General features: G+C 70.2%; 419 protein-coding genes, 2 tRNA genes, 10 pseudogenes and 1 riboswitch (2 of these 432 running past the window's edge). Of the genes and pseudogenes, 210 read left to right on the top strand and 221 right to left on the bottom strand.

The genetic code is table 11. The annotated features are described in order from the left end of the window. Positions 1 to 274, bottom strand: the 5' end (the start) of a protein-coding gene (locus AFR_RS12985) for an FAD-binding oxidoreductase (RefSeq protein ID WP_023360923.1). The gene continues 1088 nt to the left of window position 1, outside the view; only the first 274 of its 1362 coding nucleotides appear in the window; the start codon lies at positions 272 to 274; its stop codon lies beyond the left edge, outside the window. Between the two features lie 147 nt (positions 275 to 421). On the opposite strand from AFR_RS12985, the gene AFR_RS12980 reads away from it, so the two are divergent. The 9 genes from AFR_RS12980 to AFR_RS12940 all read left to right on the top strand — a co-directional run bounded on the left by AFR_RS12980 (position 422) and on the right by AFR_RS12940 (position 11766). Further along, complete coding sequence (locus tag AFR_RS12980; protein ID WP_023360922.1) at positions 422 to 1033, top strand: TetR/AcrR family transcriptional regulator; 612 nt, start codon at positions 422 to 424, stop codon at positions 1031 to 1033. Positions 1034 to 1074: 41 nt separating this feature from the next. Continuing rightward, on the top strand, positions 1075 to 2004 hold the full coding sequence (locus tag AFR_RS12975; protein ID WP_041840827.1) for an RNA polymerase sigma factor: 930 nt from the start codon (positions 1075 to 1077) through the stop codon (positions 2002 to 2004). 81 nt (positions 2005 to 2085) lie between these two features. Then, positions 2086 to 3186, top strand: a complete 1101-nt coding sequence (locus tag AFR_RS12970) for an acyl-CoA dehydrogenase family protein (RefSeq protein WP_023360920.1) — start codon at positions 2086 to 2088, stop codon at positions 3184 to 3186. 68 nt (positions 3187 to 3254) lie between these two features. Next, positions 3255 to 4952: a cytochrome c biogenesis protein CcdA gene (locus tag AFR_RS12965; protein WP_023360919.1), complete on the top strand. Its 1698-nt coding sequence runs from the start codon at positions 3255 to 3257 to the stop codon at positions 4950 to 4952. Positions 4953 to 5047: 95 nt separating this feature from the next. Then, a complete protein-coding gene (locus AFR_RS12960; RefSeq protein WP_023360918.1) occupies positions 5048 to 5395 on the top strand; it encodes a PadR family transcriptional regulator in 348 nt (115 codons plus the stop codon). After that, entirely contained in the window at positions 5392 to 6870 is a 1479-nt protein-coding gene (locus tag AFR_RS12955; protein WP_023360917.1) for a hypothetical protein, read from the top strand. The genes AFR_RS12960 and AFR_RS12955 overlap by 4 nt, the downstream gene beginning before the upstream one ends. A gap of 135 nt (positions 6871 to 7005) precedes the next feature. Next, the gene (locus AFR_RS12950; RefSeq protein WP_023360916.1) at positions 7006 to 7308 is read left to right on the top strand and encodes an EthD family reductase; all 303 of its coding nucleotides are present in this window, start codon (positions 7006 to 7008) and stop codon (positions 7306 to 7308) included. A gap of 5 nt (positions 7309 to 7313) precedes the next feature. Beyond that, a complete protein-coding gene (gene ftsH / locus AFR_RS12945) occupies positions 7314 to 9398 on the top strand; it encodes an ATP-dependent zinc metalloprotease FtsH (protein WP_023360915.1) in 2085 nt (694 codons plus the stop codon). A gap of 4 nt (positions 9399 to 9402) precedes the next feature. After that, a complete protein-coding gene (locus tag AFR_RS12940; protein ID WP_041842118.1) occupies positions 9403 to 11766 on the top strand; it encodes a glycoside hydrolase family 65 protein in 2364 nt (787 codons plus the stop codon). A gap of 54 nt (positions 11767 to 11820) precedes the next feature. Here AFR_RS12940 and AFR_RS47290 read toward each other — a convergent pair whose 3' ends face one another. Continuing rightward, positions 11821 to 14301 (bottom strand): MGH1-like glycoside hydrolase domain-containing protein, encoded by a 2481-nt coding sequence (locus AFR_RS47290; RefSeq protein WP_148307946.1) that lies wholly within the window; start codon positions 14299 to 14301, stop codon positions 11821 to 11823. 297 nt (positions 14302 to 14598) lie between these two features. On the opposite strand from AFR_RS47290, the gene AFR_RS47785 reads away from it, so the two are divergent. Next, the gene (locus AFR_RS47785) at positions 14599 to 16008 is read left to right on the top strand and encodes a glycoside hydrolase family 43 protein (RefSeq protein WP_023360912.1); all 1410 of its coding nucleotides are present in this window, start codon (positions 14599 to 14601) and stop codon (positions 16006 to 16008) included. A gap of 22 nt (positions 16009 to 16030) precedes the next feature. On the opposite strand, the gene AFR_RS12925 is transcribed toward AFR_RS47785, so the two are convergent. Beyond that, positions 16031 to 17524 carry an FAD-dependent oxidoreductase gene (locus AFR_RS12925; RefSeq protein WP_023360911.1) on the bottom strand — a complete coding sequence of 498 codons (1494 nt, stop codon included), beginning with the start codon at positions 17522 to 17524 and terminating at the stop codon, positions 16031 to 16033. Between the two features lie 85 nt (positions 17525 to 17609). Here AFR_RS12925 and AFR_RS12920 point away from each other — a divergent pair, with 85 nt between their 5' ends. After that, a complete protein-coding gene (locus AFR_RS12920; protein WP_023360910.1) occupies positions 17610 to 18224 on the top strand; it encodes a TetR/AcrR family transcriptional regulator in 615 nt (204 codons plus the stop codon). Between the two features lie 40 nt (positions 18225 to 18264). Here the strand turns inward: AFR_RS12920 and AFR_RS12915 are convergent, their stop codons facing one another. The 3 genes from AFR_RS12915 to AFR_RS12905 all read right to left on the bottom strand — a co-directional run bounded on the left by AFR_RS12915 (position 18265) and on the right by AFR_RS12905 (position 20465). After that, positions 18265 to 18717, bottom strand: a complete 453-nt coding sequence (locus AFR_RS12915; RefSeq protein ID WP_023360909.1) for an SRPBCC family protein — start codon at positions 18715 to 18717, stop codon at positions 18265 to 18267. Between the two features lie 34 nt (positions 18718 to 18751). Next, positions 18752 to 19822: a lysylphosphatidylglycerol synthase transmembrane domain-containing protein gene (locus AFR_RS12910; RefSeq protein ID WP_023360908.1), complete on the bottom strand. Its 1071-nt coding sequence runs from the start codon at positions 19820 to 19822 to the stop codon at positions 18752 to 18754. A gap of 157 nt (positions 19823 to 19979) precedes the next feature. Beyond that, on the bottom strand, positions 19980 to 20465 hold the full coding sequence (locus AFR_RS12905; RefSeq protein ID WP_023360907.1) for a TetR/AcrR family transcriptional regulator: 486 nt from the start codon (positions 20463 to 20465) through the stop codon (positions 19980 to 19982). Between the two features lie 124 nt (positions 20466 to 20589). Between AFR_RS12905 and AFR_RS12900 the strand changes: the two genes are divergently transcribed. Continuing rightward, positions 20590 to 21258, top strand: a complete 669-nt coding sequence (locus tag AFR_RS12900) for an SDR family oxidoreductase (protein ID WP_023360906.1) — start codon at positions 20590 to 20592, stop codon at positions 21256 to 21258. An 8-nt stretch (positions 21259 to 21266) separates the two neighbouring features. On the opposite strand, the gene AFR_RS12895 is transcribed toward AFR_RS12900, so the two are convergent. The 6 genes from AFR_RS12895 to AFR_RS12870 form a co-directional block, all read right to left on the bottom strand. Next, on the bottom strand, positions 21267 to 21884 hold the full coding sequence (locus AFR_RS12895) for a hypothetical protein (RefSeq protein ID WP_023360905.1): 618 nt from the start codon (positions 21882 to 21884) through the stop codon (positions 21267 to 21269). Continuing rightward, positions 21881 to 23227, bottom strand: coding sequence for a hypothetical protein (locus AFR_RS12890; protein ID WP_023360904.1), 1347 nt, complete (start codon positions 23225 to 23227; stop codon positions 21881 to 21883). The genes AFR_RS12895 and AFR_RS12890 overlap by 4 nt, the downstream gene beginning before the upstream one ends. Beyond that, the gene (locus AFR_RS12885; RefSeq protein WP_023360903.1) at positions 23224 to 24021 is read right to left on the bottom strand and encodes an ATP-binding cassette domain-containing protein; all 798 of its coding nucleotides are present in this window, start codon (positions 24019 to 24021) and stop codon (positions 23224 to 23226) included. The genes AFR_RS12890 and AFR_RS12885 overlap by 4 nt, the downstream gene beginning before the upstream one ends. A 41-nt stretch (positions 24022 to 24062) precedes the next feature. After that, positions 24063 to 24866 (bottom strand): cupin domain-containing protein, encoded by an 804-nt coding sequence (locus AFR_RS12880; protein WP_023360902.1) that lies wholly within the window; start codon positions 24864 to 24866, stop codon positions 24063 to 24065. Beyond that, on the bottom strand, positions 24863 to 25396 hold the full coding sequence (locus AFR_RS12875; RefSeq protein ID WP_023360901.1) for an RNA polymerase sigma factor: 534 nt from the start codon (positions 25394 to 25396) through the stop codon (positions 24863 to 24865). Before AFR_RS12875 ends, AFR_RS12880 begins: the two co-directional genes overlap by 4 nt. Before the next feature lie 159 nt (positions 25397 to 25555). Then, on the bottom strand, positions 25556 to 26395 hold the full coding sequence (locus AFR_RS12870) for an SDR family oxidoreductase (RefSeq protein ID WP_023360900.1): 840 nt from the start codon (positions 26393 to 26395) through the stop codon (positions 25556 to 25558). A gap of 131 nt (positions 26396 to 26526) precedes the next feature. On the opposite strand from AFR_RS12870, the gene AFR_RS12865 reads away from it, so the two are divergent. Together AFR_RS12865 and AFR_RS12860 are read left to right on the top strand one after the other, a co-directional pair. Beyond that, on the top strand, positions 26527 to 27390 hold the full coding sequence (locus tag AFR_RS12865) for a helix-turn-helix transcriptional regulator (RefSeq protein ID WP_023360899.1): 864 nt from the start codon (positions 26527 to 26529) through the stop codon (positions 27388 to 27390). A 31-nt stretch (positions 27391 to 27421) separates the two neighbouring features. Then, positions 27422 to 28093: an amidohydrolase family protein gene (locus tag AFR_RS12860; RefSeq protein ID WP_052359378.1), complete on the top strand. Its 672-nt coding sequence runs from the start codon at positions 27422 to 27424 to the stop codon at positions 28091 to 28093. Positions 28094 to 28120: 27 nt separating this feature from the next. On the opposite strand, the gene AFR_RS12855 is transcribed toward AFR_RS12860, so the two are convergent. Continuing rightward, on the bottom strand, positions 28121 to 28750 hold the full coding sequence (locus tag AFR_RS12855; protein ID WP_023360897.1) for a TetR/AcrR family transcriptional regulator: 630 nt from the start codon (positions 28748 to 28750) through the stop codon (positions 28121 to 28123). Between the two features lie 78 nt (positions 28751 to 28828). Between AFR_RS12855 and AFR_RS43570 the strand changes: the two genes are divergently transcribed. After that, complete coding sequence (locus AFR_RS43570; protein WP_023360896.1) at positions 28829 to 29572, top strand: antibiotic biosynthesis monooxygenase; 744 nt, start codon at positions 28829 to 28831, stop codon at positions 29570 to 29572. A gap of 80 nt (positions 29573 to 29652) precedes the next feature. On the opposite strand, the gene AFR_RS12845 is transcribed toward AFR_RS43570, so the two are convergent. Beyond that, on the bottom strand, positions 29653 to 30219 hold the full coding sequence (locus AFR_RS12845) for a TetR/AcrR family transcriptional regulator (protein ID WP_023360895.1): 567 nt from the start codon (positions 30217 to 30219) through the stop codon (positions 29653 to 29655). 80 nt (positions 30220 to 30299) lie between these two features. On the opposite strand from AFR_RS12845, the gene AFR_RS47420 reads away from it, so the two are divergent. Then, on the top strand, positions 30300 to 30650 hold the full coding sequence (locus AFR_RS47420) for a hypothetical protein (protein ID WP_202963993.1): 351 nt from the start codon (positions 30300 to 30302) through the stop codon (positions 30648 to 30650). Further along, positions 30644 to 31144 carry a CE1 family esterase gene (locus tag AFR_RS47415; protein WP_202963992.1) on the top strand — a complete coding sequence of 167 codons (501 nt, stop codon included), beginning with the start codon at positions 30644 to 30646 and terminating at the stop codon, positions 31142 to 31144. The genes AFR_RS47420 and AFR_RS47415 overlap by 7 nt, the downstream gene beginning before the upstream one ends. A gap of 71 nt (positions 31145 to 31215) precedes the next feature. On the opposite strand, the gene AFR_RS12835 is transcribed toward AFR_RS47415, so the two are convergent. From AFR_RS12835 to AFR_RS12830, 3 genes are all read right to left on the bottom strand, one after another. Further along, a complete protein-coding gene (locus tag AFR_RS12835; protein ID WP_023360893.1) occupies positions 31216 to 32010 on the bottom strand; it encodes a class I SAM-dependent methyltransferase in 795 nt (264 codons plus the stop codon). 147 nt (positions 32011 to 32157) lie between these two features. Continuing rightward, the gene (locus AFR_RS46735) at positions 32158 to 32304 is read right to left on the bottom strand and encodes a hypothetical protein (RefSeq protein WP_158510534.1); all 147 of its coding nucleotides are present in this window, start codon (positions 32302 to 32304) and stop codon (positions 32158 to 32160) included. A 131-nt stretch (positions 32305 to 32435) separates the two neighbouring features. Next, complete coding sequence (locus AFR_RS12830) at positions 32436 to 33665, bottom strand: RNA-guided endonuclease InsQ/TnpB family protein (RefSeq protein WP_023360892.1); 1230 nt, start codon at positions 33663 to 33665, stop codon at positions 32436 to 32438. 46 nt (positions 33666 to 33711) lie between these two features. On the opposite strand from AFR_RS12830, the pseudogene AFR_RS12825 reads away from it, so the two are divergent. Further along, positions 33712 to 33893, top strand: a pseudogene (locus tag AFR_RS12825) (IS200/IS605 family transposase); the annotation flags it as partial. On the opposite strand, the gene AFR_RS12820 reads toward AFR_RS12825, so the two are convergent. Next, positions 33890 to 34078 (bottom strand): hypothetical protein, encoded by a 189-nt coding sequence (locus AFR_RS12820; RefSeq protein WP_023360890.1) that lies wholly within the window; start codon positions 34076 to 34078, stop codon positions 33890 to 33892. The pseudogene AFR_RS12825 and the gene AFR_RS12820 overlap by 4 nt on opposite strands. Before the next feature lie 384 nt (positions 34079 to 34462). Next, positions 34463 to 35443, bottom strand: a complete 981-nt coding sequence (locus AFR_RS12815) for an NADP-dependent oxidoreductase (RefSeq protein ID WP_238547274.1) — start codon at positions 35441 to 35443, stop codon at positions 34463 to 34465. 85 nt (positions 35444 to 35528) lie between these two features. Here AFR_RS12815 and AFR_RS12810 point away from each other — a divergent pair, with 85 nt between their 5' ends. Further along, positions 35529 to 36449: an AraC family transcriptional regulator gene (locus AFR_RS12810; RefSeq protein ID WP_023360888.1), complete on the top strand. Its 921-nt coding sequence runs from the start codon at positions 35529 to 35531 to the stop codon at positions 36447 to 36449. A gap of 102 nt (positions 36450 to 36551) precedes the next feature. Here AFR_RS12810 and AFR_RS12805 read toward each other — a convergent pair whose 3' ends face one another. Together AFR_RS12805 and AFR_RS12800 are read right to left on the bottom strand one after the other, a co-directional pair. Beyond that, positions 36552 to 37634 (bottom strand): tartrate dehydrogenase, encoded by a 1083-nt coding sequence (locus AFR_RS12805; RefSeq protein WP_023360887.1) that lies wholly within the window; start codon positions 37632 to 37634, stop codon positions 36552 to 36554. Further along, complete coding sequence (locus tag AFR_RS12800; protein WP_041840823.1) at positions 37631 to 38320, bottom strand: GntR family transcriptional regulator; 690 nt, start codon at positions 38318 to 38320, stop codon at positions 37631 to 37633. Before AFR_RS12800 ends, AFR_RS12805 begins: the two co-directional genes overlap by 4 nt. Positions 38321 to 38416: 96 nt before the next feature. Between AFR_RS12800 and AFR_RS12795 the strand changes: the two genes are divergently transcribed. From AFR_RS12795 to AFR_RS12775, 5 genes are all read left to right on the top strand, one after another. Then, complete coding sequence (locus AFR_RS12795; RefSeq protein WP_023360885.1) at positions 38417 to 39688, top strand: MFS transporter; 1272 nt, start codon at positions 38417 to 38419, stop codon at positions 39686 to 39688. Positions 39689 to 39702: 14 nt separating this feature from the next. Further along, positions 39703 to 40614, top strand: a complete 912-nt coding sequence (locus tag AFR_RS12790) for an NAD(P)-dependent oxidoreductase (protein WP_023360884.1) — start codon at positions 39703 to 39705, stop codon at positions 40612 to 40614. 73 nt (positions 40615 to 40687) lie between these two features. After that, entirely contained in the window at positions 40688 to 42058 is a 1371-nt protein-coding gene (locus AFR_RS12785) for an acyclic terpene utilization AtuA family protein (protein ID WP_023360883.1), read from the top strand. Beyond that, positions 42051 to 42407 carry a DUF4387 domain-containing protein gene (locus tag AFR_RS12780; RefSeq protein ID WP_023360882.1) on the top strand — a complete coding sequence of 119 codons (357 nt, stop codon included), beginning with the start codon at positions 42051 to 42053 and terminating at the stop codon, positions 42405 to 42407. Before AFR_RS12785 ends, AFR_RS12780 begins: the two co-directional genes overlap by 8 nt. 113 nt (positions 42408 to 42520) lie before the next feature. Further along, on the top strand, positions 42521 to 43435 hold the full coding sequence (locus AFR_RS12775; protein ID WP_023360881.1) for an SAM-dependent methyltransferase: 915 nt from the start codon (positions 42521 to 42523) through the stop codon (positions 43433 to 43435). A gap of 4 nt (positions 43436 to 43439) precedes the next feature. On the opposite strand, the gene AFR_RS12770 is transcribed toward AFR_RS12775, so the two are convergent. Beyond that, a complete protein-coding gene (locus AFR_RS12770) occupies positions 43440 to 43778 on the bottom strand; it encodes an STAS domain-containing protein (RefSeq protein WP_023360880.1) in 339 nt (112 codons plus the stop codon). 183 nt (positions 43779 to 43961) lie between these two features. Between AFR_RS12770 and AFR_RS12765 the strand changes: the two genes are divergently transcribed. Next, a complete protein-coding gene (locus AFR_RS12765; protein WP_023360879.1) occupies positions 43962 to 44546 on the top strand; it encodes an HD domain-containing protein in 585 nt (194 codons plus the stop codon). 8 nt (positions 44547 to 44554) lie between these two features. On the opposite strand, the gene AFR_RS12760 is transcribed toward AFR_RS12765, so the two are convergent. Next, positions 44555 to 44887, bottom strand: a complete 333-nt coding sequence (locus AFR_RS12760) for a YciI family protein (protein ID WP_023360878.1) — start codon at positions 44885 to 44887, stop codon at positions 44555 to 44557. A 174-nt stretch (positions 44888 to 45061) separates the two neighbouring features. Here AFR_RS12760 and AFR_RS12755 point away from each other — a divergent pair, with 174 nt between their 5' ends. Then, positions 45062 to 46327 carry an outer membrane protein assembly factor BamB family protein gene (locus AFR_RS12755; RefSeq protein ID WP_023360877.1) on the top strand — a complete coding sequence of 422 codons (1266 nt, stop codon included), beginning with the start codon at positions 45062 to 45064 and terminating at the stop codon, positions 46325 to 46327. A gap of 84 nt (positions 46328 to 46411) precedes the next feature. On the opposite strand, the gene AFR_RS12750 is transcribed toward AFR_RS12755, so the two are convergent. After that, the gene (locus tag AFR_RS12750; RefSeq protein ID WP_023360876.1) at positions 46412 to 46873 is read right to left on the bottom strand and encodes a VOC family protein; all 462 of its coding nucleotides are present in this window, start codon (positions 46871 to 46873) and stop codon (positions 46412 to 46414) included. Between the two features lie 108 nt (positions 46874 to 46981). On the opposite strand from AFR_RS12750, the gene AFR_RS12745 reads away from it, so the two are divergent. Next, positions 46982 to 47944, top strand: coding sequence for a helix-turn-helix transcriptional regulator (locus tag AFR_RS12745; protein ID WP_023360875.1), 963 nt, complete (start codon positions 46982 to 46984; stop codon positions 47942 to 47944). Positions 47945 to 47983: 39 nt separating this feature from the next. Here the strand turns inward: AFR_RS12745 and AFR_RS12740 are convergent, their stop codons facing one another. From AFR_RS12740 to AFR_RS12715, 7 genes and pseudogenes are all read right to left on the bottom strand, one after another. Next, positions 47984 to 48625: a dihydrofolate reductase family protein gene (locus AFR_RS12740; protein ID WP_041842107.1), complete on the bottom strand. Its 642-nt coding sequence runs from the start codon at positions 48623 to 48625 to the stop codon at positions 47984 to 47986. A 35-nt stretch (positions 48626 to 48660) separates the two neighbouring features. Then, positions 48661 to 48969: a hypothetical protein gene (locus AFR_RS12735; RefSeq protein ID WP_202963990.1), complete on the bottom strand. Its 309-nt coding sequence runs from the start codon at positions 48967 to 48969 to the stop codon at positions 48661 to 48663. Between the two features lie 56 nt (positions 48970 to 49025). After that, positions 49026 to 49610 carry a TetR/AcrR family transcriptional regulator gene (locus tag AFR_RS12730; protein WP_023360872.1) on the bottom strand — a complete coding sequence of 195 codons (585 nt, stop codon included), beginning with the start codon at positions 49608 to 49610 and terminating at the stop codon, positions 49026 to 49028. Positions 49611 to 49693: 83 nt separating this feature from the next. Further along, positions 49694 to 50209, bottom strand: a complete 516-nt coding sequence (locus AFR_RS46060) for a hypothetical protein (RefSeq protein ID WP_148307945.1) — start codon at positions 50207 to 50209, stop codon at positions 49694 to 49696. Positions 50210 to 50280: 71 nt separating this feature from the next. Further along, positions 50281 to 51621, bottom strand: a complete 1341-nt coding sequence (locus tag AFR_RS12725; RefSeq protein WP_041840822.1) for a ferredoxin reductase family protein — start codon at positions 51619 to 51621, stop codon at positions 50281 to 50283. A 41-nt stretch (positions 51622 to 51662) separates the two neighbouring features. Beyond that, positions 51663 to 52424, bottom strand: a pseudogene (lgt, locus tag AFR_RS12720) (prolipoprotein diacylglyceryl transferase); the annotation flags it as partial. A 52-nt stretch (positions 52425 to 52476) separates the two neighbouring features. Further along, entirely contained in the window at positions 52477 to 52950 is a 474-nt protein-coding gene (locus AFR_RS12715; protein ID WP_052359376.1) for a MarR family winged helix-turn-helix transcriptional regulator, read from the bottom strand. A 204-nt stretch (positions 52951 to 53154) separates the two neighbouring features. On the opposite strand from AFR_RS12715, the gene AFR_RS12710 reads away from it, so the two are divergent. Next, positions 53155 to 54192 carry a zinc-dependent alcohol dehydrogenase family protein gene (locus AFR_RS12710; RefSeq protein WP_041842104.1) on the top strand — a complete coding sequence of 346 codons (1038 nt, stop codon included), beginning with the start codon at positions 53155 to 53157 and terminating at the stop codon, positions 54190 to 54192. 37 nt (positions 54193 to 54229) lie between these two features. Here AFR_RS12710 and AFR_RS12705 read toward each other — a convergent pair whose 3' ends face one another. Continuing rightward, on the bottom strand, positions 54230 to 55162 hold the full coding sequence (locus AFR_RS12705) for an NADP-dependent oxidoreductase (RefSeq protein ID WP_041840821.1): 933 nt from the start codon (positions 55160 to 55162) through the stop codon (positions 54230 to 54232). A 157-nt stretch (positions 55163 to 55319) separates the two neighbouring features. On the opposite strand from AFR_RS12705, the gene AFR_RS12700 reads away from it, so the two are divergent. Beyond that, the gene (locus AFR_RS12700; RefSeq protein ID WP_023360866.1) at positions 55320 to 56153 is read left to right on the top strand and encodes a helix-turn-helix transcriptional regulator; all 834 of its coding nucleotides are present in this window, start codon (positions 55320 to 55322) and stop codon (positions 56151 to 56153) included. A 12-nt stretch (positions 56154 to 56165) separates the two neighbouring features. On the opposite strand, the gene AFR_RS12695 is transcribed toward AFR_RS12700, so the two are convergent. From AFR_RS12695 to AFR_RS12680, 4 genes are all read right to left on the bottom strand, one after another. Continuing rightward, the gene (locus AFR_RS12695; protein WP_023360865.1) at positions 56166 to 56684 is read right to left on the bottom strand and encodes an SRPBCC family protein; all 519 of its coding nucleotides are present in this window, start codon (positions 56682 to 56684) and stop codon (positions 56166 to 56168) included. 67 nt (positions 56685 to 56751) lie between these two features. Next, the gene (locus AFR_RS12690) at positions 56752 to 58764 is read right to left on the bottom strand and encodes an ABC transporter permease (RefSeq protein ID WP_041840820.1); all 2013 of its coding nucleotides are present in this window, start codon (positions 58762 to 58764) and stop codon (positions 56752 to 56754) included. Further along, a complete protein-coding gene (locus tag AFR_RS12685) occupies positions 58761 to 60191 on the bottom strand; it encodes an ABC transporter substrate-binding protein (protein WP_041842103.1) in 1431 nt (476 codons plus the stop codon). The genes AFR_RS12690 and AFR_RS12685 overlap by 4 nt, the downstream gene beginning before the upstream one ends. 245 nt (positions 60192 to 60436) lie before the next feature. Beyond that, positions 60437 to 61207 carry an IclR family transcriptional regulator gene (locus AFR_RS12680; protein WP_023360862.1) on the bottom strand — a complete coding sequence of 257 codons (771 nt, stop codon included), beginning with the start codon at positions 61205 to 61207 and terminating at the stop codon, positions 60437 to 60439. 110 nt (positions 61208 to 61317) lie between these two features. Here AFR_RS12680 and AFR_RS12675 point away from each other — a divergent pair, with 110 nt between their 5' ends. From AFR_RS12675 to AFR_RS12650, 6 genes are all read left to right on the top strand, one after another. Then, positions 61318 to 62187: a fumarylacetoacetate hydrolase family protein gene (locus AFR_RS12675; RefSeq protein WP_023360861.1), complete on the top strand. Its 870-nt coding sequence runs from the start codon at positions 61318 to 61320 to the stop codon at positions 62185 to 62187. Continuing rightward, positions 62184 to 63554 (top strand): aldehyde dehydrogenase family protein, encoded by a 1371-nt coding sequence (locus tag AFR_RS12670; RefSeq protein ID WP_023360860.1) that lies wholly within the window; start codon positions 62184 to 62186, stop codon positions 63552 to 63554. Before AFR_RS12675 ends, AFR_RS12670 begins: the two co-directional genes overlap by 4 nt. A gap of 104 nt (positions 63555 to 63658) precedes the next feature. Continuing rightward, a complete protein-coding gene (locus tag AFR_RS12665; RefSeq protein WP_023360859.1) occupies positions 63659 to 64426 on the top strand; it encodes an SDR family NAD(P)-dependent oxidoreductase in 768 nt (255 codons plus the stop codon). Between the two features lie 40 nt (positions 64427 to 64466). Next, positions 64467 to 65384, top strand: coding sequence for an ABC transporter ATP-binding protein (locus AFR_RS12660; protein ID WP_023360858.1), 918 nt, complete (start codon positions 64467 to 64469; stop codon positions 65382 to 65384). A gap of 1 nt (position 65385) precedes the next feature. Next, positions 65386 to 66126, top strand: coding sequence for an ABC transporter permease (locus tag AFR_RS12655; protein WP_023360857.1), 741 nt, complete (start codon positions 65386 to 65388; stop codon positions 66124 to 66126). 140 nt (positions 66127 to 66266) lie between these two features. Further along, positions 66267 to 67835 (top strand): ricin-type beta-trefoil lectin domain protein, encoded by a 1569-nt coding sequence (locus AFR_RS12650; protein ID WP_023360856.1) that lies wholly within the window; start codon positions 66267 to 66269, stop codon positions 67833 to 67835. 60 nt (positions 67836 to 67895) lie between these two features. Here AFR_RS12650 and AFR_RS12645 read toward each other — a convergent pair whose 3' ends face one another. Then, a complete protein-coding gene (locus AFR_RS12645; protein WP_023360855.1) occupies positions 67896 to 69893 on the bottom strand; it encodes an alpha/beta fold hydrolase in 1998 nt (665 codons plus the stop codon). Positions 69894 to 69979: 86 nt separating this feature from the next. On the opposite strand from AFR_RS12645, the gene AFR_RS12640 reads away from it, so the two are divergent. Both AFR_RS12640 and AFR_RS12635 read left to right on the top strand, forming a co-directional pair. After that, positions 69980 to 71140, top strand: coding sequence for a sensor histidine kinase (locus AFR_RS12640; RefSeq protein ID WP_023360854.1), 1161 nt, complete (start codon positions 69980 to 69982; stop codon positions 71138 to 71140). Continuing rightward, entirely contained in the window at positions 71137 to 71823 is a 687-nt protein-coding gene (locus tag AFR_RS12635; protein WP_023360853.1) for a response regulator, read from the top strand. Before AFR_RS12640 ends, AFR_RS12635 begins: the two co-directional genes overlap by 4 nt. A 189-nt stretch (positions 71824 to 72012) precedes the next feature. Here the strand turns inward: AFR_RS12635 and AFR_RS12630 are convergent, their stop codons facing one another. Together AFR_RS12630 and AFR_RS12625 are read right to left on the bottom strand one after the other, a co-directional pair. Beyond that, a complete protein-coding gene (locus AFR_RS12630; RefSeq protein ID WP_063749601.1) occupies positions 72013 to 72306 on the bottom strand; it encodes a hypothetical protein in 294 nt (97 codons plus the stop codon). Between the two features lie 27 nt (positions 72307 to 72333). Then, positions 72334 to 73068, bottom strand: a complete 735-nt coding sequence (locus AFR_RS12625) for a helix-turn-helix domain-containing protein (RefSeq protein WP_023360851.1) — start codon at positions 73066 to 73068, stop codon at positions 72334 to 72336. A 227-nt stretch (positions 73069 to 73295) separates the two neighbouring features. Between AFR_RS12625 and AFR_RS12620 the strand changes: the two genes are divergently transcribed. The 5 genes from AFR_RS12620 to AFR_RS12600 all read left to right on the top strand — a co-directional run bounded on the left by AFR_RS12620 (position 73296) and on the right by AFR_RS12600 (position 78294). Beyond that, a complete protein-coding gene (locus AFR_RS12620) occupies positions 73296 to 73961 on the top strand; it encodes a DUF4097 family beta strand repeat-containing protein (protein ID WP_023360850.1) in 666 nt (221 codons plus the stop codon). Positions 73962 to 73995: 34 nt separating this feature from the next. Then, positions 73996 to 74802 carry an alpha/beta fold hydrolase gene (locus tag AFR_RS12615; RefSeq protein ID WP_023360849.1) on the top strand — a complete coding sequence of 269 codons (807 nt, stop codon included), beginning with the start codon at positions 73996 to 73998 and terminating at the stop codon, positions 74800 to 74802. Positions 74803 to 74859: 57 nt separating this feature from the next. Then, complete coding sequence (locus AFR_RS12610; RefSeq protein WP_084297994.1) at positions 74860 to 76524, top strand: ATP-binding protein; 1665 nt, start codon at positions 74860 to 74862, stop codon at positions 76522 to 76524. Between the two features lie 209 nt (positions 76525 to 76733). After that, positions 76734 to 77393, top strand: a complete 660-nt coding sequence (locus AFR_RS12605; RefSeq protein WP_023360847.1) for a hypothetical protein — start codon at positions 76734 to 76736, stop codon at positions 77391 to 77393. A 232-nt stretch (positions 77394 to 77625) separates the two neighbouring features. Continuing rightward, on the top strand, positions 77626 to 78294 hold the full coding sequence (locus AFR_RS12600; RefSeq protein WP_023360846.1) for a hypothetical protein: 669 nt from the start codon (positions 77626 to 77628) through the stop codon (positions 78292 to 78294). Positions 78295 to 78476: 182 nt separating this feature from the next. On the opposite strand, the gene AFR_RS12595 is transcribed toward AFR_RS12600, so the two are convergent. The 6 genes from AFR_RS12595 to AFR_RS12570 are packed head-to-tail and all read right to left on the bottom strand — an operon-like array spanning position 78477 to position 86014. Next, positions 78477 to 79616, bottom strand: coding sequence for a Fic family protein (locus tag AFR_RS12595; protein ID WP_023360845.1), 1140 nt, complete (start codon positions 79614 to 79616; stop codon positions 78477 to 78479). A 30-nt stretch (positions 79617 to 79646) separates the two neighbouring features. Next, complete coding sequence (locus tag AFR_RS43560; RefSeq protein ID WP_023360844.1) at positions 79647 to 80396, bottom strand: cellulose binding domain-containing protein; 750 nt, start codon at positions 80394 to 80396, stop codon at positions 79647 to 79649. 17 nt (positions 80397 to 80413) lie between these two features. After that, positions 80414 to 80770 (bottom strand): DUF742 domain-containing protein, encoded by a 357-nt coding sequence (locus tag AFR_RS12585; RefSeq protein ID WP_023360843.1) that lies wholly within the window; start codon positions 80768 to 80770, stop codon positions 80414 to 80416. Further along, positions 80767 to 82404, bottom strand: a complete 1638-nt coding sequence (locus AFR_RS12580; protein WP_023360842.1) for a sensor histidine kinase — start codon at positions 82402 to 82404, stop codon at positions 80767 to 80769. Before AFR_RS12580 ends, AFR_RS12585 begins: the two co-directional genes overlap by 4 nt. Beyond that, positions 82401 to 84962, bottom strand: coding sequence for a LuxR C-terminal-related transcriptional regulator (locus tag AFR_RS12575; RefSeq protein WP_023360841.1), 2562 nt, complete (start codon positions 84960 to 84962; stop codon positions 82401 to 82403). Before AFR_RS12575 ends, AFR_RS12580 begins: the two co-directional genes overlap by 4 nt. Next, positions 84959 to 86014, bottom strand: a complete 1056-nt coding sequence (locus AFR_RS12570; protein WP_023360840.1) for an Hsp70 family protein — start codon at positions 86012 to 86014, stop codon at positions 84959 to 84961. The genes AFR_RS12575 and AFR_RS12570 overlap by 4 nt, the downstream gene beginning before the upstream one ends. A gap of 219 nt (positions 86015 to 86233) precedes the next feature. Here AFR_RS12570 and AFR_RS12565 point away from each other — a divergent pair, with 219 nt between their 5' ends. Genes AFR_RS12565 through AFR_RS47285 form a run of 3 tightly spaced genes read left to right on the top strand, consistent with a single transcriptional unit; the run spans position 86234 to position 90508 of the window. After that, a complete protein-coding gene (locus tag AFR_RS12565; RefSeq protein WP_023360839.1) occupies positions 86234 to 87076 on the top strand; it encodes an IniB N-terminal domain-containing protein in 843 nt (280 codons plus the stop codon). Between the two features lie 25 nt (positions 87077 to 87101). Next, positions 87102 to 89060, top strand: a complete 1959-nt coding sequence (locus tag AFR_RS12560) for a GTPase (protein WP_023360838.1) — start codon at positions 87102 to 87104, stop codon at positions 89058 to 89060. Then, positions 89057 to 90508, top strand: a complete 1452-nt coding sequence (locus AFR_RS47285) for a GTPase (RefSeq protein ID WP_023360837.1) — start codon at positions 89057 to 89059, stop codon at positions 90506 to 90508. The genes AFR_RS12560 and AFR_RS47285 overlap by 4 nt, the downstream gene beginning before the upstream one ends. A gap of 133 nt (positions 90509 to 90641) precedes the next feature. Here the strand turns inward: AFR_RS47285 and AFR_RS12550 are convergent, their stop codons facing one another. The 5 genes from AFR_RS12550 to AFR_RS12530 all read right to left on the bottom strand — a co-directional run bounded on the left by AFR_RS12550 (position 90642) and on the right by AFR_RS12530 (position 95695). Next, complete coding sequence (locus tag AFR_RS12550; protein ID WP_052359701.1) at positions 90642 to 91061, bottom strand: DUF6228 family protein; 420 nt, start codon at positions 91059 to 91061, stop codon at positions 90642 to 90644. A gap of 301 nt (positions 91062 to 91362) precedes the next feature. Continuing rightward, the gene (locus tag AFR_RS47780; protein ID WP_238547272.1) at positions 91363 to 92400 is read right to left on the bottom strand and encodes a COG1361 family protein; all 1038 of its coding nucleotides are present in this window, start codon (positions 92398 to 92400) and stop codon (positions 91363 to 91365) included. A 256-nt stretch (positions 92401 to 92656) separates the two neighbouring features. Further along, positions 92657 to 93598 (bottom strand): alpha/beta fold hydrolase, encoded by a 942-nt coding sequence (locus AFR_RS12540; protein ID WP_041840819.1) that lies wholly within the window; start codon positions 93596 to 93598, stop codon positions 92657 to 92659. Positions 93599 to 93719: 121 nt separating this feature from the next. After that, positions 93720 to 94421, bottom strand: coding sequence for a response regulator (locus tag AFR_RS12535; protein WP_023360833.1), 702 nt, complete (start codon positions 94419 to 94421; stop codon positions 93720 to 93722). Then, on the bottom strand, positions 94421 to 95695 hold the full coding sequence (locus AFR_RS12530) for a sensor histidine kinase (RefSeq protein WP_023360832.1): 1275 nt from the start codon (positions 95693 to 95695) through the stop codon (positions 94421 to 94423). Before AFR_RS12530 ends, AFR_RS12535 begins: the two co-directional genes overlap by 1 nt. A gap of 221 nt (positions 95696 to 95916) precedes the next feature. On the opposite strand from AFR_RS12530, the gene AFR_RS12525 reads away from it, so the two are divergent. Further along, positions 95917 to 96300, top strand: coding sequence for a hypothetical protein (locus AFR_RS12525; protein WP_023360831.1), 384 nt, complete (start codon positions 95917 to 95919; stop codon positions 96298 to 96300). A 78-nt stretch (positions 96301 to 96378) separates the two neighbouring features. Here AFR_RS12525 and AFR_RS12520 read toward each other — a convergent pair whose 3' ends face one another. From AFR_RS12520 to AFR_RS12495, 7 genes and pseudogenes are all read right to left on the bottom strand, one after another. After that, the gene (locus AFR_RS12520; RefSeq protein WP_023360830.1) at positions 96379 to 96591 is read right to left on the bottom strand and encodes an MbtH family protein; all 213 of its coding nucleotides are present in this window, start codon (positions 96589 to 96591) and stop codon (positions 96379 to 96381) included. 26 nt (positions 96592 to 96617) lie between these two features. Then, positions 96618 to 97841, bottom strand: a complete 1224-nt coding sequence (locus AFR_RS12515) for an MFS transporter (protein WP_023360829.1) — start codon at positions 97839 to 97841, stop codon at positions 96618 to 96620. Continuing rightward, positions 97838 to 105364 (bottom strand): non-ribosomal peptide synthetase, encoded by a 7527-nt coding sequence (locus tag AFR_RS48800; protein ID WP_438829939.1) that lies wholly within the window; start codon positions 105362 to 105364, stop codon positions 97838 to 97840. Before AFR_RS48800 ends, AFR_RS12515 begins: the two co-directional genes overlap by 4 nt. A gap of 117 nt (positions 105365 to 105481) precedes the next feature. Continuing rightward, positions 105482 to 117721: pseudogene (locus tag AFR_RS48795) on the bottom strand (amino acid adenylation domain-containing protein); the annotation flags it as partial. Further along, the gene (locus AFR_RS12505) at positions 117711 to 127712 is read right to left on the bottom strand and encodes a non-ribosomal peptide synthetase (protein WP_148307944.1); all 10002 of its coding nucleotides are present in this window, start codon (positions 127710 to 127712) and stop codon (positions 117711 to 117713) included. The gene AFR_RS12505 and the pseudogene AFR_RS48795, both read right to left, overlap by 11 nt. Positions 127713 to 127858: 146 nt before the next feature. Beyond that, positions 127859 to 129307, bottom strand: a complete 1449-nt coding sequence (locus AFR_RS12500; protein WP_202963989.1) for a serine hydrolase domain-containing protein — start codon at positions 129305 to 129307, stop codon at positions 127859 to 127861. Between the two features lie 398 nt (positions 129308 to 129705). Then, positions 129706 to 131295 carry a cellulase family glycosylhydrolase gene (locus AFR_RS12495; RefSeq protein WP_052359375.1) on the bottom strand — a complete coding sequence of 530 codons (1590 nt, stop codon included), beginning with the start codon at positions 131293 to 131295 and terminating at the stop codon, positions 129706 to 129708. 614 nt (positions 131296 to 131909) lie between these two features. Between AFR_RS12495 and AFR_RS12490 the strand changes: the two genes are divergently transcribed. The 7 genes and pseudogenes from AFR_RS12490 (at position 131910) to AFR_RS12460 (ending at position 139617) form a co-directional block, all read left to right on the top strand. Continuing rightward, positions 131910 to 132470 (top strand): RNA polymerase sigma factor, encoded by a 561-nt coding sequence (locus AFR_RS12490; RefSeq protein WP_084297991.1) that lies wholly within the window; start codon positions 131910 to 131912, stop codon positions 132468 to 132470. After that, positions 132467 to 133234 (top strand): zf-HC2 domain-containing protein, encoded by a 768-nt coding sequence (locus AFR_RS12485; protein WP_023360823.1) that lies wholly within the window; start codon positions 132467 to 132469, stop codon positions 133232 to 133234. Before AFR_RS12490 ends, AFR_RS12485 begins: the two co-directional genes overlap by 4 nt. 291 nt (positions 133235 to 133525) lie before the next feature. Next, positions 133526 to 134161 (top strand): annotated as a pseudogene (locus AFR_RS12480) (MIP/aquaporin family protein); the annotation flags it as partial. Between the two features lie 275 nt (positions 134162 to 134436). Continuing rightward, complete coding sequence (gene katG / locus AFR_RS12475) at positions 134437 to 136629, top strand: catalase/peroxidase HPI (protein WP_041840817.1); 2193 nt, start codon at positions 134437 to 134439, stop codon at positions 136627 to 136629. 289 nt (positions 136630 to 136918) lie between these two features. After that, positions 136919 to 137386, top strand: coding sequence for a redoxin domain-containing protein (locus AFR_RS12470; RefSeq protein ID WP_023360820.1), 468 nt, complete (start codon positions 136919 to 136921; stop codon positions 137384 to 137386). A gap of 4 nt (positions 137387 to 137390) precedes the next feature. Further along, a complete protein-coding gene (locus tag AFR_RS12465; protein ID WP_023360819.1) occupies positions 137391 to 138254 on the top strand; it encodes a cytochrome c biogenesis CcdA family protein in 864 nt (287 codons plus the stop codon). Positions 138255 to 138444: 190 nt separating this feature from the next. Further along, entirely contained in the window at positions 138445 to 139617 is a 1173-nt protein-coding gene (locus AFR_RS12460; RefSeq protein ID WP_023360818.1) for a PP2C family protein-serine/threonine phosphatase, read from the top strand. Between the two features lie 181 nt (positions 139618 to 139798). Here the strand turns inward: AFR_RS12460 and AFR_RS12455 are convergent, their stop codons facing one another. The 4 genes from AFR_RS12455 to AFR_RS12440 all read right to left on the bottom strand — a co-directional run bounded on the left by AFR_RS12455 (position 139799) and on the right by AFR_RS12440 (position 143160). Next, positions 139799 to 140464 (bottom strand): response regulator, encoded by a 666-nt coding sequence (locus AFR_RS12455; RefSeq protein ID WP_023360817.1) that lies wholly within the window; start codon positions 140462 to 140464, stop codon positions 139799 to 139801. 194 nt (positions 140465 to 140658) lie between these two features. Continuing rightward, positions 140659 to 141789, bottom strand: a complete 1131-nt coding sequence (locus AFR_RS12450) for an epoxide hydrolase family protein (protein ID WP_041840815.1) — start codon at positions 141787 to 141789, stop codon at positions 140659 to 140661. After that, positions 141782 to 142774: an ankyrin repeat domain-containing protein gene (locus tag AFR_RS12445; RefSeq protein WP_238547357.1), complete on the bottom strand. Its 993-nt coding sequence runs from the start codon at positions 142772 to 142774 to the stop codon at positions 141782 to 141784. The genes AFR_RS12450 and AFR_RS12445 overlap by 8 nt, the downstream gene beginning before the upstream one ends. Positions 142775 to 142929: 155 nt before the next feature. Then, the gene (locus AFR_RS12440) at positions 142930 to 143160 is read right to left on the bottom strand and encodes a hypothetical protein (protein WP_023360814.1); all 231 of its coding nucleotides are present in this window, start codon (positions 143158 to 143160) and stop codon (positions 142930 to 142932) included. Between the two features lie 313 nt (positions 143161 to 143473). On the opposite strand from AFR_RS12440, the gene AFR_RS12435 reads away from it, so the two are divergent. Beyond that, positions 143474 to 144241: a helix-turn-helix domain-containing protein gene (locus AFR_RS12435; protein ID WP_202963987.1), complete on the top strand. Its 768-nt coding sequence runs from the start codon at positions 143474 to 143476 to the stop codon at positions 144239 to 144241. 106 nt (positions 144242 to 144347) lie between these two features. Here the strand turns inward: AFR_RS12435 and AFR_RS12430 are convergent, their stop codons facing one another. Then, positions 144348 to 144812 carry a nuclear transport factor 2 family protein gene (locus AFR_RS12430; RefSeq protein ID WP_148307943.1) on the bottom strand — a complete coding sequence of 155 codons (465 nt, stop codon included), beginning with the start codon at positions 144810 to 144812 and terminating at the stop codon, positions 144348 to 144350. Between the two features lie 47 nt (positions 144813 to 144859). On the opposite strand from AFR_RS12430, the gene AFR_RS12425 reads away from it, so the two are divergent. Then, positions 144860 to 145714: a GOLPH3/VPS74 family protein gene (locus AFR_RS12425; RefSeq protein WP_338012108.1), complete on the top strand. Its 855-nt coding sequence runs from the start codon at positions 144860 to 144862 to the stop codon at positions 145712 to 145714. Between the two features lie 6 nt (positions 145715 to 145720). Here AFR_RS12425 and AFR_RS12420 read toward each other — a convergent pair whose 3' ends face one another. From AFR_RS12420 to AFR_RS12405, 4 genes are all read right to left on the bottom strand, one after another. Further along, a complete protein-coding gene (locus AFR_RS12420; protein WP_023360810.1) occupies positions 145721 to 148465 on the bottom strand; it encodes an AAA family ATPase in 2745 nt (914 codons plus the stop codon). 295 nt (positions 148466 to 148760) lie between these two features. Beyond that, positions 148761 to 149276, bottom strand: coding sequence for a DUF5996 family protein (locus AFR_RS47775; RefSeq protein WP_238547271.1), 516 nt, complete (start codon positions 149274 to 149276; stop codon positions 148761 to 148763). Between the two features lie 84 nt (positions 149277 to 149360). Beyond that, entirely contained in the window at positions 149361 to 149618 is a 258-nt protein-coding gene (locus tag AFR_RS47770; protein ID WP_023360808.1) for an alpha/beta fold hydrolase, read from the bottom strand. Between the two features lie 224 nt (positions 149619 to 149842). Then, positions 149843 to 150721, bottom strand: a complete 879-nt coding sequence (locus AFR_RS12405; protein WP_023360807.1) for a CPBP family intramembrane glutamic endopeptidase — start codon at positions 150719 to 150721, stop codon at positions 149843 to 149845. Positions 150722 to 151093: 372 nt separating this feature from the next. Between AFR_RS12405 and AFR_RS12400 the strand changes: the two genes are divergently transcribed. The 4 genes from AFR_RS12400 (at position 151094) to AFR_RS12385 (ending at position 154602) form a co-directional block, all read left to right on the top strand. Continuing rightward, entirely contained in the window at positions 151094 to 152296 is a 1203-nt protein-coding gene (locus AFR_RS12400) for a low temperature requirement protein A (protein ID WP_084297989.1), read from the top strand. A 95-nt stretch (positions 152297 to 152391) separates the two neighbouring features. After that, complete coding sequence (locus tag AFR_RS48685; RefSeq protein WP_084297988.1) at positions 152392 to 152814, top strand: DUF2255 family protein; 423 nt, start codon at positions 152392 to 152394, stop codon at positions 152812 to 152814. Next, complete coding sequence (locus tag AFR_RS12390; RefSeq protein ID WP_023360804.1) at positions 152814 to 153722, top strand: alpha/beta hydrolase; 909 nt, start codon at positions 152814 to 152816, stop codon at positions 153720 to 153722. Before AFR_RS48685 ends, AFR_RS12390 begins: the two co-directional genes overlap by 1 nt. Before the next feature lie 514 nt (positions 153723 to 154236). Continuing rightward, complete coding sequence (locus AFR_RS12385; RefSeq protein ID WP_202963985.1) at positions 154237 to 154602, top strand: cupin domain-containing protein; 366 nt, start codon at positions 154237 to 154239, stop codon at positions 154600 to 154602. A 97-nt stretch (positions 154603 to 154699) separates the two neighbouring features. On the opposite strand, the gene AFR_RS12380 is transcribed toward AFR_RS12385, so the two are convergent. Both AFR_RS12380 and AFR_RS12375 read right to left on the bottom strand, forming a co-directional pair. After that, a complete protein-coding gene (locus AFR_RS12380; protein WP_158510533.1) occupies positions 154700 to 155782 on the bottom strand; it encodes a sensor histidine kinase in 1083 nt (360 codons plus the stop codon). Positions 155783 to 156578: 796 nt separating this feature from the next. After that, positions 156579 to 159320: an ATP-binding protein gene (locus AFR_RS12375; RefSeq protein ID WP_023360801.1), complete on the bottom strand. Its 2742-nt coding sequence runs from the start codon at positions 159318 to 159320 to the stop codon at positions 156579 to 156581. 273 nt (positions 159321 to 159593) lie between these two features. Between AFR_RS12375 and AFR_RS12370 the strand changes: the two genes are divergently transcribed. Together AFR_RS12370 and AFR_RS12365 are read left to right on the top strand one after the other, a co-directional pair. Beyond that, a complete protein-coding gene (locus AFR_RS12370; protein WP_023360800.1) occupies positions 159594 to 160346 on the top strand; it encodes a helix-turn-helix domain-containing protein in 753 nt (250 codons plus the stop codon). A gap of 146 nt (positions 160347 to 160492) precedes the next feature. Then, positions 160493 to 162145, top strand: a complete 1653-nt coding sequence (locus AFR_RS12365) for an alpha/beta hydrolase (RefSeq protein WP_023360799.1) — start codon at positions 160493 to 160495, stop codon at positions 162143 to 162145. A 395-nt stretch (positions 162146 to 162540) separates the two neighbouring features. Here AFR_RS12365 and AFR_RS12360 read toward each other — a convergent pair whose 3' ends face one another. After that, positions 162541 to 163053 (bottom strand): hypothetical protein, encoded by a 513-nt coding sequence (locus AFR_RS12360; protein ID WP_238547270.1) that lies wholly within the window; start codon positions 163051 to 163053, stop codon positions 162541 to 162543. 366 nt (positions 163054 to 163419) lie between these two features. Between AFR_RS12360 and AFR_RS12355 the strand changes: the two genes are divergently transcribed. From AFR_RS12355 to AFR_RS12345, 3 genes are all read left to right on the top strand, one after another. Beyond that, a complete protein-coding gene (locus AFR_RS12355) occupies positions 163420 to 163746 on the top strand; it encodes a GNAT family N-acetyltransferase (protein WP_023360796.1) in 327 nt (108 codons plus the stop codon). Next, entirely contained in the window at positions 163700 to 164149 is a 450-nt protein-coding gene (locus tag AFR_RS12350; RefSeq protein WP_202963984.1) for a (4Fe-4S)-binding protein, read from the top strand. The genes AFR_RS12355 and AFR_RS12350 overlap by 47 nt, the downstream gene beginning before the upstream one ends. A gap of 183 nt (positions 164150 to 164332) precedes the next feature. Beyond that, positions 164333 to 165352 (top strand): aldo/keto reductase, encoded by a 1020-nt coding sequence (locus tag AFR_RS12345; protein ID WP_023360794.1) that lies wholly within the window; start codon positions 164333 to 164335, stop codon positions 165350 to 165352. Positions 165353 to 165565: 213 nt separating this feature from the next. Here AFR_RS12345 and AFR_RS12340 read toward each other — a convergent pair whose 3' ends face one another. The 7 genes from AFR_RS12340 to AFR_RS12310 form a co-directional block, all read right to left on the bottom strand. After that, entirely contained in the window at positions 165566 to 165970 is a 405-nt protein-coding gene (locus tag AFR_RS12340; RefSeq protein WP_023360793.1) for a PPOX class F420-dependent oxidoreductase, read from the bottom strand. Between the two features lie 66 nt (positions 165971 to 166036). Then, complete coding sequence (locus AFR_RS12335) at positions 166037 to 166591, bottom strand: NAD(P)-binding domain-containing protein (RefSeq protein WP_041840813.1); 555 nt, start codon at positions 166589 to 166591, stop codon at positions 166037 to 166039. A 522-nt stretch (positions 166592 to 167113) separates the two neighbouring features. Further along, positions 167114 to 167638 carry a hypothetical protein gene (locus AFR_RS12330; RefSeq protein WP_023360791.1) on the bottom strand — a complete coding sequence of 175 codons (525 nt, stop codon included), beginning with the start codon at positions 167636 to 167638 and terminating at the stop codon, positions 167114 to 167116. 148 nt (positions 167639 to 167786) lie between these two features. Continuing rightward, positions 167787 to 168299 (bottom strand): hypothetical protein, encoded by a 513-nt coding sequence (locus AFR_RS12325; RefSeq protein ID WP_023360790.1) that lies wholly within the window; start codon positions 168297 to 168299, stop codon positions 167787 to 167789. A gap of 244 nt (positions 168300 to 168543) precedes the next feature. After that, on the bottom strand, positions 168544 to 169725 hold the full coding sequence (locus AFR_RS12320) for a helix-turn-helix domain-containing protein (protein ID WP_158510532.1): 1182 nt from the start codon (positions 169723 to 169725) through the stop codon (positions 168544 to 168546). Positions 169726 to 169778: 53 nt separating this feature from the next. Continuing rightward, positions 169779 to 170102 (bottom strand): TY-Chap domain-containing protein, encoded by a 324-nt coding sequence (locus AFR_RS12315; RefSeq protein WP_023360788.1) that lies wholly within the window; start codon positions 170100 to 170102, stop codon positions 169779 to 169781. A 72-nt stretch (positions 170103 to 170174) separates the two neighbouring features. Further along, entirely contained in the window at positions 170175 to 171095 is a 921-nt protein-coding gene (locus tag AFR_RS12310; RefSeq protein WP_023360787.1) for a hypothetical protein, read from the bottom strand. 39 nt (positions 171096 to 171134) lie between these two features. Here AFR_RS12310 and AFR_RS48680 point away from each other — a divergent pair, with 39 nt between their 5' ends. Then, positions 171135 to 171719, top strand: coding sequence for an SDR family NAD(P)-dependent oxidoreductase (locus tag AFR_RS48680; RefSeq protein ID WP_023360786.1), 585 nt, complete (start codon positions 171135 to 171137; stop codon positions 171717 to 171719). Here AFR_RS48680 and AFR_RS48585 read toward each other — a convergent pair. The 4 genes and pseudogenes from AFR_RS48585 to AFR_RS12285 form a co-directional block, all read right to left on the bottom strand. Further along, positions 171716 to 172789, bottom strand: a complete 1074-nt coding sequence (locus AFR_RS48585) for a Type 1 glutamine amidotransferase-like domain-containing protein (protein WP_023360785.1) — start codon at positions 172787 to 172789, stop codon at positions 171716 to 171718. The genes AFR_RS48680 and AFR_RS48585 overlap by 4 nt on opposite strands. Positions 172790 to 173049: 260 nt before the next feature. After that, a pseudogene (locus tag AFR_RS45030) lies at positions 173050 to 173840 on the bottom strand (IS5 family transposase); the annotation flags it as partial. Between the two features lie 573 nt (positions 173841 to 174413). Next, entirely contained in the window at positions 174414 to 175319 is a 906-nt protein-coding gene (locus AFR_RS45025; RefSeq protein WP_238547269.1) for a hypothetical protein, read from the bottom strand. Between the two features lie 742 nt (positions 175320 to 176061). Then, entirely contained in the window at positions 176062 to 176796 is a 735-nt protein-coding gene (locus tag AFR_RS12285) for an SDR family oxidoreductase (protein WP_023360782.1), read from the bottom strand. A 39-nt stretch (positions 176797 to 176835) separates the two neighbouring features. On the opposite strand from AFR_RS12285, the gene AFR_RS12280 reads away from it, so the two are divergent. After that, a complete protein-coding gene (locus tag AFR_RS12280) occupies positions 176836 to 177819 on the top strand; it encodes an AraC family transcriptional regulator (protein WP_023360781.1) in 984 nt (327 codons plus the stop codon). Positions 177820 to 178847: 1028 nt separating this feature from the next. On the opposite strand, the gene AFR_RS45020 is transcribed toward AFR_RS12280, so the two are convergent. The 4 genes and pseudogenes from AFR_RS45020 to AFR_RS43550 all read right to left on the bottom strand — a co-directional run bounded on the left by AFR_RS45020 (position 178848) and on the right by AFR_RS43550 (position 182794). Further along, positions 178848 to 179653 (bottom strand): IS5 family transposase gene (locus tag AFR_RS45020; RefSeq protein WP_202963983.1). Its coding sequence is split into 2 segments (ribosomal slippage): positions 178848 to 179305 and positions 179305 to 179653, totalling 807 coding nucleotides; the frame shifts between segments, so codons are not numbered across the junction. A 205-nt stretch (positions 179654 to 179858) separates the two neighbouring features. Further along, positions 179859 to 180437, bottom strand: coding sequence for a hypothetical protein (locus AFR_RS12265; RefSeq protein ID WP_023360778.1), 579 nt, complete (start codon positions 180435 to 180437; stop codon positions 179859 to 179861). A gap of 174 nt (positions 180438 to 180611) precedes the next feature. Next, positions 180612 to 181513 (bottom strand): annotated as a pseudogene (locus AFR_RS45015) (IS5 family transposase). Between the two features lie 84 nt (positions 181514 to 181597). Continuing rightward, entirely contained in the window at positions 181598 to 182794 is a 1197-nt protein-coding gene (locus AFR_RS43550) for a DUF2637 domain-containing protein (protein ID WP_023360775.1), read from the bottom strand. A 527-nt stretch (positions 182795 to 183321) separates the two neighbouring features. Here AFR_RS43550 and AFR_RS12245 point away from each other — a divergent pair. The 6 genes and pseudogenes from AFR_RS12245 (at position 183322) to AFR_RS12220 (ending at position 189894) form a co-directional block, all read left to right on the top strand. Then, positions 183322 to 184077: a hypothetical protein gene (locus AFR_RS12245; protein ID WP_023360774.1), complete on the top strand. Its 756-nt coding sequence runs from the start codon at positions 183322 to 183324 to the stop codon at positions 184075 to 184077. Between the two features lie 266 nt (positions 184078 to 184343). Beyond that, positions 184344 to 184682 (top strand): pilin, encoded by a 339-nt coding sequence (locus AFR_RS12240; protein WP_023360773.1) that lies wholly within the window; start codon positions 184344 to 184346, stop codon positions 184680 to 184682. Between the two features lie 2 nt (positions 184683 to 184684). Next, positions 184685 to 185593, top strand: a complete 909-nt coding sequence (locus AFR_RS12235) for a TrbL/VirB6 family protein (RefSeq protein WP_023360772.1) — start codon at positions 184685 to 184687, stop codon at positions 185591 to 185593. Between the two features lie 343 nt (positions 185594 to 185936). Beyond that, positions 185937 to 186654 (top strand): annotated as a pseudogene (locus AFR_RS48790) (IS6 family transposase). A gap of 155 nt (positions 186655 to 186809) precedes the next feature. Continuing rightward, positions 186810 to 187034, top strand: a complete 225-nt coding sequence (gene cspE / locus AFR_RS12225; protein WP_023360770.1) for a transcription antiterminator/RNA stability regulator CspE — start codon at positions 186810 to 186812, stop codon at positions 187032 to 187034. Between the two features lie 4 nt (positions 187035 to 187038). Continuing rightward, the gene (locus AFR_RS12220) at positions 187039 to 189894 is read left to right on the top strand and encodes a DUF4062 domain-containing protein (protein ID WP_023360769.1); all 2856 of its coding nucleotides are present in this window, start codon (positions 187039 to 187041) and stop codon (positions 189892 to 189894) included. 234 nt (positions 189895 to 190128) lie between these two features. Here AFR_RS12220 and AFR_RS12215 read toward each other — a convergent pair whose 3' ends face one another. Continuing rightward, a complete protein-coding gene (locus tag AFR_RS12215; protein WP_023360768.1) occupies positions 190129 to 190614 on the bottom strand; it encodes a HEAT repeat domain-containing protein in 486 nt (161 codons plus the stop codon). Between AFR_RS12215 and AFR_RS12210 the strand changes: the two genes are divergently transcribed. Next, positions 190552 to 191223: a hypothetical protein gene (locus AFR_RS12210; protein WP_158510530.1), complete on the top strand. Its 672-nt coding sequence runs from the start codon at positions 190552 to 190554 to the stop codon at positions 191221 to 191223. The genes AFR_RS12215 and AFR_RS12210 overlap by 63 nt on opposite strands. Positions 191224 to 191399: 176 nt before the next feature. Here the strand turns inward: AFR_RS12210 and AFR_RS12205 are convergent, their stop codons facing one another. From AFR_RS12205 to AFR_RS46730, 4 genes are all read right to left on the bottom strand, one after another. Beyond that, the gene (locus tag AFR_RS12205) at positions 191400 to 191912 is read right to left on the bottom strand and encodes a toll/interleukin-1 receptor domain-containing protein (protein ID WP_023360766.1); all 513 of its coding nucleotides are present in this window, start codon (positions 191910 to 191912) and stop codon (positions 191400 to 191402) included. Positions 191913 to 191993: 81 nt separating this feature from the next. Further along, the gene (locus tag AFR_RS12200; RefSeq protein WP_023360765.1) at positions 191994 to 192848 is read right to left on the bottom strand and encodes a DUF4231 domain-containing protein; all 855 of its coding nucleotides are present in this window, start codon (positions 192846 to 192848) and stop codon (positions 191994 to 191996) included. Between the two features lie 19 nt (positions 192849 to 192867). Beyond that, a complete protein-coding gene (locus AFR_RS12195; protein ID WP_023360764.1) occupies positions 192868 to 195039 on the bottom strand; it encodes an esterase/lipase family protein in 2172 nt (723 codons plus the stop codon). Then, positions 195036 to 195551, bottom strand: coding sequence for a hypothetical protein (locus AFR_RS46730; RefSeq protein ID WP_158510529.1), 516 nt, complete (start codon positions 195549 to 195551; stop codon positions 195036 to 195038). Before AFR_RS46730 ends, AFR_RS12195 begins: the two co-directional genes overlap by 4 nt. A gap of 30 nt (positions 195552 to 195581) precedes the next feature. Between AFR_RS46730 and AFR_RS12185 the strand changes: the two genes are divergently transcribed. Beyond that, a complete protein-coding gene (locus tag AFR_RS12185) occupies positions 195582 to 195923 on the top strand; it encodes a hypothetical protein (protein ID WP_148307937.1) in 342 nt (113 codons plus the stop codon). A gap of 58 nt (positions 195924 to 195981) precedes the next feature. Here AFR_RS12185 and AFR_RS12180 read toward each other — a convergent pair whose 3' ends face one another. From AFR_RS12180 to AFR_RS48785, 3 genes and pseudogenes are all read right to left on the bottom strand, one after another. Continuing rightward, a complete protein-coding gene (locus tag AFR_RS12180; protein WP_023360761.1) occupies positions 195982 to 196977 on the bottom strand; it encodes an AAA family ATPase in 996 nt (331 codons plus the stop codon). Next, the gene (locus tag AFR_RS46725) at positions 196961 to 198256 is read right to left on the bottom strand and encodes a toll/interleukin-1 receptor domain-containing protein (protein ID WP_193786360.1); all 1296 of its coding nucleotides are present in this window, start codon (positions 198254 to 198256) and stop codon (positions 196961 to 196963) included. The genes AFR_RS12180 and AFR_RS46725 overlap by 17 nt, the downstream gene beginning before the upstream one ends. 236 nt (positions 198257 to 198492) lie before the next feature. Next, a pseudogene (locus AFR_RS48785) lies at positions 198493 to 198636 on the bottom strand (integrase core domain-containing protein); the annotation flags it as partial. 177 nt (positions 198637 to 198813) lie between these two features. On the opposite strand from AFR_RS48785, the gene AFR_RS46720 reads away from it, so the two are divergent. Next, entirely contained in the window at positions 198814 to 199296 is a 483-nt protein-coding gene (locus AFR_RS46720) for a hypothetical protein (protein ID WP_238547355.1), read from the top strand. A gap of 118 nt (positions 199297 to 199414) precedes the next feature. Here the strand turns inward: AFR_RS46720 and AFR_RS12165 are convergent. Next, positions 199415 to 199499, bottom strand: a tRNA-Leu gene (locus tag AFR_RS12165). Positions 199500 to 199750: 251 nt separating this feature from the next. On the opposite strand from AFR_RS12165, the gene AFR_RS12160 reads away from it, so the two are divergent. The 11 genes from AFR_RS12160 to AFR_RS12110 all read left to right on the top strand — a co-directional run bounded on the left by AFR_RS12160 (position 199751) and on the right by AFR_RS12110 (position 213068). Then, entirely contained in the window at positions 199751 to 200914 is a 1164-nt protein-coding gene (locus AFR_RS12160; protein WP_238547268.1) for a hypothetical protein, read from the top strand. Positions 200915 to 201028: 114 nt separating this feature from the next. After that, on the top strand, positions 201029 to 203680 hold the full coding sequence (locus tag AFR_RS12155) for a fibronectin type III domain-containing protein (RefSeq protein ID WP_041840808.1): 2652 nt from the start codon (positions 201029 to 201031) through the stop codon (positions 203678 to 203680). Between the two features lie 10 nt (positions 203681 to 203690). Beyond that, a complete protein-coding gene (locus tag AFR_RS12150) occupies positions 203691 to 204677 on the top strand; it encodes an AAA family ATPase (RefSeq protein WP_023360756.1) in 987 nt (328 codons plus the stop codon). Next, positions 204674 to 205819, top strand: a complete 1146-nt coding sequence (locus AFR_RS12145; RefSeq protein ID WP_023360755.1) for a DUF58 domain-containing protein — start codon at positions 204674 to 204676, stop codon at positions 205817 to 205819. The genes AFR_RS12150 and AFR_RS12145 overlap by 4 nt, the downstream gene beginning before the upstream one ends. After that, positions 205813 to 208545 (top strand): transglutaminase TgpA family protein, encoded by a 2733-nt coding sequence (locus AFR_RS12140; protein WP_023360754.1) that lies wholly within the window; start codon positions 205813 to 205815, stop codon positions 208543 to 208545. Before AFR_RS12145 ends, AFR_RS12140 begins: the two co-directional genes overlap by 7 nt. A 43-nt stretch (positions 208546 to 208588) precedes the next feature. Further along, positions 208589 to 208918: an ArsR/SmtB family transcription factor gene (locus tag AFR_RS12135; RefSeq protein WP_041840807.1), complete on the top strand. Its 330-nt coding sequence runs from the start codon at positions 208589 to 208591 to the stop codon at positions 208916 to 208918. Continuing rightward, the gene (locus AFR_RS12130; protein WP_023360752.1) at positions 208918 to 209535 is read left to right on the top strand and encodes a cation efflux transmembrane domain-containing protein; all 618 of its coding nucleotides are present in this window, start codon (positions 208918 to 208920) and stop codon (positions 209533 to 209535) included. The genes AFR_RS12135 and AFR_RS12130 overlap by 1 nt, the downstream gene beginning before the upstream one ends. Positions 209536 to 209602: 67 nt before the next feature. Further along, on the top strand, positions 209603 to 210145 hold the full coding sequence (locus tag AFR_RS12125) for a PAS domain-containing protein (RefSeq protein ID WP_023360751.1): 543 nt from the start codon (positions 209603 to 209605) through the stop codon (positions 210143 to 210145). Then, positions 210142 to 211050: a methyl-accepting chemotaxis protein gene (locus AFR_RS48360; protein WP_023360750.1), complete on the top strand. Its 909-nt coding sequence runs from the start codon at positions 210142 to 210144 to the stop codon at positions 211048 to 211050. The genes AFR_RS12125 and AFR_RS48360 overlap by 4 nt, the downstream gene beginning before the upstream one ends. Positions 211051 to 211076: 26 nt before the next feature. Further along, positions 211077 to 212600: a PP2C family protein-serine/threonine phosphatase gene (locus AFR_RS12115; protein WP_023360749.1), complete on the top strand. Its 1524-nt coding sequence runs from the start codon at positions 211077 to 211079 to the stop codon at positions 212598 to 212600. 93 nt (positions 212601 to 212693) lie between these two features. Continuing rightward, positions 212694 to 213068 carry a YciI family protein gene (locus AFR_RS12110; protein WP_023360748.1) on the top strand — a complete coding sequence of 125 codons (375 nt, stop codon included), beginning with the start codon at positions 212694 to 212696 and terminating at the stop codon, positions 213066 to 213068. A 54-nt stretch (positions 213069 to 213122) separates the two neighbouring features. Here the strand turns inward: AFR_RS12110 and AFR_RS12105 are convergent, their stop codons facing one another. The 5 genes from AFR_RS12105 to AFR_RS12085 are packed head-to-tail and all read right to left on the bottom strand — an operon-like array spanning position 213123 to position 217701. Next, entirely contained in the window at positions 213123 to 214268 is a 1146-nt protein-coding gene (locus tag AFR_RS12105) for an epoxide hydrolase family protein (RefSeq protein ID WP_023360747.1), read from the bottom strand. A gap of 27 nt (positions 214269 to 214295) precedes the next feature. Then, entirely contained in the window at positions 214296 to 214982 is a 687-nt protein-coding gene (locus tag AFR_RS12100) for a DUF998 domain-containing protein (RefSeq protein WP_023360746.1), read from the bottom strand. A 28-nt stretch (positions 214983 to 215010) separates the two neighbouring features. Then, entirely contained in the window at positions 215011 to 216249 is a 1239-nt protein-coding gene (locus AFR_RS12095) for a low temperature requirement protein A (RefSeq protein WP_023360745.1), read from the bottom strand. Then, complete coding sequence (locus AFR_RS12090; protein ID WP_023360744.1) at positions 216249 to 216872, bottom strand: TetR/AcrR family transcriptional regulator; 624 nt, start codon at positions 216870 to 216872, stop codon at positions 216249 to 216251. The genes AFR_RS12095 and AFR_RS12090 overlap by 1 nt, the downstream gene beginning before the upstream one ends. Then, positions 216865 to 217701, bottom strand: a complete 837-nt coding sequence (locus AFR_RS12085; RefSeq protein ID WP_023360743.1) for an alpha/beta fold hydrolase — start codon at positions 217699 to 217701, stop codon at positions 216865 to 216867. Before AFR_RS12085 ends, AFR_RS12090 begins: the two co-directional genes overlap by 8 nt. 182 nt (positions 217702 to 217883) lie before the next feature. Here AFR_RS12085 and AFR_RS12080 point away from each other — a divergent pair, with 182 nt between their 5' ends. Next, on the top strand, positions 217884 to 218855 hold the full coding sequence (locus tag AFR_RS12080) for a hypothetical protein (protein WP_023360742.1): 972 nt from the start codon (positions 217884 to 217886) through the stop codon (positions 218853 to 218855). A gap of 42 nt (positions 218856 to 218897) precedes the next feature. Here AFR_RS12080 and AFR_RS47740 read toward each other — a convergent pair whose 3' ends face one another. Genes AFR_RS47740 through AFR_RS12070 form a run of 3 tightly spaced genes read right to left on the bottom strand, consistent with a single transcriptional unit; the run spans position 218898 to position 220135 of the window. Continuing rightward, positions 218898 to 219245: a class I SAM-dependent methyltransferase gene (locus AFR_RS47740; RefSeq protein ID WP_238547267.1), complete on the bottom strand. Its 348-nt coding sequence runs from the start codon at positions 219243 to 219245 to the stop codon at positions 218898 to 218900. Continuing rightward, a complete protein-coding gene (locus AFR_RS47735; protein WP_238547266.1) occupies positions 219224 to 219544 on the bottom strand; it encodes a class I SAM-dependent methyltransferase in 321 nt (106 codons plus the stop codon). The genes AFR_RS47740 and AFR_RS47735 overlap by 22 nt, the downstream gene beginning before the upstream one ends. 3 nt (positions 219545 to 219547) lie before the next feature. Further along, positions 219548 to 220135 carry a TetR/AcrR family transcriptional regulator gene (locus AFR_RS12070; protein ID WP_023360741.1) on the bottom strand — a complete coding sequence of 196 codons (588 nt, stop codon included), beginning with the start codon at positions 220133 to 220135 and terminating at the stop codon, positions 219548 to 219550. 64 nt (positions 220136 to 220199) lie between these two features. Here AFR_RS12070 and AFR_RS12065 point away from each other — a divergent pair, with 64 nt between their 5' ends. From AFR_RS12065 to AFR_RS12045, 5 genes are all read left to right on the top strand, one after another. Beyond that, positions 220200 to 220985 carry an SDR family oxidoreductase gene (locus tag AFR_RS12065; protein WP_023360740.1) on the top strand — a complete coding sequence of 262 codons (786 nt, stop codon included), beginning with the start codon at positions 220200 to 220202 and terminating at the stop codon, positions 220983 to 220985. A gap of 91 nt (positions 220986 to 221076) precedes the next feature. Further along, positions 221077 to 221901, top strand: coding sequence for an AfsR/SARP family transcriptional regulator (locus AFR_RS12060; protein ID WP_158510526.1), 825 nt, complete (start codon positions 221077 to 221079; stop codon positions 221899 to 221901). Continuing rightward, entirely contained in the window at positions 221898 to 222689 is a 792-nt protein-coding gene (locus tag AFR_RS12055; protein WP_023360738.1) for an alpha/beta hydrolase, read from the top strand. Before AFR_RS12060 ends, AFR_RS12055 begins: the two co-directional genes overlap by 4 nt. After that, positions 222686 to 223630: an alpha/beta fold hydrolase gene (locus AFR_RS12050; protein ID WP_023360737.1), complete on the top strand. Its 945-nt coding sequence runs from the start codon at positions 222686 to 222688 to the stop codon at positions 223628 to 223630. The genes AFR_RS12055 and AFR_RS12050 overlap by 4 nt, the downstream gene beginning before the upstream one ends. Positions 223631 to 223638: 8 nt before the next feature. Continuing rightward, positions 223639 to 224409, top strand: a complete 771-nt coding sequence (locus tag AFR_RS12045) for an SDR family NAD(P)-dependent oxidoreductase (RefSeq protein WP_041840806.1) — start codon at positions 223639 to 223641, stop codon at positions 224407 to 224409. A gap of 5 nt (positions 224410 to 224414) precedes the next feature. On the opposite strand, the gene AFR_RS12040 is transcribed toward AFR_RS12045, so the two are convergent. Together AFR_RS12040 and AFR_RS12035 are read right to left on the bottom strand one after the other, a co-directional pair. Continuing rightward, entirely contained in the window at positions 224415 to 227102 is a 2688-nt protein-coding gene (locus tag AFR_RS12040) for a helix-turn-helix transcriptional regulator (RefSeq protein ID WP_238547265.1), read from the bottom strand. 211 nt (positions 227103 to 227313) lie between these two features. Then, complete coding sequence (locus AFR_RS12035) at positions 227314 to 227748, bottom strand: SgcJ/EcaC family oxidoreductase (protein ID WP_023360734.1); 435 nt, start codon at positions 227746 to 227748, stop codon at positions 227314 to 227316. Between the two features lie 69 nt (positions 227749 to 227817). Here AFR_RS12035 and AFR_RS12030 point away from each other — a divergent pair, with 69 nt between their 5' ends. After that, entirely contained in the window at positions 227818 to 228267 is a 450-nt protein-coding gene (locus AFR_RS12030; protein WP_023360733.1) for a MarR family winged helix-turn-helix transcriptional regulator, read from the top strand. A gap of 270 nt (positions 228268 to 228537) precedes the next feature. Here AFR_RS12030 and AFR_RS12025 read toward each other — a convergent pair whose 3' ends face one another. Beyond that, positions 228538 to 229428, bottom strand: coding sequence for a LysR family transcriptional regulator (locus tag AFR_RS12025; RefSeq protein ID WP_023360732.1), 891 nt, complete (start codon positions 229426 to 229428; stop codon positions 228538 to 228540). Positions 229429 to 229566: 138 nt separating this feature from the next. Here AFR_RS12025 and AFR_RS12020 point away from each other — a divergent pair, with 138 nt between their 5' ends. Together AFR_RS12020 and AFR_RS12015 are read left to right on the top strand one after the other, a co-directional pair. Continuing rightward, the gene (locus AFR_RS12020) at positions 229567 to 230313 is read left to right on the top strand and encodes an SDR family NAD(P)-dependent oxidoreductase (RefSeq protein WP_023360731.1); all 747 of its coding nucleotides are present in this window, start codon (positions 229567 to 229569) and stop codon (positions 230311 to 230313) included. Positions 230314 to 230510: 197 nt separating this feature from the next. Further along, positions 230511 to 232760 carry a putative bifunctional diguanylate cyclase/phosphodiesterase gene (locus tag AFR_RS12015; protein WP_148307935.1) on the top strand — a complete coding sequence of 750 codons (2250 nt, stop codon included), beginning with the start codon at positions 230511 to 230513 and terminating at the stop codon, positions 232758 to 232760. A 6-nt stretch (positions 232761 to 232766) separates the two neighbouring features. On the opposite strand, the gene AFR_RS12010 is transcribed toward AFR_RS12015, so the two are convergent. Both AFR_RS12010 and AFR_RS12005 read right to left on the bottom strand, forming a co-directional pair. Next, positions 232767 to 233144, bottom strand: a complete 378-nt coding sequence (locus AFR_RS12010; RefSeq protein ID WP_023360729.1) for an ATP-binding protein — start codon at positions 233142 to 233144, stop codon at positions 232767 to 232769. Continuing rightward, positions 233137 to 233460, bottom strand: a complete 324-nt coding sequence (locus AFR_RS12005) for an STAS domain-containing protein (RefSeq protein ID WP_023360728.1) — start codon at positions 233458 to 233460, stop codon at positions 233137 to 233139. Before AFR_RS12005 ends, AFR_RS12010 begins: the two co-directional genes overlap by 8 nt. A 129-nt stretch (positions 233461 to 233589) precedes the next feature. Here AFR_RS12005 and AFR_RS12000 point away from each other — a divergent pair, with 129 nt between their 5' ends. Continuing rightward, positions 233590 to 234702, top strand: coding sequence for an epoxide hydrolase family protein (locus AFR_RS12000; RefSeq protein WP_023360727.1), 1113 nt, complete (start codon positions 233590 to 233592; stop codon positions 234700 to 234702). Between the two features lie 170 nt (positions 234703 to 234872). Further along, on the top strand, positions 234873 to 235256 hold the full coding sequence (locus AFR_RS11995; protein WP_023360726.1) for a VOC family protein: 384 nt from the start codon (positions 234873 to 234875) through the stop codon (positions 235254 to 235256). A gap of 37 nt (positions 235257 to 235293) precedes the next feature. On the opposite strand, the gene map is transcribed toward AFR_RS11995, so the two are convergent. After that, positions 235294 to 236067, bottom strand: a complete 774-nt coding sequence (map, locus tag AFR_RS11990; protein ID WP_023360725.1) for a type I methionyl aminopeptidase — start codon at positions 236065 to 236067, stop codon at positions 235294 to 235296. Between the two features lie 66 nt (positions 236068 to 236133). Here map and AFR_RS11985 point away from each other — a divergent pair, with 66 nt between their 5' ends. Then, entirely contained in the window at positions 236134 to 236406 is a 273-nt protein-coding gene (locus AFR_RS11985; RefSeq protein ID WP_023360724.1) for a helix-turn-helix domain-containing protein, read from the top strand. A gap of 121 nt (positions 236407 to 236527) precedes the next feature. Here the strand turns inward: AFR_RS11985 and AFR_RS11980 are convergent, their stop codons facing one another. The 5 genes from AFR_RS11980 to AFR_RS11960 form a co-directional block, all read right to left on the bottom strand. Next, a complete protein-coding gene (locus AFR_RS11980; RefSeq protein WP_023360723.1) occupies positions 236528 to 237328 on the bottom strand; it encodes an alpha/beta hydrolase in 801 nt (266 codons plus the stop codon). Positions 237329 to 237343: 15 nt separating this feature from the next. Further along, positions 237344 to 238153 carry an alpha/beta fold hydrolase gene (locus AFR_RS11975; RefSeq protein ID WP_023360722.1) on the bottom strand — a complete coding sequence of 270 codons (810 nt, stop codon included), beginning with the start codon at positions 238151 to 238153 and terminating at the stop codon, positions 237344 to 237346. Positions 238154 to 238244: 91 nt separating this feature from the next. Then, positions 238245 to 239198: a helix-turn-helix domain-containing protein gene (locus AFR_RS11970; protein ID WP_023360721.1), complete on the bottom strand. Its 954-nt coding sequence runs from the start codon at positions 239196 to 239198 to the stop codon at positions 238245 to 238247. Positions 239199 to 239243: 45 nt separating this feature from the next. Next, positions 239244 to 240038, bottom strand: a complete 795-nt coding sequence (locus AFR_RS11965; protein ID WP_041840805.1) for an MBL fold metallo-hydrolase — start codon at positions 240036 to 240038, stop codon at positions 239244 to 239246. Between the two features lie 103 nt (positions 240039 to 240141). Next, positions 240142 to 242892: a helix-turn-helix transcriptional regulator gene (locus AFR_RS11960; RefSeq protein ID WP_023360718.1), complete on the bottom strand. Its 2751-nt coding sequence runs from the start codon at positions 242890 to 242892 to the stop codon at positions 240142 to 240144. A gap of 157 nt (positions 242893 to 243049) precedes the next feature. Here AFR_RS11960 and AFR_RS11955 point away from each other — a divergent pair, with 157 nt between their 5' ends. From AFR_RS11955 to AFR_RS11945, 3 genes are all read left to right on the top strand, one after another. After that, positions 243050 to 244030, top strand: coding sequence for an AraC family transcriptional regulator (locus AFR_RS11955; RefSeq protein ID WP_023360716.1), 981 nt, complete (start codon positions 243050 to 243052; stop codon positions 244028 to 244030). Positions 244031 to 244052: 22 nt separating this feature from the next. After that, positions 244053 to 244117: riboswitch (guanidine-III (ykkC-III) riboswitch) on the top strand. Between the two features lie 18 nt (positions 244118 to 244135). Further along, a complete protein-coding gene (locus tag AFR_RS11950; RefSeq protein WP_023360714.1) occupies positions 244136 to 244450 on the top strand; it encodes a DMT family transporter in 315 nt (104 codons plus the stop codon). Between the two features lie 15 nt (positions 244451 to 244465). Beyond that, positions 244466 to 246085 (top strand): RecQ family ATP-dependent DNA helicase, encoded by a 1620-nt coding sequence (locus AFR_RS11945; RefSeq protein WP_023360712.1) that lies wholly within the window; start codon positions 244466 to 244468, stop codon positions 246083 to 246085. Here AFR_RS11945 and AFR_RS11940 read toward each other — a convergent pair. Further along, entirely contained in the window at positions 246072 to 247298 is a 1227-nt protein-coding gene (locus AFR_RS11940) for an MFS transporter (protein WP_023360710.1), read from the bottom strand. The two genes, AFR_RS11945 and AFR_RS11940, sit on opposite strands and share 14 nt — an antisense overlap. A 224-nt stretch (positions 247299 to 247522) precedes the next feature. Between AFR_RS11940 and AFR_RS11935 the strand changes: the two genes are divergently transcribed. After that, positions 247523 to 247825, top strand: coding sequence for a DUF1905 domain-containing protein (locus tag AFR_RS11935; RefSeq protein ID WP_023360708.1), 303 nt, complete (start codon positions 247523 to 247525; stop codon positions 247823 to 247825). Between the two features lie 4 nt (positions 247826 to 247829). Here the strand turns inward: AFR_RS11935 and AFR_RS11930 are convergent, their stop codons facing one another. Next, entirely contained in the window at positions 247830 to 248462 is a 633-nt protein-coding gene (locus tag AFR_RS11930) for a GNAT family N-acetyltransferase (protein ID WP_023360706.1), read from the bottom strand. 70 nt (positions 248463 to 248532) lie between these two features. Between AFR_RS11930 and AFR_RS11925 the strand changes: the two genes are divergently transcribed. Continuing rightward, the gene (locus tag AFR_RS11925) at positions 248533 to 249045 is read left to right on the top strand and encodes a hypothetical protein (RefSeq protein WP_023360704.1); all 513 of its coding nucleotides are present in this window, start codon (positions 248533 to 248535) and stop codon (positions 249043 to 249045) included. On the opposite strand, the gene AFR_RS11920 is transcribed toward AFR_RS11925, so the two are convergent. After that, positions 249035 to 249448, bottom strand: coding sequence for an SRPBCC family protein (locus tag AFR_RS11920; protein WP_023360702.1), 414 nt, complete (start codon positions 249446 to 249448; stop codon positions 249035 to 249037). The two genes, AFR_RS11925 and AFR_RS11920, sit on opposite strands and share 11 nt — an antisense overlap. A 49-nt stretch (positions 249449 to 249497) precedes the next feature. Continuing rightward, entirely contained in the window at positions 249498 to 250502 is a 1005-nt protein-coding gene (locus AFR_RS11915; RefSeq protein WP_023360700.1) for a quinone oxidoreductase family protein, read from the bottom strand. Between the two features lie 134 nt (positions 250503 to 250636). Here AFR_RS11915 and AFR_RS11910 point away from each other — a divergent pair, with 134 nt between their 5' ends. Next, on the top strand, positions 250637 to 251122 hold the full coding sequence (locus AFR_RS11910) for a MarR family winged helix-turn-helix transcriptional regulator (protein ID WP_023360698.1): 486 nt from the start codon (positions 250637 to 250639) through the stop codon (positions 251120 to 251122). Positions 251123 to 251237: 115 nt separating this feature from the next. On the opposite strand, the gene AFR_RS11905 is transcribed toward AFR_RS11910, so the two are convergent. After that, entirely contained in the window at positions 251238 to 252116 is an 879-nt protein-coding gene (locus tag AFR_RS11905; protein WP_023360696.1) for a bifunctional helix-turn-helix transcriptional regulator/GNAT family N-acetyltransferase, read from the bottom strand. Positions 252117 to 252179: 63 nt separating this feature from the next. Here AFR_RS11905 and AFR_RS11900 point away from each other — a divergent pair, with 63 nt between their 5' ends. Then, a complete protein-coding gene (locus tag AFR_RS11900; protein WP_023360694.1) occupies positions 252180 to 253016 on the top strand; it encodes a GNAT family N-acetyltransferase in 837 nt (278 codons plus the stop codon). Here AFR_RS11900 and AFR_RS11895 read toward each other — a convergent pair. The 4 genes from AFR_RS11895 to AFR_RS11880 form a co-directional block, all read right to left on the bottom strand. Beyond that, the gene (locus AFR_RS11895) at positions 252968 to 253270 is read right to left on the bottom strand and encodes a DUF7677 family protein (protein WP_023360692.1); all 303 of its coding nucleotides are present in this window, start codon (positions 253268 to 253270) and stop codon (positions 252968 to 252970) included. The genes AFR_RS11900 and AFR_RS11895 overlap by 49 nt on opposite strands. Further along, positions 253270 to 253797 (bottom strand): GNAT family N-acetyltransferase, encoded by a 528-nt coding sequence (locus tag AFR_RS11890; RefSeq protein ID WP_041842054.1) that lies wholly within the window; start codon positions 253795 to 253797, stop codon positions 253270 to 253272. The genes AFR_RS11895 and AFR_RS11890 overlap by 1 nt, the downstream gene beginning before the upstream one ends. Positions 253798 to 253862: 65 nt before the next feature. Continuing rightward, complete coding sequence (locus AFR_RS11885; RefSeq protein ID WP_238547353.1) at positions 253863 to 255173, bottom strand: BNR-4 repeat-containing protein; 1311 nt, start codon at positions 255171 to 255173, stop codon at positions 253863 to 253865. A 35-nt stretch (positions 255174 to 255208) separates the two neighbouring features. Then, a complete protein-coding gene (locus AFR_RS11880; protein WP_023360686.1) occupies positions 255209 to 256651 on the bottom strand; it encodes a glycosyl hydrolase family 79 C-terminal domain-containing protein in 1443 nt (480 codons plus the stop codon). Positions 256652 to 256783: 132 nt separating this feature from the next. Between AFR_RS11880 and AFR_RS11875 the strand changes: the two genes are divergently transcribed. Next, the gene (locus tag AFR_RS11875) at positions 256784 to 257470 is read left to right on the top strand and encodes a phosphatase PAP2 family protein (protein ID WP_023360684.1); all 687 of its coding nucleotides are present in this window, start codon (positions 256784 to 256786) and stop codon (positions 257468 to 257470) included. Position 257471: 1 nt separating this feature from the next. Here the strand turns inward: AFR_RS11875 and AFR_RS11870 are convergent, their stop codons facing one another. Next, on the bottom strand, positions 257472 to 258062 hold the full coding sequence (locus AFR_RS11870) for an Rv1352/Rv1906c domain-containing protein (RefSeq protein ID WP_023360682.1): 591 nt from the start codon (positions 258060 to 258062) through the stop codon (positions 257472 to 257474). Positions 258063 to 258176: 114 nt separating this feature from the next. On the opposite strand from AFR_RS11870, the gene AFR_RS11865 reads away from it, so the two are divergent. The 7 genes from AFR_RS11865 (at position 258177) to AFR_RS11835 (ending at position 262028) form a co-directional block, all read left to right on the top strand. After that, positions 258177 to 258734 (top strand): dihydrofolate reductase family protein, encoded by a 558-nt coding sequence (locus tag AFR_RS11865; protein WP_023360681.1) that lies wholly within the window; start codon positions 258177 to 258179, stop codon positions 258732 to 258734. 29 nt (positions 258735 to 258763) lie between these two features. Then, positions 258764 to 259300, top strand: coding sequence for a GNAT family N-acetyltransferase (locus tag AFR_RS11860; RefSeq protein WP_023360680.1), 537 nt, complete (start codon positions 258764 to 258766; stop codon positions 259298 to 259300). 43 nt (positions 259301 to 259343) lie between these two features. Further along, entirely contained in the window at positions 259344 to 259700 is a 357-nt protein-coding gene (locus tag AFR_RS11855) for a VOC family protein (RefSeq protein ID WP_041842052.1), read from the top strand. Between the two features lie 176 nt (positions 259701 to 259876). Then, positions 259877 to 260491: a glyoxalase superfamily protein gene (locus AFR_RS11850; RefSeq protein ID WP_052359368.1), complete on the top strand. Its 615-nt coding sequence runs from the start codon at positions 259877 to 259879 to the stop codon at positions 260489 to 260491. A gap of 58 nt (positions 260492 to 260549) precedes the next feature. Beyond that, positions 260550 to 260948, top strand: coding sequence for a DUF3253 domain-containing protein (locus AFR_RS11845; RefSeq protein ID WP_023360674.1), 399 nt, complete (start codon positions 260550 to 260552; stop codon positions 260946 to 260948). Between the two features lie 27 nt (positions 260949 to 260975). Beyond that, positions 260976 to 261374 carry a DUF3592 domain-containing protein gene (locus tag AFR_RS11840; RefSeq protein WP_041840802.1) on the top strand — a complete coding sequence of 133 codons (399 nt, stop codon included), beginning with the start codon at positions 260976 to 260978 and terminating at the stop codon, positions 261372 to 261374. A gap of 6 nt (positions 261375 to 261380) precedes the next feature. Continuing rightward, a complete protein-coding gene (locus AFR_RS11835) occupies positions 261381 to 262028 on the top strand; it encodes a hypothetical protein (RefSeq protein ID WP_023360671.1) in 648 nt (215 codons plus the stop codon). Between the two features lie 18 nt (positions 262029 to 262046). On the opposite strand, the gene AFR_RS11830 is transcribed toward AFR_RS11835, so the two are convergent. Next, positions 262047 to 262122 (bottom strand) — tRNA-Gly (locus AFR_RS11830). A 43-nt stretch (positions 262123 to 262165) separates the two neighbouring features. Next, on the bottom strand, positions 262166 to 263176 hold the full coding sequence (locus AFR_RS11825; RefSeq protein ID WP_023360669.1) for a lipid II:glycine glycyltransferase FemX: 1011 nt from the start codon (positions 263174 to 263176) through the stop codon (positions 262166 to 262168). A 174-nt stretch (positions 263177 to 263350) separates the two neighbouring features. On the opposite strand from AFR_RS11825, the gene AFR_RS11820 reads away from it, so the two are divergent. Genes AFR_RS11820 through AFR_RS11780 form a run of 9 tightly spaced genes read left to right on the top strand, consistent with a single transcriptional unit; the run spans position 263351 to position 274114 of the window. Beyond that, entirely contained in the window at positions 263351 to 264118 is a 768-nt protein-coding gene (locus AFR_RS11820) for a polysaccharide deacetylase family protein (protein WP_041840801.1), read from the top strand. Further along, on the top strand, positions 264111 to 265238 hold the full coding sequence (locus AFR_RS11815) for a DegT/DnrJ/EryC1/StrS family aminotransferase (RefSeq protein WP_023360666.1): 1128 nt from the start codon (positions 264111 to 264113) through the stop codon (positions 265236 to 265238). The genes AFR_RS11820 and AFR_RS11815 overlap by 8 nt, the downstream gene beginning before the upstream one ends. A gap of 5 nt (positions 265239 to 265243) precedes the next feature. Continuing rightward, a complete protein-coding gene (locus AFR_RS11810) occupies positions 265244 to 266506 on the top strand; it encodes a glycosyltransferase family 4 protein (protein ID WP_023360665.1) in 1263 nt (420 codons plus the stop codon). 18 nt (positions 266507 to 266524) lie between these two features. After that, positions 266525 to 268126, top strand: a complete 1602-nt coding sequence (locus AFR_RS11805) for a tyrosine-protein kinase domain-containing protein (protein WP_023360663.1) — start codon at positions 266525 to 266527, stop codon at positions 268124 to 268126. After that, entirely contained in the window at positions 268119 to 269411 is a 1293-nt protein-coding gene (locus tag AFR_RS11800) for a lipopolysaccharide biosynthesis protein (RefSeq protein WP_023360662.1), read from the top strand. The genes AFR_RS11805 and AFR_RS11800 overlap by 8 nt, the downstream gene beginning before the upstream one ends. Next, complete coding sequence (locus AFR_RS11795) at positions 269408 to 270646, top strand: O-antigen ligase family protein (protein ID WP_023360660.1); 1239 nt, start codon at positions 269408 to 269410, stop codon at positions 270644 to 270646. Before AFR_RS11800 ends, AFR_RS11795 begins: the two co-directional genes overlap by 4 nt. Then, positions 270643 to 271806, top strand: coding sequence for a hypothetical protein (locus AFR_RS11790; protein WP_023360658.1), 1164 nt, complete (start codon positions 270643 to 270645; stop codon positions 271804 to 271806). The genes AFR_RS11795 and AFR_RS11790 overlap by 4 nt, the downstream gene beginning before the upstream one ends. Before the next feature lie 25 nt (positions 271807 to 271831). Further along, positions 271832 to 272863: a GNAT family N-acetyltransferase gene (locus AFR_RS11785; protein ID WP_023360656.1), complete on the top strand. Its 1032-nt coding sequence runs from the start codon at positions 271832 to 271834 to the stop codon at positions 272861 to 272863. A gap of 9 nt (positions 272864 to 272872) precedes the next feature. Continuing rightward, positions 272873 to 274114: an FAD-dependent monooxygenase gene (locus tag AFR_RS11780; protein ID WP_023360654.1), complete on the top strand. Its 1242-nt coding sequence runs from the start codon at positions 272873 to 272875 to the stop codon at positions 274112 to 274114. Here the strand turns inward: AFR_RS11780 and AFR_RS11775 are convergent. Then, positions 274101 to 274607, bottom strand: a complete 507-nt coding sequence (locus tag AFR_RS11775) for a GNAT family N-acetyltransferase (protein ID WP_052359367.1) — start codon at positions 274605 to 274607, stop codon at positions 274101 to 274103. The two genes, AFR_RS11780 and AFR_RS11775, sit on opposite strands and share 14 nt — an antisense overlap. Positions 274608 to 274737: 130 nt before the next feature. Here AFR_RS11775 and AFR_RS11770 point away from each other — a divergent pair, with 130 nt between their 5' ends. Beyond that, positions 274738 to 275562 carry an alpha/beta fold hydrolase gene (locus AFR_RS11770; RefSeq protein ID WP_023360650.1) on the top strand — a complete coding sequence of 275 codons (825 nt, stop codon included), beginning with the start codon at positions 274738 to 274740 and terminating at the stop codon, positions 275560 to 275562. 43 nt (positions 275563 to 275605) lie between these two features. Here the strand turns inward: AFR_RS11770 and AFR_RS11765 are convergent, their stop codons facing one another. Together AFR_RS11765 and AFR_RS11760 are read right to left on the bottom strand one after the other, a co-directional pair. Further along, positions 275606 to 276010, bottom strand: a complete 405-nt coding sequence (locus AFR_RS11765) for a hypothetical protein (RefSeq protein WP_023360648.1) — start codon at positions 276008 to 276010, stop codon at positions 275606 to 275608. Positions 276011 to 276090: 80 nt separating this feature from the next. Next, a complete protein-coding gene (locus AFR_RS11760) occupies positions 276091 to 276993 on the bottom strand; it encodes a LysR family transcriptional regulator (RefSeq protein WP_023360646.1) in 903 nt (300 codons plus the stop codon). A gap of 127 nt (positions 276994 to 277120) precedes the next feature. Between AFR_RS11760 and AFR_RS11755 the strand changes: the two genes are divergently transcribed. The 4 genes from AFR_RS11755 (at position 277121) to AFR_RS11740 (ending at position 279986) form a co-directional block, all read left to right on the top strand. Further along, a complete protein-coding gene (locus AFR_RS11755) occupies positions 277121 to 277855 on the top strand; it encodes an SDR family NAD(P)-dependent oxidoreductase (RefSeq protein WP_023360644.1) in 735 nt (244 codons plus the stop codon). Positions 277856 to 277893: 38 nt separating this feature from the next. After that, on the top strand, positions 277894 to 278511 hold the full coding sequence (locus tag AFR_RS11750) for an NADPH-dependent F420 reductase (RefSeq protein WP_023360642.1): 618 nt from the start codon (positions 277894 to 277896) through the stop codon (positions 278509 to 278511). A gap of 32 nt (positions 278512 to 278543) precedes the next feature. Further along, entirely contained in the window at positions 278544 to 279485 is a 942-nt protein-coding gene (locus AFR_RS11745) for an SDR family oxidoreductase (protein WP_023360640.1), read from the top strand. Between the two features lie 90 nt (positions 279486 to 279575). Then, a complete protein-coding gene (locus AFR_RS11740) occupies positions 279576 to 279986 on the top strand; it encodes a YciI family protein (RefSeq protein WP_023360638.1) in 411 nt (136 codons plus the stop codon). Here the strand turns inward: AFR_RS11740 and AFR_RS11735 are convergent. Genes AFR_RS11735 through AFR_RS11720 form a run of 4 tightly spaced genes read right to left on the bottom strand, consistent with a single transcriptional unit; the run spans position 279938 to position 285059 of the window. Then, complete coding sequence (locus AFR_RS11735) at positions 279938 to 281116, bottom strand: hypothetical protein (protein ID WP_023360636.1); 1179 nt, start codon at positions 281114 to 281116, stop codon at positions 279938 to 279940. The two genes, AFR_RS11740 and AFR_RS11735, sit on opposite strands and share 49 nt — an antisense overlap. Further along, positions 281106 to 281750, bottom strand: a complete 645-nt coding sequence (locus tag AFR_RS11730) for a sugar transferase (RefSeq protein ID WP_023360634.1) — start codon at positions 281748 to 281750, stop codon at positions 281106 to 281108. Before AFR_RS11730 ends, AFR_RS11735 begins: the two co-directional genes overlap by 11 nt. A 16-nt stretch (positions 281751 to 281766) precedes the next feature. After that, positions 281767 to 283023, bottom strand: coding sequence for a nucleotide sugar dehydrogenase (locus AFR_RS11725; RefSeq protein WP_023360632.1), 1257 nt, complete (start codon positions 283021 to 283023; stop codon positions 281767 to 281769). Positions 283024 to 283052: 29 nt separating this feature from the next. Then, positions 283053 to 285059: a polysaccharide biosynthesis protein gene (locus tag AFR_RS11720; protein ID WP_023360630.1), complete on the bottom strand. Its 2007-nt coding sequence runs from the start codon at positions 285057 to 285059 to the stop codon at positions 283053 to 283055. Between the two features lie 345 nt (positions 285060 to 285404). Here AFR_RS11720 and AFR_RS11715 point away from each other — a divergent pair, with 345 nt between their 5' ends. Next, the gene (locus AFR_RS11715) at positions 285405 to 286559 is read left to right on the top strand and encodes a glycosyltransferase (RefSeq protein ID WP_084298364.1); all 1155 of its coding nucleotides are present in this window, start codon (positions 285405 to 285407) and stop codon (positions 286557 to 286559) included. On the opposite strand, the gene AFR_RS11710 is transcribed toward AFR_RS11715, so the two are convergent. Both AFR_RS11710 and AFR_RS11705 read right to left on the bottom strand, forming a co-directional pair. Beyond that, positions 286460 to 287035, bottom strand: coding sequence for a VanZ family protein (locus AFR_RS11710; protein ID WP_041840800.1), 576 nt, complete (start codon positions 287033 to 287035; stop codon positions 286460 to 286462). The genes AFR_RS11715 and AFR_RS11710 overlap by 100 nt on opposite strands. A gap of 32 nt (positions 287036 to 287067) precedes the next feature. Further along, entirely contained in the window at positions 287068 to 287673 is a 606-nt protein-coding gene (locus AFR_RS11705; RefSeq protein WP_041840799.1) for a response regulator transcription factor, read from the bottom strand. 384 nt (positions 287674 to 288057) lie between these two features. On the opposite strand from AFR_RS11705, the gene AFR_RS11700 reads away from it, so the two are divergent. Further along, positions 288058 to 288738, top strand: a complete 681-nt coding sequence (locus AFR_RS11700; RefSeq protein WP_023360624.1) for a phosphatase PAP2 family protein — start codon at positions 288058 to 288060, stop codon at positions 288736 to 288738. Here the strand turns inward: AFR_RS11700 and AFR_RS11695 are convergent. Both AFR_RS11695 and AFR_RS11690 read right to left on the bottom strand, forming a co-directional pair. Continuing rightward, the gene (locus AFR_RS11695; RefSeq protein ID WP_148307931.1) at positions 288719 to 289897 is read right to left on the bottom strand and encodes a PP2C family protein-serine/threonine phosphatase; all 1179 of its coding nucleotides are present in this window, start codon (positions 289895 to 289897) and stop codon (positions 288719 to 288721) included. The two genes, AFR_RS11700 and AFR_RS11695, sit on opposite strands and share 20 nt — an antisense overlap. Before the next feature lie 110 nt (positions 289898 to 290007). Then, positions 290008 to 292242, bottom strand: a complete 2235-nt coding sequence (locus tag AFR_RS11690; protein ID WP_023360620.1) for an ATP-binding protein — start codon at positions 292240 to 292242, stop codon at positions 290008 to 290010. Positions 292243 to 292519: 277 nt separating this feature from the next. On the opposite strand from AFR_RS11690, the gene AFR_RS11685 reads away from it, so the two are divergent. Then, positions 292520 to 293176 (top strand): DUF3159 domain-containing protein, encoded by a 657-nt coding sequence (locus tag AFR_RS11685; protein ID WP_023360618.1) that lies wholly within the window; start codon positions 292520 to 292522, stop codon positions 293174 to 293176. Here the strand turns inward: AFR_RS11685 and AFR_RS11680 are convergent. The 3 genes from AFR_RS11680 to AFR_RS11670 are packed head-to-tail and all read right to left on the bottom strand — an operon-like array spanning position 293141 to position 296081. Continuing rightward, positions 293141 to 294601: a glycosyltransferase family 2 protein gene (locus AFR_RS11680; protein WP_023360616.1), complete on the bottom strand. Its 1461-nt coding sequence runs from the start codon at positions 294599 to 294601 to the stop codon at positions 293141 to 293143. The genes AFR_RS11685 and AFR_RS11680 overlap by 36 nt on opposite strands. Beyond that, positions 294598 to 295707 (bottom strand): HEAT repeat domain-containing protein, encoded by a 1110-nt coding sequence (locus tag AFR_RS11675; RefSeq protein ID WP_023360614.1) that lies wholly within the window; start codon positions 295705 to 295707, stop codon positions 294598 to 294600. Before AFR_RS11675 ends, AFR_RS11680 begins: the two co-directional genes overlap by 4 nt. Next, a complete protein-coding gene (locus AFR_RS11670) occupies positions 295707 to 296081 on the bottom strand; it encodes a response regulator transcription factor (protein ID WP_023360613.1) in 375 nt (124 codons plus the stop codon). Before AFR_RS11670 ends, AFR_RS11675 begins: the two co-directional genes overlap by 1 nt. Positions 296082 to 296224: 143 nt before the next feature. Here AFR_RS11670 and AFR_RS43545 point away from each other — a divergent pair, with 143 nt between their 5' ends. Then, positions 296225 to 297943 carry an ATP-binding protein gene (locus AFR_RS43545; RefSeq protein WP_023360612.1) on the top strand — a complete coding sequence of 573 codons (1719 nt, stop codon included), beginning with the start codon at positions 296225 to 296227 and terminating at the stop codon, positions 297941 to 297943. A gap of 74 nt (positions 297944 to 298017) precedes the next feature. Here the strand turns inward: AFR_RS43545 and AFR_RS11660 are convergent, their stop codons facing one another. Next, positions 298018 to 298521: a ricin-type beta-trefoil lectin domain protein gene (locus AFR_RS11660; protein WP_158510524.1), complete on the bottom strand. Its 504-nt coding sequence runs from the start codon at positions 298519 to 298521 to the stop codon at positions 298018 to 298020. Positions 298522 to 298627: 106 nt separating this feature from the next. Here AFR_RS11660 and AFR_RS11655 point away from each other — a divergent pair, with 106 nt between their 5' ends. The 5 genes from AFR_RS11655 (at position 298628) to AFR_RS11635 (ending at position 303939) form a co-directional block, all read left to right on the top strand. After that, the gene (locus AFR_RS11655) at positions 298628 to 299650 is read left to right on the top strand and encodes a hypothetical protein (RefSeq protein WP_023360609.1); all 1023 of its coding nucleotides are present in this window, start codon (positions 298628 to 298630) and stop codon (positions 299648 to 299650) included. A gap of 31 nt (positions 299651 to 299681) precedes the next feature. Continuing rightward, the gene (locus AFR_RS11650; protein ID WP_148307930.1) at positions 299682 to 300887 is read left to right on the top strand and encodes a pyridoxal phosphate-dependent aminotransferase; all 1206 of its coding nucleotides are present in this window, start codon (positions 299682 to 299684) and stop codon (positions 300885 to 300887) included. A gap of 99 nt (positions 300888 to 300986) precedes the next feature. Then, positions 300987 to 301985, top strand: a complete 999-nt coding sequence (locus tag AFR_RS11645; RefSeq protein WP_023360605.1) for an efflux RND transporter periplasmic adaptor subunit — start codon at positions 300987 to 300989, stop codon at positions 301983 to 301985. Continuing rightward, positions 301982 to 302671: an ABC transporter ATP-binding protein gene (locus tag AFR_RS11640; protein WP_023360604.1), complete on the top strand. Its 690-nt coding sequence runs from the start codon at positions 301982 to 301984 to the stop codon at positions 302669 to 302671. The genes AFR_RS11645 and AFR_RS11640 overlap by 4 nt, the downstream gene beginning before the upstream one ends. After that, positions 302668 to 303939, top strand: coding sequence for an ABC transporter permease (locus AFR_RS11635; protein ID WP_023360603.1), 1272 nt, complete (start codon positions 302668 to 302670; stop codon positions 303937 to 303939). The genes AFR_RS11640 and AFR_RS11635 overlap by 4 nt, the downstream gene beginning before the upstream one ends. Positions 303940 to 303962: 23 nt before the next feature. Here the strand turns inward: AFR_RS11635 and AFR_RS11630 are convergent, their stop codons facing one another. The 3 genes from AFR_RS11630 to AFR_RS11620 form a co-directional block, all read right to left on the bottom strand. Continuing rightward, positions 303963 to 304652, bottom strand: coding sequence for a YceI family protein (locus AFR_RS11630; RefSeq protein WP_023360601.1), 690 nt, complete (start codon positions 304650 to 304652; stop codon positions 303963 to 303965). A 156-nt stretch (positions 304653 to 304808) separates the two neighbouring features. Beyond that, positions 304809 to 305888, bottom strand: coding sequence for a DNA glycosylase AlkZ-like family protein (locus AFR_RS11625; protein ID WP_023360599.1), 1080 nt, complete (start codon positions 305886 to 305888; stop codon positions 304809 to 304811). 67 nt (positions 305889 to 305955) lie between these two features. After that, positions 305956 to 306822: an aldo/keto reductase family oxidoreductase gene (locus AFR_RS11620; RefSeq protein ID WP_023360597.1), complete on the bottom strand. Its 867-nt coding sequence runs from the start codon at positions 306820 to 306822 to the stop codon at positions 305956 to 305958. A 108-nt stretch (positions 306823 to 306930) separates the two neighbouring features. Between AFR_RS11620 and AFR_RS11615 the strand changes: the two genes are divergently transcribed. The 4 genes from AFR_RS11615 to AFR_RS11600 all read left to right on the top strand — a co-directional run bounded on the left by AFR_RS11615 (position 306931) and on the right by AFR_RS11600 (position 309649). After that, positions 306931 to 307377, top strand: coding sequence for a winged helix-turn-helix transcriptional regulator (locus AFR_RS11615; RefSeq protein WP_023360595.1), 447 nt, complete (start codon positions 306931 to 306933; stop codon positions 307375 to 307377). Between the two features lie 75 nt (positions 307378 to 307452). Further along, positions 307453 to 307779: a hypothetical protein gene (locus AFR_RS11610; RefSeq protein WP_041840797.1), complete on the top strand. Its 327-nt coding sequence runs from the start codon at positions 307453 to 307455 to the stop codon at positions 307777 to 307779. A gap of 41 nt (positions 307780 to 307820) precedes the next feature. Continuing rightward, on the top strand, positions 307821 to 308561 hold the full coding sequence (locus AFR_RS11605) for a class I SAM-dependent DNA methyltransferase (RefSeq protein ID WP_023360591.1): 741 nt from the start codon (positions 307821 to 307823) through the stop codon (positions 308559 to 308561). Further along, complete coding sequence (locus tag AFR_RS11600) at positions 308558 to 309649, top strand: ATP-binding protein (protein WP_023360590.1); 1092 nt, start codon at positions 308558 to 308560, stop codon at positions 309647 to 309649. The genes AFR_RS11605 and AFR_RS11600 overlap by 4 nt, the downstream gene beginning before the upstream one ends. Before the next feature lies 1 nt (position 309650). Here AFR_RS11600 and AFR_RS11595 read toward each other — a convergent pair whose 3' ends face one another. The 5 genes from AFR_RS11595 to AFR_RS11575 all read right to left on the bottom strand — a co-directional run bounded on the left by AFR_RS11595 (position 309651) and on the right by AFR_RS11575 (position 315807). After that, the gene (locus AFR_RS11595) at positions 309651 to 311336 is read right to left on the bottom strand and encodes a glycoside hydrolase family 13 protein (RefSeq protein WP_023360588.1); all 1686 of its coding nucleotides are present in this window, start codon (positions 311334 to 311336) and stop codon (positions 309651 to 309653) included. Between the two features lie 68 nt (positions 311337 to 311404). After that, entirely contained in the window at positions 311405 to 312448 is a 1044-nt protein-coding gene (locus tag AFR_RS11590) for a LacI family DNA-binding transcriptional regulator (protein ID WP_023360587.1), read from the bottom strand. Positions 312449 to 312473: 25 nt separating this feature from the next. Beyond that, positions 312474 to 313391 carry a serine hydrolase domain-containing protein gene (locus AFR_RS11585; RefSeq protein WP_084297971.1) on the bottom strand — a complete coding sequence of 306 codons (918 nt, stop codon included), beginning with the start codon at positions 313389 to 313391 and terminating at the stop codon, positions 312474 to 312476. 40 nt (positions 313392 to 313431) lie between these two features. Beyond that, on the bottom strand, positions 313432 to 315423 hold the full coding sequence (locus AFR_RS43540; RefSeq protein ID WP_084297970.1) for an ATP-binding protein: 1992 nt from the start codon (positions 315421 to 315423) through the stop codon (positions 313432 to 313434). A gap of 9 nt (positions 315424 to 315432) precedes the next feature. After that, entirely contained in the window at positions 315433 to 315807 is a 375-nt protein-coding gene (locus tag AFR_RS11575; protein WP_023360583.1) for a response regulator transcription factor, read from the bottom strand. 197 nt (positions 315808 to 316004) lie between these two features. On the opposite strand from AFR_RS11575, the gene AFR_RS11570 reads away from it, so the two are divergent. The 3 genes from AFR_RS11570 (at position 316005) to AFR_RS11560 (ending at position 318854) form a co-directional block, all read left to right on the top strand. Further along, positions 316005 to 316244: a hypothetical protein gene (locus tag AFR_RS11570; RefSeq protein WP_023360581.1), complete on the top strand. Its 240-nt coding sequence runs from the start codon at positions 316005 to 316007 to the stop codon at positions 316242 to 316244. 211 nt (positions 316245 to 316455) lie between these two features. Then, on the top strand, positions 316456 to 316890 hold the full coding sequence (locus tag AFR_RS11565) for a hypothetical protein (protein WP_148307929.1): 435 nt from the start codon (positions 316456 to 316458) through the stop codon (positions 316888 to 316890). Positions 316891 to 317048: 158 nt separating this feature from the next. Further along, positions 317049 to 318854, top strand: a complete 1806-nt coding sequence (locus AFR_RS11560; RefSeq protein ID WP_023360577.1) for an anthranilate synthase family protein — start codon at positions 317049 to 317051, stop codon at positions 318852 to 318854. A 66-nt stretch (positions 318855 to 318920) separates the two neighbouring features. Here AFR_RS11560 and AFR_RS46715 read toward each other — a convergent pair whose 3' ends face one another. Further along, on the bottom strand, positions 318921 to 319484 hold the full coding sequence (locus AFR_RS46715; protein WP_023360575.1) for a hypothetical protein: 564 nt from the start codon (positions 319482 to 319484) through the stop codon (positions 318921 to 318923). Between the two features lie 139 nt (positions 319485 to 319623). Between AFR_RS46715 and AFR_RS11550 the strand changes: the two genes are divergently transcribed. The 3 genes from AFR_RS11550 to AFR_RS11540 are packed head-to-tail and all read left to right on the top strand — an operon-like array spanning position 319624 to position 322673. Next, complete coding sequence (locus tag AFR_RS11550) at positions 319624 to 320289, top strand: response regulator transcription factor (protein ID WP_041840795.1); 666 nt, start codon at positions 319624 to 319626, stop codon at positions 320287 to 320289. Next, complete coding sequence (locus tag AFR_RS11545) at positions 320286 to 321644, top strand: sensor histidine kinase (RefSeq protein WP_023360571.1); 1359 nt, start codon at positions 320286 to 320288, stop codon at positions 321642 to 321644. The genes AFR_RS11550 and AFR_RS11545 overlap by 4 nt, the downstream gene beginning before the upstream one ends. Before the next feature lie 9 nt (positions 321645 to 321653). Beyond that, a complete protein-coding gene (locus AFR_RS11540; protein WP_023360570.1) occupies positions 321654 to 322673 on the top strand; it encodes an aldo/keto reductase in 1020 nt (339 codons plus the stop codon). 3 nt (positions 322674 to 322676) lie between these two features. Here the strand turns inward: AFR_RS11540 and AFR_RS11535 are convergent, their stop codons facing one another. Together AFR_RS11535 and AFR_RS11530 are read right to left on the bottom strand one after the other, a co-directional pair. Beyond that, positions 322677 to 323456: a DUF3472 domain-containing protein gene (locus tag AFR_RS11535; RefSeq protein ID WP_158510523.1), complete on the bottom strand. Its 780-nt coding sequence runs from the start codon at positions 323454 to 323456 to the stop codon at positions 322677 to 322679. A 119-nt stretch (positions 323457 to 323575) separates the two neighbouring features. Next, positions 323576 to 324061, bottom strand: a complete 486-nt coding sequence (locus tag AFR_RS11530; RefSeq protein ID WP_148307928.1) for a hypothetical protein — start codon at positions 324059 to 324061, stop codon at positions 323576 to 323578. A gap of 36 nt (positions 324062 to 324097) precedes the next feature. Between AFR_RS11530 and AFR_RS11525 the strand changes: the two genes are divergently transcribed. Together AFR_RS11525 and AFR_RS11520 are read left to right on the top strand one after the other, a co-directional pair. Then, entirely contained in the window at positions 324098 to 324559 is a 462-nt protein-coding gene (locus tag AFR_RS11525; protein WP_023360566.1) for a permease-like cell division protein FtsX, read from the top strand. Positions 324560 to 324588: 29 nt separating this feature from the next. Continuing rightward, on the top strand, positions 324589 to 325110 hold the full coding sequence (locus AFR_RS11520; RefSeq protein ID WP_023360564.1) for a hypothetical protein: 522 nt from the start codon (positions 324589 to 324591) through the stop codon (positions 325108 to 325110). Here the strand turns inward: AFR_RS11520 and AFR_RS11515 are convergent. Genes AFR_RS11515 through AFR_RS11495 form a run of 5 tightly spaced genes read right to left on the bottom strand, consistent with a single transcriptional unit; the run spans position 325100 to position 329899 of the window. Then, positions 325100 to 325504 (bottom strand): nuclear transport factor 2 family protein, encoded by a 405-nt coding sequence (locus tag AFR_RS11515; RefSeq protein ID WP_023360562.1) that lies wholly within the window; start codon positions 325502 to 325504, stop codon positions 325100 to 325102. The genes AFR_RS11520 and AFR_RS11515 overlap by 11 nt on opposite strands. 56 nt (positions 325505 to 325560) lie before the next feature. Continuing rightward, complete coding sequence (locus AFR_RS11510; protein ID WP_023360560.1) at positions 325561 to 326769, bottom strand: ABC transporter ATP-binding protein; 1209 nt, start codon at positions 326767 to 326769, stop codon at positions 325561 to 325563. A 10-nt stretch (positions 326770 to 326779) separates the two neighbouring features. Then, positions 326780 to 327619 (bottom strand): carbohydrate ABC transporter permease, encoded by an 840-nt coding sequence (locus AFR_RS11505; protein WP_023360558.1) that lies wholly within the window; start codon positions 327617 to 327619, stop codon positions 326780 to 326782. A 1-nt stretch (position 327620) separates the two neighbouring features. Beyond that, positions 327621 to 328616, bottom strand: a complete 996-nt coding sequence (locus AFR_RS11500; RefSeq protein WP_023360556.1) for a carbohydrate ABC transporter permease — start codon at positions 328614 to 328616, stop codon at positions 327621 to 327623. Beyond that, the gene (locus tag AFR_RS11495; RefSeq protein WP_023360554.1) at positions 328613 to 329899 is read right to left on the bottom strand and encodes an ABC transporter substrate-binding protein; all 1287 of its coding nucleotides are present in this window, start codon (positions 329897 to 329899) and stop codon (positions 328613 to 328615) included. Before AFR_RS11495 ends, AFR_RS11500 begins: the two co-directional genes overlap by 4 nt. Before the next feature lie 171 nt (positions 329900 to 330070). Here AFR_RS11495 and AFR_RS11490 point away from each other — a divergent pair, with 171 nt between their 5' ends. The 5 genes from AFR_RS11490 (at position 330071) to AFR_RS11475 (ending at position 334558) form a co-directional block, all read left to right on the top strand. Further along, positions 330071 to 330649, top strand: a complete 579-nt coding sequence (locus AFR_RS11490) for a DsbA family protein (RefSeq protein ID WP_023360553.1) — start codon at positions 330071 to 330073, stop codon at positions 330647 to 330649. Between the two features lie 262 nt (positions 330650 to 330911). After that, positions 330912 to 332627: a DUF998 domain-containing protein gene (locus AFR_RS11485; protein ID WP_148307927.1), complete on the top strand. Its 1716-nt coding sequence runs from the start codon at positions 330912 to 330914 to the stop codon at positions 332625 to 332627. Between the two features lie 73 nt (positions 332628 to 332700). Beyond that, positions 332701 to 332889 (top strand): hypothetical protein, encoded by a 189-nt coding sequence (locus AFR_RS46035; RefSeq protein ID WP_148307926.1) that lies wholly within the window; start codon positions 332701 to 332703, stop codon positions 332887 to 332889. 481 nt (positions 332890 to 333370) lie between these two features. Next, entirely contained in the window at positions 333371 to 333640 is a 270-nt protein-coding gene (locus AFR_RS11480; protein WP_023360550.1) for a hypothetical protein, read from the top strand. A gap of 138 nt (positions 333641 to 333778) precedes the next feature. Beyond that, a complete protein-coding gene (locus AFR_RS11475) occupies positions 333779 to 334558 on the top strand; it encodes an inositol monophosphatase family protein (protein WP_023360549.1) in 780 nt (259 codons plus the stop codon). A 34-nt stretch (positions 334559 to 334592) separates the two neighbouring features. On the opposite strand, the gene AFR_RS11470 is transcribed toward AFR_RS11475, so the two are convergent. The 3 genes from AFR_RS11470 to AFR_RS11460 form a co-directional block, all read right to left on the bottom strand. Beyond that, positions 334593 to 337871 carry an SCO7613 C-terminal domain-containing membrane protein gene (locus AFR_RS11470; protein ID WP_023360547.1) on the bottom strand — a complete coding sequence of 1093 codons (3279 nt, stop codon included), beginning with the start codon at positions 337869 to 337871 and terminating at the stop codon, positions 334593 to 334595. Between the two features lie 70 nt (positions 337872 to 337941). Beyond that, entirely contained in the window at positions 337942 to 338775 is an 834-nt protein-coding gene (locus AFR_RS11465) for an LLM class F420-dependent oxidoreductase (protein ID WP_023360546.1), read from the bottom strand. Positions 338776 to 338786: 11 nt separating this feature from the next. Then, positions 338787 to 341390 carry an MGH1-like glycoside hydrolase domain-containing protein gene (locus tag AFR_RS11460; protein WP_041842034.1) on the bottom strand — a complete coding sequence of 868 codons (2604 nt, stop codon included), beginning with the start codon at positions 341388 to 341390 and terminating at the stop codon, positions 338787 to 338789. A gap of 100 nt (positions 341391 to 341490) precedes the next feature. Between AFR_RS11460 and AFR_RS11455 the strand changes: the two genes are divergently transcribed. Continuing rightward, positions 341491 to 342270: a sulfite exporter TauE/SafE family protein gene (locus AFR_RS11455; protein WP_023360543.1), complete on the top strand. Its 780-nt coding sequence runs from the start codon at positions 341491 to 341493 to the stop codon at positions 342268 to 342270. Between the two features lie 17 nt (positions 342271 to 342287). Here AFR_RS11455 and AFR_RS11450 read toward each other — a convergent pair whose 3' ends face one another. Then, positions 342288 to 343082 (bottom strand): MerR family transcriptional regulator, encoded by a 795-nt coding sequence (locus AFR_RS11450; RefSeq protein WP_023360541.1) that lies wholly within the window; start codon positions 343080 to 343082, stop codon positions 342288 to 342290. A 78-nt stretch (positions 343083 to 343160) separates the two neighbouring features. Between AFR_RS11450 and AFR_RS11445 the strand changes: the two genes are divergently transcribed. Beyond that, positions 343161 to 343505 (top strand): nuclear transport factor 2 family protein, encoded by a 345-nt coding sequence (locus AFR_RS11445; protein ID WP_023360539.1) that lies wholly within the window; start codon positions 343161 to 343163, stop codon positions 343503 to 343505. Between the two features lie 25 nt (positions 343506 to 343530). Continuing rightward, positions 343531 to 344319 (top strand): SDR family oxidoreductase, encoded by a 789-nt coding sequence (locus tag AFR_RS11440; protein ID WP_023360537.1) that lies wholly within the window; start codon positions 343531 to 343533, stop codon positions 344317 to 344319. Positions 344320 to 344476: 157 nt separating this feature from the next. Here AFR_RS11440 and AFR_RS11435 read toward each other — a convergent pair whose 3' ends face one another. Next, positions 344477 to 344902 carry a MarR family winged helix-turn-helix transcriptional regulator gene (locus AFR_RS11435; RefSeq protein WP_041842032.1) on the bottom strand — a complete coding sequence of 142 codons (426 nt, stop codon included), beginning with the start codon at positions 344900 to 344902 and terminating at the stop codon, positions 344477 to 344479. 68 nt (positions 344903 to 344970) lie between these two features. On the opposite strand from AFR_RS11435, the gene AFR_RS11430 reads away from it, so the two are divergent. Continuing rightward, the gene (locus tag AFR_RS11430) at positions 344971 to 345465 is read left to right on the top strand and encodes an NUDIX hydrolase (protein ID WP_041840793.1); all 495 of its coding nucleotides are present in this window, start codon (positions 344971 to 344973) and stop codon (positions 345463 to 345465) included. Positions 345466 to 345566: 101 nt separating this feature from the next. On the opposite strand, the gene AFR_RS11425 is transcribed toward AFR_RS11430, so the two are convergent. The 3 genes from AFR_RS11425 to AFR_RS11415 all read right to left on the bottom strand — a co-directional run bounded on the left by AFR_RS11425 (position 345567) and on the right by AFR_RS11415 (position 348419). Next, a complete protein-coding gene (locus AFR_RS11425) occupies positions 345567 to 346715 on the bottom strand; it encodes a PQQ-binding-like beta-propeller repeat protein (protein ID WP_041840792.1) in 1149 nt (382 codons plus the stop codon). A 7-nt stretch (positions 346716 to 346722) separates the two neighbouring features. Then, positions 346723 to 347517, bottom strand: a complete 795-nt coding sequence (locus tag AFR_RS11420; protein WP_148307925.1) for a pentapeptide repeat-containing protein — start codon at positions 347515 to 347517, stop codon at positions 346723 to 346725. Positions 347518 to 347726: 209 nt separating this feature from the next. Then, positions 347727 to 348419: an NADPH-dependent F420 reductase gene (locus AFR_RS11415; RefSeq protein WP_202963981.1), complete on the bottom strand. Its 693-nt coding sequence runs from the start codon at positions 348417 to 348419 to the stop codon at positions 347727 to 347729. Between AFR_RS11415 and AFR_RS48675 the strand changes: the two are divergent. Together AFR_RS48675 and AFR_RS11410 are read left to right on the top strand one after the other, a co-directional pair. After that, positions 348400 to 348531 (top strand): annotated as a pseudogene (locus AFR_RS48675) (LysR family transcriptional regulator); the annotation flags it as partial. The gene AFR_RS11415 and the pseudogene AFR_RS48675 sit on opposite strands and share 20 nt — an antisense overlap. Positions 348532 to 348567: 36 nt before the next feature. After that, the gene (locus tag AFR_RS11410) at positions 348568 to 349317 is read left to right on the top strand and encodes a LysR family substrate-binding domain-containing protein (protein WP_023360525.1); all 750 of its coding nucleotides are present in this window, start codon (positions 348568 to 348570) and stop codon (positions 349315 to 349317) included. 11 nt (positions 349318 to 349328) lie between these two features. Here the strand turns inward: AFR_RS11410 and AFR_RS11405 are convergent, their stop codons facing one another. Then, positions 349329 to 350015 (bottom strand): response regulator, encoded by a 687-nt coding sequence (locus AFR_RS11405; protein ID WP_023360523.1) that lies wholly within the window; start codon positions 350013 to 350015, stop codon positions 349329 to 349331. Next, positions 350012 to 351397: a sensor histidine kinase gene (locus AFR_RS11400; RefSeq protein WP_023360521.1), complete on the bottom strand. Its 1386-nt coding sequence runs from the start codon at positions 351395 to 351397 to the stop codon at positions 350012 to 350014. The genes AFR_RS11405 and AFR_RS11400 overlap by 4 nt, the downstream gene beginning before the upstream one ends. Positions 351398 to 351840: 443 nt before the next feature. On the opposite strand from AFR_RS11400, the gene AFR_RS11395 reads away from it, so the two are divergent. Continuing rightward, positions 351841 to 352305, top strand: a complete 465-nt coding sequence (locus AFR_RS11395; RefSeq protein WP_041842029.1) for a DUF1707 SHOCT-like domain-containing protein — start codon at positions 351841 to 351843, stop codon at positions 352303 to 352305. A gap of 119 nt (positions 352306 to 352424) precedes the next feature. Further along, the gene (locus tag AFR_RS11390) at positions 352425 to 353246 is read left to right on the top strand and encodes a metal-dependent hydrolase (RefSeq protein WP_023360517.1); all 822 of its coding nucleotides are present in this window, start codon (positions 352425 to 352427) and stop codon (positions 353244 to 353246) included. On the opposite strand, the gene AFR_RS11385 is transcribed toward AFR_RS11390, so the two are convergent. Continuing rightward, positions 353243 to 353644 (bottom strand): SgcJ/EcaC family oxidoreductase, encoded by a 402-nt coding sequence (locus AFR_RS11385; RefSeq protein ID WP_041840791.1) that lies wholly within the window; start codon positions 353642 to 353644, stop codon positions 353243 to 353245. The two genes, AFR_RS11390 and AFR_RS11385, sit on opposite strands and share 4 nt — an antisense overlap. 543 nt (positions 353645 to 354187) lie before the next feature. On the opposite strand from AFR_RS11385, the gene AFR_RS11380 reads away from it, so the two are divergent. The 7 genes from AFR_RS11380 to AFR_RS11350 all read left to right on the top strand — a co-directional run bounded on the left by AFR_RS11380 (position 354188) and on the right by AFR_RS11350 (position 360457). Continuing rightward, the gene (locus AFR_RS11380) at positions 354188 to 355708 is read left to right on the top strand and encodes a TROVE domain-containing protein (RefSeq protein WP_023360513.1); all 1521 of its coding nucleotides are present in this window, start codon (positions 354188 to 354190) and stop codon (positions 355706 to 355708) included. Between the two features lie 12 nt (positions 355709 to 355720). After that, a complete protein-coding gene (locus AFR_RS11375; protein WP_023360512.1) occupies positions 355721 to 356938 on the top strand; it encodes a threonine synthase in 1218 nt (405 codons plus the stop codon). 112 nt (positions 356939 to 357050) lie between these two features. Continuing rightward, on the top strand, positions 357051 to 358538 hold the full coding sequence (locus tag AFR_RS11370; RefSeq protein WP_023360510.1) for an ATP-binding protein: 1488 nt from the start codon (positions 357051 to 357053) through the stop codon (positions 358536 to 358538). A gap of 15 nt (positions 358539 to 358553) precedes the next feature. Continuing rightward, on the top strand, positions 358554 to 358979 hold the full coding sequence (locus AFR_RS11365; RefSeq protein WP_023360508.1) for a roadblock/LC7 domain-containing protein: 426 nt from the start codon (positions 358554 to 358556) through the stop codon (positions 358977 to 358979). A gap of 2 nt (positions 358980 to 358981) precedes the next feature. Further along, positions 358982 to 359353 (top strand): DUF742 domain-containing protein, encoded by a 372-nt coding sequence (locus AFR_RS11360; protein WP_041840790.1) that lies wholly within the window; start codon positions 358982 to 358984, stop codon positions 359351 to 359353. After that, positions 359331 to 359927, top strand: coding sequence for a GTP-binding protein (locus tag AFR_RS11355; protein WP_023360504.1), 597 nt, complete (start codon positions 359331 to 359333; stop codon positions 359925 to 359927). The genes AFR_RS11360 and AFR_RS11355 overlap by 23 nt, the downstream gene beginning before the upstream one ends. Then, positions 359924 to 360457: a GAF domain-containing protein gene (locus AFR_RS11350; RefSeq protein ID WP_023360502.1), complete on the top strand. Its 534-nt coding sequence runs from the start codon at positions 359924 to 359926 to the stop codon at positions 360455 to 360457. Before AFR_RS11355 ends, AFR_RS11350 begins: the two co-directional genes overlap by 4 nt. Here the strand turns inward: AFR_RS11350 and AFR_RS11345 are convergent. Next, entirely contained in the window at positions 360450 to 361646 is a 1197-nt protein-coding gene (locus AFR_RS11345; RefSeq protein ID WP_023360500.1) for an acyl-CoA dehydrogenase family protein, read from the bottom strand. The two genes, AFR_RS11350 and AFR_RS11345, sit on opposite strands and share 8 nt — an antisense overlap. Positions 361647 to 361790: 144 nt before the next feature. Continuing rightward, positions 361791 to 361928, bottom strand: coding sequence for a hypothetical protein (locus AFR_RS46710; RefSeq protein WP_158510522.1), 138 nt, complete (start codon positions 361926 to 361928; stop codon positions 361791 to 361793). A gap of 189 nt (positions 361929 to 362117) precedes the next feature. Here AFR_RS46710 and AFR_RS11340 point away from each other — a divergent pair, with 189 nt between their 5' ends. Next, on the top strand, positions 362118 to 363983 hold the full coding sequence (locus tag AFR_RS11340) for an ATP-binding protein (protein WP_023360498.1): 1866 nt from the start codon (positions 362118 to 362120) through the stop codon (positions 363981 to 363983). A 3-nt stretch (positions 363984 to 363986) separates the two neighbouring features. On the opposite strand, the gene AFR_RS11335 is transcribed toward AFR_RS11340, so the two are convergent. After that, entirely contained in the window at positions 363987 to 365666 is a 1680-nt protein-coding gene (locus AFR_RS11335) for a bifunctional 3'-5' exonuclease/DNA polymerase (protein ID WP_023360497.1), read from the bottom strand. Positions 365667 to 365707: 41 nt separating this feature from the next. After that, the gene (locus AFR_RS11330; RefSeq protein WP_023360495.1) at positions 365708 to 366304 is read right to left on the bottom strand and encodes a TetR/AcrR family transcriptional regulator; all 597 of its coding nucleotides are present in this window, start codon (positions 366302 to 366304) and stop codon (positions 365708 to 365710) included. A gap of 60 nt (positions 366305 to 366364) precedes the next feature. Between AFR_RS11330 and AFR_RS11325 the strand changes: the two genes are divergently transcribed. The 3 genes from AFR_RS11325 to AFR_RS11315 are packed head-to-tail and all read left to right on the top strand — an operon-like array spanning position 366365 to position 370261. Then, positions 366365 to 368605 carry a glycoside hydrolase family 3 C-terminal domain-containing protein gene (locus tag AFR_RS11325; protein WP_023360494.1) on the top strand — a complete coding sequence of 747 codons (2241 nt, stop codon included), beginning with the start codon at positions 366365 to 366367 and terminating at the stop codon, positions 368603 to 368605. Next, on the top strand, positions 368602 to 369807 hold the full coding sequence (locus AFR_RS11320) for an MFS transporter (RefSeq protein WP_023360492.1): 1206 nt from the start codon (positions 368602 to 368604) through the stop codon (positions 369805 to 369807). Before AFR_RS11325 ends, AFR_RS11320 begins: the two co-directional genes overlap by 4 nt. 4 nt (positions 369808 to 369811) lie before the next feature. Beyond that, the gene (locus AFR_RS11315; protein ID WP_023360491.1) at positions 369812 to 370261 is read left to right on the top strand and encodes an SRPBCC family protein; all 450 of its coding nucleotides are present in this window, start codon (positions 369812 to 369814) and stop codon (positions 370259 to 370261) included. 56 nt (positions 370262 to 370317) lie between these two features. Here the strand turns inward: AFR_RS11315 and AFR_RS11310 are convergent, their stop codons facing one another. The 8 genes from AFR_RS11310 to murD form a co-directional block, all read right to left on the bottom strand. Further along, complete coding sequence (locus AFR_RS11310; RefSeq protein WP_041840789.1) at positions 370318 to 371253, bottom strand: carbohydrate ABC transporter permease; 936 nt, start codon at positions 371251 to 371253, stop codon at positions 370318 to 370320. Positions 371254 to 371272: 19 nt separating this feature from the next. Further along, positions 371273 to 372184: a carbohydrate ABC transporter permease gene (locus AFR_RS11305; RefSeq protein ID WP_023360488.1), complete on the bottom strand. Its 912-nt coding sequence runs from the start codon at positions 372182 to 372184 to the stop codon at positions 371273 to 371275. A gap of 54 nt (positions 372185 to 372238) precedes the next feature. Further along, a complete protein-coding gene (gene ngcE, locus AFR_RS11300) occupies positions 372239 to 373672 on the bottom strand; it encodes an N-acetylglucosamine/diacetylchitobiose ABC transporter substrate-binding protein (protein WP_023360487.1) in 1434 nt (477 codons plus the stop codon). Positions 373673 to 373707: 35 nt separating this feature from the next. Continuing rightward, entirely contained in the window at positions 373708 to 374607 is a 900-nt protein-coding gene (locus AFR_RS11295) for a carbohydrate ABC transporter permease (RefSeq protein ID WP_023360485.1), read from the bottom strand. Continuing rightward, positions 374607 to 375590 (bottom strand): carbohydrate ABC transporter permease, encoded by a 984-nt coding sequence (locus AFR_RS11290; RefSeq protein ID WP_023360483.1) that lies wholly within the window; start codon positions 375588 to 375590, stop codon positions 374607 to 374609. The genes AFR_RS11295 and AFR_RS11290 overlap by 1 nt, the downstream gene beginning before the upstream one ends. 77 nt (positions 375591 to 375667) lie before the next feature. Then, positions 375668 to 376975 (bottom strand): extracellular solute-binding protein, encoded by a 1308-nt coding sequence (locus tag AFR_RS11285; protein ID WP_023360481.1) that lies wholly within the window; start codon positions 376973 to 376975, stop codon positions 375668 to 375670. Between the two features lie 50 nt (positions 376976 to 377025). Continuing rightward, on the bottom strand, positions 377026 to 377997 hold the full coding sequence (locus AFR_RS11280) for a MurR/RpiR family transcriptional regulator (protein ID WP_023360479.1): 972 nt from the start codon (positions 377995 to 377997) through the stop codon (positions 377026 to 377028). A gap of 362 nt (positions 377998 to 378359) precedes the next feature. Then, positions 378360 to 379712, bottom strand: a complete 1353-nt coding sequence (gene murD / locus AFR_RS11275) for a UDP-N-acetylmuramoyl-L-alanine--D-glutamate ligase (protein ID WP_023360477.1) — start codon at positions 379710 to 379712, stop codon at positions 378360 to 378362. A gap of 30 nt (positions 379713 to 379742) precedes the next feature. On the opposite strand from murD, the gene AFR_RS11270 reads away from it, so the two are divergent. Continuing rightward, a complete protein-coding gene (locus AFR_RS11270) occupies positions 379743 to 381098 on the top strand; it encodes a MurL-like N-terminal domain-containing (RefSeq protein WP_023360475.1) in 1356 nt (451 codons plus the stop codon). Between the two features lie 480 nt (positions 381099 to 381578). On the opposite strand, the gene AFR_RS11265 is transcribed toward AFR_RS11270, so the two are convergent. From AFR_RS11265 to AFR_RS11225, 9 genes are all read right to left on the bottom strand, one after another. Further along, positions 381579 to 382460, bottom strand: coding sequence for an endonuclease/exonuclease/phosphatase family protein (locus tag AFR_RS11265; RefSeq protein WP_023360473.1), 882 nt, complete (start codon positions 382458 to 382460; stop codon positions 381579 to 381581). 124 nt (positions 382461 to 382584) lie between these two features. Next, positions 382585 to 383895 carry an FAD-binding oxidoreductase gene (locus AFR_RS11260; protein ID WP_238547263.1) on the bottom strand — a complete coding sequence of 437 codons (1311 nt, stop codon included), beginning with the start codon at positions 383893 to 383895 and terminating at the stop codon, positions 382585 to 382587. A gap of 2491 nt (positions 383896 to 386386) precedes the next feature. Next, a complete protein-coding gene (locus AFR_RS11255; protein WP_023360468.1) occupies positions 386387 to 387517 on the bottom strand; it encodes a MalY/PatB family protein in 1131 nt (376 codons plus the stop codon). After that, positions 387517 to 388059: a GNAT family N-acetyltransferase gene (locus tag AFR_RS11250; RefSeq protein WP_023360466.1), complete on the bottom strand. Its 543-nt coding sequence runs from the start codon at positions 388057 to 388059 to the stop codon at positions 387517 to 387519. Before AFR_RS11250 ends, AFR_RS11255 begins: the two co-directional genes overlap by 1 nt. Beyond that, entirely contained in the window at positions 388043 to 388852 is an 810-nt protein-coding gene (locus tag AFR_RS11245) for a TrmH family RNA methyltransferase (protein ID WP_023360464.1), read from the bottom strand. The genes AFR_RS11250 and AFR_RS11245 overlap by 17 nt, the downstream gene beginning before the upstream one ends. A gap of 2 nt (positions 388853 to 388854) precedes the next feature. Then, positions 388855 to 389445 (bottom strand): dihydrofolate reductase family protein, encoded by a 591-nt coding sequence (locus tag AFR_RS11240; RefSeq protein ID WP_041842022.1) that lies wholly within the window; start codon positions 389443 to 389445, stop codon positions 388855 to 388857. 34 nt (positions 389446 to 389479) lie between these two features. Further along, complete coding sequence (locus tag AFR_RS11235) at positions 389480 to 390148, bottom strand: hypothetical protein (RefSeq protein WP_041840788.1); 669 nt, start codon at positions 390146 to 390148, stop codon at positions 389480 to 389482. Positions 390149 to 390281: 133 nt separating this feature from the next. Next, positions 390282 to 391397, bottom strand: coding sequence for an SPFH domain-containing protein (locus AFR_RS11230; protein ID WP_023360458.1), 1116 nt, complete (start codon positions 391395 to 391397; stop codon positions 390282 to 390284). A 29-nt stretch (positions 391398 to 391426) separates the two neighbouring features. Continuing rightward, the gene (locus AFR_RS11225) at positions 391427 to 391876 is read right to left on the bottom strand and encodes an NfeD family protein (RefSeq protein WP_041840787.1); all 450 of its coding nucleotides are present in this window, start codon (positions 391874 to 391876) and stop codon (positions 391427 to 391429) included. Positions 391877 to 391996: 120 nt separating this feature from the next. On the opposite strand from AFR_RS11225, the gene AFR_RS11220 reads away from it, so the two are divergent. Further along, on the top strand, positions 391997 to 393310 hold the full coding sequence (locus tag AFR_RS11220; RefSeq protein ID WP_023360454.1) for a serine hydrolase domain-containing protein: 1314 nt from the start codon (positions 391997 to 391999) through the stop codon (positions 393308 to 393310). A 41-nt stretch (positions 393311 to 393351) separates the two neighbouring features. Here AFR_RS11220 and AFR_RS11215 read toward each other — a convergent pair whose 3' ends face one another. Next, the gene (locus AFR_RS11215) at positions 393352 to 394104 is read right to left on the bottom strand and encodes an isocitrate lyase/PEP mutase family protein (protein ID WP_023360452.1); all 753 of its coding nucleotides are present in this window, start codon (positions 394102 to 394104) and stop codon (positions 393352 to 393354) included. Between the two features lie 72 nt (positions 394105 to 394176). Here AFR_RS11215 and AFR_RS11210 point away from each other — a divergent pair, with 72 nt between their 5' ends. After that, a complete protein-coding gene (locus AFR_RS11210) occupies positions 394177 to 395127 on the top strand; it encodes an ArsR/SmtB family transcription factor (RefSeq protein ID WP_023360450.1) in 951 nt (316 codons plus the stop codon). Here AFR_RS11210 and AFR_RS11205 read toward each other — a convergent pair. Next, positions 395111 to 395914, bottom strand: a complete 804-nt coding sequence (locus AFR_RS11205) for a DUF3097 domain-containing protein (protein WP_041840786.1) — start codon at positions 395912 to 395914, stop codon at positions 395111 to 395113. The genes AFR_RS11210 and AFR_RS11205 overlap by 17 nt on opposite strands. Positions 395915 to 396003: 89 nt before the next feature. Between AFR_RS11205 and AFR_RS11200 the strand changes: the two genes are divergently transcribed. Both AFR_RS11200 and AFR_RS11195 read left to right on the top strand, forming a co-directional pair. Next, complete coding sequence (locus tag AFR_RS11200) at positions 396004 to 396786, top strand: Rv1486c family protein (protein ID WP_041840785.1); 783 nt, start codon at positions 396004 to 396006, stop codon at positions 396784 to 396786. Next, on the top strand, positions 396779 to 397270 hold the full coding sequence (locus tag AFR_RS11195) for an NUDIX domain-containing protein (protein WP_023360444.1): 492 nt from the start codon (positions 396779 to 396781) through the stop codon (positions 397268 to 397270). Before AFR_RS11200 ends, AFR_RS11195 begins: the two co-directional genes overlap by 8 nt. A 13-nt stretch (positions 397271 to 397283) precedes the next feature. Here AFR_RS11195 and AFR_RS11190 read toward each other — a convergent pair whose 3' ends face one another. Beyond that, complete coding sequence (locus AFR_RS11190) at positions 397284 to 398117, bottom strand: SDR family oxidoreductase (RefSeq protein WP_023360442.1); 834 nt, start codon at positions 398115 to 398117, stop codon at positions 397284 to 397286. 102 nt (positions 398118 to 398219) lie between these two features. Here AFR_RS11190 and AFR_RS11185 point away from each other — a divergent pair, with 102 nt between their 5' ends. Next, positions 398220 to 399035 (top strand): helix-turn-helix domain-containing protein, encoded by an 816-nt coding sequence (locus AFR_RS11185; protein WP_023360440.1) that lies wholly within the window; start codon positions 398220 to 398222, stop codon positions 399033 to 399035. 5 nt (positions 399036 to 399040) lie between these two features. Here AFR_RS11185 and AFR_RS11180 read toward each other — a convergent pair whose 3' ends face one another. From AFR_RS11180 to AFR_RS11170, 3 genes are all read right to left on the bottom strand, one after another. Next, complete coding sequence (locus AFR_RS11180; protein ID WP_158510521.1) at positions 399041 to 400204, bottom strand: methyl-accepting chemotaxis protein; 1164 nt, start codon at positions 400202 to 400204, stop codon at positions 399041 to 399043. A 98-nt stretch (positions 400205 to 400302) separates the two neighbouring features. After that, positions 400303 to 400797 carry an NUDIX domain-containing protein gene (locus tag AFR_RS11175; RefSeq protein ID WP_023360436.1) on the bottom strand — a complete coding sequence of 165 codons (495 nt, stop codon included), beginning with the start codon at positions 400795 to 400797 and terminating at the stop codon, positions 400303 to 400305. 154 nt (positions 400798 to 400951) lie between these two features. Beyond that, positions 400952 to 401698, bottom strand: a complete 747-nt coding sequence (locus AFR_RS11170; RefSeq protein ID WP_041840784.1) for an alpha/beta fold hydrolase — start codon at positions 401696 to 401698, stop codon at positions 400952 to 400954. Between the two features lie 35 nt (positions 401699 to 401733). Between AFR_RS11170 and AFR_RS11165 the strand changes: the two genes are divergently transcribed. After that, positions 401734 to 402093 carry a hypothetical protein gene (locus AFR_RS11165; protein ID WP_063749530.1) on the top strand — a complete coding sequence of 120 codons (360 nt, stop codon included), beginning with the start codon at positions 401734 to 401736 and terminating at the stop codon, positions 402091 to 402093. Here AFR_RS11165 and AFR_RS11160 read toward each other — a convergent pair. The 5 genes from AFR_RS11160 to fabG form a co-directional block, all read right to left on the bottom strand. Then, entirely contained in the window at positions 402039 to 402818 is a 780-nt protein-coding gene (locus tag AFR_RS11160) for an HAD-IIA family hydrolase (RefSeq protein WP_023360432.1), read from the bottom strand. The two genes, AFR_RS11165 and AFR_RS11160, sit on opposite strands and share 55 nt — an antisense overlap. Continuing rightward, complete coding sequence (locus tag AFR_RS11155) at positions 402815 to 403843, bottom strand: ferrochelatase (RefSeq protein ID WP_023360430.1); 1029 nt, start codon at positions 403841 to 403843, stop codon at positions 402815 to 402817. Before AFR_RS11155 ends, AFR_RS11160 begins: the two co-directional genes overlap by 4 nt. A gap of 37 nt (positions 403844 to 403880) precedes the next feature. Then, on the bottom strand, positions 403881 to 411206 hold the full coding sequence (locus AFR_RS11150; RefSeq protein ID WP_148307923.1) for a beta strand repeat-containing protein: 7326 nt from the start codon (positions 411204 to 411206) through the stop codon (positions 403881 to 403883). Between the two features lie 92 nt (positions 411207 to 411298). After that, a complete protein-coding gene (gene fabI / locus AFR_RS11145) occupies positions 411299 to 412066 on the bottom strand; it encodes an enoyl-ACP reductase FabI (RefSeq protein ID WP_023360426.1) in 768 nt (255 codons plus the stop codon). A gap of 28 nt (positions 412067 to 412094) precedes the next feature. Beyond that, a complete protein-coding gene (gene fabG / locus AFR_RS11140; RefSeq protein WP_023360424.1) occupies positions 412095 to 412799 on the bottom strand; it encodes a 3-oxoacyl-ACP reductase FabG in 705 nt (234 codons plus the stop codon). A 152-nt stretch (positions 412800 to 412951) separates the two neighbouring features. Between fabG and AFR_RS11135 the strand changes: the two genes are divergently transcribed. The 5 genes from AFR_RS11135 to AFR_RS48355 all read left to right on the top strand — a co-directional run bounded on the left by AFR_RS11135 (position 412952) and on the right by AFR_RS48355 (position 417098). Continuing rightward, positions 412952 to 414148 carry a sensor histidine kinase gene (locus AFR_RS11135; protein ID WP_023360423.1) on the top strand — a complete coding sequence of 399 codons (1197 nt, stop codon included), beginning with the start codon at positions 412952 to 412954 and terminating at the stop codon, positions 414146 to 414148. Then, positions 414145 to 414801 carry a response regulator gene (locus tag AFR_RS11130; RefSeq protein WP_023360422.1) on the top strand — a complete coding sequence of 219 codons (657 nt, stop codon included), beginning with the start codon at positions 414145 to 414147 and terminating at the stop codon, positions 414799 to 414801. The genes AFR_RS11135 and AFR_RS11130 overlap by 4 nt, the downstream gene beginning before the upstream one ends. Positions 414802 to 414875: 74 nt before the next feature. Further along, positions 414876 to 415682: an alpha/beta hydrolase gene (locus AFR_RS11125; protein ID WP_041842018.1), complete on the top strand. Its 807-nt coding sequence runs from the start codon at positions 414876 to 414878 to the stop codon at positions 415680 to 415682. Then, positions 415679 to 416788, top strand: a complete 1110-nt coding sequence (locus AFR_RS11120; protein ID WP_023360418.1) for an acyltransferase family protein — start codon at positions 415679 to 415681, stop codon at positions 416786 to 416788. Before AFR_RS11125 ends, AFR_RS11120 begins: the two co-directional genes overlap by 4 nt. A gap of 181 nt (positions 416789 to 416969) precedes the next feature. Next, positions 416970 to 417098 carry a hypothetical protein gene (locus tag AFR_RS48355; protein ID WP_274519500.1) on the top strand — a complete coding sequence of 43 codons (129 nt, stop codon included), beginning with the start codon at positions 416970 to 416972 and terminating at the stop codon, positions 417096 to 417098. Positions 417099 to 417134: 36 nt separating this feature from the next. On the opposite strand, the gene AFR_RS11115 is transcribed toward AFR_RS48355, so the two are convergent. The 3 genes from AFR_RS11115 to AFR_RS11105 are packed head-to-tail and all read right to left on the bottom strand — an operon-like array spanning position 417135 to position 420256. Then, positions 417135 to 418085, bottom strand: coding sequence for a VWA domain-containing protein (locus AFR_RS11115; protein ID WP_023360416.1), 951 nt, complete (start codon positions 418083 to 418085; stop codon positions 417135 to 417137). Then, complete coding sequence (locus tag AFR_RS11110) at positions 418082 to 419095, bottom strand: DUF58 domain-containing protein (RefSeq protein ID WP_023360413.1); 1014 nt, start codon at positions 419093 to 419095, stop codon at positions 418082 to 418084. The genes AFR_RS11115 and AFR_RS11110 overlap by 4 nt, the downstream gene beginning before the upstream one ends. A gap of 9 nt (positions 419096 to 419104) precedes the next feature. Then, a complete protein-coding gene (locus AFR_RS11105; RefSeq protein WP_023360411.1) occupies positions 419105 to 420256 on the bottom strand; it encodes an AAA family ATPase in 1152 nt (383 codons plus the stop codon). Between the two features lie 291 nt (positions 420257 to 420547). Between AFR_RS11105 and AFR_RS11100 the strand changes: the two genes are divergently transcribed. The 5 genes and pseudogenes from AFR_RS11100 to AFR_RS11085 all read left to right on the top strand — a co-directional run bounded on the left by AFR_RS11100 (position 420548) and on the right by AFR_RS11085 (position 424108). After that, positions 420548 to 420769: a hypothetical protein gene (locus AFR_RS11100; RefSeq protein WP_041840783.1), complete on the top strand. Its 222-nt coding sequence runs from the start codon at positions 420548 to 420550 to the stop codon at positions 420767 to 420769. A gap of 10 nt (positions 420770 to 420779) precedes the next feature. Then, on the top strand, positions 420780 to 421301 hold the full coding sequence (locus AFR_RS11095) for a PH domain-containing protein (RefSeq protein ID WP_023360407.1): 522 nt from the start codon (positions 420780 to 420782) through the stop codon (positions 421299 to 421301). A 563-nt stretch (positions 421302 to 421864) separates the two neighbouring features. Beyond that, positions 421865 to 423169 (top strand): annotated as a pseudogene (locus tag AFR_RS11090) (PH domain-containing protein); the annotation flags it as partial. 118 nt (positions 423170 to 423287) lie between these two features. Continuing rightward, a complete protein-coding gene (locus AFR_RS48670) occupies positions 423288 to 423761 on the top strand; it encodes a pentapeptide repeat-containing protein (RefSeq protein WP_369076481.1) in 474 nt (157 codons plus the stop codon). Continuing rightward, positions 423713 to 424108 carry a thioesterase family protein gene (locus AFR_RS11085; RefSeq protein ID WP_023360404.1) on the top strand — a complete coding sequence of 132 codons (396 nt, stop codon included), beginning with the start codon at positions 423713 to 423715 and terminating at the stop codon, positions 424106 to 424108. Before AFR_RS48670 ends, AFR_RS11085 begins: the two co-directional genes overlap by 49 nt. Positions 424109 to 424544: 436 nt before the next feature. On the opposite strand, the gene AFR_RS11080 is transcribed toward AFR_RS11085, so the two are convergent. Continuing rightward, positions 424545 to 425483 carry a carbohydrate kinase family protein gene (locus AFR_RS11080; protein ID WP_023360403.1) on the bottom strand — a complete coding sequence of 313 codons (939 nt, stop codon included), beginning with the start codon at positions 425481 to 425483 and terminating at the stop codon, positions 424545 to 424547. Between the two features lie 116 nt (positions 425484 to 425599). Between AFR_RS11080 and AFR_RS11075 the strand changes: the two genes are divergently transcribed. Then, positions 425600 to 426277 (top strand): superoxide dismutase family protein, encoded by a 678-nt coding sequence (locus AFR_RS11075; RefSeq protein WP_023360402.1) that lies wholly within the window; start codon positions 425600 to 425602, stop codon positions 426275 to 426277. 81 nt (positions 426278 to 426358) lie between these two features. Further along, positions 426359 to 427825, top strand: a complete 1467-nt coding sequence (locus tag AFR_RS11070; RefSeq protein WP_023360400.1) for an aminopeptidase P family protein — start codon at positions 426359 to 426361, stop codon at positions 427823 to 427825. Between the two features lie 3 nt (positions 427826 to 427828). Here the strand turns inward: AFR_RS11070 and AFR_RS11065 are convergent, their stop codons facing one another. Continuing rightward, on the bottom strand, positions 427829 to 428968 hold the full coding sequence (locus AFR_RS11065; RefSeq protein WP_023360398.1) for an FAD-dependent monooxygenase: 1140 nt from the start codon (positions 428966 to 428968) through the stop codon (positions 427829 to 427831). 58 nt (positions 428969 to 429026) lie between these two features. Between AFR_RS11065 and AFR_RS11060 the strand changes: the two genes are divergently transcribed. After that, positions 429027 to 429563 carry a TetR/AcrR family transcriptional regulator gene (locus AFR_RS11060; RefSeq protein ID WP_023360396.1) on the top strand — a complete coding sequence of 179 codons (537 nt, stop codon included), beginning with the start codon at positions 429027 to 429029 and terminating at the stop codon, positions 429561 to 429563. A gap of 300 nt (positions 429564 to 429863) precedes the next feature. Here the strand turns inward: AFR_RS11060 and AFR_RS11055 are convergent, their stop codons facing one another. Further along, positions 429864 to 430406: a class I SAM-dependent methyltransferase gene (locus tag AFR_RS11055; protein WP_023360394.1), complete on the bottom strand. Its 543-nt coding sequence runs from the start codon at positions 430404 to 430406 to the stop codon at positions 429864 to 429866. Between the two features lie 130 nt (positions 430407 to 430536). On the opposite strand from AFR_RS11055, the gene AFR_RS43530 reads away from it, so the two are divergent. Further along, positions 430537 to 431109, top strand: coding sequence for a TetR/AcrR family transcriptional regulator (locus AFR_RS43530; RefSeq protein ID WP_023360392.1), 573 nt, complete (start codon positions 430537 to 430539; stop codon positions 431107 to 431109). On the opposite strand, the gene AFR_RS11045 is transcribed toward AFR_RS43530, so the two are convergent. The 3 genes from AFR_RS11045 to AFR_RS11035 all read right to left on the bottom strand — a co-directional run bounded on the left by AFR_RS11045 (position 431084) and on the right by AFR_RS11035 (position 435317). Continuing rightward, positions 431084 to 431536, bottom strand: a complete 453-nt coding sequence (locus tag AFR_RS11045; protein ID WP_023360390.1) for a hypothetical protein — start codon at positions 431534 to 431536, stop codon at positions 431084 to 431086. The genes AFR_RS43530 and AFR_RS11045 overlap by 26 nt on opposite strands. 87 nt (positions 431537 to 431623) lie before the next feature. Next, the gene (gene pulA, locus AFR_RS11040; RefSeq protein WP_023360388.1) at positions 431624 to 434896 is read right to left on the bottom strand and encodes a pullulanase-type alpha-1,6-glucosidase; all 3273 of its coding nucleotides are present in this window, start codon (positions 434894 to 434896) and stop codon (positions 431624 to 431626) included. 31 nt (positions 434897 to 434927) lie between these two features. Further along, positions 434928 to 435317: a DUF6841 family protein gene (locus AFR_RS11035; protein ID WP_023360386.1), complete on the bottom strand. Its 390-nt coding sequence runs from the start codon at positions 435315 to 435317 to the stop codon at positions 434928 to 434930. Positions 435318 to 435505: 188 nt separating this feature from the next. On the opposite strand from AFR_RS11035, the gene acnA reads away from it, so the two are divergent. From acnA to AFR_RS11020, 3 genes are all read left to right on the top strand, one after another. Further along, positions 435506 to 438280 carry an aconitate hydratase AcnA gene (acnA, locus tag AFR_RS11030; RefSeq protein WP_023360384.1) on the top strand — a complete coding sequence of 925 codons (2775 nt, stop codon included), beginning with the start codon at positions 435506 to 435508 and terminating at the stop codon, positions 438278 to 438280. Between the two features lie 119 nt (positions 438281 to 438399). Beyond that, a complete protein-coding gene (locus tag AFR_RS11025; RefSeq protein ID WP_023360382.1) occupies positions 438400 to 439143 on the top strand; it encodes a winged helix-turn-helix transcriptional regulator in 744 nt (247 codons plus the stop codon). A gap of 44 nt (positions 439144 to 439187) precedes the next feature. Then, entirely contained in the window at positions 439188 to 439619 is a 432-nt protein-coding gene (locus tag AFR_RS11020) for a hypothetical protein (RefSeq protein WP_023360380.1), read from the top strand. A 25-nt stretch (positions 439620 to 439644) separates the two neighbouring features. Here AFR_RS11020 and glnII read toward each other — a convergent pair whose 3' ends face one another. Beyond that, positions 439645 to 440658: a glutamine synthetase GlnII gene (gene glnII / locus AFR_RS11015; protein WP_023360378.1), complete on the bottom strand. Its 1014-nt coding sequence runs from the start codon at positions 440656 to 440658 to the stop codon at positions 439645 to 439647. Between the two features lie 127 nt (positions 440659 to 440785). On the opposite strand from glnII, the gene AFR_RS11010 reads away from it, so the two are divergent. Beyond that, on the top strand, positions 440786 to 441031 hold the full coding sequence (locus AFR_RS11010; protein WP_023360376.1) for a DUF2630 family protein: 246 nt from the start codon (positions 440786 to 440788) through the stop codon (positions 441029 to 441031). Positions 441032 to 441095: 64 nt separating this feature from the next. Here the strand turns inward: AFR_RS11010 and AFR_RS11005 are convergent, their stop codons facing one another. Both AFR_RS11005 and AFR_RS11000 read right to left on the bottom strand, forming a co-directional pair. Continuing rightward, positions 441096 to 442013, bottom strand: a complete 918-nt coding sequence (locus tag AFR_RS11005) for a serine protein kinase RIO (RefSeq protein ID WP_041840781.1) — start codon at positions 442011 to 442013, stop codon at positions 441096 to 441098. A 149-nt stretch (positions 442014 to 442162) separates the two neighbouring features. After that, a complete protein-coding gene (locus AFR_RS11000) occupies positions 442163 to 442810 on the bottom strand; it encodes an HAD family hydrolase (RefSeq protein WP_023360372.1) in 648 nt (215 codons plus the stop codon). A gap of 163 nt (positions 442811 to 442973) precedes the next feature. Here AFR_RS11000 and AFR_RS10995 point away from each other — a divergent pair, with 163 nt between their 5' ends. From AFR_RS10995 to AFR_RS10975, 5 genes are all read left to right on the top strand, one after another. Continuing rightward, positions 442974 to 443552, top strand: coding sequence for a TetR/AcrR family transcriptional regulator (locus tag AFR_RS10995; RefSeq protein ID WP_023360370.1), 579 nt, complete (start codon positions 442974 to 442976; stop codon positions 443550 to 443552). A gap of 63 nt (positions 443553 to 443615) precedes the next feature. Then, entirely contained in the window at positions 443616 to 444533 is a 918-nt protein-coding gene (locus AFR_RS10990; protein WP_023360367.1) for a TIGR04222 domain-containing membrane protein, read from the top strand. After that, positions 444530 to 445348: an MbnB/TglH/ChrH family RiPP precursor modification enzyme gene (locus AFR_RS10985; RefSeq protein WP_023360366.1), complete on the top strand. Its 819-nt coding sequence runs from the start codon at positions 444530 to 444532 to the stop codon at positions 445346 to 445348. Before AFR_RS10990 ends, AFR_RS10985 begins: the two co-directional genes overlap by 4 nt. A 119-nt stretch (positions 445349 to 445467) precedes the next feature. Further along, on the top strand, positions 445468 to 445974 hold the full coding sequence (locus AFR_RS10980) for an SCO6045 C-terminal-like domain-containing protein (protein WP_041840780.1): 507 nt from the start codon (positions 445468 to 445470) through the stop codon (positions 445972 to 445974). A 354-nt stretch (positions 445975 to 446328) separates the two neighbouring features. Further along, positions 446329 to 447069, top strand: a complete 741-nt coding sequence (locus AFR_RS10975; protein ID WP_023360362.1) for an SDR family oxidoreductase — start codon at positions 446329 to 446331, stop codon at positions 447067 to 447069. Between the two features lie 265 nt (positions 447070 to 447334). Here AFR_RS10975 and AFR_RS10970 read toward each other — a convergent pair whose 3' ends face one another. Beyond that, a complete protein-coding gene (locus tag AFR_RS10970; RefSeq protein WP_023360360.1) occupies positions 447335 to 447967 on the bottom strand; it encodes a flavin reductase family protein in 633 nt (210 codons plus the stop codon). A 121-nt stretch (positions 447968 to 448088) separates the two neighbouring features. Between AFR_RS10970 and AFR_RS10965 the strand changes: the two genes are divergently transcribed. After that, positions 448089 to 448562: a cupin domain-containing protein gene (locus tag AFR_RS10965; RefSeq protein ID WP_023360358.1), complete on the top strand. Its 474-nt coding sequence runs from the start codon at positions 448089 to 448091 to the stop codon at positions 448560 to 448562. A 71-nt stretch (positions 448563 to 448633) separates the two neighbouring features. Here the strand turns inward: AFR_RS10965 and AFR_RS10960 are convergent, their stop codons facing one another. Next, complete coding sequence (locus AFR_RS10960) at positions 448634 to 448996, bottom strand: nuclear transport factor 2 family protein (RefSeq protein ID WP_023360356.1); 363 nt, start codon at positions 448994 to 448996, stop codon at positions 448634 to 448636. An 86-nt stretch (positions 448997 to 449082) separates the two neighbouring features. Here AFR_RS10960 and AFR_RS10955 point away from each other — a divergent pair, with 86 nt between their 5' ends. After that, the gene (locus tag AFR_RS10955) at positions 449083 to 449841 is read left to right on the top strand and encodes a helix-turn-helix domain-containing protein (protein ID WP_041840779.1); all 759 of its coding nucleotides are present in this window, start codon (positions 449083 to 449085) and stop codon (positions 449839 to 449841) included. Positions 449842 to 449865: 24 nt separating this feature from the next. Further along, positions 449866 to 450621: an SDR family oxidoreductase gene (locus tag AFR_RS10950; RefSeq protein ID WP_023360351.1), complete on the top strand. Its 756-nt coding sequence runs from the start codon at positions 449866 to 449868 to the stop codon at positions 450619 to 450621. Here the strand turns inward: AFR_RS10950 and AFR_RS10945 are convergent. Next, complete coding sequence (locus AFR_RS10945) at positions 450567 to 451949, bottom strand: UDP-N-acetylmuramoyl-tripeptide--D-alanyl-D-alanine ligase (RefSeq protein ID WP_023360349.1); 1383 nt, start codon at positions 451947 to 451949, stop codon at positions 450567 to 450569. The genes AFR_RS10950 and AFR_RS10945 overlap by 55 nt on opposite strands. 279 nt (positions 451950 to 452228) lie before the next feature. Between AFR_RS10945 and mug the strand changes: the two genes are divergently transcribed. From mug to AFR_RS10925, 4 genes are read left to right on the top strand one after another with little or no spacing between them, the layout of a single operon-like run. Continuing rightward, a complete protein-coding gene (mug, locus tag AFR_RS10940) occupies positions 452229 to 452777 on the top strand; it encodes a G/U mismatch-specific DNA glycosylase (RefSeq protein WP_023360348.1) in 549 nt (182 codons plus the stop codon). Further along, complete coding sequence (locus tag AFR_RS10935; protein ID WP_023360346.1) at positions 452774 to 453274, top strand: SET domain-containing protein; 501 nt, start codon at positions 452774 to 452776, stop codon at positions 453272 to 453274. Before mug ends, AFR_RS10935 begins: the two co-directional genes overlap by 4 nt. 41 nt (positions 453275 to 453315) lie before the next feature. Next, the gene (locus tag AFR_RS10930) at positions 453316 to 453669 is read left to right on the top strand and encodes an ArsR/SmtB family transcription factor (RefSeq protein ID WP_023360344.1); all 354 of its coding nucleotides are present in this window, start codon (positions 453316 to 453318) and stop codon (positions 453667 to 453669) included. Beyond that, positions 453666 to 454256 carry an SRPBCC family protein gene (locus AFR_RS10925; protein ID WP_023360342.1) on the top strand — a complete coding sequence of 197 codons (591 nt, stop codon included), beginning with the start codon at positions 453666 to 453668 and terminating at the stop codon, positions 454254 to 454256. Before AFR_RS10930 ends, AFR_RS10925 begins: the two co-directional genes overlap by 4 nt. Before the next feature lie 44 nt (positions 454257 to 454300). Here the strand turns inward: AFR_RS10925 and AFR_RS10920 are convergent, their stop codons facing one another. Beyond that, the gene (locus AFR_RS10920; RefSeq protein ID WP_023360340.1) at positions 454301 to 455128 is read right to left on the bottom strand and encodes a glycoside hydrolase family 16 protein; all 828 of its coding nucleotides are present in this window, start codon (positions 455126 to 455128) and stop codon (positions 454301 to 454303) included. Between the two features lie 203 nt (positions 455129 to 455331). On the opposite strand from AFR_RS10920, the gene AFR_RS10915 reads away from it, so the two are divergent. Further along, positions 455332 to 455694: a YciI family protein gene (locus AFR_RS10915; RefSeq protein WP_023360338.1), complete on the top strand. Its 363-nt coding sequence runs from the start codon at positions 455332 to 455334 to the stop codon at positions 455692 to 455694. 2 nt (positions 455695 to 455696) lie between these two features. On the opposite strand, the gene AFR_RS10910 is transcribed toward AFR_RS10915, so the two are convergent. The 7 genes from AFR_RS10910 to AFR_RS10880 all read right to left on the bottom strand — a co-directional run. Next, positions 455697 to 456266: a GNAT family N-acetyltransferase gene (locus AFR_RS10910; protein WP_023360336.1), complete on the bottom strand. Its 570-nt coding sequence runs from the start codon at positions 456264 to 456266 to the stop codon at positions 455697 to 455699. Then, entirely contained in the window at positions 456263 to 456820 is a 558-nt protein-coding gene (locus AFR_RS10905) for a CG0192-related protein (protein WP_023360334.1), read from the bottom strand. The genes AFR_RS10910 and AFR_RS10905 overlap by 4 nt, the downstream gene beginning before the upstream one ends. A gap of 49 nt (positions 456821 to 456869) precedes the next feature. Next, complete coding sequence (locus AFR_RS10900; RefSeq protein WP_023360332.1) at positions 456870 to 457073, bottom strand: hypothetical protein; 204 nt, start codon at positions 457071 to 457073, stop codon at positions 456870 to 456872. A gap of 117 nt (positions 457074 to 457190) precedes the next feature. Further along, positions 457191 to 459140 (bottom strand): ABC transporter ATP-binding protein, encoded by a 1950-nt coding sequence (locus tag AFR_RS10895; RefSeq protein ID WP_023360331.1) that lies wholly within the window; start codon positions 459138 to 459140, stop codon positions 457191 to 457193. A 92-nt stretch (positions 459141 to 459232) separates the two neighbouring features. Further along, positions 459233 to 460012, bottom strand: a complete 780-nt coding sequence (locus tag AFR_RS10890) for an enoyl-CoA hydratase/isomerase family protein (protein ID WP_041840777.1) — start codon at positions 460010 to 460012, stop codon at positions 459233 to 459235. Further along, entirely contained in the window at positions 460009 to 460236 is a 228-nt protein-coding gene (locus AFR_RS10885; protein ID WP_015620263.1) for a helix-turn-helix domain-containing protein, read from the bottom strand. The genes AFR_RS10890 and AFR_RS10885 overlap by 4 nt, the downstream gene beginning before the upstream one ends. 487 nt (positions 460237 to 460723) lie before the next feature. Then, positions 460724 to 461373: the 3' portion of an ABC-F family ATP-binding cassette domain-containing protein gene (locus AFR_RS10880; protein WP_023360328.1), read on the bottom strand. 955 nt of this gene lie beyond the right edge of the window; 650 of the gene's 1605 nt are visible here — the last part of the coding sequence; the start codon falls outside the window, past its right edge — the gene reads right to left on this strand; the stop codon is at positions 460724 to 460726.

Genomic DNA, 461373 nt, shown 5'->3' with positions numbered 1-461373 from the left:
CGCCCGCACGCAGCGAGCGCCCGGCCCAGTCATGTCCACGCCCGCGGACGGACAACGGCAGGCCGAGCCGGCGGGCCACCGAGATCCCGGCCCGGACGTCACCGACCTCTGCGCACCGGACGACGATCGCCGGGCGATCAGCCACGGCGCCGTTCCACGGGGGTACCGCGGCATCGATCGCCGCGGCGTCGGTCACGATCCGCTCGGCACGCACCACGTCCTCGAGAGCGGCGGCGGCCTCGGCGGCCGGGGAAAGGTCGGGATTGCTGGGCATGGGTCGTCCACTCCTTGGGTGCCTCGGTGTTCAGCCGGGGTCCGGAACATCCGGCGACCCGCACGCCCTACGACGTTCTCGTGCCGGTCCGGCGTTCATCGGAAGTGGAGATTTCAGAACGAACGTTCTATTCGTTAAGATGGTGGCATGACGCGCGGTGACACGGAAACCCGGCCCTCGGAGGCTCGCCTCCGGCTCCTGAACACGGCAATCCGGATCTTCTACGCGGAGGGCATCCACTCCGTCGGCGTCGACCGGATCATCGCCGAGGCCAAGGTGACCCGGGCCACGTTCTACCGGCACTTCCCCAGCAAGGACGACCTCATCCTGGCGTACCTGCGTGAGGTCCATCAGATGGACCGCAGCCGGTTCGAGACGGCGATCAACACCTCCGCACCCTCACCCGTCGAACCCCTGCTGGCCATCGCCAACTCCATCGCCGACGGCATCCAGTCCCCCGGCTTCCGCGGATGCGCCTTCCTCAACGCAGCCGCCGAGTATCCGGACGACGACCATCCCGTGCACCGCGAGATCATCGACCACCGGCAGTGGTTCCTGGACACGCTGACGACGCTGATGGCGCAGGTCCACGAGGAGACAGCGGATCCTGCCGCGCGTCACTTCGTCATGCTCCGCGACGGTGCAATGGCGGCCGGATGCCTCTTCGAACCCACCCTCGTGGCGGACACCTTCCTGCGCGGCATCGAAGGACTCCTGCGGATCAACTCCGAGCGCCAGGCGGCCGAGTCCGCCCACTGACGACGGTTGGCGGGCCGGGCGCCGCGCGCTTCACTGGGTGCATGCTCAGATCGGACGAAGAGTTGGTCACCTCGGCGCTCACCGGTGAGGTGTCCGCGTTTGTCGTGCTGACCGAGAGGCACCGGGCGGGGATGCGCGCCACCGCGATCGCGGTGCTCGGGTACACCGACGAGGCCGAGGACGCTGTCCAGGACGCCGTGCTCACGGCCCTGCAGCGCCTCTCCGACCTGCGCGAACCGGCCGCCGCCGGTGCCTGGCTGCGCCAGATCGTGCGCAACAACTGCCTGATGCGGTTGCGGCAACGCCAACCCGTGCCGGTGGCCGAACCCGAGTCGCTGCTGCCGCCCGCCGATGACCCGCGGCCCGATGAGGTGATCGAGCGGTCACACGCCCGCGACTGGGTGCGGCACGCGGTCGGCCTGCTGTCCCCGGCCCTGCGCGAGGTGACGCTGCTGCGCTACTTCACCGAGTTCCGCTCGTACCGGCAGATAGCCCAGCTGTGCGGCATCCCCGAGGAGACGGTCGGCAGCCGGTTGCGGGACGGGCGGCGGGCGCTCACGCGTACGTTGCAGGAGAGCTCGGGTGACGCCCACCCCGAGGCGGATCTGGAGGCCGACGGCCACCGCCGGCTGGCGCGGCAGCACCTCGCCGCGATGCAGGGTGACGAATACGAACGGGTCATCGAGGACTGGTACCAGCCCGATCTGTCCGTCGTGGCGCTGGGCGGCCTGGCCGGCGACCGGTCAGCGCTGCGGCTGATGATGGACTACACCTTCAGCGCCGGGGTGGGTATCCGCCTGCGCGATGCCACTGCCAGCGGAAACGTGCTCGTGTGGGAGACCGACTTCCTCAACCCCGCCTCGGACCCCGATCACTGCCCCGCGGGGTCGGCCTGGCTCTTCCGGATGAGTCGAGGACGAGTGGCACGCCTGGCCGTCGCGTACGACACCGGGGTGAGATCTGGATCATAGGTTTCGCACCGCACTTTCCGCGCATCCGTCGCATCCCGTTCCGGAGGGCCGGCCCACGGCCCGTACGGAAGGAGACCGGCCATGCCGATCGAAGACCTGCCCGAGCTGCTGCGCCCGGCGATCGAGAAGCACCGCGACCGCGCCGAGGAGCTGGGCCGCGCGCCCGACGAGCTCGTGGCTGAACTGCGGGAGCGGGGTGCTTTCAGCCTCTTCACCCCCCGCGAGCTGGGCGGATTCGAGGTGCCGGTGGCGGAGGCGCTGGACTTCTACGCCCGGGTGGCGCGCATCGACGGCCCGACGGCCTGGCTGCTGTGGAACTTCAACCTCGGCTTCATCGCCGGGTGGCTGCCGGATGAGGCCGTAGAGCGGATCTTCACGGGCGGTGTGCCGCCGCTGATGGCGAACTCCGGCCAGCCGGGCCTGCTCACCGTCACCGACGGCGGCTACCGCCTGACCGGCACCTGGAAGATCGTCAGTGGCGCCCATGCCGCCGAGTGGTACCTGCTGGCCGGAGCTGACCCGGCTGCGGGTCCGGGCTTCGCGGGACTGCGCTTCTGCGCTGTGCCGCGGCCGGACGTCACGGTCCAGGACACCTGGGACGTCGTGGGCATGCGTGCCTCCGACAGCAACTCGGTCACGGCCGACGACGTCTTCGTCCCGTCGTTCATGACCCAGAGCCTGTTCGCGACCCACCGCACCATCGGGATGCCTGTTGTCAGTCTGCTCTACCCGGGCTGTGCCGCCGTACTGATCGGCATGGCGGAGGCGGCGATCGACGAGCTGATCGAGGTGGCCGCGGTCAAGAGGGGCTTCGACGGCATCCCCCTGGCCGAGAAGGACCATGTCTCCGTGGCTGTCGGCCGCTCGCTCTCCCAGGTTGCGGCGGCCCGCGGTCTGCTGCTGTCCACCCAGCAGATCTTCGACCGTGCGGGGGCGTCCGCGACCGAGCGCGAACGAGCCGCCGTCCGGGGTGCCATCTGCCACATCACGGAGACCGCCCGTACGGTCCTGGCAGCCATGTACGAGGCGGGAAGCTCCGAACCTCTCTACCGGACCAGCCGTCTGGGCCGGATCCACCGGGACGGCATGGCCACGGCCCAGGCCGCCAACCTCTCCACCACCCAGTGGACCGTCCCCGGCCGCCTGGCCCTCGGTCAGCCCTCGGGCTGGCCGTTCGTGTAAATCAGGACCGGCCCACCCGTAAGCACCTCGTAAGGCACTGGAGCCCTGAGGGTGGACACAATCCACACATGATCACTCTCGCGCTGATCGGCTTCGTCGGCGGTCTGATAACCGGGATCTCGCCGTGCGTGCTCCCGGTCCTGCCCGTGGTCTTCCTGTCGTCCGGCACCGCCGCCGGCCGGGAGAGCACGGGCCGCCGGCCGCTGCTGGTCGTACTGGGGCTGACGTTGAGCTTCAGCGTCTTCACGGTGCTCGGATCTCTGGTTCTGCGGGCATTGCCGGTGCCTCAGGACATCATCCGCTGGGCCGGCATCGTGATCCTGGCCCTGCTCGGCATCGGGATGATCGTCCCGCGGTTCGAGGCGTGGCTGGAGCGGCCCTTCGCCCGTCTGGCGCCGCGAGCCCCCGGGCAGGACCGCGGTGGATTCCTGCTCGGGCTCGCCCTGGGTGCGGTCTACGTGCCGTGCGCCGGCCCCGTGCTCGCCGCCATCGCGGTGGCCGGCGCCACCGGACGCTTCGGTGCGTCCACTCTGGTGCTGATCGCCACCTTCGCCCTCGGTACGGCCATCCCCCTGCTGATCTTCGCCCTCGCCGGCTGGCGCATCACCGACCGGCTGCGCTCCTTCCGGACGCGGCAACGAGGCATCCGTATCGCGGCCGGCGGCGTGGTGGTCGCCTTGGCGGTCGCGCTGACCTTCAACGTCACCGACGCGGTACAGCGGGCGATCCCGGACTACACGAGCGCGCTGAACGACCGCATCGACGCCGCCGGCGCGGTGGCCGGGGCTCTGACCGGCGGTGGCGCCTCGACCGCGCTGGCCGCCTGCCAGGAGACCGCGGGCCAGGTCGCTCCGGCACTGAGCGACTGCGGTCCCGCCCCGCAGCTGACGGGCCTCGACGGCTGGCTCAACACACCCGGGAACGCACCCGTCACGCCGGCGCAGCTGAAGGGCAAGGTCGTACTCGTCGACTTCTGGGCGTACTCCTGCATCAACTGCCAGCGGGCCATCCCGCACGTGAACGCCTGGGCCCGTGCGTACGCCGGCAGTGGACTGGAGGTGATCGGCGTGCACACGCCGGAGTACGCCTTCGAGCACGACGCCGGCAACGTCGCCGCCGGCGCCCAGCGGCTCGACATCGGCTATCCGATCGCCCTGGACAACAACTTCAAGACCTGGGACGCGTTCCACAACCAGTCCTGGCCGGCCGACTACCTCATCGACGCCACCGGCCGGATCCGGTACGCCGGAGTCGGCGAAGGCCAGTACCCGCAGACCGAGGAACTCATCCGCCGCCTGTTGAGCACCGCACATCCTGATGTGATCCTGCCCGCCGCCACGGACGTGCCCGACCGCACGCCGACGGCGTCCTGGCAGTCACCGGAGACCTACCTCGGTGCGGCCCGTGCCCAGTACTACTCCGGCAAGACGCCGCTGCACCCGGGCAAGGCCACCTACACACTGCCCGGGGACCTGGCCGACACCTCCTACGCCTACGGCCTGTCGGGCACCTGGACGGTCACCGACGAGTCGATCACCGCCGAGAAGGACTCGGCGATCACGCTGAACTACACCGCCCGCGACATCTATCTGAACCTCAGCGGCACCGGCACGGTCAAGGTCACGGTCCAGGGCAAGACCCAGACGTACGAGGTCAGCGGCGCCCCGAACATCTACACGGTGCTGCATCGGCCGCGCCTCGGTGGCGGCACGTTGACGGCCTCGCTGTCACCAGGGCTGAGCGCCTACTCGTTCACCTTCGGCTGAAACGCCGGCCCGCGCCACAACGAGCCTGATCGATCTGCCGGGTCTTGCGTACGTGCTCTATATTGAGATCATCTTTATATGGAGGTGCGAACCTTATGCGCGAACCCACGTTCTGGATCCTCACCGCGCTGGCCACGGAATCCCGCCACGGCTACGCGTTGATTCAGGAGGCTGACCGCCTGTCCGACGGCCGGGTGAAGCTCCAGGCCGGAACGCTCTACGCCGCGCTCGACCGGCTGGTCGACGAGGGTCTGGTCGAGCCGGACCGCGACGAGATCGTCCGCGGGCGCGCCCGCCGGTACTACCGCCTCACCAACGAGGGTGCGACCGCCCTCGACGCCGAGGCGGCCCGGCTCCAGGCCAGCGTGAACGCGGCGAACGGCCAGCTCTCCGCCCGGCGGTTCGGACTGGGCCAGGCCACCGCGGGCCTGGTGATCGCGTGACAACAGCCGAGTTCGACGGCCCGAGCCGCCTGGAACGGCAGCTGCACCGGCTGCTGATGGCCTACCCGCCGGGCCCGAGACGTGAGGAGCTGCTGGACACGATCGTCGACGGCGGGCAGTCCCGGCTTTCGGCGCGACAGGCGCTGAACCTTCTGCGCCATGGTTTGCGGGCCCGTCTGGGGCATCCCCGGAGTCGTGCCGTCGTGGTGATCGCCACGCTGATGACGCTGCTGGCGGGAGTCTTCGGCGCGGCCGCCGCGGCTCCGCTGGGCTGGGCACTGGCGCCGTCGCTGCCCCAGGGCGCCGCGGCCGAGGAGCTGAAACGGGAGGTGCTCCCCGGCCTGACCGTGTGGGGCGGCGGCGACGCGGCCCGGTGGGTGCGGACCGGTGACGGCGAGGGCTGGCAGTACGGGTTCGCGGAGTACTGGGCGCAGCACACCAACGAGACCCGCGAGGTCCCTGCGTACACGGAGCAGGTCCGCGACCGGCTCGCGGCGCAGGGCTGGAAGATCCGCGGCGACGTGGAAGTCACCCGGCCCGCGCCGGACGACGAACCGCCGGCCTCGACGTCCGCGACATTCTGGGCCACCCGGGACGGCCTGGTCCTGCGCTTCGAGGACAGGCTCGTCGACAAGCCCGCCGCGTGGTCCCCCGAGGGCAACGCCACGTTCACCGTTTCGCGCTCGGCGCCGGCTCTGCTGTGGGCCATCGCGCTGATCGGCGGGCTGGCCGGTGCGCTCATCGGCTGGCTGGTGACAGGATGGGTCGCGCGCCGGGTCCAGGGGCGCCGGCTGCTGCGAGTGCTCACCGTCCTCTCGGCAACGATCGGTTTGGTCATCATGCTGCCGCTGGTGGCGTTCGTGATGCTGTACTCGATCCCGGACGAAGCCCCGCGGCTGGCCGACGAGAAGGTCTTCCTCGGGTTGCGGGGAGTCCTGATCGGACTGTGGCAGCCTGCTCTGCTTTTTGCGGGCGTGATGGTGCTGCTGGCAGCGACACCGCGCCGCAGTGAACGGTCGCGGCCGGCCCGCGTCGTGGCGTTCGGTGCAGCCGCGGCGGCCCTGGTCGCGGCGGGGTTCGCCGACCGGGTACCCCAACTCGCCGAGAGTGCCCGTTCCGCCGCGGCCGCCGACCGGACCTGCGTGCTGGCCACACCGGCCTGGGAATCCGCGAACGGCGATCGGCTCAGCTACCTCGCCCGGGTCTTCATCCGCCCGGAGACCACTGCGGAACAGCGCAATCTCATCGATGCGGCGATCGCCCGCAATCCCGGCATGCGCGGCTTCACCTTCTACTTCGACCCGACGTCCGCGGCCTACCGCAATGCCTACTGCGGGGGTGCGCCGCTTCCGGCCGGAGCCGGCCGTGACCTGCCGTACTTCTGGGAGGTCGATCTGAGCAGCCCGGGAGTGCTGCCAGGTCTCGCCGCCGAGGTCGCCACCATGCCCGGCGTGGTCGCGGTGAAGCCCGCTTAGCTCCCGAATCACTGCGGATAGAACGTTCGGTCTTGACACGCGCTCCTCGGCGCCCTACCGTTGGTCAGGACAGAACGTTCGTTTCACCGGTGCGGGCCTGCGGGCCAGTTCACCGACCGAGGTGAGGAGAGGGCCATGCCCACCAAGATCACGCTGATCATCGACAACCCCACGGACCCCGAGGCCTTCGAGCGGGTCTACGAGGACGTGAAGCGGGCCGCCGAGAAGTTCCCGAAGCTCCAGCGGCTCGAGTCGGCCAAGGTGTGGCCCAAGGAGGACGGCACCGCCACCCCCGCGTACCGGACCCTGGACCTGTACTTCGACAGCTACGAGGACGCCTCCGCGGCCGTCGCCACGCCGGCCGCCGGCGACCTCTTCGGCGGTCTCGTGGGAACCCAGGTCCCCTTCAAGGGCCTGTTCTCCGACATCGAGGCGTAACAACCGTGAGAAGCAAGCAGACCTCCGGCCGGGCTGACACCCCGCCGGAGGTCTCGGCTCCCCCGTGGCGGGTCGAGGGTCACCCCGACGGCGACCGGCGCCGACCGGGACCCGGCAAGCGCCCGGCCTGGCAGCGGTTCGGCTGGATGCTGCTGGCCCTGCTCGCCCTCAACTGGGTCATCTCCTCGTTCCTGCTCGCACCGGCGCCGCGCACGACCGTGTCGTACACGTTCTTCCTGACCCAGGTCGACGCGGGCAACATCGCCGAGATCACCTCGACCAGCGAGGCGATCGACGGCACGTTCAAGGCGAGGACGTCGTACACACCGACCGGCGCCAAGAAGGCAGAGCGGGTCGAGCGGTTCACCACGCAACGGCCGTCGTTCGCCGAGGACAACCTGTTCGCCAAGCTGCAGTCGACGAACGTACCGGTCAACGCCAACAATCCCGACCGCCGCGCGCCGGTCTGGCAACAGGTTCTGCTGGGGTTCGGGCCGACGATCCTGCTGGTCGGTTTGTTGATCTGGTTCATGCGCCGCGGCTCGGCCGGCTCGGGCGCCGGTATCGGCGGCTTCGGCAAGTCACGCGCCAAGCTCTACCAACCCGAGCGCGGAGCACGCACGTGTTTTGATGACGTGGCCGGCATCGAGGAGGTCGAGCAGGAGGTCACCGAGATCGTCGACTTCCTCCGCGAGCCCGGGAAATACCGCATGCTCGGTGCCCAGATCCCGCACGGCGTCCTTCTGTCCGGCCCTCCCGGTACGGGCAAGACGCTGCTGGCCCGCGCCGTGGCCGGTGAGGCCGAGGTGCCGTTCTTCTCGATGTCCGCATCCGAGTTCATCGAGATGATCGTGGGCGTCGGGGCCAGCCGGGTCCGCGACCTGTTCGAGCAGGCCAAGAAGGTCGCCCCGTCGATCATCTTCATCGACGAGCTGGACGCGATCGGCCGGGCCCGCGGCGGTTCGCAGTCCCTCGGAGGCAGCGACGAACGCGAGCAGACCCTCAACCAGATCCTCACCGAAATGGACGGCTTCACCGGAAGCGAAGGTGTGGTCGTGCTGGCCGCCACCAACCGGCCGGAGGTTCTCGACGCCGCACTGCTGCGGCCGGGCCGCTTCGACCGGCGCGTCACGGTCAGCCCGCCCGATCTCAACGGGCGGTCGGCCATCCTGCGCGTGCACACCCGCGGCGTACCGGTGGCGCCCGGGGTCGACCTGGAGTCGCTCGCCTCGGCCACGCCGGGCATGGTGGGCGCGGATCTGAAGAATCTGGTCAACGAGGCCGCTCTGCTGGCCGCACGCCGTGGCCACACGGTCGTGCAGAACAACGACTTCACCGACGCCCTCGAGAAGATCATGCTGGGCACGGTGCGCGGCATCATGCTGACCGGCGAGGAGAAGGAACGCACGGCGTTCCACGAGTCGGGTCACGCCCTGCTCGGCATGCTCACGCCGGGCGCAGACCCGGTCCGCAAGATCTCGATCATCCCGCGCGGGCAGGCCCTGGGCGTGACGTTCCAGAGTCCTTCGGCCGACCGCTACGGCTACTCGGCCGGATACCTGCGGGGACGGATCATCGGCGCGCTGGGCGGCCGGGCCGCCGAGGAGGTCGTCTACGGCGACATGACCACCGGCGCGGAGAGCGACCTCGACCAGGTCAGCACCATCGCCCGGCAGATGGTCGGCCGCTGGGGCATGTCCGACGCGATCGGGCCCGTGTCGGTCCTGCCGCCGCCCGGCAGCGAGTCCCCCTTCGGCCTGGACGGCGTCGCGCCGGCCACGAAGGAACTCATCGACCGCGAGGTCCGCCGGATCGTCGACGAGTGCTACACCGCAGCGCTCCAGCTCCTTCGCGAGCACCGTGAACAGCTGAACCGGCTGGCCGGGCGGCTCCTCGAGGCCGAGACGCTGGACGAGGCCGACGCCTACGCGGCTGCCGGGATCGACCGGGAGCAGGCACCCGGCGTGGTCGCCCGCGGCGAAGTGCCGGCCCTCGTTCCGGCGCTGCACGACGCGCAGCCGGCGGCGAGCGTAACCGCACGAACAGCCATCACCGATTCCGATGCAGACCAACGAGCTGAGCGGATCTGACGCCATGCTGGAACAACGCAATTTCGGTATCGAGCCGTGGGCGATCCGGGAGACCGGGTTCGACCCCGGCAACCTCGGCCACGCCGAATCGGTCTTCGCTCTGGCCAACGGCCACATCGGGCTGCGCGGCAACCTCGACGAGGGCGAGCCGTACGGGCTCCCGGGCACGTACCTGAACTCCTTCTTCGAGTACCGTCCGCTGCCCTACGCCGAGGGCGGGTACGGCTATCCCGAGTCGGGGCAGGCCGTCCTGAACGTCACCAACGGCAAGGTGTTGCGGCTCATGGTCGACGACGAGCCGCTGGACATCCGGTACGGCGACCTGCGGCACCACGAACGGGTGCTGGACTTCCGCGCCGGCACCCTGACCCGGGAGTTCGAATGGGTCTCGCCGGCCGGTAAGGCGGTGCGCGTGCGCTCCGAGCGCCTGGTCTCGCTGGCGCAGCGCGCCGTGGCCGCGATCCGGTACACCGTCAGCGCGGTCGACCAGCCCATTCTGGTGGTCGTGCAGTCCGAGCTCGTGGCCAACGAGGAGCTGCCCACCGGCGGCAACGACCCCCGGGTGGAGGCGGCGCTGGTTCAGCCGCTGCAGCCGGAGGCGCACTACGTGGACGACTCGGGAGTGACGCTGCTGCACCGCGTCGAGCAGTCCGGGTTGCGGATGGCCGCCACCATGGCCCACGACATCGACGCCCCCGACGGCTTCCAGGTGCACACCTCGGCGCACGAGGACCTGGGCCGGACCACGATCACCTGCCGGCTGCTGCCCGGTCAGCACCTGCGCATCGTCAAGCACCTCGCGTACGGCTGGTCGTCGCAGCGCTCCCTGCCGGCCCTGAATGACCAGGTCCGCGCCGCCCGGACCGTCGCCCGCTACCACGGCTTCGAGGGCCTGCTCGACGAGCAACGCCGTTATCTGACCGATTACTGGGCCAGCGCCGACGTCGAGATCGAGGGCGACCCGCAGCTGCAGCAGGCGGTCCGGTTCGCGCTGTTCCACGTCCTGCAGGCCGGCGCCCGGGCGGAACGGCGCGCGATCGCGGCCAAGGGCCTCACCGGGCCCGGGTACGACGGACACACGTTCTGGGACACCGAAACCTTCGTGCTGCCGATGCTCAGCCACACCGCACCCGACGCCGCAGCCGACGCGTTGCGCTGGCGGCAGAGCATCCTGCCCCAGGCCCGGGAACGGGCGGAACAACTCGGCCTGTCCGGCGCCGCCTTCCCCTGGCGCACCATCCGCGGCGCCGAATGCTCCGGATACTGGCCGGCCGGCACCGCCGCCTTCCACCTCAACGCCGACATCGCCGACGCGGTGATCCGGCACGTGCAGACCACCGGTGACGCGGACTTCGAGCGGGAGGTCGGGGTCGAACTGCTGGTCGAGACCGCCCGGCTGTGGATGTCGGTCGGCCAGCACGCTCCCGGCGGCGGTTTCCGCATCGACGGGGTCACCGGTCCCGACGAGTACAGCGCGGTGGCCGACAACAACATCTACACGAACCTGATGGCCCAGCGGAACCTGAACGGCGCCGCCGCGGCCTGTGAACGCCACCCCGGCAAGGCTTCCGAACTGGCCGTCGCCGCCGAGGAGACGGCCGCCTGGCGCAAAGCCGCCGAGAACATGGTGATCCCCTTCGACGACCAGCTCGGAGTGCACGCCCAGTCGGAAGGTTTCACCAGCCACGGCCGCTGGGACTTCGCCGGCACCTCGCCCGGGCAGTACCCGCTGATGCTGCACTTCCCGTACTTCGACATCTACCGCAAGCAGGTCGTCAAGCAGGCCGACCTGGTCCTGGCGATGCAACTGTGCCCGGAGGCCTTCACCCCCGAGCAGAAGGCCCGCAACTTCGCCTACTACGAGCAGATCACCGTACGGGACTCGTCGCTGTCCGCGGCCACGCAGGCGGTCATCGCCGCCGAGACCGGCCACCTGGACCTGGCGTACGACTACGTGAGCGAGACCGCCCTGCTCGACCTCGGCGACCTGGCCGGCAACACCGCGCACGGCCTGCACATCGCCGCGCTGGCCGGCGCCTGGAACGGCGTGGTCGCCGGGTTCGGCGGCCTGCGCCACCTCTCGACCGGCCTGGCCCTCGCACCCCGCCTGCCCGGGGCACTGACCCGGATCGTGTTCCGGCTGCGCTGGCGCGGCCGGTGCCTGGTCGTGGAGATAACCCCGGACCAGGCGGTCTACCACCTGGTGTACGGCGAGGACCTGGAGCTCCGTCACCACGGCGAGCTGATCACCGTGCCCCGCGACGGTTCCACGGCCCGGCCCATCCCGGCCCCGGAGCCCGTCGAGCCGGTACGCCAGCCGCGGGGTCGCGAGCCTCTCGCCCGCCGCATCCGCGAGGGAGCTGCCTGACGGGGAGTGATCGACGCCGCCGCACCGGGTTCCGGGCGGCGGCGTCGCGGTCGTTCACCTGCCGACGCTGGGCCTCAGCTGCCACTGCTGGTCGTTGGTGCCACTGTCCCGGTACTGCTGGACGTTCGCACTGTCCGCTGTGGACGCCGCTTCGACCGCCAGCAGTTTGTTGCTGTTGCGGTTGACCAGCTTGTAGTTGCCGCCGCCCACGTCGACCGGTAGCCACAGGTGATCGGCGGTGCCGTTGTCGTCGTACTGGACGATCTGCGCACTGTCCGCGGTGGACATGCCGGCCACGCCGAGGACCTTGCCGCTGTTCAGGTTCTTGATCCGGAACCAGCCGTCGCGGTTGCTGACCAACTCCCAGCGGTGATCCAAGGTACCCGTGTCGCTGTACTGCTGGACCGGTGCGCTGTTGGCGGTGGAGGCCGCGTTCACGGCCAGCAGTTTTGCGCTGTTCCGATTGAAGATCTTGAAGGTCGGCCGGCTCCACACCTGGAACTCGCTGACGCCCCAGCCCACCCCGCCACCGCGGTTGGGTGCGAGCACCCGCAACTGGCTCGTGGCCAACGGCGGGAACGTGATCCGGGTGAGTCCGTTGGCCGTGGTGGCCGTCCGGGTCTGACCGGGCACGCTGGTCCACGCCGCACCGTTGAGGTACTGCAGGTCGTAGCTCGTCGGGACCCGCACTCCCCCGCCGTCGTCGTAGAAGTACAGCCGGACGTCGTCGACGGTGACCGGCCGCCCGAAGTTGACGCCGACATGGTCAGCGGCGTTCGGCGAGCTGTACGAGGTCCAGCGGGTGTTCTGCGGGACGTTGTTCTCGAAGATGTTCCCGTCGACAACCCGCCAGGCGTTGTCCACGGAGAAGGTGTACGAGGCGAACGGCTGGGTCGCCCCGCCGCCGTGCCGCTGGGTGTTGGCGGCGATGTTGACACGGCCGTCCGTCAGCGGCGTGACAACCGGGGTGCCCACATCGACGGTCAAGGGCGTGAGACCGGCCTGCGCGGCGACCTGGTTGCCGTCGACGAAGACCTTCAGGCCCGTACCCCGCCCGTACCGGGAACCGGTGCGGTCCCACAGCACGGTGAGGTTGTGGCCGTGGTACGGCGCGTTCTCCACCAGGAAGTAGTCCCAGCTCGCCGGGGCCAGGGGCTTGACGGTGACCGCGTTGTCGGCCCGCCCGTCGAGGCCGATCAGCCCCGAGATGACGTTGTCGACGAACGTCGAGTGGTTGTAGTCCTCGCTGTGGCCGTTACCGTCGTAGATCCACCGGTTCTCGTCCGGGTGGTGCGCCTCGGCCACGTACGGCACGCCGTTGCGGTACTGCGTGGCGGCGTACTTGTGGAGCAGGTCGACGTAGTTCGCGTTTGTCACGTAGGGCTGGGCCGGGTAGTCCTGCAGCAGATTGGCCAGGCCGGTGAGCACCTGTGAGGTCGCATACGGCCAGGACGGTCCGTTCCACCGGCAGCAGCCGCTGAGCGCGTCGCGCATGAACTGGGGACTGCGCCGCTCGGCCGTGGTCGGACCGTACGCGGAGGAGAAGCCCTGCGGGTCGACCACCTGCGCCCAGGCCGCCGAGCGGGAGGCGTCCGGCATGTCGAACATCCAGGGTACGAACCCGATGTGCTCGCGCGTGTCCAGCTTGCCGAGACCGGGGTTCCCGTCGCGCATCACGTGGTAGTAGAAATTGCGCTGCGGGTCCCACAGCCGTGCGTCCATGTTCGTTTTCAAAGCTGCGGCCCGGGCGTTGTAGGTGCCGGCCGTCGCGGTGTCGCCGTTGAGCCCGGCGATGTCGGCGATCGCTCTGGCGTCGCCGTACTGGTAGGCGTTGATGCTCGGCCGGTAGCCGGCACCGCCGTGGTAGGGATCGGGCGACTGGTAGGACGCTGCCGACAACTCGCTGGCGTCCCACACCGGCACCTGCCAGTACAACCCGAGCGCGGCGTTGTACTGCACGTTCCACCGGTCGTAGAACCGGGTCAGCGCGGGCTGCTGCGCGGCGGCGAAGGCACGGTCGCCGTTGATCAGGTAACGGTTCCAGACCGCGCTCGCCGCCCAGAAGCTGTACTCGTGGCCCCAGTCGGTGGTGTTCGGGTTGACCGACTCCTCAGCCGGCTTGGGACCGGCTCCCGGCCCGGTCAGCCAATAGTTGATGTAGTCGTCGACGTACCGGTTGTCGCGTACCCAACGGCCTTCGTTGATGTGGTGGCCGGCGGCAGCGGAGATGCCGCCGTAGGGAGCGCCGTAGGACACGGGGTTGAGGAACTCGCTGGAGATCCAGCCGAACTCCGGTCCGGTGTAGACCAGATGTTCCTTCCAGGTCTTCCACCGGTAGTAGTAGACGTCCTGGATCTGCCGGTCGGGGACCTCCAGGAACGGGATGTTCGCGCGGTACCACGCGGGGTCGTTGAACCCGCCGACGAAGGCGTCCTTGTTCAGGAAGGCCGTGCCGGGGCCGACCGCCGGCAGCGGTTCGCGGGGATCGACGGCTGCTGCCGGGGCCGCGGTGACGGCGACGCAGGCGGCAGTCATGAATGTGACGGTGGCGGCGCCCAGCAGGCGACGCAGAGCAACGGTGAGGGGAACGCGCAGGGACACGGCGGCAACTCCTCCGGACGGGGATGCTGTGATCCAAGCTCTCCCGACTCAACTATGTCAATGTCTGGGGAACTGCGTTCGAAAATGTTGCACCTGAGCCGACATCCAGGTGTTCAGGAGTATTGACCTATGTCCATCAATGTTAGTTAACTGGACCGTAACAAGCCTTCACCGCGAGCCGGAGGGCGTTGCCCGATGCTGACTTTTCCCATACCGGTCCGGCGATCGGTCATGGCCGTGGTGGCAGTGCTGCTCGCCGGCCTGGCCCTGGTCGTGGCCGACGCTCCGCAGCCCGCCCGCGCCGCCGGGACGTTCGTGAATCCCGTCAGCCCGCGGCCGGACCCGTTCGTGGTCTTCCATCGTGGCCGGTACTACACCGTCGAGAACGACACGAGCGAGACGCGGCTGCTCATCCGCAGCGCGGCGACGGTCGCCGGCCTCAGTGCGGCCACCCCGCAGCTGGTGTGGGCCGATGGGAACACCTCGCGCAACAAACAGGTGTGGGCGCCCTCGCTGCTCAACCTCAACGACCGCTGGTACCTCTACTACACCGCCAGCGACGGCGTGGACAACAACCACCGTAACTACGTCCTCGAGTCGACCGGGCTCGTCTCGCAGGGAGCAACCCCGGCCGGCCCGTACGCCTTCAAGGCGCGCATCTTCGACCCGGCCGCCGACTCGTGGGCCATCGACGGGCTGCCCTTCACACACAACGGCGCGCTCTACTACGCCTACGCGGGTGCGCTGGGCAACCAGCACAACGAGATGTTCATCGCCCGCATGGCCAACCCGTACTCGCTCAGCGGTGCGCGTACGCATCTACCCCTGGCCGGCGGCTGCCCCACCATCCGCGAGGCGCCGGCGACGCTCAACCGCAACGGACGGACCTGGCTCGTCTACTCCACCTGCGACACCGGCACCCCGGACTACCAGCTGTGGATGACCAGCATCGCCGACGGTGCCGACCCGCTGGTGGCGACCAACTGGCGCCAGCGCAGCGGTGCCGTGTACCAGCGCAACGATGCGGCCGGCGTGTTCGCCCCGGGCAGCAACAACTTCTTCCGGTCCCCGGACGGCACCGAGGACTGGATGGCCTATCACGCCAAGACGACGTCGGCGTTCACCTACGACGGCCGCACCACCCGCTTGCAGAAGATCGGCTGGAACACCGACGGCAGCCCGGACCTCGGCCGGCCGATCGCGCTGGGCACCGCGCAGGCCACCCCGTCCGGTGATCCCGGCCCGTCCGCACCGGCCGCCGGCACCCGGATCGCCGGTCCTGGCGGCAAGTGCGTCGACGTCGCCGGTGACGACACCGGCGCGAACCTGTCCCCCGTACAGCTGTGGGACTGCCTCGGCGCCGCGGCCGACCAGCTGTGGACCTGGAACGGAACGTCATTGCGCACGCTCGGCCGCTGTCTCGACGTCGCCGGGAACATCACCGCGGCGGGCACCCGGCTCCAGCTGTGGGACTGCAACGGCGCCGGTGGTCAGCAGTGGGTCCAGCAGGCGAACGGTTCCATGCTGAACCCGCAGTCCGGCCGGTGCCTCGACTCGCCGAGCGGGGCCACCGCCAACGGCACCCGGCTGCAGATCTGGGACTGCAACGGCAGTCCGGCGCAGGTGTTCCGCAAGCAGTGACCCTCATGGGTTCGACCACGCTTCAGCTCATCGCGGAGAGATGACGCCGTAATGCCGCACCGTTGCCGCTGTCGGAGATCATCGCGATGTAGCCGTCGGGACGGATCAGCACCAGGGTGTTTCCGGTTGCGCCATAGGCAGCGGCAAGACCCCCATCGGTGTCGGCGATGTCGTCCGGACCGGCCGGACGTGGGCCGACACCCAGGACCCGTACGTCGTTCGGTGTGGCGCCGATCGCCGGGGTACTTCCGAAGCTCAGCAAGGTGAAGTGCGTGCCGCGGGTCAGGTCGAACAACCGTCGTTCGCCTTGCACCGTGGTCAGAACCGCATCGGGAGCGCGGTCGCCGGCGCGCAGCGGGGCCGTTGCGGCGCGGTCGTCGCGGGCCAGGGAGGAGCCGCGGTAGCTGATGCCGAGCTGAGTCGTGTCGGCGTCGCGGCGCGTCGGAACGGTCTTCTCCCTGATCGCCTGCTCGAGGCGCGCGTTCGACAGTGCGAGCACCCCCACGGCGACCGGTCGCCGTTCGGCCTCGTAGCTGTCCAGCAGCGCCGGCGAGGCGGTGCCGCCGGCGACCGCCGCGAGCTTCCAGCCCAGGTTGTACGCGTCCTGGATGCCGGTGTTCATCCCCTGGCCGCCGGCGGGCGAGTGAATGTGCGCGGCGTCCCCGGCGAGGAACACCCGGCCTTCGCGGTACCGGTCGGCAAGACGGATGTTGGCGCGCCACAGCGACGACCACCGGGGTTCGTGCAGGCGGATGTCGCTGCGGCCGGTGCGGCGTTCCAGGATCGCCTGCATGGTGGCCACGTCGAGCTCGGGCCGCTCGCCCGGCGCCACACCGGCCTGGTACTGGAACACCGAGGTCGAAGGCATCGGGCAGAGGTTGACGAGGCCCTCCTCGTGCCGCCACACGTACCAGGCATCACAATCCAGGCCGTCGACCTCGACATCGGCGACGATCATCCGTACGTCCTCGCGGGTCTCCCCCACGAAGGCGACACCAGCGAGCTTGCGGACGACGCTGTGCCCGCCGTCGCAGCCGACCAGCCAGTGCGCGGTGATCGTCGCGGTCACGCCGCCGCTGACCACCTTCGCCGACACGCCTTCGTCCGACTGCTCGAAGCCGGCGAGCGCAGTGCCGAACTCGACGGCACCGCCGAGCTCGGCCAGCCGCAGGCGCAGCGCTTCCTTCACGCGCCACTCCGGCGTGATCAGGCTGGCCGGGTACGGGATCCCGGGGTTCTTGCCGGCCGGCTCGGCACCGCTGAGCGTCACCCGGCCGTCGGGGCCGGTCGACCGGATCGGCATCGCCATCCGGCCGTGGGCCAGGACGCGGTCGACGATGCCGAGATCGTCGAACACCTCGAGGGTGCGTGGCTGGACCCCTTTACCGCGGGAGCCCGGCTGCGGATCTTTGGCGGCCTCGATGAGGCGGAACGGGATCCCGCGGCGGGCGAGCTCGCAGGCCAGCGTGAGGCCGGTGGGACCTGCGCCCACGATCAGAACGGTGTCGGTCGTCATGACGACTCCAGACTAAGGAAGGAATCTCTATCTAACGACTCTAAGGCCGGTTGCCAAGGAAGGAAAAGCTTCCTACGGTGGGACGATGGTCACTGAAGGTGCTGGATCCGGACGTCGTCGCCGGCACGGCCAAGAGCTCGAAGCGGCCCTGGTCACCGCCGGTTGGGACGAGCTGGTCGAGGCCGGGTACGCCCGCCTGACGATGGAGTCGGTCGCCGTCCGCGCCCGCACGAGCGAGGCCGTGCTCTACCGCCGCTGGCCCAACAAGGACCAACTCGTGCTGGCCGCTCTCGAGCACCATCGCGACACCCACCCGGTGGCGGATCCGGACACCGGCACCCTGCGCGGTGATCTGCTGGCCCAGCTGACCGCGGTCGGGGAAGCCCTGGCGGGCTTCTTCGCCATTGCCGCGGCCGCCGCGTTCTCCGGGCTGCTGGCCGGCACCGGCCTCACCCCGGCGCAGGTCCGCGACCAGCTCATGGGCCACCACCAACTGCCGCCGGTGCGGCCCCTCTATCAGCGCGCCCACGACCGCGGCGAGATCTCCCTGCAGCGCACCCCGGCCGCGGTCCTCGACCTTCCCTTCGACCTGGTACGCCACGACCTGCTCATGAATCTCGAAGCACCGAGCGCCGCCCGCATCGGAGCGATAGTCGACGACCTCTTCCTGCCCCTCGTACACCTCCATCGAGGGCGCTGACTACTTGCCTATCCGGAAAGGAGCGGATAACTGGCAACCCCTAGCTCCGGACGCCGTACCGCTGCTCGATAGCCGTGACGGTGTTGCTCACCGCTTTGCCGAGGGCGCCTTTGGCGATGCTGCCGACCAGCAGGCCGGCCAGGCGTCCCGCGACGTTCTTGCCCTCCCGGACGATGGTCACGTCCAGTCGCGTGGTTCCGTCGCCCTGCGGCACGAGCTCGTAGGTGTGCCCCGAGGAGCCGCCCCACAGGTTGGAGTCGACTGTCGTCATGGTGACCCGGTGCGGGTTCAACCAGTCGTAGTGCAACCGCTCCCAACCGGCCTTGGTGCCCTCGGTGACGTCCGCCGTGGTCTCCCCGAGCCCGTGCACCTCGAGGACCTCGTCCGAGGTGTTGCCGAAGATCTTCGACCGTCCCGGCCCGAAGTCGGTGACCGCTGCGACGAACTGCTCCGGCGTGACCCGGATCGTCCGAGTCAGATGAATGGTCGGCATGGCGCACTTCTCCTTGTGGTGTGGTGGCTTTGGCTCAGGCGGTTCCGACGTACGTCGGCAGCGCCGCGCGCTGGGGGCAGACGGCCAGACGGCTGATGCTGGTCCGCGGGCCGCTACGCGCCGTTGACGGCCTCGGCGACGACGCGGCGACCGGCTGGTCGGGGCACAGCCGCAGCCGGAACCAGGAGACCCAGCCGAGACCGATGATGAAACCGAAGCTGACGATGCGGTAGAGCACCACGGCCGCGACCACCGTGGGCAGCGCCAGACCGGCCATGGCCAGACCGAGCACCAAAGCGCCGTCGACGATGCCGAGACCGCCCGGGACGATGGTGACGGATCCGGCGGCCATCGCCGCGCCGAAGGCGAGCAGGACGACCGTGGCCGAAGGCGGACGCCCGCCCACGGCGTAGAAGCACAACCACAGGGCGGCGGCGTCGAGCACCCAGTTGAGCACGGCCGACCCGGCTACGACGATCCCGTCCGCCGGACTCAGCCGGGCGGCACGCAGCTGGCTCAGGTAACCGGTGATGCGTTCGCGTCCTGCGTCCTGCGGGCGCCGGCGCAGCCGGTTCACCGCGGCCAGCGGACGGCGGATCAGCGCTTCAGCCGCCCGGGGATGCGCGGTGAGCTGCCGTACGCCGACGGCGATCAGCCCGGCGGCCGCCAGCAGACCGGCAAGGCGCGGCCAGTCGGTGGCGCCGCCGGCGGCCAGCGCTCCCCCGGTGGTGATCACCGCGAGAGCGGCGGTGGACAGGATTCCGGACAGTGCGATCACCCAGGAGGCGACCGCCGGGCCGGCACCGAGACGCCGCAGGTGCCGGAAGTTGAACTGCGTGGAGAACGCCGGTCCGCCCGGCAGCGTCTCGTTGAGCGAGTGCGCGGCATACACCAGCCGGGCGTTGTCCCGGTACGAGGTCCGGACGCCGGCCGAGCGCAGCAGCCGTCGTTGCATGTGGGCGTAGGCGCTCATCGCGGCCAGCTCCGCCAGGACCACCAGGGCCAGCCAGCCAAGGTGCGGCGTCCGTACCTGGTGCAGCGCGTCGGTCAGCGCCGGCCATCCGGCCACGAGCTCCACCACCAGCAGGATCAGTACCGCAGCCACGCCGGCTCGGCGGAGCCTGCACCGACGACTGCCCACAGCGGCTGCTTCGCCTCGCTGAAGGGTCTGCGTCATGGTGTCCCCCGTTGCGCCTCGTCCGGCCTCTGCCGTTCACAACGATGACGCCTTGATCGGGAGTTGTCAAGACCGAACGTTCTATCTACTGCAGCGCGCTGCGGGCGGCTGCCAGAATGCGGCCGGACAGGTCGGTGCCGCCGGTCGCACGGGCCAGGATGATCGCGCCGACCAGGGTGCAGAGATCCGCCAAGCCGTCCTCGTCGTCGCGGGCCAGGTGCCGCGCGTCCGCCTCGACGCCCTCGGTGAACGCCTGCCGCGCCTCATGCGGCCCGCGAGCGAGGTCACCGCCGAATCCCGCACAAGGGCAACCCTGGTCGGGATGATCCCGATGCTCCTCCGACAGGTACCGGTCCACGAAGGCCCGCCGGCTCGCTTCGTCACCCGGCACGGCGAGCGTCGGCTCCTGCTCGGCGAAGGCGGCACGGACCGCCTCGGCGATCAGCGCGTCCTTGGAGGCGAACTGTTTGTAGAAGCCCCCAGGAGTGAGGCCCGCCTCGGCCATCACGTCGGCCACACTGACGCCGGCAATGCCGCGCCCACGGAACAGGTGCGCGGCGACGTCGACCACGCGTTCCCTGTTTTTCTCGGCTTGCGCCTTCGATACACGTCCCACGCGACCGAGAATAGCCCGATAGAAGACGCATGACATCTATCACCTTGCCGGGATTAGATGCCAGCCATAATTTAATGGCATGGAACTCATCAACGCCACGGCCTTCGTCACCGGCGCCAACCGCGGTCTCGGCCGGGAAATCGCCACTCAACTACTGGGCCGCGGAGCCAAGGTGTACGCGGGCGTCCGCGACCCCGCAGCGCTCGACCTTCCGGGCGCCGTGCCGGTCCAGCTCGACGTCACCGACGCGGCCTCGGTACAACGCGCCGCCGAGGTGGCGAACGACGCCACCCTCGTGGTGAACAACGCCGGCATCTACACCCGCGAACGCTTCCTCGACGGAGACACCGACCTCATCCACCGCGAGATGGAAGTCAACTACTTCGGCCCGCTCGCGGTCATCCGCTCTTTCACCCCGGTCATCGAGGCCAACGGAGGCGGCGCGTTCCTCAACATCCTGTCGGTGGTCTCCTGGTTCCACCCGGTCGACTTCGGGCCCTATGCCGCCGCCAAGGCCGCGAGCTGGGCGCTGAGCAACGCCACCCGTGAGGAGCTGGCACCTCGTGGCATCGCGGTCAGCGCCGTCCACGTCGGATTCCTCGACACCGAGATGGTGGCCCACCTGGAAGGCATCCCGAAACTCAGCCCCGGCGACGTGGCCCGGACCGCCCTCGACGGCCTGGCGAAGGGCGAGAACGAGATCCTGGTCGACGATTTCACCCGCAGCATCAAGGCCTCCCTCTCCTGAAGGGTTCGTCACTGCTCCATGGTTGCCTCGCTCGGCGGCCGGGGCGGACCGACGCGCAGCGCGTACGCGATGGCACCGGCCAGGAAGAGCACCGCGGCCGTGACCGCCGCGGGTTTGTTGCCGGCCGGCTGCATCATCCAGAACAGTGATTGCCGCCAGACCGGACCGCCGGTGGCACCGGCGAACGCCTGGACGGCCACCCAGATGGTCGTCGGGATCGGGGCGAGGCCGGTGCCGAACAGGGCGGCGCAGAGTCCGATCAGGCCGGCCAGGCCGGCACTGTTGCGCAGGATCTGCCCCATCGCTCCGAAGTGGATGCCCACGACCTCAGCGCTGAGCAGGACACCGGCGACGACAACGCCGACCGACAGCAGATGCAGCACCCGCCGTGGCGGCCACGGCATCGCCGCGGTCTTCTCCAGATCGGCGTCGTGGCCCGCCAGGGTCCGGATCCACGGTGCCAGAACGGCCAGCACCGTGAGCGTGGCGAGATCGGGACGGACCTGCGCATCGTCGCTCCAGATCACCCACAGGGCCAGAACGACGGCGGCCGCGGCGAGTGAGGCGATCACGGCGGTGGCGGCGTACCGCGACCGCAAATACAGCGGCAGCCAACCGACGATCACGGAGTCCGCCCCTCGGTGAGGATGGCCAGCACATCGTCGCTGCGGCAGGCGTTCGCCGCGTCGCGGACGGCGGTCACCCGACGGACCTGCTCCTGCTCGGGTAACTGCCGCAGGGCCGTCACCGTCGCCCTGATCCGTTGCTCGACCTCGCCGGTGGTGAGGATGCCGCTGTTTCCCAGCGGCAGCGAGTCGGTACCCAGCAGCCACGCCCCGACCGCACCCAGCGCGACATCGTCGCCGGGCTTACAGCCGTTCGTCCAGGTACCCGCGCCGTACAGCAGGTTCGCTGTCACCCCGTCGGGCGAGCTCGCACCGCTGTAACCCCGGAAGCTGAACAGCACCGTGCCGGGCTCGATCTTCGGCGTCGTACCCCAGAACTGGGTGGAGTCACCCCGGTCGAGGGCATCGGCGCGCCACTCCACGGCGCGGGTCGGCGCGCCCGGAAGCTTGGCCAGCAGGGTGAGCGCCCGGCGCGCCGGCGGGGTCACCTCAGCGAGTTCGTCCTGGTGCGCGGCGCTCACGCAGACCTGTGGTGTGCCCTCCGCGCAGACCAGTTCCTGCGCTGCCGCGTCCACCTGGAAGCGCCCGGTCGTGCCGGTCGGGCTGACGAGGGTGGTGAGCACCACGGCGGCGAGCAGCACGGCCAGGCCCGCGGTGCGCACCAGCCGGGTGGCGCCGGCCACCATGAGCAGCCCGGCGAGAGCGAGCCCGAGGCCGAGCACGAGGTGCCCGAGAACGGCCTGGGCATTGACACTCTCCCAGTCGGCGCCGGGCGGCTGACCCGACAGCTGGAGGCTGTTCAGCCGGCTGTCGGGGCCGCCGGCGATGAAGTCGATCGCGAGCTGGGCCACCAGGGTCAGTACGGCGAGCATCGGAGGGAGCACCGGCGACGGCCAGATACGCCCGGCAGCGAGGCCGATCCACACGGCCCCGATCAGAATCGTGGTGTCCACCAGCACCGGGACAGCACCGCCGAGGCTGAGGAAACCGCCCGACGCGCCGATCCGGGCAGCGCCGAACGCGAGGAACAACAGGTACACGACCGTGACGGCGACAGCGAGCGCGGCCGCTGACGGCACGGCCTTCTGCCACGGGGGTCGTCCCGTGCTGGTCATGAGTTCGCTGACCCCGGCACGTCCTTCCCGGCGCCCGAGCATCGCCCCGCCGGCCAGTGCCAGCGGCACCAGCAGGAACAGGGTGGACGACTGGTAATCGGTGTAACCCAGCCAGTGCGACGTCAGATCCGGCTTCAGGACGAACAGGAGCAGGAACGCCAGGGCAAGCACGACGGCGAGGAAGCGGGCGTTCGAGCGGCGCAGCTCGGTGCCGATGACGGTGATCACGAAACGCTCCGGTGGTTGCGCAGGAGGACGGAGTAGCCGCGCTCGGCCGGGCTGTCGCCGGCGCCGTCGTGCTCACCGAGGCGGCTCAGGTCGGCGGGCAGCCCCTGGAAGACGAGCCGGCCGGCGTCGAGGAGCACCACATCGCTGCACGCGGCGACCACGTCCTCGACCAGGTGGGTGGAGACGAGCACGCAGGAGTCGGCGCCGAGGACCCGCAGCAGGTCGCGGAACTCGATGCGCTGCTCCGGGTCGAGGCCCACCGTCGGCTCGTCGAGCAGCAACAGGTCCGGTTCGTTGACGATGGCCTGCGCGATGCCGGCCCGGCGCAGCATGCCGCCGGACAGCGACTTGAGCCGCGAACCGGCGCGGTCGGTCAGCCCCACCCGGTCGATGGCGCGCTGGGTCGCGTCGGCGATCGACGCGGAAGGCATCTCGCGGAGCCAGGCCATGTACTCGACGTAGTCGCGGACGGTGAAGCCCGGATAGAAGCCGAAGCTCTGGGGCAGGTAGCCCAGGCGGCTGCGCAGGTCGCGCAGTGAACGGCGGTCCGTGGCGTCGAAGCCGAGCAGTCGCAGCCGGCCTTCCTTGGGCTTGATGACCGTGGCCAGCGCCCGGATGAGGGTGGTCTTGCCGGCGCCGTTGGGTCCGAGCAGGCCGTGCACGCCGGTGCCCAGGGTGAGGTCGAGCCCGTTGACGGCGTTGTGCCGTCCGGCCTTGACCCGCAGGCCGGCGGCCTCGACGCCCCAGGCTTCGGTTGTCGGCGCAAGCTCGTGCGCCCTGACCGTACGTACCATCGTGATCTCCTTGGGGTTCTCGCGCGAAGCGCGGAAGAGGGTCAGTTCCAGCTCTTGAGGCGGCGGTGGTCCTCACCGGCCCGCAGCACCACCAGTCCTGTGAGGACGACCGCAGCCACGATCCAGCCGGGCACACTGTCGGGGCTCATGAGCGCGGGCAGGCGTACGGCCACCAGGGCCGGGAAAGCGATCGCCAGCACCCAGGCGCCACCCAGGACGGCAGCGGCCCGGCTCACTCCGATGAGACCGCCCAGCAGCAGGGTGGCCGACGTGAAGGCGAGGCTCGGCAGCAGCCACAGCGCGGGCTGGGTGCCGAGGCGCCAGCCGGCCACGGCGAGCAGGGGCAGCACGAACGCGAGGACTGCGACCGTGCGCCTCAGCAGCAGATCCGCACCGGCCCGGGCCGTACCGGCGATGGTCTCCCAGGCCGGGTCGCCATGGCGCGACCAGGCCACCGCCAGCCCGGCCAGCGGGGTCACCGGGGAGAGCAGCAGGACGACCGAGGGGCCCAGCGGGAACGCCCGGTCCAGCAGGAAGGCTGCCGCGATGGCGGTCGCCGTCATGACGGCCCACGACATCATGGACCAGGTCCCCCACCGCCGGGACAGTCGCCGCAATCTGCGGCGCCGCACCGGGCGCGGGCCGGTGGTGGCTTGCGTCAGGACGCCGGTGAAGGCGTCGTCGAGCATGCTGCGTACCGGCGGGGGCGCAAGCCGGGCGAGCTCCTGGCGGCACTCGGCGCACGCTTCCAGGTGCACCTCCGCCGGCCAGGTCCGCGCGTCGTCGACGGACAGCCTTCCGCCGGCGTAGTCCGCCAGCGTCTCGGCCGGGACGTGCACGCTCATGACAGCGCCTCCCTCATCAAGGTGCGGGCACGGCGCGCCCGGCTCTTCACCGTGCCTTCCGGCACCCCCAGCAGGACCGACGTCTCCCGGACGGTGAAACCGTCGAGAACCATGGCCCGCAGCACCGCCCGCAGTTCCGGTGCGAGTTCGGCCAGGGCCACGCCGAGCTCGTCGCCGACCGTCCCGGCGAGCGCGTCGTCCTCGGCCGCCGGCACGCTGATGGTGGGCATCACCTCGGCCGGCGTCTCACGTCGCCGTCCCTGCCGGCGCAGCGCGTCCACCAGACGGCGCGAGGCGATCGTCCACAGCCAACCGGCCGTGGCGCCGCCCGGTGTGTCGCCGCTCGCCCGCGACGAGAAGTCCACGAATGACCCGGCCGCCCGCCAGACCGTGAGGTAGGTGTCCTGGAGGGTCTCGGCTACCAGCCCGTCGTCGGAGCACCGCAGGCGCAGGCGCATCGCCAGCCACGGAGAGGTGCGCCGATACAGCTGTTCGAAGGCATCCGTGTCTCCCTTGGCGATGCGGCGCATCAGCCGTCCGTCGTCGTTTTCTCTTGCCCTCACGTCGTGTAGATCGTCGGCGCGGCCGGCGACGGATCATCGCAGGCAGTGACCTGGGTCACAGACGACAGAAACGCCGCGGGCGGCACGAAGGCAGGTGCCCTCGTGCCGCCCGCGGCAGCTCTGTGCTTAAACGAACGCCTGTGCGTGGTCGGCCACCCAGGCCGCGAACGGCCGCGGCGGATTGCCGGTGAGACTCTGCACCCCGTCCGCGGGGGTGAGGACCGCAGCACCGGGGCCCATGGTCTCCAGGACCGAGGTGGTGACGAAGTCCGGCGTACCGGCGGGGAACGCGGCAGCGGCCGCCTCGGCCGGGCTGATCTCCTGAACGGTGTACGACCGGCCGAGCGTCTCGTTGACCACGCTGACCTGGTCGCGGACCGACAGACTGTCCGGACCGGTGATGGAGAACGCACCGGTCCGCGGGTCGGTGGCGGTCAGTACCGCAACGGCTGCGGCGGCGATGTCGGCCGGGTCGACCACCGGCAGCTTCACCTCGGTGTTCGGGGCACGGACAACGCCGTCGGTGGCGCCGGCCGCCCACATCAGGATGTTGTAGTCGAAACCGGCCGCCCGCAGGAAGGTCGACGGCACCCCTGCCGCGGTCAGGGCCTGCTCACCGGCCTGGTGCCGAGCAGTGATGATGTTGTTCGCACCCGAGGGCAGGTCGGTGACCGCGGTGAACGACGACAGCAGCACCACGTGCCCGACGCCGGCGGCCGCGGCGACCTCGGCGAAGACGGCACCGTTGTCGTCGGCCATGTTGAGGAAGGCACGGTCGACCCCGTCCAGGGCCCGCCGCACTGCGTCCGGATCGGTCAGGTCGCCCTGCAGGAGAGTGACGCCGGCCGGCAGGTCGGCCCGGGCGGGGTCACGGACCAGGGCGACGATCTCGTGGCCGCTGCCGGAGAGCTGACGGGCGACGAGACCACCGACAGTGCCGGTGGCGCCGGTGACGAGAATTTTCATGAGTGGTCCCTTGCTCGATCGGATCTGTGCTCACCAAGGTGCCGCGCCGGCCGCCCGGCCGGGAGAGACCTGCTGACACTGGTATCGGCGGTCCCTCCCTCCGGTCGCGGCATCGGCCGATGATGGGAACCATGGACCAGAGGGATCTCGCCGACTTCCTGCGCCGCCGCCGCGAATTGCTGCAGCCGGCCGACGTCGGCATGCCGGCCGGTGCCCGCCGGCGGACGCCCGGGCTGCGCCGGCACGAGGTCGCCCAGCTCGCCGGCATGTCGCCGGACTACTACATCCGGCTCGAACAGGCCCGCAGCCCACAGCCGTCACCGCAGATGCTCACCGCGCTGGCCCGGGCACTGCGGCTCAACCGCGACGAACGCGACCACCTGTTCCATCTCGCCGGACACCCTGCGCCACCGGCCTTCGGCGCCGACGACCATGTCAGCCCAGGCCTGCTGCGCCTGCTCGACGCGTTCACCACACTGCCGGCGCAGATCGTCTCCGACCTCGGCGCGGTCCTGGTGCAGAACCAGATGGCGGTCGCCCTGCTCGGGGAGCAGACCGCCGGCACCGGCCTTTCGCGCAGCTTCATCTATCGCTGGTTCACCGACCCCGGCATCAGGGCCCTCTACCCACCCGAGGACCACGAGCACCAGAGCCAGGTGCAGGTGGCCGACCTGCGTGCCGCCGTCGCCCTGCGCCCTCGTGACGCGCTGGCCGACAAGCTGGTCCGTGCCCTGCGAGCCGCCAGCGATGAATTCTCCGCGCTGTGGGACCGCCACGAGGTGGCCGTACGCCGCAGTGACCGCAAACGCATCGTCCATCCGGCCGTGGGCACCATCGACGTCGACTGCGAAGTGCTCACCACCGCGCGCCAGGACCAGCGCCTGCTCGTTTTCACCGCCCGCCCGGGTACCGACGCCGTCGGGCAGCTGGAACTGCTCCGCGTCATCGGAAGCCAGAACCTGGAGGCCGTCACGGGCGCTTCAGCGGCCGACTGACCGGCCGGCACGCCGGAGTCAGGCGGCCGGCGTGGGATCCACCCCGGTGGTGACCCGCAGGCCGCAGCCGCGGAGCTCGAACGGTGCGCTCCCGGCTGGGTCACGTCGGTGCGATGGTGCACGGCCGGGCGGGACCCGACCGCTGGACGATCCCGCCTACGACGACCTGTTCGCCACGGCGGCCCGCTGGCGCCGACCCATCTTCATCCACCCGCAGATCCCGTCGAACGAGCTGCACGATGCCGCCTACCGCGGCCTGGACCCGGTGATCGACCTGGCCCTGGCCACGTTCGGGTGGGGCTGGCACATGGAAGCCGGCCTGTCGGTCCTGCGGCTGATCCTGCGCGGCACGTTCGACCGCCACCCCGACCTTCAGCTGGTGCTCGGCCACTGGGGCGAGATGCTGCTGTTCTGGATGGACCGGGTGGACAGCATCTCCGGCGTGGCCAAGCACCTCGACCGCCGGGTCTCCGACTGCCTCCGGACCAACATCCACATCACCAGCAGCGGCATGCTGCAGCAACGGCTGCTGCGGCATACCCTGGACTTCACCGGCGCGAACCAGGTGCTCTTCTCGACCGACCACCCCTTCCACCAGCCGGACGCCGCGGCGGTCAAGGAGTTCTTCGACGCCATCGCCGACCCCGCGACGTGCACCGCCATCGCCTCCGGCAACGCCGAGGGCCTGTTCCAGCTGGCCTGACACGCCGCCGGGCATGATCATCTTCGTTCAGGACACCGGTCCCGTCCGGCCGCTGCCACTGATCCGCGGGACGCCCAGGGCCGGCAGCAACACGCCGTCGACCAACGCGACGGCAGTGGTGTCGTCCAGCGCTTGATGCAGGACCACCACACGATGGAACGCCACTGACGGTGCGACCGAGACGACCAGATCGACGGGAACCGACGGATCGACCTCACCGCGACCGATCCACCGCTCGACAACCGTCCGCAACGCTTCCATCGGCGGCTGCCCGATCGACGTGATCGTCGCTTCGCGCAGCTCCGGGTCCTGCTGCGCTTCGGCCAGCACATTCGCCAGAATCAGCGCCGTCCTCGCGTCCGGCGACACGTAGTGCCGGACACAGGCGAGCAGGTCCTCGCGCAGCGATCCTTCATCAGGAACCGCGACGTCGCCCTGCAGTCTTTGCGCGGCCGCGATCACCAGCGCCGTCTTGGTCGGCCACCTGCGGTAGATCGCGGCCTTGCCCGTCCGTGCCCGCCGGGCGATCTCGTCGACCTTGGCCGCCGAGAAGCCGCTTCCTACGACCACCTCGACGGTGGCGTCCAGGATCGCCTGTTCGAGCACGGGATCCCGCGGCCGTCCGACCGCGGGCGAGTGCAAAAAGTCATCGGTCACCCGGGGCATATTACGGGACTTGGGGGTACCGTAAGAGTTACGAGACCAACGGGTCCCGTAATAGGAGCGGAGATTGTCATGAGCATCAACCTCACCCTGCGGACCAGCGCCGACTCGAACGTCGTGGCCCTCATCGAACGATTGGAGCTGGGCGAGAACTCCGGGCAAGAGCCGGTCGCCATCCCCCAGCCGCCGAACCGCACTCCGGTCCGCACACGGGAACAGTCGCTCGCACTGCCGGCCGTGATGGGCACCGTGCGCGGCTGGAGCCGGAAAGAGGGATTTCTCGGTTCGGTCGTCCTCGCCAGCCGCGACCACAACCGCATCACCGTCTACAGCCAGTTCGAGCCCGACACGGGTGACGACGCGCAGCCCGCACTACGAGTGCTGGACTCGATCGACGCTCTCGGCATCCCGGCCCGCACCCTGGACCGGCGGACCTACGACCTGATGTGGCGCGACGGCAACGAGGCCTTGACGGCCGTCTCGCCGCTCCACACGCCGGTGGTGCATTTCGGCCTGTTCACCGTGCTCGACGATCAGGCCGACGCCCTGCTCGAGAAGGTCGAGGCCACCGCGCCGGCCTCGCTGGTCACCCCCGGACTGCGCACGATCAACTTTCACCGCAGCCACGACCGGCAACGAGTGATCAACTTTGGGACGTGGTCCACCTTCGAGCACTTCCACGTCCTGCACGAGCAGCCCGGCTTCACGACCGGCGAGAAATATTGGCAGGGCCTCGCCACCTTCGAGAACGACTACTTCGACGTGATCGGCGTGATCGGGAAGAACGCCACCGCCGGCGAGGAACTGCTCGGCTGAGCACACCCGGCGGACGTACCTCGACGATGTCGCCGGGTGCGCTGCCCCTTGACCCGCCTTGCCCGGCCGGCCGGTCCACCTCAGTGCACACGGATGCCGGTCAGGGTGATGTTCAGGTAGCGGCGGGTCAGGGCAGCGCGCTCGTCGGGCAGCGCGTGAACGCCGGCCGCAAAGGCGACGCCGCACATCAGGCGGACGATGTCCTCGTGGGTGACCCCGGAGCGGACTGCACCTGCCGCCCGGGCATGGTCGAGCAGCTGGCCGGTCGCTGAGAACAGGCGGGTGACCAGTTCTGTCGTCTCCGGCAGCGCGTGCTTGTCGGTGGCGAGGACAGGTGGCAGGGAGGCATCGGTGACCTGGGCCTCGACGCCGGCGAGCAGAAAACCGGCAAAACCCTCCCACGCGTCGTCGCCCGTGGCGGCTCGGTCGGCGAAGGCGACCAGGCCTTCCAGTCGGGGACGGGCGAGCGTCTCGAGCAGGGCTTCCGAGGTCGGGAAGTGGCGGTAGACGGTCGCCACACCGATCGAAGCGGCGCGGGCGACATCGTTGAGCCGCAGGTCTTCGCCCTCGTCCACGAACCGCCGGGCCGTGTCGACGATGTGCTGCCAGTTACGGGCAGCGTCCTTTCGGATCCGGGAGGTCGTCATGTGGCCAGGGTAACCGGATACGTCATCCATTTGATGCTACCGTCAAACGGATAACTCATCCGCTAGGCTAGGGGCCGGACATGACCATCACCGAGGGCAAGATCGACGTGGCGGGCCGGACCCGCACCTACACCCTGTCCACACCACCGGACGGCGGCTACGACCGCCTGCTGCTCGTGTTCCACGGCTCGAAGCAGAACTCCGGCGCGTTCCGCTCCTTCACCAGCAACGCGTTCGACCACTGGGCGGCACCGCCGTCGCGTACCTCGACGGTTTTCAGGGAAACTGGAACGACTCCCGCAAGGCCAACAGTTTCCCGGCCCGGAAGCAGAACATCGACGATGTCGCGTTCACCGAGACAGCCGTCAAACAGCTCGGGGACGGTCGTCCGACGTTCGCGGTGGGGTACTCCAACGGCGGTGGCATGGTGATCCGGCTCCTGCACGAGCGCCCCGACCTGCTCGACGGTGGCGCCGTCATCGCGGCTCAGCAGCCGTCGCCGGACAACTTCGTGCTGCCCGGCCTGCCGGTGGTGCCGAAGCCGGTGCTCCTCTTCCACGGCACGAAGGACCGGATCGTGCCGTACGGCGGCGGGCAGATGGCCGCTTGGGCACGGTTCATCTTCAAGGCCGGCGGCACGACATTGTCCGCAATGGACACTGCCGCCCATTTCGCCGCCCGTAACGGCATCACCGCTGCGCCGGTCACCGTCGAGCTGCCCCGCCGGGCCGGACAGCCGGACACGACGTCGGTGAGCCGGACCGACTACCGCCAGGACGCACACGCGCCGGTCACCCTCTACACCGTGCACGGCGGAGGGCACACCATTCCCGGGGCGAAGCCCTCCCCGAGGTTGATGGGCCGGACCGGCGCGGACGTGCACACCACAGAGGCGATCGCGGAGTTCTTCGCCTTCGATCGATGAGCCGCGGGCCGCGGCCGGATCCAGCGAAGCGGACCTGCCGGTTCCACGGGCCGAATCGCACTCGTAAACGGTCAGGTTTTGTGGGCGATGGCGAGCCGGGTCCGGTACTGCTTGGTGATTGCTCCGTTGTACACGTCGTCGATCAGGTGGGAGATGCACGCGAACAGGCCGCTGCGCGCCTGTGGTGCCATGGCTCGATTGCCGGAGTAGGTCATGAGCAGGTTCACATACTCGGGCGCCGTGTAGGTCTGCTGCCACTCGTAGCGCCGGAATTGGACTGGCCCGAATCGTACCGATCGATCGAACTCTGCCGCCTCCTCCGAGGTTTCGTCGTCGGTCGTCAAACGCATGTCGGGCGGCGTTGTGGGATCGAAGCGTTCGTAGCATCGTTGTGCGTCGGCGAAGAAGGCGTTCGTCCCGCCGGCGATGTGGTGAGTCGAGACGATGCCGAGAGATCCGCCAGGCCGCAGGAGGTCAGCGGCTTTGATCATGCGAACGTCGGGGTCGAGCCAGTGGAACGCGGTCGCGGAGACGATCGCGTCGAAGGTTCCGTTCGAGGGCTGCCAGTCCTCGAAGGCCGCCGCGACGACGGTGACATTCGGGAACTGCGCGAGGTTGCGCCGGGTTCTGGCGATCATGTCGGGGCTGAGGTCCATCGCGACGACATCGCATCCTAGCTGTGCCAGGGGCAGGGTCGCCTGGCCGGTTCCGCATCCGATCTCCAGCACCCGGGAGCGGGAATCGAGATCTGCCAGGTCGGCGAGGTCGGTGAAAAGCTTGGTCGGGTAGGTCGGACGGCATCGGTCGTAGAGTTCGGCGTCCTGGCCGAACGTAGTGCGCAGTGTCTCTCGGTTGGTGTCGGTCATGGTCGCGGGTCATCCCTCCAAGTCGCGCGGGCCGGGCTGTTGAATCGGGCCAGGGCACGCGCGGCATCTGCTCAGCAAGCATGAGGGATGGTCCCGGCGCTGTCGGCCAGGGCCATCCCCCGTTGGTGTCGCTCGGGCGAGAACGGGTCAGCCGCAGGTCCACCTGGTGGGCTGGGCTTTGTTGTCCTTCCAGGAGTTGCCGAACACCGTCCGGCCATCGTCCGCGACGCGCACGATCGAGTAGGACGCGATGCCGTTCAGGGTGGTGAGCTCGTGGGCGGTGCCGTCGACCACCGCCCACAAGGGAACGCTGTCGTCGGGCGCGCCGACGACGGTGCCCTTGCCGCCGATGCCCTGCAGGAAACTTGCCTGCTTCGCCAGCGTCGTGAGCTTCGCGGTCGCGATGTCTTGACATCCTCTCCGCCCTAAGGGACGGAGATTCCCTCCACGCTGCGTGTGGAATACGCGGCGTCCGGGTGGGTTACCGCTTCGCCGCGCGGTGCCGGGACGAGTCCCGGTCTTACCTGCGCTCTACGGTCGTTGAAGTCCGCCTGCCCGGCGGCCTTGATGTTCTTCGCGGCGTTGACGTCCCGGTCGTGGTAACTGCCGCACGGGCAGTCCCACGATCGCACGTTCAGGGCAATCTTGTCGTTGATGCGTCCGCAATCGGAGCACATCCGGGTGGACGGGAAGAACCGGTCCACCCGGCCGAAGGTCCGCCCGTACCGGGCGGCCTTGTACTCCAACATGCCGGTGAAACCGGCCCAGCCCGCGTCGTGCACAGACTTCGCCAGCCGGGTCCGGCCGAGACCGACGACGCACAGATCCTCGACGTACACCGCTTGGTTCTCGCGGATGATCGTCGTGGACAGTTGGTGCTGCCAGTCCCGCCGGGTGTCGGCCACCCTGGCGTGCGCCCTGGCGACCTTCACGACGGCCTTCTTCCGGTTCTGACTGCCCCGCTGCTTGCGGGACAGGGCCTGCTGCAACCGCTTGAGCTTGCGCGCGGCGCGGCGTAGGAACTTCGGTGCGGTCACCTTCGTGCCGTCCGAGAGCACCGCGAAGTGGGTCAGTCCCAGATCGATACCGACCTCGGATTCGACCGGCGGTAACGCCTCGTCGGTGCTCTGCACGACGAACGAGGCGAAGTAACGCCCGGCCGCGTCCCGGATGATCGCCACACTCGACGGGTCCGACGGCAGCGTCCTAGACCAGCGGACCGCAAGGTCGCCGATCCTCGGCAGGCGCAACCGGCTGTTGTCGAGGATCTTGAACCGGGAGTTCTTCGTGAAGCGGATGGCCTGCCGGTTGTCCTTGCGGGACCGGAACCGGGGCGGGGCCAGCGTCCGCCCCTTGCGCTTGCCCGAAATCGAGGCGAAAAAGTTGCGGTACGCGGTGTTCAGGTCCGCCAGGGCCTGCTGCAAGACCACGGACGACACCTCGCCCAGCCATGCCCGCTCAGGCGTCAGCTTCGCCTCGGTGATCAGGCGGCGGGACAACTCCCCGTCCGAGACGTACTTCCCGCCCGCCTCGCGGGCCTGCTGACGCAGGCGCAGCCCGTCGTTGAACACCACCCGCGCGCACCCGAACGCCCTGGCCAGCTCGATCTGCTGGCTGGGCGTCGGGTAGACGCGGAAGTTGTAACGAAGCTGCACGAGACATACTGTGCCATGTCGGTTTATGGCTGAACCGTGCCCCCGGCTGGTCAACAGCCTCAAGGGGCGTCTCCTCGCGGCGGCTGCGGCAGGAGTTTCCCGGCCTCGGTGCGGCACTACTACCGGGCCAACAAGCTGTGGTCGGGCTCGTACTTCGCGGGCTCCGTCGGCGGGGCACCGCTCAGCGTCGTGAAGCAGTACATCGAGCAGCAGAACCGTCCCGGTTAAGGCACTGCTCGGGCCTGGCGGCCCTCCCAGCGCGGGCCTTCACCCCCGGCCTGAAGGCCGGAGCACTGGCCCGCATTCCGGTAGCCGGACGTGCCACCGATCCGGCCGTCGTCGGCGATGTCCGCGACGGAGCCGCCACCCTCGAGCCGGGTCAGTTTGCCGGCGCTGTAGGCGTACGGGGTCACGGTCTTGCGGTGGTTGCCGAGGGTGAGCGCGAGGTCTCCCTTGGCATTGACGACCGCCTCGACCCGGTCGGCGGCCGGCAGAGTGACCGTCCCGCTCAGCTGCCCGTCCTTTCAGATCGCCGCGGAGTAGAGCCAGGAACGTGCCGCAGCCGGCCGCCGGCACCACCGCGGTCAGGCCGCCGGTCACCAACCGGCGGTTCAGGCGGCGGCGACTTCCCACGCGCGCAGCACCTCCCGGTCCTCCGCGCCCGCCGTTGCCGTGGGCGCGCACGTCCCACCGCATAGGCGTGGAAATCGTCGCTCATCTCGTCTCCCGTCGACTTGTCACGAACCCTCGACGAGATTTGCCGGGATCAGGTTGCAGGTGCACGCGAACTTCGCGCCTCAGACGGTTACGACGATCTTGCCCAGTGGATGCCGACGGGCGTAGTCGATCGCTGCTTCGACGCCGTTGTCGAGGGGGTAACGGCGGGCGATCGGCGTGGAGAGCCGGCCCGCGGTCGCGGCTTCGGCGACGGCCCGGGCGCCGCTCGTCTCGTCCCCCGCCTGCATCAGGAAGGCCAGTTCCACGTCGTCGCGTTCGAGCTGCCGGAGTTCCGGCGCCGGGAAGATGATCGAGATCAGCCGGCCGCCCGGAAGCAGGCTGCGTGCCGCCGCCGGCAGGCCGTCGGCGAAGAGGGCCAGGTTGAGGACGACGTCGACGCCGGTGGGATAGTCGTCGTATCCGACCGTGTGGTGGGCGCCGAGGCTGCGCAGCAGGTCGGCGCCCTCGGTGGTACGGGCCGTGGCCGTGATCTCGGCGCCGGCGGCGGCCAGGTTCGGGATCAGCGTCAGGCCGACCGCGCCGGTGGCGCCGATGACGAGGACCGACTCGCCGGGCCGGATCTTCGCCGTCGCCATGATGCCCAGTGTGGTGCCGCCCGCGATCAGCAGGGACGCGGCCCGTTCTGCGTTGAGGCCGGCCGGGCGGTGGTCCAGCGCGGGTGTGTCCGCCTCGAAGACCGCGTAGTCGGCGAGGGCGCCGGTGCTCAGCGACGGTCGTACGGGATCGGCGGCGACACGGAGCTGGCGGGGCAGCGCCAGGCCGAAGATCTCATCGCCGGCCTGGAAGCGGGTGACTGCCGGTCCGGCTTCGGTCACGGTACCCGCGAACTCGTTGCCGAGGGTGTACGGAAACTGCAGGTCGACCAGGTCGCGGAAGCCGCCGGTGATGACGCGCAGGTCGGTGGGGTTGATCGTTGAGGCGGCGATCTTCACCAGGATCTGGCCGGGGCCGGGACGCGGGACGGGCAGTTCGGCGATCGTGAGTTGTTCGGGATCCCCGTAGCCGGTCGCGACGAGCGCCCGCATGGTGTCAGGTGTCATGAATCCACCGTATGAAGCAGCCGGTGAGCAGTCGATGCTTGAAACGCTCTCATTCTTGCTCGTTTGCCTCACGTAGCATGGCTGGATGGACCTCTTCTCGGACGTGCTGGAGGTCTCCGGCGTACGGGGCACGATCGGCGCGCGGATCGAGGCGGGCGGGAGCTGGTCTGTCCCGGTGGTCGGCTGCACTGCGGCGGTCCTGCACGTGGTCATTGCCGGCACTGCTTGGCTCGGGCTCGAGGACAGGTCATCACCGTGGCTGGAGCTGGCGGCCGGAGACGTGGTGCTCATGCCCGGTGGGCCGTCGCACGTGCTCGGCAGCGCGCCGGGATCGGGCGCGGCGGTGGCGGCTCTGGCGTTCGAGTCGAATGAAGTCATCCGCCTCGGGCTGCCGCCGACCCGCACCCGGATCCTGACCATCAGGTACGACTGTGACCACAGCGTGAACACCCAGATCCTCGGAGCGCTGCCTCAGGTGGTGCACATCCGCGGAGACCAGGGTGAGGCCGGTTTTGACGACACCGTCCGGATGCTCGGGCGAGAGCTGAGTCAGCCCCGGCTGGCCGGCCGGGCGGTGCTGAACAGCCTGGTCGACATCCTGCTCGTCCAGCTCATGCGGGCCTGGCTGCCCACCCGGCCCGGACATCGTGGCACCTGGCTCGGAGTGCTCGAGGACCCGCTCGTGCACAGCGCGATGGAACGTCTGCACGCCGAGCCTGCACGGCCCTGGACCACCACAACACTGGCCTCCGCTCTCGACGTCTCCCGGGCAACCCTGTCCCGCCGGTTTCCGGCAGCCATCGGCCAGAGCCCCGCGGCCTACCTGACCCAGTGGCGGATGGATCTGGCCGCGGTCCGCCTGAACAAGACCCAGGAGCCGGTCGAGTCCGTCGCTGCGGCGGTCGGCTATCAATCGGTCCCCGCCTTCAGCAGGGCTTTCGCCCGCTCCCACGGGGCCACTCCCGGGCGCTACCGCGCCGCACGGCGTGACGGAGCCCGCCTGTAGGCCTACGTCCGGGATGACTGGGCCACCTCCGGGCCTCTGCCGGCGCGAATGACCTGAGAACAGCAGAGTTGTGGCCTCGCCCCCACACTCAGGACCTCTGGGTCACCTCTCGCGGACGCATTCGGTGATCGCGTGGCCCAGTTCCGCCGTCGTGCCCGTGCCGTGCAGATCGGGGGTGAGCGGCGCGCCGGCCGGGCCGTGCGCCAGAACGGCTTCGATGGCGCCGAGCAGGTGTGCTGCCGCCTCGGGGTGGCCGAGGTGGTCCAGCATCATCGAGCCGCACCAGATCTGGCCGATCGGGTTGGCGATGCCCTGGCCGGCGATGTCGGGCGCCGAGCCGTGCACCGGCTCGAACAGGCTGGGCGCCTCCCGCGACGGATCGATGTTGGCGCTCGGGGCTATGCCGAGCGTGCCGGTGCAGGCCGGGCCCAGGTCGGAGAGGATGTCGCCGAACAGGTTGCTGGCCACGACCACGTCGAACCATTCCGGATGCAGCACGAACTGTGCGGCGAGGGCGTCGATGTGGAACTTGTCGAGGCGTACGTCGGGGAACTTCGATCCCATCTCGGCCACGCGCTCGTCCCAGTAGGGCATCGAGATGGAGATGCCGTTGCTCTTCGTCGCGGACGTGAGGTGCTTCTTCGGGCGGCGGGCGGCCTGTTCGAAGGCGAACCGGAGCACACGGTCGACACCGACGCGGGTCATCACCGTTTCTTGCAGCACGGTTTCGCGCGGGGTGCCCTCGAAGATGCGGCCGCCGACGCTCGAGTACTCGCCCTCGGTGTTCTCGCGCACCACCAGGAAGTCGATGTCGCCCGGCTCCCGGCCGGCCAGTGGGCTGGTGACGCCGGGCATGAGCCGGCACGGCCGCAGGTTCACGTACTGGTCGAACGTCCGGCGGAACTGCAGCAGACTGCCCCACAACGACACGTGGTCGGGCACCACCGACGGCCAGCCGACGGCTCCGAAGAAGATGGCGTCGTACTGACGCAGTGTCTGCTCCCAGTCGGACGGCAGCATCGTGCCGTGCTTCTGCCAGTAGTCGGCACTGGCGAAGTCGAACTCGTCGAACTCCAGCGACAGGCCGAAGCGGTCGGCTGTGGCCTGCAGGGCGGAAACGCCCGCCGGGACGACCTCTTTGCCGATGCCGTCGCCGGGGATCACGGCGATGCGGTGGGTGGTCATCGTGCCTCCCTGAGTGCGCGGAGACCGCCCTGCGAGTCTTCGAGCGCGAGGCGTTCCGCCGCGGCGGAGTCCTTGGCCCGCAGGGCCCGCACCAGCGCCCGGTGCATGGTGTAGCGCTCCAGGCCGAACGTCTCGTCCTCGGCCACCTTCTGCAGCAACAGTTCCCGGCGCCGGGGGCGGGAGAAGACGCGGCTCTGCTCGAGCATCCGCAGCAGCACCGGGTTGTGCGCGCACGCACCGACGGTGTCGTTGAACTCCTGCATGGTGTCGAGCAGGGCGTTCAGGTGCCGCTCGGCCGACTCGCCCTGGGCCCGGCGTTCCTTGGCCAGGATCAGCAGGTCGTCGGCCCGGTCGAGGATCGAGTCCAGAGCCTCGAGCTGAACGGACGTGGCGTGCCGGGCAGCAAAGCGGGCCACCAGGCCACGCAGTCCGACCTCCACCTCGGCCAGGTCGTCGATGGCCGCGTCGCGGATCGCGGCCACCAGCACCGTCCGCGGCCCGATCCTCTCGATGAGCCCGTCGAGCTCCAACCGGCGCAGCGCCTCGCGGACCGGGGTGGGGCTCATCGCCAGCCGGTCGGCCATGCCGCGCTCGGTCACCTTCTCGCCCGACGTGAGCTTTCCGGTGGCGATCGCGGTCCGGAGCTGACCGTACGCCTGATCGGCGAGCGTCTCCGTTTCAGTCATGACCGCACTGTACCGGTTGCTGTGGCTCAATCGCCTTGCAACTGTTGACGATTTTGCCACAGCAAATTAGCGTGACGCCGGACACGTGGAGGAAACATGGCCGATATCAAGGTCCGCGACAGCGCGGTGTCCACCAGGAAAATCACGTTCTTCATCGCGCTGATTCTGTTCGCTCAGGAATCGACCTGGAACTTCTACGACAACCAGGTACCCGTGCTGCTGCGCGAGCACATCACGAGCGCGGCGCTGGTCGGTGCGCTGATGGGCATGGACAACCTGCTGGGGATCTTCATCCAGCCGTGGATCGGCAACCGGTCCGACAACACGCGCACCCGGTGGGGCCGGCGCGTGCCGTACCTCGCAGTGGGCATGCCCCTCGCGGCGGTGCTGTTCGTGTTCCTGCCCTGGACCACATCGGTGGGCCTGCTGATCGCGGTGATGGTCGGCTACGCGCTGGTCGCCAACACCATGCGGCCGCTGGCCGAGTCTCTCGTGCCCGACTACATCACGCCCGAGCGGCGCAGCCGGAGCAACGCCATCGTCAAGATCGCGGCAGCGCTGACCATCATCGTGGCCTCGCTGATCAGCCTTCTGGTCGTCGACGACCACCCCCGAGCGGCGTTTGTCATCCCCTCCGCGATCCTGCTGCTCGTCACGGTGGTGATGATCATCAAGATGCGCGACAGCCGGTCGCCGGCGTACCAGGCGGCCGTGACCGAGGACGCGAACGCCGGGCCGGGTGAGACACAGATGCCGTTCCGGCGGGTCATCATCGATCTGGTCACCGACCACGACCGCCGCCGGCTTCTGCTGCTGCTGACCATCCTGCTCTTCGGCGGAGCATGGTTCGCCTCCCGCTCGCTCGTCACGCCGTACGGGATGGAAGCTCTGGGCCTGAGCCGCGGTGAGGCCGGCGGGCTCACACTGCCCAGCGGCATCGCCTACGTGATCGCCGCCTATCCCGCCGCACTGCTGGCCGAGCGCTTCGGCCGCCTGAAGACCATGGGCGTCGGCATGGCCGTCTTCGCCGCCGCCATGGCAGCCGGGACGATCGTGCAGACCGCCACCGCGACCGTCGTCGTCTTCTGCATCGCCGCGGTCGGCGCGGCCGGATTCCTGATCAACGCCGCCGTCGCGCTGTGGAATCTCGCGCCGTCGAGCCGGGTGCTGGGCACCTACACCGGTCTGTACGCGGTCGCCTGGTACCTCGGTGGCTTCGGCGGTCCCGCACTCATCGGCGCGGTTGTCGACCTCACCGGCTGGGACGGGATGCTGCTCGACATCGCCATCCTGGCCGGCCTGGCCATCCTCGTCGTCGTCCACCTCGGCCGCCTGCAGCGCCGCAGCCGGACGCCCATCCTCAAATGATCCAGGAAGAACTGATGCCGACCGTTCTCATCACCACCGACTACCTGACCGCCGGCGACGAAGTGGACACCTACCTCACCGGGCTGGGCTTCACCACCCGCCACCGTCCGATGCGCGGCAAACGCCCGCCCGAGGAACTGGTCACCGCGCTGGACGGCGTCGAAGGCGCGCTGATCGCCAACGAGCCGATGACGGCCGAGGTGTTGCGTCAGGCGCCGGCGCTGCGGGCAATCGTGCGTACCGGCGTGGGATACGACTCCGTCGACCTCGCCGCCGCGGCGAAACACGACATCACCGTCAGCAACCTGCCCGGCATCAACGCCAACGCCGTCGCCGAGTACACGATCGGGCTCCTGCTCGTGCAGGCGCGGAACCTGGTGGGCATGGCCGCCGGTGTCGCCGCCGGCGGCTGGCCCCGGCGCGACGGGTTCGAGCTGCGCGGCAAGACCCTCGGCATCATCGGCCGCGGCGCGGTCGCCCAGCGGGTGAAGCCGCTCGCATCGGCGTTCGGGATGACCGTGCTGGGAAGCGAGGTCCCCTTCGACGAGCTGCTCGGCCGATCCGACTTCGTATCGATCCACACCGCGCTCAACGACCGGACCCGGCACCTGATCGACGCCGCGGCGCTGGCCCGCATGAAGCCCACCGCCCACCTGATCAACACTGCACGCGGGCCGATCGTCGACGAGACCGCCCTCGCCGATGCCGTCCGGGCCGGACGGATCGCCGGCGCGGCCCTCGACGTGCTGGACACCGAACCCTTGCCGGCCGACAGCGTCCTGCGCGGCGTCGACGGCATCACCGTCTGTTCGCACATGGCCGGGCAGACCGCCGAGGCCCGCCACGCCGCCGGCCTGGAAGGCGCGAAGGAACTGGTGGCCGCGCTCGACGGACGGCCCGCCTTCTCGATCAGGCATGCCGCATGAACGCCGGAATGAACGTGCTGGGAGCCGGCCTGTGCGGTCTCGTCACGACCGCAAAGACGAAACGAGGAAACCCATGACCCACGAGGTACGCGTTCTCACACCGGTCGGCATGCTCGGAGCGGGATTCCCGCCCGAGACCCTCACCCGTGGGCTGGAACTCGGCGCCGACGTGATCGCCGTGGACGGGGGCTCCACCGACTCCGGCCCGTACTATCTCGGCTCCGGTATCGCCAAGACCGCCGCCGCCGCCGTGACCCGGGACATGCGTCTGTTGCTGCGCGCGGCGGCGACCGCCAGGATCCCGCTGATCATCGGCTCGTGCGGCACCAGCGGCACCGACTCCGGCGTTGACTGGGTCGCCGGCATCACCCGGGAAATCCTCGCCGAGGAGGGTCTGAACCTGCGGGTCGCCACCATCTACAGCGAGCAGCAGGCCACCGGCCTCAAGGAGCATCTCGGCCAGGGCCGGATCCATCCGCTGCCGCCGGCCGCCGAGCTCGACCCGGCAACCCTGGAAAGCTGCCGGCACATCGTCGCGATGATGGGCCACGAGCCGATCGTGGCCGCCCTCGAGGGCGGCGCCGACGTGATCCTGGCCGGACGCGCCACCGACACCGCCGTCGCGGCCGCTTTCCCGCTGCTGAAAGGCATGCCGGCCGGGCCGACCTGGCACGCGGCCAAGATCGTCGAGTGCGGCGGGCAATGCACCACCAACCCGCGCGCCGGCGGCGTCCTGGCCACGATCGACGCCACCGGGTTCACCATCGAACCGCTGCACCCGGACAACGCCTGCACTCCCACTTCGGTCGCCGCGCACATGCTCTACGAGACGGTGAACCCGTTCTCGATGCGCGAGCCCGCCGGCACCATCGTGGTCACCGACGCCACCTACCACGCGCTGGACGACCGTCGCGTCCGCGTCGAGGGCTCCCGCTTCGACCTTGCCGAGCAGTACACGGTCAAGCTCGAGGGCGCCCGGATCACCGGATACGAGACGATGTCGTTCACGGCCATCCGCGACCCGCACATCCTGAGCCAGATCGACACCTGGGCCGCACTGCTGCGCCGCATGATCGGCGAATGGGTCACCGACACACTCGGGCTGACCTCCGACGAGTACGCATTCGACATCCGGCTCTACGGCCACAACGCCGTCCTCGATGCCATCGAGCCGGCCACCGGGCCACCCCGTGAAGTCGGCGTAATGCTGCTGGTCAACGCGGCGGACCAGCAGACCGCCACGGCGGTCGCCAAGGTCGCCAACCCGCTCATGCTGCACCTGCCCACCCCGGACATGAATTACCTGCCCAGCCTGGCTTTCGCGACCTCGCCGGCCGAGACCGAGCGCGGGGCGGCGTACGAATTTGTCCTCAACCACGTGGTCGATGTGGACTCTCCCACCGCCCCGTTCCGCATCAACCTGCCGGAGGACACCGATGCCTGAGACCCGAACGCCCCGCACTGTCGCGGACATCTCCCTCGAGGTGCGGTCGAAGAACGCCGGACCGTTCTGGGTCACCATGGAAGTGTTTCTCCGGGACACCGCCGGCTACACCCTGGTCGCCGATCCCGCCTTCCTGGACACCCAGGTCGTCGCCGGCCTCTACGGCGTCGCAGCGGAGACCGTCCAGATCTACCGGATCCCCGCGCTCAACGTGGTCAAGATTTCCTTCCCGCGACCGGTGGTGCAGGGCAGCCTCCGTGACCGCGACATCCACGCCGGCCAGCACCACGTCCCCCTGGCGTTGCTACCCCTACCGGCGTCCACCCCGAGCCGTACGGCTCCTGGCTGATTACTTGTCAAAGGTGCCGCAGAACACCCCGCTGAACATCACGGCAACGGACAACGTCGCTGTATTCGAGTCCGGCACAACGATGAGGCCGGCCCGGAACGGAGCGATGCACCATGTCCGAGAATTCCCCGGCGATCGGGAGCACGCCTGACACTCCCATCGGAGCGGGTTCCCGGCCGCTGCCGGACGGCGTCGAGTGGACCGCCGTCCTGGTGGCCGCTCAGCGCGCGGCCGAGTCGCTGTCGCAGACACCGGCGTTCCGTGATCCGCTCGCCGAGGCGGTGATGACGTATCTCGGGCTCGCCGAGCCGGGCCGGGCACCACACTTCGCAACCATGCCGGGTCAGATGTCCGGCATGACGGAGGCAATGGGTGATCTGGTGACCCTGCGCACCCTGTACCTCGACGAGGCACTGACCCGGTCCGGCCTCGATCAGGTCGTCCTGCTGGGTGCGGGACTGGACGGACGGGCGTACCGGATGCCCTGGACCGGGCGCCGCGTCTTCGAGGTGGACCGGCCCGCGGGGCTCGCGCTCAAGGAGCAGGCCGCCGACGCGGCCGGGCTGAGCGCTGTCGCCCGGCGGACGTCGGTGCCCGTGGACCTGGCCGAGGACTGGCCGCAGGCTCTGGTCGCCGCCGGCTTCGACCCGGCACGCCCGGCCGCCTGGGTCGCCGAAGGGCTGACCGTCTATCTGACCCGGGCCGAGGCCGACCTGATGATGAGCAGGGTGCACGACCTGTCCGCGCCCGGCAGCCGTCTCTGCGTCGAGATCGCGCAACCCCTCGGGACGCGCCTCGACGACGCGGCGACTTCGGATGCCGGTGTGCACCGCACGCTGTCGGTCCTCCGCTACGGCCCGCCCACTCCCCCACACGACTGGATCGCCGGTCACGGTTGGTCGCCGGACGCGTCGACGCTGGCCGAGCTGGGCGACCGCTACCACCGGAAGGTCGGGACGCCGTTCGACCCGGCTCGCGGCGGCGTGAACCTCTGGTACTTCAACGCCGAACTGCTGCCCAGGCGATGAGCAGCTACGCGGCCTGCGCCATGCCCACGCGGCGCAACCGGTGGTCGGCAACTCCCGCCGACGCCAGCAGGTCGGCGATGGCCGGGGACGAATTGTCGAAGAAGACGGCGACCTGATGGTCGTCGCCGAGGTGGCAGGCAGCGGCGAGAGTGCCGACGTTGATCGCGTCGAGGTCGTGCACGTCGCTCAGGTCCAGGATCAGCCGCAGGGGCCGAAGCCGGCGGACCGCGTAGACCAGGGTATGACGCAGCTCGACAGCAGCCTCGGCATCAAGAATGCGCCGAGGGCGGATGATGAGACTGCCGTCGGGACTGGTGACGATATCGACCGCTGGTTCGGTCATTGTGTGGCCTTCCGTTACCCCGTGTTCTCCGAGCGGCCAGAGTAGGACTTCTTCGGCGCACAGTCATCGGGGCAACTCCAGAATTCACCTCATCATCAGCAATGCGCCCCGGCGGCGGGTTGATTCAGACAGAAGCCGCTCCCCGGACCCCTTCTGTTCACCTTCAGGTATGACGCTCGCGGCATGTCTCTGGGACTCGCCACCCTGTCCACCACAGCCGAGAGTCTGGCGCGCGAACTGCTGGCGCCGCTGGGGAACCGCTGGCGGCACACGTCGGGCGTTGCCGCCCGGGCTGCCGAGCTCGCCCCACTCCTCGACGTCGACCGGGACGTCCTCGTCGCGGCGGCCTGGCTGCACGACATCGGCTACTCCGACGTCGTACGGGTGACCGGATTTCACCCCCTTGACGGCGCCCGCCACCTCGCGGAGTTGTCCTGGCCTGCGCCGATCCCCGGCCTGGTGGCCCACCACTCCGGCGCCCGGTTCGTCGCCGCCGCCCGCGGACTGGCCGAGGAACTCGCCGCCTACCCCGACGCGGACGAGCACATGTCCGACGCGCTGACCTACGCCGATCAGACCGTCGGTCCGGACGGCACGCGGGTCACCACCACCCAGCGCTACACCGAAATGATCTGCCGGCACGGCGCAGCGTCGTGGAACGCCCAGGTCGATTCCGTACGGCGGCCGCACCTGGAATCGGTCGCGGCACGGGTGCACCACCGCCTGGCGGCCCACTACGACAGGCCCTGGTCACATCGCGACAACTGAAACGGGGCTCACGGGGATTCTTGCAGGGGCCATACCTCGACTACGCCGTGCGCGACGGCGCAGGGCGTCTGCGACACCATGTGGATGGCCTCGGCCAGAGTCGCCGCCTCGATGATGGCGAATCCGGCCACCGGCAAGGCGGAAGACATGAACGGCTCGTCGGATGTGGTCACTCCGGCAGCGCCATGGTTACGGACCTGAACCGGCCGGCCGGCGATGCCCATGTCGGCCCCGCTCCGGCGCAGTCGGGCGTCATGCGCGTGCGCTGCCTCCCGGACACCGGGGTCGACGCGGTCGTACCCCGCCCGGTCGCCGTATCCGATCGTCACGAACTTCGCCATAGCGGACCCCTCTGCTGCGGAAGCCGAACCGATTGCATTCAGCAACCGGATTGAGGTTACGTAGACCGATCCTGGATTGCAACTGGTCTCGCATCTGCACGCGCCGCACTGAACGGGCGGTCTGTGGGTACCGGTCCGTGGACGCCGGGTGTTGGATGGGGAGATGAGCTCGTCATGACCATCATCGAGCTGGGTGATCCCAGCTCAGCCGCGACAGCGCCTGCGCCCGCACGGCTCCGTCTCGATCACCGCGGCGTCGTGCGCTGGGCAGCGGCCGCCGTGGCGGCGCTCTGCGCTGCGACGCTCACCGGCTCCGCCGTCTCCGGCTCCACCGTGATCCGGCCCCGGTGGAGCGTCGCTTTCAGCCAGACCAGCCTCGCCGACGCGGCCGGCGACACGGTGTTCGTCCAGTCGATCAACGTGGGCTCCCAGGTCACCGCGTACGACCTGGGCAGCGGGGCGGTCCGCTGGTCGAAGGGGCTGCCGAAGCCGCGCGGCCGGATGACGGCACGGGTTCCCGGCGCGCTGCTGGTCCCGATCCTGCTCGAGGGAACCGTCGCGCTCGATCCGCGTACCGGGGCGGAGAAGTGGCGGTTGCCCGGCGACATCGTGTCCGCAACGCCGGAGACCGCTCTGCTCAGGCAGCCGGACCGCACGCTGAGCCTGGTACGGATGGCCGACGGCCGTCCGATCTGGTCGCGGGCGATCGAGGGCGACGAGTCCTGGGCGGTCGTCGGCCCGCAACGGCAGCGGATCGTGGCCGCCACCCCGGACGGCCGGCTCCAGGTGCTGCGCCTGAGCGACGGTGCCCTGCTGTCCCAGGGCCGGCTGGAGAACGGCAGCGGCGTACCCGTCACCAACGGAGTCGTGGCCGAGTCCGGCCTGCTGTTCGTCAACCGGATGGAGACCGACCGGGCGGTGGTGACCGCCTACGATCTGGACACGCTGCGGCAGCGCTGGCGGTACGCGCAGTCGGCGACCGACGACATCGTGACCGGTCCGGCGGCCCGCGCGTGCGGCGTCGTGCTGTGCTTCGCCGACGGCACCGCGACCGTCGGGCTCGATCCGGGCACCGGCACCATCCGCTGGCGTGCGGCGGGCTTCGTCGACGCCGTCCTGATCCCTGGGCAGAACAGGATCCTGGCCGGCGGCGATGACGGCAGGTATGCGCTGATCGACACCACCACGGGCACCGTCGTGGCGTCGCTCGGCGCGGGCACCACCGTGCGGGACTCCGTACGCTCCGTCCCTGCTTTTTATCTGCGCCCGGTCGCCCCGGACGGAAGCCGTGCCGCCGCCGGCCGCATCAACCTGGCGACCGGCGGGTTACAGCTCAGCGGCATCATCGAGGGCACCGGCCCGCGGGGCTGCACGGCCGTCACCGACACCCTGATCTGCGACACGAAAGACGGCCGGCTGACCGTCACCGACGTCGGCTGAACCCGGGCAGCCCGGACTTGTCGGCACGCGGCCCGGCGCAGTCCGAGGCGGCTCGCTCACGGCCGCCTCGGACGGCAGCGCAGGTCAGCCCGCGTGGGCGGCGTTGACCTGAAGGACCCAGGTGACGCCGAACTGGTCGGTGAGCATGCCGAAGCCGGGCGAGAACGCCGACGGGCCGAACTTCTCCACGATCTCGGCGTCGGCGGAGAGCTTGTCCCACAACGCGCTGATCTCTTCGGCGGTGTCGCCGCCGACCGCGACGAAGACCCGCTCGCCGGTCAGCGTCATGCCGTTCTCGCGGGTGGTGGCGGTCGGCGCCGGGGCGGCCGGGGACTGGCTGGGCGCGTCGTAGGCCGCGATGCTGAAGCCGTTCTCGGCGCTGACCTGACCGAAGACGACCTTGTCGGCGTCGGGCAGTTCCTTGGGCATCCCGAAGTCTCCGTAGGCGACGACCGTGAGGTGACCGCCGAAGACCGACTGGTAGAACTCGAGTGCCTGGCGGGCGTCGCCGCGGAAGTTCAGGTGCGTGGTGGTGGTGAGCGCCATGGTGCTGACTCCTTCGTCGTGGGGATGACCGGTGCTGTCCGGCCCAGGTTCAAGATTCGCAGCAGTAGGTGACAGGGTGTGGCACCTACTTAGGGCAGACTTGGCTTTATGCCGAAAACCTCCGCCCGGCTCCTGGCCCTGCTCTCCCTGCTGCAAGCGCGCAGGGACTGGCCCGGCACCCTGCTGGCCGACCGGCTCGACATCAGCCTGCGCACCGTGCGCCGCGATGTGGACCGGCTGCGCGAGCTCGGCTATCCGATCGCCGCGATCAAGGGCCCGGACGGCGGTTACCGGCTCAGTGCCGGCACCGAACTACCACCGCTGCTGTTCGACGACGAGCAGGCCGTCGCCCTGACCATCGCCCTGCAAGTCGCCGCCACCACCTCGGGGGACACCCTGGCGGAAGCCGCCGTCCGGGCGTTGAACACCATCCGGCAGGTCATGCCCAGCCGGCTCCGGCACCGCGTCGAGGCGCTGCGGATCACCGCCGTCGAACGGCCCACCACCCGGCCGGCCGCGCCGGTCGACGGCGACGTGCTCCTGGCGATCAGCGCCGCCGTCCACGCCCGCGAGACCCTGCGTTTCGACTACGGCCCCGAAAGCACCGACACGCCCCCGCGCCGCGTCGAACCCCACCACGTCATCACCTGGGACGGCCGCTGGTATCTCATCGCCTTCGACCTCGACCGCAACGACTGGCGCACCTTCCGGGTCGACCGGATCGCCTTGCGCACTCCCAACGGGCCACGCTTCACTCCCCGCGAAATCCCCGGCGGAGACGTCGCTGCCTACGCCATCGGCAAGTTTCGCGGGTCCGACGACGCAGGCGGCTGGCCCTGCCAGGGCACGGTCATCCTCGACCTGCCCGCCGCCACCGTCGCCCTCTACACCCGCGACGGCATCGTCGAAGAGGCCGGCCCCGGCCGCTGCCGGCTCACCCTCGGTTCCTGGTCCTGGCCCAGTCTGGCCGCCACCATCGCCCGCTACGACGCCGACATCGACGTCGTCGGCCCCACCGAACTGACCGACGCCTTCGCCCACCTCGCCCGCAGATTCACCAGGATCAACTGACTGCTGCCGCCGGCGATCGACCGTTCACCCGGCGGGTTGTTACCGCGTCAGCGTGATGTGGATCTGGCCGCTCTCGGCAACCTCCGTCGAGATCTTGTAGCCGGCGTCGAATCCGGCGAGCTCGTCCCACAGTCGGTGGCCTCGCCCGAGGAACACCGGCGCGACCATCAGATGAAGGTCGTCCACCAGCCCCGCCCGGAGGAAATCCCGGGCCGTGCCGTAGCCGCCGCCGATCCGGACGTCGAGGTCGCCCGCCGCCTGGCGTGCCTCGGCGAGCACCTCTTCCACGGTGGTGTCGCGGAAGTGGAACGTCGTGCCCCCGTCCATGACGATCGAGGGGCGCGGTGCGCGATGCGTGAGGACGTAGACCGGTGTGCCGAAGGGCGGGCGCTCACCCCACCACCCTGTCCAGCTGTCGTCGTCCGGGAACGCGTGGAAGCCGAACATCCCCGCGCCCATGATTTCTGCCCCGATGCCGTCGACGAAGGCGGCCGCGTACCGATCGTCCATGCCGGTCGTACCTGAGCCGCTGGAATCTCCGAGGTTCCGGCGGAACGTCCGGGTCGCCGTCCAGGCGGCGGTGAGCTGACTCCACCCCGTACCCATCGGATTTTCCGGCGTCGGGTCCGAGGGGACGTAGCCGTCCAGCGAGGTGAAGAGGTCCATACGAATGCGCGTCATGTCGGTGTCCTTCGAGATCGGATCGGAGTGAGCGCTCATCGCGCCCGGAAGATGAGGATGGCGAGCCCGAGCAGGAGCACCCCGCACAGCAGCTGCTCGATCACCATCCACGCCGGAAGCGGCAGGAAGAGCAGCACGAGGACAACCGCGACAAGGATGATCGGCACCAGGATGCGCAGGCGCAGGAGGGCTCGCTCGTGTCCCGCGGCAGCGCGGTGCGCAAAGATCACCGTCAGCACGGACGTGACGGCGACGATGACGGCTCGCACCCAGGCCGTCGTGGGAGCTTGCTGTGGTGCACTGACGGACAGCACGGCCAGAACGACGACTGCGGCGACGCTCACCACGAGGTACGCAACGGCTGTCTTCCGTATCGCGGACGATCCAACGATGTTCCGGGTCATGACTTCGCCTTCCCCACCATCCGCTCGAGCAGGTGGATGGTTTCTTCGATGTATTGGCTGGTGACCTCGCCGTGCTCCGTCATGTGGAAGGCGGCACGGTCGATCACCGATCGGATGGCGATGGCCGCGACCCGGGCGTCGAACGCGGCAAAATCGCCCGACGCCTGGCCGGATTCCAGCATCTGAGTGAGCGGGCCGAGCCCGTCGTCGACCTCGCTCACCAGGCGCGGCATGTTCTCGAGGATGAAGTGCAGCGCTTTGACCTCTGGAGCGTGTTCAGCGATGAACCGGAGGTTGGCGTCCAGATAGGCCCGGAACCGCGTCGTGACGGGCATTTCGCCTCGGAGACGCTCGCCCATGTAGACGCGGCCACGCTCGTACAGCCGGTCGACCACGGCGGTGTAGACGGATTCCTTGGTGTCGAAGTGGTACAGCACCGTGCTCTTGGAGGTGTTCGCCTCGGCAGCGATGCGCTCGATCGACGCGCCCGCGTACCCATCGCGTCCGACGACAACGACGGCGGCTCGGACGATGTCCTCGCGTCGCGCAAGCTGGGTCCGCGTAAGTTTTTCTGACCGCATGGTCTGAAGTTAGACCGCGCGGTTCAATTTCGCAAGACGCCAGTGGTAAGTCACCAGCAAACGTCGGCACGAGCCGAAGGCCGCTAAATGTCTGACTGTTTAATGAACTCTTCGAGGCGAGTGACTACGGGCGTCTGCTCGATGGGTGGACAACCGACCAGTACACGAAGGCCGTTGACGCCGGTCAAGAGTTCCGGCGGACGGACAGATCCCCGATCGCCGGCCGGGAAGCTGCTGCACCCGGCCCGATATTCGAGAACGCGCTCCTGCAGTGCGAAGTCCGCAATCAGCGCTTCCCGTGCCTCCAGCGGCGACATGCGCGTCCACGACCGCGGGAGATCGAGTGCCTTTTCGGACGCCTCGATCTGTGCCTGCCTGGTCGCGTAGTGGCCTTGAATTCCCACACCGGTCACGCCGCACGTTCCGGCAACAACGGCAGCAAGCACCACGCCGGCCGAGTTCAGTTTCGCCGCGTGCAGCGTGCCACTTCGGCCGACCCGTGCGGCCTCGACCACCCCGCGACTGTTGATCTCCGCAGCTTGGACCGTTGCCTGAGCCATCGCGTCCGACTGTTTGGCTCTCCGAGCTCGCCGCGCCATGCCGTACATGGTGACATATCCCGACTACCCGGACACAACCTCCGGAAGCTTTGCGGCGAAGTCCGGGGAGGTCAGCGCCAGTCGAAGTACTCGCGGTGGATGTGGCGGGAGGCGACGCCTGCCCGGCGTAGCTGGGTTTCGAAGTCGGAGAGCATCGCCGCGGGGCCGCACATGAACGCGGACAACCCGCCGGGGTTTCCGCCGGCGTCGACGAGAACCCGTTCCGCCGTCAGGCGGCCTTCCAGGCTCGTGTCGATGATGTGAGCGTGCAGGTCGTCGTGGCGGTCGGCGATGGTGCGGATCTCGTCGGCGAATGCCGGTGTCCCGACTGCGGAGTAGAAGAAGTCCACCCGGTACGGCAAAGGGCCGTCGAGGGAACGCAGCCAGCTGAGGAAGGGCGCTACGCCGACACCACCCGCGATCCAGATCTGCCGGTCGGTACCGCGCCGATGATCAAAACGTCCGTGCGGGCCACCGATGACCGCGGGCATCCCCGGTTCGACGAGCTCGTGCAGACGCGACGTGTAGTCGCCCAGAGCTTTGATCGTGAAGCGCAGGTTCTTGTCGTGCGGGGCGCTGGCGATCGTGAACGGGTGCCGATGCCAACCGTCCTTGGCCTCGAGGTACACCATGGCGAACTGACCCGGTACAAAATCGACCCCGCGCCCGAGCGGGTGCAGAGCGATCTCCACCAGTCTTGGCTCGACCTCTGTGACCGTCGCGACCTGGTAGTCGTGCAGCGACCGGAAGAATCGGGCCAGCAGTTCGCGGTAGAGGTAAAAGCCGAGCCCGATGGCGCCGACGGCCAGGTAGCTCCAGTACAGCAGCGGTGAGCCGCCGAACGCCGTTCCGTCGAGGACACCGTGGATGAACCCGGCCGCGACGAACAGCCCGGTCGTGCGGTGCAGTGCGCGCCAGCGTTCGTAGCCACCGAAGATCCGGCGGAAAGCCGTGACGCCCGGAGCGTCTCGAGCCGCCAGGACCAGGGGGCGCAACGGGCGGGGAACCACGGACTGCCACCTCGGCAGGATCGCCCACAAGGCCAGCCCGACCATCCCGGCGACGCCGGTCACCGCGAGGATGCCGCCGAGCTGGGTGGCTGTCGGGTTCGACGCCAGCGCAATGTGCGGCGCCAGCAAAACCAGCCCGGTGATCGCGAGCCGCCGGTGCCAGATGGCGGCCCGGTCGATGCCGTCGAACCACGCTTCCACCCACGGCAACATGCTGATGAGCACCAGCGCCACCGACAGCAGCAGCACGGCCTCGGCTCCGAAGAACTGCCCGAGGTACGTCGTCAAACCCTCACCGGGCGGACGCGAGACCATCCACATCAAGCCCTGTACGAGAACGAGCCCCGCGATGGTCGCCGGTCCGACGTGGCGGGCCGGCACCCTCAGTGAGGGGGATCTCATGCGATCAACTTCTTCCCTTGATTTTGTACGGGATCGGTCGCTCGGACGCCGAGGAAGTACGTCGCGGCGAGCAGGAACACCAGCAGCGCCGTGAAGACGTTGATGCGCACCCCGAAGATCGTGTTCGCGTCGTCGATGCGCAGCGTCTCTATCCACAGCCGACCGGCGGCATAGCCCATCGCGTAGAGGGCAAAAGCGCGTCCGCGGCCGAAGGCATGCCGGCGATCGAGTCGCCACACCAGCAAGGCGACCCCCAGATTCCAGATCGCCTCGTACGCGAAGGTGGGGTGATACAGCCCGGGACGCGGCGTTCCCGTCTGCATGTCGTGCACCTCGAGGCCCCAGGGAAGCGTGGTGAGCCTGCCGTACACCTCGTTGTTGAACCAGTTCCCGAGCCGCCCGATCGCTTGAGCCACCGGAAGTCCCGGGGCGAGCGCGTCGGCGACGAGACTCAACGGCAGGCCGATGCGCCGGGCCGCGGCGTACGCCCCGATTGCGCCGCCGGCCACAGCACCCCAGATGCTCAGCCCGCCTTCCCAGATGGCGAACGCCCGTAACGGGTCCCCGCCGGGACCGAAATAGCCCTGCGGGGAGGTTGCCAGGTGATAGATCCGCGCTCCGACGATGCCGGCGGGCACCGCCCAGATCGCGATGTCCAGCGACGCGCCCTGCGCCACACCACGCGCGCGCAGCCGCCTTTCCATGATCAGAGTGGCGATCACGATGCCGGCGAGGATGCACAAGGCGTAGGCCCGGATCGGAATCGGTCCCAGATGCCAGACCGACGTCGTTGGGCTGGTCACGGTCGAGGCTCTCGATCACGGAGGTGCCGTGACGGAGCCGTCCTGCGGGTCTTCACAGGCAGGAGCCCCGGTCCTCGCTGTCGCCGATGACGGCGAAGAGCATCCGGCGCAGCGACGCGACGTCGTCCGGACTGAAACCGTCGAGTACCGAAGCCTCGGCGGCGGCGCTGGCCTCGGCCACCGCGGCGCGAAGGATCTCGCCTCTCGCGGTGATCTCCGGCATCCGGAGCCGGCGGTCACCGGGAGCGTTGCGGCGAACCACCAGGCTTTTGAGCTCGAGACGGTCGAGCCGGCTCATCAGGGTGGACTTGTCCAGGCTCAGCGCTCTGCCCAGCTCCCCCTGCGTGAGACCGGGGGTCTTGTGGAGGGCGCTGAGCACGATGTATTCGCGCAGGGCGAGCCCGTGCTTCCCGGCCTGGTCGCCGGTGGCGTTGTGCATGTGCTGAGCTGCCCGGTGCAGCAGCCAGGTGAGCTCGGAGTCGAGCGATGGCCTTGGCCCCGGAGCTTGTGCGCCGCCAACCGTCATGGCCGAAAACGTATCAGGCAAGAAGTTCTCAGACAAGAACTTCTTACCTCAGAGTTTCCCCTCCTGGTCGCCGAGTGGTTCCACCAGACCTAGGTACGAGCGAGTACTCCCAGCGCTGAGCCACCCTTGGCAATGTCTCCCGGGCGGCAGGAAAACCTCCGCCCGACACGAGAGACCGGAGGTTGGCTCATGGGCTCGAGCACGATGAACAGATGGACGTTGACGCCGGGAGCGGGTGGAGGACACGAGCTGACACTGCAGACCGCTCCTGTCCCGGAGCCCGGTCCCGGACAGATCCGCGTCAAGGTCCACGCCGCGGCGATGAACTACCGAGACGCTCTCGTTCGCGACGGGCACTACGGCTCGACCGCCGCATCCGAGCTGGTCCCGCTCAGCGACGGCGCCGGTGTTGTCGACGCGGTCGGCGCGGGTGTCGAAACCTGGACGGCGGGAGACCGGGTCATCAGCGTCTATTTCCAGGGCTGGGCGGACGGCGCGCCCGGCCCCGGCAAGGGGCTCGGCCTGGGCTCAGGAACCGAGAACGGCATGCTCGCTGAGTACGCCATTCTGTCGGCTGATCGAGTCACCGCCGCCCCCGCCACTCTCAGCCTGACCGAAGCGGCGACGCTGCCGTGCGCGGGTCTGACGGCGTGGACGGCCCTTCTCGGCAACCGGCCCTACAACGCTCGCCAGCTCGATGCCGACGACACCGTGCTGGTTCTCGGCACCGGCGGTGTTTCGTTGTTCGCCGTGCAGCTGGCCCGCGCCTTCGGTGCCCAGGTGTGGGCGACGACCAGCGACGCCGGCAAACGGGAGCGGCTGTCCGGCCTCGGCGTCGCGGGCGTGGTCGACTACACGGATGTGCCGTCGTGGGGTGAGCACGTGTTCGCGGCGACCGGCGGCGCGCAGATCGTGGTCAACTCTGCCGGCGGACGCTCGATGGACCAGTCCATCGCGGCCGTTGCATTCGGAGGCGAGATCGCCTACATGGGCCTCTTCGACTTCGCCGACGTGTCTCCGGACCTGCTCACGCTGATGAGCAAAACCGCGAGCATCCGCGGCGTCGCCGTCGGCAGTGTCGCCGCCCAGAACGACCTGGTCGCCGCCGTTGATCAGTGGGGAGTGCGTCCGGTGATCGACGAGGTGGTGCCGTTCGTCGACGCGCCGAGTGCGTACGAGCGGCATTTGTCGAAGGACTCTTTCGGCAAAGTTGTCATCCAGGTGGACGCCGCAGGAAGCTGACCGCGACACGAGGCACGAGACAGAGCTCGTCCCGGCGTCACGGAACCAGCACGATGCGCCCGCGAAGTCCCCCGGCTGCGAGCGCCTCGTGGGCGTCCACGACCTGTTCGAGAGGGAACGTCCGCGCCACACGAAGCGAGATCAGCCCCGCTCCGGCGAACGCAGCGAGCTTGGCGAGCCGATCGGGATCGGTGTGCCAGGCCATGTTTGTCATCGTCACCTCCCGGCGCGGCATCGGCGCCGCGTTGAGCAGAGACACGAACGCGCCGCCATGACGGACGGCGTCGGCGGCACCGGCCGCCAGGTTCGCCGCATCGATCGCGCCGTGAACACCGCCCGGAACCAGCCTGCGTACGGTGGGCACGAGGTCCTCGTCCCGGGTGACGAACAGCTCGGCCCCCGCGGCGCGCAGCAGCGGTTCGTCGTCGGCGTTCGCCTGGGCGACGACACGCAGACCGCGGACCCTGGCGAGTTCGACGGCGTAGAGGCCCACGGCTCCGGCGGCACCGGTGACGAGGAGCCAATCGCCGCGCTTCAAGCCCAGAGTGTCCAGGGCCTGGTCGGCGGTCGTGGCGTTGAGTCCCAGGGTGGCGAGCTGGACGAGGTCGACGCCGGCCGGGGCGGGAGCCAGTTCCCAGGGCTCGAGCAGGACGTACTCCGCTTGTGTGCCCAGCGGGCGATCCAGCCGCTCCTGAGTCCTGACAACGGCGTCCCCTGCCCGGAACTTCGTGACACCTTCGCCCACGGCGGCGACAGTGCCGGCCACATCGGTACCCAGTCCGAACTGCTCGCGGGCGCCGGTCGCGCCGTACTGGACGTTGATCCCCGTCCGGACCATGACGTCGGCGTTGTTCACCGATGCGCCGGCCACCTTCACCAGCACCTCCCCGGGCCCCGGCTCGGGCGTCGGCACCTCGATCACCTGAAGGACCTCGGGACCGCCGAACTTCGTCACCACTACCGCACGCATCTCATGCCTTCCTCATCACGCTCGCTGCCCGTTCACGCCGCTCGCCGGCGATGTCGGAACCACCCTGGTCGACCGGACAGCGGCGTGACAGGTCCGGGTTTACCTGGTTCCGGCAGGGCCACCCGGCGCACGGACCATCGCGCCATAGTCTTGAGCGGTGGAGACCGACATCGGCGCGTTCCTGCGCACTCGGCGCGACCGGATCACCCCCGATCAGGTGGGGCTGCCGGCCGGCGCCACGCGCCGACGCGTGCCGGGGCTTCGGCGCGAGGAGGTCGCCCTGATTGCCGGAGTGAGTCCGGACTACTACGTGCGGCTCGAGCAGGGCCGCACAGCGCACGTGTCCGACCAGGTGCTGTGCGCGGTCGCGCGTGCGCTCTCGCTGTCGGGCGCGGAGACCGAACACCTGCGCAACCTCGCCCGGCTGCCCGAGCCGGCCCCGTCGCTGCTTCAGAAGTCGGCGACCGCCGAGGACGAGCCACTGGCCCGGCTCCTGGACGCCATCACCGATGCGCCGGCGCTGCTGGTCGACACGCGCATGAACATCCTCGCCGCCAACGCCGCGGCTGAAGCCGTGTTCGACGTATCCGGAATGGCACAGCCGCCCAACTCCGCCCGGCAGCTGTTCCTCGCCCGTGAAGCCAAGGCACGCTACGGCAACTGGGAAGCCGCGGCCGAGGAAGTCGTGGCCCACCTCCGGCTCATGACCGGCCGATGGCCCGACGACGCGCCGTTGACAGCGCTCATCGACGAGCTCGGTCACCACAGCGACGACTTCCGGCGGCTCTGGGCCAGAGCCGACGTCGGCGAGAAACGCGTCGGAACGGTCCACGTGACCAACCACGTCGCGGGCCCGCTGGAGTTCGACTATCACGTACTGACCGTGCCGGCCCGCCCCGATCGCTCCCTGCTGACCTATCTTCCCCGCCCCGGCTCCCCTACCCAGGAGGCGCTGCGCATGCTTCTCACCCGGATACCGGCGATTCAGTAGCGTCGTGAGCCTTCAGGCCACCGGCCTTTGTGCGGCTGCCTCGCTCCACTGCACCATGCGATCGAGCGCGGCCACCATGTACCGGCGCCAGAGCGGGGCGAACGGGCCGGCGATGATCCACCGCCGTCCGGGCAGCGGCTTGAATTCATACGTCCACCGGATCAGCGTGCCGTTGCCGTCAGGGTTGAAGTTCCACTCCCCTCGTACGCCGGCGGCCAGGCGCGAGAGAACGTTGGTGAATCCGGTCAGCTGGTACGCGAAGCTCACGCCCTCGACGCACTCGGTCAACTGCTCGTCGGCCTGCGATCCGTCGTCGAACTGCGGGTTGCGGGTGGGACCGGGGTGGTCCCACGACTCGGTCTGATTGAGGACCGACCGGACCCCGGGGAAGGGCGCGACCCGATGGAACACGGTGGGCAGGTCGATGGGCATGATCAGCCGGAAAGCGTCGGCGGGCGCGAGCGAGCTCCGCTGTTGGATCGTGATCGGAACGGTGTTGTCGGCTGCGCCGATCAGCAGGTCAATCGTCATGGTCGAACCATGCTGCAATTTCGGAGGCGGAGGGAGGCACAGAATGTACCCGGATAGCGAGGCCACTTCAGCCCTTCACCGCGCCCGCGGTGAGCCCCTCGGTGAGGAAGCGTTGCCCGAAGGCGTACATGATCACCACCGGGATGCTGACGAGCAGCGACGCCGCGGCCAGTTGCCCCTGCGGCACGACGTCCCCGGCGATCATCGACTGCATCCCCACGGGCAGCGTCTTGTACTCGTCCTTGGTGATGAACACGAAGGCGAGCAGGAACTCGTTCCAGGCGTTGGTCAGGGTGAACAACGCGACCGCCAGCAGTCCCGGTTTGGCCAGCGGCAGGACCACCCGGCGGAACGCCTGGATGCGGGTGGAGCCGTCGACCAGCGCAGCCTCCTCCAGGTCGATGGGGATCGACGCGAAGTACCCCGTCAGCAGCCAGGTGGCGAACGGGATGGTGAAGGTGGGATACGTCAGCACCAGCGACCACAACGAGTCGGTGAGCCGCACACCGATCAGCAGCTGGTAGAGCGGGATGAACAGCAGCGCTCCCGGCATCACGTAGGTGAGCAGGACCGTGACGGTGAAGCCTTGCGCCCCGCGGAACCTGAGGCGGGCCAGCGCGTAACCCGCCAGCGCGGCGCAGATGAGGGCGACCGCGGTGGATGCCGCTGACACCAGGATGGTGTTGAGATACCAGCGGCCGAAGGGCTGGTTGGCGAACAGGGCGCCGAACTGCTCCAAGGTCCAGGGTGTCGGCCACAGGTCGTCGGTGCGCATGACGACCTGGTCCTCGGATTTGAAAGCCGTGACGACGATCCAGTACAGCGGGCCCAGCACGAAGGCCAGCAACCCGGCCAGCGCTACGCCGGACCCCAGACCCGCCACCAGGGACGACGCCCGGCGCCCGCCCCGGGACTGCAGGGCCGAGACTACGCGGGCCACCGCCGCGGCGATCAGAGCGAAGACGGCGAGGACCACCGCCGCCTTCCAGAAGATCTGTGGTGACGCCCAGGCCAGCAGGACGGTGACCACCACGGTCAGGACCCACGGCAGCGCCCTGCGCGTCGTTGCGGCCCAGCGCGCCGTCCGGGCGGGCGCAGCGCCACCCTCCTGGCGCAACAACCGGACCAGCACGAACACCAGCGCGCCGATGACCGGCAGCATCACGAGGGTGACCGCCGCCCCGGCGCCGTACTGCAGCTGCAGGATCGCCTTCGTGTAGGCGACGAGCACGTACGGCGTGGTCACGTTGCCCGGGCCGCCCTGGGTCAGCAACCAGATGAGGTCGAAGTTGTTGAACGTCCAGATCGACGACAGCGTGACCGTCACGGTGATCACATGGCGCAGACCGGGCAGGGTCACGTGGGAGAACCGTTGCCACGCCGAGGCGCCGTCGATGGTCGCCGCCTCGTACTGGTCCGCCGGGATGGCTTTGAGCCCGGCCAGGAAGCAGACGGCGAAGAACGGCACGCCCTTCCACACGTTGACCAGGATCACCGAGGGCATGGCCAGCGACGGATCGGACAGCCAGCCCGCGGGCCAGCTGTCGACCAGATGCAGATCGGCCAGCAGCGGCCCGATGCCCGAGGACGTGAGCAGGGTGTTGACGCTGCCGAAGATCGGGTCGAGCAGCGCGCGCCAGCTGAACGCCGTCACCACCGTCGGCACCACCCACGGCACCAGCAGCAGCCCGGTCAGCAGGGCCCGCCCACGGCGCCGGTGGTGCAGCAGCAGAGCAGCCGCCAGCCCCAGGACAACCTTGAAGATCTCGGCGTACGCGGTGAAGACGAACGAGTTCACCACACCCGTACGGAACTGCTCGTCGCCGGCGAGGGCGACGTAGTTGCCCAGGCCGACGAACACGTTGTCCTGGCCGTGCCGTTCCGTGGTGCTGGTGATGATCGACTGGACGATCGGCACGAGCACGAGCACGCTGACCAGCACGGCAGTGGGGGCCAGGAACAGGGCCGCCAGCCGCCAGTCACGCCCCAGCCGCCGCTGGGCCCTGGTGAGGGAGCCGGGCCCCGTCGGAGAGGAGGAATCCTCCGCCGCCGGGGCCGGCGCTGAACGAACGGTTGTCACTGGGGCAGCCCCTGCTGGGCGAAGATCTGCACCATCTTCGCGTGGGCGGCGGTGACGGCCTGCGCGGGCGCTGTTCCCTGCACGACCTGCTGCATCATGTCGGTGAGGACGTACGCCGCAACGACGGCCTGCTGGCCGGCGCTGGGCTTCTGCGGGAAGGCCAGGCCGTTCTTGGTGGACAGCGGCAGCGGCTGCTGGGACATGTTGCGCAGCAGCGGAAAAGCGGGGTCACCGCTGGCGAAGTACGGGTCGGCGTCCCAGACCTTCTCCCAAGCGGGCATCACCAGACCGGGTGCCTCCTTCGACACCCCGACCAGCGCCGGCGCGGTGATCAGGTATTGCGCCAGGAGCTTGGCGAGTGTCGGGTTCTTGGCGCCCTTGAAGACCACGAAGCCCTGGGACTGGCCGAGCAACAGTGACTTGTCGGTCGCCGGCCCGATGCAGTCGGAGAAGACGTGCGTGTTGGCGTACACGGGATTCTTCTTGGTCTTGGAGTCGGCGTAGATGCTGAAGCTGTTGCGGGTGTAGCCGAGGATCCCGGCGAGCCAGTTCTCGTTGTTGCTGGTGTCGGTCCAGCTCGCCACGCCCGGTGGCAGCATCGGCTTGAACTTGGGATTGGTGTAGATGTCGCCGAGGAAGGTCACCGCCTGGACCGTCTCGGGGGAATCGAACGTGACCTTACGGCCGTCGTTGGTGGTGATCGCCCCGCCGTAGGAGTTGATCAGCGCCTCGATCATGCCGTTGCCGTCACCTGAGCGGTTGACGGTCATCCCCCAGCCGAATCGGCGCTTGGCCGGATCGGAGATGGACAGGCACAGATCGCGCAGTTCCTCCCAGGTGTAGACGTCCTTCGCGGTGATGCCCTTCTCCTGCATCCAGTCCTTGCGCAGGAGCGATCCGATACCGATGAAGTGGTACGGGATCGCGAACCACTTGCCGTCGAAGACGCAGAAGTTCTTGGCCTCCGCACAGGGTTCGCCGTATTTTGCCGTCAGTGCCTCGACGACGTCGGTCACGTCCTCGAGATCACCCAGCGCGTGGAACTGCGCGATGAACCGCGAGTCGGTCATGAAGGCCAGGTCACGCGCCACGCCGCCCTTGACCTCGGCGTCGATCTTGGCCACCACGTCACCGGCGTCGGCCTGGATCAGGTTGTTCCCGATCTTCGTCCCGGTGCTGTCGGCGAACTTCTTGATCGAGTTGTCGAGCGCTTCGTTGGCCGCCGCCGAGTACAGCTTCTGCGACAGCACCCCCATCGACGTGCCCTTCACCGCCGCCGCGGCGTCGACCAGTTCTTTCGGAACCTCGGGAAGCGCTGTGGACGGCGACTCGGAGGTGTCCCCGCACGCGGCCAGACCGGCCGCCCCGAGCACCCCCACCCCCATCCCCAGAACGCCGCGCCGGGACCACAACGGCTTGTCCTTCATGGACATCGCCTCCCTCATTTCGCTTCATCGCGTTTCTCGGGGTTCAGCTGTGTCTTGGTGCCGGCGACCAGGGGCGCATCGCCTCGTCGTCGGGCTCGGGATCCGCCACTTCGCAGATCCGGCGAGCCATGTTCGATATTTCGAACCGCGTTCGAGATATCGTTTCGGGTGGACGCGACGCTAGAGGACCCCCGTGAGAGGTGTCAATGTTTCGATGTAATTTCCGACCGGGAACGGCCGCCCGGTTACCGGGCCGGCGCCACGTGTCCCATGTGGGCGGACAGCCGGGCAGCGCCGTCACGGACCAGCTCGGTCCACTCCACGTGCGACTCCGCCGTCCAGCGGATGGTCGGCGCGGAGACGCTCATTGCCGCCACGACGGCACCGGAGTGGTCCCGGACCGCCGCCGCCACGCAGCGCATGGCGCTGTCGGACTCGCCGTTGTCGACCGCGACGCCCTCGGCCCGGACTTCTTCGAGTTGGGCCCGCAGCAGGTCCGGGTCGGTGATGCTCGTCGGGGTCATGCCCGGCAGAGAACCCTTCGCGAGGATGTCGTCCAGAGCCGCCTGATCCAGATCCGACAGCAGGATCTTGCCGACCGCTGTGCAGTGGGCCGGCAACCGCCGGCCGACCGCGGAGACCATCCGGACGGGGTGGGTGCTGTCGACCTTGACCAGGTAGATGACATCGGCGCCGTCGAGCACGGCCACGTGGACCGCCTCGTCGCACGCCGCGGCCACGTCACGCGCGACATCCTGCGCCTCGCGGACCAGGTCGAGCCGGCCGGCAAAGGCGGCGCCGAGCTGGAACACGGGCATACCGAGCCGGTACCGCACCGGCTGGCCCGGGACGGAGATCAGGTACGAGCGGGCCTCGAGCGTGACGAGCAGCTCGTGGACGGTGGTGCGGGGCAGGTCGAGCCGCTCCATCACGTCACGGGCCGAGAGTTCAGGGCGGTCCAGGAACAGTTCGAGGACGTCGAGTGCGCGGATGACCGCCGGTACCACACGGGGCATGTCGATAGTCCCTTCCCAACGCCGGACCGGCTCCTGCAGAGGGTAACCAGCCCGGCCCTGGCCTGGTGTTCCGGAGTCCTCATCGGCAATCCCACATCCGGAGGATGCGAATGCTGACATCTCTTCACCACTTGCGTACCGGCGACGGCTCGCGCTGGGCGGTGTGCCAGGACGGCAAGTGGGGCGACCTCGACGGCACTCTCGCCGGCCTGCTCGCCCTGCCGCTCGACCAGGCTCGCGCTGCGGTCGAAGCAGCCGGCCACCAGGCCCGCGGCGACAGACCCGGCGACCCGACGCTGCCACCCGTGGACCGGCAGGAAGTATGGGCGGCCGGGGTCACCTACCTGCGCAGCCGCGACGGGCGCAAGGAGGAGTCGGGGCACGGCTCGCTCTACGACCAGGTTTACGACAGCGACCGCCCGGAGCTCTTCCTCAAGTCCAGCCCGTGGCGGGTCGTCGGCACCGGCGACGCGGTCGGCATCCGCACCGACTCCGGCTGGGATGTTCCCGAGGCCGAGGTCGGCCTGGTGCTCAACGCGGCCGGCGAAGTGTTCGGGTACACCCTGGGCAACGACATGAGCAGCCGGTCGATCGAGGGCGAGAACCCCCTCTACCTGCCGCAAGCCAAGATCTACGACCGCTCCTGCGCGCTGGGCCCGGCCATCGTGCCGAGCTGGGTGGCGGGCCCGGGTCCGTTCCCGATCGGGTTGCGGGTGCTGCGTGACGGACACCAGGCGTACGCGGGAACGACCTCGACGTCGGCGATGACCCGGTGTTTCGAGGACCTGGCCGGCTGGTTGTTCCGGGCGCTGAGCTTCCCGGCCGGCGTGGTTCTGCTGACCGGCACCGGTGTTGTGCCCGGAGCCGAGTTCACCACGCGAGTGGGTGACACGATCGAGATAACGTCCGAGGCCTTCGGGACGTTGACCAACACCGTCGTCGCTGTCGGCGATGCTTCCCGAGGAAAGGGACAACCGTGACGACGATCGAGAGCCGTTCACCGCAGGCGCCGTCGGACCTGGTCGTGCGCGTTCCCGACACGGCACCGGACGAGGTGGCGACAGCCGCCGGCCTGGCCCGGGACGCCGCTGCCGCTTGGGGACGCGGACCGGCGCAGGCGCGGGCGGCTGCCCTTCATGCCTGCGCCGAGGCCGTGGTGTCGGCGACCGGTGAACTGACCGACCTGGTGGTCCGGGAGGTCGGGAAGCCGGTCGGCGAGGCCGGCGCCGAGATCGGCCGCGGCGTCGCGATCCTGCGCTACTTCGCCCAGCAGGCCCTGCATCCCGAGGGTGAGGTGTATCCACCGGCCGACGGTGTTTCACTCCTGCACACCCGGCGCCGCCCGCACGGCGTCGTCGGGCTGATCACCCCCTGGAACTTCCCGGTGGCGATTCCGCTCTGGAAGGCCGCGCCGGCCCTGGCCTTCGGCAACACCGTTCTCCTCAAGCCCGCACCCCAGTCCTCGGCGGTGGCGCTACGGCTGGCCGAACTGTTCGCCGACGCGCTCCCCCGCGGCGTACTGACGATCCTGACCGGCCTGGCCGGCACCGGCGAAGCCCTGGTCGATGCGGCCGACGCCATCTCGTTCACCGGCTCGGTGAGAGCCGGACAGGCAGTCGCGGTGCGGGCGGCGACGCGCGGCATCCCGGTGCAGTGCGAGATGGGGGGTCAGAACGCCGCCATCGTGCTCCCGGACGCCGACCAGGACGCCGCGGCGACCGCGATCGCCGCGGCGGCGATGGGCTACGCCGGACAGAAGTGCACCGCCACCAGCCGGGTGATCGTGGTCGGCGATGCCGCGCCGTTCGCCGAGCGGCTCGCCGCAGCCGTCGCGGCGCTGCCGGTGGGTGATCCGGCGGACCCGGCCACGGTGGTCGGTCCGCTCATCGAGTCGCGGCCGGTCGAGGCGATCCGGGCGGCGGTACGGCGGGCCGAGGCAGGCGGCGCCCAGGTGCTGACCGGTACCCGCCAGCCCGGCGGCGACGGCTGGTTCCAGGCGCCGACGGTCCTGGCGGACGTGCCGCCCGGTGACGACCTGCTGAGCGAGGAGTATTTCGGACCGGTCTGTGCGGTGCTGCCGGCAGAGTCCGCCGACGCAGCGGTGCGAACCGCCAACAACGTGCGCCACGGGCTGGTCGCCGCCGTCTACACGCAGAACCTCGCAGCGGCGCTGACCCTGACGGACCAGCTGGACGTGGGCATGGTGAAGGTCAACGCCCCGACCACCGGGGTCGACTTCCATGCCCCGTTCGGGGGCGAGAAGGAGTCGAGCTACGGCCCTCGCGAGCAGGGCACCGCGGCCCGCGACTTCTACACACGGACGGTCACGATCACTCTCACGCCGTAGGCGGCGGCATCGTGGGGCGGTCGACATCATGCTGTGATCGACCGCCCCCACGCGCGTCACGGCCCGGTCTACAGTGGGGCTCACTCTCGGAAAGGCGGGCCACATTGGCCACGATCCTCATCACCGGTTCGTCCGCGGGAATCGGGCAGGCCGCAGCGGCCGCACTGACCGAGTCCGGGCACGAGGTGGTCCTGCACGCGCGCAACGAGCAGCGGGCGGAGGAAGCACTCGCCGCGGTACCCCGGGCCGCCGGCGTGGTCGTCGCGGATCTCGCCTCGTTCCAGCAGACCCGGGACATGGCGGCGCAGGCCGAGAAGTTCGGACCCTTCGACACCGTCGTGCTCAACGCCGGCCTCGGCCTCAAGCACGCCACCGAGCGGCAGCTGACGACCGACGGCAACGAGCTGATGTTCCAGGTCAACACGCTTTCGGCGTACCTGGTGACGGGTTTGCTGTCCGGTGCCCAGCGCTTGATCTTCGTATCGTCGGCGCTGGCGGGCGACGGCCTGCTGGACCTCGATGATCCGAACTTCGAGCGGCGACCGTTCGACGGCTGGCAGGCCTACCAGGACACCAAACTGCACCTGATCCTGCTGGCCCTGGGTGTCGGCCGCCGCCGGCCGCAGGTGCAGAGTCTGGCCTTTGATCCAGGCTGGGTGGCGACCCAGATGACCTTGCGTAACGGCGACAGCGCGCCGCTGGATGCCGCTCATGCGGGTGAGCGTCTGGCCCGGCTGGCGACGGCGGATGCGGTGCCTGCGGACTACTACGACACGGAACGCGCATGGCGGCCGGGCCCGAGGGAGAACGCTCCGGAGAATCAGGACGGACTGCTCGCACTCTGCGCACGACTGACCGGAGTCACCATCTGAGGCTCCCGCTCGCCGGATTCCTCCTGGGGAGGGGACGCCCGTGTCCATCGTCGATGTTCAGGGTCTGCGCAAGACCTACGGCGCCGTGACGGCGGTAGACGACGTGAGCTTCACCGTCGCTGAGGGTGAGGTTTTCGGCATCCTCGGCCCGAACGGGGCAGGGAAGACCACCGTGGTGGAGTGCGTGGAGGGTCTGCGGATCCCCGACGCCGGCACGATCCGGGTGGCCGGGTTCGACCCGCACCGGCAGCGCGACGAGGTGACAAGGATTCTCGGGGTGCAGCTGCAGGCGAGCGACCTGCAGCCCAAGCTGACAGTGCAGGAAACGCTGGAGATGTACAGCGCCTTCTACGCCGGGCCCGCCGACTGGCGGCCTCTGGTCGAGCGCCTGGACCTCGAGGAGCAGCTGAGCCGGCGGTTCGGCAAGCTCTCCGGCGGCCAGAAACAGCGCCTGTTCATCGCGCTCAGCCTGCTGGGCAATCCGCGGGTGGTGGTGTTCGACGAGCTGACCACCGCGCTCGACCCTCGCGCCCGCCGCCGGACCTGGGAGCTGGTCCGGGACATCAACGCCTCCGGTGTGACGATCCTGCTGGTCACGCACTTCATGGAGGAAGCGCAGTACCTGTGCGACAGGGTCGCGGTGTTCGACCGGGGCGAGGTGGTGGCCCTCGGCACCCCGGATGAACTGATCAGCAGCTCGGCGGGTGCCATCGTGATTTCGTTCCGGCTGTCGGAGCCGCTGCCGGAGGGCAAGCTCGAGTCTCTCCCGGGCACTGTGTCGGTCGCCTACGAGGGGGCGAAGGTGGTTGTCCGGGGCAGCGACGACACGGTCGACGCCCTGATCTCCATGATCGTGCGTGAGCGCATCTCAGCGCAGGGGCTGCGCATCGTGGACGCCACCCTGGACGACGCGTTCCTGAGCATCACCGCGAACGCCGAGGCACCGGAGGGATCCTGACATGTCCGCGTCCGCCGCCGTGCTCAAGGCCGAGACCAAGCTGTTCGCCCGGGAGCCGGGCTCGCTGTTCTGGGTGCTCGCCTTCCCGTCCCTGCTGCTCCTCGGTTTCGGCCTGATCCCGAAGTACCGGGAGATCGACGAAGGGCTGGGCGGTAACCGGATCATCGACTTCTACGTGCCGAGCGTGGTGCTCGTCGCCCTGGTCACGGCGAGTCTGCTGTCCCTGCCGGGCACCCTGACCGGTTACCGGGAACGCGGCATCCTGCGCCGGATGCGTACGACACCGGCTCGGCTGGCCGACCTGTTGATCGCGCAGATGGCCCTGCACGCCGTGGCCGCGATCCTCGGCGGTGTGCTCGCCATTGCCGTCGGCCGCTTGGTCTGGGGCGTCGCGCTGCCGGAACAGCCCCTCGCGTACGGGGTGACTCTGCTGCTCGCCACCCTCGCCGGGCTGGCGACCGGCTCGGTGATCACCGCGCTGGCACGCACCGCGAAGGCCGCCCAGGCTGTCGGCCTGGCGGCGTTGTTCCCCGCGATGTTCGCGGCCGGCATCTACGTGCCGATCCAGGTGCTGCCGGACGTGGTGCGGCAGATCATCGCGCTGCTGCCCTTCGGCGCGGCGGCGCAGGCGCTGAACCAGGCGGCCAGTGGCAGCTGGCCGGCGTGGTCCCACCTGGCAGTGCTCGTGCTGTGGACGGTCGTCCCGATGGTGGTCGCCGCCCGCTGGTTCCGCTGGGAGTGAACGGCGGACCGGCGAAAGGTGCAGGTCACGTACCAGCGGGGGGATCTCGCTGATTCTTGACACTTTGTTAAAGAATCAGCAGACTTCGATGCGAGTGAGCGAGGTATTCGTTCACGTTCCCCCACTCGAGGAGTCCCCCCATGGCTCGTCCGTACCGGTGGATCGCGGTTGCCGCAGTTGCGGTGGCGGCGGTCGGCATGACGCCCTTGCTGAGTTTTGCCGCCGACAAACCCTCCCCCAGTCCGTACCCGCGGGTCGACGTGCCGCAGACCCTGGACCTGCCGGCCGGTGTCGTCGCGGCGATGAAGCGCGACCTGAAGCTCAGCGACGCGCAGATCGCCGAGCGCCTGCGCACCGAGGCCGCGGCACCGGTCGTGCAGAAGCGCCTGCAGGCGAAGCTGGGCAAACAGTACGGCGGCGCCTGGATCAAGAAGGGCGAGGAGCGCCTGACCGTCGCCGTCACCACCGAGACCGCCGCGAAGGAGGTCCGGGCCGAGGGTGCCGAGGCCTACCTTGTCGACCGCAGTGAGAGCGCTCTCGCGGCCGACCGGGCGAAGCTCGACAAGCGCGGGGCCAAGGCGGACGACACCATCCGCGCCTGGCGTATCGACCCGGCGACCAACAGCGTCGTCGTGACGGTCAAGCCCGGAGCCGAGGCCAAGGCCCGCAAGTTCGCCAAGGACAGCGGCGTCGCCGAGGTCACCGTCGAGACCTCCGCGACCGCACCCAAGCCGGTGTACGACATCCGCGGCGGCGACCAGTACGTGATCAACGGCAACACGCTCTGCTCGGTCGGCTTCCCCGCTCGCCGGGGCGGTGCGCCCGGTTTTGTGACCGCCGGTCACTGCGGCGGCCGGGGCGCCCCGGTCAAGGGCTTCAACAACGTCGACCTGGGCAGCTTCCAGGAGTCGGAGTTCCCGAACACCGACATGGCCTACGTCGCCGCCAACGGCAACTGGACCCCGCAGCCGTGGGTGAACAACTACTCCGGCGGCAACGTGATCGTGGCCGGCTCCAACGACGCCGCGATCGGTTCCTCGATCTGCCGCTCGGGCCGCACCTCCTCGTGGACCTGCGGCACCCTGCAGGGTCGCAACGAGACGATCAACTACTCGAACGGCCCCGTGTACGGCATGAGCCGGATGAACGCCTGCGCCAACCCGGGCGACTCGGGTGGTTCGGTCATCGCCGGTAACCAGGCCCAGGGCGTCACCTCCGGTATCTCCGGCGGCTGCGGCTCGGCCAGCCCGCAGACCTGGTTCCAGCCGGTCAACCCGATCCTGTCGCGGTGGGGCATCGCCCTGGTCACCAGCGGAGGGGGCAGCGCCGGCGGTGCGGTCATCAGCGCCCTGAACGGCCGTTGCCTGGACATCCCGAACGGCAACTTCTCCGACGGCGTACGGGTGCAGATGTGGAACTGCAACGGCTCCGCGGCCCAGAAGTGGGAGTTCGTCAACGGCACGCTGCGTACCGGGAACAACAAGTGCATGGACGTGGCGTGGGGCTCGACGGCGAACGGCGCGATCCTGCAGATCGTCACCTGCTCCGGCAACCCGGCGCAGCAGTGGGTCCTGTCGGCCGCCGGTGACCTGGTGAACCCGCAGGCGAACAAGTGCGCCGACATCGACGCCTGGAACCCCAACGACGGCGCCGTGCTGGTGCTGTGGGAGTGCACGGGCGGCGCGAACCAGAAGTGGCGCCGCGGCTAGACGGAGCTCTCGTCCCGTGCCGGTCGCCATCAGCGCGACCGGCACGGCCGGCGTTCCCCGTCAGACGCTTGCCGGAACCGGACTTTCCGAGGCGACCGCCGCCCGGGGGCGGTGAAGGCGATGGTCGAGGATCAGCAGGCCGAGGTTCGCCGCTGCGGCCGCTCCGGCGATCGCGGTCAGGGGTGCGGTCAAAGTCGCGCCGGCGCTGTAACCCAGCAGGGCGCCCGCGACGGCCGCACCGAGGGCGACGGCCAGGGCGGTGCGACGCGGACGGTTGTGCCGCACCCAGGCCGCCCAGGTGCCGAGGCCGACCGCCACGCTCACGGCGGGAATCACCGCGCTGGTTCCCGCGATGAAGGTGTTCAGGTCCAGCGACCAGATCAGCAGGACAGCGAGGAACCAGCCGCCGAGGCCGAGAGGTAACGGCGTGAGAATCCGTAACCACATGCCGGCCCGGTGGCTGAACCCGCCGCGACGTGCCCGGCGGACCAGCACGGTCAGCAGGCCCAGGCCGAGCACCGCCGCGATGACGGCGACGCCGAGCAGGATGGCGGCGATGGTGGACATGGTCAGCGGTCCGGGGTCGAAGGCAACCGGGCGGGTCCCGAACTTCGAGTCGTCGATCCGGCCGCTGTCGTAGAAGGTGTTCAGCAGGTGCCGGCTCGCGTCGGCGTTGTCCCAGAAATCAGCGCTGTGACCCAGCTCCGGCAGGATGACCTGGTGGCCTTTGGGCAGCAGGGGCAGCAGGTCATCGGTGGCCGTCTCGGCTGGGGTGGAAAAGTCGAGGGTGCCGCTGACCAGGAGGGTCTCCACGGTGCTGAGCTGCGGCGCCCGGTACGGCGCGTTGTCCGGGCTGTCCGGCCACACGGTGGAGAAGCCGGAGGGCCCGCCCCAGAGGAAGTTCGTGCCGTCGCTGCGCAGCACCGAGCCGGGATCACCGCCGGCCTGGTAGAAGCTCTGCGCCGCGGGTGCGTCGATCATGGCGAACGAGGCGAACTCGCCCCAGACGATCGAATCGGGCAGCTGCACCTCGCCGAGCACCGACATCGCCCACAGAGCGCCGGGTCCGTTGAGGTAGGCGTCGATCACGGTGGGCGCGTTCAGCGGCGCGGAGCCGGGGCCGTTGTGGTGCATGCCGAACATGCTGGCCGCCCGCACACTGCCCGCGTGGATGGCGAACGGCCCCCAGCGCCGGGGCATGTCGGTGGCGGCCTCGCGCATCGAGGCCGCCAGGTCGTCCGTACGGGTGGAACACCGGGTGTCGGCGGCACACAGCCGGGCGTACCGGGAGATCTGTTTGTCGGTGATCGCCAGGTCCCAGACCATGTGGCCCGGCGGGTTCACCCCGACCATCGCGGAACGCAGCAGCGCGGTGGGGTGTCGCCAGGAGTAGACCATCGCGGTGCGGGTCCCGGCGCTGGAGCTGATCAGGTTGATCTTCTGGTAGCCCAGCGCGGTCCGGGCGGCCTCGAGGTCGTCGACACGCTGAGCGACGGAGTACCCACGCAGATCGACACCGTCGCCGGTCAGACGCCGGGCGCAGGCGGTGAAGCCCAGCCGGGCGGCCTGCTGCGACCCGGCACCGGTGAGGTCGCCCTCGGCGTGCCGCAATCCGGCCACCTCGGGACAGTCGAGGCGCCGCGACCCGTCGACGCCGCGGTAGCCGACGAGGACCACGTCGCGGTCGGCGGTGAGCCTGCTCGCTTCGGGGAACTTCATGTTGGTGGAGCCGGGGCCGCCACCCAGCCGGAAGACGGGTTCACGGGGTTGCTCCACCTCGGCGGGGATCCGGATCACCGGCAGCGCGATCAGGTCCGCTGCCGGGTCGTTGCGGTTCTCCGGTACGACCAGAGTGCCGCATTCGGCCGCCCGGGTGCCCGCCTCGGTCCGGTAGTCGCACGGGCTCATCGACAGCTCACCGGCCCGCGCGCCGTCCGGCACGGCCAGGGTGCTGCCGGGGCGCACGGTCAGGAAGGCCAGCGCGATGATGATCCCCGCGGTGGCGACCAGCGCGGCGGTACGGAGCAGGGCGCGGCGACGAGGGCCGATGTCTTCCATGACAGCAGAAGCTAAGGGCTGCCGGCGTCGGTAACCTCCCTCACGCGAGGGAGGCGTGGCGGACCTCCATCCGTCATGATCGCCGGGTGAGCCGTTCCGACCGAGCACGCCGCTTCCTGGCCGGCCAGTCGCTGCTGGTGGCCGGAGCGTGTGTGCTCGTCGACGTACTGGCCTACCTCGCGCAGGGCGACCCGGCCGGCACCTTCTCCTGGGTCTTCGTGCTGCTCGCCGTCGTGGCGGCCGATGCGCTGCTGGCGACGCGGACCCGGTGGTCGGGGTGGGTCGCCGCGGCTGCGGTGGCGGTCAACGCCGGTTGCGGCCTGCTGCTGGGCGGGCCACCGAGTGTGCGGCTCAACGAGGCCGGTGTCCTCGTGGCGACCTACCGCGCCGGGGCGTGGTTGCGGGGCGTACCCGCTGTCGCGTCGCTCGCGGTGGTGGTCGTCGGTCTGGTGCCGGCGTTCATGGCCCGCGGATACCCGTTCGACGAAACCGTGGTCATCGCCGCCCTGAAGACGGGTCTGATCTCCTGGATGGTGGGCCGCTACACGACGTCGCGGCGGCAGTTCCTCGACGAAATGCAGCGCGAGACCGAACAGGAGGAGCGCGACGCCCGCGAGGCGGTGAGCCGGGCCATCGCCGCCGACCGGGCCGGAATCGCGCGGGACCTGCACGACGTGGTCACGCACCATGTCAGTGCGATCAGCGCGCACGCCGGAGCCGCCCGGTTGCGCCTGGCGAGGACGGACGCCGACCCGTCCGCCCTCTCCTCGCTGCGGTCGGTGGAGGACGCCAGCCGGTCGGCGCTCGGCGATCTGCGCAACATGCTGGACCTGTTGCACGGTGAGCGCTCCGCCGAGCAACTGGGCCTGGCCGACATCGACAACCTGCTGCACGGCTTCCGGGCGGCCTCCATCCCGGTGCGGCTGGAGGTCATCGGTGAACCGTTCGTGCCGCCACCGGCGGTGGACATCGCGCTCTACCGTGTCGTTCAGGAGATGCTGACCAACGCGCTGCGCCACGGCGACGGCGGCGTCATCACGGTCACCGTCCGGTACGGGGTCACCGCCGTCGAGGTCGAGACGTTGAACCCGTACCAGCCGACGCGACCGGTGAGTGGCAGTGGCCGCGGGCTGGCCGGGATCCGCAACCGGGTCCACGCGCTCGGCGGCCGGTTGCAAGCTGGACCCGGTGCGGGCACGCGCATCTGGAGCACCGCAGTCTCCTTCGACACGAGGGAGCCGGCATGACGATCTCGGTGCTGATCGCCGACGACCACGAAGGTTTCCGCTCGGGACTCCGCGCGATCCTCGAGACCCAGGACGACCTTGTCTGCGTGGCGGAAGCAGGCGACGGCGAACAGGCCGTCGCCGACGTCCAGCGGCTGCGACCGGACGTGGCCGTCCTCGACATCCGGATGCCGCGCCGGGACGGCCTCGGTGCGGCCCGGGCGATCCTGGCGCTGCCCGGCAACCGTACGCAGATCGTGGTGCTGACCACCCACGACACCGACGAGTACGTCCACCAGGCCGTCAGTGCGGGGGCACGGGGCTTTCTGCTCAAATCCATGCCGCCGGAGGAACTCATCGCCGCCGTGCGCATCGCGGCCCGCGGTGACGTCCTGATCGATCCGTCGATCGTGCGCCGGCACCTCACCCGCTTCGCCGACGCCCTGGACCCGGTCGCGCTGCCCGTGGAGCTCGAACAGCTGACCGGGCGCGAGCGTGAGGTGCTGCAGTCGCTGTCACGAGCGCACAGCAACGCCGAGATAGCCCGCCACCTGCACATCGGCGAGCAGACCGTGAAGACCCACATCTCGAACATCCTGCGCAAGCTGCAACTGCGGGACCGGACCCACGCGGTCGCGTACGCGCACCTGACCGGATTCGCTGAGCGGTCCCCACGCCAGACACCCCCTAGGATGCGGGCATGACAACGGACTGGGTCGTCGTACAGACGAGCGACCACTACGCGTCGGCGCGCGAGCGGCACCGGGCGTACGACGCCTGACTGCGACGGTGGGGTATCGACTGGGATCCGTTCGATCCCCGGGAACGACGGGTGGACTCCTACCGCGTCCAGTGGGAGGACGGCACCTTCGGATGCCTCCAGGTCCTCTCCGTCAAGGCGTCGGCTCTCCAGCGACTGGGAATCGAGCCGCCTTGCGACGCATGACGGCGCAGGCATGATTGCTTCCGGTGAACTCCGATACGTTGACCAGCTCCCACCCGTACGGGATCAACATCTCGGCGCCCGCAAGCGCCGCACTCAGGTTTTCCGTGCCGGTTCCGCGCTGTGACACCACGCCGAGGAGTTGGAACGGGTAGCCCTCGAGATCAGCCCGGCCCTCGAACAAGGCATGAGCAGTCACGAACCGGGAAGCAGCGATCATTGCAGCCGTCTCAGGTCTGGCCATGGACACACTCTAGGAAGACGGCACCACTCAATCCTGATCTGCGGCTGACGGCTCCGGCGTGGAGTGGAGCACGGCCCGCGCCTGGTCTGCGGCCCGGGTGACGCTCTCGCTGATGAAGTCCAGGAAGCGGGCCACGTTTTCCAGGCGGGCCGCCGCACCGGTGTCCGGACCGAGAACGGCGACACCTTGGCGGGCGACGGCGACCAGTTGGTCGTTGGCCCGCGCGCTGGCGATGGTCGCCTGGTAGAAGAGTTCGTCGTCGACGATGTAACGGTCGCGGCGGCGCTCGTCACGCTCGCGGCGGACCAGGCTCTGCGTCTCCAGGAAGGCAACCGCCTTGGAGACCGACGCCGGGCTGACCCGCATCTTCAGGGCCAGCTCGGACGCCGTCAGGCTGCCGCTGTCGGTGATGAAGAGAAAGGTCAGCACGCGGGCGCCCATGCGGGACAGACCTGAGGCCATGAGCACGGTCGTGAGCGTCTCCGCGTACTCGGTGACGGCGTCGGTGTCGCGCCCCTCCAGGCCGTCGCCCGATGCGGGACCCCGGGCGGCGGCCGCACGACTGCGGTGCGCGCGGCGCTCGGTGGCCCGGTGCGCCAGGTCGGCGCGGTAGCCGATGGGGCCGCCGTTGCGCATCACCTCACGGGTGACCGTGGAGGTCGGGCGGTCGAGACGCCGGGCGATCTCGGCGTACGACAGATCGTCGGCCAGGCCGAGGGCAATCTGCTGACGCTCCTGCTGGGTGAGTCTGCCTCCCGGCATCACGGTCTCCTCGATGGTGGGTCGCAACCGGGCCACCGTAGCGTTCGCTTCTGGTCATTGCAAAGCAAGCACAGTCGAATATTGCGTTACCGCACCGGCAGTTGCAACGCTTTATACGTCTTGAGCTGGTACTTCACGATGCTGTTGCAATTTCTTTGTTGTCTGATCGGTGAAAGCAACGTAGCGTTTCCCACATCAGAAACGAGCTGCAAACACTGGAGAACCTCATGCAGACCTTCGCCACCCCCGCCCCGATCGCCGCCGTTCTCGACATCCCGGCCGGGCGCATCCAGTTCATCGCCGCCGAGCGCGCCGACACCGTCGTCGAGGTGCGCCCCGCCGACCCCGGCAGGAGCCGCGACGTCCGGGCCGCCGAGCAGACCACCGTCACGTACGCCGACGGCGCCCTGCGGATCGAGTCCTCGCAGCCGTCGAACAGGCTCGTCGGCCCGACCGGATCGGTCGAGGTCACGGTCCAACTGCCGGCCGGGTCGAGGGTCGAGGGCAGGTCCGCGAGCACCGAGTTGCGGGGCGTCGGCCGGCTCGGTGACGTCAGCTTTGAGGGTGCCTACCGGCGGATCAAGATCGACGAGGCGGCGAACGTACGGCTGACCGCGATCGACGGCGACGTCGAAGTGGGGCGCCTCACCGGTCCCGCCGAGATCAGCACCGGCCGGGGTGACATCCGGATCGCCGAAGCTGTCCAGGGCACCCTCCTGCTCACCACCCAGCAGGGCGACATCACCGTGGCCGCCGCCACTGGCGTCTCGGCCACCCTGGACGCCGGCACCGCTCTCGGCCGGGTCAGCAACGCCCTGAAGAACGACGGCACCGCCGGTCTCGACATCCGCGCCACCACCGCCCAGGGCGACATCACCGCCCGCAGCCTCTGACTCCCCCCTCACTCTTCTCGAACAGGAGCACGACATGACCAGCACCGTCACCCCGTGGACCGGCATGATCCCGATCGACGACACCGCCCTCGCCTGCACCGACACCGGCGGCACCGGCATCCCGGTCGTCTACCTGAACGGGCAGTTCGCGACCCAGGGCTACTGGAAGCGAGTCATCGCCGACCTCGGCGCCGGCTGGCGGCACATCACCTACGACGAACGCGCTCGCGGCCGGAAGTCGCAAACGTCGGCCGACTACTCGTTCGAGGCCGGTATCCGCGACATCGACGCCGTCCTCGCCGCCCGCGGGGTGGACCGGGCGCTGGTAGTCGGATGGTCCTACGGCGCGTTCCTCGGGGCGCACTGGGCCGGGCGCAACCCGGACCGTGCGATCGGCGCGGTCCTGGTCGACGGCGCGATGCCGCACGACTGGCTCGACGACGCCATGGAGGAACGGATCCGCACGATGTTCAAGCGGATGGCCTGGTTCATGCCGCTGCTGCGCCCGACCGGCCTGGTCCCCCGCCTGACCGCCGAACAGCAGGCCACCAGCAACATCGAACTCGGAAAGATCTCCCGGGAACGCCAGCTCGGCCCGGTCCTGGACGGCATCACCGTCCCCACCCGCTACGTCCTGGCCTCCGGCACCTCGCTCGGCAGCAAGGGCGACGAACAGGAGGTGATCCGCGCGAGTCTGACCAAGGTGGTGGCCCGCAACCCGCACATCCGGATCAGCGCCAAGGTCCCCAGCAACCACAGCAAGATCCTGCACAAGGACCACGCGGCCGTGGCCGCGGCGGTCCGGGAAGTGGCAGCCGTCCACGTACCTCTCGACATCTGAAAGCGTCAGCGGGGTTTCCCTCAGCTTCGGCGATCGCCGGCCGATCAGGAGTTCGCGATGGCTGACAATGTTATTCAGCTGCGGGTCCAGGGCCGGGTCGATGACCCTGTCCGGTTGCAGGCGCTGCGGGCCACCGGACTGCTCGACGCCGACTCCGCGACGTCGCTGGACCGGCTCACCCGGCTGGCCACCCGGCTGGTCAAGATGCCGGTGGCCCTGGTGTCGCTGGTCGACGTCGACCGGCAGGTGTTCGTGAGCGCGGTCGGACTCGAAGAGCCCTGGGCCTCACGGGGGCAGACCCCGCTGTCGCACTCGTTCTGCCAGTACGTCGTCACCGACCAGGCGCCACTGGTGATCACCGACGCCCGGGCCGACGGCCGGCTCTGCGGAAACCTGGCCATTCGCGATCTCAACGTCATCGCCTATGCCGGCTTCCCGCTGCACTCCCCGGACGGGCAGGTGCTGGGCTCGTTCTGCGCCATCGACGGCCGGCCCCGGCAGTGGACCGAGGACGAGGTGGAGATCCTGCAAGACCTCGCGGCCAACGCCGAGTCCGAGATCGCCCTGTACACGGCGCACGGAGAGCTGATGTTGTCGTCGGCCCGGATGCAGACGGTCCTGGACACCACCCAGGACGCCTTCGTGTCCATGGATCACGCCGGGCTGGTGACCGCGTGGAACGACGCGGCCCATCGATTGTTCGGCTGGTCGGCCGCCGAAGCGATGGGCCGCCCCGCGACCGAGCTGATGATTCCGGAACGATTTCACGACGCGCACCGCGCCGGCCTCGAGCGGGTGCGTCAGGGTGGGCGATCAAGACTGTCCGGCCAGCGCGTGGAACTGATCGCCACCGACCGCGACAACCGCGAGTTCCCCGTCGAGATGACGATGCAGATGGCCATGGAACGGGACCGGCCGGTCTTCCACGCCTTCCTGCACGACATCACCGAGCGCCGCCGGCTCGCCGACCAGCGCGAGCAACTCCTCGAACAGGAACAACTCCAGGTACGTCAGCTGCGTGAGCTGGACAAGATGAAGGACGACCTCGTCGCCGTGGTCAGCCACGAACTGCGCAACCCGATCGGGGTCATCCGGGGGTACACCGAACTGATGGCGGCCGACCCCGACCTCCCGGAGGTTCTGCGTCAGGACCTCACCGTCATCGACCACACCAGCGCCCGGCTCACCCATCTGGTCGACGACCTGCTCGACCTCGCCCAGCTCGATGCCGGCAAGCAGTTCCACCTTGTGCCCCTTGATCCCGGCCCGTTGATCCAGGACGCCGTGCGTACGCATCGGATCACCGCCTCCGCCCGCCAGGTGACACTGATATCCGAGGTCGAACCGCTACCGGTCATCCCCGGTGAGCCCCGCCGCCTGCAACAGGTTCTGGACAACCTGCTGTCCAACGCCGTCAAATACTCCCTGCCCGGGGGGACCGTCACCGTCACCGCCCGCCACCACGACGATCGGTTCGTCCTGACAATCGCCGACACCGGCATCGGTATCCCCGCTGAGCAGTATCCACATCTGTTCGATCGGTTCTTCCGGGCCAGCACCGCCACCGGACTCGGCATCAAAGGCACCGGCCTGGGGCTGGCGGTGACCAAGGCCATCGTCGAGGCGCACGACGGCACGATCAGCGCCGAGCCCGGCACCGACGGCGGCACCCGCTTCATCGTGTCGCTACCGGCGCGGGTGCAGCTGACCGCCGAGCTCTGATCGCCTTCGGGCAGCCGCGAAGATCTTACGAAACCATTGCGGCTACATCCTTCGCTGAGCGCGCCGCGTACCTTTCCTCGAAAGACGTGTCGAGGCGGCACGTGGATGTCTGGAGGTTCGTATGCGGGTGCTGCCGTTCAGGATGATCTTGACCAGCCCACGATCGCTGTGACGATCGAGTGCCTTCCCATGGTCAGACGGTGACAGCCATGATCGACGCGAACCGCGGCCTTCGCCGCCCGGGCCTGGCGCTGACGCTGGTGCTCGTGACGCTGGGCCCGGTGCTGCTGGCATTGGCCGGCCTCCTCCATCCGACCGGGCTGTCCGCCGCGACGGCCCACCGCTGGATGTGGCTGCACATCGTCCTACTGCCCATTTTCCCCCTGCTGGCGTTGGGATTCGTGGTGCTGCTGCGGGAACGACCCCGCGCCGGCGTTCCCCGGGTGGCCCGGATGATCGCCTGGATCTGCGCGGCGGTCTACGCCGTCGGCTACACCGGTCTGGACGCGGTGGCAGGGATCGGCGCGGGCACCGTCGCCGGGCAGCCCGGGGACCCGACCGAGCTGCGACGACTGGTGGTGGCGCTCTATGAGGCGGGCGACCGCCTCGGAGCCGTCGGCGTGTACGCCTTCCTCGCCGCCACGCTCGCCGCGTCGGTCGCGCTGGGCAGCAGGCACGGCCTCCGGGTGCTTCCCGGAACCGTGGTGCTGCTGGTCGCCGGCTGGTCGTTCATCGACAGCCACATCTTCTCGCCACGCGGAGTGCAGACCATGCTGGCCATGGCCGTGGGTTTTGCTCTCTGGACATGGGCCGCCGCACGGCGAAACGGGCCCGCTGCAACTAAACCCGCTGACGCGACAGACGGCTGACGGCGTCCTGCGACCCGGTCGTGCGTGCGACCGTCATCGTTTCGTCTGGAGCACCAAATTCGACTATCGGCCTCGTCGACTGCGACGGCGGGTTCCGGAAAAATCAGCTACCGGGGCATTCGAGGGTCCTGGCGGGCCGGCGCTACAGCCGGTTGCCATGTGCTTCCTATGATCAGGCCAGGTGTCCGTGGGGCCTCCGCCGGCGGATACGCGCCGACCCCGAGGAGCAGACATGAGCTACGGCGCCCTGACGGTCGTCGGTATGGCGACCGTCGTACTGCTGATTGTCGTGCTGGTGGTGCTGTACGAGCGGTCGAAGCAGCAGCGGCAGCGGCGCGAGCTCGAAGGCTGGGCGGAGCAGAGCGGCTGGACGCTGACGCCGAAGCCACGCGAAGGCTGGGTGCGGTGGCTACCCCGCCGTGTCGGCGGCCGCCCGAAGGTACGCAACTTGGTCACCGGGATGGTGGACGGCCGGCGTGTCAGCGTCGGTCAGTACTACGCCCTCGAGAACGACACGTGGGAGCCGTGGATCGGCGTCTGTGCCGAGCTGCGTGTCGCGCTGCCCACGACAACGGTCTGGAGGGTCTCACCGATCGGCGTGCTCAGCCCAGCCGACCGCAAGACGTTGGGCTCGACCGAGACCGAGCTCGGACACGACGAGTTCGACCGACGGTTCCGCATCTCGACACGCCAGCCGGAGACTCTGCAGCAGTGGTTCGGCCCGCACCTGACCGACGCACATCTGGCGGGTCAGATGCCGACGTTGTGGAGTGTCCACGATCGCGAGGTGGTGGTGCAGATGGAAGGGCGGCTCGTACCCGAGGAGATCGCCGGCCTTGCGGCGGCGGTGCTCCCGCTCGTCGTTCTTCTAGAGGGCAGCCCGAGTCTCAGCGCCGACTGATGCTCCCGGTGCAGCCCGGCTACGACACGCTGAGACTCGTTCATGCTCGCTCCGCACGAAGGGAGCGCACCGGGAGATCGTCGATGTACAGGCGATGCCACCGTTCCGACCACCTCGCCGCAGGGGGCCCCTGTTTCATCAATGAGATTAGGTTCTCCGCGGACAATGCGAGGCGTGTGAGGTCAGCTGGCCGTATAGGGCGAAGCGAGGGAGAACGGTGTGCGAGCCAGCTCCAACACCGAATCGGGGAATTGCGGTCCCTCGGTGTAGTAGCGGGCGCGAGTACGGCCGACAGGGACGAGCAAGCGAGCGGTTGCCAGGTCTCGCAGGTCACGTTGGGCTTGCTGCAGGGTCAGGCCCTCCGCCTGCTCATATCGCGTACGGCGAACCCGGCCGGCGACGGCGACGTCGTGCAGCGCGGAAATCGTTCGTTCGTCCAGGCCGGACTTGCCGGCGAACGTGGCGAGCAACTCCCATACGGCGGCGGAGCGGTCCATCCGATGTTGGACCGTCTGCGCCTGCTGGTGGTACGCCGTCAGATTGAACCGAATCCAGCCAGAGACATCCTGGTCGGGTTGGTAGGTGGCGCCGCGACGCTGCAGTTCCTGGTAGTACTCCCAGGTGTTGCCGGGTCGGCCCAGCCATGCCTCGATCGACGAGAACTCCGGGGCGAGGACACCTTCTCGGGCAATCAAAAGTGTTTGCAGCGATCGCGACATCCGGCCGTTGCCGTCCGCCCATGGGTGGATGGACACCAGGTGCAGGTGGGCCATGGCGGCACGGATCAACGGGTGCGTGTCGCTGTCGGCGTTGAGCCAGGCGACCAACTCGGCCATCAGCTCAGGCACGGCCGACGCGGCGGGAGCGGTGTAGGCCGCCACCAGCGGGTCACGGGGGTCAGTCACATAAACAGGTCCAGCACGCCACTGCCCGGCCGGCTTGTTCCGGGCGTGACGGTGGCCTTGCAACATCCAATGCAAGGCATTCAGCAGGCCCTTGCTGTATTCGAAGTCGGCGACGTCGTGCAGCGACTGCACATAGGTCATCATGAGCTCGTAGGCGAGCGTTTCCCTACGGTTCTCGTCGGACACGTCGACGTCCCGCTCGCCGTCCATCAGATCCTGGACATCCTGCGTGCTGACCCGGAACCCCTCGATCGAGTTCGACGCGGCAACGGCATCAGCGGTCAGGAACTTCCGCAATCCCGAGGTCGACTTTCCGGGGCGATCCTGCACCTGGTGACGAAGACGGTCCCGCATCTCGTCAACGCTGGCCAGGACCACCCGGTCGGCTGCGGTGAGACTCGGCGTGGGAATCAGCACATCCGACAATGTAATGACGCAATCATCACGTCAGGTGGTGCAGGGGGTGTTGTCGATCTGACAGTCGGTCGGGGCCGCGTTGAGGAGTGTGGCGCCGTTGACGTTGAAACTGACGGTGACGGAGGCGCGCGGGGCTACGCGGGACGTCGTGTCGTCGGGGGTGAACGTCCACGCCGCGCCGTCCTGGGTGGCGGTCGCGCCGGAGACGCCGGACACCGACAGGGTCGAGCGGGGCAGGGTGACGACCAGGCGCCAGTCCGTGTGAGCGCGCGGGGCCGGGTTCGTGATGGTGACGTCGAGGTGGTAGCCGAGCAGGCCGGCCGTGACCGACGACGTGGTGTAGCGGGCGGTCAACGGCACGACGGCCGATTCCGGTGTGGACGATCCGCGGCCGGCGCTGGGTGAGGTGGTGGGCGGCCGCGACGACGCGGAGGTGGCCACCGACGACGGCAGTGTCAGGGTGGGGACCGGGCGGGTCGTGGGAACAGCTGAGGGCTCGACAGCGTCCGTACCGGCGGGTGGGATCGGCGGACCGGGCAGGCCCGCCGCCGTCTCGGGCCGGCCGGCCGAGCCTTCGGGCGTGCGGATGAGGACGGTGACCACCAGCGCGGCCCCGCCCAGTGCGGCGAGCACGCCGGCCACCATCAGGATGCGCCACAGCCGGCCGCGGGTGGCGCCGGCGGTCCGGACGCGCGGCTCGGGCATCGGTCCGGACTGGAGCTTGGTGGCCAGGCTCAGCAGCGAGTCGAGGACGACCACGGAGAACGTACGTCGTGACATGGGTTGTCTCCGGTCCCTCAGAGCGAGCGCAGCCCGGTGAGCAGTTGCTCAAGGACGTGCGGCATGGAGTCGGCGGGGCGGCGTACCTCGATGAGCCCGCCGTCGTGCAGGCCGCGCAGAAGCGTACGCACCTCGCCCAGCGGCAGATCGACCTCGGCCGCGATCTCGGACACCGACAGGGGAACGACGACCAGGCGCACGATCGCCGACTCGACCGGCGACAGCTCCGCGGACGCCGGGTGGGCGCCCCGGGAGATCAGCGCGTTGAGCTCGAAGTCGTCCGGGGCGCCGGTGGGGGCCCCGTTACCGGCCCGCGCGTAGAGGCGCACCAGCGGGCCGCTGTCCTCGTCGTACCAGGTCTCTTCCCAGGTCATGACCGTCCCACCCCTCCGGCGATCGCGGGCATCTCCCCGGTCGCATCGTCCGGTACGGCCTCCGCGGCCTCGGCGTCGACGAGCAGGGCCGCGGGAATGATCACCGAGGCTTCCAGGCCGCCGCCGGGCGCGTTGCGCAGCCGCACCTCGATGCCGAGGCGCTCGGCGAAGCGGCCGGTGGCGTACAGGCCCCACCACGTACCGCCGGGGCGAGGCGACGGGTCGCTCAGCACGGCGTACGCGGTGGCAAGGTCGTCGTCTGTCATGCCGGGACCGACGTCGGCGACGGTGACCTCGTAGCCGACGGGGGCGGGCTCGCCGGTGACGCGTACCCGGGTCTGTGCGGGTGCGAAGGTCGTCGCGTTCTCGATGAGCTCGGCGAGCAGGTGCATGGTGCCGGTCACGGCGGCGCCGGTCAGGTGCACGGGCGCGATCCGGGAGGTGGACACCCGCTCGAACTCGGGGACCTCGGAGGCTGCGGCCCGGACCACGTCGGCCAGTGGGACCGGGCGGTTCCAGCGGCGGCCGGGCAGGTCGCCGGCGAGCATGATGGCTTTCTCGAGGTTGCGGCGGATCCGGTTGGCGAAGTGGTCGGCGCGGAAGAGCTCGCCGAGGGTCTCGTCGTCGGACTCGTGCCGGGCCAGGCCGTCGAGCAGGCGCAGCAGCCGGTGCACCAGGCTCTGGTTGCGGCGTTCCAGGTCGCGCAGCAGGGCGTCCAGTCCCGGCCCGGCCTGCGGTGCGGCGACCTGTTCACCGGCTGCCGCCGGCACGGTGGCGGGCGCCGGCACACGGCGGGTGGAACGCCGGGGATACATCAGCACGGCGACCACGGCGATCAGGCCGACGGCACCGACCAGGCAGGCCCACGCTATCGCGGCGACGGCGGAGGGCGTCGTCTCGTCCCGCGCCTCGCGCGCTGCGTCCGTCCGCCCGTCCCAGAGCGCGGTGTTGGCCGTGTTGAACGCCGCCGACCAGCCGTCCGGCACCGGGCCGGGCTTGAGAATGAGAGCATCCTCCATCGACCGCAGCCGGTCGGCGGCCGGTGGGGTGACAGCCGCGGTGACGAGCAGCGTGCGGCGGGCTCCGGCAAGTTCGGCCAGGCGCAGGCGGTCGGCGTCGGTCACGCGCGCCACGCCCGCCGTAGCGGCGAGCAGGGCATCTTCCTCGGACAGAAGCTCCCGGGTACGGGTGAGCGCGCTGTCGCCGAGCGGAGAGCCGATGATCGCGGTGTACGCGTCCAGCGCGGTGCGTCGGGGCATCTGCCCGTCGTCGACCGCCGCGCGCAGGGCCGGCAGGCCGGTCATCCGGCGCACCAGGGCGTCGGCCGCACGTGTCTCGTCGGTGGCCCTGGTCCGGCTCGCCCATCCGTCGGCGGCGCCGCGCAGAGTCTCACCGGCCTGGTCGGTGCGGGATCGCTGGTCCGCGAAGCCGGCCGGGGGCGCACTCTGCCCCGGCCGGGCTGCGACCGACAGGCGGCGTTCGGCCTCCAGGGCCAGAACTGCCCGGCCGATCAGGGGTGTCATCCGGTCGGCCGCGGCCCGCTCGGACACGATCCGGACGGCGGTGGTGACGGCGGGCACGGTGGCCGCGGCCCACAGCACCACGAGCAGGGCCACGCCGAGGCGGGCCTTCACGGCCGGATCCCGGACGAGGCTGCAGGTGCCGGTTCGGTCGCGCCACCGATCATCGCGCGCAGCCGGGCCAGCAATTCCTGACGGTCGGCGCAGCCCAGCCGCTGACGGATTCGTGCCATGTGATGCTCCACGGTCTTGGCGGAGAGGTAGAGGCGCTCCGCCACCTGTTTGTAGGTCAGCCCTTCGAGGACCAGCGCGGCGACCTCGTGCTCCCGCTCGCTGAGCAGGTGCTGACCCCCGGCGGTGGCCCGGGAGCGGGTGGCGGTGCCGCCGGTCGCCGGGGCACTGCGGACCTCGGCGGGCGCCTGCAGGGTGCGCGCGCAGTCGAGCAGCACGGTCATCGCCTTGCGGTCCAGCGTGCGGATCGCGGCCTGCCCGGCGAGCCGGGTCGCGTCCCAGGTCAGCCCGAGCGCCCCGAGCCGTCGCGCGGCGTCGGTCACGGTGTCGGGGTCGATCCGGCCGGACAGCACGGCCAGCCAGGCGGCGGCCGCGGCGGCAGTGGCGGCGGCGTACGGGCTGAAGTCGCGGTGCCGGGCCAGCGCCGCCGCGTGCTGCTCCAGCGACGCGCGGTCGTCGGCCAGGATCGCCGCGTGCAGCCTGCTCCAGTGCAGCGGCGCACTCCACAGCGGCGGGTCGCCGAGCTCGGCGAGCAGGCGGTCGGCCTGTGCCAGGTGGTCCGCCACCCGGTGCTGCTCACCGAGCCGGGCCGCCGCCACGGTCAGTTCCGCCAGCGGCAGCAGGCCGAACAGGTCGACCGGCTGGCCGATCAGGGCCTGGCAGGCGTCGGGCCAGGTGGCGCGCAGGCCGACCAGGTCACTGTTGCGGCGGGCGAGCCCGGAGCGCAGCGCCGCGCCGAGCAGGACGTCGCGGCCGTACTGCAGCGCTCCGCTCTCCGCCGCGGGCGCGTGCTGCTCAGCCGCCAGCGACCGGCCGCGCAGCATCAGGATCCACGCCTGCAGCAGGCTGTGCCGGGGTGCGAGCAGCGCGCCACCGGTGCCGGAGCGCACCGCCCGCGCCAGCAGGGTGTCGGCGGTGTCCAGCTCGGCACCCTGCACCGCGATGATCGCGCCGAGCGCGGCGGGGCTGTCGGCCAGCAGGACGCCCGGGCCGGCCGGCTCGATCAGCGCCGCCGCCCGCACCAGCGCGGACAGGGCGGCGGTCGGCGACGCGGTCACCGAGTCGCGCACGCCGCGGGCCATCAGGGACGCGGTGGCGCTCAACGAGGTCGGCGGATCCGACGTGACGACGTCCGCCAGTCGGCGCCGCGCGTCCTCGAGACGACCGGTCGCGATCAGCCCGACCGCGCCGAAGCCGGGCGCGGCGCCGTGCCGGGACCAGTCGTAGAGGGCATCGGCCTGGTCGGGCTGGCCCCGGTGGGTCAGGACGACCGCGGCGACGTAGGCCGCCTCGGACCGCTGGTCCGGGGTGCCCGCGACGAGGGCCTGGTCGGCCAGCCGGGAGGCCTGGTCGAGATCCCCGGAGAGCGCGGTGGCCAGCGCGCGTCTCGCCGCGGTGGTCCGGCCGGCGCCGGCGGCTGCGGCGAACAGCTGCGCGGCCAGCGCCGGGTCGTCGCCGAGTGCCTCCTCGCCGGCCGCCTCGTAGACCGGTCCCAGGTCGTTCCCGGCGGCGCCCGGCACGAGACCGGCCGGTTCGTCGCCCATCAGCGGCCGTACCAGCGGCAGCACCGGCCCACCGCGGGCCAGCTGCGACGCGGCCAGGCGCTGGCGTACGTCGATGCGCTGGGCGATCGGCCCGAGTGCGGCGATGGCCTGCCGGGCCAGCGGGACCAGGGTGCCGTCGGCCGACAGCAGCCCGGTGGCCCGGCCGGCCTCGACCAGGTCGGCGACCCGTTCCGCGTCCTGGCCGAGCAGCGCGGCGATCAGGTCGTAGGACAGCCCGGCGCCGGCCTCCACGGCGAGCAGCAGGGTACGCAGCTCCGGCGCGAGCTCATCGATGTCGGTGGCGAAGGGCGCCAGCGCGGCGGCCGGGACGCGCAGCGGCGACAGCGGCTCAGTCGTCAGGGCCGGCTTGATGGCGGCCGCCACCCGTTCCACGAACCGCGGGATGCCCTGGGTCTGCGCCGTCACGAAGGCGACCAGCTCCTTCGACGGCAGGGACCGCAGGCTGTCGGCCAGACGTGCCCTGATCTGGTCCTCGGTGAGGGGGGTCAGGATCACCGGCGGGTGCGTGCGGCGCAGGATGTCGAGCAGGCGCAGCACGGCGGCCGGCCGCGGCCAGGGGCGGTGCGCGACGACCAGGCGGAGGTCCGGGATCTCGGCGTACCGGCACAGCTCGTCCAGCCGGTCCTCGTCGAGCAGGTGCGCGTCGTCGACGAGCAGCAGGTCGGGCTCATTGGCGGGTCGCCAGGGCGCCGCCACGGTCAACCCGGCGCCACGGGCGGCCCGGTCCAGCTCGCGCAGCAGCGCCGTCTTGCCGTAACCGCCGGGGGCGCCGACGCTAGCGCGCAGCGGGGCCCGCGGGTCGGCCTCGATCTGGCCGATCAGGTCCAGTCCCGGCGGGCTGAGCAGGCGCGGTCCGGTCAGAACGGGCGCGCTCACCGGGACTCCGTCCGGACCGGTGCGACGCGTACGGGCGGGCGCGGCGGGCGTTCGGGGACGACGCGCCTGCCGTCGGCGACCTCGGGCCACGACGGGGTGGCGCCGACGAGCGCTGACGCGCCGTGCGCGTTTCCAGGCGGCGGCACCGAGGACGGCGGGACCGGCACGACACGGGGCTGAGGGCGCGCGGCGAGGGCGGCACCCCCGGCTACGGTCATCTCCGGGTCGTGGTCGACCAGCACCGGGACCGAGAAGGCCGCACTGAGCAGGTCGGTCACGATCGGATGTACGGATCCGGAGTCGCCGGCGATCAGTACCGCCGCAACTTCCCCGGAAACACCCGCGCAGGCGCGCACGGTGTGCACCGCGAGATCCACCGTGGATCGCAGCACCTCGCGGGCATGACCGGGGTCGGTGCCGTCCAGCTCGTACCCGCTGATCTCGTCGATCTCGGCGCTGCCGAGCAGCTCGACCCGGCCGGGGCCGTGCGGGACGACCACCGAGATCTCGACGCTCGCCGCGCCGAGCCGGTAGACGACCAGCATCCCGCCGGACGCCGACACCCGGCCGGCCGCCTGGAAGCTCTCCACCACCGCGCGGGCCCGGGTCACCAGCGCGGTGCCGGCCAGGTCGGCCTCGGCCAGCGCGGCGTGCACCAGCCGCAGCCGGCCCGCGCCCCAGCCGGTGGGGCAGGCCAGCGCGACGCGCTCCGGCGTCTCCCCCAGCAGTTGCCAGACCTGGTCGACGACCCAGCGGGTCATCGCGGCGACCAGCCCGTGCGCCGGGTAGTGGGTGCCGCCGAACTGCATCGGCAGGCTGTCGCCCACCCGCGCCAGGTAGCCACCCACCGCAATGGCCATGTCACGTTCGGTCTCAGCGGGGAAGGCGGCGCCGTCCGATGTCGTCGCGAGCGCCGACGGCACCGTCCGGGTGCGAACGCCGAGAGACACCGGCTCCCACAGCGGACCGCGCGCATCGCGGCCGCCACCGGGCCTGGTCACGGCGGCTCTGGTGCAGCCGGAACCGATGTCGATCCCCAACAGGTAGGGCACGTGGTGTCTCCTCGGCAACGCCAGAAATTGGGACAACCCTTCGTACCAGAGAACCCGGTCGATACCGTCCCCATGATTCCGGCCCCCCGATCCCCTAATCCCCTAATCGGCCGGGGGTGGACGATTACCGATGCCCGGGCCTTGCCGCGGACCGTACGGTTTGCCGGACGCCGACGATGGCGTCAGCACAGCGTCACCCCACAAGCGGAGGAAGACCACATGGATTCGTCGCCGACGTTGCAGGATTTTGTCCTCAACCTCATCTACGACTCGGCCGCCCGGTCGGCTTTCGAGCTGGATCCGGAGACGACCCTGCAGCACGCGGGCCTCAGTGACGTGACCGCGGCCGACGTGCAGCAGGTCATCCCGCTGGTGGTCGACTACGCGCCGGTCGCCGGCATCACCGATGTCGCGGGCCTGGACGACCTCTCCACCGGCGTGGCCAACCTGGACGTCGCCGGCGCGGTCGCCCAGCTCCAGACGATCACCGCCACCGCGGCCCTCAGCCCGGTCCAGGGTGCGGCCGGCGCCGACGTGAACGTCAGCCTGGCCGGCGTGCACACCACCGCCCTGGTCGGCGAGGACCTGCTCACCGGCGGCTCGGTGCTCACCGGCGCCAGCCTGAGCGTCGGCGGCGTCACCACGGTCGGCGGCGTGGCCGACCTGTCGGTGGACAACGACCCGGCTCTCGACCTCGACGCCGGCGTGGCCGTCGAGAACACCGTGGACACGGTGGTCCCGGGCGCCGGTCAGCTGATCCCGGACACCGACCTGCGTCCGATCGAGACGCTGGACCACGTTACGAACGTTCCGTCATCGGTTGATCTGTCGAACGTGACGGACCTTGACGTCGCGGGCCTTCACGGGGCAACCTCTTCGGTCGTATCGGTAGTCAGTCCGGACCTCGGCGACGACGTGGTGCACGGCGTGCACGGCACCGTCACCGGAACGCTCGACTCTGTGGACGGCGTCACCGGCGGCGTGCTGCCGAGCATCGGCCACCCGGCCGACAACGACCTCGGGCACGACCTGCTGGGTGGCCTCACCGACCTGCACCACTGACCCGGAAAGGGCGGAACGAGCGAGGATGACGAGCTGGGAAGCCGGACCCACGGCCTATGCGGGTCCGACCTCCCTCGTCCCGCTGAGCCGGGCAGTGCCCGACCCGCTGCGGGCGGCCGCGCCTCTGTCGTGGCTGGACGTCATGGACGCCACCATCCGCACCTGCTCCGCGCACGGTCGCGCGGAGATCGCGAACTGGCTGACCCGCCGCCGTACCCGCATGCTGGAACCTCAGCTGCGGGTGCTGGTGGCGGGCGCCGCCCGACAGGGCAAGAGCCAGCTTATCAACGCGATGATCAATGCGACCGTGTGCGGCGTGCCGGATCATGGCGGGACAACCGTCCCCGTGGTCATCCGGCACGCCGAGATTCCCGAGGCCCAGCTGATCAGGCGGGACTCGCCGGGCGCCGACTGGACCGGCGACGCGGGGCTGCGGGACCGGATCCCGCTCGCCGTGGACGCCCTCGACAAGGCGATCACGCTGGCCGCCGCGACCCTGCCGGCGACCGCGCCACTGCACGCCGACATCGGTGTTCCGCGTACCCTGCTCGCCCGCGGGCTGGTGCTCATCGACACGCCGCCGCTGACCGGGCTGCCCGGCTCCGAGGCCGACGCCGTCGGCGAGGCGCGCGAGCTGACCACCGGCGCCGGCGCCGACCTGGTGCTCTTCACCTGCGAGACCGGCCGCGACCTGAGTAACGCCGAGCTGGCGGTCCTGGCCGACCTGTCGCGCCTCTACCCCGCGCTGATGGTCGTGCTGACCAAAGCCGACTACTCCCCCGACTGGCGGGAGCACCTAGCGCGCAGCCGCGAGCAGCTGACCCACGCCGGGGTGCCGGCCACCGTCGCCGCGGTCTCCTCCTCGCTGCGGCTGCACGCCGTCAAGGCCGGTGACCAGGGCCTGAACACCGAGTCCGGCTTCCCCGATCTGATCCTGCACCTGCAGCGGATGCTCGCCGCCAAGCCGGACCAGCTGGCGCCGGCCATGGCGGCCGTGCTCAGCCGGACCGTGCTGGAACGCCTGGCCAAGCCGCTGCGCGCGGAGCTGACCGCCGGGCAGACCGGCGACGCGACCGAGGCGGTCACCCGGCTGCACGCCACCCAGCGCCGGCTGGACGACCTGCGGCGCTGCGCCCAGCGCTGGCAGAACAGGCTCTCCGACGAGGTCGGCGATCTGATGTCGGACATCGAGCACGACCTGCGCGAGCGGACCCGCGCGGTGCTCACCGAGGTGGACGAGTTCTTCACCACGGCGGACCCGGCGAAGGAGTGGGACGAGTTCGAGCCGTGGCTGCGAGACGCCGTCGAGGAGCTGACCCGGGCCAGTGTGACCTGGCTGGCCGAGCGCGCGCAGTGGATGGCGCGCAAGGTGGCCGACGAGTTCCCGGCCGACGCGGGCGATGTCCTGCCCGCGCAGATGCTCGCCGTCCCGGACGATTTCGGCGGCAACGCGGGCGGCCTGGACGCGCCGCCCGTGGCCTCGTTCAGCCCCGGCCAGAAACTCTTCATCGGGCTCAAAGGCTCGTACGGCGGGGTCATCATGTTCGGTCTGGCCACCAGCCTCGCCGGGATGTCGCTGATCAACCCGATCTCGATCGGCGGCGGTGCGCTGTTCGGCGGCAAGAGCGTCCGCGACGAGGGCAAGGCGCTGCTCAAGCGCCGCCAGGCGGAGGCCAGGACCATCGTCCAGCGCCACGTCGACGAGATCTTCGTACGCCTCACGAAGGACGCCCGCGACACCGTGCGCCGCATCCAGCGCTCCCTGCGGGACCACTTCACCGCCGTGACCGAGGACCTGCAGGAAGCGGTGATGGAGTCCTTGCGCAGCGCCAAGGCGGCAGCCGACCGCGAGGTCGCCGTCCGTGAGCAGCGGACCCGCGGCATCCAGCAGGAGCTGGCTCAGCTGTCCGTGCTCAACCAGCAGGCCCAGGCGCTGCGGGGTGGTCCGAGCCCGGCCGCGCTGGCCGGCAGCGCCGCGTCGTGATCGACGACGAGGATCTGGAACAGCGCGTCCAGCGGTTGCTGAGCCAGGCGACGCACGCCTACCGCGGCAACCGCGCGGCGGCGGGCGTGCTGCAGGAGGCCGCGACCCGGTTGGTCGAGCCGCTGCGGGTGGTGGTCGCCGGCACTCCCAACAGCGGCAAGTCGACCCTGGTCAACGCGCTGATCGGCGAGGACGTGGCACCGGCCGCGCCGACCGACGGGCCGTCGGCGTTCACCTCCTACCAGGACGGGCCGGCCCCGCGGGCCTGGTGGTTCGCCGAGGATCAGCGCCCGCACGAGGTCGCCATGGTCCGCACCACGCCGGGGCTGCGGCTGAGCACCGGCGCCGCCCAGCGGTCGGCCTCGGGTGCCACCCGCCGGGCCGTGATCGAGTGGCCCAGCCGGACCCTGCGGCGAACCAGGTTCGTCGACACGGGACGGCTGGAGGCACGCGACGTCTACCGCGAGGCGGACGCCGTCCTCTACCTGACCACCCACCTGGACGACTCCGACCTGAGCTTCCTCTGGGCGGGACGTGGCCTGCGCGGCCCGTCGGTCTTCCCGATCCACACGATCGTCGTGCTGTCGCGGGCCGACGCCACGTCCGGCGGCCGCGCCGACGCGATGCTGACAGCCCGGCAGCTCGCCCGCCGGCGGCGCCGCGAACCTCGTGTCGGCACGCTCTGCCAGGACGTGATCGCGGTGTCCCCGCTGGTCGGCCACGCCGCCCGGACGCTGCGCGAGGAGGAGTTCCGGGTACTGGCCGAGCTGGCCGCGTGGCCGCGCGCGAGCCTGGAGCCGCATCTGCTGTCGGTGGACCGGTTCACGGCGCCGGGCGCGCTGCCGGGGGTGACCGCCGAGCAGCGCGACCAGCTCGTGCGGCGGCTCGGCCTGGGCGGCCTGCGGCTGGCGATCACGCTCACCCGGACCGGCTGTACCACCCGGGCGGCGCTGGCCGAGAAACTCCAGGAGTACAGCGGGCTCAAGGATCTGCAATCGGCGGTCGCGGAGCTCTTCACCACCCGCCGGGCGGCGCTGAAGGCGAGGTCGGCGCTGACCGTGCTCGATCAGCTGCTGCGTACCGAGCCCGCGCCCGGGCTAGGTGAGCAGCTCGCGGAGATCGAGCTGCTCTGCGCCGACCTGCACCCGTTCCGCGAGCTGCGGCTGCTCTCTGCGCTCCGGTGCGGTCGGGTGGATCTGGCGCCGGAGACGGCCGCGGACGCCCGGCGCCTGCTGGGCGGCACCGGCACGAGCGTGGGCGAACGCCTGGGCATGCCGGACGAGGCGTCCACCGACGACATCTACGCGGCGGCGTACGCGGCGGCCGAACGCTGGCGCCAGGAGTCCCACCGCCCGGACACGTCCGCCGCCCAGCGCCGCGCCGCCGCGGTCGTCCTGCGCAGCTGCGACACGATCACCGAATGGCTGGCCGGCACCCAGGTGCTGTAGGCCGCATCCGCAGGGTCCGGCCACGAGGGGCAACTGGCAAAACTGTCCGAGTCGCGGGATGGCTTTGCTCGTCAAGCTCTGGGCCAAGGCGCTGATGGAGTCCTGCGTCGTGGGATTTCGCGACCGGGCGGCCTCAGCGTAACGGTGTTGGTATGGGCAGGAACTCGCGGAGATCAGCGGCGAGACTGGTCATCTGTTCACCGGCTTCCAGCCAGGTTGTGATCGATGCCTGCCAGCTGTCGGATCGGGTCAGCCAGCGGCGAAGATTCCAGGTGAGCGCGACGTGACCACCAGTGTGGAAGCTGGCGTTGACCGACAGGTGGTTGGTCTGCCAGGTCCGTTCTTCGGACCATCCCCGGTATTCGGCCGCCAGCTGAGCGATGAAGTCGGGCAGCGATACGTCGTCCCAGACCCACACCTCAACTGCTTGGAGCTGAGCTTGCAAGCCGTCGGCTCGCGCGTCGACGGCGAAGCCGATGCCATACTCGTCGGGGAAGTAGCGGCTGTGCAACCGGACGACCGCATCGTGATCTTCTTGGCAGCGGATCAGCACGCTGAGGTCGTCGGCGGTGTGGTCATGATGTGGCACGTCGTGACAGTAAAGGATCAACCAGCTTCAAGCAGCTGGTCAACTCCTCGCAGGCTCGAGGTACGACCGACGTTTTGTTCATCAGTTCGGGCCCCGACCGGGTGGATCGATGTTCGCAAGCTTCGACCCCACCAGCGGTGATGGGAGCACCGGCAGGTCTGGACGGAACTCGCTGATGTAGGACGCGTTACGTAGCCTCGTGGCGCAAATGGCCAGATGCCTTTCCTCGGCATGGCGCCGTCACCGGGCTGCGTGGGCGGAAGACCTAAGTCCGCGCTCGGCGGCGGCCGGCCCACAGCGCCCCGGCGCCGGTGAGCAGCAGCAGGACGCCGGCTCCCGTCAGCGGCAGCGAGGCCGGGCCGGTGATCGGCAGACCGCCGCCACCGCCCGGGCTCGCCGAGTCCGGCGCGGTCGTCTGGGTCCGCGAGGGGGTCGGCGACGGAGACTGCGGGGGCTTCTTCGAGAACTGCACCTGGAACGACGTGCCGTCGTTCGTGTCATCGATCTTGCTCGGCACGTCTTCGACGCTCAAGCCCACATGATTGCGGGTGCCCCAGGTGTCGGCGTTCGCGCGCGACTGCATGCTGTGCTGAAGCCGCACCTCCTCGCCCGGCTTCACCTCACGGTAGACATCACAGATGAAGCTGCCCGGGTCGGAGAAGCAGTCCGCCTCGGGGTTGGTGACCCGGCCCCCGCCGTACCAGAGCCCCTCGTAGGACTCGAACAACGTGAAGCGCTGGATCGTCGCGGGCCCGTTGTTGCGGACGATCGCGGTGAACTCCACCGGTTGACCGGCGGTGACCGAGCCCTTCGGCGGCTCGACGCGCACCGTGAGGTCAGCTCCCGCCACCGCGGTGCTCGTCGCGTCCAAGGTCTTGCCGTCGGCACCCACGCGCACGGTCAGCCGGGTGCCCGGGGCCACGTCGGCGTCGATGCCGACGGTCGCCGTCCAAGCCGCGGTGTCCGAACCGATCAAGGCCCGGTCGATGCGGCACGTCACGATCTGCCCGGACGGCGTGCAGGGCCCGTCGTTGTAGTTGCCGTTCGAGCCGTGGTGCGCGTACGGCTCGGGTGACACGTAGGTCATCCCGCCCGGCAGCGTCAGCGTCAGGACGAGCCCGTCAGCCTCCTCGTCGGAGGTGATGCCGCGGGCCTGGAACAACAGCTCCGCCGTGTGGCCGATCGGCGCCTGATCGGGGGCAATCAGGTACAGCGTGCGATCCTCCGGCGCTCGCGCAGCGCCCATCGCGGCCACCCCGCTGACCAGAAGGGCCATGACCACGCCGTACCGACTTATCCCCATGGCCGCGGAGTATGGCACGACGCCTCCGGTGATCGGAACGCCACCGACGCGATCGGCGCCCGGTCAGCGCCCACGCGGCGGGCAGCAGCCCGGCCGCGGCATGCCAGGAGACCCACAGACCGACCACGGTGGCCGCCGAGCCGATCAGGAAACGCTGTGGACGGTCGAGTGGTCGAGGCGACGGATCAGTGGAACGCTTTCGAGGCCGACCGGCACGGTGGTCGTCGCGGGCCCGTTTCCCCGGGCACTACGGCCCTTACTTGACAGTGGCGGTCATCTGTTCGATTTTCTCGAGCACCAGGGCGGGCTTGTCCTGGGGAACGTCGTGAGAGCTTCCCTTGGCGATGACCAGTGTGCGGTCGGGCCCGGCCTTGGTGAACGCCGCTGCCGCGTCGCGCCAGGCCTGAGCGTCCTGCGGAGATCCGTCGAAGGGGGTCTTGTCCGATACGACATAGATGACGGGGACGCTGTCGGGCCAGGAAACCTTGTGGAACGCCTGGTGCGTGGGACCGAAGTTGTCGGCCGTGGCGATGAGCTGGCGGTTCGCCTTCGTCGAGGGCGCCTTCTTGAGCTCCTCGATCTGCGGCGCGGTCAGCGTGACGAGGCGTTGGATCTGGGTGTCGGTGAAGAATTGCGGCACGTTGGCATCGATGAGCACCGCCCCGGAGACAACGCCGGGATTCGCGAGGACGAAGTAGTGGGCCACCTCTCCTGCCTGCGAGTGGCCCGCGAGGACCACATTCCGGGTGACGCCGAGTTCACGCAGACCGGCCTGCAGGTCGAAGGCGGCGGCCTGGGGGTCCCAGGGGCCCTTCACCTCCTCGCTGGCGCCCAGACCGGCCCGGTCGTAGGTGATGATCTGCGATCCGGTGGCCTGCGACAGTTGAGGCACCAGGGCATCCCAGTACGAGGAGTCCTCGCCGCCGCCGGCGTCCAGCACGATGGTGGGAGTACTTCCGGGCGTGACGTGGAAGGCAAGCCGGTGCCCGTTGTTGGCGATCATGTGCAAGCCCGCTGCGGAGGCCGCACTTGCCGGGCCGGCCGCGCTTGTCGAGGCCGAGGGCCCCGCGGCTACCGAACTGGCCGTGGTCGCGGCCTTCGGCTCCGCCGAGTCATCACACCCTGCGACTGCCGTTATCAGGGCGACGGGAAGGACAAGGGCGACCCGACGGAACCGGGAGGTCTTCTGCGTGGTCATGAAAATGAGCTTCCACGGTTTCTGGATCTTGCTCGATCCTGCTGTCCCCCCAGTCGGAACTGGAGTTACCCCTACCCTCGCCAGGGGCAAGGTGGCCGTGAACTGGCTCCTCGCCGCCGACCTACTGGCGGTCCGTCTGGCCGGTTCGCGGGCCGGTGCGATTCAGCGACGCGACGCCGTGGCGGTAGGCCCAGATGACGGTCTGGACGCGGTCGCGGGCCCCGATCTTGGCCATGGCCCGGCCGAGGTGGCTCTTCACCGTGCTGACCTCGACGAACAGTTCGGCCGCGATCTCGGCGTTGGACAGACCTTCGGCCAATAACCGTACGATCTCAGCCTCGCGGGAGGTCAGCAACTGGTCCACGGCCGCGCCGGGCGCCGGGACCGGCACGGCCGGGCGCCGGCGCGAGAACTCGGCGATCACCCGCCGGATCACCGTCTGGTCGACCATGCCGTCACCCGCGGCCAGCCGGCGAATCGCTTCGATCAGATCGTCCATGTCGGCGTCCTTGAGCAGGAAACCGCTCGCGCCGGCTTCGAGCGCTCCGAAGAGGTACTCGTCGAGCTCGAAGGTGGTCAGAACCAGGACAGCGGGCGGCGGATCGATCTCGTCGACGATGGCGCGGGTCGCGTCGAGGCCGTTACCGCCGGGCATGCGGACGTCCATACAGACGACGTCGGGGCGCAGCCGACGCGCCAGCGTCACCGCATCCGGGCCGTTGGACGCCTCGCCGACGATCTGGATGTCCTCGGCCAGCTCGATCAACGAGCGGAATCCCGCACGCAGCAACGGCTGATCGTCGACCAGCAGCACCGTGATCATCAGAGCCGGCCGGCCGTACGGGGAATGGTGAGCTTGACCGACCAGCCGCCGTCCGGAGTCGGACCCGCGGCCAGGGAGGCCCCGATGAGACCGGCGCGCTCGCGCATGCCGATGAGTCCGAAACCGCGATGGCGACGATCGACCCGCACCCCCCGCACCCCCCGCGCAGAAGCCGGGCCGTTGTGAACCTCGAGCACACTGCCTTCCGCACGGTGGTCGATCTTGATGGTCACCGCGGCGCCGGGCGCGTGATCGCGGGCGTTGGACAGCGCCTCCTGAGCCACGCGGTACAGGGTCAGATCCGCCGCCTCCGAGAATTCAACGGGCCGGCCGGACACGATCAGCTTGGGCCGCATCTGCGTGGCCGCGTGGCCGGCGACAAGATTTTCGATCATCACCAGTCCGGGTACGGGCGCGCCGCCGTCGGGCAGTCCCGGTTCGGCCGGTCCGGCCTCCCGAAGAGCCCCGACGACCAACCGCAGATTCTGCAAAGCGCTCTTTCCCTCCGTACGGATGGCGACGGCGCTCCGGCGGACCGCCTCCGGATCCCGATCGAGCATGCGTTCCACGACGGTCGCTTGCACGATGAGGGTCGTCAATTGGTGGGCGGCCACATCATGCAGCTCCCGGGCCATCCGGGTGCGCTCGGCGGCGAGAGCGGCGTCGGTCCGCACGCGCAGGTTCTCCGCGGCCTCGGTTGCCCGCAATTCCACCATCTCGGTGTACCGGCGGCGGATCGTGGTGTTGCGGCCCAGCGCAGCCGCCCCGCCATAGAGGATCGCCGAAAGAACGATCTGCACCAGTATTCGCGAAATCATCGGGGGCGACGCAGTCAGGGTCGAATCAAGGGCAGCCGGGATCGCGCTCAACACCACGAAGCTGACCGTCTCGGTGAAAGCCGCGAGCCCGGCGATCATGAGCGAGCGGCGTTTCGACATCAACGCGCCGCAGGTATAGACGGCGATGGCCAGGGCTGCTCCGCGGATGCCCTCCCCGGGGTCCGCCGCCACGGCCAGGCCGATCTGCAGGGCCAGCACCGCGCCGAGGCACCACACCGGTCGGACCCGGCGCAGGGACAACACCGCCGCCTGCGCCACCAGCAGACCCGCCACCGTGGCGGAGATGCCCGGCAGGAAAAGCGGTCCGGCCGTGATCGCGGCGACGAGTATCGCGAGCGCGCTGTCCCGCCGGACCGTTGTCGTCAGTCCCAGCGCGTCCAGCCGGCTGTCCCAGTCGCGTCGTTGCCGATCGGCTGACCCGCCGGGTTCATCCATTGACGCTCACCATGCTCGCTCCCGACGTGTGGCCGGCACCGATGTTACCCACCGGACCCGGCCCACGGCCGTACTCGGAGGTGTCCGGCAGTGAGGTTCCTACCTGCGACGGAGCCGCCTCCGTCGGAGGTCGCAAGGCCGATTTCGCGCCCGCGCCAGATGTGCCGGCGAGGTCGGGAACGGCACCGTACTGGTGAGATTCAGCCGACTTTTTCGAGGGGATGACCACGGTGGAACCGACCCCGAACCATCCGCGTCCGCGCGTCCTGATCGCGCTGGCCGTCCTGACCATGGCGGCGCTGTTCGGTGTCGTGCCGTTCGCCAGATTCGAAGCGGACACCACGCCGGCCACGACGGATCGCACCGGCTGGTACGACATCGCCCGCGAGTCGATCAGGATCGCCATGGACGGCGGGTGGATCGCGCAGGGTGAACTGAGCTATCCGCGAGGCGCCGCGCGCAGGCTGCCGACAGAGATCCTGCTGCACGGCAGCGGCCTATCGGGGCAGAACACCGAAGCCGCCCAGCAGCTGCGCCCGATCCTGCTCGACGGCAACCAGGGTGGAAGCCGCCTGCTGACGGGTTCGACGGAGAAACTGTACTGACGGAACTGGTGAGCCGGCGCCGCTCTGGCCCGACCTGTGTGGTCCGGGCCCGCCGGCCGGCGGGCCCGGACCGGGTGTTCAGCGCTGGTCGGCGGCTTCCATCTGGTCGCGGAGGGTCTTCGGGCGCATGTCGGTCCACACCTCGTCCACGTACGCCGAGCACTCGTCCCGGGTGCCTTCCTTGCCCACCCGGGCCCACCCCGCCGGCACGTCGATGCCCACCGGCCAGAGCGAGTACTGCTCCTCGTCGTTGCGGAGCACCTCGTAGCGGTCGTTCTCGTCCATCGTCATCTCCTTCTCATCGGGGTGGATCAGGGTCAGCCGGACACCGGGACCGGTGTCCGGGGGAACTCGCGCAGCACCCTGCTCGCCGTGGCGGAGACCGCCACGGCCGTGATGCCCGCCGTGCAGAGCAGGACCGCCGTGGTGGCCGGCACCGCCGCCGCCAGCACGCCGCCGAGCACCGGACCGGCGGCGCCCGCCACGCCGGTCAGCAGGGCCAGCACGCCGCTGAGGCGGCCGCGTAGCTCGTCCGGCGTGCTGAGCAGCTGCTGCGTCACGATGGTGGTGTTGGCAGTCGGGGCCAGCAGGGCCATGCCGGCGAAGACCGCACCGGTCAGGTAGCCGCCGTGCACCACCACGGTCAGCGGCGTGAGCACGGCCAGGATCCAGAAGACCGCGGTGATCGACACGTACGGGCTCAGCAGGCGCTGCAGGTACGGGGCGGCCAGCGCGCCGACCACACCGCCCGCGCCGAGCATCGCAGCCATCACGCCGATCTCTCCGGCCGGGGTTCCGCGCCGCTGCGCCAGCACGATCACGACCAGGTAGAACGCGCTGAAGAACAGGTTGAGCACGGCGGCGTAGATGGTGGTGACCCGGATGGTCCGGTGCTGCCAGGCCCAGCGCAGTCCGGCGAGGATCTCCGGGCCGAGGTGGCGGAGCGGGGCGGGACGGCGTTCGCGGGGTGGCACCCGTACGAAGGCCAGCGTGATCAGAGCCAGCAGATGCGCGACGGCGTCCACCACGAACGGCAGCATTCGGGCGGCGGCGAACAGGAACCCGCCGGCGGCGGTACCGGCCAGTTGCCCCAGGGAGGTCCGGGCTCCGTTGGCCGCCACCGCGGTGGCCAGTTGATCCGCCGGCACGAGCGCGGCCAGGGTGGCGTCCTCGGCCGGTTCGAACAGCGCCGTGCACACGCCCAGGACGGCGGCCACCGCCACCATGTGCGGAACCGTGGCGGCGCCGGTCGCCAGCGCCGCCACGAGGCTGCCGACCGCCAGAACCTGGGCCGCCTCGCAGGACAGCAGGATCCGTTTGCGGTTCCAGCGGTCCGCGAGGGCGCCGGCCGGCAGCCCGGCGACCAGCTGGGCGGCGGCGATGGTGCCGAGCACCAGCCCGGACGCGGCGGTGGAGCCGGTCACCGCCAGCACCAGCAGCGGGAACGCGATGGTGGTCGCGTTGTGGCCGAACTCGGCGGCGGCCTGGCTGAACCACAGCAGCCGGTAGTCGCGGTTGCGGCTCAGGGGCGCGACGGTCATGCCCGCCCCTGCCGGCAGTCCACGGCGATCGCCCGCAACGCGGCGGCGAAGGCTTCGGCGACCGCGGACACCTGGTCGTGGTCGTGGCGGCCGGGCTGGAAGTACCAGGAGAACTCGAGCTCGCCGCCGTGCACCGAGCCGACGACCTCCAGCGCCTGCGACTGCCGGTCGCGCGGGTCGTGGTCCTGTCCGGGCGCGGGGTGCGCGGCCACGTACAGGGTGTCCTGCGCCTCCTGGGGACGGGCGTCCCACTGACCGAGGTAGTTGAAGACCACCTCGGGTCCGGGCGACCCGGACAGCCGCTCCCGGGTCCGGTCGTCGCCGAGGTACCGCAGGGCGCCGTGGCCGAGGCCGTTGCCGGGAACCGCTCGCAGCTGCCTGCGGATCGATTTGATCAGCGTCCGCCAGTGCGGTTCCGGGCCGGCCGGGACGTCGAGCGCCACCGGGTAGACGGTGGTGAACCAGCCGACGGTGCGGGACAGGTCGACGCCGTCGAGGATGTCCTCGCGGCCGTGCCCCTCCAGCTGGACCAGCACCCGCCCGGAGCCGGTCCGGCCGGACAGCGCCCAGGCCAGACCGGCCAGCAGCACATCGTTGATCCGGGTCCGGTACGCACCGGGCGCGGAGCGCAGGAGGGTCTCGGTGTCGTCCGCGTCGAGCGTCACCGAGACGGTTCCCATCGGCACGGGCGGGTCATCGGACGGGGTCGGCGGGGACAGCGGCGCGGCGGTGGCAGGACCGGCGGCGGCCCAGTACTCCACCTCCCCGTCGAGCGCGCCCGAGGTGACGTGCCCGGCCAGCCGGGCGGCCCAGTCCCGGACCGAGGTGGTGCGGGCGCCCAGGTCCGCCGGGTCGCCGCCGCGCAGCTGGCGGTAGGCGGTGTCCAGATCGTCGAGCAGGATCCGCCAGGACACGCCGTCCACGACCAGGTGGTGCGCGACCAGCAGCAGGTACGGCCGCTGCCCGGTCCCCCGGTCGAACAGCACCGCCTGGAACAGCCCGCCGCGATGCAGGTCGAAGGACGCGTGCACGTCGTCGGCGACCTTCTCCAGCGCCGCCTGCTGCTGGGCGTCGCCGGTGTCGGGCAGCCGGTGGTGGCGCAGCACCGCGACCGGCCGGACCGGCATGATCTCCTGCCGCCACCCGTCCGGCGTGCGGGTGAACACCGACCGCAGGGCGTCGTGCTGCGCGACCAGAGTGGTCAGCGCCTCGTTCAGCGCCACGTCGTCGACCTCGGCCGGCAGCTCCAGCATCACCGCCTGGTTGAAGTGGTGGGGGTTGGCGGTGTGGGTGTCGAAGAACCACTGCTGGATCGGCGTGAGCTGTACTTCGCCCACCACCGGCGCGTGAGCCGCGTCGTCGGCGGCGACGACCGTGACGACCCCGGCCAGCGACGCGATGTCCTGGTGCCGGAAGAGGTCCTTGGTCGTCAGGTGCAGGCCCGCCTGCCGGGTCCGGGACACCACCTGGATGCTGAGGATGGAGTCCCCGCCCGCGTCGAAGAAGTTGTCGTGCACGCCGACCCGGTCCAGGCCGAGCACGTCGGCCCAGATCCCGGCCAGGGTCTGCTCGACCGGGGTGCGGGGGCTGACGTGTCCGGCGCCCGGTGCGGCCCCGGCGGCGGGGTCCGGGGCGGGCAGCGCGGCCCGGTCCACCTTGCCGTTGGCGGTGACCGGCAGCGCCGTCAGCGGCACGAACACCGCCGGGACGAGGTAGTCCGGCAGAGTCCGCCCGAGGAACTCCCGCAACTGCGTGGTGGCCGGCGCGGCTGTGCCGCTCGGTGGTACGACGTACGCGACCAGCCGCTTGATCCCGGGCTGGTCCTCCCGGGCGGTCACCACGGCCTGGGCCACCTCGGGGTGGGCGGTCAGCGCGGCCTGCACCTCTCCCAGTTCGATCCGGAATCCGCGGATCTTGACCTGGTCGTCGGCCCGGCCGAGGAACTCCAGCTCGCCGGCGGCGGTCCAGCGGGCCACGTCTCCGGTGCGGTACATCCGGGTGCCCGACGCACCGTACGGGTCGGCGATGAAGCGTTGCGCGGTCAGGCCGGTGCGGCGCAGGTAGCCGCGGGCCAGGCCGACACCGGCGACGTACAGCTCACCGGCGACGCCGAGCGGCACGGGTTGCAGGTGGCGGTCCAGCACGTACACCCGGGTGTTGAGGATCGGCCGGCCGATGGCCGGCACGCCGCCCGGCGACAGGGGGCCGGTCCAGCTGGTGACCACCGTGGACTCGGTCGGGCCGTACGCGTTGATCATGCGACGACCGGGCGCCCAGCGGGCCACCAGGGCCGCGTCGCAGGCGTCACCGCCGACGATCAGCGTGGCGAGGTCGGGCAGCTCGATCTCCGGCACGGTGGCCAGGGCGGCCGGCGGGATCAGCGTGTGCGTCACCCGTTCCCCGGCCAGGACCGCGCCCAGGTGTTCGCCGACCAGGGGTCCCGGTGGCGGCACCACCAGGGTCGCGCCCGCCGGCAGGGCCATGCAGAGCTCCAGCACCGAGGCGTCGAAGCTGGGCGAGGCGAACTGCAGCACCCGGTCGCCGGGCGCGACCGCGAAGTGGGCGATCTCGGCGGCGGAGAAGCCGGCCACGCCGGCGTGGGTGACCGTGACGCCCTTGGGCCGGCCGGTGGACCCGGAGGTGTAGATGACGTACGCCGGGTGCTCCGGGCGCAGGGGCGCCCGGCGGTCGGTGTCGGTCACCCGGGGTGTGCCGGTGGCCAGGGCCGCGGTCACCGCGGGGTCGTCCAGGAGGACGAGCTCGGTGCCGGCGGGTACGCCGCCGGCCAGGCCGGTGCGGGTCACGGTGAGCACCGGGCGGGCGTCCTCGAGCATGAACGCGATCCGCCCGGCGGGATACCCGGGGTCGACGGGCAGGTAGGCCGCCCCGGCCCGGCCGGCGGCGAGCTGGGCGACCACGATGTCGGCCGAGCGCGGCAGCAGCAACGCGACGATGGACTCCGGGCCCGCGCCGCGCCCGATGAGCAACCGGGCCAGCCGGTCCACCTGTTCGTCGAGCTCGGCGTAGGTCAGCTCGCCGCCGGGGTGGCGGACGGCCGGGGCGTCCGGGGTGCGGGCGGCCTGCGCGGCGAACAGTTCGTCCAGGGTGGCCGGCGGGACTGTCCGGCCGGTGTCGTTGAGGCCGGTCAGCAGGTGACGCCGCTCGTCGTCGCCGAGCAGCGGCAGCCGTGAGACGGGCTGGTCCGGGTCGGCCACGACCGCCTCGAACAGCGAGGTCAGGTGGGTCGCCAGCCGGCCGATGGTGGCGGCGTCGAACAGGTCGGTGTTGTAGGTCAGGGACACGCCCAGCCCGTCGGCGGAGTCCTCGAACTCCATCGTCAGGTCGTAGCCGGCCGTGGTCAGCTCCAGCTCGACCGGTTCGGCGCGCAGGCCGGGCAGCTCCGGCGCCGCGCCGGGCAGGTTCTGCAGCACCACCATGACCTGGAACAGCGGGGTGCGGCTGGGGTCGCGGGCCGGGCGCAGCTCGTCGACCAGCCGCTCGAACGGCACGTCCTGGTGGGCCAGGGCGCCCAGGACGGTGTGCCGGACGTCGTCGAGCAGCTCGGCAAAGGTGCGACGGCCGTCCACCGCGGTGCGCAGTACCAGGGTGTTGACGAAGAACCCGACGAGGTCGGCCAGTTCGGCCCGGTCGCGGCCCGAAGTGACGGTGCCGACGGCGATGTCGTCCTGACCGGACCAGCGGCTGAGCAGCACCTGGCACGCGGCCACCAGCGTGGTGAACAGGGTGCCCCCATGCGTGCGCCCCAGGGCGGTGAGGCGGGCCGCCAGCGCGGGCGGTATCCGGAGCTCGTGGACCGCGCCGTGCGTGCTGTGCACGGGCGGACGCGGCCGGTCGGTCGGCAGTTCCAGGGTGTCCACGCCGGCCAGGGTCTCCCGCCAGAAGGCGAGCTGGTCGTCCAGCAGCGGCCCGGTGAGCCGGTCACGCTGCCAGGCGGCGAAGTCGGCGTACTGCACCGGCAGCGTGGGCAGGTGGGCCGGCGCTCCGGTGACATGCGCGGTGTAGAGCTCGGCCAGCTCGGCGATCAGCACACCGGTCGACCAGCCGTCGGTGATGATGTGGTGCTGCACCAGCAGCAGCACGTGGTCCTCGGCGGCCAGGCGCAGCAGCGTCGGGCGCAGCAGCGGGCCGGCGGCCAGGTCGAACGGGCGGCCGACGAGCTCGGCCAGGACCGCGTCCAGCGTTTCCGGCGTGACCGGCTGCTGTTCGGCCGGCGCCGGGAGCGGCGGATGGATCACCTGTTCGGCGACGCCGTCCGCGCCGGTCCGGAAGGTGGTGCGCAGTGACTCGTGGCGGGCCGTCAGGGCGGTGAGCGCGGCGTCGAGCGCGCCGGTGTCCAGCGGTCCGGTCAGGCGGAGCGCCACCGGGGTGACGTACTCCGCGCTGTCCGGCTCGAACTGGTGCAGGAACCACAGCCGTTGCTGGGCGAAGGACAGCGGCAGCGCGCGGTCGCGGGGCCGGACGGGGATGCCGTCGGTGCCGGGTGCGCCGGTCAGCGCGACGGCCAGCCCGGCGACGGTGGGGTGATCGAAGACCGCGCGGGGCGACAGCTGCGTGCCGAACGCCTCGCGCAGCCGGGAGGTCAGGCCGATGCTCAGGATCGAGTCGCCGCCGAGGGCGAAGAAGTCGTCGGCGGCGCCGACCCGGTCCACCTTCAGCAGCTCGGCCCAGATCGCGGCGACGATGCGTTCGGTCTCAGTGCGCGGGGCGAGGAAACCGGGGCCGGTCCGGGTGTCCGGGCCGGGTGCCGGTAGCGCCCGGCGGTCGAGTTTGCCGCTGGTGGTCAGCGGCAGCCGGTCGAGGGTGACGAACGCCGCGGGCACCATGTGCTCCGGGAGTCCGCGCCGCAGCCAGGCGCGCAGCGCGGCGGTGTCCGGGATGTCGTCGTCGGCGGGCACCAGGTAACCGACCAGCCGGGCTCCGCCGGGGCCGTCGTCGCGGGCCACGACGGCCACCTCGCGCAGGGCCGGGTGGGCGGCCAGTGCGGCTTCGATCTCCCCGGGTTCGACGCGCTGACCGTTGATCTTGATCTGGTGGTCGGTGCGGCCCAGATATTCCAGCCGGCCGTCGGCCGTCCACCGGGCGAGGTCGCCGGTGCGGTACATCCGCTCGCCGGGCCGGCCGTACGGGTCGGCCGGGAAGCGTTGCGCGGTCAGGCCGGGGCGGTGCAGGTAGCCGCGGGCCAGCTGGACGCCGGCCAGGTACAGCTCGCCGGGGACGCCCGGTGGCACCGGGCGCAGCCGCCGGTCCAGCACGTAGGTGCGGGTGTTCCACACCGGCCGGCCGATCGGCACCGTCGCCGCGGTCCAGCCGGGCGGGCAGGCGTACGCGGTCACGTCGACGGAGGCCTCGGTGGGCCCGTAGAGGTTGTGCAGTCCGGCGTCGAGCACCCGTTGGAAGTCGGCGACCAGGTCCCCGGGCAGCGCCTCGCCGCTGCAGATGACCCGGCGCAGGCTGGTGCAGCCGGTCGCCGCGGGCTCGGCCACGAACGCGCGCAGCATCGACGGTACGAAGTGGACCGTGGTGACGGCCTGCTCCTGGATGACCGCGGCCAGGTAGCCGGGGTCACGGTGGCCGTCCGGGCGGGCCACCACCAGGGTGGCGCCGACGGTCAGCGGCCAGAAGAACTCCCACACCGACACGTCGAACCCGGCCGGGGTCTTCTGCAGCACCACGTCGCCGGCGCCGAGGGCGTACTCGTGCTGCATCCAGAGCAGCCGGTTGACGATGCCCTCGTGCGGCACCGTCACGCCCTTGGGCCGCCCGGTCGAGCCGGAGGTGTAGATGACGTACGCGGGGTTGCCGGGCACCGGTTCGGGCAGCGGTCCGGCCGCCGGTGCGGGCAGCTCGGTCGTCGTGTCGAGCGTCAGCACCGGCCGGGCGTCGGCCAGCATGAACGCGACCCGGTCGGCGGGCAGGCCTGGCTCGATCGGCAGGTACGCCGCGCCCGCGTGCAGCACGGCGACCAGGGCGACGATCAGCTCCGTCGAGCGCGGCAGCGCCACCGCGACGCAGGTCTCCGGCCCGGCGCCGGCGGCGACCAGCCGGGCGGCCAGGTCCCGGGCGCGTGCGTCCAGCTCGGCGTAGGTGAGCCGCTCGCCTTCGAAGACCACGGCCGGGGCGTCGGGGGTACGGGCGGTCTGGTCGCGCAGGAGCCGGGTCAGGGTGGCCGGCTCCAGCGGACGGCTGGTGGTGTTGAAGCCGGTCAGTACCTGGCTGACCGTGTCGCCGGGCAGCCAGGGCAGCCGGTCGAGGGTGCGGTGCGGATCGTCGGCGACAGCGCGCAGCAGGATGCACAGCCGGTCGGTGAGCGCGGCCGCGGTGACGGCGTCGAACAGCCCGGGGTCGTAGGCCAGTTCGAAGCGCAGCTGGTCGTCGAGGTAGGCGGTCAGGCTCAGGGCGAAGGTGGTGGTGTCGATGCCGTCGACCGCGCCGATCTGCAGGCCGCCGTCGTGGGCCGGGTCGGCGTCGATCGGGTAGTTCTCGAAGGCCACCATGCTGTCGAACAGCCCGTGGCCGCCCGGGGGCAGGTCGCTGCAGCCGCGGAGGTCGACCAGCGACGCGTGGCCGTACCGGCGGGCCTCGCTCTGCTGCAGTTGCAGCTCCCGCAGCCAGCCGACCAGATCGGCCCGGTCGTCGATGCGGGTCCGGGTGGGCAGGGTGTTGATGAACATGCCGATCATCGACTCGACACCGGGCAGGTCGGCCGGGCGGCCGGAGACGGTCGTGCCGAACAGCACGTCGCGTTCACCGCTGTGGTGGGCCAGCAGCAAGGCCCAGGCGCCCTGCACGACGGTGTTGACGGTCAGTCCGGCGGTGCGGGCGGTGGCGTGCAGCAGCGCCGATTCCGCGGCCGTCAGTTCCACCCGGACGGCGGCGGTCGATTCGGTGCGGTGCGTGCCCGTCGGCGGCCGGTCGTAGGGCAGCGGCGTCGGCGCCTCGACGCCGGCCAGCACTTCGCGCCAGTAGCGCCGCGTGTCGGCCGGGTCCTGCTCCTGCAGCCAGGCCAGGTAGTCGCGGAACGGCCGGCGCGGGGTGAGCCGCGGTTCCCGGCCGGTGGTCAGGCCGGCGTACTGCTCGCTGACCTCGGCGAAGACGGCAGCGGTGCTCCAGCCGTCCAGGATGAGGTGGTGCGAGCTCCAGCGCAGCAGCACCTCGTCGCCGGGGAGCCGGATGATCGCCAGGCGCAGCAGCGGTGCCGTGGTCACCGCCATCGTGATGGCGCGGTCCGCCTCGGCGAGCCGGTCCAGCTCGGCCGGCAGGTCGTCGGCGGGCCACGAGCGCCGGTCGAGCAGGGTGACCGGCACCGTGACGTGGCGCCGGACCACCTGCACCGGCCGGGTGAGTCCTTCCCAGGCGACGGCGCTGCGCAGTGCGGGGGTGCGGTCGGCGACCCGCTGCCACGCCTCGGCGAGGGCGGCCGGGTCGGTGACGCCGGAGATCCGCACCTGGACCTGATCCAGGTAGGCGCCGCTGTCGCCGTCGACCAGGCTGTGGAACAGCATGCCGGCCTGCAGCGGGGTGAGCGGGTAGATGTCCTCGACGTCGCGGCCGTCGCCGGCCAGCCGGTCCACCGCGGCCTGGTCCAGGCCGGCCAGCGGGAAGTCCGAGGGGGTACGGCCCCCGGCGCCGGGCCGGGCGCAGTGCTCGACGATCTCCCGTAGCGCGTCCGTCATGGCTTCGGCGAGGCGGCGGATGGTGGCCTCGTCGTGGCGCTGCTCGGAGTACGCCCACTCGAGCTGGAGCCGCCCGTCGGTGACCGCGCCGGTGATCTCGATCAGGTAGGGGCGGTTGCTGTCCGGGGCGACGTCCTGGCCTACGCCGGGGTGCGCGGCGCGGATCAGCCCGTCCGGTTCGGCGTCCACGTCCCACCGGCCGTGGTAGTTGAAGCTGAGCTGGGGCACGGGTGTGCCGTGCAGGGCCGCACCCGGCGCGTCCGGGGCGCTCAGGTGGCGCAGGGCGCCGTAGCTGAGCCCGCGGTGCGGCACCGCCCGCAGTTGTTCCTTGACGCCGGTCAGCACGGCGGCCCAGTCACCGGCCGGGACGGTCAGCGCGACCGGGAACTCGGCGGTGAACCAGCCGACGGTGCGGGAGGTGTCCACGTCCTCGAACAGTTCCTCCCGGCCGTGGCCCTCCAGGGCGATCAGGATCCGGTCCCGGCCGGTCCATCCGCCGAGCACCCGGCCGAGCGCGCTGAGCAGCACGTCGTTGGCCTGGGTGCGGTAGACCGGTGGCACCCGGTGCAGCAGCGCGTCGGTGTCGGCCGGGGACAGCTCGACGGTGACGCTGCGGGTGGTCGCCGTGGTGTTCGCGCCGTCGCGATCGACCGGCAGGTTCGCGGCCGTCTCGGCGACCGTCCGGGTCCAGTAGGGCACGGCGTCGTCCAGGCCGCCGGCGGCGACCAGACCGGCGAGCCGGTGGGCCCAGGCGGTGTATTCGGTGCCGACCGGCGCGGGTTCTGCCGGACGACCGTCGGTCAGCCGGCGGTAGACGGTCTCCAGGTCGTCGAGCAGGATGCGCCAGGACACGCCGTCGATCACCAGGTGGTGGACGACCAGCAACAGCCGGGGTGGCCGGTCGGCGCCGAGTTCGAACAGCACCGCCCGCAGCAGGGGCCCGGCGGTGATACCGAGTCCGCGCTGGGCGTCCAGGGCGTGGCGGTCCAGCGCGGCCTCGAGGTCGTCGGCGGCGAGATCGGACAGGTCGTGGACGGTCAGACTGCCGCCGGCGGCGTCGGCGGGTTGCTGGGTCCAGCCGGCGGGTCCGTGGCTGAACCGCATCCGCAGCGCCTGGTGGTGGGCCACCACCGCGTCGAGCGCGGCACCCAGGATGCGCCGGTCCACGTCGGCGGGCACGTCGACCAGCATGGACATGGCGAAGTGGTCACGGTGTTCGGTCTCGTGGCCGAGGAACCAGTGCTGGATCGGGGTCAGCGGGGCGGGTCCGGTCATCGCAGCCGCGGTGGCGGCCGCGGGCCGGCTGGTGGTGACGACGGTGGCCAGGTCGGCGACGGTCTGGTGCAGGAAGATGTCCTTGGAGCTGACCCGCAGGCCGGCCTGCCGCGCCCGGGAGACCACCTGGATGCTCAGGATGGAGTCACCGCCGAGGGCGAAGAAGTTGTCGGTGACGCCGACCCGCGCGGCGCCGAGCACGTCGGCCCAGATGCCGGCCAGGCTCTGCTCGATGTCGGTGCGCGGTGCGACGAAGTCGGTCCGGTCGCCGCCCGGCAGCGGGGGCTCCGGCAGGGCGCGCCGGTCGACCTTGCCGGCCGGGGTCAGCGGCAGCCGGTCCACTACCACGAACACCGCGGGGACCAGGTAGCCGGGCAGCGTGCGTTTGATCCAGGCCCGCAGTCCGGCGTCGTCGGGGTCACGACCGCCGGTGGTCACCAGGTATCCCACCAGCCGCTGGTGGCCGTCCTGGCCGGTGTGCCCGGCCACGACCGCCTCGGTCACGTCGGGGTGACCGGTCAGGGCCGCCTCGACCTCGCCGGGCTCGACCCGGAATCCGCGGATCTTGAGCTGTTCGTCGGCGCGGCCGAGGAACTCACAGGTGCCCTCGGCGGTCCAGCGGGCCCGGTCGCCGGTGCGGTACATCCGCTCCCCCGGCGGACCGTACGGGTCGGCGGGGAACTGCGCGGCGGTGCGGCCCGGGTGGTGGAGGTAGCCCCGGGCCACCTGCGGGCCGGCCAGGTACAGCTCGCCGGGTACGCCGACCGGCACCGGCTCGAGCCGCTGGTCGAGCACGTACGCCCGCAGGTTGGTCAGCGGGCGCCCCAGGACCGGACGCCCGTCCCCACTGATCCGTCCGGCCAGGCTGTCCACTGTGCACTCGGTCGGGCCGTACATGTTGTAGGCCAGAAGATCGGGGACGCGGCTCAAGGCGGTCCACAGTGGTGCACCGATCGCCTCGCCGCCGAGGAGCATGATGTGCGGGCGGTGCCGGCGGTCGTCGAGCAGTCCGGCCGGCAGCAGCGTCCGGGCGTACGACGGGGTCACGTCGACCAGGTCGATGCGGTGCTCGGCGACGTACCCGGTGAAGGCCTCGGCGTCCAGCCGCACGGTGTCGTCGAGCACGTGCACCTCATGACCGCCGGCCAGCAGCAGCAGTTCCTCCAGCGAGGCGTCGAAGGTGGCCGCGGCGGCGAGCGCGGCGCGCAGCGGGCGGTCGCCGTGGGCTGCGGCGAAGTCGGCGAGGAAGCCGGCGCGCTGGTGGGCGGCCAGGTTGGTCAGCTGGCGGTGCTCGACGGTGACGCCCTTGGGCCGGCCGGTCGAGCCGGAGGTGTAGATGATGTAGGCGGCGTGCTCCGGCCCTGGCGGTGTGAAGTGCTGCGGCGGTGTGTCGTCGAGGGCTGCCGCCACGGTCAGGTCCAGGGTGCCGGTTCCGGCCGGGACGCCGGCCAGGGCACCCGCGGTGATCACCAGGACGGGCGCGGCGTCGTGCAGCACCACTGCGGTGCGGGCGGCGGGCTGGTCGGGGTCGATCGGCAGGTACACCGCACCGGCGCGCAGCACGGCCAGGAACGCGATCACCAGGTCGATGCGGCGCGGCAGGGCCACCGCCACCACCTGTTCCGGGCCGCAGCCGCGGGACCGCAGCCGGGCGGCCAGCCGGTCGGCGCGGTTCAGCAGCTCGGCGTAGGTCAGCGTGTCGGTCCCGGCGACCACGGCGGTCGCGTCCGGGGTGCGGACGGCCTGAGCGGCCACGAGTTCCGGGAACGGTGTGGCGGGCACGTCGGCCGGTGGGCCGCAGTGGAGGGCCGTCACCTCGTGGCGTTCTCCGGCGGTCAGCAGCGCCGCCGCACCGACCGGCCGGCCGGGCGCGTCCACGACGGCGGCCAGCAGCGTCACCAGGTGAGCGGTCAGCCGGGCGACGGTCGCCGCGTCGAACAGGTCGGTGTTGTATTCCACCGCCCCGGCCAGCACACCGTCGCGTTCCTCGAACTCGAACGCCAGGTCGTGGGTCGCGGTGAGCACCGGTGGCGGCAGTTCCTCGGCGGACAGCCCGGTCAGCGCGGGCGGTTCGGCGGGCAGGTTCTGCAGCACCACCAGCACGTCGAACAGGGGGTTGCGGCTGGTGTCGCGGACCGGTTGCAGCTCGTCGACGAGCCGTTCGAAGGGCACGTCCTGGTGGGCGAACGCACCCAGCACGGTCTCGCGGACGCGGCGCAGCAGGGCGTGGAACGGTGTCCGCGGGTCGACTGCCGAGCGCAGCACGACCGTGTTGACGAAGAAGCCGACGATCCGTTCCAGGCCGGGGTGCTCCCGCCCGGAGGTGACCGTGCCGACGGTGATGTCGTCCTGGCCGGACCAGCGGCTCAGCAGCAGCTGGCAGGCGGCCACGAGAGTGGTGAACAGGGTGCAGTCGTGGGCTCGGCCCAGGCTGTGGAGCCGGGCGGTGAGCTCGGCCGGCACCGTGAAGGCGTGGGCGGCACCGGCGGAGGTGCGCACGGCGGGGCGGGGCCGGTCGGTCGGCAGGTCCAGCGGGGTGATCCCAGCCAGCCGGTCGCGCCAGTAGCCGAGCTGGCCGTCGACGGCCGGGCCGGTGAGCCGGGCTCGTTGCCACACCGCGAAGTCGGCGTAGGTCAGCGGCAGCTCCGGCAGCCGGGCGGGGGTGCCGTGCAGTGCGGCCGCGTACAGCTCGCCGAGTTCGTCGGTGAGCAGCCCGCCGGACCAGCCGTCGGTGATGATGTGGTGCAGCACCAGCAGCAGCACGTGCTGCTGAGCGCCGGTGCGGGCCAGCAGCACCCGCAGCAGCGGGCCGGCGGCCAGGTCGAACGGTCGGCCGGTGTGTTCGGCCAGGGCCCTGTCCACGGCTTCCGGGTCGGCGCCGGTCAGGTCGACGCGGTCGAGGTGGACCGGCGCCGGCGGGTGGATCAGCTGCTCGGCGAGCCCGTCGGCGCCGGTCCGGAAGGTGGTCCGCAGCGACTCGTGCCGGTCCACCAGGGCGGTCAGGGCCGCCTCGAGTGCCCCGGTGTCGAGGTCGCCGGTGAGTTGCAGCGCCAGCGGGCTGACGTACTCGGTGCCTCCCGGCTCGAACTGGTCGAGGAACCACAGGCGCTGCTGGGCGAACGACAGCGGCAGCGGCCGGCTGCGGTCGGCGCGGGGAATGACGCCGCCGGCGGGGACGGCGGCGCCCGCGTCGAGTACGGAGGCGAGCCCGGCCGGGGTCGGGGTGGTGAAGACCGCGCGCGGTGAGATCCGTACGCCTGACAGCTCCCGCAACCGGGCGGTGACGCGCATGCTCAGGATCGAGTCGCCGCCCAGCTCGAAGAAGTTGTCGCCGGCGCCGATCACCGGCACGGCGAGCACCTCGGACCAGACCCGGGCGACCAGCCGCTCGGCCGGAGTGCGGAGGGCGATGTGCACACGGCCACCGGTGTCACCGAAGTCCGGCGCGGGCAGCGACCGGCGGTCCAGCTTGCCGCTGCTGTTCATCGGCAGCCGGTCGACCTCGACGAACGCCGCCGGGATCAGCTGCTCGGGCAGCGTCCGGGCCAGGTGCGTGCGCAGGTCCGCGGCGACCGGCAGGGTGGCGCCGGGCGCGGCGACCAGGTAGGCCACCAGCCGGCGCAGCCCGGGTGCGGACTCGTGGGCGACGACCGCGGCAGCGGTCAGCTCAGGGCCGGCCAGCAGCGCCGCCTCGACCTCGCCGGGCTCGATCCGGTGGCCGCGGATCTTGATCTGCTCGTCGGCGCGGCCGAGGTATTCCAGCAGGCCTTCGCTGGTCCAGCGGACCAGGTCGCCGGTGCGGTACATGCGCGTGCCGGGCCCGGTGTACGGGTCGGCGACGAAGCGTTGCGCGGTGAGCCCGGGCCGGTTCAGGTAGCCGCGGGCCACCTGGTCGCCGGCGATGTAGAGCTCGCCGGTGACGCCCGGCGGGACCGGGGCCAGGCCGGCGTCGAGAACGTACGCGTGCTGGTTGCGGCCGGGGCGGCCGATGACCGGCCGGTCCGCGTCGGTGATCCGGCAGGAGACCGAGTCCACGGCGCACTCGGTGGGCCCGTAGTAGTTGTAGCCGGTGACCCGGCTGCCGGCCAGGGCCTGCCACAGTTCGGGATCGGTCGCCTCGCCGCCCAGCATGACCACCCTTGGGTACGGCCGGGCGTCGTCGAGCAGGCCGGCCGGCAGCAGCTGCCGGGCATAGGTCGGGGTGAGGTCGAGCAAGTCGACGCGGTGCTCGGTGATGTAGCCGACCAGCGCGGCCGGGTCCAGGCGCGTCTCGTCGTCGATGACGTGCAGCGGGTGCCCGGCGGCCAGGAACAGCAGGCCTTCCCAGGACGTGTCGAAGGAGAACACCGCGGTCAGGGCCACGGTCAGCGGCCGGCCGGCGGCGCGGCTCTCCGGCTCGATCAGCTCGTGCCGGTGGTCGAAGTACAACGTGCTCAGCTGCCGGTGTTCGACCAGCACACCCTTGGGCCGCCCGGTGGAGCCGGAGGTGTAGATCAGGTAGGCGGAGTTCTCCGGTCGCAGCGGGCTGAGCCGGTCGCCGTCGTGGGGGGCGGTGTCCGGGCAGCCGGCCAGCGCCGCGGTCGTCGCCGGGTCGTCGAGCCGGAGCACCGGCAGGTCGCCGCCGGGTCCCGGTGCGGCGCCCAGGACCAGGGCCGCTCCGGCGTCCCGGCACAGCAGGTGGATCCGGTCGGCGGGCAGCGTGGGATCGACCGGCAGGTAGACGCCGCCGGCCTTGAGGACGGCCAGGATCGCGACCACGCTGTCGGCGCTGCGCGGCAGGGTCACCGCGACCACGCGTTCGGGACCGACCCCGGCGCGGATCATCAGGTGGGCGAGCCGGTTGGCGCGGGCCTCCAGGGCGGCGTAGGTGAACGTGGTGTCCTGACAGGTCAGGGCCAATACGTCCGGTGTCCGCCGGACCTGCTCCTCGAAGGCCTGGGTCCAGGTGGTGGCGGGGATGTCGAGACCGGTGGCGTTCCACTCGGTCAGCACCCGGTGGCGTTCGCCGGGCAGCAGCCAGGCGTGGTCGGCGACCGGCCGGCGCGGGTCGGCGGCGAAGGAGTTCAGCAGCAGTCGCAGGCGGGCGGCGAGGGCCTGCGCGGTCCCGGGGTCGAACAGCCCCGGGTCGTAGGCCAGCTCCAGGCGCAGCCCGTCGGCCAGATAGGCGCTCAGGGCCAGGGCGAAGTTGGTGGTGTCGGTGGCGTGCACGTCGCGCAGCTGCAACGCTCCGGCGGTCACGGCCGCCTCGTCGTACGGGTAGTTCTCGAAGACCACGACGCTGTCGAACAGGTTGTCCCCGGCGGGCAGGTCGCTCCAGCCGCGCAGCCGCGACAGGGCGGTCCAGTCGAAGCGGCGGGCCTCGCTCTGCGCCTGTTGCAGCCCGCGCAGCCAGTCGGCCGCCGGTTCGTCGCGGAGCACGCTGACCCGGGTCGGGACGGTGTTGATGAACATGCCGATCATCGACTCCACGCCGGTGAGCTCGGCGGGGCGCCCGGAGACGGTGGTGCCGAACACCACGTCGGGTCCGCCGCCGCAGCGCGCCAGCAGCAACGCCCAGGCGCCCTGCACGACGGTGTTGACGGTCAGCCCGTGCTGCTGGGCGGTGCGGCGCAGGGCCGTGGATTCGGTGTCGGACAGGCGGACCCGGACGGTCTCGGCGGATTCGCTGCGGTGGACCTCGCCGGGCTGCCGGTCGTACGGCAGCGGGGTCGGTTCGGTCATCCCCGCGAGCACCGCACGCCAGTACTGCTCGGCCTGGCCGAGGTCCTGGTCGGCCAGCCAGGCGAGGTAGTCACGGAACGGGCGGCGGTGCACCGGCCGGGTCGCGGTGCCCCGCACGTGGGCGGTGTACTCGGCGGCCACCTCGGCGAAGACCTGCCCGACGCTCCAGCCGTCGAGCAGCACGTGGTGCGAGGTCCACACGACCAGTACCTCGTCGTCGGCGGTCCGGGCCACGGCCAGGCGCATCAGCGGGACGGCCGTCAGGTCCAGCCCGGCCCGTTCGTCGTCGGCGATCAGCGTCGCCAGTGCGTCGTCGCGGGCGGCTTCGTCCAGGGCCCGCCAGTCGTGGATGCTCACCGGCAGGGTGACCTCGCGGTGGACGACCTGGACCGGGTGGTCGACGCCCTCCCAGACCACGGTCGTGCGCAGGGCCGGGGTGCGGTCGACGACCCGCTGCCAGGCGGCGGCCAGGACGGTGGGATCGGTGACGCCGCCGAGGCGCAGCCGGGTGCGGTCGGCGTACAGGCCGGCGCCGGCGTCGACCAGGCTGTGGAAGACCATGCCGGCCTGCAGCGGGGTCAGCGGGTAGACGTCCTCGACGGCGCGGCCGTCGCCGGCCACCCGGTCCACGCCCGCCTGGTCGAGCCCGGCGAGCGGGAAGTCGGCCGGCGAGCGTCCGCCGGCGCCGGGCGCCGTGCAGTGCGCGACGACGGCCTGCAACGCCTCCACCATGGCGTCGGCCAGCCGGCGGACGGTGGCCTCGTCGTGCGCCTGGTCGCTGTAGAGCCAGCTCAACCGCAGCTCGCCGTCCTCGACCAGGCCCACGACGTCCAGCAGGTACGCCGGTGCGCGGTCCAAATCGAGTTCGGGGCCGACGCCGTCGTGCCGGGCCCGGATCAGCCCGGTGGCGGCGCCGGCGTCCCAGCGGCCGTGGTAGTTGAAGCAGACCTGGGGCAGGGGACGGCCGGACAGGGCGGTGGCGGCCGGGGACAGGTACCGCAGGGCCTCGTAGCTGAGCCCGCGGTGCGGCACCGCGCGCAGCTGTTCCTTGACGGCGAGCAGTGTGCGGCCCCAATCGCCGGCCGCGGGCAGCTGCAGGGTGACCGGGAACTGGGTGGTGAACCAGCCGACGGTCCGTGACAGGTCGACGCCGTCGAGCAGTTCCTCGCGGCCGTGGCCCTCGCAGGTGATCGCCACCCGGTCGTGGCCGGTCCAGTCGGCCAGCACCCGGCCGAGGGCGCCGAGCAGCACGTCGTTGACCTGGGTGCGGTAGGCCGGTGGCACCCGGTGCAGCAGAGCGGTGGTGTCGTCACGGCCCAGCCGGACGGTGATGGTGCGGGTGGAGTGGCCGTCGGCGGTGCCGTGGTGGTCGACCGGCAGCGGCGGTGGCGCGCCCGCCGCCGTCCAGTGGTCCAGCGCCTCGTCTAGGCCTCCGGCGGTGACGTGCCCGGCCAGGCGGTGGGCCCACTGGGTGAACGGTGTGGTCACCGGGGGCAGGGCCACCGGCTGCCCGTCTCCGAGCTGGCAGTAGGCGGTCTCCAGGTCCTCGAGCAGGATGCGCCAGGACACTCCGTCGACGACGAGGTGGTGGGCGACCAGCAGCAACCGGGGCGCCGGGTCGTCGTCCGGACGGACCAGGGCGGCGCCGAACATCCGCCCGGTGGCGGGGTCGAGGGCGGCCCGCAGAGCCGCGGCGGCCTCCTCGAGCCCGTCGTGCCGGTGCAGGACGGCGTGGCCGGCCACCGGTTGCTGCGCGTCGGCGGTGCAGGCCAGGCGCAGGCCCTCATGGTGGCGGGTCAGGGCGTCCAGGGCCGCGCCCAGCCGGTTCTCGTCCACGTCGGCGGCCAGTTCGAGCACCATCGACATGGTGAAATGCGGCAGCGGGCCGTAGGTGTCGAAGAACCAGCGCTGGATGGGGGTCAGCGGCGCCGGCCCGGTGATCAGCGGGGTGTCCGCCGGTGCCGTGGCGGCCTCGACGGCGGGTGCCAGGTCGGCGATGCACTGATGCAGGAAGATGTCGCGCGAGGTCAGGCGCAGGCCGGCCTGCCGGGCCCGGGAGACCACCTGGATGCTGAGGATCGAATCGCCGCCGAGGGCGAAGAAGTTGTCGGTGATGCCCACCCGTTCGGCGCCGAGGACCTCCGCCCAGATGGCGGCCAGGTGCTGTTCGACCTCGGTGCGCGCAGCGGTGAAGGCGGCCTGCTCGCCGGTCGGGGCGGCGGGGGCCGGCAGCGCCCGGCGGTCGATCTTTCCGGTGGAGGTGGTGGGCAGCCGGTCCAGGGTGACGAACACCGCCGGCACCATGTAGTCGGGCAGCGACCGGCGCAGCGCGGCACGCAGCCCGGCGTCGTCCACCGTGTCGGACCCGGCCGGCACCACGTAGCCCACCAGCCGCCGGTGCCCGGCGTCGTCGTCGCGGGCGATGACGACCGCCTCGGCGACGCCGGGCGTGCTGAGCAGGGCGGTCTCGATCTCGCCGGGCTCGATCCGGAAGCCGCGGACCTTGACCTGGTCGTCGGTGCGGCCGAGGTAGTCGAGCTGGCCGTCGGGGGTCCACCGGGCCCGGTCGCCGGTGCGGTACATCCGCTCCCCCGGCGCGCCGTACGGGTCGGCCACGAAGCGCTCCGCCGTCAGGCCGGGACGGTGCAGGTAACCCCGGGCGACCTGGGCCCCGGCCAGGTACAGCTCTCCGGCGATCCCCACCGGCACCGGTTGCCGGGCCTCGTCGAGCACGTACGCCCGCACGTTGCGCAGCGGCCGCCCGACCACCGGCCGCACGCCGGGGCGGACCTCGGCCGACAACGCGTCCACGGTGCACTCGGTGGGGCCGTAGAAGTTGTACGCGGTGGTGCCGGGCACCTCGCCCAGTTCCCGCCAGAGGGACTCGCCGATCGCCTCGCCGCCGAGCATCAGCACGGCCGGGCGGTGGGCGTCGTCGGCCAGCAGCCCGACGCTGAGCAGGTGCCGCAGGTACGACGGCGTCAGGTCGAGGAAGTCGATCCGGTGCCGGCGCACGTAGCCGACCAGGGCGTGCGGGTCGAGGCGGGTCTGCTCGTCGACGACGTGCAGCTCGTGCCCGTCGGCCATCAGCAGCGGGCCCTCCCACGAGGTGTCGAAGGAGAACGCCGCCGTCAGCGTGACCCGCATCGGCCGGCCCACCGCGGCGGCCAGGCCGTGCCGGTGGTGGTGGAACAGGTTGACCAGCTGCCGGTGCTCGACCACCACGCCCTTGGGGCGGCCGGTCGAGCCGGAGGTGTAGATGACGTAGGCGGCGTGGTCCGGTCGGGTGCCGGCACCGGCCGGCCGGGCGGCGGGTCGGCCGGCGAGTTCCGCGACGATCCGCGGGTCGTCGAGAGCGACGTGCGGGGTGTCACCGGCCGGGACGACGCCGCCCGCGGTCAGGATGAGCACCGGGGCGGCGTCGTCCAGCACGAAGGCGATCCGCTCGGCCGGCAGGTCCGGGTCGAGCGGCAGATACACCGCACCGGCCTTGGCCACGGCGAGCAGAGCCACGATCATGTCGGCGGTCCGCGGCAGGGCCAGAGCGACCAGCCGCTCCGGGCCGGCGCCGCGGTCGGCGAGCAGCCGGGCCAGCCGGTTCGCCCGCTCGTCGAGCTGCCGGTAGGTCAGCGTGGCGTCCCGGGCGACCAGGGCGGTGGCGTCCGGGGTGCGGTCGGCCTGAGCCTCGTACAGCTCGGCGAAGGTGCCCGGCGGGACGTCGGCGGCGGTGGCGTTCCACTCGGTGAGCACCCGGTCGCGTTCACCGGCACCGAGCATGGACACCGTCGCCAGCCGTTGATCGGGGCGGGCGGAGACGGCGTCGAGCAGGGCCAGCAGGTGACCGGTCAGCCGCTCGGCGGTGGCGGTGTCGAACAGGTCGGTGTTGTATTCCACGAAGCCGGCCAGGTGCTCGTCCTGGCGTTCGAACTCCACGGAGACGTCCACCGTGGCGGCGCGGCGGGACAGCTCGATCTCCTCCACCTGCAGCCCGGCCAGCTGCGGGGCGGCCCGCCGCTGGTCGTGCAGCAGCACCATCACGTCGAACAGCGGGTTGCGGCTGGGGTCGCGGACGGCGCCGGCGGCCTCGACGAGCCGTTCGAACGCGACGTCGTCGTGGGCGAAGGCGTCCAGGGCGGTCTCCCGGACGTGGGTCAGCAGACCGGCGAAGGTGTGGCGCTCGTCGACCCGGGCGCGCAGGACGACGGTGTTGACGAAAAAACCGACGAGGCGTTCGAGCTCGGGGCGGTTGCGACCGGAGACCACGGTGCCCAGCGCCACGTCGTCCTGGCCTGCGTACCGGGAGAAGAGCAGCGCGCAGGCGGCGGTCAGGACGGTGAACAGGGTGGTGTCGTGCGCCCGGGCCAGCGTGCTCAGGCGGGCGGCGACGGCGGCGGGCACGGTGAACCGGTGCACGGCGCCGTGTGAGGTCCGTACCGCCGGCCGCGGCCGGTCGGTGGGCAGTTCCAGCGGAGCCAGGCCGGCGAGCTGACCGGTCCAGTAGCCGGCGTGCCGCCGGGCCGCGTCGCCGGTGGCCTGGCGGCGTTGCCAGCAGGCGAAGTCGGCGTAGCGCAGCTCCGGAGCGGGCAGCGGGCCCGGTGCGCCGGTGCGGGCCGCGGTGTACAGCGTGCCGAGGTCGGCGACCAGGATGCCCATCGACCAGCCGTCGGTGACGATGTGGTGCACGGCCAGCAGGAGCACGTGCTCGTCGTCGGCGAGCCGGTACAGGGTGGCCCGGAACAGGGGGCCGTGCCGCAGGTCGAACGGGACGGCGTAGCCGTCGTACAGCAGCCCGTCCAGTCCTTCGGCGGACGCCTCGACCAGCGGCACGTCGAGGTCGGGCACCGGGTTGACCACTTGCAGCGCGGTCCCGTCGACGTCGTCGAAGGTGGTGCGCAGCGCCTCGTGCCGGGTCATCAGGGCGCGCAGTGCGACGGTGAGCGCCGGCCGGTCCAGTGGCCCGCGCAGGCGCAGGGCCAGGGCGCTGTTGTACTCGGTGCCGCCGGGCTGGAAGCGGTCCAGGAACCACAGCCGCTGCTGGGAGAACGACAGCGGCAGCGGCTCGCCGGACGGTGCGGCCGGGATCGGCTCGGCGACCGGGGCGGCCGGCGCTGAGCCGCTCAGGCGCTGGCGGAGGATCTGCTGCAGGTGGGCGGGTAGCGCTTCGATGCGGCTCTGCTGGTCAGACGACATCAGGTGCTCCTTGTCGGGGGTCGCCGGCATCGGCCGCGAGGCGCTCGAGCTCCTGGAGGATCCGGTCCTCCACGAGCACGGCGAGGGCGGCGACGGTGCGGGCGGTGAGGATGTCGCGGGGGTGGAGGGTGACGCCGAAGGCTGCGCCGGTGCGCGAGGCGACGAGCATGCTGCGGATGGAGTCACCGCCGAGGTCGAAGAAGCTGTCCTGGACGCCGATCCGGTCGTTTCCGAGCACCTCGGCCCAGATGCCGGCGATGACTTTCTCGGCCTCGGTGCGCGGTGCCGTCGGTGTGGCGCCGGTGGTGGCCGACAGGTCCGGTGCGGGCAGCGCCGCCCGGTCGAGCTTGCCGTTCGGGCTCAGGGGCAGCCCGTCCAGCACGACGAACGCCGACGGGACCATGTACTGCGGCAGGTCGGTGGCGAGCGCGGCGCGCAGGCGGGCCGGGTCGGGCGTGGTGCCGGACGGCGGCACGAGATAGGCGACGAGCCGGTCGTCGCGGGCCACCACGACGGCCTGGGTGACCTCGGGGAGCCGGCACAGCGCCGCCTCGATCTCCCCGGGCTCGATCCGGTTGCCCCGGATCTTGACCTGGTCGTCGGTGCGGCCGAGGAAGCCCAGGGTGCCGTCGGGCAGCCAGCGGGCCAGGTCACCGGTGTGATACATCCGCTCCCCGGGTTCACCGTACGGGTCGGCGACGAACCGCTGGGCGGTCAGGCCGGGGCGATGCAGGTAGCCGCGGGCCAGTTGGACGCCGGCCAGGTAGAGCCGGCCGGGGACACCCGGCGGGACCGGGCGCAGGTCACGGTCGAGCACGTAGGTGCGGGTGTTCCGGACCGGCCGGCCGATCGGTACCGGTCCGTCGCCGGCGTCGGGCCGGCAGGGGTGGTAGGTGACGTCGACGGACGCCTCGGTCGGGCCGTACAGGTTGTGCAGGGTGGCGGGCAGCAGCGCGTGGAAGGCCGCGGCGACGTCGCCCGGCAGCGCCTCGCCGCTGCAGATGACCTGCCGCAGCCCGGTGCAGCCGGCGGCGGCGGGAGCGGCCAGAAAGGCCCGCAACATCGAGGGTACGAAGTGGACGGTGGTGACGCCCGCGGAGCGGATCAGCTCGGCCAGGTAGGCGGGCTCACGGTGTCCGCCGGGCCGGGCCACCACCAGGTGCGCACCGGTGATCAGCGGCCAGAAGAACTCCCACACGGAGACGTCGAAGCCCGCGGGGGTCTTCTGCAGCACCACGTCGCCGGTGTCGAGCCGGTACTCGTCCTGCATCCACAGCAGCCGGTTCACGATGCCGCGGTGCGGCACGGCGACGCCCTTGGGCCGGCCGGTCGAGCCGGAGGTGTAGATGACGTAGGCCGGGTGGTCCGGGCCCGGCCGGGCCGGACCGGTCGTGACGGGACCGTCGGCCTCCCGCATCGTCTCCGGGCGGTCCAGCACCAGCACGGGCCGGGCGTCGTCGAGCATCGTGGTGATCCGGGCGGCGGGCAGGTCCGGGTCGACCGGCAGGTAGGCGGCGCCGGATTTGAGGACCGCGACCAGCGCTACGACCAGTTCCAGCGAGCGGGGCAGGGCGACCGCGACACAGCGTTCCGGTCCGGCGCCGTCGGCGATCAGCCGGCGCGCCACCCGGTCCGACCAGTCGGCCAGCTCGGCGTAGGTCAGGGTCTCGCCGGAGAAACTGACCGCCCGGGCGTGCGGGGAACGGTCCCGCTGGGCGTTCAGGAGATCCACCAGCGTGCTCTCCGGTACGGGATGCACGGCGCCGGTCCCCTGTCGCAGCACCCGCTGGTGTTCGGCGGCGGTGAGCATCGGCAGCGCGCCGACGGGCCGGTGCGGGTCGCCGGCCAGTTCGGTCAGCAGCGTGCGCAGGTGTCCGGCCAGCCGCCCGGCGGTGCCCCCGTCGAACACCGCCGGGTCGTAGCCCAGCGCGAACGACAGCTGCGGTCCGGGGTAGACGATCAGGCTGAGGGCAAAGTTGGTGGTCTCCACCGCTTCCAGGTCCCGCAGCCGCAGCCCGTGTGCGCGGGTGGCGGTGTCGTCGATCGGGTAGTTCTCGAAGACCACGATGCTGTCGAAGAGCCCCGACTCGGCCGGCACGTCGCTGAGCGCGCGCAGCCGGGCGAGCGGCAGGTGCTCGTACTGGCGTGCCTCGGTCTGCGCCGCCTGGAGTTCGCGCAGCCAGGACAGGGCGTCGGCGCCGGGGTCGACATCGACCCGGACCGGCAGGGTGTTGATGAACAGTCCGGTGATCGTGTCGGCCCCGGTCAGTGCGGCCGGGCGGCCGGAGACGGTGGCACCGAAGCAGACGTCGGGCTGTCCGCTGCAGCGGGCCAGCAGAATCGCCCAGGCCCCCTGCACGAGCGTGTTGAGGGTCAGGCCGTTGCCCCGGGCGAGGCCGTCGAGCCGGCGTGACTCGTCGTCGCCGAGCGTGGTCGTGTGCCGCAGCGTGGAGGCGGCCGGGGCTCCCGGTGAGGGTTCGCGGTCGTACGGCAACGGGGTGGGTGCCGAGAAGCCGGTCAGGACCGTGCGCCAGTGCTGCTCGGCCGCGGTGTCGTCCTGGGTGGCGAGCCAGGCGACATGGTCACGGAAGGGCCGCCGCGCCGGCAAGGTGTGCGGTGTGCCGTCGCGCAGCCCGCCGTGGCAGGTGAAGACGTCGGACAGGACCTGGAAGATGCTCCAGCCGTCCAGCAGCAGGTGGTGGAAGGTCCAGACCACCTGGACCTCGGTCGGCGAAAGCCGGGCCAGGGTGAGGCGCAGCAGCGGGGCGCGGCTCAGATCCAGTCCCTGTGCCCGGTCGGTGTCGAGCAGCCGGCGCAGGGCGTGGCGGCGGGTGCCGTCGTCGTACCCGGTCCAGTCCAGGTGGGTGACCGGGAGGCGGGCGCCGCGGTGCACGATCTGCACCGGCTCGGTCAGCCCGTCCCAGGCCACCGCGGTGCGCAGCACGGGTGTGGCGTCGACGACCCGTTGCCAGGCGGTGGCCAGCCGGACCGGGTCCGCGACGCCGTCGAGGACGAAGGTGGTCTGCTGGAAGTAGGCCTGGCCGCCGGCCGGGTCGAGTCCGTGGAAGACCATGCCGGCCTGCATGGCGGTGAGCGGGTAGATGTCCGCCACGTCGGTGCCGGGCCCGGTGAGCCGGTCCACGGCGGCGTGGTCGAGCCGCGCCAGCGGGAAGTCCGACGGGGTGCGCCCGCCGGCGTCCGGGCCGGCGCAGTGGGTGATGATCTCGCCCAGGGCCGCCACCATCCGGTCGGCCAGCCCGGCGACGGTGTCGCGGTGGTGCCGGTGCCGGCCGTACGACCAGGTGAGCTCGAGGTGGCCGGCGGTGATCCGGCCGACGACCTCCAGGGCGTGCGGGCGGGGCGCGTCGGGGTCCTCGGTCAGCGCCAGGCCGGCCGGCGGGCCGTGGAAGATGTCGCCGTCGGGTACGGAGAACTGGCCGAGGTAGTTGAAGGCGATCTGTGGCTGGGCGCCGGCCGGCAGCCGGCCGGTGGTCAGTCGGCGCAGTGCGCCGAAGCCGATTCCGCGCCGGGGTACGGCGCGCAGTTGTTCCTTGACGGCCTTGAGTGCCGTGCCCCAGTCGGCGCCGGCCGGCACGGTGAGGGCCACCGGGTAGACCGTGGTGAACCAGCCGACGGTCCGGGTCAGGTCGGTGCCGTCGAGGATCTCCTCGCGGCCGTGGCCCTCCAGGTCGACGAGCACCCGGTTGCCGGTCCAGTCGCGCAGCGTCGCGCCGAGGGCGGTGAGCAGGACGTCGTTGATCTGGGTCCGGTACACCGCCGGCACATCGTGCAGCAGGGCCGCGGTGCGGTCGCGGTCCAGGCGTACGGTCACCGACCGGGTGTCCGCGGCGGTGTCGGGCCCGATGCCGTCGACCGGGAGGGCGGTGTCGTGGGTGAGGATGTCCGCCCAGTGCGGGAGTTCGTCGTCGAAGCCACCGGCCGCGGTGTGGGCGGCCAGCCGGTTCGCCCAGTCGAGGAACGACGTGGTCCGCGCCGGCAGCCGTACCGCCGCGCCCGTGGTGATCTGCCGGTAGGCGTCCTGCAGGTCTTCGGCCAGCAGCCGCCACGACACCGCGTCCACCACGAGGTGGTGCACGACCAGCACCAGCATCGTCGGGCCGTCCTCGATGTCGATGAGGGTGGCGCGCAGCAGTGGGCCGCGGGCGAGGTCGAGGTCGCCGTGCGCCCGTTCGACCTCGGCCGGCAGCGCCTCGGGGGCCGGACCGGCGGGCAGCTGCCGGCGAGGCAGCACGGCCGGTTGCGGCGGCCCGATCCGCATCCGGCGGTCGTCGCCGGAGCCGGGGAAGACGGCGCGCAGAGCGTCGTGGTGGGCCAGCACCGCCGACAACGCGGTGCGCAGGGTGTCTTCGTCGACCTGCGGTGTGAGTTCGAACGCCAGCCACTGGTCGAACTTCCCGGCCCGGCCCGGCCGGGATTCCAGCAGCCAGCGCTGAATCGGCGTGAGCGGGGAGGTCCCGGTGACCGGTCCGCGGTCCGCGGTGGGGGCGGCGGCCGGCGCGATCGCGCCGGCGGCGGCCAGCGCCGCGACCGTCCGGTGACGGAAGATGTCGCGGGAGGTCACGAGCAGGCCGGCCGCGCGGGCCTGCGACACCACCTGGATGCTCAGGATCGAATCGCCGCCGAGGGCGAAGAAGTCGTCCTCGACACCGGCGCGAGGTACGCCGAGCACCGCGGCCCAGATGTCGGTGAGGACCTGTTCGGCCGCGCTGCGCGGGGCCACGTAGAGCTCGGTCGCGGCGGTGAGGTCGGGGGCGGGCAGGGCCCGGCGGTCCAGTTTGCCGTTCGGGTCCGTCGGCAGGGCGTCCAGGAACACCCAGGCCGCCGGGATCATGTGCTCGGGCAGGGTGGTGGCCAGCCGGGCGCGGAGGCGGACGGCGTCGTGGTCGCCGTCGGGGGTGGGCACCACGTAGGCGACCAGCCGGCGGGTGCCGGATTCCTCGGTGCGGACCACGACGGCCGCGTTGCGGATGCCGTCCAGCTCGGTCAGCGCCGCGGTCACCTCGCCCAGCTCGATGCGGAAGCCGCGGATCTTGACCTGGTCGTCGGCGCGGCCCAGGAACTCCAGCCGGCCGCCGGCGTCCCAGCGCACCAGGTCACCGGTGCGGTACATCCGGTGCCCGGCCGGGCCGAACGGGTCGGCCACGAAGCGCTCCGCCGTCAGGCCGGGCCGGCCCAGGTACCCCCGGGCCAGCCCGGAGCCGGCGACGTACAACTCGCCGGGGGCGCCGTCGGGGACCGGCCCCAGCCCGGCGTCGAGCACGTACACCCGGGTGTTGGGGATCGGCCGGCCGATCGGCGGGGTCCGGCCCGGGGTCAGCGGTTCGGACCAGGTGGACACCACGGTGCTCTCGGTCGGCCCGTACGAGTTGATCATCCGGCGGCCGGGCGCCCACCGGGCCACCAGATCGGCGCCGCAGGCGTCACCGCCCACGATGACGCAGCCGAAGCCGGGCAGCGTCTCGCCGTCGGGCACGGTGGCCAGGGCAGCCGGTGGGATCAAAGCGTGGGTGACGAGGTGGTCGCGCAGCACCGCAGCGAGCCGGTCGCCGAGCAGTGGCCCGTCCGGGGGCACCACCAGGGCCGCGCCGGCCGGTAGAGCCATGCACAGCTCCAGGATCGAAGCGTCGAAGCTCGGTGAGGCGAACTGCAGCACGCGGTCGCCCGGGCGCACGGCGTAGTGCTCGATCTCGGCGGCGGAGAAGCTCGCCAGTCCGCGGTGGGCGATCACCACGCCCTTGGGCCGCCCGGTGGAGCCGGAGGTGTAGATGACGTAGGCCGGATGATCCAGCCGCAACGGCGCGAGGCGTTCGCCGTCGTCCACCTCGCTGTCCGGCAGGGCGGCCACGGTGTCGCGCACGGCCGGGTCGTCCAGCGTGAGCACCGGGGCACCGGCCGGCAACCGGTCGGTGAGACCGGCGTGGGTGAGTACCAGCACGGGCGCCGCGTCGCCGAGCATCAACGCGATCCGCGACTGCGGGTAGTCCGGGTCCACCGGCAGGAAGGCCGCCCCGGTCTGGCTCACCGCCAGCTCGGCGGTCACGATGTCCGCCGAGCGGGGCAGCGCCAGGGCGACGATCCGTTCCGGGCCGGCGCCGTGCCGGATGAGCAGCCGGGCCAGCCGGTTCACCCGTGACCACAGCTGGGCGTAGCTGAGGTCGCCGGCGGCGGACCGGATCGCGGGCCGGTCCGGTGTGCGGGCCACCTGCCGGGCGACCAGCTGCGGCAGGGTGGTCGCCGGGATCGCGCGAGCGGTGTCGTTGCGCCGGATCAGCAGTTCGATGCGTTCCTCGGCGGACAGCAGCCCGACGGTGCCCAGTGCGGCCGCCGGGGCGGCGGTGACGCCCTCCAGCAGGCGCATCAGGTGCTCGCCCAGCGCGGCGACGCGGGTCGCGCTGAACACCCCGGTGCGGTATTCCAGGACCAGCTCGAGGGTGTCGCCGTGCGGAACGAACTCGACCACCAGATCGAAGCGTGCATCGGGCCGCGGCAGGTCGTACTGCGTGAACCGCACCCCGGCCGCCCGGTGTTCGGCGACCAGGTCCGGCTGGAGCACGACCACCGCCCGGACGAGGTCGCCGTCCGGGCGCAGGTCCTCGACCAGCCGGTCGTAGGGCACGTCGTGGGTGAACGCGTCCAGGACGGTCTCCCGGACGTCGGCCAGCCGCCGGGCGAAACTCTCCCGCCGGTCCACCGAGCCGCGCAGCACCAGGGTGTTGACGAAGAAGCCGGTCAGCCGGTCCAGCTCGGTGCGGTCTCGGCCGGAGGTCACCGTGCCGAGTGTGATGTCGTTCTGGCCGGTGTACCGGGCCAGCAGCACCTGCACGGCGGCGACGAGGGTCATGTAGAGGGTCGTGCCGTGCTGCCGGCCGAGTTGTTCCAGCTGAGAGGTCAGGCCGGCCCGGATCGTCCGGCGGTGCAGGCCGCCGGCAGTGCCGCCGTCGCCGGTGCCGTCGGCCGGCAGGTGCAACGGCTCCGCCCCCGCGAGCCGGTCCCGCCAGTACGGCAGCCGGGCCGCGGTGGTCGTGGCTGACCGGTCGCGTTCCCAGGCGGCGAAGTCGGCGTACTGGACGGCGAGCTCGGGCAGCGCGACGGCGGCCGGGCCGGTCACGGCGGCCTCGTACAGCGTGGCCAGCTCGTCGGTGAGGACCCGCACGGACTGCCCGTCGGTGATGATGTGGTGCTGGGCGATCAGCAGCACGTGTTCGGCCGGCCCGGTGGACACCAGCACGGCCCGGGTGAGCGGCCCGGTCGTCAGGTCGAACGGCCGGCGCAGTTCCCCGGCGAGGACCTCGTCGACGGGGCCCGCCCGGTCGACCAGGCGCAACGGCAGCAGGGCGCGGCCGGCGATCACCTGCCGGGGCTCGCCGTCGACTTCGGTGAAGGTGGTGCGTAGCGACTCGTGCCGTTCGGTCAGGGCGTCGAGTGCGGTCCGGAGGGCGCGCAGGTCGAGCTCGCCCCGCAGGAGCAGGCCCACACCGGTGTTGTTGTCGGTGCTGCCGGGCGCGAGGTGCTGGTGGGTCCAGAGCCGCCGTTGATGGGTCGACAGCGGCAGCGGCCGGGCCCGGTCCTGCCGGGTGATCGCGTCGGGGTTCTCGGTGGCGGCGCCGGTGAGCAGGTCGCTGAGGGCCGCGACGGTACGGGCGTCGAAGGCCGCCCGGGCCGGCAGGCGCACGCCCAGCGCCGCGTGCAGCCGGGCCGAGGCCCGCACCGCCAGCAGTGAGTCGCCGCCGAGGGCGAAGAAGTCGTCGTCGCGGCCCACGGCGGTCACCTGCAGCACGTCGGCCCAGACCTCGGCGACCAGCTGCTCCGTCAGCGTCCGGGGCGGCCCGCCGGCGGGCGCCGCGCGGTCGAAGGTCGGCGCCGGAAGGGCGCGCTGGTCGAGCTTTCCGTTGCGGCTGACCGGGAGAGCCGTCAGCGCGACGAACGCCGCGGGCACCATGTGGTCCGGCAGCACGGCCGCCATGTGTGCGCGCAGAACAGCGACGTCCACTCCGGACGGTGACTGCGGGACGACGTACGCGACCAGCCGTTTGACGCCGGGCCGGTCCTCGCGGGCGACGACCGCGGCCCGGGCCACCGACCGGTGCCGGGTCAGGACCGCTTCGATCTCGCCGGGCTCGATCCGGAAGCCACGGATCTTGACCTGGTCGTCGGCCCGGCCGAGGAAGTCCAGCCGGCCGTCGGCCGAGCGGCGGACCCGGTCGCCGGTGCGGTACATCCGGTCGCCGGGCCCGCCGAACGGGTCGGCGACGAAGCGCTGGGCGGTCAGGCCGGGCCGGCGCAGATAGCCCCGGGCGACGCCGGCGCCGGCGACGTAGAGCTCCCCCACCGCACCGAAGGGCACCGGACGCAACCGGTGGTCGAGCACGTAGCAGGCGGTGCCGGGCAGCGGCGTGCCGATCGGCGGTACGGCCCCGGGGGTCAGCGGGCTGGTCCAGGTGGCGACCACGGTGATCTCGGTGGGGCCGTAGGCGTTGATCATCCGGCGGCCGGGGGCCCACCGGGTGACCAGCGTCGCGTCGCAGGCCTCACCACCGACCAGCAGGGTGCGCAGGTCGGGCAGGGCGCCGGCCGGCAGAGTGGCCAGCGCGGCGGGCGGGATGAGCGCGTGGGTGATCCGGCCGGTGGCCAGCACCTCGGCCAACTGCTCCCCCGCGACCGCGCCCGGCGGCGGCACCACCAGGGCGGCCCCGGCCGGCAGGGCCATTCCGGACTCCAGGACGGAGGCGTCGAAGCTCGGCGAGGAGAACTGCAGCACTCGGTCGCCGGGCTCGACGCCGAGGTGGCCGGCCTCGGCCGCGCAGAAGTGGGCCAGGCCGTGGTGTGGCACGACCACACCCTTGGGCACGCCGGTGGAGCCGGAGGTGAAGATGACGTAGGCCGGGTGGCAGCCCCGCAGAGGGCTCCGGCGATCGGCGTCGGTCACGGTGGACCCGGAGAGGCCGTCGAGTTCCGCGCGGACCTGCGCGTCGTCCAGCACGATCTGGTCAGCAGTGGTGGCCACGTCGCCGCGGGTCACCACCGCCACGGGCCGCGCGTCGCCGAGCATGGCAGCGATCCGCGGCGCCGGATAGGCCGGATCCACCGGCAGGAAAGCCGCGCCGGCTTTGGCCACCGCCAGTTGCGCGATGACGATCTCCACCGATCGGGGCAGCACCAAAGCGACGATGGTCTCCGGTCCCGCGCCGTGGCGGATCAGCAGCCGGGCCAGCCGGTTGGCCGAGGTGTCCAGCTCGGCGTAGGTGAGGGTCGTGCCGGAGGCGAGCACCGCGGGCCGCTCCGGGGTACGCCTGGCCTGGGCCTCGACCAGCTCCGGCCAGAGGGCCGGCGGCGCCGGGTGCTCGGCGCCGCGGGCGGCCTGGACCACGAGCCGGCGTTCGTCGGCGGTGAGCAGGTCGACCTCGGCCGGGGGCAGGGTGGGGTGGTCGGCGATCGCGGCCAGCACGCGGCTCAGGTGGCCGGCGGTGCGGCGCACGTCCGGCTCGGTCAACCGGTCGGTCCGGTACTCCAGGTCGATGCGCGGATCCGCGCCGGTCCGGGGCCGGACCACCAGCACGGTCTCCGGGGGAACAACGGTCCGGCCGGCGGCGACCACGACCCGGGCCAGGTCGCCGGTCACCGGCGGACCGGACGGCGTGCCCGCAGCCGCCCGGAAGGTCTCGACGAGGGCGGCGAGCGTGTCGACGGCCTCGGACGCCGGGCCGAGCAGGTGCAGGCCGTCGGTGGTCGCGGCGGCCACGGCCACGTCTTGCCCGCCGCTGTAGCGGCTCAGCACCACGTGCAGGGCGGCGGCGCAGACGGGGACCCGGTCGTCGCGCCAGGCGATGCCGGACGGCAGGCCGCACCGCACTGTGCGCCAGCGACCCGGCCGGGCCGTGGCGGCCGGGTCGCGGGGAGCAGGGATCGGCTCGGCGGCCAGGCCCGGAAGGTGCGGCGGCCGTCCTGTTTCAACGCTTTTCGCGCTGGTCACTTCCTGTGCCTCGGTGCGGGATCGCGGAGACGGATGTACCGGTGCAGCGCGGTGCTTCGACAACGTCGGCAAACCTTTCAGGCACGTGGAAGGGATTGACCGGCGGACGGCGGCGAATTTCTGCCGCCGATGCCGGAAAACGCGTTCTAAACCAGTGCCTCAATGCGGCGGCCGGCCAGGCGGCCGCCCACCTGGATACCGTTCACGACGCGCCGGGAGTGATCTCGCACAAAGCGTCCGCCGATGCTCCACCGGCCGGTCGATGCATCCTGCAAAGAAAAGGTCAGATCCGCATGGACGACGATGTTTTCGGCCTCATCGCCGTCGATGCTCAGTCGCAACCCGTGCGGTCCCTCGCCGGTCACCCGGTACTCCACGTCGCCGTTGCGGTAGCTGCCCGAACACAGCTCACGCAGGTCGTCCGGCGAGGCGCCGCGCAGCCCGGCCCGATGCAGGCGGGCGACGGTCGGGTCACCGCCGGCCGACCCCGGGAACGTGAGCTGGTCGTCCACCGCCACGCCGTGCCGCCGCAATTCGGCCGACAAGTCACACCACATGGCGTACCCCGTTCCGGCGTTGCACGTGAGCGCCACGACCTGGCCACCGTCCGGGTCGATGCGAAGGTAGGCCGCCGTCCCGTCGGCGTTGCCGTCGTGGCCGGACCACCGATGCGGGGCGGTGCCGAACGCGGCCAGCCCGAGCCCCCAGCCGCGGGCCAGTCCGAACGGCACCGCGTCCGGCACCACGGCCCGCATCTGCTCGGCGAGCCGGGGCGGCAGGACGGCGGGGAGCCCCTGACCCAGGTGCAGCCGGCCGAGAGCCACCAGGTCGAGGGCACTGAGCGCCAGCGCGCCGGCGGCGGCTTCGGCCTCGCAGAGCGACTGCCGGACCGGCCGGATCCGTCCGGTGAGCGCGTGCGTGGAATGGCCGGTGGCCAGCGCACGGCCCGACCCGGCCCACCCCGGTACGCCGACCAGGTCCACCGGCACGCCCAGCGGTTCGAGCACGATGGCGGCGACGGCGTCCGCCCAGCTCATCCCCGTGATCTCGGAGACCATCCGGCCGAGCAGGACGTACCCGGCGTTGGAGTACGAGAACCCGGCCCCCGGAGACAGGACGAGCGGACCGGATTCGCAGACCCGGGCGAGGTAGCGGGCTGCGGATTGACCCGCGTCCTCAGCGGCGGGACCGCACGGCAGGCCTGCGGTGTGGCTCAGCAGCTGGCGGGCAGTGACCACCGAGACCTCCGCCGGCAGGCCGGACACGACACAGCCGACCGGCTCGTCCAGTTCGAGGTCGCCGTCCGCGACGAGACTGAGCACCGCCGTGGCGGTGGCCACCTTGGTCACCGAGCCCACCGGAAAAGCGGTCTCCGGCGTGACCGGCGCGTCCGTGCCGTGCTCGGTCACGCCGTAGTCGACGCTCAGCATCTCCCCGTGGCGGTGCACCGCCAGCTGGGCGCCCGGAACGCCGTGCCGCCGGGCACACCCGGCCAGGATCCGCGCCGCCGTGCGTTCATCGAGAACCGTTTGCCGCGGCTGCGCTCCGAACGCTGTGCTGCCGGCGTGCGCGGAAAAATCGAATGGAGGCGTCAAGCATCCGGACGGCAAGCGGTGAGTCACGTTCAGGCCTTTCGTCGGAGACAGGTTCACGTTCATCGGCGCAATTTGCACTATGAACCGGGTGCTCGATATGGCGATTACGCCGTCCCGCATTCATGTGCCGGTTCACTTACCCGGAAGCGCCGAACCAAACCAACGAAAACGCGTTCTCCCCGACGAGAAAGTGTGGCGAGAATTGCAGGGAAACTGAACGATCAACGACAACAGCCAGGTCGCACGGTGCTATCGCACACCTTGTGCGTCCCATTACCCGCTGATTCCGATATAGCTATTTCCGAATAGCGCGAAAGGGACAAAACACCCATCTTCCCGACCGCCGGCAACAACGACGGACCGGCGCCGCAGGTGCGGCGCCGGCCCGTCGTGGTGAGTCAGCTGCAGGTGGCGCCGTTGAGCCGGAAGCCGGTGGGGGCAGCGGCGTTGCCGGTGTGGTTGGCCTGGTAGCCGATAGTGGTCGAGCCACCCGGCGCGAGGACGCCGTTGTAGCCGGCGTCGGTCGCGGTGACCGCGCCGCTGGCCGGGGAGTAGCCGGCACTCCAGCCGGACACGATGGTCTGCCCGGCGGCCAGGGTGAAGCCCAGCGTCCAGCCGTTGACGGCGGTGGTGCCGGTGTTGGTGATCGTGATGATGGTGGTCAGGCCGGTGTTCCACGCGCTGACCGTGCTGGCGACCCGGCAGGTGCCGGTGCCGGGGTTGGCCGGCGGTGACGTGGTGGTGGGTGGCGTGGTCGGCGGGCTGGTCGGCGGCGAGGAAGGCTGACTGCCGCCGACGGCGCTCATGATGGCGTTGATGATGCCCGGCTGGGTCACCGCGCCGGTGCTCCGGTCGAACAGAGCGAAGCCGTGCTGTCCGTTCCAGCCGTTGTCCCAGTACGCGGTGGCTGCTCCGTACTTCTTGGCGGTGGCCACCACGGCGCGCGCGTAGTCGGCGCGGTAGCGGTTGTTCGTGGAGTCGTAGGTCGTCTTGTCGATCGAGCCGTACTCACCGACGAAGACCGGATAGCCGCGCGTGACGAACTTGTCGTACACCTTCTTCATCTGCCCGTCCAGGAAGTCCTCCTGGCCCCACACCGACTTCTTCGCCGGGTCAGTCGCGCCCGCGCCCCACTGCGTGATGGTGCCGTCCTCCTGGCCCGCGAAGTCCCACGGGTCGTAGTAGTGGACGGAGATCATGATCCGCTGCTCGTTCGCGGGAACGGACGACGACCGGTTCTGGTCGGTGGGAAGCACAAATCCGCTGCCCACGGTGTGGTCGATGTTCGTGTTCCAGCCGGGCACCAGCAGCCACCGCGACGCGTTGGTCCCGCCGGTGCGGCGTACGGTGTCCACGAAGATCTGGTTGTAGGCGTTGATGTTCGAGTAGCACGGCTGGGTCGGGTTGCCGTACTGACCGTCGAAGTTCTCGTTCATGGATTCGAAGATCAAGTGCTCGTTGTAGGTCTGGAACTTCGACGCGATCTGCTGCCAGACCTTCTGGTACTTGTCCTTGATCGTCGTCTGGTCGGCCGCGTCGCAGATCAGCCAGGAACCGGTGACGGACTTGTAGCCGTCGCCGTGCATGTTGATCAGGACGTACAGGCCCCGGCTGTAGGCGTAGTCGACGACCTCCTTGATCCTGGTCAGCCAGGCCGCGTTGACCGTGTAGCCGGGGCCGGAACCGATGTGTCCGAGGTAGGAGACCGGGATCCGGATCGTCTTGAACCCGGCCGCACGTACCCGGTCGATGAAGGCCTGCGTCACGGCCGGATTTCCCCAGGCCGTCTCGCTGGGGATGCCGTTGTTGTTGGCCTCCAGGGTGTTGCCCAGGTTCCACCCGGCGCCCATGTCGGCGACCAGCTGAGGACCGCTCAGCTGGGCCACGACGTCGGCCGAGGCCGGCCTCGTCATGCCGTACGCGGCTCCGCCGAAAGCCAGGACGGCCGCCAGGAGCGCGGGTCCGGCCTTCCTCATTATCGATTGCATAGCTGACCCCTTTCGTACGGCATCAAGCATCAAGCACAGCGGTGAGGTGCTCTTTCTTTGTTGGCATCCCAGTCAAAGTACAGCAGGCATCGACAGCAGTCCATCAATAGGCCTCCGGTGATGGGATGCGTCGGCCGCGTCGGTCGGGAAATGTGCGGACCCCGTCAGCGCCGTACCGACGGCTGTCCGGGGAACACTGCCGGGGTTCTCCGACCGCATCGCAGCCGACTGACAGGCCTTGGCCGATGCCCGTGATGGAATCAAATACCGGCGGTTCGCGTCCTGGTCATCGAGTGCACCCTCGATCGAGCGCCCTCCTCGAAGGAGCGACCAACGTATGCGACGTCCGATGTCAACCACGCGCTGGATGGCCAGAGCTTCACCACCTGCTTCCGAAGCATCACGCCGCTGCGGCAGGTCACTACCGTGACGTGGATGGCGGGGCTGACGCCGGTGGCCTTGACCTCGCGGGCCGACGTCGATGCGGCGGCAGCGAACGGCTGGGTCACGGTGCCGGTCACCGGCACGGTCGTCAACTGCCCGGTGCTGTGAACGATCGGATGGCTCGGTGACCGGCCGCAGCGCCGCGCCACTCCGTACCTCGGCGTCGGCGGATGCCGACCGCGCCCGTCTGCACAGGAGTATTCGTGAGAAGTGGCGCAAGCCGCCCCGGGCAGGACTTCCTCGAAGCGGTGATGTCCCACCTGGACATGCTGCATACATTGGCGCGCCGGTTGACCCGCAACCGCCAGGATGCCGAAGATCTCGTGCAGGAGGTGATGATGCGTGCCTTTGCGGCCTCGCGCCGCCAGGACAGCCCGCAGTCGATGGGCGCCTGGCTGGCCACGATCTGCCTCAACACCGCCCGCTCAGCCGGGCGTCGGCAGCAGGCACGACCGCCCGAATATCATGACGACACCGCGTTGGCCCGGTTGCCGGCGCCGACCGACACCGATCTGGCCGCGATCGCGAACATCGAGGCGGACAAGGTCCAGGACGCGCTGGCCGCACTGGCTCTGGGGCAGCGCCAGGTGATCACCCTGATCAACCTGTGCGGATTCAGCACCGACGAGGTGGCCCGGATGCTCGACATTCCCCGTGGGACGGTGCTGTCGCGCCTGCACCGCGGTCATCAGGCGCTCGCCGTCCGGCTCGCCGACAGGATCAGCCGGTGAGCGGGACGCAACCGGGCTCCAGTGCCGATTGCGACGAAGAGCAACTTGCCGCGTACAGCGCCGGCGAGCTCGGCCCCGAGGAGCGCGACAGGATCGCGGCGCACCTGCTGGACTGCGAAGCGTGCTGGCGGCAGTCGCTCACCTCGCGGGCGGTCGTCACCGCCGTCCAGCGGTTGTGGGAACCAGCACCGGCTTCGTTGCGGGCCGACCTGCGTGCGGCCATCACCGCACCGGCGCCGATACGGCGGCGACTGCCGGGACGGCTGACCGCGGTCCTGACCGCGTCGGTGGCGCTGGTCATCAGTGGCATGGTGGTGCTGACGGCGACGCAGCGCCATGACGCGCCGACCGCGCGACCGGCAACGCAGTCACCAGCGGCCGCGGGCGAACTGCCGGAACGTGTCAGGGCCGCGATCGCCCTCTACGCCACCACCATGCCGGCTTCGGACCGGCCTCCAGCGGTGCCCGACCTGGCACCGATCGGTCTACGGTTCAGTTCGGCGAGCGTCATCGAAGTAGCAGGTACCCCCTCCACTTGCTACACCTACTTCGACGTGAACGACCTTCAGGTGGGGCTCCTTGTCGCGGCCACGCCATGGCCTCGGCCGACTGCAGCCGAGTCGGTCACGGCCGGTGCCTGGGCAACCCAGAGCAACGGCCTGACGCTGCTCGGCGGCGCCGACGGAGGCGGTCACCAGATGCTCGTCATTGCCCAGGACCACACGATCGCCATGACGGCCGCGGCTCATCTGAGAATGATCTGAGCAGCAGCCTGGGAATGGTGGGATCGAGCGCAACGGCGCCGCATTCAGTTATCTGAACGGCCCGTGTACGACGCGGCAGGCATACCTCCTGCTGCAATTCTTGCTGCCCCTCCAACACGCATGGCAACAGTGAGATTATCACTTCGTAAGATTTATAGATGTCTATCTCGGGATAGGGTCGTTCATGTCGTTGCGGAACAACCACCATCGGTAAGAGTGGTGCGGCACCGGCGATCTCACATCTGCGCCACGATCCTTGACTGGCGCGACCTTACCTTTAGGGAGGACGTCGTGCGTAAGTACGTCGCGGAACTGTTGGGAACGTTCTTTCTCGTTCTTACCGTCGGCATCACAGTGACCACGATGAACGCCATGGCGCCGCTGGCCATCGGCGGTGTGCTCATGGTGATGGTGTACGCGGGAGGACACGTCTCCGGAGCTCATTACAACCCGGCAGTGACCCTGGCGGTGCTCATCCGCGGCCGGATCGCCGCCATCGGGGCGGCGGGCTACGTCGCCGCCCAGATCACTGGTGGCCTGCTGGCAGCCATCACCACACGGTTGATACTCGACCGGCCCGAGACCGCCGCGCTGTCGTTCTCCGGGCGTCAGATCACAGCCGCGTTCGTCGCCGAGGTGCTGTTCACCTTCGCTCTGGCCTATGTGGTGCTGAACGTGGCCACCAGCCGAAGCCACCCGGTCAACTCCTTCTACGGCCTGGCTATCGGCGGCACCGTCATGGTGGGAGCATTCACGGTCGGCGCAATCTCCGGCGGCGCGTTCAACCCCGCGGTCGCAGTCGGCGCAGCGGCAATGGGCCTGCTGTCGTGGTCGACGATCTGGGTGCACCTGGTAGCAGAGATCATCGGCGCCGCGGTGGCGGCGGCCGCCTTCCTCGCGCTCAACAGCGACGACCGGGCCCGCGTCGACCCGAACCCGGATCCGGTATCGGCTTCCGGGCCGAGCAGGACCGAGCTTGTCGAACCGGCGCCCTCCGCGGCCCGGTCCTAGCCCCGACAAATCCTCCGGCTCCGGACCATGCCTACCGCAGCCCTTCAGGTTGGCAGCCGATTTCTGATGCGCATTGGTTTCGTGGCCCGACCACTTGTCAGCAACATCTTCCAATTAATGCAACGCCTCTCCGATCTTCTGCGGCCCCCTTGCCGACTGATCAAGAGAGTTCCCGCCACCCGGAGGAATGAATGCCCGAGAATGACGCGAGCCAAGGACGGAAGATGGACAACGAAGACAAGTGCCCGGTTGCGCACACATCGCGTGGCGGCACATCCACTCGGGACTGGTGGCCCGATCAGCTCGATGTGACGGTTCTTCATCAGAATCCGCCGGCGTCAGATCCGATGGGCATGGATTTCGACTACGCCGCCGCGTTCGACACCGTGGACCTGGCGGCGGTGAAGGCCGACATCGAGACGGTGATGACGACCTCGCAGGACTGGTGGCCGGCCGATTACGGACATTACGGCCCGTTGTTCATCCGGATGGCCTGGCACAGCGCCGGCACCTACCGGATCAGCGACGGTCGTGGCGGCGCCGGTTCCGGCGAGCAGCGTTTCGCCCCGCTGAACAGCTGGCCGGACAACGGGAATCTGGACAAGGCGCGCCGGCTGCTCTGGCCGGTCAAGAAGAAGTACGGGAGCAAGATCTCCTGGGCCGACCTGATGGTCTTCGCCGGCAACTGCGCGCTGGAATCGATGGGTCTGCGCACGTACGGCTTCGGCGGCGGACGCGTCGACGTCTGGGAGCCCGAACTGGTCAACTGGGGTACGGAGGAAACCTGGCTCGGCGACGAGCGCCACAGCGGCGACCGGGAACTCACCGATCCGCTGGCAGCGGTCCAGATGGGTCTGATCTACGTGAACCCGGAAGGCCCGAACGGCAACCCGGACCCCTTGGCCGCTGCCCGCGACATCCGCGAGACGTTCCGGCGGATGGCGATGAACGACGAGGAGACCGTCGCGCTCATTGCCGGCGGCCACACCTTCGGCAAGACGCATGGCGCCGGCCCGGCCACTGCCGTCGGCCCGGAACCGGAGGCCGCACCGATTCAGGAGTTGGGCCTGGGCTGGCGCAGTACGTTCGGCACAGGTAAGGGCCGCGACGCGATCACCAGTGGACTCGAAGGCGCCTGGACACCGACCCCGGTGAACTGGGACAACAGCTTTTTCGAAACCCTGTTCGCGTACGAGTGGCAACTCTCGCGGAGCCCGGCCGGAGCACAGCAGTGGATCCCAACCGACCCGGCAGCCGCCACAGCTGTTCCGGACGCTCACGACCCTTCGACGACGCACACCCCGGTGATGCTCACGACGGACCTGGCGCTGCGTCTCGATCCGATCTACGAGCCGATCTCGCGGCGTTTCCACGAGAACCCACAGGAACTGGCCGAGGCTTTCGCCAAGGCATGGTTCAAGCTCACCCACCGCGACATGGGGCCCCGCTCGCTGTACCGGGGCCCGTTGGTGCCCGCCGAGCCTCAGCTCTGGCAGGACCCGGTGCCCCCGGCCACCGCTGAGCCGCTCGGCGACGACGACATCGCCGTACTGAAGGAAAGGATCCTCTCGTCGCCGTTGACCCTCGCCGACCTGGTCTTCGTCGCCTGGGCTGCGGCGTCGACGTTCCGCGGCACCGACAAGCGGGGCGGGGCCAACGGGGCGCGTATCCGCCTTGCCCCTCAGAACGCGTGGGCGGTCAACGACCCCGGCCGGCTGGCCGGCATTATGGACATGCTCGAGGGTATCCGGCAGGGGTTCGGCACGCCGGTGTCACTCGCAGACCTCATCGTGCTCGGCGGGTCCGCGGCCGTGGAGCAGGCGGCAAACAACGCCGGTCTTTCCATTGCCGTCCCGTTCAGCCCAGGCCGTACCGATGCGGCACAACAACAGACCGACGTGGAGTCGTTCGCCGCACTGGAGCCGACTGCCGACGGATTCCGCAACTACCTCGGCAAGAACCACCGTCGGGCGACGGAGCAGTTACTCGTCGACCGGGCGCAACTGCTCACGCTCACCGCCCCCGAGATGACCGTCCTGGTGGGCGGGCTGCGGGTACTGAACGCGAACACCTCGCAGTCACCGCACGGCTTTCTGACCACTGCGAAGGACACCCTGAGCAACGACTTCTTCGTGAACCTTCTCGACCCCCGTACGACCTGGACACCGGTCGCCGGCGATGAGGAGACGTTCGAGGGACGCGACTGTACGACCGGAGAGCTGAAGTGGACGGCCACCCGAGCTGACCTGGTCTTCGGCTCGAACTCGATCCTGCGTGCGCAGGCCGAGGTGTATGCCGGCGACGACGCGAAGGAGAAGTTCGTACGTGACTTCGCCGCGGCCTGGGTCAAAGTCATGAACCTGGACCGCTTCGACATCGCTTGACCGATCTGCCGGGTCGGTCCCCGCCAACCCGCTGACAGCCGGCAGGGAATGGACGCACCCCTGCCGGCGAGCGCCTGGATCCCGGTCCCCGGCGGTAAGCGCATGGTAAGGGTTTCCGGGTCGCAACGCGGCTAGGTTCATCAGTGACCCATCCTGGCAAACTGCGTTGGAGGAATCCTTGTTCTCGAGGAGAGTCGCTGTGCTGGGCGTTGTAGCGGCCACCGGCATATCGCTGTTCGGATGCGCCGCATCCGACGGACAGTCAACCGGGCCGGCGGCGGCGACCACAGTGACCGGGCCGGCGAGCGCGCCCAGCCCAGGACCCACCCCGTCGGCCTCGGGTGAGCCGCTGGCAGATGCCCTCCAATTCTCCTCAGCCACGGTCGACGGCGGTACCTTCGACGGCGCCAGCCTCGCGGGCCGGCCCGCCGTCCTGTGGTTCTGGGCTGCCTGGTGCCCGCGGTGCCGGGCCGCCGCGTCGCACGTCGCCGCCGTTCAAGCCGACTACGCGAGCAAGGTCAATGTGGTGGGTGTGGCGGGGCTGCGCAGCGGGCGCGACAGCATGACGGCCTTCGTCCGCGAGACCGGCATCGGCGCGTTCCCGAGCCTGGCCGACGACGAAGGCGCGGTCTGGCGCAAGTTCGGCGTCACCGCGCAGGAATTCTTCGTCATCGTCGACTCGTCCGGCAATGTTGTCCACAAGGGACCGTTGTCGAGCGACGAATTGCGGGACCGCGTCGCCGCGCTGGCCGGATAGTCCGATGCTCACCGACGCGCCGTACGGGCTCGCGTTGTCAGCCGGTGTCCTCGCCGCGGTCAACCCATGCGGCTTCGCACTGCTTCCCGCGTACGTGTCGCTGCTCGTCACCGGAGACGACCCTGCCGACACTCCGACCCCGGGCATGGCTCTGCGCCGGGCGTTGACGCTGACCGCGGCGATGACCGCCGGGTTCGTCGCGGTGTTCGGTACGTTCGGGCTTCTCGCCGCACCGGCAGCGGACTGGCTGGCGAACCGGCTGCCGTGGGTGACCGTCGCGATCGGGATCCTGCTCGCGGGACTTGGCGGCTGGCTGGCTGCCGGCCGCGAGTTGCCGTCGCCGGTGCCGAAACTGAGTCGCGCACCGAAGCTCAGCCGCGGGGTGGGTTCGCTGCTGCTGTTCGGGATGTCGTTCGCCGTCGCGTCGCTGGGCTGCACCATCGGGCCGTTCCTGGGCGTCGTGGTGGCGTCGTTCGCCACCGGCTCGGTGGCCCAGGGCGTCGGGTTGTTCGTGGCCTACGCCGCGGGCATGGCATTGGTGGTCGGCGCTATCGCCGTTGCCGTCGCCGTGGCGCGCCAAAGCGTGGTCACCTGGATGCGCCGCACTGCGTCCGTGCTGTCACGCACGGCGGGCGCACTGATGTTCATCGCGGGAATCTACGTAGCCTGGTACGGCTGGTACGAGATCAGGATCCAGGCGGACCCCACCACCACTGATCTTGTCGTCGACACCGCCGGGCAGATTCAGAGAACGCTGGCGGCGGCCCTTGACCGCGCCGGCCCGGCCGGCATCGCGATCGCTACCGCCGTGCTGTGCGCTGTGATCGCCGCGCTCGCGCTGCGCCGCCGACGCGCTCGCTCCGGCTGAGCCTGCCGGAGCATTGGGGACGAATGCGGAAGGCAGAACACCCCTGCCGCGCTCTCGTCAGGGCGGGCGAGGCTCAGTCCCACGCCAGGCCAACAGTCATCCGACTGATGTCAGCCGGTGTCTGGTCAGACCAGAATCTTATTGTCCGGCACCCCCGGGGGCGGGGTGCGTCAGCGACAAGGAGCCTGCCATGCCGGAAGCCGTTCTCATCCCACCCCGATCCGGAGCCGATTCCATTGTCGATCGCAGTGACGCGCTCCTGCGGTTGAGCGAGGCGCTGTCGGCCACCACCACACCCGCGGACGTCATCGCGACCGTCGAAGCGCTGCTCGTGGACTGCCTGGGCACCGGACCCTCCTCCGTGAGGGTTGCGCTTGAGCAGCATGACCCTCTGACGAGCCGAACCGTCGAGGACTGCCGGGCGCTGTACTTCGGCGACCCCACCGAGATCATTGCCGCGTTCCCGGCGCTGGCGGCCGACCTCGACTTCGCCGCAGCGGCCTGCCTGCCCCTGCGGGGCACCGGCCGCACTTTGGGCGCCCTGCTGCTGACCTGGAGCCACGCGCGGATGTTCTACATCGGCGAACGGGCGTTCTTCTCCACCGTGGCCGCCTACACCGCGCAGGCGCTCGCACGTTCTGTGCATCTGCAGTCCCGTATCACTGCGGTCGAGACCCTGCAGGGGGCGATGCTGTCGCCGTTACCGGCTGTGGACGGCTACCGCCTCGCCGGGCACTACCTACCGGCCGAGGGCGGCAAGGTCGGTGGTGACTGGTACGACGCGGTGAGCACCTCAGCCGGCCGGCTCACCCTGGCGATCGGTGACGTCGCGGGTCACGACATGGCAGCCGCCGCACGCATGGGATCTCTGCGCAGCATGCTCCGGGCCTACCTGGTGGACCGGCGCGAGCCTCCGGCCAGCCTGTTGCGCCGGCTCGACACGGCCAATCACGCCTTGGGCGACCCCACCGTCGCCACCGCGATCGTGGCGGCCATCCACCGAACGCCCGACGGCACCCACCGGTTGCACTGGTCCAACGCAGGCCATCCCCCGCCGGTGCTGATCGAACCTGGTCGCAGCGTGCGCGCGCTCTTGGGCAACGACATCCTGCTCGGGGCCTACCCTGGTACGCCGCGACGCACCTACACCTGCGCGCTGCCGACCGGCTCGATCGTGCTCCTGCACACCGACGGACTGGTAGAGGACCGCGGCCGCCACATCGACGCCGGTCTGGCGCGGCTGTACCGGCGGTTGCGCCGCAGCGGCGCGACCCGCCTCGACGATCTGCTCATCGACGCCGTCGGCGGTCTCGGCGGGAAGGCCGACGACGACGTCGCGTTGCTCGCGGTGAAGGTCGGCTGAGGGCGTCATGACGACCTGCAGACCGGGTAGCTCGTGGCCGACCTGGTCCCCCAGCTCGCCTACGTCGGTCCCGTGTCCCCAAGATCAGGCCCGCCCCCGCGGTGCTCGCGTTTCCATCGGCGATCCCCCGCACCGTCACGGCGGCCATCGTCAGCACCGTCGTCGTCGCGGCGGCCGTGCTTCAGCCGAGCGACGCGACACCATGACGATAGGCCCAGATGACGGTCTGGACGCGGTCACGGGCCCCGATCTTGGCCATGGCCCGGCCGAGGTGGCTCTTGACAGTGCTGATCTCGACGACCAGTTCGGCCGCAATCTCGGCGTTGGACAGGCCTTCGGCGAGCAGCCGGACGATCTCGGTCTCGCGTGAGGTCAGAAGCTGGTCGGTGCCCACGCCGGACGCCAGGGCGGGCGTCGGCGGGCGCCGGCGCGCGAACTCGACGATGACCCGCCGGGTGACCGTCTGGTCGACCATTCCCTCGCCGGCGGCCAGGCGGCGGATCGCTTTGATGAGGTCGTCCATGTCGGCGTCCTTGAGCAGGAAGCCGCTGGCGCCCGCTTCGAGCGCCCCGAACACGTACTCGTCGAGCTCGAAGGTGGTCAGCACCAGGACGGCGGGCGGCGGGTCGATCTCGTTGACGATGACGCGCGTCGCGTCGAGGCCGTTGCCGCCGGGCATGCGAACGTCCATGCAGACGACGTCGGGGCGCAGCCGGCGTGCGAGCGTCACCGCGTCCGGGCCGTTGGAGGCCTCGCCGACGATCTGGATGTCCTCGGCCAGTTCGATCAGCGAACGGAATCCCGCGCGCAGCAAGGGCTGATCGTCGACCAGGAGCACCGTGATCATGAGGGCCGGCCGGCCGAACGGGGAATGGCCGGCTCGGCGAACTCCTGGGTGCTCCAGGCCACGTCAGCCCCTTTCCTGATCACACCAGGCATGTGCCGGGCGGCCCTTCTCGGGGAAGCTAGCACATCGGATCCGATGGGTACGGAAGGCGAGGCGGGCCACGATGGGAAGCGGACCGAGCTCCCGCCCGCCCGTCACCGCAGGTGGCGGAAGGTCAGGCGGATCTCTTCGGCGAGCAGCTCGGGCTGTTCCCACGCGGCGAAGTGCCCGCCTCGGGGCATTTCTTGGTAGTGCACGAGCCTGGGATATTTGGCCTCCGCCCAGCGTCGGCTGCCGAGGTAGATGTCGCGGGGGAAGATGCTGACGCCGACCGGCACGTCGACCTTCGGATCCCGATAGCCGCGGAAGCTCTCCCAATAGATGCGCGCGGACGAGGCGGCGGTTCCTGTCAGCCAGTACAGCGAGATGTTGTCCAGCATCTCGTCCCGGCTCAGCAGGGCTTCCGGATCGCCACCATGGTCGGTCCACTGCTGGTACTTCTCGTAGATCCACGCCGCCTGTCCCACCGGTGAGTCGGTGAGGGCGTACCCGATGGTCTGTGGGCTCTGGATCTGCTCGTGCTTGTAGCCCGACTCGTTGTCCTCGAAGTCACGCTGACGCTGCAGCGCACGCCGCTCTGGTGGGCTCGTGGCCTCCTCGGCGCCGTAGGTGGGGAACATGTTGGAGTGGATCGCCCGGACTGCGGGCTCACCGATGCCGCCCAGCGCCGTGGTGACGGCATGTCCCCAGTCGCCGCCCTGAGCCACGAACTGGTGGTAACCCAGTCGTTGCATCAGCTCGACCCAGGCCCGCGCGATCCGCTCGGGCCCCCAACCGGTCTCCGCCGGCTTGCCGGACAGCCCGAAGCCGGGCAGCGAGGGCAGAACGACGTGGAAGGCGTCCTCCGCTGCGCCACCGTGTGCTCGCGGATCAGCCAGCAGGGGTGCCACCTTCAGGAACTCGATGACCGACCCGGGCCAGCCGTGAGTCATCACGAGCGGGGTCGCGTCCGGTTCCGGTGAGCGCAGGTGGAGGAAGTGAATATCGAGGCCGTCGATGTGGGTAGTCGACGGATCCAGTGCGTTCAGCCGCGCCTCGCACGCCCGCCAGTCGTAGCTGTCGCGCCAGTAGGCGCACAGTGCCCGCAACCTTCGCGACGGTACGCCCTGACTCCAGTCCTGCACCGGCTCGGGCTCAGGCCAGCGAGTACGCCTGAGCCGCTCGCGCAGATCGTCGAGAGCGTCGTCGGAGACGGCGAAGGGACGTGGCCGGATCACATTACTCATGAGGGGAATCCCTTCCGTACCGGTGTCGTTCCGCGTCGGCCAGGAACGTTGCAAGGTCGTCATAGCCGTAGTGAAGCGCCAGTTGCCGGGGTGTGTGACCGGTATGGGACCGCAGGACCAGGCTTGCGCCGGCTTCGACCAGGGCACGCGCCGCTTCGCCGTGCCCGTGCCAGACCGCATCGTGCAGGGCGGTGAAGCCGTTGTAAGCGCCCTGCGCGTCGAGGTCGAGCGCCGGCGCACCGGTCCGGCCGGATGCCGTCAGCACCCGCAGGACTTCGGCGTGCCCGGCGAAGGCGGCTTCGTGGCCCGGCGTGGCTCTCATCAAACCGTTGAGCCGCCGCGGGTCCGCGCCTGCGTCCCGCAGCACGCGGGCAATCCCGGCGTGTCCGTCGCGGGCGGCCAACCCGAGTGCGGTGTAGTCGTCGTCGTGTCCGCCGATCTCCGGCATCCGCTCGTCGAGCGGCACACCCGCGGCGATGAGCCGTTCCACCTCGGGAAGGTCACCGGCCTTGACCGCCGCGGGCAACGGCAGGGCGCGGACCCGGCTCGCGTCCGCGTCGTCTCTGGCTCGCAGGAGGCCGGCGATGCTGTCGGCCCCGTCCTGAAGTGCAAGGTCGAGTGCCGTCTCCTGCCAGTGGTTCCGGATCGTGGTCCGGGCGCCTCGCGCCAGCAGCAGGTGGACCGCGGCCTCGTTCTTGTGCTGGACCGCGTCCATCAGGGGTGTGTGCCCGAGCCGGGCGGACTGCTGATCGACGAGGGCCCCGTGGTCGAGCAGCAGACCGATGACGTCGGCGTCGCCGGATTGCGCCGCCTTGTGCAGTGCGGTGGCGCCCATGTTCGGCTCGACCGTGAAAACGTCGGCTCCGGCTTCCAGCAACAGAGCGACCAGTCTCAGCCGGCCGAGGCCGGCAGCGATCATCAAAGGTGTACGACCGTCGTGGTCGCGGTGACCGGGGTTTGTCCCCGTCGAGAGCAGTTCGCCCACCGCTACCGCGTCACCGGCCCGAATCGCGGCTTGCAGGGTCAAGTCCAGCCCCTCCCTGTATGTGTGTGAGCAGTTTCGGCGTTCACCGAACGCCTCCCAGGCGACACCCTGTTCCAGGCACAGGGTCAAGCGCGCACGGGACGCTGCACCCGCGCTCAAGCCCAGGACGCTGTTTCCTGCTCAGGCAAGCGGACGGAGGCGTTTCCGGCCACGCTCAGCAGCGTGGCGCCCAGTGCTGCGGCCAGACTGATGCGGCCCTCGAACAAAATGCCCTTCTCGGCCGCTCCGCCCGTCATACGGGCCGGGGTCAACGTACGCAGACCCGCTTCCGGTACGGCCGCACCGCCGAGGGCGCAGGACTGCGTCGCGGGTGACTGTTCGATCATTGGTGAGTTCCCTTCTGACGTGGCTCGCTGAGGGTCCGGCGGCAGCCAGTCCGGTCCGGTCGAAACGAAGCTGACGAACGCCGTGTGATCAGTCTTGCGACTGGGGCAGCCTCTTCGCGTCGGTAGAAACCACGCACGCCTCGATCAGGCGCGACTGCGCAGCTCACCGCCACGGCCGTTCCAGAGCACGTCAGTACTCGACCGGCAGGTGGGGGGCGACCGCCGCACTCCACTGGCCTCTTGACCCTGTGGCAGGAACGGGGTGTCAACTTCTCGCGGACAGCTGACCTTCAACCCCAGCCGCCCTGCTCGGATGGCCGGCGTGGCGCAGGAAGGGGCCGATGTGGCCTGGAGCACCCGTGAGCTCGCGGATCTGGCCGGCACAACGGTGAACACCATCCGGCACTACCACCGGCTTGGTCTGCTCGAGGAGCCGACGCGCCGCTACAACGGCTACAAACAGTACGGTATCGAGGATTTTGTCCGCCTGCTGCGTATCCGGCGGTTGGTCGGCCTGGGAGTACCTCTGGCGCAGATCCAGTCGATCTCATCCGACGGCGACAACGGTTCGCAAGTCCTGCGACAGGTCGACACGTCCCTCGCAGCCGAGGTCGAGCGCCTGCGAAAAGTACGCTCCGACATCGCTGCCATCCTGCGCGACGGCGGATCCGCCGACACACCGTCGGGCTTCGGCGCCGTCGCGCCCCGCTTGTCGCCATCTGACAGCTCGCTCCTCCACGTCATTACCCAACTCTGTGACGAGGACGCCCTGGCCGACCTGAAGAACATGTTGGAGAGCGACCCCGGCCCGGTTGATCAGGAGTTCGACGCCCTACCGGCCGAGGCGGACGAGGCCACGCGCCAGCGCCTGGCCGAAAGCCTTACGCCGACCCTCGTCCGGCACCTCGTCGACTACCCCTGGCTGAGCGACCCGGCGGCCCGTCTGGTGAAGAGTGAGCACGTCACGCGGCAGACATTCGTCGACGCTGTGATCGACTTGTACAACGCGGCCCAGATCGACGTGCTGGTCCGGGCCGGCCTTCTTGCCCAGAAACAGTTGCGCCTCGCGCACAAAGATTGACGACGCGTCCAGCGCGGCTCGACGGCGACCCGGAAGTCAGCGGCGAAACAAGCCGCGACCCTCGCATCTCCGCTGCTCATAGACCGTTCCAGCTCCGGCCGGCAAGTTATCCGTGGGCTGAATCGCTTCTGTTTTGTCCTGAGGAGACACCGGGCATGGGGTGCGGGACCGTTCCGGCCTCGACCTCTTCCATGTAGAACCGCGACTGGACGATCTTGTCATCGAGCACCTTGATGAGGATCACGCCGCGCATGTCGGAAGCACCCGGCCGCAAGTAGTGGAACTCGCCCCAGAACTCGTCGTCCGATTCGACGGAGCCGGTCACGGTGATGTGAATCCCGGGGAACTGCGCAAAAATCATTCCCCAATTCTTGCGAACGTGCTCGGAGCCGTCGAAGGAACGGTTCGGGTGGGCAGGCCACTCGCTGGCAAAGCCATCTGCGAAAGTCTCGGCGAGCGCATCCAGATCATGCGCGTTGATGGCGTCGATCAGCCTGTTGACGACAGAAAATGTCATACCCGTAGAGACGTTTGGGCCCACCGGAAAAGTTCGCGTCAGCGGCGTGATCACAGCCACCAGCTTTCGTACTTGACCGTGTTCCGGGAACAGGGACTGAGATGGACAAGCATGCTGTGTCAGCTCGCGCCGGTCGATGCAAAGCGGTCGCCGTGGTCCCCTTCCAGAGTCCGGCCCTTGACCATGTCAGGACAACACGGTCTCTACTTCTCGCGTACCTGCCCACTGCGTCCCCGCGTACCGGGACGCAGCCCCGCCGAAAGGACAGTGCGATGACACCGCAGCCCGAGCCACCGATCCTGGGGGAGGACCTTCTTCTGTTGCTGTGCCGGCCTGGTCCCGCGATATCGGCCGGCGGCGAACACCTGCTCTCCCCCGCCCTCGCCGGGGCCGTGCTGATCGATCTCAGCCTCGGCGGACACGTCCGGACCCTCCCCGGCCGGGGTGGCTCGACCCGGGTGGACGCGATCGCCGGGCACCCGCCGGCCGATGACGTTCTCCGTTCCGCCTGGGACCACCTCCTCGGCCGTCCCCGGGAGGTGCAGGCGGTACTCGCCGCTGTCGGGCCGAGCTTGCGCGTGCCGTTGCTCGATCGGCTCGTCCGGCGCGGCGACCTGCGCCGGCCGTCCCGCGAAACGTTCGGCTCGGTCGGCCTCCACGATCTCGAGGAGGGGGGATCCGGCCGCCGGGATCACGTGCTTTCCGCCGTACGGACAGCGCTTGTCGATGACGTTGAGGCGCCGGACCGGACTGTCGGGCTCGCGGCGTTGTTGTCCGGAACCGGGATACTGCGCACCTTCGATCCTGAGATTCCCTGGACACCTATGGTCGTGGCACGCGCCGCGAAGCTCGAGCGTGACGTCTGGGCAGCGCGGGCCGTCGCCGATGCGGTCGGCCGATCGGTCGCCCTGGCCCTCGTCGGCAACGTGTTCGTTGCGGCCGCCGTCCTTTTCTGACGGCTCTCAGCCGCTCCGGCGGCCGTTGAGCGCGTCACGGAGAGCAGCCCGGGAGCTGATGCCGAGCTTGGGAAAAACCCGGTACAGGTGAGACGAGACGGTGCGCGGAGACAGCATCAGGCGCGCGGCAATCTCCTTGTTGGCCAGGCCGGCCGCGGCCAACTCGGTGACCTCCCACTCTTGCGGGGTCAGCGTGACTCCGACGCGAGCTTTCGACGCTCGCGCGTTCCCGGTGGCCCGCAGTTCGGCGCTCGCCCGCGCCACCCACGGAGTGGCACCGAGCCGCTCGAAACGGTCGCGTGCCGCGGAAAGCTGCACCCGGGCTTCTGCCTTGAGCGCCTGCCGCCGGAGCTGTTCACCGTAGGCCAGTTCGGTCCGGGCCAGCTCGAACGGCCAGTGCTCGATGCCGGGCAACGCCAAGGCCCTGTCGAAATGGTGCGCCATCTCCGCCGGTGGCGCCGTCAGGGCGGTCATCGTGGCGGTCATCAGCGCGAAGCGCGGCGAGATGCGGGCGACCCCGCTGTTGCGCATCGCCGCCACGTGTTCGCGGGCCGCATCGGCCCGCCCGGACCGGAGCGCCGACTCGGTCAGATCGAGCGCCGTCCACAGCGCCTCGATGTTGAAAGGCGGCAGCCAGCCCGGCGCGGTGATGGCCGCCGCGTGGCGAAAGGCCGTCTCAAAGTCCGAAGAGCCCAGAGCGGCCCGGGTCTGAGCCATGTGGGCCCATCGGGTGAGGCGACCAAGCCGGCGGCTCGCCGCCCATTCGTGCAGCTCCTGCGCAAGGGCGGCACACGTGTCGGTGTCTCCGCGATGGGCCGCAAGCAGCGCCATGACATAGCGGCCGAACTGGCTGGGCAAGTGGAATCCGGTCTCGCGGCCCAGGACGAGGATCTCGGTCGCCATGCCCTGGGCCTCGACCCACCGACCGGAGTACAGGTCGTCCATCGCGCACATGAGCAGCGCCGGAAGCGCTCCGCCGATGGTTCCGCTGTCCCGAGCGTCCCGGATCATCTCGGTCAGGGACTGATGACATCCGGACAGGCGATCCAGGTACGAGGCGGTCAGCGCCGTCCGGATGATGACGTCGGCGTCCGTGACCTCCGGAAGTCGTGCGATCTGACCGTCGAGGTCGCGCAGCAGTTCGTCCGGTACCGCGCCCACGTCTTCCAGGATGTGCACCATCGAAACCGGTGAGCTGGCCGAGTCGCGAGGGAGCGAAGCCACCAGGTCCCGCAGCGGCGCCCAGAGATCGGCCCGGCCCGAATAATGACAGATGAGCAACAAGGTGTAGAGAGCCGGCATCAGCTCGTCGAGGTCGGTGGCGCCCGTGACCGCAAGAGGGCTGATCGCCTCGACCAGGATGCGATACGCGGTCGCGGCGTCCCCATCGGTCATCAGGTGCAGATAGCCGCGAGCCGCGGCCACGGGGAGCGATCGGCTCATGGCCGCGGCGCCGTCCAGCTCCCGCATCAGTTGACAGGACAACTCCAGATGACCGGCGACCGATACCCCGATGTACGCGGCATAGGCGAGACGACGGTCGCCGACCGATCGATCGGGGCTCAACGCGGCCGCACGACGCAGCCGATCCATCGCTCCCAGCACGTCACCGCGCTGCAGGCTCTGCCGGGCCCACTGCTCGACGAGGTGAGCGACCGGCTCGTCGGGGCCCGCAGCCGCCATCGACAGGTGCTCGGCATGCCGCTCGGGCCGGTCGACCAGCACGTCGGCAAGCCGTTGATGCGCTGATCTGCGCTGCTCCAGCGTCGCTCCTTCGATCACCGCCGATCTGACCAGGGGATGCTGGAAGTGCACGTGGCGCCCGTTCGCGCTCACCTGGATCAGAAGGTCGCGTTCCGCGGCGCCGAACGCATCCAGCCCGCCCTCACCGGCCGCGGCATGGAGCACCCCGAGATCACCGGAACTTTCCAGGGCGGCCAGCAGGAGAAGTTCACGCGTCCCGGCCGGCAGCCGCGCGACGCGGGCAGCGTAGAGCGCACGTACCTCCTTGGCCGGCCCGGTGCCGGGCACGGCGTCGCGCGGAGCGCCCGACATCCCGGCCAGCGCCCCGAACTCCAGCAGAGCCAGCGGGTTGCCCTGCGCCTGTCGCACCACATCCAAAGCCGCGCGGCGAGGCAGCTCGGCGAACCGCTCCGACAGCAGATGCAGCGCATCAGCCTCGTGCAGCGGCGGCACCAGTACCTCGGTCAGGCCTGAGTCATACGAGCCCATCGTTTCGCTGCGGACGGCCGCGAGCACCCCGAAGCGCCGTCCCACCGCTCGCCGGGCGACGAAGCTGATCACCGACCGGCTGGGCCGGTCCAGCACGTGCAGATCATCGACAACCAGCAGCAACGGCCGCTTGCGGGCAGCTTCGGCGAAGAGCGAAAGAACGCCGTGCAGGACGGTCATCTCGGCCGGCGTGGACCCGGCGCCGAACCCCAGCGCGACCTCGAGTGCATACCGCGAAGGGCCGGGCAGCTGTGCCAGCTCGGCCGAGAGCGGGCCGACCAGCTGGTGCAAACCTGAGAAACAGAGCGCCGTCTCGTGCTCGGCGCCACTACCGCGGATCACCCGCATCCCCATCGCCGCGGCCCGCTCGGCGGCCGCGTTCAGCAGCGCCGTCTTGCCGATGCCCGGCTCGCCCGCAAGCAGCATCGCGGAGCCGGTCCGGGCGGCCTCCTGCAGGAAGTCACCCAGGTCTGCGAGCTTGTCGGCCCGCCCCACCAGGCCATACCCGTCGAGATCCATGCCTAGAGTGAAAACCCCGTCCATAGAACAGGGTCAAGCCAGGCGTGCGACGGTCACCCATGACGGCTCTTTGTGGCTCGGCATTGTTCACTTCTGTCCACAATCCTCATCTGGACATCTACCATCCGGCGAGACTCACGCACGAACAACGGCCCTCCACATTGCGTGTCACCTCACGTACAGGAAGGATTTGGCCGTGTGATCACACAACACAAGGACACAATGTGTCCTGGTCGAAGCCGGCCGCACATACCGCCGAGATCTGCCGCGGCCCCGGCCCTCGCCTCGGACCCGCTCAGGCCGTCATATTGATCATCCGCTCGCGATAGCCCAACGGTTCCGGATATGGGTACGCGGAGAACGTGCCGTCCGCACCGCCACCCGGCCAGAAGCCGAAGCTGACCGGCTCGTGCGAACAGCCCCCGTGCATCACCGACGGCGGGCAGTTGGGCAATCCACCCGGGTATTGCCGAGCATCGCGCCCGGAGAAGCGGGTGTACGCCAGGTCCATCGCATTCCAGAAGAAGTGCACCGGGCTGGCCCTGCCCACGAACTCCGAGCGGAAGCGGTCCAGCACCCGCCTGGCGCAGCCGGGCCACGAACCTGTGATCGTCTTCTCCAACGCATCAGCCGATCGAGCGGGCGGCGTCGAGGATGATCTCGGCCACCGCGACGGGCTCCGAGGCGGGGACGCATGAGACACGCCGGCGAGTTCCACGGCGGCCCGGGCTCCAGCCCGCTTGACCATGAAGCGGTGGACCTCGAGCGGGATGTTGTCGTCGAGCTCCGGGTTGATGAACCAGGACGGCACACTCTTCCACGCAGGCTCACCGGAGCCTTCGTTGAGCGCGGAGGTGTTCGGCGGATGCTGGGCGACCGCGTCGAGGGCGGCCGTTCAGCTGGAAGGTCGGCGCTGAACTGCGAGCGCCTTGACGTGGTCGTGACCTACGGCGGCGTTGAAGATGCCCCCGTAGGAGTGACCGATCAACACGACCGGCCCGTCGAGCGTGCTCAGCAGGCTTGAGGCCACGGCGAAATCGCCGGACAAGCTGCGCAGCGCATTGGGCGCGGCGACAACCGCGTAGCGGTCACCGAGCAGCCGCTGGATGACGCCGCCCCAGCTGGCGGACTCGGCGAACGCGCCGTGGACCACGACGATTTCCGACCCCGATGAATGACGACAACGGCCCCGTCTGCCGGCAGGTCGAGGCCGGTCTCTGACTCCGCGTCCGGCAGCAGCGCCGAGTTCGGAACGATCAAGACGATCTTCAGCCGCTCCGACGACGAACGGACCGAGGACTACGTGGCCTTCCTGAAGGTGTCCGGGAACCTACCGCAAGGGCCGGCTCGTATCGATGATGCATACGGATCCGAGCGTCACGCCGGGTTCGAGCCGGCCTCAGCGGCCAGCGGTCCGATGCGCGGGGTGGTGTACCAGACGATCGCCACGGTGACGACGACGACCGCGCACGGGATGAGTGTGGCGGCGGTCGCGGCTCCAGCATCACGATCGGTCACGACGGCGTTCAGATCGCTGCGCATCGCGATGGAAAAGACGAAACCCAGCGTATTCCACAGCGCGTGCAGAACGATCGCAACCTCGAGGCCACCGGTACGCCAGGTGATGAGGCCCGTGCCCACGGCGAGCACTACGTACCACAAATTCAGCCAGGGGTCGCCGGCCGCGTGGCTCGCCGCGAAGGCCACCGTCATGGTGATCAGACCGACGACAAGACCCGACCGGGCGCCTCGGGTCCAGCCCCCGGCAGCCCGGAAGATGAGCCCGCGAAAGCCGTACTCCTCGCCCGCAGCCTGTAACGGAGTGAGCAGAAGAGTGGCCGCCACCATCCACAGCACATCGGTGTCCGACCACACGTTTCGCGGCTCGGGCGCAAGGTAGTCGCTCACTACCAGAGCCGCCACCAGGGCCGGACCGATCAGCAGCAGCGCACGGCCGAACAAAGCGAAACGGAAACGCGAGAACACCGAATGCAGCGAACTTCCCGGCAAGCCGTAGAGCCAGCGCTGAATGGCCATGCTCCACGGGATGAGCAGCGCCAGCGACAACATCGCGGCCGCATGCATCATCGGCGTGTAGGCGCCGTCGGCGCCCCGGTCGTCCAGAACAGTCGCGACCACCGACAGCACGACACTGACAACAAGCAAGCCGCCGAGCAGGAGCGCGATCGCGAGAAGGCCGCGACCGACCCGGCGGCGCTCACCCGCGTAAACCCGGTGATATTCGACGTTGCTCATGGGGTGTGTCCTCTCTGCGCGGAACTTGGCGCGGATGCGTCCGGGAGGTGCCGACGGCGCCGCCCTCCCGGTTCGTCAACGGATTCCGTCGACTGGATCTCGACGTCGGGTGTCCAGGAGAAACCGTGTGCTGGCCACACAGTCAAGGAGAGCGGACGATCCTGAGCACCGTGCGCCGTGTCCGCCGCGGGGCGCCGGTGAATAGGCGCGAGACATGATGTCGGCCGCACCCGCACCGTTCAACGGACACGCCAGCCGGTAGGCGGCAACGTCGCGCTGAAAGCGAGCGGTCGGAGCGGCCAAGGTGCTTGACCCTGTTCTGACAACAGGGTCTTCACTGAGATCCCGATGAGTCGAGCTGAGTGAGCCTCTATGAATGCACCCACATCTCGCTTCCGGCTCGTGCCGATGTGGCCACGCGACCCGAACGAGACCGGCCGGACCGCGTCGTCGCTGGAGCTGTTCTTCGACTTGGTCTTTGTCGTCGCGGTCAGCATCGCTTCGGTCCAGCTCCACCACCAGCTCAGCGAAGCGCATCTGTTCGAAGGCATCGTCAACTACGCCGTCGTGTTCTTCGGGATCTGGTGGGCGTGGATGAACTTCACGTGGTTCGCCACCTCGTTCGACACCGACGACTGGCTCTACCGCCTGTTGACCATCGTGCAGATGGGCGGCGTGCTCGTGCTCGCCTCCGGCATACAGGCGGCGTTCGAGGACCAGGACTACGTCGTACTGGTGTTGGCCTACGTCGTGATGCGTATCGCGCTCGTCGCGCTCTGGGTGCGCGCGTCACGCTCGGCCGGAGACGCTCGGCGGTCCACCACCACCTACGCCGTCGGGATCGCCGCCGTGCAGATCCTTTGGCTGGCCTCGCTGCTCCTGCCCGCCGCAGCATTCTGGGCCGCTGTCATCGTCCTGTTCGGGGCCGAGCTCTCGGTGCCGATCTTCGCGGAACGACGGGGCGGAACCCCCTGGCATCCGCATCACCTGAGCGAACGGTTCGGGCTGTTCACCCTCATCCTGCTGGGCGAGAGTCTGCTGGCCTCGGCCAACGCGATCATCGAGGCACTGCATGAGGGAGACGCAGTCGGTCGGCTGATCGGGGTGGCCGTGCTCACCCTGGTCGTCACGGCCGCGTTGTGGTGGGTGTACTTCTGGGCGCCGCACCACACCGCCATCGGCGGTCTGGGTCTCTCGCTCGGATACGGCTACGGTCACTACTTCATCTTCGCCGCGGCCGGCGCGCTCTCGGCCGGAATCGAAGCCGAGGTGGATGTGATCACCGGCCACAGTGAGCTCCACCCGGTGGTCGCGTCCTTCGCCTACACCGTTCCGATCGCCGTCTTCATCCTCGGGACCTGGCTACTCGTGATGCGTCGCAGCGCCGGGCGCCACATCAACGTCATCGTTCCGGCCGGAGCGGTCCTCGTCCTCGTCGACCCGCTCATCCCTGTCCCGTTCGCGCTCACCGCCGTCATCCTCACCGGCGTGGTGGTCGCCCTGGTATGGCATGACCCTCTGGACCGAACGACGCAGCTGCCGGCCGGGTCCGGGGACACCGCAGTCAGCGCGTAGGTCAAGTATTCGCCACTGCGTACAGAGTCGACCAGCGCCCCGACACGGTGTTTGTCGAAGCGAGCTGCGCATTCGAACGGACACGAGGACAGCCCATGAGCACTGAATCACCGCACACTCGCGCGTGGTCCGCAGCTGAGCTGGCGGCACTTGATCTCTCGCCACTGATCCACGTCGCTGGAGCACGATCGGACGGGACGCTACGGCCCTTCGTACAGATCGGACATGTCCGCCTCGGCCAGGACGAGCTCATCCGGTCGCTGAACGGGACCGGTGGCACCTGGTACCAAGGTGCAATCCGCACGGGTCGAGGTGAGATCGACGTCGACGGCCGCCGGATCAGGGTCGCGTTCATCGCCGACGCCGGCCGGGAGGACGAGGTCGACCACGCGCTGAGAGCCCGATACGGCAACGATTCGGGCGTCCGCCGGATGATGCGACCACCGGCTCGAGAGGCGACGCTTCGCGTGGTCCCGCTCGCCGAACCCGCTACTTCTGATCTGAAAGGCGCTGCCTGATGCACATCACGATTCCCCGTGGGCCGTTCGAGCTCGCTGCCGAGCTGCACCTGCCCCACAGCGTCGACGAGTCGACACCACTGCGTGCCGTTGTGCTCTCCACGCCCGGCAGCAGCGTCAAGGAGCAGATCGGCGCCAACTACGCCTCCCGCCTGGCCGCGCGGGGCATCGCCGCGCTCGTTTTCGACCCCGCCCATCAGGGCCAGAGCGGCGGCGAACCCCGCGACCTGGAAGACCCCTACCGCCGCGGCGAAGACATCTCGTACGCCATCGACACCCTCAGCGCCCTTCCCGGCATCGACCCCCACCGCATCGGCATCCTCGGCATCTGCGCCGGCGGCGGCTACGCCATCCACACCGCCCGCACCGACCACCGCATCAAAGCTGTCGGCGCCGTCGACCCCGGCGAGATCGGCGCCTCGTTCCGCGGCTTTCAAGCCGACGGCCCCGCTGTCGCCCTCGACGTGCTCGCCGAGGCACGCCTCGAGGAGACCCGCACCGGCGTGCTGACCCGCGAGAACTGGCTTCCCGACACCATGGCGGAGGCCGATGCCGCCGGGGTGACCGACATCGACCTGCGGCAAGCCATCACCTACTACCGCACCGAACGCGGCCACAACGAGCACTCGACCAACCGCCGCCTGTCCCGCAGCGACTCACTCCTTCTCGGCTACGACGCGTTCCACCTGGTCGACCAGCTGATGACCCAGCCCTTGCAACTTGTCCTGGCCGAACACCTTGAAGGCACCGGCTTCGACACATCCGCGGAACGGCTGTGGAAACTCGCCCCCAACCCCGTCGACCGCTTGATCGTCCCGGGCGCCCGCCACTATCAGATGTACGACGTCCCCGAGTACGTCGACGCCGCCGTCGACCGCCTCGCCATCTTTTACGAGAACTGCCTGTAGCGCCGCGGTCCGGTCGACGTCACGGCGGCCCCAGAACAAACAGCACGTCCTCGGGAACCGGTAGTTGCCGACCGGCTCCCGGTAGCCGGCGGCGGGGTGGTTGATGCATGCCTCGGCCTTGCTCCGGTCGGAGCGCTGGAGCGTCCTGCGGAAAGGCCCGAACGGACTCTGATTCAGCACATCCGACATGGACGCGGTCGGTGACGTGATAGTCCAGGTGAAGGTCGCCTCGGAGTCGCCGACGCTACCGGCGGCGGCGCATGAAACCATTCGAGCGGCTCGTGCGGCCCGTTTTCAGGCGCTGGGACGCAGAACGTCCACGGTCTCGCGGCGACTGCTCAGCTCAACCATGTTCGTGCGATGTGTCCTCGACCATGTTCCTGGAACAGAGAATGCAATGAGTCTTCCCCATACCCGCCGTCGACCCGGATGACCCGCGCTGTCGCCGACCGGGCGCGATGTACGTCCCGGCGGGCGAAGGCGTCACCAAATGGGTGGCGGTGACGTTTACACGGTGAAGGCCATCGCAGCCAACACGGGTGTCGCGCTCGGTTTCATTGACGCGACTGTCCCACCAGGGCGTGGTTCCGATCCGCATGCGCACAGGAGTGAGAGCGAGGCGTTCTACCTTCTCTCCGGTGAGCTCGAGTTTCTGGACGGCGATCGTCGGTTCACTGCGCGGCAGGGAGACTTCGTCTTGGTACCGCCGGGTATCAGCCACTCCTTCTTCAACCGCGGAGTGCACAGCGCACGGATGGTCTTCATGTACTCCCCTGGCGGCCCGGAAGGCATGTTCCTGGATGCGGGCGACGAGCCGCGGGCCGGCGAGTCAGCACCGGCCTGGGGTCCGGAGAAGATCGCCGAGGTGCTGCCCGCCTAGGTGCACATGCTCGCCGAGTACGACCGTGAGCACAGCGCTCAACCAGGATGGTGCTGAGCGGCGAAACCCAGCGGACGGTCAGACCCGGAGCACTCAGTCACGAACGCCGGCCGCTCTCACGAGGAACGGTCAGCTTGACCGACCAACCGCCGTGTGGAGTCGGACCCGCGGTCAAGGCGGCGCCGACCAGGCCGGCCCGCTCGCGCATGCCGATCAGGCCGAATCCCCGATGGTGACGGTCGGCTCGCACCGGCCCAGCTGTCGCCGGGCCGTTGAGAACCTCGAGCACACTGACCTCCTTGCGGTGGTCGATCTTGATGGTCACCTCGGCGCCCGGGGCGTGATCGCGAGCGTTGGAAAGTGCTTCCTGCGCCACGCGGTAGAAGGTCAGCTCCGCCGCCGCCGACAGGTCGCCGGCTTTGCCCGACACGATCAACTTCGGGTGAATCCCCGTGTCCGCGTGGCTGGCCACCAGTTCGCTGATCCCCTGCAGTCCCGGTACGGCCGCGCCATCGGGTTCGATCGGCCCGGTCTCGCGGAGGGTGCCCACCACCGACCGCAGATTTCCCAGCGCACTCCTGCCCTCGGTACGGATGGCGGCGGCGGCGCGGCGAGCGGCGTCGGGGTCCCGGTCGAGCATCCGTTCCACAACGGTGGCTTGAACGATGAGGGCCGTCAGGTGATGGGCAGCAACATCGTGCAACTCGCGCGCCATCCGAGTGCGCTCGGCGGCCAGGGCGGCTTCGGTGCGAACACGGAGATTTTCCGCAACCTCGGCCGCGCGGAGCTCGACGATCTCGGTGTAACGCCGGCGGATCGTCGCGCTGCGGCCGAGCAGAGCCGCTGTGCCGTACAGCAGCAGCGTCAGGAAGAACTGCCCGGAGAAGCGCGTGACCAGCGGCCAGGGCGACGCGGCGGCGTCCGCGGCGACGGCCGCAGGAATCGCGCTGAGCACCACGAAGCTCCCGATCTCGACGAACGCCGCGAGCGCGGCCACAACGTAGGCGCGTGGTCCGGGCAGCATCGTGCCGCAGGTGTAGACGGCTATGAGTAGTGCCATTCCTCGCAGACCCTCGCCCGGCACCGCTACTGAGGCCAGGCAGATCTGCAGGGCGAGAACCGAGAATGCGCACCAGATCGGCCGGACCCGGCGAAAACAGAGGACTGCTGCCTGCGCCATCAACAAGATCAGAATGGGGACGTCCGCGGGGACAACGGAGGCCACTGGATGGGCACCACTGGGAAGCAGGTACAGGCCGGCCGTCAGGACCGCTACCACAGCCGCGAGCGCGGAGTCGCGCCGGAACGGTGTGCTCAGTCCCAGCGCGTCCAGTCGTCGGACCCAGTCGTCGAGAAAACGTCTCCGTGCGGCTGACTTGGCGAACCCCTGGGGTTCATCCATTGCCTTTCACCTATTCACGCCATTTCTTGCCGGTCCAGTTCCCGCGCCGGTCATGCCGGCAGCCAAGCTACCGACGGGTCTGGACCGATGCTACCGACGCCGGCACCTGGAGCGACCTGTCCACCGCGGCCGGCCGACGAGATTCATACCGGCGACGCAATCGCCTCGGCCCGGCCTCCGTCGCAGGTCGCAAGCCGAAGTTCGTGCTCGCGCCAGATGTGCCGGCCAGGCAGCGGAGGGCACGGTATTGATGCGGCCCGGATGCGGCCGTGCGACGTTCCGCCAAGCCTGTTCGAGGAGCCCGCCATGGCCCAGCACACCACCGAACCTCCGCTCACGTCCCGACGCTCGAACACGGCGAGCGGGGTGATCGCCATAACCGCGGCGTTGATGGTCGGTTTGGCGCCGGTCGCGACATCAGGGGCCGCTGCCAAGCCGTTCGCACGGCGAGATACCACGGGCGGCTTGGCCACTCCTTCTGGACGGCGTGTTGTGGACAACGGCAGATGACACGCGATGGTCGAAGTAGTTCGCCATAGGCGACCCGATCTTCGGCGCGGCTGCACCGGCCGTGTCACGGAAGATGGAGCTCTTTGAGCTCCCGGCGTGAGGTGATGCCGAGCTTGCGGAAGATGTTGCGCAAGTGGGTTTCGATGGTTCGTGGGCTGAGGAACAGCTGCGCGCCGACCTCGCGGGAGGTAAGTCCGGTTGCCACGAGGCGGGCGATGTGCAGTTCGTGGGCGGTGAGTGCGTCGGCGGGTTCGGCGTTGCGTTTGCTCGGGTGCTCGCCGGTGGCGCGCAACTCGCGGGCGGCCCGCGCCGCGAAGGCTTCCGCGCCCATGTCCGAGAGCAGCTTGTAGGCGGTGCGGAGCTGATCGCGGGCATCCTGACGGCGGCCTTCGCGGCGTAGCCATTCGCCGTAGACGAGGTGGGTGCGGGCGAGGTAGACGGCCATCCGGCAGTCGCTGAGCCGCTCGATCGCCTGGCGGTAGTGCTCCTCGGCAGCCGGACCGGTGGTGAGCAGCGCCCGTGAACGCGCAGTCAGCCCCAGCGCGAACTGCGTCCCACTGGCGCGGGCGCGGGAGGTGAGCTGCTCCAGCGCGGCGAACGCACGTTTCGGCTGACCGGCACGGGATGCCGCTTCGATCAGCTCGGGCAGGGCGAGACTGCTGTACGCCAGGTCGTCGTACTCCCAAGGCGGCTGTGCGGCGGCGAGAGCCTCGTCGTAGTTGCCCAGCCCGTTGTGCAGTGCTGCCAGCGTGGCCTGAGCCAGGCCGACCGTTGCTCCCTCCCCCCGCCCGGTCGCCTCCTCGACCATGGCTGAGTACAGCTCCAGCGCCTCGGGCTGCTGTCCACGCCAGACGGCCAGCATGAGCCGGGCGTTGGGCAGCGGCGGAGCCCCCGTGGCCTGCGTGATCGCGGTCTCCTCGGCGGCCAGCTCAGCGGCGCGGCCGAGGTCGCCGGTGAGCACGAGCACCGAGGCCAGGGCATTGAGCGCGGCGGGAAGCATGGACAGCGCGCCGGCCTCGCGGGAGAGCCGGACCGCGCGGCCGGCCAGGACGTAAAGCGCCTCGTCATCCCACAGCATCGCCGCGACATGGCAGGCCAGCCACAGCCAGCGAAGGTCACCGTCACCAGTTCGGGAACCGTGGTCGCGGAGCGTCTCGAGTGCCCGGCGCAGCGGACCGACGCTTACCTCGTACCCCCGCGTGAATCTCGTGGCCAGTCCGTCCAGCAGCAGATCGACCGGCTGCGGTGGCGTCGAGGGCGCAGGCGCCTCGAGGGCGGCTTCGGCCGCCTCGAGCAAGCCGCGGCCATGGACGAGGCGGCCGGCGTGGATCGCGGCATCGATGGCGTGCAGATAAGTCTCGCGGGCCAGCGCCGGGTTCAGAGGGGCGAGTGTCTTGGCGGCATCGAGCAGCATCCCCGGCACATCACTGCCCCGGCTCTGATAGAACGCGATCTGGGCGAGGAGCAGATCGAGGCGGGCGCGGGGCAGGGCATCCAGTGGCCCGGCGGCCGCGACCGCCAGCAGCTCGAGGGCGGCCTCGGTGGCGCCTGCCTCGTGCTTGGCATGCGCCGCGTCCAGCGCGCGCTGCGCACGCAGCGCAGGCTCCGGCGTCAGCTCGGCGGCGCGCTGCAGGAACGCGGCCGCGGCGGCCATACCCCCGCGGGCCCGCGCCCGTTCGGCCGAGCGCTCCAAACCTTCGGCAGCTTCTTCGTCGACGCCGAGCACCGACTGCGCCCGCTGCCAGGCCCTGCGGTCCGGGTCGGCCTTCGGGTCGGTCGAATCGGCCAGCGCGCCGTGGGCGCGACGACGGTCCGGCGGCGTGGCTGCCCGATAGACCGCCGACCGCACCAGCGGGTGACGGAACCGTACCCGAACGCCGATCTCCAACAGCCCGGCGATCTCCGCGGGCACCGCAGCCTCGCGAACGAGGTTCAGGCGCGCGGCCGCGCGCCACAGCAACGCCGCGTCGCCTGTCGGTTCGGACGCGGCCACCAGCAGCAGCAACTGCGTTTCGGGCGGCAGGCTGGCCGAACGGCGCCGGAAGCCCTCCTCGATGCGGTGCGGGACGTCGAGCACGTCGGGTAGTTCGAATCCGCCCGCGAAGTCGGCCGGCCGAATGTTGCGGGGCAGCTCCAGCAGCGCCAACGGGTTGCCGCTCGCTTCGGCGAGGATTCGTTCGCGCACCCCCTCGTCCAGCGGGGTCCGCACCGCGGCACTGAGCAGCGCACGCGCATCGGACGCACCGAGCCGTTCCAGACGTAGCTCTGGCAACCCGGTGAACGGAAGGTGGTCGGCGTCGTCACTGTCGCGCAGCCCGAACACGAGAGCGAGCCTTTCGGCCCCCACCCGCCGGGCCACGAAAGCCAGGACCTCCGCTGACGCCTCGTCCAACCACTGAGCGTCATCGACCAGACACAGCAACGGCTGCCCCTCGGCGACCTCGGCCATCAGGTTGAGGATGGCCAAGCCGACCAGGAACCGGTCCGGCGCGGCGCCGCCGTGGAGTCCGAACGCCACGCCGAGTGCGTCCCGCTGCGGCTCGGACAGCACGCCGGTGCGATCCAGCAGAGGCGCACACAGCTGGTGCAGGCCGGCGAAGGCGAACTGCGTCTCGGACTCGACGCCGACCGAGGACTCCACTCGGAAGTGAGAGGCGAGCGCCGCCTGCCGGGCGTGCTCGAGCACGGCAGTTTTGCCGATCCCAGCCTCCCCGCGCACCAACAGAGAGCCGCTGCGCCCGACGCGCGCCAGCGAGAGGAACTTCTCGACCGCTTCACGCTCTACGCGCCGGCCCACCAGATCCACCAGAACGTCCTCTGTCAAAGCCGCAGATCACGTAGCCGACACGGTAGTCGTCCCGGACGCGGCACGCGACAGCTCCGGATCGTCACTCATCACCGGCGTGACTTCCCGGGGTGCCACGCCGTGACAACTACGCGGTTGTTACCGACGCGAGGGCTCGGCCGCCGGTGTGAGCCTGGTAGCGCCACGCCCGGGCAGCCGGAGCTTGGCGTGTCCGAGCCGATCGACTCAACAGCTCCGGTACCTCGAACATCGTTCCTAGACAAGGACCAGAACATGCCCTGGAGCACCCGCGAGCTTGCCGAACTGGCAGGCGCCACGGTGAACACCATTCGGCACTATCACCGGCTTGGCCTGCTGGACGAGCCGATCCGCGGGTACAACGGGTATAAAAAATACGATGTAAGGCATTTGGTACGGCTCCTGCGGATCCGGCGACTCGCCGATCTGGGCATACCACTGTCGCAGGTCGATGAGGTAAGCGCGGGAGGCGAAGGCACCCCGGATGCGCTACAAGAATTGGACCGCAAACTTGCGGCGAGCATTGAGCATATCCAGCAGGCTCGGGCCGATATCGCGGCGATCCTGCAGGGTGACGCGCCGGCCGATGCACCGGCGGGGTTCGAGCCCGTCGCGTCACGCTTGTCTGATGCGGACAATTCGATTCTTCACGTCTATACGCAGCTCTACGACGAGGCGGCTCTGGCGGACTTGCGGCAAATGGTGGAAGTCGATGCCGAATCCGCCGCTGTAGGGAATGAAATCAACGCTCTACCGGGGGATGCCGACGAGGCCACTCGGCAGCGGCTCGCAGAACGGCTCGCGCCCACTCTCGCGCAGAATCTTCTGGACTATCCTTGGCTGAGAAACCCGGTAGGACACCTGTCGAAAAATCGGGGCGTCACGCATCAGACGGTGATCCAAGCAGTGGTGGAATTCTACAACCCCGCCCAGATCGACGTCCTTTCACGGGCCGGTGCCCTCGCACAAGGGCTTTTGCAGGACGGCGAGCACTCGGCGTCGAACTGACGATCGCTCCGCACACTGGAGTGGACCAACAGCGTCCCGGTTCCGATCAGGGTTGCATGCTGCCGCTCGGCTTGACTGTGTAGTGGGAACACCGTTTCCAATGCCGGAAGACTTTACGGTGTTGATCCTTCCGACAGGAGATCGCGATGTCCCGTGTGCTTCCCCGCATCCTGGCCGCCCTGGTGACCGCCGGCGCCGGCCTCGTCGCCGTGCCCTGGGCCCACGCCGCCACCTCCCCCGTCCAGCACAGTGTGGACGCGCCGGTCTCCCAGGACCGGTTCGTCGGTGTGCCGGCGTCGCCGCTTCCGGCCGAAGCCGCGACGCGGACCACTCGATCAGTGGTGTCCAAGCTGCGGTGGGGTAGCTGTCCCACCGATGCGCCGGCTCCACAGCAGTGCGCAACGCTGCAGGTGCCGCTCGACTACCGCCACCCCCACGGCCGGGCGATCTCGGTGGAGGTGTCGCGCATCCCGGCAGCCGACCCAGCGAAGCGCAAAGGCGTCCTGATGCTCAACGGCGGAGGCCCCAGCGCGAACCTCGACGTGCCGACCGCATTCGGCACCCTGTTGCCCGCCGAGGTGCGTGACAGCTATGACCTGGTGGCTTTCGACCCGCGCGGTATCGGCTACAGCACGCCGATGAGCTGCGGCCGCGGTGCCGACGAGCTGATCCGTGACCTACAGCTGTCACTTCTTTCGTTCCCCGCCGCCGACGGCTCGATCGGCACGAACGTGTCGTTCGCGAAGCGAATGGCCAAGCAGTGCGCCGCGAACTCCGGTGACCTGCTGAAGCACATCACCACCGCGAACGTCGCCCGCGACATGGACCAGATCCGCCGGGCGCTCGGTGAGCGCACGGTTTCCTACTACGGCCTCTCCTGGGGTACGTACCTCGGCTCGCTCTATCGGGCGCTGTTCCCGCGCACCGTCGACCGGATGGTGATCGACAGCTCGGTCGATCCGAATGTCCGCGGCTACGCCGATTTCCGGACTTTCAGCGGCGCGATGGAGGACCGCTGGCCCGACCTCGCCGCCTTCGGCGTCGCCAACGCCGGCTCCGTACGTCTCGGCACCACCCCACGGCAGGTGCGGAAGAACTATCTGGCGCTGACGGCTCGGCTCGACCACCACCCAGTCATGCTGGCGGACACGCCAGCCCCGATCAATGGCAACTTCGTCCGGCTGTTCACGTGGCTCCTGTCCTACAGCGACGCCGCGCTCATCGGCACTGAGGAAGCGCCACTTCCGCAGATGGCTCAGCTGTGGCGCGCTGCCGGTGCTGTCGCCGCGGGACACGCCATCGCCGCCGATGGTGCGTTCCTGGCCGGCCTGGCCAACGGTCTGGTCGCCAGCGGCACGCTGCCGAATGTTCCGCAGGACAACCTCCTCTCGGTCGGGTGGGCGTACAGCTGCGGCGACAAGGCCTGGCCCCGCAAGGTCGGGACCTACGCCCGCAACGTCGCGGCCGACCGGGCCACGTTCCCGCTGACCGCCGGTGCTCCCGCGAACATCGCGCCCTGCTCGGCGTGGGCCGTGCAGCCGGTCGGACCGGAGCCGACGGTCGAACCGATCGGCCGGCGTAACGTGCTGATTCTGCAGAACTACCGAGACCCGTCCACCCCGCTGCGCGGGGCCCGCGGCATGCGCCGGGCGATGGGCTCGGATGCGGTGCTGGTCACGGTCGACGCCAGCGGCCATGGCGTGCTGATTCATCCGAGGCCGAACGCCTGCGCGATCGGCGCCCTCACTTCCTATCTCACCACCGGAGCTTTGCCCGCCACCGACAAGACCTGCGCGTAAGCCCTGTCACCTGGCCCGGCCTGAGATTCGTCCAGGGCCGGGCCGCCCGTCGTCCGGCGGCCCGACCGGTGCCGCGCTCATCCTTCAGGGACTCGTGCGTCGGGGCGTCCGGCACGGGGGCCGGTTTGAGCGCAGCGAACTCCTTGCGCAGCACCGGCACGACCTCCGTCTCGGCCTGCTCGACGAGCCCGATCGCCGTCACAGCGGCTCTAAGCAGTACGAAACGATAGATCTCGGCCGCCTGCGATGACCCGCATGTCGAAAGGAGAAGTCAGCCACGCGGCAGACCTTCGTCGATGCGGGGCGGGAACTCCACGACGAGGCCCAGCTCGACGTCATCCACCGCGCCAGAATGCTGGCCCGCCGGCAGTTGCGGGCGGAGGGCTGACCCGCCGTCAGTCCGCCACCATGTCCAGCCATCGGTTGTACCGCAGGCGCAGGGCACGCTCGGTGCTGCCCACCGTTGCGCTGATCGCGAGCACGATGTTGAACCAGGCCGACAGGTCGAACGGCGACTCGAAGACACCGAACCGCTCGGCCAGCGGTGGGAACCGAGAGATCGACTCGACGGTCTGCGGGATGCCGAGGGTCAGCGGCACGAGGATCAGAACGAGGGAGACCACGCCGATCCCGCGGCTGAGCAAAGGATGCTCGCGGTCGAGCCGGGCGCGGCGCCCCTCGGCCGAACGGGGATCTGGCACGAGCTGCTGCTCGGTCCCGTCGTCAGCGACGAAGTGGCACCGCCGGAGGCCGAAGGCTGAGGTCTCCACCTCAATCGCGCCGCCTTCGATCGGAAAGACAGCGGGGAGCCTCGCCCGTTCGAAGCGCCGGCCGTCGCGATACAGGTGGGCTTCGGTGTCGAGGTTTTCGTTGCTCTTCATGTGGTTCACGTCGACCGCGTAGTCCACCGGCCGGCCCGCGCCGGCGTCCGCGGGAAGATAGAAGAGCGACCGGGACAGTGGCTGCCACCAACGGAACCGCTTCAGCGCACGTCCGTCCCCGAGCTTGATGCGCTGGATGGCTCGGCGCCGCCGCCACTCGTTGAACACCCGGCCATCCAAGACTGTGTTCCGGGGACACAGTCAAGCGCTCTCGATCGCCATGAAGCTCGGAGAACGGTGCTCCAAGGATCCGCCCGCGTACCGACCGGTGGTGCTTGACGGTGTTCCAACAACACGGTGTTGGCTGACAGCGGACCGAGGGGCGAGTACGCCACTTCAGGATCGCCGAACGGCGAACCCGGTCCGCTTTAGGCCGCCCATCGAAAGGACACTATGAGCGACAACGTCGACGTGCGCGACAATCCCGCCCAGCATCGCTACGAGATCGCGGTGGACGGCGATCTCGCGGGCTTTGCCGTGTATTACCTCGAGAAGGAGCGGATCGTCTTCATTCACACCGAGGTGGCGATCGCCTACGAAGGACGAGGGATGGGCAGCCGGCTCGCGCGTCAAGCCCTCGACGACGTACGCGGAAAGGGCTTGCGGGTGGTGCCGGCGTGTCCGTTCATCGCGAGGTTCATCAGGACCCACCCGGAGTATCAAGATTTGACCCGTGGCGACCAGAGCTCCCGCGCCGTCCTGGGCGAGCACGATGAGTGAGCCGAACCTGAAGTCCTACCCGGGATCCGACATCACTGTCATGTTCGACGGCGGTCGATGCCTGCACTTCGCCGAGTGCGTGCGGGGGCTCCCGGAGGTGTTCGACGTCTCCGCACGGCCCTGGATCGCCCCGGACAACGCTGCCGCCGCCGCGCTGGCCGCCGTCGTGGAACGCTGCCCCAGCGGCGCGTTGCAATACACCCGGCACGACGGAGGCGTCGAGGAGACACCGCCCGACCCCACCGTCGTGACCACGAACGAGCGCGGGCAGATCCTGCTGCACGGCAACCTGACGTTCACCGGCCCCGGCACGCAACCTCACCCGCGTTACCGGATGACGCTGTGCGCTTGCGGCCGATCAGCGCAGCGACCGTTCTGTGACAACGCGTGCCGCAGCACCTGACGGCCTCCGAGCGCGTCTTTGTTCGATCGGACATCCGCTGTCGCCCGCGTCACGGCCGCGGTCTCACCACGTTGGCTGCCGGTGTCAGCTCCGTCACCCAGGTTGGCAAGAGGAACATCGTTCCGTATCCTGATAACGGAACTCTGTTCCGCTTGCCGACATCGATCACAACGGGAGACGAACATGCAGTACCGAACCCTTGGGCGCACCGGCGTGCAGGTCAGCACACTCGCGCTGGGCGCCATGAACTTCGGCAAGATCGGCAACACGACTCAGGACGAGGCGAGTGCCATCGTCGGAGCCGCTCTCGACGCCGGGGTGAACCTCATCGACACGGCAGATGTTTACAGCGGTGGTCAGTCCGAGGAAATGGTCGGCAAGGCCATCGCCGGACGCCGTGACGACATCGTGCTCGCCACCAAAGCAAGCCTGCCGATGGGTGCGGACCGCAACCGCAGCGGCGGGTCCCGGCGCTGGCTCGTCACCGCGCTGGACGACAGTCTGCGCCGGTTGGACGTCGACTATGTGGATCTTTACCAGATTCACCGGTGGGATCCGGCCACCAGCGACGACGAGACCTTGTCGGCTCTGACCGACCTGCAACGGGCCGGCAAGATCCGCTACTTCGGCTCGTCGACCTTCCCGGCCTACCGGGTCGTCCAGGCCCAGTGGGCCGCCCGCGAGCACGGCCTGAGCCGCTACATCAGCGAGCAGCCCAACTACTCGATCCTGCAACGCGGCGTCGAAGGCCATGTGCTCCCCGTGACCGAGGAGTACGGCATGGGGGTGCTCGTCTGGAGCCCCCTGGCTTCGGGCTGGCTCTCCGGCGCGATCCGCGCGGGCCAAGAGGTCGCCACCAACCGTTCGGGGTTCATGAAACAGCGCTTCGACACCAGCATCCCCGCCAACCGCGCCAAACTCGACGCCGTCGAGCAGCTGGCGAAGGTGGCCGATCAGGCCGGTCTGACGATGATCCAGCTCGCCCTGGGCTTCGTCACCGCGCACCCCGCCGTGACGACCGCGCTCATCGGCCCGCGCACGATGGACCACCTGCACTCGCAGCTCGCCGCCGCGGACACGGTGCTCCCGGCCGACCTGCTCGAAGCCATCGACACCATCGTCGCTCCCGGCGTCGACCTCGCCGCCTACGAGAAGAACGACACCCCGCCGGCCCTTCTCGACAGGACGCTGCGCCGCCGCTGACTAGATCTGCTGGTCGACGCCCGGTGGGCGTCCTCTCTGACCTGATGCTCCTGGCACTCGGCGAAGCCTGAGATGGTTCACCGGGGCCAGGAGCCTGCCCGGCAAGTCAGGCCCTGTATGCCAACATTCGGCGACAGTCGTCGTGGCGGCATCGGACGGCCCGGTCGACGCGCTTCCGAATGGTGTGGACGCAACCAGGACTGGTCAACGAACTCAGTGTGCGCTGGTGGCGGTGGGGCGCACCACGAAAATCACGCGGGCGGCGGCGTCGGCCGGTGGCTCAGCGCCGAACGGGGCGCCGTACCGTTGGGCCAGCTCCATGAAGAACGCACCCGCCGGGTCCGCGTCGATACGCTCGACGACACCCCGAACCTCGAGGTAACGGTACGGATTGGCCGGATCGACGATCGACAGCGACACCGCCGGATTCGCCGTGACGTTGCGGTACTTGCGTCGGAAGTTGGTGTGGGTGAAGCGGATGAAAGCGCCGTCCCAGCTGAACCACATCGGATTGACCTGCGGGGCGCCGTCCTCGCGAACGGTCGCCAGATGCGCGATCAGTGGTCGCTCCAGAAGATCGAGAAACTTGCCAGGGATGATCTCTGGTTGAGAAGTCATGGTTTGGCCTACTACTCCTACTCGCTAGGTGCGGTATAGTCGCGTCAACCTCGATGCGGCCGAAGTTCAGAGCTGCTCGGGCGGTGCCATCCTGTAGACGAACTCACCCAGCCCGGACTGGGCGATCCCGAACAGGACACCGGCCAGGCCCTCCTGGATCGAGGCCGCGGTCAGCTGACCCAACCGGATCGCTTCATAACCCGCGTCGAGACTGAGCCGCTCGACCACGTCCTTCGCCTGGTCGTCGCCGGACCACAGATTGCTTGGCCAGACCCGGGCATCGGGGACCCGGTCGAACAGTGACGCAAAGTTGGCATTGAACGTTTTGGCCGTCGGTCCGCCGGTCACCGACCTGACGTACTCGGCGTTGGAGGCGAACCCGGCCGGAGGCTTGGTGCCGCCATAGAGGTTCGTGGCGTCGAGCACTGTCTTGCCTTCAATCCCGACGACCGAGGACAGAGCCGCCTCCACAGCGTCCCCAGGGACCGCAAGCAGCACCACTTCCGAAGCCCCTGCGTCTCCACCTCCACGCCCGAGCCGGGTCACATGGTGCCCGCTACGCTCCCACCGGTCGGCGAGTCCGCCCCCGAGAGTGCCTCGTCCGATCACCGTGATGTTCATGTCTCCCCCTTCTGAGCCGATGCGGTCATCCCACAGCCTGTTCCAGGAACATGGTCAAGCGCTCACCGTTCCAACCCGACGGACACCGCGGGCAACACGTCCACGATGACCGCCATCCGGGCGTACGAGATTCCCTGATATCGGCCCCGGCCTGCTACAACGTCAGCACCTGCAACTCCATCGCTTCCGACACGGTCGGCTACGCATATGACCGTGAACCAGCTCACCTCGGCCACGACCGGCAGCAGCACCGTGCCTTACGAGTACGACGGCCGCGGCAACATGACGCGTGCGGGCAGCAGCCGTTGTTCTTGGGGCGCCGCTGATTGCCGCCGCCGTCGCAGGCCTGGCGGCTGTGGTGGGTGGCGTCGTCGTCCTGCCGTTGGGAGACCAGCCACAGGGTCCGTCCTGATAGTCCGACAGCGCTTGGCTTGATCCTCAACCTGGGCGGCGGACGGCACGCCCTGGTGGCTCATGAGGCAGCCTCGTAGGTAGTCGGCATGCGGCCGCCGACCGCGCCCGTCAGGTGAGGTAGTGCTGGCGGTAGCTGCTGTCGGGAGGGCCGAGCGCCAGGCCGTTCTCATCCAGCGCGTTATAAATCGTCAGCCAGGTCGAACCGAGGTCCAGGCCGATCGCGACGCTGCCGTTGGCCATGTCGTCGTCCGCGCCGGACCATTCGAGCAGTGCCACACGGTTCAGCGTGCGACCGGCCAACTCCGCGAGTTGTGGTGTGGGCTCTGGCCGCCAGGCGAGATTGAAGGGGTCCTCATCGGAGGGCTCCTCGATCATGCGGCTCGGGTCGACGGTGTTCCAGGTGATGCAGAGATCGTCGAACTTCTGATGATCGATGCCGACCCGCGCGTCGCCGAAGTCCAGCAGAACCGGGGCATCCTCGAACCACCGATCGACATCGAGGTCCCAAACCAGCCAGACATGCTGAAGGGTGCGGCCGGTCAGGGCCGCCAGACGTCGGCCGTGCGCGGCAGTGATGCTGTCCCGGCCGTTCAGCCAGTCCGGTTCGTAATCCTGAATCCCGAAGCGCGCCATGATCCGATTCTGTCGACCAGCCGCCGGAGCGTGCACGTGAATTACGCAGTCCGAGGGGAAGGAGGCCTAATTGCCAACCGCACCAGATCCGTACGAAGCCCGTCCCCTCGTCGTCCAGAATGAGCGGCGGCGCAGTTGACCGGTCCGATCAGCCGCGTTCCCACACGGCGACGGCATCGCCGTCGGGTTTCGCCACCCAGCCCAAGGCCTCGGGTCGTGCGGGGGTACCGGTGAACGTCAGGGTGAGCGCGGCGGTGCCGGCCCCGAACCGTACCGGCTTGCTCTGCTCCGCTTCATTTTCCCAGCCCTCGGCGTCGTAGAGGGTGAACATCGCCGGGTCAACGATGATCGGACGGGTGGCGGTGACCGTGAGGACGGCTGTAGCGGAGTGGGCCGACCAGGTGGCCGAGGTAAGCGTCACGGTGGCGACCGGAGTGGACCTGCGAGTGATAGTGACGATGCGGCCGTTCTGCCTGAACGTGAGCGACGGGTCGCTGTCCTTGATCGCCGGAGGTGCCGGCACGGCCACGCTCGCCACCGGGGTGGAGATGACCATGGCCGGCACGGGCTGCTGGCCAGCCGAAGCGACCCCGATGGAGTTGAGCGACGCGGCAGCCGCCAGGCCGATGACCACGACCGCGACACCAAGGGGCTTCTTCATGGCCCCACCCTATCGGGACCGATCGATTTCGATGCCTTCAGTCAGGAGAATTCGGCCAGGCCGCTGATCAATCAACGCAACGGCGCCTTCGCGCTCGACAACGCGCCATCGCGTCGCGGCGTGGAAGTCGCGGCGTGGAATCAGCCTTCCGGTAGGCCGGGCGGCGCTTGCTTCCCCTGTCGACTCAGCGACGGCCGCCATAAAGCTCGGCAGTACATACACGGCACGTGTCGCGCATCCGACGCTAAGCCGTCTCGGTCAGGCTGATGTCGATCACCCGCAGCCGGAACGGGCCCTCCCAGTCGCCGACCTGGAAGGTCACCTCGCTGCTGCGGCTGGTGTGCTTCGCGGTAAAACTGATCGTCCGGGCGGCGGCACGCGGGGTGAAGTCCAGCGTCTGGGTGACCGACTCGCTGGCCTCCGGCTGGACGCTGTCCTGCACCCGCATCATCACCGGCCCGGCCGGGTTGGTGGCCGCGGTGAACCGCAGCAGGTAGCGGTGACCGGCGACCAGCGGGACGCAGCTGTGCAGGATGATGACGTCCCACACGTGCTCGCCGCCGGCGGCGACGTTCGCATCGAACGCGGCCGGGTTGGCGGCGTTGAAGCTGACCTGCTCGGTCGAGCCCCACCAGTCGTTGTTCATCTTGTTGTTGCCGGGACGGTGCCGGCGAGGCACGGTCAGCAGCTCCGTGCCGGGCGGTGGGGCGTCGCTGACGCACGCCTTGCGCTCGTCGGGGTCGGCGGGGTTGCCGGTCTCGGGGGCCGCCCCGGGCAGCGGGGCGCCCAGCGTGCCGTCGCCGGCCAGGGCAGGCAGGACGGTGGCCGTCGTGGACGGTCCGGTGCTCGGCCGCAGGCCACCGGCGTCGCCGGGCACGCCCGAGACGGCGATCCGGGCGGCCGCTCCACCCACGGCCGCCAGCAGCACCACGACCGCGGCCACCGTGAGGACCCGCCGCCAGCTCGCACGCCGGGCGGGCCGATCGTCCGGCTCGGCCGGCTCGTCGTCCGCCGTCGGCTCCGCGCCGCGACCGGCCACCCGGGCCAGGTCGATCTCCGGGGCCGGGGCCGGGCTGCTCTCCGGAGCCGGGACCACGGCGGCGGCGCTGTCCGGCGCCGCGTCGGCCGGTGGCACGGCGCGTCGACGGGTACGCAGCCGGTCGTACCCGAAGACCATCTCGTCGTGCCGCTGCCGCCACTCGCCGATCGCGGTGTCGGGCTGCTCGCACATCCTCAGGATGACCTCGACCTTGGCCCAGTCCGGCGGCCGGCGCACCTCACCGTTGATGACGGCGTAGTACTGGCTGCGGCTGATGTGCAGGCGGCGGGACGCGGCCGTGGCCGACAGGCTGCAGCGTTGGGTGAGGTGACGCAGCTCGGTGCAGAACGCCGCCACCGGATCCGGCCCACGACGCTCGTCACTCACGGCAGACAGTCTAGGAGAACTTCACCCGTTCAGGTGACCCGGCGCCGGTGCGCTCAGCCCGTGAGCCGCTCCGCGAGGCCCAGCCGGCTCGCGTCCCAGTCCTCATCGGAGACTCCGTACGCCGCCCGATACCGCAGCCTCCGTGGATCGGCGCCGTACACGTCGCGCAGCGTACGGGTCATCAGCTCGACCGGCCCGCGCCGACGCGTGCGAGAACGGCCAGGCCAGCGCCACCGACGGATTGCCAGCGGTACGTGCGGGCCGCCCCAGCCCAGCTCGCGGAGCCGGGGACCGCCGTGGTCCCACGCCTCCGCGAGCAGCTGGTACGCGTTGTCCGCCCATTCGAGCTCGATCGCGCTGGGTGACGCAGTGAGCACGATCGTGGCGGCCGGGCCACGCCGCCGCCGCCAGCATCGTGCGCATCTGGGAGCGACCCTCCGGAACCATGCTTACTGCGCCTCGGAGATTTTGCCGCGGCAGGTCGTGAACGACATCCGCGGCTCGGAGTCGTCGAGCTTCTTGCTGTCTACGGTGATCGCGCAGGTCAGGTACTTGTTCAGTGTCGGGGTGCTCAGGTTGGCGTTCAGCGTGATGCCGGGGCTGGTCGGCCCGTACCAGGCGACATCGAACTTCTTCGTCCAGGGCAGGGTCACGCCCTTCTCGCTGACCAGCTGGACGGTGTTGGGGTCGAGGTACTGGATGTCCACCGGACCGGGCTGCGCCGGGCGGCCGGTGACCGTCAGCGTCACGTGGTGCGGCTCGCCGGTGGCCGTCGTGCCGGCCTGGGTCCGTTCCAGCACCAGACCGATCAGCTTGGTGGCCGCGGCGAGATGGTCGATGTCCTTGTTGAGGAACCCGAAGTGCAGGCCGACGATCAGCCCGCCGCGGCGCACCATCAGCTGATGGCCGCGGTCCACGGCGGAGAACCAGCTCTCGTCGGCGCCCGGCAGCACGTTCTCGCGCTGCTGCGCCGGCGGGCCGGCGTTCTTGCCGATCCCGCGCAGCAACCAGTCGTAGTAGAGACCGCCGGACACCGGATCGGGCTGGAGGTTGAGCGTCAGCCAGTTCTCGCCGGCGGAATGACAGGACAGCCCTCGCGCCGCGGTTCCGCGCTCCAGCGTGCGCTCGTCGAAGGCGTTCGCCAGGGCGCCCGCCGCGGCGTAGTCGTCCGGACCCAGCAGGTCGCACATGTCCGTGGTGAGCTTGCCGTCGACCGGCTGCGGCCAGGAGGTGCGCTCGGGCGGCTTCTGGTCGCCGCTCGCCGGCTCGCCGCCGCCGTCACACCCGGCCAGGGCCAGCAGCAAGGCCAGGCCGCACGCCAGCAGGGCCCGCCCCCGGGCGGTCGCGTCACGTCTCGTGGTGGGCTTCATGACGTCCACTCAAGCCGCCATGGCCTGCAGGAACGTTCAATGCCGGGCAACACCGGGCAACACCGGACACCCGGTCAGGCGCCGAGGGCCCGGCCGCCGCGTCAAGCCTCGCTCGACGACCGTGGCCTCGCGTCACCGCCAGGCCCGCCCCGAGGACGTCGCCGTCGTCTCGGCGGCCGGCAGCTACTCGGCAACGCCGGCATCGGTTACTTCGCAGCGGTCGAGGAGAGCGATGATGTCGCTGTCCGCGCAATGCTTGAGATCAACATGTACGGGCTGGCTGCGGTCACCAATGCCGTCCTGCCCGGTATGCGGGCTCGTCGCTCCGGCACGATCCTCAACCTCTCCTCCATCGTCGGCATCCGGTCTTTTCCGTCCCTGGGCTGGTACAGCGCCTCCAAGTTCGCCGTCGAAGGTCTGTCCGAGGCCCTCGCGCAGGAGGTCGCCCCGCTGGGGATCAAAGTCGTCATCGTCGGAGCCGGGCATGTTCGCCACCGACTGGGCCGGCAACTCCGCCGCCGAGGTCGCGCCGGACAAGGTCATCGCCGACTACGACCAGACCGCTGGCGCCCAGCGCCAGTGGCTGCCGGGCAACGCCGGTACCGAGCCGGCGACGCCTCCTAGGCGCGCCCGACCAGGACGAAGCGCTGGGTGAGGACGGGGGTGTCGTCGGTAAGGTCGGGGGTGTAGCCGAGGAAACCGGTGACGATGTCGCTGCAGAAGAACTCCTCGTGGGCGGTTCGCCAGGCAGTGGTGTCGGGGTAGCCGCGGCCCTCGGCGTGGGCGTAGGCGGCGGTGACCGAGCCGATCGGCTCGGTGGTGACGCGGGTCATCTCGATGACGGCGGCAGGATCGCCATTCGAGTTGACGACGCAGAAGCGGTCGCCGACCGTGGGCAAGGACTCGTGGAGAGCAGGCAGACCGGTCATCGCCGTCTTGGTGCCGTCGAGGATCGCGGCGACGCCGGAGTCGCGCAGGGGGCCGGGAGCGGCGAGCTCCAGCACCGGGAGGCCGTCGGTAGAAACGGTGGGCGACAACAGCTTCCAGTGACCCTCGGTGATGACGTCGACGGCGCCGTCGACGACTCGGATGGCGGAGTCGTCGTCGATGGCGTAGGCCGGGTTGGGCAGCGTGGCGGCCCACCGTTCGGCCGCGGCCATGGTGTTCTCCGACAGGTCGGGGTGGTCGACGTGTGGAAATATCGAGAAGCCGACGACGCCCAGGGCCTCGTCGGCGCCGGATGGCGGCTTCCAGCCGATGAAGTCGTCGCCGATGCAGGGGGTCATCGCCATGCTGCCGCCGCTGAAGCCGACCCACACCTTGTCGCCCAGTGAGGGCAGCAGAGCGGCCAGGCCGGATTCGCGCATCCAATGGGCCATGAAGAGGGCGTCGCCGCCGCCGGCCAGTAGCACGTCGGCCTGCTCGACCCAGGGCACCCAATGGTTGCGGTCGATGCTGGGCAGCGCGGTCAGCTCGAGTACGCCCATCGACTTCCAGCCCAGCTCGGTCATCGGCTGCCGAGACTTGCCGGCTATGAACTCCCACGCGCCGGTCGGCTTGGCCCAGGGGTGTCCGTACATGCCGGCGGGGATGCAGAGAGCGGTGGCCTCGGCGATCGGTTTACCCAACAGGCCGAGCAGCGCCTCGTGGATGCTCGCGTTGTTGACGCCAGCCGACGTGAGAAGAAGCTTCATCGTTCCTCCATAACCGATTGCAAACTGCAAGTGGTTTCGGAGGTTATCACTCAGAGCCGACCAGCCGCAGCCCCAGCCGACTGACCGCGCCCGGGGCAGGCGCCAGAAGCACGAGGTCAGGTACAGCTGGGTCAGTGACGCCGCTAATTGCGAGCGATGTGGCCGTTGCTGGGAAGGGCTACCCGGACGATGCAGGGCCGGGGCAGGCCGTCGAGCGGCACCACGATGCCTGCTAACAGGTCAGTTCGGAATGAGTTGAGTAGGCGTCGTAGGCAGATTACGGAGCAGGCGATGCTGATCATGGCTTGGTGGATGTCGGCTCGGCGTTCGTAGCGGGTCCGGAGTCGCCGGAGGTTGTGCAGCCAGGAGAAGGTCCGTTCAACGAGCCAGCGATGCTTGCCCAGCCCGGAGCCGTGAGCGTCACCGCGGCGGGCGATCTTCGGTGTGATGCGTTGTTGCCGTAGCAGGCGGCGGTACTTGTCGTGGTCGTAGCCGCGATCGGCGAACACCCTGCGCGGTCGTCGTTTCGGCCTGCCCCGCAGGCCGCGGATCGGTGGGATTGCGTCGATCAGAGGCAGCAGCTGAGTGACGTCGTTGCGGTTGCCGCCGGTCAGAATGACCGCCAGTGGTAGCCCACTAGCGTCGGTGATCAGGTGGTGCTTGCTGCCCAGCCGGCCCCGGTCGACCGGGCTGGGACCGGTGAGGTCCCCCCTTTGAGAGCCCGCAAGTGCGAGGAGTCCACGACCGCGTGGGCCAGGTCCAGCAGACCCGCCGCCCGCAGCTCCGCAAGCACCGTTTCGTGCAGTTGCTGCCACACGCCGGCTTGGTGCCATTCCTTCAACCGGCGCCAGCACGTCGCACCGGAGGCGCCGAACATGGCCGTAGGCAAGTCGCTCCACCGCATACCGGTACTGACGACGAACAGAATCCTTTCCAGCGCGGCACGGTTGTCGGCCCGGCGCCGGCCCGGGAACCGGTACCGGCGCTCAGGCACCGGGATCAACGGTTCCAATCGCAGCCACAACTCATCAGTCACCACACGATCGACCACGACCAGCAGTCTCAGGCCGGCCCGGAGGACCCAGCCGCACACCACGTCCGCTCATTCTGAACTGACCTCTAAGCGGGCGCCGCCGAAGTTCCGCCGGGACGCCGAGCGCGTGGTGCCGCGGCTTGCGGAGGTGGGCACGACCGCTCCGGTGATGCCCGAGCGCGACGGGAAGCTGGGCAGATGACGGTTTTGCTCCGCAGGAAAGCGCCTCCGCCCTCAGCGTGCTGTCCGTCCCGCCGTGGACCCCGATGGTGCGCTCGCCGAGGCTCCCGGCCAGCGCCTCGCAGAACCGTGGCCGGCAGCCGCCGAGAAGCTCGCCGGTACGGTGCGCGAGGGGCTCGCGATACTCCTCAGCGCCGGGGTCGGTCAGCGTGCCGAAGTAGCCGAAGATCACCGCGCGCATGGCTCACACACGGACGCGCCGGAGACCCCCGTGGTGCGAGGCCTCCGGCGAGGCGGTTCCGTGCGGTGGATCAGGATCCGCGAGGGATTAGGTTGCCGTTGTCCGCGGCGCCGCTCCGCGAGCCGCTCATTTCGCTGGCGCGTTTTGCGGCGCGCGCGTTCCCCTCGGTTCTATCCGGCTGGCGTTTCGTTCAAACCCAAACCACGCAGGGTGTTGTCGCGGTTCGCGTCTCCGCGCAGCGCGGTCAAGGACTTCAAGCGGCCCAGCAAAGTCGTGGAAGACGCGGGGCATTTCAAGTCCTGAATCGCCGACAAGGTCTTCTCAAAGCGCTGGATGCGGCTCTCGAGGTCCGTTCCACTCGGCAGGTTCCCATTCTTGAGCGCTACCTGCGCGTTCACCTGGGCTTGAGTGGGTGGGCAGCGACCGGGAACCTTTACCCCGGTAGGGCCAACCCGGTCGGCCGTCGCGTTCGGATCACCCGGGCTGAAACCCAGCGCCGGCACCAAAGCGTTGACGTCACCGGAGCTGGCTCCGTCGTTCCCCGGCGCTCCACCCGCGGCCGCGTCACCGGATCCTGTACCGGCGGCTTTATCTGCTGGCGTTTCGTTCAAACCCAAACCACGCAGGGTGTTGTCGCGGTTCGCGTCTCCGCGCAGCGCGGTCAAGGACTTCAAGCGGCCCAGCAAAGTCGTGGAAGACGCGGGGCATTTCAAGTCCTGAATCGCCGACAAGGTCTTCTCAAAACGCTGGATGCGGCTCTCGAGGTCCGTTCCACTCGGCAGGTTCGCATTCTTGAGCGCTACCTGCGCGTTCACCTGGGCTTGAGTGGGTGGGCAGCGACCGGGAACTTTTACCCCGGTAGGGCCAACGCGGTCGGCCGTCGCGTTCGGATCACCCGGGCTGAACCCCAGCGCCGGCACCAAAGCGTTGATGTTGCCGGAGCTGGCTCCGGCGTTGCCCTGTTCGGCGGCCTGACCCATCCCCGTGCCGACAGCGAGCGCCGAGCCGAGCAGCGCTGCGGCGGCACCTCCAATCACCAGCTTGCGCGTCCGGCTGCTGATTCCGCGTCGATACATGCACGGCTCCTCTTCGTCTCGGTACTGCTTGTGCCGAGGTATACGAGCAATGATGGGGCAGCAGTTCATGACGCTGAGCAAGCGTTCCTTAAAGTTTCTTTAACGACGCGACTCCCGGGGCGTGCAGCCGCCAGCCACCTTCCGGCTGAACGAGCTGTCGGTCAAGCTGCTGGTTGAGCGCGGCGCTACCCACGCCCGCCCTCGGCGAGCTGGCCCGCCCCTGAGCTGACCCGCGCTGCGGTTGAGCAGACCGAATGCGGCTCGCTCTGTCCGCGCCGCTACCGGTGTTCCGGCAATCGCGTGAAGGATCGCCGGTACGCCGACGGTGTCAGCCCGATACGGAGGGTCAGGTGCTGGCGCATCGAGTCGGAGCTGCCCAGTCCGCTGCGACGGCGCCCTTGAGTTCCTGGACGAAGACCGGACGTTCGTAGCGGAGGGCCGGCTCGTTCCTGTTTATCCCCCGCAATCGCCGCCACCGTTTCCGGAACATCGGCTCCGCCGATGCCCGCACCCTGTTCCTCTTCACACCAGGCGGCCCGGAAACCCTCTTCGTGGAGGGTGGTGACGACCCGTTCCCCGGCCAGGTGCCCGAGGGGTGGGACATGGACCGGGTGACGGCGATCGCCGACCTCGTGCAGAAGATCAACATGACCGTCTTGCCCGAGTAGCTCCGCACGGCTCCCCGGTCAGGCCGACTGGCGGCAGCGCCGGCAGTACCTGCGGGCGCTTTACAACCTGGAAGTCACCAGCTCACCGGGCCGGCGTCGTCGAAGAAGCTACCGCTGGGGCCGTCGGCAGGCAGCGTGGCGGCACGTACGACGACCTTCGCGCCCTCGGACGGGTGCTGTGTTCCCATGTTGCCGTTGAGATCGGTGGCGTTGAACCCGGGGCACACCGAGTTCACCTTCACCGGTGTGTCTTTCAGTTCGACGGCGAGCCAGCCGGTGAGGGTGCTCACGAGGGTCTTGGACGAGGAGTACGCGTAGCTCACGCCGAACGGTGCCAGCGGCTGCTCGGGAGCGGTGAGCATGGTGAGCGAGCCCATCGAGCTGCTCAGATTCACGATGCGCCCGGCTTCCGCCTTACGCACCAGCGGCAGGAAGGCCTGGGTGACGTGCAGCGTGCCGTAGAAATTCACCTCCAGCGTCTTTTCGATCGTCTCGGGCCTCATGGTGCTGGGCGGACCTTCCTGACTCCCGAGGGCGATGGCGGCGTTGTTGATCAGAACGTCCAGGGTGCCGCTGTGCTCGGCGATGTGCTCCTGGGCGGCCTGGATGCTGACGGTGTCGGTCAGGTCGAGGCGAACGAAGCGGACGTCGCCGTCGGCGGCCAGCTCCTTCGCTGCCGCTTCGCCTCGGCCCTGATCACGGCATCCCAGCCAGACGGTGAAGCCCAGCTGGGCGAGCTGGCGGGCGGTCTCGAACCCGATGCCCTTGTTGGCGCCCGTGACAAGCGCGGTCTGCTGCGTGGTGGTCATGAAACGATGGTGGATCCCATCCGCTGTACGATCCATAACGTGGAGTCCGCAATTTCTTACGTATCGTCCAAGTCCCGGTCGCCGCTCGGGTCCAGCGACCCGATCGCCGCCGCTATCGGCCTGCTACGTCCCCGCACGGCGGTCGATCCGGACTTCAGCGCGGCCGGGCCGTGGGCGCTGCGCTTCGAGGCGTTCGAGTACGTGAAGATCGGCGGCATTGAGCAGGGTGAGTGCTGGCTGGTGTTCGAAGACGACAGCGACCCCGTGCGCCTGCGCAAGGGCGACGTCTTTCTGCTGGTCAACCCTCCGGCGTACCGGCTGGCCAGCTCCCCCACCGTCGAACCGCTGCCCGCACAGGCCCTCTGGGAGAGCGCCGTGAAGGGGCGGGTGTGCATCGGCACCGAGGCGGACGAGGACTTCAGCATGTGCGGTGGGCAGTTCTGGTTCGACCAGGCCAACACCACGATGCTGATCGACGTGCTCCCGAGGCTCGTGCACGTCAGGGCCGGCGACCGGAGCCTTGGGCAGCTCGCTCAAGTGGCCCACCTGCTCAGCACCGAGACGAAGAACCGCACCGTCGGCAGCTCCCTGGTGCTGGACCACCTCGTGCAGATTCTCTTCGTGCACGTACTGCGCGCCCACGTCGACCAGACCGACCACCCCGCCGGCTGGCTGGGAGCCCTGTCTGACGACGGCGTCGGTGCGGCCCTGCGCGCCTTGCACGCCGATATCTCCCACCGCTGGAGCCTGCAGGAACTGGCCGGCATCGCCCGCATGTCCCGTTCGGCGTTCGCCGCCGCCTTCAAGAAGCAGCTCGGCACCACACCCGGGGAATACCTGATCCAGTGGCGCATGAGCCTGGCCCGCGACGCCCTGCGCCGCAACACCCGCTCGATCTCCGAACTCGCCGTCGCCACGGGCTACGAGTCCGAGAGCGCCTTCAGCACGGCCTTCCGGCGCGTGGTCGGCTCCTCGCCCAAGCAGTACCGCGACGCTCCGGGCGAACGCATGACACGAACGTAGGCAGATGCCGATCGGCCGGAGGTGCCCAAGCGCGCTGTTGCCAGCCACGGTGTTGGCGCGAGGCGGGCCCTGCCTCGTCGTCGGCTTCCTGCTCCACCTCGATCTGCGGGCGCGTTCGACATTCCTGCTAGGACGGTGCACAACCGTGGAGGCCGACGGTGAGTCCGTGTCAGACATCCGGTCGTCGCCTTGTCCTCGCTGCTGCCACATGGCGGCGTTGCGCCGAGGTTGCAAAGCAAAGGCACGGTAAGCATCAAACTTGCAGGCTGATCCGTGGTTGTGCTGTCCGAGCGTGCACCCGAGCCCTTCACCGAAAATTGGCCATCCGCTCTGTCTGCCGCATGGCGACACAGGAGCATTCACATTCGGACTGCTCATCACCATTTACCCGCAGCGAACGGACATCTGGCATGGCGACTCCGTCTGCTCAGGTGCCACGGCACCAGCACTAGTCAGCGTCTACCACACCGGGCCGCCGAAGAAGTTCAATCCGGTCCGCGGGTCAGTCCATTCGATACCGGGGTCACAGATGGTCACCCAGGATCGCCAGGGTCGCCATCTGTAAGTCGTGCCAGCTGGACGGACTGTCCAGAAGTCGCTATGCCGCAGGTCTTCGAAAGTCATGGCGACTCGTTCACGGGCGATCGAGATGCCAGAGCCTGGACGACCAACGACATCGATCCGGACCCAGCCCCCCCCCCCCCCCCCCCCCCCCCCCCAAGCCTGCACCGATACATGCGGCACGCCTGTCGCGAGCAGAACGTCGGCAACACTGCTGACTGTCACCCGCCGCATCTGCGCGGGATGGCGATCTTTCCCCACAGTGCTCTCCTTTCTGGAGCTGAGCGGTCGTGGCCTGAGCACCCTAGGTGGCTAGCTTCATCCTGACCTGCGCTCGTCTCACCACAGCCACCTCCAGCGTGCGCCGAGTCCAGCCCAACAGAACCGATCAAGGAACCACAACGTCGCGTCGATCTGGCCTTCCAGCCCTGTTGTGGCCGTAATCCGCGTCCGTTTAAGAGGTCAGTTTAAAATGAGCTGAGTAGGCGTCGTAGGCAGATTACGGAGCAGGCGATGCTGATCATGGCTTGGTGGATGTCGGCTCGGCGTTCGTAGCGGGTTCGCAGCCGTCGGAAGTTGTGCAGCCAGGAGAAGGTCCGTTCAACGAGCCAGCGATGCTTGCCCAGCCCGGAGCCGTGAGCCTCGCCGCGGCGGGCGATCTTCGGTGTGATGCGTTGTTGCCGTAGCAGGCGGCGGTACTTGTCGTGGTCGTAGCCGCGATCGGCGAACACCCTGCGCGGTCGTCGTTTCGGCCGTCCTCGCAGGCCGTGGATCGGTGGGATGGCGTCGATCAGCGGCAGTAGCTGGGTGACGTCGTTGCGGTTGCCGCCGGTCAGGATGACCGCCAGTGGTAGCCCACTAGCGTCGGTGATCAGGTGGTGCTTGCTGGCCAGCCGGCCCCGGTCGACCGGGCTGGGACCGGTGAGGTCCCCCCTTTGAGAGCCCGCAAGTGCGAGGAGTCCACGACCGCGTGGGCCAGGTCCAGCAGACCCGCCGCCCGCAGCTCCGCAAGCACCGTTTGATGCAGTTGCTGCCACACGCCGGCTTGGTGCCATTCCTTCAACCGGCGCCAGCACGTCGCACCGGAGGCGCCGAACATGGCCGTAGGCAAGTCGCTCCACCGCATACCGGTACTGACGACGAACAGAATCCCTTCCAGCGCGGCACGGTTGTCGGCCCGGCGCCGGCCCGGGAACCGGTACCGGCGCTCAGGCACCGGGATCAACGGTTCCAATCGCAGCCACAACTCATCAGTCACCACACGATCGACCACGACCAGCAGTCTCAGGCCGGCCCGGCGGGACCCAGCCGCACACCACGTCCGCTCATTCTGAACTGACCTCTAAGCGAGTGGGCCGCCAACGTCGCCTTGGTCACGGTGGTCAGTGGGAAGTGCAGATGAAACTCCCGAACTGAACTCGACTCTGACCGGCCCACCCCGCCCCTCAGTCCCCTTTCAAGGATGCGCTGTCGCCATTTCATGACGGCGTGGCCGCAACGAAGACGAGCAGGTCAGCATCCACCCGGGGCGTCCGCTCCGCAGCTGTTCCAGGCTGAGTCAGGAAGTTGTCGGCGGACAGGTCGATGACGGCTATGTGATCCACCAGGTTCAGACCGGCGGTGTGCGCCGCACCGGTCAGGGCGCTCAGGGCGGCGACACGCCGCTGATTCACGGCCTTGACCGCCACCACCAGGCAGCCTTCGTTGCGCCGCAGCGTCCGGCAGGTCAGCAGCAGCCAGCGTGGGTCGGCATTGGGTTGCGGCCAGTGCATGAGCAGCAGGTCGATGTAGCCGGCGGCGTGACCGAAGGCATTCAGACCCGTGGCGCCACCAAGAGCATGGTGCCTGCGGCCTGTCTCGGCAGCAGCCGCGGCGAACGCACTGTCGTCGTCGATGTCGACGACGACGTCGCCCACGGCGGTGTGGACGTCGAGGATCAGCTGCGCCAGCTGCGGCGACAGGTCCGTGCCTGTGCCCGCAGGTACGCACACCAGCCAGGGCAGCCCCGCACGAGGGATCGCATAGGTACCTGGCTCGTCGTTGCTGTCGGTGGGCACGGACCGCGGTGATCGGTCATGGCAGGTTCGGCGCCCGCGCTGTCCGGGTTCACGCATGCATCTCAGAATTGCCGAGCGTCCTCTCACACATGACGGCACCGCTGAAGATGTGCGTCCGTGTCAGGGGGCTGCGGTACGAATACACGCAGCGTGCCCTAGAGCGAATCTGACGGATCATGGGTGGGCTCTGTCAGGGTTGGCGCGGAGCCAGATGATGATCGAGGCGATGGTCACGGTGGCGTGGTAGCGGTCGCGGAGCTTGTCATACCTGGTCGCGACGGCCCGGAACTGTTTGAGTCGATTGAAGGCCCGCTCGATCTGGTTGCGGTCCCTGTACCGGTCGGGGTTGAAGATCGGCGGTCGACCGCCGCGAGCACCACGGCGAGCGCGGCCGGCCAGAACGTCGTCGCGTTCCGGGATGGTGTGCGGGATCCGGCGCGAGCGCAGCGATCGGCGATTCGCCCGGGAGCCGTAGGCCTTGTCCGCGGTCAGGTGGTCGAGACGCTTACGCGGGCGGCCTCGTCCGCCGGGCCGGGCCACGCTGACGGCGTCGATCAACGTCACGAGTTCTTTGGTGTCCGAGGCCTGTCCCGGTGTGATTCGGGTGACCAGGGACCGGCCGCGTCCTTCGGCGAGCAGATGCAGTTTGCTGGTCAGGCCTCCTCGGGAGCGGCCGATCCCTTGAGCTGCCCGCGATTCGGCCGGACTCAGCCCCTTTTACGAGCGCCCGCAGCGTTCTGGTGGGCACGCACGACGGTTGAGTCGACCTGCGCACGCCAGTCCAGGTCGCCTGCAGCGTCCGCGTCGCTCTACAACCGCTTCTCGATCCTGGCCCAGGTGCCGTCCTGTTCCCACTGCGAAAAGCGGTGGTAACAGGTCTTCCACGGCCCGTAACGGTCCGGGACCTGATGCCATTTCGCGCCGTTCTCGGTCCGCCACAGGATCCCGTTGATCACCTGGCGATGGTCACGCCATCGGCCGCCACGCTGCGGGTCCATGCTCGGCAGCAACGGCTCCAGACGTTCCCAATCCTGATCAGTCAGATCACCAGCCACAACACACCAACGATCGATCATGAACAACCGCGATGATCCATCAGATTCGCTCTAGTCGCCGCTGGTCTTCGAGGAAGCGCTGGCAAGTCGGGCCGTGGTGACGGTTCAGCCGGCAAGGACCTCGCGAAGCCGGCGCGTGGAGACGCCCAGCCGCCGGGCGACCTCGACGCGGGTCAGCTTCGGTTCCTCCTGCATGATCGTCAGTGCCAGCTGGCGCGTGGTCGCCGCCGGTCGGCGGACGTCACCGGCAGTCCGCTTCCCGCAGTTGTCGTCAGCACCGGCGATGACCGAATTTGACTGCGCCGACGGCTGCTGTGGTGCAGATCCACCTTCGCCGGTACTACGGTGCGCAGGCCGCTCAGGAGTGCGCAGATCGGCGACGACGTGCAGCCGGTCCGCAGCTGCTCTGTCTGTTGGGGCCAGGGCCGACCGGAACTTCTTGGGTGCCTCGTCGGAACAAGCAAGTGGTTCCGCCGCAACCAGGCCGGCCTCGCGTCCGGCCGGCCCCACCGCCGACGGAACTTCCCCATCCGCCTCGACACCTGCAAGTTCCGCCGCAACCGGTACTTCAAGGTGCACCTGCGAACCCGTAGTGAGCGGAACCGGAACCTGCGTCGCATCGACGTTCTGGCCACCGGTGAGTTGCTCCTCTCGGGAGGAGTTGCTGCTGGGCATCCGATGCCCAGCTGCGCCGCCGGCGGAGGTTCCGGCAGCAGCAGATACGACATGTGGCGGTAGCGGAACCAGTTCCGGGTACGCCGCTGGGTGCCTCAGTCGCGGAACACCGACTCCCCCGGCGGCGGGCGGAACTTCCCGCTGCGGCGGAACCTGGGGTTGCGGCGGAACTTCGCCGATCGCCGTGTGCGGTACCACGGGTTCCGCCTCTCCCGGCCGCGGACCTTGCTCGGTGCCGGCAGGTACGGCGGCGGATCCCGCCGGTGGGCGGGCCAGCATCTCGACGATCAGCAATAACGCGATCGGCGGCCATGCGGCGATGAAACGCGCCCACAGCGTCGGGTCGGCGCCGGCGATGTTCGCCGCGACCGACGCGATGACACCGATCGGGAAGGCGATACGCGCGACCGGGCGCACCACACCGTAGCGGCGCTTGTCATCGGCCATCACGATCGTCGCCACGATCAGCATCCCGTCGACCGTCAACGGCAGCGCCACCGCAACCTCGGCCGGCTCACCGTGCAGCCGCGCCAGATGCGACATGTGATACCAGGACGACCAGGCAGCGATCCCCGCCACCGCACCGGCGGCGAGGTTGCGCAGTGCGGTGATGCCACCAGCGGCCATCGGATGCCTCCCGGGTGCTCGGCGAAGGATCGGCACAGGCGGCGCCTGCCGTTCCCGCGAGACCCGTGCGGTGTGACAGTGCGCCAAGGTCACCGTAAGAGCGCCCGGATGGCAACGGTCGCCATGATCGGCTCACACGGAGTCACACGCACTCACACGGCTGCGGACGCCACGATGGGCGGGAACTTGCCACAGCCACCGTGGAAGCTGTCGCACGAGACCCGGCCTGAACCTCCGGCGCATCGGCCTCTCGAGCCGTCTGACACGGCAACACGCTGTCTCACGACGGGCTGACCTGCAGCTGTCAGGGCTCCGGGCCGAACTCAGGGCACTGCCACGGTGTGACCGATCCGCCGGTCACTGCGATCACAAAGAGGTTCTGAGCTGCGACTTTGCTCTGTTACGACGCGATCGGCGTAGCGACGGCATGAGCGCACGGCGTCAGAGTGCTGTGACAGCGGCCGGGCGTTGATGGGTGCTCCGCTCGCGCCGTGCGATGACGCGGGCCCTCGCCTTCGGAGCACGAGATGGCCGTTCGTTCCCGTCCCCTGTATTCGACCTCCGCGCTGCAGGTCGCGCAGTACGTCTTCACCCGCAGCGCCGCCGAACCCACCAACCTCTACCTCGACGGCGCCGACCTCGGCGCCGACCTGCCCGCCGGCCGGCTGTTGCTGATGCCGCTGCGCGATCTGCTGCTGCGCCCGGCCGTCAGCCTGCACACCCGCGACGTGGTGTGGCGCGAACTGATCCGCCGGGCCCGCGAAGACCACTCGAGCTGGCTGGTCGCCGCCATCGGCATGGCGATGCCCGGCCTGCGCCGCGCCGTACGGCAACTCGGCACCTCCTGGCGCAGCGACCGCGACGATCTGGAGTCCGCCGTGGCCGAAGGCTTCGTGAGCGCGCTGCGCAAGGTCGACCTGCACGACAGCTCCCTGTGCGCCCGGCTGATCGACGCCGGGCGCAAGGCCGGCGTGCGCCAGGCGTTCCAGAGCGCCGGAGTCGAGGCCGGCAGCTGGGCACCGTTCGCATCGCGCAGCCCCCGCCCGCCGTGGGGACACCCCGATCTGGTTCTGGCCGACGCCGTCACCGCAGGAGTGCTCAGCCGCAGCGAAGCCCAGCTCATCGGCGCTACCCGCCTCGAGGGCCTGCAGGTCAAGGATGTCGCCGCCTGGCTCGGGGAACTGCCCAACACCGTCGCGGGCCGGCGCCGGCGCGCAGAACTACGGCTGCGCCGGGCGATCCAGTCCGGCGACCTCGGCCTCGGCGAAATCCTGCAGAGCTGAACCCGCCGCCGTGACCGCGTGTGAGCGCGGGTGAGCGGTGCCGGTCATCGCGCCCGCTCTCACACGCCGGCATTTCCCCGATCGCAGACGCTCCTGCATCTCCAGAGCCCTGCACCGCCTGCGGGAGCGCGGACCGGCTGGACCCGGTCACGCATGCCACGACACCGCACCGGACGGAAGGGAGAACGGCTCCCACTCCGCCTCCCGCAGGCCTTCACCCGCTGCCGCAGCCCGCTGAGGGCTGCCACCTATGGAGGAGAGCTGCGATGCAGCACATCCGCAACCGTCTCGCCGGTGCCATGGTCTCGACCGCGGTGGTGCTGCTGGGCTTCGCGGTGCTCGCGAGCCCCGCGTACGCCGCCGACGCCGGCACCACCCAGCTGACCAAAATCCTCAACAACGCCACCGGCTGGCTGGTGGGCATCCTCGCGGTGCTGGCCACTCTGTTCCTGACCCTCGGCGGTGTGCGCTACGTGATGGCCGGCGGCGACCCCGGCGAGATCGAGAAGGCCAAGGGTGCGTTCAAGTCGGCGATCCTGGGCTACGCCCTGGCGGCACTGGCCCCGGTCGTGGTGGCCATCGTCAAGAGCATCCTCGGGGTCTGACGATGGGTGCCTGGTCGGCAGGCCTGATCAACGCGATGATCGACGGGGTCGTCACCTGGATGACGGCCAGCACGATGGCCGCCCTGAACTGGGTGCTGAGCCTGCTGTCGAACACGGTGTTCACCAGCCCGGACGTCACCGGGCTGCCGCAGGTCTCCTTCATGTCGCGGCGCGCGCTGCTGGCGCCCAATGCCTGCCTGGCGTTGATCGTGACCGTGGTCGGTTTCCTGGCGATGACCCACGGGACCGTGCAGGACCGGTACTCGCTCAAGGAACTGCTGCCGCGGATGCTGATCGGTTTCGCCGCGGCGAACCTGTCCACACCGATCCTGAGTACGGCGATCGCCGCCGCCAACGCGCTGACCGCGGCGCTGACCGGTGACCCGCTGAGCTCACCGGACTCGTTCGCCCAGATCAAGCGGATCATCACCGATGTCGCCGGCAACCCCGAGCAACTGCTGGTGGCGCTGGTCCTGCGCGAGCTCGCCGTGCTGCTGGTGCTGCTGGTCATCAGCTGGCTGGGACGCCTGTCGGTGCTCATCGTGGCCGGCGCGGTCGCCCCGATCGCCCTGCTCTGCCACGCCCTGCCGCAGACCGACCCGGTGGCGCGCACCTGGTGGCGGGCGCTGGGCGGGTGCCTGCTGATCCAGGTACTGCAGGCGGTCGCTCTGCGCACCGCGGTGGCCACCCTGCTCAGCGGCGAGGCGAGCCTGCCGGCGCTGGGCCTGCCGCACGATCCGAGCGGGTTGTTCAACCTGCTGATGACCTGCTTCCTGCTCTGGCTGGTCATCCGGGTCCCGAAATGGGTGAGCCGCAGCTTCGGCGGCAACGCCGGGCGGGCCACCAGCATGCCTATCTGTCAGGGTATGGCACCGCAATCTGGTAGCCCTGTGTGGCCGGTTGTAGCCTAAGCACCTATGTGGTGTTCCCACAGGAACACCGATGAAGTTCAACCTTCTCAGTCCGGTCGCTGTGGTGCGCCTTCGCGCGAGGGTGCCAGCCGCGTGGTGTTGCTCGGCTCTGCAGCCGTCGTGCTGGACATCGCTTGATGCGTGACAGACGCGAAGCAGCGCCGTGCGGGCGCTCCGTGTCCCTACATCCCATGACCCGATGACCGCCCGAGCGGGTGAAGCGGGCGATCGGGTGGCGCCGTAGGCGCAGTAGCGGGTGCCGGTGGCAGAGCCTGACGTGGCCTTGCGGACTTTGGTGGGCTCTGTTAAGTCGGCTGGTTGGATGGTCGGGCCGGGTTGACCGATGAAGTCCGCGGCTCGGTTTCGTCGTTGGTCTCATCCCCGCTCGGCGTTCGCCGGGTTCCGGTTCCCGCCGGAGGTGATCGTGGTGGCGGTGCGCTGATACCTGCGCTAAGGCCTGTCGTACCGCGACGTCGAGGGACTGCTCGCCGAGCGCGGATCGACGTCGACCACGTAGGCTGCCTATCGATGGGTGCAGCGTTCTACCCCGCTGCCGGCCGACGCCGCATGATTCGCACGGCACGCGCCAGGCGGCCGGTGGTTCGTCGACGAGACCTACGCCAAGGTCAACGGAGCGTGGCGTTACATCTACCGCGCGGTCGACCAGCACGGACAGATCATCGACGTGCTGCTCTCGACCCGGCGGGACGCCGCAGCCGCTCGCCGGTTCTCACGCGAGCGCTTCGAACGCTGAAGGTCATCCCGAACGAGGGGGTCACCGACGCCGCACCTGTCTACCCAGCCGTGCTCGAGGAACTGGCGCCGGCGGCGGGCACAACGTCGAGCAGTACACGAACAACCGGATAGAAGCCGATCAGGGTCAGCTCAAACGCCGGCTGAGACCCAAGCGCGGCCTGCGGACCGATCGGACAGCACAAGTGGTGATCGCCGGTCACGCCTCCGTACAGAACCTGCGCCGCGGCCACTACGAACTCGAAGTCAACGCCCACCCGGCACTGAGGATGGCCGCGGCGTTCACCGAACTCGCAAAAAGGATTTGACACCCGTCCGCACCGAGCTCAACGTGCCCGCTGATCTCGGCAACGCAACAACGCCGCGCTAACGGCCCGAATCGTTTTCTCGCCTCAGTGGTCGCCAGTCGCTACACTCTTGCCACCGACGAAAGAGGTGTCGGGCGCGCTCGCGGGAGACTGAAATGGCGCAGGGAACGGTCAAGTGGTTCAACTCCGACAAGGGTTTCGGCTTCATCACACCGGACGGTGGCGGTGCTGACGTCTTCGTCCACTTCTCCTCGATCCAGACGAACGGGTATCGCTCGCTCGACGAGAATCAGCGGGTCGAGTTCGAGATCACTCAGGGTCAAAAGGGACCGCAGGCCGCGCAGGTGCGACCACTTGGCGCATCACGCGAGATCGCCTGATCGGTTGACGTACGCTTTCATCTCGAGCGCCTCCGGATCTCTGGACGACTACCGTGCGGCGGCCACGGACGCGTGCAGCCGGCATGAGATCACGCCGGTCGCCATGGAACGCTTTACCGCCGACGACCAGCCGCCGTTAGAGGTATGCCAGGCCAAGATCCGGTCAGCTCAGGTGCTGATCTTGCTGCTGGCGGACCGCTACGGCGTGCGCCCGGCCGGCTATGACCGGTCCTACACGGAGCTCGAGTACGACTGGGCGATGCAGCAGGGCGTTCCCGTGCTGGCCTATGTCGCCACCGACGGGTTCCCGTGGTCCGGGCCGCCCCGCAGCGCGGCTACCCTAAGCCATTATGCCGAGGACTTGGCGGCACTGCAGCGCTTCATTACACGGGTAAAGACGGCACACACCGTCAAAAAGTTCGCCGGTCTCGAGAACTTTCGCATGGACCTCTACGAGGCGCTGATGCCATACCGGCCGACGGCCGAAGGCGCTGAGGTCAAGGCGGCGAAGGTGCGCGGCCCCTGGTTCCGCGAAGACCGCACGCTACCCTCACCGCCGCACCTGTGCGCTATGCCGTCCTACGTAGGCGGTACTCCCTTCACCGGCCGGCGTGCCGACCTCAGCAGTCTGGACGCCTGGGCACGCTCGGACGACCCGGTGCTTGTAGTCGAAGCGATTGGCGGGACGGGAAAGAGTGCTCTGACCTGGGCTTGGACGAACACCCGGGCCAAGTCCGTAATGAAGCCCGCCGGCATCTTCTGGTGGAGCTTCTACGACGGCTCGCCGTCGATGGAACGGTTCCTGCGCGAGTTGCTCAGCTACCTAACGTCCGGCAAGGAACAGTCCCGCATCGGCCGCGACGAGCTGCCGCTCCTCGTCGATGCCAAGCTGCGTCGCGGCGCGTACCTGCTGGTCCTCGACGGCTTCGAGCGGCTGCTCACGGCGTACCACCAGTTCGACCCGTCGAAGGTGACGGAGGACGACGTGGAGGCCGACCGCCGCGCCAACAAGCACTCGATGATCGACACCCTGGGTTACGAGTTCGTGCGCGGGCTGGTGCACGCTTCCCCGTCCAAAGTGCTGATCAGCACTCGTATGGTGCCAGACGCGCTGGAGGGGCCTAGCGGCGGTCTACTCCCCCGCGTTGAGCGCTGGCGACTTCCCGGTCTGCTCGCCGCCGATGTCCGGGCGCTGCTGACCCGGCTCGAGGTCACCGCGGGGCCAGAGGCCCTTTCGTTCCTGCACGGGCTGGGCAACCACCCGCTGCTCATCGCGATCGTGGCCGGCCTTGCGAGAAACTACCGTCCGGCGCCGGGCAACCTGAGCGCCTGGCTTGCCGGGCAGTCGTTCCGCGTAGACGACCCCAAGCTGGCGAGGCGACGACATCACATCCTCGAGGCGGCAATGCGGGACCTTGAGCCCGGCACCGCACGGCTGCTGAGCTGGATCTCGGCGTTGTCCGGAACGGTACACTGGGACGTCTTGGAAAGCATCAACCCGCTGGCGGCGGACGGCCTGTCGAAGGCCCGCGCCGGCGCGTTGTTGGACGCCGCGCTCGGCGACCTCGAGGTGCGCGGTCTGCTGTGGTGGAACCGCCAAATGAACACCTACGACATGCACCCCATCGTCCGGGCCTTTGCCTACGACCGACTGGAGGGCACCGACAAGTTCAGCGCCCACGCTCGCATCCGGGACCACTTCCAGGCTCTGCCGCCAGAGGAAGCTGGCACGGTGTCGAGCGTGGAGGACCGGACGCAGACAATCTCGCTGTTCCGAGCACTAACCGGCGCCCAGCAGTACGGCGAGGCGTACGCGTTGTGGAACCGATCACTCATGGAACCACTCTTGCTGCAGCTCGGCGCCAACACCAGCGTAGTCGAGCTACTCGAGCCGTTCCGGCGCACCAACGTGATCGGCGCCCGGGCAGACCACTCGCTCGCGCTGCACATGGCCGGAAAACACGACCAGGCTATCGAGATGGAGCTGATCAACCTCGACCTAGTCTTGACGGACGCCGACAAAGGTGAGATTCGGCGATCGCTGGGCCGCCTGGCGGCGTTCTACCGGGCCGCCGGCCAGCTGGCCCGGCACGCCGCGGTGGTTGCCATCCTCGGGACCGGGGAGACCGACGTCGCCAACGCAGATTTGCCTACATTGGCGCTGCGGCGGGCGATCCTCGTGTTGCTCAACGACGATGTCGCGACGGCACGCGCGACCCTGCAGGACATTGCGACGAGCGCCCAGTCCGACGCCAATCCGTGGTTTGCCAATGACGTCCGCTACTGGCGCATGGTCGCGGAGTTCCGGTCGGGCCGGACATTCTCGTCAGCGGCGTTCGACCACCTGGAGAAGGGAAACGTCGACTGGCGTAGCCGTCTGGCGTTCTCGACGCTCAAATTTCGCATCGCTCTGGAAGCCGGCGATCTGGGTCTCGCAGCCACGACGGCCGAACGGATCGATCGCCTGCGCCGGATCGGCGGCCAAGAGGCGATACCGATCGAGAGTGCCGTCACGCTGGCGAAGCTGGGGCGCGCAGAGGCCACCCAGACGGTGGCGGAGTGCTTCGCCCGCATGCCGCGGCTACACCTGTTCGATCGTCCGCACTACCTGTGCGCGATGGCGCTCACCGAACTCCGCCAGCTCGATGAGGCGATCGAGCAGGCGCAGCAGGCACGACGGCAGGCGTGGGCCGACGGCCCCCAATTCAGCTACCGGTATGAGTTGCGGCAGGCAGAAGCGCTGTTGACCCGGCTCGGGGCGTCCCTCGAGCCGCTCGCGCCGACCGGTAACAACGAGCGGACCGTGCCGCTTTTAAGCACTGCTAGCGAAGCCCTACAATACGGGCGAAGCTTTCTTTGACCGCGCCAGCCAGGCGTGGCCCGGGAAATCAGCGCGACAGGCCCGCGGAGTAGGCATCGAGCTTGGTCACGCGGCAGGTGCCTGGGCGCCGGTCGGCAGGTGACTGGCACCGGTCGGTCCTTCGCCTAGGGTGCTCCGGTGCTCCGGCAAACTTCTGTCACCTAGCCGGCTTTCCACGGTGCCGCGAGTGCCGCAGTGCACTTAGGCAGGCTCACTACCTCAAGGCCTTGCAGGTCAGTTTACCCAGTGCGCTCGCCGCCTCACGGCGACCGCCGGTTGGGGGTCCTTGAGCGCTACAGCTAACGGTTCGACCGCCCGATCGTCGAGCAGCTCACCGAGACCGGCCGCAGCGCGTATCCGTTCGAACGAGTCGGGCACGCGCAGCGCACGGACAAGCTGTTGCAGAGCCTCAAGTCCGCCCACACTGCCCAACGACTCCACGGCGATCCCGCGTACGCTCGGATCCCGGTCCTCCGCCAGACGCAGAAGCGTAGTAGCGACCGACCGGTCGTCGGGTTGGCGCAAGGCAGAGGCGGCGCCCTTGCGTACCTGGGCAACCGAGTCATTGCTTGCCGTGACCAGCAGCTCCCGGGCCCGATCCTCGTCGTACCCTCGCAGACTCTCCGCCGCAGCCTGACGCACCTGCGGATCAGAATCATGAATTCCGATCGTAAGCATGTCGAAACCTGCGTCGGTCCAAGCAGAACTGGCAATCTTCATCCCCGCGGCGCGAACCCCTGGATTCTCGTCAGCGGCCAGGCGCCCGGCAGCGGCCAGTACGCCATCGCCATCGAGTTGAAGCAACGCGACGGCCACTGCCGGTGGGCCACCATCATCGGCGGCGATTGGAAGTTCTACACCCACTGCGCCATGGCCATGGGCCACATCGGCGGCGCCACCGCCGACATCGGCAGCAACCTGCTCGCTGGCACCAAAGACGTGCCGTCGGTCTGGCGATGCAAGGCCGCCGAAGCCGAAAAGGAATTCCAGGTCGCCCTTGGCTTGGCCGCGACCGGTCTCAACGACGCCTGCGCCCAATACCACAAGCGGTACATGCAGGCGGCCGAGGCCGTAAAGAGCCTCGTCGACGTCACCGCCGGGATGATCAGTGACCTGCTCGACCTGCTCATCATCATCAACGCGGCCGCAGCAGCTGGTAGAGCGCTGATCGAGACCAGCGTGGGTGCGGTCACCGGATACGGTGTGGCGGCCTACTACACTTGGCAGGCTGGTCGGATCGCAGGTCCCGTACAAGGCCTGTTCTCCCGACTCCGAATAAGCGTAGCGACGCGGCTCACCGGCGCGGGCCGACGCCGTCCCGCCCGGTGACGTCACCTTGCCAGCAGGCCTGTCATGCCATTAGTAGAAGCCGCGCAGTACTCGCAAAAAGGCCAGTCGAAGGCGCCTGAACACCAGGGCAAATGATATGAATAGCAGCATTGTGGCTACTGCGATCAATATCGGACTGCTTATGTCGACTCCGAATGCAACGACAGAGACTGAGATCAAGCACAAAATTGCCGCAGGACTCGCGTGGCAATCGTTCCCACTGTCCCGGCGGGTGACGAATGCATCCGCTGCTGGCCAGTTTGCTCCGATGAATGCCCGCCGACGGCGTCGGCGGAACGATAGCCTCCCTTGAGGTGGTTGCGCAACGCTGCCAAATAGGACTCACTCGGCATCCGACCGGCGGTGACATTCTCGTAGTGGAGGTCGCTCAGGCGGAAGAACACCTGGCCGCTCAACAGCAACGGCATGACAGGCTTTCCCTGCTGTTGGGCTCGAGAGATCTCCCGTTCAATCCATTCGGACTCTTCGGCAGCAGGCGTCATCACAACGATCATGGCTGCGCACGTGTCAACCTGTTGCCGCAGAACTTTAGACCAGCGGTCGCCGGACACCACCTCGCGGTCATACCAGCATGGGATGATGTGGGTCGCCAGATATCCCGCGAGCCGCTCGACATAGTTTGCACTGCTGCCGTCATGCCGGTAGCAGATGAACACATGCCTATGCATGAGCGAACACTACCGCACCGACGCCGACTTCTTAGTGTCCTAATCGAACCTCAAGAGGCGCCAGATCGAGGCGTACTCAGATCAGGGTGCCGGCTCGTCCGCCTCGTTGAGCTTGGCCATCCAGCCTTCGTTCTGAATGGAGATCACGTTCTCGGCGTGCCGGACCAGTTCCTCATCGGTCATCGACGCCGCCCGGCCACGGCGGTGCCGGATGCGTGCCAGTTCGTCGGCGGTCCGCGAGTATTCGAGCAGCATATACGAGTAGCGCTCAGCGGCTACGTATGCCGCCACCGCCGCGCCGATCGTGGTGACCACCGGCACCCATCCGGCCAGTCGATCGATTTCCCAGGTGCCGGCCGCGGCGCCGAGCAGCAAGCCGGTGATCGCCAATCCGATGGAGAGCCGACGGAAGCGTTCGAGCGTACGGGCGAGGTTGCGGGCGTTCTTCCGGTAATAGCCGATGATCTGGGCTTCGACCCGGCCTTCCAGGTACGACTCCAGGTCGTGGATGGACGGCAGCGGCCGCTGCTTCGGTTCGATGCCGACCTTGTACTGCCGAAGGTCGTCCGCACCGGCCTCGAGGTCCTGAATCTCGGCGTCCAGGTCGGCGGGCGGGAACCCGGCGAGCGACATGTAGACCGCTGACTTGAGCGCCTCGGAGATTGATCGCACGCGGGTCCAGTCCCGCATCGTCGTGGGCCCGGCCGCGTTGCCGGCAAGCCCGGAAAGCCCGACGAGCACCGCTCCGGCGAACGCGAACACCTTTCCGAGTGCAGACTCGAGCCCGACGGTGGCCGCGGTGGCCGACAGCACCGCGCCGCCGATCGCCAGTCCGAGCGCCGCCCGCCGCGTCGTCTGCAGCCGCCGTTTCAGCTTGGTGGCGGCCTGCGACCAGAGACTCTGTTGTGCCCAGGCAGCCTCAAGACTCGACGTCATACGGAGAGCGTAGTGGTGATCATGCGAGGCTGTCAGGATCAGGCGGCACGATCATGAAGTCCGCGTCGGCCACGGGCCGGCCGTCGACCACGACGCTGGCGCGAAGGAGAAGACCGGGCGCTGCGGGCAGGTTGAGCGTGAACGGGGTCTGGTCGTTGCGCAGGACGATGCGCCGTTCGAGAACCCGCCTGTCGGTATGCACCTCGCTGACATGCAGCATGATGTCACTGCGGCCTTCCGCGCGGAGAATTCCGGTGACGGGCTCGCCGGCCCGGAAATGGTCGGCGATGGCGATCGATGCGGTGAGCGGTGCCGACGGCGTCCTCGTCCGGCCCAGCGATGAAACGTCACGGGCATCTAGCAGCGCACTTAGATAGTCGATCACCCGGGGGTCGCTCGGCAGGTATCCCTGCCGGCCCGGCGCGAAGAAGATCCGCCGATCGTCGACCTGGTAGGGCGGTTGACCGGACGCGATCGACACCACGCTGTCGCCGTCCGCATTCGTGCGGATACGCAGGCGCCCGGAGACCAGCTGCGCAGTGGCCGCGGTGGCCTGGCCTATTCCCACGATCGGCGCTACGACGCTCGAGGCCGGCGGCGACGGCGGCCCGGCGATCTCGTCGAGGAAGCGGCTGTTGCCGACCCCGTACCTCGGCAGGTCGACGTCCGACGGACGGGCCAGGATGCCGGTTCCCAGATCGACGACCGGGTCGATGGGCACAACCTGGTGCAGCGGGCTGAGGCCTTGCAGGAAATCGACCAGTACCGGATCGATCGAGGCGCCGTTGGTCAAAAACTCGAGGGCTCGCAGCGTGCCCCGGAATGGTGTTCCGATCGGGACAAACAGGCGGGTGCGGTCCCACCCGCCGAGCATGCCGAGATAGTGGCTCGCGATCAAGCCACCTTCGCCGTGTCCGATCAGCACCACGCGGGATTCGCGATCGCCGCCGCCCTTGTCGCGCCACTCGGCGAGCCGTCTTTCGACCGTTTCAAGCAGCCGCTGGGCGGCCACCTGCAGGTCGAACCGCCAGTCCCAGGTAAACGCGACCAGGTTCCGGTGTTCCTGTACGCCGGCACGCGCCGCGAGCGCGGTCCACAGCCGCCGGTAGCCACCCAGCGACCAGAGCCCAGGAATCAGCAGAGGACTGCGAAGGAGCCCACTGGGGACCACCCGGCCATCCGAGTGGGCTGTGTGGTTGCGCACGGCCCGCAGCTGTCGCAGAGTGTCGCGATCGCCTGCCCAAATGATCTCGTCGCCGCGGGAGAGTTCGCTGCCGAACAGCGCGGGGATGACGACGACGATGTCCTTCTCCCCGATGAACGGATCGGCCGGGCCCGGAGCGCTGGACTTGACCGCGTCCAGACGGTAGACGTCACCGCTGAGCGTGCGCAGCTCGACTGGGCCCCGCCCGACGTCTACCGACCGGGTGTCGCCGGGCCGGAAGGTCACCACGCGGGTACGCCCACCGGCCACCACCTCGACCCAGAGCGGCTGGGTGGCCGGCATTTCGATGCCTTGCGCGGTCTTGGCCGGAAACGCTCCCAACTGCAGCGTTCCGCCACGGCGCCGCACGGCCACCTCGATCCGGGGAGGATCGGGTTCGCTCGGCGCCGTCGCCGGCGACTCGATCGGCCGGCTGGTCAGCGAAGAGGCTCGTACGCGCGCCTCGCGTACGGTGGCCGCCGCGTGTGCGGATTGCGGCAGAGTCGGTAGCGTCCGGCGAACCCAGCGGGCCACTCCCCGATCGGCTTGCTGCAGGGCGATCACCACCGGAGCCAGGGCGTCGTCGATCCGTGCCGCAGCCAGCCGCTCGTCGGGAATCGACAGCGCCCACCACGTCACCCGCTCGGCGACCAGCCGCAGCTCGGGCGCGTCGCGTCGGAGGATCACCGCCGCGGCCCGCCGTGCCCGCAGAGCCCGAGCGCCGCCTTCATCCAGCCAGGACCGCAGCCGCTGGTGCAGCAGCGGCAGCACATCGGGGAGGAATGAGAGGCCCTCGGGCGTACGGTCGAGGATCAGCGGGCTGACCCACAGGTCGGCCTCAGCCTCCACCGAGAGATGCGGCAGCGCCTCCAGGCGCACGGCCCGGATCAGCGCCGGTTCCACGAAGGCCGCAGGCGACAACGCGACCGCCAGCTCACCGGCCGCGACCGTCACCGAATCCCCGCCGTCGAGATACGCGTTGATCATCGGGGACGCCGAAGCCGGGCCCGGACCGGCTGGCGGACGGCCCGCTCGGTGAGCCCGCGGTCCCACTGGACGATCACCGCACGTCGCCGGAGACGCGCGGACGCTCGCTCGGGGCGGTACGGCGACAAGACGACCGGCACGACGCCGCGGCTGCGCAGGTCGGCAAAGAGCTCCGCCCATTCGTACTCGGCCGCCGGAAGTTCGTCGGGCAGCGGCGTCGCCAGCCCCAGGTCGGTGACAAACACGGCGGCCCGCCGCCGCGCGGGCGGCCGGTAGGGCATCCACGTCCACACCGGGCCAGCACCCGTGCCCAGCGAGCGGGTCGGTATCTGCTTGAACAGCATCGGGCGCAGCCGAGTGCCGAGGAGCCGGCGGGCGGCCCGGACGACGTCTGCCCGGTCGGCGTGGAACGGCCGCATGCCGGAGCCGATGTCTAGCAGCAGCTCGGCGTCCGGGGAAAGCTCGTCGTGCTGTTCCACCGGGAGCGGCTCGAGCGGTTCGAGGGCCGCCATTCGGTCGACCAGACGGACAAGGTCGAGCCGGTGAGTAAGGCGCGGCCGGGCGAAGGCCGCACGAAGGGCTCGCCGATCCTGCCCGCCGGTCAGCAGCGGCCGGTGCCGCACCGGTCCGATCCCGGCCGGCAGCGGCGCGCCGGTGTCAGCGCCGTCGTGGACAGCGTCGTCGGCTTCGCGGGCCACCCGTTCGCCGTGCCGCACCGGTTCCATCATGTGCAGCCGGGGCAGCTGCCGGTCCGGCACGGGCTGCGGGCGCGGACCTGCTCCTTCGGCCGGCTGGTCCGGCCCGGCAGCTGGCTCGGCCTGGGGTGCCGCCGGGCTGCGCAGTCCGAGGAGTTCCATGAGCTCATCGCGGTCGGAGCCGGGTAGCTCCGCCATCGTGCGGATCATATCCGCGAGCCAGACCTGCGGTCGGGAGCCGGGCATGTCAGGGCCGTTCGCGCGACGGCTTGGTGATGGTCAGCTCCTCGAGCAGCTCCCAGTCGGTGTCGGAAAGCATGTCGCCGAGGTCGAGCATGGCATGGACGGCGTCGAGGAACTCGGCCACGCTCGGCACGTGCTCGTCCGGCGCCGGATCCGCCGGGCGGGCCTCCACGACCTTGTGGGCGAGGTCCCGGATGCGCGTTCGCTGGTCGTTGCGAAGGCGTCGGCCTCGGAGATGCCGCTGGGCGATCTCAATCATCCCGTCGGCGTCGGGCAGCTCGAGCCGGTGGACGATGCACCGCCGCACGAACGCAGACGGCAGCTCGCGCTCCTCATTGCTGGTGATGATGACCAGCCGGCTCCGCAGCGGGCCGGGATCCGTTAGCGGTGCCACTTGGGCCCCGGTCTCCGGCACCGGGAACCGCATCGAGCCCAACGGCACGAGCAGGCCACCAGGCACATCCGGGTCGGCCTTGTCGAGTTCGTCGATCAGCAGCACCGCGCCGGTCTCGCGCCGCTCGCGGTTGATCTCGATGAACGGGTCGTCGGCCGGACGACTCGGACCACGGTCGTCGTCGCCGGCGCCACGTTCTCGCGCCGAGCGGGTGTTGATGGCCCACCACAGCGGGCCGGGCTCGACGTAGTCGATGTCGTGCAACTGGAGGCCCGGCTTCACCTGCGCGTCGGCGAGCCGGCGTACGAGGTCGAACCGATACAGCAGATCGCGGGCTTCGGCCCGGGCAGTGACCACGAATTCGTAGTAGCGCCATTCGAGATTGCGGGCGACGTATGCGGCGATCGAGGATTTACCCGAGCCGGGATGGCCGAGCAGCAGCAACGGCCGGCCGGTCACGAGCGCGACCCGCAGCGCGGTCTTCAGCCTCGGCGGACACACGTAGACGCTGCCGTCCCGAAGGTCTGGCTGGTCGGCGGGGTGGTGCGAGGCGGGGGCGTCGGTCAACGCCCCGAGTCGTTCCAGGACCTCACGGTGCTCGTACATCGGTCTCATTTCTTAACGTTTCAATCCGGTCGGCAACCGAGCCACCCTCCGCCTCCCGGTCCGCCGGCAGCGGCGGGGTCAGCTCGACCGCATGCTCGGGCCGCAGGTCCCGGACCGGCCCGGAACAGAAGAACACCAGGCCTTGGAAGCGCGCGACGAGCGGAGTTAGCACGCCGGCCTCGAGCGCATCCTCGCCGAGCAGCACGAACACCGGCTTGCTTTTGGACTTCTGCAATGAGGCGTAGGCGCTCGGCCAGTCCGCCTCGGTGTAGGCACCGATCGCCTTCAGGATTGCGCCCGCATAGCGGTCCACAAGCTCGGCGTGGTCACCGCTGCCCGTACCGGCTGCTGACACCGGGCCGACGATCGTGTACCGGGTGTCGCAGCAGGTGATCCGCCGGAGGAGACGGCCAGCGGTGGTCGGCCGGGCCACCGTCGCCCACGCCACCCGGCGGCCGGACTGATCGGCCGCGACGGCGAACAGCTTGTCCGCCATCTCCGCGGGCAGCCAGGCGCAGCTGATCAGGGGAGCGAACGAGCCCATCCACTGCGCAAACCTCGGATCCATAATCAGCTCGTCGACGGCCTGCTCGATCGGTACCGCCTCGCTCTGCAACAACCGATCCGCCACCCACGTCGAGAGGGACTCACCTGCCTTGATGTCGTCGTCGTGAATGCCCAGTCGCAGGGCGGCGTCCTCCAAGAACATGTTGTCGTCCAGATGGCGCTCGACACGTACTCGCCACTTCACCATCGGATCCTTGTCGTGCAGCGAGACCCGGTATCCCTCGAAGCAGTCGCCGACGGCTTCCGCCACGGTCGCCGGATCATGGCCGGTCAGGTCGTCGACCTTGAGCACCTGGATCTCCCGCATCGCGACCGGCGTCAGGCCGAGCGTCTCCAGGACCGCCGAACTCGCGCCCTCGTTGAGGAGCACTGGAACGATCCGCATCGACGGGTTGAGCCAGGCGCGCCAGCCCAGGATCGTGCACTCGGCGCGGACCCAGTTGCTGTCCTCGGCCTTGTCGGTGATCAGGATGACCGCGGCGTCACAGGTGCCGAGCCAGTTGAGCAGCGTGGCTCGCCAGCGGTCACCCGGATGAATGAGGTTCCGATCGACGAGCGGGCTGTGCCCGTCCGCGGCCAGCCGGGCCTCGACAGCGTCGCGAACGCTCGCCGCATACGGGTCGCCGTTCGCGCTGTGGCTGACGAAGACCCTCGCCAAGGATGACTCCCTGCACGCTGCGGCCGAACTAAGGTGGGAGCGGAACGATAGCACGGAGTCACCGCGGCGATACGGGGCTGCGCAGCTACTGCTTCGGCACGTCCGGGTGATTGCCGGAGATCCGATCCCGCGCCGGGCCGCAGACTCCGTGCGCCGGGCCCGGGTCTCAGCCGAGGGACGACCGCGCCGCCGCCTCGCGGATCGGGCCGGCCAGCGCACCGCGATCACGGCGTAGCCGGCGCTGGACGGGTGGAACCGGTCGGCGCTGAACAGGCCGGGGCTGACCGCGAAGCCCGCCGCCGAGGCCATTCTGAGGAGTAAGGCCGGGCGTAGGACCATTCTTCGGTCAGGGTGCGGTGGAAGGACTATACCTTGCCGTTGGTTTGCGGGCGGAACGAACGGGTTCTTTTGTGGGTGATGCCGGCCTCGGCGAGTGGGTGTGGTCCAAGGCAGAGGCGCACGAGCCGCTGATCCCGACTGATCTCTACGCGCGAGCGCAGGGAACGGTCAAGACGCGCGGCGCTCGTAGCGAGGCGGGCCGGGCGCCGAGGCGCAGCGTGCGCCCCTTCCTGTTCCGCGGCCTCATCACGTGCGGGCTCTGCGACCGCAAGATGGTCGGCAACCCGAATCACGGCCGGCTATACTACCGCTGCAAGGCATCCCGCGACTACGTCCGCCAACACGAGGTTGCCCACCCACCGGTGCTCTACCTCCGTGAAGAAGCCGTCATCGAGCCGATCGACCGCTTCCTTCGCCGAGAGCTGAGCGGCAAGAGCCTCGCCGCCAACCTGCGCAGCCTGGCCGATGCCCACTACCGCACCCCGCTCGCCGCCTTCCGCGCCAGCGACGAGAGCGAACAACTCAACCGCACCATCGCGGACTGCGACACCAAGATCCAGGGTTACCGCGCCGCGCTCGACGCCGGCAGCGCCCCCACTCATCGCCGACTGGATTCGCGAGACGTCCGGCACTCGAGCGACGGCTACCGCCGCGCTATGGATCAGCGCAGCACCGCCACAGCGCCTCAACGAAGATCAAATCGCGGCGATTGTGGAAGGGCTCGGTGGGCTACTCAACGTCCTCCGCGGGGCTGATCCACGCGACAAGGCGGAGCTCTACAGCCGCATCGGCCTCAGGATGACCTACAAGCCTGGTCTGAAGACACTGATGGCCGAGATCGTCAGTTCCGATCTCGGCCGTGTGCTTAATGTGTGTCCGAGGGGGGACTTGAACCCCCACGTCCGATAAAGGACACTAGCACCTCAAGCTAGCGCGTCTGCCATTCCGCCACCCGGACAAGGTGAGTACAGCCTAGCGGGGCCGATGTGGGGCTTGCACCCGGTATCGGCTGGCCGGTGGGCCGCACAGGAGAGAACTTTACACGGCCGTTCGGCGGGGTCGAAGTGGGGCACCCCTGACGGGACGTACTGGCGTGATCTCGGGGTTCCAGGCAGCATGGCGTGCGTGTCACAGGCGTCCCCGCTTCTTGCTGCGCGGCAGCGTGCTCAGGCTTTTGCCGGTTCCGGCGACCTTGGGCAGGCTCGTGCTGTGCTCGAGCATGCCGTTGATGTCGGGCGGGCCAATCTTGGTGAGGACGATCCTGAGGTTCTTGCGACCTTGCAGCAGCTGGCCTCGGTGCATCTGCAGGGCGGCGATCAGTCGGGGGCCCGGCGGGTGCTGGAAGAGGCCTTCGCGGCTGGGCAGTGGCGGCTCGGCGATGCCGATCCGGTCATGCTGGCGATTTCTTTCGACTTGGGCGTGGTTGCCGAGGAGATGGAGAACCGGCACGAGGCCCGGCGGGCTTTCACCCGGGTGGCCACGCACGGTCCTGCCGCCCTCGGCGCGGATCACTGGGCCGTCGTCCGCGCGCGCTCCTACCTGGGAGAAGACCCTCCCACGGTACGCATGGAGCTGTCCGCGACCGACTTGCAGCGCATCCAGGTACCCCCGCAGCGCAAAGCGCCGCAGGACCAGCAGGTTCCCGTGGCCGAGCCGGCGCCCCGGCATTTCCCCGCACCGGCTCCCACGCCGCAGCCACAGCCCAGCTACGAGCGACCCGCTCCCCCGCCCCAGCCGAGCTACCAGCAACCCGCACCCCGGCCGAGCTATGAGCAGCCCACGCCGCAACCGAGCTACCAGCAGCCCGCGCCGCAGCCGAGTTACGACCAGCCGGAGCCGCGGTTCTACGAGCAGTCGCGCTTCGAACAGCAGCCCATGCCGCAGATCATCTCCGCGCCGCCGATCACCTCGGCCGCACCAGCTCAGCCTGATTCGTCGTACGCGAGGAAGGCGCCGGCCATGTTCGCGGCGATTGCCGCTGTCTTCGGGGTGATCATCGCGGTGGTCGCGCTGGTGATCGTCATTGCCAGTCGGGGTGACGATCCGGACTCTGATGTGCCAACTCTGGCCGGGCCCGCTCCTAGCGATGTGCGCATGCGCGACTACGGATCGTCGGTTCAGCTGTTCTGGAGTGATCCGGCCAACGGGAAGGCGTCGTTTGTCGTCACCGGCGGGCGGCCCGGGCAGCAGCTGCAGCCGATGGGTCAGGTGGGTCCGACGACGACCTCTTTTGATCTCAATGGACTCAACGCTGACCTGGACTATTGCTTCGCGATCGTCGCTGTCTACACCACGAGTCAGTTCTCGACCTCGCCGCAGACGTGCACGAGTCGATCGACGGGTTCCGTGGCGCCGTCACCCAGTAAGCGTTGATCACTCTCGGCGATCTTCACTATCCACAACCGTGACTTGCCGGGTGTCCACACGCCCCTGGATCCCCCTATGATGGCCTGCGTCCTACGGGCGAAACGGGGAGGTAGGCAGGCTGTGGCCAGTGCAGATGTGGTGGTGGACCAGCGCAAGCGTCGATGGCGCAGTCGCGGCGGTCTCGTCACCATGGGCACCGTTCTGAGCCTGGTCGCCGGTCTCGGTCTCACCGTTCTCGGGCTCGGCGCCGCCGATCAGGCGGTTGCCAGCTTCGATGCCGCTTCCTGGGTCTGGAGCAAGACCAAGGGCGAGGCGGCGCGGATCAACGGCGTCACCGCCCGGGTGGACACCCGCGTCGACGTGCCCAAGGCGCGCGGTCACGAGCTGCAGGTCGTGCAGAACGACCGCTTCGTGCTCCTGCGTGACCAGCAGACCGGCGTGGTCAGCTCGATGGACCTTACGTCGCTGCAGACCCTGGTCACCACGCCGACGACCGCCGGCATCGGGGTCAGCGTCGCGCTGCACGAGGATGCCGCGTTTGTCATCGACGCGGTGCAGGGTGAGGTGCGCCAGCTCGACCCGCGGTCGCTGACGCCGATCGGCGAGTCGCTGCGGTTCCCGCCCGGCATCACCGGCGGCGTCTTCGACGGCAAGGGCCGTCTGTGGATCGCCGCGCCCAGCGAGGGCACCGTCACCGCGATCACGGCCGCTCCCCTGCCTGACAGCTCGGCCACCGGCGGCGCCGGTGGTGGCGAGACCGCGGTCGGGCCGGTCCGGATGCGCACCGATCCGGTCGCGCCGGCCAGCCACGACCTGACGATCTCCACCTTGGAGAACGGTGTGGCGATCCTCAACCGCACCACCAACGCGCTGACCACCATCCGCGACGACACCAAGGTCGTCACCGCCCTGCCGCTGGCCGGGCCGGGCACGCTGCCCACCCACACCGACGGCGCGGTCGTGCCGGTCACGGTCCCGGACGCCCGCCACGTGTACGCCGTGCGCGACTCCGCCCCGGTCGCGGACTTCGCGGTGCCCGGTGACGGCGCCGAACTACAGCCCGCGGTGGCCTGGGAGGGCTTCTTCTACATCGCCGACGAGTCGACCGGCACGGTGCACGTGTTCGACGCCGCCGGGCGGGCGCAGAAGAACATCGGCTTCAAGACCCCGGGCGGCCCGCTCGAGCTCGAGGTCCGGGAGAACTACCTGTTCATCAACGCACCGGGCTCGTCGACCGCGCGGGTCGTCGACAACGCCCACCGGGTGCGGGTGGTCGACAAGTACGCCGATGACGTTCTCGGTGGCGATCCGCCGCCCACTCCCCCGGACCCGCCGCCGCCCCCGCCCAAGCCGAAGAAGCCACCGGTCAGCAAGCCGGGCGCCCCGCGCAGCGTGCGCGCGGCTGCCGGCAACGCCGAGGTCCGGGTCAGCTGGCAGGCCGCGGCGGCCAACGGCGCCTCGATCACCCGCTACGTGGTGGTCGGCGCGGACAAGACGTTCCAGGTCGGCGCCAATCAGCGCTCGCTGAACGTCACCGGGCTGACCAACGGCGAGACCTACCGCTTCGCCGTGCACGCGGTCAACAAGAAGGGCGACGGCCCGTCGCGCAACAGCAACGCGGTGAAGCCGACCTCCGAGGTCCCCGACGCCCCGACGGCAGCCACCGCCGAGGCCAAACCGGACGGCACGGTCAGCGTCAGCTGGCCCGCCGCGAACGGTCAGGGCCTGGAGATCACCCGGTACGCCGTGACGGCCGTCAGCGACGGCACGTCGGCGCCGATCGGCGAGGCCAAGGGCGAGACGAGCCTGAGCATCAAGGACGGCGAGCTCGAGTACGGCAAGCAGTACGCGTTCACGGTCGTGGCGATCAACGAGCGCGGTGCCGGCTCGAAGGCCTCACCGATCAGCAACAGCGTCGTGCCGTTCGCCAAGCCCGGCCGTCCCGAGAACCTCGATGCGGCCACCGCCGGCGACCAGGCCGGCGCGATCAAGGTGACCTGGACGGCGCCGCCGGAGAACGGGCGGGCCATCACCAAGTACCTGGTGGCCGCCGGTGGCAAGACCACCGAGGTCACCGACGGCACCGGGGCGACGCTGACCGGTTTCGGCACCGGCAAGGACGTCGCCGTGGAGGTGCGCGCGGTCAACGAGGCCGGTGAGAGCGAGGCCGCGACGGCCAGCGCCCAGACGCTGCCGAAGCCGGTCGTCGCGATCAGCGGCTCGTCGGCGACGTTCAACACCGCGACCGTGACCTTCACCGTCGTGACCGGCGGCGCGACAGCCACCTGCAAGATGACGGCCAACAACGGCGGCAAATCGGCCAGCGGCAGCTGCTCCAGCCTCAAGGTCACCGGGCTCGAGCCCAGCACCAGCTACACGTTCACCGTCACCGCCACCACCGCGGCGGGCGCCAGCGAGCCCAAGGCTCGCGACCAGAAGACCGACGCGCTCTACGGCACCGCCACCTGCAACAACGGTGAGGACGGCGCGACGGCGACCTACTGCGACAAGGACCGCGAGGGTCGCAACGGCAACGAGATCTTCAGCGTCACGGAGCAGGACAACGACAAGCAGGTCGGCTGGGCCAAGCCCGGACGCCGGCTCGAGGCGTACTGCAAGAAGAAGGGTTCCGAGATCGACTCGTACATCTACAACCACAACAAGGTCTCGACCTGGTGGGTGCAGGTGGCCTACGAGGGCAAGAACTACATCCCGTTCGCGTGGCTCAACCTCGACGGCGGCGACGACATCAACGATCTGCCCACCTGCTGAGGATCCGCCCGTGAGCACCGAACCCCTTCCGCCCCAGCACATCCAGGGCTTCGCCGCCGTGGCCGCCCAGCTCGCCGACCGCATCGGCACCGTCGTGCTGGGCAAGCCCGAGGTGGTGCGCCTGGCGCTGACGGCGTTCTTCGCCCAGGGCCACGTGCTGCTCGAGGACGTGCCCGGTGTCGGCAAGACCACGCTGGCCCGGGCCATGGCCGCGGCCGTGCGCGGGCAGTGGCGGCGCATTCAGTTCACGCCCGACCTGCTGCCGTCCGACGTGTCCGGCGTGACGATTTTCAACCAGGCCAGCCGCGGGTTCGAGTTCCACCCCGGGCCGGTCTTCGCCAACATCGTCATCGCCGACGAGATCAACCGGGCTTCACCCAAGACGCAGTCGGCGCTGCTGGAGGTCATGGAGGAGCGCCGGGTCACCGTCGACGGTGTGCCGCACCCGGTGCCGCAGCCGTTCCTGGTCGTCGCGACGCAGAACCCGGTCGAGATGGACGGCACCTACCGGCTGCCCGAGGCCCAGCTCGACCGCTTCCTGGTCAAGCTGTCGGTCGGTTACCCCTCCGAGGACGTCGAGGTCGAGGTCCTGCGCGGGGCGGCGCTGCGCTCCCCCGACACCCTCGAGGCGGTCACCGACACCGCCACCGTCGGCGAGATGGTGCGCATGGCGTTGCGGGTGCACATCGCCGACCCGCTCTACCTGTACGCCGTGCGCCTGGCCGCCGCGACCCGCGACCACCCGCAGGTGCGCGTCGGGGTCAGCCCCCGCGGTGTCATCGCGCTGACCCGGGCCGCGTCGGCGTACGCGCTGATCAACGGCCGGGGTTACGTGCTGCCGGAGGACTTCAAGGCGCTGGTGGAACCGGTGTTCGCGCACCGTGTGCTGCTCTCGCCGGATGCTCAGCTGCGCGGTGTCACCGCGGCCGAGGTGCTCGACGACGCCGTCCGCTCGGTGCCGGTGCCGCTGCCGGACAACCAGCGCGTCGGGGCGTGAGGCGGCTCGGCGGGATCACCGCCCGCGGTCTGGGCGTGCTGCTCGGCGCGGTGGCGTTGCTGGTGGCCGGGTTCCGGTTCGGCTATCCCGACCTGGCCCTGCTCGGGTCGGCCGCCGCGGTGGCGCTGATCTGCGGGGGGGTCTTCGCGGTCTGGCGGCCCGGGCTGGGCGTCGAGCGGGTCGCCGAGCCCGACCGGGTCGCCCGCGGTGAGCCGGCGAACATGACCCTGACCGTGCGCAACACCAGCAAGCTGCGCGCGGCGAACCTGGTCGCGGTCGACCGTTGCGGCCCGGCGAACGTCCCGGTGCCGCTGCTGCGGTTGCGGCCGGGGCGGGACACCACCGTCGGCTATCCGGTGCCGACCAACCGGCGTGGAGTCGTGCCGGTCGGGCCGTTGCGGGTCACCCGTAACGATCCGCTGGGGCTCATGACGTTGTCGCGCACCTACGGCGAGTCGACAACCGTGTGGGTGCATCCGCGGATCCACCTGCTGCGCGCGGTGCCGGCCGGCATGGCCCGCAGCCTCGACGGGCGCATCGACAAGGTGCCGCACGGCACGATCACCTTCGACTCGCTGCGTGAGTACGTCGTCGGCGACGAGTTGCGGCGGGTGCACTGGCGCAGTTCGGCCAAGGTCGGCGAGCTGATGGTGCGCGAGCAGCTCGACACCAGTGAGCCGACCATCATCGTGCTGCTCGACGACCGGGCCGGCGCTCATCCGCGGGGCAAGGACGGCGTGGCCGACTCGTTCGAGGACTCCTGTGAGGCGGCGGCGTCGATCATCGCTGCGGCCGTACGCGAGGATCTGCCGGTCTCTCTGCATCTGGTGTCGGGTCCGGCCAAGGGGCCGTTCCTGGACGTGCTGACCGAGGCCACGCTGCGGGCCGGTGATCTGACCCAGACGTTGCGCAGCCTGCGGCAGAGCAAGCTCGGGGACACTCTGGTCTATCTGACCGGGCCCGGTGGGCGCGCCGATCTGGGGGCGGTGACTGCGCTGCGCGGGGCGTATCCGGTGGTGATCGCGGGGTTGTTCGGTGACCCGGACGCGGCGCCGGTGTCGGCCGGGGGCGGGCTGATCGTCATCGAGGCCGAGAACGGCGAGCAGTTCGCCGGCGCCTGGGACGGAGTGCGCGGATGGTGAGGTGGGTGCGCGCGGCGGTCGTCCCCGTGGCGCTCGTGGTCCTGATCGCTCTGTCCGGGGTGGTCCTGGGCCGGATCTATGCCGACGGTTTCCTGCTGCAGGTGGTCGCCGGGGCGGCGCTCGGGTCGGTCGCGGTCAGCGTGGCCGCGCGGCGGTTGCCGTCGTGGAGCATCGCGCCGCTGTCGGTGGTGCTGCTGGCCGGGTACACGCTCGGGGCATTGAAGCTGGCGGCGGACCGGGCGGATGTGGCCGGGTCGTTGCCCGCGATCGTCGCCGACGCGCTGGCCAACGGCATTCCGCGGTTGCTCACGGCCATGATCCCGGTCGAGTCGACGCCGGACACCGTGGTCGTGCCGGTGGTGGCGGCGTGGCTGGCCGGGCTCGCCGGGGCCGAGGTCGCGGTCCGTTCACGGCGGGTGCTGCTGGGCTGTGTGCCGGCGGCGGCGCTCTACTGCGGGGCGCTCTACGTCGTCGGGCCCAACGCCGACAGCGCCGGGTGGCCGACCGTGCTCTTCGCCGGCCTGGTCGTCCTCGTGCTCGCCGTGTCCGCGCGCCCGGGTGGTGCATCGCTGGACGACGTACCGGCGTCGACGCGCACGGCCGTGCGCGGACGGGCCCTGGCCGGAGCGGCCGCCGGCCTGGTGATCCTGCTCGGCCTGATCGTCGCGGTGGGTCCGTGGGTCAGTGCGCGGGTGTCGGCCACCCCGGTCGACCCCCGTAAGTACGTGGAACCGCCGCAGGTCGACAGCCTGGATGAGAGCCCGCTGAACCGGATCTCCGGCTGGGCGCTGGCACCGGAGCAGAGCCTGCTGGAGGTCGGACCGGCCGCGAGCGGCAAGGGCACGACGCGGCTGCGGCTGGCGGTGCTGCCCGACTACGACGGGGTGACCTGGCGGGTCGGTGCCGTGTATCGCAATGCCGGGCGGGTGCTGCCGGCCGCGCCGTTGCTGCCTGACGTGCCGGTGCAGGAGATCAGGCAGGAGATCACCGTCGACGAGCTGGCGGGGCGGCTGCTGCCGGTCGTGCCGACGCCGACCGGCGTGCAGGGTGCGCGGGTCGCCTACGACCCCGAGACCGGCACGCTGATCTGCCCCGAGGTGCTGCGACCGGGCCTGCGCTACACGGTCACCTCGCAGAGCCAGGAGCCCGACTACAACCTGCTGCCCACGGCGGACTCGCCGACCGGTGACGCGGTGGCGCGCTTCCTGCGTATCGGTGCGGGCGTGCCCGAGTCGATCGAGCGGCTCTCGCAGCAGCTCGCGGACGGCAACGCGGGCTCGTACGACCGGGCGGCGGCGATCGAGGAGTTCCTGTCCGAGCACTACCGCAAGGTGCCGGACGCGCCGAGCGGGCACGCGTACCCGAACCTGCAGTTCTTCTTGTTCGGCCCGCGCGATCAGGGTGGTCAGCGCGGGACCTCGGAGCAGTTCGCGGCCTCGTTCGCGCTGCTGGCCCGGCTGACCGGCCTGCCGACCCGGGTGGTCGTGGGCTTCGACGCGCCGCGGGCCGGTGGCACGGTCACCGGCGCGGATGCGATCGCGTGGCCCGAGGTGCTCTTCGACCAGCTGGGCTGGGTGGCCTTCGATCCGCTGCCCAAGAGCAATCAGACGCCGCGGCCGGTCGAGGAGGACTTCACCCCCAAGCCCTCGCCGCCCCCGACCTCCGAGCCGCCGCCCGCCTCCGAGACGCCGAGCGCTTCGGCGCCACCGGCGTTGGCCCAGGCGCAGGTTCCGCAGGCCGGTGGGCCGTCGGCGGTGCTGGTGGCGGGCGGGGCCTCGGGCTCGGTGCTGCTGATCCTGGCCGCGGCAGCGGGAACGATCGTGGCGATGCGGCGCGGGCTGCGGCGCCGGCGGCTCGAGGTGGGCACCCCACCGGAGCGGATCACCGGGGCCTGGCTGGAATTCACCGATGCGCTGCGGCTGGACGGGCGGCCGGTGCCACCACACCTGGCGGCTTCGGAGGCCGCTGCCTTCGCGGCGACGCCTGCGGTTCGCGGCAAGGCCGCACGACTGGCCCGTGGTCAGGGGTCTGGCGACACCGGGTCGATGGATAGCGGCAAGCCGAGGAATCGATGGCTCGGGCGCAAGAACCCCGCGGATGACGTCCTTGAGACAGACCCACGAATAACGAACGGCACCGGCTCGGTGCCGGCTGGGCCAACGAACACCAACCCGCACGTGCCGGGCGACGAAGCGAGGGCAGCAGGCGGAGCGAGGGCAGCAGGCGGAGCGACGGCGGCCAGCGGACCGGCGGCGGCCAGCGGACCGGCGATGGCAGGCGCCTCGGCGGCAGGCATACCGATGGCGGCAAGCGAACCAGCGGCCACGGGCGGAATGGCGGTCGACGCCGCAGCTGGCGGACCGATGATGGCGGGCACACCGGCGGCGGATCGCAGCTCAGCAACCGCGGCAGCCGGGCCGACGGCGGCGGGACGCATCGCCAGCGATATGGCTGCCTGGGGGCCGCAACAAGGCCTGAGCGATAGCGCGCCGGTGCGGGCGGCTGCTCCCCCGCCCGGCTACACCATGCCGCCGCTCGACGAGCTGGTCGGCGCTGTGAACACCTCGGCCTTCGCGCCCGGCGCGGTCGACGAGCAGCAGGCCGAGCGGGCGGGCAGTCAGGCGATCGCCTACGCCGAGGCGTTGCGGGCGAAGCGCTCCTGGTGGCGGCGCCTCTGGTGGAGCCTGCACCCCGGACCGCTGCGGTGGCATCGCGACGACCCATGATTCAGCTTCCGCTGAATACAGCGCTTGCTGTACTGTCCGGTGCGTGGAGACATTGACGCACGGGCAGGTGCTGGCCCGCTTCGGCCACGCCCTGTCGGATCCGACCCGCGCGCGGCTGCTGCTCGCCCTGCGCGAGGCGCCCGTCTACCCGGCCGAGCTCGCCGACCTGCTCGGCGTCACCCGGCAGAACCTGTCCAACCACCTGGCCTGCCTGCGCGGCTGCGGCCTGGTCGTGGCAGTCCCCGAAGGCCGCCGCACCCGCTACGAGCTGGCCGACAACCGGCTGCATCACGCCCTCGGCGACCTGCTCGGCCTCGTGCTCGCCGTGGACCCCGCCGCTTGCGCTGACTCCGAGGCCAAAGGCTGCTGCTGATGGAGCTGCTCCAGATCCAGTCGTCGCCGCGGCGTGCGTTGCTCGCCCGAAGGGTGCGGCTGCTGGTGGCCGCGACCATCGCCTACAACGTCGTCGAGGCGGTCATCGCCATCAGCGCCGGCGCCGCGGCGTCGTCGACCGCGCTGATCGGCTTCGGGCTCGACTCCGTGATCGAGGTGTCCTCAGCGGCGGCGGTCGCCTGGCAGTTCGCCGGGCGTGATCCGGAAGCCCGGGAGAAGACCGCGCTGCGGATCATCGCCTTCTCGTTCTTCGCGCTCGCCGCCTACGTCAGCGTCGAATCGGTACGGGCACTGGCCACCGGCAGCGCCGCCGAGCACTCGCGGGTCGGGCTCGTGCTGGCCGCGGTGTCGTTGCTGGTCATGCCCGCACTGTCCTATGCCCAGCGCCGGGCCGGGCGCGAACTCGGCTCCCGCAGTGCGGTCGCCGACTCGAAGCAGACGCTGCTGTGCACGTACCTGTCCGGGGTGGTGCTGGTCGGTCTGGGTTTGAACAGCATCTTCGGGTGGACCTGGGCCGACCCGGTCGCCGCCCTGGTCATCGCCGCGGTCGCCGTGCGTGAGGGACGGACCGCCTGGCGCGGCGATCACTGCTGCTGAGCTGCTGGTCGGCAGGTTGGACAAAGTGCCTTCCTGGGCGGCGCGCGCGAGCGATGATACGAGCATCATGCGAGCCACTCAGATCGCTCCCACCGGGGTCGAGCGGACCTTCGGCGAGGACGAGATCATCGTGACGAAGACCGATCCGCGCGGCGTGCTCACGTACGCGAATCCGGTCTTCCTGCGGCTGTCCGCTCTCACCGAGGACGAGGCCATCGGGCAGCCGCACAGCATCATCCGGCATCCCGACATGCCGCGGGCGGTCTTCAAACTGCTGTGGGACACGCTGAAAAGCGGTCAGGAGCTGTTCGCCTATGTGGTCAACCTCGCCGCGGACGGCGCCCATTACTGGGTGCTGGCCCACGTGACGCCGTCCTTCGACCAGCACGACCGGCTGGTCGGCTACCACTCCAGCCGGCGCAAACCCGAGCCGGCCGCCGTCGCCACGGCCTCCGCGCTCTACGCCAAGCTGGTTGCCGAGGAGAGGCGCCATTCCGGTACGCGGGAAGCGCTCGACGCGTCCTGGGCGATGATGCACGGCATGCTCGACGAGCGTGGTCAGACCTATGACCAGTTCGTCTGGGAGCTCACGAACGGCTCAGCCGCGTGAAGGCCGTGAATCCGGGCGGCAACGACGACGTCCTGCGGCTGATCGCGGAGACCTGCCGCGAGGCCGCGGCCGGCAACTTCGAGGTACGCCTGCCCGTGCTGGGCGACTCCCCGGACGCCCAGGCCGCCCGTGACGAGCTCAACGCGCTGCTCGACATCACCGACGCCTTCGTCCGCGAGTCCGGTGCGGCGCTCGGCGCTGCCGCCGAGGGCCGCTACCACCGGCGGTTCCTGACCCGGGGCATGCGGGGCTCGTTCCGCAAGGCGGCCGCGCAGATCTCGAACTCCGGTGAGCAGATGAGTGTGGCCGCCGGGCGGGTCGCCGAGGCCGCCAGCGCGCGGGTGGCGCTGGCCGACGAACTCGAGTCGGCCGTGCTGACCGTCTCCGAGCAGGTGGCCACGGCCGCGACCGAGATGGGTGCGTCGGCCAACGGGCTCGCCGACTTCGCCCGTGAGGCCGTCGCCGAGGCCGAGCGCGGGCTGCAGACCGTCACGTCGCTGCGGACCGCCTCCAGTCAGATCCGGCACGCGGTCGACCTGATCAACCAGGTGGCGTCGCAGACCCGGCTGCTGGCCCTGAACGCGACCATCGAGGCCGCCCGGGCCGGTGATGCGGGCCGCGGCTTCAGCGTGGTGGCCGGTGAGGTCAAGACCCTGGCCAACGAGACGAGCTCGTCCAGTGAGGAGATTCTCGGCCAGGTCAACACGGTGCAGGCCGCCGCGGCCGACGCGGTCAGTGTGCTCGAGACCGTGACCAACAGCATCCGCGAGATGAGCGGCCTGGTGCAGGGCATCGCCACCGCCGTGGACACCGGCGACCACTCCGGTACGGCGGGGCTGTCCCAGCTCGCCGAGGTGCTGCGCGGCGAGGTGCACCGGTTCGTGTCCACGGCACGCCAGGTCTGAGGTTTCTGACCGCTAGGCTGCGACGCATGGCGGACGACGGCGTCCCGGAGTCGATCACCAGCGTGGTGCAGCAGGTCATCGCGGCGATCCCGGCCGGTTGCACGTGGATGCTGCCGGTCACCGGTGACGACGGTGCGGTGACCGACTTCCGGATCGCCGCGACCAGCGAGCGGGTCCGCGACATCTACGACCGCGGCACGCAGCGCCTGCAATCGCTGCTCAGCGAGCTCTATCCCAGCATGGTCGGTGGCCCGCTCTGGCGGATGTACCTGCGGGTGCTCGACAGCGGCGAGCCCGAACAGTTCGCCGATTTCCAGTACGAGGAGAAGTCCGCCGGCGTGGTCGCCCATTCGCGGTTCGCCATCGACGTGCACCGGGTGCTCGGCGGACTACTGGTGTGGTGGCAGCGCTCGGACGAGTACCAGCGCCGGCTGGAGAACACCGAGCTGCTCGGTAACCTCGGCTGGTCGGAGTACGACGTGGTCACCGGGCGCACCGACTGGTCGCCGGGGACGTACCGCATCTTCGGCCGCGATCCGGCGCTGGGCCCGATGTCGCGCACCGAGCAGGCCGCCGCCATGCTGGCCGAGGACCGCGGGATCGCCGAGACCGCCTGGCAGACGCTCGACAGCGGCGCCACCTCGGATGTCACCGTGCGGTTCCGGGTCGGCGCGGCGGTCAAGCACGTGCGCATCCTGTCCGACCTCGCCCGTGACGCCGCGGGTGCGCCCGTCAAGATCTACGCCGTGGTGCAGGACGTCACCGCGCGCGAGGATTCCCGCACCGCCATCGAGCGCCTCGGTGACCAGCTGCGCACCCGGGAGATGACGGCGCTGGCCGAGCACCGGCTCGCCCTGCAACTGCAGAACATGATTCAGCCCGTACCCTCGGAGCCTTTTGGTCTCAACGGTCTGCGCGCGATGGTGGGCTATCTGCCCGCCGAGCGGGCCCTGCGGGTGGGCGGCGACTGGTATCACGCCCAGACCCTCGACGACGGCCAGGCGGTGCTCGTGGTCGGTGACGTCGCCGGGCACGGCCTGGACGCGGCCAGCGGCATGGCCCACCTGCGGTTCGCGCTGGTCGCCTGGCTCTCCATCGGCATCCGCGACCCGGGAACGCTGCTCGGACACCTCAACCGGCTCTGCTCGCAGCTGGCTCTGACGGGTACGGCCGTGGTGGCCCGCTACGACCCCTGCTCGCGCGAGCTGACCTGGGCGCGCGGCGGGCACATGCCGCCGCTGCTCGCCCGCTCGGGCACCGCGGTGGAGCTGCGCCGGCCGCCGGGTCTGCTGCTCGGCGCCGACAATGACGCCTGTTATTCCGTCGCTGTGGAGCTGCTGCAGGCCGACGACCTGGTGCTGTTCTACACCGACGGGCTGGTCGAACGCCGCGCCGGCAGCGCCGATGAGCGGATGGCGCAGGTCACGGCGGCCCTCTGCCAGGAGTCGGCGGCGCCGGATGCCGACTGCCTGTCGCGGCTGCGCGGGGTTCTGCACACCGCGAGCCCCGATGACGACACCTGCACGCTGGCGATCCACGTCGATCCTTAGCTTTTTTCGCCCGGTGTCGGATACAGGCCCGGCCGTTCGTGGAACAGGTGAAAGGCGGTCGGTGGTGGCCGCCCAGGACAAGGGAGTGACGGGATGGCCCGGTACCTGATCTCGTTCGATGACGGCGCGATGGACCACATCCCCGACGGGGACTGGGCCGAGGTGGGCAAGACCTCGCACGCCGTGATCGAGGAAGCCGTGACGGCCGGCGTGTGGGTGTTCAGCGGCGGGCTCCAGCGGCAGCGGGCGAGCATCGTCGGCACGGACGGCGCGGTCACCGACGGCCCCTACCCGGAGACCAAGGAAGTCATCGGCGGGTTTGCGGTCGTCGACGTCGCCACCCGCGAGGAGGCGCTGGAGTGGGCCGCCAAGATCGCCGCCGGTTGCCGCTGCGCGCAGGAGGTCCGCGAGATCATGGACGACCCGGAGACCGACGACATGCTGCGCCGCATCGGCGGGCGGGGCTGACCCCCACGACGACCTGCCGGGGACCGGGTGACACCCGGTCCCCGAGCACGGGCATCAGGATCGAAGGGTACGCAGGCCGGTGCGGATCTCGCTGACCAGGATCTCGGGCTGTTCCAAAGCGGCGAAGTGCCCGCCCCTGTCGGCCTCGCCGTAGTGCACGAGGTCGCTGTAGGTGTCCTCGATCCAGCTTCGCGGCAGCAGCGGGATGTCCCGGGGGAAGACGGTCACCGCAACGGGAAGCGTCAGCTTCGGGCCGGCGAAGCTGCCCGACCTGTTCTCCCAGTAGATGCGGCCCGACGACGCCCCGCTGTTGGTGAACCAGTAGAGCGATATCGCGTCGAGCATGTCGTCGATGCCCAGGGCGTCCTCGGCCAGCCCCTGGTTGTCGGTCTTGGACTGGAACTTCTCGTAGATCCAGGCGGCCTGACCGACGGGAGAGTCCGCCAGAGCGAACCCGACGGTCTCCGGCTTGGTGCCCTGAAGATGGTTCGATCCCCCCAGATCGCCGGTGTAGAGCGCGAGGGTCTCCACGGCGTGGCGCTCTTCGGGCGACAAGGTGTCGGGGATCTGGGCGGGAAACGCGAACGGGGTGTTCAGGTGGATGCCGAGCAGCCCTTCGGGTTGCATGGCGCCGAGGGCGGTGGTGACCACGGCACCCCAGTCGCCGCCGTGCGCGGCCCACCTCGTGTAGCCCAGACGCTTCATCAGTTCCGCCCACGCGCCGGCGATGCGCGGTGCACTCCACCCGGTCTGCGTGGGCTTCTGGGAGAACCCGAACCCGGGCAGCGACGGGACGACGACGTCGAAGGAATCGGCGGCGTCTCCCCCGAACGACACCGGATCGGTCAGCGGGCCGATCATCTTCATGAAGTCGGCGATCGAGCTCGGCCATCCGTGCGTGAGGATCAGCGGCACCGCGCCGGGATTGCTGGACCTGACGTGGATGAAGTGGATGTCCAGCCCGTCGATCTCGGTGAGGAACTGGGGACAGCTGTTGAGCGCGGACTCGAAGCGCCGCCAGTCGTATTGGTGCTCCCAGTGCTCGACCAGAGATCTGACGTTGTCCACGCGTACCCCTTGGGACCAGTCGCCCACGGTCTGCGGGTCCGGCCATCGGGTCCTGGACAGTCGCTGCTTCAGATCGTCGATCTCCGCATCCGGGATCGAGACGGTGAACGGGCGGACGAGAGCCGAGGTCATTGTTCTGCTCCTGAGCTTCGAAGGTACCTATTCACCGACGGCGGTCGCAGCGACGCGGGGTGCGCGAGACTCCGCCCGGCCACGCAGCAGGGCAATGGCGACGGCGAACTGCCAGATGACGATGGTGTAGACGGAGCCGCGCTCGATCGCCCCCGAGGGCAGGCCGGCGTCGAAGGTGAGGAAGAGGGCGACCACGGCAACCAGGCCGAATGCTCCCAGGACGATGCTGACCAGACCGATCAGCCGCGTCTCGGGCGCCTTTCGCCAGTGCAGCCCCAGCACGAGGGCCAGCACGTTCCCGCCGACGATCGCCAGCGTCGCGCCGGTGAAGTGCAGGGCCAGCGTGCCGTTCTGCTGCGCCTGCAGAGAGCCGTGGAAGGTTCCGACCAGGATGTAGCCGATCATGGTCACGATCCCCGTCACGGCGGTGAAGGTACGGGGCCGCCCGCTGAGCGTCCGCGACAGCAGCACCGCGGCGAGCCCGAAGAGCAGGCCCTGAACGATGAATCCGGAGTTCATGACGACGTGCAGCGGGGAGTCGAGTTCGCGGCCCTGGAACACCCCGGCCGTCGCGGAGCCGAGGTCGCTGATCCAGTTGTCGGCGTAGCTGTAGCTGGGCGTTTTCCATGCCGCGGCCGCGATCGCTTCGGCGGCGAGATAGATCACGGGACCAATGAGGAAGGTGGCAGCGGCGAGGGGGCGGATCTTGGTCATGGACGTGTCCCATTTCCGTCTGGCGGTTCTAGGGGAGGCGGATGTGTGGTCCCAGTGGGGCCAGTCGTCGTTCGAACCAGAGGTGGGCCAGGACAATGAGCGCCAGGCAGGCTACGAGCGTTCGGCCGGCGGCGGCGGTCGCGAGCAGGCCCAGCAGCAGCGGTGCCACGATGCCGGTGGTGATCCGCGAGATGGTCCTCGGCCGGTCGGAGCTGTGGCTGGCGACTCCGGTGACGACACCGAGGGTGAAGTAGGCCGCAACAGCTCCGCACAGCAGCCAGCGAGCCTGGTCCGGCAGCGGGTCGGAGCCGTGCTCGACCACCAGGGAGAGCGGCACGGCGATGGTGGCGACGACGCCGGTGACCAGGCAGTGCAGGCCGAGGGCGGCGCGGCTGGGGATGCGGCCGGCGCGCAGGTGCGGCAGACCCGCGTGTCCGAAGACCACGGACAGGCCGAACATGCCGGCCAGCAGGATGAAGGACGCGAGTGCGGCGGCCAGCACACCGAGGTCGAAGTGCGTCTCGCCGGCGGCGGCGACGATCTGCACGACCGATTCGCCCAGCACGATGATGACGAAGAGTCCCAGCCGCTCGGCGAGGTGGACCGGATCGACCGACACCCCGTGGATGACCGGCCCCGAGCCGTCGGAACGGCCTCGTGACCGGCGCCGCGTACGTTCCGGCGCGGCGAGGTACGCCTGGACACGCTGGAGCATCCTGCTGCCGGACAGGACCACGATCAGCAGCAGGTCGAGGCCCACGCCGACGGCCCAGAGCACGAGCTTCCAGTGTTCGTCGACCCACAGCGACGCCAGCCAGGGCAGCAGTCCGGCCGAATACTGCACCACCGGGAAGTCCAGCAGCACGGCGCCGCGTTGCCACGACCTGGCCCCGTAGACACGCGTGGCGATGTAGGCGATGGCGAAGACGTTGAGCGGAAGGGAGTCACCGTCGTGGTCGAGCACGGTGTGCGCCACGCCCGGCACGGACGCGGCCATGACCCCGAGACCGAACATGCCGACCATCAGCCGTAACACGCGGGTCTGACCGGCGGCCACGTTGCCGTACAGCATGAACGTCGTCCAGGACAGCCACAACGCCAGGAACATCAGTGCGTAGAGACCGAGCGCCGCGGCGTCCAGGTCGGGCCCGAGCACGTGCGCCAGGGCGGCCACGCCGGCCACCGCCACGAGGTCGAAGAAGAGCTCGGCCCAGCTGGCGTGCCGCTCGGTCCTGGCCTCGGTCGGCTCGTCGTCGATGTTCACCATCAGCGGCCGCTCGTTGCCGGTGTCGCGGTGCTCGCGGGGGTGACGCTGATGCCGGACGTGGCCGCGACGTGCAGGCCGTGGTCGAGAAAGTTGATCATCCAGGTGAAGCTGTCGTCGACGGATGCGTCGTACCGGAAACCGCCGGCTGCTTGCTGGGTCGAGAACCCGTGCAGGGCGCTGCGGAGCATCCGCACAGCGTGAATCTCCTGACTGGAGTCGAGGTGGTAGCCGCGCAGCATGGCCGCCCAGGAGGCGACGACCCGGTTGATGGCGGGGATGAGCGGGTCGTCGGGTCCGGTCGGGCGGGCAGCATCGGCGGCCGCGTACCGGCCGGGGTGTTCCTGAACGTAGGCCCGCATCGCCTGCGCACCGGCGGCGAGGGCATCGCTGCCGGCCCGGCCCTGGATGGCGTCGCGAATGGCGTCGGCGAACTCGGCCATGGACACGATGGCGATGCGGTGAGCCAGATCGGCCTGGCTGGTGACGTGTTTGTAGAGCGCCGGAGTCTTGACCCCGAGCCGTTCCGCGAGCAGGCCCATGCTGAATTTCTCGAAGCCGACCTCGTCGATCAGGGCGGCGCCGGCCTCGGTGACCGACTGCGGGGTCAGCCGGGCCCTAGGCATTCGCCAGGGTCTTGCCGAGGAAGGGCCGGGCCAGCGCGAGGACCTGATCCGGTGTCTGCACGTGGGCGTAGTGACCGGCACCCTCGATGACAACGAGTTCACCGAGACCCCGGGGCAGATCGGCGAGGATCTTCTCGCCCTCGGCGCGGGGGTCGGCCCAGTCGGGGTCGAGGCTGCCCTCGATGACCAGCACCGGGCAGGTGACATTGGCCAGCTGCGCGCCGGCGTCGGTCGGGCTGGTCTTGCACATGGCCTGCAGAACCTTCATCCGGCCGGGCTCGCTCAGCTTCGCCTCGATACGCGCCAGTTCGGCGTCCCAGTCGGCGGGCTTGACCGGGTACGCCGCGTCGAGGTACTTCTTCCAGCTCGACAGACTTCCCCGGACCATGACCTGCGCCATCTGCGTGTACCCGCTGCGGAAACGCTTGACCCGCACCAGCCCGCCGAAGTCGAACGGTTGCACCCGGGTGAACGGCGCCAGCTCGATGACGCCGTTGATCAGATCCGGTGCGGTTGCAGCCGCGATGGTCGCCGCGCCCCCGCTGATCGACTGCCCGATGATCACGGCGGGGCCGCCGAGGTGGCGCACGACGGCGACGAGGTCACCCGCGATGTCGGTGCGGCTGTAGCCGTCCCAGCCCAGGCCGGAGTCGCCGCAGCCGCGAATGTCCACGTTGGCGACCCGGTACCCGGCGTCGACCAGGGCCGGAGCGAGGAACCGGTAGGAGTGCCGGCTGTCGCCGATGCCGTGCGCCAGGACAACGAGCGGGCCCTGGCCGGACACCTCGTAGGCGAGGGTGTTACCGGCAATGCTCAAGTTCTCGGTCATGACGACTCCACAGGCTTGGTTAACGGCGCTATCTGTAAGTTAATGGCGTTAACCAGCTACGTCAAGCGATCATCGTCGACGTCTCTCCCTGGCCGACAGCCATCAAGGGCCCGCCACACTCACGGCGGCAGCGGAGTCCTCGCCGGTTCAGAACGTTCCGGTCGGCGCGTTAGGCTCGCGGCATGATCGAGCAGCCTCCGCGCGTGATCGAGGAGTTGGTGGAGGCGGCATCCGGCGACAGCGACGCGGCCGAGAAGTTGGCCGACATCGCGAACGCCGATCCGGGACGGCTGACTCCGCACCTGGACCGGTTGCTCGACCTCGACGTGCTGTGGCCTCCCACGTTGTACCGGGCGGCCGACACCGACCTGGTGCGCCGAGTCGTCGTGCGGGTCGACGGTGGGGAGACCCCCGGCGATCTCAACCACCTACTCCTCGTTCTGGCCCACAGTGGTCACCCACTGGCCGAGGCGGCGATGCGCCGTTGGGAGGCACAACCGCCCGCCGGCGCCGCCGAGTTGCACGTCGGACCGCTCGCGTACGCACCCGAGGGCGGTTGGACGGTCTCGCCGGACGGCAGCCGTCGACAGTTGTGCGGCGACACCGCGTACGAATGGCTCATGCGCGACGCGCCGCAGCGCATCGATGCCCCCGCTTGCCCGTGGTGCGCCTCGCCGCTGTGGATCGCTGCTGATGTCGATACCGCTGAGGCAGCCGCCGGCGCCGCGTTGGCGCACACCGGCTGGTCCGGGCGGCTGGTGATCGAGACTTGCCACTTCTGCGCTTGCTACACGACGCTGTACAGCCAGGTCACGCCGGAAGGTGGCAGCACCTGGTGGACCGGCAACACCCGCCCGTCGTATCTCGGCGACGACGGTGAGCCGGAACAGCCACCGACGCCATTGCCCATCATCGGGCCGGCCCGGCAGAGCCCGTTTCAGGCGAGCGCCTGGAACAGTGGCGGTTCCACGCTCGGCGGTCGTCCCGAGTGGATCCAGGACGCTGAGCATCCCGGCTGTCCCGGCTGCGGACAGGTGATGGACTACGTCGGGCTGCTCGGCGGCCGAGACCTGGACGAGTTCGGCGAGGGTGCCTACTACCTGCATCTGCACCGGCCGTGCGCGTTCGCCGCGGTGAACTACCAGCAGAGCTGACCAGGGACCGGCGGCGCGGGAGCGTTCGGATCCGTCACCAGGTCACCGCTTCACGGCGAGGATCTGCAGCGCTTCCGCCGAGTTGGCGTTCATCGTCTCGACGGTGATCTGCCGGGTGGTGTCGATGTCGAACCCGTCGAGCAGCAGGCTCCGCAGCCAGTCGGCGGTGTGGTGCCGGCAGATCGCGCCGTCGCCGGTCTCGAAGACGCCGTACGTTCCGTAGGTTTCGGCATGCCGTTGGTACCGAGCCCGGTTGCGCTGATCGGTCTGCAGAAGCAGGTCGCTGACATAGAGCAGCCCACCTGGCCTGAGCACCCGGGCGAGCTCGGTGACGAGCTGCTGCTGTCCCGCGTCCGTCGGAATGCACGTCAGAACGGCGAAGAGAAGCACCGCGTCGACGCCGGCGCCGGGTAGGGCAGTGCAGGTGGGTTCGGCAGCACTCGGAAGCTGAGCGCAGGATGACTTCGACGGGCCCTGTCGACCAGGCGGGCGGACGTGTCGACGCCTTCGGCGCCGGTGAAGCCCTGTTGCCGCGCCAGCCCGGTGATCCGCCCGTAGCCGCAGCCGTAGTCGACGATCCGGGCCGTCGACGGCAACCGCGCCAACCAGCCGAAATCGATCGGATGGGTGAACGTCTTCGCCGCCCCGGCGGTGTCCCAGAAATGCCGCTGATTGTCCAGCTCCGACATGAGCTACACGCGCGCCTTGAGGGCGATGTTGTCGATGGCGGCGTCCGCGATGCGGTTCAGCCTCGTGGCGTCGACTCCCGCCTTGGCCAGCGCCTCGATGCCGCGATGTGTGGTGACGATCAGCCCGCCGAGCACCTCGGCGTCGGCGGCCGGATCCACATCACCGGCGCGCTGCGCCTGCTCGATGAGCCGGCGGCAGCTGTCGAGCAACATTTCGAAGGTCGCGAGCGACCGGGCCGCCACGGCCTCGTTCTCCCACGACAGCTCAGCGGTGGCCTTGGCCAGCAGACAGCCGAGCCGGTCCATGGGGCCCTCCGGCATCCGCAGCCAGGAGCGCAGGCGGTCGAGCGCCTCGTCCTCCGGGCCTTCGAGCCGGGCCACGGCGTCCTGGTCGGCTCCCGCGCAGTAATCCTCCAGCACCCGTTGGAAGAGGGCGTCCTTGTCACCGAACGCGCCGTAGAGGCTGCCCTTGCTCAGACCCGTCGCGCGGGACAGGTCATCGACCGAGGTGCCGTGGAAGCCGGTTTCGTTGAACACCCGGCGCGCCGCCGCCAGCACCTCGTCCTCGTCGAACTTGCGTGGTCGCCCCATTCCTCAACGGTACGCCGTTCCGAAAGTTCTGGACGTTCGTTCCAGAACCTGTATATTGGACCGTATGTTCAAAACTCTTGCTGCACCAGACGCCACCGAGTTCGCCGGTAAACGGGCGGTCGTCACGGGAGGCTCACGCGGGATCGGCGCAGCCATCGTGCAGCGGCTGCTCGACGGCGGCGCGACCGTCGTGACCACGGCGCGTAAAGCCACCGACGAGACCCCGAAGGCCGCCACCTTCCTCGACGGCGACATCAGTACGCTCGCCGGCGTGCAGGCCTTCGCTGCGGCCGCGCTCGGCGAACTCGGCGGCGTCGACATCGTGGTCAACAACGCGGGTGCGGCCCGCGCCCACCTCGGGGGCATCGCCTCCATCACCGACGAGGAATGGCTCGACGCCCTCGACCTCAACTACCTCTCCGCCGTCCGGCTCAACAACGCACTGCTGCCGGCACTGCGCGAGGCGGGCGCGGGCGCGGGCGGCGTGATCGTCAACATCTCCACGGTCGCGGCGCTGCTGCCCACGGGGCCGCTGGCGCACTACGGGGCCGCCAAGGCCGCGCTCAACGCGTACGGCAAGGCGCTGGCGTCCGAGCTCGCGCCCGCCGGCATCCGCGTCACCACGATCGTCCCCGGCAACATCGAATCCCCGGGCGGCGACGCGATCCGCCAGAACTTCGCCGACGCGATGGGCGTCTCACTCGCCGACATCGCGGCGAGCGTCCCACTCGGCCGTCCCGGTGACCCCCGCGACATCGCCGAGGCCGTCGCCTACTTCGCCTCCGACCGCGCCCAGTGGGTCACCGGAGCAACCCTGGTCGTCGACGGCGGCGAGGTTCCGGTCATCTAGTGGGTCCGGCGCTCCGTCTTTGGCGTCAACACCGACGTGTCCGTCAAATGACGTACGCGACGCGGACCTGACCCTCCCTAGCGTCGGAGGGGTGAAGAAATCCGTTCGATTCACCGTGCTGGGTCCCGTGCGCGCCTGGCGCGGTGAGCAGGAGCTGAGTCTCGGAACTCCGCAGTCCCGTTCCCTGCTCGCCCTGCTTCTGGCGCACGGCGGCGAGGTGGTGAGCCTGCCGCACATCGTCGACGCGATGTGGGGGACGGAGCCGCCGCGGACCGCGGTGAACTCGGTGCACCGCAACGTCGGTCTCCTGCGCCGGCTGATCGAACCCGGTCTGACGGTGCGGGAGCCGGGCGGCTGGCTGATCCACTCGGCCGGTGGCTACCGCCTCGACGTCGGTCCGGACAGCCTCGACCTGCTGCACTTCCGGGAACTGGTCGAGAAGGCCCGGGCCGGCGACGAACCCGGCCTCTACCTGGAGGCCCTCAACCTCTGGCAGGGCGTGGTCGCCGACGGCATCGACCCGGCCACCCGGGCCGACACCGTCTTCACCCGCCTGGACCAGGAATTGACAGCTGTCGCCCGCGAGGCCGCCGACGTGGCGCTGGCCGCCGGGGAGGCCGACCGGCTGCGCCGACCGGTCAGCCTGGCCGCCGACCGGGCCCCCTTCGACGAACCGCTGCACGCCCGGCTGATCCGGCTGTGCGCGGGCAGCGGCCAGCGGGCCGGCGCGCTCACGGTCTACGAACGACTGCGCCGGCGCCTCGCCGACGAACTGGGCATCATGCCGGGCCCGGAGGTGACGGCGGCCCGCGACGCGGTGCTGCACCCGCGTCTGGCTTGCCCACACTTTGCCCACTGCGCCGCGTCTACGGTCCCCGAAGACGCTCGATCCCACGCTGGAGGCATCCCGCTGTGACCACACCCGTCATCTTCATTCATGGCCTCTGGCTGCACGCTTCGTCGTGGCAGCCGTGGGTCGACCTGTTCACCGAGCGCGGCTACGACGCCTCGGCCCCCGGCTGGCCCGGCGACGCCGAAACCGTCGAGCAGACCCGGGCCGACCCGGAGGCGCTGGCCGGCCGCGGCATCGACGACGTCGTCGAGCACTACGCCGCCATCTTCGCGACCCTGCACGCCAAGCCGATCGTGATCGGTCACTCGTTCGGGGGCATGATCGCGCAGAAGCTGCTCGGCCTCGACCTGGCCGCGGCCGCCGTTGCGATCGACGCCGCCCAGATCAAGGGCGTGCTGCCGTTGCCGCTGTCCACGCTGCGGTCCGGCTTCCCGGTGCTGAGCAACCCGGCGAACTCCGGCCGGGCGGTGTCGCTAACCCCCGAGCAGTTCCGGTACGCCTTCGGCAACGCCATCTCCGAGCAGGAGTCCCGCGAGCTGTTCGACCGCTTCTCGATCCCGGCGCCGGGCAAGCCGCTGTTCGAGGCGGCCGCCGCCAACTTCAACCCCCACTCGCCGGCAAAGGTGGAGACCGGCAACGAGTCTCGCGGCCCGCTGCTGCTGATGGCAGGCGGCAAGGACCACACCGTGCCGGAGAACGTGGTGCGCGCCACCCTCAAGCAGTACCGCCACTCACATGCGGTCACCGACATCGTCGACTTCCCGGACCGGGCGCACTCGCTGACCATCGACGCCGGTTGGCGTGAGGTAGCGGAGACGGCCCTCACCTGGCTGAAGGAGCAGAACCTGTGAAAAAACTGGCGCTCACCGCCGTACTGGCAATGGTGGCCTTCCTGATTCCTGGGGCCGCTCTCGCGCACGGCCGCGGGACCGAGAGGCTGCCCGCCGGTTTCACCGAGCAGAAGGTTCGCGTCGGATCGGTCGGCATCAACTATGTGCGCGGTGGTCACGGCCCCGTGCTGGTGCTGGTGCACGGCTATCCCGAGACCTGGTACGAGTGGCACGAGATCATGCCGGCGCTGGCCCGGCACTACACGGTCATCGCGCCCGACCTGCGCGGCGCCGGCAAGAGCGACGCCCCGGCGGGCGGTTACGACAAGAAGACGATGGCCGCCGACATTCACGGCCTGCTCGTGCGGCTCGGCCTCAACTCAGACATCCGGATCGTGGGCCACGACATCGGGACGATGGTGGCGTACGCCTACGCCGCCGCCCATCCGGGCGAGGTCCGCAAGCTGGTCCTGAGCGAAGCGCCGATCCCGGACCAGGACATCTACTCCTTCCCGGCCCTCTCCGCCGCCGGGCCCGGCCCCTGGCAATTCGGCTTCTTCCTGCTGCGCAACGGGATGCCCGAGCAGACCGTCGACGGCCGCGAGGAGCAGTGGGTGCACAACTTCACCGACCACCTCGAGGTGGTCAAGGACGGTGTCGGCCCGGACGACGAGAAGGTGTTCGCCAGGTACCTCGAGGATGACGCCCACCTGCGCGCCAGCTTCGAGTGGTTCCGCGCGTTCCCCACCGACATCGCCGACAACAAGATCTACCGCAAGACGAAGCTGCCGATGCCCGTGCTGGCCTTCGGCGCCGACCACAGTCTGCAGCGGTTCTCCGAGACCCAGGTGCCCAAGTACGCCACCAACAGCACGTTCGCCGAGATCAAGAACTCCGGGCACTGGATCTACGAGGAACACCCGGAAGAGATGACCCAGCGGCTGCTTTCGTTCTTGAGGTAGGGGCCGTCATGGATCTTCAATTGTCCGGTAAAACGGTTGTCGTCACCGGGGCGAGCCGGGGAATCGGGCTGGCCATCGTCCGCGCCTTCGCCGAGGAGGGCGCCACGGTGGTGGCCGGTTCGCGCACCACCACCCCGGAACTCGCTGCCATTCCCGGCGTACGCCCGGTCAACGCCGATCTCACGACCGCCGACGGCGCCGTTTCGCTGATCTCGTCGCTTCCGGACGGCGGGCTGGACGTGCTCGTCAACAACGTCGGCGGCGTTCACCCACGCCTGGGCGGGTTCGCCTCGGTCACCGACGACGAGTGGCTTTCCGCCTTCACGATCAACTTCCTGTCCGCCGTACGGGTGACCCGCGCCGCCCTTCCGAAACTGCTCGAAGCCGGCGGTTCGATCGTCACCATTTGTTCGGTCAACGCGTCACTGCCCGACCCGCTCGTGATCGACTACGGGGCGAGCAAAGCGGCTCTGCTCAACTTCTCGAAAGCGCTGTCGAAGGAGGTCGGCCCGCGCGGCGTACGGGTCAACACGATCAGTCCCGGCCCGGTCGCCACCGACCTGTGGCTCGGCGCCGGCGGGGTCGCCGAGACCGTCGGCGGCGCCCACGATCTGGCCCCTGAAGAGGTCGCCAGGAACGCCGTCAGCGGCACCGCCACCGGCCGTTTCACCCAGCCCGACGAGGTCGCCGACCTGGTGCTGCTGCTGGCAAGCGTGCGCGCCGGCAACGTCACGGGTGCCGACTTTCTCGTCGACGGTGGACTGACGACCAGCCTGTAACCCGCCTACTCCGACCGCAAGGCCTCGGCCAGACCCGCCCGCGACCGCACTCCGACCTTCGGGAAGATGCGGTACAAGTGGGTGCTGACCGTCCGGGGCGACACGTACAGCTGGCGGGCGATCTCCTGATTGCTCAGTCCTCGCGCCGCCAGCTGCGCGATCTGCAGCTCCTGGGCGGTCAGCCGGCCGGTGCGGTCCTCGGCCCGGTTGACGGTCTCGCCGGTCGCCCGCAGCTCGCGCCGGGTCCGCTCCGCCCACGGCGTCACACCGAGAGCGGTCAGGGTCTGCCAGGCCGCCCGCAGGATCGGCCGGGCATCGGCGGGCCGGCGCTGACGGCGCAGCTCCTCACCCAGGGCCAGCTGGATGCGGGCCCGCTCGAACGGCCACGACGCGAGGTCGGACTTGAGCGCGTCCCGCAGGGTCTGCTCCGGATCGGCGGCGAGCAGCGCGGTCGCGTAGCGCAGATTGACGGTCAGCACCGGCAGCGGCGCCGACGCAGCCAATATCCGGCACTCCGCGACGATCGGCGCCAGCTCCGGCAGCCGCTCGGCCAGGCGGGCGGCCTCGGCGAGGTGCGCGAGCTCCGACAACCGGACGTACGGGTGGAAGGCCTCGTCCTGCGGATCGAAGATGCGCCGCAGATGCTCGAACGCGTCCACGGGTTTGCCGGCTGCGAGCATGGCGACACCACGCACCGCCGTGAGCACCGAACGGAACGGGTGGCGGCCGCCCGAATGCAGCTGCCGCTCGGCCTCGTCGGCGTTCGCGATCGCCGCAGCGGTGTTGCCCCGCAGTGCCTCGGCCAGACCGACGCAGAGCTGCGCGCTGATCGCTCCGACAAAATCGCCGAACTCCAGCGCGAGCCGCTGCGCCTCCTCACCGGCCACCACCGCGAGCCGCACCTCACCGGTGTGCGCCGCGACCCACGCTTGCGCCTTCAACCCGAACAGCACCGCGCTGAAGTTGCCGTTGAATCGCGCGCCGGCGATGGAGTCGGTCAGCAGCAACGCCGCCGACGGATGGTCCCCCACCGCGGTCGCCGCCTCAGCCAGCTCGAACAGCCGGTCGGGATGGCTGGGCGGCGACTGCATCTTCTCCGCCAGCCGATCGACGACCGTCGCCGCCCGCTCGAGGGGTGCGTTGAGCGCGAGCACCCGGATCAGGCGGGTGTCGCCGGCCGGGACCCTCAGCCGTTCGGCGAGCGCGGCAATCCCGGCCCGGCGGTCCGGTGGCGGAGGTTCCCACCAATTGCGCATGGCCCACATCATGAGAGCATCCAGAGCGAGTTCGTCGTCGCCCTGCTCGATGATGCGCTCCACCACGCCGACCAACCGGGCGTGACGGGTCCCGCCGGACCATCCCTCGCCCAGGACGGCTTCGCGCATCCACAGGAGCCGGACCTGCTGGCTCTCGTCCAGCTCGTATCCGCCGATCGCGCGAACCAGGCCCTCGATGCGCTTGCGGTCCCCCCGTTTCATGGCCTCCATTCCCGCCCACATCAGCCGATCCACCCGGGAATGCAGATCCCCGGTCAGCTCGGCGGCGCGCTGCCAGGCTGCGATCGCGGTGTCGTGCGCGCCGCCACGACCGGCCCGCGCCGCCAGCTCGGCCATGCGCCGGCTCAGCTTCTCGTCGGTGCCGACGGTGGCAGCGGCGCTGTGCCAGGCGTGCCGATCGTCGTCGGGCGGGAGTACCCGCGCCAGTGCGGCGTGCGTGGCGAGCCGCTCGGCGACGGTCGCCGTCTGCTGGACCGCCGACCGGATGAGCGGATGCCGGAACCGTACGGTCACTCCGTCGGTGGTCAGCAGACCAGCCGCCAGCGCCGGTTGGAGGGTGTCGAGCGATGCCGTGGCCGCCGCGAGTACCTCGTCGAGCTGGTCGCTGTCGTCGACCGCCGCCATCAGGACGAGTTCGCGGGTCGGCGCCGGCAGCCCGGCCACCACCGTCGAGTAGGTCTGCTCGAGCCGCGCGGTCAGCGGCAGCGCGGCGGGCACGCCGGTGGGGTCCAGCCGCCCGGCGGAGGCCGACAGCTCGATCAGGCCCAGCGGGTTGCCGCCCGCCTCGGTCAGCACCACCCGCCGCAACGCCGGGGACAGGTCGGCGGCGACCCGGTCGAGCAGCGACTCGGCGGCCCCGTCCGGCAGCGGCCCGACCGGCACCTCGGCCAGCCCGGCGCCCGCCAGCCGGTCCTTGGCCTCGTCCCCGTCCCGCACCGCCACCAGCAGGCACAGCGGCTCGTCCTCGACGCGGCGTCCCAGGAAGGACAGCGCCTCCCAACTCTGCCTGTCGATCCACTGCGCGTCGTCCACGATCAGGCAGACGGGCTGCTCCGACCCGGCCGAACTGAGCAGCTCCAGCGCGCTGAGCCCGGCCGTGTGCGGCTCGCCGGCCGGCCCTTGCGCGGTGTGCGGCTCGCCGGCCCGCATTTTCCTGTGCAGCGGCTCCATCAGGTGCCGCAGGGCGGCGAACGGCAGGCGCCCCTCGGCCTGCACCCCGGTCACCGACAGCACCCGCATCCGCCGCTCCCGGGCCAGGTCGCCGCCGGCCCGCAGCAACGCGCTCTTGCCCATGCCCGCCGGGCCGCGCAGAACCAGCGCCCCGCCCGCCGATCCGGCGGCCCGCGACACCACCTCCGCGATCCGCTCCAGCTCGTCGTCCCGTCCCACCAGCACTTCGGCCACAACTTCCCTCACCGGGTCTGGAGACGGACACACCATCACCGCCAGGCGTCGCTCACGGCCCGGGCCCCGAACGCCGTCGCCGACGGTCGCCGCCCACGATAACGATCAGGACCGGTCCTCGCCTCGCCGTCGGCATCACCAGCGTCATCGCCCGGCTCGCCGCCGGCGGCCACGTCCCGCGCGAGCAGACGATCCACCTCGGACCCGGCTGCTGCCCGTACGGTCATCGGGTCATGAGGCGGCCCATGAGGGTCTTGGACCACGGGTGGTAGCGCGTGTTCTGGAACGCCACGACGGTCCAGGACTCCCCCGCCTGCCGCAGCACCGTCGTGTTGGTCGACAGGCGTTTACCCGAGGGAACGGTCCGGCTCTTCTGCCATCGCATGATGATGCCCGCGCGCTGCACGACGATTGCCGTGGCGGGGTCGGGGAAGTGCACCGTACGGTCGACGACGGCGAGCCGGGAGCCTCGCATGATGCCGTCGAAGAGCGGGCGATGACCTGCGGCGATCTCCGTTCGGCCGGTCATCACCGTGCCGTCGAAGGCCACATAGGTCGCGTCGTCGGCGTGCAGGGCGGCGTAGGCGTCGGCGTCGCCCGCACCCCATCGGGCCTCCAGCTCGGTCAGCGTGTCGAGGACGGCGGCGATGGCGGTCATACGATCCCCCTGATTTACTTAGCTGCATCGTAGTAATTACTACGCTGAAGCTAAGCATTGGCGGGACGGGTGTCAACCAACGACGATGTCGATCTCAATCTGGGCCGCGACCTCAGCAGCGCTGTCGTGCTGTTCCACCAGGCCGTCGCGGCACGGGTGGGGCTGTCCGCCGGCGACCTGAAGACGCTCGAGCTGATCGCGACGGAAGGGCCGTTCAGCGCGAGCGACCTGGCCCGGCGTACCGGCCTGACCGGCGCCGGTATCACCAGCGTCATCGCCCGGCTCACCGCCGGCGGCCATGTCGTGCGCGAGACCGACCCGGGCGACCGGCGCCGGGCGGTCATCCGCGCGGCCGAGACCGGCCATCCGCAGCTGGCAGGTGCGTTCGCCGACCTGGGCCGAGCTCTCGGTGGCGTGATCACCGAGTACGACCCGGCCGAGCAAGCAGCCATCGTCAGCTACCTGCGCCGCATGGTCGACATCCTGCGCGAGCAGACGATCCACCTCGGACCCGGCTGAATCCGTTCTCCTTGACCTTCATCTCGGGGCAAGCCGCAGCCTGATGCGTGCCCGGAATTGCCCGGGCCGTCTCGACCGCAGCGTTGGTCGGGACGTCATGGCCACGTCAAGGAGACGGACATGCTCACACCCGACCACCTGATCCACCCGACGCTCAGGCCGGACGGAGAACTGCGGCACCATCGATCGCGAGGCTCGCGCTCCATCGCTCAACGGGTACGACGGGCCGAGGAGCAGCGGTTCCTGGACGGCCGCTGGCCGCCTTCGGGGTTACGAGCTCGCGGATTCCAGGTGTGAGATCAGCCGGCCGAGGTCGCGGCGCCGGGAGTCTGCCGCCCAGACCGCCCAGGTACGCCGGATCAGCGGCGTGCCGACCAGAGGAACATGGATGATCCCTTCGGGCAGCGGCTGAGCCCAGTGCTCGGGGGCGAAGGTGAACGCTCGCCCCGAACTGACCGCGGCGAACTTGACCTCAGGAATCAGCGACTCGCTGGCCGCTGAGGCCGGTCCCGGGTCGAGGCCGTGGCTACGCAGCACAGCGGTGACCTCGTCGTACCAGATGGGGCTGTCGGCGCGCGGGAAACCCACCCAGTCGAGGCCGGCCAGCGCGGCCAGGCGCACGCCGTCCGGCCCGCCCGGTCGTTCCGAGGCCGAAAGCAGGACTCCGAGCGGTTCCTCGACCACCTCGATCGCGTCGAGATCACGATCCGGCGGCCGGGTCCGCAGCAGCCCGAGGTCGAGCTCGCCGTCACGCAACGCGTCCAGCTGTGCCGCCGAGGACAGGTGGCGCACCGTCGTACGGGTTCCGGGGTCCGATCCTGACAGCGCTTTCAGGGCGTTCGGCAGCAGCGTGGGCGGAAATTCCAGCGGTACGCCGATGCGCAGCAACGAGTCCCCGGCTGTCGCGAAGCGCCCGACCGTGACCAGCGCCTGGTCGTAGCGGGCCAGGACCGCACGGGCCTCGGCGGCCAGCACCGTGCCGGCCTCGGTGAGCATCACCCCGGTGCTGCTGCGAACGAGCAGCTCGGCGCCGACCTGCTGCTCCAGCGCGGCCACCGTCTGCGAGACGGCCGGCTGGCTCACCCGCAGGCGGCAGGCGGCGGCCGACACGCTGCGCTCGGCGGCGACGGCGAGGAAGACGCGTAACTCCCGAAGTTCCACGCACCCATCGCATCACGCCGGCCTTGATGACCGGCGATAAGGCGCGCTTATCGCGGCCGGGATGCCGGTGACCCCGGCAAGGGCTTGTGGCTGGCGGAACCCCGCCCGGGGTCCTGGACAGAGAAGAGTGAGCGACAGATGGCAACCGAACTCTCCGGCAGGACGGCCCTGATCACCGGCGGCAACAGCGGCATCGGCCGGGCGACCGCCGACGCGCTGGCCGCACAGGGTGCCACCGTGGTGCTGACCGGACGCGACGCCGCCCGCGGCGAGCAGGCCGTGAAGCGCATCGAGCAGGCCGGCGGAACGGCGCACTTCATCGCGGCCGACCTGCACGACGAAGCCTCGGCGCGGGCGCTGGCGGCCCAGGCCACCGGCGTGACCGGTCAGATCGACATCCTGGTCAACAGCGCCGGGATCTTCCCGTTCGGCCCGACCGAGCAGACCACCGAGGAAGCCTTCGACGACGTCTTCGCGGTCAACGTGAAGGCACCGTACTTCCTGGTCGCCGAGCTCGCCCCGGCGATGGCCGCCCGCGGTCAGGGCGCCATCGTCAACGTCACCACGATGGTCGCCGAATTCGGGGCGTCCGGCATGGGCCTGTACGGCGCCAGCAAGGCCGCCCTGGTGCTGCTCACCAAGTCGTGGGCAGCCGAGTTCGGGCCCAGCGGCGTGCGCGTCAACGCGGTCAGCCCCGGCCCCACGCGTACCGAAGGCACCGCCGCCATGGGCGAGGCCCTCGACCAGCTCGCCGCGGCCGGCCCGGCCGGGCGCCCCGGAGGCCCGGAGGAGGTCGCGGCGGCAATCGCCTTCCTGGCCGGCGACGCCGCCTCCTTCATCCACGGCGCAATCCTCCCGGCCGACGGCGGCCGGATCGCCGTCTGACCGACCCCTGCGTACCGGTGCGGCCACGATCGGAGGCCGCACCGGTACGGCAGGAACCTCAAGCGGGGCCCTGAGCTGCCGATAGGGTGATCGTGACCGGTGCCGACCTGACATCGACGGATGAGCGCGCAGAGCGCGTTCCTCGGCGGCGGCTCACCCGAAACCTCGCCGCCTCGGCGACGGTGGCTCTACTCTCGGTGGTCTGGCTCGTTGTCGCGTTGTTCAGCGACGACCCACCGCTGATCGGCTGGGTGCTGCCGCTGACAGCCACGCTGATCGCCGCGTGGGGTGCCTGGCGGGCCGGCACACCGCAGACCGCCGACATGCCGCGCCGGTACTTCTGGCGTTACGTGGCGGTCGGTGTTGTCCTCATCGGGTGCGGGTCGGTCAGCAACGGCTACGACTACCTGCACGGCGGCCAATACACCAGTCAGGTCAGCGCGCTCACCTCCGCCATCTACCTCTGCGGCCTGCTGGTCATGATGGTCGGTCTGCTGCGCATTCCGGGCACCCGTCGCTCGCGGGCCGAATGGACACGTTTCGGGCTGGACATCGCCACGGTCATCGTCACCGTCCTGACCTTCAGCTGGCACCTGCTGCACCCGAAATTTGCGAACGGTGGTCTCGGCGGCACCTGGTCAGCGCTGGCGGTGGTCGGCGGTGGGTTCATCTGCGTCTTTGCCTTCGTCAAGGTCGCCTTCACCGGCACTGGAGCGATCGACCGCCGATCGCTGCATCTGCTGGCGCTCACCGGAGCGGTCGGCGCCGGCGGCGGGGCCTTCGCCTCCCTGGTAGCCGCCTTCCTGGATCTGGCGAACGGGCCTGTGCTGGTACCGGTGGTGTGCCTGGTGCTGTGCCTCGCAGTGGACCGCCAACAGCGCGCGGCCTTCCAAGCCCCACCGCCGTCGCGGCCGCTGTCCGGGCGGCCGAGCGTGATGCCCTATGCCGCGGTTCTGTTCACCGGCACCCTGCTGCTGGTCACCGCGCAGGACGGGGCCGAGGACATCTTGGCCGTCGCGGTGGGCGCGGTGACGGTGACCGTGCTCGTGGCGACCCGGCAGATGATGGCGCTGCGCGACAACGCCGCCCTGGTGAGCCGCCTCGACGCCCGGCTGTACGAGCTCGGCGAGTACCAGCAGCAACTCAATCACCAGGCGACCCATGACGAGCTCACCGGGCTGGCCAACCGGGCGGTGCTCAACCGCGACACCACCGAGGCGCTGGCCGCCGACCCGGCGCAGGTCGGTGTGGTGCTCATCGACCTCGACAACTTCAAGATCATCAACGACGAGCTCGGTCACGCCGTCGGCGACGCGCTGCTCACCGCCGTCGCGGCCCGCATCAGCGCGAACGTGCCGGCGGGCACCACCGTGGCACGGCTCGGCGGCGACGAGTACGTCCTGCTCCTGCGTACCGGGAGCACCGCGGAGCACGAGGCCGCGCTGATCCGCCTCACCGAGCAGTTGCGGCGACCGGTCTCGGCCTGCGGTCACGACCTGGTCATCGAAGCCAGCATCGGCCTCGCCCCGGCCGGCGCCGGCGACACCGCCGAGGAGCTGCTGCGGCGTGCCGACGTCGCCATGTACGAGGCGAAGAGCCAGGGACGGGGGCGCTACGTCGTCTACGCCCCGGACATGGACCAGCGCGGCGCCGAACAGGCCCGGATCGCCGCTGACCTGCGGGTCGGCCTCGACACCGGGCAGCTGCACCTGCTCTACCAGCCGATCGTGGCCATCGCCGACGGCTCGGTCTACGGTGTCGAAGCGCTCGTGCGGTGGACCCACCCGCAGCGCGGACCGGTCGGCCCGGTCGACTTCATTCCGGCGGCCGAGCGCACGGGCCTGATCGTGCCGCTCGGCGCCTGGATCCTCGGCGAGGCCTGCCGGCAGGCCGTCCGCTGGCAGCAGGAACTCGGCGACCGGGCCCCGCGCACCGTCAGCGTCAACGTCTCCGCCCGCCAGCTGCGCGAGGCCGGATTCGCCGCTGACGTCGCCGCTGTCCTGCTCCAGACAGGCCTGGCACCGGATCGGCTCACGGTCGAGGTCACCGAGACCGCCGTCTTCGACGACGGCACCGCGATGGCCGAGCTGCACGCGATCAAGGCGCTCGGCGTCACCATCGCCCTGGACGATTTCGGTACGGGGCACTCGTCACTGGGGCTGCTGCGTACCTGCCCGGTCGACACCCTGAAGGTCGACAAGTCGTTCGTCGACAACGTCACCCAGGGCGGCCAGCACGCCGTCGTCGCCGAAGCGCTCATCCACATCAGCAACGGGCTGCAGCTGCGCGCCGTGGCCGAGGGTGTGGAGACCGCCGAGCAGGCCGACGCCCTGTACCGGCTGGGCTACCGCTACGCCCAGGGCTACCACTACGCGCGCCCGCTGCCGGCCGCGGAGGTCGGGCAACGGCTGAGCCAACCCGCGTCGCGGCTCAGCCACTCCGGGTAGAACGGCCTACAGGTCGAGGCGGATGCGGACCATGGTGCCGCCCTCGACGGGGAAGGTCTCCACGTCGTCGCAGATGCGTTCGACGATGGCCAGGCCGCGGCCGCCGACGATGCCCGCTGCCGGCATGTCGCGGCCGAACGTGCGCATCGGGCCGCTGTCGACCACGTCGCAGATCAGCTGGCCCGCGCGCACCCACACGTGGATGCGGCCGGCGCCGTCGGTGTGCTGCAGCGTGTTCGTGGTCAGTTCGCTGACCGCGAGGATCAGCAGCTCCACGCGTACCGGAGGGAGGCCGAGCGACGACGCACGGGCCGCGACAAAATCACGCACCGCTTTGAGGTCGCCGACCTCGCTGTAGGTCATCGTGGCGGGAAGATCAGTCATGGCCGGGCTCGTCCGGGCTCAGCAGGGTGGCAACCCCGGTCATGTCCAGGACCGTGGCCACGGAGCCGCGGGCGTTGGCGATCGTGAGGCGGCCGCCGGTGCGCCGGGCGGCGTGATAGGCGGTGACCAGGGTGTGGATGCCGCTCGAGTCGAGAAACGTGACCCCGGTCAGGTCCACCCGGACGGGTTTGCCGGACTCGACGGCGGTCAGCAGGACGGTCTCCATCTCGTCCCGGCCGGCCAGGTCACATTCACCGGTCAGGGCCACGACGACACGCCCGCCTTCTGCCGACGTGCGCGCGGTGAAAAGTGCCATTCCCACATCCTCGCATTGAACAACATGATCACCATGCCCGCTCGGCTGGCCCGGTCCCGGATGCCGGCGCATATTGACCATGGGTGGTGATCAAGCACTGACCCGCGACGTGAAAGGCGGATGCGATTCATGACCAGCCTCGAGCATGCCCCGCCGCCGGTCGAGCAGCACGTGCTCGACGATCTGCGCGCACGGCTGAGCGCGTACCGGCGGGTCGCTGTACCCGGCGGATTCGGATGGGCAAGGGGTGTCGACGGTGACTACCTCGGTGACCTGATCGCCTACTGGGCCGACGGCTACGACTGGCGGCGCCACGAATCCCGGATCCGTGACCTGCCGTGGACTCTGAGCACCAGAAGTGACACGCCGGTCCGGGCGGTGCACCGGCGAGCGCCTGACGCCGACGCGGTGCCGGTGGTGCTCCTGCACGGCTGGCCCGACTCGATCCTGCGCTTCGAGAAGGTTCTGCCGCTGCTGGGCGACCTGCACCTGATCGTTCCCGCTCTCCCCGGCTTCCCGTTCGCAGCACCCGTGGCCCGCGGCGGCATGTCGTCGCCGGACATGGCCGAAGCGGTCGCCCAGCTGGTGTCCGAGCTCGGCTACGGGCGTTATGTCGTCTCGGCCGGGGACGTGGGGTGCGATGTCGCCGAAGCGCTCGCCGCAGCCCACCCGGATCGGGTCGCCGCCCTGCATCTGACCGACGTGTCGCAGTACCGCTTCCTCGTGAATCCTCCGGACGACCTGTCCGACGCAGAACTGGCCTACGTCCGGCACGGTCACCGGTGGCAGGCGGCCGAGGGCGGTTACATGCACGAGCAGTCGACCAGGCCGCACACGCTGGCGGTCGGCCTCGGCGACTCCCCCGCCGGACTCGCCGCCTGGATCCTGGAGAAACTGCGCGCCTGGACCGACTGCGGCGGCGACGTGGAGACGGTCTTCACCCGCGACGAGTTGCTGACCTGGATCACCGCCTACTGGGTCAGCGGCGCGATCGGCACCTCCTTCACCCCGTACGCCGAGAGCGGATCGAAGCCGGCCGGCCGCATCGACGTGCCCGCGGCGTTCACGGTCTTCGCCAAAGACCTCGTGAACGCCCCACGGGAATTCGCGGCCCGGTTCTTCGACGTCCGGTCCTGGACCGACGAGCCTGCGGGCGGTCATTTCGCAGCGTGGGAACTCCCGTCCCGGTACGCCGCCGGGGTCCGGACCGCGGTGGACCTGGCTCGTCGCAGGGCGGGTTGAGACGCCGCGGGCCGGGTTGCACGGTTCGGTGAGGGGATGCGACGATCGCGTGGTCAGCCTGTGGCGAGAGGAGGTGCGGTCGAGATGGTCACTCATCAGTTTCCCGCGCCCCGTCGCCGGCACCGCTGACCTGCTGTGACCGGGGCGCATTCATCCGCTTGGAGAGTGTGATGGTCGCAAGCATTCACAACATCACCGTCGATACGACCGGTGATCCGTACGAGCTGGCGCAGTTCTGGTCGTCGGTGGTCGGCCGGCCGCTGCACGTCGAGGATCAGCCGGGCGATCCCGAGGCGTCACTGATGGCCGAGGGACAGCCGACGATGCTGTTCATCCGGGTGCCCGACGGCAAAGCGGTGAAGAACCGCCTGCATCTGGATCTGCAGCCGCAGGACCGCACCCGCGACGAGGAGGTCGACCGGTTGATCGGGATCGGCGCGACGCTCTTCGAGGACCACCGCCGGCCGGACGGCACCGGCTGGGTCACGCTGACCGACCCGGAAGGCAACGAGTTCTGCGTGGAACGCAGCCTCGCCGAACGAACCGCCACGTAACACCGCCGGGAGCGGCCCGCACCGGGCCGCTCCCGGCTCACGGCTTCGGCAGGGTGAGGATTTCGGCGCCGTCCTCGGTGATGGCGATGGTGTGCTCGCTGTGTGCGGTCCGGCCGCCCGTGACGCTGCGCAGGGTCCAGCCGTCGGCGTCGGTGACGAGCTTGTCGGTGTCCGCCATGATCCAGGGCTCGAGGGCCAGCAGCAGTCCGGGGCGCAGGGTGTAACCGCGGCCGGGGCGGCCGGTGTTGGGCACGTGCGGGTCCTGGTGCATCGTCGAGCCGACGCCGTGACCGCCGAACTCGGTGTTGACCCGGTAGCCCGCGTCGCTCAGCACCTCCCCGATGACGTGCGAGAGATCGCCGATGCGGGCGCCGGGCCGGGCGGCGGCGATGCCGGCGACCAGGGCGCGCTCGGTCGCGTCGATCAGCGCCAGGCTCTCCGGCGACCTGGTCTCGCCGACGATGAAGCTGATGGCGGAGTCCGTGACGATGCCGTTCAGGGAGACCGCCAGGTCGAGCGTCAGCAGGTCGCCGTCGGCCAGCGCGTAGTCGAACGGCTTGCCGTGCAGCACCGCGTCGTTCACCGAGGTGCAGATGTAGTGGCCGAACGGGCCGCGGCCGAAGGACGGCTCGTAGTCGACGTAGCAGGACACGCCGCCGGCCTCGATGATCATGTCCTGGGTCCACCGGTCGATGTCGAGCAGGTTCGTGCCGACCTCGCAACGGCCCTTCATCGTCTGCAGAATGCCGGCGACCAGGGCACCTGCCTCCCTGGCGCGGGGCAGGTCCGTGGCGTCGAAGAGCTCGATCATCGTGCGTCCTTCCGGGTCTGACCAATAACTATCCCGGCAAGAGTATCCCGGTACTAGAATGGTGCCATGGTCAGGTTGCCGCTCACCCCCGCCGAGGTCGAACGCGGGCAGCGCCTCGGCGCCCTGCTGCGACGCGCCCGCGGGCAGAACTCCATGCTCTACACCGCGCTGGACGCCGGCCTGTCACCGGAGACGCTGCGCAAGATCGAGTCCGGCCGGGTCGCCACCCCCGCGTTTGCGACCATCGCCGCGATCGCCGATGTCCTCGGCCTGTCCCTCGATGACGTGTGGGCGGAGATCAACCGCTCCGACAGTACGGGTGAGCGGCTCGCCTCTTGAGGCAGGTAGTCAGCGGGCGATCGCCCCAGCGATCGCTGGTGTTCAGCGTCGCGTCGACTTCCCAGTTCGGCAACGACGGTGGAACCGCTCGGCGCCTGAACGGCCGAGCGGTTCCCGACGTTCACCGCGCGTGGCGCAGCGCCCATTCCAGGGCATAGTCGGCGATGTCTTCCCAGCCCTGCTGAGCCGGCAAAAGATGGGCGTACCCGGGATATTCCTTGATCTCGGTGATGGTGTCCGCCTTGTAGTGCTTGGCGTTGGAGCGCTGCACGCTCGGCGGCATGATGTGGTCCTCGGAGCCGGAGATGAACAGCAGCGGCGCCCGCGACGCGTTGTGGTAGTCGACCGCGATGTCCTGAGGGCCGGGGATGAAGTTGGCCAGGACGCTGTCCCACAGGATGCCGCCGGCCGCGGGGATCGCATAGCGCTCGTAGAGGCGCTGCGACTCCTCGGCGGTGAACGTGTTGGTGAAGGCGTATGTCCACTGCTCGAGGGTCAGCGGCACAGCCTTGTGCCGGTTCGCCGGGCTTTTCAGCACCGGGAACGTCGAGCGCACCTGCGACAGGGGTGTCACCTTCACGCCCTCGGTCGGTGCGGAGTTCAGGGCGACGGCCGAGGCGCCCAGGCCGCGGTCGATGAGGACCTGGGTGAAGGCACCGCCGGCGGAGTGGCCCATGATGATCGGCGCGGTCGGCAGGGCGCTGACGACGCCGACCAGATGGTCGATGATCTCGTGAGCGGTGAGCTTCTCGATGATGGCCGGGTCGGCGTTGAGCGCCTCGACCTCGACGTCGAATCCGGGGTAGCCGGGTGCGAGGACCCGGAAGCCCTTCTTCTCGTAGTGGGTGATCCAGTTTTCCCAGCTGCGGGGTGTGACCCAGAAGCCGTGGACGAGAACGATCGTGTCGGGAGTGGCGGTCATGGTCAGCGTGTCCTTTCAGCGTGCGGCGTGCCTGATGACGTCCGCGGAGATGCGGGGCTGCGAGATCATCGCGACGTGTGAGGCGTTGACCTCGGTGGTGTGAGCGCCGGCCCGCTGGGCCATGAAACGTTGCGCTGCCGCCGGGATGAGGTTGTCGTTGCGGGCGACCAGGTACCAGGAGGGGATGCTCTTCCACGCGGGCGCCCCGGAAGGTTCCCCGAGCGTGTGCACGTCGCCGGGCCGCTGACTCGCGGCCATCAGGTCGGTGGTCGAGCGGGGCAGATCGCCGGCGAACACCTCACGGAAGACGGCGGTCTTGACGTACCCGTCGATGCTGCCGGCACCGTCCGGGGTCGGGTACGGCCGGAAGTCCAGTGCTGCCTCGTCGAGTTTGGTGCCCGGGTACTTCAGCTGGAGTCCCTGCAGCGTCTCGCCCTGGTCGGGGGCGAACGCCGCGATGTAGACCAGCGATCTGACGTTCGGGTTGCCGAGCGCGGCGTTGGTGATGACCATCCCGCCGTAGGAGTGCGCCACCAGGACCAGCGGGCCGGAGAGCGTCGCCAGGATGCTGGCCAGGTAGGCCGAGTCGGCCGAGACACTGCGCAGCGGGTTGGCCGGGGCGATGACCGGGTAGCCGTCGTGCCGCAGGCTGCGGGCGACGTCGTTCCAGCCCGAGGCGTCGGCGAACGCCCCGTGCACGAGCACCACGGTGGGTTTGGCCTTGGCCGACGGCCGGGTCTGCGCCGCTGCCGCGGGTGTTGCGAGAAGTGTTCCGGTGGCCAGGGCCGCGGAGCCGGCGATCACCGTTCGGCGGGTGGTCGGCATGTGTTGGTCCCTTCAGCGTCGATCGGTGTGTGCCACCACGCTGCGGGAATCAGACCGCTGGTTGTATCAGTAGGTTGACGGTCACCGCGGGTCAGTCATCGCCGAGGTGCATGCGTACCCAGTCGCCGGGTGAGATGCCGTAGGCGGCGCGGAACCGCCGGGCGAAGTGCCGCGGGTCGGTGAATCCCCATCGGCGGGCGGTCGCGGAGATCAGGATGTGGTGGGTGGCCCGATGGGCGAGCTCGCGGCGCGCTCCCTCCAGGCGGCGCTGCCAGATCGCCTCCGCCGGCGATTCGGCCTCGTCGGCGAACAGCTGGTACAGGTAGCGCAGCGAGACCTTGTGCTCGGCGGCGACCCGGGCCGGGGTGAGTCCTGGTTCGTGCAGGTGGGCGTCGATGTAGGCCAGTACCACTGTCCGCAGGGATCGGGCATGGGCGGCCCGGGAGTGCGGATTGCCGGGCGCCACCGACGCGATGAGCGCGCGAACCAGGTCGGCAGTGGCGACCCCGAGCATGCCCAGAGCAGGCCCGGGCGCCGTACGGCGGGCGATGGCGGGCAGATCGCGCAGGTGACGCATCGTCAGGTCGTGCAGCGGGCTCGTGCGCACCAACGGGATCACGGCACGGGCGACGTCCACAGGAAAGCCCAGCGCGGTGTAGTCGGCCAGGAAGGCGGTGGCGGCGAAGGCACCACGCCAGCGCGACTCGTACACGGAAGTCAGGTCCAGCAGGTGGAGCTCGTTGCGGCGCCGCACGATGGTCTGGAACTGCCGGGCATCGCAGATGCCCCGGGTGTCGAGGGTCAGCGAGAGCCTCTCCGGCGAGTCGGCGCGCACGTGCCGTGCGGTGCGCTGCATGTGCAGCCCGCCGCTGGAGTCGTTGCTCAGCAGGGTCATTCCGGCGCCGATCGGCCAGCCCTCGATGAGCGAGCGGATGCCCGGGGAGAGCCGGACCGACGCGGGCGCGGACGGCGAGGTCAGCGTGGCATAAACAGCGTCGGCCGATTCGCGGGGTGGAAGATTGCGGGTGTCCAGCAGCAGGGCCATGTCGGCTCCTCACACGTCGCGCGGCAACGACCGCACGGCGACGTGTCAGAGCTTATCGACAGCCCGCAGCGGTAACCAGTGCAAGCGTTCGCCGAGATGGTCAGGGGACGCGGCGAACGCGGTCTCCACGGCCTCACGGCCCTGCGCGAAGTGTGACCAGCCTTCGTAGTGCACCGGGATGATGGTGCGGGGCTGCACCAGCGTGCACAGCTCGACGGCCTCGTCAGCGGTGAGGCTGTAATGCAGCGGCCCGGTGATCGGGAACCGCACGGCACCGAGGTGCAGGACCACCGTGTCCACGGTCATACGACGAGGGACTTCGCGCACACCGTGGAACAGCACCGTGTCGCCGGTGATCCACAGGACACCGTGTTCCTGGCCTTCCCATTGCAACGCGAACCCGATCACCGGGCCGGCGATCGGCCGGCTCAGCGGCGGGCCGTGCCGGCAGGGAGTGGCGGTGACGCTGATCGGCTGCCGGGCCGGAGCATCCAGTGTGGTCCTGTCCCACGGCCGCAGACCACGGGTGCCGTCCGCAGCACGGCCGAGGCGCTCAGCCCCGGCTCGGGTGGTGACCACCAGCGGCACCTGCGCGAGCAGTTCACGGCCGCGGTCGTCGAGGTTGTCGGCATGGTGCTCGTGACTGAGCAGAACCACGTCGACCGGCCCGACCTCCTCCGGCTGGAGGCTGGGACCGGTCTTCTTGCGGGAGCTGGTCCCCCACCCGAACGCGTAACGCCTGCCGGGCGGGTCGAACGTCGGATCGGTGAGGATCCGCCAGCCGGCAACCTCGATCAGGACTGTCGGGCCTCCGATGTGGGTCACTCGTACGTCCTTCATCGGCGTTGTCCTCACCTTGCGTCGGACGCGCGCTGCGACCTGCAGAGCGCTTGCGCCGACACTCCACGCTCGCGAGGACGAACGCATCCGTAGGTTGACTGCGTCAGCCGGTGGCGTGCTGCAGCGCCTCGAGCGCACCGCGCAGGTGCGAACGGCCGGTGACACCGAGCTTGGGGTAGATGCGGTAGAGATGCGAGCTCACCGTGCGGTGCGAGACGAACAGTCGCTGGCCGATCTCCCGGTTGCTGAGCCCCGCTGCGGCCAGCATCGCGGTCTGCAGCTCCTGAGCGGTCAACTGCGTACCGGACGATGCTGCCCGGCCGGTGCTCTCCTCACCGGCCGCGCGGAGTTCCTCGCGGGCGAGCGCACCCCAGGCCTCGGCGCCGAGAACGTCGAAGCCGTCCTTGGCCGCGCGCAGCGGTGCCCGGGATTCGAGGATGCGTTTGCGGCGGCGTAACCACATGCCGTGGGCGAGGTCCAGGCGGGCCCGGTGCACCGGCCAGGCCCTGAGGTCCATCGCCAGGGCGTCCTCGAACGACCGGGCGGCGTCCTGCTCGGGCGACAGCACCGCGGTGGCGTAGGCCAGGGATCGGCGCAGGGCCGGAGACGGGAAACGGCCGGCGCGTTCGGCGGCGGCGCTGATGATGTCCCGGACTTCGTCGTGGCGTCCCGATCGGACGGCCGCGTCGGCCAGATCCGGCAGGACCCATCCGGACATGTCCAGGTGGTGGGTGTCATGGCGCGGGTCGAAGATCGGCATCAGAATGTCGAGGGCCTCGTCGTAGCGGCCCGCGGCGTTCGCGGCGATGCCCCGGGCGTGCTGTGCACACTCGATGATGAATCGGATCCCGGTGACCAGGGGGCTGGCCAGCACGGCGTCGGCCAGCCGGAACGCGGCATCGCTGTTGCCGCACATCGCCTCGTGCAGGGCCTGGGCCGCCCGTGCCGCAACGATCCAGAACTGGTCGCCGGTCTCCTCGGCGAGTGCTTCGGCCTCCTCGAAGTCGGCACGGACAGCCGGCCAGCGGCCGAGCCAGAGGCGGATGGTCCCGGCAGCGGACAAGGTACGGGCCAGCAGCGCGGTACGGCCCTGAGCCCGGTACCCGGCGGCCGCCGTCGCCAGGAACGACGAGGCGGTGACGAAGTCGCCGAGGATCATCGCGGCTCCCCCGAGGAAACGCATGCCGTCGACGTCGGTGCGGTCCGGGACCAGAGCCGGTAACAGCCGCAGCACTTCGGCACCGAGGACGTCGGACTGCGCATAGGCCCTGATCGCCACGGCCCGGGGATCGTCGGCGGCGATACCCAGCTTGCCGAACACCGTGATGACGCGGGCGCCGACCTCCGACGGCAGGCTCGCCCACCAGCACCGCGATGCCGCCCGCCAGCACAGCATGGCGGCCAGGTCGGTGTCGCCGGCCGCGTGCACCTCCACGACCACGTCACACAGCCGGTCGATCCGGGCCGCGTCGCGGACATCACCGGGCGCGACGATGTCGCTCACCAGCGTCAGCCTGCCCCGGTCGACCGGACCGCACTGCGCGGGATCCGCCTTCGCGACCAATCGCGCGGCAACGGCGCGGTCGTTCAGCTGTGCTGCCAGTTCAGCGGCCCGCAGCACCAGCGAGGACCGGCGTGCCGGGTCGCCGGTGATCTCCGACGCGCGGTCGAGGCTGGTGACGGCTGCGCCCAGCGCTCCGCGCTCCACGGCACGGCCCGCAGCGGCTTCGAGGTCGTCGCTGACACCCTCGTCCGGGCCCAGTGTCGCCGCGCTGCGGTGCCAGGCCCGCCGGTCCGGGTCCTCAGCGAGCGCGTCGGCCAGGGCCGCGTGGATCGTGAGCCGGGCGAACTCGCTCACGCGGCCGTAGACCGCCGAACGCATCAACGGGTGGCCGAATCGCAGCCGCCGCGACCCGATCTGCAGCAGCCCGGCGTCGATCGCCGGTTGGATGTCGTCGGCCGCCACCACGCTGCCGGTCAGCACCTGACCGACCGACAGCAGTACGGGCAGCGGGCAGTTCGTGTCCGCGGAGAACACCGCGACGGCCGCGCGGGTCGCCTCCGGCAACTGCTCGAACCGGTCGGCGAAGGCGCTGGTCAGTCGCTCGTTGAGGGGCAGCAGTTCCGACATCTGGTCGAAGCCGCCCGACGCGACGAGCCGCGGCAGCTCGACCAGAGCCAGCGGGTTACCGGCCGCTTCGGCCAGGACCCACTCCCGCATCTTCGGCGCCAGGCCGGACGCGTGGTCGGCCAGCAGCTGCCGCGCGGCGCGGTCATCGATCTCGCCGACGTGCACCTGACCGAGGCCCGTACCGGCCAGCACGCCGGTGTGCTGTTCCCGCACCGCCATGACCGCGCAGATCGGCTCCGTGCTCAGCCGCCGGGCCACGAACACCAGCACGTCCACTGTCTCGGGGTCCAGCCAGTGCGCGTCCTCGACCAGGATCAGCAGCGGTGTGCCGGCGGCCCGGTCCCCCAGCAACTCCAGCACCGCCAGACCGACGGTGAACAGATCCGGGCGGACGTCTTCCTGGCCGAAGGCGCCGCGCAGCGTGCGCTGCAGCCGCGGAGTCAACGCCCGCAGATCGCCCAGGAACGGGCTCAGCAGCTGATGCAGGCCGGCGAAGGGCAGCGCTGACTCCGATTCGGCACCGTTGGTGGCCAGCACCACCATCCCGGCGTCGACGGCCAATTCCTGAGCCGCCGCCAGGACTCTCGACTTGCCGATCCCGGGCCGGCCACGCAGCACCACCGCGGCGCCCCGGCCGTCACGGGCAGCCGACAACAGACGCTTGACCATCGTGAGTTCACTGTCGCGGCCGTACAGCGCCGACCTGCTACCGGATGCCTCCATGGACGCCCCCTCCGGTGCACTTCCCACTGTCCAGACAGTAGGGAAAGCGCTCCCACGCTGATGGGTCCGAGAGTGCAGACGAGGGGCTGAACGTGCAGAACCGCCCTGGGCAGATCCGCGACGGAGCCATACCCTCATCCGAACGGAGGAGGTCCTGATGCCACTCGTGCTCGACACGTCCCTGTTGCCGGCGGCGCAGCGCGCCGAGGCAGTGCGAGAAGCCATGACCTCATCGATCGCTCCCGCCTCCGTCGCGGTCGCCCCACCGGGGCATGCCCGTATCGCCCACTGGGTTCTGGGCCCGGGCGCGGAGTTCCTTCATCACGTGTCCAGCGGCCACCGGCTCACCCGCACGTCGCGTCACCTGCAGTCCGACAATCCTGAGCGGATCTCCCTGGGCCTGCCCGTCTCCGGCGCGGTGCGCATGAGGCACCGCGACCTCCCCGGCGGCGATCGCATCGGTGAACTGCAACTGGTCGACCTCACCTCGCCGTACGACTTCCTGGTCGAGGAAACGTCGACGGTCCAGGCCCTCATCGTCGACTACAGCCACCTCGGCGTTCCGGTCGACTCCTTGCGCAACGCCATTCCCCGGCTGGCCGCCAGCCCGATGTACGAACTGGTCCGCCGCCACCTCCTGGAGCTGCCGGGTGTGCTCGACAACCTTCAGCCCGACCCGGCCCTGACGTTCCTCGGCTCCTCGACCGTCGAACTCGTCCGCGGGCTCATCGCCTCGGCCGCAGACCCGGACGCTTCCTGGCTGCGCGCTGCCAGCACCGGCACGCTGTTCACCCGGGTCACCGAGTACATCCGGCAACACCAGCGAGAGCCTGACCTCAGTGCCGCCCGTCTCGCCGCCGCCCACGACGTCTCCGTCAGAACCCTCTACGCCGCCTTCGCTGCGGAGAACGAACAACTGGGCGAGTGGGTCATCCGCGGCCGGCTCCGCGAAGCACACCGCGAGCTGGCCGAGTGCCCCACCGCAACCGTGGCGTCCATAGCCCGCTCGTGGGGTTTCGCGAACGCGCGCCACTTCGCGCGCCGGTTCCGCGACGAATACGGGATCAGCCCCGGGGAATGGCAGCACGGCGTCAGCCGGCCGGCAGTGGTGACTCCGGCAACAAACAGTGGTCGCTGAACGTCATGTTTGCGATCCTGGAACGGATGCCGCATCGCGGACATCCCGGACGAGTGGAGTCGTACCCGGCCTGACAAGACGACCGCTGTCAAAGGTGGTTCTGTCATGGCTTGGATCATGCTTGTGCTGGCCGGGGCCCTCGAGGCCGTGTGGGCGATCGCCCTGGGCCGCAGCGCCGGCTTCACCCGTCCCCTGCCTACCGTGATCTTCGTGGTCGCGCTGATCGCCAGCATGGGCGGCCTCGGGTACGCGCTGAGGAGCATTCCCGTCGGCACCGGATATGCGGTGTGGGTCGGCATCGGCGCCGCCCTGACCACCGTGGCCGGCATGACTGTGCTCGGCGAGCCGGTCAACCTGCCCCGGGTCATCTCCCTGCTGCTGGTCGTGGCGGGCGTCGTGGGACTCAAGGTGTTCCACTGACGTAGGGTGCCCCTCATGGCCGACGTCACCGCCCTGGCCGCCTCCGTCTTCGGTTTTGCGCTGCGCCCCTCACAGCGCAGCGCCGCCGAGGCGGTCACCGGCGGGCGGGACACCCTCGCCGTGTTACCCACCGGCAGCGGCAAGAGCGCCATCTACCAGGTCGCCGGGCTCGCCCGCGAGGGTGTGACCGTGGTCGTGTCGCCGCTGATCGCCCTGCAACGCGACCAGGTCCGCTCGCTGAGCGGGCTCGGCCTGCGCGCGGTGCTGCTCAACTCGAGCCTGCACGCCGCGCAGCGCGCCGAGGTCCTGGCCACGATCCGCGCCGGCGAGACCGACTTTGTCATGCTCGGACCCGAGCAGCTGGCCAACGACGAGACGCTGCGCGAGCTCACCGGCACCCCGCGCCCGATCACCCTGGTCGCCGTCGACGAGGCCCACCTGGTCAGCGAGTGGGGACACGACTTCCGCCCCGAATATCTGCGCCTGGCCGACGTCATCGACGCCTTCGGCCGGCCGCCGGTGCTCGCGCTGACCGCCACCGCCGCGCCGCCCGTGCAGGCCGATATCACCCGCCAGCTGCGGATGCGCGAGCCGCAGATCATCGTCGCCGACTTCGACCGGCCGGGCATCACCCTGGCCGTGCGCCGCACCCGCCACGGCCTGCCCGAGGATCAGGCCATCGACGACCGCACCGTCGAGGTCGTCCTGGCCCATCAGACCCCGGCCCTCGTGTACGCCCTGACTCACGCCCGCTGCGAGAGCCTGGCCGAGCGATTGCGTCTGGACTCGTACCGGGTGGCCGCTTATCACGCCGGAATGCCGGCAGCGGAACGCGGCCGCGTCCAGGACGGGTTCTTCGCCGGCACGATCGAGATCGTCGTGGCGACCAGCGCCTTCGGCATGGGCATCGACAAGCCGGACGTCCGCACGGTCGTGCACGCCGGTGTCCCCGGCAGCCTCGACGAGTACTACCAGGAGATCGGCCGTGCCGGCCGCGACGGTGAGCCGGCGAACGCGATCCTGGTCTACGACCCGCGCACGGTGCGCATCCCGCGGCTGCTGGCCGCCCGCTCGCGCATCGCGGCGGGCACGATCCACGCGGTGGTCGACGTGCTGGAGAGCCGGTCCGGCCGGGTGACCTATCAGGAGCTGGCCGAGGCGAGCTTCGTGAGCAAGCACATGGTCGAACGTGTCGTCGCCGAACTGCTCGAGCTGGACGCGCTCGAAGCCGACGGTCACGACGCCGTGCTGATCCCGAAACGCTTGCCCCGCACCACGTTCGCGTCGGTGGCCGAGGCCGGTGACCGGCACCAGGCGGTGCTGACCAGCCGCATCGACGCCGCCCGCCACTACGCGGAGACGACCCGCTGCCGCCGGGCCGAGCTCCTGGGTTATTTCGGCGAGCACTACGAAGCACCGTGCGGCACCTGCGACAATGACAACACCGCGGCAGCTGCCCCCTCCGGCATGTCGGCCCCCGAGCTGCCCGGCGGCGTCGGCGTGCACCACCGGCTGTGGGGCCCGGGGACCCTGCTGTCACGCGACGAGCACGAACTGACCGCGGTGTTCGCCTCCGTCGGCTACCGCCACCTGACGCCCGCGGTGCTGGCCAACGGCGTGCTCACGATCGACTGACCTCGGGAAGTTCGCGGCCCAGCCGGGCGATCGGGGACAGCGCCATGGACAGGGGAGACAGCAGCATGCCCGCGGCCGTCACCAGGATGGTGGTGCGCAGGCCCCACTCCCCCGCCAGGACACCGCCCAGCAGGGAGCCGAGCGGCGTCATGCCCATGCCGGCGAAGGTGATCGTCGCGGCCGCCCGGCCCTGCATCGCTTCCGGGGTCACGGCCTGACGGACGGCCATCACGGTGACGTTGACCAGCTGGCCGAAGGTGCCGAACACGAAGTTGATCGCGAGGAGCGCGGGGACCGTCATCGTGCCGTGCACGGCGGGCACCAGCAGCATCACACCGTCACCGACCAGCGCCGCGGACACGAGCACCACGCCGTACCCGAATCGGCTCGGGAGGCGCGCGGCGAGCAGCGAGCCGACCAGCGCGCCCGGCCCGACCGCGGCCAGCGCCAGACCGACGGCGACGGCGGAGAGATCCAGCTCCCGCGGCAAAAAGATCAGGTACGCGGTCATCAACGCGGCGAAGGAGAACTGGAACGCGGCCGAGGCGAAACAGACGGCTCGTAGCGAGGGTTCACTGACGACAAAGCGGAAGCCCTCGACGATCTGAGGGATGCCGGCCGAACGCCCCGAGACCGGCTCGCGGTGACGGATGCGCGCGATCGATACCAGCGACACCACGAAGAACACCACGCTCGACGCGGCGGCGATCGGTGCTGACAGCAGCGACACCAGCGCCCCGCCCAGCGCCGGGCCACCGATCTGGGCCGCGGACCGGCTGCCCTCGATGGCGCTGTTGCCCCGCAGCAGCTGATCGCGGGGCAGCAGGCGTACGAGAAAGACCTGGTAGGCCACATCGAACAGCACCGACAGGGCGCCGACCAGGAAAGCGATCACCAGCAGTGCCGGCAGGCCGAGGAAACCGAGGGCGGCGGCCACGACCACACCGGCCAGCGCCAGGGCGCGGCCGAGGTCGGCCAGCACCATCACGGTCCGGGTGCGCCAGCGGTCCACCCACGCGCCGGCCAGCAGGGACAGCAGGAAGATCGGCGCCTGCCCGACCGCCCGCAAGGCGCCGAGCTGACCGGCGTCGACGTTGAGGACCAGCACGGCGATCAGCGGAAGGATGACCAGGCCGGAATGCTCGCCGAGCTGGGAGGCCGTCTGGCCCTGCCACAGCCGGCGGAAATCGGAGTTCTGCCACAGGTTCGGCACGAGAAAGCCCCTCGGGGTTGCGCGGACACGGCCCGCCACCCGTCCCATGACAACGCAGGAACGGGTCAGGCAGGAAGAACTCGCTGTGCCACGCGATCAAGGGCAGCACGCGATTGACAGGCCGTCAGGGCCTGAACGTCAACGCGCGCTCGTGCTACCGGGCATTCCTCGCTCCTCTTCCAGGCTCACTTCGCTGCCCGACCATAGCGGCCTACGCTGGTCCGGTGCTGATCAAATTTGCCGCCGAGCTGTGGGTCTGGGATGCGCGCAAGAGCGAGACCTGGACGTTTGTCACCCTGCCCGAGGATGCCTCCGAGGAGATCCACGAGCTGAGCGAGGGCCTGCGCCGCGGCTTCGGATCACTGCGGGTGCGCGCGACGATCGGCACCAGCAAGTGGACAACGTCGATCTTCCCGGGCAACGGCGGCAAGGCGTACGCCCTGCCGGTCAAGCGCGCCATCCGCACAGCCCAGTCCCTCGACGTCGGCGACGTCGCCACGGTCACCGTCGAGCTCATCGACATCTGACCCTTCAGGGACAGCTCTGCATCCGCTTGTGCAGGCCGTCCTTGATCCGGGGCCAGTCGTCGTCGGTGATCGCGTAGATGACGGTGTCGCGCCAGGACCCGTCGGCGCGGCGACGATGCTTGCGCAGTGTCCCTTCCTGAGTCGCGCCCAGCCGCACGATGGCGGCCTGCGCGCGCACATTGAGCACATCGGTGACCATCACCACCCGGACCGCACCGAGCGTCTCGAATGCGAAGGTGAGCATCAGCAGTTTCGCCTCGGCGTTCGCGCCGGTACCCCACCACTGCCGCCCGAGCCAGGTGTAACCGATCGTCAGGGTCCGCAACACCGGATCGGGGTCCGCGAACGACGTCGTGCCGGCGAACCGGCCCGTCGCCACGTCGATCTGGGCGTACGGGAGTCGCAGTCCGCGGGCACGCGCGGCCAGGGCAGCGACGATGTGCCGGCGGGCATCCTCCTCGGTGACCGGCTGGGCCAGGGCCCCTCCGGCCGGGCTCTGCCACCGGAAGATCTCGTCGGCTTCCTCCACAGTGCCCGCTGCCGCGAGATAGTCGGCGGCGTGTTCGTATCGCAGAGGCTCGAGCCGGATCCGGCTGCCCGTCAAGGTCGGCATCGCATACCAGAGGCCATCGGTCACCGCGGCATCATCGCAGCGGCGGCACCCCGCCCGCCGCTCATTTGTCCTCCGGCCGGTAGGTTCCGTCACCATGGAGCCGTGGGGTGCTGCGCTGTACGGAGATCCGTGCGAGGCGTGCGGGTTCGACTGGTCGCTGACCCCGCAGGAGGCCCTGGGCTGGGTGTCCGGCTGGGGCCCGCGCCTTGCCGAGGTCACCGCCGGAGCCGAGGGCACCGAACGCCGTCCGCCACGGAGATGGTCGGTCACGGAGTACGTCTGCCACGTCGGTGACAACCTGCGTCAGTGGTCCGAGCGTGTGCAGAGTGCGCTGCTCGCCCAGCAGCCGGCGGTCGGCGGCTATGACCCCGATGCCCTGGCCGCCGCCCGCGGATACGCCGCGCTTCCGCTGCCCGTGGCCGCCTGGTCGAGTCGGTTGGCCGCCACGACTTGGGTCGAGGTGCTGGGCCGGGCTCTGCACGACAACGTCGAGCTCCAGCACGTGACCCGGGGTACACAGACTGCCGCTGACGTGGCTCGCAACAACTGCCACGACGCTCACCATCACCTCTGGGACATCGAGCAGATCCTGTCCCTCAGGTTATGACTGCCGCCGCTTCCAGAATCGCTTTCATCTCCTGGATTCCCCGCTCGACGCGGCCCTGCACCACAGGGGCCAGGGCGTGCGGGAGGACATCGGTCAGCCAGACCAGCCGGCTGCGGTCGCCCTCCTCGAAGACCTGGAACGACGCGTGGTGATACGTCAGAGGCAGTCGCTGTCCCTCGGTCACGGTGTACGCCATCCGGCGAATGCTGTGGTCGATCGCCAGGATGACTTCGCGGACCTGCGCGCCGTCCGGCATGGTCAGGATGCGGACGTCGCCCTCCATCCGGGCGTCGGCCACCCGCCCGGGCAGCAGCCGCTGGTGGACCGCTCCGACATCGGCAACGGCCTCCCACACCTGCTGCGCCGCAGCGTTGATGGTGGCTTCCACACAGACCGTGGCCATGGCAGGCACCTCCCATCGGCGCAGTCTACAAAGGCCACCCTGGAGTGGGTCAGGGGATGAGGACGGTCTTGCCGGTGTTCTCGCCGCGTTCCAGCAGGGTCAGCGCGTGGGCCGCCTCGGCCAGCGGGAGGCTGGTGATGCGCGGGCCGGTGACCGTGCCGTCGGCGATCCAGCCCAGCAGTCTGCCGACCGCGGTGAGGGAGGCCTGAGGCCGGTGGGTGAGCCAGTGCGTGACGTTGAAGCCGGTCACCGATTTTGCCTGGGACGGGTCGTTGACCAGCGCTGCCAGCGCGTCCACGTCGACGATTTTGCCGTAGCCGGGCAGTACGCCGTAGACGACGACGCGGCCGAACGGGGCCAGGATCGACAGCGACTCGCCCACGTGCTGGGGGCCCAGGCCTTCCAGCACCACGTCGGCGCCGGTGCCGCCGGTGAGCTCGGTGATCGCCTCGGTCCAGCCCGGCGTGCGGTAGTCCACGGCATGGTCGGCGCCGAGGTCGAGGGCGACCTGCCGTTTCTGCGGCGTACCGGCGCCGGCGATGACGGTGGCGCCGAGCGCTTTGGCGATCTGCACGGCGTAGCCGCCGAAGCCGCCGCCGGCGGCGGGGACAAAAACAGTTTCGCCCGGGGCGGTCCGGGCGGCCTCGATCAGTGCGATGGCGGCGCCCGCGCCGGCCACCGTCAGCCCGGCCGCCTGCTCGGCTGCCATGCCCGCCGGGATCGGGGCGAGACCGGCGGCCCGGGCGGTGGTCAGCTCGGCCCAGCCGCCGTTGAGGAGCTGCCCGGACGCCCCGAACACCCGGGCGCCCACCTCCAGGCTCTCGACGCCCTCGCCGAGCGCGACGACGGTGCCGGAGACCTCTGCACCGGGTACGAAGGGCAGTGGCGTCGGGACGTCGAACGGCAGGCCTTTGACCCGCATGAGGTCCATGAAGTTGACCGCGGCCGCCTCCACCCGGATAAGCACCTCGCCGGGGCCGGCCTGCGGTTCGGGCAGGTCGGTCAGCCGCAGGGCCTCGATACTGCCGGTGGTTTCTGTCTGGACTGCCTTCATGACGTGCCTCCATGCAAAGTATGTGGCTAGACAAATAGTGTCTAGCCACATACTTATGTGTCCGGCCACGTAACGCAAGGTGTCGGTGCTCACCTACGATGGGAGATCGCGCAGGACCGCCGAGGAGGACGCACGTGGCCGACGCCAGCACCGGGCCGCTGATGAACCAGCCGACCCTGGTCGACCGCGCGCCGCTGAGCTTCAGCCTGCTGTCGCTCTCGCGGACCTTCCACAGCTACGGCAGCGAGATGCTGCTCAAACTCGGCCTGTACCCGGGCCAGGAGCTCATCCTCATGCGGCTCTTCGACCGCGACGAGCAGATCCAGACCGCGCTGCAGACCTCGATCGGCCTCGACCACTCCACCGTCTCGCGCAGCATCCGCCGCATGGAGGACGCCGGCCTGGTCACCCGCCGCCCGGCCGACCACGACAAGCGGGCGATGGTGGTCTCCCTGACCGATGCTGGCCGGGCCATGCACCCCCGCCTCGTCGAACTGTGGGGCACCCTCGAAGCGACGCTGACAGACGGGCTCAGCGACGGCGAGCGCACCACCCTGCTCAAGACCATCGGCGCCCTCGACCAGTCCGTGACCAGCGCCCGCCGCCGCAGCAAAACCTGAGCACTGACTGCCGAGCTTGCGGGTCATGACGTGTTCGAGGACGTCGGGGTAGCCCGGGTGCGGCCGGCTCTCGTCGGTCATCACGAAGCCGTGCCGTGCGTACAGGCGGCCCACGCTAGGGACGCGGGACCGGCCCGGCAATCGCCTTTTCGAAGGCGAGCTGGTTGTACGGCGAGTCGCCGTAGCGGGCTATCTGCCGGTAGCCGCTGCTGCGGTAGAGCGCGATCGCCTCCGTCAGGCTCGTGTGGGTGCCCAGGCGCGCGACCGTGATGCCCTGCGCGCCGGCGTCCTGCTCCAGCGCGGTCAGCAGCCGGCGTCCCAAACCCAGCCCTCGCGCGGAGGAGGAGACCCACAGGTGGCGGATCTCGGCGGTGGCCGGTCCGAGCCGGTGCCACGCCCCGCAACCGACCGCGACCCCTTCCTCGCGGGCCACCAGGAAACCCGCGAGCTCGCCCGGCTTGGCCAGCGCAGCGTTGTTGTAGCCCTCCGGGAAGCGCACGGCCAGTTCCTCGGCGTACGCCCGCAGGCATTCACGCGCCACGTCGGTGTCGTCGGGAACCGCCTCGATGGTCACGGCGGCCAGGCGCAGCAGGCGGCGGACCTGCTGCTGCGCGGCGACCAGCTCGGCACGCTGATCGGCCGTCAAGGGCTCCAGCATTTCACTGATTCCCGCGTGGGAGCGCCGGTCCAGCTCGGCGCACTCGCGTACGCCGGAGGCGGTGAGCTCGGCGACGCGGACCCGGCGGTCATCCGGGTGAGGGTGGGTGCGCACGAGCTTCTGGTCTTCCAGGGAACGCAGCAGCCGGCTCAGATATCCGGAGTCCAGACCGAGACGGGCCCGCAAATCGCGGACGTCCGCGCGGTCGCCGATCTCGAAGAGCAGCCGGGCCTCGCTCAGCGGGCGATCCTGGCCGAGGTAGCGGTCGGTCAGGATGCCCAGGCGGCGGGTGTAGTACCGGTTGAAGTCGCGGACCAGCTCGACATCGGCGTCCATGCACCGATGCTAGCGGACAATCTCTGACTCAGGTCAGAGGTTTTTCTCGGTAGGCTGAACGTCGTGACGGACCTCGACGCGCTGCTGGCCATGCATGACGAGTGGATGCGGATTCCGCCGCAGATTCCGTTGCCGGGAGTCGGCTACGAGTGGGACGGCCGGTTGCTGCGCATCACCGGCCAGATGCGGGGCATGCTGCGCGGCCCGCGTGACATCGGCGTCGAGGGCGACGACCTCGACCGGCTGATCCAGCGGCAGGTCGACTACTTCGGTGCGCGCGGTGAGGCGTTCGAGTGGAAGGTCCGGGGTCACGACCTGCCGGCGGATCTGCCGAACCGGTTGCTCGCCGCGGGTTTTGTTCCTGAGCTGCAGTCCGCGGTCCTCATCGGATTCAGCGAGCAGATCGCCGCCGAGCCGGTCCTGCCGGACGGCGTGCAGCTGCGCCGGGTGACCGCGGAGGCCGACATGCGACGCATCGCGGAGATGCAGTCGGCGGTCTGGGGCGGTGATCTCAGCTGGATCGGTGACTACCTGTGGGGCCTGGTGGTCACCACGCCGGACGACATCGTGGTGCTGGTCGCCGAGGCCGCCGGCGAAGTCGTCTGCGCCGCCTTCATCCTGTGCGGTGGGGAAGGCAGTTACGGTGCACTGCTGGGCGGTTCGACACTGCCGGCGTGGCAGCGGCGCGGGATCTACCGGGCGCTGGTGCATGCCCGCGCGCAGATCGCCGTGGAGCGTGGCCTGGAGCTGCTGCAGGTCGACGCTTCCCCGCACAGCGCGCCGATCCTGCAGAAGATGGGCTTCCACCAGGTGTCGACCAGCGCGCTGTATGCCTGGGCGCCGCCGCAGGCTCAGGGCAGCTCGAACTCCCAGTCCTCGAACGGCGGTTCCGGCTCGTAATCGGGGTCGACAGACGACCGGATCCACTGCGCCGCGCGGCGCTGGGCGTGGTCGTGGTTGGTGACCGTGCCGAACTCGTCGACCTCGAGGACGTTGGCGAAGATGGTGAAAACCCGTTCCAGGTCCGAGCCGAACTCCAGCAGGTCCGCCCGGTAGTCGATGTCGCCCAGCAGCTCCACGTCGACCGTGCCGTTGCCGACGAAAAACGCGAACATGCGCAGCGAGCGGCGAACGTCGGAGGGCAGGTGGGTCATCAGGTCAGTTCGCCCTCGAGCAGGCCCATGGTGAGTTTGTCGTGCCAGCGGCCGTCGCGGCGGAAGACCTCGCGCAGGCGGCCCTCCTCGACGAAGCCCACCTTCTTGTAGACGTGTTGGGCCGCGTCGTTGCCGGCCACGACGGTCAGGGTGACCTTGTGCAGGCGCATCTTGTCGAAGCCGTAGCGGCAGGCGGTGCGGACGGCGTCGGTGGCGTAACCCCGGCCCCAGGAGTCCTTCTCGCCGAGGTAGATGTCGAGTTCGGCGTTGCCGGTCTCGGGTTCGGCGCCGTGCAGGCGGATCAGGCCGATGAGCCGGGCGTCCGCGGTGGTCTCGATGCCGAAGAGCACATCGGTGTACTCGTTGCGCTCACGTTCCTGCAGGAACTGCCGCACCTGGGCCAGCGACTGCGCGTAACCGTCGTCCATCCAGCGCATGACCTCGGGGTCGTGGTTCCACCGCCAGAGCGCGTCGGCGTCGGACGGTTCCATGGCCCGCAGGGTCACGAGGTCTCCCAGGACGAACACGAACAAACCTCCGGTGATCAAGGTGGGCGGACCCGCCCAGTCCTAGCACGGGCCCGCCGCCTCGTTCAACGTGAATAGCCGGCCACGTAGATGTCGCCGTCGGCCACGGCGACCTCGCGGGCGCTGCTCGCCCCGGTGGCCAGCAGGCGCGCCGGGTCCCGGTAGTCGCCGATCACCTCGATGCGCTGGACCGCCTTGGGCGTCGCGATCACCGACTCGTCATGCCAGGTCATCCCGGCGGTCAGGCGGTGGGTCGAGATGCCCGGCGCGCCGTTGGCGGGCGTGCCGTAGACCGTCCAGCTCGCCGGTCCCGACGCCTCCATGTCGCGCACGCGGACCCCGGTGGTCACCTCACGGTTCTGCCAGCCCCGCAACCGGGACCACACTCCCGTGTACGTGTGCAGCACCCCTGCCGCGTCCAGTTGCATCCACACCACGAACGGCGCGACACCCAGGGTCGTACCGACGAGGTTGATGTAGTCGGGCGAGCGCGGGTTCACCGTCTGCAGCGGCGTCTCGGCCACCTTGAGGTGTGTTTCCTGGTCGGCGTCGTCGATCGTGGTGCCCAGCGAGCGGCCCGACGCCGAGCGGAACGTCAGCGTGCCCGGGTCGAACGCCGTGTAGTAGATGTTGCGGTGGTACCGGTCGTGCAGGTGACCCTCGGGTCCCCCACCGGCCAGCGTGTAGACGATGCCGACCCGTTCGCGGTGCAGCAGCGTGGCCGGCTCGTAGCGCAGCTGACCGATGTAGATCTCGTTCATGTTGTCGGGGCGGTTCAGCGGCGCGATCGCCCAGCGGTCCCCGGTCAGCGTGGTCGAGCTCTGCCAGGTGGCGCCGTTGTCGGTCGAGCGCACGTACTTCATCGGCCGGGTGTCGGTCGGGAACGCCGGATCGAAGTCGCCGGCGGTCTCGCGGAAGAACACGAAGATCGTGCCGTCGGCCGTGCGGAACGGCATCGGGTACGTCGCGCCGAGGCCTTCGGCGATGTTGACGTCCGTCCAGGTGCCCTCGATCGAGTGCGGTTGCGGCGAGCGGGCCACCCACAGCTCGCGGTTGTGCAGTCCGCGGAAGACGAGCAGGTGCCCGTCGTCGGCCTGGATCATCGTCGGGTAGTTGTGCGAGTCGTTGTCGCCGCTGGCCACGCGTACCGGAGTGCTCCAGGTCTTGGCACGGTGGTCGTAGGCCTGGACGTAGTTGTCCTCGAACTGACCCGCCCACGAGATGAACGTCTGGCGGGCCACCGTGTCGTGGACGCCGCCGGCCACGGGCCGCCGGTCGCTGCGGGCGGCGACCGCCGTCGCGGCTGTCATCACCTGGGCCTCCGCCTTCCCGATCGCCTGCGCCGGCGTCGCGGTCACCGCCATCAGAACCACCACCGACAAGATCATCACGGTACGCACGCAGCCGCCCCTCATCGGTCGAGGGTGACGACGGCGGCGCTACCCGCGGCGAGGTCCAGCGTGACGGTGCCGCTGCTGACGCGTACCGGATCGGGCCGTCCCGGATGCAGGCGCCCGGACCGGTCGACGGTCGCACCCTGCACGAAGGTCGGCTCGGCACCCAGGCTCTCGCCGGTCAACCGCAGCACCTTCGCGCGCCGGTCGTGCCCGCCGACGGCCACGTTCACCCGCACGGGCGCCGCGGACGTGTCGTCCTTCTGCAGCACGGCGATGCGCAGCTTGCAGTCGTCACCCCTGACCGCGTACGCGGTGATGTTGCGATCGGTGGTGACCGTGACGGGCAGGAACCGGCCGGGACCGACCTGCCGGGCCAGCCAGAGTCCGTAGTAGATCGGCATGGCGCGGTAGATCTGCGCCGCCTCGTCAGCCTTGTCCGCCGCGCAGAACGGCGTGTACCGCTGCCACTTGCCGTTCCAGATCGGCTCGTTGCAGACGCCGAGACCACCGTGGATGTTGACCCCGGCCAGCCCGGCCTGCGCCATCGACAGGCTGTAGTCGAGCCCCCAGAGCGCGGAGGCGTACTTGTTGCTGACGCCGTCGACGCCACCGCTGTAGGCCGAGTTGGCCTCGTCGATGCGCATCGGCAGGCCGGCGGCGTTGGCGGCGTCGAGGTTCTTGGCCACCGAGTTGAGCTGCCGGGTGACCGTCTGCGGCGCCATCAGGCCGGCGATCGTGGCGTCCGGACCGGCGCTGTACTGGTGCACGGTCAGCATCGCCATCCGGTCGTGCTCGTCGCGGGCCAGCGAGGCCGCCCAGTCCGACGAGGTGCCGGCCGTGTCGGGCCCGGCGATCCGGTCGTGGCCGACCGCGTCGGCGCAGGCCAGCCAGTCGCGGTGGTAGTCGGCGTAGGCGTACCCGGCGGGCCGCAGGGCCTTGCCCGCCCACTGGTCCGGCTCGTTGCCACACTCGATCGCGACCAGGCGCCGGCCGAGGATCTCGGTCATCTCCCGGGCCTGGTCGGCGCCGAGCGCGGGATCCCAGCGGCCCAGGTTGATGCCGACCTCGCTCTTCCAGCCGGTCTTCCTGAGCAGTCCGTCGAGCCGGCGGATGTCGGCCGGGGTGACGACGTCCTGAACCCACTCGGGCAGCGGGTCCGGTGGTTGCTGACCCTCGGGCACCCAGAGGGTGTCGCGGTCGAGGGTGTTGCCGGCGATGCGCAGGTTGCTCGGGCCCAGCGTGCGCATCAGCGCCGCCGTGTTGCCCTTCGCGGGGTCGAGGTTGCCGATGCCCAGCTCGCGCATCTCGAAGGACAGGCCGACGAAGTCGGCGGGCAGACGACCGCCGGACTGGGCGGCGTCGATCGTGATGGTGACCGGATCGGGGGTTACAGCGGTGGGCGTGGGTGACAGGGCCAGGGCGGCGGTCGCCAGCCAGGCCACGGAGGTGAGAGGCACGGTGATACTCCTCGGGCAATCGTCGTGGCTCGATGCCTATGGCGGCGGAGCATAACACCGTGTTCACGTATAGGAAACGCGTCCATATATGTGGACGGGTTCAAGGCGAGGATTATGGGGTAGGAGGACACGATGAAGCGGCTCACGACGGTCTCCGCAGCGCTGGCACTGATGGTGCTGGTGCCGTTCGCGCTGCTCGCTGTGCTGGTGACCGGTGACTGGTCACCGCTGCACACCCTCGACGCCACGGTGACCAGCAACCTGCACGACTGGGCGCTGACCCACCCGCACCTGACCGAGGCGAACCTGTGGTGGTCGGCGATCTTCTCGCCGAACCCGCTGCGGGTGGCGGCGCTGATCCTGGCCGTCTGGCTCTACCGCCGGCACGCCCGCCGGCTCGCCCTGTGGGTGGTCACCACGATGACCGTCGGCGGGCTGCTCGGCATCCTGCTCAAGCTGCTCATCGGCCGCCACCGCCCGGACCTGCTCGACCCGGTGGCCCGCGCGGCCGGCTTCTCGTTCCCCTCCGGACACGCCCTGAACGCCGCCCTGACCGCGGGCGTCTTCGTGCTGGTCCTGCTGCCGCTGGCCCGCGACGGAAAACGGCTGCTGCTGTGGACCGCCGCCGCCGTGGTGACCGTGGTGACCGGCCTGACCCGCATCGTCATCGGCGTCCACTGGACCAGCGACGTCGTGGCCGGGTGGCTGCTCGGCATCGCCGTCGTGGCGATCACCGCGGCCGCCTTCCCGCGCCTGCGCCCGGAGCCGATCGTCGAGGAAGGCCTCGAACCGGACCTGGCCGAACCCCGGGCGCGCTGAGTCAGCCGACCCGGCGCCAGGTGGCACACCGGCTGGTCTTGAACACCGCGTCCGTGGCGCTGATCTCGGCGATCAGCTGACCGGTGGAGATCTCGTTGGCGATGATGCCGGCCGAGGTGCCGTCGGCCGACCGGGCCCGCTCCCAGTAACACGACTGGGTGTTACCGCTGGAGCGGTACGTGCCGGGCAGGAAATCCGAGCCGACCAGGTACGCCCCGTTGCCGGGAATCGTGGTCTTGCGCGACTTGGTCTTCAGCGCCGGGGTGAGCACCCGGACCCAGGTGCGGCACCGGCTGGTCTTGAACACCTTGTCGGTGGCCCGCACCGTCACCAGCCGCTGACCGTCGCCGATGTCGTTGGCGATGATGCTGCTCAACGACCCACCGGCGTTCTTCGCCCGCTGCCAGTAACAGGAGGTGTTGCCGGTCGACCGGTAGATCCCGGCGTTGAAGTCCCGGCCCACCAGATAGGTCCCGGACCCCGCAATCGTGTTCCTGGGCGCGGCGGAAGCCGGGTCGCCGTCGACCGCATTGGCCACCAGCACAGCAAGAACGATGAGGGTCGCGGCCAGCGGCCGCACGGAGATTTTCACGATGATCCGTCCTGTGACGGCGAAGACTCGCCCTTCGCCTCGTGAGTCAACGACCGGCACGGCCCGCGGTTACCTGCACCCCGGGACGGCCGTGGTCGCCTAGACTCCCCGGCCATGGGAGCGCTCATCTTCAGCATCAACGTCACCCTGGACGGTTGTGTCGACCACCAGGAGGGGATCGCCGACGACGAGACGCACCCCTACTTCACCCGTCTCATGGACGAGAGCGGCGCCATGCTGTGGGGTCGGATCACCTACGAGATGATGGAGGGCTACTGGCCTGCCGTCGCCCGCGGCGACGTGGAGGCACCGCCGACACTCCACGAGTGGGCGGTCAAGCTGGACGCCAAACCCAAGTACGTGGTGTCGTCGACGCGCAAGGACTTCTCCTGGCCCAACAGCCACCACATCTCCGGTGATCTGCGGGAGAGCGTGCAGAAGCTCAAAGACGAGACCCCGGCCGGGGTCTTGCTGGGAAGCGGCAAGCTCGCGGCCGAGCTCGACCGCCTCGACCTCATCGACGAGTACAAGCTCCTCGTCCAGCCCCGGATCGTCGGCCACGGCCCGACGCTGTACGAGAGCGGGCTGCCCGCCACCCGCAAACTCGAGTTGCTCTCGTCCGAGCCGATGCGCAACGGTGCGGTCGCCATGCACTACCGCCGCGCGCACTGAATCCCCGCCGGCGTGCCAGAGTTGGCGTCGTGACAGCTGCTGCGAGTCCGGGCCGGGATGTCGTCCTCGAGACGGATCGCCTGCTGCTCAGACCGTGGCGGGTGGCCGAGGCCGTCGTTCAGCGTGAGCTGTGGACCGAACGTGACCCACGAGTGCCGCCGCACCGCCGGATCGACGCGGAGGGACACCCCACGGTCGCGGAGCTCGAGGACTACATCCGCGCCAACCCACCATCTTCGTCACTCGGTTTGCTGGCCGCCGAGCGCAAGGCCGATGGTGAGGTCATCGGCTACTGCGGGCTGATCGACGGACGAGGATCGCACGGCGAACCGGAGCTGGCGTTCGAACTGCTCCAACGAGTCTGGCGTCAGGGATACGCGACCGAGGCCTCGTCGGCGGTCCTGGACTGGGCGAGATCGTCCGGATACGAACGTCTGTGGTCCACGGTCTGGGACTGGAACACCGCATCACTCCGCGTGCTCGCCAAGATCGGATTCACCGAGACCGAGCGCCAGGAGAAGGACCCGGTCCGCGGGACCACTCTCTTCCTCACCAAACGGTTCTGACACTCCGACACGGGTGACGACGCTCGTCAATATCATTGGTGTCATGGCCATCGCCCGCTCGCCCCTTGTCGCCATCGACTGTCCCGATCCCGGTGCCCTGGCCCGGTTCTACGGCGCATTGCTGGATTGGGAGGTCGACGTCTCGGCCGAGCGGGCCTCGGTGTGCGACGGGGACGGCCGGTGCATCTCCTTCCACCGGGTGGCCGACTACGCGCCGCCGACGTGGCCGAGCCAGGAGCGGCCTCAGCAGATGCACCTCGACATGCTCGTCGACGATCTCGACGCGGCCGAGGCGGCCGCGGTCGACCTCGGTGCGACCCGGCATCCGGATCAGCCTGACACCTCTTTCCGGATCTTCCTGGACCCTGCCGGCCACCCCTTCTGCCTTTGCCTGAACTGATCCGGACGGGCCTCGGGCGTTCCCCCGGAAGCGCTATACTGACGCCGGCTTGATGCGGCCGGCCGCTTGCGCCCGCTGGGTTTGGTGAACGCATCGCACGATCACCGACTGTCGCACCGGAGACTCTCGACGGCGACCCAGTCAGTAACGCAAGCGCTGATCCATGGTCCGCCGGTATGGAGATTCTCATGGTCCGGTCCGTACCCGATCCGAAGAACATGGCCAAGGCCCTGCGCGGTGAGCTGCGCAGCCGGTTCGAGGTCGATGCCACGCACAGCGATTGCCTGGAGATCGTCGCCCGGCAGCACGGCGTCGACAACTGGAACATCCTGGCTTCTCACCAGTCGGCCGAACCCGCGCTTCCGTGGGGTGCCCGCATCGGCACGATTCCGGTGCTACGGATCTTCGCGGTTGATCCGGCACTGCAGTTCTACGTCGATTTCCTCGGTTTCACGCTCGACTTCGGCGGCCCCAGCGGCGGCCCCGGTACCGCGTACTACGGCCAGATCTCGTACGCGGCGACGACCTTCCACCTCGCCGAAGCGGCGTACAGCGCCTCGCAGGGCGCCACCGTCTTCATCTGGATGGACGGCATCGACCAGTTGCGCGAGCGGTTGAACCATCGGCGTACCGAGGTGCCGGTGTGGGGGCCGGCCGTATGGACGCCGGAGGTCGAGAAGGCGCAGTGGGACGGCCGTGTGCTCACCATCGCCGATCCGTTCGGCAACCATCTGCGGTTCAGCGAGCCGGACGACCCGAAGCAGCGTGCCGGCCTCCCGCGCTGGGCCTGAGCGCGGCGCGCGGCCGAAACCAGCTCGCAGGAATCACCGGGGCGGGAACAATGGCTTCATGGAAGAGGCCATCCCCGAGGCTCTGCGCCGGGAATTGATGAGCGAGCGGGAAACGGCTGCAACCCCTGCCCGGTTGCAGGATGCCAGGGTGGCGCTGGGGGAAGACAGCAAAGCCGGCGACCGGGCACGGTTGGCGGCGACCGTGCGCGCGCTGCTGTGGCACCGGCGGCCCGAGTCCACCATCTGCCCGAGTGATGCGGCCCGGGTGGTCGGGGGTGAGTCGTGGCGTGAGCTGATGGACGTGGCGCGGGAGGTGGCCGCCGGGCTGGCGCGTGACGGGACCATCGTTGTACGGCAGCGCGGTGAGGATGTCGACATCACCACCGCGGCCGGGCCCGTGCGGCTGGCTCGCGGTCCGAAGTGGGACCCGGCCGGGAGAATCGACCCGCTCGCGTGATCGACTCCGGCGCGCCGGTGCTCCAGGATGACCGGCATGGTGCTGGCGGCGTTCCTCGTGCTCCTGGGTGGGTTTGTGCTCTATCGCGGTGTGCGTGAGCTGCGGCACCTGCGCAAGCTGCGCCGCGAGGGGCACCAGGTCGTCGGGACGGTGACCCACCATGAACGCCGCTCCCCCGGAACCCGTTCGGTGGTTGTGTCCTACACCGACGATCGGGGTGCCACGCACCAGCTGACCAGTTCGTTCGCCTCATCACGCCCGGCGATCGAGGTCGGCGAGACGGTGGCCGTGCGGTACCTGCCGGGCGATCCGGCCGGCGCTTCCCTCGACGAGGGCCGGGAGAACGTCCGCAGCGCCGTGCTGTACCTCGTCATCGGTCTGGGCTTCCCCGCCGCCGGCGTCTCCCTGGCTCTGAAAGGCGACTGATCAGCGATGGGATACGAGGTGAATGTCACCCGGGCGCTGGTGGCAGGCGAGGGTGGGTGGTACCCGATTCTGCGCTCCGAGGTGGACGAGCTGGTGAACGGTGAGGCCGACCTGGTCATCGATCACCGATCCATCGGCTGGGGTTCGGAGAATCTCTGGTTCCGCGATGGCGCGCTGTCGGCCAATCGTCCGAGCGACGGCCTGCTGCGCCGGATGATCGAGCTGGCCGCACGACTCGATGCGTGGGTGATCGGCGATGACGGCGAGCTCTACGAGTGGGACGGCGAGCAGATCGTCAGCCGCCCGCAGGCGCCGGCCTGGAACAGCCGCTACCTCACCCGGGGAACCTCGGCCGCGGGCCTGAACTACAAGGCGCCGATTCACCCGGACGAGTGGGCGGCGCTGGCGGCCGGGCAGAGCGACTTCGCGATGATGACCACCATCGTGGCCATGCTGCCCTCCGGTGTGCGGCGGATCGCCTGCCCGCCGATTCCCTGCTGGACGGGTCACCCGTCCGGGGAGCCGATACCGTTCTTCTTCGACGAGGACCTGATCGAGGTCAGGCGCGCCGATGCGCCCACGGTGGACCGGATGGCTGCACTGGCAACGGTTCTGGGCGCCAGGGTCGTCGACGACGATGACCAGCCGGCCTGAGTGACAAAGATGAAAAAGTGGAGCGGACGACGGGATTCGAACCCGCGACCCTCACCTTGGCAAGGTGATGCGCTACCAGCTGCGCTACGTCCGCGTGGTGCTGTGGACAAACTATAGGCGAACATCCCAGAGCGGTTTCACCGGGCCCGGGCCAGCCGGGCCACCGCCCGCTGCTTGAGGGCAAATCCCTCCTTGGCGGCGTCGCGCAGACCGGCCACCAGCGGCGAGCGCGAGCGCCGGGCCCAGGGCACCGGAACGTCGGTCGTACCGTACTTCGCCTTGTAGGAGTTGCCGCCGACGAAGTCGAACTCGGTGACTCCGCGTTCGCGGGCCCAGCGCAGGGCGTACCAGATCAGGGCTTCGTTGGGGCGCACCTGCTGGTGCTCGCGGTAGCTGGCGCCGCCCCAGAAGTACATCGTGCGGTGGTACCAGGGCATGATCGCCGTGGCGATGCAGCGGCCGTCGGCGTCGCGGGCGCGCAGCAGCAGGATGCTGCCCGCCGGGCCCAGACTTCTGATCAATGTGCGGACACGCTCGATCGAATAGGTCGGGACCAGATTTTGTTTGGCGAATACGTCGCGAAGCTGACTGTAGAAATCGTCGGCAAATGTGGGGTCGTCGCCGGGAACCTCTTCGATGACAACACCGGATTTGTCGGCCTTACGGATATTACGGCGGCAGGCGCTGGCCATCGCGGCGAACAGCGCGTCCTCGCTCGGGCTCAGGTCGATCACCGCGGTCGGGGCGGCGGCCCAGCGCAGACCGAGGCCCTCGAGGTCGGTCTCGGCCAGGCCGCGGTCGCGGATCTCCAGATGCGCGGCGCCCAGATCGTCGAAGGCGAACGGCATCAGCGCCTGCAGCGCTTCGCGGCGCGGCACCGCCGGATCCAGGTTGAAGCCCAGGTAGGACGTGGTCCAGCCGGCCATCGGGCTGCCCAGGATGCGCAGGCCGTACCGCTTGGTGAGCAGGCCGGTGAAGTGGCCGACGGTGCGGGAGCCGTCGGAGATCGTGGCCAGGACAGGCTCGGCCCGTTGTGCCTGCGCCACGAACCGCAGCCACGGCTCGGTGTGGAAGATCAGCCGATCCTCGTAGCTCGCGCGGTCGGCCCAGAGCGCGGGCGTCGGTTCGACCCGTTGTAGTCGAAGCATGTAATCACCCCTCGAGCCGGATGATGCCTCGCCCGAACAACATTGTGCAAGGCCCCGAAAATTGACGTGAAGCTTCCTCACGTTCCTTATGACAATTGCTACTGACGCCGGGCCCCGCACCTTTGCGAGGGTGGACGGACCGAGAAAAGCCGACGAGCGGGAGGGGTGCCGGGCGTGGAGTCACAGACCCGGATCAAGCGCCACCTGAACGAGCTGGGACTGCGCAGCCAACTGCGGGCGCGGCCACGGATCCAGGGCCGGGTGCTGGCGCCGGCGGGGATGTTCCGCCGCCTGCCGACCAGTACGGGGCTGTACTTCCCCTTCTACCACGACGTCCTGCCGGAGTACGCCGGTGACCTGCGCCGCCACCTGCAGAGTTTCAAGAGGCTGGGGCCCATGGTCACCTGGGACGAGGCCCTGGAGGTCCTCGCCGGGCGCCGCGACCTGAGCGGGCCGATGTTCTGCCTGTCCTTCGACGACGCGCACCTGAGCTGGCGTGACGTGGTCGCTCCGATGCTGCGCGAGCTGCGGGTGCCGGCGACCTTCTTCGTCACCACCGGGCTGGTCGGGCAGACGGGCAACCTCACCTGGCCGGACCTGCGTGATCTGCTCGCGCAGGGCTTCCAGTTCGGTTCGCACACCGTCACCCACCAGCGGCTGGCCGACCAGGACGATGCCGCCTCGCTGCACGAGATCCGGTTCTCCAAGGACCGGCTCGAGCAGGAGCTCGGTGTCGAGGTCCGCGACTTCGCCGCCCCCTACGGCAGTCTGGTCGATTACGGCGACCGTGAGGTCAGCGCCGCCCGTGAGGCCGGTTACCGCAGCTTCGCCAGCACCCTGCGGGCGCCGATGCTGCCCGGTGACTCGCCGATGTTCATCCAGCGCCAAGGCCTGCACCCGGCCTGGCCGCTCTGGGCCGTGAGGACGCGCGTCCATGACTGACACCCGCATCTACCTCTCGCCGCCCGACGTCAGCGACCTGGAACGCAAGCTGCTGCTGGAGGCGTTCGACTCCAACTGGGTCGCCCCGGTCGGGCCGGACCTGGACGCGTTCGAGGCTCAGGTCGCCGAGCTGGTCGGCGTGCGCCACGCGATCGCGCTCAGCAGCGGCACCGCCGCGCTGCACCTGGCGCTGGTCGCGGCCGGCGTGCGCCGCGGCGACACCGTGCTGGTGCCCTCGTTCACCTTCGCCGCGACCGCCAACGCGGTCATGTATCTCGGCGCCCGCCCGATCTTTCTCGACAGCACAGCCGCGAGCTGGAACGTCGACCCGGGACTGGTCGCCGACGAGCTGCGCAGCCGGGCCGCCCGCGGCCAGCTGCCGCGCGCGGTGATCACCGTCGACATGTACGGCCAGTGCGCCGACTACGGGCCCCTGCTCGACGCCTGTGACCGCTACGGCGTCGCGTTGATCGAGGACGCCGCGGAAGCGCTCGGTGCGACGTACCGGGGGCGGGCTGCGGGGTCCTTCGGGCTGGCCGGGGTGCTGTCCTTCAACGGCAACAAGATCATCACGACCGGCGGCGGTGGCATGCTGGTCACCGACGACGGCCGGGTGGCGACGCAGACGCGGCACCTCGCGACGCAGGCCCGCGAGCCGTTCCCGCACTACGAGCACCGCACGGTCGGCTACAACTACCGGCTGAGCAACCTGCTCGCCGCCGTCGGCCGCGGCCAGGTGCAGCGGCTCGACGAGCTGATCGCCGCCCGCACGCAGACCGCGGAGTTCTACCGTGACGCGCTGGGCGATCTGCCCGGCCTGACCTTCATGCCGGTCGCCGACTACGGCACCCCGAACTGGTGGCTCACCTGCCTGCTGGTCGACGCCGAGGAGTTCGGGGCCAGCCGCGACGCCATCCTCGAGCACCTCGGCGCGCAGAACATCGAGGCCCGCCCGACCTGGAAGCCCATGCATCTGCAGCCGCTCTTCCAGGACTGCGTGATGCGCGGCGGTGAGGTCAGCGCGGACGTGTTCCGGCGCGGACTGTGCCTGCCCAGCGGTTCGGCCCTGACCGACGAGGACCGCCGGCGTGTCGTGGACGCCGTGCGGGACGGGCGGTGAGCGCGATGCGCATCGTCTACATCCACCAGTACTACTGCAATCCGCAGATGACCGGTGGCATCCGCTCCTACGAGCAGGCCCGCCGGCTGGTCGCCCGCGGGCACGAGGTCCACGTCATCACCACCGACATCACCCCGGGCAAACGCTCACTGGGCTGGCGGCGTACCGACGACGACGGCGTGAACGTGCACTGGTTCTCCGTGCCGTACTCCAACAACATGTCCTTCACGCGGCGGCTGCGCGCGTTCGGGGAGTTCATGGCTCTGGCCACGGCCCGGGCCGCCAAGCTCAAGGCGGACCTGGTCTTCGCCACCAGCACCCCGCTGACCGTCGCGGTGCCCGGTGTCATCGCCGCCAAGCTGCGCCGCGTGCCGTTCGTCTTCGAGGTCCGCGACCTGTGGCCCGAGGTGCCGATCGAGATGGGCGCGCTGCGCAACCCGGTGCTGCGCCGCCTCGCCGGTGCACTGGCGAACTTCGCCTACCGCAACGCCGAGGAGGTCGTCGCGCTCTCCCCCGGGATGGCCGCCGGCGTCACCGCCCGGCGTCCGGGCACCCGCACCACCGTCATCCCGAACGCCGCCGACCTCGACCTCTTCGCCGTCGAACCTGCTGCGGTGCAACGCTTCCGGGCCGAGAACCGGTGGCTGGGTGACCGGCCCCTGGTCGTCTACACCGGAGCGCTCGGCGCCGTCAACGGTGTCGGCTACCTGGTCCGCGCGGCCCGCCGGATGCGTGAGCTCGACCCGGAGGTGCAGTTCCTCATCGTCGGGCACGGCAAGGAGTGGGAGGACACCCGCCGGCTCGCCACGGGTTACGGCCTGCTCGACCGCAGCGTGCACATGTGGGAGAAGGTGCCCAAGGCCGACCTGCCGGTGATCCTCGGTGCGGCCACCATGTCGACCAGCTTCGTGCGGCCCATCCGCGCCCTGTGGGAGAACTCCGCCAACAAGTTCTTCGACGCGCTCGCCGCGTCCCGGCCGATCGCCATCAACTACGGCGGCTGGCAGAGCGACCTGCTGCGCGAGACCGGCGCCGGGCTGGTCCTGCACCCCGAGGACACCGACGCCGCGGCCGCGCAACTGGCCGGGCACCTGCGCGACGAGACCTGGCTGCAGCAGGCGCGCACGGCTGCGCACACCCTGGCCGTCGAGCAGTTCTCCCGGGACCTGCTCTTCGACCGCTTCGAATCCGTGCTGAACCGCGCCGCCGCCTCCGGGCGCCGGGGCCGCCGGACCGCGACCCGCGCGGCCCTGTCCGAGCAGTCGTAACGATCCAGGAGACCAGACGTGGAACTGCGTGAGTATGTGCGGGCCTGCCGGCGCCGGTGGGTGTGGATCGTCGTGCCGGTGCTGCTCGCCGGTGTCGCCGCGGGCCTGACGCTGACCGCGCAACCCGCGTACCGGTCGTCGATGGTTCTGTTCGTCACCACCGGCACCGGTGACCCGGACGCCAAGGCCAGCCGGCTGAACTCCTACATCGCGCTGCTCACCGGGCCGCGGGTCGCCGACACCGTGGTCAAGGCGCTCGGCGGCGGCCTGACCAGCGCGCAGGTCCAGCAGAGCCTGTCCGCGCAGGTGCAGGAAGGCACCGACCTGCTGGTGGTCTCGGCCAGCGACTCCTCGCAGGAGCGCAGCGAGAAGATCGTCACCAGTGCCACCACCGCGCTGGTCGGCCTGGCCAAGCAGCTGGACCCGCCGGGTGCGGCGACCGACGGCCCGCGGCCCTCGGTCTCGATCGCGCAGAACCCCGTCACCGTCCGCGAGCCCGGCAACCTGCTGCGCAACATCGCCTTCTCGGCGGTGCTCGGGCTGCTGCTGGGCGCGGTTGCCGTCGCGGTCCGCGAGGCGACCCGCAAGACCGTCAACGACGAGGACGACCTGCGCCGCCTCGGTCTCGGTTCGGTCGGCGTCATCTCCATCGGCGGCCGCTCGGGCCGCGACGGTTACCCCGACGAGGCGCTCGCTGAGGCCTTCCGGCGGTTGCGCAGCCTGCTCCCCGACATCTCCGGACTCAAACGCCCCGGTACGCGGGGAACCTCGCTGCTGCTCACCGGCTCGCACGAGAAGGAGGGCACCACCGCGGTGGCTTGCGGGCTGGCCATAGCGATGGCCGAGACCGGCGCCCGGGTCGTGCTCGTGGACGCGAATTTGCGTACGCCGGGAGTCGGGCGCTACCTGTCGCTGGACACCAGCCGCGGCCTGGCCGACGTGCTCGCCGGCACCGCGCGCGTGCCCGACGTGCTGCAGGACTCCCTCGACGGCCGGCTGACCGTGCTGCCCTCCGGCGACCACGCACCCGACCCGGGCGAGATCCTGGCCTCGCCCACGCTGGGCGCCACCCTGCGCAATCTCACCGAGCGTTTCGACATCGTCCTGGTCGACGCGCCGCCGCTGCACGGTGTTGCCGACGCCGCCGTGCTGAGCAAGGTCACCGACAGCGCCCTGCTGGTGGTCCGGGCCAACCACACGCGGACGGCCGACGTGCAGCGCTCGACCGACCTGCTCGAACGGGTCGGTGCCCGGCTGTCCGGTGCCGTGCTCAACGCGCTGCCCCGCAAGCTGCCCACCGGCGGAGCCTGGCACCGCGGGGAGCAGCTGCCGCAGCCGCACGACCAGGAGCTGGTCACGCGGCTCTTCGGCGACACCCGCCCCGGCGACGCCCCGGCGGAGAACATCGACGACACCATGGTCGTGCGCCCCTACGAGGGCCCGATCCGCGGGCGCGCCCAGGTCGTCAAGGCCACGGTCGGCACGCCGGAGAAGAACGACGAGCCGGTCGAGGACGCCGAGCCGGTACGCGGCCAGGCCCGCGTCGCCGAGCCGGCCGCCGCGCCGAAGCTGCCCGTGCAGCGCGACGGCACCGACGACAAGCGGCAGCCCGGTGAGTGAGCTGCAGGCCGAACGCCCGGCACCCGCGCCCACCCGCCGCGGTGACCCGGCCGGCTGGCTGCGCGGGCAGATCCGCGAGCCGTTCGTGCAGCTGCTCGCCTCGCAGCTGCTGACCGGTGGTGTCGCCCTGGCCGCCAACATCCTGATGGTCCGGGCGCTGAATCCCAGCGGCCGTGGTGAGGTCGCCCTGATGCTGCAGGTCGTCTACCTGGCCACCCAGGTCCTGCTGCTCGGCACCGAACGCAGCTTCGTCGCCAGCTACCACGACGTCGCGCCGGCGGTCGCCGTCCGCGCGTACGCGAAGCTGATGGTTGTCCCCGCTCTGGCCGGCATCGCGGCGGCCGCGGTGTTCACCTCGGTGGCGCCGCAGCGGTTCAATCCCGGACCGGCCATCGTGGCCATGATCGTGGCCTACGCACTGGTCGAGGCGACGAGCCTGGCCACCCGCGCGGTCGCCATCGCGGTCGGCCGGGTCGCGGAGTTCCTCTACGCCCGTGTGGTCGAGTCGCTGCTGCTGCTCGTGCTGCTGGTGGTGCTGTTCACCGCCGACGTGGCGCACCCGGTCGTGTGGATCGCGGCCTACCTGCTCTCCGGCGCGGTGCCGACCTTCGCCTACGTGGTCATCTGGCTGCGCCTGCCGGTGCGCGACGAGACCCCCGTGCTGCCCGGCCAGAACCGCGTCGTGCGCCAGGAAGGCCTCGCCCTCTTCCCCGCCGCGCTGTCGAACATGGCGATGCTGCGGGTCGACCGCCTCGCCCTGCCCGCGCTGGCCTCGACCTCCGCGCTGGGCCTGTACGCCGCGGTCGCGACGATGACCGAGCTGCTGGCGTGGCCGCTGCGGGCGTACGCGGACTCCCGGCTCGGGAAGTGGCGCTCGAGTCACCGCGGTGAGGGACTGGACACCCGCCCGATCATCGTCGCCGCCGCGGTCTACGCGCTGGTCGTCGCGCCCATCGCGGCCGGCGCCCTCTACCTGCTGATCGTGCCGATCTTCGGCGAGCAGTACGCCCCGGCCAAGGTGGTCGTGCTGCCGCTGGTCGCCGCGGCCGGGCTCTACGCCGTCTCGCGGATCAGCCTGGGCCTGCTCATCGCCAAGGGCCACAGCGCACTGGTCTCGGCCGCCGAGATCACCGGCTTCGTGGTCAGCTTCGCGGCCTACCTGCTGCTGATCCCGGCGCACGGCATCCTCGGCGCGGCCTACGGATCGCTGCTGGGATACGGCGCCTGCCTGGCCTTCGCGCTGGTGACCAGCCGGATCACCCGGGACCGGGTGACGGTGTCATGAGCCTGACGAGCTGGTGGCGTACCCCGAGGGTCTTTCTGGCTCCGGGCCTGGTGCTGGTCCTGGTCGCCATCGGCGGCCGGTTCACCCTGGACCGCGCCGGCTTCGTCGATCTGGCCTGGGTGGACCTGCGCGTGATCGGCCTGATCGCCGCGCTGGTGCTGCTGACCGTGGACATGGCCCGCCGGCCGAAGACGCTCGGGGCCTACCGGCCGGAGGGCTGGCTGGTGGCGACCGTGCTGTTCTTCCTCTTCCAGATCGCCTCGGGCCTGTGGGCCCCGCAGGCTTCGCGGGTCGGCCCGCAGACGCTCGACCTGGTGCTCATGGGCGTGCTCACACTGGCCTACTACTTCTACACGGTGGGCGATCCGGCCATCGTCGTGCGCACGACGTTCCTGCTGTTCTTCGTCGCGGCGATCGTCTTCGCGCTGGCCGCGCTGTTCATCAACGGCCCCGGCGACCAGGGCCGCTACTCGGCGTTCGGCGGTGGCCCCAACGTCTTCGTGCGCATCGAGATCCTCGGTGTCATCAGCGCGATCGCGCTCTACCTGTTCACCAGGCGCATCCTGCCGTTGCTGGTGATCCCGTTGTTCCTGCTGGCCGCCGTGCTGTCCGGCTCCCGCGCGGGCCTGCTCGCCGGGGTGGCCGTGGGACTCGCGGCGCTGTGGAAGATCCGGCGGCGGCTGCGGACGAGCTTTGTCGTCGCCGCCCTCGGGGTGCTGGTCGCGGCCACGGCCGTGGTGTGGGCGTTCGCGCCGCCGGCGTTCACCAGCCTGTTCCAGGAACGCTTCGTCGAGCAGACCGTCGAACAGCACTACCTCTCCGACCGCACCGACATCTGGGCGGCCGCGTGGCGCCTGGCCGTCGAGCATCCGCTGGCCGGTGCCGGGCTCGACGGTTTCTACGGCCTCATCGGTGTCAACCAGGCCGTCGAGTACCCGCACAACTACGTCCTGGGTGTCGCGGCCGAGGGCGGTTTCCTGGGCATGCTGCTGCTGACGACGGCGGTCGTGCTGTGGGCGCGCACGGTCCGCGGCGGCGGCGTACGCCCGCAGCTGACCGGCCTCGGTGTCGCCGCCGCGGTTTTTGTCGGGCTGAGCAGCCTGTTCTCCGGCGACTACTACGACGCCCGGCTGTTCTGGCTCTTCGCCGCCCTGGCCGCCGGAGCCGCGGTCGTACCCGCGCCCGCTGAACTCGCGGACGCCCAATCCCGGGAGAAGGCGGTGGTGGCACGATGACCGCCAAGGACGCCAAGATCGGGCGGCGCAGTGTGCTGCTGCTCGCGCTCGCCTCGCTGACCGCTGCCAGCGCCTCACCGAGCACCGACGTGCTGCCGATGATGAACCCGCTGCCGGCCGCACCCACCGCCGCCGCGGGCACGATCGACCTCAAGCCGGTCAGCCACTGGACCGCCGTGTTCATGGACAGCTGGGACTACCAGTACGAGAACAGCCTGCCGATGAGCCGCTCCAAGGACAGCTGGGACCACTACGACCTGTCGTACTCGGTCGACTCGTGTGTGGCGATGTTCCGGGCGACCGACCAGCGCCGCTATCTCGACCGGGCGCTGGAGTTCGTCGAGAACGTGGTCGCCTCGGCCGTCGTGTCCTCCACCCTGCGCAGCAGCGGATACAAGGACAAGTACCGCGGCTGGGCGTCGTCGGCCTCGGGTCAGGGCGGTGACGAGGTCCCGCTCTACGAGAGCTACTTCTGGCGTTACGGGACCGCGCTGCTGGTTGCCATGCACGACGCGCCCGCGGTGCTCGCCGACGCGGCCTATCGCCAGCGCTACGAGCGGCTGCTGCGTTTCGCCGAGGTCGACATCTTCGAGAAGTGGTACTCGCGCAGTCCCGGCGAGAACATCTACCGCGAGCGTACGCACATGGCCGCGCACTGGGCGCTGATCGCGATGAACCTCGCCCAGGTCACCACCGACGACGGGCGCCGCACGCGGTATCAGCAGGTCGTCGACAACGTCGATCTGCACGTGCCCGGTGTCGGCTCCAGCCTGCGCGCGCAGATGCGGCGCAACCCGGCCGAGCCGACCGCGTACTTCTGGAGCGACGTCTGGGGTTCGGCGCGGCGCCCGGGGCAGGACGTGAGCCACGGCAACGGCGTCATGGCGTACGTGGTGGAGGCCCGTGACCGCGGCCGGCAGTGGACCGCCGCCGACCTGGCCGGTTTCTCGGCCCTGCTGACCCGGGTGATCTGGCCCGGTGGCACGACCTATCGCAACTTCGTGGACGGCACCGGCAGCGACAACGGCTGGTTCTCCGACGGCTTCGTCAAGCTGGGACGGTCCGACCCGGCGGTGCAACGCCGGCTCGAGGACCACCAGGTGGTCAACGATCAGTTCGCCGCGAACATGGCGCTCAACGCCCGGGTCCTGCGGTCGTAGGCCCGGCGGGAGGAGAGGCATCACCATGACGGCAGCACCGCGCGCTGCACTGCTCGATCCGGCGGCCCGGGAGTGGAAGGAAGCTCTCCAGCAGGCCTCCCACGACATGTACCACGAGAGCGAGTACGTCGTCCTCGACGCACTGCTCTACGGCGGCACCCCGACCGCGTACTACTACGAGGAGGACGGCAAGCGGCTGCTCATGCCGCTGATCGTGCGTGACATCCCCGGTACGCCGTTGCGTGACGCACTCTCGCCGTACGGATATCCGGGCCCGGTCAGCGACGCACCCGCCGACACCGCCTTCTGGCAGCGGGCCTGCGCCGCGCTGACCGAGACGCTGCGCGGCGAGGGGATCGTGTCGGTCTTCGTCCGGCTGCACCCGCTGCTGCACACACCACTGGACACGCTGGGCACCGTCGGGACGCTCGTCGCGCACGGGGAGACGGTGTCGATGGACCTGACCGTCAGCCTCGACGAGATGTGGAGCCAGACGCGCAGCGACCATCGCAACCACATCAACCGCGCCCGGCGCGCCGGCACCCGGGTCGTCTTCGACGACTGGGACCGCCTCGGCGAATGGGTCGAGGTCTACCACGACAACATGCGCCGGGTCGGTGCCACCTCGTACTACTTCTTCACCCGCGAGCACCTCGAGGCCATGCACGACGCGGTCGGCGACCGCATGCATCTGGCCGTCGCGCTCGAAGGTGACGAGGTCGTCGGGGGCAACACGTTCTTCGAGCACGACGGCATCGCCACCGGCTACGTCTCCTCCACCCGCCGCGCCCCCAAGCGCTACGCCGACGAGATGCTCTACGACGAGGTACGCCGCTGGTGCAAGGCGCGCGGCGACACCGTCTTCCACCTCGGCGGCGGCAAGGGCGGCAGCAACGACTCGCTGTTCTCCTACAAGGCGGGCTTCTCCCCCAGCCGGCACGCGTTCCACACCTGGCGCGTGGTGACCGACCCCGAGGCCTACCGCGCGCTCGTCACCCAGCTCAAACCCGGCGCCGATCCGGACGACCTCTCCGGCACCTTCCCGTCCTACCGTTAGGAGTCCCGCATGCGGATCAACTGTGTCGGCGGCGGACCCGCCGGTCTGTACTTCGCGGTCCTGGTCAAACTGGCCGACCCCGCGCACGAGGTTGTCGTCGTCGAACGCAACCCGGCCGGCGTCACGTACGGCTGGGGAGTCGTCTTCTGGGACGACCTGCTCGACGACCTGTTCCGCCACGACCCGGTCAGCGCGAGCCGCATCTGGGAAGCCGCCGCCAAGTGGGACGAGTACGAGGTGCGCGCCACCGGCAAGGCGACCACCCACCTGGCCGGGTACGGCTTCAGCCTCGGCCGCAAGATCCTGCTGGACATCCTGGCGCAGCGCGCGGCCGAACTCGGCGTCGAGATCCACTACCGCGACGAGCTGACCGACCTGTCCGACCTGCCGGAGGCCGACCTGGTGGTCGCGTGCGACGGCGCCCGCAGCCGCCTGCGTGAACAGTTCACCGAGCACTTCGGCGCCGACATCGAGACCGGGCGCAACAAGTACATCTGGCTCGGTACGCCGCACGTGTTCAAGACGTTCACCTTCGGCTTCGAGCAGACCCCGGCCGGGTGGGTATGGTTCCACGCGTACCCGTTCACGGCCGACCGCAGCACCTTCATCGTGGAGTGCTCCCCCGAGACCTGGGCCGGGCTGGAGTTCGACCGCCTCGACGCCGCCGCGGGTACCGCGAAGCTGGAGCAGATCTTCGCCACGCACCTGAACGGCCAGCAGCTCATCGACCACCGCGCCGAGGTCGGCGGCACCGGCTGGCTCAACTTCCGCCGCCTGACCAACCAGCGCTGGGACCACGGCAACCTGGTGCTGATGGGCGACGCCGCGCACACCACCCACTTCGCCATCGGCTCAGGCACCAAACTCGCCATGCAGGACGCGATGGCCCTGGCCGACGCGGTCTCCTCCGGCGACGCCCTGGCGGTGGCGCTGGAGCGTTACGAGAGCACACGCAAGGCCGCCCTGGCCCCGCTGCAACGCGCCGCGAAGGCCAGCAGCGAATGGTTCGAGCGGGTGCCCGACTACACCGACCTGCCGGCCAAGCAATTCTCCTACGCCCTGTCCGACCGCCGTGGCGAATATCCGATGTGGAGATACCTGCTGCACGTGGCCACGCAGAGCACGGTCCCGCGTACCCTGCTGCGCTGGACGCTCAGCGCCCGCCGCTGGAGCCGCGCGCGCCGTCGCCCGCTCGCCTCACCGATCGCGCCGGCCGGCCACTCCGCCCCGGCGGTCGTCACGTCTCGATGACCAGCAGGTCCATCGGCGTGCCCCACGCCAGGGTGAGGGTCCCCGCCTGCCGCCAGCCCGCTCGCGCGTAGATCGCCCGGGCGGGAGACCGGGGGTCGGCGGCCAGGGTGGCCAGCGGCTCCGGCCGGTCCTGCAGCAGCTGCCGGAACAGCCGGCCACCGATCCCTTTCGACCGGTAGTGCGGATCGACGAGCCACTCCAGCACCGCAAACTTGTCGACAGCGGCGATGTCCGTGTCGTCGGCGCCCGGCCACCAGGAGCCCGCCGGCATCGTCCATCCGTAGGCCGCTCCGACCAGGCGCTCGTCGTCCTCGGCGGTGACGAGGGAAAAGCCGGGTTGCTGCGCATCGTCGGTGAACCTGGTGCGGAAGTGCTTCACCTGCTCCGGGCCCTCCCGGTACGGCGGCTCCGCGTAGACCAGGGCGTACAAGCGGACCAACGCGGAATGACGTTGCGCCGTGGAAGCAGAGTCGTAACGCAGGTAGGCCACCATGCCGGGATGTTACGCGCCGGGCCACAGCGTTCCTCAGCAGTTCAGCGCAGGTATGTGCTGGCTCATACACGCCGGGTCGCTGCCCCGGTACGTTGAGCTGCGGAAGACAACGACACCACGGAGGTACTCGATGGGCTTCGTCACCACCTCGGACGGGACAGAGATCTTCTACAAGGACTGGGGATCGGGACAACCGATCGTCTTCAGCCACGGCTGGCCACTCTCGGCCGACGACTGGGACACCCAGATGATGTTCTTCCTGCAGCACGGCTACCGCGTCATCGCCCACGACCGGCGCGGGCACGGCCGGTCGACGCAGACCAGCGACGGCCACGACATGGACCATTACGCCGACGACCTGGCCGCGGTGACCGCGCACCTCGACCTGCACGACGCCATCCACGTCGGGCACTCCACCGGTGGTGGCGAGGTGGTGCACTACATCGCCAAGCACGGGCAGGAGCGGGTCGCCCGGGCCGTGCTGATCAGCGCCGTGCCGCCGATCATGGTGCAGACCGAGTCGAACCCGGGCGGACTGCCCAAGAAGGTGTTCGACGACATCCAGACCCAGGTCGCCACGCACCGCTCGGAGTTCTACCGCGAGCTGGCGTCGACCGCGTTCTACGGTTTCAACCGCCCCGGCGTCGAGCCGGTCGAAGCGATCGTCGCCAACTGGTGGCGTCAGGGCATGATGGGCGGCGCCAAGGCCCACTACGACGGTGTGGTCGCGTTCTCGCAGACCGACTTCACCGAGGACCTCAAGAAGATCACCGTTCCGGCGCTGGTCATGCACGGCGAGGACGACCAGGTCGTTCCCTACGCCGACGCCGGTCCGCTGTCGGCGCAGCTGCTGCAGAACAGCACGCTCAAGTCGTACCCGGGCTTCCCGCACGGCATGCCGACCACCCAGGCCGACACCATCAACGCCGACCTGCTCGCGTGGCTGCAGTCCTGAGCTGAACCCGGCCCCTCGCCCGAGGTGGGCGAGGGGCCGTTCGTCACACCTCGCGGTCGCGCCACCGCCATCGCTGGTCCGGGGTCGGGTTCTCACCGGGTTCCGGCAGAGTACGGCGCATGTAGTCGTCGTCGAGGGGCGCCAGCAGCAGTTCGAGCTCGCGGCGGGGCTCCGGGGGCAGTTTTGCCATCATGTCCTGCAGGGCGCTGCGGTCGGCTTCCGGTTCCAGGCCCGGGCTGATCACCGGGTCACCGGGCAGCCAGCGGCCCGGTTCACGCAGCAGGTACTGGTACCCGGCCAGGGCTCGGGCGACCGCGCCGGGCCAGTAATGAACATCCTCGACGTAGCGGATGGCGGCGTGGGTGCGGGCGGACAGTCCGTCGATCTGCGGTTGCGGGGCCGGTCCGTGGTCCGGCCGGCGCAGCCTCTTCGGGGGCTTACGCGGCATGGCCTTCTCTGCGGGGAAGCATCCCGCCATCCTCGCCTACGAGCGGCTCCAGCGGGAGTGATTTATCCCCGCGAAAAGACTCAATGCTGGGGAACGGCGTCATTTCCCGACTGCCACATTTCGTAGTTGCCACATTCGGCCGTGATGTCGGCTGTCGCCTGAGCCGCGGCGAAAAAGTCGTCGACCAGTGGTGAATGGCGCGATGCCGCCACCGCGAGGCAAACCTGGTCGGGGGCCAATTCCGGAATGGGCACAAAGCTGACGTCGGGATGCGAATAAAAAACGGTCGCCGAACGGGCCAGGAAAGAGATGCCCCGGCCGGCCGCGACGTGCTCGAGCGTCTCGTCCACCCCGCGCACCCGGTATCCGGCGTCGGGGTGCGGGCGCCGGGTCGGCTGGATACTGGTGGGCCAGAGCAGCGACTCCCCCGCCAGATCGGCCTCGGTGATCTGCTCCTTGCCGGCGAACCGGTGGCCCGAGGGCAGCACCGCCACCCGCGGCTCGGTGTACAGCGGGGTGACGCGCAGGCCGGTCTCGACGATGGGCAGCCGCACGTAGCCGACGTCGATGCGGCCGTCGAGCAGCAGCGCGGCCTGCTCGTCACCCTCGATGCGCTGCACGTCGACCAGCACGTCCGGGTGCCGGGTGGCAAAACGGCGTACCGCCGGGGTGACCGCGATGCCCGCCCGGAAGCCGACCATCAGCCGGCGGCTGCCCCGCGCGGCCACGGTCACCCGGCGGCGCACAGCGTGCGCGGAGGCCAGCAGCGGGCCGGCGTCACTGAGCAGTTGCCGGCCGGCGTCGGTCAGCGCCACGCCGTGGCTGTCCCTGATCAGCAGCGGGGTGCCCAGATCGTGTTCCAGTGCGCGAATCTGCCGGCTGAGCACCGGCTGAGCGATGTGCAGCTCCTCGGCGGCCCGGCCGAAGTGCAGCGTGTCGGCGACGGCGGCGAAGTAGCGCAGCTTGCGCAGGTCCAGATCCATGGAGCCTCCCGGTCCGGCAATGCCCCAAGGGTATCGCAACGACCGAAAGAGGTCTTGGACAACCTGTTCGGGCCGATGGCACGCTCGATACCGAAAGCAAATTCGATACGGGGAAACAGGAGCAATTGTGGGAAAGCTCGATGGCAAGGTTGCCGTAATCACCGGTGCGACCAGTGGAATGGCGCTGGCCGGTGCAAAACTGTTCGTCGACGAGGGAGCCCACGTTTTCATTTCGGGCCGGCACCAGGACGCGCTCGACGAAGCCGTCAAGCTGATCGGCCACAACGTGACCGGCGTGCAGGGTGATGCGGCCGACCTCAACGACCTGGACCGTTTGTTCGCCACGGTCGAGCAGGAAAAGGGCTCGATCGACGTGTTGTGGGCCAGCGCCGGGGTGGGCGCGCAGGGCCGGCTCGGCGAGATCACCGAGGAGCACTTCGATGCCGCCTTCTCGCTGAACGCCCGCGGCACGCTGTTCACGGTCCAGAAGGCGCTGCCACTGTTCAACGACGGCGGCTCGATCTTCATGACCGGGTCGAACGCGTCACTGCGCGGCTACCCCGGCTGGAGTGCGTACGCCGCCAGCAAAGCCGTCCTGCCCGCCTACGCACGGGTCTGGGTGTCGGAGCTCCGGGACCGCAAGATCCGGGTGAACGTACTGACCCCCGGCCAGGTCGCCACACCGCTGATGCGGGAAGTGATGGACGCGCAGATGAAGGCGCAGTTCGAGTCCGTCATCCCGCGGCGTGAGATGGGCCGCCCCGAGGAGATCGCGTCCGTCGCGCTGTTCCTGGCCTCGGACGACTCCAGCTACGTCAACGGCATGGAACTGGTCGCCGACGGCGGCTCCACCGTGATCTGACCACGACCATCCGATCCATCCACAGCAGGAGACACATCATGACCAGCATCAGCATCATTGGCTCGGGCAACATGGCCACGGCCATCGGCACCCGCGCGGTCAAGCACGGCCACACCGTCGAGTTCATGAGCCGCACCACCGCCAAGGCTCAGGCACTCGCCGACGGGATCGGCAACGGCGCCACAGTCGGCGCGTACGGATCCCGGCCGGCGGGTGACATCGTCGTCCTGGCTGTCCTGTACGCCGGCGCGGTCGACGTGGTCGCGCACTACGGCGACGCACTGGCCGGCAAGATCGTCGTCGACATCACCAACCCGTTCAACGCCAACGGTGACGGACTGGCCACCTCCCCGGGCAACTCGGTGGCCCAGCAGATCGCGGCCAAGGCCCCCGAGGGCGCCCACGTCGTGAAGGCGTTCAACACGATCTACGGCGGTGTCCTGGCCCAGGACAAGCCCATGGATGCGTTCTTCGCCGCCGACAGCACCGAGGCCAAGGCCCGTGTGGCGGCGTTCCTGGAGAGCCTGGACATGCGGGCCCTCGACGCCGGAGATCTCGGGATGGCCCACGCCCTGGAATGGGCCGGTCTGCTGCTGGTGGGCGTGTCCCGCAACGGCGCCGGCTTCGAAACCGCCCTGGGCGCCGCAGTCCTCTGACGTTCTCTCCCACGACACACAAGGACAGTCGCATGCGCGTGTTTGTCACTGGTGGGACCGGCCATGCCGGTTCGGCCATCATCCCCGAGCTCGTTGCCGCCGGGCACGAGGTCACCAGCCTGGCCCGGTCGGACACGGCCGCGGCGGCCCTGTCGGCTCTCGGCGCGAAGGTGCGCCGCGGCGATCTGGAAGACCTCGGCGGGCTGCGGCAGGCGGCCGCGGAGTCCGACGGCGTCATCCACGTCGGATGGCGGCGTGAGCTGATGATGTCCGGCGGGATCGACGCCGTGACCGCCGCCGAGCTCGCGATCGTGCTGGCGCTCGGCGAGGCGCTCGCGGGTACGGGAAAACCGCTGGTCGCGGCGGGCAGCATCGGCTCGCCCGGATGGGAGAACCTGGGCCGGCCGGCCACCGAGCAGGACCCGGCCCTGCCCGGCGGCGACGAGTTCCGCGGCACCCTGCGGGTGCGCAACATCGTGGAGACCACCGTGGTCGGCCTCGCCGAGCAGGGAGTGCGGTCCTCGATCGTGCGCATTCCCCCCATCGCGCACAGCACGACCGACAGTGCGGGCTTCCTCCCGCTGCTGATCGCGCTGGCCCAGGAGAAGGGCGTCGTCGGTTACCCCGGCGACGGGCAGAACCTGTGGCAGGCCGTGCACATCCGCGATGTCGCGTCGCTGTTCCGGCTGGCGCTGGAACAGGGACCGGCCGGCCGGTACTGGCACGCGATCGAGGACGAGGGCATCACGGTACGCGCGATCGCCGAGGCCATCGGCAGCCGGCTGGGGCTGCCCGCCGTGAGCATTCCCGCCGACGTGCTGATGCTGCCGGGCTACTTCGGTTTCCTCGCCAACCTGGTCACGCTCGATCTCCCGGCGTCCAACCTCATCACCCGCCGGACGCTGGGCTGGGAACCCGCTCAGCCCGGACTGCTCGCCGACCTCGACAACGGGCACTACTTCCCCGCCGGCTGAAAACAGCCCGGGCCGTGTCGATCCGCGCGGCGCTCGTTCGACGCGTGCAGGACAGGGCCCGAGCGAGGCCCGGCGCACGAGGAGACCGAGTTGTCGAAGTACATGCTGATCATGCGGGGTACCGACGCGTCGAACGCGGCCATGATGGCCTCGATCGACGAGGCGATGGCGGCGACCGGGCAGTTCATCGAGGAGATGATCAAAGCCGGTGTGCTGCTCGCGGCCGAAGGGCTCGACGAGCCGGCCCGCGGTGTGGTGGTCGACTTCAGCGGTGAATCCCCGGTGGTCACCGACGGACCGTACGGCAGCACCAGGGAACTGTTCGGCGGGTACTTCCTGCTCGAGGTCGCCTCGAGGCAGGAGGCCGTCGACTGGGCCACGCGGTTCCCGGCGGTCACCGGTTCGAAGTTCGAGATCCGCCGGGTGGCCGGCAGCGACGAGGCGCCGCCGGCCTACGAACCGGCCACCGAGGACCGCGCCGCGAGCGACAACCCGGCCTGATCCAGCACGGGGAAAGCGGTCCGGGCCGGCTCCGCGGCGGAAACGGTGAGGGCCGGCTCCGCCGAGAAGGCGGTGAGGATGCCGGCGATGCGGTGGATGTCGTCGCGGCGGCAGCGGTGGTCGACCGGGACGGTGAGCATCCGGTCGGCCAGGTCGGCGGCCTGCTCGTCGCCGCTCCACACCCCGGCGCGGTTCTGACGCCAGTGGACCGGCGCGTAGATGCCGTGCGACGCCAGGTGGCGCAGCAGCGAGTCGCGGACCGGCGGCGACGGGCAGACCAGCTGGATCCGGAACGGTGCGGCATCCACCGGTCCCCCGGTCAGCGCCCGCCAGCCCGGCGTCGACGGCGGCAGGGCCGCGGCCAGCGCCTGGGCGTTGTAGCGTCCGGCCGCCCGCAGGCCCTCGACGTCGAGCAGCGGCAGCATCGCCGTGGTCAGGGTGCTGGCCGGCGCGGTGCTGCCGAGCAGGGTGTGCTCGCCGTGGGCGTACAGGGTGCGGAAGTCGTCCTTGGCGATGGGCCGGCCGTCGAGCCAGGCCGACTTGAGCAGCATCGCGGTGAGTTTGAGGTGCGCGCCCGGGCTTTCCGGGCCGTCGGGCCGGGGCAGGTCCAGGCCGGCGGGCGACCACATCAGGCCGCCGTCGGGGACCGGGAGCGTCTTGCGCAGCGAGGCGACCGCGTACGCCGCGGTGCTCGACTGCGCCCATCCGCTGAACGGGTCGTGGGAGTGGTCCTCGATCACCGTGACGCCGGGGTGGGCGCTGCGCCAGGTGTCCCAGGGGCCACGGTCCTCGCGGCCGAACAGGTTCTGCGCGAGCACCATGTCGCCGGGTTCGGCGCGCAGCGTCTCGAACGACGGTCCCGCGCTGTCGGGCAGGTGGCGGTACCAGGCGATCGTCACGTCGGCCGAGAGTGCCTCGGCGACACCCACGCAGAAGTACGACGGGACGTGCAGGCGGCTCTGCGGCTGCAGCGAGCGCAGCAGTGCGGTCAGTGCTCCGCAGCCGGTGGCGAAGAGCCGGTGGCCGGCGGGCAACCACGACGGCAGGCCGCCGCCCTGCTCGGCGCCAAGCAGGGCGGCGGGGTCCCAGGCGAACTCCGAGCCGATCTCGCGGTGCGCCTCAGGCGGCACGGCTGATGTCCTGAGCACGCTGGATGTTGAGCTCGTCGACGTGCACCGGCGCCTCGTCGCGGTGCAGGGTGGCCACCGTGCGCCAGATGATGCGCAGGTCCAGCGCCGGTGACCAGTGGTCGACGTACCAGCGGTCGAGGGCAAAACGGGCCGGCCAGTCGATGTCGTCGCGCCCGTTGATCTGGGCCCAGCCGGTGATGCCCGGCTTGACCTCCAGGCGCCGGGCGTCGGCGGCCGAGTAGTTCGCGACCTGCGGCAGCACGTCGGGGCGCGGGCCGACCAGCAGCATCCGGCCGCTGAGCACGTTGAGCAGCTGCGGCAGCTCGTCGAGGCTGGTGCGGCGCAGGAACCGGCCGCAGCGGGTGATCCTCGGGTCGTTCTCGACCAGGCCGAACGGGTCACTGATGCCGAGCGTCGCGCTGAGCGCCACGGAGTCGTGCACCATCGTGCGGAACTTGAGCATCCTGAACGGCACCCCGCCGCGGCCGGCGCGGTCCTGGACGAACAGGATGCCCTTGCCGTCGGCGATCCGGATCCAGGCCGCGACGACCAGGATCACCGGGGACAGCAGGATCAGTGCGACGGCGGCGGCCAGGCGGTTGAGGACGTTCCAGAGCAGGCGTACGGGTTCCACGGCGCACTCCCTCTTCCTAGAGCGACTCGACGGTGGGTCCGGTCAGGCGGTGACGGGTGTCCAGCACGAAGCGCGCGTGCCGGGTGACGAAGTCGAGGTCGAAGGCGTCGTGATCGGCCAGCAGCACCACGGCGTCGGCCGCGGCCAACTGGTCCTCGGTGAGCGCGACCCGCTGGACGCGCTGGTCGACGTGGGCGTCCTCGATGACGTGCGGGTCGGCCGCGCGGACCTCGGCGCCCATGTCCAGCAGCAGCGAGGCGACCCGGCGCGCCGGCGACTCCCGGGCGTCACCGGTGTTCTTCTTGTACGCCAGCCCGAGCAGCAGCACGGTCGAGCCGTTGACCGCCTTGCGCTGCTCGTTGAGCGCCCCCACCAGCCGCCGTACGACGTAGTCGGGCATGTGGTTGTTGATGTCGTTGGCCAGCTCGACGAACCGGAAGCTCTGCCCGAGCGTGCGCTGCACCCGCCAGGACAGGTACGACGGGTCGATCGGCAGGCAGTGCCCGCCGACGCCGGGGCCGGGCACGAAGCGCATGTAGCCGAACGGCTTGGACGACGCCGCGTCGATGGCCTCCCAGACGTCGATGCCGAGGTCGTGGGCGAAGACGGCCAGCTCGTTGACCAGCGCGATGTTGACGTGGCGGAAGGTGTTCTCGAGCAGCTTGGCCAGCTCGGCGACCTTGCAGTCGGAGACCGGCACGGTGTGCTCGACCACCGAGGAGTAGAACGCCTGCACCCGTTGCAGGGACGCCTCGTTGATGCCGGAGACGACCTTCGGTGTGGTGACGAGGTCCCAGACCTTGTTGCCCGGGTCGATGCGCTCGGGGCTGTAGCCGAGGAAGAAGTCGACCCCGGCGATCAGCCCGGAGCCCTCCTCCAGCAGCGGCGCGACCAGATCTGCGGTCGTACCGGGATAGGTGGTGGATTCCAGCGCGACCGTGGCACCGGGCCGCAGGTAACGGGCCAGGGTGCGGGCCGATTCCTCGATGTAGTTGAGGTCGGGCGTGCCCTCGCGCAGCGGGGTCGGCACCGCGATGACCGCGACGTCGAAGCCGGCCAGCGAGCGCGGGTCCGACGACGGGTGGAAGGCGCCGCTGTCGAGAATCTCCTGCAGCTGCTCGGAAGCGATGTCGTCCACGTAGGACTCACCGGCGGCCAGACGCTTGATCCGTTCGTCGTCGACGTCGAAGCCGACAACCTGATGGCCCACCTGGGCGGCGCGGACGGCCAAGGGCAGCCCCACGTATCCCTGACCGGCGATGACGACGCGCATGGGCGTGTTCCCCTCCTGTGCTGGTGTGCTCACGGCTGCCGTCCCGGGCGTACGGTGAATTCGGGCTGGCGTGGTGGTGGTGCGGTCCTGTTGCGCCCGTTGGCGCGGTTGCGGCCGGCGCGCGAGACCGCGGCCGGTGCGCTGGTGTCGCGGGCGGCCGACAGGGCCGGGCTCTCGGCGAGCCAGCGCAGCACGGCGATCAGGTCGGTGCGCGGGACGGTGGGGTCCAGCAGCGACAGCACGGCGCCGTCGAGCGGCGGGACCGGTGCCTGCGAGATCAGCGGGTGGTTGGGCCGGTGGTCGGGCTCGTCCGGGCCGAGCAGGATCTCCGCGAGCTTCTCGCCCGGCCGCAGCCCGGTGTAGACGATCTGGATGTGGCGGTCGGTGTTGCCGGCCAGGCGCCGGGCGACATCGGCGATGCGCACGGGCTCGCCCATGTCCAGGACCAGCACCTCGCGGGAGCTGTCGAGGGCGCCGGCCTGGATGACCAGGCGCACCGCCTCCTGCACGGTCATGAAGAACCGCGTGACCTCGGGGTCGGTGACGGTGATCGGCCCGCCCGACTCGACCTGCGCGGTGAACGCGGTCAGCACCGAGCCGCGGCTGCCCAGCACGTTGCCGAAGCGCACGCTGCAGAAGGTGCCGGCGGTGGCCTCGTCGGCGGCCGCAGTGAGCCGCTCGGTGATGCGCTTGGAGTAGCCCAGGACGCTGGTCGGCTCGGCGGCCTTGTCGGTGGAGATGTTGACCAGCCGGTCGACGCCGTGGCGCAGCGCGGTCTGCAGGATCTGGTACGTCCCGATGACGTTGGTCTTGAGCGCCTCGGAGGGGTGCATCTCCAGCAGCGGCAGGTGTTTGAGGGCCGCGGCGTGGAAAACCACCTGCGGGCGGTGCTCGGCGAACACCTCGTCGAGGCGCTGCTGGTCACGGATGTCGGCGACCACGAGGTTGCGGTCGTCGAGCATGGCGCGGCCGTCCAGCGACAGCTGCACGGCGTGCAGCCCGGACTCGTCGCGGTCCAGCATGACCAGGGCGGCGGGGTGGAAGCGGGCGACCTGGCGGCACAGTTCCGAGCCGATCGAACCGCCGGCCCCGGTGACCAGCACCCGGCGGCCCTCGAGGTACCCGGCCACCGCGGCCAGGTCGATGCCGACCTCGCGCCGGCCGAGCAGGTCGGCGTGGCTGATCGGGCGGATGTCCTCGACGCTGACCGTACGCCCGAAGAGCTCGACGACCGGCGGCACGACCTTCAGGTCGACGTTGAGCGGCTGGGCCAGCTCGGTGAGCTCGCGGACCAGGTCGACGCTCGCGCTGGGGATCGCGATGAGCACCGCGTCGGCCCGGAAGCGCCGCACGACCTCGGCCATGGCGTGCCGGTTGCCGGCCACGGGCACACCCATCAGCCGCAGCGAGCGCTTGGCCGGGTCGTCGTCGAGCAGTGCGACCGGGATGTAGGGGCTGAACGGGCTGCGCAGCATCGCCCGGATGACCTGCGCCGAGCCCTCACCGGCGCCGATCACGACGACCCGGGTGCCGTGCTCGGCCGAGGGCCGCAGGCGCTGGTTCTGCAGCAGCCGGACGAAGTAGCGGATCCCGGAGGCCAGGACCAGCGCGATCAGGCCGGCCCCGATGATGGCCGAGCGCGGCACGAGCCGGCCCACGAGCGTGTCGAGGATGAACACCACCGGGGTGGTCAGCGCCGCGGTGCGCACCAGCGCGGCGATCTCCTCGAAGCAGCCGTAGGACCAGCGGCCGGTGTAGAGCCCGAAGCGCAGGCCCGCGACGGTGTGCACGACCGCGGCCAGCGAGGCCAGCACCAGCAGGCCCGAGACGTCGACCTCCGAGACGTGCCCGTCGTGACGCAGCAGGGTGGCGATCAGCAGCGCCGCGGCCAGCGCCAGCGCGTCGGCGCCGGCCCGGGCGGCCCGGCCCGGCAGGGCCGCGAGCAGCCACGGTGGTGTTCTGGAGCTCTTGGTCGACCACTCCCCGGGGGGCGGGGCGTCCGCGGCGCCGCGGGGCGTCGCTCGCCGAACCTGCATGAATATCCTCCCCGTACGAACGTGCCTGCGGCTAGGGAAATCGAGCGCCACGCAAATGCATCACCGGGTCGGTAAATGCCGGGGCCGCTCGTCGTGCATCGCTTTTCAGCGCTTGCGAACAGAGCTTGTCATTGCTGGCCGCGGGGCCACAGTAGTAATTGTCATGCCCTACATGAGCGTCTTTCATGTTCGCTGTTTCAGCAGTCTGACGAGCACTTTTGCCGTCGGCGACGCCCCTTTCGGGGCAATAGGACCGCTTCACGTTCGGCATGACATTTGCAACTGTCTTTGAGCACGCCCGCTCTGGCAGCGTCTTTATCGCAAGTGTCAAACAGGAGACAAATGATGCGGGTGCTGCACATCATCACCACGTTGAGCGAAGGCGGCGCACAGCAGCAACTGCGATTGCTCGTGCGCGGCCTCGACCACCACTGCGAAATAGCCACGCTGTCGCAGACCGGACCGGCCGGTGAACAGTTGCGCGCCGGCGGCACCACCGTGCACGAGTTCTCCTCCACCGGCGACCGCGACCTGCCGACGGTCATCCGGCTGCGCCGCCTCATCCGGCTCGGCCGCTTCGACGTGGTGCACACCCACCTCTACCGCGCCTGCGTCCAGGGCCGGTTCGCGGCCTGGCTGGCCGGCGTGCGGCATGTGGTCGCCACCGAGTACCACGTGCACGGGACCGGGCCACGGGCCCTCTATCTGGCCTCCGAACGCCTGGGGCGCATCACGATCGCGGTGTCCCCCGCGATCGCCGGGCGGCTGCGCGCCTGGGGCGTGCCGCCGGAGCGGATCGCCGTTATCGCCAAGGGGGTCGACGCGGCCGAGTTCCGTTACGACCCGCAGCTGCGCGCCGCGGCCCGCGAACGGCTGGGCATCGCCGCCGACGTCCCGGTGATCGGCGCTCTGGGCCGGCTCGAACCCGGCAAGCGGTTCGACCGGCTGATCCGGGCCGTGGGTGAGGTGCCGGACGCGGTGCTGCTGCTGGTCGGTGACGGCCCGGCGCGGGCGTCCCTGGAACGCCTCGCCGTCATCGAGGGTGTCGCCGACCGGGTGCGGTTCGCCGGGGCGGTCACCCACGCCCGCGAGATGCTGTGCGCGATGGACGTGTTCGCCTCACCCTCGGACGAGGACACCTTCGGGCTGGTGGTGCTCGAGGCACTGGCCTGCGGACTGCCCGCGCTCTACGCGGTCTGCCGCCCACTGGAGGAACTGGCTGCGGCCCGGACGGCGGTCGACGGCACCGAACGTCTCACCCCGCACGACCCGGAGTCGCTGCCGCGCAAACTGCGGACCGAGTTGCTGAGCTTCGCCGAACGCCGCGGCGCCCGGCTGCCGGCGCGCTCGGCGGGCAGCCGCTACGACGCCGCGCACGTGGCCGCCACGGTCGGCGGTCTCTACGAGCGGATCGCCGGCGAGCGACCCGGCACCAGGGCGCAGCGCTCGGCCACGCGCCGGACCACCTCGAAACGCAGCAGACGCTTCAGAGCCAGATAACCCAGGTACGCGCCCAGCGTGTTGGAGATCAGGTCGTTGACGTCCGCCCACCGGTTGCCGTGCACGGTGAGCACGATGATCGCCTGGGTGATCTCGATGGACGCGCTGAGCGCCAAGGCGATCGGCACGACCCGGACCTTGTCGTGCACGCCGAACACCAGACGCAGCACCGCCGCCAGCGGCAACGTCATGACGGTGTTGAGCACGAAGTCGTCGACCCGCATGGTGGTCAGCGGGACCAGGATGATCCGGTAGTACGCGGGCTCACCGGCGTACGGGCCCCAGGACAGGTGCAGCGGCAGCATGGTCGCGCCGAGCACGGCGACCAGATACCAGCCCGCGAGCCACGCCGTCGCCAGCCGGGGCGCGCTGAGCAGATCGTGACGGCGCAGCCCGGCCCACGACACGATCATGAGCAGGACACCCAGCGGGACCAGGATCGGCAGCGCCGGCACGACAAGCTCATCAGGTGGCATCCGGACCAACAGTACGAGGTGGGAGCCGGTGCTCAGTGCAGCCAGCCGCCCTTGCGGGCGATGCGGATCGCGTCGAGCCGGTTGCGCGCGCCGGTCTTGGTGATCACGGCCGAGAGGTAGTTGCGCACGGTGCCGCCGGAGAGATAGAGCCGTCCCGCTATCTCGCGCACCGATTCGCCCTCCGCGGCCAGGCCGAGCACCTCGAGCTCGCGGGTGCTCAGGCCCCGGTCGGTGTTGAGCGACGCGGCCTGCAGCATCGGCGACACGACCCGCTCGCCCGCGGCCAGGCGCCGGATGGAGTCGGCCAGCACCGCGTCGGAGGCGTCCTTGAGGACGAAGTTGAGGCCGCCGGCCCAGCGCCGGGGCGGGAGCATGCCGCGCTTGGCCGGATCGCACAGCAGCAGCATGGAACAGGACGGGATGGCGGTGTGCAGTTCTTCGGCGATCGGCAGCACCTGGCTGACCATGTATTCGGTGTCGATCACGATCACGGTCGGCCACAACTCGGCGGCGCGGGCAGGCATATCGGATCCGAAGGGCAAAGTGCTCACGTAATGGATATCGGGCTTGGCCTCGAGCAGGACACGTACCGGAACTCCGAAATACCCCTCGTCTCGCACCACCACTACCCGGATCATCACACCACCTCGTCTGTCAGCCGGTTTCCCTGCGCATCCACCTGCTTAGTTCGGAGATGCCAGGCCGGTGGATCGGTGCGCCGCACGGTCAATTCCCTGCCGATGGTCGTGAAGGTCAGCGTTTTCCCAGGTCAAAAGACATTTGTGCCATTCGATTGCCCCGGACTGTCCGCCTGCACACCGTACCGAGAGGAACACGCTCCGAACATGTTCTTAGCCGATCGACCGAGGCACATGTGCCGGATCTTCGAAAGCGTGGCGCGGATCGACGAGTTAATCGCACCGAAACGCGAGCGCATCACTCCGATGTCGCCTATTATGACAATTGAACCGACATAATGGACCGCGTTTCGCGCGGTACCGCGCGGGGGTACTGCGCGGCGCATGGCAGATTTCGCGGTTCAGGTCCTCAAGCGGGTGCTCGCGCCGATCGCGGTGCTGCTCGCCGTCATGATCGGCTTGGGCCTGCTCGTCACCAAGGTCCTGATGCACGTGTGGCCGCTGACCGTGGAGGACTCGGTCAACCGCGAGTTCGAGCGCGACCGCACCCACGAGATCAGCCTCTTCTCCCTGATCTTCAGCACCCTGGCCAGCACCCAGGCCGTCATCGCGGTCACCGTCCTGGCCGCGATCGTGCTGCGGCTGACCCTGCACCGCTGGCGTGAGTCGATCTTCCTGTGCGCGGCCGTCTGCGCGCAGGCCCTGATCTTCTTCCTGACCACCCTGGTCATCGACCGGCCCCGGCCCAGCGTCGACCACATGGACGTCTCACCGCCGACCTCGAGCTTCCCGTCCGGGCACACCTCGGCCTCGGTCGCGCTCTACCTGGGACTGGCGGTGATCCTCTACCGCCTGACCGACAAGATCTGGCTCAAGCGGGCCTGCTGGTTGCTGCTGCTCATCCCGATCGGCGTGGCCCTGGGCCGGATGTACCGCGGCATGCACCACCCCAGCGACGTGACGGCGTCGTTCCTCAACGGCGGCATCTGCGTGTGGGTCATGGCCCGGGCCATCCTGGACCGCGGCGCGATCCAGGCCCGCAGGCTCACCAGCGCGAGAGCGTGACCGGCGCCGGCCGCCACTGCACCAGGGCGGCCGTCGCGTCGTCGCGCAGCTCACCGTTCTCGTAGGACACGATCTCGTGGATCAGCTTGCGCATCGTCTCGGCCGGTGAGCCCTTGGTGAGCTGGGCGATGATGAAATCGGTGAGCCGGTCCAGGCCGAAGAGCTCGCCGTCGGCCGAGCGCGCCTCGGTGATGCCGTCGGTGTAGAGCATCAGGGTGTCGCCCGGCTCCAGTGTCACCTCGGTGATGGCCGGCGGGCGGGCCCGCATGTGTCCCAGCCCCAGCGGCAGGGCCGTCGGGGTCGGCAGGGCCGGCAACGCCCGGCCGTCGCGCAGGAACAGCTCGGAGGGATGCCCGGCGGAGATCCGCCGGTAGGTCCCGGTGGCGGTGTCGAGCTCGGCCAGCAGCGCCGTCACGAACGCCCCCGGATGCTGGCGCCGGATCCACTTGTCGATCGACCGGTAGGTGTCGGCCAGATCCAGACCGGACCGCCGGGCATTTCTGTACGTGTTGAGCGTGAGTGTGGTCAGCGCGCTGGCGCTGATGCCGTGCCCGACGGTGTCGAAGAGCGCGACGTGCACGACGTCGCCGTTGGCGGCGTAGTCGAAAGCGTCGCCGCCCACGTCGTAGCAGGGCTCGAGCACCGCGGTGACCAGCGCGTCGTTGGCCGCGAAGGTCAGCGGCGGCAGCTGGCTCCAGATGATCTCGGCGGCCAGCTGCATCGGCAGGCGCCGCCGGGTGCGCTCCACCGCGTCGCCGTAGAAACGCCGGCTCGCGATCAGCTCGGCGACCAGCGCGGCGATGACCCGGAAGTCACGGCGCTGCGTCTCGTCGGGCGCGCTCTTGAGCCACACCTCGAGCACCCCGAGCCGTTCGGCGCCGTGCAGCAACGGCAGCCACAGGCACTCCTGCTCGTCGGTGGTCTGCGCGGTACGGAACGCGTGCCCGGCCAGCGTGCCGTCGACCTTGCGCGACTCGGGCTCGCCCGGCGTGCCCTGCAACGGCCACAACGCGATCTGCTCGTAGTCGACCAGCAGCACGGTCACCGTGATGGCGTCGAGCAGCGGCGCGACATCGGCCAGCGCCGGCGGCAGATCCTCCGGCCGGCTGCGGTACCTCAGATCGAGCAGCCGCCGTACGGCTTCCATCGAGTCCGGCACGCGGATCACCCCCCTTCACCACTTCCCCGAACCGCATGATCGCCAACCACAGGTCCCGCCGGCGAAGACACGAAGCATAGGTGCCGCACGCGGCCGGTGCGCCCTGCCGGTCAGCCCAGGGCGCTCAGCCGCTCACGCAGCGCGGCGGCGTCCTCGTGCTGCAGCTCCTCGAGGATGTCCAGAGCTCGCTGCCAGGCGGCCCGCGTCCGGTCCTTGTCGCCGGCGTCGAGGTGAACCTGGCCGAGCTGGGTCAAGCACAGGGTCGTGTTGTACTGGTCGCCGCTCTCGCTGAACAGCGTGGCCGCCTGCTCGTAAGCGTGGGCGGCCTCGGTGAAGTGGCCGAGCTGGTGGTGGGCGAAGCCGAGGCTGTCCCAGATCTCGCTGCCGATGTTCGACGCCCGCGTTTCGGCGTGCACTCGCAGCGCGCGTTCGCAGTAGGCGATGCCCTGCTCGTAGTCGCCCAGGCGGGCGTGACACCAGCCGATCGCGTTGAGACCGGCGGCCTGGCCGAAGAACGAGCCGGTCTGCTCGAAGAGCTCGTAGCCGCGGTGGTTGTGCACCAGCGCGTCCTGGTAGCGGCCCTGGCCGGACAGCACCTTGCCCAGGTTGAGGTTGCCACCGGCCTCGGCCGAGACGTCACCGAGGGTGGCGAAGACGTCCAGGGCGAGCTTCATGTGCTTCTCGGCCTCGTCCAGGCGGCCCAGCTGGTAGAAACCGCCGGCCAGGTCGTTGTGGGTGCGCACCCGCAGCCGCTCGTCACCGAGGCGCTCGGCCGAGGCCATCGCGCTGTTCTGGGTGGCCACCCAGTCCTGGCCCTGCCAGCGCCGGAAGAAGTACGTCGCCAGCGCCCAGGCCAGGTGCCAGGCACGCAGGTCCAGCCCGGTGCGGGCGGCCTGGTCGACCATCGCCACCAGCACCGGCTGCTCGGCGGTGAACCAGGCCAGCGCGCCGGGTGAATCGTCCAGCGGTGCGAGCACCACACCGTCGTCGATCACCGAGGTGACCGCCGCGGGCAGCCGGTGCTCGTCGAGGATGCGGTCCGCGGCCAGGGCGGTGTGCAGATAGTGGTCGACCATGCGGCGCAGGGCGGCCTGGCGCTGCTCGCCGGGTTCGCCGTCGGCCTGCTCCCCCGCGTACGCGCGCAGCAGGTCGTGGAAGGTGAAACGGCCCGGCGCGTTCTCGGCCAGCAGGGAGGCGCCGGTGAGCTCGGCCAGCAGCTGGGCCGCGGTGTCCGGATCGGTGCCGGACAGGCTCGCCGCGGCCGGGACCGAGACCTCGGGGCCGGGGTGCAGGCCGAGCAGGCGGAAGAGCCGCGACGCCGCCGGCGACAGTGCGCGCGACGACCAGGAGAACACCGAGCGCACGTCGCTGGCCGGGTCGTCGCCGGTCAGCGCGTCGAGGCGTTCGCGGCTGTCGCGCAGCTCGGCGGCCAGCTCGACCAGCGGGAGCTGGGGGCGCATCGCGGCGCGGGCGGCCACGATGGTCAGCGCCAGCGGGAGCCGGGCGCACCGGGTGATGATCTCGTCGACCGCGTCCGGCTCGGCCGCCAGCCGCTGCTCGCCCAGACGCCCGGCGAGCAGCTCGCGGGACTCACCGGTGCTGAGCAGGCCCAGGTTCAGCGGCCGGGCACCGTGCCCGGCGACCAGCCCGGTCAGCTCGTTGCGGCTGGTCACCAGGACCAGGCAGCCGTTGGCACCGGGCAGCAGCGGGCGCACCTGGGCGGAGTCGCGGGCGTTGTCGAGCACCAGCAGCATCCGCTTGCCGGTCAGCAGGCTGCGGTAGAGCGCCACCTGCGCGTCGAGGTCACCGGGCACGTTCTCCGGCGGCACACCCAGAGCGCCCAGGAAACCGCGGACCGCCTCGGACGGGTTCAGCGCCGAGCCGGCCGGGTCGAAACCGCGCAGGTTGACGTAGAGCTGGCCGTCGGGGAACCGGGCCCGGACGCGGTGTCCCCAGTGCACCGCCAGCGCCGTCTTGCCGACACCGGCCGAGCCGGACACCGCCGAGATGACCACTGCGGCCGGGCCGGTGGTGGCGGCCGCGGTGACACTCTCCAGGATGTCGAGCTGCGGGACCCGGCCGACAAAACCGTAGACGTCGGGCGGGAGCTGGGCGGGCCCGGAAGGTGCGGGGGTCTGACCACCGGCGGTGGCCACGAACTCGTCGCGGGCCGCACCGGACAGCTGCAGGGCGTCGGCCAGCCGGCGGATCGTGGAGGGCCGGGGTGTGCGGCGGCCGGTCTCGATCATCCGCAGCGTCTTGACGTCGATGCTGGCCTGTTCGGCCAGCTCCTCCTGACTCAGCCCGATCTCCCGGCGGCGTGCACGCACCTTGTCGCCGAACAACCCGTCCGCTCCCCTCAACCCGTCGCTGCCGCTCCGAACGCCCGGTTAACGCCCTGGTAACGCCGGGCCGCGCAGGAGACCGTAACTGTACGTCCGCACGACGCCGGTACCGGCCGGGGCAATCGACCCTGGTCACCACCGGCGCGCGGCGCGGCTGAACGGGGGTGGACCGCCTGGCACCGGTGATCGGACGCTGATCACCGGTGCCCGGGCGGTCTGGTGCGACCCCTGCGCGCGCACCGGTTAGGCTTTCCTAACTCGGAGAGCGGGGTGGGGTGTGGCGCAACCGGAGTCGCTGGCCGATCTGCTGGGTGGCCGCCGGGCCGCGCTGGACGCGACCGTGCCCCCGGTGGTCTTCGTCGCCGCCTGGCTCATCGGCGGACGGTCCCTCTGGATCGGCGCCGCCGCCGCGATCGTCGCCGCCGTCGGGGTCGCCGGCTGGCGGCTGCGCGCCGGTGACAAACCCCGCGCGGTCCTGATCGGTCTGCTCGGCGTCTGCGTCGCCGCGCTGGTCGCTCTGCGTACGGGCCGGGCCGAGGACTTCTTCCTGTTGCAGATCGTCACGAACGCCGCCAGTGCCCTGCTGTGGGCCGTGAGCATCGTCGTGCGCTGGCCGTTGCTGGGTGTCATCGTCGGTACGGTGCTCGGGCAGAAGACGCGGTGGCGGCGCGATCCGGCGCTGCTGCGGGCGTACTGTCTGGGCAGCTGGGTCTGGGTGGCTCAATATCTGGTCCGGCTCGCGGTGTTCGTGCCGCTGTGGGCCGCGCACGCCGTCGTGGCACTGGGCATCGCCCGCGGGGTGCTGACCTGGCCGCTGGTCGCGGCGTGCCTCGCGGTCAGCTGGTGGGTGATCCGCCGCAGCCTGCCGCCGGAGCACCCCGGCCTGCGGCATCCGCAGTCAGCGGTCGACGCCCACGCTGACCGGCTCGCGTGACTCGGCGGTGTCGAAACCCTCGCGGTGCATGGTGCCCCACTCGGCCTTGCGGCCGTGCAGCGCACCGAAGGCCCCGGCGACCTGCCAGACGGCCAGCATCTGCCGGTAACCGAAGTTCTCGATGACCGCGGCGGCGACACCGCGCACCAGATCGCCCCAGCGCGGGTACCGGTGGAACGAGACCTCCTCGATGAACAGCGAGATCAGGCTGACCAGCAGGCCGTAGCCGTAGGCGACGAGGATGAAACGCCAGAGGAACGCGGTGTCGACGGCGCCGGCCCAGCGCCCCAGCGGCAGCAGCACCAGCGCGCCCAGCTCGATGAACGGCGCCAGCAGCTCGAAGACGACGTAGTAGGGCAGCGCGACCAGCCCGATGCGGCCGTAGCGGGGATTGAGGATCATCCGCCGGTGCTTGCCCAGGATCTCGGCGATGCCGCGGTGCCAGCGGCGGCGCTGCCGGCGCAGCACCTTGCGGCTCGAGGGCGCCTCGCTCCAGCTCACCGGCTCGGCCACGAAGATGACGCGGTAGTCCTGTTTGCGTTCGCGCAGGTGGCGGTGCAGCCGGACGACCAGCTCCGCGTCCTCGCCGATGGTCGCCGGGTCCATGCCACCGACCTGCACGACCAGGTCACGGCGGAAGACCCCGAACGCGCCCGAGATGACCACCAGGCCCCCGAGACGCGACCAGCCGGTGCGGCCCATCAGGAACGCCCGCAGATATTCGACCACCTGGATGCGGACCAGCCACTGTTTGGGCATCCGCACGTCGACGACCCGGCCGCCGACCACCTTGCAGCCGTTGGCGATGCGCACCACACCACCGCAGGCCACCACCCGCAGCGGGTCGTCACCGAAGGGCTTGGCCACCGACAGCAGCGCGTCGGGGTCGAGCACCGAGTCCGCGTCGACCATGCAGATCAGCGGGTGCCGGGCCAGGTTGATGCCGACGTTGAGCGCGTCGGCCTTGCCGCCGTTGGTCTTGCGCACCACGGTCAGGGTCTCCGGATTGGCCCGCGCCACGTGCACGGACAGGACCTGGCTCTGGTACGGGATCTCAGCGGGCACCACCCTGGGCACCTCCACCAGGTCGAACTGCTCGCGCAGCAGCTCGAAGGTGTCGTCACTGGAACCGTCGTCGACGACCACCACCTCGTAGCGTGGGTAGCGCAGCGAGGTCATCGCGGTCACCGCCGCGACGATCCCGGCCCCCTCGTTGTACGCGGGCACGATCACACTCACCGGCAGGGTCAGCGGGCTGCGGAACATGTCGTCGGCACCGGCGAACGGGACGCGCCGCAGATGCTTGCCGAACTCGAGCCCCGCCATCACGATCAGCACCAGATAGCTGCTGTTGAGCGCGACGAAGTAGGCGAGGATCGCCACATCGGTGTAGCGCAGGACCTCGCGGATGAGCTCCTCGGTCACGCGGCGACCTCCACCTTGACACCGACCCGGGACAACGCCAGCGCCTCCTGGGCGTGGCTGGCCGACGCGGACGGGCGCGCGTGGGCGCCGGCCCCGTCGGCGTGCGCCCGCGCCTGCTCGGCCTCGACCGCGGCGACCAGCGCCTGCGCGCCCGGGCGGCCGAGCCGGCGCAGCGCGTGCGCGGACTCGTGTGCGACGTGGAAATCGTCGTCGTCGAGCAGCGTCGCCAGCGTCGGCACCGCCGAGGGCGCACCCAGGTCGCCGAGCGCTCGGGCGGCGGCGGCCCGCAGCGCCGGGGGCCGTGACGCGTGCAGCGCCCGGGTCAGCGGTTCCAGTGCGGTACGCGTACCGAGTTTGCCCAGGGTGTTCGCGGCCGCGACCCGCACGTCGAGGTGGGCGTCGTCCTTGAGCACCCGGGCGACCCGGTGCACCGAGGCGGTCGCGCCGAGCAGGCCGAGCGCGTCCAGGCAGACCGCCCGCACCCGGGCCTGCGGGTGATCGAGAGCGGCCGACAGGGTCACCTCGGCCTCGGCGCCCAGCTGGACCAGGGTGTGGGTGGCCAGCAGCGACGGCAGCGGGTCGGAGCGGTCCAGGCTGGCGATGATCCGCCAGGCGGCGGCCGGGTCCCCGATGCGGCCCAGCGCCCGCACGGCGACCACGCGCACCTCGGCGTGGCGGTCGGTCAGCAGCCGGCACAGCTCGGGCACGGCCTGGCGCAGCTCGAGGTTGCCGAGCACCTGCGCGGCCCGCGCCCGCTTGACCCGGCTGCGCGAGTGCAGGTCACGCAGCGCGGACCGGGCGATGCCGCGGCGCAGGAAGACCGAGACGAGCCCGAGGTGCGCCTCGCCGCGCAGCTTGCCCAGCAACGCCAGCGCACCCGGCTCGGCGGCGCGCCACGCGTCGTCGGGGATGGCCACCAGATCGTGGCTGCCCTGCTCGCCGTTGTCGGCGACGAAGGCCAGCAGCGCGCGGCGCGGCCCGGCGGCCAGCGCGGCCCGCTTGCGCTGGCGGACCTTGCGGAACACCCGCACGGCGACGATACCCAGGGCGGTCGCGGCCACGACACCGGCGAGGATCTCGATGACCAGGGTGAACAGCCCGAGCATCAGCTGCCGACCCGGGCCAGGGCGGCCTCGACACGTTCCAGCAGGTCGCGGGGGCTGAACGGCTTCACGATGTAGTCGGTCGCGCCGGCCGCGTAGCCCTGCTCGAGGTCCTGGGGCCGCGAGCGCGCGGTGAGCATGATGATCGGGACGGTCGCGGGCAGCGGCCCGGCCCGCAACTCGCGGCAGACCTCGATGCCCGACATCTTCGGCATCCGGACGTCGAGCAGGACCAGATCCGGCGGCTGCTCACGGGCCGACCGCAGAGCGGCGATCCCGTCACCGACGCCGATCACGTCCAGGCCACCCTTGGTCAGCTTGTAGGTCACCAGGTGACGGATGTCGGGATCGTCCTCGACGAGAAGGATCGTGCTCATCGTCCCCCTCCCCCGCCCGGGCCGGCCTTCGTGCCGTGCCGAATATATCCGTTATGCGAGCATCGCTCGCCGGGAACGGGAGCAATGCGGCAACCGACGCCCCCGCAGCTCAACACGGTCGTGGCAGCGTCGATGAAGGGTTCGTGGAAATCCGGAAGGTGATCAGCAGGCGCGGCGCGGCCCTGGCCGGCGCCGTGCTCGCCCTCGGGCTCGGCACGGGCGCGACCGCGGCCACCAGCCTCGCCCTGGCCGAGCAGGACGCGAGCACCGCGGCCCTCGCCCTGCGCACCGCTAGCGTGCGCGGCGCCCTAGACACCACCTTCCAGCGGTACGCCGACACCATGCACAGCCTCGTCGCCGCGGCCGCCACCGAACCCGCCGCACGCCTGTCGCCCGCCGTCGCCCGCCTCACCGGCGACACCCTGCCCGGCGCGCACCAGGTTGTTGTCGTCGACGCGAACCGCACGGTGCTGGCCCAGCACACCGTCGACGGCAGCAACCCGCCGCCGCGTACCACGCTGAACCCCGAACCGTCGCTCGCCCGCGGCCTGGACCTGGCCCGCGAGAGCGGCCGCCTGGTCGCCAGCCCCGCCCACGTGCTCCCCGCCGACCTCGGCCTGCCACCGGCCCACCGCCAGCCCGCGTTCGAACTGATCTCCCCCGTCCACGAGAACGGCTTCCGCGGCTGGGTCGTCATCGGCGTCCGCGCCCCCGACCTGCTGCGCGAGTCACTGCGCGCCGCCGGTGTCACCGGCGTCGCCACCGTGCTGACCGAGACCTCCGGAGACGGTGTCACCCACGAGGTGGCCCGCTGGGCCGAGGGCGGCGGCCCGCTGGGCGAGAGCCGCGGCACCGTCGACGTCGCGCTCGCCGGTCACACCTGGCAAATTTTGGTACGCCCCACCACCGCCCTGGTCAGCGCCGGACGCGCCGCCGCGGCCCCGCTGACCCTGCTGGGCTCGGCGCTGATCAGCGTTGTCGCCGCCGGCCTGCTGCTGGTTGCCGACCGCGGACGCCACCGCGCCGAGGACCACGCCCGCCAGGCCGCCGCCGACAGCCGCGCGGAGATCGACCGCGCCCGCGCCGCCGAAGCCGTCCTGCACGAGCGCACCCGCACGGCCGAGGCACAGCTGCGGGAGCGCGAGGCCGAACTGACCGGCTTCGCCACCGCAGCCGCCGACCACCTGCACGCACCGCTGCACACCATCGCCGGCTTCACCGAACTGCTGCTCGAGGACGCGGGACCGCTGGACGAGGCCTCGCGCGGGTTCCTCGACCGCATCGGGCGCAGCACCGGGCGCATGCTGGCGCTCGTCGACGACCTGCTCGCGTACTCCTCGGCGGCCGACGCCGCCCTCAAGCTCGAACCGGTCGACGCCGGCGGGCTCGCCCTCGGCGTGGTCGCCGGGCGCCTCGACCACGTCACCGGTGAGCGTCCCAGCATCGACGTCGGCGACCTGCCGGCCGTGACCGCCGACGCCGAACTGCTCGGCGAGGTCCTCGGCCAGCTCGTCGACAACGCCGTACGTTTTGTACGCCACGGCACGGCCGCACGCGTCACGATCGGCGCCCGCGAGCACGTCCCCGGCTGGTGGCGTATCGAGGTGGCGGACCGTGGCATCGGCGTACCGGAGGAGCAGCGGACCCGCATCTTCGCGCCGTTCCACCGGGCCCCGGCCGCGGAGGGTTTCCCGGGCACCGGGCTGGGTCTGGCCGTGTGCCGGCGCATCGTGGACCTGCACGGTGGTGAGCTCGGCGTCGACCCGAACCCGGGTGGCGGCAGCATCTTCTGGTTCACCGTGCCGACCACCGGCCTGACACCGGCCCGCGGCGCCGACCTCTTCGCCGCCGACCTCGCCTGACCTACCGCGCCTGCCTCTGACATTCCAGAGGCAGGCGCGACACAGTGCCTAGAGCGTCCTAGGAACCTGGTTTGTCAGCTGCCGAACAGCTTCCACCGCTGGGTCTCCGCACCGCTGCAGGTCGCCGTGGCGACCTTGTGGTTGGCGATCTGCGTCAGGCAGCGCCCGTTGCCGCTGTTGCGCAACGTCTCCGTCGGCTGGGTCCAGACGTGCTGGGTGGCACCCGAGCACAACGGCAGTGAGACGACATTGGTCGAGCTCGCCGACAGGCAGTAGTACGGCCCGATCGCCCCCTGCCAGGGCACGAACTCGTTGGTGTTCGTCCGCCACCAGAGCTGGTCGGTCGCATCAAGATCACACTCGGCGGTGGTCACGGCACCGCCGCGGGGCGAGGCCGTCAGGCACTCGTAGTCGCCGCCCCAGTTCTGGATCTGGAAGACGCCGGCCATGATGGCCGGCGTATCGGTGCGCGCGGCCGGTGCCGCGGTGGCCGCGGCCGGCAGGAGGCCGGCCCCGGTGATCAGGGCGATGGCGGCCACCGCAGCCGCTCTGCCCCACGTACCTGTCGATCGAGTCATTCCCCGTCCTTCCATGACTGGTCTTACATTCATCCTAATCAATGAGTTACCGGTCATGGGGGATACTACGGTTGACGTTATATAACGCCGCCTTTACTGTGGCGCCATGCAGGAGCCCTTCTCTTCCGCCGTGCTGCTGGCGGCGTATCCGGCGCGGCTGCGCCGGCGCCACGGCGCCGAGCTGATCACGACGATGGCCGAGGTCGCCGGTCCGGCCGGTCCCACTCGCGCCGAACGGCGGCACTTCGTGCTCGACGGACTGCGGGAGCGTTTCCGGCTGCCCCCGCAGCGGCCCCTGGCGGTCGTCGCTGCCGTACTGGCGTTGCTGATCGGCGGCGCGCTCGGGGCCGCGGCGGGTTCCTGGGCCGGCATGTGGGCCTATCCGACGGTGCCGGCCCTGGGCCCGATCGCCGCCCGGGCGCTCGGTTCCGACGCCACGATGGAGGCCCGGCCGGCGCAGCTGCGGTTGTGGTCGGACACCCTGGGCACGCTGGGCCCGGGCGTCGATCCCGTCGAAGCTGTCGGTCGCGCCCGCGAGCGGCTGAGTGCCGCCGGATGGCAGACCGACGCGGTCGAGGTCTCCGGTGGGACCGATGGCATCCACTTCCGCCGGGCCGAGTTCCGGGCCGAGAAGTCCGGTGTCGGGCTGGAGCTGACGGCGTACTACGACGACAGCTCCCTGGTCCAGCTCGGCGCCTGGTCACAGCGGCCACCCGTGTACGCGCCGCTGGTCCTGGGCGGGATGGCACTCGGGTTGCTGGCGGGCTGGCTGAGCGCCGCGGCGCTGGCCTACCGGATCAGCGGTGCGCACCGGCGACGGGCGAGTGCGGTCACGGCCGGAGCCGGGCTGGCGCTGTTGCTGCTGCCCGCGGGCTCGCTCTACCTGTCGCTGGTCCGTTACCTGCCGCAGGGCCGGGACGCCGGTGTGACCGATCTCGTACACCGCGCCCTGGCCGCGAGCCCGATCTCCGCGCAGGCCGACAGTCTCAACCTCGGGCTGAGCTGGACCGACTCGCCCTACCTCAACAAAGTCCTGGTCATCGCCGGGCTGGCCGCGGTGCTGGCCGCCGCGATCCTGGCCCGCCCCGGCCGTGGCAGCGAGCAGCCGGCGGGCCCCCAGCCGGCCTGAGGCGGTGGCACGACGGCTTAGGGTGCTGGGTATGGAGCAGGCGAGCAGGCTCAAGAACGTCCGGTACGACATCCGCGGTCCCGTGCTGCGCCGTGCCCAGGAGCTGGAGGCCGCCGGGAACCGGATCCTCAAGCTCAACCTGGGCAATCCCGCGCCGTGGGGCCTGAGCACGCCGGAGCCGATCGTCGCCGACATGGTGCAGCACCTGAGCGACGCCGAGGGTTACAGCGATGCGCGGGGCATCTACTCCGCGCGGGTCGCCGTCGCGCAGTATTACCAGACTCTCGGTGTCGAAAGCGTGCAGCCCGACGACGTCTTCCTCGGCAACGGGGTCTCCGAGCTGATCGTGATGTCGTTGCAGGCGCTGCTCAACACCGGCGACGAGGTGCTGGTGCCCAGCCCCGACTATCCGCTCTGGACCGGGGCCGTGACGCTGTGCGGGGGCAAGCCCGTGCACTACCGCTGCGACGAGAACGAGGACTGGGCACCGGATCTGGAGCACGTCGCCGCGCAGGTCACCCCGAACACCCGCGCCATCGTGATCATCAATCCGAACAACCCGACCGGTGCCGTCTATTCGCGGGAGACGCTGCTCGGCCTGCTCGAGATCGCCCGGCGCCACGACCTGCTCGTGCTGGCCGACGAGATCTACGACAAGATCCTGTACGACGACGCGCGCCACGAGTGCGCGGCGGCTCTGGCCCCCGACCTGCTCGTGCTGACGATGAGCGGTCTGTCCAAGGCCTACCGCGCGGCGGGTTTCCGCTCCGGCTGGATGGCGGTCAGCGGCCCGACGACCCACGCCACCGAGTACCTCGAGGGTCTGCAACTGCTCGCGAACATGCGGCTGTGCCCGAACGTGCCGGCCCAGCACGCGGTGCAGACCGCACTGGGTGGCTTCCAGAGCATCACCACGCTGATCCGCCCCGGCGGGCGCCTGTACGAGCAGCGCAACCACGCCTGGCGCAAGTTCAACGAGATCCCCGGGGTCAGCTGCGTCAAGCCCCGCGGGGCGCTCTACCTCTTCGCGCGGCTCGACCCGGAAGTCCACAAGATCCGCGACGACCAGAAGATGATCATTGATCTGCTGGAGCAGCAGCTGATGCTGCTCTCGCACGGTTCGGGCTTCAACCTGCCCACGCCCGACCACCTGCGGATGGTGTTCCTGGCCCCGGTCGACGTGCTCGACGACGCCACCGACCGGCTGCGCCGATTCCTGGAGAACTACCGGCAATAGGACACCTTGCGCCGCCGATGTACCGTCTGCGGGCCCGCACGAATCAGAGATCACCTCAGGTTCGGGGCACTCGGTCGTTTCGGTCGCAGAGGAGAACCGGTGGACGGACGCAGGCTGCTCCCGGGCGTGGGTGTGGCGCTGGCCATGATCACCCTGGTCGGCTGCACATCGTCGGACTCGAAGTCGCAGACTCCCGAGCTCGAGGATCGCGGCACGGTCCTCACCACGGTCAAGCCGACGCGGCAGGACCTGACCAACCGCATCAGCCTCGCCGGCAAGGTGACCATCAACCCGGTCTTCGGCATCGTCGCGCCCAAGACCGGCGAGCTGCGCTACCTGGCCCGGCCGCCGTCGACCACGCCGTTCGACCAGGAGACCTGGGTGGCGACGGTCTGGCGCAAGGGCAAGCCGTACTCCGTGGAGATCCCCGCGGGCGCGGCCCTGGCGGGCCGGCTGATGGAGGACCGCTCCGACGTCACCGCCGGCATGCCGGTCGTCTCGGCGCGGCACATCGGGTACGGCATCGTCGCCGACATCGACAGTGCACTGGCGTACCGGATCTCCGGGGCCGCCAAGAGCGTCCAGGGACAGATCAAGAACGGGCCGGGCCCGTTCAAGTGCAAGCCGCTCGGCACGATCGCGGCCCTGCCGGCCGGGACCATCCCCGAGCCGGCGCCGACCACTCCGGCACCGGGCGCCACCGGTGCGCCGACGGCCCCGCCGGAGCCGGAGGCGCCCAGCGGCGGCGGTGAGGGCACCGCGCCGACCGGCCTGCAGCTGGTCTGCACCGCACCCTCGGACATCAAGCTGATCAACGGCGCCGCGGTCACTCTCGACCTGGTCACCGACCGGGCCGACGACGTGCTGGTGCTCCCGGTCGAGGCCATCGCCGGCACCCAGGGCAAGGGCAAGGTCGACCTGGTCGGCGAGGACCGCGTCCGCAAGACCGTCGACGTGGTCCTCGGTCTCACCGACGGCAAGGTCGTGGAGATCAAGAAAGGCCTGAAGGGCACCGAGACGGTCGCGATCCCCGGCCCGAACCTGCCCACCGCGGCGCCCGTGCCCGGCGGCGACCAGCAGTCCGGGGCGCCGGGATGACAGCGCTGATCGAACTCACCGGCATCACCAAGGTCCTCAAGGGCCAGAAGCAACCCCGCACGATCCTCGACGGCATCGACCTGAGCGTGCACCCCGGCGAGAGCGTCGCGATCGTCGGGCGCTCCGGCTCCGGCAAGAGCACGCTGCTCAGCGTCATCGGCCTGTTCGACCGGCCCGACCAGGGCAGCTACCTGCTCGGCGGCCAGGAGATCAGCCGGCTCAAGGAACGCCGCGCGGCCAAGCTGCGCAGCTCACAGTTCGGCTTCGTCTTCCAGCGCTTCTTCCTGCTCAAGCACCTGACCGCCGCCCAGAACGTCTCCATGGCGCTGGTCAACGGTCAGGGCTGGCTCCCCCGGCGCGACCGCCGGGCGCGGGTCATGGAGGCCCTCGAGCAGGTCGGGATCGCCCACCTGGCCAAGAACCGCCCGCCCAAGATGTCCGGTGGTGAGCAGCAGCGGGTCGCCATCGCGCGCGCCCTGGTCCGCAACCCGCAGATCCTGCTGGCCGACGAGCCGACCGGCGCACTCGACACCGAGACCGGCACGCTGGTCATCGACGCCCTGCTGGAAGCGACCACCCGCGGCTGCGGCCTGATCCTGGTCACCCACGACCGTGACCATGCCGCCCGCATGGGCCGCACCGTCGACCTGGTCGACGGCGTGCTCACCGAGCGGGTCGCCGCATGAGGCGGCTCTCGGGACGGTTCCGGTCCGCCCTGATCATCGGCATCCAGGGCATCCGCGCCCGCAAGCTGCGCACCCTGCTGTCCATGGTCAGCCTCTTCCTGGGCGTGCTGGCCGTGGTCGTCGTGCAGGCCGGCGCCAGCATCGCCGAACGCGCCCTCTTCGCCGGTGTCGAGCTCAGCAACGGCATCGACGGCACCAAGGTCATGGACATGCCACCGCTGCCCCAGGCGGCCGACATCGTCGTCGACACCGTCCGCGGGCGCAGCGACGCCATGGCGATGCTGACCGTCTCGGCCATCATCGGCGAGCCCGGCGTCACCCCCGTCAACCAGGGCGCCGCGCCGTTCGACGAGGACTGGGGCGGCCAGTGCTACCCCGAGCAGGGCTGCGACCCGACCCAGGTCGCCCCGAAAGGCCAGGCGATCGAGGTACGCCTGGTCGCCATGACCGGTGACATCCGGCCCTTCCGGCCGTACCGCCCCCAGACCGGCGACTGGCTCGACTTCAGCACGGTGCCGTCGATGGCCCCGAAGATCGTGCTCAACCTCGAGGCGGCCAAGGGCTTCTCCCGCTACAAGGTGCCGGCCGAGATGCGCGTCAACGGCGCGTCGGCCAACCTCACCCCGCAGCTCGTCGGTGTGGTCGACGACGGTGGTTACCAGCCCCAGGCGTACGTGCGCCTCGACGAACTGGTCACCTGGCTGCCCGCGTCCGGGCTGGCCGACCCGAGCAGCGGTGGCATGCAGGTGCTGATGGCCGGCGACACCCCGGTCGAACAGATTCTGATCACCAAACTGCGCGGTGCCGGGGCCGACCCGTACGTGACGACGGTGGACTCCCGCGAGCAGGGTCAGAAGGAGATCCGCCTGCTGCGCCTGGTCTTCCTGGCCATGGCCGGCCTGGTCCTGCTGATCGGCGTGGCCGGCATCCTCAACGTCGGCCTGGCCACGGTCGGCGAACGCATCGAGGAGTTCGCCCTGCGCCGGGCGGTGGGGACACCGAGATCACTGCTGGCCGGCATCGTGCTGGCCGAGACGTTGCTGACCGGCTTGCTCACCGCCGCGGCGGCGATCGGGGTCAGCGTGGTCGGGCTCAAAGCCCTGTCGGCCTTCGTCGGCGAGTCCGAACCGTTCCTGCGCGACCTGCAGTTCCCGTGGGACGCGGGCGTGGCCGGCATCATCGCGGGCCTGATCGCCGGCATCCTGGGCGGCTTCGTCCCGGCCGTGCGCGCGGCCCGCATCCCCATCGCCACCGTGATGCGCGCCTGACCCCCTCATCCGGGATCGTCGGGTCAGAGGTGGCCGGGGCGCTGGTCGGCCTGGTGGATGGCCTCGCCGGCGATCTCGATGTGGACCTTCTTGCCGACCAGGAAGCCGCCGCTGTCCAGGGCGACGTTCCAGACCAGGCCGTAACTCTCGCGGTTGATCTCGGCGGAGGCGCTGAAGCCGATGATGTCGCGGCCGTACGGGTCGCGGCGCGCCCCGCCGAAGGTGAGCTGCAGATCGACCTGCTGGGTGACGTTCTTGATCGTCAGGTCGCCGGTGACCACGAAGCGGCCGGCGCTGCGGCCCGCCGCCTCGGGCAGGTCGGCGACCGCGCCGCGGCGGTTGAGGCGGTTGTTGCGCAGCCGGGCCCATTCGAAGATGGCGTCGTTTCCGCCCTGCCATTTGACACCGGTGCTGCGGTATTCCAGGGTGCGATAGACCTCGACGTCGAGAAAATCGGGACTGCGCAGATGTGTGTCGCGGTCGGCATTGTTGGTGTCGATACTGCCGGAGAAGATGGTGGCGGTCACCGACGATTGCAACGGGTCGTGTCCGACAATGATCGTCGCCGTCGCCTCGACGAATTCGCCGCGTACGGGACTCACCATCATGTGCTGGGCATGAAAGCCGACCCGTTTGTGTGCTTCGTCGAGGACATAGACGCCGGGATCCGGAATGGTCACGCCGTTCCAGACCCGGGTGGGGCGATCGGACACCGCTCAGATCTCCTGGTCGTCGAGGATCGGTTCACACCGTCGAGGTCCGGTCGATCTTAGAAGGCGAATGTTTCATCAACCCGGGAGAATGCATCCAGGGGCACGTGACGGCTCACACAATAATCAGAGAACCCAACAATTCGGATATCCCGCGCTTCACGCAATTTTCAGGCGTAACCAGGTGGCGAGGTCGTGCAGCTCCGCCTCCACACCTTCGCGCATCGCCGCGGCGAACGGGACGTCCTCGTGGATCGCGTCGACCCGCAGCACACCGGCCTTGTGGTCGGCCTTGGCGTCGACCTTTCCGATGAGGCGGTCGTGGAACAGGATCGGCAGCGCAAAAAACCCCCAGCGGCGCTTGGCCTTCGGCTTGTACATCTCCAGGACGTATTCGAAGCCGAACAGCTCGGCCAGGCGGACACGGTCGTGGATCAGCCGGTCGAAGGGTGACAACAGCGCCGTGCGACCGGTGAAGGGCTTGCCGATGGCCTCCGGGTCGACCCGCCAGACGCCGCGGGTGCCCTCGACCGTCACCTCCTCACCGGACTCACCGACCGCGCCCGGTTCCATGCCGGTGCCGCGGTTGGTCGTGCGGGTGATGCCCATCGAGGTCAGGCGCCGGTGCTCCCGGATCCGCTGCGCCTCGGCCAGCTCGACGACCGGCGTACCGGCGGGGTGGACCCGCTCGGCGAGGTCCCAGACGCGCTGCCGGCCGCGGCGCCCGGTGATCGCGACCTCGCCGAGCATCATCATGAACTCGAGCATCTGCGTCACGTTGCGGTTGTTGGTCCAGCCCGACGACGGCCACGACACGGCGCTGGTATCCGGGATGTCCCGCGAAACCAGCGGCCCGGAGGCGGCAAGCCGGGCCAGGATGTCGCGCCGGAACGTGTCGTTCTCCGCCAGCCAGGCCTTGTGCGACTCACGGTAGGGCCAGACCGTCATCGCGGCGAGGTACAGGCCCAGATCGCTCATCGGCCGCACCATCGCGTTGTGCTCGAACAGCGTGCGATCGCTTTCGAGGGCCTGCTTCACCTGCTCCGGCCGGTACGCCGAACCCAGCCGGCTCCATAGCACCAGGTCCACGTTCGGCGCCACCGCGGCGGTCGGGTCGATCTGCAGCAGGGTCAGCTGCCGCGCCACCGCCAGCAGATCCGACGGCCGGGGCAGGTCGAGCAGCTGTGCCCGTACGGCGATGCGCCGGGCCTCGTCGAGATCGAGCTTGCGCAGGGCCATCGCGCGAGGCTAACCGTCTTCGCGCACCCATGTGACCCCGTAGACCCGGGCAGCACTCAGGATGTTGTCATCCGCCGATCCTGTCCAACTCGGCCAGGTCCTCGGCGGAGAGCTCGAGGCCCGCGCCGGCGACGTTCTCGCGCAGATGGGCCACCGAGGACGTACCCGGGATCAGCAGGATGTTCGGCGAACGCTGCAGCAGCCAGGCCAGGGCGACCGACATCGGCGTCGATCCCAGCCGCGCCGCCACTGCCGAGAGCGCCGAGGACTGCAGCGGGCTGAAACCGCCGAGCGGGAAGAACGGCACGTAGGCGATGCCCTGCTCGGCCAGGGTGTCGATCAGCTTGTCGTCCTGGCGGTAGGCGAGGTTGTACATGTTCTGCACGCACACGATCGGCGCGATCGACTGCGCCTCGGCGATCTGGTCGTCGGTCGCGTTGCTCACACCCAGGTGCCGGATCACCCCCTGCTGCTGGAGCTCGGCGAGCGTCTCGAACGCCTCGGCCAGTGAGCCCGGCACTGTGCCCTCGGCGTTGCCGAGCCGCAGGTTGACCAGGTCGAGCACCTCGACCCCGAGGTTCTCCCGGTCGGTGTGCACGGCCCGGCGCAGGCTCTCCGGGTCGCGCGCCGGGGGCCAGCCGCCCTGCGCGTCACGGTTCGCGCCGACCTTGGTCACCACGTGCAGCGTTTCCGGGTACGGGTGCAGGGCCTCCCGGATGAGCTCGTTGGTGACGTGCGGACCGTAAGCACCACTGGTGTCGATGTGGGTGATGCCGAGGCCGGCGGCCTCGCGCAGAACGGCGAGCGCGCCGTCGCGGTCGGCGGGCGGTCCCATGACCCAGGGGCCGGCGAGCTGCATGGCGCCGTAGCCGAACCGGGTGACGGTCAGGTCGCCGAGCGTCCAGGTGCCGCCGGGAAGAGAACTGATGGACATGCTGATACCTCTCTCTGACGGATGCCTGCTTCACTATCAGGGGGTAACTTCCTGACGGGAAGTAGGCACCTGCGAGTGCGTAAGTCACCCGTGCGGGAGGAACAGGCGATGGCGACGATGACCGCGGCTCAGAAGAGGGCGCAGACCAAGGCGGAGTACAACGCCTTCCTGGCCGGCTGCCCGAGCCGCCAGCTGCTCGACCGGATCTCCGACAAGTGGGTGACGCTGGTGCTGGCCGCCCTGGGCAGCGACGACATGCACCGCTTCGACGACGGGTGCGCCGGAGAACCCCGGTCGCTGCGCTACTCGGAGCTCTCGCGCCTGCTGGCCGGTGTGAGCCAGAAGATGCTGACCCAGACACTGCGCGCCCTGGAACGCGACGGCCTGGTCACCCGCACCGCGACGCCGACCGTGCCGGTCACGGTGACCTACGAGCTGACCGACCTCGGTCTGTCGCTGCACCAGCTGATGCGCGGCCTGAAGTCCTGGGCCCAGGACCACATGGACGACGTCTTCACCCACCGCTCGGCCTTCGACACCCGGGCCGGCGGATAACGGCGGCGACCGGATGGCATTTGGGTAGAATGTCGGCATCCGGGGGTCGTCGGCGAGGGGACGCGGGTGAGCGGCATGACGCATGCGCAAACGGAACCGCCGGTGCCCGAGGAGCTGCAGTGGGCGCTCGCCGAGGCCGGCAAGGAAGCCGTCGCGGTCGCCCCCGGCTGGTTCCGGGCCTGGCCCACCGGTGACGAGAAGTGGTCGGTGGTCAACGTCCGCTCGGCCACCCAGGTCATCGTCAACCACAGCCGCGAGGACGACCGCCATCCGAACGCCTGGACGGTCCGCGCCCTGTTCGGCGACAAGGCCGTGGAGCTGCGGGTCGGCCCGTACGACAACAAGGCCCAGGCGATCTGGGTGGCCCACGCGATCCTCAACATGGCCTTCAATCCCGCATAAATAGGCGGCACCGGTGGCCACCGCGGCGCTACGGTCCCCGGATGGATTCCCCGGACGACCACTTCGGCGACCAGGTGGCCGCGACCTACGACGACCCCTCGGCCGCCGAGTTCCGCCCGGAGGTCGTCGACCGCATTGCCGGCGTACTGGCCGAGCTCGCCGGTGACGGCCCCGCGCTCGAGTTCGCGATCGGCACCGGGCGCATCGCCCTGCCGCTGGCCCGGCGCGGCGTCCCCGTCCACGGCATCGACCTGTCACGGGCGATGGTCGAGCGGATGCGCGCCAAACCCGGCGGCGACCAGCTCGAGGTGACCATCGGCGACTTCACCACCACCGCGGCCGGCGGCGGGCCGTTCTCGCTGGCCTACCTGGTCTACAACACGATCATGAACGTGACCACGCAGGAGGCCCAGGTCGCCTGCTTCCGCAACGCCGCCGTGCACCTTGCGCCCGGCGGGTGCTTCGTCGTCGAGGTCATGGTCCCCGAACTGCGGCTGCTGCCGCCCGGCCAGCACGTCAGGCCGTTCTCCGTCACCGACACCGGCTGGGCCTACGACATCTACAACTTCGCCACCCAGGAGATGAGCTCCAACTACGTGACCGCCACCGACGGCCGCGGCGAGTTCCGCTCCATTCCTTTCCGGTACGCGTGGCCGGCCGAACTCGACCTCATGGCCCAGCTCGCGGGACTGCGGCTGCGCGACCGCTGGAACGACTGGGACCGCAGCCCGTTCACCAGCGACAGCACGCGGCACGTCTCCGTCTGGGAGAAGCCCCGGTGATCCCGGTGCTGTGGGTGTGCGGGCCACCTGGCGTCGGCAAGACCAGCGTGGGCTGGGAGATCTACACCCGGCTGAGCGGTTCCGGGGTAGCGTGCGGTTACGTCGACATCGACCAGCTCGGGATCGTGGACCGCGACCCGCCGTTCGACCCCGGCCGCCACCGGCTCAAGGCCCGCAACCTCGCCGCCGTCATTTCCGGGTACGCCGCAGCCGGCGCGAGATGTGTGATCGTGTCCGGCATCGTCGACCCTGACCACGGCGTGCACACCGACGATCTTGCGGGGCTCGCGTTGACGATGTGTGTGCTGCGCGCCGACCGCGACGAGCTGAACCGGCGCTACCAGGGCCGTGAGGGCGCCGATGCCACCGCGCCGTCGGTGCGCCAGGCGGTCGCCGGGCCGAGCATCGAGGTGGACACCACCGGGCCGACCGTCGCGGCGGTGGCCGGAAAGATCCTCGAGCGCACCGGGTGGCCGCGGGTTCCGGATGCTGTGGGCGTACCGGGAAGGGCCGGGAGTGACCCGGCAGGGGCCGGCGCTGAACCAGGAGGGCCCCAGGGACGGCCGGAAGCGGTGAGCGAGCCGGCAGAGGACGGGCTGGAGGGACCGGTTTTGTGGGTGTGCGGGCCCACCGGGGTGGGCAAGTCCAGCGCGGGCTTCACGGTTTTCCTGCGGACGCCGCGGGCTGCCTTCGTGGACCTTGATCAGCTCGGGTTCTGTGCGCCCGTGCCGATCGCTCAGGCGGACCGGTTGCGCATTCTGGGGGCGATCTGGCGCAACTACCGGGCCGCGGGTGCTCAGGCGCTGGTGCTGGTCGGGCCGCTGGAAGGTGCAACCACGGCGACCGTGGCTCGCCTGCACGCCGGGCCCACCCAGCTCACCGAGCGGATCCTGCGGCGGGGACGGGGTGGTGGCAGCTGGCCGCAGCCCGGCGATCCGCTGCTCGGCCGGCCCGAGACCGAGCTGCGGCGCCTCGCCGCCGAGGCCGCCCGGGACGCCCCGCTCACCGGTGACAGCATCGAGACCGATGGGCGGAGCGTCGAGGAGGTCGCCGGCCTGATCCTGGCGCGGACCGGGTGGCCGGGCTGAGTCAGACCGCCCACCAGATGGTCGTGTCGGCGGGGATCTCCACCTCGGTGCCGGACAGGTCGACCGGGCCGCTGGTCAGCAGGGCGCGGCCCGGCAGCGGCAGGCGGACCGGGGCGGCGGTCATGTTGACCGTGCAGCGGAAGTGCGGCGCGCGGTCGAAGACCAGCAGACCGTCCGGAGCGTCGCGCCAGCTCAGGTTGTCGGCCGCGCCGAGCGCCGGATCCGCGCGGCGCAGCGCCAGTGCGGCGCGGTAGAGCTCCAAGGTGGAGCCAGGATCGCCCTGCTGGGCCGCGACGCTGAGCGCCGCCCAGGAGGCCGGCTGCGGGAGCCAGCTCGGGCCGTCCGGCGGGCCGAAACCGTACGGTGCGCGGTCGCCCTCCCACGGGATCGGGACGCGGCAGCCGTCGCGGTAACCGTCCTGGCCGCTGGCGCGGTGGAAGGCCGGGTCCTGGCGGACCTCCGGCGGCAGGTCGACAACCTCGGGCAGACCGAGTTCCTCACCCTGGAACAGGTACGCCGACCCGGGCAGCGCCAGCAGCAGGAGTGTCGCCGCGCGGGCCCGGCGCAGACCGGCGACCGGGTCGACGGCGGTGGGACGGCGGCCGGCGACGTCACCCGCGTCGGTCTGCAGCAGGCGGTTGGTGTGGCGCACGACGTCGTGGTTGGACAACGTCCAGGTCGCCGGGGCACCTACCGTACGCAGTGTGGCGAGGGAGTCGTCGATGACCTGACGCTGGGCGCCCGCCTCCCACGCCGTACCGAGGTAGCTGAAGTTGAAGGCCTGGTGCAGCTCGTCGGGGCGCACGTAGTTGGCCACGCGGTCGAGGCTGGGCGCCCAGGCCTCGGCGACGGCGATGCGCTCCCCCGGGTATTCGTCGAGGATGCGCCGCCAGCTGCGGTAGATGTCGTGAACGCCGTCGCGGTCGAAACACGGGCTGACGCCGACGTCGAGCAGGTGCCATTCGGTGGTGGCGCCGACGTCCGGCAGTCCTTCGGCCTTGACCAGTCCGTGGGCGACGTCGATCCGGAAGCCGTCGACACCGAGGTCGAGCCAGAAGCGCAGAATCGTGCGGAACTCGTCGGCCACGGCCGGGTGATCCCAGTTGAAGTCGGGTTGCTCGGGGGCGAACAGGTGCAGGTACCACTGGCCAGGGCTGCCGTCGGCGTTCGTGGTGCGGGTCCAGGCCGGGCCGCCGAAGATGGACCGCCAGTCGTTGGGCGGGAGGCTGCCGTCCGGACCCTGACCGGCGCGGAAGTGGTAGCGGTCCCGCAACGGCGAGCCCGGCCCCTCGGCCAGCGCGCGCCGGAACCATTCGTGCTGGTCCGAGGAGTGGTTGGGGACCAGGTCGACGATCACCCGCAGGCCGAGCCCGTGGGCGTCGGTGATCAGCGCGGCGGCGTCGGCGAGGGTGCCGAACATCGGGTCGACCGTGCGGTAGTCGGCGACGTCGTAACCGGCGTCGGCCTGCGGTGAGGCGTAGAACGGCGACAGCCAGACGGCGTCGACGCCCAGGTCACGCAGATAGGGCAGGCGGCTGCGGATGCCCGGCAGGTCGCCGATGCCGTCGCCGTCGGAGTCGGCGAAGCTGCGCGGATAGATCTGGTAGATGACCGCGTCCCGCCACCAGGGGCTGGGCTCGGCCGCCGGAGAGGGCGCCGCCGAGGGCACCGTCAATTGATCGGTCATGGCGGCTGACGCTAGCAGGTTACTAACTCGTGTTACATAGGCAGCGGCCGCTTAAATCGGAGCCACGTCTACGCGGGTTTGGCGGCCGAGTCGCGGACGATCAACGTCGTGCCGAGCGACTGGTGCGGGTGCTGGTCCTCACCGCGGATCGCCGAGATCAGGAAGTCCGCGGCCGTGCGGCCCTTGGTCACGATCGGCTGCCGGACCGTGGTCAGCCGGGGCCGGAACCACGCCGACTCGGCCAGGTCGTCAAAACCGGTCACCGACACCTCCCCCGGTACGTCGATCCCCAGCTCCTGCAACGCATCCACCGCGCCGTACGCGAGCACGTCGGAGAGCGCGAGCAGGGCGGTCGGCGGCTGCGGGCCGGTCATCAGGGCCCTGGTCGCGCGGTACCCGTCCGTCCGCGTCACCGGCACCTCGGCCAGCCGCACGTCGTCGATCGTCAGGGCGTACTCGGAGAGCGCCTCGGTGATGCCGGCCATCCGCCGGGCGAGCGGGCCACGGTAGCCGCGGACAGCACGGTCCGGCCCGGGATCCATCGACACGATCGCGAGCCGCCGGTGGCCCAGCTCCAGCAGATAACGGGTGACCTCGCGGGCACCGCCCTGATCGTCGACGTCCACACTGGGCGCACCCTCGTACCGGTCGCTGTCGATCAGCACGAACGGGATGTTGCGGCGTTCGAGCTCGGCGACCTCACCACGGTCGGTCTCGAGACCACAGACGATGAAACCGTCGACCGCGGCGTACGGGATGGCCTTGAGGACCGAGTCCTGCAACGGTGGTGTCAGCAGCAGGGTGTAGCCCTCCTGGTCGCAGACCTGGCCCACACCCATCAGGAACCGCGCGTAGTACGGGTTCTCCATGATCCGGGCCAGCCGTTGCGGCAGCAGCACCCCCAGCGACTGGGTCGTCCCGGCCTGCAGCATCCGGGCCAGGGTGTTCGGGGTGTACCCGAGCTCGTCGGCCGCGGCGAGGATCCGCTCACGGGTGGCGGTGGAGATCCGCTGCGGGTTGTTGAAGGCGAACGACACGGCCGACCGCGAGACCCCCGCGGCGGCGGCGACATCGCTGGACGTCGGCTTGCCGCCGGACTTTCTCGACGGCATCGCGCCGACCTCCCTCGATGAGCGCCTACGATAACCCAGCCTCGGCCAGCGCCTGCCGGATCACACCGTGCAGGTCGGCGCTCTCGTCGTCGGCCAGCACGACCATCGCCGCATGATGCTCCGGCAACCAGGCGGCGAAGGTCAGATAGCCGGGATTCTGGCCGGGATGGAAGTACGCCCGGTGATTGCCGACCGTGCCGACGTAGAGGCCGTACCCGTAGTGGGGCCCGAAGAACGAGCGGCCCAGCACCCGCTCCTCCCCCGTCGGAGCCAGCGGCGCGGTCAGCACCGCGCGCGACTCCCACCCGAGCAGATCGCCGGTGTGCAGCGCGCGGGTCCAGCGGGCCAGATCCCCGGCGGTCGACCACACGCGGACCCCCGGCCGGGGCGGAAGGCCCCCGGGCAGCGGCTCTCCGTCGCGGTGCCCCCGGGCGGTGCTGGTGCCGGTGCCGTCCGGGCGGGCGGTGGTCGTCGAGCCCATCCCGGCCGGTGTGAAGAGGTGCTCGCTCAGGAACGCCGTGTACGGCTGACCGGCGGCCTGCTCGACGATCCGCGCGACCATGAGATAGCCCGGATTGCTGTAGTGCCACCGGATCCCGGGCCGGCTGCGCGGCTCGACGGTGGCGAGCAGAGCGAGATACTCCTCGACGCTGAGAGTCGCGGTGGCGTCGAAACCCGCGGCATCCTCCCAGTGACCGGTGCCGGAGGTGTGGGTCAGCAGGTGATGCAGCGTGGCCTCACGCCACCACGGCGGGCCGTCCGGCAGCCAGTGACTCACCGGCTGGTGCAGCTCGAGCGCACCCCGCTCGGCCAGCAGCAGCACGGCCACCGCAGCAAACTGCTTACTCAGCGAAGCCACCGGAAACCGCACCTCCGGCGCCGCCGGCACCAACCCGTCAACGGTAACCAGCGCTCCGGCGTGCGGCCCCTCGACAGTCCACATGGCCGACAGGCTAGCCCTCCGGGCGGCCACAGAGCAGGGGTCAGGACATCGGTAGGTGGATGGTGAAGGTGGTTCCTACGCCTTCGGTGGACTGGACCTCGATGTGGCCGCCGTGGTTGTCGACGACTGTGCTGACGATGGCGAGGCCCAGGCCCGTGCCCGGGACCGCTTGGCGGACGGCGTTGCTGGCCCGGAAGAAGCGGGTGAAGAGCGCTTTCTGCTCGCCTTCCGGGATGCCCATGCCGGTGTCGGCGACGGTGATGACGACCTCGGTGTCCTCGCGGCGGACCAGCAGGGTGACCGTGCCGGTCGGTGGGGTGAACTTCACGGCGTTGGAGAGCAGGTTCATCAGGACCCGGTCGAGCTGGTCGGCGTCGGCGCTGACCTCGAGCGGGCCGTGCAGCTCGGTGTGCAGGCCGACCTCGGCCTTGGCCGCGGCCGGGGCGATCGCCGCGACCGCGCCCTCGACCAGGGCGATCAGGTCGAGAGGCAGCCGTGTCGTCTGGAACGCCCCCGACTCGATCTTGGAGAGGATGAGCATCTCCTCGATCAGCTCGCGCAGGCGGCGGGTGTTGCGGCCGATCACGTCCAGCATCCGGGTCTGCGGTGGTGTCAGCTCGCCGGCCTCGGCGTCCAGCAGCAGTTCCACGTACCCGGAGATGCTGGTCAGGGGTGTCCGCAGTTCGTGCGAGACGGTCGACATGAAGTCGGTCTTGGCGGTGTCGACCTCCTGGAGGCGGGCGACCAGCTGCTGCTCGCGCTCGTACAGGCGGGCCAGGTGGACACCGCGGCCGAGGTCGGCGGCGACCACCTCGGTCAGGCGGATGTCGACGGCGGTGAACGCGGGGCCGGTGTCGCGGATCAGGGTGAGCGCGCCGAGGCACTCGTCGCCCGCGCTGACCGCGACAGTCAGGACCGGGCCTCGGCCGATCTGTTCCCACGCCTGGCGTTCCGCCTCCGGGGGCCGGACGTCACCGGCGGGCGCCGGGTCGTCGGTCGCCCAGACGTCGCCGCTGTGCAGCCAGTCGACGGGGCAGCCGGCGAGCGGGGCCAGCGGGCCGTCGACGTGTTCGTCGTGCAGGCTGGTCAGCTGGGGTACACCGGCCTGACCGGGGGCCATCCGGACGAGCACGTGCTGCGCGCGCATGATCGGCGCCAGGCCCTGGATCGCCTCGCCGATCGCCTCGCGGACGGTGAGGTGCGTGCGGATCCGGTACCCGAGCTCACGGACCTGGCTGCGCAGCGCTGCTATGTCGCGTTCGGCCAGGCGGGCCCGGTCCCCTTCGTCGGCCATCGAGTTGACGGCGGCGGCGACGGCGCGGATCTCGGTCGGGCCGCTGCGGGCGTCGGCGCGGGCGTCGAGCTGACCCTGCCCACGCCGGGCCAGCACACCGACCACCTCGCCGAGCGGACGGGTGATGCGCCGGGCCGTGACCACCGCGGTCACCAGCGCGGTCAGCGCCGCGCCCAGGGTCAGCACGATCAGGACGACCAGGGTGATGCTGCCCAGCCGGGAGCTCTGCTTCTGCAGCGACTCGGTCCGCGCGGCCAGGTCGGCGTCGAGGGCCTGGTTGTCGGCCGCGAAGGCCTGGAAGAGCACCTTGCCCTCGCTGACGAAGCGGACCGCCTCGTCGCTGCGCGGCCGGGCCTGACGCTGCTGTTCGGCCAGGGCGAACCAGGCGTCGGCCCCCCGCAGCTGGTCCTCGACGGCCTGGGACTCCTGCGCGTCGGCGAGCGTCCGCAGATGCCCGCTGACCAGGGAATAGTCGCTGCGCGCAACGTGATAGGTGTCCAGCATCTGGCTGTCGCCGGTCAGCGAGAAGCCGCGGAGCCCCCGCTGGGCGTCGGCGAGCACACTGCGCAGCTGCGCGTTGGCGAGCTCGAGCGGCTGGACGTGGGTGGACAGCTCGCGGACCACCCGGTGCTGCAGCAGCACCGCGGTCATCTCGGCGATTCCGGCACACACGATCAGGGCCACAAGAACGGCAAAAGCCCTGGTCAGCAGGCGCCCGACGGAATGGTCACGGCGCATGGGCCGGTGTCAGGCCCGGGCCCGGCTCAGCAGCGCCTGGATCCGCGACACCAGCTCACGCGGACTGAAGGGTTTGGTCACGTAGTCGTCGGCGCCCGCGCTGAATCCGCCCTCGACGTCCTGCTCCTGGACCCGGGCGGTCAGCATGATGATCAGCATTCCGGCGGTCGAGGGGTCGGCCCGCAGCATCCGGCACACGTCGATTCCGGAGAGCCCGGGCATCGAGACGTCCAGGACCGCGAGGGTGGGCAGTTTGGCCCGTGCCTGCTCGACCGCCGCCTGCCCGTCCTCGACCGCGATCACCTCGAGGCCGGCCTGCTCGAGCTTGAACGCCACCAGATCACGGATGTCGGCGTCGTCGTCGGCGACCAGGACCACCGTCACGGCCATTTCCCCCCGTCGCGGCCGCGCGGAAATGCCCGGCCTGCTTTTCGCTACTAATTCGCACGATATCCCGTTAGTCCGCTGTGTGACTGCCGCTCGGCGCAACCGCATGGCAACTGGCGCGCAGCCGCTGTCGCAGCCTCGCCCGGGTGTGCTGTTCCCAGCACCCGACGCGACCCGAACGGCAAGAGGACCCGATGACCGCGATCCACACCGACGATGTCCGCACCGAAGCGTTGTTCGTCTCCGACCTGCAGCGTTCCCAGCAACCGACGGCCGAGCTGATCCGCGAGGCCGTGTCCGAGACGGTGGGCCGGCTGGGCGAGAACGGCTGCGCCGCGCTGGTCGCCCAGGAGTTCGGCGAGCACCCGGACTGCGCGCTGGGCCGCATGCAGTGGGCCCGTACCGCGGTGCGCCGGGCGTTCGCCGCCGCCTGACCGTCCGTACGGTCCGCGCCTGACCCTTCGCCTGACGCTCTGCTCACCCGCAGCAATTACTGTGGGTGAGCATCAGCAGGGAAAAGGGGGAGTCGTGTCGCACCGGGCCGGAGGTGTCGGCAGGCTGGTCGCGTTGCGTACGGCGGCTCCCCGCCATGCCGGGGTGACTGTCGCCCACCCACGGCGCCGGAAGTTACTCGTGGTGACGGCCGTGCTGTTGATCCTGGGTGCGCTCAGCCCGTTGCTGATGCGAGAGCCGGAACAGCCGGCGAACCCGGTGGCTCTGCCGGTGATCTCGATTCCGCCGCTGCCTACCGTGATCGCGACCCCGGCACCGGTCGGGTCGCCGGGCGTTCTGCGAGCGGTCCGTCAGGCGCGTAAGGCCACCCCCGCCCCGGTCCTGCTCGGGCCCGCGGACAAAGCCGGCCTGCCCGACCTCGTCGGTGCCTACTGCCGGGCGACCTACGGCGGCCTCACCCTCGCCGCGTCGACCGCCGACGGCTGGGTCTGCGCCCGGCTGGGTCAAGGGAACACCGCCGTGGACATGGACGCGATGTGCCGCCACCGCTACGGCGCGGCCGCCTGGGCCGATCTCGGCGACGAATCCGACCCGAGAAGCTGGCGCTGTTACCGCGACGGGCCGTAAGGTGACCGCCATGCACGCGCGATTGAGCATGTGGTGGCCCGCCGACCCGGCGGCCACACCCACCCGCGCGTAACTTCACCACCGCGGCCGCCTCCCCGAGGCGGCCTTTTTTGTGTGGCCAGATCCTCGGCGGCGGTCAGCCCTGACCGAGGAGAACCATGAAGCCCTTCGCCCTGCTGCACCGTGACGGCGCCGATCACGTGGACGTGCTCGAAGGCGAGGTCGTCACCGTCGGGACGCTCGCCGACATCCCCCTGACGCCCGGCCGGGAAGGTCCACAGACCCTCGCGCTGATCCCGTTCCGGCAGATCACCGAGCGCGGCTTCGACTGCGTCGACGACGGCGCACCCCTGGAATGTCTGCAGATCTCCGCGCACACGACCCGGCCGCTGGCCGAGATCATCGACAGTCTGCCGACCACACCGGTAGCGCTGCGCGACGGCGCTTTCGACATCACCGACGACGCGTACGGCGAGATCGTGTCGCGGGTGCTGCGCGACGAGATCGGCCACGGCGAGGGTGCCAACTTCGTGATCCACCGCGTCTTCACGGCCTCGGTCGACGGCGATCCGCTCGACACCGCACGGGCCGCGTTCCGCAACCTGCTCACCGCCGAACAGGGCGCCTACTGGACGTTCCTGGTGCACACCGGCACCCGCACGCTGGTCGGCGCGACCCCGGAACGGCACGTCAGTGTGGCCGACGGGCTGACCATGATGAACCCGATCTCCGGCACGTTCCGCCACGACGGGACCCGCGAGCTGGTCGACTTCCTGGCCGACCGCAAGGAGATCGAGGAGCTCTACATGGTGCTCGACGAGGAGCTCAAGATGATGGCGGCGGTGGCCGAGCACGGCGGGCAGGTCGTCGGCCCCTACCTCAAACGCATGGCCCACCTGACCCACACCGAGTACCTGCTGGCCGGCAAGGGTTCGCTCGACGTGCGTGAGGTGCTGCGCGAGACGATGTTCGCCCCGACCGTCACCGGCAGCCCGCTGGAGAACGCCTGCCGGGTGATCGCCCGTCACGAGCGCCGCGGCCGCGGTTACTACGCCGGTGTGCTCGCGCTGCTCGGCCACGACAGCGCCGGGCGCCAGACTCTCGATGCGCCGATCCTGATCCGCACAGCCGAGCTCTCCCCCGCCGGTCAGCTGCGGGTGCCGGTCGGCGCGACGCTGGTCCGCCACTCGACCACGGCCGGCGAGATCGCCGAGACCCACACCAAGGCCGCCGGCGTCCTGGCCGCCCTGGGTGCCTCCGCTCTTCCCACGGTACGCCCGGAAGCGGAGTCCCCCGAGGTGCTGGCGGCCCTGGCAGCACGCAACGACGGCCTGGCGCGATTCTGGCTGGACCAGCGCCTCCCGGGCGCCCTGACCGTGCCGGAACTCGACGGGCGGACCGCGGTCATCGTCGACAACGAGGACACCTTCACCGCGATGCTGGCCCACCAGCTGCGCGCGCTCGGCCTGACCGTGACCGTGGTGCCGTGGACGGTGCCGGTCGTCCCCGACGCCGACCTGGTGATCGTCGGCCCCGGCCCGGGCGATCCCGCCTCAGGCGACCCCAAGATGGTACGGCTGCGCGGCCTGGTCGACGAGCTCCTGGCGGCCCGGCAGCCACTGCTGGCGGTCTGCCTCGGCCACCAGATCCTCGCGTCGGCACTGGGCCTGCGACTGCACCGCCGCGTCACGCCGTACCAGGGAGTGGCCCGCGACATCGACCTGTTCGGCAGCGTGCGCCGGGTCGGGTTCTATTCGAGTTTCACGGCTCTGGCCGGCGACGCCGACGGTGTCGAACTGGCCGTCGACCCGGCCGACGGCACGGTGCATGCCCTGCGCGGAACCGGTTTTGCCGGCGTGCAGTTCCATCCGGAGTCGGTGCTCAGCGCGGACGGCGTCACCGTCCTGGCAGAACTTCTTCCACCACTTCTCTCCCGGACGGTTAGTACCGCGGTGACCGGGTAGCGATAGAGATGCCGGTGGTTCAAGCGGATCGAGAGCCTCCGCTTGGACCACCGGCCCTTTCTCTTCTTACTTGCCGGCCGACGGCACCGGTGCCGGTGCTGATCCGCTCGGTGCCGGCGCCGATCCACCGGGTGCCGGAGGCGCGACGCCTTCGCCGCGAGGACCGCCGAAACGACCGGGTCCGCCGGGTCCGCCGGGTCCGCCGGGTCCGCCCCGGTGACCGGGACCGAAGCCACGCGGGCCGGCACCCTCCGGGGCAACCATCACCGAGGTGGCGTCGAGCGAGACGCCGTCGGCGTTCACGGTGCCCTCGGCGTGGACCCAGGAGCCGACCGCCACCCCGTCCGGCTTGGCGGTGATGTTGATCTGGCGGGTGAAGCCGTCCCGGTCGGTGATCATGATCTGGGTGTCGGTGATCGACTTGACCGTGCCGCCGAGGTGCGGCTTGTGCTCGCGGGGACCGTGCACCTCGTCGGGAGCCTGCCGTGCTCCCGACGGGCCGGCGGAACCGGACGGCTTCGGCACGTCGGCGGCCTGCGCCAGACCGGCGGCTCCCAGGGCCAGCGCGCCGCCGAGGGCGACGACAATCGCGATCCTGCGCGCCCGGCGCTTGCTGAGGTTCGGTGACAAAACTCCTCCAGGTGCTCGGGTTCTTGTGCAGTACCGAGATTCGCCGCGGAACCTGAAGCGGGCCTGAACCGGGCCGGTTCTTCAGGTCCTCTTCAGCTTCGCCGCGTGTGGCTCACAGAGATCCGCGGATACTGGAGCGATGGTCGCAAGAGTGCTGGTCGTCGAGGACGAGGACGCGATCCGCGCGCCTCTGGCGGCCGCCCTGCGCGCCGCCGGCCACGAGGTCCGCGAATGTGCCGACGGTGCCGGTTTCGAGGACGTCGTCGACGGTTTCCGGCCCGACCTGGCCCTGCTCGACGTCCAGCTGCCCGGCGGGCGCGACGGGTTTGCGCTGGCCGGAGTCCTGCGCAATCGCAGCGACTGCGCGGTGCTGATGGTGACCGCCCGCGACGCGATGGACGACCGTCTGCGCGGATTTGCCGCCGGCGCCGACGACTACGTGGTCAAGCCTTTCGCGATCGTCGAGGTGCTGGCGCGGGTCTCGGCAATCCTGCGGCGCCTCGGGCGGGTGCCGTCGGCCGTGCAGGTCGGTGACCTGGTCGTCGACGAGGACGCCCGGGTGGCCGTCCGCGCCGAGGCGGCCCTGGACCTGACCGCGACCGAGTTCAAGCTGCTGGCGTACCTGGCCGGGCACCGGGGCCGGATCCTGTCCAAGACGCAGCTGCTGACCCAGGTCTGGGGTTACGACGAGTACGACCCCAACCTGGTCGAGGTCCACGTCAGCGCCCTGCGCCGCAAGCTCGAACAGCACGGCCCGCGCCTGATCCACACCGCCCGCGGGCTGGGTTACGTGTTGCGGCCGTGAGGACACCACGCCTGCGGCCGCTGTCGTTGCGGGGCCGTGTCACCTGGGCCGTGCTCACCCTGCTCACCGTCATCCTGGTGCTGCTCTTCACGGCGGTCGACCTGGCGCTGTCCGCACGGTTGCACGCCGACGCGCGGACCCGGCTCACCGACCGCGTGGCGATCGCCCGGCAGCTCGACGGGCAACTCGAAGGTCAGCAGCTCGTCGACCGGCTGCGCGGGGACGGGGTGACGGCTCGTCTGTGCGTACCGGACGGGGGTGGTTGTGTGGCCGCGGCCCCGGACCCGGCACCGCCCGGACGCCGCTTCCCGGGCGGGGGGCCACCCGCGATCCGGCCGCGCACGACGGCGAACGTGCCCGTCCAGAGCCAGGGCAGCGTGATCTTCGTCCGGGCGCAGCTGCGCGGCAACCAGGTGCTGTTGCTCAGCCTCGACACCACGCAGATCACCGACGCGGTCAACCGGCTCATCGTCTTCGAGGTCGCCGGTGGTGTGCTCGCGCTGCTGCTGGCCGGGCTCGCCCTCTCGCGCATCTCCCGGGTGGCGCTGCGGCCACTGGAGGACATGACGGGTCTGGCCCGGCAGATCGCCGCCGGCGACCGGGGACGCCGGCTGGGCCACCCGCGTACGGATTCGGAACTGGGCCGCACGGCCGCCGCCTTCGACACGATGCTGGACGAGCTCGAGGCCAAGGAGGCCGGGATGCGCGCCTTTCTGGCCGATGCGTCGCACGAGCTGCGCACGCCGATGGCCGGTCTGCAGGCCAACGCCGAGCTGCTGCTGCGCGAGGAACTCGACCGCGACGCCCGCGAACAGGTCGCGGTGGCGATGATCCGCGAGACCCGCCGCGCCACCCGGCTGGTCGACGACCTGCTCACGATGGCCCGCCTCGGTCAGGGCGGCGTGCAGCTCGCGGTCGAACGCGTCGACCTGGCGCAGCTGGCCGGAACCGAGCTGGCCCGCGCCCGCACCCTGGCACCGGCGCTGACCTTCGTGCTGTCCGCCGGGCCCGAACCGGTCGTCGTGCTCGGCGACCCGGTGCGTCTCGGGCAGATCGTGACGAACCTGCTCGACAACGCGCGCCACGCGACACCGCCGGGCGGCACGGTGACCGTGACGGTCGGGCGTTCCGGCGACCGGGTGCTGCTCGATGTCGCCGACACCGGCCCGGGTGTCCCACCCGCGGAACGCACCCTGATCTTCGAACGTTTCGGCCGCGGCGACGCGTCGCGCTCGCGCAACACCGGCGGCGCCGGACTGGGCCTGCCGATCGCCCGTGGCCTGGCCGCGGCGCACGGCGGTGATCTCGGGTACGTCGACGGATCCTTCCGCCTGGACCTGCCGGCCGCGGCGTAGGTTGCAGGAATGGAATATCGCACCCTGGGGCGCAGCGGCTGCGCCGTCTCCCATCTCTGCCTGGGCACGATGACCTTCGGCGACGAGTCCGACGAGGAGGTGTCGCACGCCCAGCTGGATCGTTTCGCCGAGGCCGGCGGCACCTTCATCGACACCGCCGACGTCTACTCCGCCGGTGAGTCCGAACGCATCATCGGCCGCTGGTACGCCTCCCGCAGCACCGACGTGACCGCGCCGATGGTGCTGGCGACCAAGGGCCGCTTCCCGATGGCGAGCGACCGCAACGGCCACGGCCTGTCCGCGCGTCACCTCACCCAGGCCCTCGACGCGTCGCTGGACCGGCTCGGCCTCGACAGCGTCGACCTCTACCAGGCGCACTCCTGGGATCCGCTGACGCCGCTGGAGGAGACCCTGCGGACCCTCGACGGGTTCGTGCGCCAGGGCAAGATCCGCTACTACGGCTTCTCGAACTTCACCGGCTGGCAGCTCACCAAGGCCGTCCACCTGGCGAAATCGCTGGGCCTGGCCCTTCCGGTGACACTGCAGCCGCAGTACAGCCTGCTGGTCCGCGAGATCGAGTGGGAGATCGTGCCCGCGGCCCTCGACGCCGGTCTCGGCCTGCTGCCGTGGAGCCCGCTCGGCGGCGGCTGGCTGTCCGGCAAGTACCGCCGCGACCAGCGCCCGACCGGCGCGACCCGCCTCGGCGAGGACCCGAACCGCGGCATGGAAGCCTGGGAACGCCGCGGCACCGACCGCACCTGGCAGATCATCGACGCGGTCCAGAGCGTCGCCGAGGCCCGCGGTGTGTCCATGGCCGAGGTCGCGCTGGCCTGGGTGACCGACCGCCCCGGTGTCACGTCGACGATCCTCGGCGCCCGCACCCTCGACCAGCTCGACACCAACCTGCGCGCCTCCGGCCTGCACCTCGACCCGGCCGAGACCGCGGCGCTGGACGAGGCGAGCGACCTGCACGCACCCGACTACCCGTACGGTGCCCTGGGCGTCGACCAGCGCAGCCGGTCGATCTAGGTCTCAGCGCCGGCCCCCCATCCGGATCACCGCCGCCCTGGTCGAACCCACGGTGGCGACCCGGACGGACCCGCCGGTGCACGAGCCCCGATGGGATGAAGAGAACACCGAGCCGTAGTCGTACCGGCCGCCACCGCGTGAGTTGGCGGTCGGTTGCGTGAAGTACGCAACCGAGACCGGGACGGTGTCACACGTCCGCGCCGGCCCGAAGTACTCGCTGAAATTCATGGGTGTCGTGAGCAGATTCTTCGCCCGCGGCACCCGGATCTGGCCGATGGCGCTGTCCCTGCCGGTGGCAGGGTTCAAGATCCACGCTCCCCACCACTGACCGGCGGAGTCCGCCTCGAGCCGCCAGATCCGCATCCGGTAGTAGGCACCCGTGCTGATCGGGTAGGCGATCCGGCAGCTCCGGCCGGTGCCCTCACCGCCGAAGCGCCCGCAGTTCGCTCCCCGGGTGGCGGTCGCATTCCAGAGCGAGAAGATCGCCGTGTCGCCGGTGCTGCCGTTGAAACGCCGCCCGTTGGTCTGCAGCCCCATGTACCCGCCGTCGCTCGGCGTCGCGGTGAAACCGAAGTTCATCGCCCAGTAGCTGGAGGACGCCTTCTGCGCGATCCGCACCTGCTGGTCGACGTTCCAGAAGCCGTTACGCCCGTGGAAGTTCCAGTACGCGTAGAGGTTGGCGTTCTGGTGCTGGCCGGCCGCGGTGGCGCTCGTCGGCACGCCGCCCAGCGCGGCCACCGCCAGGAGCAGAATCGCCGCTACCCGGGCCCCGGTCCTTCTCATCATGCTTCTCCCACCTGGTACGCCGATGTGGCGCGTTCCAGCGTGGCCAGGCGTACCCGGCGCGCACAACGGCGCAGCCGGACATTCATCGCAAGAGCCGCCGATGCCGACCAAGCGGGCTAACTCGAAGGTGGTGCTTCGCCGGTCCAGTCGCGGGTCATCTCCTCGAGGAGATCTCCGGCGTCCGGGATGCTCTCCAGAAACGGGCGGGCGGCGGTGATCCGCTCGACGATCGCAGGGATCACCCCGGCCTCCGACTTCGGTTCGACCTCGAACAGTCCCCACCAGTCCTCGAGCACGTCCAGGGCGACGGCGCGCGGTCGGCCCGGGTATTCGCGGGCGATGAGCAGCAACAGGTCGGTCATCGGCACCGCCGCCGGATAGAGCGAGCCGCGATGCGGGTTGCCGACCGCGACCTGGACCATGGTCTGCGGATCACTCCAGTCCTTCGGGTCCGGCTCGACGACCGCCCGCAGCGCGGCCAGGATCCGGCGCCGGTCGGCCTTCTCCCCCTCGGGCCAGACGCAGCCTTCCCAGTCCACGTCCCCGCCGAGCGGTCGCCCTCGGTGAAGAAACTCGGCCGCCGGCCTCCGGAACAGTCGCACGCGCTCACTGTGTCATCCCATTGGTAGCCTCGCGCGGTGCGCCGGCCTACCTTCCTCACCGTCCTGGTCATGCTGTTCGCCCTCACGGCCTGCACCGGCGGGGACGGCAAGCCCGAGATCAACTTCGACGAGGACGCCGGGTTCAGCGTCTTCCTGACCGCCGACGTGACCGAGGCGCAGAAGACCGGCGTCGAGGCCGAGCTCCGCGGTCTGCCCGGGGCCACCGAGGTGACCTACGAGAGCAGCCAGGCCGCGTACGACAAGATGCGGGAGAGGTTCGAGGGCGAACCCGGTGGTGTGCCCGACATCGACCCGAGCTACCTGCCGCAGAGTTTCCGCGTGAAGATGAAGGACATGGCCTCCGTCCGGCGGGTCCGCGACGACACCGCGACCGGCGACCGGCTGCGGGCCGTGGCCGGAGTCCGCGATCTTGTGTTCCCGGCCTGCACCACTGTGGAGGAGTGCAGGAAGGAGTTGTCCTCGCCGGGTCCGCGGTAGTCCCGGGCGGAGATGCCAGGATGTGGGGCATGGACACCGCTGCTGACAGTCTGCGTCAGGATCTCGGGGCCGAACATCAGGCGATCGTCAAGGTCGTCGGGGAGTTCGACGGGCGCCTCATGATCGTCAAGGGCTGGTCGGTGACGTTGTCGCTGGCGGGTCTCGGGCTCGGGTTCCAGCAGGGCCACTACGCGCTCTTCGCGCTGGCCGCCGGCACGGCGCTCGCGTTCTGGTACATCGAGGCGCTCATGAAGCGGCACCAGATGCGCTACTACCCGCGGATGCGGGAAATCGAGGTGGCGGCCTACCACCTCAACCACCAGGACCTCGACGGCGTGAGCGTGTCGTCGCCGCAGGTGGACTGGTCCTGGACCGAGGCCGGCCGCGGGGTCCCCCAGCCGTACGCGCCCGCCGAGGTCCGCCGGATGCTGAGCATCGCACCGTGGTTGCCGCACGTCTTCCTGCCGCATGCCGTGGCGGTGCTGCTCGGTGCTGTCCTCTACTTCTGCGCCCTGGCCGACCTGCCCGGGCTGGCCCAGCTCAAGCCGTAGGCGGCGCGAAGTAGTCGCGCAGGACCGCGATGTGGCCCGCCCGGAGCCGGAAGATCTGCGCCAGCGACATGGTCGTGTGCTGCCCGGCGGGCGTCTCGAAGACCGTGTCGATCTCGGCGACGAACACGTCGGGATCGGTGGTGGCGTGCAGGACGTAGGTGGACCGCTCGGTGTCGACCACACCCGGGTAGGTCATGTCGCGGTGGTACACCGCGAGGCCCTCCTCGATCGCGGCCCGCCCCACCAGCCGTCGTGGCAGCCGATGACCGGCGGGCACGAGCGGCGCCTCGAACACCCCGTCCTCGGTGAACAACGCGGCAACAGCGCCGGCGTCCCGCAGGATCGCGCCGGCGTACACGTACCGCTCGAAGATCTGGTGATGGGAGAGAGACACTGCGTGCAGAATAGCGCCGGGCCGTGCGGTGCACGGCCCGGCGCTGGACTGGATTTTCAGTCGGCGGCTACGCCGGCGGCGCGGCCTTCGTGGAGGGTGACGTTGCGGCCGTCCTCGGGATCGAAGAGGTGGATCTTGTCGAGGTTGAGCCAGACCTTGGCGTCGTGGCCCTCGCGGATGCGCGACTCGGCCGACAGGCGGGTGACCAGGTTGGCCGCGTCGGCCGGGAGGTCGGCGCCGCCCGCGTCGGCGGCCAGGTCCTCGAGGTCGGCGGCCGCGGCGGCCCCGCCCTCGATGGAGAAGTAGACGTACTTGTCGGAGCCCATCGATTCGACCAGGTCGACCGGCGCGGTGAACTCGAAACCGTGCGAGCGCTGGTGGTCCTCGACCAGCGACGCGTCCTCGAAGTGTTCCGGGCGGATGCCCAGCACCAGCTGGTCGGGGGCGTCGCCGGCCTCGAGCATCCGGCGCATCCGGTCGCCCAGGGGCAGGTTGCCCAGGGGCGTCTGGAGTTCACCCGAGGCGACGGTCGCGGGCAGGAAGTTCATCGACGGTGAGCCGATGAAGCCGGCCACGAACAGGTTCTTCGGGTGGTCGTACAGGGTCTGCGGGTCGCCGACCTGCTGGATGTACCCGCCGCGCATGACCACGACGCGGTCTCCCAGGGTCATCGCCTCGGTCTGGTCGTGGGTGACGTAGACCGTGGTGGTGCCGAGCTGCTTCTGCAGGCGGGACACCTGCGTCCGCATCTGGACCCGCAGTTTGGCGTCGAGGTTGGACAGTGGCTCGTCCATGAGAAACGCCTTGGGGCTGCGCACGATGGCGCGGCCCATGGCGACCCGCTGACGCTGGCCACCGGACAGGTTCGCCGGGCGGCGGTCGAGATATTCGGTGAGCTCGAGGACCTTGGCCGCGTCCTCGACCTTCTTGTCGATCTGCGCCTTGTCCATCTTGGCGAGTTTCAGCGGGAAGGCCATGTTCTCCCGGACGGTCATGTTCGGGTAGAGCGCGTAGGACTGGAACACCATCGCGATGTCGCGGTCCTTGGGCGCCTTGTCGTTGACCTTCTCACCGGCGATGCGCAGCTCACCGGAGGTGATGTCCTCCAGACCGGCGATCATGTTGAGGGTGGTGGACTTCCCGCAGCCCGACGGTCCGACCAGGATGATGAACTCGCCGTCGGCGATCTCCAGGTCGATGCCGTGCACGGCCACCGTGCCGTCCGGATAACTCTTGGTCACGTTGTCGAGAACGATGTCAGCCATCGAATATCACCTATCCCTTGACCGCGCCGGACGTGAGGCCCGCGACGATGCGCTTCTGGAAGAACAGCACGAAGAGGATGATCGGGATCGTGATGACCACGGCGGCCGCGGAGATCGCGCCGGTCGGGTCCTCGAACTGCGACGCGCCGGTGAAGAACGACAGGGCGACCGGCACCGTGCGGGACTGTTCCGTCGACGTCAGCGAGATGGCGAAGAGGAAGTCGTTCCAGCAGAAGATGAAGACCAGGATCGCGGTGGTGAACACACCCGGTGCGGCCAGCGGCGCGATCACCTTGCGGAAGGCCTCACCCTGCGTGGCCCCGTCCATCTTGGCGGCCTTCTCCAGGTCCCACGGGATCTGCTTGAAGAACGCCGACAGCGTGTAGATCGCCAGCGGCAGCGCGAACGTGATGTAGGGCAGGATCAGGCCCGGCCAGGTGTCGAACAGACCGGTCTGACGCTCGATGTTGAACAGCGGTGAGACGAGCGAGACCTGCGGGAACATCGCGATCAGGAGCGAGACCCCGACCAGCAGGCTCTTGCCCGGGAAATCCAGGCGGCTGATCGCGTACGCGGCCATCGTGCCGAGCACCACGGCGATCAGGGTCGAGATCAGCGCGATGCCGATCGAGTTGACCAGGGCCCGGACGAACTGGTCGGTCTGGAAGATCGTCCGGTAGTTCTCCAGGGTCCACTCGCGCGGGATGAAGTTGCCGTCGGTCAGCGTGGCGGTCGTCTTGAACGACAGCGACACGATCCACAGCACCGGGATCAGGGCGAAGACCACCACGACGGCGTCGAGCAGACCCCACTTGAGTTTCGCCTTGGGAGAGGTGTCCAGAACGGCCATGTCAGCGCCTCCCGCCGTCGTCGGAACTGCCGGGGGCGGCCGTGCCGAACAGCTTCACGAAGATGAACGCGATGATCGCCACCGTGAGGAAGATCAGCACCGACATCGTGGAGCCGATGCCGAGGTTGAGCCCCTTCATCAGGTTGTTGTAGGCGATCATCGACACCGATGACGTCTCGTTGGCGCCGTTGGTCAGCACGTAGATGTTGTCGAAGACGCGCAGCGCGTCGAGCGTGCGGAACAGCAGCGCGACCAGGATCGCCGGCTTCATCACCGGCAGCATCACCTTGGTGAACCGCTGCCAGCCGCTGGCACCGTCCATCGAGGCGGCCTTGAGCAGGTCGTCGGGCACCAGCGCCAGACCGGCCATGAGCAGCAGCGCCATGAACGGTGTGGTCTTCCAGATCTCGGCCAGGATGATGATCGCCAGGGCGCTGGCCCGCTCGGTCAGCGGCGCCCCGTCCGGTGCGACCAGGTTGGCCAGATAGCCGGTGCCGGGCGTCCAGGCATACCGCCAGCTGAACGCGGCGACAACCGTGACGATCCCGTACGGGATCAGCGCGCTGGTCCGCACCAGCCCGCGCCCGATGATCGTCCGGTGCATGATCAGGGCCAGGCCCATGCCCAGCACCAGCTCGACCACGACCGACACGACGGTGATCAGCATGGTCACGCCGAACGCCGTCCACCAGTAGCTGTTGCTCAGCACCGTCGCGTAGTTCTCGAACCAGACGAACTGCCGCTCGTCCGGGAACTTCAGGTCGTACCGCTGCAGGCTGAGCCAGAACGAATACAGGATCGGGTACGCCGTCACGGCCACCATGACCAGCGCCGCCGGTGCGCAGAGCAACCAGCCGAGTTTGCGTTCGGCGCGCTTGCCCTCCGACAGCGGCGCCTTCCCGCGCCGGTTCCTGGTGGCGACACGAGCCTGCCCGGTCTCCTCCGCGGTCTGTTCGGTGGTCGCCGCCGCGCCGGGGGTCGTCGAGCTGATGCTCACGGCAGGACTCCCTTCGAATCGATGGCGTCCTGGATCGCCTTCTTCAGGGTCGTCGCGGTCTCCTGCGGCTTGATCGCCGACGGCGGCGACAGCTGGGCGGCCACCACGGTCGAGAGATTCTGGTACGCGGGGGTCAGCGGCCGCGGGGCTGCGTCCTTGAGCTCGTCGAGGATCGTGTCCCGCATCGGGTAGGCCTTGGCCATCTCCGGGTCGGCGTAGACGCTCTCGATCGTCGGCGGCTGCCCGGCCTTGATCGCGAGAATCTTCTGGTTGTCGGCGTTGCGCAGGCACTTGACCGCGTCGAAGGCCAGGTCAGGATGCCGGCTGTACGAGCTGACGGCCATGTTGGAGCCACCGATGGTCACCCGGCTCGGGGTGTTCGCGTCGATCCCCGGGTAGCGCGCCCAGGTGACGTTCGGCGCCAGCTGCGGCGCGTCGCTCTGCAGGGCCGAGTAGACGTACGGCCAGTTCAGCTGGAACGCGCCACCGCCGCCCTGGAAGGCGAGCCGGACGTCGTCCTCGATCTGGTTGGTGAACGACGGGCTGGTCACCCCGGCCGTCGCGAACCGCTGCATGACCTGCAGGGCCTTGACCGTGCCCTCGTCCATGACCGCGGTCTTGCCGTCCTCGCTGACCACGTTCCCGCCGGCGCTGGCGACCAGGTTGTTGAAGAGCACCACCAGGCCCTCGTACTGGGCACCCATGGTCAGCACCTGGTACGGCTTGCCCTCCTGCTTGAGCTTCAGCGACGCGTCGATCATCTCGTCCCACGTCTTCGGCGGCTCGGAGACCAGGTCCTTGCGGTACCAGAGCAGCTGCACGTTGGTGTTGTTCGGCGCCGCGTACAGCTTGTCGTTGTAGGTCGCCGAGGCGATCGGCCCGGCGAGGGTGCCCTTCTCGATCTCGGCCTTGTCGTCCCCGGTCCACTCCTTGATCCAGTCCGCGCTGGCGAACTCCTGGGTCCAGGTCACGTCGAGGCCGAGAATGTCCATGCTGTCGTCACCCGCGGCGAGCCGGCGCACCATCTGCACCCGCTGGTCGTCCGCGGTCCGGGGCAGAACCTGGTAGACGATCTTGTAACGTCCGGCAGCCGCCTGATTGCAGTTGTCGATGACCGTCTGCATGTTCTCCACCGGGAACTGGTAGAGGTTGAGGGTCGGCACGCCGCCCTCGTCGTCGGATCCGCAGGCTGTGAGGGGTGCGAGCAAAGCGATCGCGGCTCCCGCCGCGAGAAACCTCGTGCGCGCCTTACGCCGGTGCGGATGTCGGTCCGGGTTGATCATTGACCCTCCATCCGGCAGTTCCAGACGTCCAGCCGCACGCTCCGGGTGATGACCGTCACTGCGGGCGACGCCGTGGTCCCCTCCTGCCCAAGAGCTCATCGACACAAACGCGAAATGCATCCTTAACCGAGGAGCCCGGTACGCGGACCGCCGCCACCTAGGATCGTGGCCATGGAAGCCACATACTTCTTCGATCCGGCCTGCCCGTTCACCTGGCGTACCTCGAGGTGGCTGGTCGCCGTGGCGCCGGACCGCGACGTGACGGTCCACTGGCGCGCGTTCAGCCTGTCGATCCTCAATGGCGACAACGTCCCGGACCAGTACAAACCGATGATGGCCGCCTCCAGCCGGGCACTGCGCCTCGTCGAGGCCCTCCGCGCGGACCACCGCGACGAGACCATCGGCGCCTTCTACACCGAACTCGGCACCCGCACCCACGACGCCGGCGAACCACTCTCCGACGACATCGTGGTGGCCGCAGCCGAGGCCGCCGGTGTCGCCGACCCCAAGACCGTCCTCGACGACGCATCCTGGGACGAAGCCGTCCGCGAGTCCCACGAGCTGGCCTTCGGCTCGGCCGGCCCCGGCATCGGCTCCCCCGTCCTGCTGATCGAGGGCGCCACCCGCGGCCTGCACGGCCCGATCATCGACACCGTCCCGGACCGCGAGGAAGCCCTGGCCATCTGGGACGCAACGGTCCCCCTGGCCCGCAGCACCACCTTCTTCGAACTCAAGCGCGGCCGCTCGTAGCTTCCGGATGTGACGGCGCCGGTCCCGATCCGGGACCGGCGCCGCTGCATGTCTTCCTTCTTCACGTCGCACCATCGGTGCGGGCAGGACGTCCACGGCACGTCTTCACTCGTTGGTGCGCACGACGACAGCCATTCGCGGTAATACAACGATATGGATCGGACCGACAAAAGTCCGGACGTTCACCGCGACGCCCTCCGGCGCCTCGAGTCGATGGGAGACCGTGATGCAATGGCGGCCCCCAGCGATGAGGAAGTTTGTTTTGCCGTTCCAGAAGCGAACATTTTTTCGGGTCGGTGTCGTCCTGATACTGACCGCCGCATTCCTCGCCGCATGCTTGGACAACGTGGCGGCCCTGGTTCCTGAATCATGGCGCTGGCCTGCCCGTTTCCTGTTGGGCATGGCGGCCACGGCGGGCCTGGCGCGGATCATGCGGCGGCGTATCCGGCGATTTGCGAGCCGGTTGCCGCAGGAGTTGAGCACCCGGGCGGGCTGCGGACCGTCGAAACGCGAAATATACGAAAGCGCGGACAGGGTGCGGGAAAGATATGCGCCGGGTCCGCTCACCGGACCGGACACCGCCCGGTCCGACGAGCAGTTCTCAGCCATCGACCTGTTCGCCCATCTGCTCGTCGACGGCATGCACGTCACCCGCGTCGGTGAGGACGTCCGGGTCACCGGCGACATGCTCGTCAACGACGTCACCATCGAGGTCTCGCTGGAGGCACTGCAACGGCTGCGTCAACTGCCGGACGAGGGCAAGGTCGTCATACCCATCCTGCGTCGCAAGGAGCTGATGCTGGAGAGTTTCGAGGCCCGCGACGGCGCCGACAACCGCCTTGCGCACCTGCCGCAGCACCTCACCGACGGCCTGCTGGCATGGGCGATCAAAGGACTCTTCCAACTCGCCTACGCACCCGACCACGAGCTGACCACGACGCAGAACAGCAAGCTGTACCGCCTCATCGGCCTGATCTGCCGCACCGACATCATCGACCCCGCGGAGTTCGAGGTCGCTTACACGGCGATCGTCGGGAACACCGGAGGGACCGGCGCCGACGATCCCCAGCTCCTGCGCTCGATCTGCGGTTATTTCGCCGGCAACACCGTCTCCGCGGTCGAGGTCGATGTGGCCGAGGCAGAACAGATCTACGTGCGTTTTCAGGACATCACCACGAACAATCGGCTGGCCAGCAGTCACGATCGGCACCGCACGCGACTGGGAATCCGGCCCTACCGGTACCGCATTCCCATCAACCTGGCTTATTACGCGCACATCTACGATCTGAGCGTGACCGGGCACGAATCCCATTTTGTGTTCAAGCACTATTTGGTGGAGTCGGCGGGGCAGACGGTCAACGAGGTGTTGCCCTCACATCTCGCGACCGAACCGGGCATGGGACTCCGGCTGGACCGCAATCAAGGAATTCCGCACACCGGACTTCACATCCGCGGCTTGAACCGGGCGGTGGCACGTAATCTCGAATGCGTCGCGGAATTCGAGGAGATACCTCCCGGCGCCCTGCGCCGCACGCTGGTCATCTCCGCGGTGTGCTCCTTTGTGATGCTCGCGTTCGCCTTTGCCATGCCGAACGCGGTGAGCGACAGCAAAGGCACCGATCTGGCCGCATTGCTGCTGGCGGTGCCCGGCTTCGCCGCAACCCTGGTAGGCATCTCCACCGACCGCGTGCAGCAGTCGTCGCTGACCACTTTCATCGGGCTGGTGGTCTCCGCGTCGATCTCCTTCGCCGCGTCCCTGCTCTACGTTCTGCAGACCTTGTTGTGGCGGGAGTCTCCCCAGCTCCGGTTGTCCATTCTGGGAGTGGTGAAATTGCCATCCGGCGATGTGGTCTGGATGGTTTTTGCCGCCCTCTCGATCTGCACGACGGTTTATCTCACAGTGGAGGGCACTTATCGCATGCACCGCTATCTGGCCGCGCTGCGGCGCCGTCTCACCCCGAGTAACGCGCAAGCCTGAATTTCGTCCGAACCACTGTACGAAAAACGTCGGAAGGATTCCCTTGACAACGCCACTGAACTACCATGAATCCATGGATGTGCGCGGCAGATTGCAACTTGCAGGGACCGCATTCGTCAACAAGGGTGAACCGTCGGCCACGGATATGGCCCACCTGCGCAGAAATCTGACCGACGACCAGAAGCGAACACTCCGCCGCATCGTGGCCCGCGAGGTACGGAGCGGTTTCGGCCCGACGGTCGGCGCGGAGGGCGACGGCTGACGCGACGGGGCCGACGCCTCATCCGGATCTGTCCACTCCCGTCACGGCGGGAGGCCCGTCGTCCCAGAGAGACCACGAGTCCTTGACCGGCAACATCGATTACGTCCCCCGGCACGCCCGCCCGGAGCCTGACCAACTGGGCCGCAAGAATTCGTCCCGGGTTAACAGCGCACCGCGACCTCGGCCGGGTGGACCACACCTGGCTGACAGACCGGCGGCCTTCGAGCAGCCTGAGCCCGCGGCCGATGGCTTCCCACCTCCGGGTGGCGGCCGTGCCTCGCAGGCCGGTGGTTTCCCGCCTCCGAACGACGACAGCGGGGAGATTCACCTGGGTCTTGGATGACAGGCCCACCGACGCGGAGAACTGACGTTTGGCGGCGGGGCGTGGTTGGGTAAACGCGTCGCGCCGTCAGCTTGTGAAAACCGGCACAAGGACCCTCTCACCACCAGAACGTCTTCCCGTCGAGAACGAGGAGCACCCATGATCGAGCCGCACATCACCCTGGACCCGGCCTCGCTGGGCCCGGTCGAAGAAAAACTCCGCGGCCCGCTGGAGGACCAGCTCACCTCGGCGCTCCAGAACGCCACCGACACGGTCAGCCACGACTATGCGGGCGAGCCCGTCGACGACGTGCAGGTCAAGCTCCTGGAGCAGACCCGCGCCGGCCTCCACCCGGACATCGCCGAGGGCTTCAACCCCGACCAGACCGAGCTCCGCCGCGTCGCCGAAGCCATCATCGACGAGAACTGACCACCGCTTCCCCAGCTCACAGCGCGGGTTCGATTCCCGTCACCCGCGCAAACGACGAAGGCCCAGGCCGCCGGCATGATCCGCGACCCGGGCCTTCGTCATGTCTGATCCGTCTTCGACGGGACGGAGGCCGCCCCGATGACCGACTACGCCGATCTTCTGCCCGTCGCGCACCAGGCGGTTGATCTCGCGAGCAGCATCATGCTCAGCATGCAGCCCGGCGTTCTGACCGCCAAGGGTGACCGCGACATGGCCTCCGAGGTCGACTTCGCCGTCGAGAAGCAGGTGCGCGCTTTCCTGGCCGAGCGAACACCGGACATCGCTTTTCTGGGTGAGGAGAACGGGTCGAGCGGCAATACGGATGGGCTGATGTGGGCGCTGGATCCGGTCGACGGCACGGTCAACTTCGTCCATGGGTCGCCACTGTGCGCGATTTCTCTTGGCTTGATCAGTGAGAAGCAATCAGTCCTGGGAGTAATCGACCTGCCATTTCTGGGCAGCCGCTACTCGGCGGCCGCGGGGCACGGCGCCGAGTCCGACGGTCAGCGCATCAGGGCCAGTGGCGTTGGAGACGTCAGCGAAGCCGTTGTGGCGATCGGTGACTACGCCGTCGGGGCCGGCGCTGAGGAGAAGAATGAGCTCCGCTTTGCGCTGACGGGTCGGCTTGCTGCGCGAGTTCAGCGCATCCGCATGCATGGTTCAGCTGCTGTCGATCTGGCCTGGCTGGCTGCCGGGAAGATCGACGCAGTGGTCATGTTGGCCAACAAGCCCTGGGACACCGCGGCCGGAGTTGTCATTGCCAGGGAGGCCGGCGCGCTCACGGTCGACCGTGATGGAACCTCTCACAGCTTCGACGCCCAAGCGACCATTGCTGCCAATCCAGGCCTGTTACCTCTGATTCTTGACCTCATCCGCTGACGAAGCAGCATGCACTCGGTCTCCTGCGTGAGGCTCAGCTCATGCGGGTCAGGGCCGCGCGGACGCGGGCGAGGTCGCGGCGGCGGCGTTCGAGGGTCATGGCCAGGGCTACCAGGAGGAGACCGGCCAGGGCGAGGGGGATCCAGCGCGGCAGCAGGTCCCAGACCAGTACCAGTTCGTGCAGTGCGACCACGGCCAGGACGCCGCCGCCGGCGACCACCGGGGCCTGCAGGCGGGCCCGGGCACCGGCGAGCAGCACGGCGAGCGCGGCCAGGCCCAGCAGCAGCCGGCGCAGTGGCACACCCTCGTCGGTGAGCACAGAGGCCAGGGTGGGCAGCAGCGCCGCCGCCAGTGCCGGACCGTAGGTCACCCAGCTCGACAGACGCTCCTTGCGGCGGGTCAGCCAGCCGATGAGCAGCGCCACCGCGGCGGCCGGCAGTGTGTACGCCTCCACCGTGGCCACCCGTTCGGCGGCGATCAGCAGCCACCACGCAGCGAGTTCGGCGACGGCCGCGGCGATGACGTGTCCACGCCGGACTCGCGGCGTCTCGCCCGGGCGCAGGGCTCGCAGGCCGAGGGCCAGGCCCCAGAAGGTGAAGATCGCGGCGGAGTGCCGGATCGAGCCGGTGGTGAACAGCAGGGCGACAAACGCGCCTGCATGCGCCGCTGCCTGCACCGCCTTGGCCTCGAATGTCCGGCGGAAGGCCAGCGCCGTACCCAGGACGAACACCACGAAAGCGGCGCCCAGCACGGCGAAGGCCGCGGTCGGCAGCGGCAGCTCGGCCGAGCGCGCGGCGGTGAAGGCGAAGGCCAGGACGGCCGTGGCGGCGAAGAGCCAGCCCGTCACCCGGGCTGCCAGGAACCGCCCGGACACACCGGCCACGCCGCCGGCGACCACACACAGCGCGAGGGCGGCCAGGGTGGCGCCCTGGGTGGCCAGCGCGCCGGCCAGCCCGGCACCTGTCAGTGCGGCGCCCGTCAGGAGAACACCGGCGCGGGCAGCCCCGAACCCGCCCGCGCCGAAGAAGGAAGGCCTCCGCGCGCCGGGCTCGGAAGGCGTGGCGGCGGTGAAGTGAGTGGCGCGCAGAAGGGCGACGGCAAGCAGGCCGGCAAGGCCGATGACCAGGCTTTCGGCCGGGACGCCGGGCCAGGGCACGCCGGTCACCGCGAAGCCGGTCGACATGAGTACGGCCAGGACCGGTGCGACCGCCCACACCGCCGCGCGGCGGCCGAAAGAGGTCTGGACCGCGATGACGACAGCCACGGCGAAGACGCCCAGGGCCGCCACGTCCGCGGTGGCCACCGTCCCGACTCCGGTGCCGGAGGGTACGCCGGACCAGGCCTTGCCCAGCCAGGCGTACGGGCGCACGAGCACCGCGTACAGGCTGGGAGCGATGGTGGTGATCAGCACGAGGCCGAGGGGTAGCGCGGCCAGGCGGGCCCAGATGGTGGTGGAGACGGTGAGGGCGACCAGCAGCAGGCCGGTCGCGGCGTAGATCGCGGGCGAGTCACCCGACGCCATCGCCCAGGCGGGTGCCGACACCACACCCAGCAGCGCCGCCACCAGCGCGAACGGTCGGTAACCGCGTCCGCCGAGGTGCACCGCGCCGACCAGCAGCGCCGCGGCGGCGAGGGCCACACGGCTCTGCACCGCGGCCGACAGCGACAGCGCCGCCGCACCCTGCCACGCCGCGGCCGGCACGGCGAGCAGGCCGATCACCAGCGCCACTCCCCCGAGCACCCGGGAACCGCGCCGGGCGGCGTAGGCGGTGGCGAGGCCGAGGAGGGCGACGGCGGTCAGGGTCGCGCAGGCGACGGCCGGGCGCTGGAAGGCGAGCGCCACCGCGTGGGTGGTGAGGAGGGCCGCAACCACGGCCGGCCAGATCGGTGTGGCTCGCAGGGCCAGCGCCAGCGCCGCCGCGACCACAACCAGGTCGAAGCCGGGCGCGGTCCACCAGAGCAGATCAAAACTGCCGGGAGCAGTGGCGGCCAGCAGCGCGGCCCCACCGAGCACCGTGTGCAGTTGCAGGCCGCGCGGCACCAGGACGACCACGGCCGCGGTGACCAGCACGATCACCGCCGGCAGCCGCCAGTCCGAGGAGCCCGCAACCGTGAACACGAAGGCAGCGAAGGCAGCGACACCCGAGACGACCAGCGCGCCGATCCACGGTCCGCGACGCACCTTTACGGGAAGCACCCGGACCGCCACGGCGAGGACGGTGACCACCGCGGCGGCCAGCACCGGCGAAAGGAAGCCTGCGAAGGTGCTGACCCAGACAGCCGCCAGGCCCACCGCGACCACGAACTGGCCACCGGCGAGATCCTGCGCCAGGCGCAGGCGCGACAGGATCGCGCCCGCCAGGACAGCGCCCGACGCCGTGACCAGGGCGGCCGCGCCGAGGCCGGCGTCCAGCGTGGTGTCGGCAGCAGCCAGAGCGGTCAGCGCCGAGAGACCGGCGATGATCACCGCAACCCCACCGAGCCCGTACGCGGTGACGCCGAGCGGGGTCAGGGCCGAGCGGCGCAGGTGGATGATCACGAGGTTGAGGACGGCGACCGCGGTGAACGCGAACGACCAGCCCGCCGCGTCCGGGTGGAACGGTACGGCCAGCAGCGGGAGCACCGGCTGCGCCACGAGCAGCGCGGCGAACCGCGGTCCGGTCAGGCCGGTCACGTGCTCGTAGCCGGCGGCGATCGCGGCGGTCACCGCGCACACCGCACCGGCGTACCCGGCGACCGAGTAGTCGGCGACACCGAACAGGTTGACGTACCAGGCCGCGTACCCGTCGAGGAGGACGAGGAGCAGGCCGATCGCGGCGAACGTCTCGGCGGTCCCGCGCAGGTCGCGCCGCAGGGCGAGGTGCGGGACCGTCAGGGCCGCGGCGGTGAACGCGAGCAGCAGCAGCGCCCGGCCGCCGACGCCGAACTGTGCCCAGGCGACCGCGGTGAAGACGATCGCCGCGACACCGAGCAGCAGACCACCGAGCACGAAGAGCACGTTCTGGACGAGCTTGGTCGACGTTTCGGTGGTGCGAGGTGCCGGAGCCGGACCGGCCAAGGCTGGGACCGGGACAGCCAGCGACGCGCGGATGCGGGCCACCGCGGCCTCGCGCAGCTGCCAGGCCCGCCGCAGCGCCGCGTCGGCGGCCGCGAACGCCTCCCGTGCGGACGCCACCCGGGCGGTGAGCACCGGGATCTCCGCGTCGAGGCGGACAACCTCGGCGGCGTCGGCGTCCGGGCCACGGCCGCAGCCGGGGCAGCCGGTGGTCAGGTTCGCCGGGGTACGGCAGGACGGGCACGGGTACGAGGTCACGCCGTTGATCCTCGTCGTGCGGCGCGGGCGGCTCCTGAGTCCGCGTACCTAGGTGGCGCCGGTCAGGTGCTCAGCGGCCGTTGAAGTCGGCGATCGCCCGCTCCCAGCGCACCAGCCCGGGCTCGACCTGGTCCCACGGCCCCGACGGCAGCCAGGACGACGCGCGGTGCACACCGGCGTTCGCGAGCTGCTCGAGGACCTTCGGGTCCGGTGGCACGCTCAGCACCTGGACCTGGATCGGGCGGTCCGCGCGGGCCTCCAGCTCGGCGATGCGCTCGAAGAGGTCCCGGTCGTGCCACTGCGGGAACCAGCCGTCGGCCCAGGCCAGGACGCGGTCGAGCACGGTCGGGCCACCCCCGCCGATCAGGACGGGCGGCCACGGGTTCTGCACCGGTTTCGGCCACGACCAGATCCGGTCGAAGTTCACGAACCGGCCCGCGTACGAGGCCTCGTCCTGGCTCCAGATCGCCTGCATCGCCTGGACACGGTCGGAGAGCAGGGCTATCCGGGTACGCGGGTCGGTGCCGTGGTTGGCCATCTCCTCACGGTTCCAGCCGGCGCCGACACCGAAGTCGAGGCGCCCGCCCGAGAGGTGGTCGATGCTGGCGACCTCCTTGGCGGTGATGATCGGGTCGCGTTCGACGACCAGGCAGACACCGCTGCCGACCCGCAGTGTCGTGGTGGCCGCCGCGGCCGCGGTCAGCGCCACGAACAGGTCGTAGGTGTGCCAGTACTTGCGGGGCAGCTCACGGCTGCCGTCACCCCACGGGGAGTCCCGCGACGCCGGGATGTGGGTGTGCTCGGCGAAGTACAGCGCGGACTGGCCGCGTTCCTCGACGTGCCGGGCGAGCGCTCCGGGGCCGATGCCGTCGTGGGTGGGGAAGTAGCCGACACCGAAGTCCATCCCGGGCGCTCCTATCGATGCAGGGTCAGGATCAGATCTACCACGAGCGCGGTCCAGCCGGTCTGGTGCCAGGCGCCCAGACCGGCGCCGTTGTCACCGTGGAAGTACTCCGGGAACGCGATCAGGTCCTTCCAGTCCGGGTGGTTCTGGAAGACCTCCGAGGCGCCGTAGATCGGCCGGCGACCCCACGAGTCAGGCACGAAGAGTGAGATCAGCCGCCGGGACAGGTCGTCGGCGACCGCGCTCAACGGCATCTTGGTCTGCGAACCGGTCGGGTACTCCACCATCAAGTCGGGGCCGAAGAACGCCGCGAACTCCCGCAACGCCTCGATGAGCAGGTAGTTGACCGGCATCCAGACCGGGCCACGCCAGTTGGAGTTGCCGCCGAACAGCCCGCTGGTGCTCTCGGCCGGTTCGTAACCGACGGTGAAGTCCGAGCCGCCCAGCGACACCGTGAACGGCTTCTCCAGATGCGCGCGGGAGAGGGTCCTCAGGCCGTACGGGGAAAGGAACTCCTCGGGGTCGAGCATCCGGGCCAGGATCCGCAGCAGCTGGTCCTGACCGACCATGGACAGCAGCCGCTGCTGGCGGCCGTCGGGCGAGAGCCGGCGGGCGCTGATGACATCGGCGTACTCGGCCTGGTTGGACAGCAGCCAGCGCAACCGCGCGCTCAGCTCGGGCAGGCGGTTCAGGGTGCCGGCGCTGAGCCGGGTCGTCGCGGCCAGCGGCAGCAGACCCACGATCGAGCGTGCCTTGAGCGGCATCTTGTGCCCGTCGGGCATCCGCAGCACGTCGTAGAAGAAACAGTCCTCGTCGTCCCAGAGCCCCTGCCGGTACGCCGCCTCGGCGATGTACGCGAAGTGCTCGAAGAACTTCGTCGCCATGTCCTCGTAGGCGCGGTCGTGCAGGGCCAGGCGGATCGACATGTCGAGCAGGTTGAGGGCGTACATCGCCATCCACCCGGTGCCGTCGGACTGCTCGAGCACACCGGCCACGGGCAGCGCCGCCGACCGGTCGAACGGGCCGACATTGTCCAGGCCGAGGAAGCCGCCCTCGAAGACGTTGTTGCCGCCGACGTCCTTGCGGTTGACCCACCAGGTGAAGTTCAGCAGCAGCTTGTGCATGATCCGGGCGAGGAAGTCGTGGTCGCGGCCGCCGTCGATCTCGAACACCTGCAGCGCGGCCCAGGCATGCACCGGCGGGTTCACATCCCCGAACGCCCACTCGTACGCGGGGATCTGCCCGTTGGGGTGCATGTACCACTCCCGCAGCAACAGCAGCAGCTGCGCCTTGGCGAACCCGGGATCGACCCGGGCGATCGAGACACAGTGGAACGCCAGGTCCCACGCGGCGTACCAGGGGTACTCCCAGGGGTCCGGCATCGAGATGACGTCGAAGCTGTTCATGTGCCACCAGGCGTTGTTGCGCCCGTACCGGCGGCCCGGCGGCGGAGGCGCCGAACCCGGATCGCCCTGCAGCCACTGCTTGACGTCGAAGTGGTAGAACTGCTTGGCCCACATCAGCCCGGCGATCCCCTGCCGGGCGACGGCCGCCTCCTCCGCGGACGCGGCGGCCGGGATCAGCTCGGCGAAGTAGGCGTCGGCCTCGTCCTCCCGCGCGCGCACGACGGCGGCGAAGTCGTCACCGAGGTCGAGCGTGGCCGCCTCGTCCGACCGGGTCAGGCGCAGCCGGATCTGCCGCGTCTCCCCCGGGCCCAGCGTCAGCTCGTAGTGCAGCGCACCCTTGGTGCCCACCCCGGCCGGATTCACCGTCGGGGCACCGGCGATCAGATGGTCGTTGATGCCGTCCTTCGGGTACAGGCTGGTGCCCGGCAGACCCCAGAGCCGCTGCGAGTTGGTCTCGTTGTCGCACAGCAGCGCGGGCGGTTCACCCTCACCCTCGAGCGTGATGTGCCCCAGGCTGCGGTGCTCCCCCGCCAGCTTCCCGGCCGACCCCTCGATCACGGGTACGGGCCGGTTGGGCAGCCCCCACGACCAGGTGTTGCGGAACCACAACGACGGCAGCACATGCAGGGTCGCCTCGTCCGGGCCCCGGTTCGAGACGGTCACCACGATGCACATGTCGTCGACGTCGGCCTTGGCGTAATCGACGGTCACGGCCCAGAACCGGTCCTCGTCGAAGATCCCGGTGTCGATCAGCTCGTACTCGGGCTCCTCGCGCGAGCGGTGCCCGTTGACCCGTACCAGTTCGTCGTACGGGAAGGCGGCCTGCGGGTAGTGGTAGCGCCAGCGCATCCACGAGTGGGTCGGCGTCGAGTCCTGGTACCACCAGTACTCCTTGGCGTCCTCGCCGTGGTTGCCGCCGTCACCGCCGAGCCCGAACATCCGCTCCTTGAGGATCGGATCGCTGCCGTTCCACAACGCCAGGGCAAAACAAAAAGTCTGCCGGTCGTCGCAGACTCCCGCCATCCCGTCGTCGTTCCACCGGTACGCCCGGGAGCGTGCGTGATCGTGCGGGAAGTAGTCCCAGGCGGTGCCGTGCTCGCTGTAGTCCTCCCGGACCGTGCCCCAGGCCCGCTCCGCGAGGTAGGGACCCCAGGCGCGCCACGGCCGCTCCCCCGAGTCGGCCTGCGCCAGGCGCTCGCGTTCCGCCACGCCGTCGCCCACCTCCCTCGTCCGCCCCGACAACTCGTCCGCTCCGACATCTGGAATTGTTACTGGCAGGTGTTACGAACACTAACGGAGGCCGCCGCGGATGATCGCCGAGGTTCTGCTCTGTCTCACGGCCGGGCTGGTCATCTCGATCATCACCACCCCGGTCGGCGTGTCCGGAGCGGTGTTTCTGCTCCCCGTCCAGCTGAGCCTGCTCGGTGTGCCCAACCCCGCCGTCACCCCGACCAACCTGCTGTTCAACGTGGTGGCGGGCCCCGGCGCGCTGCTGCGCTACCGGCGGCGCGGAAACCTCGCGAGCCCGCTGACCAAGCTCCTGCTGCTCGGCACCCTGCCCGGCGTGGTCGTCGGGGCGGTCGCCCGCGTCTTCGCCGTACCGGGACCCGATGTGTTCCGGCTCATCGTGGCCGTGCTGCTGCTCCCGCTGGGTTTGTGGCTCTGCCTGCGTACCGGGAAACCCGCAGCCCGGCCCCCGATGTCCCGGCGGACGATCACCGGCCTGGCGCTCGGGGTGGGGGTGATCGGTGGCATCTACGGCATCGGCGGCGGCTCGATCCTCGGCCCGGTCCTGGTCGGCCGCGGCCTGCCGGTGCCGGTGGTGGCACCGGCCGCGCTGGCCTCGACCTTCGTGACCTCCGTGGCCGGGGCGGTGACGTTCGCGCTGCTCGCCCTGACCGGACGCGGCGACATCGCGCCGGACTGGTCGGTCGGCATCCTGTGCGGCGTCGGCGGGCTGATCGGCGGCTATCTCGGGGCGCATCTGCAGCCGCGGCTGCCCGAGCGTGGGCTGCGGCTGGTGCTCGGCGGGCTGGCGGTGGCCCTGGCCGTCGTCTACGCCATCCAGGCCACCCTCCGCTTGACCTGACTCCGTGCGGTCGGCACTCAGGTCACCCGGAACACCGGCCACCCGATCTCGGTGCGCCACGCGGCCGGATCGCCGGTGTCCCGAGGTCCGACGAGATAGACCTCGCGCACGGGCCCCGCCACCGACATCGCGTTCCCCACGACCCAGGCACCGAGCTCGCCGTAGGTGACCTCGACGCCGTCGTGCTCGCCGATGTGGGTGGCCACCGCCAGTTCCGCGGCGGGCAGGGTCACGGCGTGCACCCTCCCGGTACGCGGCGGAGCAGCCGTCGGCAGGTAGACCAGCACGTGACCGCGGCCCTGCTCGAACAGAGAGTTGTCGTAGCTGCCACCCGGCGGACCGGTCACCGCGTCACCGACGGCCACCTCCAGCTCGGCCATCGCACCCGCGAACCAGGCGTCGACCTCGCCCTCGTCGACCACGGCCGCCACCGCCGCAACCGTGCGGGCGGGCTCGGCACGCAGCTCCACCTCGATCGGCGACGGGTCGGGCCGGAGCAGGCGGCGCAGCGACGTGACCGCGGCCCGGGTGCGGTCGAGCTCGGCCTCCAGGCGTTGGAGGTGGCCGGCGACCAGGGTCGCGCGGACACCGGGGTCCGGGGCCCGCAGGATCCGCTGCACGTCGCCCAGGGGGACGTCGAGTTCGCGGAGCCGGTGAATGACCTGGGCGGTCGGAATCTGCTCGACGGTGTAGTAGCGGTAGCCGGAGGACTCGTCCACCACGGCGGGTTCCAGCAGGGCACCCTCGTGGTACCGGCGCAGGGTCCGCACGCTGAGGTGGGTCAGGCGCGAGAACTCCCCGATTGTCAGCATCCCCGCAGTCTGGAGGCTCTCCCCGGGGGAGAGTCCAGCGCTTGACCCTCCTGGGCAGCGAGGCCACACGGTGGGTTCATGACAAACGATTCACTCCCGACCACCGTCCGCGGTTTCCTCACCGCTCACATCGCCGGCGACGCCGACACGGCATCGTCATTCTTCGCCGAGGACGCGGTGGCCGTCGATCAGGGCGAGTCCTTCCGCGGCCGAGAGCAGATCCACGCGTTCCTGCGGGACGGCGGCTCCGAGTTCGAATACACGACCGAGCAGATCGGTGCCGCCCACATCGACGACGACCACTGGGTGGTGACCCTGCGGCTCGAGGGCACCTTCCCGGGCGGCGTCGCCGACCTCGACTACCGGTTCACGATCCGCGAGGACGTCGTCACCGAACTCGTCATCGCCAACCACGGATCCTGACATGCCGATCGTCGGAGGAGAAAAAATGCCCACCTCGGATCGCGATCGTCTCGACGGACGCCGCGCACTGGTCACGGGCGGATCGAAGGGCTCGGGCAAGGCCGTCGTCGAAAGACTGCGGGAGATGGGCGCCGACGTTTACGCGACGGCCCGGACGATGCCCGAGGGGTACGAGCACCCCGACCGTTTCATCGAGGCCGACACCTCGACGGTCGAGGGTGCCAAGACGGTGGCCGACCGGATCGCCGAGACCGGCGGCGCACTGGACATCCTGGTGCACGTCGTCGGAGGCGCCTCGACGCCGTCCGGCGGTTTTGCGATCATCACCGACGAACAATGGATGATCGAGCTGAACCTGAACCTCCTAGGAGCGGTACGGCTCGATCGAGCCCTCCTCCCGGCGATGATCAAGTCCGGGTCGGCGGTCGTGCTGCACTTCACCTCGATCCAGCGCGAACTTCCCCAGTACGAGGCGTCGCTGGCCTACGCGGCCGCCAAAGCCGCGTTGCGCACTTACAGCAAGGGGCTCGCCAACGAGCTCGCCCCGCGCGGTGTCCGCGTCAACGCGATCAGCCCCGGCGGGATCGAGACGGAGGCCTACGAAAGGTTCGTCGACCGGATCGCCGAGGGCAACGGGATCAGCCGCGAACAAGCGAAGCAGAGCATCTACGACTCGCTCGGAGGCGTACCGCTGGGACGGTTCGCCAACACCGAGGAGATCGCCGACCTGGTCGGATTCCTGGTCTCGGACCGCGCCTCGGCCATCGTGGGCGCCGAGTACGTGATCGACGGCGGAACGGTCCCGACCGTGTGACCGTGTGACCGGCGGCTCAGTGGGCGGCGGGCTCGGCCGCGACGGGCCCGGCCGGCGGCGGGCTCGGCCGGCGACGGGCCCGGCGGCGTTGGGCTCGGCCGGCGACGGGCCCGGCGGCGTTGGGCTCGGCCGGCGGCGGGCCCGGCCGGCGGCGGGCTCAGTGGGCGGCGGCGATGACTCTGGTCAGGGCGGCGTGGAGGGTGCGGAGCTCTTCGAGGGGCATGCCGAGGCGCTCGACCACCGCCGGCGGGATCTTCAGTGCTTCCTCGCGGAGCGCCTGGCCCGCGGGGGTGAGCGTGACGGCGAGACTGCGCTCGTCCGCGGTGTCCCGCTCCCGGCGCAGGTAACCGATCGCCTCCAGCCGCTTGAGCAGCGGAGACAGCGTGCCGGGGTCCAGCTGCAGCAGGCGGCTGAGCTCCCGCACCGACAGCGGCGCGTGCTCCCACAGGGCGAGCATGACGAGATATTGCGGGTGGGTCAGCCCCATCGGCTCCAGCAGCGGCCGATAGACCGCAACAACCCCGCGGGCCGCCACGGACAGCGCGAAGCAGACCTGCTCCTCCAGCGCCAAGGGGTCACTCATGCTGTCCACCGTACAACGGTTGCAGGCCAACAATTGGTACACCAACGACCCGGCGCTAAGGTCGCGGCGTGCCTGCATCTGACTACGTGAAGGGCCTGCGCGCCCGGGTCGGCCACGACCTGATCATGTTCCCCACCGTCAGCGCCATCGTCCTCAACGACCGGGGCGAGATCCTCCTCGGCCAGCGCAGCGACAACCACCAGTGGTCGGTCATCGCCGGCATGATGGACCCCGGCGAACAACCCGCCGACGCCCTCGTCCGCGAGGTCGAAGAGGAAACCGGCGTCCAGGTCACCATCGAACGCCTGGCCGGCGTGGCCCTCCACGAAGTCACCTACGTGAACGGCGACCGCTGCCACATGGTCAACACCTGGTTCCGCTGCCGCGCGATCGGCGGCGAAGCCCGCGTCAACGACTCCGAATCGATCGCGGTGGGCTGGTTCGCCCCGGACGCCCTGCCAGAAATGAACGCGTTCGCCCTGGTCCGGATCCGCACGTCCCTGGAGGAGAACGCGCCGGCCTGGTTCGCCCAGCCCGGCGAAGAACTCCTCACCGGCATCTAGCTCTAGCGGTCAGGGCGGCCGGCACGGCCCCGCCGCGGTCGGCGCGGTCGGCGCGGTCGGCGCGGTCGGCGGACAGGCTTGGGGCCTGTCCGCCGCTGGGGTCAGCCGAAGAGGGCGAAGCGTTCGCGGGACGCGCCGCCGATGCGGGTGAAGGCGCCGCCCGCGCTGATGCGGCGCTGGCCGGGGTGAACAGCCAGGACCTGGACGCCGACGGCGCCGTTCGCGCGGGGGTTCCAGCCGGAGAGGCGGCCGCGGCCGTCAAGGCCGGCGAGTTTGATGCGCGAGGCGTAGCCGGCCGGGCAACCCAGTTGCTTGATCGTGCTGGTGGACCGGCAGGCCCGGTCGAAGTGGCCGCCCGCGTACACGATCCCGCCCAGGACCGCGATCGTGTGCACGTCGCCGTCGAAGAGGTGTGTCCAGCGGACGCGGCCCGCCGGTGAGTAGGCGACGACGCGGCCGCCCGGGCCGCCGGTGCCGGTGTAGACGCCGCGGGAGTCGACGGCCACGTCCATGACCATGGCTGGGGCGTTCGGGCGGAAGGACCGGACCAGCGCACCGCCGGTCGGGGTGACGGCGGCGATGCGGCCGGCGCCTCGCGCACCGTTGACCCGGTGGAATTCGCCGCCGAGGTAGACGCGGCTGCGGGTCACGGCGAGCGAGCGGACCCGCGCGTCGGTGGCCGGGCGCCAGCTGCGGTCGAGCGAGCCGCCGCGGTGGGAGAAGGCGGCCACGTTGCGCCGGGACACACCGTCCACGGAGGAGAAGCGGCCGCCGACGTACACGCGGCCGTTGCCGATCGCGAGGGTGGCGGCCTCGCCGGTGAGCCGGTGCGCGAAGGGTGCGACCCGGCCGCTGCTGGTGTCGATCCGGGCGACCGAGTCACGCCGCAGGCCGGACACCGTGTCGAAGTCACCGGCCGCGTAGATCGAGGTGCCCGCGACGGCCAGGGCTCGGACCGTACCGTTGGCAGCGGGTGACCATCGCAGGAGCGCGCCCGTGCGGGCGCTGAAGGCGGCCAGGCGTTTGCGCGGGAAGGTCCGCCCGCGGGAGGTGACCGCGGTGAAGGACCCGCCGACGTACACGGTGTCACCGCGGGCCGCGATCGCCCAGACGGTGCTGTTGAACGACGGCGTGGCGTGCGCCCGCGACGTGACGGTGGCGGCGCCCTGCACGGCGGCCGGGACGGCGACGTCCGCCAATCCGACAGCAACGATGCAGGTCAAGGCCAGGGTTACCGAAAGCTTCCGCATACTGTGATCAACTTCCGGGACGCCCGGAGGAAACGATCACGCTGCTGAGCAGGGCCACCGCCGCGGCGGCGTGGGGTTTGACCACGCCGCGCGATGCGAAGTTCTTCGCCCGGACGAGCAACTGCCGCTGACCCTGCTCGACGTCGCGGGACAGCACCCCGGTCAGGAAGCGTCGCACCCGCGGCTGCAGGCTTGTCTCCGTGCCAGCGTCGAGCCGCGCGACCGCCTCGGCGATGGTCGCCGCGGCGTCCGGCAGGTACAGGTAGTCGGGCCCTTGCGGGAGGCGCTGCCGGGTCAGGTCCGCGCCTCCCCGGAAGTACGTGCCAATCAGCTCTGCCCCGGAGAAGTCGTTGCCGTGGAACTCGTTGGCGGTCCGGGTCATCAGCTGCCGCACACTTTGCGGCGGCTCACCCAGACCCTTCGCGTACGAACGGAGGCGCGACTCACCCGAGCCCGGCAGCGGCGCGCCCCAGAACTGACCGGAGCGCACCTTCCCGGTGACGACGCAGCCGACCATGTCGACGAACTCGCCGTCCCATTCACGCAGGTCGACGTCGCGGAAACTGCACCGGACGAACCGCGCGAACCCGCCCGTCGTGCGACGCACAACCGCGCCGTCGAACGAACAGTCGACGTATTCGGAGACCTCCACACCGGACCCGAAGGCCGCGTTGTCGACCCGCAATCCCGCGAAATTGCAGCGCTCGAAGCCGGAGCCGACGGCGCCGAAGCTCGTCAGCCGCAACCCGGTGAAATCGCGGTCCGTCAGGTGCTCGTGGTCGAAGAACATCTCCGCAGTCACCGGCTTGCACCCGCCGCTGAGCCGGGCCGGGCAATCATGGCCAGATGATGCAGCTGAGCCGGATTCACCCGCCGAGATTACTCAGCGCTGGGCGCAGCAAACCTCACGCTCCGGCGGGGGCAGACGCTGACGCGGCGCCTGGCCCGCCTTTGCCGGGGCCGCGACCGGGCTGCTCCTATGGTCGGCCGCTGCGGTTGCCGGAGCAGTTCTCAGAGCTGTTCGGGGGTTGCCATCCGGTAGACGAAGGCGCCGAGGCCGTTCTGCGCGATCGCGATGATGGCGTGCGCGATGCTCTCCTGAGTCGCGGCCTGGCTCAGATCGCCGAGCCGGACCGCTTCGTAGCCGGCGTCGGTGTTGAGCTGCTCCACCACACGCCGGGCCTCTTCGTCACCGGACCACAGGTTGCTCGGCCGGGCGCGGGCGTCGGCGATCTGCGGGTACAGGGCGGCGATGTTGGTGTTGAACACCTTCGCCGTCGGCCCGCCGGTCACCGACTTGACGTACTCGGCGTTGGAACCGAAACCGGCCGGAGGCTTCACTTCGCCGTACAGGTTGGTGGCGTCCAGCACCGTCTTGCCCGACAGTCCCGTCACCGACGACAGGGCCGCCTGCACCGCGTCGCCGGGGACTGCGATCAGTACCGCATCCGCGGCGCCGGCATCGCCACCTCCGCGTCCGAGGCGTTCCACCTTGTGGCCGGCCCGCTCCCACAGGTCGGCCAGTCCACCGCCGATGTTGCCTCGTCCGATCACGGTGATGTTCATGGTTTTCTCCTGCGGGTCCGGAAAGCGCCGGAGTGCCTCCGGTGCACGGAACGACACTAAGATCGCCGCCGGACGCCAGTCCAAGACCTGTATGCGTACCGGACGATAGGATTTTCCTATCGACGTCAGCCCGCGCACTCTCCGCTATTTTCTGGCCGTTGCCGAAGAACGTCACTTCGGCCGGGCCGCCGCGCGCCTCTACATCTCTCAGCCGTCCCTGAGCCTTCAGATCCGCAAGCTCGAGGAAACCCTCGGTACGCCGCTCTTCGTCCGTTCGAGCCGCCGGGTGCAGCTCACCGCGGCAGGCCGGGCGCTCGCGGACGAGGCGCCGGGAGCCTTGACCGCGCTGGAGCGTGCCCTGGAGATGGCCCGGCTGGCGGGGTCGGCCGAGACGACGACGATCCGTCTGGGCTACACACCGGTGGCGAGCTTCGGCACGCTCACGGCGCTGCTGGAGGCGATCCAGGAGGAACATCCCGGCCTCACCATCGACGCCCGCGAGTTCTTCAGCGCCGAGATCCCCGAACGACTTCACGTCGGCGACCTGGACATCGGTCTGGCCCTCTTCCCGCCGATCCCGGACGGGGTGGCCGGCGAGCTCGTCCGCGCGGAACGCGTCGCTGCGGTTCTCGGCACGCACCACCGCCGGGCGGCCGCGGCAGAGATCCCACTGGCGGATCTCAGCGACGAAACCTTGCTGCTGTTCCCCCGCCGCCTGGCCCCGGCGTACTACGACGGCATTGTCGCCGCGTGCCACCAGGCCGGGTTCACCCCTCGGATCAGCACCTTCGAGGAGCCCCCGGTGAACGCCATGCTCTCGCGGCTCGCCAGCGGGCACGAGGTCGGCCTGGCGCCCGCTTCGTTCACCGAGCACGCCGCCAAGGCCGGTATCGGCGTCACCCACCGCAACATCACCACTCCGACCATCAAGGCGGAATTCTCGATGCTGTGGTCCACCTCCGATCCCTCACCCGCCGTCGCCGGCGTCGTCGCCACCACCCGCCGGTACGCCGAACGCCACGGATGGCTGGGCTGAGTCGGAAGGGTCTAAGCCAGCCAGCCGGGACGGATCAGGCCCGCCTCGTACGCGTACACGACCAGCTGCGCGCGGTCGCGGGCGCCGAGTTTGACCATCGTGCGGCTGACGTGGGTCTTGGCGGTGGCCGGGCTGATCACCAGGCGGGCGGCGATCTCGTCGTTGGACAGGCCCTCGCCGACCAGGACCATCACTTCGCGTTCGCGGTCGGTGAGCTGGTCGAGCTGGCGTTCGGCTTCCTCGGGGGGCAGGGCGGGGCGCCCGCGGCCACCGGGAGCCGCGAACTCGCCGATGACCCGGCGCGTGACGCTCGGCGACAGCAGCGCGTCCCCGGCGGCGACGGCGCGGACGCCGCGGAGGAGCTCGACCGGTTCGGTGTCCTTGACGAGGAAGCCGGAGGCACCGGTGCGCAGCGCCTCGAAGACGTACTCGTCCAGCTCGAAGGTCGTGAGGATGACCACCCGGGTGCCGGTCAGGGCGGGGTCGGCGGCGATGCGGCGGGTGGCTTCGAGGCCGTCGACGCCGGGCATGCGGATGTCCATCAGCGCCACGTCCGGGTGGGTCGCGGTGGCGAGGCGTACCGCTTCCAGGCCGTCGCCGGCTTCCGCGACGACCTCGATGTCGGGTTCGGCGTTGAGCAGCGCCCGGAAGCCGGCCCGGACGAGGGCCTGGTCGTCGGCGAGCAGGACCCTGATCATGTGTTTTCTCCTGCTCCGGTGGGAAGGACGGCCGAGACCAGGTACCCGCCGCCGGGCAGTGGTCCCGCTTCGAGGGTGCCGCCCAGGCTGGCCGCCCGGGCGCGCATGCCGGCGATGCCGCTGCCGTTGTCGTCGCCGTCCGGCTCGTCCTCGGCCGGCAGTCCGTCGTTCTGCACCGACAGGTGCAGCTCGGTCTCGGCGTAGGTGACCGACACGGTCGCCGCCACCCCCGTGTCCGCGTGCCGGCGGATGTTGGTCAAGGCTTCCTGCACGATCCGGTACGCCGCCCGGTCGACCTCCGCGGGCAGGTCACGCCGCTGCCCGACGGTCTCCGTGGTGACCGGCAGGCCGGCGTCCGCGGTGAGGTCGGTCAGGCGGTCCAGGCCGAGGGCGGGCTGGCGGGGTGCGGCCTCCTCCTCGGGGCGCAGCACACCGAGGACGGCCCGGACCTCGCGCAGCGCCTCGGCGCTGGCCGTCTTGATCGCGGCGAGGGCCTCGCGGGCCTGCTCGGGGCGGTTGTCCATCAGGTGCAGTCCGACACCGGCCTGCACGTTGATCAGGGACAGGTGGTGGCCGAGCACGTCGTGGAGCTCGCGCGCGATGCGCAGCCGCTCGTCGGAGGCCTGGCGGCGTTCCTGTTCCTCCTTGGCACGGGCGCGTTCGGCCTTGGCCTTGCTCATCTCGGCCAGGTAGGCGGAACGCGCGCGGGCCGCGTTGCCGACGAACACCGTCATCGCGAGGCCCACCGCGGTCAGCACGGAGTCGCGGACCTCGGGCCGGACGGCGGCCGGCAGCCCCAGCGCATCGGCGAAGAACCACATGACCGCGAGGTAGGCCAGGTATCCGGCGATGGCGATCGGCACCGCCACGGCCCGCCTTCCGGCCTTGACCGCGGTGAACAGCGCGATGACCACGGCGACGGCGTAGGTCCAGGCCGGCTCCACCAGCGTGGCGAAGCCGATGGTCGCGGCACCGGAGACGATCAGGACAGCAATGGGGGCGCGGCCGCGCCAGGCCAGCGCGAGCGGCCCGGCCAGCAGCAGCACCCAGGCGATGATGTCGGTCGGATGGGCCAGCGCGGACGCCTCCGCCCCGCTGCCGAACGCGTGGAAGCTGAGCGCGGCGACGACGGCACCGGGCCAGGCGTGCCGGCCCTGTCGTGGGGAACCGTCAGCCCGCCGCGGCGGCCAGGACCGCGACCGATCAGTCCCGGCCCACCCGGGCCCACGCCCCCGGCCGGCGGCCCCGCGACCGAACCCGGACCCACCACCGTGACCCGCCCGCCCACGGTCGGAGTCGGCCTCACCACCGTGACCTGGCCGCCCACGGTCGAAGCCGGCGTCGCCCCCGTGACCCGCCCGCCCACGGTCGGAGCCAGGCACACCGTGACCTGGCCACCCAGGGTCGAAGGCGGACTCACGGTCGAGCCCTGGCCCATGGTCGGACAGAGACCCGGAGACGTGAGCGTCACGGCCGCGGCTGAAGCGACCGGACCACCGCGCCTCGACCGCGTCGAGCCAGTCCGCAGGCGCGCCGGGGCGGCCCGGGCGGCCGGGTCGATCCGGTCGCCGGGGCGGCTGCTGGCGGCCCGGATCTCGCACGTTTCGAACCTACGGCACCGCTGCTCACCCCGGCATCCACACCGGCGACGATGCCGTCCTGCGCCCTGGGGCGTACGCCTGTCCCCCGCGTACGCCCCAGGGGGTACGCCGGCGGTCGCCTGCTGCTCCGCCGGCGGCGTACGGGATGCTCCGCCGGGGCGACGCGGGCCGGCGGCGGATCGGGGACTCTGGTGTCAGATCCCGCCACGTTTCAGGAGGTCACCGTGCATCCCAACGACGCCACCTGGTCCGGGCCGAACCGGCTCCGGACCTCCGACACCGAACGCGAGCAGGTTGCCGAGATCCTGCGGGCCGCGATGACCGAGGGGCGGCTCACGCTGGAGGAGGGTGAGGAGCGGCTCGGGCAGGTCTACGCGGCGAAGTTCCGGGACGAGCTGGCCCCGCTGACCGCCGACCTGCCGGATCAGGGCCGCCGGGCGCTCGCCGACACGCCGCAGGCCCAGGCCGCGACACGCCGGGACGTGCGCCGCCACGCCGGTTTTGTGGTCGTCCTGGCGTTCTTCCTGACCTCGTTGTGGGCGCTGTCCGGCGCGCACTTCTTCTGGCCCGCGATTCCGCTCGCGTTCCTGGTCATCGGCCTGATGCGGCACGCGCGGTACGGCAACCGCCGGTTCGAGCACTACCACCGGCACCAGGTCGCGCCGTGGAACGCACCGAACTACAGGTGATCATGAACACTCCACAGTAGAGGTGGCGGTCGTTGAACGCCCCTCCCCGCTCTGCGAGAGTTGCCGGGTTTACCCCCGGGCGACGCGCTCGGGGGTCACGGGGAGGGGTGGTCTCGACCATGATGGGTCCGTCGCACGCGTTGTCGGGCGCGGCCGTCTGGCTGTCCGGCAGCCTGGCACTGGACCATTTTGCCGGATATGAGCAGTCACCGCTGGCGGTGGCCGTGGGTACGGCGGTGTGCGCGGGCGGTGCGCTGCTGCCGGACCTGGACCTGTCCGGCAAGGTGACCCGCAACCAGGGCGGCGCGACCGTGGCCCGGACGTTCGGGGTGTTCTCCCTGTTCGTGGCCGAGGTGATCGAGAAGATCTCGCTGGGCGTCTACACCGCGACCAAGCTCAGCCGGGATCCGCGCCGCAACAACGGGCACCGCACCTTCACGCACACCCTGCCCTTTGCCGGTCTGGTCGGCTGGGGCACCACGAGCCTGTGCGCGAGTCAGGGCAAATGGGCCGTGGTTTTCATCGTCTTCTTCATGGCCGGTCTGGCGCTGCGCGGGCTCTTCGACGAGTGGGCCGAGCGCGCCGGCTGGGTGATCGTGACCCTGGCCTCCGGGGTGATCGCGTGGTTCACGGCGGCGAACCTGCCCGGTGACCGCGGTTATCCGATGCTCGGCTTCGCAGTCGGTGTGGGATGTTTTGTCCACCTGCTCGGCGACATGATCACCAAGAACGGTGTCCCGATCCTGTGGCCGATCCCGATGGGCCGGCGCATGTGGCGCATGATCGGCGTCCCGAACGGCATGGCGGTCCGGGTCGGCGGCAAGGGTGAGGTCATCGTCCTGCGCACGCTGTTCACCCTGGTCGCCGTCCTCTCCGTCTTCGGGCTGTTCGCCCCGCACGTCCTGCAGCAACTCGACCTGGACGTCTGGGCCCGCGGCTAACCGGGCGCGATCACGGCGGTGTTCTGCCCGGCGACGATCCTCCAGGTGCTTCCGGTACGGATCCAGACGTAGGTCGGGCTGCCCGCGCCGTCCTCGGCCAGTGGTCTGCCGTCGAGGTCGGTGTACTGCTGCCGGACGCCGGTCAGCGCCACGTCGGGCGTGATGAAGGCGACGTGTTCGACGTCGTAGTCGACCGATCCGGTGGCCATCGCGCCCGGCAGCACGCCGCGGGTGAACTCGCTGATCTCGTCGAGGCCGATCAGGCGGCGGCCGGCCCCGTTCACCCAGACAGCGGAGGGGTCGAAGAGGGCGAGGAAGCCGTCCACGTCCTCCTGCCGCTGGCTGCGTTCGAGCTCGGCGACCAGATCGGTCAGGTCCTGCACGTCGCGGGAAGTCATGGGAAAGACCGTAGAAGCTGAACCGCCGTTGAAGTAAAGCCCCAAAATCGTTTGCCGGTACGGGTGCGGAACGCTTACCTTTCTCTCGCACTCACCGGTGCGCAGAAGACGGCTACTTCCGCTTTCAACGGGGAGACGCGGGTTCGAATCCCGTCATCGTCGTACCGGCGATGTCGACCAGCGGCCGAGGTCACCTAGGCCCCGCAAGGGGCCAGTTTCCGTCTCCGCTTCGATCTCGGTGGGTGTGCACTTCCCGGTGCGAAGGCGACGGTTACATCTTGGAGGGGTCCCACGGCCCCGGTGAAGAGCCGTCCGTCGCCGGCTCCGATCTCGGGAGGCGCAACCTCTCCGCACGCCCGGTGCGCAGGCAACGGTTACTTCGGGCTCTGTTGGTTCGGGGGTTCGAGTCCTCCGGTCGCTCTCGGGCGGCTAGCTCAACGGTAGAGCGGCAGATATAAGTCCGTGGCCGACTTTGATCTCGGGCGTGCGGAGTGGTGCGTCTCCCTGCGCAAAAAACCTGCGCAAGAAACATGGGGGGACACGATGGCCAAGTTCAACGTCAAGCAGCGGCAGACGCTCGTCACCGCCGAGGGCGCTCCGGGTTTTGCCCGTGCGCCACGCTCCGAGCTGTTCCTGCTCGCGGTGTCCAACCTGGTCGGTGAGGACACCTTCTACGAGGGTGCCGCCGACCGGGACGCACGGTTCCGGGAGCTGGTGCGTACGGTCGCCGTCGCGGACCCCGAGTGGTTCGCGCGCTTCGTGCGGTGGCTCCGGCTCGGTGCCAACCTGCGGTCCGCGTCCGTCGTGGCCGCGCTGGAGGGTGCGCGGGCGCAGGTGTCCGAGGGCATTCCGGGCTCGCGGGCCGTGGTCGACTCCGCGTTGCAGCGGGCCGACGAGCCGGGTGAGGCCCTCGCGTACTGGCTGGGCCGGCACGGTCGTTCCCTGCCCAAGCCGGTCAAGCGTGGTGTCGCCGACGCCGCGGTACGCCTCTACCACGAGCGCAGCCTGCTCAAGTACGACTCCGAGGCGGCCTCGGTGCGCTTCGGCGACGTGGTCGACCTGACCCACCCGGTCGCCAAGGACGAGCGGCAGGGTGAGCTGTTCCGGCACGCGCTGGACCGGCGGCACAAGCGCGACAACCCGGTGCCGGCCTCGCTGAGCCTGCTGGCGGCCCGGGCCGAGCTGATGGCCCTGCCGGTCGAGCAGCGCCGGGACACCACCGACCCGGAGGTGCTGCGCGCCGCCGGCATGACCTGGGAGGCGCTCGCCGGGTGGCGGCAGACGGCCATGGACGCCGCGGCGTGGGAGGGCGTGATCCCGTCGATGGGCTACTTCGCCCTGCTGCGCAACCTGCGCAATTTCGACGCGGCCGGGGTCTCCGACGCCGTCGCGGAGCAGGTGGCGGCACGGCTGTGCGACCCGGACGAGGTGGCGAAATCGCGGGTCCTGCCGATGCGGTTCCTGTCGTCGTACAACGCGGCGCCGAGTCTGCGGTGGGCGTACCCGTTGGAGAAGGCCCTGCAGCTGGCGCTGGCGAACGTGCCGGCTCTGGACGGCCGGACCTTGATCCTGATCGACACCTCGGGGTCGATGAACAGCGACTTCAGCCGCGACGGGTCCCTGCGCTGCTGGGACGCGGCGACGGTGTTCGGGCTGGCCCTGGCCGCCCGCGCGAAGAAGCCGGCCGTGGTGTCGTTCTCGACCACCTCGAAGGTCTTCCCGAGCCGGAGGGGCGAGTCGGTGCTGGCCGGGGTACGCCGTTTCCGGGAGGACGGCTACTTCCTCAACGCCGGTACGCAGACCGCGCAGGCGGTGTGGAAGCACTACGACGGGCACACCCGCGTGGTGGTCCTCACGGACGAGCAGGCGCACTGGCACGGTCAGGAGGACGTGGTGGCGGCGGTCCCGCGGGAGGTTCCGGTCTACACGTGGAACCTCGCCGGTTACCGCCTGGGGCACACGGCTCCCGAGGACAACCGGTACACGTTCGGCGGCCTGTCGGACTCCGCGTTCTCGATGATCCCCTTGATCGAGGCCGGCTCGCGCGAGGTGTGGCCGTTCTGATCTATTGGGTGCATGACCTATTCGGCGCTGAGCCACCTGGAGTGTTCGCGGACCGGGGCCCGGTACGACGCTGACGTCGTCCAGGGGGTCAGTCCGGCCGGGGTTCCGTTGCTCGCCCGCTACGACCTGGAGCGGGCGGCACGGACCCTGACCCGCGAGTCGCTCGCCGGCCGTCCGGCCACCCTGTGGCGGTACCACGAGGTCCTGCCGGTGCGCGATCCCGCGTTTGTCACCACTCTCGGCGAGGGGATGACTCCGCTGCTGCCGCTCCCCCGGTACGGCGCGAGGATCGGCCTGCCCGGTCTGCTGATGAAGGACGAGGGGCTGATCCCGACCGCCTCGTTCAAGGCGCGCGGCGCGGCGGTCGGGGTGTCGCGGGCGGCCGAGCTCGGTGTCACCGGTGTTGCGATGCCCACCAACGGCAACGCCGGGGCGGCGTGGGCCACCTACGCCGCCCGGGCCGGGATGCGGTGCCTGATCGCGATGCCGGTCGACGCGCCGGCCATCACGCGGACCGAGTGTGTCGCCACCGGTGCCGAGCTCTACCTGGTCGACGGGCTCATCGGCGACGCCGGCAAGCTGGTCAACGCCGCGGTCCGGGAACGCACCGGCTACCAGGAGGTCTCGACCCTCAAGGAGCCGTACCGCCTCGAAGGCAAGAAGACCATGGGTTACGAGCTCGCCGAGCAGCTCGGCTGGCGGGTCCCCGACGTCATCCTGTACCCGACCGGCGGCGGTGTCGGCATCATCGGCATCTACAAGGCGCTGCGCGAGATGCAGGAGCTGGGCTGGATCGGCGAGCGGCTGCCGCGGCTGGTCGCGGTGCAGGCGCAGGGGTGCGCGCCGATCGTCGAGGCGTTCCATCAGGGTGCGGAGGTCAGCGTGCCGTTCCCGGACGCGCACACGGTGGCGTTCGGCATCACGGTGCCCAAGGCGCTCGGTGACTTTCTGGTGCTCGACGCCGTCCGGCAGACCGGTGGCACGGCCATCGCCGTGAGCGACGAGGATCTGCTGGCCGCGCAGAGTGTGCTGGCCCGTGACGAGGGCACGTTCATCTGCCCGGAGGGCGCCGCGTGCCTGGTCGCGGCGGCGCAGCTGCGCGAGTCGGGTTTCCTCGGCGCCGCGGAGACCGTGGTGGTGCTCAACACCGGCGCCGGGCTCAAATATCCGGAGACGATCGGTGTCGACGTGCCGACCCTGCCGGTGAGCGGGGCAATCCCGTCGCTCTGAGACCGACAGCGCTGGACAAGATTCACGGGCGCACTAGAGTGATCGCTGCTTCCACAATGGAACTCATTTCCTGCCTGGCCACGACACGTCTCTCGCCGCCTAAAGGATCTTCATGCCACACATTCCCCCGTCCGCCGTGCCCGCGACGGACGATGTAGCGCTGCGGGGGCGGCTGACCTGGCTCATCGCCGCGCCGGCCGGGGCCGCCGCACTGCTCTTCGCGGTCACGGCCGGTTACTTCTGGGCCGGCGGCGCGGACACGTCCGACCTCGTGCTGGTCGTCGCTTTCCTGCTCGGCGTGCTCGCGCTCGTGGTCGTGGCGGCCAAGGCGGCCGGCACGGTCCGGCAGCTCGACGACCGCGTCGCTCCCCTGCTCAGCGAGGCAGCGACCGCCCGGGCCGAGGCCGCGACCGCCCGGGCCGAGGCCGACGCGGCCCGCACCGGTCTCGCCGACGCGCAGACCCGGGCGGCGTCCGCGAAGGACGAGGCCACCGGCGCCCGGACCGCGCTCGACGACGCCCGGGCCGAGCTGACCCGGCTGGCCGAGCAGCTCCAGGTGGCCGAGCAGCGGCCCGTCCCGGTACGCACCTCGGCCGGACGTCAGGTCGAGGTCTTCGTCAACCTGTCCCGCCGGCTGCAGTCGCTGGTGCACCGCGAGATCAAGCTGCTGGATGCGCTGGAGAACGAGGTCGAGGACCCCGACCTGCTCAAGGGTCTGTTCCAGGTCGACCACCTGGCGACCCGCATCCGCCGCCACGCCGAGAACCTGGCCGTGCTCGGCGGCGCGGTGTCGCGCCGGCAGTGGAGCCGCCCGGTGGCGCTGACCGAGGTGCTGCGCTCGGCGATCGCCGAGGTCGAGCACTACTCGCGGGTCAAGCTGGTGCCGCCGATCGAGGGGACGGTGCCCGGGCACGCCGTCGCCAGCATCATCCACCTGGTCGCCGAGCTCATCGAGAACGCCACGATGTTCGCGCCGCCGCACACCCAGGTGCTGCTGCGCGCCCAGCACGTCGCCGCCGGTGTGGCGGTCGAGGTCGAGGACCGCGGCCTCGGCATGCAGCGCGACGACCAGGAGCGCGTCAACCGCCTGCTGCTCAACCCGGACGACATCAACCTCGACGAGCTGCTCGCGGACGGCCGGATCGGCCTGTTCGTGGTCTCGATGATCGCCCGCCAGCACGGTGTCACCGTGCAGCTGCAGGGCAACATCTACGGCGGCACCCAGGCCGTGGTGATCCTGCCGCAGCACCTGCTCGGCTCGGCGCAGGCCGACCCGGAGCCCACCGGTACGCGGCTGGCGCTGTCACAGAACACGATGGAGCTGGCGCAGCGGATCCCGGGGCCGTCCCAGATCGCCGCCGCCCCACCGGTCTGGCCCGCCTTCGCGCCGCCCGCCGAGGTCCCCGAGCCGGTCGCGGTGACCACCCCGCCCCCGCTGCCCCGGCGCCACAGCCAGACCCACCTCGCGCCCGAGCTGCAGGCCGGCCCGCCGGCGGCGGCACCGGACGACGACACCGAGCACAACACGGGCCTGATGGCCTCCTTCATGCAGGGTGTCTCCCGCAGCGAAGCGGCGGACCAGCCCGACGAGAACCGCTAAGGAAGGTGCGCTCAAGTGCAGAGCAATGACCCGGTACGCCCCGCGCAGGACCTCGTCTGGTTGCTCACCGGGCTGATCGAACGCGTCCCGGACACCCGGAGCGCGCTGCTGCTGTCGTCGGACGGGCTGCGCAAAGCGGCGTACGGCCTCGACGACGCCGCCGCCGACCACCTAGCCGCGATCTCCTCCGGGCTGTTCTCCCTGGCCCGCAGCGCCGGCACCCGCTTCGGTGGCGGCGAGACCGTCCGCCAGGTCGTCGCCGAGCTGCAGGACGCGCTGCTGTTCGTCTCCGCCGCCGGCTCCGGTGCGGTGCTCGCGGTGATGGCCGGTCCGCAGGCCGAGCCCGGTGTGCTGGGTTACGAGATGGCCCAGCTCGTGAAAAGCGTCCGGCCGTACCTCGGTACGCCGGTACGGTCGGCCGCCGGCGGCGCGGCACGGTGACGATGGTGAGCGCCGAGGACGAGCACTGGGTCGACGAGGCCGCGGGACGTCTGGTCCGCCCGTACACGGTGAGCAACGGACGCACCGAGCCGACCACCCGCATGGAGTTGCTGTCGATGGTCCGGGCGACCGGCCGGCTGCCGCACGGCAGGCTCGAACCGGACCACGCCGAGGCGCTCGGTCTGTGCAGCACCCCGACGACGGTCGCCGAGATCTCGGCGCGGCTGCGGCTGCCGGCGGTCGTCACCAAGATCCTGCTTTCCGACCTGGTCGACGCCGGCGCCGTCGACACGCGATCCCCCGGCCCGGCGGCCGAACCCACCAACACGGCGGTACTGGAGACCATCCTCAATGCATTACAGCGACGACTCTGATCTCTTCCCGACAGCGCTCAAGCTGCTGATCGCGGGCGGTTTCGGCGTGGGCAAGACGACGTTCGTGGGTGCCGTCAGCGAGATCGAGCCCCTGCGTACCGAGGAGATCCTCACGACGGCCGGTGTCGGGACCGACAACCTGACCGGCATCGAACGCAAGACGACCACCACGGTGGCGATGGACTTCGGCCGGATCACCATCGACAGCACCCACGTCCTCTACCTGTTCGGCACCCCGGGCCAGGAACGCTTCTGGTTCATGTGGGACGAGCTGTCGGCCGGGGCCATGGGCGCGGTCGTGCTGGCCGACACCCGCCGCCTGCAGGACTGTTTCGCCGCCGTCGACTTCTTCGAGTCCCGCGGCATCGGCTTCCTGATCGCGGTCAACCAGTTCGACAACTCCTTCCGGTACGAGCCGGAGGATGTCCGTTCCGCGCTCGACCTGCGGGCGGAGGTGCCGATCGTCACCTGCGACGCCCGTGACAGCCGGTCGTCCACGGGTGTGCTCGTCCGTCTCATCCAGCACCTGCTCGGCGCAAACTCCACCCCGACGCCCGTACGGAGCCCGGCATGATCTACGACGCTTCCCCGCACCACCCGCTGACACCGACCGACCTGGAGGTGCCGCTGCGCATGCGGCGCCTGCGCGAACTGGGCCTGGGTGAGCAGCCCGACCCCGAGTTCGACGAGTTCGCGCGCAAACTCACCGAGGTCACCGGCGCCCCGTACGCGATGGTGAACTTCATCAGTGAGGACCGGCAGTACTTCGCCGGGCTGCACTCCGCCGCCAAGGGTGACGGCGCGTCACCGGGACGCGTGATGAGCCGTGATCACGGGTACTGCCCGCACGTGGTGGTGCGGCGCAAGGCCCTGGTCCTCGACGACGTCTGCGATTACCCCCGATTCGCGGGCAACCCGGTGGTCGACGAGATCGGCATCCGGTCCTACCTCGGCGCGCCCCTGATCGACCGCACGGGGACCACGCTCGGCACGATCTGCGTCGTCGACGTCGAGCCGCGCCCGTGGGGCCGCCCCGGCCTGGAGACCATCAAGTCGCTGGCCACCGAGCTGATCGAGCAGATCCACCGGCGCGAGGTCAGCTGACCGCCTCCACGGTGACCCGCGGTGCCAGCTGCTGCGACCACTGGCCCTTCGCCGTGCCCAGCGCGAACTCGGCCAGCCGCAGCAGCTGCACGTCGGAGGTCCCCGCGGGCGCGAAGATGTGGTGGGCGTCGCGGAGATACCGCTCGACCGGCCGGTCCAGGTAGAGCCCGGCCGCGGCGTGGATCTCCATGGCGTTGCGGGCACTGTCCAGTGCGGACTCGACGTTCACCAGCTTGGCGTTCATCAGCTCCGCGTCACAGGGCAACCCGAGGTCCAGCGTGTGCACCGCGTGGTAGGCGGCCAGCCGCGCGGTCATCAGCCGTGACTGCATCTGGCCCAGCTTCAGCTTGATCGGCAGCAGGTCACCGAGGGGCTTGCCGTACCGGTGCCGCTCGGTGACGAACGCCGAGGTCTCCTCGACCAGCGCCTGGTGGATGCCGAGCGCAACAGCGGTCAGGTTGGGCCGCCCGTAGAGGATGCTCGACGAGTAGGCCACCGAGAGCCCGTCACCCTCGGCCCCGAGCCGGTTGGCCGCCGGCACCCGGCAGTTGTCGAAGACGAGCTCCCCGAAGCTGAACCCGTGCAACCCCATCGCGGCCCGGTGCGGCCCGAGCGAGAAGCCGGGCCGGTCCGCCTCGACCAGGAAAGCCGACAACCCCTTCGACCCCGCCCCGGTACGCAGGACGACTCCGTGCACGTCACCGACGTGGCTGTTGCCGACAAAAACCTTGCGCCCGTTGAGGACGTACTCGTCGCCGTCGCGGACAGCGCTGGCCGACATGCCCAGCACGTGCCCGCCGGACGCCTCCTCGGTGACCGCGATGGTGGGCAGACAGTCCCCCGCGGCGATGGCCGGCAGCCACGTCGCCTGCTGCTCGGCACTGCCGAAGTGCAGAATCTTCGCGACACCGAGCTGGGACGCCTGCACCATGGCACCCATGGCGCCACTCACCCGCGCCAGCTCCTCGATGATGATCGTCTTGGCCAGGTGCCCGAGCCCGAGCCCGCCGTGCTCCACACCGATCGTGACGCCGATCCAGCCCTGCCGGGCGATCAGCCGGGAGAGATCGTGCTGAACGTCGCGCGACTCCTCCATCTCACCGATCCGCAGCCGCACCTCGGTCTCGGCGAAAGCCCGCACCTCTTGCCGCAACAGATCATGGCGTTCCGTCTGGAAGTACGCGTCCACCGAAACTCCTCGAGGCCACAGCAAGCGACGGAAGCTGATCGTATCCATGCCACCACGGATAGTCATAGATCACTCGGTCAACATTGTTACCAGTACTGACGTAAACCACAAGCCAACCCGGGGCGAACCGGTCCACAGTAGACATCATCCCATGAAGACCTGAGCGAGCGCGGTGCTCGCGGCGACAAGACTGGCCGCACCACCGAGCACACCGCCCCAGGCGAGCAACAGCTTGACCCTGAACGCACGATCCGTGCAATGAGGACACGAAGAGTTGTCCACGTCCACTCCCTCGCCTTTCGACCGGTGCCGATTCCGCGGACCTATTAGAGACGTTTTCCGGCCGCCCGCAAAGAATGGCGATGTCACCTCGGCGGTCAATCCGGGCGGCGGATGACAGCGCAGTTGACATTGACATCCGCGCTTGCGTGAATATTTCTCCCGGTGATTCTCATGGCAGAATCGGCAGCTATGACCTCGTCAGATCCGGCGGCCGGCGACGACGGCAGACCGGCCCGGCTCGACCGGGAGCTGCGTGACCTGGCCGGTCGCACGGTCCAGCGGGCGTTCGACGTCCTGCCCAGCCGCGGTGCCCTCGACCTCCCGGTGCTCTTCGAGCTCATCGACGAGATCCACGAGGGCTGGCGCGCCCTGGAGACCGGGCAGCGGGCCGGCCTCCTCGAACGGGTGATGGTGGACGCGGTGCGCGGGCTGAGCGCCGACGTGCTCGTGCCGGACTCCGCGATGAGCTGGCGCCGGCTCGGTCAGATCATCTTCGATCTCGGCCCGTTCGACGACGCGGTCATGCATTCCGTCATCGTCGAGACCGCGGACAAAAGATACAACCGCCTGGTCACTTATGCCCGCCGCGAGTCCGGGTTCACCAAATCCAATCAGACCTTTTCCGACCGTGTCGCCAAGCTGCGCCAGCAAATCGTGGTGCAGCTGTTGTCGGGCACCCGGACGACCACGCTGCTGCGCTACGCGCCCGAGGCGCCGGCCGCCACGGTCTATGTGGACAATCCCGTCTTCGACGTCCTGCTGCGTACCCTCACCGCCGCCGACCCGGAGCTGGTGTCCCTGGTCGGCGAGCCGGGCATCGGCAAGTCGCGCCTGGTCCGCGAGGTGTGCGCGCGGTTGCTGCGGGCCGGCGACCTCGTGTGGCTCCGCGCCGGCGACGAGCACCACCTCTACGCCGACATCGCCGCTTTCCTGGAGGCCAACGGGACGCCCGAGGTGGGACCGGTCCTGGCCGACGCCATGCGGCAGTTCCGCCAGTTCCTGCACCGCGACAGCTCGCCCCCGGCGGTGGTGCTCGACGACGTCACCGACATCCGTACCGTGACCGCCCTGGTCGGCACGTCGCCGCGGCGGCCGGTCATCGCCACCTCCCACGCGCCGCTGGCCGAGCCCGTGCCCACCCCGTTGCGCGGCCTGCGCCCGTCGGCGGCGACCACGCTGGTCGGCGCCCTGGTGCCGGAGCTGAGCAGATGGGAGGCGGGCGCGATCGCCGCGATGACCGGTGGGCGGCCCGGCCTGATCCACGGCATCGTCACCCTGCTGCGCAACGCCACCGGCCACCTGGACGTCTTCGACGTCTGGCACAGCCTGCAGACCAGCCCGTCCGCGGTGATCGAGCTGATCGAGCCGGTCCCCGCCAACCGCATCTCGACCTTCTACGCCACGACGATGCGGCAACTGCGCACCCACGACGAGTACACCGCCGCGACGGTGGAGCTGGCCGCGATCCACGAGCTGGACTACACCAACCCGACGATCATCGCCACGTCGCTGCGGCTCCTGCAGCGGATCAACCAGAACACCGCCCAGGCCGTGGTCGCCCGGACCTACGCGATGCTCCCGCGGTACGGGCTGGTCTACCCGTCCCGCGATCCGCTGGTCTCCGCCCTGATCCGGGAGCAGTGCGGCCCCGTCGCCGCCCGGGCGGAGGAACTGCGGACCTCCCTGGCCCGCGACCTGCACGCCCGGTACGGCAGCTCGAACCGGGGTGAGGTCACCGACCTCGTCGCGGGACTGACCGCGGTGGAGAACTATCTGTCCGCCGCGACCGCCATCGTGTTCTCGGGCCCCTTCGCCACCGAGGTCTTCGACGAGCAGGGTGTCCGCCACCGGCTGGCGATGACGCGGATGACCCCGATGGACGCCGTCGCGGCGGTCGACCCGCAGGGTGAGCGGATCCGCTTCGTCCGGGAGTTCCGCTTCTCCGACGGCCGGGCCGTGGCGATGTCCGTGCACGTCAACGGCGCCGAGGTGCAGGCCCGGCTGGAGCCTGGTGCCGCCAGCTGGGCCATGACCTACAGCGGCCCGGTCATGTGAGACTCAGGCCGCGTCGGCGTAACACTCCACGATCGACACGTCGAGGGGGAAGCGGACCGCGGTAGTGCCGAAGAGCAGGTCACCGGCCTTGGTGGCGCTGGCGCGGACGGCCTCGGCGACCTGGTCGGCCTCCTCGGCCGGGCAGTGCACCCCCACCTCGTCGTGGACGAAAAGGACCAGCTCGGCGCGGGTGCCCTGCAAGGCCGTCCGCAGGGTCGCCAGCAGCACCAGGGCCCATTCCGCCGCCGTCGCCTGGATGACGAAGTTGCGGGTGAAGCGGCCGCGGGCGCGGCCCGAGGCGCCGCCCTGGGGCTCGGACGAGCCCGACTCCTCCGGGGGCTCGAGGCCGGCGTCGCGCCAGGCGGTCGAGGCCGGGGGGCAGGTGCGGCCGAGCCAGGAGCGCACCAGGCCGCCTGCCTCGCCGGTGCGGGCGGCGGCCTCGACGTACTCGAAAGCGGTCGGGTAGCTCTGGCGCAGCACCGCCAGGGCCGGGATCGCGGCGCCGCCGGTCTGGCCGTACATCGCGCCGAGCAGGGCGATCTTGGCTTTGGCCCGGTCGCCGCCGAAGGAGTCGGTGGCCAGGGCGGCGTAGAGGTCGCCGGCCGCGCCGGCCTTGGCGAGGCGGCCGTCGCCGGAGACGGCCGCGAGGACGCGGGGCTCGAGCTGGCCGGCGTCGGCGACGACAAAACGCCAGCCCGGGTCGGCGACGACCGCGCGGCGCACGACCTTGGGGACCTGCAGGGCGCCGCCGCCGCGGGTGGCCCAGCGGCCGGAGACGACACCGCCGGGGACGTACTCCGGGCGGAAGCGGCCCTCGCTGACCCAGGCGTCGCGCCAGGTCCAGCCGTGGGCGGTCCAGATGCGGTAGAGCTCCTTGTATTCGAGCAGGGGCTTCACCGCCGGGTGCTCGACGGTGCGCAGGACCCAGGCGCGGGTGTTCGGGATGTCGATGCCCGCGCGGGAGAACGCGCGCAGCACCTCGGCCGGGGAGTCGGGGTGCAGGCCGCGCAGGCCGAACGCGGCGTTGATCTCGGCGGCCAGCTCGGCCAGTTTGCGGGGTGGCCCGACGGGCTGGGGCGGGCCGAGCAGGTCGCGCAGGAGCTGGTCGTGGATGTCGGCACGCCACGGGAGACCGGCGTGGCCCATCTCGGCGCCGACCAGGGCACCGGCGGACTCCGCGGCCACGAGCAGCGCGAAGCGCCCCGGCTGGGCCGTTGCCGCGATGCGGGCGTGCTGGTCGGCGTACACGCTGGTCAAGGCCTCGAGGACTACCGAGCCGGCGGCGGTCGGCGGGCCGGTCATCGCCTCGAAGAGGGCGGCCTGGGCGAAGCCGGGCGGCTCGGCCAGGCGCGGCGGCGGGTCGGCGGGCACGGGGGCGCCGGTCAGGCGGGCCCAGGCCGCCCGCAGCGCGCGGGGCTCACCCCAGCGGCCCGCGTGACCCAGCAGCAGCGCCTCGGTCAGCTCGACGTCGTGGCAGCGGGCCACCCGGACCCCGGCGCGCAGCAGCGTGGGGTAACCCTCGGTGGTGGCGCTCCACAGCCAGCGGGGATGCTCGGCGGCCTCGCGGGCGGCGATGGCGGCGGGCAGGTCGGTGACGGACTGCGGCTCACCGGCGGGCCGGCCGTCGGGGTGCAGCTGCTGCCAGCGGCCGGAGCCGTGCCAGCTCCCGTCGTCGGACACCACCGCTACCAGCACTCCGCCATTGTGCCGGGTGGGTCTGACATTCAGGTGCTGAGCAGGCTCTCCAGCAGCTCGAGGGAGGTCTCGATGTTGACCCGGGGGTCGAGCAGCCATTGGGTCTGCAGTCCGTCGGACGCCGCGATGATCAGCGCCGCGGCCGCCTCGGGGGCGATGTCCGGGCGGATCCGGCCCGCTTTCTGCTCGGCCTCGACCCGGGAGGCCAGGAACCTCCGCAGGTCGGCGAAGCGGGCGCCGAAGAACGCCCGGGACGGCTCGTGACCCTCCTCCAGCGCACCCGCCACCAGCGTCGAGTAGAGCTGGACCAGCCCGGGCACCCCGTGGTTGCGGCGGGCCGCGTGGGTCATGAAGCCGACCACCGTGCTGTCCGCCGGCGGCCGGTCCTCGGTCATCGAGCGTTCCTCGGCGGCCCGGTAGACCTCGATCAGCAGTTCCTCGCGCGAGGCGAAGTAGTGCTTGAGCGCCGCGTGCGACACCCCGATGGCCTCGCCGATCGCGCGCAGCGACGTGCCCTCGGCGCCCCGCTCGGCGAAGACCTCGATCGCCCGGTCCAGGATCTCGCGGCGACGGCGGACCCCTTTGTCGTACGCACCACGGCGCGTGGTCTCGGGGGCGTCGGTCATCGGCCCATCGTAGGGCCACAAAAACTTCCGCACGGAGGTTTTCATTGTTACGGTCGTGTTATGAGACTCGACATCCCCGCCCTGCTGGCCGCGCTCACCCTCGAGGAGAAGGCCGGGCTCCTCGACGGCGCCGACTTCTGGCGTACCCAACCGGTCGAGCGCCTGGGCGTTCCCGGTGTGATGGTCACCGACGGGCCGCACGGCCTGCGCAAGCAGGCCGGCGACTCGGATCATGTCGGTCTCAACGACAGCGTCCCGGCGACCTGCTTCCCGCCCGCCGCGGGCCTGGCCTCCACCTGGAACCCCGAGCTGCTCGTGCGCATCGGCGAGGCGCTGGGCCGCGAGTGCCGCGCCGAGGAGGTCGCGGTGCTGCTCGGGCCGGGTGTCAACATGAAGCGCTCGCCGCTGTGCGGGCGCAACTTCGAGTACTTCTCCGAGGACCCGTTGCTCGCCGGTGAGCTCGGCGCCGCGCTGGTCAACGGCGTGCAGAGCCAGGGTGTGGGCGCGTCGCTCAAGCACTTCGCGGCCAACAACCAGGAGACCGAGCGGATGACGATCTCCGCCGACGCCGACGAGCGCACCCTGCGGGAGATCTACTTCCCGGCCTTCGAGCGGGTGGTCAAGCAGGCGCAGCCCTGGACGGTCATGTGCTCCTACAACAAGATCAACGGCACGTACGCCAGTGAGGACCCGTGGCTGCTCACCCAGGTCCTGCGCGACGAGTGGGGCTTCGAGGGCCTGGTCGTCTCCGACTGGGGTGCGGTCAACCGCCGTGACCACGGGGTGGCCGCCGGGCTCGACCTCGAGATGCCGTCCTCCGGCGGCGCCGGCACCCAGGTGGTCCTCGACGCGGTCAAGGCCGGGACGCTGAGCGAGGCCGACGTCGACCGGGCCGTGACCCGCGTCCTGACGCTGATCGACCGCTCGCTGCCCGCCCTGGCGCCGGGGCAGACCTTCGACGCCGAGGCGCACCACACGCTCGCCCGGGAGGCGGCGGCCGCCAGCGCCGTGCTGCTCAAGAACGAGGGTGGTCTGCTCCCCCTCGACCCGCGGACCGGCGGGACGATCGCGGTCATCGGCGAGTTCGCCCGCTCTCCCCGCTTCCAGGGCGCCGGCTCCTCGCAGGTCAACCCGACCCGGGTGGACAGCGCCCTGGACGCGCTGCGGGCCGCCGCGGACCGTGAGGTCACCTTCGCGCCCGGCTTTGTGATCGAGTCCGAGCAGGCCGACGCCGCACTGGTCGACGAGGCCGTCCGCGTCGCCCGCGAAGCCGAGGTCGCCGTGCTGTTCCTCGGGCTGCCGCCGTCGTACGAGTCCGAGGGCTACGACCGCGCGCACATGGACCTGCCGGCCCAGCAGATCGCTCTGCTGCACGCCGTCGCGGACGCCAACCCGCGCCTGGTCGTGGTGCTCTCCAACGGCTCGGTGGTCACCCTCACGCCCTGGCAGGACCGCGCGCAGGCCGTGCTGGAGGGCTGGCTGCTCGGCCAGGCCGGTGGCGCGGCGACCGCCGACCTGCTGCTCGGTGCGGCCGACCCGGCGGGCCGGCTCGCCGAGACCGTCCCCGTCCGTTTCGAGGACAACCCCACGATCGGCGCGTTCCCCGGCGAGCTCGGCCACGTCCGGTACGGCGAGGGCCTGCTGATCGGCTACCGCTGGTACGACGCGCACCGCCTGGAGGTCGCGTACCCGTTCGGCCACGGCCTGTCCTACACGACCTTCGCCTACAGCGACCTCGCGCTGCAGGCCGACGGTGACACCGTCCAGGTGTCGCTGACGGTCACCAACACCGGCGAGCGCAGCGGCCGCGAGACCGTGCAGGTCTACGTCACCGACCCGCAGGCGACCGTCTTCCGGCCCGAGCAGGAGCTGCGCGCGTTCACCCAGGCCGTCCTGGCGCCGGGCGAGAGCACGTCGGTGACCCTGTCCCTGGACTCGCGGGCGTTCGCCTTCTGGCACGAGACGGCCGGGCGCTGGATCGTCGAGGGCGGCACGTTCGGGATCCGGGTCGGCTCGTCGTCGCGCGACATCCGGCTCGAGGGCACCGTCGAGCTGTCCGGTGACGGCTACCTCGCTCCCCTGGCGCCCGAGTCGTCGGTGGACGTCTGGCTCGAGCACCCCGCCGCCGGCCCGTGGCTGCGCGAGCAGCTCGGTGAGGGAATGTTCACCGCCATGCTGTCCGACCCGACCAACGGCCAGATGATGCGGGCGATCCCGCTGCAGCGCCTCTCACGGTTCCCGGGCTTCCCGGTGACCGAGCCCGACGTCGACGCCGCTGTGCAGCGGTTCTCCGCGCGGTGACCGCAACCGTCGCCGCCGCGCCGTCCCAGCAGGCGCGGCGGGCCCGGATCGCTGTCGCGGTGCTGTTCCTCACCAACGGCGCGCTGTTCTCCAACGTCGTGCCGCGCTACCCGGAGCTCAAGGAGACGCTCGACGTCAGCAACGCGCTGCTGGGCACCGCCCTGGCCGCCGGCCCGCTCGGCGCCCTGACCGGTGGGCTGTTCGCCTCGGCCGCGATCCGCCGGTTCCGCTCCTCGCGGTCGGCGGCCTTCGGGATCGTGACGGTCGCCGCCGCGTTCCTGCTGGTGGCGTTCGCGCCGACGTGGTGGGCGCTGGGGCTGGTGCTGTTCGCCGCGGGTGCGGCCGACGCCATCGTCGACGTCGCCCAGAACGCCCACGGCCTGCGCGTGCAGCGGCTCTACGGCCGCTCGATCGTCAACTCGTTCCACGGTGTGTGGAGCATCGGTGCGGTGCTCGGCGGGCTCATGGGCTCGGCGGCGGCCGGGCTGAGGATCCCGCTCGTCGTGCACCTGGCCGTCGCCGGTGCGCTGTTCAGCGTGGTCGCGCTGGTCGCGTACAGGTTCATGCTGCCCGGACCGGAGGACGCCGAGCGGGCGGAACCGGCCACCGGGTCCGCGCCGGCCCGGCATGCCCTGACCTGGGCCCTGGTCCGCATGCTGGCCGCGCTCGGTGCCCTGGCGGCTTTCGGCGCACTGGTCGAGGACGCCGGCGCCTCGTGGGGCGCGCTGTTCCTGACCGACTACCTCAGCGCCGGAGCGGCCACCGCCGGTCTTGCGTTCGTGTCCCTGCAGGTGGCCATGACCGTCGGACGGCTGCTGGGCGACCGGGCCGTCGACCGTTTCGGCCAGCGCACGGTGGTCCGGGCGGGCGGCGCACTGGCCGCCGCCGGGATGGGTTTTGCGCTCGTCTGGCCGTCGGTGCCCTCGGCACTGGCCGGCTTCGCGCTGGCCGGGCTGGGCACGGCAACGCTGGTCCCGGCGGCGATGCACACCGCGGACGAGCTGCCCGGGCTGGCCCACGGCCTGGGCCTGACCGTCGTGAGCTGGGTGCTGCGCATCGGCTTCCTGCTCTCGCCACCGCTGGTGGGCCTGGTCGCCGACCACAGCAGCCTGCGCGTCGGGCTGCTCAGCGTGGTCGCCGCGGGCATCGGCACGCTGTTGCTCGGCCGCGTGCTGCTCAACCGCAATCCGGATCTACGCTGACCGGATGCCGACCGTGATCGAGGTGGTGACCGTCGTCGACGCGGCCCCGCGCCGGGTGTTCGACCTCGAACTCGACGTCGACGTGCACGCCGGATCCCTGCGCGGCAGCCGCGAGACCGCCACCACGAGCACCGGCCGGCGCCGGCTCACCCTCGGTGACGAGGCGACCTTCCGGGCGACACACTTCGGGCTGCCCTGGCGGATGACCAGCCGGATCACCGCCTGGGAGCCGCCGCACCGCTTCGTCGACGAGCAGACCCGGGGCCCCTTCCGCTCCCTGCACCACGAGCATCACTTCGAGGATCTGGGTACGAGCGCCACGCGAATGACCGACCGGATGACCGTCAGTGCTCCGCTGGGTGCATTCGGCGCGCTGGTGACCCGGCTGGTGCTTGCGCCCTATCTGCGCCGGCTGCTGAAACAACGCGCGGCCTACATCCGGCGCGTGGCGTGAAAACGGGCGGCGCCCCTCCCCCGTGGAGTGGCGCCGCCCGTTTGCGGTGCTGAGGACTACTTGGTCGCGCCCGCGGTGAGGCCCGACTGGATCTGGCGCTGGAAGAACGCGTACACGAGGATCATCGGCAGGATCGACAGGGTGAGGGCCGCGAAGAGCGCGGCCCAGTTGGCCTGGTAACCCGCGGACACCGAGATGTTCGCGATGCCCTGGGTGAGCACCCACTTCTGGTCCGCACCGGCGCCCTGCATGATCGCCACCGGCAGCAGGTACTGGTTCCACTGGCCGACGATGTTGAAGATCGTGATGCTGACCAGGCCGGACCGGGCCATCGGCAGCATGACCTGGAAGAACAGCCGCGTGTGGGAGGCGCCGTCGACGATCGCGGCCTCGGCGATCTGGTTCGGCAGCGTCTTGAAGAACGCCGTCATGAAGAAGACCGTGAACGGCAGCGAGTACGCGATGTAGACCAGGATCAGGCCGGTGTAGGTGTTCAGCAGGTTGAGGTTCTGCAGGATCAGGAACAGCGGCACGATGGCCATGAACACCGGGAACGCCAGGCCCGACACGAACAGGTAGTAGATCGCGCGGTTGCCGAAGAACTTGTACCGCGCCAGCACGTAGGCCGCCATCGACCCGAAGATCATGGTGCCGGCGGTGCTGAGCCCGACCACGAAGACGCTGTTGAGGAAGTAGCGCCCGATGTGCGCCTCGGTCCACGCCGTCTTGTAGGTCTCGAACGAGATCTTGCTCGGCAGGCTGAACGGCGCGGCCGTGAAGATCTCGGTGTTGCTCTTGAACGAGGCCAGGATCACCCAGATCAGCGGGGCGATCACCAGGATGCCCCAGACCGCGAGGGCGACGTGGGCGAAGCCGCTGAACAGCTTGGCGTCGCCCTTCTCGCGGCTCGCGGCCGCGGCGTGGCGCCGGCCGGGGTACTTCACGGTGCCGGGCGGGGTCGCCGGGCTCTCGGAACGCATCAGGTTTGTCATCGTGGACTCCCGGTCCGGCTCACAGCTCGATCGCGTCGCGCCGGGTGACCCGCAGGGTCAGCGCCGCGAAAGTGATGGTCAGGAAGAACAGCACGACGCCCATGGCCGAGGCATAGCCGAACTGCGCGTAGTCCTGCATGTTGCGGAAGATCTCCAGGCCGAGCACCGTGGTCGCGCCGTCCGGGCCACCGCGGTCCACCGACATGACGTTGACCAGGGCGAACGCGTCGAAGGCGGCGATGCCGAGGTAGACCCAGGCGACCTGCAGGGTGTTCCAGAGCAGCGGCAGCGTCACCTTGAAGAACAGCGTCCCGCGGGTCGCGCCGTCCAGGGCCGCCGCCTCGTAGATCTCCGTCGGGATGGACCCCATGCCGGCGGAGAAGAGCACGACGTAGAAACCGACGGCCTGCCAGACGAGCACGGCCAGGATCGACCACAGCGCCAGGTTCTTGTCGGCCAGGAACAGGATCGGGCCGGAGCCGATCTGGTTGAGCAGGCCGTTGATCAGACCGCTGTCGTCCGGGGAGTAGACCCGGGCGAAGATGACGGCCACCAGAGCCAGGGCGAGGAGCTGGGGGAAGAAGAACACCACACGGTAGAACTTCGACCCCCAGACACCCCGGGTCCGTCCGCCCTTCGACCCGCCACCCACGTTGAGCAGGAACGCGAAGAAGAGCGCCAGGATGATCGTGATCAGCGGCAGGAAGATCAGCAACACGATGTGATGCCGGATCGCCTTCCAGAACGTGTCATCCGAGAACAGCTTCACGAAGTTGTCGAAGCCGATGTAGTTCACGTCCGGCGAGAAGCCCCGCCAGTTGGTGAACGACAGCTGGAACGCCTGGAGGTAGGCCGCAACCACGAACGTGCCATAGATGGCCAGCGGCACGATCAGGAAGCCAATGATGAACGGGTACCTGCCGTGCTTCATGGTTCTCTTGCTCCGTTCGTGGGTGCGGTTACGTCGTCGGCGGGTCGAGCAGGATCAGCGCTTGAACTTCTCGATCGAGGAGTCCTTCTTGATCGCGTCGGCGGCCTTCTGCATCCGCGTGACGAACTTGTCAGCGGTACCGCCCTGGTAGAACAGCTCGTTCGTGGCGGCGCGCAGCTCGTCGTCCAGCTTCTTGTACCAGGTGTCGAAGCGGAAGCTGAAGGTGTCGGCACCCGCCGCGCCCAGCGCCTTGTTGCCCGAGGTCAGACCGGCGCTGATCTCCATGCCGTCGGTGGCACCGGCGACGACGGTCAGCGTCTTGGTCAGCTGGGTGAAGCCGACGGCGCCGGCCTTGCTCAGCATGTGGCGCAGGAACTCCATGCCACCCTTGGGGTTCTTGCCCTTGCTGGCGACGAAGTACTGCTCGCCGGCCGCGGCGTACAGCGCGGTGACGGGGAGCTTGTCGGCGGCGGTGACGCTCGGGATCGGCATGATCTGGTAGTCGAAGCCGGCCGGGGTGTCCTTGGCCTGCTCGTTCTCCAGCCACGAACCACACGGGTAGAGGCCGACCTTGTACTGGTCCTGCTGCAGCTGGACCTCGGTGTGCTTGAGACCGAGGAACGCCTTGTTCGAGTACTTCGCACCGACCTCGGCCCACGCGGCGGCGGCCTGCTTGACGGCGTCGTTCGTCCAGGCACCGTCCTCGAGGTTGTCGATGTTCTTGAGGATGTCGGCGCCACCGATCTTGGCGGCGCTGGTGAGGATCGCGGTGTACATGTAGTACGGCGCGTTCGCACCCGCGTAGCCGAACGGCGTGATGCCCTTGGCCTTCATCTTCTCGAGCAGCGCGGTGAAGTCCGCCCAGGTCGCCGGCACGGTCCAGCCGTTGTCCTTGAACAGCTTGCCGGAGTACCAGAGGCCGAAGACCGTGAACGCGTAGTTCAGGACGTACGGCTTCTCGTTGAACGTGCCCTGCTCCACGGTGCCCGGGATCAGGGTGTCCTTGACGGTCTTGCCCGGGATGTCCAGCGACGGGGCCGCGAACAGCTCGGTCAGGTCCTGGACCTGGCCGGCCTGGACGAGCGCGCCCTGGTCCATCAGCTTCGAGCCGGAGTTGTTGATCATGTCGGGCGGGGTGCCACCGCTGAACCGCGGCTGCACGACCGTCGCGATCTCCTCGGCCTGGTTGAACGTGACCTTGGAGTTCGGGAACGACTTGTTGTACGACGGGATGTCGACGTCCGTCGCGTACTTGGTGCCGAGGCCACCGTTGAAGATGATGATCTCCAGCGGCTCGTCCTCCTTGATGCCCAGCGGGTTGGTCGCGGAGACCGTACCGGCCGGCTTGTCCGCGTCCGCCTTGTCGTCGCTGCCGCCGCCGACACAGGCGCTCAGCATCGTGACGGCAGGGGTGGCGAGCAGGCCGACAGCGGCCGCACGGCGCAGCAGCGTCCGGCGGTCGACCTCGGGCTTAAAAATCTCGGACATTCGCTTTCTCCTCAGGGTGTTGATGCGGTGCCGGGTCAGCCCTTGACGGCGCCAGCCGTCAGGCCGGTTGCGATGTTGCGCTGGACGATCAGGAAGAAGATGACCACCGGGAGAGCGGTCAAGATCGACCCTGCCATGAGCGGGCCCCAGAAGGTGCCACGGCTCGTCTGGTTCTGCAAGAGCCAGGCCATCAGATTCTGGTGGGCCTGGTCGTTCAGAGTGTTGATGATGATGAACTCGTTCCAGGCCTGGATGAAGCCGTAGACCGAGGTCGCGACCAGGCCGGGGCCGGTCAGCGGCAGGATGATCTTCCAGAAGACCTGGAAACGGCTGGCGCCGTCGATCAGCGCAGCCTCGTCCAGCTCCCGCGGGATGGCCTGAATGAAACCACGCAAGGTCCACACCGTGTACGGCAGGATCAGCACGATGTACACCAGGGTGACGCCGCCGAGCTTGTTGGTGAGGTTGGCGCCCTGGAGCATCAGGTACAGCGGGATCAGGATCGCGATGAACGGCACCATCTGGACCGACAGGACGACGAGGATGATCGCCCTGCGGCCGTAGAACCGGAAACGGGCGATGGCGAGTGCCGCCAGGAAGCCGACGATCAGCGCACCCGCGACCGCGCCGCAGGTGATGAGCACACCGTTGATCAGGTTCTGCTGGAAGAACGGCGCGTTGAAGGCCGACCGGAAGTTGTCGAACGTGAACGTGTGCGGCCAGAACGTCGGCTCGAACGTCAGGATCTCGTTCGCCGGCTTGAACGACGTGTTGATCACCCAGTAGACCGGGAAGAACATCACGACGGCGAACAACACGCCGAGAGTGTTGGCGGCGATCGTGCCGGCCGCGCTGCGGCCGACCGTCGGCACGTCGGACTCGACCGGCTTGCGGCGCCGCTTGCGTACGGCGGTCTGCGGTGCGGTGGCGACCATCAGTCCACGTCTCCGATCCTGAACATCTGCCGCATGTAGAAGGCGGTCACGCCCAGCAGCAGGAGCACCGTGACAACGGCGATGGCCGAGCCCATCCCGTAGTTGTTGTTCTGGAACGCCGTGCTGTACGACCAGGTCGCGAGCACCTGGTAGTCCTCCTCGGGCCGGCCGTTGCGCACGCCCCAGACCTGGGTGAAGAGGCCGAAGTTCCAGATGACCGACAGCGTGGTGACGATGACCAGCAGGGGCTTGAGGATCGGCAGCGTCACCTTGAGCAGGGCCTGCCAGGTCGAGGCGCCGTCGACGGTGGCCGCCTCGAGCAGTTCCTTGGGCACCTGGGTCAGACCGGCGTTGAGGGTGATCGCGATGAAGGGGATGCCGGCCCAGACCACGATCGAGGTGATCACGGTCCAGCCCTGGATCGGGTCGGCGAACCAGCTGTGGTTGGCAAAATCGACACCGGGCAGCAGGTCGATCAGGTAGTTGAGGACGCCGAAGTCGGAGTCGACCAGCCAGCGGAAGGTCTGCGTGGCGACCAGCTGCGGCATGGCCCAGACGAACATCATCGCAATGATCATGACGATCCGGATGCTCGGCGCGACCCGGCGCATCAACAGCGCCACACCCAGCCCGAGCACGACCGTGAGCAGCACCGACACGACGGTGAAGGTCACCGTGCGGGCGACGACCTCGTAGAACGTCTGGTTCGTGAAGATCTTGACGTAGTTGGCAAAACCGACGTTGTCCGGCGGCAGATTCCCGAACAGCTGGCGCAGGCCCATGCTCTGGAAGGACAGGACGACCATCCGGACCAGCGGGTACCCCAGCAGTCCGGCGAGCAGCAACAGTGCGGGCAGTGTGAGCACCAGGGGCGCGAGGCCGCCGCTGGTGGCCGAACGACGCTTGAGCCGGGTGCCATCCGCCTGATCCGGCGCCGTCGGCTGCTGCGCCGGCGGTGCGGACGGGGAGTCGACGACGGACATCGGTCCCTTACCTCTCTTGCGGGGGGAGTGAGGTGCCGGGTCGTGCCGCCCGCCTCGCGGCGGGCGGCACGCGTCCGTCAGCTGGCGTTGAGGATCTCGTTGATCTTCGCGTCGGCTTCCTTGGTGGCGTCGGCCACCGAGGACTTACCGGTGGCAATGCTCACCAGCATGTTCTGCAGCACGTTCGCCGACTCGACGTCCGACCACTTCGGCGCCATCGGGACGAACCAGGTCTCCTTGGCGGCCTGCGCGGTCGCCTCGTTGCCCTTGACCGCCGCCGCCTTGTCGAGCAGGGACGTCGCGTTGGGCAGAACACCCTTGGCGATCAGGCCCTCCTGGGACTTGGCGTCGGTGAAGATCTGCGCCCACTTGGCGGCCAGATCGGCGTTCGGGCTCTTCGCCGTGACGGCGACGTTCGAGCCACCGAGGAAGGACGGCACGCCCGGCATCGGCGCCGAGGCGACCTTGCCGTTGACCTTGGTCTTGACCTTCGCCGAGGCGGGGTCGTTGGGGTCCTTGAGCTGCTCCTGCACAGCGCCGAGCTCCCAGCCGTTGGCGTAGATCATGCCGGTCTTGCCCTGGGCGAACACCGGGTCCTGGTCGGCCTCGTCCTTGGTGGGGTCACCGCTGGAGTAGGTCTTGGCCAGGTCGGCCCACTTGGTCAGGCCCTCCTGCGCGGCCGGCTCGGAGAGCGAACCGACCCACTTGTCGCCGTCCTTCTTGGCGATCTCGCCGCCGCTGCCGTGCACCCACGCCATCGCGGCGTACCAGTACTTGCCCGGCATCAGGAACGCGGAGAACTGCTTGTCGTTGCCGTTCTTGGCCTTGAGGGCCTTGGCCGCGGCCACGACGTCCTCGTAGGTCTTCGGCGCGCTCAGACCGGCGTCCTTGAAGAGGTCCGTGCGGTAGAGCAGGACCCGGGCACCGGCGTAGTACGGCACGCAGTAGGTCTTGCCGTCGAGCTCGCACGGCGCCGAGAGACCGGTCAGCCACTGGCCGGAGTTCTCGAACTGGCCCTTGTCGAGCGGTGCGAACGCCTGGTTGAAGACGTACTTCGGCATCTCGGTGTTACCCAGCTCGACCACGTCGGGGACGTCGTTGCCGGCCAGGGTGGTGTCGAGCTTGGCCAGGTGGTCGGTCCACTGCTGGTAGTCGACCTGGACCTGGGCGCCGGTGGCCTGGGTGAACCGGTCGTTGGCCTGCTTGACGACCTCGGGCCAGCCGGACTGGGCGTCGACCATCAGCCAGACCTTGATGGTCTTGCCTGCGCCGTTGACCGATGCGTTGGCGTTGGGGGTTTCGCTGCTGTCGCTGCTCGAGCCACATGCGGCGGCTCCGACCAGCGTCGCTGCGAGAGCCGCGGCAACCGCGATTCTGCGCTTCACGCTTTTCCTCCTGGACGAAATGAAATATGGGGTGAGAGGGGATCTCGTGTTCATGGGGTGGGGCTCCCGTCCTTGACGGCTTTGTGACCGTGGACGGCTTGGGCGGTGCGTTGAAAGGCCGCGTGCGAACGTTCGTGGGTCCGCTGGGCGACGGCGACGTAGAGCAGATCGAGGACGACCAGCTGCGGGTGGCGCGCGGAGAGCGCGTCCGGCCGGAAGGTCGTGGCCTGGGTGGCGGTCACGAGGACGATGTCCGCGAGCTCCGCCAGGGGTGAGCGCGGGAAGCTGGTGAGCGCGATGGTGGTCGCGCCGCGGCTGCTGGCCTCGGCGAGCAGCTCGATCGTCTCGCCGGTCTCGCCGCTGTGCGAGATGCCGAGCGCGACGTCGCCGGCGCGGGAGAGCGCGGCGCTGGCCAGCCCGTTGTGCACGTCGGTCCAGGCCCAGGCGGCCACGCCGATGCGGTGCAGGCTGAACTGCATCTCCTCGCCGACCAGGGCGCTGCCGCTGGCACCGAAGATGTTGACCCGCGGCGCGGAGGCGATGGCCACCGCGGCCCGCTCCACCTCGGCCAGGTCGAGCAGCGAGGCCGTGTCGTGCATGGCCCGGGTGTCGGCGGCCATGATCTGGCCGAGGACCCTCTCGAGCGGGTCGCTGGGCTGGATCTCGCGGCCGATGTCGACCGTCCAGCCCGAGGCGCGGGCCCGGCCGGTCTCCGCGGCGATGCCGAGACGCAGATCCGCGTACCCGTCGAAGCCCAGGGCCCGGCAGAAGCGGGTCACCGTGGCCGGTGAGGTGCCGCTGCGCTCGGCCAGCTCGACGATGGTGGCGCGGGAGGCGGCGGCCGGATCGGTGAGGACCTGCTCGGCGACACGCTGCAGGGCACCGGTGAACTCCGGCAGCAGGGTGCGCACCCGCACCAGCACCCCGTCGGAGTTGTTCATCACGACATGCGGGGCCTGGTCGCGCACCAGCGAGTCGACGACCGCAGTAGTGGCGGTGCCGTCCACGTCTGGCTCGACCATGGGCCGTCCCTTCAGAAAGGAGTGTTAACTGTCGCGGTAAAAGTTCTTACTTTCTGACCCCTCATGTCAAGCCCGTGGGTGAAGTTTTCAAACCGTTACCAAGAGCACATCCGTAAATGTGTGTGACACGGGAGCCGGTTGACACGCGTCGATCCCTATATGGCCGAAACGGCGTGACCGCCATCACATCCACCCGTTTAGACCGGTTTGTTCATCGGCCTTTTGCGGTGCACAGCGGGGTCAAACGGCGTTCTCACCTCGGCCGAACGGCCGAGTGGGCGGACAACGCGAAACGCCCTCGCAACCAGCGAGGGCGTTTCGAAACAAGATCACGGTCTGGCAATAATTTCGTCCAGAACCCGTCAGGCGCTGTCGCGGACCGCCTGGGCGAAGACCTCGGAGCGGTGCTCGAAGTTGCGGAACCGCCCGTAACTCGGCGCCGCCGGCGACAGCAGCACCACTCCCCCGGGCGGCGTCAGCTTGCGCGCCAGACGCACCGCCGACGGCAGATCCTCGGCCTCCTCGGTGCGCACCCCGGGCAGACCGGCGAGCTCCTCGAGGATCCGCGGCCCGCTGTCCGGCAACCCGATCACGGTCAGCTCCAGGTGTCGCAGGTGCTCCCGCAGCGGCGCATAGTCCAGGCCGCGGTCGGTCCCGCCGACCAGCACGGTCAACGGCCGGCCCTCGTACGCGTCGATCGCGTGCATCGCGGAGTACGGGCTGGTCGAGAGAGTGTCGTCGACGAACGTCAGCCCGGACGGGTCCTCGATCTCCGCCAGGCGGTGCGGCAGCCCCTGGAACGACTCGACGGCCGCCCGCAGCGTGTCGCGCTCGGCCACCACGTCGATGCCGATGCCGTCCAGGACGGCCAGGGCGACACACAGGTTGCGGCCGTTGTGCCGGCCCCGCAGCCGCAGCGTGCCACGCGGGAAGAGCACCTCGTCGCTGCAGTACACCTCACCGTCGTCCTCGACCCGGAACCGCGAGTCACCGCCGCCGGCCGGGATCGCCGCAAAACCGTTGGCGTCCTTCACGGCCACCGTCTCGGTCACCAGCCGCTCGTCCGCGCCGTTGATCACGATCAGCTCGGGCGCGTGCGCGAGCAGGTTGAGCTTGTCGCGGTAGTACTCGCGTTCACCGCCGTGCGCGTCCAGGTGCTCCGGGAACAGCGAGGTCACCACGGCCACCCGGGGCGAGTCGGTCAGGTCGCTGCACTGATAGCTGGACAGCTCGAGGACGTACTGCTCCGCGGGAGGCAGGTCGAGCAGCGGGACACCGATGTTGCCGCCGAAGACGTTCGGCCGGCCCACCGCCGCCAGCAGATGACTGATCAGGCTCGACGTGGTGCTCTTGCCCTTGCTGCCGGTGACCCCGATCGTCCGGGCGGCGTGGTCGGCCATCCACAGGGCGCTGCCACCGGTCACGGTGACACCCCGCGACCGCAGCTCCGCCATCCAGGGGTGCGTCTGCGGCACACCCGGAGACCGCACGACCACATCGGCGGCGACCAGGGCGGCAAACGCGTGATCACCGCCGGCGAGCGGCGCCAGGGCGGCCAGCTCGCCCTCCCACGGCACCGAGAGGAAGTTGGCGCTGTCGTCCACCGCGATCAGGCGCGACGGACCGTGAGCGGCGATCGCAACGACGGCGGCACGGCCCTCACGGCCGGTCCCCCAGACGGCCACGGAACGTCCGCGCAGGTCGGTCAGGCGCACTTTCGTCTCCCTCGGTCGAGTCGCATTAGTATGGCTCGCTGGTCCTACGACGGGAGCTTCCGGGTGCACGCGCAGTTCGAGGTCATGCGGTTCCCCGCATACAGGTTCGATCCGGCGACGGGAGTCGCGGAGTTCGACTACCTCCTCGACGGTCCCGAGCCGCTGGAGTTCACCGAGACGATCACCTTCCCCGTGACCGGCGGTGCGCCGCCCGAGCACTTCTTCAAGGTGCTCGAGCTGCTGCACGTCGTGGCCGGCGTCAGCTACTACAAGGTCGGCGCGGCGCCGCGCATCGTGGTCCCGACGGCCTTCCCCACCGAGGCGGCGGCGTTCTTCACGGCCGTCTACACCAAGGGCCTCGGCGAGTACGCGTACGTGAACAAGCTGCCGTACGTGCTGTCACTCGCGGTGGAGGTGCCCGAGGTCGCACCGGCCGCCTCGCCGCTCCCGATCGTCGAGGGCCGCCCGCTGTCGGCCGTCGGCGGTGGCAAGGACTCGATCGTCACGCTGGAGATCCTGCGCGCCGCCGGGTTCGACCCGGTGCCGTTCTCGGTCAACCCCAACCCGGTGATCGTCAACGTGAACGCCGCGTCCGGCCTGCCCGCGCTGGCCGCCCGCCGCAAGCTCGACCCGCGCCTGTTCGAGCTCAACAAGGCCGGCGCCCTCAACGGCCACATCCCCGTGACGGCGATCAACTCCCTGATCGCGATCGCGACTGCCGCCCTGCACGGTCTGGGCCCGGTGGTGATGTCCAACGAGCGCTCCGCGTCGGACCCGAACCTGGTCTGGAACGGTCACGAGATCAACCACCAGTGGTCCAAGGGCGTCGAGGCCGAAGGTCTGCTCCGGGCCGCCGTCACGGCGCACACCGGGATCACCGAGCCGTACTTCTCCCTGCTGCGCTCCCTGTCGGAGCTGCACATCGCCCAGCTGTTCGCGCGCTACACGGCGTACGACGACGTGGTGACCAGCTGCAACAAGGCGTTCAAACTGCACGACCCGACCGTCCGCTGGTGCGGCGACTGCCCGAAATGCCGCTTCGTGGCCCTGGCCATGGCACCGTCGATGTCCCGCGACCGCCTCACCCACATCTTCGGCCGCGACCTGTTCGCCGACCCGGCCCAGGTCCCGGGCTACCTGGAACTGCTCGGCATCGACGCCCACAAGCCCTTCGAATGCGTCGGCGAGGTCGAAGAATCCCTGGTCGCGCTGACAATGCTCGGCGACGACCCGCAGTGGAGCTCCGCGCCGGTGATCGTGGCGCTGCGCGCGGCGGTGCCGGCCGACGCCTGGGCCGCAGCGTCGCGCGACGAGGTCATGACACCGAGCGGCCAGACCTTCGTACCGCCCGCCTACGCCAAGGCCCTCGCCACAGCACTCGACTGACTCCAACCCACCGGCAGACGAGCCGGCACGGACCCCGCCACCGGCGCGAGCGGCGCTCGAACGCCCGGGCGTCCACGTCGTGCAACAAGGTCCTGACACCCCGCGTCCAGACTCCGTGGCCGTCGAGGCCCTGACCCGCGGCACTCGGCCACTCCGGCTCGCCAGCGGGTGAGCGGCACGGACCTCGCCATCGGCGCGAGGGGCGCTGGGACGCTAGTGCGCGCACGTCATGCGACGAGGCCCTGACACCCCGCGGCCGGACCCTAGTGCCGCCCGTGCGCGTCGGGCCCTGGCCGCGGCACTTGGGTTACTTCGACTCACCGGCGGGTGAGCGGGCACGGACCTGGCAATCGGCGGGAGCGACGGTCTGTGCCAGGCACGGACCTACGACATGAATTTCTGTCCGAAGCAGCCGAAGGACCGCCGTCAAAGGACCGCCGTCAAGAAAACCGCCGTCAGAAAGCCGCCATCAAAACCGCATCAAATGGCTCGGAAGGTTCCTACGTAGATGCGGTGGTCGGACATTGTGGTGCGCAGGCCGGCGGCGGCCGGGGAGGCGAAGGAGCTTTCCGAGGCGAAGATGTAGTCGATCTTGCGGCTGACCGTTTCGAAGGTGGGGCGGCGGCGCAGCTGGTCGAGTTCGAGGTAGCGCCCGGTGCCGCCTGCGGTGCGCGAGAGCAGGCCCGACAGGCCGGGATCGCCGGGGAGGGTGTTGAAGTCGCCGCCGACGATGGCGGGGCCGCTCGCGTAGGGGCGCAGGAAGTCGGCAACCGCGCGTAGTTGGCGGGGGCGGCCGGCGCGCACGCTGGGTGAGGTGTGCACGACCGCGACGAAGGTCTGGCGGCCGGCGACCTGGGCTTGCGCGCCGAGCAGTACCCGGCGTTCGAAGCCGGGGCGGCCGGGGAGCCGGCGGACCACCTTGCCCCAGGTTTTTCCGCGGACCAGGAGGGCGACGCCGAAGTCGCCACCGCAGCGGCGGGATCTGGTCTGCGCGGCGAAGATTGCCTGGTAGCCGCGGGTGCGGGTCAGGCTCTGGATCTTCCGGAACTGGCTGCGGCAGAGTTCCTGCAGGAACACGACCTCGGAGCGTTGGGCGATCACCGTGCGGGCGAGGTAGGCCGCGGTGCGCGGGACTTCGCCGTCGTTGCAGGCTGCACCGCAGGTGTTGAAGGACATCACCCGGACGGTCGGGGCCGGCGCCGGGCGTACGGCCCGGCCGGACTCCGGCACCGCCTCGCCACCTGCGGCGATGTTCGTCGCCGGTTCGTTGACCGAGGCCGCTCCCGTGACCAGGAGGATGACGGTTGCTGCCAGGGCGGCGATCGGCATCAGGCTGCGCCGGGCCGGTTCCGGTGACCGCACAGGTGTTACTCCCGGTGAGGACGAGGGGCGGTTTTGGGCTGCGCCTCGACCTTACGAGCGTTACTCTCGGTGTTTCATCCACCGATCAGGTAACCGATAGTGCGTTATAAGCCGCGAAACCGAATCATTCGGGCCGGTCGTGGTGGATGCGCTCCGGCGCCACCCCGAGCAGTTGCAGCGCGGCGCTCGTCGCCACCAGCATCAGCGGCGGGCCGGCGAGATAGACCTCGTGCTCCGACCATTCCCCGTACGCCGCGACGGCGTCGGTGACCAGGCCGGACGCGTACGGGCCGGCCTCGCCCTCGGAGATCACCGGGATGACCGTGGCCCGGCGGCAGGCGCGGGCGATCTCCGCCACGTCGTCGCCGTCGTAGAGCTCGGCCAGCGTGCGCACACCCCAGAACAGCACCGCCGACCGCGGATCACCGGTGGCGGCGAGCTCGGTGAGCAACGCCTTCAACGGCACCACACCGGTGTCGCCCGCGATCATCAGCAGGTCACGGCCCGACTCGGGCAGACCCATCTCCCCCTCGGACCGCCCGATGCGAACCGTGTCACCGACCTGCGTGTGATAGACGAGCGTGCCACTGACGCCGGCCTCACTTTTCGCCCGCACGTGCAGCTCGACGATGTTGTCCCGCCGCGGCGCCCCGGCCAGCGAGTACGGCCGCCAGATGCCGGGCAGCTCCGGCACCTCGATCCGCGCGTACTGCCCCGGCCGGTACGGCATCGGCAGGTACGGCCGCAACCGCAGCACCGCCAGATCGTCCCGCCGCCGCTCGTGCCCGACCACCACAGCCATCCACACCGCCGGCTGGTACGCCGCACCCGCCATCCCGTGCGCGATCCACTCGTACGCGTGCTGCCACGTCGACCGCCACGCCTGATCGAAGTCCTGCCGCCACCCGTTCGCGGGCATCCCGGCGCGCATCGCCTCCGCCAGCGCCGCCCCGGCCAGCTGCAACTGCTGCGGCAGCACCCCGCACTCCGCGAGCGCCACACCGAGCCGGCCACTAGCGGCGGCCAGCAGCGGCGGCTGGTCGAGGTTGTGCACCAGCCACGTCAGCGCCTGCGCGAGCTGCTCGGCCTGCCAGACCGGACCGCCCGGCAGCTTCGCGAACAACGCCGGCTGCGCCTGCGCCAGCGCAGCCCGCAACCGCACAGCGACATCCTCGGGCCCACCGGCCAGCGACAGGCTGTTGCTCAGCAGCCGCTGAATCTCGTGCAACGCGGCGTCATCGGCCGGGTCCATGCCATCAGCGGGCAACCCCGGGCGTACGCCCGCAGGCGGCACCATCCCCGGCATCCGCACCGGCCCGAACGGGCTCGCGGGCGTGACCGGATCCCCCGGCCACGGCTGCCCGACCGACCGCGGCCCGCCGATCCCCGGAATCCCACTGATCGGCTCGGTACTGCCCGCCGGCAGTGCCGGCACACCCACACCCCAAGGCCCAGCACCCGGCGGGTACGCGGTAGTCGGCCCCGACCGCGGCACCACAACGCCCGGAGTGCCGGGGGTCTGTGGGTTGGTACGCGGCACCAGACCGCTGCCGGGGACCTGGCCGCTCGGCACAAGCGCCGACCCGGGACTCTGACCCGCACCCGATCCGCCCGCGCCACCGGTCACCGAACCGCCCGCGCCGGGCCCCAGCGCGCTCTGTCCCCCACCGGCCGCACCCGACCCGCCCGCGCCTGGACCACCAACGCCTGGAGCACCTGCGCCTGGTGCGCCCACGCCACCGGCGCCGGGTGCAAGGCCACCCTGCCCCGCGCCGCCCATGCCTGGACCGCCCGGACTTGAACCACCTGGAACCGAACCACCCGCGCCTGTTCCACCCGCGCCGGAGGCGCCAGAACCAGATCCGCCCGCGCCAGGGAAGCCTGAGCCGGGAACGCCTGGGCCTGACCCGGCCGCGCCGGGAATGCCTGAGCCCGGGACGCCTGAGCCTGACCCGGCCGCGCCGGGAATGCCTGAGCCCGGGACGCCCGAGCCTGACCCGGCCGCGCCGGGAATGCCTGAGCCCGGGACGCCCGAGCCTGACCCGGCCGCGCCGGGAATGCCTGAGCCCGGGACGCCCGAGCCTGACCCCGCCGCGCCCGGAATACCTGAGCCCGGATTGCCTGAGCCCGGCCCGGCCGTGCCGGGGATGCCTGCGCCGGGAGCGCCTCCGCTGAAGCCGCCTGAACCCGGCACATTCGCGCCTGGACCGCCTACGCCTGCGCCGGATGCGCCTTGCCCGGCCGCACCGGGTCCGCCGGCGCCCTGCCCACCGGGGAGGCCGGCCGGACCTGAGGTTCCGGGGGCAGGGGCCTGCCCAGCGCCGGGAACCGGTGCGGCACCCGGCACGGGAGTCGTGCCCATCGCCGGCCGAACGGCGGGAAGAATCGACGAACCTTGGGGATAACCACCGCTCGCAGCGATCGGGTTGGGCGTCACCCGGCCGAGGCCGTTAGCGGACATGGGTGGGCCGGAAGACATGCCCTGCCCCTTGCCCGCACCAGCGCCGGATGAACCTCCGTTCTCACCGGCCTGCCCACCAGAAGCCAGCGGCATACCTGGCCGCGTCGGCACCCCACCGGGCAACGGCGGCATCAGAGCAGACCTTCCCGGCCCCCACCCAGGCGAGTCGAACCCACCGGGAACGGGACCACTCGGCCCAGCCGGACCAGAACCAGGCGTCTGCACCCCGGAGCCAGGCCGACCAGGCGGCAAACCCCCAGGCCCCAACGCACCGCCACCCGGCAGCGACCCCGTCGGCGGCCCGCCGGAAGGTGGCAGAGGCGCCGGCGCCGGCTGCCCACCCGGAGCAGGCGGCGCAGGCGCGGGAGTCGGCTGCCTACCCGGAACAGGCGGCGCAGGCGTCGGCTGGCTGCCCGGGACAGGCGAAGGCGGCGCCGGAGAATAAGTGGGCTGCCCACCAGGTGAAGGCGGCAAAGGCGTTGGTGCCGGCTGCCCACCGGGCGCGATCGAAGGCGGCGACGGCGCGGGAGCCGGCTGCCCGCCCGGCGAAGACGGAGACGAGCTCGGCGGGCTGCCGGGCGAGAACGAAGGGGGCACGGGAGACGAACTCGGTTGCCCGCCGGGAGATGGTGAGGGTGGTGCAGGCGATGAAGTCGGTTGCCCGGAGGGCGGAGGGCCGCTGGGCGGTGGCCCAGTGGGCCCTGGTCCGCTGGGACCGGGACCAGCCGGTCCGGGACCGCTGGGTCCAGGGCCGCTCGGTCCGCTGGGGTAGGGCGTCCGTGGGCCGCTCGGAACCGAGCCCACCCCGGCCTGAAAGTCACCGGGCCGGAAGGCGCCGCCCACCCGTTGCGCCTCGGCCTCCGCGATCTCCCGTTCAGAACGAGGCACCCCGCCCCGGACGAGGTCACGGAACGGATGCGCAGCAGGCAAAGGCAAAGACGCAGGCTCAGCCGACGACGCAGGTAACTGCGGAAGCGCGGACGAGGCGGAGGATGCGGGCGGCGGCGAAGACGCCGAAGAAAACGGAGACGCGGGCAACGACGAAGACGCGGAACGAAGCGGAGACGCGGGCGACGACGAAGACGCTGGTGACGGCGTAGACGGAGACGACCCTGGTGACGGCGAAGGCGCGGCGGGCAGTTCGGGGCGCGCGGCGGACGGGAGCGCAGGGCCCACGGCCGGCGGCCCGGTCACCTGCTCGTCGGACACGTGCTCCGGCCAGTGCGGATGCACCACCCAGTCCGGGTGGACGGGCTCCGGCGGCGGGCCCTGGGCAGCCAGGGCGGCTTCGGTGTCGGCCGCGCCGGCTTCGGCGGCTTCGGGGGCGGCCAGGCGGAGGCGGATGGCGCGGAGGAGCGCGAGCATGTGGGGGTCGGAACCGGAACCGGACGACACCTGCACACCCCCGACCGCAGAACGACGCGAACAGTACAACCGTACTGCCGGAGGGGCCGGGTTGCTGGCGCTACCTGGGGGTGGTGCTCGCCATACGTGCGGTTGCTTCGTCGAGGATATCGGGGCTCGTGGCGTAGTTCAGGCGGACGTAGCCGGCACCGGCCGCGCCGAAGCGGGTGCCGGGCTCCAGGGCGACCTTGGCTGACGTCAGGAAGAGCTGCTGCGGCTCGTCGTCGGCGCCCAGGGCACGGCAGTCCAGCCAGGCCAGGAACGTCGCCTCGGGTGGGCGCCAGCTGATGGTGGGCAGGCGGGTACGCAGCAACTCGCCGAGCTGGGTGCGGCGGGCGTCCAGGGCGGTGTGCAGGGAGGCGAGCCAGTCGTCGCCCTCGGTGTACGCCGCGACCGTGGCGATCACGCCGAGGTGTCCGGTGCGCCACCGCACGTCCGGTGGGAGGCGGTCGACCACGGCGGCCATGGCCGGGCTGCCCGTGACGATCGCGGCGCATTTGAGGCCGGCCAGGTTGAAGCCTTTGCTGGCCGAGGCCACGGTGATCGCCACCTGTCCGGCGCCGGGGACGGTCAGAAGGGGTGTGAACTCGGCACCGGGCAGGACCAGCGGGGCGTGGATCTCGTCGCTGACGATGGTGACGCCGTAGAGCCGCGCGAGGCGGACCAGGGCGGTGAGCTCGTCGCGGGTGTGGACGCGTCCGACGGGGTTTTGCGGGTTGCAGAGGATGTAGACCGCCGGGTGGGCGGCGAAGGCCTGCTCCAGGGCGGGCAGGTCGAGGTGGAACTCGGCGGTGAGCGGCACCTCGCGCACCTGGGCCTGCGCCTCGGGGGGCCAGTCGAAGAACGGCGGGTAGACCGGCGGGCTGATCACTACGCTGCCGGCGGGCCGGACGAGCAGGCGCAGCAGCTCGACCACGCCGACGCCGACGTCGGTGACCGCGGTGACGGACGCCGGGTCGAGCTCCCAGTCCCAGTGCCGGGCCGCGAAGCCGGACAGGGCGATGCCGAGGTCCGGCTGGGCCGCCGAATAGCCCGTGTCGGAGGCGTCGACGGCCGCACGCAGCGCGGCCGCGATCGGTGGGGCCAGGGCGTAGTCCATCTCGGCCACGAAGAGCGGCAGGACGTCGGCGGGGTAGGTGCGCCACTTGACGCTGCGGCGCCGGCGGAGGGTCTCGAGGGGGTCGACGTGCATCAGGACACCGCCTTCGCGATGCGGTAGACCACGGAGTGGCGCAGCGGGCCGTCGACGGTCGGGTCGTCGAAGTCGTCGGCCGGGTCGTAGGTCATGCCGAGGCGGTGCATCACCGCGCGGGAGCGGTCGTTGCCGACGGCGGTGATGGCCAGGATCTCGGGGAGCCCCAGCACGTCGAAGCCGTAGTCGAGGCAGGCGTGCCCGGCCTCGGTGGCGTACCCGTGGCCCCAGGCGGACCGGGCCAGGCGCCAGCCGGCCTCGACACCACCGAACGGGAGCTCCTCGTCGACCGGGTCAAGACCGGCGAAGCCGATGAACTCGCCGGTCGCGGCCACTTCGAGGGCCCACCAGCCCCAGCCGCGCGCGGCCAGCTCACCGCGGAAGTTGGCGACGGACGCGGCACTCTGCTCGTAGGTGAGGATCTCGGGGAAGAACTCGCGGACCAGCGGGTCGGCGTTCATCGCCGCCCAGGGCAGCACGTCGGAATCGCGCCACTGCCGCAGCAGCAGGCGGTCGGTCCTCAGCTCAGAGATCGTCGTCACGTCCCAGCTCCCAAAAGGCCACGGCCGCCGCGGCGGCCACGTTGAGCGAGTCGACACCGCGGCGCATCGGCAGGCGGACCGGCACGTCGCTGGCGGCCAGGGCGTGCCGGGACAGGCCGGGTCCCTCGGCGCCGAGCAGCAGCGCCGGGCGGGCACGCTGGGCCGCGTCGAGGCGCTGCATCGGCACGGCGTCGTCCGCGGGGGTCAGGGCCAGCACGGTGAACCCGGCCTCGCGGACCCGGGCCAGGCCGTCGGGCCAGGGCTCCAATCTTGCGTACGGCACCGCGAACACCTCGCCCATGCTGACGCGCACGCTGCGGCGGTAGAGCGGGTCCGCACAGGACGGTGACAGCAGGACGGCGTCGATGCCGAGAGCGGCGGCGCCCCGGAAGACGGCACCGATGTTGGTGTGGTTGTTGACGTCCTCGAGGATCGCCACCCGGCGGGCGGTCGCGAGCACGTCGTCCGCGGCGAGCAGCGGCAGCCGGTGGAACGAGGCGAGCACACCGCGGTGCACGTGGAAGCCGGTCGCCTGCTCGAGGACCTGGGGAGTAGCGGCGTAGACCGGTGCGTCACCCGGCACGTCGTCGAGCTGGTCGGCGCGCTTGACGTCGACCAGGTAGGACCGGGGGGCGTATCCGGCCCGCAGCGCCCGCCGCAGCACCAGCTCACCCTCGGCGATGAAAAGACCGTTGGGTGGCTCCCACTTGGTCCGCAGCTCGAGGTCGGTGAGGGCGCGGTAGTCGCCGAGGCGTTCGTCGTCGGGATCGGTGATCAGCTGAACCTCGGGCACGCTCAGTCCACCCGGTAGGTCAGGTGGGTGGCGTGCGCGGACACCCGCACGTGGAGCTGGCGCAGCTCGCGCGGCGCGGCACCGCCGGTGAAAAGTGGTGTCCCACCACCGAGCAGCACGGGGGCCAGGTGGAGCCGCAGCTCGTCGACCAGGCCGGCCTCCAGAGCGCCCCGGACGACCTCGGCACCGCCCATCACGACCACGTCGCGCTCGTCGGCCATGGCCGTGGCCTTGGCGATGGCGCTGCTCACGCCGTCGACGACAAAGGTGACGCGGTCGGCCAGGCGGACCTTTTCCGGCGGGTTGCGGGTCACCACGAGCACCGGCGGGGGCGCGGCCAGACCGGCGCCGTAACCGACCTCGTCGTTCCACCCGTGGGGGCCGTCGATGATGTCGAACAGCCGCCGGCCCATCACGACCGCGCCGGTGGCGTCCGTGGCGGTGGCGAGCACCTCCCGGTCGACCGGATCGGAGCTGAACGCCCAGGTGTGCAGGGCCTCGCCGCCCGTGCCGAGGCCGTGCTCGACATCGGGATCAGGGCCGGTCACAAATCCGTCGAGCGACACCGAGATGTCAGCGACCACCTTCGTCATGCCGCCGAGCATGCCACCCGGGTACGACGGAAAGTCAGGCCGGGGGGATCAGCCGGGAACCGGTCCAGGCGAGTCCCATGCCCGCGGCCAGCAGCAGGATAGCGCCGACGGTGGGCAGCGGGCGCACGGCGTACGAGCCGGCGCCGATCGACACGGCGGCCAGCATCAGCAGGATGCCGTCGGCCGGGTTGACCAGCTTGGACCGGAACACCGCCCAGCCCAGCAGCAGCCAGCCGGTGCCCGTGACCGCCGCCGCGACCAGCGACGCGGTGTGCACCTGATCGGCGCTCAGCGGCGTACCGGCGGGGCCCGCGCCGTCCGGGAGGGCAGCGAGCGGGAGCAGCATCATGAAGCCGGCCATCCCGATGAGCAGGCCGGCGACGGCCGATCGGCGGGTCCGCGAGCCGGCCAGCAGGCCGGCGAGCCCGATCATCGCGATGGCGCAGAGCCAGCCGGCGGCCAACTCGACCAGGACCGGGCCCGGCGGCGTCGCGACGCCGAGGGTGGTCCAGCCGTAGAGGCCCGCTCCGATCGGCAGGGCCCACAGCGAGACCCGCGCATACCTTCGGACGGACCAGATCCACACCGCTTCGCGTACGGGCAGCAGGTGCTCACCCGCGGCATGTCCGCGCGCACCGCCCACCCAGGCCGGCGCCACGCGCAACGGACGTCCACTAGCGGTCTGGTGCTGACTTGTGCTCATGGCTCCGCCTTGGTCAGGGCTCAAGCCGAGCGGCCGGGGGCACCGGTCGGAATCCTCGGTCAGCATGGCAAAACCCCGCGCACTGCGCGGGGTTTTGCGGTATCTACTCCGATCTTGCACCTCCTCGCGGAGGTCAGGCGCGTTCGGGCTCTCCCGCACCGTTGTAGTCGGCACTGCCCAGAGCCGAGGCCGGCGGGACGGCGTCCGGTGCCGGCAGACCCTTGGGGCCGTCACCTCCGGTCACCTGTGCCTCGGCCGCGCGCACCTGGGCGTTCACGGCGGCGGCCTCCTTGGCGGCGGCCTCCGCGGCCTCGGCGGCCTCACGCTCGACGGCACTGGCGTCGACCGAGGACGACGGCAGGTCACCGACCATGTTGGCCAGCCCGCCCAGCGCGCCACCCATGCCCTCCAGGGCCCGGGTCAGCTCGGTCGGGACGATCCAGACCTTGTTGGCCGTGCCGTTGGCGATCTGCGGCAGGGCCTGCAGGTATTGGTAGGCCAGGACCTTCTGGCTCGGGTTGGCCTCGTGGATCGCGTTGAAGACGGTCCGGATGGCCTTGGCCTGGCCCTCGGCGGTGAGGATCCGGGCCTGCCGGTCACCGTCGGCGCGCAGCACCGCGGACTGCTTGTCACCCTCGGCCGTGAGGATCTGGGACTGCTTGACACCCTCGGCGGTGAGGATCGCGGCACGACGGTCACGCTCGGCGCGCATCTGCTTCTCCATGGAGTCGCGGATGCTCGGCGGCGGCTCGATGGCCTTGATCTCGACCCGGGTGACCTTGACGCCCCACCGGCCGGTGGTCTCGTCGAGCACACCGGACAGGTGCCGGTTGATCTCCTCGCGGCTGGTCAGCGCACGCTCCAGGTCGAGCGAACCGATGACGTTACGCAGCGTCGTGACGGTCAGCTGCTCGATCGCCTGCAGGAAGTTCGCGATCTCGTACGTCGCGCGTACCGGGTCGACGACCTTGAAGTAGAGGACCGTGTCGATGGAGACCACGAGGTTGTCCGAGGTGATGACGGGCTGCGGCGGGAAGCTGACGACCTGCTCGCGCATGTCCACCTTGGTGCGGACGGCGTCGACGAACGGCACCAGCAGGTTGAGGCCCGGTGACAGGGTGCGCTTGTACTTGCCGAGCCGTTCGACCACGTCGTGCCGCTGCTGCGGGACGATCCGAACGGAACGGACCAGGGTGATCACCGCAAACAGGGCAATCACAAAAATGAGTACACCGATCACGACTTCCATGGCGTCTCTTTCCTCTATGTGACGGTTGCTCAAAGATTGGGGTGGTCGTCGCGCCAGACGATCGCCGTGGCGCCTTTGACCTTGATGACCCGGACCCGGTCGCCGGGCGCGTAGGTCTCCGCGCCGTCGAAGGAGCGCGCGGTCCAGAGTTCACCGTCGATCTTCACGAGACCGTGGTCGGCGGTCACTTCCTCGAGGACCATCGCCTGCGAACCTTCGATCGCCTCGATGCCGAACGCGGTGTCGCCCGACTCGGCCGCCGACTGCTGGTGCCGCATGATGATGGGCCGGATGGCGCCGACCGACAGCCCCGACACCAGCGCGAAGACGATGGCCTGCACCAGCAGCGGTGCGCCGAGAGCGGCCGCACCGCCCGCGGCCAGGGCACCGGCGGCGAAGAAGATGACGAGGAAGGTCGCGGTGAAGGCCTCGGCGATCGCGAGGGCGATGGCGAGAACGATCCAGAGCACAGCTTCCACCCTCTGATCGTGACACGTCTACGCTCGCGCGGCGACGGGGCGTGACCCCCATTTACGGCGTAGCCATATCGGCGCCGTTCAGTTAGACCTTGGACCACCACCGCCCGAGAGAGGTTCACCGTGTCCCTGCTGCCGGAAACCGGCCGACGCGTCACCGAGATCGCCGCCCGCGCCCAGTCCGCGGGCCGAGCGCCGTCGCTGGCGCTGGCGGTCGTCCGCGACCGCTCGCTGCTGCATTTCACCGGCGCCGGGGAGACCCCGCCGCCGGACCCGAAGACCCAGTACCGGCTCGGCTCGATCACCAAGACGCTGACCGCCACCATGATCATGCAGCTGCGGGACGAGGGTTTCTTCGCCCTCGACGACCTGCTGTACCGGCATCTGCCGGGCACCCCGGTCGGCGGCATCACCCTGCGCCAGCTGCTCGGGCACGTCTCCGGGCTCCAGCGTGAGCCGGACGGGCCGTGGTGGGAGCGCAACACCGGCGGTGACGTCGAACAGCTGCTGGCGGAGCTGGCCTTCGACAAGATCGCCGGGCCGCCGTACCGGACCTATCACTACTCCAACCTGGCGTACGGGCTGCTCGGGGCGGTGCTGCAGCGGGTCACCGGCGAGTCGTGGGCGCATCTGGTCGGCAAGCGGGTGTTGGATCCGCTGGGCATGAAGAGGACCACGTACGCGCCCGTCGAGCCGTACGCCCGGGGTTACGTCGTGCACTCGCTCGACGGGAGCCTGCACGAGGAGCCGCGGCTGGACGCCGGCGCGATGGCACCGGCGGGTCAGCTGTGGTCGACGGTGACGGACATGGCGAAGTGGGCGGCGTTCCTGGCCGATCCGGCGCCGACCGTGCTCAGCCGCGAGACCGTCGACGAGATGTGCACGCCGGTCGTCATGCAGGACGAGACGTGGACGGCCGGGCACGCCCTGGGGCCGGAGCTCAACCGGGTCGGCGAGCGTGTGTACGTCGGCCACGGCGGTTCGATGCCCGGGTACGTCTCCCAGCTGCTCGTCCACCGGCCCAGCCGGACCGGGGTGATCGCCTTCGCCAACGCGTACGGCCTGCGCGGCACCAGCATCCGCGCGGTGGCGCTGGAGGCGCTGACCGCGGTCCTGGACACCGAGCCGGTGGCGCCGCAGCCGTGGCGCCCGGCGCCCGCACCGCAGGGTGAGAGCGCCGAGCTGTGCGGGCGCTGGTGGTGGATGGGCGGCGAGTTCGAGGTGCTCACCGAGGGCGCCGACCTGGTGATGAAGCCGGTCGGCTTCGCGGCGCGGGCGCCCTGGCGCTTCGTGCGCGAGTCGGCCGACCGGTGGCGCGGCGTCGCGGGCACCAACACCGGCGAGGTCCTCACCGTGCTGCGCGACCCGGACGGCGAGGTCGTCACCCTCGACATCGCGACCTTCGTCTTCAGCCGCGACCCGAAACACCTGGCGTGAGGAATCTCAGCCGCGACCCGAAGCACCCGGCGTGAGGAATCTCAGCCGCGACCCGAAGCGCCCGGCGTGAGCAGGCTGTTCAGCACGCCGTAGTCCTCGGCCCCGGCGAGGTCCGAGTAGTCGCCGACGCCGAGCGCGGCCCGCCGGACCAGCCCGTAGGCGGCCTGCGCGACCGCCGAACCGAGGCTGATCCGGGCGACACCCAGCTCGGCCAGTTCGGCGATCGACGGCGCGCCCGGGCCGGCCATCACGTTCACCGGCGCGGCGATGCCCTCGACCAGTGCGGCCACCGTGTCCGGGTCGGTGACGCCGGGAACGAAGATGCCGTCGGCACCGGCCGCGAGATAGGCGGCGGCCCGCTCGAGCGTCTCGTCCAGCCCGCCGGCACCGGCCAGGAACGTGTCGATGCGCGCGTTGAGGAACAGGTCCGGCGCGGCGGCCCGGGCGGCGGCGATCCGGTCCGGCTCAGCCGTGACACCGTCCTCGATGTTGACGCCGGCCGCCCCGGCCGCCTGGACGAGCCGGACAGTCTCCGCGACATCGCCGTAGCCCTTCTCGATGTCGGCGCTCAGCGGCACCGAGACGACGGCGGCGATCCGGGCCACGGCCGCGACGGCCAGGTCCCGGTCCAGGGCGTCACCGTCCGGGAAACCCAGGCTCCAGGCGACACCGGCGCTGGTCGTGGCGACGGCAACAGCACCGGCCGCCTCGACGATGCGGGCGCTGGCGGCGTCCCAGGCGTTGACGAGGACGAGCGGTTTGCCGGGGACGTGCAGGTCACGGAAGTCGGTCATGCGGCCAGTGTCGGCGGGTGCGGGACCCGGCGATAATCATTCAGCTGCAGCTAAAACGTCGAGGGGACCACCGTGGTCGCGATCGGTCTGTCGGCCGGTGCCGTCGCGCGCATCCGGTTCGCCGTCTCCTGCCTGTGGGAGGTCGTGGCGGCTGTGCGGGTGCTGCGCGATCCGGGCAGTCACGGCGTACACCTGCCTTGGGCCGATCGGGTGAGCGCGCCGCGCGGCACCCTGCTGTGGGATCTCGTGCCGCGCGAGCCGGACTATCTGCCCGACTTCCTCACTCCCCCGCCGCCCGGCCTGACCCCCGACCTGGCCGGCGAGCTGGTCCGGCTCACCGCGACCCCACCGGCCGTCGTCCGTCAGCACCTCGACCTGTACGCCCACAGCACCGCAGCCCTCCGCGAGCTCCACACCGACCCGCAAGCCGGACTCATCCGCCTGGCCGCCGAGATCAACGCGTTCTGGCAGGAAGCGCTCGCACCGCACTGGCCGCGGATCCAGTTGCTGCTCGACGCCGAGGTCTTCGCGCAGTCCCGCCGCCTCGCCGAGGACGGTGCCGCCGTGCTGCTCAACGACCTGCACGAGCGGGTCAGCTGGGAGGGCGGCACGCTGCGGGTCAGCAAGCACCACTGCACCGCCGGGGACGTGCCGGGCGGCAGCGGCCTGGTGCTGGTGCCGTCGGTCTTCGTGTGGCCGTCGGTGCTGAGCGTCTTCGCCGGTGACGTGCCGCAGCTGGCCTATCCGGCCCGCGGGGTGGCCACGCTGTGGGAGAGCCGGGCGGGCGACCCGGAGGCGCTGGGGGCGGTGCTCGGCCGTGGGCGTACCCGGCTGCTGGTCGAACTGGGCGTGCCCACCTCGACGACCGAGCTGGCGCAGCGGACCGGGATGACCGCGGGCGGGGTCTCGCAGCACCTCACGGCCCTGCGCGCGGCCGGGCTGGTCGCCGCGCACCGGCACGGCCGCAGCGTCCTCAACGTGCGGACGGCGCTCGCGGAAGCCCTGCTCAGCTCGGCTCGGTGACGAAGTCGATCAGTCGTTCCATCGCGTTGATGAGCGGCGTCTCGACGTCCTTGTAGCTGTTCACGCTGCCGAGGATCCGCCGCCACATCTCATAGGGCTCACTGATGCCGACCGCCCGGCACACGCCCTCTTTCCACGGCTGACCGACCGGGATCACGGGCCACGCCTTCAAGCCGACCCGCTCGGGCTTCACGGCCTGCCACACGTCGATGTACGGATGCCCGGTGACCAGCACGTTCGGGTCCTTGACCGCGGCGACGATGCGGCTCTCCTTCGAGCCGGGGACGAGGTGGTCGACCAGGACGCCGACACGCCGGCCCGGTGCGGGGTGGAAGTCGCGGACCGCACCGGCCAGGTCGTCGATGCCGTCCAGCGGCTCCACGACAACACCCTCGATGCGCAGGTCGTCACCCCAGATCCGCTCGACGAGGGCCGCGTCGTGGACACCCTCGACCCAGATGCGGCTCGCCTTGGCCACCTGTGCGCGTACGCCGGCGACCGCGACCGAGCCCGACGCCGTGCGCTGCCGCGCCGCCGGGGCGGGACCGGCGACCGGCTTGCGGAGGGTCACGGTCTGGCCCTCGAGCAGGAACGCGGCCGGTTCGAGCGGGAAGTTGCGCCGCTTGCCGTGCCGGTCCTCCAGCACGACCGCGCCGAACTCAAAACCGACAACCGCGCCGCAGAAGCCGGAATCGACGTCCTCGACGACCAGGTCACGCTCGGCGTCCACCTCGGGAATCACCTTGCGGCGGCGCCAGTTGCCCGCCATGACGTCCTCCCCATACATGAGAGGCACGGTAAACCCTCCACCCGGACACGCCGGTTCCGACGCTCCGGCCGAGACAGACTCACCGGCGGGCACGTACCCTTGCTCGCATGTCCCCCGCAGCAGATGCGGCGACACTCACGGCACGCCGGTCGACCCGGTTCGTGGCGTGGGTACGCGCCTGGCGGGCCGGTCTCGTCCCGTTCGACGAGCTGGCCGACGAGATCGCCGGCGACGAGGAGCACCTCGTCGCCGATGCCCCCGGCACATGGACCGACGTGCCCCTGGGGCAGGCCCTGCCCGCGTTCGCGAAGCTGCGCCCGGACGACATCCGTCTGGTCCTGCCCGCACCCGGCGACCCGCGCGGCCTGCCCGGACCCGGTGAGCTGACCGGTGCCGCGATGCTGGTCGGCGAGGCGATCGTCACACCGGCGTTCGGGATCGTGCCCGAGCTGCGGCGGCACACCTCCGGCTCCGGCGTGGCGTTCGAGACGGTGCTGTGGCGCTTCTACCCCGTGCCCGAGTTCCGCCCGACGTTCCAGCTCGGCGCGGCCGAGGCGGAGATCGAGCTGACCACCGCCCTGACCGAGGCGACCAGCCAGCTGACCCGCTTGGACGTCGCCCAGTGGCGTCCCGAGCTGGCGGGCGCGCTGCAGGCCCTGCGCCGCCCCGAGAGCACCGCCACGCTGCCACCGGGCTTCGACCCGCGCTCACGACGGCTGTTCGCCCGGGCCAGCATCCTCGACCAGGTCCTGACCCTGGCCGAGCACAGCGCCCCCGGCGGCGCGGTCAACGGATACGAGGCCCAGCAGCGCGACGCGGCGCTGCGCCCGCTGACCACGGCCTGCCGCCAGGCGCTGGTCGCCGCGTGCAACGCTCCTCTGCATGCCTGACAGATATGCCCACTGCACGTTCTGCGGCGCCCGCTTCGTCCCCGGTCAGCCGTGGCCGCGGCGCTGCGGCGCGTGCGGCGAGACGAGCTACCTGAACCCGACCCCGGTCGCCGTGGTCCTCCAGCCCGTCGGCGACGGCCTGCTGGTCGTGCGGCGCGGCATCGCGCCGGCGCGTGACCGCCTGGCCCTGCCGGGCGGCTTCATCGAGGTGGGCGAGACCTGGGAGCAGGCCGCGGTCCGCGAGCTGAGCGAGGAGGTCGGCCTCACGGCAGACCCCGATTCGGTACGCCTCTACGACACGATCAGCGCGCCGGACTCCACACTGCTGATCTTCGGTCTGCTGCCGGCACTGTCCTCGGAGGAGGATCTGCCGACCTTCGTGACCAGCAAGGAAGCCATCGGCCGCCACGTCCTGTCCGGACCCGAACCGCTCGGCTTCGACCTGCACACCCGGGTGGCCGACCGCTGGTTCGCGTCCCGCTGACGTCGTTCCGGCATCAGGAATCGGCGTCGGTCTGCGCCGCGGTGTCCTGTTGCGGTTCGATCTGGGCGAGGCGGTTGCGCAGGGCGGACGTGACTGCCTGGTAGGAGTCGCTGCCCAGCACCAGCCGTAGCGGTGCCGGCTTCTGGTCCATGCTCGCGATGACGCGCGCCGCGATCTTCGTGGGATCACCCGAAACGGGAACGGACGTCTGCTTGAACGCCTGCACCATCGCCGCCGGTGTGCCCGCATAGGCGGCCAGCGGCTCGGCGACCTGCAAACTGCCCCGGGTGAACTCGGTCCGCGCGCCGCCGGGCTCGACGATCGTGACCTCGATGCCGAACGGGGCCACCTCCTGGGCGAGGGCCTCCATGAAACCTTCGACACCCCACTTGCTCGCGTGGTAGAGCGAGGCCCCCGCGTGGGCGGAGAGACCGGCGACCGAAGAGATCTGGATCAACCGTCCACCACCCTGGGCGCGCAGGTGGGGCAGTGCGGCGCGGACGGTCTGGATGGAGCCGAGCAGGTTGGTGGCGATCTGGTGCTGGACCTGCTCGTCGGTGAGCTCCTCGGCCGCACCGAACAAGCCGTAGCCGGCGTTGGCCACCACCGCGTCGATGCGGCCCAGCGCGGCGAAGGCCACGTCCACGACCTCGCGGATCCGGGGCAGGTCGGTGACGTCGAGGTGGCCCACCCAGAACGTGTCGCCGTACTGAGCCTTGAGATCGTCGACGGAGCCCTCCCGGCGGACGGTGCCGGCGACCCGGTCACCACGCTCGAGCAGCTGACGGGTGAGTTCCCGGCCGAAACCGCTGTTGACGCCGGTGATGAACCATGTGTGACTTGTCATACAATCGAGCGTATTCAGCGGTCCGCGATCGCGGCAGGCCCCGGTGTCACGGGTAGTGGCAGGGACACCCCAGGCGCGGATCCGGCGGCATACCGTTGACCCGTGGAGAACGCTCTCGGAGACTTCCTGCGGGCTCGGCGCGAGCTGGTGACACCCGCCGAGGTCGGACTGCCGGCCGGCAACACCCTGCGCCGGGTGCCGGGCCTGCGCCGCGAGGAAGTAGCCATGCTCGCCGGGATCAGCGCCGAATACTACGTACGCCTCGAACGGGGCCGCGACCGCCATCCCTCGGCCCAGGTGATCGACGCGCTGGCGCGGGTCCTCCAGCTCGACTCGGAGAGCACGACCTATCTGATGGCGCTCGCGAGCCACCAGCCCCGCCGTCGTCCCGTCCCGCGGTCCGAGCAGGTGTCACCGCACCTCAGCCTGCTGCTGCAGACGCTCAACGTGCCCGCCATCGTCTTCAACAAGTACAGCGACGTGCTGGCCGCCAACCCGCTGGCGCAGGCGCTCTCCCCCGACATGACGCCGGGTGTGAACCGCCTGCGGTTGCTGTTCATCGATGCCGAGGTCCGCAGCTACCATCCCGACTGGCAGCGCTACACCGCGGCCGTGGTCGCCCACCTGAGGGCCCAGGCCGGCACGGACACCGACGACGAGCGCCTGCACGCGCTGATCGGCGAACTGAGCCTGCGCAGCGACCGGTTCCGGCAGCTGTGGGGCCGGCACGACGTGCGCACAGCTCACGGCGGGACCTTCGCCATCAAGCATCCGCAGGTCGGTGATCTGGAGTTACTGGTCGAGAAGTTCGCCGTGGCCGGCGCCGGCGGACAGGAGATCCTGCTGATGCACACCGAGCCCGGCAGTCGCTCCGCCCAGGCCCTGGCGACCCTGGCCGCGCAGATCACCACGGCCTGAGCTTCTCAGGATCGGAAGACCGCTGCCAGGTTGTGGAGGCGGGCTGCTGTCGCCGTGAGGTCGTCGACCGCGCGGTGGGTGTCGCCGGCGGCGCCGCGGACCTCGCCGGCGGCGGAGCTCACCGCGCCGATCGCATGACTGATCTGCTCGGCGCCCGCGCTGACCGTGCCGGCACCGTCGACCATCGACGCGGTGGTGGCGGTCTGCTCCTCGACCGCCGCGGCGATCGTCAGCTGGTGCTCGGCGATCGCGCCGATGATGTCCGAGAAGCCGCTGACGGCGTCGACGGCCTCGCCGGTGTCGTGCTGGATGCCCTCGATGCGCCGGGCGATCTCCTCGGTCGCCGCCGCGGTCGCCTGGGCCAGCTCCTTCACCTCACCGGCGACGATGGCGAACCCACGCCCGGCCTCCCCCGCCCGCGCCGCCTCGATGGTGGCGTTCAGGGCGAGCAGGTTGGTCTGCGCCGCGATCGCGTTGATCGTCCGCAGCACCTCGTTGATCTCCTGGCTGGAGTCCCGCAGCCGCGTCACGTTGCCGGTCGCCCGCGAGACACCGGTCACGGCCTCGTCGGTCATCCGCGAGACGTCCGAGGTGTTCGTGCTGATCTCGGCGATGGCCTGGCGCAGCTGCTGCGTACCCTGGGCGATCGCACCGACCTCGTCACTGGTCCGCGAGGCCGACCGGGCCACGGTCCCCAGCTCGGCCGCGGTGGCATCAGCGGCGGCGGTCATCGTGCCGCTGGCCCGCTGCAGGCTGTCGGCCGAGGTCGTGACCTCACCGACGGCACGACGGATGCCGTCCACCGTCTCCTGGAAACGGTCCATCATCGTGTTGTAGGCCCCGGCCATCTGCCCGAGCTCGTCCTTGCCGACCACCGGCATCCGCGGGCTCAGGTCACCCCCGGCCGCCGCCGCGATCACCCCGGCGTCGACCCGCAGCACCTTCACGATGCTCAGCCACACCGACAGCTGCAGCACCACGGCGATCGGCGCGATGACCAGCGGCGCCCACAGCGCGATCGAGGCCAGCTGCTCGAGGTCGGCCCGCGCGTCCCCGGCCGGCAGCCCTTCGGCGGCCGACCCGGCCACCGCGTGGGTGAACAGGCCGAGCCCGACCGACCCGCCGGCAAAAAGGAGCAGAGCAAGGCTGGTACGTGCCTTCGGCGGCATCCGGTCGAGCATGGTGTTTCCTCCAGGGGATCACCGGAGGAGATCGGCCAGCCGCGGCACGACCTGACCGCTAGCCGAGGTGCCGTTCGTCTCACCCGTCAGTCCAGCGCAAAAACACCGTTCCGCTCGAAGGCCGCCAGGTCCTCCAGGGCGCGCAGCACCAGCCCACCGGTGCCCTCCGGAAGCGCGTCCGGCGAGAACCAGCCGGCGTCGACGCTCTCGTCGGTCTCGCGCAGGATCTCGCCCTCGTAGGAGTCGACCCGGCAGAGCAGCGCGATGTGCTGATAGCGGTGCCCGAAGACGTTCGGTGACCAGTCCTTGGCCCGCGTGTAGAGCCCGAACGGCGTCACCGAGTGCGCGATCAGCCCGCACTCCTCCCGGACCTCACGAACGGCACAGTCGCGGAGGGTCTCACCCAGCTCGATCGTGCCGCCCGGCAGAGCCCAGGTGCGGTCGTCCGACCGCTGGATCAGCGCGATGCGCCCCTGCGGGTCACGGACCAGACTGTGGGCACCGATGGAGATCAGCACCCGGTCGTCACCCGCCAAGGTACGCAGACCGCCGATGTAGGACTCTTCCCAGCTCGATGCCATGCGGCCAGCCTAGGGCGTGTCCTGCCGACCTCGGCGAGGTCGCGGCGAGGTCGGGGTTTCGCGTCGCCAGTGGGTCATACCGGTGTTGTATGCGGCCTTCCGGCCCGCGCAGCGAGGCGGAAGCTGGGCCCGGCGCGGGCCGTCAAGATCGGCCCTAGGAGGCGAGGAAGTCGTCGAGGATTCTGGCCAGGCGGACCGGGGTCTCGTACATCGCGTAGTGCCCGGCGTTCGCCAGCACCTCGAGGCGGGCGTTCGGGTAGTGGGCCAGCCAGGTGGCGCGCATCGTGGGCTCGGCGATGGCGGGGTCGTGCTCGCCGATGACGGCCAGGGCGGGCACCGGGTTGCCCGTGACGTCGGCGGCGAAGTCCGTGCGGGCCCAGGCGGTGAGGTAGGCCGCGAACGCCGCGGTGTCCGAGGTGGCCAGAGAGGCGCTGACCATGTCGTCGAGCCAGCTGCCGGCCAGGCGGTTGCCGGTGGTCAGGTCGATGATCGCGCGACGGTTGCCCGGATCGGCGGCGGCACCGCTGAAGAGCGCCCAGCCCTGCTCGTCGAAGGGGACACCGGTGGCCGGGACCGGGCTGATCCCGGCCAGCCGCTCGACCCGGCCGGGAGCATCAGCGAGAAGACGCTGGCCGACACTCGCACCCATCGAGTGGCCGACAACCGCAAACCGTTCCCACCCCAGATCGTCGGCAACGGCCAGCACGTCGCCGGCCGCCTCCGCCAGACTGAACTCCCCGGCGACACCCCGGCGCTCGCCGTAACCCCGGTACTCCGGGAACGCGTACGTGAACCGCGACCGGTCGACCAGCGCGGGCAACGCACCCCACCCCTGCGCCGACCCGAACCAGCCGTGCAGCGCCATAACCGGAGTCGACCCGTCACCCACAGTCAAAGTCATGCCCGCATTATGCCGGGATTGCCATCATGGCTGCTGTGGACAGATACGAGGGTCACGGCCGGCTCGACTGGTGGGCGAACTCCACCACTCTGGTCGCCGGCATCGACGTCTCAGTGGTGATCACCACCCAGGGACCCGCGTGGGAAGCCCACGGTCGTCTTGCCAACGACGAAGACCGGGAGGGATTCGCCGTCCTGTGCGACCTTGATCCCGTCTTCAGCTTCCGCTTCGACGACCGGAGCACCATCACCGTCACCGTCCACCCTGCGGACGATCATCGGCAATTCCGGCTCGACGAATTTCGTCTCGAGCCGGATGTGCCACCCAGATCCCGGGCGGGTCAGATCTCGGCGATGAGGTCGGCGACGCTGTCGATGATGCGGGAGGGGCGGTAGGGGTAGCGTTCGCTCTCCGCGCGGGTGCTGATGCCGGTCAGGACCAGGATGGTCTCGAGGCCGGCTTCGAGGCCGCAGAGGACGTCGGTGTCCATGCGGTCACCGATCATGGCGGTGCTCTCGCTGTGGCCGCCGATGACGTTGAGGGCCGAGCGCATCATCATCGGGTTGGGTTTGCCGACGAAGTAGGGGTCGACGCCCGTGGCCTTGGAGATCATCGCGGCGACGGAGCCGGCGGCCGGGAGGGCGCCCTCGTTGGAGGGGCCGGTGGCGTCGGGGTTGGTGCAGATGAAACGGGCGCCGTCGTTGATCAGGCGGACGGCCTTGGTGATGGCCTCGAAGCTGTAGGTGCGGGTCTCGCCGAGCACGACGTAGTCCGGGGCGTAGTCGCTCAGGACGTAGCCGACCGCGTGCATGGCCGTGGTCAGGCCGGCCTCACCGATCACGTACGCGGTGCCGCCCGGGCGCTGGCCGGCCAGGAACTGGGCGGTGGCCAGGGCGGCCGTCCAGATCGACTGCTCGGGGACGTCGAAGCCCATGCGGCTGAGGCGGGCCTGCAGGTCACGGGGGGTGTAGATGGAGTTGTTGGTCAGGATGAGGAAGGGCTTGCCCGAGCTTTTCATCCGGTTGACGAACTCGGGCGCACCCGGCACCGGCACGCCCTCGTGGACGAGCACTCCGTCCATGTCGGTGAGCCAGGTCTCGATGGCCTTGCGTTCGGTCATGATGTTCCTCTGCGAGCAGGGGGCGGGCAGCAGTTCGCCGGGCACTGGTCCCAGATCGGCAGCGTACCGAGCCGTTCGCGCGGCACAGCGGCGGTCCGCTCCTCGACGAGCTCGCGCACCATCGTGACGAAGCCGGGGTGGGTGCCGGGGGTGGCCGCGCGGGCGTAGCCGAGGCCGAGGCCGGCTGCGGTGTCGCGGGCCTCGTTGTCGAGGTCCCAGAGGACCTCGAGGTGGTCGGAGACGAAGCCGATCGGGCTGACCACGACGTCGGTGACGTCCTTCTCCGCCAGGGCGGTCAGGTGGTCGTTGATGTCGGGCTCCAGCCACGGCACCTGCGGCGGGCCGGAGCGGCTCTGCCAGACCAGGTCCCAGGGCAGGTCGGGGGCGGCAGCGGCGTGGACGAGCTGGGCCGTCTCGTGCAGCTGGGCCTCGTAGCGGCCGCCGTCGGGACCGGCCGTGGCCGCCATCGAGGACGGGATCGAGTGGGCCGTGAAGACCAGCCGGGTGCTGGCCCGGCGCTGCGGGTCCAGGGTCGCCAGCGCCGCCGTGACCGCCTCGGCGTGCGGGGTCACAAAACCGGGGTGGTCGTGGAACTGCCGGAGCTTCGCCACCGCGGGCGCGCCGGGGCCGACCTTGGCGCGGGCCTGGGCGATGTCCTCCCAGTACTGCTTGCAGGAGGAGTAACCGCCGTACGCGCTGGTGGCGAAGCCGAGCGCCGAGGTGATCCCGTCGTCGCGCATCTGCGCCATCGTGTCGGCCAGCATGGGGGTCCAGTTGCGGTTCCCCCAGTACGCCGGCAGCGCGATGTCGTGCGCGGTGAACTCCGCCTGGACTGCCGCGAGCAGGTCGCGGCATTGCTGGTTGATCGGGGACACGCCGTCGAAGTGGTAGTAGTGCTCGGCCACCTCGGTCAGACGTTCCTCGGGGATGCCGCGTCCGCGGGTCACGTTCCGCAGGAACGGCATCACGTCGTCGGGGTGCTCGGGGCCACCGAAGGAGAGCAGGAGAAACGCGTCGTACGCCACCGGACCATCCTCCCCCTGATCGTCCGGTGGCGCCCACTCACCCCCGTTGCCGGCCGCGCCGGGCGCCGACCCGCAGCATCACACCGGCGATCACCAGCAGCACGCTGAGGATCAGCAGGCCGACCAGGTTCTGGCCGGTCGTGGGCAGGTTGTCGCCGCCGCTGCCGCCACTGTTGGAGTTGTCGTCCGGTGCGCCGGCGATGGCGAGCAGCGCCTCGACCGTGTTGTTGACGACATTGCCCTCGGCGCTCGCCGTGCTGATCGTCACGCGTACCGGATAGGTCCCGCTGGGGGCGGTGCTCGCGATCCGCAGGTAGAGCCAGAGCTCGCTCTTGGTCCCGACCGCCGCCTCGGGGCCGACGCAGCTGACGGTGTTGTCGTCGCCGGTGTCCGCCGGGCCGCACTCGGCGGCAACGGTCGCCCCGCCGTCGTCGAACGCGTCCAGCAGGATCCGGGCCGAGGCGAGCGTGACGCCCCGGGGCGGGTCGATGAGGAAGGAGACGTCGGCGGCGCTCTCGGTGCCGTTGTTCTGGTACTGCAGCTTGATCAGCGCCAGACCGCCACGGGCCGCGGAGGTGGTCTTCTTCTTCACCCCGAGCACCAGGTCGACCTTGGGGGCGACCACGCTCAGCGTCGGCAGGGCCTGGTCACCGGCGTCGCCACAGGTGTAGTTGGCCGGGTCGGCGTCGAGGCAGCCGCCACTGATCACGGTGCCGGCCGCGATCTCGGTGCCGACCACCAGCGGGATGCTGAAGCTCAGCGTCTCACCGGCGCCGATCGGCCGCGTGCAGGTGATCGAGTTGGTGCCCTCGTCCCAGACGCAACCGCTCGGCAGCGGCGTACCCGGGGTCAGGCCGTCCGGGATGACCAGGACCATGACGTGCGGGTCGGCGTCGGTGTCGCCGGTGTTCTTCCACCGGACCGGGAGCCGGGTGGTCTGACCGGGCGCGGCCGGGTTGACCGTGAGCCGCCCGAACGTGGTGGTCACGTTGTCGCCGGTCACGCCGGTGGTGACAAGTTTGCCGCTGGAGATGAGCTGGTCGTTGGCGTCGTCGTCCCGGGTCAGCGTGACGCTGCCCGCGGTCCAGACGAGGTCGCTGGCGGCGCCGCCGGCCACCTCGACGGTCAGGGCGACCGTGATGGTGTCACCGGCGTCGACCGGCATGTCGGTGCAGGACACCTCGGTCTCCGCCACGTCGCACTGCCCGGGCGAGGCGTCGGTCTCCGCCCCGGTCACGGTGAATTCGTCCGGCAGCGCTTCCAGCGGTACGACCAGGGACAGGCTCTCCCGCTCGGTCGTGGAGTCGATGGTGATGGTCGGCGTGCCGGACTCGCCCGGCGCGATGGTGACCTGGTTGAGCGCCACCGTCGTGGTGTTGCGCAGCGGCAGGCCCACGGCCAGCTCGTCACAGTCGGTGGTGTCGCCGTTGAGCGCCACGCAGCCGCCGGCGACCGGCTTGGTCGGGTCGGCCGCACTGTTCACGACCACCGGCAGCACCCACACGCGCGGGGTGGCGTTGGCGGCCAGGTCGAACTGGCAGCTGACGCGTGTGGTGCTGAGCAGGCTGCAGTCGGTGGCCGCACGACCCGAGAGCGGGCCGAAGGTGGTCTGGCCGGGCGCGTAGATCAGCGCGACCTGGTTGACCGCGTCGGACGGGCCGGCGTTGGTGACCGTGACGGTCATCGTCGTGGTCGTACCCGGCGTGACCGGGCCGCTGGGCAGCGTCACGGTGGACGTGACGTTCGGCTGCGGCGGGCCGGTGGTGACGATCGCGCCGCTGGTCTGGACGGTCTCGCCGTTGCGAGCGGCCGCGATCGCGTACGCCGTCCAGGTGACGCCCGCGGTCAGGCTGGAGGCGAGTTTCACCGTCACCGACGCGACGGTGTTGGTGCCGACGACAACATTCACACCCGTACAGGTGATCTTGTCGGTGGCCAGGGTGCAGGTGGAGCCGGTGGGTCCGGAGGCCCCGGTGACGGTGAAGCCGGCCGGCACGGTGGCGAGCGGGACCGTGATGGTGATGCCGGTCATCGCCTTCTCGGCGGCAACCGTGACCGTACCGGTGGCCGTGAGACCCGGCGTACCCGTGCCGACCTGGGTGTTGAGGGTGATGTCGCCGCTCAGCGGCGAGCCCAGCTCGATGTCGGGGATCGGCTGGTCGGTCGGGTCGTTGCAGTCGCCGTCGCGGTTGGTGTCCACGCAGCCGTCGCCGACCGGCTGGTCGGTGCCGGTGCTGGCGGGCACCTGGATCTTCAGGACGAACTGCAGGTTGGAGTTGCCGGGCACGTCCACCGTGCAGTCGACGCGGTCGGCGGCGGCCCGCACGCAGTAGTCGGCCACCGGGCTGGTCAGCGCCAGGAAGGTGGTGCCGGCCGGCGCGCGGAACGAGTAGCGGGCGCCCCGGGCCGTCGACGGGCCGGAGTTGGTGATCGTGATGGTCAGGTCGCCGGTGCCGCCGGGCATCATCGTGCCGGGCGCGGGGACCTGGATGGTGACGGCCAGGCGGGCGTCGTCCGGCGCCACGGTCAGCACGCTCACCCCGCGGCTCACGCTGTCGCCGCTCTGCGCGACCGTGACGGTCGGTGTCCAGACCGCCCCGGGTACGGCCGCAGCGGTCGCCGTGAGAGCCAGGGTGAGTGTCACGCTGCCGTTCGCGGCGAAGTCGAAGTCACCGCAGGTGAAGGCGGACGCGGTCGAGGTGCACGGCAGCCCGGTGATGCCGGTGAGCGTGACACCGGCCGGCAGCGTGTCCCGGGCGATGGTCACCGTGACGTCGTCGCGGGCCTCGCTGAGCCGGACCGTGATCGGCGCGGTGGTGCTCGATCCGGGCGTGATCGGCGTGTTGACCGCGCTGATGGTGGCGATGCGACCCATCTGGGCGCGCAGGATGATGTCGGGCATGACCTGGTCGGCGACACCGCCGCAGGCGCCGTTGCCGTCGAGGTCGACGCAGCCGCCGGTGAGGTTGACCGACGGGTCGGCGTTGCCGGGGATCACGATCGGGACGTCCCAGGTCAGCGTGCCGTTGACCGCGATGGTCACCGCACAGGTGATCCGGGAGCTGGAGACCCGCTGGCAGCTGTTGGTCATCGGCGCGGTCAGATCGCCGAAGCCGGTGCCGACCGGGGCGCGCAGCGTGACGACCGCGTCGGTGGCCGTGGACGGGCCGGTGTTGGTCAGCACGACCCGCATCGACGTGGTCGAGCCGGGCACGACCGTCCCGGCCGCCGGGCCGGTGATGCCCGCGGTGAGCGTGTAGACGGGCGTACCGGTGCGGACCAGGATCCCGGCGCCGGTCGCGGTGTCACCCGCGGTGTTCTCGACGGTCAGCGCGCGGCTGGACCAGACCAGCGTGGTCGCCGCACCCGGCAGGACCAGCACCGGGATGGGGATCACGGTGCTGCCGTTGGCCGGGACGCTGACGTTGGTGCACACGATCGCGTTCAGGGTGACCAGGTCGAGCGTGCACAGCGGGGCGAGCCCGAGCGGGACGACCGTGATCGCCGGCGGCTTGCCGGCCAGCGGGATGGTGACGGTCAGGTTCGACAGCGCGGTCGTGGCGGTGAGCCGGACCTGGGCCGTGCCGGTGTTGCCGGGCGTGATGACGGCCGGGACGGTGTCGACGTCGATCTGCCGGTCGAACGACAGGGTGAGCGGGATGGCCGGGAACCCGGTGTCGGGCGCGGGACCGCAGACCCCGTTGTTGTTCACGTCCACGCAGCCACCGGTCAGCGGCTGGTTCGGGTCCACTCCCCCGGAGACGAGCAGCCGGAAGACGTAGCGGGGGTTCACCGCGACGGTGATGTCCTGGGTGCACACCGCACGGGTCGGCGAGTCCAGCCGGCAGGAGCCGGAGGTGGGCGCGGTCAGCGGGCCGAAGGTGCTGCCGTCGGGCGCCAGGACCGAGATGGTCACGGCACGCGCGTCCGACGGTCCGGTGTTGTCGAGGTCGACGGTCAGGTCAGCGCCGGGGCCACCCGGGGTCACCGGGCCCGCCGGGGGCGTCACGTCCACGTCGAGGGTGTAGTCGGGCGCACCGGTCACCGCGAGCTGCCCGCGGAAAGTGATCGAGTCCGCGCCCTGGGCCACGGTGATGTCCGGAACCGTCCAGCGGACACCCTGCGCGACGCCCGGCGCCGCACGGACGGTCAGGTTGACGAAAGCCGTCGCGCCGTTCAGGACGTTGATGCCGGAGCAGGTGACCTGGCCGACGCCCAGCGTGCAGGAGCCGCTGGTGGCGCTCTGCGTGATCAGGGTCAGGCCCGCGGGCAGGTCGTCGAGCGGGACGGTGACGGTCAGACCGGCGACGTCACCCCGGGTCGCGGTGAGCTCGATGTGACCGACGTCCTGGCGGCCCGGCGTGACGGTGACCGGGTCGGTGGTCACCGTGAGCCGCCGGTCCAGCGGGGCGCCGAGCACGATCGGGGTGACCGTGGTGTCGTTCGTGCCGCAGCCGTTGCGGCCGTCCAGGTCGACACAGCCACCGGCGAGCGGGGTGTACGGGTCCGCGGACGCGTCCACCAGCAGCCGGAACACCAGCCCGGGTGTGCTCGTGTCGTCGGCCAGATCCACCGTGCAGACCGCGCGGGTGTCCGAGCTGAGCGTGCAGTACGTCGCCGCCGGCGCGGCCAGGGTGTCGAACCGCGTGCTCGTCGGGGCCAGCACCGTGAACGTGTAGTCGGTGGCGTCCGAGGGGCCGGCGTTCGACACGACCACCGTGAGGTTGCCGTTGCCGCCGGGCTGGACCGTTCCCGGCGCGGGACCGGTCGCCGTGGCCGTCACGTCGACGACGGGGTCGCCGGTGATGGCGAGCGTGATGTTGTTGTAGGTCAGCTGCTCGGGGCCGTCCGCGACCACGATGCCGTCGGCGATCCACCGCGTACCGGCCGTGACCGAGGAGGCCACCTCGACGGTGAGGGTGAGGTCGATCGCCTGGTTGGCGGTCAGGCTGATGCCGGTGCAGGAGACCTGGGACGCGCCCGTGGTGCAGCTGCCCGACGGAACGCTGCTGGTCGTGACGCGCATCCCGGTCGGCAGGCCACCGGTCGGGACGGTCACCGTCAGACCGGACTCCGCCCGCGTCGACCTGAGCGTGATCCGGCTCGGGCCGGTGCTGCCGGGCGTGATGGTCGGCGGCGTGAACCTGACGTCCAGGCGGCCACCGATCGGGGTACGCAGCGTGAGGTCCGGCAGCGCCACGTCGTCGGCGTCGGCGCAGTCCCCGTCGCCGTTGAAGCTCACGCACCCGCCGCTCAGCGGGGCGCTGGTGCTCGCCTGCGCCGACACGGTGAGCGGCAGGGCAAGCGTCAGGTCGGCGTCGGCCACCAGCGACACCGTGCAGCGCAGCGCGCCGGGCGCGGTCTGGGTGCAGACCTGGGCGGCGGTGCCGGTCAGCGTCCGGAACGTCGTCGAGCCGGGAGCGATCACGGTGAAGACCGCACCGGTGGCGTCCGACGGGCCCTCGTTGGTCACGACGACCTGCATCGAGGTGTCCTGACCGGCCGACACCGTGTTGGGCGCGGGCCCGGTCGCCTCGGCCGACAGGGTCCAGCCGGGGTTGGCCGTGACCAGCGGGCCGGTGGCCGTACCCGTGGAGTCGCCGCTGGTGGCGGTCACCGCGGCACCCGTGGAGGCGACCCAGTCGGCGGTCACGTTCGACGCGAGGCGTACGGGCACCGACACGGTCGTCGAGCCCATCGCCGGCACCGTGACACCGGTGCAGCGCACGAAGGTCGTGGTGCTCGTGCACGTACCGCCACCGGTGGTGGTCACGGTGCCGACCGTGTAGCCCGCGGGCGGCGCGGGCAGCGTGATCACGGCGTCGGTGGCCGCGACGACACCGACGTTGGTGACCTTGACGCTGGGCACCGCGGAGGGCCCGCCGGGCACACCGGTGTCGGAGGTGATCGTGACGCCGTTGGTGAAGTTCACATCCGGGTCGCTGACCGTGACCAGCTGGCCGCCGCCGCTGAGGGCGCGGCCGTTGAGCGTCGCGGTGATGCCGCTGACCGCCCAGGTGACACCGGGCGCGGTGGTGGTCGTCGCCGCCACGCGGACGCTGATGGCGGTGCTGCCGTTGGCGGGCACCGTCACACCCGTACAGGTGATGGCAGTGGAGGTGACGCCGCAGCTGTTGCCGCCGACGGTGGCCGACATGACGGAGAGGCCGGCGGGGCGGCCCGAGATCGGGATCGTGACGGTGGTGGTCGCGTCGGACGGGCCCTGGTTGGTGACGGTGATCGGCGTCGACGCGTTCTTGCCGGCCGGCACGGTCATCGGCGTGACCGTGATGGTGCCGCCGGTGGTCTGCGGCGCGCCGACCGTCACCAGGGTGCCGTTGCCGGTGACCGACAGCGTGGTGCCGGGAACGGCCGCGACCGGCGTGCTGATCGCCGTGATGGCACCGGAGGACGGCGCCCAGTTGGACGCGTCCGCACCCGAGGAGGCCACGGTGACCGGCAGCGAGACGGTGACACTGCCCGCGCCCGGCACGGTCACGCCGGTGCAGCGGACGTTGGTCGTGCTGCTGGTGCAGGTGCCGCCACCGGTGGTCGTCACCGTGCCCAGCGTGTAACCGGACGGCGGCGCCGGGATCGTGATGACGGTGTTCGGGGCCGCGATGTCACCGTTGTTGGTCACGTTCACGGTCGGCGTGCCCGAGTTGCCCGGCACGATCGTCCGGCCGGAGGTGGTGATCGCGCTCAGGTTGACGATGCCGGAACAGGTCGACTCGGCCACGACGACCGAGCCGCTCGCCACGCCAGCGAGCCCGCCGCCGAGCAGGGACACATCAAGACCCCGGACCGTGTACGTCAGACGCCCGGTCGACGACGCGTACGTGGCGGTCTGCCGGTCGACGACGACGCCGGCGACGCTGGGGATGCTGATGTTCGTGTTCGCGGTCGGGTTGACGGCGTTGCCGGCGATGTTCAGATTGACCGCGTCGGTGTCACCGCTGATGCTCGACGCCGTCATCAGACAGGTCGTGCTGACGGCATCCGCGCCGATCGTCGACGCGCCGAGCAGGCTCAGACCCTCGACCTCGGCGGACGCGGTGCCACCGCCGGCGGACGGGCCCGTGGCCGCCCGGACCGTGCCGGAGCCCAGAATGTTCTGGCCGCCGATCGAGGCCGTCGTGCGGGTGTTCGCGGCCTGACCGGTCTGCCAGGTGCTCTGCGGGGTGGTGATGGGCAGCGAGATGCCACCGAGCAGCGTGATGGCCGCTCGCACACCCTGCGCCGTGGTGTTGATCGTGCCGGCCGCGGCCTGGGCCGCCGTGGGCGGACCCACGAGCCCGACCGCGACCAGCACTGCCAGGAGCAGCGCGGCGGACCGCACATGCTGCGAGGAAGCTGAGAACATGCGCCCGTTCGCCACCTGGCGAATTTAAGCCCGACATATGCGAAAGATCTTTCGTTTACGAAAAACCTCCACAAGTCAGACTTATTGGGGTCTCATGCCCCCAGAGCGTGATACCCACCGTCGACGTGCACGATCTCGCCCGTCGTGGCCGGGAACCAGTCGGACAGCAGGGCGCAGATCGCCCGTGCGGTCGGCTCCTGGTCGCTCAGGTCCCAGCCCAGCGGCGCCCGCTCGGCCCAGGCGTCCTCGAACTGCACGAAGCCCGGGATCGACTTGGCCGCCATCGTGCGCAGCGGCCCGGCCGAGACCAGGTTGCTGCGGATGCCCTGCTTGCCGAGGTGCAGCGCCAGGTACCGCGACGCCGACTCGAGACCGGCCTTGGCCACGCCCATCCAGTCGTAGACCGGCCACGCCTTGGTCGCGTCGAAGGTCAGCCCGACGACACTGCCGCCACGGCCCATCATCGGCACGCAGGCCATGGCCAGCGACTTGTACGAGAAGGTCGAGACCTCCAGTGCCTTGGCGACGTCCGCCCAGCCGGCGTTGAGGAACTCACCGCCGAGCACACTCTGCGGGCCGAACGCGATCGAGTGCAGCACACCGTCGAGACCGTCGACGTGCTCGCGGACCTTGCCCGCCAGCGCGTCCAGGTCGTCCTGGCTGGTCACGTCGAGCTCGATGACCGGCGCGGGCTCCGGCAGCCGCTTGGCGATCCGCTCGACCAGCGACATCCGGCCGAAACCGGTGAGCACGACGGTCGCTCCGTTCTCCTGGGCGATCTTCGCCGCCGAGAAGGCGATCGACGCGTCGGTGATGATGCCGGTGATGAGCAGGCGCTTGCCGGCGAGCAGTCCAGACACTGGTGATTCTCCGTTTCGCAGAGGCGGGTCAGTGACCCATGCCGAGGCCGCCGTCGACCGGGACGACCGCACCCGAGATGTACGCCGCGCCGTCGCCGGCCAGGAACAGCACCGCCTGGGCGACCTCGGCCGGAGCCGCGAGCCGCCCGGCCGGGATCGCCTTGAGGATCTCCGCCTTGCGGGCGTCGGTCAGCACGTCGGTCATCTCGGTGTCGATGAATCCCGGTGCGACCACGTTCGCCGTGATGTTACGGCTGCCCAGCTCCCGGGTGATCGAGCGGGCCATGCCGACCAGGCCGGCCTTGCTCGCCGCGTAGTTCACCTGGCCCGGCCCGCCGTAGAGCCCGACCACCGAGGAGATGAAGATGATCCGGCCCCACTTGCCGCGCAGCATCTTGCTGCTGGCGCGCTTGGCGACCCGGAACGAGCCCGTCAGGTTGGTGTCCAGCACCCGGGTGAACTGCTCCTCCGACATGCGCAGCAGCAGCGTGTCGTCGGTGATGCCGGCGTTGGCGACGAGCACCTCGACCGGGCCCAGTTCCTTCTCGACCTCCGAGAACGCCGCGTCGACGGCAGCGGAGTCGGTGATGTCGCACTCGACCCCGAACAGGCCGTCGGGCGCGCCACTGCCGCGGTGTGTCACGGCGACCCGGTCGCCCTGCGCGGCGAACGCCTGGGCGATGGCCAGGCCGATGCCGCGGTTACCTCCGGTCACCAACACGGTGCGGGCCACGCGTACTCCTCTGCTCTCGGGACTCGGACCGCTCGAAGACTAGGCGTTACCTGCGGGTAGGAGGAACCCGGCCCTTGTCATACCTGAGTAGGGCATCGAGATCGTCCCTGAGGGGCACGACGCGCCGGTGCGGCGGACCGTAACCTGCCGGGATGGAGGTTGTCGGCGCTCTGCGGCGGGTGGTTTCCGGTCCGGACCGTCCCCCGGCGCCGGTCCTTTCCCGCCGCCTGACCAAGATCCAGGTGTACGCCGTACCGCTCGGCCTGCTCGCCCTGCTCGGCGCCGGGCTGGCCAACGGGCAGTATCTGCTCGAGAACCGCTCGACGGGTCAGTTCATCGCCGTGGTGCTCTCGGTCTGGGCGGTGCTCCCGGTCCTGCTGGCCTTCCGCCGGCCGCTGCTCGCCTGGCGGATCTCGTACCCCCTGCTGTTCGTCGGGGCGCTCGGCAAGGGGCCCCGGGAGGCCTGGCCCTGGACGACGGTCCAGATCATCGGCTTCCTCATCGTGCTGATCCTGCTGGTCCGCCGCGAGGAACCGGGTGTTGTCGCCTGGGTGACGGCGCTCAACATCGTGCCGCTCTTCCTGCTGGCGCCGTGGACCAACGCCTGGGGCGTCACCGTGTGGTTCATCGCCGTCGCCCTCGCCGGCGACCTGGTGTCACGGCGGCGGCGCAGCCGCGAGGCCCTGGCCCAGCAGACCGAGCTGACCGAGCTCGAGAAGGCCCGCCGGGCGGTGCTGGAGGAACGTGCCCGCATCGCCCGCGAGATGCACGACGTGGTGGCACACCACATGTCGATGATCGCCGTCCAGGCCGAGACCGCGCCCTACAGGATCACCGGGCTGCCCGAGCCAGCACTGGCCGAGTTCACCACGATCGCCTCCGGGGCGCGTGAGGCGCTGACGGACATGCGGCGGCTGCTCGGCGTGCTGCGGGCCGAGGACAGCGACACCCTGCTGGCGCCGCAGCCGGGACTGTCCGACGTGGGCGCGCTGGTCGAGACCGCCCGGCGGGCCGGTGTCACGGTCCGCCTCGAGACCGAGGGGATCGAGCACGTGCCGGAGGCGGTCGGGCTGGCCGCGTACAGGATCGTGCAGGAAGCTCTCGCGAACGCGGCCCGGCACTCGCCGGGCGGCCCGGTGCACGTCGCGGTCCGCGGCAGTGCGGGGTTGCTGCGGCTGGAGGTCGGCAACGGGCCCGGCTCCCCGGCGGTGGCGGCCGGTGGTCCCGGGCACGGGCTGATCGGCATGCGGGAGCGGGCCGCGCTGCTCGGCGGCACGCTCGAGGCCGGCCCGCAGCCCGGCGGCGGTTACCGTGTCGACGCACGACTGCCACTCGGGGAGGGCACGTGATCCGGGTTCTGATCGCGGACGACCAGGCGATGGTCCGGCAGGGTTTCGGGGCGCTGCTCGCCGCGCAGCCGGACCTGCTCGTGGTCGGCGACGCGGCCGACGGCGAGCAGGCGATCGCGGCGACCCGGCGCCTCGACCCGGACGTGGTCCTGATGGACGTGCGGATGCCGGTGATGGACGGCCTGGAGGCGACCCGGCGGCTGCTGACACCCGGCTCCGCGGTCAAGGTGCTGATCCTGACCACCTTCGACCTCGACGACTACGTCTACGAGGCGTTGCGGGCCGGGGCGAGCGGCTTCCTGCTCAAGGACGCACCGGCGGCCGACCTGGTGCAGGCGGTCCGTGTCGTGGCGGGCGGTGAGGCATTGCTCGCGCCGTCGGTCACCCGGCGGCTGATCGCGGAGTTCGCGGCGCGGCCCCGGGGCGAGCGGCCACGGCCCACCGCGCTGACCGGCCTGACACCGCGCGAGACCGAGGTGCTGCGGCTGATCGCCCGCGGCCGGTCCAACCAGGAGATCGCGGCGGAGCTGGTGGTGGCCGAGCAGACCGTGAAGACCCACGTCGGCCGCATCCTGGCCAAGCTCGGACTCCGCGACCGGGCCCAGGCCGTCGTCTTCTCGTACGAGTCAGGTCTGGTCGCCGCCGGGGAGTAGCTCTCGGGTAGGGCGTCGCAGTGAGCACTCAGGACTGACGATCCGGGGCAGGCCGTCCCCGCATGGTCCTGGCCATGCGGATTCCCCTGGCTCTTCTCACCCTGACCCTGGCACTTCCCGTCCCCGTCACCAGGCTCTCCCCCGAGGTCGCGGACGTCCCGCGGTCGCCGGCCGGGCGGCAGTTCCTGACCTTCGATCCGCGCGGCGACGGTCTCGCCGTCGAGGTGCTCGGCGATCTCGGGACGGCCGACCGGATCGCCGTGCTGGTGCCCGGCGTCGACACGACCCTGCGGAACTTCGACCGCGGGCTCGGCGGTGTCGCCCGCCGGGCGCCGGCCGTCCAGGCGCGGGTACTGCACGCCCGGCTGCAGTCCCTCGAACCAGGCGCGCGGGTCGCGGTCATCGCGTGGCTCGGCTACGACCCACCGGAAGGCCTGTCGCTGGAAGCCGCCCGCGACGTACGGGCCCGCGCCGGGGCCGCGGCCCTGACAACGTTCGTCCGAGGACTGCCCGCACGGGTCCGGGTCACGGTGATCGGGCACAGCTACGGCGCACTGGTCGCCGGCCTGGCCGCGTCCCGGCTGCCCCGGGTCGCCGACATCGTCGCGCTCGGAGCGCCCGGGATGGGCGTCGACTCGGCGGCGGACCTCGGGGGCGCCCGGGTGTGGTCCGCGCTGGCCCCCGCCGACTGGATCCGGCGGGTGCCGCAGCTGCGGCTGCTGCATCTCGGGCACGGGCGGCGGCCATCGGCGCCGGCTTTCGGAGCGGTGGCGCTGCCGACCGACGGTGTGACGGGCCACGACGGCTACCTCTGCCCCGGCACCGCGACCCTCGACGCGGTCGCCTCGATCGTCCTGACCACCTCGGCGGGTGCGGCGTGACGGGCGACGGGCGGGATCGCAGTGTCGACGCGGTGCGGGCTTTTGCCGTGCTCGGTGTGGTGGCCGGGCACTGGCTGGTGACCGGGCTGGTCCCCGACGCGGACGGGCTGCACACCGTCAGCCCGCTCGTGGCCATGCCCGGCGCCGCACCCGTGTCGTGGGTGCTCCAGACCCTCGGGTTGTTCTTCTTCGCGGGTGGCTTCGCCGCGGCCCGATCCCGCACCCCCGTACGGCTCGGGCGGTATGCGTGGCCGGTGCTCGGCCTGCTCGCCGTGTGGGCGCCGCTGCTCCTGCTCGCCGCCGCGTTCGACGCCCCGGCGGCAACCCTGCACACGATCGCCGGCCTCGTCGTCAGCCCGCTGTGGTTCTTGCTGCCATACCTGGCGTTGTCCCTGGCGACCCCGGCCCTGCAACGGATCCTCCACCGGACCGGCCCGGTCCTGCTCGTGGTGCCGATCGCAGTCGTCGCCCTGGTTCCGGGGCTCGTTGCGGTTCCGGCGGCATGGGCGGTGCCGTGGCTGCTAGGAATGCTCGTTGCCGGCTACACCCGGACCAGCGACAGGAACACCATGCTGGCCTACACCGGCGCTGCCCTCGCGTTCGGCGGTGCGGCCGCGATGGTCGCCCTGATCCGCTACGGCCACTTCCCCGCCTCCGCGGTCGGCATCCCCGGCGCCGAGCGGTCCAACCTGTCGCCGCCGTCCCTCGTGGCGGTCGCGCTCGCCGTCACCCAGACAGGTGTATTTCTGCTGCTGCGCGGGCCGATCCTGCGGCTGATGCGGCACGACCGCGTCTGGCGTCCGGTCGCCGCCATCAACCGTGCCGCCGCCCCGATCTACCTGACGCACCAGAGTGTTCTGCTCGCGGTCGCCGGGGTTGCGGCCCTCGTCAACCCCGCGATGCCCGGACTTCTGACGGCACCGACCGGCCCGTCCTGGGCCGCCGGACGCGCGCTGTGGCTACCTGTCCTGGCCCTCGTTCTGGCCGCCGCGACCCGTGGGCGACACCACGGCGAGCCGAGTTTCTTTAAGCGGGGCTTAAGAGGTACGCTCTTCGACGGTTCTCGAGCCCGGACTACTGACGGAGGTGATCGCTGTGCGAGATAGCGATCCTCCCAGTCGTGGCCGGGCCGCTCGTCAGCCGCTCTGACCTCGATCTCTGAGCTCGACCCGCTGACGCAGAACCATCCCCGCTCCAACTTGCCGCACCGCGGCTCCGTCCTCGTGCCGGAGCCCGGACGGCGTCGTGCGCCGCGACGGAGCGAGGGTGCCGGCCGCGACGCTTCGTGTGCGCACTTTCCCCATCGGTTCTCACCGGAAAGTCACAGCCATGAGCAAGTTCGTCGCACCGCTCAGCTTCACCCTCGCCGCCGCCTGGGTGGTCATCCTCTTCGTGCTGGTGCACAGTGCACCCTGACGATCGGCACCCTGAGAGCCGGATTCCCGGCTGCCACTAGGGCAGCCGGGACGTCCACAACAGACTCATGCCGCCCGCGATCAAGCCGAGCAGGAGCGCGATTCCCGCGTACCACTGGGTGACCTCGCGGGGCTGGACGCGGTGGCCGATCGAGCTGCCCATGTCCTCGTAGACCTGCTTGAGCTCCGACACCGACGCGGCCTCGTAGAAGTAGCCCTTCGTCTTCTCCGCCAGCTGCTGCAACGACAACCGGTCCACCGGCACCCGCTGCAACTGACCGCGGATGTCGACCACACCGGTGTCGGTGCCGAAGGCGATCGTCGACACCGGCACGTTCGCCGCTTCCGCCGCCGCACCCGCGTCCTCGACCGAGCGGCCCGAGGTCCGGTAGCCGTCCGACAGGAGCACGATGCGCGCCGGTGGGGCGCCGTCCGCGCCGTCGGCCGGAACCGAACGGATCGCGTCGAGTGAGGTGAAGACGGCCTCGCCGGTCGCGGTCGCCTCGGCCAGCGTCAGCCCGTCGATGCCGGCGATGACCGCGGAACGGTCCTTGGTCGGCGACACCAGCACGTTCGCCGACTTCGCGAACGACACCAGGCCCAGGTTGTAGGTCGGCGGCAGCTCCTGGACGAACGCTTTCGCCGCCTCCTGGGCCGCCTCGATGCGGTTCGGGGCGACGTCGTCGGCCTCCATCGACAGCGAGACGTCGATCGCCAGCATCACCGTCGCGCGTTCCAGGGGCTCCTCGCGGTCGATCGACGGCCGGGCCATGGCCAGCGCGAGGGCCAGCAGGCTCAGCACGAATGCGCCGGCCGCCGCGTGACGGCGCCAGCCCAGACCCTTCGGCGCCAGCGTGCGGAGCAGATCCACGTTCGTGAACTTCATCGCGTACGTGCGGCGGCGGAACTGGCGCCACGCGTACGCGCCCGTCACGAGCAGCACGGGGAGCACGGCGAGCAGCCACCACGGCTGCAGGAAACGGATCATCGTGTGGTCCCCCGGGTTCGTGCGTGCCGCTGCGCCGCCACAAAACGGACGACGTCGAGCAGCCAGTCGGTGTCGGTGCGCAGTCTCAGATGGGCGGCGCCGGCGGCGCGCAGCGCCCGGGCGATCTCACCGCGCTGGTTGCCCGCCGCCTCGGCGTACCGGGCGCGCAGCTCCGGGTCGGCCGTCTGCACCTCGTGCAGCGCGCCCGTCTCCGGGTCGGCCAGGGTGAGCACGCCGACGTCGGGCAGCTCCAGCTCGCGGGGATCGACCACCTCGATCGCCAGCACGTCGTGCCGCACGCCCAGCTTGCGGATCGGGCGTGACCAGCCGTCGACCGGCGCCATGAAGTCGGAGATGACCACGGCGACACCCCGGCGGCGCGGCGGCCGGTTCAGCAGGTCGATCAGCGCACCCAGGTCGGTCCGTCCGGGCCTGATCCGGGTACGCGCAATGGCGCGCAGCATCCCCTGAGCTTCCTTGCGCCCGGGGCGGGCCGGCATGCGGACGACCGGCGCCGACTCGGGCGCCTGCTCGGCCCGCTCCGGGCGCCGCCGCCACGGGAAGCCGCGCTGCTCACGCTGCACGACACCCGAACCCGTACCGACCACAGCGCCGATGCGGTTGCCGCCACGGACGGTCAGGTGAGCCATCGCCGTCGCTGCGGCCAGTACCAGATCACGCTTGAGCATCGCCGCGGTGCCGAAGTCGAGGCTGGCCGACAGGTCCACCGCCATCCACGTCTCCAGCTCACGGTCCGCGACCGTACGCCGGACGTGCGGCAACGTGGTCCGGGCGGTGACCGGCCAGTCCATGCGCCGGACGTCGTCACCGGGCCTGTACTCCCGGCTCTCCCCCGCCTCACTTCCGGGACCGGGGAGGAGCCCCGCGTAGTCGCCCTGAAGCAGACCGTCGAGCTTGCGCGTCACCAGCAGCTGCAGACGTGACAGCACCGCCTCGGCGCGGGCGGTGCTCGCGTCCTTGGTCGCCGGAGGCAGGTCAGCGGTGGTCACGGCGAACCGTCACTGCTGTCCCGGCCAGGCCGGCTGCTGCGGCTGCGGCTGGTGCTGCTGCTGGGCTTCGAACGGCACGCCGCTGGCCGGGGCCGGGACACCGGAGACCTGGTGGCCGTTCGGCGAGGCACCCTGCCGGGACGCGACCGACGGCATCGGCACGCTGGCCATGATGCGCGCGACGATGTGGTCCGCCGGGATGTCGTCGGCCAGCGCGTCGTAGCTGAGCACCAGCCGGTGCCGCAGAATGTCCGGCGCGATGTCCTGCACGTCCTGCGGGAGCGCGTAGTCACGACCGCGCAGCAGGGCCAGGGCGCGGGTCGCGCGGACGATGCCGAGCGAGGCACGCGGGCTGGCGCCGTACTGGATGAGCTGCGCGACGTCCGGCATGCCGTGCTGGGCCGGGGCGCGCGTGGCGAGCACCAGGCGGACCGTGTAGTCGACCAGGGCGTTGTGCACAAAAACCTGGTCGGCGCGGCGCTGCAGCGCGAGCAGGTCCTCGGAGGTGAACACGGCCTTCGGCTCCGGCGGGCTGACACCCATCCGGTAGACGATCTCACGCTCCTCGGCGTCCGTGGGGTACCCGACGACGATCTTCATCAGGAAGCGGTCGCGCTGAGCCTCGGGCAGTGGGTAGACACCCTCCTGCTCGATCGGGTTCTGCGTGGCCATGACCAGGAACGGGTCCGGCACCGAGTGCGTCTCGCCGCCGATCGACACCTGGTGCTCGGCCATGACCTCGAGCAGCGCCGACTGCACCTTCGCCGGAGCACGGTTGATCTCGTCGGCGAGCAGGAAGTTGACAAAAACCGGGCCGAGCTCGACGTCGAACTTCTCGCTCGACTGCCGGTAGATCCGGGTGCCGACGATGTCGGCAGGCACCAGGTCAGGCGTGAACTGGATGCGGGAGAACGAACCGCCGACCACCCGGGCCAGGGTCTCCACGGCCAGCGTCTTCGCGACACCGGGCACACCCTCGAGCAGGCAGTGACCCCGGGCAAGCAGAGCGACGAACATCCGCTCGACCATCCGGTCCTGGCCGACGATCACCCGCTTGACCTCGAACATCGCGCGTTCGAGCTGCGTGGCGTCCTGCGCGGGCGGCACCGGGGCGCCCGGATCGGCGCTCGTCGTGCCCTCGGGCGTGGTCGGCTCGGCCACCGGTCCTCCATCGAGATTTTTCGCGTATCCGGGTCGCGCCGGCACGGGTGCCGACGCTCAAGACTTACACGACCATGCTTGGAGCCGTCGGGCAGAGCCTGATTACGCGCCGGTCACCAGCAGCCGGAGATGTCGATCTTTCTGCGCGATGCGCTCGAACGGGCACCCGTTCCGGGTAGACGGACAGCCCGGCCACCCGTGTAACATTCAGCGCGTCGCCGGGCGACTTCCCCCGTGGTCGCCCGGCGCTCAACTCCCCTCCGGCTGCTGTTCTGCAGCTACTGTTTCGGAGTGGTCGAGGAGCTCAACCCCCAGTGCTCAGCAAAACGGTGTCGCGCGCCCGCCGCGTGGGCGTTGCGGTGGAACAACCCGAAGCTGCACGAACCGGCGTACCGGAAAACCTGGCTGGCCTGCGAAGATCACCGCGAGCACCTCGGCGACTTCCTCGGCGCCCGCGGTTTCCTGCGCGAGGTCACCGAGTTCAGGACGACGCAGCACGACAGCACCCCATAGGCTCCATGCTGTGACCGAGTCCGGCGCACCGGCGCCCGCCCCCACCGACCCGCTCGAGCCGTGGCCCGACACGGTGACCTGGCGGCCGGTCTCCCGCAGCCTGATCACTGTGGAGTTGATCAACCGCGCCGTCTGGGTGCTCATCCTGCTGGCCGGCCTCACCACCGCCTGGACGATCACCGACCACCCGGCCTGGATCGCCGCCATGGCAGCCGTCGTCATCTTCGCCGTCTGGCGCTCCATCATCACGGTCCGCGCCGTCAAAGCCTGGGGCTACGCCGAACGCGACAACGACCTCCTGGTCCGCCACGGCCTCGTCATCCGCCGCCTCTCGATCGTCCCGTACGCCCGCATGCAGTTCGTCGACGTCACCGCGGGCCCCCTGGAACGCGCCTTCAAACTCGCCACGGTCCAGCTTCACACCGCCTCGGCGGCCAGCGACGCCAAGATCCCCGGCCTCCCACCCGAGGAAGCATCCCGCCTCCGCGACCGCCTCACGGCCCTGGGCGAGGACCGGGCCGAGGGCCTGTGACCGCCTCCGCCCGCCCCCAGCCCGGCCGGGAACCCGCCGACCCGCCTTCGCAGGCCGGCGCGTCCACGCCACCGGATCTCCCTTCCGGCACCGCTCATCCCGCACCCAGCGAGTCGGCGCAGCCACTGAGCGCGGCCATCCCAGACGCATCCGCGTTGCCGGACCCCAATTCCTCGATCGCTCCCCTCACCCCCCGCGAGCCGGCGCAGCCGGGAACCGCGAGCCCGCCCGGCGACCCTGTCCCCGATGCCGGGACGCCAACCGCTCACCCCGCGCCCAGCGACTCGGCGCAGCCCGAAAATGCGAGCCGGCCCGGCCACCCTGTTCCTGATGCCGGGACGCCAACCGCTCACCCCGCGCCCGGTGACTCCGTGCAGCCAGGAAGCGCGGCTGTCCCAGACGCATCCGCGCTGCCGGATCCCGATTCCTCGGTCGCTCCCCGCGAGCCGGCGCAGCCGGGAGATGCGAGCCGGCTCGGCGAGCCGGCGAGCGCTGCTCTCCCCGGCGGGTCTGCGCCGGGGGACGCGGTAGCCGCACCGGATGAGGCCGGGCCGGCCGATTTCGTGGCGGTGGCAGAAGGTGAGCCGCGGCGGCGGTTGCATCCGCTCAGCCCGCTGCTCAGCGGGGCGAAGTCGATCGCCGTCATAGTCGCCGCGCTCAGCTGGCAGACGTTGTCGCAGGTCGGCGTGGAGCGATTCGCGCTGGTGGTCGGGGTCATCGCCGTCGGGGTGGTCATTTTCTCGGTGATCGGGTGGTTGAACACCGGCTACCACGTTGTCGGGCGCGAGCTGCGCATTCAGGACGGGCTGCTCTGGCGGCGGAACCGGGCCATCCCGCTCGACCGGCTCCAGGCCGTCGAGCTGCGGCGGCCCTTGCTCGCCCAGCTGACCGGGCTGGCCGAGCTGCGGCTCGAGGTTGTCGGCGGTGGCAAGACCGAGGCACCCCTGGCCTACCTGACGGTCCGGGAAGCGGCGGCGTTGCGGGAGCGTCTGCTGGCGCTTGCCGGGCGTACCCCCGGAGCAGTTGACCGTGCGGCCACGGACCCGGCGGCCGGGGCACCCGCGCTGGAACGACCGCTCTTCCGGGTCGGCAACGGCGACCTGGTGGTCAGCCAGCTGCTCACCCCGCAAGCTTTTCTGCTGCCGGTCGGCGTCGCGTTCGTGATCATGCAGTTCGTGCTCGAAGGCTCCTGGACCTTCGTCGGCATCGCCAGCACGGTGACCGCGATGGCCGGCGTGCTGCTGCAGCCGGTCCGCCGGGTGCTGCAGGACTGGGACTTCCGGCTGGCGCGTGACCCCGACGGGCGGCTCGCGGTCCGCTACGGCCTGCTGGAGACCCGCAGCCAGATCGTGCCCCTCAACCGCGTGCAGTCGATCGGCGTCACCTGGCCGCTCCTCTGGCGGGCCAAGGGCTGGCTCCACCTGCGCCTCGACATCGCCGGATATGCGGGCCCGCAGTCGAACAACGACAAACGCTCCGACCGCCTCCTGCCCGTCGGCAGCCCCGAGGTGGCCCGCGCACTGGTCTGGGAAGTCCTGCCGGGCGTCGACCTCGCCGCCCTCGCCACCTCACCGCCGCCGTCCCGCGCCCGCTGGCTCAACCCGATCGCACTCAAGTCGATGGGCGTAGGCCTGACCGACGAGGTTTTTGTGTCGCGGTCGGGTGTGCTCACCCGCGAACTACAGACAGTCCCCTACGCCCGCCTGCAGAGCGTCCGTGTGATCCAAGGCCCGCTGCAGCGACTCCTCGGCCTGGCCACGGTCTACGGCGACACGGCCGGCGGGCGTTCCGGGGTCGCCCGCGACCGCGACGTCGCCGAAGCGTGGTGGCTTGCCGATCAGCTCTCTCTTCGCGCGCGCCACGCCCGCGGCCCGGCACCGCTGGTCACGGCCACGGTGGCCGACCCGGCCGAGGTCGCCGCAGACCCGGCGGCACCGCAGGCTTTGCCGATCGACGACCGGGCAGCCGAACAGTGGGCCGCACCTGGTGCCTCGGCGGACTCCGCCTGGCCAAACCCGAGCGAGCCGGGAACGGCTGCACCCGGCCAGGCCACACTCGGCGAAGCCGCATCCGACCGTGCCACACCCGGCCACACTGCTTCCGGCCACACTGCTTCCGGCCACACCGCGTCCGGCCAGGCCTCCTCGGGGCACGCCGCACCGGGCCAGGTTGCACTCGGCCACGCCACAACGGGCCAAGCTGCACCCAGCCAAGCTCCAGCAGGCCAAGCTCCAGCAGGCCAAGCTCCAGCAGGCCAAGCTCCAGCAGGCCAAGCTGCAGCGGGCGCAGGTGCGACGGGGCCAAGTGCGACGGGCCGGGGTGCATCGGGATCGGGTGGTGAGGTGCCGGGTGAGGGGGCGTCGGAGGATGACTCTTTCTGGCGGAGGCCTGCGCAGCCTTAAGCTGTCGGCATGGAGCTTCCGGAGTTTTCGCCCGGTCTCACCGCGCGGGTCGAGCTGACCGTCACCGATGCCGACACCGCCCAGGCGCTCGGGTCTGGTGATGTGCCTGTGCTCGGCACGCCCAGGGTGCTCGCGCTCGCCGAGGCGGCCACTGTGGCGGCCACCGCCCGGCAGATCCCGGGTGGTGTGACCACGGTGGGTGTTCGCGCGGAGGTCGAGCACCGCGCGCCCACCCCGGTCGGCCGCATGGTCACCGCGCTGGCCACGTTGGCCAAGGTGGACGGCCGCAAGCTCATCTTCGACGTGGTGGTCCGCGACGGCGAAAACCTTGTCGCCGAGGTCCGGGTCGAACGCATGGTCCTGGACCGTCAGCGCTTCATCGCCAAGGCCCTCGGCGACGCCTGACCCCGGCCGGCTCTCGCTGCCGAGGGCCTGCAAGAGACTCAGCGAAGATGCTCGACGAGTGCACCCCGGAAGTCACCGACGGAGGCGGCACCCAGGCGCCCCACCCCAACTTCCTTGAAACAGGCCCTAAAAGTCGCGTCTTAGGCCCTGTTTCAAGGAAGTTGGGCCTGCTCGAAGGCCGCGCGGAGGCAGCCGAGGCCATACGAAGTCCTCAGTCCGGCCCGAAGGCCACGAGGAAGCCCCGAACGCGACCTGTGGGCCGCACCCAATCACCCGGACCGCCAACTCCACCTTGAACGCGCGCTCAAGCGGCGCGAAGGCCGCCCGAGAAGCGCCAAGGGTCAGAGGAGGGCGCCCCAGCGCGGCGCGAAGGCCGCCCGAGAAGCGCCGCGGGTCAGAGGAGGGCGCCCAGCGGGGCGCGATGGCCACCCGGAGGTCAGAGGAGGGCGCCCCAGCGGGTGGTGAGTTCTTCGTTGGTGGGCATGGCCACCGCACCGCCGGGGCTTTCGCAGACGAGGCCGGCCACGGCCAGGGCGAAGCGGACGTACCGCTGCCAGCCCTCGAGATCAGCAGGCACCCCGTCGGCCAGCAGGCGGCGGATCAGTGCGCCCATCACCGAGTCGCCCGCCCCGGTCGCGTCGACGGCGGACACCGCAGGCGCAGGCAGCATGACGTTGGCCTCGGGTGTCGCCACGTAGGCGCCCTTCGCGCCGCAGGTCACCACCACAGCTCGGGCGCCGATCTTCAGGATGCGGTCGGCGGCTGCGGCGGGGCCGGCGCCGTCCCAGAGGACCTCGGCGTCGGCGGAGCTGAGTTTTACCAGGTCGGCGGTGGCGAAGAACTCTTCGACGAGGTCGCGGAGGGCGGTCACCGCTGCGGCGTCCGGGAGGAGTTTCGGGCGGACGTTAGGGTCAAAAACGCGCAGCGGGCCGTCGATCGCCCACGCTTTGCGGGCGGCGTCCTGGAACGGTTTGCGCATCAGGGAGATCGACCCGGCGTAGACGACGTCCGCGGCGGCCACGACGGATTCGTCGATGTTGTCGGGGCGGAGCAGGGAGTACGACGGGGGTTCGCCGTAGAACTGGAAGGTCGGCTCCGCGCCGTCGAAGGTGGTGACTGCGAGGGTGGTCGGTACGCCGACGCGGGTCAGGTTGTTCGAGTCGACGCCGAGCTGGCGCAGGAAGGCGGCGATGCGGTCGCCGAGGGTGTCGTTGCCGAGGGTGCCGTAGTAGCGGACGTCGCCGCCGAGGCGGGTGGTGCCGACCGCGACGTTGAGCGGGGCGCCGCCGATCGCCTGGCGGTAGATCAACTCGCCGTCACGCTCGGTCTCCAGAAGATCGACGAGCGCTTCCCCGAGCACCACCGCGTAGCCCATTTCCGTCCCCTCACGTAACGCCTGTGTAAACCCCGTCAGCCTTACGTCCGCAGCCTCAGAAAGCCAGCGAGTCCGCGATGCTCGCCCGATTTGCCCATGTTTGAGATACTTCATCCATGCGTCTGCTCGCCGTGCCTCTGCTGCTCACCGCCGCCCTGTCCGGGTGCGCCGACTCGGGTCTGCCCACCGCCACCGAGGTCTCACCGCCACCGGGGTCCACGCCGTGGTTCGTCAGCGGCGCACCGAGCCCGCCCGGCCCGTCGGCCACACCATCGCGGAGCGACATGGGCGCGCCGATGACCGAGGGCACGGTCACGGGCACCTTCCTGCCCTTCCCGCAGGGCGTCCGGGCGATCACCTACGACCCAAAGGTGGTCCCGGCGGGCGCGACCGCCCAGGTGGTGATCGGCCGGACCGCCAAGGGCACATCGGTACGCCTGGCAGTCACCGGCATGGTCCCCCGGCGTACGTACGGGGCGCACCTCCACCGCCGGACGTGCACCTCGGTGCCGGACGACGCGGGCCCGCACTACCAGCACAGCAGCGACCCGAAGGCCGCCGCGTCACCGCCCTCGGTCGACCCGTCGTACGCGAACCCGCGCAACGAGGTGTGGCTGGACTTCACCGCCGACGGCCAGGGCGCCGGATCCGCCACGGCGGCACAGGCCTGGAGTTTCGACGAGATCGAACCGCCTCGCTCGCTGATCGTGCACGCGCTGCGTACCCGTACCGAGGTGGGCAAGGCCGGGACGGCCGGAGCGCGCGTGGCCTGTCTCACCCTGGCGACGCGGTGATGCCCGGCTGCTCTTGATCTTGGTCAGGCGGTAACGTCAGGGGCGGGACGAGGGACGACGCGCGATGACGGGAGGGCCATCATGGCCGAGCAGAACGAGGGCACCACGCCGAAGACCGAGTCGCACGACCCGGACTTCCCGGAGGCGTTCCTGCAGTTCATGCGCAGTGGCTGGCGCGACGACACGCTCAACGTCACGCCCCGCCCGGAGACCCCGAACTACGCCAAGCGCCGGGCCGAGCTGTCCGACGCGTTCCCGGGCGAGACGCTGATCATCCCGACCGGCACCGAGAAGGTGCGTGCCAACGACACGGACTACCCGTTCCGGCCGGGCAGCGACTTCGTCTACCTGACCGGCGACACCGACCCGGACAGCGTTCTGATCATGCGGCCGAGCGGGTCCGGGCACGACGCGGTCGTCTACAGCCGGCAGCGTTCGTCCAAGGAGACCGACGAGTTCTTCCGCAGCCGCGACGGCGAGCTGTGGGTCGGCCGCCGCCACACCCTGCGCGAGAAGTCGACCGAGCTGGGCCTCGAGACCGCGCCGTGGGTCGGGCTCGGGCAGGCGCTCGCCGAGTGCGCGCCGGCCCGCACCCGGGTCCTGCGCGGCCTCGACCCGAACGTCGACCGCGCGATCCTGGCGTACGAGCCGGACCCGCGGGTCCGCCGCGACCGCGCGCTGGCCGGGGTGATCTCCGAGCTCAAGCTGGTCAAGGACGAGTGGGAGATCGCGCAGCTCCAGGACGCGATCGACGCGACCGTACGCGGCTTCGAGGACGTCGCGCGGGTGCTGCCCGCCGACCGCGGCGTCAAGGAGCGCCTGCTCGAGGGTGTCTTCGGCATGCGCGCCCGGGTCGACGGCAACGACGTCGGATACGGCAGCATCGTCGGCGCCGGTGCGCACGCGACGATCCTGCACTGGGTCCGCAACACCGGTGTCACCAAGCCGGGCGAGCTGCTCCTGATGGACATGGGCGTCGAGAGCCACACGTTCTACACCGCCGACGTGACCCGCACGATCCCGGTCTCGGGCACCTTCACGCCGCTGCAGCGCCAGGTCTACGACATCGTGCACGCCTCCCAGCAGGCCGGCATGGACGCCGTCCGGCCCGGCGTGAAGTTCCAGGACGTGCACCTGACCTGCATGCGCGTCCTCGCCGAGGGCCTGAACGACCTGGGCCTGCTCCCGGTCAGCGTCGACGAGGCGATGTCCGAGGAGTCCACGGTGTACCGCCGCTGGACCCTCCACGGCTTCGGCCACATGCTCGGCATCGACGTCCACGACTGCTCCGCCGCCCGCAAGGAGAAGTACCGCGACGGCGAGCTCGGCGAGGGGTACGTCCTGACCGTCGAGCCCGGTCTGTACTTCCAGCCCGAGGACGAGCTGGTCCCGGAGGAGCTGCGCGGCATCGGCATCCGCATCGAGGACGACGTGCTGGTCACCGCGGACGGCAGCCGCAACCTGTCGGCCGGGCTCCCGCGCACGGCCGACCAGGTCGAGGCCTGGCTCGCGTCGCAGCGCGAGGCCGGCCCCCGTCTCCCGGAGTAACCACTACGCGTAAGTGGGCAGGGCCAGCGACGTCGCCGCGCGGCGTTCGCTGCGCCCGGCCAGCTTCGTGCGGGCGAGCAGCGGCAGCAGCTTGAAGGCCTGGTTGCGCATCCACAGCTGGGTGCGTGTCCCCGGCACCATGGCGGTCCCGCCACTGACCAGACCCTGATTCCGGGTGACATGGTCCCGCAGGGTTTTCTCGTACGCCGGAAGCGTCCCCTTCGCCAGCTCCCCCGCGAGGACGTAAGCACCCGAGAGCGCCAGACTCGTACCCTGCCCGGTCAGGAACGACGGCGCGTAGGCGGCGTCGCCGACCAGAGCCACCCGGCCCCGCACCCACCCCGGCATCCGGATCTGGCTGACCGTGTCGAAGTAGACGTCATCAGCCTCACTCAACGCCGCCAGCAGGTCCGGCGTCGGCCCACCCAGCCCGGCAAAGGTCCCGGCGACAGCCTCCCGCGACGGCGACGTGGTCGCGAAGGCCAGCAGGGCGTGCACCCAGGGCTGATCCCCGACGGCGTAGACGGCGGCGAGCTTGCCCGGTACGTTCTGCAGAATCGCCTCGTGCGACCACCCACCGGTGTTCGGCGCGGTGAAGCCCGCAAAGCAGTAGCCGAGGTAGTGGCTGAACTCCGCCTCCGGCCCGAACACCAGCCGCCGGGTGTTGGAGTGCAGCCCATCGGCGCCGACCACATAGTCGAAGCTTCGCGGCGCACCTCGCTCGAAGGTCACGTCCACGCGATCGTCGTGCTGCGTCACACTCGCGATCGAGTCGCCGAAAACGTACTCGACGTCGTCACGGGTCTTCCCGTAGAGCACCGACGTCAGGTCTCCCCGCGGCAGTTCGAGGTCACGCCCGGCCTGCCCACCGGTGAGAGCCCCCGGACTGAACGCCGCCACCGTGCCCCCACGGCCGTCGATGGCGGTGATCCGCCGGGTGTCGATGTGGTGTTCCCGCAGCTCGGGCAGAACCCCCATCCGCTCGACAACGTCAACAGCCGAGCCGCGAACATCGATCGGATAACCGCCGCCCCGGATCGCCGAGGACTTCTCGACAACCGTGACGTCGACGCCGTACCGGTGCAGCCAGTAGGCGAGGGCGGGCCCGGCCACACTGGCGCCGGAAATCAGAACGTTCGTCATGGGCCACAGCCTTACTTACCGGTCGGCAAGTAGTCAACCGGTCGGTTAGTATGTTCACATGCCCCGCCTGAACGCCGACACCCGCGAAGAAGTCAAAACGGTCGCCCTGCGGCTGTTCAGCACCAGGGGTTTCGAACAGACCAGCCTCCGCGAGATCGCCGAGGAACTGGGCATCACCAAGGCGGCGCTCTACTACCACTTCTCGTCGAAGCGGGACCTGCTCAGCGCGCTGATGACACCACTGGTCGAGGACTTCCAACGCTTCCTGGCCGAGGCCGAGACGAAGGCCCGCTCGGATCAGCGGGCGGTCCTCGAGGCCTACTTCGACATGTGCCTGCGCCACCGGCAGGTATTTGTCGGCCTCCTGCGTGACGTCCAGGTCCTGACCGAACTCGACCTGGTCAACACGATGATCCAGTGGCGGACCCGGCTGGACGTGCTGCTCGTCGGCGAGGACCCGGCCGATCGGGTCCGCGCGGTGGTGGCGCTGGGCGGCCTCCAGGACTGCGTGATCCTTTTTGCCGAGGACGACGAGATCACCACGATCCGCGAGCCGGCAGTGGACGCCGCCCTCCGCGCCCTCAACCAACCTTGAGAGCGCCGCGGATCACCGGCGGCACCTCAACGATCTACCGAGACTGAGGCAATCGGCCGGGACCCGCGGACCCCCCAAGCCAGAACGGGCAACCGCGGCGGCGGACCACCACGCCGGACCGGGACGGGCGGCGGGCGAGAGGGCCGCCAGGACCCCGGTGAGGCCTTCGCCCAGGCCCGGGCGATGGCCGACACCGCACACGGCGACCGCAAAAGGGATCTCGACGCATCGGCCAACCGCCTGCGCCGGGCCGGTCCCGCGGCGGATGAGCAAGCCCGAGCCCACGTGGCCGGGGGACGGTCAAGCGCGGGCGCTCAGGCGGGCCATGAAGTTGATCGGCAGGCGGATCGGGCGGACCGGCACCCGGGTCACGGATTCCGGCGGGAACGATGAGCGCGCCGCCGCCGTGGCGCGGAACAGGCCCCAGCGCACGTCGTAGATCCACAGTCGGCCGCCCGGGCGGAGCACGCGGTGCAGGTCGCGGATCCCGCCGTCAACGTCGGCCCAGTGGTGCTGGCTGAGTGACGACACGATCAGGTCGAACGTCTCATCGGGAAACGGCAGGCGGGCCACGTCGCCGACCGTGAAGGTCACGGAAGTGTCCGCGGCCAGCCGGCGCGCGAGAGAAATCATCTCCGGGGCCAGGTCGACCCCGTCGACGCGCAGGTCCGGGAATGTCGCGGCGATCGCCAGTGGCAGCCGCCCCGGGCCGGTGCCCACATCCAGAACGCGACTGCCGGGCGCGAGGTCCGCCGCGGCGATGTCGTCGAGGATGCGGCTGCGCAGGCGGGTCAGCCTGCGGTGGCTGTGCTGGTCGTAACGGTCGGCTTGGGCAAACTTCATCACCGAACTCCTTGTTCATTGCCGAACACGATGTTCGAGTATGGTTCCGGGGCGGGGAGGCGGGTCAACGACCAACAACGGCCGATGGTCCGGCACCGCACAGAAGCCCGCGATTGTCCGGGAGCCGAGCATGGACCGACGCGTACGCCGCACCCGCCGCACGCTGCAGGAGGCGCTCCTCTCGCTGATCGAGGAACGCGGTTACGAGCGCCTCACCGTGCAGGACGTCCTCGATCGCGCCGACGTCGGGCGGTCCACGTTCTACACGCACTTCCGTGACAAGGACGCGTTGTTCATGACGTGTTTCGACGATCTGCGCGACGGTCTGCGCCGGGAGCTCGACGCGATGGCCGACGGTCACGTGCGGGGCAGCAACACCCGGCCCCTGCTGATGATCTTCGAGCACGCGTACCGGAATCAGCGGGTCTATCGGGCGGTCTGCGGCCGGCAGGGCGGCAACGCCTTCACCCACCGCCTGCAACGCCTGGTGTTCGACCTGCTGCACGAGCACCTGTGCGTGGCCGGGACGAGCCTGCCGGTCGAGGTCGCGGCCGAGTACTACTCGGGTGCGCTGCTCAGCACGCTGCTGTGGTGGGTGCGGCAGGATTTCCCGTACGGGCCGGCCGAGCTGGCCGAGATGTGCCAGCAGCTGACAGCGCCGGGTGTGCTGGCGACGATCAGTTCTGCACCGCATATTCGGTGATGACAAAACAGGACGCCTCGCCCGCGCCCTCCGAGACGTCGAAGGTCACGGCGAGCGGGTGCCCGTCGGCCGGGTCGACCTTGGTGGTCATCTCGCCGCCGTCGTCCGCGGCCGTCTGAGCCAGGTCGAGCAGCCCGCCGAGGGTCGGCAGTTCGATCTCCTCCTGGCCCGAGGCGGTCTTGCCGTCGATCCGCTCGATGCCGGCGACCTTCTGCCCCTGCACCGTGACCCGGTAGATCCCCTCCGACGGCTTGTCGTCACACCGGCGGTCCACCACGTACGCGTAGTTCACCGGCTCCTTCCACACCGGAGCCGACCCGGCCGGAGCCGCAGCCGACGCCCCCGGTGCGGCGGGCTTGTCGTCGCCGGTGCAGGCGGCCAGCCCCGCCACGAGCACAACCGCGCCCAGAGCCCTGACGAACCGCACGATGAACCTCCGACGCTCCCCGAAGCCCGCCACTCGGCGAACCGCGCCCATGCTTCCAGACCCGGGCAACGCCGTCCGGCCGGTGGGTCACCCGGCGAGGTCGGCGACAAAAACGGCGACCGAACGGGCCGGCACCGTGAGCGTTCCCCCCTCGGCGGTCGACGTGCGCAGCAGCGTGTCCGCGGACGCGGCGAGCTCGGGGTGCAGGTGCAGCGGCACCTCGGCCAGCTCCGGCACGAACTGGACCGTCGGCTCCTCGGTGGCGTTGAAGACGACCACGTGGGTGCTCCAGCGGTGGTCCAGGCCCGAGCCGTCGAGGCACATCACGATCACGCCCGGGGACTCGGACGGGCCGCCGAGGGGGAAGGTCAGGCGGCGCTGGACCTCGTCGGCGGTGGGCAGACCGAAGACCGGCGACGCGCGGCGGATCCGGAGCATCTCGGCGTAGCGGGCCGCGGTCAGGTCGATCATCTCGGCCGACGGGATCAGCGACGGGTCGGCGAGCAGGGGCCGGGCCCACGACCACTTGTCCTCGTTGTCCGGTGCGGGTGGCAGGCCGATGCCAAAACCGTTGCCCTGGGTGCTGTCCCAGCGGAGCTGGTTGAACCAGTCGCCGGAGTTGTAGGAGTTGCGGTCGAGGGACTTCGAGCGCAGGCGTTCGGTGCCGAGCGCGACGAAGCCGACGCCCTGGCCGAGGACGACGATCGACAGGGCCAGCACCTGCATGCGGACGCGGTCGGCCATCGGCAGCGACGGCGGCAGTTTGAAGGCCATCGCGTCGTAGAGGATCTCGTTGTCGTGGGCGTCGACGTAGGTGACACTCTCCCCCGGCGAGGCCGCATATCCGCTGGGTGAGCCGTTGTAGTCGATCTGGGAGCCACTGTGCTCGGCACCGGTGTGGGTCACGAAGCGGTAGGTCGCGAGGCCGCCCGACAGACCGACCTTGATGCGGTCGTGGACGGACAGCGGCGTCCGCGCGCCGAGCCCGGTGGCGAAGCCCTGCTCCGACGGGTCGTCGCCGAACGAGCCGCCGCCGCGGACCGCGTCGCGCAGCCGGTCGTTGAACGTGCCGACACCCGTGCCCGCCATGTTGACCTGCGTGGCCTGGACAAAGCGGGAGTCGTACGCGATCTCGCCGAAGTTCCAACCCTCGCCGTACAGGTAGATGCCGGGGTCGAGGTGGTCGAGGGTGACCCGGGTCTCGAGGATGTTGGCCCGGGGGTGGTGGCCCATCAGGTCGAAGCGGAAGCCGTCGACCTTGTAGTCGCGGGCCCAGGTGACGATCGAGTCGACGACGAGCCGGCCCATCATCATGTGCTCGGGTGCGGTGTTGGAGCAGCAGGTCGACTCGGCGACCGTGCCGTCGTCGAGGAGCCGGTGGTAATAGCCGGGGACGACGCGGTCGAGCACGCTGAACGGCGCCAGCCCGTCGGCCATCGTGTGGTTGTAGACGACGTCCATGACCACGCGCAGACCGGCCTCGTTGAGCGCGGCGACCATGCGGCGGAACTCCAGGATGCGGGAGCTGCCGGCTGGCTCGACCGCGAAGCTGCCCTCGGGCGTCGTGTAGTGCAGAGGGTCGTAACCCCAGTTGAAGCCGTCCTCGTCGGCGACGGCCATGACCGCACGCTGCTGCTCGGGAGAGTCCGGTGGCAGCGCGGCCAGGTCGCACTTCGGGACGGCCTGATCGGCGCGGCGGTCGGGCACCGAGGCGAAGTCGAACGCCGGCAGCAGGTGCGCGTGGGTCAGGCCCGCGTCGGCGAGCATCCGCAGGTGCCGCATGCCCGCGGACTCGGTGTGGGTGAAGGCCAGGAACGTGCCGCGCTCGGCCGCCGGGACCGTGGTGTCGGCGATGGAGAAGTCCCGGACGTGCAGCTCGGTGATCTGCATGCGCGCCGGTGCCACCGCCGGCGGCTTGACCAGGCTCTCCCAGCCGGGTGGCATCAGCTCGGGGTCGGACAGGTCGACGAGCTGGCTGTGGGTGGAGCCGGCCGACAGCGACAGCGAGTAGGGGTCGGTGACGCTGCTGGTCACGACCGCCTGCGCCGCCGGGTGCCACACCTCGACGCGGTACCGGTAGTAACGCCCGAGCCATTTGCGTTTGCCCGCGATCGACCAGATGCCGGTCAGGTTGTCGCGGTCCATCTCGAGGATCTTGGGCTCGTCGTCACCGGGGGTGCGGGACAGCTCCAGTGACACCGTGCGGGCGGTCGGCGCCCAGACGGAGATCGTGGGCTTCTCCTCGTCCAGCACCACACCGAGCTCGGCGTCGGCGGCATCGGCGTACAGGTCGTCGAGGACCCCGGGGAGCTGCAGCGCGGTCACGACCGTGACCCGGCCGGAGAGGTCGCGGCCGACCGCCAGCAGCTGGCCGCGCAGCAGATGACCGAGGGCGGCGTCGCCGAGCTCGGGCACGGCGAAGGCGCGGTAGGAACGCAGGTGCGGGAAGTGACGGCTCTGGGCCTGGAACAGCCCGCCGGGCCGGGGTGTCAGCGGCAGTGTTGTGCTCTCGCCGGTCAGCTCGTCACCGTCGCGGCGCAGCCCGCCGGTCGGCGCGGCGACCAGGGCGAACGCGGACGCCAGCTCGGCGAGCTGCGGCGGCAGGGCGACGGTCGTGCGGTCGAGGAAAACGGCGAGGGCGCGGGCCGGGTCGAGCTCGGGTCCCAGCGAGCGGAGGTCGGGCAGCACCGGCGCGGCGGTGCCCGCGAGCATCCAGACCTCCCGGCTGCGCGTCAGGTCGAGCCGCTGGTCGTCGGGCAGGTCCTTGTGGTCACCCTGGTGCACGACAAAACGCAGGCCGGCGGCGTCGGGGCGCACCGGGACGCGGAACACCGCACCGAACGCGTCGAACGTGACGGGAGCGAGCGGGATGCTCCAGACGGGCTTTTTCGGCGTGCCCTCCCAGGCGTGCAGCCCCCAGCCGGCGTAGTCGCCGTCGGCGCGCCGGTAGTGAATGACCGCGACGTCGTCGCCGCCCGGGAGCTCCTCGGTGAAGCCCGCCGCCGCGGCGCTGGGATAGACCTCCGGATCACCCGGCCGCAGCCAGATCTCGGGCGTGACCGCGGGGTCGAGGAGCCGGTCCTGCGCCACGTCCTTGGCCCCGGTGTGGTCGACCACGAGAAAACCGACCTCGCGGGACACATCGGCCAGACGCACCCAGGCGAAGCGGCCGTAGGCGTCCTCACCCGCGAACGGGTGGCCACCGGGGAAGCCGGTGATCGCGCCCGGCGCGATGTCACCCCAGGCGTGCAGCGACCAGTCGCCGTAACCCTCGTCCTCGCGGCGATAGTGCACGACCAGCCAGGACGGCCTGCTCAGCGCGGTCGATACCTCAGGCGAGTCGATCTCGATCGTCGTCACCAGGACATGATGGCACCGGGGTACGTCAGTTTCAGTGCGTCGCGATCACCGTCGTGATCCGGGGACCGTCAGCGCCTGACCGGATCAGATAGCGATAACACTCCCCCGGTACGGCGTTGCCGAAGCTGTCGAGGTACTCCCACTCGACGGCGACCATGGCCAGGGCGGTGCTGAGCCGCTGCACATCGCGCAGCTGGGCGTGCGCCGCGACGATCTGCTGCTCCTTGTACGCCGGTGCGGCACCGAGGAACGACAGCGCCACCGCGGCCGGCGAGGTGAACGTGAAGCTGTACGTGTCCGCGACCACCATGCCCGGCAACGCGTAGCACCCGGCCACGGCTGCGATGTCACCCCTGGTCAGCGCGGATCCGTACCGGTCGAAAAAATCGGTGAGGTGCTCCAGGTCCGTGGGTGCCTTCACGCGCAGCGTGATTCCCGTGGGACGGGGTGTCCAAACCTCGGACCCGGGTTGCACGCCATAACAAGACGGACGTACGGTTTACGGAAGACGTGAACCCTGAGTTAGGTCAACCTAACCGGCGGGAGCCCGTCACCGGTGCGACAGACTGCTGAGGACTACTCACGGTCGCTGGGTGTGAAGGAGATGACGTGGCCAGCCTCGACACCTTTGGTGCGAAGAGCGAGCTACGCGTCGCAGACGCGAGCTACGAGATTTTCACGATCGACAAGGTCGACGGGCATGACCGCCTGCCGTACTCCCTGAAGATCCTGCTGGAGAACCTCCTCCGCACGGAGGACGGCGCGAACATCACCGCCGATCACATCCGGGCCCTGGGCGGCTGGGACCCCACCGCCGACCCGAGCGTGGAGATCCAGTTCACCCCCGCGCGGGTGCTGATGCAGGACTTCACCGGCGTTCCGTGCGTCGTCGACCTCGCCACCATGCGCGAGGCCGTCAAGGAGCTGGGCGGCGACCCGACCAAGGTCAACCCCCTCGCCCCCGCCGAGCTGGTCATCGACCACTCGGTCATCGCCGACCTGTTCGGCCGCGAGGACGCCTTCGCCCGCAACGTCGAGCTGGAGTACCAGCGCAACCGCGAGCGCTACCAGTTCCTGCGCTGGGGCCAGACCGCGTTCAACGAGTTCAAGGTCGTCCCGCCCGGCACCGGCATCGTGCACCAGGTCAACATCGAATACCTGGCCCGCACGATCATGGAACGCAACGGCCAGGCGTACCCGGACACCGTCGTCGGCACCGACTCGCACACCACCATGGTCAACGGCCTGGGTGTGCTGGGCTGGGGCGTCGGTGGCATCGAGGCCGAGGCCGCGATGCTGGGCCAGCCGGTCAGCATGCTGATCCCGCGCGTCGTCGGCTTCAAGCTCTTCGGCGAGATGCCCGCCGGCACCACCGCGACCGACCTCGTGCTGACGATCACCGAGATGCTGCGCGAGCACGGTGTGGTCAGCAAGTTCGTCGAGTTCTACGGTCCCGGCGTCAGCGCCGTGCCGCTGGCCAACCGCGCCACCATCGGCAACATGTCGCCGGAGTACGGCTCGACCGTCGCGATCTTCCCGATCGACGACGAGACGATCAAGTACCTCCAGCTCACCGGTCGCTCCGAGGCGCAGGTCGCGCTGGTCGAGGCGTACGCGAAGCGCCAGGGTCTGTGGCTGGAGCCGGACGCCGAGCCGAACTACTCCGAGCGTCTCGAGCTGGACCTGTCGACCATCGTCCCGTCGCTCGCCGGCCCGAAGCGCCCGCAGGACCGTGTCCCGCTGGACCGCGCCAAGCCGATGTTCCGGGACGCGCTCACCAACTACGTCAGCGCCGTCGGTCCGGCCGACGAGGCCAGCGAGGAGTCCTTCCCGGCCAGCGACCCGCCGGCCAACCACGAGCACTCGGACGCCGACAAGCCGCACGTCTTCAGCGCGGCCGACGGCGCCACCGGGCGGCCCTCCAAGCCCACCCGCGTGGTCGGTGAGGACGGCACGGAGTTCGAGCTGGACCACGGTTTTGTCGGCATCGCCGCGATCACGTCCTGCACGAACACGTCGAACCCGCAGGTCATGATCGGTGCGGCCCTGCTGGCCCGCAACGCCGTCGACCGTGGACTGTCGCGCAAGCCGTGGGTCAAGACCACGCTGGCGCCGGGTTCCAAGGTCGTCATGGACTACTACGACCGCGCGGGCCTCACCCCGTACCTCGACAAGCTCGGCTTCAACCTGGTCGGTTACGGCTGCACGACCTGCATCGGCAACTCCGGCCCGCTGCCCGAGGCGATCTCGGCGGCGGTCAACGAGGCCGACCTCACCGCGGTCAGCGTGCTCTCCGGCAACCGCAACTTCGAGGGCCGGATCAACCCGGACATCAAGATGAACTACCTGGCCTCGCCGCCGCTGGTCGTCGCGTACGCGCTGGCGGGCACGATGGACCTGGACATCACCACCGAGCCGCTCGGCACCGGATCGGACGGCAAGCCCGTCTTCCTCGCCGACATCTGGCCCAGCGCCAAGGAGATCGACGACGTCATCGCCTCGGCGATCGGCGCGACCGGCTTCAGCGCGGCCTACCAGGACGTCTTCGCCGGTGACGAGCAGTGGCAGTCGCTGCCCACGCCGGAGGGCAAGACGTTCGAGTGGGCACAGGAGTCGACCTACGTGCGCAAGCCCCCGTACTTCGAGGGCATGAGCGCGCAGCCGACGCCGGTCGTCGACATCTCGGGCGCGCGGGTGCTGGCGAAGCTCGGCGACTCGGTCACCACCGACCACATCTCGCCGGCCAGCTCGATCAAGGCCGACTCCCCCGCGGGCAAGTACCTCGCCGAGCACGGCGTGCCGCGGCACGAGTTCAACTCGTACGGGTCCCGGCGCGGTAACCACGAGGTGATGATCCGCGGCACCTTCGCGAACATCCGCCTGCGCAACCAGCTGGTCCCCGGCGTGGAGGGTGGCTTCACCGTCAACCACCTGACCGGCGACCAGAGCAGCATCTACGACGCCTCGGTGGCCTACAAGGAGGCCGGTGTCCCGCTGGTCATCCTGGCCGGCAAGGAGTACGGCTCCGGCTCGTCGCGCGACTGGGCGGCCAAGGGCACGATGCTGCTGGGCGTCCGCGCGGTCATCGCCGAGTCGTACGAGCGCATCCACCGCTCGAACCTGATCGGCATGGGTGTGCTGCCGCTGCAGTTCCCGCCGAAGACCGACGCGGAGTCGCTCGGGCTCACCGGCACCGAGACGTTCACGATCACCGGGGTGACGGCCCTCAACGACGGCGGCATCCCGTCGACCGTGAAGGTCCGCACCGACACCGATGTCGAGTTCGACGCCGACGTCCGCATCGACACACCCGGTGAGGCGGACTACTACCGCCACGGCGGCATCCTGCAGTACGTCCTGCGGAAGATGCTCGCCGCCGGCTGATCCCGCGTACGCGTCACCGATGCCCCGCCGCCCACCCGGGCGGCGGGGCATCGTGCTTTTCGCCACACCCGTGAGCTGCAAGAACGCATTTGGAAACATGGGTGTTGCACCCTGTGGCCATGGAGATCCTGCTGCTGGCCACCCGACCCGGCGCCGCTGCGGAGGATCGAGCCCTACCGGCGCTCGATCTGCTGCGGCACTCGCTGCGGGTCGGCACCTACGACGTACAGGCCCTCGTGTCCGGCGCCGATCCCGATGTGGTGCTCGTGGACGCGCGGCGTGACCTGCTCGAAGCCCGTGATCTGTCCCGTCTGCTGCGCACGACCGGGCTGCGTGTGCCGCTGCTGGCCGTGGTCGAGGAGGCCGGGCTGGTCGCCATGGCCGCCGACTGGGGACTGGACGACGTGCTCCTGACCAGCGCGGGACCGGCCGAGGTCGAGGCGCGGCTGCGGCTGACGACGGCCCGGGTCTCCGGTGCCGCCGGTGGTGTCTCCAGCGGCATGGTCACCGCGGGTGAGCTCAGCATCGACCCGCACACCTACTCGGCGCGACTCAAGGGACGCACGCTCGATCTCACGTACAAGGAGTTCGAGCTGTTGAAGTTCCTGGCCCAGCACCCGGGCCGGGTCTTCAGCCGCGACCAGTTGCTGCGCGAGGTCTGGGGCTTCGACTACTTCGGCGGGCACCGCACCGTCGACGTGCACGTGCGCCGGCTGCGCGCCAAGCTCGGCAGCGAGTACGAGTCGATGATCGGCACCGTGCGCCAGGTCGGTTACAAGCTGGTGCTGCCCCCGCAGCAGAGCCCCCGAGTCCTGGCCAGTGAGTGGGACCCGATCGCTCCGCGAGTCGCGGTAGATCTATAAGCACTCTACTTGTGGTCTTTATAGATACGCGCTATCAATGAGAGATGCTGACACTCACTCTCACGCTCAACCCTGACCTCGACTCCGACATCGCCGAGGCCCGCGCGGTCCTGGACAGGCTCAGTGCCGCGCGTGCCGAGGCGATCCACGACCCTGCCGTCATCCGGGAGAAGGTCGTGGCGCTGCTGCGCGGCTACGGCGAGAAGCGCACGGAATACATCCGGCAGGTCGCGCAGGCCTCTCCCGGCAGTGCTTCACAGGAGGACCTGATCGCGGTGATCGGGTCGGCGAAGGCCATCGGCGGCACCCACTCGGCGATCGAGCGGGCCTGGCGCGCCAAGGGCATGACCACGACGTTCATCTCGACCGACGCCGTCGGCAACGCCGTGATGGACCTCGACCTGGCCGACATCGTGCTCAGCGTCCTGCACGATCAGGTCGACGAGCCCGACCCGCTGTCCAGCGCGAGGTTCTGAGCCCCGCGCCGGACAGCAGTGTGGATCAGGCCGACGCTTCCTCGGCGAGCGCACCGCAGCACGTCTCGATGATCATTCCGGTGACCACGTACGGGTCCATGTTGGCGTTCGGCCGGCGATCCTCCAGCCAGCCCTTCTTCGCCTTCTCGACGGCCCACGGGATCCGTACGGACGCACCGCGGTCCGAGGCGCCCCAGCTGAAGCTGTCCCACGCGGCGGTCTCGTGGGCGCCGGTCAGCCGGTCCTTGATGCCCGCGCCGTAGTTCTCCACGTGTGCCAGGGCGTTGCGGCCCAGCGCCTCGCAGGCGGTGACGATCGCGTCGTAACCGGCCATCGTCGCCTTGGTGGAGAAGTTCGTGTGGGCGCCGGCGCCGTTCCAGTCGCCCGGCATCGGCTTGGCGTCGAACGAGACGACGACGTCGAAGTCCTCGGCGATGCGGTGCAGCAGCCAGCGGGCCACCCACATCTGGTCACCGATCATCGGCGCCGGCAGCACTCCGATCTGGAACTCCCACTGACCCATCATGACCTCGGCGTTCGTGCCCTCGATGGACAGACCGGCCTTGAGGCAGGCAGCAGTGTGGGCCTCGATGATGTCGCGGCCCACCATCTTCTCGCCGCCGACACCGCAGTAGTACGGGCCCTGCGGCGCCGGGAAGCCGTTCTCCGGCCAGCCGAGCGGGCGCCCGTTCTGGAAGAACGTGTACTCCTGCTCGATGCCGAACATCGGCTCCTGGTCGGCGTACTTCTCCGCGGCGGCCACGCAGGCCGCCCGGGTGTTGGTCGGGTGCGGGGTGAAGTCGGTCAGCTCCACGTCACAGAGCACGAGGATGTTGTCACCGCCCCGCAGCGGGTCCGGGCAGGTGTAGACCGGGCGCAGCACACAGTCGGAGTTCTCCCCCGGCGCCTGGTTGGTGCTCGAGCCGTCGAATCCCCAGATCTCGGGTTCCTTGCCGTCGGCCACGATGCGCGTCTTGTTCCGCAGCAAGGGCGAAGGCTTGGTGCCGTCGATCCAGATGTACTCCGCCTGATATGCCATGCCGGAAGCTCCTCCGTCGATACCCCGTTCTGCGCTCCACAGCGTGCGCGCCGCGACCTCACCGCCCGTTGCAGGCTCATGACGGGCGTATGAACGCAGGTGAGTGACATGTGCAAGGCTTTGGGTCATGGATGACAAGACTGTGCTGAGCCGGATCAACGGCCTGGTCGACGAAGAACACAAGCTGCGCCAGGACCTGGGCCAGGGCAAGATCAGCTCGGACGAGGAGCACGCCCGCCTCAAGGAGCTCGAAGAGGCCCTGGACCAGTGCTGGGACCTCCTGCGCCGGCGCCGGGCCGCCCGCGAGCAGGGCAAGAACCCGGACACCGAGCAGGCGCACAGCGTCAGCGAGGTGGAGGGCTACCTCCAGTGACGCGGACCCGGACGCGGCCGGCGGGTGCCCGGCGGCCGCGGTCCGGGCCTTTTTGCGCGCGGCCTCACAGCAGCCCCGCCTCGTAGCTCAGCCGCTCGATCAGCTCGTCCTGATCGACCCGCAGCCCGCGTGCGGTGAACCAGTTGGCCACGTTGCGCACGTCACGGGCCATGAATTCGGCGCCCTGCGGATTGGCGATCAGGTCGACGATCTGCGGCATGTCGATGATCACCAGCCGTCCCTCGTGCACCAGCGTGTTGTAGGGCGACAGGTCGCCGTGCGCGATCTGCGTCCGGGCCAGCACACTCAGCGCCTCGGTCATCTGCCGCCACAGATCCTCGAGACCCTCCCGATCGGTACGCACGGCAGCCAGTCGCGGCGCCGCCTCACCGGTCTTGTGGTCGCCGATGAACTCCAGCATCAGCTCGGTGCCGATGAGCTGCACGGGGTACGGCACCGAGATCGTGCCGCCCTCCTGACCGACCCGCCAGAGCCGTGACAACGCGTCGAACTCGGCGGCGGCCCACTGCCCGGCGATCAGTTCCTTGCCGAACGCCGTGCGGTTGGTCATGGCCCGCATCTCGCGGGACCGGCGCACACGGCGCCCCTCGAGATAACCGGCATCACGGTGGAACAGCCGGTGGTCGCCGTCGCGGTACCGCTTGGCGGCCAGCAGGCTGACCTTGTCGGTGTCCGGCACGGCCCGGCGGACGAGGTAGACGTCCGCTTCCTTGCCGGTCTTGAGCATTCCCAGCTCGGTGTCGACGGCCCCGTGCTCGGTCCGCACCCACTCGGGCAGCGGATCGGGGCCGTGGAGGGCGTTGTCCCACGTCGACCAGCGGTCACCGGTCTCGGGCAGGTCGGGGTCCTCGGACAGGGCCGGCTCGATCCGGCCCCGTTTTACGAAGTCTGCTTCGTCGTCGTCGAACTTGCGACGGCCGCGGCGCATGGTTGCCGGGCCGGAAGAGTCGTGCTCTCGCACTGGAGGGTCTCCTCGGAGAAGAAAGAAAGAACTGGAACCTGGGCATGGCGAAGGACAACGACAGCCATGAGGTTCACCCCCTTCTTCTTCCGAGAGACTTCACTTCCGCGGTGCACTCTTCCGGGCGTCACCCGGGCGGCGCAACCTATTTATCTTGCTGCCATGACCGCGGACAGACCTTGGATCACGTTGCCGACCACCCGGGTGGGCGCGAAGCGGTTGTCGATCCAGTCGCGGCCGCGGTGCAGCCACACGCTCGGCAGGCCCATGGCGGCGGCACCACCGATGTCGGCCTCGGGGCTGTCACCGACGATCCACGCGCCGCCCAGACGCATCCTGACCCGCTGCGCGGCCAGGGCGAAGATCCGCGGGTTGGGCTTGCTGACCCCCGCCTGCTCCGAGATCACCCAGTCCGCGACATACCGATCCAGTCCGGTACGCCGGATGCGCGTCTCCTGCTGCTCGTGCGGGCCGTTCGTGACCACCACCGGCACCCACCCCGCGTCGCCGGCGATCTGGAGCGCACAGGCGACCAGGGGGTCCAGCCGCTCGTAGGCCAGCGGGCCCTCGTGCAGCTCCTCGAGCAGGTCGATCGACGGGACGTCCAGCTGATAGCGGTCGCGGATCAGGTCCGCGAGGTCCCAGCGCGAGGTGAGCCCGTCCGCGTCCACGGACAGTAACCACTCGAGGTCGTCGTGCGGCGCCGCGATCTCGTCGAGGAAACCTTTCGCCCACAACCGGAACGCACCGCTGCGATCAAGCAGGGTGTCGTCCAGGGCGAGGAAGACGAGAGGCACCCGGGCACTCTACGTGAGTGAATGCGCGCGCCGACAGCCCAAGAGTGTTAACAAAGCCGGTCCGTACTGGCTGTTTTGGCACCATGAGAGACGGAACCCGGACCGGCTGGCAAGCCGTACGTACGGATTGCAAGCGGCCGAAGGGACGTGACACGATCGCAGCGTGCCCAGGGTAAGCCAGGACCAGCTCGACGCCCGCCGCCACGAGATCCTCGCGGCGGCGCGGGGGTGCTTCGCCCGTTTCGGCTACGAGGGCGCCACCGTCCGCCGGCTCGAGGATGCCACCGGTCTTTCAAGGGGTGCGATTTTCCACCACTTCCGGGACAAGGATTCACTCTTTCTGGCCGTCGCCGAGGACGACGCCGCCGCGATGGTGGAAACGGTCGCCCGGGACGGTCTGGTCCAGGTGATGCGCGACCTGCTCGACCAGGCCCGGTCCAGCGACGGCGACACCGCCGGCTGGCTCGGCACCCAGCTCGAGGTCTCGCGGCGGCTCCGGACCGACCCGGAGTTCGCCAAACGCTGGACCGAACGCGCCGCGGCCATCGCCGACGCCACCCGTGAACGCCTCGAACGGCAGCGCGAGGCCGGAGTCCTCCGCGACGACGTACCGGTCGAGGTCCTGACCCAGTTCCTCGAGCTCGCGTACGACGGACTGGTCCTCCACCTGGCGACAGGCCGCCCCGCGGGCGATTTGAGCCGAGTTCTGGACGTCGTGGAGGAAGCTGTCAGGCGGCCGTGACCGGACCGTTGCGCGGACCTGCACAATGAGGTCCAGTAACCGCACCGGCACGGGAGGTCAGACATGCTTTTCGCGGCTGAGGTGAACACGTACACCTGGGGTATCCCGGGACCGACCTTCCTGATCATCTTCGGCGCCGCCCTCGTCGGCGTCGCCGTCCTCGCGTCGATCCACCGCCGCATCCTCTTCTCGGGCAGCCGCGGCGCCCAGGTCGACCGGCTCGGCCCGCAGCAGGTCGCCTACCTGAACGGCGGCGACCAGCTCGCCGTCTACGCCGCCCTCGGCGGCCTCCGCGGTGCCGGTGCGATCGCCAGCAACACCGACAAGACGCTCTACCAGTCCGGGCCGCTGCCGGCCGGTGTCACGCCGCTGGACTCGGCGGTCTACAACGCGGCCGGCCGGCGCATCCGGTCCCGCGAACTCAGCAGCGACCAGTGGGTCATGTCGGCCCTTCAGCAGCTGCGCGACGGCCTCGAGTCCCAGGGTCTCGCAGTCCCGGCCTCCCGCATCAAGATTGCCAAGCTGTGGGCCCTCGCGGGTGCATTCCTCCTGCTCGTCGGCGTGGCCCGGCTGGTCGACGGACTCCAGAACGACCGGCCCGTCACCTTCCTGGTGTTCGCGCTTGTCATCGCGCTGATCCTGACGATCTCGCTCTACCGCAAGACGCGCCGAGCCACCCACGCCGCGGACAAGGGCATGACCGCCCTCCGCCGCCAGCACGACTACCTGTCACCCGGCCACTCCCCCTCGTACGCCACGTACGGCGCGACCGGCGCAGCCATGGGCGTGGCCCTCTTCGGCGCGGCGTCGCTCTACACGATGGACCCGGCCTTCGCCGCCGACGCGGAGATCCAGCGCATCAACGCCTCAGGCGGCACCGGCGGCTACGACTCAGGTTCGTCGTCGTCCTCGTGCAGCAGCAGCAGCTCGTCGTGCAGCGGCGGCAGCTCCTGCGGCGGTGGCGGCGGGTGCGGCGGATGACCACCGCCTACGGCGTCGGCATCGGCTGGCGGCCCGAGATCGCCGGCTTCGTCGCCCAACTGCCCGGCCTCAAGTTCGCCGAGGTCGTCGCCGAGTCGATCCACGAACACAGCGACCTCCCGACCGGCCTCACCGACCTGCTCGACCGCGGCGTGGCGATCGTCCCCCACGGCGTGAAACTGTCCCTCGGCGGCGCCGAACCCGTCGAACCGGCCCGCGTCACCCACCTCGCCGCCGTCGCCGAACGCCTCGGCGCACCCCTGGTCAGCGAACACATCGCCTTCGTCCGAGCAGGCGGCGTCGAAGCCGGTCACCTCCTGCCGATCCCCCGCAGCCGCGAAGCCGTCGACGCCGTCGTCGCCAACGTCAAACGCACCCAGGCCGAGCTGGGCGTCCCTATCGCCCTCGAACCCATCGCGGCCCTCTTCGACTGGCCCGACGACGACCTCGACGAAGGCGCCTTCCTCACGGAGATCCTGGAACGCACCGACGCCCTCCTCCTGCTCGACGTGGCCAACGTCTACGCCAACGCCCTCAACCGCGGCACCGACCCGGCCGCGCTGTTCGACCGCCTCCCCCTCGACCGCATCGCGTACACCCACATCGCCGGCGGTGCGGAACATGACGGCCTTTATCACGACACCCACACGGACGCCGTGCCCCAGCCGGTCCTGGACCTGGTCACGGCCCTCTGCGACCGCCACCGCCCACCGGCCCTGATGCTCGAACGCGACGGCGACTATCCGCCCGCGGCCGAACTCCGCTCCGAGCTGGACGCGATCGCCAAGGCCTCCGGCTACCCCACGGTCACATGACGGCGCCGCGCTCGGCACGGTCGCTCCCGCCCACCGCGGGCTCTGAGGTGTCCGCGCCTGGCTCGCCCTCCCCGTCCGCGTCGCTGTCTTCTCTCGCGTCCGAGTCCCCTCCCGCTTTGTTGTCCCCTGCCGCATCCGCGTCCCCGCCGGCGTCGTCGTCGCCTCCCGCGTCAGCGTCCCCTTCCTCACCGCTGTCGCTGGCCGAGCGGCAGGCGTCGCTGGTGGCGGCGTTGACGTCCGGCGGCGCGCTGCCCCCGGGCTTCGACCCCCGCCTGGTCGAGACCGCCCGGATCGCCCTGCTCAGAAAGCGCGCCGGTGAGGTGGCCCGCCAATGGCCGGAGCTGGCCCGGTCCTTCGGCAGCGGCTGGATCAGGGAATGGTCAGGGTGGGCCGCGACCCGGCCGACCCAGGGCTCCCTGCGCGACGGCTGGGACCTGGCCCGCGACCTCGCCGGCCGGGGTGCACTCCCGGCCGACGCAGGTCTCGAACTCGCCACCCGCGAGGCCGCGATGACCTACGACGGCACCTCCGCCCCACGCGCCCGCCGTCTCCCGGCCATTCGCAGCGCGGCCGGCTCGACGGTCATCCGCTTTGCCGGCCGCGTGCGCGTCCTCCGCCGCCCCTGATCTCCTTGGCCCCGGCTCTCCGGCTTTCACCCCAGCCCTGTTCTGCCGCACCACGGCCTCCTCGTTCGCCGAACTGTCGCACCACGACACTCGGCCGCTGAAATCCCCGCACCACGGCTCGCTCGCCCGTCGGTGCCCCTGCGCCCCTCTTCTTCCGCAGCCGGAGCCCTGGCCCTCATCGCAGCCCGAGAACACGTTGCCCACCTGCAGGTTGGGCGATCGGCTGGGCTCGGGCATGACTGGATTCTTTCGGGTCCGGCGGCCGCGGCCGGGGTTATCCACAAAGGCCAAATCGACGCAGGAGTTGTCCACAGGGGCCGTTTTTCGTCGGTGCCGGCCGATAGCGTCGCGGGCATGGATGGCTCAGTTCTTGTCACCGGCGCTTCGAGAGGGCTCGGTGCGCACATCGCCCGGCGGCTCGCCGCGGACGGCCGGCCTGTTGCGGTCAACTACCTGCCCGATCGTGAGGACGCCGAGCGGGTTGTTGCCGATATCGAGCGGGCGGGTGGGCGCGCGGCGGCCTTCCGGGCCGACATCACCGACGAGGGCGACGTGTCCGCGCTCGTGGCGGCGGTGGAGGCGCAGCTCGGGCCGGTCGCTGTGCTGGTTCCGAATGCGACCGGGCCGCAGCCGATGATCGACGCGGTCGACGTGACCTGGCAGGACCATCTTGATCAGCTGACGTTCTTCGTGAAGAGCCCGACGCTGCTCATGCAGGCAGTGGCGCCCGGCATGCGCGCGCTGGGCGGCGGGCGGATCATCCAGATCGGATCGGACCTGTTCGAGCGGGCCGAGGCGGGCATGTCCGCCTACAGCGCGGCGAAGGGCGCCCAGATCTCCTTGACCCGCACCTGGGCGCGGGAGCTCGGGCCGTGGGGCATCACCGTCAACGTGGTCGCCCCGGGCTGGATCCCGGTGGAGCGGCACGCGGCGATCGAGCAGCAGTACGTCGACGCCTATCGGCAGGAGGTGCCGCTCGGCCGGATGGGCACGCCCGCGGACATCGCGGACGTCGTTGCCTTCCTGGCCTCGGACGGCGCGCGCTTCATCACGGGCGAGCGCATCACGGTCAACGGAGGTCACACCATCGACTGACAGTCCCACGACCCGGCGGCCTCCGGCTCTCGACGGGCGACCACAGCCCACCGACGCCAAGCCATCGATTCACGACGCCGCGGCCCGGCAGCGTCCAGACCGCGGCGAGAGGGCACTTTCGACCAAAGCCAAGCCACCGGCTCACGATCCCGCAGCGCGGGCAGGTATCAGACCTCGGCGCGCGATAACTGCCGGCCTAGGTCACACCATCGACCTACGGTCCCAGCGGCGTGGCAGCACCAGACCTGGGCGAGGCCGGTCGTGGTCACACCATCGAGCGGCGGTCGTTGCGGTGGGGCATGTTCCAGCCTTCGGCGAGACGGGACGGGTGGATGTTGATGCCGCCGCCGAAGAAGTCGCAGAACTTCATGATGAGGGGGTCCCAGCGGTTCGGGTCCACGTGGTGGGTTCCCGGGATGATCAGGTCTTCCTCGACGTGGGCGCGCAGGACCTCGACGTGGAAGGCGGTGGCTTGTGGACCAATCGCGGTCGCCGTGACGAGGCGGCATTCGAGCTGGATCGGGCACTGCTCGACCCGTGGCGGGCGTACCAGTTCGGAGGGCTGCTGGGTGAGCCGGCCGAGCGTGAACTTGTCGGGCTCGTGGCGGTAACCCTGGCGGGCTTTGTGGTCCGGCACGGATTGCTTGCCGGTGGTGAGAGCGATCCGGTCGACCGCGTCGACCATGACGGAGGACGGCAGGTTGAGCACGCATTCGCGTTCGCGCAGGAGGTTCGCCGTGGTCTGGCCGCTATTGCCGAGGCCGAGCATGCAGGACTGGTCCAGCCACCAGGCGGACGACATCGGTGCGAGGTTCGCCGTGCCGTCCTCCTTGCGGGTGCTGATCAGGACGACCGGGGTGCCGAAGTACAACACCTCGAGGCCGGGTACGACGTGCATGGTCCACCTTCCGTCGGAGTGATGCGTTCACTCTGCGGGTGCGGGAGGCGCGGGTCTGGCGCTGATCGGACATCGCGTTCGGGAGGGCGGGACACGGTTGCCGGGGCGTACGGTCGCTGGCATGTCGTATCCCGAAGCGCGTCATCTCGGCGACGGTGCCGCGACCGCGACCTTGCGGCTCGCCGGTGCCGAGCCGGAGCTCACCGGAGTGGCCACCGCGACGAGTTACCTCGCGACCGGCGCCACTACGGACGGCCGGTTCGGCCTCTACCGCTGGGACTTCACCGGCCCGCGCAGCGGCCCCGACCCGCACTTCCACCGGTCCATCTCGGAGTCCTTCTTTGTGCTCTCGGGCACGGTCAGCCTGTACGACGGCCGCACCTGGACCGACGCCCACCCGGGCGACTTCCTGTACGTGCCGGAGGGCGGTGTGCACGGCTTCCGCAACGAGTCGGGCGAGCCGGCGTCGATGCTGATCCTGTTCGCGCCCGGCGCACCCCGGGAGGACTACTTCGAGCGGGTCTCCACGGTGGGGCAGATGTCCGAGGAGGAACGCACCGAGTTCTTCCTGCGGCACGACACGTTCTGGACCTGAGGGGCGCAGCCGCCGGGCCCGGCCCACCGCGAAGACGCGCGGCAACGGCCGAGCCCAGCGCCGGCAGGAGCTCAGCTGGGCACGCGGTCGAGGAAGCCGAGGACCGTGCGGATGCGGCCGTCCGAGCCCAGCTCGGCCACGTCGAAGCCGATCACCAGCGCTTCCCCGCCGGCCGGGCCCAGCTGCCAGGTGAAGCGGGCCTGGTCGTGGTGGGCGTCCGACGGCCCACCCGGCGTGAAGACCATTCCGGGGAACTGGCCCTGAGCAGCACCGATGAGCTGGTTCAGCGCCTCGTGGCCTTCGACCGCGGCAAGAGGGTCGACATAGCGCACATCGGGGGTGAAGACCTCGGTGATGCGGGAGAGCCGCTCGGCCGGGTCGGTCGTGTTCCAGACGTCCAGGTATCGCTGGACCGTGGTGTCGAAGGTTGTCATGGCTCGACTTTCGCCCGGCACAGGTAGGCGGGTCGATTACCTGCGAGGTAATCGGTACCCGGCCGCGGACTTCCTACGATCAGCTCATGAGTGATGTGGGCGTGCTGTTGAAGCGGTGGCGGGGAGACCGGCGGCTGAGTCAGCTCGCCCTGGCCGGCCGGGCGGGCGTGTCGGCACGGCACCTGTCGTTCGTGGAGACCGGGCGGTCCAGGCCGACGCGGGACATGATTCTGCGTCTGGCCGAGGAGCTGGCCGTACCGTTGCGCTCGCGGAACGAGTTGCTGCTGGCCGGCGGGTTTGCACCGGCCCATCCGGAGGGCGATCTGGGCGGGCCGGGTCTGGCCGCCGTGCTGGCGTCGCTGCGCGCGGTCCTCGAGGGCCACGAACCGTTCCCGGCGGTGCTGCTCGACCGGCACTGGACCATGATCGACGGCAACGCGGCGGTGCCGTTGCTGACGGCCGGCGCGGCCCCGGAGCTGCTCGAGCCGCCGGTCAACGTCTTGCGGTTGTCGCTGCATCCGGACGGGATGGCGCCGCGGATCCTGAATCTCGCCGAGTGGCGTGCGCACGTGCTGCACCGGCTCGACCGGCAGGCGCAGGCCACGGGTGATCCGGTGTTGCGGGAGCTGCACGACGAGTTGCTCGCGCTACCCGGCGGTCTGGCCGCCGCGCAGCCGGACGGGCTGGTGGTGCCGTTGCGGTTCGCCGCCGGCGATCGGGAGTTGTCGTTCTTCAGCGTGACGTCGGTGCTGGGCACCCCGCTCGACGTCACGCTGTCCGAGCTGGCCATCGAGTCGTTCCTGCCGGCCGACCCGGACACCGCCCGGTTCCTGCGGTCGCGGTGAGCCGCGGGTGGCACTATCGGCAGCATGGATCTCGGGCTCGCTGATCGTGTCTACGTTCTCACCGGCGCCTCCAAGGGCCTCGGCTTCGCCACCGCGCAGTCCCTGGTGGCCGACGGCGCCAAGGTTGTCATCTCGTCGCGGTCGCAGGACAGCGTCGACGCCGCCGTCGCCCGGCTCGGTGCCGGCGCGGCCGGGGTCGCCGCCGATCTGGCCGATCCCGGTACGCCTGGACTGCTGGTGAGCACCGCGCGGGAGCGTTTCGGGCGGCTCGACGGCGCCCTCGTCTCGGTCGGCGGGCCGGGCAGTGGCACCGCCGCGCAGATGACCGACGATCAGTGGCGCCAAGCGTTCGAAACCGTTTTCCTCGGTACGGTCCGAGCGATGCGCACGTTTGCCGCGGAACTGGGCGAGGGCGGCGCGATCGCAGTCGTCCTGTCCACGTCGACCCGTACGCCGATTCCGGGGCTGGGTCTGTCCAACGGGCTGCGGCCCGGGCTGGCGGGTGTCGCCAAGGACATGGCCGACGAGTTCGGGCCGCGGGGTATCCGTGTTGTCAGTCTGCTGCCGGGGCGTGTGCTGACCGACCGCAACCGGGACCTGTTCGCGGCGACCGGCGACTCGGAGGCGGCAGCGACCAGCGCGGCTGCGTCCGTACCGTTGGGTCGTCTCGGTGAGCCGGAGGAGTTCGGCCGGGTGGCGGCGTTTGTCCTGTCACCGGCGGCGAGTTATCTGACCGGGCTGACCCTGCCCGTCGACGGCGGGGCACTGCGGACGCTGTAGCCGGCGGCCAGTTCCGCGACGTTCGAGCCCTTGACCAGCAGCACGTCGCCGGGCTGCAGCACGTCATCGAGCCGCTCGGCTGCTGCTTCACCATCGGCCACGTGCACAGCGTCCGGCCCGGCGGCCGCCGCGAGCGTCTGCGCGTCGCTGCCGCCAACCGTGATCACCACGTCGACGCCGAGGCGGGCGGCCGTGCGGCCGATCTCGCGGTGCGCCGCAGCCGACGCGTCGCCCAGCTCGGTCATCTGGCCGAGGACCGCCACCGTGCGGCGCCGCCCAGCAGCCAGCGCGGTCAGCGTGCGCAGGCCGGCCGCCATCGATTCGGGGTCGGCGCTGTACGAGTCGTCGAGCACCGTGACACCGTCCGCGCGGTCGGTCAGCCGCATCCGTCCCGGCGAGACCGCCGCCGCCGTGCTCAGCGCGTCCGCGATCAGCCACACGTCGTGGGTGTATTCGAGGGCCACGGCCGCCGCGGCCAGCGCCGCGGTGACGAAGTGCTCGCCGTGCAGGCGCAGGGCCACCTCCGCGGTGCCGACCGGTGTCCGCAGCTGGAACCGGGCGCGGGCCCGGCCGTCGAGCACCACACGTTCGGCCTGGACGCGCGCCGAGCGGTGCCGTCCGAAGGTGACGACCCGGGCGCCGGTGCGGGCCGCCATCGCGGTCACCGCGGCGTCGTCGGCGTTGAGCACCGCCAGGCCGGTCTCCGGCAGCGCCTCGACCAGCTCACCCTTGGCCGCCACGATCGCGTCGCGCCCGCCGAACGTGCCGAGGTGTGCGCTGCCGACGCCCAGGACAACCCCGACCGTGGGCCGCACCACCGGCATCAGCGCGGCGATGTCACCGACGCGCCTCGCTCCCAGCTCGACGATCAGGAAGCGGGTCTCCTCCGTGGCGAGCAGCACGGTCTCCGGCACGTAGGGGTTGCCGGGCGGCGCGACGGTCGGGCCGAGCCGCCCGAGGACCCGGCCGAGCAGGTCCTTGGCCGAGGTCTTGCCGGACGAACCGGTCACTCCGATGCGGTGCAGATTGGGCAGGCGCGAGACGACCTCGGCGGCGAGCAGCGCGTACGCGTCGCGGACGTCGTCGACGACCACGGCCGGCACCCCGACCGGACGGGAGGCGAGGACCGCCGCGGCTCCGGCGGCGATGACCTCGGCGGCAAACGTGTGGCCGTCGACACGAGCCCCGGCGAAGGCGGCGAACAGACCGCCGGCCTCGACGCGCGCGGACTCGTGGCGGACGGGCGCGGTCACGATCGTGCCGGGCTCGCCGTCACAGACCGTGCCTCGTACCGCCGCGGCGATGTCCGCGAGCGTCAGGGGGATCATGGCCGGAACAATAGCCTTTACCGGCTAGCCGTTGAATTGATGTGTCCCTATTCAGAATCCGTCGGCCCGGACTCCGAACCGGTCATTCGGCACGCCCCTCCGAATAGCGTCCCGGAACGGTCGGCGCCGACGGACAGCGCGCCAACCTGCGGTTACTCACCGTCTCAGCGCGTACGGTGAAGGTTTGAATTTAAGGTTGAGAACAGGTTGACCGGAATAGCGTTTGCCATTCCGGGAGCGCGTGGCGACGGCCCGGCGCCCGGCGGATACGCTTCACGCATGCTTGGCAGACCCACTCCCGGTGAGGTCGCGGCAGCCGCGGACCGGACCATCCCGGATCTTGTCGGCCCCGGCCTGCGGGTCCTCTTCTCCGGCATCAACCCGAGCCTGTACTCGGCGGCGACCGGTCATCACTTCGCCCGGCCGGGCAACAGGTTCTGGCCCGCACTGCACCGTTCCGGCTTCACGGCACGACAGCTGCACCCGTCGGAGCAGGGGGAGCTGCCCGCCGCGGGCCTCGGCATCACCAACGTCGTCGCCCGCGCATCCGCAAGGGCCGACGAGCTGTCCCCGGCCGAGCTGGTCGCGGGCGGCCGGATCCTCGCCGATCTGGTGGCGACGTGGCAGCCGCGCTACCTGGCGGTGCTGGGTGTGACCGCCTACCGGACGGCGTTCGCGCGGCCGAAAGCGCGCATGGGCCCGCAGGACGAGAAGATCGCCGGCGTGCCGGTCTGGGTGCTGCCCAACCCGAGCGGCCTCAACGCCCACTACACCGTGGACACCCTGGCGGCAGCGTTCGCCGAGCTCAAGGAGGCAGCAGACCGATGATCCCGCCACCCGACCCGGACTGCTGGCTGCACTCGGGTGTCGAGGTGCGCGATTCACCGATCGAGGGGCGCGGGCTCTTCGCCCGGAGACCGATCCCGGCGGGCACGGTGGTGTCCCGGCTCGGCGGCCGCCTGGTCTCGGGGCCGGAACTGCAACGGCTCATCGAGGACCCGGATCAGCCGTACGTGGACACGATCACGGTGAGCGCGACTCAGCACCTGGTGCTGCCGCCGCGCCGCGCGAACGGGTACGGCAACCACAGCTGCGACCCGAACCTGTGGTGGTCCGGGCCGTACACGCTCACGGCACGCCACGACCTCTCCCCCGGCGTCGAGCTGACCAACGACTACGGCACGAGCACGGCGGACCCTGCGTACCGGATGATCTGCAGGTGTGGATCTGCCCTGTGCCGGGGTGTGGTCACGGGCGACGACTGGCGGCGGGCTGACCTGCACGAACGCTACGGCCCGCACTGGATTCCGCTGCTTTCTCAGTGACAGGACTGGCTTATATAAGCCGAGAGTGTCAGAATCGTGCGGTGCACGCTTTTGACGTCCTCGGCGATCCGGTCCGCCGCCGGATCCTGGAGCTGCTCGCCGACGGCGAGCAGACCTCCGGCGCGATCTCCGCGGTCGTCCAGGCCGAGTTCGGCCTCTCACACCCCGGCGTTTCTCAGCACCTCCGGGTCCTGCGGGAGAGCGGCTTCACCACGGTACGAGCGGAGGGCACCCGCCGCCTGTACGCGGTCGACGCCGAACCGATGCGGGAGGTGGACGTGTGGCTCGACCAGTTCCGGCGCTTCTGGAACCAGCGCCTCGACGCGCTGGCCACCGAACTCGCCCGCGGCAAGCGCGCACGACGCCGGCCGACAACCGAGAGGGACAAGTCATGAACGACATCGCGGCTCAGCTCACAGCGATCCACCGCGCGGTCAGCACAGTGAAAGCGGAAGGCGGCGAGACCGTGAATGTGCTGCTGCGCCGCACCTACAACGCCGAGGTCGAGGACGTCTGGGACGCCCTGACCGACCCGGACCGCGTCAAGCGCTGGTTCCTGCCGCTGACCGGCGACTTCCGTGAGGGCGGCACTTTCCAGCTGGAGGGCAACGCCGGCGGCGACATCCTCACCTGCGACCCGCCGCGCCTGCTCAAGGTGACCTTCGGCGGACCGGTCAGCCTGGTCGAGCTGCGCCTGGCCCCGGACGGTGACGAGTCCACGGTCCTCGAGCTCGAGCACACCGTCCCGATCGAGATGGCCGGCAGCGGCGCGGGCGCGCTGTTCGTCGGCCCCGGCTGGGACGGCATCTTCGTCGGCCTCGGCCTGCACCTGTCCGGTGAGGACGTGAAGGACCCGGTCACCGGTGACCACGCCCACCGGTCCATCGACGCGTGGGTCGCCGCGGTCGAAACCTCGGGCACGGCCTCCGCGGACGAGATCGCCGCGGGCAAGGCTGCCGCTCTCGGCCAGTTCGCACCCTGACAAAACCTCGGAGAGGGAGGCACGACGCCTCCCTCTCCGACTGCCTACGAGCTGACGTGCACGTAATCGATCAGCATGCGGCTCTCGTCGGGCAGGCCGGCCGGGTTGCCCTGGCCGAAGTTCCCGCCGACGGCCATGTTGAGAATGATGAAGAACGAGTGCTCGAACACCCAGTCGACGTTGCCCTTCGCGGCACGCAGCGAGTCCGGGGTGGCGCGGAAGTACTCGTTGCCGTCCACGGTCCACACGATCAGATTGGGCGACCAGTCCACGGCGTACGTGTGGAAGTCCTGGTACCACGGCGAGCCGGAGACGAGCTGCCCGCCGTACGAGGCACCGCCCGAGTAGCCGGGGCCGTGCAGTGTGCCGAACAGCTGGTTGGGCTCACGACCGACGACCTCCATGATGTCGATCTCGCCGTCGGCCGGCCAGTTGCCGCCGCCGAGCATCCAGAAGGCGGGCCACAGGCCGGAACCGTCGGGCACCTGGATCCGCGCCTCGACCCGTCCGTACTGCTGGGTGAACTTCCCCGCGGTCTGGATGCGGCCGGAGGTGAACTGGCAGGTGCCGTTCCAGCAGTCGTTGTGCCCGCCGCTGCCCTTACGGGCGGTGATGACCAGATGGCCCTGCCCGTCCATGGCGATGTTGCTCGTGCCGTCGGTGTAGTACTGCAACTCCTGGTTGCCCCAGCCGTTGCCGCCGGTGTCGAAATTCCACTTCGACGTGTCGACGCCACTGCCGGCCGAACCGTTGAAATCTTCGTTCCAGACGACCGCAGCCTCGGCGGTGTCACTACGGGAGCCGACCGCGAGGCCGGCGCCCAGGGTCACCGTGAGGGCGGTGGCCGCGATGAGGAGCCTTGACTTGTGCATGGGGGAATCCTCCGGGGAGAGGGGCAATACCTAACAATCCCCAACATAGACCCCGGTCATTCAGTCAGCACAACCCCAACCATGATCTTCACTGTGCGTGACCGCTCCCCCAACCGCAACTCGGCAGGTGTCGGATCCGGCGCATGCCGTTCGTAGCGTCAGTAGAGACCGGCGTCGGGTCCGGGCGATCAAAAGGAGCAGACATGGCTGAATACCTCATCTACTTCAACCAGCAGTGGGTGGGCGACCACACCGAGGAGTGGTTCCGCGGGCGCGGTCCCCTCGCCAAGGCGGTCGTCGACGAGATCAAGGCCGCCGGGGCCTTCGTCTTCGCCGGGGGCCTGGAGGAAGAGGACGGCCCGGTCTTCACCGCGGACCCCACCAGCGGCACGATCGTCGTCACCGACGGCCCCTACGTCGAGACCAAGGAGTTCCTGGGCGGTCTGGCCATCGTGAACGTGCCGGACGAGGCAACCGCCCGGATGTGGGCCGGCAAGATCGCCGAGGCCTGCGGCTGGCCCCAGGAGGTCCGCCGCTTCAAACCACCCCGCGTCCTGCACGGATGAGATCAGCGCTGCAGGAGGATCCACTCGTCGCGGGTCAGGGCGTATTCGACGTCGCCGTGTTCGTCGCCGGGAATCTTGTCGGGCCAGTCCTGGTGGAAGGTGCGGACGTAGCGCAGGCCCGCCTTTTCCATGACCCGGCGTGAGGCCACGTTGACAGCCATCGTCTCGGCGTAGACGCGGTCGGTGCCGAGGTCGGTGAAGCCTTTGTGGATCAGCGCGCGGGAGCCCTCGGTTGCGTACCCCTGACCCCACGACGACCGTCGCAGCCGATAGCCCAGCTCGACGCCGGCGCCGGCCATCGGGCCGCGGGTCTGCGGCCTGAAGTGGAACCAGCCGAGGAACTCCCCCGTCGCCTTCTCGATCGCAGCCCAGAACCCATGGCCCTCGCCGCGCGGGTAGTACGCCATCCAGAACGGCAGGACGTCGTCACGGACCTCCTCGAGCGGCGTCGGCCGGCCACCGTTGATGTAGAACATCACCTCGGGATCACTGTCGAGATCCACCACGGCGTCGAGATCGCCGGCCGTGAACTCCCGCAGGATCAACCGCTCGGTCTCCAGAAAAACCTTCATTCCGCGTACGCCAGCAGCAGCGGAGCGGGCAGCCCCGCCACCACCCCGGTCAGGGTCGCACCGCTCGCCCGGGTGCTCTCACCGGGTTGCCGGACGACGGTCACCGGGCGGTCCCCGGGTGCGACGCCGCTGCCCGTGATGGTCATCGTCGCGGGTCGCAGCTCACGCCGCCCGTCGACCTCCAGGTATTCCTCGGCCTGGGGCGCCCCCGCGATGGCGTCGGCCAGTCCGGCGTGAAAAACCGGATCGCCCAGCCCGTCGTAGATCCACCGTCGACCGAGAACGCCGTGTTCGGCCGTACCGATCAGCCAGGCCTCCGCCCCGTCGAGCGGCGCGCCGCGATAGGTGAGCGGCACCTGGTGGATCGGCCCGTCGCCGACCCGGACCAGCATCGTCTCGACGCCGACCTCCCCCGCCGGATCGTCGATGCGGTAAGCCGCAACCCGCCGCATCCCGTCGGCACCTGCCCCGTCGAACCACGCCTGCCCCGGCAACCAGGCAGCGAGAAGATCAAGCTTGGACGGTGTCAGCTCCGTGCGATAAAGCAGCGCCATGCGCGAATCATAGAAGCCCCCATCGCCCCAGGTGGCGGCCTGCCGACACTCACTTCACGCCCGGAGACGGCGAAGTCGCGGCGGCGAGCGGAAACCTCCGCGTGGTGTTCTCCGCGTTGCCGGTGGTCGCCGCGCTGGTGCTGAGCCTGCTGCCGAAGCCAGCGGCCGCGGCCTCGTACCCGAGGACCACCTCGGCGTAGTACGGGCCGACCAGGACGGTCCTCCTCACCCTGGGCGTAGAGGACGTCGTCACGCCGACTGCATGCCCGCCCGAGCCCGGCGCAAATCAGGGCTGACAGTCCCGCACCGGCCACGCCTACGGCTCCGACTTCCGATCCACCAGCTGGTAGTGAGGGCTGAGGCTGATCGCCTACGGCTCGACCGGGTGGGCCGCTGTGACGATCACCGGCTCGGGGTCGTCGGCGAACGGCTGGGCTGGGCTGTCCGCCACCGCGAACTGTGTTCGGTAGAGCTCCGCGTAGAGGCCTCCCGCCGCCACCAGTTCGTTGTGTTTGCCTCGCTCGACGATGCGGCCGTCGTCCAGGACGAGGATCTGGTCGGCGTCGCGGACCGTTGACAGGCGGTGGGCGATCACCAGGGCGGTGCGGCCCTTCAGGGCGACCGACAACGCCCGCTGCACTGCAGCCTCGGACTCACTGTCGAGGTGGGCGGTCGCTTCGTCGAGGATGACGATTGATGGGTGTTTGAGCAGCAGACGGGCGATGGCGATGCGCTGCTTCTCGCCGCCGGAGAAGCGGTAGCCGCGCTCCCCCACGACCGTGTCGAGGCCGTCGGGCAGGGCGCGGACCAGGGCGGCGACCTGGGCGCCGTGCAGGGCCTCCCACATGTCGGCCTCGGTGGCGTCGGGGCGGGCGTACCGGAGGTTTTCGGCGATGGTCTCGTGGAAGAGGTGGGAATCCTGGGTGACGACGCCGATGGTGTCGCGCAGGGAGTCGAGCGTGGCGTCGCGGACGTCGACACCGCCGACGCGGACCGCGCCCTCGGTGACGTCGTAGACGCGGGAGACCAGCATCGACGTGGTGGACTTGCCGGCGCCGGACGGGCCGACCAGGGCCACCAGCTGCCCGGGCTCGACGGTGAAGTCGACGCCGCGCAGCACGGGGGCGTTCTCGGTGCGGTCGAGCGCGACCACGTCCTCGAGGGTGGCGAGGGAGACCTCGTCGGCGCTCGGGTAGCGGAAGTGCACATCGCGGAACTCGAGCCGCCCCGACCCGGCCGGGATGGCCACCGCGTCGGGCTTCTCCTCGATGCCCGGCTTCAGGTCGAGGACCTCGAAGACCCGGTCGAACGAGACCAGCGCGCTCATCACGTCGACGCGGACGTTGCTCAGCGCGGTGAGCGGGCCGTAGAGGCGGGTCAGGAGCAGCGCCAGGGTGACGACGGTGCCGGCGGTGACGCTGCCGGTGACCGCGAGCCAGCCACCCAGGCCGTACGTCAAAGCCTGCGCGAGTGACGCGACCAGCAGCATGGCGACGAAGAAGGTGCGGGAGAACATGGCCTGCTGCACGCCGATGTCGCGGACCCGCTGGGCGCGTTCACCGAAGTGGGCGGCCTCGGTGTCGGGCCGGCCGAAGAGCTTGACCAGCAGCGCACCCGAGACGTTGAAGCGTTCGGTCATGGTCGCGTTCATCTTCGCGTCCAGGTTGTACGACTCACGGGTGATCTCGGCGAGCTTCTTGCCGACCCGCCGCGCCGGGATGATGAACACCGGGAGCATGACCAGCGACAGCACGGTGATCTGCCACGAGAGGCTGAACATGACGCCGGCCGTCAGCACGAGCTGGATGACGTTGCTGACCACACCGGACAGTGTCGACGTGAACGCCCGCTGCGCGCCGGTGACGTCGTTGTTGAGGCGGCTGACCAGCGCACCGGTCTGCGTCCGGGTGAAGAACTGCAGTGGCATGCGCTGGACGTGGTCGTAGACCCGGGTGCGCAGGTCGAGGATGATGCCCTCGCCGATGCGGGCGGAATACCACCGCTGGGCCAGCGAGAGGAACGCGTCGATCACGGCCAGGCCGGCGATGGTGAACGCGAGCTTGATGACGGTCGCGGCCGCGTCGGAGCCACCGGCGGTGATGGCGTTGACCACGTGGCCGGCGAGGACCGGCGTGGCGACACCGATGCCGGCGGCGAACACGACGGTGATGAGGAAGACGATGATCTCGCGCCGGTAGGGGCGCGCGAACTTCAGGATGCGTTTGGTCGTGCCCCGGCTGAGCTGATGCTTGGAGACGCGCTCGGAATTCTGGATCGAGCGCAGCATCATCCAACTGGAACCGCTGGACATCGGACCCATGTGTCACCTCCCGGGCGTCTGGAACCGCAGGGCACAGTCTGCCTGCTGGGTACGACAACCCGAGAGGTAACAGGTTTCTTCCGGATCGGTCCTTACTCGGTGCCCATCAGGTCACGCAGGCGGCGTGTCTGCGCTTCCCGCTCGGCACGGTCCTGCTCGGCGTACGAGCGTTGGGGCGCTCCGGCCAGCAGGGCCTTGATCTCGGAGACGGCTCCGGCGTCGGCCGCGAGCACCGCCGCGGCCAGGTCGGCGACCGCACCTTGCAGGTCGGCGCCCGGAACGACGGCCGTGGCCAGACCGATCCGGTCGGCTTCGTCCGCCGAGATCCGCCGTCCGGTGACGCAGATCTCCAGGGCGCGTGACGCACCCACGAGCTCGGTCAGGCGTTTTGTCCCACCCAGGTCGGGCACGAGGCCGAGGGTCACTTCGGCCATCGAGAAGCGTGCATCATCGGCGAGAACCCGGAAGTCGCAGTTCAGCGCCAACTGAAATCCGGCCCCGATCGCATGACCCTGAACAGCCGCGATCGTGACGAGCGAGGGACGCCGTAACCAGGTGAACGCTTCCTGGAAGCCGGCAATGCGTTCTGCGCACTCTTCCGGTGACAACCGGGCGAGTACCGGCAAGGAAGAATCGCCGTCGCCGCGGGCAACCGACAAGTCGAGTCCCGCGGAAAAGGCGCGTCCTTCACCCCGGACAATGACGACTCGCACATCCCCCGTCAATTTCCGGGAAATGTTGCCGAGCTCGGACCACATCGCCGGAGTCTGTGCATTGAGCACATCGGGCCGGCACAACGTCACCGTCGCGACCGGCCCGTCCTGGTCATACCGAACGCCTGCGTCGGACCCGGGTGATGCGCTGGTCGTCACGCCTTCTTACGACGGCGGGCGCCGCCGCGCTGGCGGAGCTGAACGCCTGACTCGGTGAGCACCCGGTGCACGAATCCGTACGACCGGCCGGTCGAAGCGGCCAGCGCCCGAATGCTCTCTCCGGACGTGTAACGCTTCACCAGGTCTTTGGCGAGCGTCTGCCGCTCGCTTCCGACGATTCGACGACCCTTCTCAGTGCTGGTGGCTGTGCCGGTGGCTGCCATGTTGAATCCTCACGTCCCAGACTGTGCGGTTCGATACGGTCCCACCTATTAGACCGCCTCCAACGATCATGCGCTAGGGATCCTGGCTTGACGAACGTGCCCAATTACCACTGTCAGGAACCCGACGGTCACCATGCGCATCAATGTCAGACGCTTGTCACGGCGCTTGCGAGAGGCCCGGAAACTGCTTCGCGAGAGCCTTTGCGGCGCCCACTGCCGGTCCGTCGTGGTATACGTGGCGGCGGTCCAAGACCACCCGCTGAGCTGCACAAACATCAACTACACGGTGGACGGACAACGATGTCACTCAGCGTCTACCGGAAGTTCACGAAGAGACGCGGTCGAACGCCCGTACGGTCAGGGCCGGCTCGGTTGAGCGTGCCCGGACGCCGGGGAACGCTGCCCGGCGCCGGGCAAAGGTCGCACTGTCTGTGTGGGCACCAGTTGACAACTGACGATGCCGATGATCGGCGGATCGCTATGCCGATCAGGCGAGCTCGACGAGCTCCAGCAGGTCGTCGCTCCACGCGTCCTCGTCACCGTCGGGCAGCAGGATCGCCCGGTCCGGCTTGAGCGCCTGCACGGCACCGGCGTCGTGGGTGACCAGCACGATCGCCCCCGGGTAGTTCGCGATGGCGTCGAGCACCTGCTCGCGGCTGATCGGGTCGAGGTTGTTCGTCGGCTCGTCCAGCAGCAGGACGTTGGCACCCGAACAGACCAGGGTGGCGAGGGCGAGACGGGTCTTCTCACCGCCGGAGAGCACTCCGGCGGGCTTGTCGACGTCGTCACCCGAGAAGAGGAACGCACCCAGGATCTTCCGCAGCTCGGTGTCGGTCTGCTCGCCACCGGCACTGCGCATGTGGTCCAGGATCGTGCGGTCCACGTCCAGCGTCTCGTGCTCCTGGGCGTAGTAGCCGAGTCGCAGACCGTGCCCCGGGCGTACCTCTCCGGTGTCGGACTGGAGGTGACCGCCCAGAATGCGGAGGAGCGTGGTCTTGCCCGCGCCGTTGAGGCCGAGGATCGCGACGCGCGAGCCGCGGTCGACCGCGACGTCGACGTCGGCGAAGATCTCCAGCGACCCGTAGGACTTCGACAGGCCGTGCGCGGTGAGCGGTGTCTTGCCGCACGGTGCCGGGC

Origin of the sequence: Amorphoplanes friuliensis DSM 7358, from assembly GCF_000494755.1 — a bacterium.
Taxonomy (GTDB): Bacteria; Actinomycetota; Actinomycetes; order Mycobacteriales; family Micromonosporaceae; genus Actinoplanes; species Actinoplanes friuliensis.
The sequence above is the reverse complement of the archived record's forward strand: the minus strand, read 5'-3'. Positions and strand labels throughout refer to the sequence as shown.

Coding starts and splice junctions, on each gene's coding strand:
- AFR_RS12980 (WP_023360922.1), top strand. CDS start 422: ATGACGCGCGGTGACACGGAAACCCGGCCCTCGGAGGCTCGCCTCCGG.
- AFR_RS12975 (WP_041840827.1), top strand. CDS start 1,075: ATGCTCAGATCGGACGAAGAGTTGGTCACCTCGGCGCTCACCGGTGAG.
- AFR_RS12970 (WP_023360920.1), top strand. CDS start 2,086: ATGCCGATCGAAGACCTGCCCGAGCTGCTGCGCCCGGCGATCGAGAAG.
- AFR_RS12965 (WP_023360919.1), top strand. CDS start 3,255: ATGATCACTCTCGCGCTGATCGGCTTCGTCGGCGGTCTGATAACCGGG.
- AFR_RS12960 (WP_023360918.1), top strand. CDS start 5,048: ATGCGCGAACCCACGTTCTGGATCCTCACCGCGCTGGCCACGGAATCC.
- AFR_RS12950 (WP_023360916.1), top strand. CDS start 7,006: ATGCCCACCAAGATCACGCTGATCATCGACAACCCCACGGACCCCGAG.
- AFR_RS12940 (WP_041842118.1), top strand. CDS start 9,403: ATGCTGGAACAACGCAATTTCGGTATCGAGCCGTGGGCGATCCGGGAG.
- AFR_RS47290 (WP_148307946.1), bottom strand. CDS start 14,301: ATGACTGCCGCCTGCGTCGCCGTCACCGCGGCCCCGGCAGCAGCCGTC.
- AFR_RS47785 (WP_023360912.1), top strand. CDS start 14,599: ATGGCCGTGGTGGCAGTGCTGCTCGCCGGCCTGGCCCTGGTCGTGGCC.
- AFR_RS12925 (WP_023360911.1), bottom strand. CDS start 17,524: ATGACGACCGACACCGTTCTGATCGTGGGCGCAGGTCCCACCGGCCTC.
- AFR_RS12920 (WP_023360910.1), top strand. CDS start 17,610: ATGGTCACTGAAGGTGCTGGATCCGGACGTCGTCGCCGGCACGGCCAA.
- AFR_RS12915 (WP_023360909.1), bottom strand. CDS start 18,717: ATGCCGACCATTCATCTGACTCGGACGATCCGGGTCACGCCGGAGCAG.
- AFR_RS12900 (WP_023360906.1), top strand. CDS start 20,590: ATGGAACTCATCAACGCCACGGCCTTCGTCACCGGCGCCAACCGCGGT.
- AFR_RS12885 (WP_023360903.1), bottom strand. CDS start 24,021: ATGGTACGTACGGTCAGGGCGCACGAGCTTGCGCCGACAACCGAAGCC.
- AFR_RS12880 (WP_023360902.1), bottom strand. CDS start 24,866: ATGAGCGTGCACGTCCCGGCCGAGACGCTGGCGGACTACGCCGGCGGA.
- AFR_RS12875 (WP_023360901.1), bottom strand. CDS start 25,396: ATGCGCCGCATCGCCAAGGGAGACACGGATGCCTTCGAACAGCTGTAT.
- AFR_RS12870 (WP_023360900.1), bottom strand. CDS start 26,395: ATGAAAATTCTCGTCACCGGCGCCACCGGCACTGTCGGTGGTCTCGTC.
- AFR_RS12865 (WP_023360899.1), top strand. CDS start 26,527: ATGGACCAGAGGGATCTCGCCGACTTCCTGCGCCGCCGCCGCGAATTG.
- AFR_RS43570 (WP_023360896.1), top strand. CDS start 28,829: ATGAGCATCAACCTCACCCTGCGGACCAGCGCCGACTCGAACGTCGTG.
- AFR_RS12845 (WP_023360895.1), bottom strand. CDS start 30,219: ATGACGACCTCCCGGATCCGAAAGGACGCTGCCCGTAACTGGCAGCAC.
- AFR_RS47420 (WP_202963993.1), top strand. CDS start 30,300: ATGACCATCACCGAGGGCAAGATCGACGTGGCGGGCCGGACCCGCACC.
- AFR_RS47415 (WP_202963992.1), top strand. CDS start 30,644: ATGGTGATCCGGCTCCTGCACGAGCGCCCCGACCTGCTCGACGGTGGC.
- AFR_RS12835 (WP_023360893.1), bottom strand. CDS start 32,010: ATGACCGACACCAACCGAGAGACACTGCGCACTACGTTCGGCCAGGAC.
- AFR_RS12815 (WP_238547274.1), bottom strand. CDS start 35,443: ATGACACCTGACACCATGCGGGCGCTCGTCGCGACCGGCTACGGGGAT.
- AFR_RS12810 (WP_023360888.1), top strand. CDS start 35,529: ATGGACCTCTTCTCGGACGTGCTGGAGGTCTCCGGCGTACGGGGCACG.
- AFR_RS12805 (WP_023360887.1), bottom strand. CDS start 37,634: ATGACCACCCACCGCATCGCCGTGATCCCCGGCGACGGCATCGGCAAA.
- AFR_RS12800 (WP_041840823.1), bottom strand. CDS start 38,320: ATGACTGAAACGGAGACGCTCGCCGATCAGGCGTACGGTCAGCTCCGG.
- AFR_RS12795 (WP_023360885.1), top strand. CDS start 38,417: ATGGCCGATATCAAGGTCCGCGACAGCGCGGTGTCCACCAGGAAAATC.
- AFR_RS12790 (WP_023360884.1), top strand. CDS start 39,703: ATGCCGACCGTTCTCATCACCACCGACTACCTGACCGCCGGCGACGAA.
- AFR_RS12785 (WP_023360883.1), top strand. CDS start 40,688: ATGACCCACGAGGTACGCGTTCTCACACCGGTCGGCATGCTCGGAGCG.
- AFR_RS12780 (WP_023360882.1), top strand. CDS start 42,051: ATGCCTGAGACCCGAACGCCCCGCACTGTCGCGGACATCTCCCTCGAG.
- AFR_RS12775 (WP_023360881.1), top strand. CDS start 42,521: ATGTCCGAGAATTCCCCGGCGATCGGGAGCACGCCTGACACTCCCATC.
- AFR_RS12770 (WP_023360880.1), bottom strand. CDS start 43,778: ATGACCGAACCAGCGGTCGATATCGTCACCAGTCCCGACGGCAGTCTC.
- AFR_RS12765 (WP_023360879.1), top strand. CDS start 43,962: ATGTCTCTGGGACTCGCCACCCTGTCCACCACAGCCGAGAGTCTGGCG.
- AFR_RS12760 (WP_023360878.1), bottom strand. CDS start 44,887: ATGGCGAAGTTCGTGACGATCGGATACGGCGACCGGGCGGGGTACGAC.
- AFR_RS12755 (WP_023360877.1), top strand. CDS start 45,062: ATGACCATCATCGAGCTGGGTGATCCCAGCTCAGCCGCGACAGCGCCT.
- AFR_RS12750 (WP_023360876.1), bottom strand. CDS start 46,873: ATGGCGCTCACCACCACCACGCACCTGAACTTCCGCGGCGACGCCCGC.
- AFR_RS12745 (WP_023360875.1), top strand. CDS start 46,982: ATGCCGAAAACCTCCGCCCGGCTCCTGGCCCTGCTCTCCCTGCTGCAA.
- AFR_RS12740 (WP_041842107.1), bottom strand. CDS start 48,625: ATGACGCGCATTCGTATGGACCTCTTCACCTCGCTGGACGGCTACGTC.
- AFR_RS12730 (WP_023360872.1), bottom strand. CDS start 49,610: ATGCGGTCAGAAAAACTTACGCGGACCCAGCTTGCGCGACGCGAGGAC.
- AFR_RS46060 (WP_148307945.1), bottom strand. CDS start 50,209: ATGGCGCGGCGAGCTCGGAGAGCCAAACAGTCGGACGCGATGGCTCAG.
- AFR_RS12725 (WP_041840822.1), bottom strand. CDS start 51,621: ATGAGATCCCCCTCACTGAGGGTGCCGGCCCGCCACGTCGGACCGGCG.
- AFR_RS12715 (WP_052359376.1), bottom strand. CDS start 52,950: ATGACGGTTGGCGGCGCACAAGCTCCGGGGCCAAGGCCATCGCTCGAC.
- AFR_RS12710 (WP_041842104.1), top strand. CDS start 53,155: ATGAACAGATGGACGTTGACGCCGGGAGCGGGTGGAGGACACGAGCTG.
- AFR_RS12705 (WP_041840821.1), bottom strand. CDS start 55,162: ATGCGTGCGGTAGTGGTGACGAAGTTCGGCGGTCCCGAGGTCCTTCAG.
- AFR_RS12695 (WP_023360865.1), bottom strand. CDS start 56,684: ATGACGATTGACCTGCTGATCGGCGCAGCCGACAACACCGTTCCGATC.
- AFR_RS12685 (WP_041842103.1), bottom strand. CDS start 60,191: ATGAAGGACAAGCCGTTGTGGTCCCGGCGCGGCGTTCTGGGGATGGGG.
- AFR_RS12680 (WP_023360862.1), bottom strand. CDS start 61,207: ATGCCCCGTGTGGTACCGGCGGTCATCCGCGCACTCGACGTCCTCGAA.
- AFR_RS12675 (WP_023360861.1), top strand. CDS start 61,318: ATGCTGACATCTCTTCACCACTTGCGTACCGGCGACGGCTCGCGCTGG.
- AFR_RS12655 (WP_023360857.1), top strand. CDS start 65,386: ATGTCCGCGTCCGCCGCCGTGCTCAAGGCCGAGACCAAGCTGTTCGCC.
- AFR_RS12650 (WP_023360856.1), top strand. CDS start 66,267: ATGGCTCGTCCGTACCGGTGGATCGCGGTTGCCGCAGTTGCGGTGGCG.
- AFR_RS12645 (WP_023360855.1), bottom strand. CDS start 69,893: ATGGAAGACATCGGCCCTCGTCGCCGCGCCCTGCTCCGTACCGCCGCG.
- AFR_RS12635 (WP_023360853.1), top strand. CDS start 71,137: ATGACGATCTCGGTGCTGATCGCCGACGACCACGAAGGTTTCCGCTCG.
- AFR_RS12630 (WP_063749601.1), bottom strand. CDS start 72,306: ATGGCCAGACCTGAGACGGCTGCAATGATCGCTGCTTCCCGGTTCGTG.
- AFR_RS12625 (WP_023360851.1), bottom strand. CDS start 73,068: ATGCCGGGAGGCAGACTCACCCAGCAGGAGCGTCAGCAGATTGCCCTC.
- AFR_RS12620 (WP_023360850.1), top strand. CDS start 73,296: ATGCAGACCTTCGCCACCCCCGCCCCGATCGCCGCCGTTCTCGACATC.
- AFR_RS12615 (WP_023360849.1), top strand. CDS start 73,996: ATGACCAGCACCGTCACCCCGTGGACCGGCATGATCCCGATCGACGAC.
- AFR_RS12610 (WP_084297994.1), top strand. CDS start 74,860: ATGGCTGACAATGTTATTCAGCTGCGGGTCCAGGGCCGGGTCGATGAC.
- AFR_RS12605 (WP_023360847.1), top strand. CDS start 76,734: ATGATCGACGCGAACCGCGGCCTTCGCCGCCCGGGCCTGGCGCTGACG.
- AFR_RS12600 (WP_023360846.1), top strand. CDS start 77,626: ATGAGCTACGGCGCCCTGACGGTCGTCGGTATGGCGACCGTCGTACTG.
- AFR_RS43560 (WP_023360844.1), bottom strand. CDS start 80,396: ATGTCACGACGTACGTTCTCCGTGGTCGTCCTCGACTCGCTGCTGAGC.
- AFR_RS12585 (WP_023360843.1), bottom strand. CDS start 80,770: ATGACCTGGGAAGAGACCTGGTACGACGAGGACAGCGGCCCGCTGGTG.
- AFR_RS12565 (WP_023360839.1), top strand. CDS start 86,234: ATGGATTCGTCGCCGACGTTGCAGGATTTTGTCCTCAACCTCATCTAC.
- AFR_RS12560 (WP_023360838.1), top strand. CDS start 87,102: ATGACGAGCTGGGAAGCCGGACCCACGGCCTATGCGGGTCCGACCTCC.
- AFR_RS47780 (WP_238547272.1), bottom strand. CDS start 92,400: ATGGGGATAAGTCGGTACGGCGTGGTCATGGCCCTTCTGGTCAGCGGG.
- AFR_RS12540 (WP_041840819.1), bottom strand. CDS start 93,598: ATGACCACGCAGAAGACCTCCCGGTTCCGTCGGGTCGCCCTTGTCCTT.
- AFR_RS12535 (WP_023360833.1), bottom strand. CDS start 94,421: ATGATCACGGTGCTGCTGGTCGACGATCAGCCGTTGCTGCGTGCGGGA.
- AFR_RS12530 (WP_023360832.1), bottom strand. CDS start 95,695: ATGGATGAACCCGGCGGGTCAGCCGATCGGCAACGACGCGACTGGGAC.
- AFR_RS12525 (WP_023360831.1), top strand. CDS start 95,917: ATGACCACGGTGGAACCGACCCCGAACCATCCGCGTCCGCGCGTCCTG.
- AFR_RS12520 (WP_023360830.1), bottom strand. CDS start 96,591: ATGACGATGGACGAGAACGACCGCTACGAGGTGCTCCGCAACGACGAG.
- AFR_RS12515 (WP_023360829.1), bottom strand. CDS start 97,841: ATGACCGTCGCGCCCCTGAGCCGCAACCGCGACTACCGGCTGCTGTGG.
- AFR_RS48800 (WP_438829939.1), bottom strand. CDS start 105,364: ATGCTGTTCCACAGCCTGGTCGACGGCGACAGCGGCGCCTACCTGGAT.
- AFR_RS12495 (WP_052359375.1), bottom strand. CDS start 131,295: ATGCAATCGATAATGAGGAAGGCCGGACCCGCGCTCCTGGCGGCCGTC.
- AFR_RS12490 (WP_084297991.1), top strand. CDS start 131,910: ATGCCGACCGCGCCCGTCTGCACAGGAGTATTCGTGAGAAGTGGCGCA.
- katG (WP_041840817.1), top strand. CDS start 134,437: ATGCCCGAGAATGACGCGAGCCAAGGACGGAAGATGGACAACGAAGAC.
- AFR_RS12465 (WP_023360819.1), top strand. CDS start 137,391: ATGCTCACCGACGCGCCGTACGGGCTCGCGTTGTCAGCCGGTGTCCTC.
- AFR_RS12460 (WP_023360818.1), top strand. CDS start 138,445: ATGCCGGAAGCCGTTCTCATCCCACCCCGATCCGGAGCCGATTCCATT.
- AFR_RS12455 (WP_023360817.1), bottom strand. CDS start 140,464: ATGATCACGGTGCTCCTGGTCGACGATCAGCCCTTGCTGCGCGCGGGA.
- AFR_RS12450 (WP_041840815.1), bottom strand. CDS start 141,789: ATGAGTAATGTGATCCGGCCACGTCCCTTCGCCGTCTCCGACGACGCT.
- AFR_RS12440 (WP_023360814.1), bottom strand. CDS start 143,160: ATGATCGAACAGTCACCCGCGACGCAGTCCTGCGCCCTCGGCGGTGCG.
- AFR_RS12435 (WP_202963987.1), top strand. CDS start 143,474: ATGGCCGGCGTGGCGCAGGAAGGGGCCGATGTGGCCTGGAGCACCCGT.
- AFR_RS12425 (WP_338012108.1), top strand. CDS start 144,860: ATGGACAAGCATGCTGTGTCAGCTCGCGCCGGTCGATGCAAAGCGGTC.
- AFR_RS12420 (WP_023360810.1), bottom strand. CDS start 148,465: ATGGATCTCGACGGGTATGGCCTGGTGGGGCGGGCCGACAAGCTCGCA.
- AFR_RS12405 (WP_023360807.1), bottom strand. CDS start 150,721: ATGAGCAACGTCGAATATCACCGGGTTTACGCGGGTGAGCGCCGCCGG.
- AFR_RS12400 (WP_084297989.1), top strand. CDS start 151,094: ATGAATGCACCCACATCTCGCTTCCGGCTCGTGCCGATGTGGCCACGC.
- AFR_RS48685 (WP_084297988.1), top strand. CDS start 152,392: ATGAGCACTGAATCACCGCACACTCGCGCGTGGTCCGCAGCTGAGCTG.
- AFR_RS12390 (WP_023360804.1), top strand. CDS start 152,814: ATGCACATCACGATTCCCCGTGGGCCGTTCGAGCTCGCTGCCGAGCTG.
- AFR_RS12380 (WP_158510533.1), bottom strand. CDS start 155,782: ATGGCGCAGGCAGCAGTCCTCTGTTTTCGCCGGGTCCGGCCGATCTGG.
- AFR_RS12370 (WP_023360800.1), top strand. CDS start 159,594: ATGCCCTGGAGCACCCGCGAGCTTGCCGAACTGGCAGGCGCCACGGTG.
- AFR_RS12365 (WP_023360799.1), top strand. CDS start 160,493: ATGTCCCGTGTGCTTCCCCGCATCCTGGCCGCCCTGGTGACCGCCGGC.
- AFR_RS12355 (WP_023360796.1), top strand. CDS start 163,420: ATGAGCGACAACGTCGACGTGCGCGACAATCCCGCCCAGCATCGCTAC.
- AFR_RS12345 (WP_023360794.1), top strand. CDS start 164,333: ATGCAGTACCGAACCCTTGGGCGCACCGGCGTGCAGGTCAGCACACTC.
- AFR_RS12340 (WP_023360793.1), bottom strand. CDS start 165,970: ATGACTTCTCAACCAGAGATCATCCCTGGCAAGTTTCTCGATCTTCTG.
- AFR_RS12335 (WP_041840813.1), bottom strand. CDS start 166,591: ATGAACATCACGGTGATCGGACGAGGCACTCTCGGGGGCGGACTCGCC.
- AFR_RS12330 (WP_023360791.1), bottom strand. CDS start 167,638: ATGGCGCGCTTCGGGATTCAGGATTACGAACCGGACTGGCTGAACGGC.
- AFR_RS12325 (WP_023360790.1), bottom strand. CDS start 168,299: ATGAAGAAGCCCCTTGGTGTCGCGGTCGTGGTCATCGGCCTGGCGGCT.
- AFR_RS12310 (WP_023360787.1), bottom strand. CDS start 171,095: ATGAAGCCCACCACGAGACGTGACGCGACCGCCCGGGGGCGGGCCCTG.
- AFR_RS48680 (WP_023360786.1), top strand. CDS start 171,135: ATGCCGGGCAACACCGGGCAACACCGGACACCCGGTCAGGCGCCGAGG.
- AFR_RS48585 (WP_023360785.1), bottom strand. CDS start 172,789: ATGAAGCTTCTTCTCACGTCGGCTGGCGTCAACAACGCGAGCATCCAC.
- AFR_RS45025 (WP_238547269.1), bottom strand. CDS start 175,319: ATGTATCGACGCGGAATCAGCAGCCGGACGCGCAAGCTGGTGATTGGA.
- AFR_RS12285 (WP_023360782.1), bottom strand. CDS start 176,796: ATGACCACCACGCAGCAGACCGCGCTTGTCACGGGCGCCAACAAGGGC.
- AFR_RS43550 (WP_023360775.1), bottom strand. CDS start 182,794: ATGGCCGCTGGTGGCATCACCGCACTGCGCAACCTCGCCGCCGGTGCG.
- AFR_RS12245 (WP_023360774.1), top strand. CDS start 183,322: ATGGCCGTTCGTTCCCGTCCCCTGTATTCGACCTCCGCGCTGCAGGTC.
- AFR_RS12240 (WP_023360773.1), top strand. CDS start 184,344: ATGCAGCACATCCGCAACCGTCTCGCCGGTGCCATGGTCTCGACCGCG.
- AFR_RS12235 (WP_023360772.1), top strand. CDS start 184,685: ATGGGTGCCTGGTCGGCAGGCCTGATCAACGCGATGATCGACGGGGTC.
- cspE (WP_023360770.1), top strand. CDS start 186,810: ATGGCGCAGGGAACGGTCAAGTGGTTCAACTCCGACAAGGGTTTCGGC.
- AFR_RS12210 (WP_158510530.1), top strand. CDS start 190,552: ATGAATTCCGATCGTAAGCATGTCGAAACCTGCGTCGGTCCAAGCAGA.
- AFR_RS12215 (WP_023360768.1), bottom strand. CDS start 190,614: ATGAAGATTGCCAGTTCTGCTTGGACCGACGCAGGTTTCGACATGCTT.
- AFR_RS12205 (WP_023360766.1), bottom strand. CDS start 191,912: ATGCATAGGCATGTGTTCATCTGCTACCGGCATGACGGCAGCAGTGCA.
- AFR_RS12200 (WP_023360765.1), bottom strand. CDS start 192,848: ATGACGTCGAGTCTTGAGGCTGCCTGGGCACAACAGAGTCTCTGGTCG.
- AFR_RS12195 (WP_023360764.1), bottom strand. CDS start 195,039: ATGATCAACGCGTATCTCGACGGCGGGGATTCGGTGACGGTCGCGGCC.
- AFR_RS46730 (WP_158510529.1), bottom strand. CDS start 195,551: ATGGCGGCCCTCGAACCGCTCGAGCCGCTCCCGGTGGAACAGCACGAC.
- AFR_RS12180 (WP_023360761.1), bottom strand. CDS start 196,977: ATGTACGAGCACCGTGAGGTCCTGGAACGACTCGGGGCGTTGACCGAC.
- AFR_RS46720 (WP_238547355.1), top strand. CDS start 198,814: ATGGTCGGCAACCCGAATCACGGCCGGCTATACTACCGCTGCAAGGCA.
- AFR_RS12140 (WP_023360754.1), top strand. CDS start 205,813: ATGGTGAGGTGGGTGCGCGCGGCGGTCGTCCCCGTGGCGCTCGTGGTC.
- AFR_RS12130 (WP_023360752.1), top strand. CDS start 208,918: ATGGAGCTGCTCCAGATCCAGTCGTCGCCGCGGCGTGCGTTGCTCGCC.
- AFR_RS12125 (WP_023360751.1), top strand. CDS start 209,603: ATGCGAGCCACTCAGATCGCTCCCACCGGGGTCGAGCGGACCTTCGGC.
- AFR_RS12115 (WP_023360749.1), top strand. CDS start 211,077: ATGGCGGACGACGGCGTCCCGGAGTCGATCACCAGCGTGGTGCAGCAG.
- AFR_RS12110 (WP_023360748.1), top strand. CDS start 212,694: ATGGCCCGGTACCTGATCTCGTTCGATGACGGCGCGATGGACCACATC.
- AFR_RS12105 (WP_023360747.1), bottom strand. CDS start 214,268: ATGACCTCGGCTCTCGTCCGCCCGTTCACCGTCTCGATCCCGGATGCG.
- AFR_RS12100 (WP_023360746.1), bottom strand. CDS start 214,982: ATGACCAAGATCCGCCCCCTCGCCGCTGCCACCTTCCTCATTGGTCCC.
- AFR_RS12095 (WP_023360745.1), bottom strand. CDS start 216,249: ATGGTGAACATCGACGACGAGCCGACCGAGGCCAGGACCGAGCGGCAC.
- AFR_RS12090 (WP_023360744.1), bottom strand. CDS start 216,872: ATGCCTAGGGCCCGGCTGACCCCGCAGTCGGTCACCGAGGCCGGCGCC.
- AFR_RS12085 (WP_023360743.1), bottom strand. CDS start 217,701: ATGACCGAGAACTTGAGCATTGCCGGTAACACCCTCGCCTACGAGGTG.
- AFR_RS12080 (WP_023360742.1), top strand. CDS start 217,884: ATGATCGAGCAGCCTCCGCGCGTGATCGAGGAGTTGGTGGAGGCGGCA.
- AFR_RS47735 (WP_238547266.1), bottom strand. CDS start 219,544: ATGTCGGAGCTGGACAATCAGCGGCATTTCTGGGACACCGCCGGGGCG.
- AFR_RS12070 (WP_023360741.1), bottom strand. CDS start 220,135: ATGGGGCGACCACGCAAGTTCGACGAGGACGAGGTGCTGGCGGCGGCG.
- AFR_RS12065 (WP_023360740.1), top strand. CDS start 220,200: ATGTTCAAAACTCTTGCTGCACCAGACGCCACCGAGTTCGCCGGTAAA.
- AFR_RS12045 (WP_041840806.1), top strand. CDS start 223,639: ATGGATCTTCAATTGTCCGGTAAAACGGTTGTCGTCACCGGGGCGAGC.
- AFR_RS12035 (WP_023360734.1), bottom strand. CDS start 227,748: ATGACCGCCATCGCCGCCGTCCTCGACACGCTGACCGAGCTGGAGGCC.
- AFR_RS12020 (WP_023360731.1), top strand. CDS start 229,567: ATGGCAACCGAACTCTCCGGCAGGACGGCCCTGATCACCGGCGGCAAC.
- AFR_RS12010 (WP_023360729.1), bottom strand. CDS start 233,144: ATGACTGATCTTCCCGCCACGATGACCTACAGCGAGGTCGGCGACCTC.
- AFR_RS12005 (WP_023360728.1), bottom strand. CDS start 233,460: ATGGCACTTTTCACCGCGCGCACGTCGGCAGAAGGCGGGCGTGTCGTC.
- AFR_RS12000 (WP_023360727.1), top strand. CDS start 233,590: ATGACCAGCCTCGAGCATGCCCCGCCGCCGGTCGAGCAGCACGTGCTC.
- AFR_RS11995 (WP_023360726.1), top strand. CDS start 234,873: ATGGTCGCAAGCATTCACAACATCACCGTCGATACGACCGGTGATCCG.
- map (WP_023360725.1), bottom strand. CDS start 236,067: ATGATCGAGCTCTTCGACGCCACGGACCTGCCCCGCGCCAGGGAGGCA.
- AFR_RS11985 (WP_023360724.1), top strand. CDS start 236,134: ATGGTCAGGTTGCCGCTCACCCCCGCCGAGGTCGAACGCGGGCAGCGC.
- AFR_RS11980 (WP_023360723.1), bottom strand. CDS start 237,328: ATGACCGCCACTCCCGACACGATCGTTCTCGTCCACGGCTTCTGGGTC.
- AFR_RS11975 (WP_023360722.1), bottom strand. CDS start 238,153: ATGCCGACCACCCGCCGAACGGTGATCGCCGGCTCCGCGGCCCTGGCC.
- AFR_RS11970 (WP_023360721.1), bottom strand. CDS start 239,198: ATGGCCCTGCTGCTGGACACCCGCAATCTTCCACCCCGCGAATCGGCC.
- AFR_RS11965 (WP_041840805.1), bottom strand. CDS start 240,038: ATGAAGGACGTACGAGTGACCCACATCGGAGGCCCGACAGTCCTGATC.
- AFR_RS11960 (WP_023360718.1), bottom strand. CDS start 242,892: ATGGAGGCATCCGGTAGCAGGTCGGCGCTGTACGGCCGCGACAGTGAA.
- AFR_RS11955 (WP_023360716.1), top strand. CDS start 243,050: ATGCCACTCGTGCTCGACACGTCCCTGTTGCCGGCGGCGCAGCGCGCC.
- AFR_RS11950 (WP_023360714.1), top strand. CDS start 244,136: ATGGCTTGGATCATGCTTGTGCTGGCCGGGGCCCTCGAGGCCGTGTGG.
- AFR_RS11945 (WP_023360712.1), top strand. CDS start 244,466: ATGGCCGACGTCACCGCCCTGGCCGCCTCCGTCTTCGGTTTTGCGCTG.
- AFR_RS11925 (WP_023360704.1), top strand. CDS start 248,533: ATGGAGCCGTGGGGTGCTGCGCTGTACGGAGATCCGTGCGAGGCGTGC.
- AFR_RS11920 (WP_023360702.1), bottom strand. CDS start 249,448: ATGGCCACGGTCTGTGTGGAAGCCACCATCAACGCTGCGGCGCAGCAG.
- AFR_RS11915 (WP_023360700.1), bottom strand. CDS start 250,502: ATGAAGGCAGTCCAGACAGAAACCACCGGCAGTATCGAGGCCCTGCGG.
- AFR_RS11905 (WP_023360696.1), bottom strand. CDS start 252,116: ATGGACGCCGATGTCGAGCTGGTCCGCGACTTCAACCGGTACTACACC.
- AFR_RS11895 (WP_023360692.1), bottom strand. CDS start 253,270: ATGACCCACCTGCCCTCCGACGTTCGCCGCTCGCTGCGCATGTTCGCG.
- AFR_RS11875 (WP_023360684.1), top strand. CDS start 256,784: ATGAAGCGGCTCACGACGGTCTCCGCAGCGCTGGCACTGATGGTGCTG.
- AFR_RS11865 (WP_023360681.1), top strand. CDS start 258,177: ATGGGAGCGCTCATCTTCAGCATCAACGTCACCCTGGACGGTTGTGTC.
- AFR_RS11855 (WP_041842052.1), top strand. CDS start 259,344: ATGGCCATCGCCCGCTCGCCCCTTGTCGCCATCGACTGTCCCGATCCC.
- AFR_RS11850 (WP_052359368.1), top strand. CDS start 259,877: ATGGAGATTCTCATGGTCCGGTCCGTACCCGATCCGAAGAACATGGCC.
- AFR_RS11845 (WP_023360674.1), top strand. CDS start 260,550: ATGGAAGAGGCCATCCCCGAGGCTCTGCGCCGGGAATTGATGAGCGAG.
- AFR_RS11840 (WP_041840802.1), top strand. CDS start 260,976: ATGACCGGCATGGTGCTGGCGGCGTTCCTCGTGCTCCTGGGTGGGTTT.
- AFR_RS11835 (WP_023360671.1), top strand. CDS start 261,381: ATGGGATACGAGGTGAATGTCACCCGGGCGCTGGTGGCAGGCGAGGGT.
- AFR_RS11825 (WP_023360669.1), bottom strand. CDS start 263,176: ATGCTTCGACTACAACGGGTCGAACCGACGCCCGCGCTCTGGGCCGAC.
- AFR_RS11815 (WP_023360666.1), top strand. CDS start 264,111: ATGACTGACACCCGCATCTACCTCTCGCCGCCCGACGTCAGCGACCTG.
- AFR_RS11810 (WP_023360665.1), top strand. CDS start 265,244: ATGCGCATCGTCTACATCCACCAGTACTACTGCAATCCGCAGATGACC.
- AFR_RS11795 (WP_023360660.1), top strand. CDS start 269,408: ATGAGCCTGACGAGCTGGTGGCGTACCCCGAGGGTCTTTCTGGCTCCG.
- AFR_RS11790 (WP_023360658.1), top strand. CDS start 270,643: ATGACCGCCAAGGACGCCAAGATCGGGCGGCGCAGTGTGCTGCTGCTC.
- AFR_RS11785 (WP_023360656.1), top strand. CDS start 271,832: ATGACGGCAGCACCGCGCGCTGCACTGCTCGATCCGGCGGCCCGGGAG.
- AFR_RS11780 (WP_023360654.1), top strand. CDS start 272,873: ATGCGGATCAACTGTGTCGGCGGCGGACCCGCCGGTCTGTACTTCGCG.
- AFR_RS11775 (WP_052359367.1), bottom strand. CDS start 274,607: ATGGTGGCCTACCTGCGTTACGACTCTGCTTCCACGGCGCAACGTCAT.
- AFR_RS11770 (WP_023360650.1), top strand. CDS start 274,738: ATGGGCTTCGTCACCACCTCGGACGGGACAGAGATCTTCTACAAGGAC.
- AFR_RS11765 (WP_023360648.1), bottom strand. CDS start 276,010: ATGCCGCGTAAGCCCCCGAAGAGGCTGCGCCGGCCGGACCACGGACCG.
- AFR_RS11760 (WP_023360646.1), bottom strand. CDS start 276,993: ATGGATCTGGACCTGCGCAAGCTGCGCTACTTCGCCGCCGTCGCCGAC.
- AFR_RS11750 (WP_023360642.1), top strand. CDS start 277,894: ATGACCAGCATCAGCATCATTGGCTCGGGCAACATGGCCACGGCCATC.
- AFR_RS11745 (WP_023360640.1), top strand. CDS start 278,544: ATGCGCGTGTTTGTCACTGGTGGGACCGGCCATGCCGGTTCGGCCATC.
- AFR_RS11725 (WP_023360632.1), bottom strand. CDS start 283,023: ATGCGCGTCGTCATCGCCGGTCAGGGATACGTGGGGCTGCCCTTGGCC.
- AFR_RS11720 (WP_023360630.1), bottom strand. CDS start 285,059: ATGCAGGTTCGGCGAGCGACGCCCCGCGGCGCCGCGGACGCCCCGCCC.
- AFR_RS11715 (WP_084298364.1), top strand. CDS start 285,405: ATGCGGGTGCTGCACATCATCACCACGTTGAGCGAAGGCGGCGCACAG.
- AFR_RS11710 (WP_041840800.1), bottom strand. CDS start 287,035: ATGCCACCTGATGAGCTTGTCGTGCCGGCGCTGCCGATCCTGGTCCCG.
- AFR_RS11705 (WP_041840799.1), bottom strand. CDS start 287,673: ATGATCCGGGTAGTGGTGGTGCGAGACGAGGGGTATTTCGGAGTTCCG.
- AFR_RS11700 (WP_023360624.1), top strand. CDS start 288,058: ATGGCAGATTTCGCGGTTCAGGTCCTCAAGCGGGTGCTCGCGCCGATC.
- AFR_RS11675 (WP_023360614.1), bottom strand. CDS start 295,707: ATGCTCGGGCTGTTCACCCTGGTCATCGAGATCCTCGCCGGTGTCGTG.
- AFR_RS11670 (WP_023360613.1), bottom strand. CDS start 296,081: ATGAGCACGATCCTTCTCGTCGAGGACGATCCCGACATCCGTCACCTG.
- AFR_RS11660 (WP_158510524.1), bottom strand. CDS start 298,521: ATGACTCGATCGACAGGTACGTGGGGCAGAGCGGCTGCGGTGGCCGCC.
- AFR_RS11655 (WP_023360609.1), top strand. CDS start 298,628: ATGCAGGAGCCCTTCTCTTCCGCCGTGCTGCTGGCGGCGTATCCGGCG.
- AFR_RS11650 (WP_148307930.1), top strand. CDS start 299,682: ATGGAGCAGGCGAGCAGGCTCAAGAACGTCCGGTACGACATCCGCGGT.
- AFR_RS11640 (WP_023360604.1), top strand. CDS start 301,982: ATGACAGCGCTGATCGAACTCACCGGCATCACCAAGGTCCTCAAGGGC.
- AFR_RS11635 (WP_023360603.1), top strand. CDS start 302,668: ATGAGGCGGCTCTCGGGACGGTTCCGGTCCGCCCTGATCATCGGCATC.
- AFR_RS11625 (WP_023360599.1), bottom strand. CDS start 305,888: ATGGCCCTGCGCAAGCTCGATCTCGACGAGGCCCGGCGCATCGCCGTA.
- AFR_RS11620 (WP_023360597.1), bottom strand. CDS start 306,822: ATGTCCATCAGTTCTCTTCCCGGCGGCACCTGGACGCTCGGCGACCTG.
- AFR_RS11615 (WP_023360595.1), top strand. CDS start 306,931: ATGGCGACGATGACCGCGGCTCAGAAGAGGGCGCAGACCAAGGCGGAG.
- AFR_RS11610 (WP_041840797.1), top strand. CDS start 307,453: ATGACGCATGCGCAAACGGAACCGCCGGTGCCCGAGGAGCTGCAGTGG.
- AFR_RS11605 (WP_023360591.1), top strand. CDS start 307,821: ATGGATTCCCCGGACGACCACTTCGGCGACCAGGTGGCCGCGACCTAC.
- AFR_RS11595 (WP_023360588.1), bottom strand. CDS start 311,336: ATGACCGATCAATTGACGGTGCCCTCGGCGGCGCCCTCTCCGGCGGCC.
- AFR_RS11590 (WP_023360587.1), bottom strand. CDS start 312,448: ATGCCGTCGAGAAAGTCCGGCGGCAAGCCGACGTCCAGCGATGTCGCC.
- AFR_RS11585 (WP_084297971.1), bottom strand. CDS start 313,391: ATGTGGACTGTCGAGGGGCCGCACGCCGGAGCGCTGGTTACCGTTGAC.
- AFR_RS43540 (WP_084297970.1), bottom strand. CDS start 315,423: ATGCGCCGTGACCATTCCGTCGGGCGCCTGCTGACCAGGGCTTTTGCC.
- AFR_RS11570 (WP_023360581.1), top strand. CDS start 316,005: ATGACCGCGATCCACACCGACGATGTCCGCACCGAAGCGTTGTTCGTC.
- AFR_RS11560 (WP_023360577.1), top strand. CDS start 317,049: ATGAAGCCCTTCGCCCTGCTGCACCGTGACGGCGCCGATCACGTGGAC.
- AFR_RS11550 (WP_041840795.1), top strand. CDS start 319,624: ATGGTCGCAAGAGTGCTGGTCGTCGAGGACGAGGACGCGATCCGCGCG.
- AFR_RS11540 (WP_023360570.1), top strand. CDS start 321,654: ATGGAATATCGCACCCTGGGGCGCAGCGGCTGCGCCGTCTCCCATCTC.
- AFR_RS11535 (WP_158510523.1), bottom strand. CDS start 323,456: ATGAGAAGGACCGGGGCCCGGGTAGCGGCGATTCTGCTCCTGGCGGTG.
- AFR_RS11520 (WP_023360564.1), top strand. CDS start 324,589: ATGGACACCGCTGCTGACAGTCTGCGTCAGGATCTCGGGGCCGAACAT.
- AFR_RS11510 (WP_023360560.1), bottom strand. CDS start 326,769: ATGGCTGACATCGTTCTCGACAACGTGACCAAGAGTTATCCGGACGGC.
- AFR_RS11505 (WP_023360558.1), bottom strand. CDS start 327,619: ATGGCCGTTCTGGACACCTCTCCCAAGGCGAAACTCAAGTGGGGTCTG.
- AFR_RS11495 (WP_023360554.1), bottom strand. CDS start 329,899: ATGATCAACCCGGACCGACATCCGCACCGGCGTAAGGCGCGCACGAGG.
- AFR_RS11490 (WP_023360553.1), top strand. CDS start 330,071: ATGGAAGCCACATACTTCTTCGATCCGGCCTGCCCGTTCACCTGGCGT.
- AFR_RS46035 (WP_148307926.1), top strand. CDS start 332,701: ATGGATGTGCGCGGCAGATTGCAACTTGCAGGGACCGCATTCGTCAAC.
- AFR_RS11480 (WP_023360550.1), top strand. CDS start 333,371: ATGATCGAGCCGCACATCACCCTGGACCCGGCCTCGCTGGGCCCGGTC.
- AFR_RS11475 (WP_023360549.1), top strand. CDS start 333,779: ATGACCGACTACGCCGATCTTCTGCCCGTCGCGCACCAGGCGGTTGAT.
- AFR_RS11465 (WP_023360546.1), bottom strand. CDS start 338,775: ATGGACTTCGGTGTCGGCTACTTCCCCACCCACGACGGCATCGGCCCC.
- AFR_RS11455 (WP_023360543.1), top strand. CDS start 341,491: ATGATCGCCGAGGTTCTGCTCTGTCTCACGGCCGGGCTGGTCATCTCG.
- AFR_RS11450 (WP_023360541.1), bottom strand. CDS start 343,082: ATGCTGACAATCGGGGAGTTCTCGCGCCTGACCCACCTCAGCGTGCGG.
- AFR_RS11445 (WP_023360539.1), top strand. CDS start 343,161: ATGACAAACGATTCACTCCCGACCACCGTCCGCGGTTTCCTCACCGCT.
- AFR_RS11440 (WP_023360537.1), top strand. CDS start 343,531: ATGCCCACCTCGGATCGCGATCGTCTCGACGGACGCCGCGCACTGGTC.
- AFR_RS11435 (WP_041842032.1), bottom strand. CDS start 344,902: ATGAGTGACCCCTTGGCGCTGGAGGAGCAGGTCTGCTTCGCGCTGTCC.
- AFR_RS11425 (WP_041840792.1), bottom strand. CDS start 346,715: ATGCGGAAGCTTTCGGTAACCCTGGCCTTGACCTGCATCGTTGCTGTC.
- AFR_RS11405 (WP_023360523.1), bottom strand. CDS start 350,015: ATGATCAGGGTCCTGCTCGCCGACGACCAGGCCCTCGTCCGGGCCGGC.
- AFR_RS11390 (WP_023360517.1), top strand. CDS start 352,425: ATGATGGGTCCGTCGCACGCGTTGTCGGGCGCGGCCGTCTGGCTGTCC.
- AFR_RS11385 (WP_041840791.1), bottom strand. CDS start 353,644: ATGACTTCCCGCGACGTGCAGGACCTGACCGATCTGGTCGCCGAGCTC.
- AFR_RS11380 (WP_023360513.1), top strand. CDS start 354,188: ATGGCCAAGTTCAACGTCAAGCAGCGGCAGACGCTCGTCACCGCCGAG.
- AFR_RS11375 (WP_023360512.1), top strand. CDS start 355,721: ATGACCTATTCGGCGCTGAGCCACCTGGAGTGTTCGCGGACCGGGGCC.
- AFR_RS11370 (WP_023360510.1), top strand. CDS start 357,051: ATGCCACACATTCCCCCGTCCGCCGTGCCCGCGACGGACGATGTAGCG.
- AFR_RS11360 (WP_041840790.1), top strand. CDS start 358,982: ATGGTGAGCGCCGAGGACGAGCACTGGGTCGACGAGGCCGCGGGACGT.
- AFR_RS11355 (WP_023360504.1), top strand. CDS start 359,331: ATGCATTACAGCGACGACTCTGATCTCTTCCCGACAGCGCTCAAGCTG.
- AFR_RS11350 (WP_023360502.1), top strand. CDS start 359,924: ATGATCTACGACGCTTCCCCGCACCACCCGCTGACACCGACCGACCTG.
- AFR_RS11340 (WP_023360498.1), top strand. CDS start 362,118: ATGACCTCGTCAGATCCGGCGGCCGGCGACGACGGCAGACCGGCCCGG.
- AFR_RS11330 (WP_023360495.1), bottom strand. CDS start 366,304: ATGACCGACGCCCCCGAGACCACGCGCCGTGGTGCGTACGACAAAGGG.
- AFR_RS11325 (WP_023360494.1), top strand. CDS start 366,365: ATGAGACTCGACATCCCCGCCCTGCTGGCCGCGCTCACCCTCGAGGAG.
- AFR_RS11315 (WP_023360491.1), top strand. CDS start 369,812: ATGCCGACCGTGATCGAGGTGGTGACCGTCGTCGACGCGGCCCCGCGC.
- AFR_RS11310 (WP_041840789.1), bottom strand. CDS start 371,253: ATGACAAACCTGATGCGTTCCGAGAGCCCGGCGACCCCGCCCGGCACC.
- AFR_RS11305 (WP_023360488.1), bottom strand. CDS start 372,184: ATGAAGCACGGCAGGTACCCGTTCATCATTGGCTTCCTGATCGTGCCG.
- ngcE (WP_023360487.1), bottom strand. CDS start 373,672: ATGTCCGAGATTTTTAAGCCCGAGGTCGACCGCCGGACGCTGCTGCGC.
- AFR_RS11295 (WP_023360485.1), bottom strand. CDS start 374,607: ATGGTCGCCACCGCACCGCAGACCGCCGTACGCAAGCGGCGCCGCAAG.
- AFR_RS11290 (WP_023360483.1), bottom strand. CDS start 375,590: ATGTCCGTCGTCGACTCCCCGTCCGCACCGCCGGCGCAGCAGCCGACG.
- AFR_RS11280 (WP_023360479.1), bottom strand. CDS start 377,997: ATGGTCGAGCCAGACGTGGACGGCACCGCCACTACTGCGGTCGTCGAC.
- AFR_RS11270 (WP_023360475.1), top strand. CDS start 379,743: ATGGCTCGCTGGTCCTACGACGGGAGCTTCCGGGTGCACGCGCAGTTC.
- AFR_RS11255 (WP_023360468.1), bottom strand. CDS start 387,517: ATGCACGTCGACCCCCTCGAGACCCTCCGCCGGCGCCGCAGCGTCAAG.
- AFR_RS11240 (WP_041842022.1), bottom strand. CDS start 389,445: ATGACGAAGGTGGTCGCTGACATCTCGGTGTCGCTCGACGGATTTGTG.
- AFR_RS11235 (WP_041840788.1), bottom strand. CDS start 390,148: ATGAGCACAAGTCAGCACCAGACCGCTAGTGGACGTCCGTTGCGCGTG.
- AFR_RS11230 (WP_023360458.1), bottom strand. CDS start 391,397: ATGGAAGTCGTGATCGGTGTACTCATTTTTGTGATTGCCCTGTTTGCG.
- AFR_RS11215 (WP_023360452.1), bottom strand. CDS start 394,104: ATGACCGACTTCCGTGACCTGCACGTCCCCGGCAAACCGCTCGTCCTC.
- AFR_RS11205 (WP_041840786.1), bottom strand. CDS start 395,914: ATGTATGGGGAGGACGTCATGGCGGGCAACTGGCGCCGCCGCAAGGTG.
- AFR_RS11200 (WP_041840785.1), top strand. CDS start 396,004: ATGTCCCCCGCAGCAGATGCGGCGACACTCACGGCACGCCGGTCGACC.
- AFR_RS11195 (WP_023360444.1), top strand. CDS start 396,779: ATGCCTGACAGATATGCCCACTGCACGTTCTGCGGCGCCCGCTTCGTC.
- AFR_RS11190 (WP_023360442.1), bottom strand. CDS start 398,117: ATGACAAGTCACACATGGTTCATCACCGGCGTCAACAGCGGTTTCGGC.
- AFR_RS11180 (WP_158510521.1), bottom strand. CDS start 400,204: ATGCCGCCGAAGGCACGTACCAGCCTTGCTCTGCTCCTTTTTGCCGGC.
- AFR_RS11175 (WP_023360436.1), bottom strand. CDS start 400,797: ATGGCATCGAGCTGGGAAGAGTCCTACATCGGCGGTCTGCGTACCTTG.
- AFR_RS11170 (WP_041840784.1), bottom strand. CDS start 401,698: ATGACTTTGACTGTGGGTGACGGGTCGACTCCGGTTATGGCGCTGCAC.
- AFR_RS11160 (WP_023360432.1), bottom strand. CDS start 402,818: ATGACCGAACGCAAGGCCATCGAGACCTGGCTCACCGACATGGACGGA.
- AFR_RS11150 (WP_148307923.1), bottom strand. CDS start 411,206: ATGTTCTCAGCTTCCTCGCAGCATGTGCGGTCCGCCGCGCTGCTCCTG.
- AFR_RS11135 (WP_023360423.1), top strand. CDS start 412,952: ATGGAGGTTGTCGGCGCTCTGCGGCGGGTGGTTTCCGGTCCGGACCGT.
- AFR_RS11125 (WP_041842018.1), top strand. CDS start 414,876: ATGCGGATTCCCCTGGCTCTTCTCACCCTGACCCTGGCACTTCCCGTC.
- AFR_RS11115 (WP_023360416.1), bottom strand. CDS start 418,085: ATGATCCGTTTCCTGCAGCCGTGGTGGCTGCTCGCCGTGCTCCCCGTG.
- AFR_RS11085 (WP_023360404.1), top strand. CDS start 423,713: ATGGAGCTTCCGGAGTTTTCGCCCGGTCTCACCGCGCGGGTCGAGCTG.
- AFR_RS11080 (WP_023360403.1), bottom strand. CDS start 425,483: ATGGGCTACGCGGTGGTGCTCGGGGAAGCGCTCGTCGATCTTCTGGAG.
- AFR_RS11075 (WP_023360402.1), top strand. CDS start 425,600: ATGCGTCTGCTCGCCGTGCCTCTGCTGCTCACCGCCGCCCTGTCCGGG.
- AFR_RS11070 (WP_023360400.1), top strand. CDS start 426,359: ATGGCCGAGCAGAACGAGGGCACCACGCCGAAGACCGAGTCGCACGAC.
- AFR_RS11065 (WP_023360398.1), bottom strand. CDS start 428,968: ATGACGAACGTTCTGATTTCCGGCGCCAGTGTGGCCGGGCCCGCCCTC.
- AFR_RS11060 (WP_023360396.1), top strand. CDS start 429,027: ATGCCCCGCCTGAACGCCGACACCCGCGAAGAAGTCAAAACGGTCGCC.
- AFR_RS11055 (WP_023360394.1), bottom strand. CDS start 430,406: ATGAAGTTTGCCCAAGCCGACCGTTACGACCAGCACAGCCACCGCAGG.
- AFR_RS43530 (WP_023360392.1), top strand. CDS start 430,537: ATGGACCGACGCGTACGCCGCACCCGCCGCACGCTGCAGGAGGCGCTC.
- AFR_RS11025 (WP_023360382.1), top strand. CDS start 438,400: ATGGAGATCCTGCTGCTGGCCACCCGACCCGGCGCCGCTGCGGAGGAT.
- AFR_RS11020 (WP_023360380.1), top strand. CDS start 439,188: ATGCTGACACTCACTCTCACGCTCAACCCTGACCTCGACTCCGACATC.
- glnII (WP_023360378.1), bottom strand. CDS start 440,658: ATGGCATATCAGGCGGAGTACATCTGGATCGACGGCACCAAGCCTTCG.
- AFR_RS11010 (WP_023360376.1), top strand. CDS start 440,786: ATGGATGACAAGACTGTGCTGAGCCGGATCAACGGCCTGGTCGACGAA.
- AFR_RS10990 (WP_023360367.1), top strand. CDS start 443,616: ATGCTTTTCGCGGCTGAGGTGAACACGTACACCTGGGGTATCCCGGGA.
- AFR_RS10985 (WP_023360366.1), top strand. CDS start 444,530: ATGACCACCGCCTACGGCGTCGGCATCGGCTGGCGGCCCGAGATCGCC.
- AFR_RS10975 (WP_023360362.1), top strand. CDS start 446,329: ATGGATGGCTCAGTTCTTGTCACCGGCGCTTCGAGAGGGCTCGGTGCG.
- AFR_RS10970 (WP_023360360.1), bottom strand. CDS start 447,967: ATGCACGTCGTACCCGGCCTCGAGGTGTTGTACTTCGGCACCCCGGTC.
- AFR_RS10965 (WP_023360358.1), top strand. CDS start 448,089: ATGTCGTATCCCGAAGCGCGTCATCTCGGCGACGGTGCCGCGACCGCG.
- AFR_RS10960 (WP_023360356.1), bottom strand. CDS start 448,996: ATGACAACCTTCGACACCACGGTCCAGCGATACCTGGACGTCTGGAAC.
- AFR_RS10955 (WP_041840779.1), top strand. CDS start 449,083: ATGAGTGATGTGGGCGTGCTGTTGAAGCGGTGGCGGGGAGACCGGCGG.
- AFR_RS10950 (WP_023360351.1), top strand. CDS start 449,866: ATGGATCTCGGGCTCGCTGATCGTGTCTACGTTCTCACCGGCGCCTCC.
- AFR_RS10945 (WP_023360349.1), bottom strand. CDS start 451,949: ATGATCCCCCTGACGCTCGCGGACATCGCCGCGGCGGTACGAGGCACG.
- mug (WP_023360348.1), top strand. CDS start 452,229: ATGCTTGGCAGACCCACTCCCGGTGAGGTCGCGGCAGCCGCGGACCGG.
- AFR_RS10935 (WP_023360346.1), top strand. CDS start 452,774: ATGATCCCGCCACCCGACCCGGACTGCTGGCTGCACTCGGGTGTCGAG.
- AFR_RS10925 (WP_023360342.1), top strand. CDS start 453,666: ATGAACGACATCGCGGCTCAGCTCACAGCGATCCACCGCGCGGTCAGC.
- AFR_RS10920 (WP_023360340.1), bottom strand. CDS start 455,128: ATGCACAAGTCAAGGCTCCTCATCGCGGCCACCGCCCTCACGGTGACC.
- AFR_RS10915 (WP_023360338.1), top strand. CDS start 455,332: ATGGCTGAATACCTCATCTACTTCAACCAGCAGTGGGTGGGCGACCAC.
- AFR_RS10910 (WP_023360336.1), bottom strand. CDS start 456,266: ATGAAGGTTTTTCTGGAGACCGAGCGGTTGATCCTGCGGGAGTTCACG.
- AFR_RS10905 (WP_023360334.1), bottom strand. CDS start 456,820: ATGGCGCTGCTTTATCGCACGGAGCTGACACCGTCCAAGCTTGATCTT.
- AFR_RS10895 (WP_023360331.1), bottom strand. CDS start 459,140: ATGGGTCCGATGTCCAGCGGTTCCAGTTGGATGATGCTGCGCTCGATC.
- AFR_RS10885 (WP_015620263.1), bottom strand. CDS start 460,236: ATGGCAGCCACCGGCACAGCCACCAGCACTGAGAAGGGTCGTCGAATC.